This window comes from Streptococcus wuxiensis (genome assembly GCF_040888245.1).
Taxonomy (GTDB): Bacteria; Bacillota; Bacilli; order Lactobacillales; family Streptococcaceae; genus Streptococcus; species Streptococcus wuxiensis.
Window position 1 is genome coordinate 115,343 of sequence record NZ_JBFNFE010000001.1, and the last position, 455,384, is coordinate 570,726.

Here is a 455,384-nt window from a genome sequence, read left to right on the forward strand (position 1 = left end):
TCGAGTATTGTAGCTATGGATGTGCCTACTTTGTCTTAGAAAATGAGACTCCTAAACGAGCACCATTTGACCAAAAAATGCGCAAGAAAGAAGAAGAGAAAGACAACCGTAAAGGGAAAAAGTCTTCTCAAAATAAGAAAAGAAATCATACGGACAAGAGAAATAGACGTCGTCGTAAAGAGCAGAAACCACAGAATGAAGAAAAGGGACAACGTCATTTCGTCATCCGTAAGAAAGACTAGAAAATAAGGAGAAAAGATGAAACCGTCGATTTATAGTTTAACACGCCAAGGTATGCAAGAATGGGTCTTAGAGCAAGGAGAAAAGAAATTCCGAGCGGATCAAATCTGGGAATGGCTTTACCGTAAACGTGTTCAGACATTTGAAGAAATGACTAACTTGTCTAAGGATTTGATTGCCAAACTCAACGAGCAGTTTGTAGTCAATCCCTTGAAACAACGTATTGTTCAAGAGTCAGCCGATGGTACTGTGAAGTACCTCTTTGAGTTACCAGATGGTATGCTGATTGAGACTGTGCTTATGCGTCAACACTACGGTTTATCAGTCTGTGTAACAACTCAAGTAGGATGCAATATCGGTTGTACCTTCTGTGCATCAGGTTTGATCAAGAAGCAACGTGACCTCAATAACGGGGAAATCGTTGCGCAGATTATGTTAGTTCAAAAATATTTTGACGAACGTGGACAAGATGAACGTGTTAGCCATATCGTTGTTATGGGGATTGGAGAACCATTTGATAACTACAATAATGTTTTGAACTTTATCCGTACCATCAATGATGACAAGGGGATGGCTATCGGTGCTCGCCATATCACTGTATCAACTTCTGGTTTGGCTCACAAGATTCGTGAGTTTGCCAATGAAGGAGTACAGGTTAACCTTGCTGTTTCTCTTCATGCGCCAAACAATGAACTGCGTTCAAGCATCATGAAGATTAATCGTGCCTTTCCGATTGAAAAACTTTTTGCAGCTATCGAGTATTACATCGAGACAACCAATCGCCGTGTGACTTTTGAGTATATCATGCTCAATGAAGTCAATGACGGAGTTGAACAAGCACTTGAGTTGGCAGAATTGCTGAAGAACATTAAGAAATTGTCATATGTCAACTTGATTCCTTATAACCCAGTTAGTGAGCACGACCAATATAGCCGTAGCCCTAAAGAGCGCGTGATGGCTTTCTATGATACACTAAAGAAAAAAGGAATCAACTGTGTTGTTCGTCAAGAACACGGTACAGATATCGATGCCGCATGCGGACAATTGCGTTCAAATACCATGAAACGTGATCGCCAAAAAGCAGTAGCTGAAGTAAATCCATAAGATGAATCGAAAAACATTACTAAGCCTGGGAATCGTGTTATACAGTCTTTGTATCGTCTGTTTTTGTTTTACTCCCCAGCCTCAACTTCCTACAGGAGTGGAAACTCCAGGTATTCAAACTTTTGGACGCCTGGTTTTTCTTTTGACGCCTTTTAACTCCCTTTGGAATCTGGGAGAAGTAACCAGCCCTATACAACTGTTTTGGACTTTTTTGCAAAACGCTCTAAATATCCTCTTGCTCTTCCCGTTGATTTTCCAACTTCTCTATCTTATACCTGCACTAAGAAAAACGAAGAGAGTGATTTTGTTTAGCTTTTTATTGAGCTTAAGCATCGAGTGCACACAGCTAGTTTTAGACTTTTTCTTTGATTTTAACCGGGTATTTGAGATTGATGATTTATGGACCAATACTTTGGGTGGCTACCTGGCTTGGGTCCTTTATAAACTACTACATAGAAACAAGATAAGGAATTAGAATGAGTATCTTAGAAGTTAAAAATTTAAGTCACGGTTTTGGTGACCGTGCGATTTTTGAAGACGTATCCTTCCGTCTCCTCAAAGGTGAACACATCGGACTAGTTGGTGCTAATGGTGAAGGGAAATCAACCTTCATGAGCATCGTGACTGGTAAGTTGGTACCTGATGAAGGTAAGGTGGAATGGTCTAAATATGTGACAGCAGGCTACCTTGACCAGCACGCTGTGTTAAAAGAAGGTCAAACTGTGCGTGATGTTTTGCGTACAGCCTTTGACGAATTATTCAAAGCCGAAGCTCGGATTAATGACCTTTATATGGAAATGGCAGAAGAGGGCGCTGATATTGAAGCCCTAATGGAAGAAGTCGGCGAACTTCAGGACCGTTTGGAAAGTCGTGACTTCTATACCTTGGATGCTAAGATTGACGAAGTCGCGCGTGCTCTTGGTGTCATGGATTATGGTATGGATACGGACGTAACAGCCTTGTCAGGTGGACAAAGAACCAAGGTACTTTTAGCCAAACTCCTCCTTGAAAAGCCAGATATCTTGCTTCTGGACGAGCCGACCAACTATCTCGATGCCGAACATATTGACTGGCTCAAGCGTTATCTTCAGAACTATGAGAATGCCTTTGTCCTCATTTCGCACGATATTCCTTTCCTCAACGATGTAATCAATATCGTCTATCACGTTGAAAATCAACAGTTGACACGCTATTCAGGCGATTACTACCAGTTCCAAGAAGTCTATGACATGAAGAAATCGCAACTGGAAGCAGCCTATGAGCGTCAACAGAAAGAAATTGCGGATCTCAAGGATTTCGTGGCTCGTAATAAAGCTCGTGTCGCAACTCGAAATATGGCCATGTCTCGCCAGAAGAAATTGGACAAGATGGACATTATCGAGCTTCAAAGTGAGAAACCAAAGCCGTCCTTTGATTTCAAAACAGCTCGTACACCTGGTCGCTTTATTTTCCAAGCCAAGGACTTGCAGATTGGATATGACCGTCCTCTTACTAAACCCTTAAACCTCACCTTTGAGCGCAATCAAAAGGTTGCCATTATCGGTGCCAATGGTATCGGGAAAACAACCCTCTTGAAATCTCTTTTGGGAATTATTCCACCAATTGCTGGGGAGGTTGAACGTGGGGACTACCTAGAACTCGGCTACTTTGAACAGGAAGTGGAAGGTGGCAATCGCCAAACACCTTTAGAAGCAGTTTGGAATGCCTTTCCAGCCCTTAATCAAGCAGAAGTTCGTGCAGCCCTTGCCCGTTGTGGTTTGACGACTAAACACATCGAAAGTCAAATTCAAGTTCTATCAGGTGGAGAGCAAGCCAAGGTTCGTTTCTGTCTCTTGATGAACCGTGAGAACAATGTCCTTGTTCTAGATGAGCCTACCAACCACTTGGATGTGGATGCCAAGGACGAACTCAAACGTGCTCTGAAAGAATACAAGGGTTCTATCCTTATGGTTTGCCACGAACCTGACTTCTATGAAGGATGGATGGATCAAATCTGGGATTTTAATGAGCTAACATAAATAGTCATAAAAAAGCCAAGTCTATTTGACTTGGCTTTTTTACGAGGGTTGCAACTAGTAGAAGTAGTACTGCTACCTCCCAGTTTTTGTATCAAAAATAACTAATTGGTTTGATTTCCCACGATTACATCCTCTTCAAAGTGTCCAACACCATCTTCAACAACAAATGGGCAAGTAACTTTCTTTTTTATTCCATTTTCATCATAGGAACAACTGATGTTATAGATTCCATCGGAAAATGAATTTTTTGGTAAAGATAAGACTCTTTCCTTAAAGGCGTTCACGGGACTAGCATTTTCTGCCTTTATATTCGAAAGGTCACAATCAAAATCGAGAGTAAGACCTTTGTTTTTCATGAGATCTTTTGTTGTGATATTATAAAAGCCAGCTGCGTCAGAATCTCCTTTTTCTCGATTGCTGACAGCCTGCGCCATAATTGCCACATAGTAGTTTTCTATTGGATATTTTCCAAATTTAAAACTAGAAGTTATTGGTGTCGCAAAGAGTTTATCTATTTTTTCAGCAGTAGCATTTTTGATACTGTCTTCTTCTTGTTGGAAATTCGGCCTTTCTTTGTATACATCTAGTAAGAAACTGAATTCATCTTGTTTGACAGTGTGAAACAGTGCCTTTTCTTTATCATTAAGAAGTGTTTCAAGATCTGTTCCTGAAAGAAGAAAGAAATTTGATAAATGTTCTCCACTTCTTCCTTGAATTTTTGCGGTAGTAGTTTCTTTTAAAATAGTTCCATCGGATAAATTTTCTGTATATGTCAGCTTGTAGGCTGTTCCATAAAATGCTTCAATCTCTCTGTGTTTATCAACTACTTCAACCTTTCCTTTAAGCCCAAGTGATTGAAATTCTTCAGCGAAAGAAGGAGTAGTGTGTTTAGTAGTGTGTTTAATTGATGGAGAAGTGATTGTAACTAGAGCTATGATAGTGAGAAAAATGATCATCCCCCCAAAGATAAAACCAACTATGGTAGCATTATCTTTTTCTTGCCCTAGCTTTATTGTCTGATAAATAGCAATCATGATAATGATAGAGTATACAATACTGGCGCAAACCAGTACGGGATAATTATCAATGTAATTAAGTGGAGCTCCCTTGAAACCTATTATTTGCATGAAAAATCCAATTGTAGCTAGGACTAACTGTATTTTAGAAGATTTTTGAATAAACGCATTATCTTCAAAGGAGGCTTTTAATTTTGAAATATCTCTAAACATAAAAATATTTCCTAGCACTATTCCAGCATATGATGCGAAAAATGCTGGCCACAAGATTATAAAAGCAAAACCTCCAGAATCATAAGTAATCGAATAAACAACATTAAAGACTAAATATGTTGGCAAGAGTAAACCAAGTCGGAATAGGTTTATTTTATAAGGTTTCATAGAAAAACCTCCTCGTTACTATTGACTAAATTATATCATATTTGAAACAAAAAAGAGAACGTTTACATAAAAGTGTAAATAAAAAAGATAGGCCGAATGACCTATCTTTTTTTAATAGTTTAAATATTGTTCAATTTCGGATTTTTGGATTTCTTTACCGTAGTGACAAATCGGGCAAGAAACGAAATAAGTTTTTCCGTAAGGAAAGAGAGGAATCCAATAAAGAGTGAACTTGCGTCCATATTCCGTAATTTCCCAAGTATCAACATTGTTACAATGGCCACATTCGATAGTAGTCTGTGTATGTCCCAACACTTTTTGGTAACCTTTTGACCCCCAAAATAGAATCATTTTTTCATCTCCTTATAATTAATGATGTTATTGTTTACTGAAATCGTAGTCTTTAACAATTTCGATACTATCGATAGTGATAGCAGTAGTTGGTTTGTCTTTTTCGTCTTTTTCAGCCTTGGCAATTTTATCTACTACGTCCATCCCATCGATCACTTGTCCAAAGACGGGGTGTTTCCCATCAAGAGTTGGATTTCCACCTTCTTTGTAGGCTTCGATAATTTTCTTAGGATAGCTACTTGTAGGAAGTTTAGATGAATAGTCTGTTGTACTTTGGTTGATGAAGAACTGGCTACCATTTGAGCTTGGTTGACCAGTATTGGCCATAGATAGGGAACCGCGGATATTATAGAGGTATGGAGAAATTTCATTTTTGAAACCTGTTCCCTTGTCCTTGGTTTTGTCCTTATCATGCCAGATAGATTCACCACCTGTTCCATCTCCCTTAGGATCCCCAGTTTGTACCATAAAGCCGTCAATTACACGGTGGAAAGTCACACCATTGTAGTAACCTTCTTTAGCATGAGTAAGGAAGTTTTCAACTGCAAGAGGGGCTATCTTTGGAAAAAGTTTGATACGAATATCACCCAGACTTGTGTGAATGATAGCTTCAGCTTCGTCTTCAGCTACTTCCTTAGAAAGTTGAGGGAAGTTAGCATTTTCGTTTGTTAAGGCGTCTTTCAAATCTTTTTCTGCTTGGGCAGCAGCTTTCGAACTCTCTTCAGCAGCAATTTTAGAATCCACGTAATCATCACCACGAAGTGCACGTTGGATGCTTGTGCATCCACCAAGAGCAAAAGTTGAAATGAGTAGTAGTGTAGCTAATTTTTTCATATTAGTCCTTTCAAAAATCATTTTTACTATTGTACCGTAAAAGAAAGGGGATTTCAAATTTTCAATTAAGAATATTTATCTAACACATGTAACTTTATAGCTTTACTTACTCCATTTTGTTCATTAGAGTCAGTAACTGCTTTTGCACAAGTTTTGACATCTCTAGGAGCATTCCCCATGGCTATACCTAGCCCTGCGGTTTCAATCATGGGAATATCATTATAATTGTCACCGAGAGTCATAATTGAGGTAAGGGGAAGTTGATAGTAATTTGCTAATTCTAACAGAGCTTGTTTTTTGGATACTTGATTATGTGTAACTTCTAGATAGTTATCTTTAGAGAGATAGAAGTCGGTTTGAGGGAAATCTATTGAGGATAAGGTTTTTTGAAGTTTCTGTATGGTATCCGTATTATCTATCAGCAAAAGTTTATGAACAAGAGTTTTCTCGTCTCTTATAAAATCTGCTAAAGATGTAACTTTTGGACTTTCTCCAGTAATAGTTGCTTCGATTTCTACCCATTCATCAATAGTATTCACAAGCCAATCTTTTCCAGAATAAACATTTATAGAAACTGTCGGGAATTCTTTTTTCAAAAAGTCATGAAGTAAGAGCAATTCGCTTTTATCAATAGAATACTGACTTAGGATTTTATCTCCTAAACTGATGAGTGCTCCATTATAGCAGGCAATAGGACAGTCGGTGATGCCAAGTTCTTTAGAAATTGGAGCTATACCGAGAGGAGATCTAGCAGAAGCTAGAACAAAAGGAATATTACATTGTTTTAAAAGTGGCATCAGTTCTATCAAATAAGAATCTAATTGGTGATTTTTATCCAAAATAGTGCCGTCAATATCACTCATAATTAATTTAATTCTTGACATATTTTGCTCCTTTTTAAAATAGTATTGTTGTTCTACCATCTAAAGATTCTTGTATTTCTACATCAGGCTCTTTATCTGTAATCCAGTAATCAAAATCAGCTAGTTCAGAAAGTATAAAATGAGAGTGTTTGTTTATCTTTCCTGTTTCAGCTAACAAGACGCGAATTTTACTAGTTTTAAATGCTCTTTTTTTCATGAGAACATCTTCTTGATCCTCAAAACTAACTTGTCCGTCCGAAAGACTAGCAGCGCCAAAAAATGCTACATCAAATCTAATTCCCTCTAAAGTATTGGATTCTTCTAGTGAATAATAAAAACGATTCTGTCTATGAAATTTTCCACCGAGAATATGAAAATCGACATTTTCATTATTTCCTAAGATAAGTGCGTTATCTAATGAATGACTGAAAATAGTAACTTTTTTATCTATAATTTTTGCTAACTCAAGTATAGTGGTTGAAACATCAAAGAATATCAGTTGTGAATCAGAAATGAGTTGGGTAGCTAAATGAGCAATTTTCTCTTTTTCTTTAGAAGATTGTTCTGCTCTACCTTGAAAATCAAGAATCCTTTGCTTTTGAATTGGCAATAAACCTCCATGAGTTCTTCTTGCTCGTTTTTCCTTTGCGAGAATTGAAAAATCTCTACGGATGGTATCTTTGGAAACATGGAAATGGTCAACCATTTCTTTTGCTGACAGACTTCCTCTATCCTCTAAAAGTTTTATGATTTCTTCTAATCGTTGTTCTTGGTACATAGGAATTCCTCCTTTTTTTAATACTATACTCTTTTTATAAGCATTTGTCAATAATTGTAATGATTTGTAAGTGTTTTAAAAAATTACAAAAAAATCAACCAGCTTTGGTTGATTAAAGATTCTTTTTAGGATGGAGGTCAATGATTACTTGATGGTCTTTGAGAGCTTGTTCACCTTTTGGAGTTAGTTTATAGCCACGAATCGAAAAGCGGTTAGCTAATTCTTCTTCTGAAAAATGATCATGAAGTGCTTGATTCAATTCGGTGGCCTTCATCTTGGAGAGTCCAGTAACACCCTTCTTTTTAAGGATACTCTTTTTCATAGTAGCATTTAGATGGTAAAGCGAGTCAAAGGCGGTTTCGATAATAGCATATCCTTTTTCAACAAGCGTATCTAAATGTTTTGGGATATCAATGCCATAAGAATTACTATATTTTAAAAGAGCACATTTTCAAAGGATTTTTTCTTTTGGCTTCAATTCCTAATTAATCAATGAACTTAATACTAGGTCTCGAAAAGAATTATGCTTCCTCTTTCTGTCTGAGTTCAAAGAGGTCTTCTACTTTCAAATCAAAAACTTGAGCAATTTTAAGAGCCATTTCCAGCGAAGGATTGTAACGATTATTTTCTAAGTGAAGAATTGTCTCGCGTCGCATGCCGATGAGGTCGGCTAACTCCTGCTGGGTCATGCCTGTGGACTCACGAATTGATTTGAGATTAGTAATAATCTTGCTTTCTTTGGCCATGCTTATCCTCTCCGTTCCAAGATAAAATAGACAACCGCAAAGATGAAAATCAAGGCAGCTATGCTAATAAAGATCTGGCCCATGTAAAGAGTGAGGGACCCCATATACCCAATGATAACTGCTAGGATTATCAGTGCGCCTAGTATAAAAACAAACATCAAGCTAGCTGCCTTGCCTAAATTAGCATAAAAGCGTTCGTCTGGAGTTTCCTTGACATTTTTCAAACAGAAAAAACCAAATACAATAACTTCAATAACGAGGCCAATTCCCAAAATCCATTCTTTAATACCAGAACTTTCGCTTGGGGTCGCAACCCAAATCCCTACTGTATAAAAAATGCTTGCTGCAAACAAAAGTACCGTGTAAAGCTTAGCAGACAAGTCAAAAATAGTCTTCCCCTTACCTTTCTGAATCTTATGAGGCCGTGGTTTCATATGTAGCCAACTCCAAATAGCTATAATTTGACCTAACACTGAAATACCAGTAATAACTAACTTGGGTCCCCAACTAAGATTAGAACCAAATAAAACAATAAAATCAATAAAGAGAGCTACGGCAATCATTGCAATGAGGCCACGCATTTTTTGACTTTTTTTCATGATAGACTCCTTTTTTGTGTTATAAATATATCACACTTAAATTTATGTTATAAATATATCACACTTAAATTTAGAAAGCAAGAATTTATGTGTCAATGTGGCAATTATTTGAAAAATTTTTCAATTAAAGACCTCGCTAGTCAAACAACTAAAGAATTCTTTGAAGCAATGTTTGGATAGTTTCGTTAATAGTATTTGATGATAAAGAATTTTTGGAAAATCTAGATACTGTATGAATCTCTGCTTTTTTCTTAGACTGTTATAAAGTCTGTCAGAATAAGCTTAGTAGGTGTAGAAGTTAATTTTCTCTTTCTAATTTAGCCCTATTAGTCTAAAAAATTTAAAAATTTTAAACTCTGTCAAGTTTTTTTCTTGACACCATCCAGAAATCTGCTATAATAGAACATGTGCTAAATAGCTTAGCTATTTCACCGAACTAAAAAATAAAAGAAAAGAGATATTAAAAATGGCAGTTAAAATTCGTTTGACTCGTATGGGTTCTAAGAAAAAACCTTTCTACCGTATTAACGTAGCAGATTCACGTTCACCACGTGACGGACGTTTCATCGAAACAGTTGGAACATACAACCCACTTGTTGAAGAAAACCAAGTAACTTTGAAAGAAGATCGTATTCTTGCATGGTTGGCTGATGGAGCTCAACCTTCAGATACAGTTCGCAACATCCTTTCAAAAGAAGGCGTATTGAAGAAATTCCACGATTCTAAATTCTCAAAATAAGTTTAAAGTAGGTTGACAGATGGATACGATTGAAAATCTCATTATTGCAATTGTGAAACCTTTGATTTCACAACCAGATGCCTTAACTATCAAGATTGAAGATACACCAGAATTTTTGGAGTATCATTTGGATCTTGACCAAAGCGATGTGGGTCGTGTAATCGGTCGTAAGGGTCGCACTATTTCTGCGATAAGAACGATTGTCTACTCTGTCCCAACTGAAGACAAAAAAGTAAGAATCGTTATTGACGAAAAATAAGAAAAGCGGGACATGGTCTCGCTTTTTTTGCAAGGAGAAGGAATGAGAGATTTAACAGTTAGACAACTAGAGGAATACTTACTTGACCATTATCAACAATCTAGGACAGAAGAAGGACTCTTTATAAAACTAGTTGAAGAAGTTGGAGAAGTCGCTGAGGTTTTAAATGGACGTTCCGGTAGAAAAGAGGGTGTCCAAGATTCAAACGAGGAATTGGCAAAGGAGTTGGCAGATATCATTCACTATACAGTGGCAATTGTAGCTATCAACGATATTGACCTAACGAAGACCATTTTTGAAAAAGACAAAAAGGCAGCCATCAAGTATCAGCATGTACAGGATTTGGAAAGCTTTTTAGATAAAAACCTTCCATAGTTCCCCTTTTCTCCAACTTGAGAAAATCCCTGTAACATGATAAAATAAAGGAAGAAACAGATACAGGAGATCAAATGAACTATTTTAACGTTGGGAAAATTGTCAATACTCAGGGCTTGCAGGGTGAGATGCGAGTCTTGTCAGTGACAGATTTTACTGAAGAACGCTTTAAAAAAGGGGCAGAACTTGCCTTATTTGATGAAAAAGATCAATTTGTGCGAACAGTGGTTATCGCTAGCCATCGTAAGCACAAAAACTTCGATATCATCAAGTTCAAGGATATGTACCATATCAATGACATCGAAAAATACAAGGGTTACAGTCTAAAGGTTGCTGAGGAAAATCTCAATGATCTTGATGATGGTGAGTTTTACTACCACGAGATTATCGGCTTAGAGGTCTACGAGGGTGATAACTTGATTGGAACCATCAAGGAAATCCTTCAGCCAGGTGCCAATGATGTCTGGGTTGTTAAACGTAAAGGCAAACGTGACTTGCTCTTGCCCTATATTCCGCCTGTTGTCCTTAATGTAGATATTCCTAATAACCGTGTGGATGTTGAACTCTTAGAAGGGTTAGACGATGAAGATTGATATTTTAACCCTCTTTCCAGAAATGTTCACACCCTTAGAACATTCTATCGTTGGAAAGGCTCGTGAAAAAGGACTCTTAGATATCCAGTATCATAATTTTCGTGACTACGCTGAAAAGGCTCGTCATGTTGACGATGAACCTTACGGTGGTGGTCAAGGGATGTTGCTAAGAGCGCAGCCCATCTTTGATGCCTTTGATGCCATTGAAAAAAAGAATCCGCGCGTGATTCTATTGGATCCAGCCGGTAAGCAGTTTGACCAAGCCTATGCGGAAGATTTAGCTCAAGAAGAGGAACTCATCTTTATCTGTGGGCACTACGAAGGTTATGATGAACGGATTAAGACCTTGGTAACAGATGAGATATCTCTTGGAGATTATGTCTTGACCGGTGGAGAACTAGCTGCAATGACCATGATTGATGCGACGGTTCGCTTAATTCCAGAAGTTATCGGGAAGGAAGCAAGTCACCAGGATGATAGCTTTTCATCAGGTCTCTTGGAATATCCTCAATACACGCGGCCTTACGATTTTCGTGGGATGTTAGTTCCGGATGTGCTCATGAGTGGACACCATGAAAATATACGTCAATGGCGACTCTATGAGAGCCTCAAGAAAACCTACCAACGTAGACCTGATTTGCTGGAAGAGTATGAACTGACAGCAGAAGAAGAGAAAATGTTAGCAGAAATTAAAGAAAATAACAATTAAAAGGAGAAACCTATGCAAGTAATTAAACGTGATGGACAAGTCGCTGATTTTGATCCAGATAAAATCTACCAAGCTATCCTTAAGGCAGCTCAAACAGTCTATGTATTGACGGACGATTTGCGTCAAAATCTAGCTCAAGTTACAAAAAAAGTTGTTTTGGATTTAGAAGAAGCAAAAGTAGAACGTGCGACTATCAGTATGATTCAATCAATGGTTGAGCACCGCTTACTTGGTGCTGGCTACATTACAATCGCAGAACACTATATCTCTTACCGTTTGCAACGTGATTTGGAGAGAAGTGGTTACGGCGACCACATCGCTGTTCACCTTCATTTTGAACAAATTCGTTAATAGAAAAAGAGTGAGATGATAAAAGCATCTCACTCTTTCTTAAATCTTCTTTTTTGGGCCGTTTGGATAGTAGAAGGAACGAAAGTTACTCTTCGAATATCCGACACTCGAATAATACGGCTAACGTTTTTGGCGAAATTTTTAACAATAATTTGTTGGCGGTCAGTATCATACTTGATAATATCACCTGTAAAACTCGTTTCCGCAAAGATGATATGTACAGCCTTTTTTTTGGCTAGGGCTTCTTCAAGTCTAGCAATGAGGGGATCGCTTTTCTCAGGAATGGAATCTTCATGACCATTCACAAAATCATGGACTTTTTGTAAAGCTTGTTTCAAGAAATCTTTCATTCCGGCCTCCCTTCTTTACATCATTATATAAAAATTTTATGAAATCTACAAGATTTTTCGAATAATCAATTGAGAACAAAAAGGAGAAGGACATGGCAGAATTTACTTTTGAAATTGAAGAACACTTACTCACTTTATCTGAAAACGATAAAGGATGGACCAAGGAAATCAATCGTGTCAGCTTTAATGGAGCTCCAGCAAAGTTTGACATTCGTAGCTGGAGTCCTGATCACACAAAGATGGGGAAAGGAATCACGCTCTCAAACGAGGAGTTCCAAGTGATGGTAGATGCCTTCAAGAATCAATAAGCGTTCATGCAAACATAAATGAAAAGAGGAAGGGAAAAAATTCCGACCTCTTTTTTATTTTTGTGAAAAGTAAGGTTGGCTACTAAGGCGTTGAAGGAGTGGTCGTCCGATAAAACTGATGGCAATAATTTTTGCAAGATCAGGAATGATGAAGGGAATGACGCCGACAGCGAGAGCCTTGTCAATAGGCATACCAGCAAGGAAGTGGAGGCTGAGGATACCACCGACAAAAACAAGTGAATCACCCAAGAGATTGGCTAGGAAGATACGTACAACACCACTATTTGTGTGTGTTAGATAAGATGCAAGTCCTGCATAGACTAGGTCAAACCAAAGATAACCAGCGCTTGGTCCAACTAAAACATGGAAACCAGCTCCACCGCTAGCAAAAACGGGAAGTCCAATAGCACCAAGCAAAAGATAAAGTCCTACAGAGAGAACAGCTTCCCTTGGTCTAAAAACAGTAGCAATGAGCCCGATTGCAAAGTTTTGCAGAGTAAATGGAACAGGTCCAATTGGAATGCTAATTTGGGCTAATACTGCAATCAGTGCAGCCCCGATAGCTGGGATAGCGTAAATGTGTGCTTTTTTCAAAATAGTTAACCTCTTCTATAAATTATAGTAACTATTATACTGGATGAGATAAAATTGTCAACCTATTTTAAAATAAAAGGTTACAAATTTGTAACGGCCGATTGAGATAAAAAAAGAGACCAAGGGGTCTCTCTTTTCTTTTAACGCATGGTCACAAATTCTTCTGAGCCGGTCGGGTGGATAGCGACAGTAGCATCAAAGTCTGCTTTTGTAGCTCCCATCTTGATAGCGACTGCGAAACCTTGGATCATTTCATCGACGCCATAGCCGATACCATGAAGTCCAACTACCTTTTCGTCTGCACCAGCTGTAACGAGCTTGAAGCGAGCTTCTTGACGGTGACTAGTAACGGCAGAATACATAGATGCAAATTTTGAAGTATAGACTTTGACGTTTTCTTGACCGTACTCTTTTATTGCTTCTTCCTCAGTCAGACCGACTGTTCCGATTGCTGGGTGTGAAAAAACTACAGTTGGAATAGTAGTGTAGTCCATTTTGGCATTGGTTTTACCGTTGAAAAGTCTCTCGGATAGGGTACGACCAGCTTTGATTGCGACAGGAGTTAGTTCCTTTTCACCTGTGACATCTCCAAGAGCGTAGATACCTTCAACGATAGTATTTTGGTATTCATCGACCTGGATAAAGCCGCGTTCATTGAGGGTGACACCAGTTTTTTCGAGTTGAAGTCCTTCAACATTTGGACGGCGACCAGTTGCCCAGATAACTTGACTGGCAGTGTGGCTGCTACCATCTTCAAAATGAATGGTAATGCCTTCTTCGGCTTTTTCAAGTTTTGCTGGAACCTTATGGGTGTGGAGGTTTAGTCCTGTATTTTCCATTTCTTGAACTAGACTCTCAACGATATAGCTATCAAATCCACGTAGCGGACGTTCACGACGGACAAATAAATCTGTCTGAACACCAAGTGTATGGAGTACACCAGCCAATTCGACAGCAATGTAACCAGCACCTAGAATAGCTACCGATTCAGGTAACTCTTCCCAGGCGAAGACATCATCTGAGCTACCACCTAGTTCAGCACCAGGAATAGCAGGGATATGAGGATGAGCTCCAGTCGCAATCACAATATGCTTAGCGTGGATCAATTCTCCATTAACGCTGACAGTATGAGCATCGACAAACTCGGCACGTCCTTCAATCAAATCAACTCCGTTGCGCTTGAAGCTTCCATCGTAAGACGAGCGAGCACGGTCAATGTAGGCTTCGCGATTCTTACGAAGTGTTGCAAAATTAAATTCGTTATTAGTGCTTGTGAAACCATAGTCAGGTCCATATTTGTGGATACTCTCTGCGATTTGCGCTCCATACCACATGATTTTTTTAGGGACACAGCCGAGGTTGACACAAGTTCCACCTAATTTCTTTTCCTCAATAACTGCCGCTTTAGCACCATGCTCACCAGCACGATTCATGGTAGCAATTCCCCCGCTACCTCCTCCGATGGCGATAATATCATATTCTCTCATAAGAAAGCTCCTTTAGTTGTTTTCTAGTCATATTCTATCTTTTTTTGGAGGCCAATGCAAAAATTTGCTACGTTTAAATTTCTTAAGAAAATGCTTGCAAAAATAAAAAAGAAGTTGTATTATATAACTAACACAACAATAAAAGATTTGGCAATTATTTTTGGATGGTCAGAAAGCAATTGTCCATTTTTATGACTTGTGCTATAATCTTAATATATGTTTATAAAAGAGGTATGATATGAAAAAGAAGTCAAAAGCTAAAAAATGGCCCCTATTTACAGCTATAGGAGTTACGTCAGTTCTTGTAGTAGGAGCAGCTGCTGTCCTTCTATTGAGACAACCAAATCAAGTTGCAACACAAGACGAAACTGCAAAAATCGTTCTTGCCAAAGAGGGGTCAGTGGCTTCATCGGTTCTCTTATCTGGTACCGTAACAGCTCAAAATGAACAATATGTATATTATGATGCTAGTAAAGGTGACTTGGATGAGGTTTCGGTCTCTGTCGGAGATAAGGTAAGTGAAGGCCAAGCTCTTGTTAAGTATAGTAGTACTGAAGCTCAGGCTGCCTATGATGCTGCCAGTCGTGCAGTTGCGAAAGCTGACCGTCATATCAATGAATTGAATGAGGCTCGAAATACTGCTGCAGCAACACCTGTGCTCCCTCAAGCAGGTATTGAAGGCGCTGCGGACCAAACCCAAGCACAATCTTCTACATCAGCTACAGCTTCTATCGATTCACAAATCAGTGATGCGCGTGATGTTCGTGCAGACGCGGCAGCGCAACTTGAAAAAGCCCAGGCACAGTTGGATGCAGCTACAGTTTTGAGTACAGTAGAAGGTACAGTTGTCGAAGTCAATCGCAATGTTTCAAAATCTCCAACAGGAAATAGCCAAGTATTGGTACATATCGTTAGTAACGACAACTTGTAGGTCAAGGGAGAACTTTCTGAGTACAACCTTGCAAATCTATCTGTAGGCCAAGAAGTTACCTTTACTTCTAAGGTTTATCCAGATAAAACTTGGAATGGTAAGATTAGCTATATTTCAAATTATCCAAAGAACAGTAGCGAAGCAAGTAGTAGCTTAGCTGGTTCAAACTCAGGATCTAAATACCCATATACGGTCGATGTAACTAGTGAAATTGGCGATTTGAAACAAGGTTTTTCTGTCAGTGTCGAAGTGAAAAGTATGAGTAAAGCATTGCTTGTTCCTATTACAAGTATCGTCATGGAAGAAGATAAAAACTATGTTTGGATTCTTGATGAAAATCAAAAGGCCAAAAAGGTTGAAGTTGGATTGGGCAATGCAGATGCAGAAAACCAAGAAATCACATCTGGTCTGACAGATGGAGCAAAAGTCATCAGTAATCCGACAGCTTCCTTGCAAGAAGGAAAAGAGGTGAAGACTGATGAAGCAACTAATTAGCCTCAAAAATATCTGCCGTAGCTATCGAAATGGTGATCAAGAGCTTCAAGTTCTCAAAAACATTAACCTTGAAGTTCACGAGGGAGAATTCGTGGCTATCATGGGACCATCTGGTTCTGGTAAGTCCACCCTCATGAATACCATTGGTATGTTGGATACCCCTACAAGTGGTCAGTATTTTCTAGATGGAAAAGAAGTAGCTGGTTTGGGTGAGAAACAATTAGCCAAGGTGCGAAATCAAGAGATTGGCTTTGTCTTTCAGCAATTCTTTCTCTTGTCCAAAATGAATGCTCTCCAGAATGTCGAACTTCCCTTGATTTATGCGGGAGTTTCAGCTTCAAAACGTCGCAAATTAGCAGAAGAGTATCTGGAAAAGGTTGAACTGACTGAGCGTAGTCATCACTTACCTTCGGAGTTGTCAGGTGGTCAGAAGCAAAGGGTTGCCATTGCGCGTGCTCTAGTCAACAATCCTTCTATTATTCTAGCAGACGAACCGACAGGGGCACTTGATACCAAAACAGGAAATCAAATCATGCAACTCTTGGTTGAATTAAATAAAGAAGGAAAAACCATTATCATGGTTACGCATGAGCCTGAAATCGCTGCTTACGCTAAGCGTCAGATTGTCATTCGTGATGGCGTCATTTCATCTGATAGTGGTCTCGTAGAAAAGGAGGAAAACTAAGATGCAGAATCTGAAATTTGCCTTTTCATCCATTATGGCCCACAAGATGCGGTCCTTCTTGACCATGATCGGGATTATCATCGGTGTATCCTCAGTTGTCGTGATTATGGCCTTAGGTGATTCCATGTCTCGTCAGGTCAATAAAAACATGACCAAGGCCCAGAAAGACATCCATGTCTTTTTCTCACCTACCAAGAGTAAGGACGGTTCCTTTACACAAAGACAATCTGCATTGACCTTGTCTGGTGGTCAAGAAGAAAATTTTGTTGAACCACCAAAACCTCAAGAATCTTGGGTTAAAGAAGCTGCCAAACTAAAAGGTGTGGACAGCTACTATGTAACCAACTCAGCCAATGTGACCTTGACTTATAAGGATAAAAAGGTCGAACACGCTAACATGACGGGTGGGAATGTCACCTATATGGATGCGGTCGAAAATGAAATCATTGCAGGTCGTGGACTTAAAGCACAAGATTATAAAGATTTTGCAAGTGTGATCATTTTAGATGAAGAGCTTGCCAATAGCCTTTTTGGTTCTGCAAAAGAAGCCCTCAACCAAATTGTTGAAGTAAATGAAATCAGTTACCGTGTTATTGGTGTTTATGCAAGTAAAGAAGCTAAGGCTGCGAAAACATTTGGAGTCGGAGGACTACCAATTACGACCAATATTTCCTTAGCGGCTAATTTTAACACAGATGAGATTTCAAATATTGTCTTCCGTGTCAATGATACTAGCTTAACCCAGACTTTGGGTCCAGAGTTAGCAAGAAGAATGACAGAGATTGCAGGTCTTCAACAAGGGGAGTATCAAGTTGCAGATGCGTCTGCCACCTTCCAAGAAGTACAACAACTCTTCGGCTTTATAACTACGATTATTAGTGCCATTGCAGGGATTTCCCTCTTTGTTGGTGGTACTGGTGTTATGAACATTATGCTTGTTTCGGTGACAGAGCGTACCCGTGAGATTGGTTTACGGAAAGCACTAGGAGCAACACGGGCTAATATTCTGGTTCAGTTCTTGATTGAATCCATGATTTTAACCTTATTAGGTGGATTCATTGGTCTACTGCTTGCTGCAGGGGTGACTATGCTTGCAGGTGTTCTTCTTCAAAACATGATTGCAGGAATAGAAGTTGGTGTATCCATCCCAATCGCTCTCTTTAGTCTAGCGGTCTCAGCTAGTATCGGTATGATATTCGGTGTTCTACCAGCCAATAAAGCCTCTAAGCTTGATCCTATCGAAGCACTTCGCTATGAATAAGACAATCAACAGGAAAAACGAGATGGACGCTTGTCTATCTTGTTTTTTGTATGGATTTCTCTATCGAAAATCACTAAAAATGTGGTATAATGAAGTGTTAGAAAAACAGGTTTCATTAGCCTGGAAAGGAAATATTATGTCTGAAAAGAATTTTTATATTACAACACCGATTTACTATCCATCTGGTAAACTTCATATCGGTTCTGCCTACACAACTATAGCATGTGATGTCTTAGCACGTTACAAACGCCTGATGGGCTACGATGTCTTTTATCTGACTGGTCTTGATGAGCATGGCCAAAAGATTCAACAAAAAGCAGAAGAAGCTGGCATCACGCCTCAAGCCTATGTTGATGGTATGGCAGTTGGAGTTAAAGAACTCTGGAAATTGCTTGATATCTCATATGATAAATTTATCCGTACTACAGATGATTACCATGAAAAAGTGGTAGCACAAGTTTTTGAACGCTTGCTTGCTCAAGATGACATCTACCTAGGTGAATACTCTGGCTGGTACTCAGTATCCGATGAGGAATTCTTTACAGAAAGCCAGCTTGCGGAAGTTTTCCGTGATGAAGCTGGAAATGTAACAGGTGGTATCGCTCCATCAGGTCACGAGGTTGAATGGGTTTCAGAAGAGTCTTACTTCCTTCGCCTCAGCAAATACCAAGACCGCTTGGTCGAATTTTTCAAATCACATCCTGACTTCATCACTCCAGATGGTCGCCTTAATGAAATGTTGCGTAACTTCATTGAACCAGGCTTGGAAGACTTAGCAGTTTCTCGTACAACCTTTACCTGGGGTGTACCAGTCCCATCAAATCCGAAACACGTTGTCTACGTTTGGATCGATGCCCTTCTTAACTATGCGACAGCTCTTGGTTACGGTCAAGATGAACATGGTAACTTTGATAAGTTCTGGAATGGAACAGTCTTCCAAATGGTTGGGAAAGACATCCTTCGTTTCCACTCCATCTACTGGCCAATCCTTCTTATGATGTTGGATGTTAAATTACCTGACCGCTTGATTGCCCATGGTTGGTTTGTCATGAAAGATGGCAAGATGTCCAAGTCTAAAGGGAATGTCGTTTACCCTGAAATGTTGGTAGAGCGCTATGGTCTCGATCCACTTCGTTACTACCTCATGCGTAGCCTTCCAGTTGGTTCAGACGGAACCTTCACTCCAGAGGACTATGTAGGTCGTATCAACTATGAATTGGCAAACGACCTTGGAAACCTCCTCAACCGTACGGTTTCAATGATTAACAAGTACTTTGATGGTCAAATCCCTGCCTATGTAGAAGGTGTAACAGACTTTGACAATGAACTTGCTCAAGTGGCAGAACAATCAATCGCTAACTACCATACCTACATGGAAGCAGTTGACTACCCACGTGCGCTTGAAGCAGTCTGGACTCTTATCTCACGTACTAATAAATACATCGATGAGACAGCTCCATGGGTACTGGCTAAGGACGAAGCGCACCGTGAGCAATTGGCAAGTGTGATGAGCCACTTGGCAGCCAGCCTTCGTGTCGTAGCTCACTTGATTGAGCCATTTATGATGGAAACCAGTCGTGCAGTCTTGACACAACTTGGTCTAGCAGAAGTTTCTAGCCTTGAAAACTTGAGCCTAGCTGATTTCCCTGCAGGTGTAACAGTAGTTGCCAAAGGAACACCAATCTTCCCACGTCTCGAAATGGAAGAAGAAATCGCCTATATCAAGGAACAAATGGAAGGCAACAAGCCAGCCGTCGAAAAAGAATGGAATCCAGACGAAGTCGAACTCAAACTAAACAAGGAAGAAATCAAGTTTGAAGACTTCGACAAGGTTGAAATCCGTGTTGCTGAAGTCAAAGAAGTTTCTAAAGTGGAAGGTTCTGACAAGTTGCTTCAATTCCGCCTAGATGCTGGTGATGGTGAAGACCGTCAAATCCTCTCAGGTATTGCGAAATTCTATCCAAACGAACAAGAATTGGTCGGCAAGAAAGTCCAAATCGTTGCCAACCTTAAACCACGTAAAATGATGAAAAAATATGTCAGCCAAGGGATGATCCTCTCAGCTGAACATGATGGCAAATTAACCCTTCTAACAGTTGATCCAGCTGTACCAAACGGAAGTGTGATTGGGTAAGATTTAAGAGAGTGGGACAGAAATCGGTAATTCGTTAGACTTCGATTTCGTCGTCCCACCTCCGCACAGTAGAGTAGGGCTGTAAAAGCTGATGAAATCAGCGTAGTAGAGCCCACTCAACCACTGCGTCTGGCTCGACAATCCAAAGACAATTGAGAGGCTAGGACTTTTGTCCCAGCCTCTTTCTTTTTTTATGTAGTAGTTGATAAAAGTGTCATTCTACTTTATAATGAAGAAAAACGGAGGAAATTGCCATGAAATACATTCCATTTGGTCAAGAGAAAAGAGAATTGTCCGAAATCGTCCTAGGTATGATGCGAATCAGTGACAAGTCAGTTAAAGAGGTTGAGGAGTTGGTTGAAACAGCCCTATCTGTAGGAATTAATGCCTTTGATTTGGCAGATATCTATGGTGGAGGTCGTTGCGAAGAATTACTGGGTCAAGTGTTAAACAATCGTCCTGACCTGCGAGAAAAGATGTGGATCCAGTCCAAGTGTGGCATTCGCATAGAAGAATTTACCTATTTTGATTTTTCAAAAGATTATATTTTAGAATCAGTAGACGGGATTCTAAAAAGATTTCAGGTTGATTATCTAGATAGTTTGCTTCTCCATCGACCAGATGCTTTGATGGAAGCTGATCAAGTGGCTCAAGCCTTTGAAATTCTACACAAATCAGGTAAAGTTCGAGACTTCGGTGTGTCCAATCAAAATCCTATGATGATGGAATTACTGAAGAAAGAGGTCAAACAACCTTTATCTATCAATCAATTACAACTAAGCGCAGCTTTCACGCCAGGATTTGAAGCAGGATTTCATGTCAATATGGAAGGTGACAAGGCAGCTTTGCGTGATGGTAGCGTCTTTGAATACTGCAAATTAAATGACATGGTTATTCAGGCCTGGTCAGTCTTGCAGTTCGGATATTTCAAAGGGAATTTTGTCGGTAATGAGAAGTTCCAACAACTAAACCAAGTCCTAAATCGATTAGCCTTAAAATACGGTGTAAGCCCATCAGCAATTGCTATCGCTTGGGTGTTACGCTACCCAGCTAAGATGCAGGCAGTAGTAGGAACAACCAATCCAAAGCATTTAATAGAGGCAAGCCAAGCAAGTCATGTCAACCTAACTCGAAAAGAATGGTATGAGATTTACCTCGCAGCAGGGAATGATTTGCCGTAAGGGGAATTTGCATTTCAGAACTCACAGTCAAAAAGCCGTTGAAAAACGGTTTTTTGTTATAATGAAATTAAGATTTATAGATAATTAAGGAGAGAAACATGACATTTGAAGAAATTTTACCTGGACTAAAGTCTAAGAAGAAATATGTGCGTACTGGTTGGGGTGGGGCTGAAAACTATGTGCAGCTTTTTGACACCATCGAGCAAAATGGCGTCGCCCTTGAAGTGACACCCTATTTCCTTATCAACGTATCTGGTGAAGGAGAAGGTTTTTCTATGTGGAGTCCAACTCCTTGTGATGTCTTAGCGACGGATTGGGTGGAAGTTCATGACTAGACGAGTTTTGGTGACAGGCGTTAGCTCAGGGATTGGTCTGGCTCAAGCTCGACTCTTTTTAGAAAAAGGTTATCAGGTTTTTGGAGTGGATCAGGGTGAAAATCCTGAATTACAGGGTGACTTTCACTTTTTACAACGTGATTTAACGCTTGACTTGGAACCAATTTTTGACTGGTGTCCTCAGGTAGATGTTCTCTGCAATACAGCTGGGGTTTTGGATGACTACAAACCTTTACTAGAACAATCCGCCCAAGAAATCCAAGAGATTTTTGAAATCAACTATGTAACGCCTGTGGAGTTAACCCGCTATTATTTGATGAACATGTTAGAAAATAAGCGAGGAATCATCATCAATATGTGTTCCATTGCCTCAAGTCTAGCAGGCGGAGGTGGACACGCCTATACCTCGTCTAAGCACGCCTTGGCTGGTTTTACCAAGCAATTAGCTCTAGACTATGCTGAAGCTGGGATTCAGGTCTTTGGCATTGCTCCTGGTGCAGTTAAGACAGGTATGACCGCTGCCGACTTTGAACCAGGTGGTCTGGCAGACTGGGTAGCCAGTGAAACACCCATCAAACGCTGGATTGAGTCAGAGGAAGTGGCAGAAGTTAGCCTCCTCCTAGCAAGTGGAAAGGCAAGCGCCATGCAAGGACAAATCTTGACTATTGATGGTGGCTGGAGCTTGAAGTAGGAGAATCTGATGGAAATCAAAAATCACTTTGGGGTATACGGAGTCTGTCTTCAAGAGGGAAAACTGCTCTGTATTGAAAAAACAAGAGGCCCCTATCAGCATCGTTTTGACCTACCAGGTGGTAGCCAGGAAGTAGGGGAGGGACTGACTGAAACCCTCAAGAGAGAAGTTCTGGAAGAGACGGGTTATATGCTTAGTCAGTATTCAAATCCTAGGATTTATGATGTGCTGGTTCATGAAGAAGGGCAAGACTTCGCAGTACACCATATTATGGCCTTTTATGATATCGTACTCGATTTCGAAGGCTCTCAAAAATTCCTACCTCATGAAGTTTTTGACGGAAGCAATGATTCAGCAAATACCATTTGGGTCCCTATTGAGCAGTTGACCGAAGAAAATGCCTCACCCTTAGTATTGAAGGTGAAGGCAGAGTTACGAGGATTTCCAGAATTAGAACTGATAAGCTATAAGAATTGGAAGGTAAAACATGCAAAATCAACTGGCTTTTAGTGGCGAAAGAATTGATGAAAAAGTTTATCCACATTTATTGCACCACGTCGGCTTGATTCGTGGGGAATACTTGCTAAGAGAGCTCAATCAAAACATACTATTACCAAATTGTCAGCAATTTGTGAAAGATTATCTAGACACTATTTGTCATTTGTACTCAGATGAAGAAGTTTGGTATCGCTTTTCAGAGTTAACAAATGCAGAAGCAAATAGTCTAGACGGGACTAAAGAGTATTTTGACGAACGCCACCCCTTATTTGGATACAGAGGTATCAGGCGTTTGTTGGCGTGTCCAGATGAATTTCAGGCTGAGGCAAATGTCGTTACAGATGTTTATCAAAATAATCCCAATTTGTCTGTTATTTTTTCTTTTGTTAATGATGCCGACCAATTAAAACGAGCTATTACATTGTTACGTCAGCATGGTTTTACTGGAAAAGTTGGAACAATGATTGAATTACCGTCAGCTTATTTTGACTTGGACAGGATACTGGAAACTGATATTTCAAAGATTGTAGTGGGAATGAATGATTTGACTTCATTTATTTTTGCGACTGTAAGAAACAGTCAATGGCATGATATGGAAAGTCCCATTATGTTAGAAATGCTGAGACATATGCAGGATAAAGCAAGGATGAAAAAGATAGATTTCGCTGTAGCAGGCTATCTGAATGCTTCTTTCATACAAAAAATGAATCAGATGGGGATTGAGTGCATTATCCACTACAGTTCTATTCCAGAGATTTTTGATTTAAAAATTGACCATCCAGACCATCTCAAACGTGTAAAAGAAGAAAGTAAAAAAATACAAAGGAGCAACCTATGACACCTCAAGAAATGTGGAATGCCTATAAGCGAATCAACCCCTTTATCGGTGATGAGATAGACGCCTGGGCTTTTGGGGTGGAAGCTGATCTCTTGGCAGACTTGGTTTTAAAAGGTGAAAAGACGGCAACCGCCTCAGCTTATGACCTTTACGCACTAGAGGACGAACCCCTTCCCCAAGAAGGGACCTTTGATGTTATTTTAGACAGTAAGGATCAAGCTATCTGCATTATTGAAATTACAAAGGTTTCCGTTCAGCCTTTCCATCAGGTTTCAGCCGACCATGCCTACAAGGAAGGTGAAGGCGATAAATCCTTAGCCTACTGGCGTCAGGTTCATGAGGAGTTTTTCACGGAGTGGCTGGAGGAAGCTGGTCTGACTTTCACACCCGAAAGTAAGGTTGTTTTAGAAGAATTTCGCAAGGTTTACCCTCTGTAGACTGCTATAAGAAATAAAGTTTTGGAAATCACTATCCAAAACTTTTTTCTGACTTTAAATGATAAAATAGCCAAACAAAAAGCGGACAATCATGTCCGCTTTTTTCAATCTATCAAGTGAAGTTGTGGATAAAGTATTTCAAAGATGTTTGTCTTTTGAATCCTTATTCAGTCACTTCTACATTGGTTGATTATTTTTTACGATAATGTAAAACTGTTCCTACAGCTACGATAAGCATTGCAACACCAGCAACAGAAACAATTAGGCTATTACGTTCACCAGTATTTGGAAGTCCTGGTTTGTCTCCAGTTGTTGTAGTGGTTTTTGAACCATTAGCTTCAGGAGTTGTTTTTTCTGAATTTGGAGTTGTTGTAGAGTTTGACTCTTCACTACTATTTTGACTAGTTGGCTCTTCTGGAGTCGTAGTTGTAGTGGTTGAAGATGAAGTCTTAGGCTCTTCAGTCGGAGTTGTAGTAGTTGAAGATGAAGCCTTAGGCTCTTCAGTCGTAGTTGTAGTAGTTGAAGTTGAAGCCTTAGGCTCTTCAGTTGTAGTTGTAGTAGTGGAAGTTGAACCCTTAGGCTCTTCAGTTGTAGTTGTAGTAGTGGAAGTTGAACCCTTAGGCTCTTCAGTTGTAGTTGTAGTAGTGGAAGTTGAACCCTTAGGCTCTTCAGTTGTAGTTGTAGTAGTGGAAGTTGAACCCTTAGGCTCTTCAGTTGTAGTTGTAGTAGATGTAGTTGTAGACTCTGTAGTAGTTGTTGTAGTAGATGTAGTCGTAGACTCTGTAGTAGTAGTTGTAGTGGTTGTTGTAGTTGGTTTGTTTGATGTGTTGACGACCTTAATCACGTTTGCATCATCAATTTTTTCAACTTTAGAAGTGTAACCTTCAGGTGTATTTGTTTCCACTACTGAGTACTCAATCTTCTTACCGTCTTTGATACCTGGTAAATTAGTGAATGCTGCTTTCCAATCAGAAGCTTTTGTAAGAGTTTGTGTCATCCCTTCCAAGGCTTGGCCGTCAGCATACAATTGAACTGTGATATCTTTACGGTCAGATTCTTCGTCTCCAACCCATTCTTTTTGAACGGTCACAGTTGTGTCACCAGATACCCAGAATTTCAACTCAGTGTTGTTCCAGAAAGCCGGATCTTCTTGAGGAGTTGTGATTTCGTCAGATTTCAATGTAGCGTTGTTATCTACGCGAATGGTAGTCTTAGGAATTAATGTTTGGTATTCGATGATTAATTCTTCGTCCGTAGCTGTTTTGAAAACATCGCTGACGTCTGATAAATTAACGGTAAATCCATTACCGTCGGCATCGAATTTAACATGTTTCCAGAAGTCCCATCCTGAAGCAACCACTTGTCCACCTTTTCTTAATGTGAATGATGGTTTCAAGTAAGTTCCCACAAAGAATTCACTTGCAGCATGATTAGCTGCAGGAGCAAAAGTGATTTTTGAGTAATCTACAGATGGAGCTTGGATACGGTCACTAACAACTGGGTTAGTGAGGGCTTGTTTCTTACCATCTCCGTTGATACGGATGAACCATTTTGTTAGATAGTAGTCATCTCCAACATTCATCCATGCATAGTTTTCAGATGCATCTAATTTGAATTGTTTAGCTACATAGTCACCAGTAAGGTTGTACTTGTTCAACACAGATTCAAATACGCCAGGACCGTCAGGACGTGTGATGACAACTGATTCAGAACCTACTTTTGAAGTAGCTGTTTTGTTACCAGGATTTCCTGGTGTGTTATCCCATTCTGCTTTGTATGAGAATCCACCTTTAACGTTTTCGTTCATTGACTCGATTGCTTTTTTGAATGTAAAAGTAATCTTTTTGTTTGTCATTGAAATAGTCGCTACTTCAGCACCATTAGCTTGAAGTGATTGCGTTGCGAGTTCTGTGATATTGACACCTTCTGGAGCGTCAATGGTGAAAGTGTCCCCATCTTTAACAGATTTACCTGTTAAATCCCAGTCAAATGAGAAGGTAACTTTTTGTCCATTTGCTTGAGCTTTTAAATTAGTTACTGTCGGTGTAACAGTCGCTGCAGAAACTGGCTTGATGATTGAAAAACCAAGAGCAACTATACTGAACATTGCAACAAACGCGAATAATTTTTTATATAGAGATTTCAATTTCCCCAAATCCTTTCTTCTATAAAATCTTCTTGTTTGGTAATAACACCCAAAATATTGATTTATATCATTTAATAAAATTGACAGTCCTATTCTGACGAAAAATCCTTTCTTTATTGCAGTTTACTCCAGCTCCATTGAAAATAAATTAATGCAATAGTTCTGAGACTCCGTATGTTATCAACTACTTTATATTTAGAGTAACGATTAGACGTAAAAGGGATTTTCTGCTAGTTTATTTCATGGACGTGAATCCAATATTTAAAAAATAACTAATGAATTTTTTAAATATTGGATTCGATTCTGAAGAAAACTAATAATAGAAGTGCAATATATTAAAAAAGACATAATAATTGTCATAAATTAAGTATTAATATACCAAACACACTAATTTTAGCACTAACGTATGTATTAGTCAACGAAAATGACGCGAATTTCCTATAATTTTTGGTGTTTTTTGACTTGTTTTGACAAAATCCCAAAACAGGCTTAAAATATAGAAATTCTAGGCGTTCGCAAAACCGTTTTCTTATTATTTGAGTTTAAAAAGACAAAAATTGTATAAATGAACGTTCAAAGCTTTTTTCTGACTAAAAATATGATAAAATAGGTATGTTTGAACTAGAGCATTCGCTCATAAATTTAGAATAGGAGAATATGATGCAAGCAGTAGAACATTATATAGAAAAATTTGTTCCTGAACATTATGATTTATTTTTAGACTTGAGTCGTGAGACCAAGACTTTTTCAGGGAAAGTAACCATTACTGGTCAAGCTAAAAGTGACCGTATTTCCCTTCACCAAAAAGACTTGGAAATTGCTTCTGTTGAAGTAGCAGGACAAGCTCGTCCATTTACAGTTGATAACGAAAACGAAGCTCTTCATATCGAACTTACAGAAGCAGGTTCAGTTGAATTGGTTATTGCTTTTTCAGGTAAAATCACAGACAACATGACAGGAATCTATCCATCATACTACACAGTTGATGGAGTTAAGAAGGAAGTTTTGTCGACTCAGTTTGAGAGCCACTTTGCCCGCGAAGCCTTCCCATGTGTGGATGAGCCAGAAGCTAAAGCAACCTTTGACCTAGCTCTTCGTTTTGACCAAGCAGAAGGCGAACTTGCCTTGTCAAACATGCCAGAAATCGATGTTGAAAACCGCAAAGAAACTGGCATCTGGAAGTTTGAAACTACACCTCGTATGTCTTCTTACTTGCTAGCTTTCGTAGCTGGTGATTTGCAAGGGGTAACTGCTAAAACTAAAAATGGTACTTTGGTAGGTGTATACTCAACTAAGGCACATCCACTTTCAAACCTCGATTTCTCACTAGATATCGCTGTTCGTTCTATTGAATTTTACGAAGACTACTACGGAGTCAAGTATCCAATCCCTCAATCTCTTCACATCGCCCTTCCTGACTTCTCAGCAGGTGCTATGGAAAACTGGGGTCTCGTAACCTACCGTGAAGTCTACTTGGTTGTAGATGAGAACTCTACCTTTGCCAGCCGTCAACAAGTAGCCCTCGTTATTGCCCACGAGCTTGCTCACCAATGGTTCGGTAACCTCGTAACTATGAAATGGTGGGATGATCTTTGGCTCAACGAAAGCTTCGCCAACATGATGGAATACGTCTGTGTGGATGCGATTGAGCCAAGCTGGAATATCTTTGAAGATTTCCAAACAAGTGGAGTGCCAGCCGCTCTTAAACGTGATGCGACTGATGGTGTTCAGTCTGTTCACGTCGAAGTCAAACACCCAGATGAAATCAATACACTCTTTGACTCTGCTATCGTTTATGCTAAAGGAAGCCGTCTCATGCACATGCTTCGTCGTTGGCTAGGAGATGCTGATTTTGCTAAAGGCTTGCACGCTTACTTTGAAAAACACCAATACGGAAACACTATTGGTCGTGACCTTTGGAATGCCCTTGGTCACGCATCAGGCCGTGATGTAGCAGCCTTTATGGATTCTTGGTTGGAGCAACCTGGTTATCCAGTTTTGACTGCTACAGTTGAAAATGATGTTTTGAAGATCTCACAAAAACAATTCTTCATCGGTGAGCATGAAGACAAGAATCGTCTTTGGGTAGTACCCCTTAACAGTAACTGGAAAGGTTTGCCAGATACACTCGAAACTGAAAGCATCGAAATTCCTGGTTATGCAGCTCTTCTTGCTGAAAACAAAACAGCTCTTCGTCTCAACACTGAAAATACTGCCCACTACATTACTGACTATCAAGGTGAATTACTGGATGCTATCCTTTCAGAATTAGTTGAACTTGATAACACAAGTAAGCTTCAAATCGTCCAAGAACGTCGTTTGCTTGCTGAAGCAGGACATGTATCATATGCAGACTTGTTGCCAGTGCTTGATAAACTTGCTAAGGAAGAGTCTTACCTGGTTGTTGCTGCAGTTTCTCAAGTTGTTTCTGCCCTTGAGCGCTTTATCGATGAAGGAACAGAAGCTGAGAAAGCCTTTAACACTTTGGTTGCTAAATTGGCCCGTCACAACTATGAAAGACTTGGTTTTGAAGCGAAAGAGGGAGAATCTGATGAAGATGAATTGGTTCGTCAATTGACCATTTCTATGATGATTCGTTCAAATGATGAAGAAGCTAGTCAGGCAGCAAGTCAAATCTTTGCAGCCCATAAAGAAAAACTTGCAGGTCTTCCGGCAGCCATTCGTTCTCAAGTTCTTATCAATGAGATCAAACATCACGAAACTAAGGAATTGGTGGCGACTTATCTGGATCTATACACTCATGCAACGGATGCAGTTTTCAAACGTCAATTAGCAGCTGCGCTTGCATACAGTACAGATGCAGAAAACATCCAAACTCTTCTTGCAACTTGGAAGGACAAATTTGTCGTGAAACCACAAGACCTTTCAGCATGGTACCTCCAATTCCTTGGACACCAAGCTACCCAAGAAACTGTTTGGGTTTGGGCTCGTGAAAACTGGGATTGGATCAAGGCAGCCCTTGGTGGAGATATGAGCTTTGACAGCTTTGTCATCTTCCCATCACATATCTTTAAAACAGAACAACGTTTGGCAGAGTATAAGGCCTTCTTTGAACCACAACTTTCTGATCTTGCCCTTAGCCGTAATATCAGCATGGGTATCAAGGATATCGCAGCACGCGTTGAATTGATTAAACGTGAGAAAGCAGCAGTTGAAGCAGTTGTTGCACAATATGGCAAGGCTTAAAAACTTCTTGACTAAATAGTATATAAAAACTCAACTTTCTCTTAGAAAAACAAGGAAAGTTGAGTTTTTTTTAAGATATTTTTGCTATAATGGATATAATAAGGAGGAATTTTTGATGATTAAAATTCTATTAGTGGAAGATGACCTAGGCCTGTCAAATTCAGTCTTTGATTTTTTGGATGATTTTGCAGATGTTATGCAGGTATTTGATGGCGAAGAAGGTCTCTACGAGGCTGAAAGTGGCGTCTATGACTTGATTCTATTGGACTTGATGTTACCAGAAAAAAATGGTTTCCAAGTCTTAAAAGAACTACGTGAAAAAGGTGTTTCGACTCCTGTTCTCATCATGACAGCCAAGGAAAGTCTTGATGACAAAGGACATGGATTTGAGCTGGGAGCAGATGATTATCTAACCAAACCATTTTATCTAGAAGAACTCAAGATGCGTATTCAGGCCCTTCTCAAACGATCAGGGAAATTTAACGAAAATACCTTAACGTACGGTGATTTGACAGTCAATCTATCTACTAATGAAGTTAAGGTTCAAGATGCCTCTGTTGAGCTGCTTGGTAAAGAATTTGAACTCTTGGTCTATTTCCTCCAAAACCAAAATGTCATCTTACCAAAAACCCAAATCTTTGACCGTTTATGGGGATTTGACAGTGACACAACCATTTCCGTTGTAGAAGTTTATGTATCAAAAGTTCGTAAGAAATTGAAAGGTTCAACCTTTGCTGAAAATCTCCAAACTTTGCGTAGTGTTGGGTATATTTTAAAACATGTTTAAGAAATTAAAAAAGAATTGGTACGCAGAAGATTTTAGCTACTTTATTCGTAATTTTGGTGTGTTCACCCTAATTTTCTCTGCCATGACCTTGATTATCTTGCAGGTTATGCACTCCAGTCTCTACACATCAGTGGATGAGAAACTGCTATCTCTCAGCAACAATCCTCAGGACATCATTCAATTGGCCGTCAATCGTGCAACTGAAGACGTTAAGGATTTAGGTAGTGGCAGTGTCGCTTCAGCATCTGATAAAAAACCAAATGTGAGTTCCAATACTGAAGTGATTTTGCTAGATTCAAATTTGAATCAATTAGTGACTGGTAATCGCTTTTTAGGATTAGACAGAATAACGTTCAATAAAAAGGATTTAAACCATATCCGACAACTTCATGTTGTGAATAGCTACGGCCAGGATGAGATTTATCGGGTGGTCTTAACGGAAATGAATATTGATTCTGTTTCGACTAATATTAAGTATGCTGCTATCCTGATTAACACAAGCCAACTAGAGCAAATTAGTCAAAACCACGAGCAGTTAATCGTGGTGGTAATGGCAAGTTTTTGGATTCTATCTATCTTAGCCAGTCTTTATCTTGCACGTGTCAGTGTTAAACCCTTACTTGAAAGTATGCAAAAGCAAAAAAGCTTTGTGGAAAATGCCAGTCATGAATTACGGACTCCGTTGGCAGTTCTTCAGAACCGTCTGGAAACTCTTTTTAGAAAACCAGAGGCGACTATTATGGAGTCAAGTGAGAGTATCGCTTCTAGTTTGGAAGAAGTTCGAAATATGAAGTTTCTAACAACTAACCTTCTCAATCTGGCACGTAGAGATGATGGAATCAAGCCTGAGTTTGGAGAGGTAGAGCCAGACTTCTTTAATACAACCTTTACTAACTATGAGATGATTGCGTCCGAGAATAATCGTGTTTTTCGTTTCCAAAATCGTGTTCATCGCACCATTATCACAGATAAACTCCTCCTCAAGCAATTGATGACCATTCTGTTTGACAATGCGGTCAAGTATACAGAAGAAGAAGGAGATATATATTTTGAGATTTCAACGAAAGAACGAAGCCTCTATTTAACGGTAGCTGATAATGGGATCGGTATTTCTGTAGCCGATAAAAAGAAAATCTTTGATCGTTTTTATCGTGTTGATAAGGCACGTACACGGCAAAAGGGTGGTTTCGGTTTAGGCTTGTCTTTAGCTAAGCAGATCGTCGATGCCTTAAAAGGCTCTATCAGTGTGAAAGATAACAAACCTAACGGAACAATTTTTGAAGTCAAGATAGCTATCACAACACCATCAAAACGAAAGAATAAATAAAAAAAACCTTCGATTTATCGAAGGTTTTTATTTGAATTTTTTCTTGATAAAAGTGCGCTGAAATTGTAAAGCTACAAGACTGAGGCCGATAGCCAAAGCAAATGATAAAACAGTGTTCAATTTAAGCGATAAGAACATAAAACTAAAGATAGCTAAAAAGACACAGAAGCAAGCAATGTTTACAAAAAATAGGACTTCCTTTACACTAGCAACAGAAGTATTTTCTGGGACATAATCTTGAAACTGAGCAGCTTTTATACTTTCTTGTTCTAACTCATACGGGTGTAGTTTTCTTGCGGGCATATTTCTCTCCTTAACAGTACATTACTATTTTATCATTTTTTAAAGAGAGAATTATTACAGGATTGTTACAAATTGCATAAAATCTGTTATCAAGGCCAATTTCGGAAATCTTGACATGCTGATGGGAAAATGATAGGATGAGTAAACCGTTTAAACTTTATCATTTTCTCATATTATATACAAGGAAAATTTGATGGTTAAAACGAATAAAAATCATACACAGATGCAAATAAATTCAATTTTGAAGTAAGGACAGGATTCTTTTAAATTGATTCTAGTTTTTCATGACGAGATAGTTTTCTGTCTTTAGTGCTATGGTAAAGAGGAGATTTGTTCCCTCGACAACAGAATACTTAAAGGAGACTGGCATGTATCTTGCTATCAAAGAAATTTTACAGAATAAACTGCGTTATAGTTTAATTCTAACTACCATTTTTCTCATTGCTTTTATGGTCTTTTTTATGACCAGTTTGGCTCTCGGGCTTGTTCGAAATAACAGGGCTGCTATTGATAATTGGCAAGCAACAGGAGTTGTGCTATCCGATTATGCAAATGATAATTTGACTGCATCCTTTATACCAGAAAAAGACTACAAAGATAAAGTGTCTAAGGATGCTGTTCCCCTAAGCTACATGTTTGCGGTGACAAACCTTGTTAATAGTAATGACAAGATGAATGTCTCTATTTTTGGTCAAGAGTGGGACAGTTTTATTTCGCCAACCCTGATTGAAGGTCGTTACCCAGAAAACGACCAAGAAGTGGTAGTGGATCAGTCTTTTGAAAATTACGGCATCAAACTCGGGGATGCTATTCAACTCAACGGAAGTGAGACAAGTTTTAAGATTGTAGGTTTGACCAGAGAAAATAAATTTTTCACGGAACCTGTTGTCTTTACAAGTTTAACAACGTATTGGGATTTACAAGGAATAACAAAAGGCAATCGTTCGATCTCTGCATTGGTATTGCAAAATGATGTAGAAGTGACTGGTGATGGTTTGAAGCAGATTTCTATTCAAAAAATGATTTCGAAAATTCCTGGCTATACCCCTCAGGTCAATGTATTCTCAGGAATGATTCTAGCTATGATTGTCATTACAGGTCTGATTGTAGGAATTTTTATCTACATCATTACCATTCAAAAATTAGGCCTCTATGGCATTATGCGAGCGCAAGGGATTCAGATAAAATCCATCGTATGGTCCCTTTTCTGTCAAATCTTTCTTTTATCTGGTTTGGGTATAGGATTGGCTTTGTTAGCCATTTGGGCTGTCATTTTAGTCTTACCTGCGACCTTCTTTTTCTACCCTAATTGGTTGGCATACTTTGTCTTAAGCCTGGTCATTTGCTTGATGGCACTACTAGGTGGCGTCATTTCGCTTCCGCGTTTACTTAAAGTGGATCCAATTACAGCGATTGCAGAATGATAAGGAGAATGATATGACGACATTAATTGAGATGATTCAAGTGACAAAAACTTATGGCGAAGGCAATATGAAAGTTACAGCTCTCCATGAGACCAACTTTCAGCTAAACGCTGGGGAGTTTGTAGCGATTGTGGGGCCTTCCGGGTCAGGGAAAACAACCTTTTTAACGACTCTAGGCCAACTTCAAGAAGCTTCAAGTGGAAAGATTCTAGTAAAGGGAAAAGAGACTGGGCATTTATCTGAAAAAGAAAAAACGGATTTGCGCTTCAGAGAATTTGGTTTTATCCTCCAGGCTTCAAATTTGATTCCATTTTTAACAGTAAAGGAGCAATTAGATTTAATTGACCGTTTAGATAAAAAGAAATCAGAAAAAAGTGATAGACAAGAGTTATTTAGTTTGTTGGATTTGGAAAAGGTTCAAAATCACTATCCCAAAGCTCTCTCTGGTGGTGAACGCCAACGAGCTGCAATTGCTAGAGCCCTTTATAATAATCCTAGTATCGTGCTTGCAGATGAGCCGACAGCTAGCTTGGATACGCAACGCGCTTATCAAGTGACGGATATGTTGGCTTCAATTGCCCATGAGCAAGGCAGGGGAGTTGTCATGATTACGCATGATACTCGCTTACTAGATAAGGTTGACCGTATTTATGTGATGAATGACGGACGACTTGTTGAAAAGATACAAGCATAAATCTAAAAAGTGAACTGTTATTGATACGGTTCACTTTTTTTGAAAATTTGGGCTAACAAGACTCACTTTTCTATCTAGCTGATTTTTTGGAAATATGGTATAATTTTGTCTATGGAAAAGATTATCATTACAGCAACTGCTGAAAGTATTGAACAAGTGAAACAGCTACTTGAAGCTGGTGTCGACCGTATTTATGTTGGTGAGAAAGATTTTGGTCTTCGTTTGCCAACTACCTTTAGTCATGAAGAATTGCGTGAAATCGCAAAAATTGTTCATGATGCCGGTAAGGAATTAATCGTTGCGGTCAATGCTCTTATGCACCAAGACATGATGGACCGTATCAAGCCCTTCTTGGACTTTTTAGAAGAAATCAAAACGGACTATATCACAGTTGGGGACGCAGGTGTCTTTTATGTGGTTAACCGTGATAAGTATTCTTTCAAAACGATTTACGATGCCTCAACCATGGTAACCAGCAGTCGTCAGATTAACTTTTGGGGACAAAAAGCAGGAGCGTCAGAAGCAGTTTTGGCGCGTGAAATCCCATCTGCAGAACTCTTCAAGATGCCTGAAATTTTAGAAATTCCTGCTGAGGTCTTGGTATACGGTGCTAGTGTCATCCACCATTCGAAACGTCCACTCTTGCAAAACTACTATAATTTCACACAGATTGATGATGAAAAATCTCGTCAACGTGATTTGTTCTTAGCTGAGCCAAGTGACCCAGAGAGCCATTACTCTATTTTTGAAGACAATCATGGAACTCATATCTTTGCTAACAATGACCTTGATTTGATGACCAAGTTGACTGAGTTGGTAGAACATGGTTTCACTCATTGGAAGCTTGAAGGTCTCTACACTCCAGGCCAAAACTTTGTAGAAATTGCAAAACTCTTTATCCAAGCGCGCAATTTGATTCAAGAAGGGAACTTTACTCATGACCAGGCCTTCTTGCTTGATGAAGAAGTTCGCAAGCTCCATCCTAAAAATCGTTTCTTGGATACTGGTTTTTACGATTATGACCCTGATATGGTTAAGTAAACATCACAAAACCCGACATAAATTGTTCGGGTTTTTCTAGTGCAAGGATGAATTTGAAGCGTATTCATGATATAATGGAAGTAGCTCTATTTGGAGGTGTATAAGTGGAAAATCTGAAAAAAATGGCAGGGATTAAAGCTGCCGAGTTCGTCAAAGATGGTATGGTTGTCGGGCTTGGAACAGGCTCAACTGCCTACTATTTCGTAGAAGAAATAGGTCGTCGTATCAAGGAAGAGGGCTTACAGATTACAGCTGTAACGACTTCTAGTGTGACCAGCAAGCAGGCAGAAGGACTCAATATTCCTCTTAAGTCAATTGATCAAGTGGATTTTGTAGACTTAACCGTTGATGGTGCTGATGAAGTAGATAGTCAGTTTAATGGCATTAAAGGTGGTGGTGGTGCCCTTCTCATGGAGAAAGTTGTCGCAACTCCATCTAAAGAATATATCTGGGTAGTTGATGAAAGTAAGCTAGTAGAGAAACTTGGTGCCTTTAAATTACCTGTAGAGGTCGTTCAGTATGGTGCAGAACAGGTCTTTCGTCGATTTGAGCGAGCTGGGTATCAACCGAGCTTCCGCGAAAAGGATGACCAACGTTTTGTGACAGACATGCAGAACTTTATCATTGACCTTGATCTTGGTCTCATCGAGGATCCTATTGCTCTTGGGCAGGAGTTAGACCACATTGTTGGCGTTGTCGAGCATGGCTTGTTTAACCAAATGGTGGATAAGGTCATCGTTGCTGGACAAGAGGGCGTTCAGATTTTAACTTCAACAAAAAAATAAAATATAAGGAGACATACTATGCCAAAATTTAATCGTATTCACTTGGTGGTACTAGATTCTGTAGGAATCGGTGCAGCACCAGATGCTAATAACTTTGTCAATGCTGGGGTACCTGATGGCGCATCAGACACTCTTGGACACATTTCAAAATCAGTAGGTCTAAATGTCCCAAATATGGCAAAACTTGGTCTTGGGAATATTCCTCGAGAAACACCATTGAAGACAGTTCCAGCTGAGAGCAATCCAACAGGTTATGCGACTAAGCTCGAAGAGGTATCTCTAGGGAAAGATACCATGACTGGTCACTGGGAAATCATGGGGCTCAACATCACTGAACCGTTTGATACTTTCTGGAATGGATTCCCAGAGGAAATCCTTACTAAAATCGAAGAATTTTCAGGACGTAAGGTTATTCGTGAAGCCAACAAACCATATTCTGGAACAGCTGTCATCGATGACTTTGGACCACGCCAAATGGAAACTGGCGAGTTGATTATCTATACATCAGCTGACCCAGTTCTTCAAATCGCAGCTCACGAAGACATCATTCCTTTGGATGAACTCTACCGCATCTGTGAATACGCTCGTTCGATTACTTTAGAGCGTCCAGCTCTTCTAGGACGTATCATTGCTCGTCCTTATGTTGGTGAGCCTGGAAACTTCACTCGTACGGCTAACCGTCGTGACTTGGCTGTATCTCCATTTGCCCCAACTGTTTTGGACAAATTGAATGAAGCAGGTATCGATACATATGCGGTTGGTAAGATTAACGATATCTTCAACGGTGCTGGTATCAACCACGATATGGGCCATAACAAATCAAATAGCCACGGTATAGATACCTTGATTAAGACCATGGGACTTCCTGAGTTCCAAGAAGGCTTCTCATTTACCAATTTGGTAGACTTTGATGCTCTTTACGGACACCGTCGCAATGCGCACGGCTACCGTGATTGTTTGCATGAGTTTGATGAGCGCTTGCCTGAAATTATGGCAGCCATGAGAGAAGACGATCTTCTTTTGATTACTGCTGACCACGGAAATGACCCAACCTACGCTGGTACTGACCATACGCGTGAATACATTCCACTTTTGGCATACAGTCCATCCTTTAAAGGCAATGGATTAATTCCAGTTGGACACTTCGCCGATATCTCAGCAACAATTGCGGATAACTTTGACGTTGAAACTGCCATGATTGGTGAAAGTTTCTTAAATAAATTGGTATAAGATGACGCGATATGCTTTACTTGTTCGGGGCATTAATGTAGGTGGGAAAAATAAAGTTGTCATGGCGCAACTTCGTCAAGAACTGACAGAGTTGGGACTAGAAAAGGTTGAAACCTACATCAACAGTGGCAACATTTTCTTTACTTCGATAGCTCCTAAAGCCCAATTGGTTGAAAAGTTAGAGGCTTTCTTTGAAATCCATTATCCATTTATTCAGAGTTTTTCCTTGCTGAGTCTTGAAGACTATGAAAAGGAGCTTAGAAATCTTCCTGATTGGTGGAATCATGAGATGGCTCGAATGGATGTGCTCTTTTATACTGAGGGCTTGGATGTGGATCAAGTCATCGAAAAAGTGAACAGTTTGGAACTGGTCGATGAAGTGCTTCATTTTGGGAGACTTGGGATTTTCTGGGGGAAATTTTCTGAGGAATCCTACTATGCAACTGCCTATCACAAGTACTTGCTCAAGATGCCTTTCTACCGCCAAATCACCATTCGTAATGCTAAAACTTTTGACAAAATCGGTCAAATGCTAAAAAACTAATAAAGGAGACACACAATGACATTATTAAATAAAATCAATGAAACAGCAGCTTTCTTGAAAGAAAAGGGAGTTGAAGCGCCGGAGTTCGGCTTGATTCTTGGTTCAGGTCTTGGAGAATTGGCTGAAGAAATCGAAAATGCAGTCGTAGTAGACTACTCTGACATTCCAAACTGGGGTCAATCCACAGTAGTCGGACATGCTGGTAAATTGGTTTATGGTGATCTTGCTGGACGTAAAGTCTTGGCTCTTCAAGGTCGTTTCCACTTCTACGAAGGAAATCCTCTTGAAGTTGTGACTTTTCCTGTCCGTGTTATGAAAGTCTTGGGCTGCGAAGGTGTCATTGTAACCAATGCAGCTGGCGGTATCGGCTTCGGTCCTGGTACCTTGATGGCTATTACTGACCACATCAACATGACTGGTCAAAACCCATTGATCGGTGAAAACTTGGATGACTTTGGTCCACGTTTCCCTGATATGTCGAAAGCTTACACTCCAGAATACCGTGAGACTGCTCATCAAGTAGCAGACAAATTGGGCATTAAACTGGATGATGGGGTTTATATCGGTGTGACAGGTCCAACTTATGAAACTCCAGCTGAAATCCGTGCATATAAGACTCTTGGTGCAGATGCTGTCGGTATGTCCACTGTTCCTGAAGTTATTGTGGCCGCTCACTCAGGCTTGAAAGTTCTCGGTATTTCATGTATCACTAACCATGCTGCAGGATTCCAAGAAGAACTTAACCACGAAGAAGTTGTAGAAGTGACCGAGCGTGTCAAAGGCGACTTCAAAGGATTGCTGAAAGCGATTCTTGCTGAATTATAATCATGGTACATGAGTTGAGGAGGAGTCTTCAGAAGATCCCATATAACCTCAAATTAGTTCTAGCGGTCATCATGCTAGGACTAGTTTCAGGCATATTCGGAATTTTGCTCCATTATCTTTTAGAGCTGGTTGAAGGGATTGCTTTTGGTCAGACAGAACATAACACTGGGTTCTTGACAGATGGGGTTGCCTCATCACGAATAGGCTTCAGTTTAATCATCGTGGGTGTCAGTTCTGCCTTGATCTGGTATTTCTTGCAAAGAAAAGCAAAGATTTTTTCCATCAAAGCGCAGATGAAAGATGAAACATCACAATACAAACTTCATTTTTTAAAACAGTTAGTTCATTCAATTTGGCAGATTGTTGCAGTTGGAGGAGGAGCGCCTATCGGTAAGGAAGCTGCGCCGCGGGAGATTGGAGCTTTATTTGCAAGACCTATTGCCAATATTTTTTCTCTCTCCGTGAAGGACCAAATCTTTCTCATTGCCTGTGGAGCTGGTGCGGGTTTAGCAGCTGTCTATCAGGTTCCGTTAACGAGTGTATTTTTCGTTTTTGAAACCTTGGGAATTGCTTTATCTGTAAAACGTTTTTTCTTGGTCGGTCTGACCACATATGTATCAGCCTTTATAGCAGGCTTTGTTGTTTCAGATCATGCTCTCTACCAGATTCCAGCTCTGACTTGGTCACTAGGTGATGTGTGGCTTGTTCCCTTATTAGTTCTTTTCCTGACTCCACTTGCTTGGCTTTTTAGTCGCTTCAACAAACAAGTTTCTTCAAAGAGAATAAAGGACAAGCGGATACTCTATACTCTGCCGGTAACATTCCTTTTCCTTGTTGGATTGGCTAGCCATTTGCCTCATCTACTTGGTAATGGGCGTATGATGGCTCAGGAGATTTTAAACGGCAGTAATGCCAAGATGGTAATCCTCTTGTTTGTCTTGAAAGCCTTGGTCGTTTTAGTTACCCTTTGGGCAGGTGCCTATGGTGGGACCTTGACCCCATCTTTTGCCTTGGGGATGGCAGGAGCTGCACTCTTGACCATGATTTTAGGTAGTGGCAACCAGCCAGCAGTCTTACTATTAGGTTCGGTTTGCTTTTTAGCAGTGACCTTGAAGGCTCCCTTGTCTGCAACTGGATTGGTAATGGGTTTCACTGGTCAATCATTAGAGGCTATACCTTTTCTTTTGGTGACTGCTTACTTGGCATTTGGTTTTGCTAAAATGCTGGACCGAATCCCTTGGGAGAAATACTTACGACCAAAGACAAGGATAATAGAAAATTAATAAGAATACTCTAGTTTTTCTAATCCAAAATATATTTTAAATTTATAATCAATATCATTTAATAAAGAAAGGTAGAGCGTGTGTTCTAACTTTGAACACGAGCGGAAAGCTTTTCTAAACAAAAAAGAAAGGATGGGTTAACCGTATTTGTTGAACTGAATACGGGTTACTCTCCTCTAAATCATCAAAATAAAAAAAGAAAGGAATTGAACCCACCCTAAAAGCAGTGGAAAAAAGATAGTTGGTCTAGCGAGCATCGCTCACTGCGCCCAACTCCTATTTTCCCTTCGCTTTTTGACGGGTTTGGTATCTTATATTATGTCTATCCATATTGCTGCTAAGCAGGGTGAAATTGCTGATAAAATTCTCCTTCCTGGGGATCCTCTTCGTGCGAAATTTATCGCTGAGAATTTTCTTGAAGATGCTGTTTGCTTTAACGAAGTCCGTAACATGTTTGGTTACACAGGTACTTACAAAGGTCACCGTGTATCTGTTATGGGAACTGGGATGGGAATGCCATCCATCTCTATTTATGCGCGCGAGTTGATTGTCGACTACGGAGTAAAGAAATTGATCCGTGTGGGAACGGCTGGATCTTTGAATGAGGCTGTTCACGTCCGTGAATTAGTCTTGGCTCAAGCAGCTGCAACCAACTCAAACATCATCCGCAACGATTGGCCTCAATACGATTTCCCACAAATCGCAAGTTTTGACTTGCTAGACAAGGCATACCATATTGCCAAAGACCTTGGTATGACTACTCACGTCGGAAATGTCTTGTCATCAGACGTTTTCTATTCAAACTATGGTGAAAAGAATATCGAGCTTGGTAAATGGGGTGTGAAGGCTGTCGAAATGGAAGCAGCAGCTCTTTACTATCTTGCTGCCCAACACCACGTCGATGCCCTTGCTATCATGACCATTTCAGACAGTTTGGTTAATCCAGATGAGGACACTACAGCAGAAGAACGTCAAAATACCTTCACTGATATGATGAAGGTTGGTCTGGAGACTTTAATTGCAGAATAAGAAAAGAGGCTGGGACAAAAGTCCTAGCCTCTCAAGTGTCTTTGGATTGTCGAGCAAGACGCAGTGGTTGAGTGGGCTCTCCTACGCTGATTTCATCAGCTTTTACAGCCCTACTCAACGGTGCGGAGGTGGGACGACGAAATCGAATTCTAACGAATTACCGATTTCTGTCACACTCTCTCTTTTTTATGAAGAAAGCTATCTAGTTCTTTTTGATTAGTGATTATGGTTACTTTGTCAGCATAGTCTGAACAGATCTGTTGATAATGGTCTTTGTGAGAAGAAGTACGACCATCCCAAAGAATCCAGCGGATAAACTCCCAGTCAAAACGTTCAGGACAACCCTCTGCCATACTTTCTCTAACTTTTCCTCTGTATCTTAGATAGCGTTTAAAGGCTCTTGCTAAACAATTCCATGCTGAGAAGTTTAAAAAGATAATCTGATCGGCTTGCTCCATTCTTTCCTTGTAGCTACACCATGTATAGTTGCCGTCGATAACCCAATCCTCATATTTAGAAAGGAAAGTCTTCATCTCCTTTAACATCCAATCGCGATCGCTATCTTGCCACCCAGGCTGAAATTGCAATCGGTCTATATGGAGTTTAGGAATGGAGTAGTAGCTGGAAAGTTTATCTGCCAGAGTAGATTTACCTGAGCCTGAATATCCTATAATAGCAATTTTCATGATAACCTCCAGAAAAATGTGTACAAAAAAAGCTCCGAAGAGCTCATTTTGTATCCAGTTAAAGATTAACCGAGTTTAGCTGCAAGACGTGCTTTATCACGGTTAGCTTTATTCTTGTGGATCAAACCTTTAGTTTCTGCTTTATCGATGGCTGAGCTAGCAGCACGGTAAAGTTCTTCAGATGGGTTTGCTTCAAAAGCTTTGATAGCAGTACGCATAGCTGATTTTTGAGCTGAGTTCTTTTCGTTTTGTTTAACGTTCAATTCAGCGCGTTTGATAGCTGATTTAATGTTTGCCAATGTTCTTACCTCCATATTTACTAACTATACCATTATATCTGAAAACTATTATTTTGACAAGGGGAAATCACTTTTTTAAATAAATTTCATCAATTTCATGATTTTTAGATTTATGAAGAATGACTTCTGCCCGATTTCTGGTTGGTTCGATGTAGTTTTGTAGATTGGTCAAATTAATACTTGTCCAAACCTGATGGGCAAAATCTTTGACTTCACTAATTGGTTGCTGGGTGAAACGATAGTAATAGTTGTTTGGATCATCTTGTGCAAAGCTAAGGAGTTTCAAGAAACGGTCCAAATACCAGCTCTCGATATCCTCGACTGCAGCATCTACATAGATTGAAAAATCGAAGAAGTCTGTAATATAAAGACGGCTGTTATGTGGTGTTTGAAAGACGTTGATACCTTCTACAATGACAAAATCCGCTGCTTGAACTCTTTGTGTTTTATCAGGTACGATATCGTAGATTTCGTGAGAATAAACGGGGATATCTACATCCTGACCGTTTTTAAGTTGATCAAGGAAATCGAGCAAGCTTTCCATATCATAACTCTCAGGGAAACCTTTTCGGTTTAGGATATTTCGCTCATTTAAGATACTGTTAGGATACAGAAAGCCATCAGTTGTCACTAATTCAACACTTGCTTCTGGAAAAATACGGGAAAGCAAAATTTGTAAGAGTCGGCTAGTAGTTGATTTGCCAACAGCGACACTACCTGAAATTCCGATAATAAATGGCTGATTTTTACTCTCCCTTTGGAGGAAAATCCCTTTTGAAAAGGCTAGGTCTTCTTTGGAGCGTTTGTAGATTTGAATCAGATGAGCTAGCGGCAGGTAAATATCTGTTACATCTTGGAGACTAATCTGGTCATTAAAACTCTTAATCGAATCCAATTCCTCCTCGGTTAAAGGAGGTGTAGTTTTACGATGTAAAGATTGCCAAGTTCCGCGACTGATTTTTTCATAATGTATAAATTCGTTGGTCATAAAATTTCCTCGTTTGATACCTCAGTATACCATAATTTACAAAGAAAGACATCTGAATCATTTGAGAAAAAGCGCTTTCTTTGTTAGAATAGAGGTAGAATAAACATCAAAAGAGGTGGTGTTATGAGACTAGAAATAAGTGATAAAATACTAAAACTAAGTTGTTTACTTGTTGCTATTTTGTGGTTGTCTCCAACATTGATTGAGTTTACTGTGAGTTTAGGAAGTCAAACCTATAGTTGGTCTGCCTTTGTCTTGTTATTCTTGCTACCAATTATTGGTTTTATTTATTTGATTCTCGCCATTTTAACAAGAAAATGGTGGCTGATATTGATTGGTCTAGCTTGTCTATTTTCATTTTTTATTAGTATGTTCCTAGGTTATTTCTTCTTAGGGCCTTAGATGGTATAGACCGTGTAAACGATTTAAAATATCTAAATTTTATGGTAAAATGAAACTATGAGTAAAATGTATTATGCAGAAAATCCAGATGCAGCCCATGATGTTCATGAGCTTAGAGTTGAGCTACTTGGGCAAAAGATGACCTTTTTGACAGATGCTGGTGTCTTTAGCAAAAAAATGATTGATTTCGGAAGTCAGCTGTTGTTAAGATGTCTGGATGTCGAAAAAGATGAAAAAATCCTTGATGTTGGTTGTGGCTACGGTCCAATAGGCTTGTCTTTGGTTAAAGCTTATGGTGCCCAAGCGACCATGGTGGATATCAATAATCGTGCCCTGGATTTAGCCCAGCAAAATGCGGTAAAAAACAATGTTCAAGCGACTATCTTCCAGTCCAATATTTATGAGCAGGTAGAAGGTCAATTCGATCATGTCATTTCGAATCCGCCCATTCGTGCAGGCAAGCAGGTCGTTCATGAAATCATCGAGAAAAGTATTGATTATCTTGTTGACGGTGGAGATTTGACCATTGTCATCCAGAAAAAACAAGGAGCTCCTAGTGCCAAAAACAAGATGGAAGAAGTCTTTGGTAATTGTGAGGTCGTGAAGAAAGACAAGGGATATTATATCCTTAGAAGTGTGAAAGAATGAGAGCAGTAGATCTAATCCAGAAAAAAAGAGACGGACAAGAACTCAGTTCCAATGAAATCCAATGGTTGGTTGAAGGCTATGTTGCAGGAACTGTTCCTGATTACCAGATGTCAGCCTTTGCTATGGCTGTTTATTTTAAAGGCATGACCACTAGAGAGATTTCCGATTTGACTATGAACATGGTCAAGACAGGTCAGGAATTTGATTTATCTGCTATTGAAGGTATCAAGGTCGATAAACACTCCACTGGGGGAGTAGGAGATAAGGTTACCTTGATTTTAGCTCCATTAGTCGCTAGTTTTGATGTACCAGTTGCCAAGATGAGTGGTAGAGGTCTAGGTCATACTGGTGGAACAATCGATAAATTAGAATCTATCAAAGGTTTTCAAGTCGAACGCAGTCAAAATGACTTTATCAAACAGGTTCAGGATATCGGGGTTTCAGTTATTGGTCAATCTGACCAACTAGTCAAAGCGGATAAGCTGCTCTATGCACTACGTGATGTGACAGCAACAGTTGATACTATTCCACTGATTGCTAGTTCTGTCATGAGTAAAAAGATTGCAGCTGGAGCGGATGCTATTTTGCTTGATGTTACTGTCGGTGAAGGTGCCTTTATGAAAACAGTCGACGAGGCGCGTGAACTGGCTCAAACCATGGTGAATCTCGGGAAAGCTGTTGGTCGCAAGACAGTAGCAGTCATTACGGATATGAGTCAACCTTTGGGACGTGCCATTGGGAATCGCTTGGAAATTCTAGAAGCACTAGAAATTCTTCAGGGTAAAGGACGCGAGGATATTAGTCACTTTATCTGTGAGTTAGCCCAGATTATGCTTTCTCTGGCAAATGTTGAAAAAACAGTCGAGGAAGTAAGGCAGCATCTTGAAAATGGTCAGGCACTCAAGAAATTCGAAGCGATGATCCTCGCTCAAGGTGGAGATTTAGAAGATCTTTATCGACCTGTAACAGTTGATCATGTGGTAGAAATTCCTGCTCAGGAAGATGGTGTTATTGAGGCACTGCCAGCCATGGAGTTCGGTCTTTTCGCTATGAGATTAGGTGCTGGTCGTGCAGTCAAAACAGATGCTCTTGATTATGAGACAGGAATTGTTTTTGAGAAGAAAGTTGGAGAATCAGTCAAAAAAGGTGAAATTGTCGCAAAAGTATATGCAAATGGCAAAATTTCTCCGGAACTAGTTACAGATTTCCAAAAATATGTTAAAATTAAAATGAGTGATGAAACGCTAAAAATGCGTGAAATCATCGAAATTATCTCCTAATTTAAGGAAAATCCGAAATGAAATTAAATAAATACATTGATCATACGCTTTTAAAGCAAGATGCGACCGAACAACAAATCGATTGTTTGCTATCTGAAGCAAGAGAGTACGATTTTGCCAGTGTTTGTGTGAATCCTTGCTGGGTTTCGCATGCAAAAGCTGGTCTAACAGATACTGATGTCAAGGTTTGTACAGTTGTAGGTTTTCCTCTTGGAGCTACAACTTCAGCTGTCAAAGCCTATGAAACCAAAGAAGCTATCCAAAATGGTGCTGACGAAATTGATATGGTTATCAACGTTGGTGCACTAAAATCAGGAAATATTGCATTAGTTGAGACAGACATTAAAGCTGTTGTTGAAGTAAGTGGAGATAAATTGGTTAAGGTTATTATTGAAGCTTGTTTGTTAACGGATGAAGAAAAAGTTCTGGCTTGCCAACTTGCTCAAAAAGCTGGTGCAGACTTTGTCAAGACTTCTACAGGATTCTCGACAGGTGGTGCGACCCTACCAGATGTTCAATTAATGCGTCAGACAGTTGGTCCTGATATGGGGGTCAAAGCAGCTGGTGGAGCTCGTTCTTATGCAGATGCAGTTGCCTTTGTTGAAGCAGGAGCTACTCGAATTGGAACATCTTCTGGTGTTGCAATCTTAAAAGGAGAATTAGCTGATGGCGACTACTGAGTTGATTGAATTAGCGATTGAAACTAGTAAAAAAGCTTACGTTCCCTACTCACATTTTCCGATTGGCGCTGTTTTGGTAGCCGAGGACGGAAGTATCTATACAGGGGTTAACATTGAAAATGCTAGCTACCCCTTGACCAACTGTGGCGAAAGAACTGCAATCTTTAAGGCGGTCTCTGAAGGACAACGAGACTTTTCAGAATTGATTGTCTATGGTCAAACTGAAAAACCAATTTCGCCTTGCGGTGCTTGTCGCCAAGTTATGGTCGAATTTTTTAAACCAGATCTAAAGGTGACTCTAGTTGCCAAAGATAAAACGACGGTCGAGATGACGGTCGGGGAATTACTTCCATATTCTTTTACAGACTTGCAATAGTCTGTGTCACTCTCTGAGTGGCAAGGGTCCTTGTGACCAATCAATCCATACTTGCAACTTAGTTGCGCATCTTATTTAGGAGGTTCAGTAATGAACAAGAAACAATGGCTAGGCCTTGGTCTAGTTGCAGTAGCAGCATTTGGACTTGCTGCATGTGGTAATCGCTCTTCTCGTAACGCAGCTTCATCTTCTTCTGATGTGAAGACTAAAGCAGCTATCGTTACAGATACTGGTGGTGTTGATGATAAATCATTTAACCAATCAGCTTGGGAAGGTCTTCAAGCTTGGGGTAAAGAACACAACCTTTCAAAAGACAATGGTTACACTTATTTCCAATCAACAAGTGAAGCTGACTACGCTAACAACTTGAACCAAGCAGCTGGAAGCTACAACTTGATCTTTGGTGTTGGTTTTGCCCTTCACAACGCTGTTGAAGAAGCAGCAAAAGAACATTCAGATAAAAACTATGTTTTGATTGACGATGTGATTAAAGATCAAAAGAACGTTGCTAGCGTTACTTTCGCAGACAACGAAGCAGCTTACCTTGCAGGTGTTGCAGCTGCTAAAACTACAAAAACTAAACAAGTTGGTTTTGTAGGTGGTATGGAATCTGAAGTTATTTCTCGTTTCGCAGCTGGTTTTAAAGCTGGTGTTGAGTCAGTTGACCCATCTATCAAGGTTCAAGTAGACTATGCTGGATCATTTGGTGATGCGGCTAAAGGTAAAACAATCGCTGCAGCTCAATACGCTGCAGGTGCAGACGTTATTTACCAAGCAGCTGGTGGTACTGGAGCAGGTGTCTTCTCTGAAGCTAAATCATTGAACGAAAGTAAAAATGAAGACGAAAAAGTTTGGGTTATCGGTGTAGACCGTGACCAAGTTGATGAAGGTAAATACACTTCTAAAGACGGTAAAGAAGCTAACTTCGTGCTTGCTTCTACATTGAAACAAGTTGGAACAACAGTTCAAGATATCTCAAACAAGACTGAAAAAGGTGAATTCCCTGGCGGTCAAGTTATCGTTTACTCATTGAAGGATAAAGGTGTTGACTTGGCAGTGACAAACCTTTCTGAAGAAGGTAAAAAAGCTGTTGAAGATGCAAAAGCTAAAATCCTTGATGGTAGCATCAAAGTTCCTGAAAAATAATTGAAGGAAGTCATTTCTTAGGAAGCGGCCAGTGGCCGCTTCTTTAAGAATTGAGACAAATGGTTTTGTCTCAATAGAGCTTGCTAAGTTTCTTTAGTAGGTTTTATTGAAACAAAATAAAACTCTGAAAGGAAGAGCACATGGCACACGAAAATGTCATTGAAATGCGTGAAATTACCAAAGTTTTTGGTGAATTTGTCGCTAACGACAAGATTAACCTTGAACTTCGTAAAGGTGAAATTCATGCACTTTTAGGAGAAAATGGAGCTGGTAAGTCCACTCTTATGAACATGCTAGCGGGGCTTCTAGAACCAACTAGTGGTGAAATTGTGGTAAACGGTCAAGTTGTAAAGCTAGATTCGCCATCAAAAGCGGCTAGCTTAGGAATTGGGATGGTCCACCAACACTTTATGTTGGTAGAAGCTTTCACTGTTGCTGAAAATATCATTTTGGGGAGTGAATTGACCAAAAATGGTGTGCTAGATATTGCTCGTGCAACTCGAGAAATCAATGAGTTGTCTGAACGTTATGGCCTTGCTGTGAATCCTTCTGCCAAAGTTGCAGACATCTCTGTTGGGGCTCAACAACGTGTTGAAATCTTGAAGACACTTTATCGTGGCGCAGATATTCTTATCTTTGACGAACCAACTGCCGTCTTAACACCATCAGAAATCGATGAGTTGATGGCTATCATGAAGAACCTGGTCAAAGAAGGTAAATCCATTATCTTGATTACCCACAAATTGGATGAAATTCGTGCTGTATCTGACCGCGTCACTGTTATCCGTCGTGGTAAATCTATCGAAACAGTTGAAATTGCTGGTGCAACCAATGCTGACTTGGCTGAAATGATGGTGGGACGTTCAGTTTCCTTCAAAACTGAGAAACAGGCAGCTCAACCAAAAGAAGTGGTTCTATCGATTAAAGACTTGGTTGTTAACGAAAACCGTGGCGTTCCAGCGGTTAAAAATCTATCACTCGATGTTCGAGCTGGTGAAATTGTCGGAATTGCCGGGATTGATGGAAATGGTCAATCTGAATTAATCCAAGCTATCACTGGTCTTCGTAAGATTGAGTCTGGTAGCGTGGAGTTGAAAGGCCAGTCTATCGTAGGCTTACACCCTCGTCAAATTACAGAAATGAGTGTAGGCCACGTTCCGGAAGATCGCCACCGTGATGGTTTAGTTTTAGAAATGATGATTTCTGAAAATATCGCTCTTCAAACCTACTATAAGGAACCTCTTAGCAAGAAGGGAATCTTAAACTACACCAATATCATCGGGTACGCTAAACAGTTAATGCAGGAATTCGATGTGCGTGCTGCTAGTGAGATTGTTCCAGCATCAGCTCTTTCTGGAGGAAATCAACAAAAAGCTATCATCGCTCGAGAAGTCGATCGAAATCCTGATCTCCTTATCGTCAGTCAACCTACTCGTGGTTTGGACGTCGGTGCTATTGAGTACATTCACAAACGCTTGATTCAAGAACGTGATAATGGGAAAGCTGTCCTTGTAGTCAGCTTTGAACTAGATGAGATTCTAAATGTCTCTGATAGAATTGCTGTTATCCATGATGGTAAGATTCAAGGGATTGTAACGCCAGAAACAACCAACAAGCAAGAGCTTGGTGTCTTGATGGCTGGTGGTGAATTGGAAAAGGAGAAGAGTGATGTCTAAAAAATTACAACAAATTTCGGTTCCTTTGATTTCTGTTATTTTAGGAATTCTACTCGGAGCCATCGTCATGTGGATTTTCGGTTACGATGCTATCTGGGGTTATGAAGAATTATTCTACACAGCCTTTGGTAGTGTTCGTGGAATCGGTGAAATCTTCCGTGCTATGGGACCTTTAATTCTGATTGCCCTTGGATTTGCAGTTGCAAGTCGTGCTGGTTTCTTTAACGTTGGTCTTCCAGGACAAGCTCTCGCAGGTTGGGTTATGAGTGGCTGGTTCGCCCTCTCTTTCCCAGATTTGCCACGACCATTGATGATTCTTGCGACGATTGTAATTGCTTTAGTTGCGGGAGGGATCGTTGGTGCTATTCCTGGTATTTTAAGAGCCTACCTTGGGACATCTGAAGTTATTGTAACCATCATGATGAACTACATTGTTCTCTATACAAGTAACGCCTTTATCCACTCTTTCCCAAAAGATATCATGCAAAGTACTGACTCATCCATTCGTGTTAGTGCAAATGCAACCTATCAGACACCATGGCTTGCTGAGTTGACTGGAAACTCTCGTATGAACATTGGAATTTTCTTTGCTATCATAGCAGTAGCAGTTATCTGGTTCTTGCTCAAGAAAACAACTCTTGGTTTTGAAATCCGTGCAGTTGGTCTCAATCCAAATGCTTCTGAATACGCAGGTATTTCAGCGAAACGCACCATTATTCTATCAATGATTATTTCTGGTGCCCTTGCAGGACTTGGTGGCGCAGTAGAAGGACTTGGTACTTTCCAAAACGTTTATGTTCAAGGTTCATCATTGGCAATCGGATTTAACGGTATGGCAGTAAGCCTACTTGCTTCAAACTCACCAGTTGGAATTCTATTTGCAGCCTTCCTTTTCAGTGTTCTTCAAGTTGGAGCCCCTGGTATGAATGCTGCACAAGTACCATCTGAGCTTGTAAGTATCGTTACAGCCTCAATTATCTTCTTTGTCAGCGTTCACTACATCATCGAACGCTTTGTCAAACCAAGAAAGCAACTTAAAGGAGGTAAATAAGGATGTCGATTACAACAATGTTAACCCTTATGGTTTCTTCGATGTTGATTTATGCAGCACCACTTATTTTCACAAGTATCGGAGGAGTTTTCTCTGAACGTGGTGGAGTTGTTAACGTTGGTCTTGAAGGAATCATGGTCATGGGTGCCTTTTCTGGAGTTGTTTTTAACCTTGAATTTGCTCAAGATTTGGGAGCATTAACTCCTTGGTTAGCTCTTCTAGTTGGTGGATTAGTCGGAGCTATCTTCTCGCTCATTCACGCAGTAGCTACAATTCATTTCCGTGCAGACCATGTTGTCAGTGGTACTGTACTTAACTTGATGGCGCCAGCCTTGGCAGTTTTCTTGGTGAAGGTGCTTTATAATAAGGGACAAACGGATAACTTAACGCAAACTTTTGGTCGTTTTGACTTCCCGGTATTAGCTAATATCCCTGTTATCGGCGATATCTTCTTCAAGTCAACTAGTCTACTAGGTTACCTAGCAATTACTTTCTCATTCCTAGCATGGTTTGTTCTCTTTAAAACTCGCTTTGGACTTCGCCTTCGTTCAGTTGGTGAACACCCACAAGCAGCAGATACTTTGGGTATCAATGTCTACAAGATGAGATATCTTGGAGTAGTGATTTCAGGCTTCCTTGGAGGAATTGGTGGAGCTATTTACGCTCAGTCAATCTCCGTCAACTTTTCAGTTACAACTATCGTAGGACCTGGATTTATCGCTCTTGCAGCCATGATCTTTGGTAAATGGAATCCTGTTGGTGCTATGCTTTCAAGTCTCTTCTTTGGACTATCACAAAGTTTGGCAGTTATCGGTTCTCAACTTCCTTTCTTGCAAGGAGTTCCAGCCGTTTACTTGCAAATTGCACCATATCTCTTGACCATTGTCGTCCTAGCAGCCTTCTTTGGTAAAGCTGTTGCGCCGAAGGCAGATGGTATCAACTATATCAAGTCTAAATAACATAAAAAAAACGTCAGTTTCAACTGACGTTTTATTTTTTTGGTTCTTGGTGCGTTAGGTTAAGTCCCCAAGGGATGAGATTTTCTGTTTTATTTTGGATACGTTTGATATTGTCCTTGTGTCGAACAATCACCAGACTAGCAAGACTGATAATAATTAAAGTGAAAAGTAGGTCATAACTAGTTAAAATAAATCCAAAGAGAGGAAACAGAAGGACTCCAATAATCGCAGCAATAGCAGCTGAAATACTAGAGAGGGAAATCATACTTCCCAGATAAAGGATTCCAAAGAAAATAACTGCAAGGTAAAGACAAAAGAGAGGAGCAAAACCAAAAATAACTCCAGCACTGGTTGCAACAGCCTTACCACCCTTAAATTTGGCAAAGATAGGGAAGGTGTGGCCAATGACTGCTAAAAGTCCAAAGACGATTGGTGAAATACCCTGCACATGGAAGATTAGTGGAAGTAAAGTGGCCAAAGTACCTTTAAAGAAATCAATTACAAAGGTTGCCATTCCAGCTTTTTTGCCTAAGATTCGGAAGGTATTGGTCGTTCCAGTATTACCAGATCCATGTTCTCTTAGATTGATGTTAAAGAATATTTGTCCAATCCACAAGCCTGAAGGAATTGAACCCAATAAATAAGCTAAAATTAATAATACTATTGTCATCATGTTTCTATTATACCATGAAATAGGAGAGAAACGAAACTGAATCTGTTTACTAGCTGTGACATCTGATACTTTATCAAAGTTGATAAGTTTATCATGAGTACTATTTTTATTCAAAAATAAAGGCTAAAGTTTTAAAAATTCATGAAAATTTCTGAAAAACTTGATTTTGTGTTTATTTATGCTATAATAGGAACAATTATTTTTAGGAGGTGGAGTATGTCTTACTTATTTGAGATATTACCTAGTTTATTGAGCGGAGCGACAATGACTTTACAAGTATTTGCACTGGTCTTACTCTTTTCAATTCCTTTAGGTATTTTGGTTGCCTTTTGCTTACAGGTCCATTGGAAACCCCTCCATTACATGATTGATGTTTATATCTGGGTGATGCGTGGGACACCCTTGCTCTTGCAGTTAATCTTTATCTATTATGTTTTGCCAAGTATCGGGATTCGACTTGATCGGGTACCAGCAGCGATTATTGCCTTCACGCTTAATTATGCAGCCTATTTTGCAGAAATATTCCGTGGAGGGATTGCAACGATTCCTCAAGGACAATATGAAGCAGCTAAGGTTTTGAAATTCAAACCTATCGATACCGTCCGCTATATTATCTTGCCTCAGGTCACTAAGATTGTTTTACCAAGTGTATTTAACGAGGTTATGAGTTTGGTTAAAGATACTTCTTTAGTCTATGCACTCGGTATTTCAGATTTAATCCTAGCTAGTCGTACTGCAGCCAATCGTGATGCGAGCTTGATTCCAATGTTTCTAGCAGGAGCCATCTATCTTCTCATGATTGGTATTGTTACGATTATAGCTAAGAAACTTGAGAAAAAGTTTAGCTACTATAGATAGGAGGTTATCCATGTTAGAGTTAAAAAATATCAGCAAAAAATTTGGAAAAAAAGAAATTTTATCCAATTTCAATTTAAAAATTCCTGAAAAGCAGATTTTGGCTATTGTTGGACCTTCTGGTGGTGGGAAGACAACCTTACTTAGAATGTTAGCTGGACTTGAAACCATTGATTCAGGTGAGATTTTTTATAATGGAGAATCCCTACCTTTGGATGAACTTGAAAAGCGTCACTTGTTAGGTTTTGTTTTTCAAGATTTTCAGCTTTTTCCACACTTATCCGTTATGGAGAACTTGATTTTGTCACCCATCAAAACTATGGGGATGTCTGAAGCAGATGCCAAGAAGAAGGCAACCGACTTACTCGCTCGTCTGGGGCTCGAAGCTCACGCAGATGCTTATCCATACTCATTATCTGGTGGTCAAAAGCAACGGGTTGCCTTAGCACGCGCTATGATGATAGATCCTGAAGTGATTGGTTATGACGAACCAACTTCAGCCCTTGACCCTGAGTTGCGTCTTGAGGTTGAAAAACTGATTCTACAAAATCGAGAATTAGGCATGACTCAGATTGTAGTGACTCACGATCTCCAGTTTGCAGAGAATATTGCTGACCAGATTCTCAAAGTAGAGCCTAAGTAGGAGGTGTCTATGAATCGAAAGAAAATCAGCTTTGTTTTGGTATTCTTTCTGGCTTTTTTCCTGGTAGGATGCACACAAAAAGCTAGTGATCCCAAAGTCGATAATTGGGACAAATACCAAGAACAGGGAACCATTACCATCGGGTTTGACAATACCTTTGTTCCCATGGGCTTTGAAGAAAAGAATGGGCAATATGCTGGATTTGACATTGATTTAGCACAGGCTGTTTCTGAGAAACTTGGTTTCAAGGTACAGTTTCAACCCATTGATTGGGACATGAAGGAAACCGAACTTCAAAACGGCACCATTGATGCTATCTGGAATGGATATTCAGCGACTGATGAACGCCGTGAGAAGGTTGCTTTTACCATTCCTTACATGGAAAATCAGCAGGTTCTAGTCTCTAAGAAATCTCAGAATATACAATCAGTGTCTGATATGACAGGCAAGGTTTTGGGTGCCCAGGCAGGATCTTCTGGTTATCTAGATTTTGAAGCCCAACCAGAACTCTTAAAAAACATCGTAAAAGATCAAAAAGCCAATCAATATCAGAGTTTTAACGAAGCCTTGATTGATTTGCAAAATGATCGGATTGATGCTCTTTTAATTGACCGTGTTTACGCCAATTATTATCTTGAAACTGAAGGAATTTTAGACCAGTATGAGATTTTTCCTGCTGGTTTTGAGAGTGAGTCTTTTGCAGTTGGTGTGAGACCAGCTGATAAGACCTTGTTAGCAAATTTAAATCAAGCTTTTGTAGACCTTTATCAAGAAGGTAAATTCCAAGAAATAAGCCAAAAATGGTTTGGTGAAGATGTGACCACAAATCAAATTAAAGGAAAAGAAAACTAAGATTTTTATCTTGGTTTCTTTTTTTGATAGAGATGGTTGATGTTTTTGCTAAAAAGACTTGGGAATAGGCTTTTTAACTAGAAAAACTTTGCAAAATCCTTAGAAAACCTGTAAAATAGAAAAGATGAACAAATAGGAGGTTCCTTGTGTCAAAAAAGGAAATCAATATTAATAATTATAATGATGACGCCATTCAGGTGCTAGAAGGGTTGGATGCGGTCCGTAAACGTCCAGGGATGTATATCGGATCGACTGACGGTGCTGGTCTCCACCACCTAGTCTGGGAAATCGTCGATAATGCGGTCGATGAAGCCCTATCTGGATTTGGTGACCGGATCGATGTGACCATTAATAAGGACGGAAGTTTGACAGTTCAAGACCACGGACGTGGAATGCCGACTGGAATGCACGCTATGGGAATTCCTACGGTTGAGGTTATCTTTACCATCCTTCACGCCGGAGGAAAATTCGGTCAGGGTGGTTATAAGACATCAGGTGGTCTCCACGGGGTTGGTTCTTCTGTCGTTAATGCCCTCTCTAGTTGGTTAGAGGTAGAAATTACTCGTGATGGAGCAGTTTATAGACAACGTTTTGAAAATGGTGGGAAGCCAGTAACAACTCTTGAAAAGGTTGGAACGGCACCTAAGTCTAAGACAGGTACCAAAGTGACCTTCATGCCAGATGCCAGTATCTTTTCTACGACAGACTTTAAGTACAATACTATTTCAGAGCGTCTCAATGAGTCAGCTTTTCTCTTGAAGAATGTAACCTTGTCATTAACAGACAAGCGAATAGATGAAGCAATCGAGTTCCATTATGAGAATGGGGTACAGGACTTTGTTTCTTACCTCAATGAAGACAAGGAAACCTTGACGCCAGTTCTATACTTTGAAGGGGAAGACAATGGTTTCCAAGTAGAAGTAGCCCTCCAGTATAATGATGGCTTTTCAGATAACATCTTGTCCTTTGTCAATAACGTCCGTACCAAAGACGGTGGAACGCATGAGACAGGACTTAAGTCAGCCATCACCAAGGTTATGAATGACTATGCACGCAAGACGGGGCTTCTCAAGGAAAAAGATAAAAATCTTGAAGGTTCAGATTACCGTGAAGGATTGGCGGCCGTTCTTTCTATCTTGGTTCCTGAAGAACATCTTCAGTTTGAAGGACAGACTAAGGACAAACTAGGAAGTCCACTAGCTCGTCCAATCGTTGACAGTATTGTTGCTGAAAAACTGACCTTCTTCCTTATGGAAAATGGGGAATTAGCTTCAAATCTGATTCGTAAAGCCATCAAGGCGCGTGATGCCCGTGAAGCAGCACGAAAAGCGCGTGATGAGAGCCGAAATGGCAAGAAAAACAAAAAAGATAAGGGCTTACTTTCTGGTAAATTAACGCCAGCCCAGTCTAAAAATCCAGCTAAGAATGAACTCTACCTAGTCGAGGGTGATTCTGCCGGTGGATCTGCCAAACAAGGACGTGATCGTAAGTTTCAGGCTATTTTGCCTCTTCGTGGTAAGGTGATCAATACAGCCAAGGCCAAGATGGCAGATATCCTCAAAAATGAAGAAATCAATACCATGATTTATACCATCGGTGCTGGTGTTGGGGCAGATTTCTCTCTTGAAGATGCTAACTATGACAAAATCATTATCATGACCGATGCGGACACCGATGGTGCCCACATTCAAACCCTTCTCTTAACCTTCTTTTATCGCTACATGCGTCCACTAGTCGAGGCAGGACATGTCTATATCGCCCTTCCGCCTCTTTACAAGATGTCCAAAGGCAAAGGCAAGAAAGAAGAAGTAGCCTACGCTTGGACGGATGGCGAGCTAGAAGAACTCCGTAAACAATTCGGCAAAGGCGCTACCCTACAGCGCTACAAGGGGCTTGGTGAGATGAATGCGGACCAACTCTGGGAAACAACCATGAATCCAGAAACTCGTACCCTCATCCGTGTTACGATTGAAGACTTAGCACGCGCCGAACGCCGTGTCAATGTTCTCATGGGCGACAAGGTCGAACCACGTCGTAAGTGGATTGAAGATAATGTCAAGTTTACATTGGAAGAAGCGACTGTGTTTTAAGTAAATCTTCCTCCTTCAAAATCTTAGCTCTTTAAAAGAGGTGTACATCATGATTAGTTTATTGTCCGATACTCCTTTTCTTGTGATTGTCCTGGTACTAGGCGCAGTTACGTATATGATTGCTAAACCAGGAAAACCTGAAAAAATTCGCTCTCTTGAATTTTTACTATTAACTATAGTAACCACAGGTGTCTTTTTATTTGATAATCCTTTAAGGTCTAATCCTTATGCAGGTTTGCTCTTCTATGTTTTTGACTTTTATATTTTCACACCAGTGAGCCTTGCTTTTGGATTCACAGCTATTTATAAGAGCAATAAACATCTCAAACATTATCCTAGTAGTTACTCAAAATTTCTAAGGCTAAATGCTTGGTTTTTAGCAATATTTTCAGTTATTAACTTCCTCTTTTTAATGCTGACTGAAGAAATGGGAATTATGTTGTTGCTACCACTTTTTGGAATCAGTTCAATTATCCAATTTATAGTCGGAGAGTTAGAGAGAAAAAGAATTCAGAAGCTTCTTAAACAAAGAAAAGAAGATGCTGATATTCAGAACATAGAGACCACTGAGGAAGAACCACATGAGAACTGACCAGGAAATACTTGGACTGATTTTACAAATAGCTAAAAAATTACAGGTTGATGCTGTGGCACTATCTGGTTCACGTACAAACCCAAAGGTTCAAACAGATGAATTTCAAGACTATGATCTTGTCTATGTAGTAGATGACATAGACAATCTAACGAGTGACCTTTCTTGGCTGGACCAGTTCGGCAAACGTATCATCGAGCAACATAATATCTTAGGCAACCGTCGTCTCTATCTCATGCTATTTGAAGATGGCAATCGGATTGATTTAACCCTCTGTCCTAAAGATTACATCAACGAGTGGGTGGATAGTGAGGCGGGCTTCACAGTTTTAGAAGATAAGAAGGGGATTTTTGAGACTTATTCTCCAAGTCCTCAGCGCTATTGGACGGCACCAGCCAGTGCGACTGACTTTGACAAATCTTGCAATGAATTTTGGTGGGTGTCAACTTACGTGGTCAAAGGAATTTGTCGTAATCAGCTCATCTATGCGACTGACCATCTCTACGGTATTTGCCAGCAAGAACTCTTGAAAATCTTAGCTTGGCAGGTGGCAAGTGATAGAGAAGCAGTCGACATCGGTAAAAACTACAAGTATCTCTTTAACTACTTGACTGCTGAGAAGGAGAAGGAATTCTCAAATCTGCTTGATTTCTCGAGTTTAGACAAAATCACTCAGTCTTTATTTGCTACCATGCAACTTTTCCATCAGGAAGCTCAAAGCCTTGCTCAAAAGATGGACTTTAAGTATGAAAAAGAAGTGGCTGAGAAGATGATGAGATATGCTGAGGAAAACCTTCTAAATCATTAAAAAAATAAAGAACGAAACTTAAAAGATTAAACTACGGAAAGGGACGTTTGGTTACTGAGGGTAACTAATTTCCTTTACTCTGTAAAACCTACTCTACATTCTTTGAAAGGAGTTGAACACGCCCTAAATACTGGGTGGAAACTCCTGACGCATCTTTTAAAACGTATTTTAAACTACAGAAAGGATAGTTTGGTTACTAGAGGTAACTGAACACGGGACTAATTTCTTATGAAAAAAGATAAATCGTCTAGGGTTCATCGAACCCTGCATCGATTTCCTATTTTTCTACAGAAATTTTCGGCACGCCGAATCGCCCCTTTGTATCTTATATGAGTAATATCCAAAATATGTCCTTGGAGGACATCATGGGAGAGCGCTTTGGTCGCTACTCCAAATATATCATTCAAGACCGGGCTTTGCCAGACATTCGGGATGGATTGAAGCCGGTTCAACGCCGTATTCTTTATTCTATGAATAAGGATGGCAATACTTTTGACAAGAGCTACCGTAAGTCAGCCAAGTCTGTCGGGAACATTATGGGGAATTTCCACCCACACGGAGATTTTTCTATCTATGACGCCATGGTTCGTATGTCTCAGGACTGGAAGAACCGTGAGATTCTAGTTGAAATGCACGGAAACAACGGTTCCATGGACGGAGATCCACCTGCAGCAATGCGTTATACGGAAGCTCGTTTATCAGAGATTGCTGGTTATCTTCTTCAGGATATCGAGAAAAAGACAGTTCCCTTTGCTTGGAACTTTGACGATACCGAGAAAGAGCCAACAGTCTTGCCAGCGGCTTTTCCAAACCTTTTGGTCAATGGGTCAACTGGTATTTCAGCTGGTTATGCCACAGATATTCCACCACATAATTTGGCAGAGGTTATCGATGCGACAGTCTATATGATTGATCACCCAACTGCTAAGGTTGAAAAGCTCATGGAATTCTTGCCTGGGCCAGACTTTCCTACAGGAGCGATCATCCAAGGTCGTGACGAGATCAAAAAGGCCTATGAAACTGGTAAGGGTCGCGTGGTCGTTCGTTCCAAGACTGAAATTGAGAAGTTAAAAGGTGGTAAGGAACAAATCGTTATCACTGAGATTCCCTATGAGATTAATAAGGCTAACTTAGTCAAGAAAATTGATGAAGTTCGTGTCAATAACAAGGTAGCAGGAATTGCTGAGGTTCGAGATGAGTCTGACCGTGACGGTCTTCGCATTGCTATCGAACTCAAGAAAGATGCGAACACAGAGCTTGTTCTCAACTATCTTTTCAAGTATACTGACTTGCAAATCAACTACAACTTCAACATGGTTGCGATTGACAATTTCACCCCTCGTCAGGTTGGAATTGTGCCTATCTTATCTAGCTATATTGCCCACCGTCGTGAGGTCATCTTGGCACGTTCTCGCTTTGACAAGGAAAAGGCTGAAAAACGTCTCCATATCGTGGAAGGTTTGATTCGTGTCATCTCTATTTTAGATGAAGTCATTGCTCTTATCCGTGCTTCTGAGAACAAGGCTGATGCCAAAGAGAACCTCAAGGTCAGTTATGATTTTACTGAAGAGCAGGCTGAAGCTATTGTTACATTGCAACTATACCGTTTGACCAATACAGACGTAGTTGTCTTGCAGGAAGAAGAAGCAGAACTTCGAGAAAAAATTGCTATGCTGGCGGCTATCATTGGTGACGAACGGACTATGTACAATCTCATGAAAAAAGAACTTCGTGAGGTCAAGAGACAGTTTGCGACACCTCGTTTGAGTTCTTTAGAAGATACAGCAGAAGTGATCGAAATTGATACTGCTAGTTTGATCGCTGAAGAAGATACATACGTCAGCGTGACGAAGGCTGGCTATATCAAGCGTACTAGCCCTCGTTCTTTCTCAGCTTCAACGTTAGAGGAAATTGGTAAACGGGATGATGACCGATTGCTATTTATCCAATCTGTTAAGACAACTCAACATCTCTTAATCTTTACGACACTAGGAAATGTTATCTACCGTCCTGTCCATGAATTAGCAGATATTCGTTGGAAGGATATCGGGGAGCACTTGAGCCAAACGATTACAAACTTTGAAACCAATGAAGAAGTGCTATACGTAGAAGTTGTGGATCAGTTTGATGATGCGACGACCTACTTTGCAGCGACTCGCCTTGGACAAATCAAGCGTGTTGAACGCAAAGAATTCTCTCCATGGAGAACCTATCGTTCTAAATCTGTCAAATATGCTAAGTTGAAAGACGATAGTGACCATATTGTAGCTGTTGCACCAATCAAACTTGATGATGTTTTGTTGATTAGTAAAAATGGATATGCCCTTCGCTTTAATATCGAAGAGGTTCCAGTTGTTGGAGCCAAGGCTGCAGGTGTTAAAGCTATGAATCTGAAAGCAGATGATGAGCTTCAAGCTGCCTTTATCTGCAATACTTCATCCTTCTATCTGTTAACGCAACGTGGAAGCTTGAAACGGGTTTCAACAGAGGAAATTCCAGCAACCAGTCGTGCTAAGCGTGGTCTTCAAGTTCTGAGAGAATTGAAGAGTAAACCACATCGCGTCTTCTTGGCCGGTTCTGTCTCAGAACAAGGATTTATCGGAGATCTCTTCAGTACAGAAGTAGAAGATGGCGAACAAACTCTGGTTGTTCAATCAAATAATGGAACGATTTACGAATCAATCCTACAAGATTTGAATCTATCAGAGCGCACAAGTAATGGAAGCTTTATCTCAGATACTATTTCAGACGAGGAAGTTTTCGATGCCTATCTCAAAGAAGTCTTTAAAGAAGAAAAAGATAATTAAGAAGAAAATCAGTCCTAGTGACTGATTTTTTATAAATAAAATTTTCAGAAAATTACAAATAATACTTGAATTTTTAGGAGAATAGTGTAGAATAGAACACAAAGCTTGATTAGAATAAAGGAGATTGTCATGACCGTTACGATTGATTGGGAAAATCTCGGTTTTTCCTATATGAAACTACCTTATCGTTATATCGCTTATTTTAAAAATGGACAATGGACTCAAGGAGAATTAACAGAAGATGCAACCTTGCATATTTCAGAATCATCTCCAAGCCTTCACTATGGACAGCAAGCATTTGAAGGATTGAAAGCCTATCGTACAAAAGATGGCAGTATTCAACTCTTCCGTCCAGATGAAAATGCTAAACGACTCCAACGTACCTGTGACCGTCTCTTGATGCCCCAAGTGCCAACAGAAATGTTTGTAGAGGCTTGTAAGTCAGTAGTTCGTGCTAATGAAGAATACGTACCACCTTACGGAACTGGTGGAACCCTTTATCTTCGTCCGCTCTTGATTGGTGTCGGAGACATCATCGGGGTAAAACCAGCCGAGGAGTATATTTTCACCATCTTTGCTATGCCAGTTGGAAATTACTTTAAGGGTGGATTGGTTCCAACAAACTTCTTGATTCAAGATGAGTATGACCGTGCTGCACCAAATGGGACAGGAGCTGCCAAGGTCGGTGGGAATTATGCAGCTAGTCTTTTGCCAGGAAAAGTGGCTAAATCACGTCATTTCTCAGACGTTATTTATCTCGACCCATCAACCCACACCAAGATTGAAGAAGTCGGTTCAGCAAACTTCTTTGGTATTACTGCTGACAATGAGTTTGTAACGCCACTGAGTCCATCAATCTTACCATCGATTACCAAGTATTCATTGCTTTACTTGGCAGAGCATCGTTTAGGCTTGAAGCCTGTCGAGGGAGATGTACCAATTGATAACTTGGATCGATTTGTAGAAGCAGGTGCCTGTGGAACAGCAGCAGTAATCTCACCTATTGGGGGAATCCAACACGGTGATGATTTCCATGTTTTCTACAGTGAAACAGAGGTTGGTCCAGTGACTCGTAAACTATACGATGAATTGACAGGTATCCAATTTGGGGACATTGAAGCACCAGAAGGCTGGATTGTAAAAGTAGATTAAATATTATTAAAGGAGATCTTTATGAAAACGAAAAAGTGGATGTTAACAGCAGGAGTGGTCCTGAGTACAGCAGTTTTTCTTGTGGCTTGTGGTAAAGTTGATAAAGAAGCAGATGCACCTACAACCTTCTCTTATGTCTATGGAGTAGACCCATCATCTCTGGACTACAGTATTGCAACTCGTACTTCAACAACGGATATTATTGGTAACGTTGTTGATGGTTTGTTGGAAAACGATGAATATGGAAATTTGGTTCCTTCACTAGCAGAAGACTGGAGTGTCTCACAAGACGGTTTGACTTATACTTATAAACTTCGTAAAGGAGTTAAATGGTATACCTCAGAGGGTGAAGAATATGCTGAAGTAACAGCGCATGACTTTGTTACAGGACTAAAACACGTAGCAGATGGTAAATCAGACGGTGTCACTCTTATTCAAAACTCCATTAAGGGCTTGAATGAATATATGACTGGTGAGACTAATGACTTCTCTACAGTTGGGGTTAAGGCATTGGATGACTACACAGTCCAGTATACTCTTAATGCACCTGAAAGTTTCTGGAATTCAAAAGTGACTTCAGCAACCATGTTGCCGGTAAACGAGGAATTCCTCAAAGCTTCAGGTAAGAACTACGGAGCAGTAAGTCCATCTGGAATTCTTTATAATGGTCCGTATATCTTGAAGACATTGACTTCAAAATCTTTAATCGAATACGAAAAGAACCCAAATTATTGGGATAAAGAGAAGGTTAAAATTGAGAAAGTAAAATTGACCTACTATGATGGTTCAGACCAAGAATCATTAATCCGTAGCTTCTCTTCAGGTGTTTATACAACAGCTCGTATCTTCCCAAGTAGCTCAAACTTTGCTTCTACATTGGAACAATACGGAGATAAAATCACATACAGTCCACAGGATTCAACTAGTTATTACTTTACCTTTAACGTAAACCGTCAATCTTACAATAAGACTGCGAAAACAAGTGAAGAACAGAAAACTTCTACAAAAGAAGCGATGTTGAACAAGGACTTCCGTCAAGCAATCAACTTTGCCTTCAACCGTCATTCATATGCTGCACAACTCAATGGTGAAGATGGTGCGGACAAGATCATTCGTAACAGTCTAGTTCCAGATAACTTTGTACAATCTGGTGGTAAAAACTTTGGTGATATCGCTCAAAAAGAATTGGTCAACTATGGAGACCAATGGAAAGGCGTTGAGCTTGTAGACGGAAAAGATACCATCTACAATCCTGATAAAGCCAAAGCTTCGTTTGAGAAAGCTAAGAAAGAATTGGAAGCAAAAGGTGTAACCTTCCCAATTCACTTGGATGTTCCAGTTGAACAGACAGATACAATTGCTGTTCAACAAAGCAATTCCTTTAAACAATCAATCGAGTCAACTCTTGGTTCTGAAAATGTCGTTATCGATGTTCTTCAGATGACTGACAATGAGAAGGAAAGTATTACATCTCAAGCACGTGTTCCTGCTCAGAAAGACTATGACTTGAATAGCACTGGTTGGGCTCCAAGCTATCAAGACCCAGCAAGTTATCTAAATATCATGGATCCTAAAACTGGTTCTGCTATGAAACACCTTGGTATTACGAAAGGTAAAGACAAGGAAGTAGTAGCTCAACTTGGTCTGGATGAATACAAGAAACTCTTGGATGATGCAGTTTCTGAGACAAATGACTTGGACAAGAGATATGAAAAATATGCCAAAGCGCAAGCATGGCTCACTGATAGCTCTCTCTTGATGCCAACAGCTTCATCAGGTGGTTCACCAGTTGTCAGCAACGTCGTTCCATTCTCTAAACCATACTCACAAGTAGGTATTAAGGGTGATCCATATATCTTCAAGGGAATGAAATTGCAAAAAGAAATTGTATCTGCTAAAGAATATCAAGCAGCTCTTGAAAAATGGCAAAAAGAAAAATTGGAATCAAACAGTAAATACCAAAAAGAACTAGAAAGTCATGTCAAATAAAACAGACTAGTATTTTTGGAATAAAGGGGCCTATATGGAATGGATTAAACTAATAGGGATAGTTATCATTGTGGTTGGTTTTATCTATAAATTAGATACCATCGCAACGGTAGTCTTAGCTAGTTTAGTTACAGCTCTAGTTTCTGGAGTTTCTCTTGTTGAGTTCTTGGAAATTTTAGGAAGAGAATTTAGCAATCAACGAGTTCTTACGATTTTTATGGTAACCTTGCCCTTGGTTGGTTTATCTGAAACTTTTGGCCTCAAGCAACATTCAATTGACTTGATTCAAAAGATTAAAGGGTTGACCGTAGGAAGTTTTTATACAATTTATTTCTTTTTTCGAGAACTCGACGGGTTCTTTGCCATTCGTCTAGGAGGGCAGCCGCAGTTTGTAAGGCCTCTGGTTCAACCCATGGGACAAGCAGCGGCAGAGTCACAATTAGGTAGAAAATTAACGGAGCAGGAGAGCGAAGCGCTAAAAGCGCGTGCAGCAGCAAATGATAATTTTGCAAATTTCTTTGCTCAGAACACTTTCGTTGGTGCAGGTGGTGTCCTCTTGGTGGGGGGCACTCTGGACCAATTAGGTTACGAAAGTAATTATGCAGGAATCGCTTCGGCTTCTCTTATTGTTGCAGGAGTTGCCTTGCTTGTGGTAGGGCTGTACAATTACTTATTTGATAGAAAATTGCTAGCGAATAAGCTTAGTAAAGGAAAAGAAGAATGACCAATCTAGCAAGACAGTTATTAGAGTTAACCTATATTGTGATTGGTTGTCAATTTCTTCACACGGCCTATTGTAGCTATAAAGACAAAACAAACCCAGTTCGATATGGAACAGCTGGGTTTTGGGCTTTATTAGGAATCAGTTTTATTGGAGGTTCCTATCTACCATCTATCTGTATTGGAGTTATCGTAGTGCTCTTAGCCCTACTAACGCTCTTTAAACAGGTTCGTATCGGAACCTTTCCGTCTCTGGATGAAGTCAAGGCAAACTTTGAAGCTAAACGGTTGAAGAATAAAATTTTTATTCCAGTCATGTTGATGGCTTTAATCGCTTTAGTATTAGCGAAAATGATCCCTGAGTTTAGTAAGATTGCTATCAGTCTTGCAGCATTTTTAGCAACCATTTCTCTTTTATTGATTACTAAGAGTTCTCCTAAAAGCTTATTATCAGAAAACAATCGCATGGTTCAGCAAGTCTCAACTAGTGGGATTGTTCCCCAACTTTTAGGAGCTTTGGGGGCTATTTTTACTGTAGCTGGAGTTGGAGATTTAATGTCACATCTGATAAGTGGTTTTGTGCCTTCGGGGAGTCGGTTGATGGGTGTAGTGGCTTATGTGTTGGGAATGGTTCTATTTTCAATGATTATGGGAAATGCCTTTGCGGCCTTTACTGTCATTACTGCTGGAATTGGTGTTCCCTTTGTATTTTCCTTGGGAGCAGATCCAATCGTGGCGGGTGCTCTTGCTATGACAGCAGGTTGTTGTGGGACTCTATTAACCCCAATGGCTGCCAATTTCAATACTCTACCTGTAGCCCTTTTGGATATGAAAGATCCAAATGGCGTTATCAAAGCACAAGTAGGAGTAGCTATTGTCATGATTGTCATACATGTATTTCTGATGTACTTTTTGGCATTTTAGTAAAGGAAATAAAATGAAAATATTAGTTACAGGATTTGATCCTTTTGGTGGTGAAAAGGTCAATCCAGCTCTAGAAGCAGTTAAATCATTACCGTCTGAAATCAATGGTGCAGAGCTTCATTGGATAGAAATCCCAACAGTCTTTTATAAATCAGCAGAGGTTTTAGAAGCAGAAATAAATCGATACCAGCCAGATGTTGTGCTTTGCATTGGACAAGCAGGAGGAAGAGCGAGTTTAACTCCTGAGAGAGTTGCTATCAATCAAGATGATGCTAGAATTCCAGATAACCAAGGAAATCAACCGATTGACACTCCAATTCGCCTTGATGGAGAAGCTGCCTACTTTAGCACACTCCCTATCAAAGCAATGGTACAAGCCATAAAAGAAGAAGGGCTGCCTGCAGCAGTATCCAATACAGCAGGAACCTTTGTTTGTAACCATCTGATGTATCAGGCTCTCTATTTAGCGGATAAGAAATTTCCCGATATGAGAGCAGGATTTATGCATATTCCCTATATGACAGAACAAGTGGTAAATAAGCCTAGTACTGCATCCATGTGCTTAAGAGATATTGTCCGAGGTATCGAAGTTGCTATTGCTGCTATCGTGGACCATAAAGATAAAGATTTGAAATTAGTCGGAGGGGCGACTCACTAATAATTCAAATTTCAAATTAAAAAATATTCCTTAAACTCTCTGTCAAGATAAGCATGATAGAGAGTTTTTTCTTGCTAGATTAGGGAATTTCTTGTAAAATAGAAAAAGTGAAAAGAGGTATGGTATGAGCAAAAAAGATAAAAAAATTGAGATTCAATTGTCAGATGCTAAAGTAGTAGTTGGAAAAGATAAGTACGCTGGTTACACATTAACAATTGGTAAAAAGTTAATCGGTGAAATTGCCGAACTAGATGACCAATTTGCAATCATAAAGAATGGAAATGTCGATAGTTTTTACAAGAATCTTGAAAAAGCTGTGGAAATATTGATTGAGAACTATAATTTAGCAAAATAATGCTTGTTTTTTGCAAATTTTCATGATATAATAGTTTTCGTTGATTGTCGGAGAGATAGCGAAGAGGCTAAACGCGGCGGACTGTAAATCCGCTCCTTCGGGTTCGGGGGTTCGAATCCCTCTCTCTCCATATCATCAATGGGGTATAGCCAAGCGGTAAGGCAAGGGACTTTGACTCCCTCATGCGTTGGTTCGAATCCAGCTACCCCAGTTCTTAGGTAATAAATTCAAGATAAAAAGAAAAATATCTTAGGGTATTTTATTTTTATAATTGAAGGACGTTCGAGATGTTCATGTCGTTGCGGGTGCTTAGGAAAAAAATTATAAGTATGTCAAGTTAAAAAGACTTGATTGTTGGAGGATTTTTTAGATGAATGAATTTGAAGATTTGCTAAATAGCGTTAGCCAAGTTGAACCTGGTGATGTTGTTAGTGCTGAAGTATTGACAGTTGATGCTAATCAAGCTAACGTTGCAATCTCTGGAACTGGTGTTGAAGGTGTCTTGACTCTTCGCGAATTGACAAACGATCGCGATGCTGATATCAATGACTTTGTAAAAGTAGGTGAAGTATTTGATGTTCTTGTACTTCGTCAAGTAGTTGGTAAAGATACTGATACAGTAACATACCTTGTATCTAAAAAACGCCTTGAAGCTCGCAAAGCATGGGACAAACTTGTAGGACGCGAAGAAGAAGTTGTTACAGTTAAAGGAACTCGCGCTGTTAAAGGTGGACTTTCAGTAGAATTTGAAGGTTTGCGTGGATTTATCCCAGCTTCAATGTTGGATACTCGTTTCGTACGTAACACTGAGCGTTTTGTAGGTCAAGAATTTGAAGCTAAAATCAAAGAAGTTGACCCTAAAGAAAACCGCTTCATCCTTTCACGTCGTGAAGTTGTCGAAGCAGCTACTGCAGCAGCTCGTGCAGAAGTTTTCGGTAAATTGGCTGCTGGTGATGTTGTAACTGGTAAAGTTGCGCGTATCACAAGCTTCGGTGCTTTTATCGACCTTGGTGGTGTTGATGGATTGGTTCACTTGACTGAATTGTCACACGAACGTAACGTTTCACCAAAATCAGTTGTAACTGTTGGTGAAGAAGTTGAAGTGAAGATCCTTGACCTTAACGAAGAAGAAGGACGTGTATCACTTTCACTTAAAGCAACAACACCTGGACCATGGGATGGCGTTGAGCAAAAATTGGCTAAAGGTGACGTTGTAGAAGGTACAGTTAAACGTTTGACTGACTTCGGTGCATTTGTTGAAGTATTGCCAGGTATCGATGGACTTGTTCACGTATCACAAATTTCACACAAACGTATTGAAAATCCAAAAGAAGCTCTTACAGTTGGTCAAGAAGTTACTGTTAAAGTTCTTGATGTTAATGCTGATGCAGAACGTGTATCACTTTCTATCAAAGCTCTTGAAGAACGTCCAGCTCAAGAAGAAGGACAAAACGAAGAAAAACGTGCTCCACGTCCACGTCGTCCAAAACGTCAAGAAAAACGTGACTTTGAACTTCCTGAAACTCAAACAGGATTCTCAATGGCTGACCTGTTCGGAGACATCGAACTTTAATCAATCAGAACTAATTATAAATCCTTTGTTGTAAAACAAGGGATTTTTCTTTTTTCAACTAGTATTTTTTGATATAATGGATTTATGTTACATTCCGAAAAAGAATCAATTTACCAAATTGTAAATGAACAACTTTCTAGTCTTTTAGAAGGTGAGACCAATGTGTTGGCTAATCTATCAAATGCCAGTGCTCTCTTAAAAATGAACTTTCCTCGTACTGTCTTTGCAGGTTTCTATTTATATGACGGAAATGAGCTTATTTTAGGTCCTTTTCAGGGTGGAGTCTCATGTGTTAGAATTGCGCTCGGAAAAGGAGTTTGTGGTGAGTCAGCGGCTAGTCGTCAAACAGTTATCGTTGGTGATGTCAAGACTTATCCAAACTATATTTCTTGTGATAGTAGTGCTCGTAGCGAGATCGTACTTCCAATGGTAAAAAATGGACAGCTTCTGGGTGTATTAGATTTGGACTCATCTCATGTTGATGATTATGATGAAATTGATCAACGCTATTTAGAAGAGTTTGTGTCCATTTTACTAGATAAGACAGAATGGAAATTTTCAATGTTTGAGGAGAAAGCATAATGTATCAGGCGCTTTATCGAAAATATAGAAGTCAAAATTTTTCACAGCTAGTGGGCCAGGAAGTTGTTGCTAGAACTCTTAAACAGGCTGTGGAACAGGATAAGATTAGTCACGCCTACCTTTTTTCAGGGCCTCGTGGAACTGGTAAGACTAGTGTGGCTAAGATTTTTGCTAAGGCTATGAACTGCCCTAATCAAGTAGGGGGAGAACCTTGTAATAACTGTTATATCTGCCAAGCTGTTACGGATGGAAGTTTAGAAGACGTTATCGAAATGGATGCTGCTTCTAATAATGGTGTTGATGAAATTCGTGATATTCGTGATAAATCAACCTATGCTCCAAGTATAGCTCAGTATAAGGTTTATATCATTGATGAGGTTCATATGCTTTCGACAGGTGCCTTTAATGCCCTTTTGAAAACACTGGAAGAACCAACTCCAAATGTAGTCTTTATTTTGGCAACGACTGAGCTTCATAAAATTCCTGCAACTATTTTGTCTCGTGTTCAACGATTTGAGTTCAAGTCCATTAAGACTCAGGATATTCGAGATCATATCTTCCAGATTTTAGAAAAAGAAGGGATTGATTACGAAACAGAAGCTGTTGAAATTATTGCTCGCCGAGCTGAAGGTGGGATGCGGGATGCCTTGTCAATTCTAGACCAGGCATTAAGCTTAACTCAAGAAGCTACATTGACAACTGCAGTCTCAGAAGAAATCACTGGTACCATTAGTTTAAGTGCCTTGGATCATTACGTAGCTACTTTAGCTCAAAAGGATGTACCAGGAGCCCTTCAAAATCTTGATCTGATTTTTGAGAATGGAAAGAGCATGACACGTTTTGTAGTCGATTTGCTGCAATATCTCCGTGATATCTTAATTGTTCAAGCAGGCGGAGAAAATACACATCATAGTGATGCATTTGAGAGAAACTTAGCTCTTCCGCAGGATGTCTTGTTTGAGATGATTAGTCTTGCTACTAGAAGTCTAGCTGATATTAAGGCTAGCCTACAACCTAAAATTTATGCCGAAATGATGACTATTCGTTTAGCAGAAATCGATTCTCAACCAGAACTTTCAGGTGAGGTGGCTGAGGAATTGTCTTCTCTTCGAGAAGAAGTTGCACGATTGAAACAAGCTCTTGCCAATGTTGGTTCTAATCCCAAACAAACTGTTTCTACACCAAGTCGTCCGACTAACAGTAAGTCAATCTATCGTGTAGACCGAAATAAGGTGCAGTCTATTCTTCAAGAAGCAGTAGAAAATCCAGACTTAGCTCGTCAAAACTTAATCCGTCTTCAGAATGCTTGGGGAGAAGTCATTGAAAGCTTATCTGGTCCAGATAAGGCACTCTTGGCTGGTTCTAAACCAGTTGCTGCTAATGAACATCATGCGATTTTGGCTTTTGAATCGAATTTCAATGCCGGTCAAACCATGAAACGAGACAATCTAAACACTATGTTTGGCAATATTCTTAGTTGCGCTGCTGGATTTTCTCCAGAGATTCTTGCTATTTCTATGGAAGAATGGAAGGAAGTTCGAGCTGCATTTTCAAGCAGAGCTAAAGGTTCTCAAGAACAAGTCAATAAGGAAGAACCCGAAGAGTCCATACTTCCTCAAGGCTTTGAATTTTTAGCAGATAAAGTGACCATAGCTGAAGATTAAAGGGAATTGGTGGTAAAAGACTATGAACAGACAACAATTTATTATCATGGCCTTCTTTACTGCTGCTGAGACTTATTTCTTTAATGAATCCATCATGGAGCAACGGTATATCGTGGCCTTGCTTTGGGCTATTTTGATCCTGAGAAATTTTCGCGTGAGTTATATCATGGGTAAAATTGTGAGCGCTATAGATGATCATTTTCAAGGGAAGAAGTAGCTCCTAGCTTCTAGACAAAATCAAAGCCTTTTAGGCTTTTTTTTGTTATACTATTAAGGTATATTTATTGACATTTTACTGTGTTTTTCTAGGGATTTAAAAAGGTTAAATTTCAGGTAAATACAGTAAAAAGGATGAAAAGAAAGGAACAATCATGTCAGTATTAGAGATCAAAGATCTTCACGTTGAAATTGAAGGAAAAGAAATTTTAAAAGGGGTCAATCTGACTCTTAAAACAGGAGAAATTGCAGCTATCATGGGACCAAATGGTACCGGTAAGTCTACTCTTTCAGCTGCTATTATGGGGAACCCAAACTATGAAGTCACTAAAGGTGAAGTCTTGTTTGACGGTGTAAACATCCTTGAATTGGAAGTGGATGAGCGTGCGCGTATGGGACTTTTCCTTGCCATGCAATATCCATCAGAAATTCCTGGGATTACAAATGCTGAGTTTCTTCGTGCAGCTATGAATGCTGGTAAAGAAGATGATGAGAAGATTTCAGTTCGTGAATTTATCACTAAGTTAGACGAAAAAATGGAATTGCTCAACATGAAAGAAGAAATGGCAGAGCGTTACCTCAACGAAGGTTTCTCAGGTGGTGAGAAAAAACGTAACGAAATTCTTCAACTCTTGATGTTGGAACCAACTTTTGCCCTCTTAGATGAGATTGACTCTGGTCTTGATATTGATGCCCTTAAAGTTGTCTCTAAAGGTGTGAATGCTATGCGTGGTGAAGGTTTTGGTGCTATGATCATTACTCACTACCAACGTCTTTTGAACTATATCACACCAGATGTGGTACACGTTATGATGGAAGGTCGTGTTGTTCTTTCTGGTGGCCCAGAATTGGCTGCACGCTTGGAACGTGAAGGATACGCGAAACTAGCTGAAGAACTTGGCTATGACTACAAGGAAGAATTGTAATCCCTTCGTATCTTTTAGGAGAAGTAAATGACTAAAGAAACTATTAAACTTTTTTCAGAAATGCACGCTGAACCAAGCTGGTTGTCAGACCTCCGTCAAAAAGCTTTTGATAAGATTGAGAGTTTGGAATTGCCAGTCATTGAGCGTGTAAAATTTCACCGTTGGAATCTTGGTGATGGAACCATCACGGAAAGTGAACCATCAGCAAATGTTCCTGATTTCACTGCTTTAGATAATCACTTGAAATTGGTGCAGGTTGGAACTCAAACAGTTTTTGAGCAAATTCCAGTTGAGTTGGCTGAACAAGGAGTGTTCTTTACAGACTTCCATTCGGCTTTAGAAGAAATTCCAGAACTCGTAGAAGAATTTTTCATGTCATCAGTAAAATACGACGATGACAAATTGGCAGCCTACCACACAGCTTACTTTAATAGTGGTGCTGTTCTCTATATTCCAGACAATGTAGAAATCACAGAACCAATCGAAGGAATTTTCTACCAAGATAGTGATAGTGATGTGCCATTTAACAAGCATATTCTGATCATTGCAGGTAAAAACTCTAAAATCAGCTACCTCGAACGTTTAGAATCACGCGGTGATGGTAGTGCTAAGGCGACTGCTAATATCACTGTTGAAGTGATTGCACGTTCTGGTGCTCAAGTGAAATTTGCTGCAATTGATCGTCTTGGTGAGAATGTCACTGCCTACATTAGCCGCCGAGGTAAATTGGGCAACGATGCAAGTATTGACTGGGCAATCGGTGTCATGAACGAAGGAAATGTTGTTGCTGACTTTGATAGTGACCTACTTGGAAATGGTAGCCATGCAGACCTCAAGGTCGTAGCTCTTTCAAGTGGTCGTCAGGTGCAAGGGATTGATACTCGAGTAACTAACTATGGTTGCAACTCTATCGGTAATATCCTTCAACACGGTGTTATTCTTGAAAAAGCAACTTTGACCTTCAATGGTATTGGCCACATCATCAAGGGTGCTAAGGGAGCAGATGCCCAACAAGAAAGCCGTGTTCTCATGCTTTCTGACCAAGCGCGTTCAGATGCTAACCCAATTCTTTTGATTGATGAAAATGATGTCACTGCAGGGCATGCAGCGTCTATCGGACAAGTGGATCCAGAAGATATGTACTACCTTATGAGCCGTGGGCTGGACAAAGCCACTGCAGAACGTTTGGTTGTTCGTGGTTTCCTTGGATCCGTTATCGTTGAGATTCCAGTCAAAGAAGTTCGTGATGAAATGATTGCGACGATCGAAGAAAAATTGTCAAAACGCTAAGGGGAAGCCTATGTTAGATGCAGAAGCTATTCGCAAGGATTTTCCAATTTTAGATCAGATTGTCAATGACGAACCTCTGGTTTATTTGGATAATGCTGCGACGACACAAAAACCACTAACTGTTCTGGAAGCCATTAACCGCTACTATGAACAGGACAATGCCAATGTCCACCGAGGTGTTCACACCTTGGCAGAGCGTGCGACAGCATCTTATGAAGCTGCTCGTGAAACCATTCGCAAGTTCATCAACGCAGGTTCGACAAAGGAAGTACTCTTCACTAGAGGAACTACGACCAGTCTTAACTGGGTGGCGCGTTTTGCTGAGGAAATCTTGACTGAGGGAGATCAGGTCTTGATTTCTGTCATGGAACACCATTCCAATATTATTCCATGGCAGGAAGCTTGCCGAAAGACTGGGGCAGAGCTTGTTTATGTCTATCTCAAAGATGGAGCTCTGGATATGGATGACTTGCGTTCTAAATTGACTGACAAGGTCAAGTTAGTCTCACTAGCTCACGCATCAAACGTTCTTGGAGTGGTTAATCCTATCAAAGAAATCACACAAATGGCTCACCAAGTTGGAGCCATCATGGTGGTAGATGGTGCTCAATCTACGCCTCATATGAAGATTGATGTCCAGGATTTGGATGTGGACTTCTTTGCCTTTTCAGGTCACAAGATGGCTGGTCCGACTGGTATTGGCGTCCTTTACGGTAAAGAAAAGTATCTGGAACAAATGTCACCAGTAGAATTTGGTGGCGAGATGATTGATTTTGTTTACGAGCAATCTGCTAGCTGGAAGGAGTTACCTTGGAAATTCGAGGCAGGAACTCCCAATATGGCTGGTGCTATTGGACTTGCAGCTGCCGTGGATTATCTTGAAAAGATTGGCATGGATGCCATTGAAACCCATGAACAAGAATTGATTGCATATGTCTTTCCAAAATTGCAGGCAATTGAAGGTTTGACCATTTACGGTTCGCAAGATTTGGCTCAACGTTCAGGAGTTATTGCCTTTAACCTAGGTGATCTTCATCCTCATGACCTTGCAACTGCTCTGGATTATGAAGGAGTAGCAGTTCGTGCGGGTCACCATTGTGCGCAACCTTTGCTTCAATATTTGGATGTTCCAGCAACAGCTCGCGCTAGTTTTTATATCTACAACACCAAGGCTGATTGCGACAAGTTGGTAGATGCCCTACAAAAGACAAAGGAGTTTTTCAATGGCACTTTCTAAACTAGATAGCCTTTATATGGCAGTGGTAGCAGACCATTCAAAAAATCCCCATCATCAAGGAAAGTTAGAAGACGCTGAACAAATCAGTCTCAACAATCCGACCTGTGGTGATGTGATTAATCTCTCTGTTAAGTTTGACGCAGAGGACCGTTTGGAAGATATTGCTTTTCTAAACTCTGGTTGTACGATTTCAACTGCCTCTGCTAGTATGATGACAGATGCAGTTTTAGGAAAGACCAAGCAAGAAATCCTAGAGCTTGCGACCATTTTTTCTGAAATGGTTCAAGGTCAAAAGGATGAGCGTCAAGATCAACTTGGAGATGCAGCTTTCTTGTCAGGTGTTGCTAAATTCCCACAAAGAATTAAGTGTGCGACCCTAGCTTGGAATGCCCTGAAGAAAACAATCGAAAATCAAGAAAACAAATAAGACAAGCTTCTTTTGTCTTATGAATTATTAGAAATGAAGAATGAAAGAAAGGATATTATGGCTGAAGAAAGAGTAGAACCAAAACCAATTGATCTTGGTGAATATAAATTTGGTTTCCATGACGATGTAGAGCCTGTCCTATCGACAGGAAAAGGATTGAATGAAGATGTCATTCGTGAACTATCAGCTGCTAAGGGAGAACCTGAGTGGATGTTGGAATTCCGTTTGAAATCTTATGAAACCTTCAAAAAAATGCCCATGCAAACTTGGGGGGCAGACTTGTCAGAGGTTGACTTTGATGACTTGATCTACTACCAAAAACCATCTGATAAACCAGCTCGTTCCTGGGATGATGTACCTGAAAAGATTAAAGAAACCTTTGAACGAATCGGGATTCCAGAAGCTGAACGTGCTTATCTAGCTGGAGCTTCTGCCCAGTATGAGTCAGAAGTGGTTTACCATAACATGAAGGAAGAATTTGAGAAATTAGGAATTATCTTTACAGATACAGATTCTGCCCTCAAGGAATACCCAGACTTGTTTAAACAATACTTTGCGAAGTTGGTACCGCCGACAGATAACAAGTTGGCAGCCCTCAACTCAGCAGTATGGTCTGGTGGAACCTTTATCTATGTACCAAAAGGTGTCAAGGTAGATATTCCGCTTCAAACCTATTTCCGTATCAATAACGAAAATACAGGTCAGTTTGAACGTACCTTAATCATCGTTGATGAGGGAGCAAGTGTCCACTACGTAGAAGGATGTACAGCGCCAACTTATTCTAGCAACAGCTTGCATGCTGCTATTGTAGAAATCTTTGCTTTGGACGGAGCTTACATGCGTTATACAACCATCCAAAACTGGTCTGACAACGTTTATAACTTGGTAACCAAACGTGCTAAAGCATTGAAAGATGCGACTGTTGAGTGGATTGATGGAAACCTAGGTGCCAAAACAACCATGAAATACCCATCTGTTTACCTTGATGGAGAAGGTGCGCGTGGAACTATGCTTTCTATTGCCTTTGCCAATGCTGGTCAACATCAGGATACTGGTGCCAAGATGATCCACAACGCGCCACATACAAGTTCATCAATTGTGTCTAAATCCATCGCCAAAGGCGGAGGGAAGGTTGACTATCGTGGACAAGTAACCTTTAACAAGAACTCTAAGAAATCTGTTTCTCACATTGAGTGTGATACCATTATCATGGATGACTTATCAGCATCAGATACTATTCCATTTAATGAAATTCATAACTCACAAGTTGCATTGGAGCACGAAGCTAAGGTTTCTAAGATCTCAGAAGAACAACTCTATTACCTCATGAGTCGTGGTTTGTCAGAATCTGAGGCGACCGAGATGATCGTCATGGGATTTGTAGAGCCCTTCACCAAAGAACTGCCAATGGAATATGCAGTTGAGCTCAACCGCTTGATTAGCTACGAAATGGAAGGATCAGTTGGATAATCATTATAAAAAAAACTGAGCAAATATTATATTTGTTCAGTTTTTTCAAATAAAATTTTATAAATATTCACAAAATACATTATCTGTGGTAAAATAAAACAATTATTGTTAGTGGAGATGAAGAATGAATATTTTTAGAACAAAAGACTTCAGTCTAAGTAAAACAGAAATGCATCGTCATTTGAAATTATGGGATTTAATTCTTTTAGGAATTGGGGCCATGGTGGGAACTGGTATTTTTACCATTACAGGAACAGCTGCAGCAACACTAGCAGGACCTGCTCTTGTGGTATCTATCGTGATTTCTGCGATCTGTGTGTCCTTTATGCTTCAATATACTCTTGAAACTTGGATAGCATTTGTATTAGCCCTAGTAGTAGGAGTTATTACTTACTTTACTTATGGCTATAAAAACTCTACACTATCAAAAAATTAATAAAGAAAAAATCGCGATTTATCGCGATTTTTTTATAATTTTTCATTTACAAATCGAACGAAACGATTCCACCATACTTTTAAGAAGAAGGCTTTTTCAACATTCTTTTCAGCGACCATTTCAAAGGTGGGTTTATCAGTGGTGATATAACCTTGACCAACTAAGTCCTTGTCCTCATAGGTCAGATGTCCAACGACCGTACCTGCTTCTAGAGGAGCAACATGCTCAGTAGTATCAGGTGTGTATGTAACACTTGATTCCGCTCGACTACCAAGACGTTGAACAATTTTTATATCTTCTTTAGCGACTGCTGTAACCGTATCTTGCTTCCCGTCATAAACTGGAGATTTGCTATCTTGGTAGCTTTCCCCCTGCTTAACGATTGTTTGGAGAGCAAAATTAGATGAGATATAGTCCAGAAGTGCTGAAGTTGCTGTGAAACGAGCGTAAGGATTGGTATCTTGGTTGTCAGCGTTAAGAACAACTGTAATAATACGCATTCCTTTTTCTACAGTTGTTCCAACAAAGGATGCTCCTGCTTTATCAGTAGTTCCAGTTTTTAGGCCGTCAATTCCCCCACGGTAGGCAGGCATACCGTCTAACATTGAGTTTGTAGAATGAATAGTCATTCCTGCAAAAGTGGAAGAAGGTTTCTTTGTGATTTCTAAAACCTGAGGATATTTGAGGATAAGATTACGAGCGACAACAGCAACATCATAGGCGCTCATCTTATTTTCGTCATCTTTCTTAGAACCAGGATAGATATTATTCCCGAGAGTTTCATTATTTAGACCAGTTGTATTGACGAGGGTAGCATCTTGAATTCCCCATTCAAGAAGTTTAGCCTTCATCATATCAACAAAGTCTTTTTCTGATCCAGCAACCTTTTCTGCCAACGCGATAGCTGCACTATTGGCACTAGATACCAATGTTGCTTCTAGCAACTCTTCAACAGTGTAGTTACGAGCTTCCATAGGAACGTTACTTGCTTCGGAGTTGGTTGTGAGCTGGTAGGGGTAATCTGAAATTTCCACTGGGGTAGAAAGAGTGATTTTGCCTTGCTCTAGAGCTTCATATACTAGGTAAACGGTAAGTAGTTTACTGATAGAGGCAATTTCAACCGGTTGGGTCGCATCTTTTTCATACAAAATCTTACCACTGTTAGCCTCAACAGCGATGGCGTGTTTTGCTGCGACATCAAAATCCTGAGCAAAAACAGTAGTAGCAGAACCAAATGAAATAAGCGTGATTAATGTTAAAAATAATTTCTTCATAGTAACTTTATTCTATCATAAAGACAAAAAATATTCTTGTTTTTATAATGTAGGCTATCAATCTTTTTCGAAATATGGTAAAATAGGAAAAAGAGGAGGTGGCTTATGTTTCGGAGAAATAAATTATTCTTCTGGACCACTGAGATATTATTAATAACCCTTATTTTCTACCTATGGAGAGAAATGGGTGCCATTATTACACCATTTGTAAGTGTCATAAATACAATCATGATTCCCTTCTTATTAGGAGGATTTCTCTACTACTTAACAAATCCAATTGTCAATTTTTTAGAGAAGGAATGTAAAATTAATCGAATCGTTGGGATTTTGTTAACCCTTTGTGTTCTCATTGGTTCTCTGGTGATAGGTGTAGTATATCTTTTACCGATTTTAATCAATCAGTTGAGTAGTTTGATCAATTCTAGCCAGGGAATCTATGGTCAACTCCAAGATTTGGTAATAGAATTATCAAAATATCCTGCTTTCCAAGAGCTTGATATTCAACAAACAATCCAGCAATTGAACCTTTCTTATGTTGATATTTTACAAAATATCTTAAATAGTGTAACCAATAGTGTAGGCAGTGTTCTTTCAGCTTTAGTAAGTACCGTTTTAATTATTATTATGACGCCAGTTTTCTTGGTATATTTCCTTCTTGACGGTCATAAATTTTTGCCAATGCTAGAAAGAACGGTTTTAAAAAGGGATAGACTAAATATCTCTGGTTTATTAACAAACTTGAATGCGACGATTTCCCGTTACATTAGTGGTGTATCGATTGATGCATTCATAATCGGATGTCTGGCCTTTATCGGATATAGTGTCATTGGACTCAAGTATGCATTGGTTTTTGCTATTTTCTTAGGTTTAGCGAATCTGATTCCTTATGCTGGACCGTTTATTGGAATAACCCCGATGATTATTTCAAATCTGTTTACGGATCCTCAAAAGATGATTATCGCAGTTATCTATATTCTGATTATCCAACAAGTAGATGGGAACATCATATACCCTCGTATTGTTGGTGGAGTCATGAAAGTTCATCCAATTATTATCCTGGTTCTGTTACTATTGTCAAGTAATATCTATGGTATTATTGGTATGATTGTTGCCGTCCCAATTTATTCTATATTAAAAGAAATATCCAAATTCCTAGTTCGACTTTATGAAAAACATAAAGAAGTACAAGAAGTAAAAGAAAAATAAAGATTTTTAAAAAGAAACGGATTCATCTGTTTCTTTTTTTATCAATAAATCGACAACTTATAGTAAGAATAAGAATAATTAATAAAAACTTTGTAAAACACTTGCAATTTAGCTAAAATTTGATAAAATAGTAAGGAAAGTTAGACTGTATTGCCTACTGTCTATCTATAAAATATATTTTATTGGAGGCTTTTACTCAAATGGCAAAAGAAAAATACGATCGTAGTAAACCACACGTTAACATTGGTACTATCGGACACGTTGACCACGGTAAAACTACCCTAACTGCAGCTATTACAACTGTTTTGGCACGTCGCTTGCCTTCAGCAGTTAACCAACCTAAAGACTATGCGTCTATCGATGCTGCTCCAGAAGAACGCGAACGCGGTATCACTATCAACACTGCGCACGTTGAGTACGAAACTGAAAAACGTCACTACGCTCACATCGACGCTCCAGGACACGCGGACTACGTTAAAAACATGATCACTGGTGCCGCTCAAATGGACGGAGCTATCCTTGTAGTAGCTTCAACTGACGGACCAATGCCACAAACTCGTGAGCACATCCTTCTTTCACGTCAGGTTGGTGTTAAACACCTTATCGTCTTCATGAACAAGATCGACTTGGTTGACGACGAAGAATTGCTTGAATTGGTTGAAATGGAAATCCGTGACCTTCTTTCAGAATACGATTTCCCAGGTGACGATCTTCCAGTTATCCAAGGTTCAGCTCTTAAAGCTCTTGAAGGTGACTCTAAATACGAAGACATCATCATGGAATTGATGAACACTGTTGATGAGTACATTCCAGAACCAGAACGTGACACTGACAAACCATTGCTTCTTCCAGTCGAGGACGTATTCTCAATCACTGGACGTGGTACAGTTGCTTCAGGACGTATCGACCGTGGTACTGTTCGTGTCAACGACGAAATCGAAATCGTTGGTATCAAAGAAGAAACTTCAAAAGCAGTTGTTACTGGTGTTGAAATGTTCCGTAAACAACTTGACGAAGGTCTTGCAGGAGATAACGTAGGTGTCCTTCTTCGTGGTGTTCAACGTGACGAAATCGAACGTGGACAAGTTATCGCTAAACCAGGTTCAATCAACCCACACACTAAATTCAAAGGTGAAGTTTACATCCTTACTAAAGAAGAAGGTGGACGTCACACTCCATTCTTCAACAACTACCGCCCACAATTCTACTTCCGTACTACTGACGTTACAGGTTCAATCGAACTTCCAGCAGGTACTGAAATGGTAATGCCAGGTGATAACGTGACAATCGACGTTGAGTTGATCCACCCAATCGCCGTAGAACAAGGTACTACATTCTCTATCCGTGAGGGTGGACGTACTGTTGGTTCAGGTATGGTTACAGAAATCGAAGCTTAATTCGATTTAGTTCCCAGAAGAACAATTATTTAAGTCAGACATTAAAAGAATCTTGCTATGCAAGGTTCTTTTTTTACTAGTTATACAAAGTCAAAATAAGACAGTATGGGAGTTGATTACAAATATAGAAACTTAATTAAATAATTATCTGATTTATTAACGAATGTATATCCTAGTTTTTCAGAATAAATTTTTATTAGGTTAAAAAGCTTTTCACAAATGCCTGTTTTTTTGATAGAATAGAAGGAAGAAAAAAAGAAATGAGTTCGTCATGTCAAAAGGATTTTTAGTCTCTTTAGAGGGGCCAGAGGGAGCTGGTAAAACGAGCGTGCTTGAAGCTATCCTTCCTTTGTTAGAAGAAAAGAATATTGAGTTTTTAACAACACGTGAGCCAGGTGGTGTTTTGATTGGTGAGAAGATTCGAGAAGTCATTTTAGATCCTAGTCATACTCAGATGGATCCAAAGACAGAGTTGCTTCTCTATATTGCAAGTCGTAGACAGCACCTAGTAGAGAAGGTCTTGCCAGCACTTGCAGCTGGAAAATTGGTCATCATGGATCGTTTTATTGATAGTTCAGTTGCTTATCAAGGCTTTGGTCGTGGTTTGGATATTGAAGCTATTGACTGGCTCAATCAATTTGCGACAGATGGACTCAAGCCAGATTTGACACTTTATTTTGATATTGAAGTAGAAAAGGGGCTTGAAAGAATCGCGGCAAACAGCGATCGCGAAGTCAACCGTTTGGACTTGGAAGGTTTAGACCTACACAGAAAAGTTCGTAAAGGCTATCTTTCTCTTCTTGAGAAGGAAGGTGAGCGTATTGTTAAAATCGATGCGAGTTTACCACTAAATCAAGTGGTTGAAAATACTAAACAAGTTTTATTTGACAGAATGGGGCCGACAGAATGAATCAAGAGCAATTAAGAGCTTGTCAACCCCAGCAATTTGACCGTTTTGTTCACATCTTAGAACAAAGACAGCTGAATCATGCCTATCTCTTTTCAGGGTATTTCGGAAGCATGGAGATGGCCTTATTTCTGTCTAAGAGTTTGTTCTGTACAGAAAAGCAGGGTGTCTTACCTTGCGAGTCTTGCCGAAATTGTAAGTTGATTGATCAGGAAGAATTTCCTGATGTCACCATTATTCGTCCGATGAATCAAATCATTAAAACGGAAAGAATCCGAGAATTAGTTGGCCAGTTTTCTCAATCAGGAATCGAAAATCAACGTCAGGTTTTTATTATTGAACAAGCTGAAAAAATGCATGCCAATGCCGCCAATTCACTACTAAAGGTCATTGAAGAACCGCAAAGTGAAACCTATATTTTCTTCTTAACCAATGATCAAGAGCAGATGTTACCAACTATCCGAAGTCGGACTCAAATTTTCCAGTTTAAGAAACAAGTTGAAAGCCTTAGGAATCAACTTGAACAAGCAGGATTGGTCAAAAATAAAGCAAGGTTTTTAGCTGAGTTTAGTCAATCGCAAGCAGAAGCCGAAAAACTGACAAATCAAACAAGTTTTTGGACTCTAGTTGAAGAAAGTGAACGATTCTATTCTTGGTTAGATGCTGGGAAAAAGGAATCTTATTTACAGGTCTCAAAATTAGCTAGCTTAGCAGATGACAAAGAAAAACAAGACCAAGTCTTTAGAATTTTAGAAGTTTTAGCAGGTCAAGAGATTCAAAAAAATGCAGCACGTACAATATTGCAAAACCTTCTCGAAGCCAGAAAAATGTGGAAAGCAAATGTGTCTTTCCAGAATTCTTTGGAATACCTAGTTTTACAATAAAATGAACATGAAAACAGAAAAAAGAAAGGGCTGTTCATGAACAAGAAAGAATTATTTGATGCCTTAGATGATTTTTCTCAACAGTTGTTGGCAACCTTGGCAGATGTCGAAGCTATCAAAAAAAATCTCAAGAGTGTTGTAGAAGAGAATACAGCTCTTCGTTTAGAGAACGATAAATTGAGAGAGCGCCTGAATGAGGAAGAAGAAACAGCTCCAACTAAGACCAAGCATGTTAGAGAAAACGTGAGCCGAATCTATGACGACGGTTTTCATGTGTGTCGCGACTTTTATGGTCAACGTCGTGAACAAGATGCAGAATGTATGTTTTGTGATGAATTGTTGTTTAGGGAGTAAGCATGCAGATTCAAAAAAGTTTTAAAGGTCAGTCACCTTATGGTAAGTTATATCTTGTCGCAACGCCGATTGGGAATCTAGAGGATATGACCTTTCGTGCTATTCAGACTTTGAAAGAAGTGGACTGGATTGCTGCCGAGGATACTCGTAATACTGGTCTATTGCTGAAGCATTTCGATATTTCAACAAAACAAATCAGTTTTCATGAGCATAATGCCAAGGAAAAGATTCCAGATTTGATTGGTTTCTTGAAAACAGGTCAAAGTATTGCTCAAGTTTCGGATGCGGGTTTACCAAGTATTTCAGACCCCGGTCATGATTTAGTCAAGGCTGCAATTGAAGAAGATATAGCAGTTGTCACAGTTCCAGGTGCTAGCGCAGGAATTTCTGCCTTGATTGCCAGTGGTTTAGCTCCACAACCCCATATTTTTTATGGATTCTTACCTCGAAAATCGGGACAACAAAAGCAATTTTTCGAATCAAAAAAAGATTATCCTGAGACCCAGATTTTCTATGAATCTCCACATCGTGTGGCTGATACCCTAGAAAATATGCTAGAGATCTACGGTGATCGCTCAGTTGTTCTAGTTCGAGAATTGACTAAGATTTTTGAAGAATACCAACGGGGGAAAATCACTGAGTTGCTTGAAAGTATCTCTGAAACCCCACTTAAGGGCGAATGCCTTCTGATTGTGGAAGGTGCTAGTCTAGAAGTTGAAGATAAGGATGAAGAGGATTTATTCTCAGAAATACAAGAGCGCATCCAACAAGGTGTTAAGAAAAATCAAGCCATTAAGGAAGTTGCTAAGATTTATCAGTGGAACAAAAGCCAGCTCTACGCTGCCTACCACGAGTGGGAAGAGAATCAATCTAACGACTAAACAGGGAAGTTTTCCTTCTTCCCTTTTTTTGTTATACTAATAGAAGAATAAAATAGAAAGATTTGTGGGTGTCAAACAGCCTAGTGGCTTGATTTAATTTGGACTTAGTTTGCACCCAAAGAGGTATTAGTGTCATGTCTCAATCTTATATCAATGTTATCGGTGCTGGTTTGGCAGGTTCGGAAGCAGCCTACCAAATCGCAGAGCGTGGTATTCCGGTTAAACTCTATGAAATGCGTGGTGTTAAATCAACACCTCAGCATAAAACAGATAATTTTGCAGAATTAGTGTGTTCCAACTCATTACGAGGGGATGCTCTTACAAATGCTGTCGGGCTCCTCAAGGAAGAAATGCGTCGCCTAGGTTCTATTATCTTGGAATCAGCAGAAGCTACACGTGTTCCTGCTGGTGGAGCGCTTGCGGTTGATCGTGACGGTTTTTCTCAAATGGTTACTGAAAAAATTGCCAATCACCCTTTAATTGAAGTGGTTCGTGATGAAATTACAGAATTGCCGACAGATGCTATTACAGTTGTCGCTACTGGTCCCTTGACTAGCGATGCCCTGGCTGAGAAAATTCATGCCCTTAATGACGGCGATGGCTTCTATTTCTATGACGCGGCAGCGCCTATTATAGACGTCAATACCATCGATATGAGCAAGGTCTATCTCAAGTCTCGGTATGACAAGGGAGAAGCTGCTTACCTCAATGCTCCGATGACCAAGCAAGAGTTTATGGATTTCCATGAAGCCTTGGTCAATGCGGAAGAAGCACCCCTTAATTCTTTTGAAAAAGAAAAGTACTTTGAAGGGTGTATGCCAATTGAAGTTATGGCTAAACGTGGTATCAAAACCATGCTCTATGGCCCTATGAAACCAGTTGGTCTGGAGTATCCAGATGACTACACAGGCCCTCGTGATGGAGAGTTTAAAACCCCTTATGCAGTTGTCCAGCTTCGTCAGGACAATGCAGCTGGAAGTCTTTATAACATCGTTGGTTTCCAAACTCACCTCAAATGGGGAGAGCAGAAGCGTGTCTTCCAAATGATTCCAGGTCTTGAAAATGCTGAGTTTGTTCGCTATGGCGTCATGCATCGTAATTCCTATATGGATTCGCCAAATCTTCTTGAACAGACTTACCGTTCTAAGAAACAGCCAAATCTTTTCTTTGCTGGTCAAATGACTGGTGTGGAAGGATATGTTGAGTCGGCGGCATCTGGCTTAGTTGCAGGAATCAACGCTGCGCGTCTTTTCAAAGGAGAAAGCCCAGCTATTTTCCCTGAAACAACTGCAATTGGCAGTCTAGCTCATTATATCACCCATGCGGACAGCAAACACTTCCAACCCATGAATGTTAATTTTGGTATTATCAAGGAGTTAGAAGGAGAACGTATTCGCGATAAAAAGGCTCGTTATGAGAAAATTGCAGAACGTGCTTTGTCTGATTTAGAGAAATTTTTATCTGTCTAATTTTTTTGAAATTATTGCTCATGATACTATAAAAATCCTTGAAATTGTGATAAAATAGATAGAATGAAAAAGGAGAGAGAAAATGGTAGAACCTAAGTATAAACGTATCTTAATCAAGCTATCTGGTGAAGCCCTTGCTGGCGAACGTGGTGTCGGTATTGATATCAAAACCGTCCAAAGTATGGCCCAAGAAATCAAAGAAGTTCACGAGCTAGGAATTGAAATTGCCTTGGTTATCGGTGGTGGAAACCTTTGGCGTGGAGAGCCTGCAGCAGAAGCTGGTATGGATCGTGTTCAAGCGGATTACACTGGAATGCTTGGGACAGTTATGAATGCTCTTGTGATGGCAGATTCATTGCAACAAGCTGGTGTTGATACTCGTGTACAAACAGCTATTGCCATGCAACAAGTAACAGAGCCTTATATTCGTGGACGTGCACTTCGCCACCTTGAAAAAGGACGTATCGTTATCTTTGGCGCGGGAATTGGTTCACCTTACTTCTCTACAGATACAACAGCGGCTCTTCGTGCAGCTGAAATTGAAGCGGACGCTATTTTGATGGCTAAGAATGGTGTAGACGGTGTCTACAATGCTGATCCTAAGAAAGATAAAACTGCTGTTAAATTTGAAGAATTGACTCACCGTGATGTGATCAATAAAGGTCTCCGCATCATGGATTCAACAGCTTCAACTCTATCAATGGACAATGACATTGACTTGGTTGTCTTTAATATGAATCAGCCTGGCAATATCAAACGTGTTGTATTTGGTGAAAATATCGGAACAACTGTTTCAAACAATATCGAAGAAAAGGAATAAGAAAAATTATGGCTAACGCAATTGTAGAAAAAGCTAAAGAGAGAATGACTCAATCTCACCACTCGCTTGCTCGTGAGTTTGGTGGTATCCGTGCTGGTCGTGCTAACGCAAGCTTGCTTGACCGTATCAATGTTGAATACTATGGTGTCGAAACACCTCTTAACCAAATCGCTTCTATCACAATTCCTGAAGCACGTGTTTTATTGGTAACACCATTTGATAAATCTTCTCTAAAAGATATCGAACGTGCCTTAAACGCTTCAGACCTTGGTATTACACCAGCTAACGATGGTTCTGTTATTCGCTTGGTAATCCCAGCTCTTACAGAAGAAACTCGTCGTGACCTCGCTAAAGAAGTGAAAAAAGTTGGTGAAAATGCTAAAGTAGCGATTCGTAATATCCGTCGTGATGCTATGGATGAAGCTAAAAAACAAGAAAAAGCTAAAGAAATTACTGAAGATGAATTGAAGACTCTTGAAAAAGATATTCAAAAAGCGACAGACGATGCTGTTAAACACATCGACGACATGACTGCCAATAAAGAAAAAGAAATCTTGGAAGTCTAAGAAATAAACAGAAAAACTCAGTTGGCATTGCTGGCTGAGTTTTATTCGAAAGAAGGAAACATGAATACAAATCTTGCTAGTTTTATCGTCGGTTTGATAACTGATGAAAATGACCGTTTTTACTTTGTTCAAAAGGATGGTCAAACATACGCTCTTGCTAAGGAAGAAGGTCAGCATACAGTTGGTGATACGGTCAAAGGTTTCGCCTACACGGATATGAAGCAAAAACTTCGCTTGACGACCATAGAAGTGACTGCGACCCAGGATCAATTTGGTTGGGGAACAGTAACAGAAGTTCGTAAGGATTTGGGTGTTTTTGTGGATACAGGACTTCCGGACAAGGAAATCGTTGTGTCAATGGATATCCTACCTGAACTCAAAGAGCTCTGGCCAAAGAAGGGTGATAAGCTCTATATTCGTCTAGAAGTAGATAAAAAAGACCGTATTTGGGGAATTTTGGCTTATCAGGAGGACTTCCAACGATTAGCACGCCCTGCCTACAATAATATGCAGAACCAAAACTGGCCTGCAATCGTTTATCGTCTCAAGCTGTCAGGTACCTTTGTCTATCTGCCAGAGAATAACATGCTGGGCTTTATCCATCCTAGCGAGCGCTTTGCAGAGCCACGTTTGGGGCAAGTGTTAGATGTGCGTGTCATTGGTTTCCGTGAAGTTGACCGAACTCTTAATCTATCACTAAAACCTCGCTCTTTTGAGATGTTAGAAAACGATGCACAAATGATTCTGACTTACTTGGAAAGTAATGGTGGATTTATGACCTTAAATGACAAATCATCACCAGATGACATCAAGGCTACCTTTGGTATTTCTAAAGGTCAGTTTAAAAAAGCGCTTGGTGGTTTAATGAAAGCTGGAAAGATTAAACAAGACCAGTTTGGTACTGAGTTAATTTAGGGAGGCTTATGCGAAAATCATTTTATACTTGGCTTATGACAGAGCGTAATCCTAAAAGTAATAGTCCCAAAGCAATTTTAGCGGATCTTGCCTTTGAGGAGTCAGCCTTCCCAAAACATACGGATGATTTCGATCAGGTGAGTCGATTTTTAGAAGAACATGCTAGTTTTTCCTTTAATATGGGAGACTTCGATCGTATCTGGCAAGAATATTTAGAACATTAAAGATACCATAGGTGTTAGGGATAGCAATTTCTAATTGCCTTTGCTATAATAAAAAGAAATTAAAGAGTTAGAGAGGTTCTTTATTTGAAGGAACATTCAATAGACATTCAGTTAAGTCATCCAGATGACCTGTTTCATCTTTTTGGTTCCAATGAACGCCATCTTCGCTTGATGGAGGATGAGTTAGATGTTATCATCCATGCTCGTACAGAGATTGTACAAGTCTTGGGAGAGGAGTCTTCTTGTGAAGAAGCACGGCAAGTAATTCAAGCCTTGATGGTCTTGGTCAATCGTGGCATGACAGTAGGAACTCCGGATGTGGTGACAGCCATCAATATGGTTAGAAACAATGAAATCGATAAGTTTGTTGCCCTCTATGAAGAAGAGATTATCAAAGACAATACTGGTAAGCCGATACGTGTAAAGACACTAGGTCAAAAACTTTATGTAGATAGTGTTAAGAACCATGATGTTACCTTCGGAATTGGGCCAGCGGGGACAGGAAAAACTTTCCTCGCAGTGACCTTGGCTGTTACAGCTCTCAAACGTGGCCAAGTCAAGCGTATTATCCTGACTCGTCCAGCAGTAGAAGCTGGAGAAAGCCTAGGATTTCTACCTGGTGATTTGAAAGAAAAGGTGGATCCTTATCTTCGACCAGTCTATGATGCCTTGTACCAAATTCTTGGGAAGGACCAAACAACTCGTCTCATGGAGCGAGAAATTATTGAGATTGCACCTTTGGCCTATATGCGTGGACGTACCTTGGATGATGCCTTTGTTATTTTGGATGAAGCCCAAAATACAACCATCATGCAGATGAAGATGTTCTTGACACGTCTTGGATTCAATTCTAAAATGATTGTCAATGGGGATATTAGCCAGATTGACCTGCCGCGTAATGTTAAATCAGGTTTGATTGATGCCCAGGAAAAACTTAAGAATATTCACCAGATCGACTTTGTACACTTCTCAGCCAAGGATGTGGTTCGCCATCCAGTCGTTGCTCAGATTATCAGAGCCTATGAACCTCGACCTGTCAAAGCTGAAGAAAATCAAGAAGAAACAGAATAAAGAAAAAGAGCAGTTGAAAAACTGCTCTTAATTTTTTGAATTTCTTATTAGACAAGTTCACTGATAGGTGTGAAGTCACGTTCTAAACCTTCAGCAACTGGTTGGCTGGTGAGTTGACCTTGGTAAGTTGTTACACCTTCAAGCAAGCCTGCGTCTTCAAGGATTGCTTTCTTAAATCCTTTTCCTGCCAAGGCTTCGATATATGGAAGAGTCACATTTGTAAGGGCGATAGTAGAAGTACGAGCAACTGCTCCAGGAATGTTAGCAACTGCATAGTGAAGGACACCGTGTTTCTCATAGACAGGCTCATCATGGGTTGTCACACGGTCAGCTGTTGCAATAACACCACCTTGGTCTACAGCAACGTCTACGATGACAGAACCAGGACGCATTTGTTGAACCATGTCATCTGTCACTAATTTTGGAGCTTTAGCACCAGGAATCAATACTGCACCGATAACAACGTCTGCTTCACGCACACTTGCTTCGATATTAAATGGGTTAGACATGAGTGTTTGGATTTGGTGACCAAAGACATCTTCAAGTTCAGAGAGACGTTTAGCGCTGATATCTAGAATAGTTACTTGAGCACCTAAACCAAGAGCGATACGTGCTGCGTGTGTACCAACGACACCACCACCGATAATGGTTACTTTTCCTTTTGGTACACCTGGGACACCACCTAAAAGAACTCCAGAACCACCAGCTTGTTTCGTCAAGAAGTGAGCTCCGATTTGGACAGCCATACGACCTGCAACCTCACTCATTGGAACCAATAGAGGAAGTTGACCTTCAGTATTGCGTACAGTTTCATAAGCAACACCAGTTGTTTTCGCTGCAAGCATAGCATCCGCTAATTCTGGGGCTGCTGCCATGTGCAAGTAGGTGAAGAGAAGTAAATCGTCACGCAAGAACTGGTACTCACTAGCAAGGGGTTCCTTGACTTTAACAACTAACTCTGCGGCCCAGGCTTCAGCAGCAGTTGCGACAATCTCAGCTCCTTGCTTTTCATAGTCAGCATCAGCAAAACCAGATCCAAGTCCTGCATTTGTTTCGATGAGGACTCGGTGACCACGCCCGACAAGACTCTGTACACCAGCAGGTGTCAAAGCAACACGATTTTCATTATTTTTAATTTCCTTTGGAATTCCAATTAACATAGAGATTAGCTCCTTATTTAACATCTAGGTTCTTATACGAAATCATCACAGGAAGAACCCAGTCATTTCTTGTGATGTTCTTATTTTATATAAAACCGCTATAAATTGCAAGAAAAACTTATTTCTCTACTTAAGATATGTCTTGAAAAAGGAAGAATATTTTGCAAATAAGTAAGCAGTTGAAAAGATTTTTCAGCTGTTTTTTCTTTCTCTTACGAATAAGCTAAGAGAGGAGAAATTATGGAAGAACTTATTGAGAAAATCAAAGAATATAAAATCATTGTTATCTGTGCTAGTTTGGGCATGGTCTTAGGCGGATTTTTCTTCCTAAAGCCAGTCGCTCAAACACCGGCTAAGGAAAGCAATTTGCAAACAGAAGTTACAACTGTTTCAAAGGATGAAAAGGAAGATAAAAATCAGAAGGAAGAAGTGGTGGAGCAAGATCTGATTACTGTCGATGTCAAAGGTGCTGTCAAATCACCAGGAATCTATGATTTGCCAGTTGGAAGTCGTATCAACGATGCTGTCCAAAAAGCTGGTGGACTTACAGATAATGCTGATAGTAAGTCTATCAATCTTGCCCAGAGAATTAGTGACGAAGCACTTGTTTATGTTCCAACTAAGGAAGAAGCTACCAGTCAAGAGGCGCATTCAAATGCTTCCAACACCAAAGAAAATAAGAAAGTCAATCTTAATAAAGCCAGTTTAGAAGAACTTAAACAAGTCAAGGGGTTGGGAGCCAAACGTGCTCAGGATATCATCGACCATCGTGAGTCCAACGGTAAGTTTAAGTCAGTTGATGAGCTCAAAAAGGTTTCTGGTATTGGTGCAAAAACGATAGAAAAGTTAAAAGAGTATGTCACAGTGGATTAGTCGATTTCCCATCCCTAAAATCTATCTTAGTTTTCTCCTGCTTTGGCTCTACTATGCTATCTTTTCAGCAAGCTTTTTAGCACTTTTGGGCTTTGTCTTTTTACTGCTCTGCCTCTTTTTTCAATTTCCATGGAAGACTGTGGTCAAGGTTCTCTTTGTTTGTGGTCTTTTTGGAAGCTGGTTTATATTTCAAAAATGGCAACAAGAAGAAACGAGTCAACATCTTGTTGACTCCGTTAATACGGTACGAATCTTGCCTGATACTATCAAGGTCAATGGAGATAGTTTATCCTTTCGTGGGAAGGCTGATGGCAGACTCTTTCAGGTCTATTATAAATTCCAGTCAGAGTCTGAAAAGGAAAGGTTTAAAGAGTTATCTGAACTGCATGAGATAGTAGTAAAAGGAAAGCTAGCTATTCCTCAAGGAGCAAATAATTTTGCTGGATTTGATTATCAAAACTATCTCAAAACACAGGGGATTTATCAGACCTTAACTATATCGGAAATGGTCGAATTAAAGAAAACATCCAGCTGGGATATAGGAGAAAATCTATCCAGCTTGCGGAGAAAAGCAGTTGTCTGGATTAAAAGGAATTTTCCTGACCCCATGCGTAATTATATGACAGGTCTTTTATTAGGGCACTTGGACACAGATTTTGAGGAAATGAACGAACTCTATTCCAGTCTAGGGATTATTCACCTTTTTGCTTTGTCAGGAATGCAGGTCGGTTTCTTCATGAATGCTTTTAAGAAGTCACTCTTACGATTGGGTTTGACGCAAGAGAAGTTCAAATGGCTTGCCTATCCCTTTTCTTTGGTCTATGCAGGTTTGACAGGTTTCTCAGCTTCTGTCATTAGAAGCCTGTTGCAAAAACTTTTGGCTCAGCATGGCTTCAAGGGTCTGGATAACTTTGCTTTGACAGTCCTTGTCCTGTTTATCGTGATGCCGAATTTCTTCCTAACTGCTGGTGGAGTGCTCTCCTGTGCCTATGCCTTTATCCTGACCATGACTGGTGAAGAAGTAGCAGGGATAAAAGGTTTGGTAAGAGAAAGTTTCATTATTTCCCTAGGAATTCTGCCAATTTTATCATTCTATTTTTCTGAATTTCAACCTTGGTCCATACTCTTAACCTTTGTCTTTTCTTTTTTATTTGATATGGTCTTGCTACCACTTTTATCAATACTCTTCTGTCTGTCATGGATATATCCTATTACCCAGTTTAACTTTTTTTTTGAATGGCTAGAAAACATCATACGCTATGTATCTCAGCTATCTACTAGACCCTTTGTTTTTGGTCAACCGAGTCTTTGGGTTCTGGTATGTCTATTAGTCTCTTTGGCTCTGATTTATGATTATCGTAAAAATTTGAAGAAAGCACCTTTGCTTATCCTATTTATCGTTTTACTTTTCTTAGTAACCAAACAACCACTGGAAAATGAAATCACAGTTCTAGACATGGAGCAGGGACGTAGCATTTTCCTAAGAGACATGACAGGAAAGACAATATTACTGGATGTCGGTGAAAAGTTAGCAGTTGAGAAAAAAGAAGCTTGGCAGGAGAAAGTCACCTCGAGTGTTGCCAAACGGAGTTTAATTCCCTATCTGAAAAGTAGAGGAGTGGCAAAGATTGATCAGCTTGTTTTAACGGATAGTGAACCTAAGCAGCTAGACCATCTACTAGAAATTAGTAAAGCCTTCAATCTTGGAGAGATTCTAGTAACTGAAGAAACTCTATCTAAAAGAGAATTTATGGATAAATTAAATGAAAGTAACTTGAAAGTACGTCCTATTAAAACAGGAGAGCAGTTATTTATTTTTGGGAGTAGTTTAGAAGTAATCGAAAATCAAAACAGTGATAGTAAAGCCTCAATAGCAATGTATGGAAAGCTACTAAATCAAACTTTTCTAGTCACTGGAAATATAGAGGAGAAGTTCTTAAACAAGTCTTATCCAAAAATCCAAGCAGATGTAGTGCTAACTCATCAGCAAGTATCGAAGAAAAAGACAGATGTCGAAGTCTTCGAAATCTTTCAGCCTAAAATTACTGTCATTTCTGTAGACAAGAAGAAAAAATTTAAAGAAAAAAATGGGGAGAATAACCAAGAACTTGGGAATTCGATTTACAAAACGGATCAAAAGGGGGCCATTCGTTTTAAAGGTTGGGGTGCTTGGCAAATAGAAACAGTTCGCTGAGCTTAGCTTTTCAAGAAAATTAAAATTGTCTAAACAATCAATCAAAACTTGATTTTAGAACCTTTTTGCTATAAAATGGTAAAGATTAGTGTCAAACTTTTATATTGCAAATAGGAGAAAACATGACAAAAACTTTGAAACGTCCTGAGGTTCTATCACCTGCAGGAACACTTGAAAAACTAAAAGTAGCTGTTCAATATGGAGCAGATGCTGTCTTTATCGGTGGGCAGGCCTATGGTTTACGTAGCCGTGCAGGGAACTTTACTTTCGAACAAATGGAAGAAGGAGTTCAGTTCGCGGCTAAGTATGGAGCTAAGGTATATGTGGCTGCCAATATGGTTATGCACGAAGGAAACGAAGAAGGTGCCGGAGAATGGTTCCGTAAATTACGTGATATTGGGATTGCAGCGGTTATCGTGTCTGATCCAGCCTTGATCATGATTGCAGCAACAGAAGCACCAGGACTTGAAATCCACCTTTCAACCCAGGCTAGTGCGACTAACTACGAAACCCTAGAATTCTGGAAAGAACTTGGATTGACGCGTGTCGTTTTAGCGCGTGAGGTTTCTATGGAAGAATTGGCAGAGATTCGCAAACGTACAGATGTTGAGATAGAAGCCTTTGTTCATGGAGCTATGTGTATCTCATACTCTGGTCGTTGTACTCTTTCTAACCACATGAGTATGCGTGATGCCAACCGTGGTGGATGTTCACAATCTTGCCGTTGGAAATACGACCTTTACGATATGCCGTTTGGCAAAGAACGTAAGAGTCTCAAGGGAGAAATTCCTGAAGAATTCTCTATGTCTGCGGTTGATATGTCTATGATTGACCATATCCCTGATATGATTGAAAATGGTGTGGACAGTCTTAAGATTGAAGGCCGTATGAAGTCGATCCACTATGTTTCAACAGTAACAAACTGTTATAAGGCAGCTGTTGATGCCTATCTTGAGAGCCCTGAAAAGTTTGAAGCTATTAAGCAAGACTTGATTGATGAAATGTGGAAGGTTGCCCAACGTGAGTTGGCTACAGGTTTCTACTACGGAACACCATCTGAAAATGAACAACTGTTCGGTGCTCGTCGTAAGATTCCAGAATACAAGTTTGTCGCTGAAGTTGTAGCTTATGATGATGCAACACAAATTGCAACTATTCGTCAACGTAACGTTATCAACGAAGGCGACCAAGTTGAGTTCTACGGACCTGGCTTCCGTCATTTTGAAACTTATATCGAAGACCTTCATGATGCTAAAGGTAACAAAATTGACCGTGCCCCAAATCCAATGGAACTTTTGACTATCAAGGTTCCTCAACCTGTTCAAGCTGGTGACATGGTACGTGCTTTGAAAGAAGGCCTGATCAATCTTTACAAAGAAGATGGAACAAGCGTCACAGTTCGTGCCTAGATAAGGAAAAAGAATGGTTCAAGCTCAGGGCTTACTAGTAGATCATGAAAGCAGATGTGTTCATTACCATAGTGATAAGGATATCGTAGCACTTCAGTGCTATGAGTGTAAAAAATACTATGCCTGTTATCAGTGTCATAATGAACTGGAGTCGCACGTATTTTCTCCCTATCCTTTAAATCTGAAAGAGGATAGACCTATCTTATGTGGATCCTGTGGGAAAACACTAACGTATGAGGAGTATACAGAGACGGGCACATGTCCATTTTGTAATGCTGCATTTAATCCAGCTTGTCAAAATCATTACTCAATTTATTTCAGATAAGAACTGACAAATCCGAGTTGTAAAACTCGGTTTTTTGTTTTCAGAAAACAAGGAAAGGCAGTGAAAGTGGTAGGAAAAGACAATAAAATTTTCTATATAATTGTCTTGAAAATCGTAAAATTAGAAATAAATGATTCGAAACGCTTTCATTACTAGTAAAAAGTTGACAAAAGCAAATTTTAGGACTAAACTAGAAGGGTAAATTTAATTTAAAAAAGGAGAATTCGTCATGAATTTAACATTTTTCGGACTTTGTCTTGCCTGTATGGGTGTATCTATTGCTGAAGGATTGATTATGAGTAATCTCTTCAAGTCTGCCGCTCGTCAACCTGAAATTATTGACCAATTACGCAGCCTTTTAATTCTTGGTGTTGCCTTTGTAGAAGGTACCTTCTTTGTAACCCTAGCGATGGCATTTGTCATTAAATAGACAACTCTATTTAGAAATGGAGGTGTCAAACCATGGAAGAAAGTTTGAATCCAACCGTTAATATTGGACCAATATCCTTTGATTTGACCCTGCTTGCCATGTCTCTTGTAACTGTTTTGATGGTTTTTGCCTTTGTCTATTGGGCAAGTCGTGAAATGACCATCCGTCCCAAGGGCAAACAAAATGCTCTTGAGATGATTTATGACTTTGTGGTTAGTTTTGCAAAACCAAACATTGGAGATTCATACATCAAGGATTATTCCTTGTTTCTGTTTTCTCTATTCTTGTTTATCTTGGTTGCCAATAATATTGGTTTAATGGCAAAAGTACAAACAACAAACGGTTATAACTTGTGGACTTCTCCAACAGCCAACCTTGGATACGATTTATCCCTCTCATTATTGATCACTTTGATCGCTCATGTAGAAGGAGTTCGTCGTAGAGGCGTTAAAGAATATTTGAGAGCATTTGTTACACCTGGCTTTATGACTCCGATGAACATTTTAGAAGAGTTCACCAATTTTGCCTCTTTGGCGATTCGGATTTACGGAAATATCTTTGCCGGTGAGGTTTTAGCAGGATTGCTATTGGCCTTGTCACAACATGCCTTGTATTGGTATCCTTTTGCCTTTATTGCAAACATGTTATGGACAGCATTTTCGATTTTCATTTCATGTATTCAAGCTTATGTATTTACCATGTTGTCATCTATGTACATTGGTAAAAAAATAAATGAAGGGGAAGAGTAAGTAGAGGAGGATTAGAAGATGGATTTAACTATTAGTACCATTATTGGTGACTTTATTCTGGTCGCTGGTTCCTTCCTTTTATTGATCTTTTTAGTGAAGAAATATGCTTGGGGAAATATTACCAGTGTCTTAGATGAACGCGCTGAAAAGATTTCTTCAGATATTGATGGTGCCGAAGAAGCCCGTAAAAAGGCAGAGGAACTTGCTAGCAAACGTGAAGCTGAGTTAGCAGGCAGCCGTACCGAAGCTAAAACGATTATCGAGAATGCAAAGGAAACAGCTGAGAAAAGTAAAGCTGATATTTTGGCCGAAGCTAAACTTGAAGCTGGGCGCTTAAAAGAAAAAGCCAACCAAGAAATTGCTCAAAATAAAGCTGAAGCTTTACAAAGTGTTAAGGGAGATGTGGCAGACTTGACAATCAGTCTAGCTGGAAAAATTATCTCTCAAAACCTTGACGGTCAGACCCATAAAGAACTCATTGATCAGTATATCGATCAGCTAGGAGAAGCTTAATGGACAAAAAGACTCTAAAGGTAATTGAAAAATACAGCATGCCTTTTGTCCAATTGGTGATTGAAAAAGGAGAAGAAGATTCTATTTTTTCAGACTTGTCTCAAATCAAGCAAGTAGCTGAAGAAACAGGCTTACCTTCTTTTTTAGCTCAGGTGGCAGTAGATGAGTCGGATAAAGAAAAAACGGTTCGTTTTTTCCAGGACTCTGTGTCACCTTTAGTACAAAACTTTATCGAGGTTCTACTTTACAATCACAGATCAAACCTGTTTTATGATGTGATTGTAGATTGCTTGAATCGTCTTGAAAAAGAAACCAATCGTTTTGAAGTGACTATTTTGTCTGCACATCCTTTGACTGATGAACAGAAAGAACGACTAATTCCTCTCATCGAGAAAAAGATGTCTCTAAAAGTTCGTAGCATTAAGGAAAAAGTTGACGATAGTTTAATCGGTGGTTTTGTTATTTTTGCCAATCACAAGACAATTGATGTGAGTATTAAACAACAACTTAAAGTTGTTAAGGAAAATTTGAAATAGAAAGTGGTGTTCTTTTGGCAATTAACGCACAAGAAATCAGCGCTTTAATTAAGCAACAAATTGAAAATTTCAAACCCAATTTTGATGTGACTGAAACAGGTGTTGTAACCTATATTGGTGACGGGATTGCGCGTGCTCATGGTCTTGAAAATGCCATGAGTGGTGAGCTGTTGATTTTTGAAAATGGCTCTTATGGTATGGCGCAAAACTTGGAATCAACAGATGTCGGTATTATCATCCTTGGGGACTTTACAGATATCCGTGAAGGCGATACAATTCGTCGTACAGGGAAAATCATGGAAGTTCCAGTTGGTGATAGCTTGATTGGACGTGTTGTCGATCCCCTTGGTCGTCCTGTAGACGGTTTGGGTCCAATCAACACTGATAAGACTCGTCCAGTTGAAGCACCAGCTCCTGGTGTTATGCAACGTAAGTCTGTCTCAGAACCATTGCAAACAGGTTTGAAAGCTATTGACGCCCTTGTTCCAATCGGTCGTGGCCAACGTGAGTTGATCATTGGTGACCGTCAAACAGGGAAGACAACTATCGCTATTGACGCTATCTTGAACCAAAAAGGTCAAGATATGATTTGTATCTATGTAGCGATTGGACAAAAAGAATCAACAGTTCGTACACAAGTGGAAACACTTCGTCAGTACGGTGCCTTGGATTACACAATCGTTGTGACAGCTTCAGCTTCACAGCCTTCACCATTGCTCTACCTCGCACCATATGCTGGAGTTGCTATGGCAGAAGAGTTCATGTACCAAGGGAAGCATGTCTTGATCGTTTATGATGACCTATCTAAACAAGCGGTAGCTTATCGTGAACTTTCTCTCTTGCTCCGTCGTCCACCAGGTCGTGAGGCCTTCCCAGGGGATGTCTTCTACCTTCACAGTCGTCTACTTGAGCGTTCTGCTAAAGTTTCAGATGAGCTTGGCGGTGGATCTATCACGGCTCTTCCGTTTATCGAGACCCAAGCAGGAGATATCTCAGCCTATATCGCCACAAACGTAATCTCTATTACGGATGGACAAATCTTCTTAAGTGATAGTCTCTTTAATGCGGGTATTCGTCCAGCTATTGATGCGGGTTCTTCTGTATCTCGTGTTGGTGGTTCTGCTCAGATTAAAGCCATGAAGAAGGTTGCTGGTACTCTTCGTATCGACCTTGCTTCATACCGAGAGTTGGAAGCCTTCACTAAATTTGGTTCAGATTTGGATGCTGCTACTCAGGCTAAATTGAACCGTGGTCGTCGTACTGTAGAAGTATTGAAACAACCTGTTCATAAACCACTACCTGTTGAGAAACAAGTGACCATTCTGTATGCCTTGACTCATGGATTCTTGGATACTATATCAGTTGATGATATTGTTCGTTTTGAGGAAGAATTCCATGCCTTCTTTGATGCGCAACATCCAGAGATTTTGGAAACTATTCGTGAAACAAAAGACTTGCCAGAAGAAGCAGTCTTGGATGCTGCGATTACTGAGTTTCTCAACCAATCCAGCTTCCAATAAGAATAGAGGTGTCAGATGGCAGTATCTCTAAATGATATTAAAACAAAAATCGCCTCAACGAAAAATACTAGTCAAATTACTAACGCCATGCAGATGGTTTCTGCAGCTAAGTTAGGTCGTTCTGAAGAAGCTGCACGCAACTTCCAGATTTATGCTCAAAAAGTCCGTAAACTCCTTACAGACATCCTTCACGGAGATGGTGCTGGCGGATCAACAAATCCCATGTTGATTAGTCGTCCGGTCAAGAAAACAGGCTATATCGTCATTACTTCTGACCGAGGTCTTGTTGGAGGATATAACTCTTCAATCTTGAAGGCTGTCATGGAGCTGCAACAAGAATACCATCCATCAGGTGATGATTTCGAAGTCATCTGTATCGGTGGTATGGGAGCAGACTTCTTTAAAGCTCGTGGTATTCAGCCAATTTATGAATTGCGTGGTCTAGCCAGTCAACCAAGCTTCGATGAAGTTCGTAAGATTATTTCAAAAACCATTGAAATGTATCAAAATGAACTTTTCGATGAGCTCTATGTTTGCTACAACCACCACGTGAATACACTGACAAGTCAAATGCGTGTGGAGCAGATGCTTCCAATTGTCGACTTGGACCCAAATGAAGCAGATGATAACTACAGCTTGACATTTGAGCTTGAAACAAGTCGTGAAGAAATCTTGGATCAACTATTGCCACAGTTTGCAGAAAGTATGATTTACGGTGCTATTATTGATGCCAAGACAGCTGAAAATGCGGCAGGGATGACGGCTATGCAAACAGCTACAGATAATGCTAAAAAAGTTATCAATGATTTGACTATCCAGTATAACCGTGCCAGACAGGCGGCGATTACACAAGAAATTACAGAAATCGTAGCAGGAGCTAGTGCCTTAGAATAGGCTCTAGTCCAGCTCGTATGAAAATGAACTTATACTCAATGAAAATCAAAGAGTAAACTAGGAAGCTAGCCGCAGGCTGTACTTGAGTACGGTAAGGCGACGCTGACGTGGTTTGAATTAGATTTTCGAAGAGTATTAGGACCTAGTTGAGCTAGGAACCGACAGTATCTTATACAGAATAGGAGAAGTAGATGAGTTCAGGTAAAATTGCTCAGGTTATCGGTCCCGTTGTAGACGTCATGTTTGCAGCAGGTGAGAAACTACCAGAGATTAATAATGCACTTGTCGTCTACAAAAATGACGAAAGAAAAACAAAAATCGTCCTTGAAGTAGCCTTGGAGTTGGGAGATGGTATGATTCGTACCATCGCTATGGAATCAACTGATGGCTTGACCCGTGGTTTGGAAGTATTGGACACAGGTCGTCCAATCTCAGTGCCAGTTGGGAAAGAAACTCTAGGACGTGTCTTCAACGTTTTGGGAGATACCATTGACTTGGAAGCTCCTTTTGGTGAAGATGCAGAGCGTCAGCCAATTCATAAAAAAGCACCAACTTTTGATGAATTGTCTACCTCTTCAGAAATTCTAGAAACAGGGATCAAGGTTATCGACCTTCTTGCCCCTTACCTTAAAGGTGGTAAGGTCGGACTCTTCGGTGGTGCCGGAGTTGGTAAGACCGTTTTGATCCAAGAATTGATTCACAACATCGCCCAAGAACACGGTGGGATCTCAGTATTTACTGGTGTTGGGGAACGTACTCGTGAAGGGAACGACCTCTACTGGGAAATGAAAGAATCAGGCGTTATCGAAAAAACAGCCATGGTATTTGGTCAGATGAATGAGCCACCAGGAGCACGTATGCGTGTTGCTCTTACTGGTTTGACAATCGCTGAATACTTCCGTGATGTAGAAGGTCAAGACGTTCTTCTCTTCATTGACAACATTTTCCGTTTCACACAAGCTGGTTCAGAAGTATCTGCCCTTTTGGGTCGTATGCCATCAGCCGTTGGTTACCAACCAACCCTCGCAACAGAAATGGGTCAACTGCAAGAACGTATCACTTCAACCAAGAAGGGTTCTGTAACCTCTATCCAGGCCATTTACGTGCCAGCGGATGACTATACTGACCCAGCGCCAGCAACAGCCTTCGCTCACTTGGACTCAACAACTAACTTGGAACGTAAATTGGTTCAATTGGGGATTTACCCAGCCGTTGACCCCCTTGCTTCAAGCTCACGTGCCTTGGCACCTGAAATTGTTGGAGAAGAGCACTATGCAGTAGCTGCTGAAGTGAAACGTGTTCTTCAACGTTACCATGAGTTGCAAGATATCATCGCCATCCTTGGTATGGATGAACTTTCTGATGAAGAAAAGACTTTGGTTGCTCGTGCACGTCGTATTCAGTTCTTCTTGTCCCAAAACTTCAACGTTGCGGAACAATTTACAGGTCAACCAGGATCTTATGTTCCAGTAGCTGAAACTGTTCGTGGCTTCAAGGAAATTCTTGACGGTAAATACGATCATTTGCCAGAAGATGCCTTCCGTGGAGTAGGTTCAATCGAAGATGTTATTGCTAAGGCTGAAAAAATGGGATTTTAAGAGGTGATCTATGGCACATTTAACTGTCCAGATCGTGACACCAGATGGCCTCGTCTATGATCACCATGCCAGCTTTGTATCGGTACGAACTCTGGATGGTGAGATGGGGATCTTGCCACGACATGAAAATATGATTGCGGTTCTAGCAGTTGATGAAGTAAAGGTTAAACGCATCGATGATGATACTCATGTGAACTGGATTGCAGTAAACGGAGGAATCATTGAGATTGCTAATAATGTCATTACCATTATTGCTGACTCAGCTGAACGTGCGCGCGATATTGATGTTAGTCGTGCAGAACGTGCTAAACTTCGTGCAGAACGCGAAATTGAAGAAGCACAAGACAAACACTTAATCGACCAAGAGCGCCGTGCTAAAATTGCATTGCAACGTGCTATTAACCGTATCAATGTCGGAAATAAATTATAAAATAAAAAATGAACTTGTTAAATCAAGTTCATTTTTTTATGCCTTATTTATTGAAACTGATGCAGACTGCTTCAGGAACCTGAAATTCATTAGAGAGTTCTGCCAGTCTACCAGTTTCAGGATTGCGCTTAAAGACAGTCGCATTATCAGAATCCTGGTGAACAGCGATAAGGAATTCTTGGTCAGGCGACAAATCAAAATCACGTGGATTTTTTCCATTGGTTGGAACAATCTCTAATAATTCCAAGCTTCCATCTGCTAAAATGCTATAAACAGCGATAGAATCATGGCCTCGATTAGAAGCGTAGAGGAATTTGCCATCTTTAGAAAGACGAATAGCCGCAGTACCATTAAAACCACTATAGTCATCTGGTAAGGTTGAAATGACCTGCATTTGTTCAAATTCTCCAACACCATCGTAAATCAATACTTCAATCGTACTATTGAGTTCACAGATGAGATAAGCAATCTTGTAGTGGTGGTGGAAAACAAGGTGACGAGCACCAGCGCCAGGATTACAATTATAAGTTGCTAGTTTCGTCAACTTTCCTTCTAGATTGACATCATAGGTAGTGACTTCGTCAGTACCCAAGTCACAAGTTACCAAATATTGGTCTGGTGTTAAATCGGTGTAGTGTACGTGGGGAGAAGATTGGTTTTCATGTGGACCATGGCCAGTATGTTGAACTTTGTCTGCCAATTCAAGACAGCCATCTTCTTTACGTTTGTAGACTAGAACTTGACCTTTATGATAGTTAGCGCCATAGACTAGACTCCGTATCTCATCCACTGCAACATAGCAGTGAGGAGCGCCTTCTTCAACGACGTGATTCAGGAGGACACCATCAGTTTTGTATGCTGCGATTCCACCTTTGTCCTCATGGCTTCCGACAGTATAGAGATGCTGATGCTGATCAAAGGCTAGGTAGGTTGGACTTGGCTCGGTTGCAAATAATTCTAGATTTGAGAGTTTGCCAGTCTCATTATCAAAATCAGCCTTGTAAATCCCTTGAGAAATACGTCGTGTATAGGTTCCAAAATATACTATTTCTTTCATATTCATACCTCTAGAAAAAGATAATTCAATTATAACATAAAAAGGCCTGCTAGATGAAAAATCTAGGTCAGAAAAAACAGCTCTTCCCTTGTCAAGAAGACAAATTTATCCCTTGCTAAATGACTATAAAAAACCCTTATTTTTCTTAAAACATGGTATAATGTTAGGACAAAGGAAAGGAAGAAAAAATGGAACAAAAAGAGAAACACTTTACTTTATCTTGGTTTTTTAAATGGTTTTTAGACAATAAAGCGACCACTGTTTTCTTGGTGACCTTGTTATTAGGTCTCAATATTTTTATTCTCAGTAAAATTAGCTTTTTATTTTTCCCAGTTATAGACTTTTTATCAGTAGTGATGTTGCCGGTTATCTTATCGGGTCTACTTTTTTACCTCTTAAATCCACTAGTAGATCTGATGGAGAAGTACAAGATTAACCGTGTCTTAGCCATTAGTATCATCTTTATCATTATTGCCATTCTCTTGATTATTGGACTAGCCGTTGCAATTCCAAACCTTCAACGTCAAGTAGTAATTTTTGCGCAAAATGTCCCAAGTTATCTCGAGGATGCTGATAGAGTCATTAATGACCTTGTAACCAAGCATTTGCCAGATGACTTTAGACCCCAACTGGAGCAAGTTTTAGCTAATTTTTCAACACAAGCAACTGCTTGGGCAAGTAATATTTCTTCTAAGGCTGTTAACTGGGTAAGTGCTCTTATCAGTGGAACGTCACAGGTCATTGTCGCTCTGATCATCATGCCATTTATGCTCTTTTATCTCCTTCGAGATGGAAAAGGACTTAGAGACTATATTACTCAATTCTTACCAAATAAATTGAGAGAACCAGTTGGTAAGGTTCTTTCAGAAGTAAATCAACAACTTTCCAATTATGTTAGAGGACAAATTACGGTCGCTGTAATCGTAGCTATCATGTTTATTATCTTATTCAAGATTATAGGACTTCGTTATGCTGTTACTTTAGGTATTACAGCCGGTTTTCTCAATTTAGTTCCTTATCTAGGTAGTTTTCTTGCAATGATTCCAGCCCTTGTTTTGGGTTTGATTGCTGGTCCTGTTATGCTCTTAAAAGTTATTATCGTTTTCATTGTAGAGCAAACTATTGAAGGACGTTTTGTTTCTCCACTGATTTTGGGTAGTCAATTAAATATTCACCCAATTACCATTCTTTTTGTACTGTTGACTTCAGGATCCATGTTTGGTATTTGGGGTGTATTGCTAGGTATTCCAATCTACGCTTCCGCAAAAGTAGTCATCTCAGCAATATTTGATTGGTATAAAGGAGTTAGTGGACTTTATGAACCAGTAGAGGAGACTGAAGGTGAACAATAGTCAACAAATGCTCGAAGCCTTGGAGCAACAAGATTTATCAAAAGCAGAATCTTTTTTCCAAAAAGCCCTAGAGGAAGATTCAGATGAAGTTCTTCTTGAACTTGCTGCATATCTCGAAGGGATTGGTTTCTATCCACAGGCAGCACAAATCTATGAGAAACTAGCACCGAAATTTCCAGAAGTCTACATCAATCTAGCTGCAATAGCTGGTGAGGATGGATTGATTGAGGAGGCTTTTGATTATTTAGAGAATATTGGTCCGGAAAGTGAATGGTACGTATCAGCTCTTGCCTTAAAAGCAGATTTATATCAGATGGAAGGATTGACAGATGTTGCGCGTGAGAAGCTTCTAGAAGCTCGTAGCTACTCTGATGACCCTCTCCTGATATTTGGACTAGCTGAACTAGATAGTGAGCTAGGAAACGATTTAGAAGCCATTAAGGGCTATGCTCAACTAGATAATCGTGCTATCTACGATCAAACTGGAATTTCGACCTATCAGAGAATTGGTCTTGCTTATGCACGTTTAGGTAAGTTTGAATCTGCAATAGAATTTTTAGAAAAAGCCTTAGAGTTAGAATATGATGACCAAACAGCCTTTGAGCTTGCAAGTCTCTATTTTGACCAAGAGGACTACCAGAAAGCCGTACTATACTTTAAACAACTAGACACTATTTCCCCAGATTTTGAGGGTTATGAATATGGTTATAGTCAAGCCCTTCATAAAGAGCATCAGACAGAAGAGGCTCTTAAAATAGCTCAGCAGGGCTTGTCAAAAAATCCTTTTGAAACTCGACTCTTACTCCTTGCATCTCAGCTATCTTATGAGTTGCATCAATCTGAGCAAGCAGAAGCTTATCTGATTCAAGCACAAGAAAATGCTGATGACCAGGAAGAAATTTTGCTACGCTTAGCTACCATCTACCAAGAACAAGAAAGATACGAAGATATTCTAGCTTTAGCAGTCTATGAACCTGAAAATCTCTTGACTAAATGGATGATTGCTCGAAGTTATCAAGAAACTGAAGAATTAGATGCAGCATATGATCTCTATAAGGAACTTGCTACTGAACTCAAGGATAATCCAGAGTTTTTGGAACAGTTTATTTATTTGTTAAGAGAGTTAGGTAAGCTAGAAGAAGCAAAAGACTACATTCAATCCTATCTACAATTAGTACCCGATGATTTACAAATGCAAGATTTGTATGATTATTTATCTTAAATACAAAAGATAATCACCAAGCATAGGTGATTTTCTTTTTTTATTAAAAAGAAGTATAAATTGCTTTAAATTTAGGTGGATTGAGTATGAACTTTTAGTATTTTTTTGATATAATTGTTATAGTTATAAGTTGAATAATCAACAAAGTAAAAATAGAAAGATTAGCAAAATGACAAAAGTAAAAATTGTAACGGATTCTTCGGTTACTATTGAACCGGAAGTGGTTAAAGAATTTGATATTACTGTTGTTCCACTATCTGTAATGATTGATAGTGTCCTTTATTCAGATGCAGATCTTGAAGAAGGAGAATTTCTTCGCTTGATGCAAGCTAGTAAAAATCTTCCTAAGACTAGTCAACCACCAGTGGGACTCTTTGCAGAAATTTTTGATGATTTGGGTAAGGATGGTAGTCAGATTCTAGCTATTCACATGTCCCATGCTTTATCAGGAACTGTTGAAGCGGCTCGTCAAGGTGCAAGTTTATCAACAGCAGATGTCACTGTTTTGGATAGTTCATTCACAGATCAGGCCTTGAAGTTCCAAGTTGTGGAAGCTGCTAAACTAGCTCAAGAAGGAAAAGACCTTGAAACTATTCTAACCCATGTAGAGGACGTAAAAAATCACACTGAACTCTACATCGGTGTTTCAACTTTAGAAAATCTTGTAAAAGGTGGTCGCATTGGCCGTGTTACTGGTTTGCTAAGCTCTTTACTTAATATTCGAGTAGTTATGCAAATGAAAGACAATGAGCTTCAACCGATTGTCAAAGGACGTGGTTCAAAAACCTTTAAGAAATGGTTGGATGAGTTAGTAGCCACTCTTTCAAATCGTTCAGTAGCTGAGATTGGTATTTCTTATGCAGGTACAAATGAATTTGCAAACGAGATGAAAGCTGTTCTACAACCTTACGTTGAAAAACCAATTTCAGTTCTAGAAACAGGCTCAATTATCCAAACTCACACCGGAGAAAACGCCTGGGCGATCTTAATTCGCTATAATTCCTAAAAAAATGAAGAAAAATTGAGATAAAAGGTGTTTTTGACTTGACCTAAAAGCAATTTTAGGTTATGATTATAAGTGTTAATTAGAAATAATTTTGGAGGATTCATTAACATGGCAAACAAACAAGATTTGATCGCTAAAGTAGCAGAAGCTACAGAATTGACTAAGAAAGATTCAGCAGCAGCAGTTGACGCTGTATTCGCAGCTGTAACTGAATTCCTTTCAGCTGGTGAAAAAGTTCAATTGATCGGTTTTGGTAACTTCGAAGTTCGTAAACGTGCAGCTCGTAAAGGTCGCAACCCACAAACTGGTAAAGAAATCAAAATCAAAGCTTCTAAAGTTCCAGCATTCAAAGCTGGTAAAGCTCTTAAAGAAGCAGTTAAATAATGATTTTATAAAAAACCTATTAATCAAGCGTCAAGCTTGGTTAGTAGGTTTTTTTGTTTAATGGAGGACTTGTTACGAAAGTAGAAGTAGAAATAAGAATTGGGACTATTATAAGCTATAAAAAAAATTAAAGCTTGAAAAAATAAAAGAAACAAAAAAAACAACTCCGAATCGAAGTTGTTTTCGTTTAACCGTATACAAGTGATGCGGTTGATTATTTGAGACCGTATTTTTTGTTGAAACGATCCACGCGTCCATCTGCTTGAGTGAACTTTTGACGTCCAGTGTAGAATGGGTGTGAGTCTGATGAAATTTCCACACGGATCAATGGGTAAGTTTCGCCTTCGAACTCAACAGTTTCGCTAGAGCGTTTTGTTGAACCGCTAAGGAATTTGTAACCAGTAGTTGTGTCCATGAAGACAACTGGGCGATATTCTGGATGGATATCTTTTTTCATTTTGCAATATTTCCTTTCTGCCATGGTCTCTTTGCGAGCCATAGATTGTTACCATACTAGTCTATCAGATTCTGAAAAGTTTGGCAAGCTTTTTATCTATTTTTCAGCAAGTTTTTTAATTTTTGGTAGATGAGCTCATTCTCTTCTAAACTATATGAATTTGCCCCACTAGCAAGAGGATGGCCACCGCCATCATGTTCTTTTGCAACTTCATTGATTGGGACAAATTTACTGCGAAGACGTACGCGGTAGTGACCATCTGCTTGCTCCACAAAGATTCCCCAAAGGCTAACAGTATCAATACGGCCCGGAGCTCCAACGATGGCTGCTGTTTCCGCATCAGTAACGTCGTATTTCCTCAAGATTTCTTGGGTGAGAATAACACGTGCAGCACCATTTTCATCAACTTCTAAGTGGTCATAAACATAACCCTGGAGTTTGGCAATCTTAAAGCTCATAGTATCCATTTTACGTGTTAATTCAGCATAGTCAAAGTTATGTTCTCTGAGTTGACTTGCGATACGAAGTGTACGTGCAGAAGTAGAAGGGTAGAGAAAACGGCCAGTATCACCAATAATTCCAGCGCAGAGCATTTTGGCAGCGTAGTCGGATAATTCTAAGTTAGTTGCTTCAGCAAAAAGAGCAATCATCTCACTCGCACTACTAGAGTTCGTGTCTACCCAAACAAGATCACCGTAGACTTCGTCATTTGGATGGTGGTCAATTTTGATAATAGTCTCAGCATTAAGATATCGTTTATCATCAATACGTGCTGTGTTTGCTGTATCACAGATAATGGCAAGTGCACCTTGATAGTCTGTGTCCTCTACCTGATCCATTTTAGCAAGCCAAGTTAAGGTTGGTTCATTAAAACCAACTACTTTTATCGTTTTTTCTGGAAAATGATGCTCAAGCAAGGCTTTTAAACCTAACTGACTCCCCAAAGCGTCAGGATCTGGTTTCATATGACGGTGGATGATAATAGTATTGTATGCTTTGATTTTTTCTAAAATTTGGTGACAAATTTCCATAATGAACCTCAATTCTTTCTCATTTCATTGTAGCACAAGAGTTTTTATTTTTAAAATGAAAAAGATGTGATATAATGGAGAAAGATTAATTGAGGAGGACCTTATGGCATTAGCAAAAATTGTATTTGCCAGTATGACCGGTAATACTGAAGAAATCGCTGATATTGTAGCAGATAAATTAAGAGAATGTGGTTTAGAAGTGGATGTTGATGAGTGTACAACCGTTGACGCTTCTGACTTTTTAGAAGCAGACATCGCCATTGTCGCAACCTATACCTACGGAGATGGAGAATTACCAGATGAGATGATGGACTTCTACGAAGATCTAGCAGACCTCAACTTGAGCGGTAAAATCTATGGTGTAGTCGGATCAGGAGATACTTTCTACGATGAATTCTGTAAAGCTGTTGATGACTTCGACCGAGTATTTATCGCTACTGGAGCTGAAAAGGGTTCAGAGTGCGTTAAAGTTGACCTTTCTGCTGAGGAAGAAGATATTGAACGCTTGGAGCAATTCGCGGAAGAATTAGCTGCTAAAGTAGGATAAGCATGAAGTGCACTGATGAAAATTGTCAGTGCAGTTTTTATTAAGCAGGATTAGAACTTTACTAGCCTATTTAGTGCTTTTTTGGTACAATAGTTCAATTAAAAAGGAGACTCTATGGATTTAGATAATATTCGACAAGAAATCGATAAAATCGATGACCAAATCGTTCAACTTTTAGAAGAGAGGATGCATTTAGTTGAAGGAGTAGTTGCCTATAAAAAAGCTTCAGGAAAACCTATTCTAGATACTAAAAGAGAAGAAGTTATCTTTGAGAAAGTCAAAAGTCGTGTAGGCAATAAAAAATACGAAGATACAATTGCTGAGACTTTTTCAGATATTCTCAAACGTTCACGAGATTATCAGGATAAAACGATCAAATGAAAAAAGAAAAATTTTACCCTCTAGGAATCTTTCTAGCTGGTATGCTGGGAGGAATTGTGCGTTTTCAGATTTCGATATGGTTGCCATCTAGTCCAGACTTCCCTTGGGGAACACTAGTAGTCAACTATTTAGGAATTTTTTGCCTTATCTACCTTGTAAAAGGTTATCTGGTTTATAAGGGAAGTAGTAAAGGCACTATTCTAGCACTTGGAACAGGATTCTGTGGTGGCTTAACGACATTTTCTAGTCTCCTATTAGATGCTGTGAAATTACTGGATACAGGGCGGTACCTTAGTTTAGTGACCTATTTGCTTTTGAGCATCGGCGGTGGACTTTTATTAGCTTATTGTCTAGGGAGGAAGAAATGGTAGTATTTTATCTAGCGCTTGCTTGTGGACTGGGTGCTCTTGTTCGTTATTTCTTTTCCCGTTATAATCAAGGGTCAGTGCTTCCACTAGGAACACTCATAGCTAATCTTCTAGGTTGTTTTTTGATTGGATTATGCTATAACCATGTGGAGTCAAAAGAAGTCTATCTTATTCTTGCAACTGGTTTTTGTGGTGGTTTGACTACTTTCTCAACCTTGAACGATGAACTACAAAAACTGCTAAGTGACAAGAAGGCATTTTATAGTTATTTATTATTAACCTACTTGCTTGGTTTTCTTGCAATTTTTTTGGGAATTTTGCTTTAAATTTCTTTACTTTTTCTAGGAAATTTGATAAACTGTATCTTGTGTGTAATGGACGCACAAAAATACAGTTTATCCGCTGAGGAAGTTTCCTCAAGATTGACAAAGATAGGAGAATAAAATGAATCCATTAATCCAAAGCTTGACTGAAGGTCAACTTCGTACAGATATCCCTTCATTCCGTCCTGGTGACACTGTTCGTGTACACGCGAAAGTTGTCGAAGGAAACCGTGAACGTGTTCAGATCTTTGAAGGTGTTGTTATTGCACGTAAAGGTGCTGGCATCTCAGAAAACTACACAGTTCGTAAAATCTCTAACGGTGTAGGTGTTGAACGTATCTTCCCAATCCACACTCCTCGTGTTGAAAAGATCGAAGTTGTTCGTTACGGTAAAGTACGTCGTGCGAAATTGTACTACTTGCGTGCTCTTCAAGGTAAGGCAGCTCGTATCAAAGAAATCCGTCGTTAATTCGATGAACAAAACTCTGCTGCAAGGCAGGGTTTTTCTCTAGCTCCCTTAGTTCAATGGATATAACAACTCCCTCCTAAGGAGTAGTTGCAGGTTCGATTCCTGCAGGGGGCATTTTAAGAAGCGTAAAGAAACATAAAGAATATTCAAAGTCTTTATTTATAGGCAATCATCACAATTTAGTTTTTTAAAATAGTATAGTATATTTTGTTTTTTTGACCAAACGTTGACCAAAATTTGACCAAAAATTTGTTTTGATTTTTATGAATATAGAATAAAGTAGATCAGGAAGCTGGTCTATTTTATTTTGTATTTAATATGTATAAAAATTTGAATTGTCTGTCTAAAATAACTTAGTATTTTTGGAATTTTTGACCAAAGTGTGACCAAAATTTGACTAAATATTTGTTTTGATTTTGATGATTATGAGGTTAAGTAGATCATAGGAGTAAGTCTTTATAGGTATAAGTTATTTATGCTCGCTATGTTAGTTAAATAATTAATTTTTGACTGATTTATCTCTGTTTAATGTAAATTAGTTATGAGGAATATTGTCTTATTTATATACGAATATATAAAATAATGATACAATAATATTATATAGAAAATTGTAGATATTAGACTGACTATAAAAAATGGAGGTAATTTATGAATAGCAAGGAATGGATTATGGAATTTGAATCTTTAAATGTATGATTACTATAACCGTTATAAAATCAATAAGAAACGTTGTGGTCGGAATTTTTGATATCTTCTAAGAGTAGTCAGAGGATTATTGATTTAATAACAGAAGTACACGAAGACATATATTTAACATCTATTATTTTACCCATCCCGAAGATTTTAGCTCAATCTTTAGCATTTTGGTAAAGTATGGAAAAAGTACAAGTAAATATATTTTATCGAAAGGAGAGATATATGAGTGAAATAGTTATTAATGCTCAGAATTTATCTAAAAATTTTTATAATTTTGATTCAAGACTCCCATTTATCAAGAGATTTTTGAAACGTAATCAAATAACGATTCGAGCTGTTCAAGATATTAGTTTTACGATTAAGAGAGGGAGTATAGTTGGCTTTATTGGGAGTAATGGAGCTGGTAAATCCACAACGATTAAAATGTTGACTGGGACTCTTTATCCTAGTTCCGGAAAATTAGAAGTGAATGGAGAAATTCCATTTAAAAGAAGTATAAATTTTAGAAAAAAAATTTCAATAGTAGTAGGAAATAAATTACAGTTATTTCAAGATGTTTCGGCTATGGATTATTTTCAATTGATTGGTACTTTATATGAGGTAGAACCGGCGATTTTACAAGAACGAATTCAGGAATTAAGCAATTTGTTGAATGTAAAAGATCAGCTTTACCAGCAGGTCCGGACCCTCTCTCTTGGACAAAAAATGAAAATGGAGTTTATCGCGGCATCTTTAACAAGTCCGGAAATATTATTTTTAGACGAGCCTACTATAGGGTTAGATATACAGTCTAAAAAAGATATCAGAACATTTTTAAAGAAAATGAATGAAGAATGTCATACTACTATTATTTTAACGAGTCATGATATGGATGATATTTCGTCTGTTTGTGACGAATTAATCGTCATTGACAAAGGAAAAATTATTTTGCAGGAGTCAATGGATGTTATTTTATCTAAATTTTCTGATTTTAAATATTTAAAGATAAAAATGACATTAGATTTGGTACCAGAGTTATGCTCTGTTAAAGGAGTAGTAGTCATTTCTCAAACAAAATCGGAATGTATACTAAAAATACCTAGAGATTTTGTCTTTGAGACATTAGAATCAATCAATAAGCTTGTAGATATAGAAGATTTTGAAATATCAAATCTTTCTTTAGAAGAAATTATTTTACAAAACTATTTTACAAAAAAGGAGCACAATTGAAAAAAGAAATGTCTATTATTCTGATATCATTTCGATCTATTTTGAACTATAAATCAAGTGTACTATTGTTAATGTTACAGGGAAGTATACAAATTATGATATCAGTATTTTTATGGACGTATATATATCAGAGTAACCAGATAAATATAGCAGGATATGATTTTACCTCAATGGTTCAATACTATTTGGGGACTATAATTTTTTCATATTTTGTTTTTTATCCAGTTGATTGGGAAATCAATGACGATGTTCATTCAGGAAATTTTTTTAGCATATTAATAAAACCTGTTACTTTTTATAAGTATTATTTTTGTAAAATGCTTGGAGATAGGCTTGCTCATTTATTATTTATCATCATTCCTGTCATTTTATTCTCTAGTGTTTATTACAAGAATGAGTTATTAACCATTGAAATTCTTATTTTAGGAAGTATTGCAATTATTCTATCTATGGTTCTATGGTTTTTAATATCATGTTGTGTAGGTATGCTTTCTTTTTGGTTAGAAAATATATTTTTTGTCCTTACTGTTAAAGAAATAGTAATTCAGTTTTTATCAGGAATATTATTGCCTTTAAGTTTTTTTTCAAATAATTTTCGTCTGTTTTTAGATGTATTACCTTTTAAATACTTAGTATATGAACCGCTTCAGATGTTTAGTAATGATACATATAAATTAATAGACCATTTGAGAATTATTTGTATTCAATTGATTTGGTGCATCATTTTTTATATTATATCAAGATTCATATTGAGAAAAGGAGTGGAGCACTTCTCAAATGTGGGAGGATAAAATGTTTAGAATAAAAGTAATTTTTAGGCTACTTCATTTTGGTTTTAAATCTGATATGAATTTTCATTTTGACTTCTTTTGTGGTCTATTTTCGTCGATACTGTGGATTGGTTTACCTATTGTATTTTTTAGATTGATTTTCTTAAACATAGACTCTTTTAATGGTTGGGACTATTATCAAATTTTATTTTTGGTAGGTTCCTACACTATTGTAGATGGAGTTATGATGGGATTGTTAATTAGAAGTATGGGAATTTTAGAATCAGATATTTTGAGTGGTAACTTGGATCAAATTTTATTGAGGCCGTTTGATACTCAGTTGTTCTATATTTTTAGATCATTTAATTTAGTTCAATTCGTGAATACTTTTTTTGGTCTTGCGATCATTTTTATAAGTTATGGAAATTTAAATGTACATTTAAATTCATTAAAAATATTATTTTATATCCTTTCTTTAATGTGTGGTTGTATTATATATTATTCAATTTGGTTTCTAATAACGATTAGTTCATTTTGGTTCCCAACTAAATTTTCAAAAGTAGATGTATTTTTGAATTATATTGGAATTTCTAAGTATCCATATAATATTTTTACAGGTATTAACAGATTGATCACTATGTTATTTGTTCCCAATTTATTAATTGCCAATCCTGCAGTATTAATATTTTTAGGGAAAGATACATTGAACCTATTTTTCTATCAAATAGTTTTTACAGTTTTTTTGATTATTATCAGTCGTACAATTTTTAGAAAAGGATTGAAAAAATATGAAAGTGCAGGAAGATAAACAATGTTGTTCAGTTATATGTTTGACTAAAGGAAGTGATTCGCTGTACTTTCGGATATGAGCTTGAAGGTGGAATTGCCGGAGTGAGTTTGAAAAAAAGTAAGCGAAATTTTTGACCAAAAATTGACCAAGTAAGTTAGAAAAGCCTTTAAATCAAGGGTTTGAGTCCTGTTTTTTGATTCCTGCAGGGGAGCGAAACTAGCCACAAAAACACTGGATAACCAGTGTTTTTTCTTTGACCAAATTTTGAACCATTCATAAGATATCCATGGTGTGGTATAATGGACATAGAATGTTTAGGAGAAAGAGATGAAAAAAGGCTTATTAATTGGCTGCTTATCCATGGTTATACTATTTGCAATATTCATAATCCTTAGTCCTATTCTTGCAATGATGGATATGTGGGGTCTATTTGCCCATGCAAGTCGGAATGAACTTGAGCAAGCTGTACATCGTTCTTATGAGAACTACGGTCTTACAGGTCAGTTTGAGTTAGAAAAATACGAAAAAAACTATACAAGTGTAGGAGGATTTGTAATCCATGGTACTTACACTGAAAATATAGATGGTAAAACCTATCAGGCTAATTCTCGATTTGAATACTATACTCGTCCTTCGGAAAACAAAAAGTATAAAAAGACGGATGCAGAAGTAGATTATGAACAAAACAAAAAAATTTATCAGGTTTTTCCAGAATTAGCCTATCTAGGAATTGAGATTAGTCCAGGTACCAGTGAGTTTTTAAAAACATTGGACACTTCAATAACAGATCCTAAAATGACTGCTTTGAAGTACGAAGGGATTGATTTTCAATTTAATAGTAAATCTGGCAACATGTATCTTTATGATAAAATATTAGAGGAAAATCAAAGAAATGGACAAGCATTACAAGGGATGTATCCTATGGATGCTCAATATCTTTTCCAAAAAGATATTTTTATACCAGAATTTCAATTTCGATACTACACTCCAGAAGACAAGAAGGATCAGTTATATGATGCCTATCTTGAAGACCTTGAATCGCAAATGAAAGAGTTTTTTAACAATCAACCCTTACCAAGCGGTCTTTATGCTGTAAAGATTGATAAATATGAAGGGGATAAACTTGTCAATAATAGCGGTGGCTATTATGTTAGAATTGGAAACCGTCAAGTTGTTGCTTTTATCAAAGATTTATACTAAAAGTTGCGTTCAACTGTTCAAAATATTAGAGAAAGATGAAATTGATTAAATGACCCAAGAAGAATATTTGCAACTAAAAAAGAATATAAAATTCGCTTAGTCTTAGTAATAGTTCTATTCGTATTATTTTCTATCCTAAGTATCTTGCTTATCATAAATCTCAATAGATTTATCCCGCTAGGCGCGACAGCCATGGCTACAGTTGTGCCATTTAACCATTTTTTACTCGTTCCACTTTGGGAAGAAAAAAAAGCGATTGAAACAGAGCATGCTGAATGAAAGGACCTTAGTACAAGCGGAGCTAGGGTTCCTTCGACAGAAGCGAGTAAACGGAACATAGCAGCCGTTGGGAGCGTTATTGCCTTGTTCTTATCGTTTGCTTTACTCTATAGGCCTGCTAAGGTATACCAGAAGGTACCTACTGCCGATGAACTAAAGAACCTTCCCAAGATTGAGAACAAGGGCATTCCTGAACTGGATAATAAGAAAATCCCAAAAATAAAAAGGGAATCAGAAGAGTAAGAGTGACGAATCTAGGTATAGTAGAATGTAAGAAAATTAGCTATCTATAAGGAGTAGAAACGATGTTAGCCATTTGTATTGATACTATAGGCGACAAGTCAATGACCTATAAGTTGTTAAGAAACTATTCATCCTTGTCTCTTTCTCTAATCCAATCAAGAATAAAAAATCATGATACAGTTATGGAAGTGGATATTCTAGATTTGGACGAATTAAAAAAAGTAAGAGCCCTTATTCATGACTTAAGTAGCATTGGAACCATGGTTACAATGAATGATTCGACTGGTGTCATCACATTAGAAATATTAAATAATATTATTACGACCTATGAAGAGATTGCAGCTGAAAGAGAAGAACTGGATGCGCTTATGTTTGATGAGGAAGAGTAATCTGTAATTAAAACACCCCCAGAAGTTAGTTTTTTATCTCTAACTTCTGAGGTGCTTTTTCTATATTCTGATTATTTTACAAGACCCAAGTTCGAATCGCATGGGCAACGCCTGATTCATCATTTGTTTTAGTGATGTATTTGGCGATTTTTTTGAGTTCGGGGTTTCCGTTTTCCATAACAACGGGGTTACCAACGACTTCGAGCATAGCACGGTCATTTTCTTCATCTCCGATAGCCATAGTCTCATCTTTTGTCAATCCTAGTTTTTCAGCTAGATGTGTAATAGCTGAGCCCTTGTCTACACCTTTTTTGAGAAGTTCGAGGTAGAATGGTGAGGACTTATTAATAGAGTAGCGTTCATAAAATTCCGCTGGGATTTTTTCAATAGCAGCATCAAGGATTTCAGGTTCGTCGATAAACATACATTTGACGATTTCCTTGTTAGCCATTTCTTCAGGTGTACGGTAGAAGATTGGCATGCTGACAAGGGTAGATTCATGTACGGTATATTTACCAATATTGCGATTGGCAGTGTAAATCCCGTCCTTGGTAATGGCATGCATATGGACTCCTAGTTTACGACTGAGAAATTCCATATCCAGATAGTCTTCGTAGGACAAGGATTCACTGATAATCTCATGTCCTGTAGCAGTTTCTTGGACAAGGGCGCCGTTGAAGGTAACAACATAGTCGCCCTCATCTCTCAACTGTAAGTCGTCAAGGAGTTTAGCAACACCGGCAATAGGACGACCTGTTGCAATCACAACCTTAACACCAGCTTGTTTGGCATCTTGGATGGCTGCAAAGACTTCTGGGGTAATTTCTTTCTTGCTATTGACTAGGGTACCATCGATATCGACGGCGATTAGTTTAATACTCATAAATTTCCTCTGTTATTTCTTGTCTGGAGTAAAATGATCATTCTCGATTAAATGTGAAAATTGTTGAATGGTAGAAGCAAAAATATTGTTTGGATTCAGCATTTCTTTAGGGAAGTAGAAACGGTTGTCACCATGACGACTTCCTGCAAGAGATTGGACGATAGGTGAAAGACTAGAAAGTTCAGCTAACTCACTATTTTTCTGCACAATTTCAATTTGCGTTCTAGGATTTTCAGATTCTGGTCGATATATATCGTAAGGAAGGTCGAAATTCTTATGAATAGCAGTGTAGTAGTTGGGGTCAAAACCAATTTCCTCTACTAAACCTCGCATGATTTCAAGTTGATTCTGGTCTTCTTGAGAAAAAGTAATAGATTTGAAGACCTTACGGTTGATAAAACGTTGCGAAAGATCGGCTAGAATTTTATCTGTACTAGTCATCCAGAGTTGGAAATAGGTATTCATAACCCCGTCGTCAAGTGCAAGATAGTCAGACAAGCTAACGTTTTTCTCAAAAAATGGTAGTAGATGGGGTGATGTAAGGGCAAAGAAGTCCTTATTTTCAGGATAGAGCTCCTTGGCACGTTTGAGAAGATTTTGCAGAAGAACCTCCATAGCTCGTGTGGCTGGGTGGAAATATACCTGCATATACATCTGGTAACGGCTGAGGACATAGTCCTCGATAGCGTGCATTCCATTACGTTGAAAGGCGATACCATTTTCAACAGGACGAATGACACGAAGGATCCGTGTTAAATCAAACTGACCATAAAATGCACCGGTGAAGTAGGAATCACGAAGGAGATAATCCATGCGGTCCGCGTCAATCTGACTAGAAATCAGCTGAACCACCTGTTTGTTTGGATAAGTGTGATCGATAACGCTGGCTACTTTTTTTGGAAAATCTGGTGCCACCTGCAAAAGAACCTGGTGAATCTCTGTCTCAGGGCTTTGGATTATTTCCTGAGTAATTGCCTCATGGTCGGTGTCAAAGAGATTTTCAAAAGTATGAGAGTAGGCACCGTGTCCGAGATCATGTAGAAGAGCCGCAGTCATGGTTAATAGTGACTCGTTAGAATCCCATTCCTCAGGATATTTCTCCTCAAAAATCTCCGTGATTTGACGGGCAATTTCGTAGACACCCAAACAGTGAGAAAAACGACTATGCTCTCCACCGTGGAAAGTATAGCTAGATGTCCCAAGCTGTTTGATGCGACGGAGCCGCTGAAATTCTTTGGTATTGATCAGGTCATAAATGACTTGATTATTAACGTGGATATAGTTGTGAACAGGGTCACGAAATACTTTTTCATTCATAAGACCATTATAGCAAATTCCTTGCCTTTTTGGTAAAATAGTAGGGATAAGTGAGAAGAAAGAGGAATAGATGTGAAGATTAGAATGAGAAATACCATCAAGTTCGATGAACAATTGGAAGTAATCGACCAACTTTATGATGTTGAATTACGGGAAAAGGGCGATTTTTCCTATCTTTTGTTTTACAATGAAGACCAAGAAAAAGTAGTTTTGAAATTTAATGGGGAGGAACTTGTCATGACACGTTTCTCAAATCCCAAGACCATCATGTGTTTTCTCAAGGATTCTGATAGTTTAGCCTATATTCCAACACCTATGGGACTGCAGGAGTTTATCATCCAAACTAGTCACTATGAAGTTGGTGAAGGGAAGATTGAACTAGCCTATCAGTTGCAAAACAAAGAAGGAGTTCCATTTGCGGACTACCGTTTAGAAATTACTTGGGGATAAGAAAAAGAGGCTGGGAAAAAAGTTCTAGCCTCTCAATTGTATTTGGAGTGTCGAGCAAGACGCAGTGGTTGAGAGGGCTCTAATACGCTGATTTCATCAGCTTGTACAGCCCTACGCAACTGTGCGGAGGTGGGACGACGAAATCGAATTCTACCGAATTACCGATTTCTGTCCCACTCTCATTTGATATAGAGTTCTTGATTTTTTAGGACGATTTCACGTACACTTGCAAATTTCTTAAGTTTTTTAAGTTCTTCTGGATGGGTGACAAGAGTGATGACATAGCCATCTTTACCCATACGCCCTGTACGACCCGCACGGTGAGTGTAAGTTTCCGTGTCTCTAGGGACGTCAAAGTTAATCACGCATTCCAAGCTATCAATGTCGATACCACGAGCCAGAAGGTCTGTCGCAAGAAGTAGTGTCAGTTGATTATCTTTGAATTTTTCTAGAATAACTTTTCTAAATTTAACGTTGACATCGCTAGCTAGCGAAACTGCTAAAACATCACGGTATTGTAATTTTTCCTCGGCGCTTCCAAGGTCTGACAAGCTATTAAAGAAGACAAGACCACGGAAGTTATTGACATGTGCTAGTTTCCGAAGCATATCTACTCGGTGACGTTGGTCTACTTGCATGTAGAAGTGTTGGATGTTGTCTAACTTTTGATCCGAAAGGTCAATGATGCGCGTGTTTACTGCAATCTTATCTTGGTCAAACTTAGTAGTCGCACTCATGTATATGAGTTGGTGGTCACGAGGAGCGTAGTGGGTAATTTTCTCAACAAAATGAATCTGAGAATCATCTAGCAGCTGGTCGAATTCATCCAGAATGATAGTATCCACATTCATCATCTTGATTTTTTTCAATTTGATGAGTTCAAAGATTCGACCAGGTGTTCCAATTAAAATTTCTGGCCCTTTTTTGAGACGTTCAATCTGACGTTTCTGGCTTGAACCTGAAAGGAATAGCTGAGCAGTCAAGCCGATAGCTTCGCCCCATGTTTTGGTGACATCGAAAATCTGGCCAGCCAGTTCAGTGTTAGGAGCTAAAATCAACAGTTGCTGCGCTTTTTTCTTTTGGAGTTTTAAAAGACTCGGGAGTAGGTATGCTAAGGTTTTTCCCGTACCGGTTGGACTAACTCCGAGGAGTGTTTCTCCTTCTAAAATAGGATTAAACAGTTGTTCTTGAATAGGAGTGAAGTCTTGGAACCCCAGTTGGTCAATCAATTCTTGCCATTCGGTAGGTAGTTTGGTTTTCATTTTTCTGCCTCAAATCTAATGCCAGCATCCTGGCGCATAGCGTAAAGTAGGTTGTGGACGTGTGTCGCATCATCAATCCAAGATTGGTAGAGAGTTGGGTCTGCTTGTTTAATCATGTTTGCAAAATTAGTAACTTCCTCAGTCATATTGTGAGGAGCTTGCTGGATAGGAAGTTGAAGTTCTTTTCCTTGATGGTCTATAAAAACAGCTGATTGGATATGCTCGATTGTATTAAGTGTCAAGGTTCCATCAGTCGTATAAATCTCACAAGGAAGATTAGAAGTGATATTCTTTCCAGCTTTGATATGTACTTGATAGTTAGGATATGAGAGAATACCATCCCCATTTAAATCAATGCTATTATCTAGTTTCTGAGCTTGATAGGTTGCATGAGTCGGTTTTCCAAATAAGCGAACAGCTGCATAAATCGGATAAATACCAAGATCCATAAGTGCACCACCTGCAAAACGGTCTGAGAAAACGTTAGGAGTATCGCCAGCAAGTAGGTTAGGCATCTTAGAAGAGTATTTAGCATAGTTAAAATCTGCACCAAGAATTTGCTTGTCTGCAAGAAATTCTTTAATTGTGGAGAAAGCATCTTCGTGGTAGTTTCTTGCTGCTTCAAAGATAAAACATTTATTATCTTTAGCCGTTTGAACTAATTCCTGCCATTCTTGTGGTTGAGTGACAGCTGGTTTTTCAAGGATAACATGTTTTCCAGCAGATAAAGCCATCTTTGCCTGACTAAAGTGTAAGGAATTTGGACTAGCAATATAGACGACATCAAAGGGGTATTTGAAAAAATCTTCTAACTGGTCAAATAATGTTATATCTTGATAGTGAGAAGCAAACTTTTCTGCGGTTTCTATTTTTCTAGAATAGACTGCACCCAGTTGAAATTTCCCGCTAGTATGGGCAGCATCTAGAAAATGATGGCTGATTGAACTAGTTCCTATGATACCAAGTTTTAGCATAGTTACTCCTTTTCCACAAGTAATGATTGATTTCATTATATCATAGAAAGAGCCAACTCGTTATCTTGAGATAATTCTTTTGCTTTGATACTTCGAAATTTCTAGAAAAAATGGTACAATAGTTACAGTAAATTTAGGAGTTTAGTATGAGATTGTTACCTATGAGAAAAATTTCTCGTCATTCAAAAAGATTGGCGCTTTTTTTGACTTTTTGTGCAGGCTATGTAGATGCCTATACCTTTATTGTAAGAGGGAATACCTTAGTCGCTGGGCAAACGGGGAATGTGGTATTTTTATCAGTCGGAATCGTTCAGAGAAATTTAGCTGATGCCGAAATAAAGATATTGACACTTTTATCTTTCATGTTAGGCGTTTTTTTGCTTACGATTTACAAGGAAAAACTTCGCATTGTTAAAAAACCCATTATATCACTTATACCATTGGCCATTTTATCATTGATAATCGGCTTTATTCCATTGAGTGTAGATAACATGTTTATTGTTCCTCCTCTGGCATTTTGTATGGGTCTCGTTACAACAGCTTTTGGAGAGGTTTCAGGGATTGCCTATAATAATGCCTTTATGACGGGAAACATTAAGCGAACTATGTTGGCTTTTGGCGAATACGTCCGGACCAAGCATACAGCCTTTTTGATGGAAGGATTGATTTTTGTAAGTCTACTGATTAGCTTTATTCTAGGAGTAGTATTTTCAGCTTACTTAACGATTATCTTCAACGAAAAAACGATTTTAGGTGTCCCTATCATGATGAGTATTTTTTATCTAAGTATGGTTTTATCTTCTTTGCAAAAAAAGTCTAATAAAAGGCTGAATTTTGAGTGAAAATACTTGTCAAAAATTTGGAATCATGCTATACTTGTAGAGTTGACTATGCACAGTCCTGTGCAACCGCACGAACATCGTTGCTTGATTCTTCAAGTTTAAGTGGTTCGTCCCACGATGCTAGGCGAGTCTTCACAAAAATTCGGGGAAACCCAAAAAATCATAGGAGGTGCATAATGAGCACATACGCAATTATCAAAACTGGCGGAAAACAAGTTAAAGTTGAAGTTGGTCAAGCAGTTTACGTTGAAAAATTGAACGTTGAAGCTGGTCAAGAAGTTACTTTTAACGAAGTTGTTCTTGTTGGTGGTGAAAACACTGTTGTCGGAACTCCACTTGTTGCTGGAGCTACTGTTGTTGGAACTGTTGAAAAACAAGGAAAACAAAAGAAAGTTGTTACTTACAAGTACAAACCTAAAAAAGGTAGCCACCGTAAACAAGGTCACCGTCAACCATATACTAAAGTTGTCATCAACGCAATCAACGCTTAATTTTAAGGAGAACACATGATACAAGCAGTCTTTGAGAGAGCCGAAGATGGCGAGCTGAGGAGTGCGGAGATTACTGGACACGCCGAGAGTGGCGAATACGGCCTAGATGTCGTGTGTGCATCGGTTTCTACGCTTGCCATTAACTTTATCAATTCCATTGAGAAATTTGCAGGCTATGAACCAATCTTAGAATTAAACGAAGATGAAGGTGGCTATCTGATGGTTGAAATTCCAAAAGATCTTCCTTCTCACCAGAGAGAAATGACACAATTATTCTTTGAATCATTTTTCTTAGGTATGGCAAACTTATCGGAGAACTCTTCTGAGTTCGTCCAAACCAGAGTTATCACAGAAAACTAACACGGAGGAAAACATTATGTTAAAAATGACTCTTAACAACTTGCAACTTTTCGCCCACAAAAAAGGTGGAGGTTCTACATCAAACGGACGCGATTCACAAGCTAAACGTCTTGGAGCTAAAGCAGCTGACGGACAAACTGTAACTGGTGGATCAATCCTTTACCGTCAACGTGGTACACACATCTATCCAGGTGTAAACGTTGGACGTGGTGGAGACGATACTTTGTTCGCTAAAGTTGAAGGCGTAGTACGTTTCGAACGTAAAGGTCGCGATAAGAAACAGGTTTCTGTTTACCCAATCGCAAAATAAACATTAAATAAGGCTTTCCAAGATTTTTGGAAAGCTTTTTTTCTTGAACAATATTAGGATCAGTTATTTTTTAAGTTTACTTCAGAAACTATTCTCACTCAATAAACTCTTAAGGAACTTATTTGATTTATTATGATAGATAATAAGAAAGAAATATGGTATAATATAGGGTGAGACCTTATGAATAAATAGTGAAAGAGTATATAAAAATAATGAAAAAAATTGTCATTAACGGTGGACGCCCATTAAAGGGTGAGATAACCATTAGCGGAGCGAAAAATAGTGTGGTAGCTCTGATTCCAGCTATTATTTTGTCAGATGATATAGTTATTTTGGACTGTGTTCCAGACATCTCTGACGTTGCTAGTTTGGTTGATATCATGGAAATTATGGGTGCTAGTGTAAAGCGCTATGATGATGTTTTAGAGATTGATCCTCGTGGTGTTCAAAATAAACCAATGCCATATGGTAAAATCAACAGTCTTCGTGCATCCTATTATTTCTACGGTAGTCTTCTTGGACGTTTCGGTGAAGCAACAGTAGGTTTACCTGGTGGATGTGACTTGGGACCTCGTCCGATTGACTTGCATTTAAAAGCCTTCGAAGCTATGGGTGCTAAGACAACCTATGAGGGTGACAATATGAATCTCTCAACAAACGGCTCTAGATTACAAGGTGCTCATATTTATATGGATACTGTTAGTGTTGGAGCAACCATTAACACAATGCTTGCAGCGGTTAAAGCTCAAGGACGTACAGTCATTGAAAACGCGGCTAGAGAGCCTGAAATCATTGATGTAGCTACTTTGTTAAATAATATGGGAGCTCATATTCGTGGTGCAGGTACAGATATGATTACTATCGATGGTGTTGAATCTCTACACGGCACACGCCATCAAGTAATTCCTGACCGTATTGAAGCAGGGACCTATATTGCAATGGCTGCTGCTGTGGGACAAGGAATTCGTATTAACAATGTACTTTATGAACACTTAGAAGGTTTTATTGCAAAACTTGAAGAAATGGGTGTTCATATGACGGTTTCTGAAGACAGTATCTACGTTGAAGAACAAACAAATCTTAAGGCTGTAAATATCAAAACAGCTCCATATCCAGGATTTGCTACAGACCTTCAACAACCGATTACTCCTCTTTTGTTGAAATCAGAAGGACGAGGAACACTGATTGATACCATTTATGAAAAACGTGTCAATCATGTCTTCGAATTAGCCAAAATGAATGCAGATATTTCTACAACGAATGACCATATTTTCTACAAGGGTGGCAATCCTTTACACGGTGCAAGTGTAAGAGCGACTGACTTACGTGCAGGAGCTGCCTTGGTTATTGCTGGATTAATGGCTGAAGGTAGAACAGAAATTACTAGTGTAGAGTTCATTTTAAGAGGCTACTCAAATATTATTGAAAAATTACGTAACCTTGGAGCAGATATTGAGCTAATCGAAGATTAGCCATTTTGAGGAACACAATGAATATCTGGACAAAATTAGCAATGTATTCTTTCTATGAGACGGAACGTTTGTATTTCCGTCCATTCTTTTTTACGGATGTAGATGACTTTCATGCTATAGCATCAGACCCTGAAAATCTCCAATTTATTTTTCCTACACAAGCCAGCATTGAGGAAAGCCAATATGCTCTTGCTAACTACTTTATGAAATCACCCTTGGGAATTTGGGCGATTTGTGATAAGAAAGCACAGAAGATGATTGGAGCCATCAAGTTTGAAAAGCTAGATGAAATTCGTAAAGAAGCGGAAATTGGCTATTTTTTAAGGAAAGATTATTGGTCTCAGGGATATATGACGGAAGCAGTGACTAAATTACGTGATTTGTCTATGGATCAGTTTGAATTAAAGCAACTTTCTATTGTGACGCATCTAGAAAATAGTGCTAGTCAAAAGGTTGCACAAAAATCAGGCTTCGTTCTATATCGCCGTTTCAAGGGTAGTGATCGATATACTCGTAAGATGCGGGATTATCTAGAATTTCGCTATACAAAAGGAGAGCTAAATGAGTAAACACCAAGAAATTTTAGCTTATTTAGAAGAATTACCAGTCGGAAAACGGGTCAGTGTTCGAAGTATTTCAAATAGACTGGGAGTGAGTGATGGTACAGCTTATCGTGCTATCAAAGAAGCTGAAAATAGAGGATTGGTTGAAACACGTCCTCGAAGTGGAACTGTCCGTGTCAAGTCAAAAAAAGTTGCTATTGAGAGATTAACCTTTGCAGAAATTGCAGAAGTCACTGGTTCGGAAGTTTTAGCTGGCCAAGCTGGTTTGGAGAGAGAATTCAGTAAATTCTCCATTGGAGCCATGACAGAAAAGAATATTCTTTCTTATCTTCATGATGGCGGTCTACTTATTGTCGGTGACAGAACACGAATCCAATTATTGGCACTTGAAAATGAAAATGCTGTCTTGGTAACAGGTGGATTTGAAGTTCATAAAGATGTTTTGGATGCTGCTAATAAGAAAAATATCCCAGTGTTACGCAGTAAACATGACACATTTACCGTTGCGACCATGATTAACCGAGCTTTGTCAAATGTACAAATAAAGACAGATATTTTAACGGTTGAAAAAATCTATCGTACTTGCCATGAATATGGTTTTTTACAAGAAACGGATACTGTAAAAGATTATTTAGATTTAGTTCGTAAGAATAGAAGTAGTCGATTCCCTGTTATAAATCAGCATAAGGTTGTTGTGGGTGTCGTGACCATGCGAGATGCTGGAGATAAATCACCAGGGACTACCATTGATAAGGTCATGACAAGAACTGTCTACATGACCGGTTTAGCTACAAATATTGCTAACGTGAGCCAGAGAATGATTGCAGAAGATTTTGAAATGGTACCTGTTGTACGGAGCAATCAAACCTTGCTTGGTGTCATTACTAGACGTGATGTCATGGAAAAAATGAGTCGTTCTCAGGTCTCAACTTTACCAACCTTTTCAGAGCAGATTGGACAGAAGTTATCTTATCATCATGATGAAGTTGTTATTACAGTCGAACCCTTTATGTTAGAAAAAAATGGTGTTCTGGCTAATGGTGTTCTTTCAGAAATCTTGACTCATATGACGCAAGACTTGGTCGTTAATAGCGGGCGTAACCTCATCATTGAACAAATGTTGATTTACTTTTTACAGGCTGTTCAGATTGATGATGTTCTACGGATTCAAGCTAGAATTATTCATCATACGAGACGATCGGCTATTATTGATTATGACATTTATCTCAATCATCAAATTGTATCAAAAGCAAATGTAACTGTAAAAATTAATTAGAATCTAGGAGTAAACATGATTACATTAAAATCAGCTAGAGAAATTGAAGCTATGGATAAGGCCGGTGATTTTCTTGCAAGCATCCATATTGGCTTGCGTGATATCATCAAGTCAGGTGTTGATATGTGGGAAGTAGAAGAGTATGTTCGCCGTCGTTGTAAAGAAGAGAATTTCCTTCCACTACAGATTGGTGTTGATGGAGCAATGATGGACTATCCATATGCAACCTGCTGTTCGCTCAATGACGAAGTAGCACACGCCTTCCCTCGTCATTATATCCTCAAAGAGGGTGACCTCCTCAAGGTTGATATGGTTCTTGGTGGGCCAATCGCGAAGTCCGACCTCAATGTTTCTAAACTCAATTTTAACAATGTTGAGCAGATGAAAAAATATACTCAAAACTTTACGGGTGGTTTGGCTGATTCTTGTTGGGCATACGCAGTTGGTAAACCATCAGAAGAAGTTAAAAACTTGATGGACGTGACCAAGGAAGCTATGTATAAGGGTATCGAGCAAGCTGTTGTTGGCAACCGAATTGGCGATATTGGTGCAGCGATTCAAGAATATGCTGAAAGTCGTGGATACGGTGTTGTTCGTGATCTTGTAGGACACGGTGTTGGCCCAACCATGCATGAAGAGCCAATGGTTCCTAACTATGGTGTAGCTGGTCGTGGTCTCCGTCTTCGTGAAGGTATGGTTTTGACAATCGAACCTATGATCAATACAGGTGATTGGGAAATCGATACAGACATGAAGACAGGTTGGGCTCACAAAACTATCGACGGTGGTCTATCATGTCAGTATGAACACCAGTTTGTTATTACCAAGGATGGACCTGTAATCTTGACAAGTCAAGGTGAAGAAGGAACTTATTAATAAAAAAAGGGAGCTGAGCTCCTTTTTTTGTTAAAGCTGAAATAAAATTTGCGTAGCAGATATCTTACAAACGTTTTCTTTTATAGTAAAATAAAAGATGACTATATGAAAGAAGGTTCTTAATTGGAAAGTATTATATTTTTTATCTCTGTATTTTTAGCTGGGGTTTTATCGTTTTTCTCACCCTGCATATTTCCCTTGTTACCAGTTTATGCAGGTGTCTTGTTAGATGATCAAGAGCAGTCAAAGACATTTCGTTTTTTAGGTAAGGATGTTGCCTGGTCAGGATTAATTCGGACATTCTGTTTTATCGCAGGTATCTCTCTGATTTTCTTTATTCTAGGGTTTGGAGCAGGATTTCTCGGGAACTTACTCTATGCTGATTGGTTTCGTTATGTTATGGGTGGTATTATTATCATACTAGGCTTACATCAGATGGAGATCCTTCATTTACGAAAATTAGAGTTCCAAAAAACAGTAAGATTTGATCAAAAAAAGTCTAGTAAATATCTATCAGCCTTTCTATTAGGTATTAGCTTTAGCTTTGGTTGGACTCCATGTATTGGTCCAGTTTTAAGTTCGGTTTTAGCATTAGCTGCCTCAGGAGGAAATGGAGCTTTTCAAGGGGCATTATTAACCCTAGTTTATACTCTTGGAATGGCGCTTCCATTTTTAGTATTGGCTTTGGCATCAGGTCTCATCATGCCTTATTTTAGTAGAATTAAATCTCACCTACTCTTACTGAAAAGAATCGGTGGTTTACTAATTATTCTCATGGGAATTTTATTAATGTTGGGACAGTTAAATGTCTTATCCGGAATATTAGGATAAAAGGAGTTATCTATGAAAAAAACAATCTATTTTGGACTTAGTTTCTTATCTATCTTTCTTTTGATTGCTTGTGGCAAGGAAGAGAAGGAATCAAGTCAGGAAAATCAAACGACTCAAGCACAGCAACAAGCAACGGTTAAGCAAATAGCTGTAGGAGCAGAAGCGCCTGATTTTACGCTACAATCGATGGATGGAAAAGAAGTCAAACTATCTGATTTTAAAGGTAAAAAAGTTTATCTAAAATTCTGGGCTTCTTGGTGCGGTCCATGTAAAAAAAGCATGCCAGAACTAATGGAACTTGCTGCAAAAGAAGATCGTGATTTTGAAATATTATCTGTTATTGCACCAGGCCTTCAAGGTGAAAAAACCATAGACCAATTTCCAAAATGGTTTGAGGAGCAGGGCTATAAGGATATACCTGTCCTATATGACACCAAGGCGACAACCTTCCAAGCCTATCAGATTCGAAGCATTCCAACAGAATTTCTAATTGATTCAAATGGTAAAATTGCCAAAATCCAAATAGGTGCAATTAGTAATGCAGATGCAGAAGCGGCGTTTGCACAAATGAATTAACGTTATAAAAAAATGTCTAGACTGTTTTGTCTAGACATTTCTTTTTTTTAAAAAATTTAATTGAATTAGTTTTTAGAAGCAGCTTGGAATTCTGGGTTTTTCCATGCTTCGTCAATAATTTCTTGCAATTCACGAGCAGAAAGTTGCATTTTTTGAGTTTCAGCGTCGTTCAATGGGATGTTAACTGGGCGAACGATACCGTGCGCACCAACGATAGCTGGTTGACCGATAAAGACGTTTTCAACTCCGTATTGTCCTTCTTGGAAGACTGAAAGTGGAAGAACCGCATTTTCATCATCAAGGATAGCTTTTGTGATACGAGCAAGAGCAACTGCGATACCGTAGTATGTAGCACCTTTTTTGTTGATGATTGAGTAAGCAGCGTCACGAACTGAGATGAAGAGTTCAACAAGATCCGCTTCATTCAAGTCACGGTTAGCTTGTAACCATTGTTCCAATTTAACACCGGCAACGTTAGCGTGTGACCAAACTGCAAATTCAGAGTCACCGTGCTCACCCATGATGTAGGCGTGAACTGAACGAGCATCAACACCGATAGTTTCAGCAAGTGCTTGACGGAAACGAGCTGAGTCAAGTGAAGTACCTGAACCGATAACACGTTCTTTAGGGAATCCTGAGAATTTCCAAGTTGAGTAAGTTAAAATGTCAACTGGGTTAGCAGCAACAAGGAAGATACCGTCAAATCCAGATGCAACAACTTGTTCAACAATTGATTTGTTGATAGCAAGGTTTTTACCAACAAGGTCAAGACGAGTTTCACCTGGTTTTTGTGGAGCACCAGCAGTGATAACTACAAGGTCTGCATTCGCACAGTCTTCGTACTTAGCTGCATAGATTTTTTTAGGTGAAGTAAAAGCTAGCGCGTGGCTAAGGTCTTCAGCATCACCAACTGCTTTTTCAAACAATTGAGGAATTTCAATGATACCAAGTTCTTGTGCAATTCCTTGTGTTACGAGGGCAAAAGCGTAAGATGAACCTACGGCACCGTCACCGACGAGGATAACTTTTTTGTGTTGTTTAGTTGCTGTCATTTGTCTAAACATCTCCTTTATTTTATTAAGGGGGAAGCCCCATTTGATTTCATTCTATCACTTTTGCTAAGCTTTGTCACGGATATACCTTCGGGATAAATATGTAAACGTTTTACGCGTGTTGTTAGACTGTAAAATAGTCCAAACTATGGTATAATATATCTAGTTACTAATAGTGAAATGAGGCATTTGTTAATGCAAGATAAAAATTTAGTGAATGTCAATCTGACCAAGGAGATGAAGACTAGCTTTATCGACTACGCCATGAGTGTAATCGTATCGCGTGCTCTTCCTGATGTTCGTGATGGGTTAAAACCTGTTCATCGTCGTATTTTGTACGGAATGAACGAATTAGGAGTTACGCCTGATAAACCTCATAAGAAATCTGCCCGTATTACAGGGGATGTAATGGGTAAATACCACCCACACGGAGACTTATCTATCTATGAAGCTATGGTTCGTATGGCTCAATGGTGGAGCTACCGCTACATGCTTGTAGATGGGCACGGTAACTTTGGTTCTATGGACGGTGATGGTGCTGCCGCGCAACGTTATACCGAAGCGCGTATGAGCAAGATTGCTCTTGAAATGCTTCGCGATATCAATAAAAATACTGTTGATTTTGTAGATAACTATGATGCAAACGAGCGTGAACCTGTTGTTCTACCAGCTCGTTTCCCAAATCTTTTGGTCAATGGTGCCACAGGTATTGCCGTTGGTATGGCGACCAATATTCCACCTCATAATTTGGGTGAAACCATTGATGCTGTTAAACTCGTCATGGATAATCCTGAAGTTACAACCAAAGATTTGATGGAAGTTTTGCCTGGTCCAGACTTCCCAACTGGTGCCCTAGTTATGGGTAAATCAGGTATTCATAAGGCGTATGAGACTGGTAAGGGATCTATTGTTCTTCGTTCTCGTACGGAAATTGAAGAGACTAAAACAGGTCGCGAGCGTATTGTTGTTACGGAATTCCCGTATATGGTTAATAAGACAAAAGTACATGAACATATTGTGCGTCTGGTTCAAGAGAAACGTATTGAAGGAATTACAGCTGTTCGTGATGAATCTAACCGTGAAGGTGTTCGCTTTGTTATTGAAGTTAGACGCGACGCATCAGCTAATGTTATTTTGAACAACTTATTCAAGATGACTCAGATGCAGACTAGCTTTGGCTTTAATATGTTGGCTATCCAAAATGGTGTGCCAAAGATTCTGTCTCTTCGTCAAATCTTAGATGCATACATTGAGCACCAAAAAGAAGTTGTGACTCGTCGCACTCAATTTGATAAAGAAAAAGCTGAGGCACGCGCCCACATTTTAGAAGGTCTCTTGATTGCTTTGGATCACATTGACGAAGTCATTCGTATCATCCGTGCAAGTGAAACTGACCAAGAAGCGCAAGCAGAATTGATGAGCAAGTTCAAGCTTTCTGAGCGTCAAAGCCAAGCTATTCTTGATATGCGTCTACGTCGCTTGACAGGTTTGGAACGTGACAAGATTCAATCAGAATATGATGAGTTGATTGCTTTGATTGCTGACTTAGCGGACATTCTTGCTAAACCAGAACGTGTTGCGCAAATTATTAAAGAAGAACTTGATGAAGTGAAGCGCAAATTTGCTGATAAACGCCGTACTGAGTTAATGGTTGGTGAAGTATTGACGCTTGAAGATGAAGACTTGATTGAAGAGACTGATGTTCTTATCACTCTATCAAATAAAGGTTATATTAAACGTTTGGACCAAGACGAGTTTACTGCCCAAAAACGTGGTGGACGTGGCGTACAGGGAACAGGAGTCAAGGACGATGACTTTGTCCGTGAGTTGGTTTCTACCAGCACCCATGATCACTTGCTCTTCTTTACCAACAAAGGTCGTGTCTATCGTTTGAAAGGTTATGAAATCCCAGAATATGGTCGTACAGCCAAGGGATTGCCTGTCGTTAACCTCTTGAAACTGGATGAGGGAGAAAGCATCCAAACTATCATTAATGTCGAATCAGAACGTAGTGATGATGCATACATCTTCTTTACGACTCGAGCAGGTATTGTTAAGAGAACTAGCGTTAAAGAATTTGCCAACATTCGTCAAAATGGTCTAAAAGCCTTGAATTTGAAAGATGAGGACGAATTGATTAATGTTCTTCTTACTCAAGAAGATACTGATATCATTATCGGTACTAAGTTAGGCTATGCAGTTCGTTTCAACCAGTCATCCGTTCGTAGCATGAGTCGTAGTGCAACTGGTGTTAAAGGGGTAAATCTTCGTGAAGGAGATGCTGTAGTTGGAGCTAGAGTAATCACTGACCAAGATGAGGTCCTCATTATCACCGAAAAAGGATACGGTAAGCGTACAGTTGCCACTGAGTATCCAACTAAAGGTCGTGCTGGTAAAGGTATGAAAACCGCTAATATTACTGATAAAAACGGTCAACTCGCAGGCCTTCTAACAGTAAAAGGTGACGAAGATTTGATGGTTATCACAGATACCGGTGTCATGATTCGTACAAATGTTGCCAATATTTCTCAAACTGGACGTTCAACCATGGGAGTTAAGGTTATGCGTTTAGATGAGAACGCTAAGATTGTAACCTTTACAACAGTTGCGGCAGCTGAGAAAGAAGAAGTTGGGGCAGAAAACGAAACAGAAAGTGAAGAATAATGTCTCAAAAAAGAACTAAGAGTAAAAAAAATAAACGTAAGAATCTGCTGATTAATATTTTAGCTGGCTTTCTAATCCTTTTGTCTCTAGCCTTGATTTTTAACTCAAAGATTCGTAATATCTTTATGGTTTGGAATACTAACAAGTATCAAGTTAGTCAAGTCTCAAAAGAGAAGCTTGAAGAGAACAATGGTGCAGAAGGGAATTTTGATTTTAATTCCGTGAAAGCTATTTCTTCGGAGGCTGTTTTATCATCCCAATGGGATGCACAACAGTTGCCCGTTATAGGTGGAATTGCAGTTCCTGAAGTAGAAATCAACTTGCCAATCTTTAAAGGTTTGGACAATGTAAACTTGTTCTACGGAGCAGGAACCATGAAACCAAATCAAAAAATGGGTGAAGGAAATTATTCTCTAGCTAGTCACCATATCTTTACAGCTGAGAATGCTAGCCAAATGCTATTTTCTCCTTTGGTTAATGCCAAAGAAGGAATGAAGATTTATCTGACTGATAAGGATAAAGTTTATACCTACGATATTCGGGAAGTGAAACACGTAACCCCAGATCGAGTTGATGAAATTGATGATCGTGAAGGTATCAATGAAATTACCTTGGTGACTTGTGTAGACTATGATGCAACCGAACGGATTATCGTAAAGGGAGATTTAAAAGAAATCAAATCTTATTCAGACACTCCGTCAGATGTCTTGGCAGCATTTAATAAACCGTATAAACAAAGATATTAATTTGTAAATTTTTTGAAAAAGGTTCGCTAATGATAGCGACCTTTTTTCTTGTCAATTTCAGAAAATAGATAAGGTAAAGACTTTTCAATTTTTCTAAAAAGTAGTATAATGTTTCTATTATAGAAATTTTTAGAAAATTCCAAAAGAGGTTTGTTATGGGATATACAGTTGCTGTTGTCGGTGCTACAGGAGCCGTTGGTGCTCAAATGATCAAAATGTTGGAAGAATCAATTCTTCCAATCGATAAGATTCGCTACCTTGCGTCTGCACGTTCTGCAGGAAAGGTCTTGCAATTCAAGGGCCAAGATGTGACTATTGAAGAAACAACAGAAGAAGCTTTTGAAGGAGTTGATATTGCTCTCTTCTCTGCTGGTGGTTCAACTTCTGCAAAATACGCACCTTATGCTGTTAAAGCAGGGGCAGTAGTGGTAGATAACACTTCTTATTTCCGTCAAAATCCAGATGTGCCATTGGTTGTTCCTGAAGTAAACGCCCATGCCCTTGATGCTCATAATGGGATCATTGCATGTCCTAACTGTTCAACTATTCAAATGATGGTAGCTCTTGAACCAGTTCGTCAAAAATGGGGCTTAGACCGTATCATCGTTTCAACTTATCAAGCTGTTTCAGGTGCAGGTATGGGAGCCATTCTTGAGACACAACGCGAATTACGTGAAGTATTGAATGATGGTGTAAATCCACGTGATTTGCATGCGGAAATCTTACCTTCAGGTGGAGATAAAAAACATTATCCAATCGCCTTTAATGCTCTTCCACAAATCGACGTCTTCACAGATAATGACTACACTTATGAAGAAATGAAGATGACAAACGAAACTAAGATAATCATGGAAGACGATAGCATTGCCGTTTCAGCAACTTGCGTGCGTATTCCTGTCTTGTCAGCTCACTCTGAGTCTGTTTACATTGAAACAAAAGAAGTGGCTCCAATCGATGAAGTCAAAGCTGCGATTGCTGCCTTTCCAGGTGCAGTTCTTGAAGACGATGTGGCTCACCAAATCTATCCACAAGCTATCAATGCGGTTGGTTCTCGCGATACCTTTGTCGGACGTATCCGTAAAGACTTGGATGCTGAAAAAGGGATCCATATGTGGGTGGTTTCTGATAATCTTCTCAAGGGTGCTGCTTGGAACTCAGTTCAAATTGCAGAAACCCTTCATGAGCGTGATCTAGTACACCCAACAGCTGATTTGAAGTTTGAATTGAAATAGGGAGCAAAACAGAAATCAGTAACTCGAAGAGTTTGATTTCGTAGTTTTGCCCCCGCACAGTTGATTAGTAAGTACGAATGTTGCAAACATGAGTAGTTCCAATCAACCACTGCGTTATGAAACAGAAATCAGTAACTCGAAGAGTTTGATTTCGTAGTTTTGCCCCCGCACAGTTGATTAGTAAGTACGAATGTTGCAAACATGAGTAGTTCCAATCAACCACTGCGTTATGAAACAGAAATCAGTAACTCGAAGAGTTTGATTTCGTAGTTTTGCCCCCGCACAGTTGATTAGTAAGTACGAATGTTGCAAACATGAGTAGTTCCAATCAACCACTGCGTTATGAAACAGAAATCAGTAACTCGAAGAGTTTGATTTCTCCTTCGCTAGCTAGCGAATCTACTTATTTTATGTACAGAACAGGAGGCAAAGGCAAGTATGCCCCAGCCTCTTTCTTATATAGAGAAAGGTTTTTTCTATGTCTTATCAAGATTTACAAGATTGTAAAATTATCACGGCCTTTATTACTCCTTTTCATGAAGATGGGTCCATAAATTTCGACGCGATTCCGAAATTGATTGAACATCTATTGGCACATCACACAGACGGAATTCTCTTGGCGGGGACGACTGCTGAAAGTCCAACTCTTACTCACGATGAGGAGCTGGAACTTTTTGCAGCAGTACAAAAGGTGGTCAAAGGACGGGTTCCTTTGATTGCTGGTATCGGTACTAACGATACGCGAGACTCTATTGAGTTCGTTAAAGAAGTAGCTGAATTTGGTGGCTTTGCAGCAGGGCTTGCGATTGTGCCATACTACAATAAACCATCCCAAGAAGGTATGTACCAACACTTTAAGGCGATTGCAGATGCCTCTGATTTACCCATCATTATCTATAATATTCCAGGTCGTGTGGTTGTCGAATTGACTCCAGAAACTATGCTTCGCTTAGCGGAACATCCAAACATCATTGGTGTTAAGGAATGTACCAGCCTTGCAAATATGGCTTATTTGATTGAGCACAAACCAGAAGAATTCTTGATCTACACTGGTGAAGATGGAGATGCTTTCCATGCTATGAACCTTGGTGCTGACGGGGTTATCTCTGTTGCTTCTCATACCAATGGTGATGAAATGTATGAAATGTTCACTGCGATTGAAGAGAGTGATATGAAGAAAGCGGCAGCTATTCAACGTAAGTTTATTCCCAAAGTTAATGCTCTCTTCTCATACCCAAGTCCTGCACCTGTTAAGGCAGTCCTCAACTATATGGGATTTGAAGCTGGTCCAACTCGCCTCCCATTGGTTCCTGCGCCTGAAGAGGATGCTAAACGCATTATCAAGGTTGTTATTGACGGAGACTATGAGGCGACTAAAGCGACTGTCACTGGAGTTCTTCGACCTGATTATTAAGATAACAAATATAAAAAGAAACTTCCTACAAGTAAAAATTGTTGGGAGTTTTTTTCTTTTTCTACGAATATATAAATAGAGAGAGGATAACAAGGAGTTAATAATGAAGATTAAGATTGATAATTTTGAGATTTATAAGTTAAAGCAAGCAGGTTTAAGTAATCAGCAGGTTCTAAAAGTACTTCAATACGGAGAAATTTATGATCAGGAATTGAGTTTAGAGACAATCGCTGAAGCCTCAGAGTGTCGTAATCCAGTAGTTTTTATGGAGCGGTACCATAAACTGACTTTTGAAAGCATGGAACGCCTGAAGAAAGATTTTGAAAAGTTCCCATCATTTTCAATTTTGGATGATGTTTATCCCATTTCACTCAGTGAAATTTATGATGCACCTGTATTGCTTTTTTATAAAGGAGATTTAAATCTCTTGAAATTACCCAAGGTTGCAGTTGTAGGTAGTCGCTCTTGTAGTCAAATTGGAACCAAATCAGTCCGTAAAATCATTGAAGAATTGGAAAATGAATTAGTTGTGGTGAGTGGACTTGCTAGAGGAATTGATACAGCAGCCCATATGTCTGTTCTACAAACTGGGGGCAAAACGATTGGCATTATTGGGACTGGTTTAGATGTCTATTATCCCCGCTCCAATAAACGCCTTCAAGAATACATTGGAGAACATCATTTGCTTCTAAGCGAGTACGGTCCAGGAGAAGAACCTTTGAAATATCACTTTCCTGCCAGAAATCGCATTATTGCAGGATTGTGTCGAGGAGTCATCGTTGCAGAAGCTAAAATGAGATCTGGTAGCTTAATCACTTGTGAGCGTGCCATGGAGGAAGGTAGAGATGTCTTTGCGATTCCAGGTTCCATTTTAGATGGACGCTCAGACGGCTGTCATCATTTAATCCAAGAAGGAGCAAAACTAGCAACATGTGGGCAGGATATACTAGCAGAATTTGAATTTTAATGAATGAAATGATTTCATTTAGCAAACTTTTCTTCTATTATATGGGTGTTATGTCTTGACAGGTTTTTAAAAATGGTTTACACTTTATAAAGTTTAATTACTTTGAGAAGGTGTGATACTGTGGTAACGGCAACCAAAAAGAAAAAATCAACAAGTAAAAAAAATCTTGTAATCGTGGAGTCGCCTGCTAAGGCGAAAACGATTGAGAAATATCTAGGACGTAATTATAAGGTTTTAGCCAGCGTAGGACATATTCGTGATTTGAAAAAATCAAGTATGTCAGTTGACGTGGAAAATAATTACGAACCGCAATATATCAATATTCGTGGGAAAGGTCCTCTCATCAATGATTTGAAAAAAGAAGCTAAGAAAGCCAATAAAGTCTTTCTTGCAAGTGACCCGGACCGGGAAGGGGAGGCTATTTCATGGCATTTAGCGCATATTTTAGATCTAGACGAGAATGATACCAACCGTGTTGTTTTCAACGAGATTACCAAAGATGCAGTAAAAAATGCCTTTAAAGAACCTCGTAAAATCAATATGGATTTGGTCGATGCCCAACAAGCCCGTCGTGTTTTGGACCGTTTAGTGGGGTATTCAATTTCACCAATTCTTTGGAAAAAGGTTAAAAAAGGCTTATCAGCAGGACGTGTTCAGTCTGTTGCTCTTAAGCTAATCATTGATCGTGAAAATGAAATCAATGCCTTCCAACCAGAAGAATATTGGACGATTGATGGTGTTTTTAAAAAAGGTACCAAGCAATTCCAAGCTTCTTTTTATGGAATGAATGGCAAGAAGATGAAGTTGACTACCAATGATGAAGTCAAAAAAGTTTTATCTCATCTTAGCAGTAAAGACTTTACTGTTGATCAAGTAGATAAAAAGGAAAGAAAGCGCAATGCTCCTCTTCCATATACAACGTCTTCTATGCAGATGGATGCTGCTAACAAGATTAACTTCCGTACTCGAAAGACGATGATGGTTGCTCAGCAACTCTATGAAGGAATCAATATTGGTACAGGTGTCCAAGGTTTGATCACCTATATGCGTACGGATTCTACTCGTATCAGTCCAGTTGCTCAGAATGAAGCCGCTAGCTACATCAATGAACGTTTTGGTAGTAAGTATTCTAAACATGGTAGCAAGGTGAAAAATGCCTCTGGCGCTCAAGACGCCCACGAAGCTATTCGCCCTTCAAGTGTCTTTAATACACCTGAGAAAATTGCTAAGTATTTGGATAAAGACCAGCTAAAACTTTATACCCTTATCTGGAACCGCTTTGTAGCGAGTCAAATGACTGGTGCAATTTTTGATACCATGGCTGTTAAACTTTCGCAAAATGGTGTTCAATTCGCGGCGAATGGTAGTCAGGTTAAGTTTGATGGTTATTTAGCCATTTACAATGATTCTGATAAGAATAAGATGTTGCCAGATATGAAAGTAGGAGATGTTGTCAAACAGGTCAATAGCAAACCTGAACAACATTTCACACAACCGCCTGCACGATATTCAGAAGCAACACTGATTAAAACTTTAGAAGAAAATGGAGTTGGACGTCCATCTACTTATGCTCCAACTATTGAAACAATTCAAAAACGTTACTATGTAAGACTAGCATCTAAACGCTTTGAACCAACTGATCTAGGACAAGTCGTTAACAAGCTAATTGTCGAGTACTTCCCAGACATTGTTAATGTGAAGTTTACCGCTGAGATGGAAGGGAAGCTGGATGATGTCGAGGTCGGTAAAGAACAATGGCAACGAGTCATTGATGAATTTTACAAACCATTCTCTAAAGAGGTTGCAAAAGCTGAAGCAGAGATGGAAAAAATTCAAATCAAGGATGAGCCGGCAGGATTTGACTGTGAAGTTTGTGGTAGTCCTATGGTGATTAAGATTGGACGCTACGGTAAATTTTACGCATGTAGCAATTTCCCAGATTGCCGCCATACGCAAGCCATCGTTAAAGAAGTTGGTGTTACGTGTCCAAATTGTCATCAAGGCCAAATCATCGAACGAAAAACCAAACGTAATCGTATTTTCTATGGATGCAATCGTTATCCAGAATGTGAATTTACCTCTTGGGATAAGCCTGTTGGGCGTGATTGTCCAAAATGTGGTCATTTCCTCATGGAGAAGAAAATCCGTGGTGGCGGAAAACAGATTGTATGTAGCAATGGTGACTACGAAGAAGAAAAGATTAAATAAAAATAATTAGGGCTGAAATGATAATTTCAGCTCTTTTTAATTTAAACTTGACAGATTTTATCTTTTTATGCTTAACTAGAAGAAGATTATTCTTACTTAGGAGTAGATATGCGCATTATTTATCTTAGCATTGGATTCATTTCTTTAGCTTTAGCAATCGTTGGAGTTGTCTTGCCACTATTACCGACAACACCCTTTCTCTTGTTGTCAATAGCTTGTTTTTCAAAATCTTCTAAACGTTTTGAAGATTGGCTCTATCATACCAAGCTTTATCAAACCTATGTTGCGGACTTTAGAGAAACTAAGTCTATTGCGCGTGAACGAAAGAAGAAGATTATCGTATCGATTTATATTTTGATGGGTATCTCGATTTATTTTGCTCCGCTCTTACCTGTAAAAATTGCTTTAGGATGTTTAACGGTATTTATAACCTATTATCTCTTTAAGGTAATACCAGATAAAGAATAGCTAAAAAAGTAATGATTTTCCTTGATAAAAAGTAGGGGTTACTTAAAACAATATGATATAATAATATTAAAGAAACCTTCAAGGAGTATCAAATGATTTACGAATTTTGTGCTGAAAATGTAACCTTGCTTGAAAAGGCTATGCAAGCTGGAGCTCGCCGTATTGAGCTCTGTGATAATTTAGCAGTTGGTGGAACGACACCAAGCTACGGAGTTACTAAGGCAGCTGTTGAACTTGCATCAAACTACGATACGACTATCATGACGATGATTCGTCCACGTGGTGGTGACTTTGTTTATAATGACCTCGAGATTTCTATTATGCTCGAGGATATTCGTCTAACTGCTCAAGCAGGTAGCCAAGGGGTTGTCTTTGGTGCCTTAACAGCAGATAAGAAATTGGATAAGGCTAACCTTGAAAAGTTGATTGCTGCATCTAAAGGTATGGAGATTGTCTTCCATATGGCTTTTGACGACTTAAGTGACCAAGATCAACTAGAAGCTATTGATTGGCTCAGCCAGGCTGGTGTAACACGTATCCTGACTCGAGCTGGTGTATCTGGCGACTCTTTAGAGAAACGCTTTGCTCACTATCATAGAATTCTAGAACACGCTGCAGGAAAAATTGAAATTTTACCTGGTGGGGGTATTGACATGGACAACCGTCAAACCTTTATCGATCAATTAGGCGTGACACAATTACATGGAACTAAGGTTGTCTTTTAAAAAATAGAAAGGAACTGCTAGCTTTTGGTAGCAGTTTTCGCTTATGTTTGAAATTTTTAAGGCCTATCAGTTTAATAGTAAAAAGGCTAAAGAGTATGGATTTGTAGAAAATCAAGGTGTATGGACCTATAGTTCGACTATCTTGCAGGGTGATTTTCTTATGAAGATTACAGTTGAGGATGGGGACTTAAGTTTTCAAGTTTATGACCAAGAAACTGGTGACCTTTATCCTCAAGTTTATATGGAAAGTATGAGAGGTACTTTTGTCGGAACTGTTCGACAGGCTTGTTTAGAAGTTCTTTATGGCATTCGAAAGGCTTGTTTTGAGGTAGAGGAATTTCTCTGTCCACAGACCAAGAGAATCATGGCGCTTGTTCAAGAAAAGTATGGCAATCAGCTGGAATATCTATGGGAGAAATCACCTGATACGGCGGTTTTGCGCCATGAAGATAATCAGAAGTGGTATGCTATTTTAATGAGAATTCCTTGGGATAGGCTAGATAAGGGGAGAGAAGGGCTAGTGGAAGCAGTCAATCTCAAACACGACCAAGTAGCTGATTTGCTTTTTCAAAACGGAATTTATCCAGCCTTTCATATGAATAAACGCTATTGGATTAGTCTTCCACTCGATGACACTCTAACTGACGAAAAGGTCCTTGAATTATTTGAGAGAAGTTGGTTTTTGACTTCTAAGAAATAAATAAACATATTTGAGTTTTCAAATACTTTCAATTCGCAAAATATTCTTTATTGAAGAAATTTTCAGAAAATATTGGATTTTTTCTTGACAAGTGATTTTTCCTGTGCTAGAATACTAAACAAGACATCAAACAAAGGAGAAAGCCAAACATGAAAACAGCTAAGTTTAATCAATTTGCTTTGTTGTTGAGGTACTCGGACTAGTGCAAAAGCATTAGTCCTGTTTGGCTTACCAAGCGGGAGTAAATCAACATCTCGCTTGGAACTCCGAGCGAGATGTTTTTTCTATATCGAAAATGTGAAGGGAGAATTCTCATGCGTGTAGTTGAGTTTTTAGATACCAGTCTCCGAGATGGTGAGCAGACACCAGGTGTCAATTTTTCAATAAAGGAAAAGGTTGCTATAGCAAAACAGTTAGAGAAATGGGGGATTTCAGCAATCGAAGCTGGTTTTCCGGCTGCTAGTCCAGATTCATTTACAGCTGTTCAAGAAATTGCTAAGGCTATGAAAAAAACAGCCGTGACAGGCTTAGCACGTTCTGTTAAATCAGACATTGACGCTTGCTATGAAGCACTTAAAGATGCAAAGTATCCTCAGATTCACGTCTTTATCGCTACCAGTCCGATTCACCGTAAGTATAAGCTCAATAAGAGTAAGGAAGAGATTTTGGAAGCGATCAGTGAACATGTTTCCTATGCACGGAGTAAGTTTGAAGTAGTAGAATTCTCTCCAGAAGATGCTACTAGAACTGAGCTGGACTTTCTTCTACAAGTCGTTCAAACTGCGGTCGATGCGGGTGCGACTTATATTAATATTCCTGATACAGTAGGTTTTACAACTCCAGAGGAATACGGAAGTATCTTTAAATATCTGATTGACAATGTCCAAACAGACCGTCAGATTATCTATTCACCTCACTGCCATGATGACCTTGGAATGGCAGTAGCAAATAGCCTCGCTGCTGTAAAGAATGGTGCAGGACGTGTCGAAGGAACCATTAACGGAATCGGCGAACGAGCTGGGAATGCTGCTTTAGAAGAAATAGCGGTAGCCCTCAATATTCGTCAGGATTATTACCAAGCAGAGTCAAGTATCGTCCTAAACGAAACGATTAATACGTCCGAAATGGTCTCTCGCTTCTCAGGAATTCCAGTTCCCAAAAATAAGGCAGTTGTCGGTGGAAATGCCTTTTCTCATGAATCAGGTATTCACCAAGACGGAGTTCTTAAAAACCCACTTACCTATGAAATCATAACACCAGAATTGGTGGGTGTAAAGAGTAATAGTCTTCCGCTTGGAAAATTATCTGGTCGCCATGCCTTTGTAGAAAAACTGAGAGAACTGGCCTTAGACTTCACAGAAGAGGATATTAAGCCACTCTTTGACAAATTCAAATCACTTGCAGATAAGAAACAAGAAGTCACAGACGCGGATATTCGTGCTCTGGTAGCTGGAACCATGGTTGAAAACCCAGAAGGCTTTCACTTTGATGATTTACAACTTCAAACTCATGCGGAAAATGAAATTGAAGCGACTGTCAGATTGGCTAATTTGGACGGTGAGAAAGTCGACTTTAATGCGACTGGACAAGGTTCTGTTGAGGCTATCTTTAACGCTGTTGACAAGTTCTTTAATCAATCTGTTCGCCTGGTATCCTACACCATTGATGCGGTAACGGATGGTATAGACGCTCAGGCAAGGGTTTTGGTTACCGTTGAAAATAGAGAAACAGAAACAATCTTTAACGCAGCCGGAATTGATTTCGATGTGTTGAAGGCTTCAGCTATTGCCTACATCAATGCCAATACTTTTGTCCAAAAAGAGAATACCGGAGAGATAGGTCCAAATGTTTCCTATCGCGACATGCCTAGTCTTTAAAGGAGAATACCATGACAAAGAAAATTGTTGCCCTAGCAGGTGATGGGATTGGACCAGAAATCATGGAGGCTGGGTTAGAAGTTCTGGAGGCTTTAGCTGAAAAAACAGGCTTTGACTATGAGATAGATAGAAGACCTTTTGGAGGTGCAGGTATTGATGTTACAGGACACCCTTTACCAGAAGCAACACTAAAGGCTGCTAGAGAAGCGGACGCTATCCTCCTTGCTGCAATAGGTGGTCCTCAGTATGATAATGCTACAGTTCGACCCGAACAAGGGCTTTTGGCACTCCGCAAGGAACTTAATCTTTATGCCAATATTCGTCCGGTAAAGATTTTTGATAGTCTCAAGCACTTATCGCCTCTCAAACCTGAACGAATTGCTGGTGTTGACTTTGTCGTGGTGCGTGAGTTGACAGGTGGGATTTACTTTGGTGATCATATCCTTGAAGAGCGAAAAGCGCGTGATATCAATGATTATAGTTATGAGGAAGTAAAGCGAATTATTCGTAAGGCTTTTGAAATCGCAAGAAGTCGCAGAAAAATCCTGACCAGTATTGATAAGCAAAATGTTTTGGCAACCTCAAAACTTTGGCGAAGAGTGGCTGAGGAAGTCGCAAAAGATTTTCCAGATGTAATCCTGGAACACCAGTTGGTCGACTCAGCTGCCATGCTCATGATTACCAATCCAGCCAAGTTTGATGTTATCGTGACAGAGAATCTTTTCGGAGATATCCTCTCGGATGAGTCAAGTGTTCTATCTGGTACACTTGGGGTTATGCCATCAGCCAGTCACTCTGAGAATGGACCGAGTCTCTATGAACCTATTCATGGTTCAGCGCCTGATATTGCAGGCCTAGGAATCGCCAATCCTATTTCTATGATTTTATCAGTTGCTATGATGTTTCGTGATAGCTTTGGACGATATGAGGATGCGGAGCGTATCGAGCGTGCTGTTGAAGCAACTTTGGCTGCCGGAATTTTAACGAGAGATATAGGAGGACAGGCTTCGACCAAGGAAATGACGGAAGCCATCATTGAAAGATTATGAAGATAAATCAAGGAATTACTTTTGCTATTTTGATTTGGAATCTATTGGTATTTATGATTTATGGTATTGATAAATCTAAAGCAAAAAGAGGTGCTTGGCGCATCCCTGAAAAATATTTATTATCATTTGCATTCTTGTGTGGTGGTTTTGGTGCTTGGTTGGCAGGTGTTACCTTTCACCACAAGACTAGAAAATGGTATTTTAAAACGGTTTGGTTCCTAGGAATGGTGACTACACTAGTAGCTTTGTATTTGATATGGAGGTAATGAATGGCAGGAAAATCGATTTTTGATAAATTATGGGACCTCCATGTGATTACAGGAGAAGAGGGACAGCCTCAACTCATGTATGTAGATCAGCACTATATTCACGAGGTGACCAGTCCTCAAGCTTTTCAAGGATTGAGAGATGCAGGACGTAGATTGAGACGACCAGATTTAACATTTGGTACCTTTGACCACAATGTCCCGACGGTTAATATATATGATATTCGAGATGTAATCTCCAAAGCACAGATTGATAAGTTAGCTGAAAATGTTGAGGAATTCGGGATTGAACATGCTGCCCACGGTTCAGAAAAACAAGGGATCGTTCATATGGTTGGTCCAGAAACAGGAAGAACACAACCAGGAAAATTTATCGTCTGTGGTGATAGTCATACAGCAACTCACGGAGCTTTTGGAGCGATTGCCTTCGGTATTGGAACCAGTGAGGTCGAACATGTCTTTGCAACCCAAACCATTTGGCAGGTTAAACCCAAGAAAATGTTGGTGGAATTCACAGGAGTTCCTCAAAAAGGGGTTTATGCCAAGGATTTCATACTAGCCTTGATTGCCAAGTACGGTGTTGCTTGTGGTGTTGGCTACGTGGTGGAGTATCGAGGTCAGGCTATTGATGCACTGAGCATGGAAGGACGAATGACTATCTGCAATATGTCCATCGAATTTGGTTCCAAAATGGGAATCATGAATCCAGATCAGACCACTTTTGACTATTTAAAGGGACGAGAGTGTGTACCCAAAGATTTTGATGCAGCAGTAGCTGATTGGAAAAGGCTTGTTAGCGACGACGATGTCGTTTATGACAAGGTTATCCGGATGGATGCCTCTGAATTGGCTCCTATGGTGACTTGGGGAACCAATCCTGCTATGGGCGTTGACTTTGATTCTAGTTTTCCAGAAATTAAGGATATGAATGATGAACGTGCTTATCATTACATGGATTTACAACCAGGTCAGAAACCAGCAGATATCCAACTAGGCTATGTCTTTATTGGCTCTTGTACCAACGCTAGACTTAGTGATTTGCAACTGGCTGCGCGATTTGTCAAAGGAAAGAAAATAGCTCCCAATCTAACAGCAATTGTAGTTCCAGGTTCTCGACCAGTCAAGCGAGCTGCTGAGAAGTTAGGTTTGGACAAGGTATTCCTAGATGCTGGCTTCGAATGGAGAGACCCTGGATGCTCCATGTGCCTCGGGATGAATCCTGATAAAGTACCAGATGGTGTTCATTGTGCCTCAACTAGCAATCGTAACTTTGAAGATCGACAAGGATTTGGTGCTAAGACTCATCTCTGTAGCCCAGCCATGGCAGCTGCGGCAGCAATCGCAGGACGTTTCGTAGATGTACGGCAAATGCCAGAAGCTCAGTAAGGAGAGGATATGGAAAAATTTACAGTTTATACGGGAACGACCGTTCCTCTGATGAATGACAATATCGATACCGACCAAATTCTTCCCAAACAGTTTTTGAAGTTGATTGACAAGAAAGGTTTTGGCAAATACCTCATGTATGCTTGGCGTTATTCGGATGATAAGTATACTGAGGATCCAGATTTTGTCTTTAACCGACCTGAATATCGCAAAGCTACTATCCTCATCACGGGAGATAACTTTGGAGCTGGTTCTTCGAGGGAGCACGCAGCTTGGGCATTAGCAGATTATGGTTTTAAGGTCGTAATTGCAGGATCTTTCGGTGACATTCATTACAATAATGAACTCAATAATGGCATGTTGCCAATTGTTCAACCAAGGGAAGTTAGAGAAAAGCTCGCCCAACTCAAACCGAGCGACCAAGTAACTGTTGACTTGGAACAACAAAAAATCATTTCACCAGTCGGAGAATTCACTTTCGAAATTGATAGCGAATGGAAACACAAGCTCTTAAATGGCTTGGATGATATCGGTATTACTTTGCAGTATGAAGACTTGATTGCTGCCTATGAAAAACAACGACCAGCCTACTGGCAGGATTAGAAAAAATAGAAAAGGAACTATAGAACTATGACAAAACACATTCAATGGAACGGAACACTTTCACAAGAAGGATATGACATTTTAAAAGGTGAGGGCGGATGTATCGTTTGTCCTACTAAAGTCGGTTACATTATCATGACTAGCGATAAGGTAGGACTTGAGCGTAAGTTTGAAGCTAAAGAGCGTAACCGTAACAAGCCAGGTGTTGTACTTTGTGGTAGCATGGATGAGCTTCGTGCTTTAGCCCAACTCAATCCAGAAATTGAAGCCTTCTACCAAAAACATTGGGACGAAGACATTCTTCTAGGTTGTATCCTTCCATGGAAACCAGAAGCCTTTGAGAAATTGAAAACATACGGTGATGGCCGTGAAGAACTCATGACAGACGTTCGTGGTACTAGCTGTTTTGTCATCAAGTTTGGTAAAGCTGGTGAACAATTGGCTGCTAAACTTTGGGAAGAAGGTAAAATGGTCTATGCCTCATCAGCCAACCCATCTGGAAAAGGAAACCGTGGTAAGGTAGAAGGTATTGGAGAACGTATTGAAGGAGCAGTGGACCTTGTCATCGAAGCAGATGACTACGTTGCTTCAATCCAACCGGACAAAACGATTGAAACGCGCTACGAGCAAGGCGTGATGGTATCTATGGTTGATAAAGACGGCAAGCTTATCCCAGAACAAGGAGGAGCACGTTCAACTTCACCAGCGCCAGTTGTGATCCGCAAAGGGCTTGACATTGATAAAATCATGATGCATTTGTCAGACACCTTTAACTCATGGGACTACCGTCAGGGTGAGTATTATTAGGATAAAAAAGAAGTCTAGTGTTAAGAGGCATTTAATCTCCTAACGCTGGGCTTTTTCTTTAGAAATTCTTTTCATTTTTTATAGGATATGATATTCTATATATGAAATGTGTGTTAAGATAGTTATTAAAAATGTTTACACTAACAAATTATATTTAGAACCTTTAATAATCATTTAATAAGCGAGGTAAGGCATTATGATATCTGAATCAACTTTTATTGATAGAATAAAAAAAGAATTCCCAGATGCAATTGAAAATCAAACAAAAAGTTATATTTCTTTTCAGGTTAAAATATGAAAGGAAAGTTACAAAACTTTATAGAGATTAACTTTCAGAATAAAGGAATAAAGATTGCCGTTCTCTCCAAAAGCCTTCGTGATTCAGATTTTTTGATATTTAATAAGAAGCCTGATTCATTTGGTTGGACACTTGATGCTGAGTATTTTATTAAGGACGAAAATTCACTAAATGAGATTTTCCCTTTTATAAATAAATCTTATGAGTTTGTAAAAAGTGGAAATAACTCAGAGTGTTATAAAGTCTTCAGAGAATTTTTGGCTAAATTTGTGAATCAAGCAAATATCTATAATTCGAAAGATATAAAAATTAAACGTTCTCAAAAATTAGATGGAGCTAAAGTTATTTATCCTGCTGTTACAATTGAGGATATTCCATACAAAGTTGAAATGCTTAACACAGGTCAGTGTGGTCCAAAAAATGGTGAAGGATATAGAAAACTACCTTACTTTGGTTATCAATTAAATAAAATTGATAATTCATGGATAAATATAAGGTGTGGTTTTGAGAGATTTAAACTCACAGAATTTAAAATAGTAAAATGGTATAGTAATAAACAAGATGAAGATTTAGGGTATAAATACCTTGTCAAAGATTTAGAATTGGAATCAACCGCGGAACCTAATGATATTTTAAAAGAGTTTTACGACAATTTTACTAGTTTCTATGTGAAAAAAGAGAAGAAAGATGTAAACATGTTAGAAAATATTAACAAATATAAAAATATTTTATTGCAATCCAAAAACCTCATCCTTCGTGGTGCACCTGGTACAGGAAAAACTTATCTTGCTAAAGAAATAGCGGCAGAGCTAACGGGTGGTAATGAAGATCAAATTGGCTTTGTACAATTTCACCCTTCCTATGATTATACAGATTTTGTGGAGGGGTTGAGACCAGTATCAAATGGGGATGGAGCTATTGAGTTTAAATTACAAGATGGTATTTTTAAAGAGTTTTGCCAGAAGGCAAAAGAAGCTCAGAAGACTGGAGGTCAAGATAATTTTGAAGAAACGTGGGCTAAGCTAACGGATGCTATCAATGAAAAGCAAGGACAATATTTCTTCCCTCGTAGTTCGGTTCCAGCCAGTTTAAATAGTCAAGGGAATGTGAAGTTTGATTCTCCTGTTGCTACCAAAGAAAAAGTGTATCTTTTGTACAAGGGTGAGGAAACTAAGTTAAAGTACGAAACTTATCAAAAAATCGTTTTAGATCACATGAAAGAAAGTTATGGCTTATATGATTATGTGTCTCCAACGATCAACACTGACAAGAAATTCGTCTTCATCATCGATGAAATCAACCGTGGTGAGATTTCTAAGATTTTTGGGGAGCTCTTTTTCTCTATCGACCCCGGCTATCGTGGTAGAGATGGGGAAGTTTCTACCCAATATGCCAATCTACACGAAAGTGATGACAAGTTTTATATTCCTGAGAATGTCTATATTATAGGAACCATGAATGATATTGACCGATCAGTGGATACATTTGATTTTGCTATGCGTCGTCGTTTCCGTTTTGTTGAAGTTACTGCTGAAAGCCAACTATACATCCTTGATGAAAAACTAGGTGAGCATGCTGAAGAAGCTAAAACTCGACTAAGAAACTTGAATGTTGCTATCGAAAATGTTCAGGAGCTAAACAGTCATTATCATATCGGACCAAGTTATTTCCGTAATTTAAAAGAATTGGATTATGATTATGAATTACTCTGGTCTGATTATCTCAAACCACTTTTGGAAGATTACTTGCGTGGTTCTTATGAAGAAGACGAAATACTGAATACTTTGAAAAAAGCATATGATTTGACAAATCAGCAAGATATTGGTGATGACGATGCAGTTAACTGACAATCAACAGGCCTTAAACAAAGAAGAGTTTATCACAGAATACCCTAAAATTAGTCAAGTCCTTTTAGATAGAACTCTAGATAATCTTTCTCAAGAAGAAAGTATCTTTATATTTCCAAACGATCTGAAAAATTCTCCTGATTTGGATAAGGAACAAAAGATTTTGGAAACAGTCAATCAGAAAATTAATACAGGGAATGTGATTGGATTTCTGGGATGTGGTCAGGAGAGATTAACCATTTCTTCTCGTTTTTCGAGTAAAAGTGATGACTATTTTTTGCATTATCTATTGCAGAAAGTTCTAAATATCAATCTCACTAGTTTGGATGTTGGTTTATCGCGCGAGGAAAGACTCTATCAGCTTTTAATCTACCTCTTTCCAAAGTATTTGGAAGCTGCTATGCGAAAGGGAATTTATAAGGAATACCAGAGGTTTTCCCATAATGATAGTCATATCAAGGGAGTAATTGATGTAGTAAATCATCTCAAGAAAAATCTTCCTTTCACAGGTAATATTGCTTATACTACAAGAGAATTTACTTATGACAATCCGATGATGCAACTGATTCGTCATACTATCGAGTACATTAAAAATCAAAAATCTCTAGGAAGAGGCATCATTTGTACTAATCGTGAAAATATTACAGAAATAATTCGTGTAACACCTTCGTATAAACAAGCTGATCGTTCTAAGGTTATTCGACTAAATCAAACAAAACCTCTTCGTCATGCCTACTTTCGCGAGTACAGAAAATTGCAAGAACTTTGTCTGATGATCCTAAATAGAGAAGAGCATGGTTTAGGATACCAGGAGCAAAAAATCCATGGTATTCTTTTTGATGTTGCTTGGCTTTGGGAAGAATATGTTCATGCCTTGTTGCCAAAAGATTTCATACATCCACGCAATAAAGAAAAGAAAGGTGGTATCTCTGTATTTTCTGGTGGGAAGCGAAAGGTATTTCCAGATTTTTATGATAGAGAACGAAAGATTGTTCTAGATTCTAAATATAAAAAACTTGAAGATACTGAAAAAGGAATAAACCGTGAGGACTTGTTTCAGTTGATTTCCTATTCTTATATTTTAAAAGCTGAGAAAGCTGGACTGATTTTTCCGAGCAAGCACAAGGTTGTTGATAATGAGATAGGAAAGCTAGCAGGTTATGGAGCTATGTTGAAGAAATTGTCTATCCAAATCCCTCAAAAGGCCTCATCATATAATGATTTTTGTGAAATGATGGAAAGTTCCGAAGAAATTTTTCAAAATAATATAAATCAAAAATAGAGAGTCTAAAAACTCTCTATTTTTTATGAAATAAGGAGTAAAATCCGAACGTTATAAATTTTAGGTTTCAAAATAATTGACAAAAACTTTACCTTAGTTTATAATCGTTAGAGGAAACGTCGGAAAAGGCGTAGTGATGCGCAAGCATAGGTAGGTCATTATAAAAGAAACGAGACATTGAAATGTTAAACGAATTTCCGATTTTTGACTATGAAGATATTCAGCTAATTCCTAATAAGTGTGTTCTTCAAAGTCGAGCAGAGGCTGACACACAAGTAACACTAGGGAAGCACACCTTTAAATTACCAGTTGTTCCTTCTAATATGCAAACTATCTTGGATGAAGATGTTGCAGAACAACTTGCAAAAGGTGGTTATTTCTATATCATGCATCGCTTCGATGAAGCTGGCCGTATACCTTTTGTGAAACGCATGCACGAAAAAGGGTTGATTGCTTCTATCTCTGTTGGTGTTAAAGATTACGAATATGATTTTGTTAGTCAATTAAAGGAAGATGCTCCAGAGTACATCACTATTGATATCGCTCATGGACATGCCGACAGTGTCATTTCAATGATTCAGCACATTAAGAAAGAATTGCCAGATACCTTTGTCATTGCTGGTAACGTTGGTACTCCAGAAGCTGTACGTGAATTAGAGAATGCTGGAGCAGACGCTACTAAGGTTGGAATCGGTCCAGGTAAAGTATGTATTACTAAGGTTAAAACTGGTTTTGGTACTGGTGGTTGGCAGTTGGCAGCTCTTCGCTGGTGTGCTAAAGCTGCGCGTAAACCGATTATTGCCGATGGTGGAATCCGTACACACGGAGATATTGCCAAGTCAATCCGCTTTGGTGCAAGTATGGTTATGATTGGTTCGTTATTTGCAGGCCATATCGAAAGCCCTGGTAAAACTGTCGAAGTCGATGGTAAACAATTTAAAGAATACTATGGTTCCGCTTCAGAATACCAAAAAGGTGCCTATAAGAATGTCGAAGGCAAGAAAATTCTTCTTCCTGCCAAAGGACATTTACAAGATACCCTAACTGAGATGGAACAAGATTTGCAAAGTTCGATTTCTTATGCTGGAGGTCGAAAGGTAGCTGATCTTAGACATGTAGATTATGTGATTGTGAAGAACTCTATCTGGAATGGAGATGCTCACTAAAAATATGATTACTTATTTATGCCGCGAATTGGCGTGGCGTTTCTACAAGGTACCGTAAATACCTAACAATGAGTAAGTCGAAGAGAGATAAAAGAAGCAGTACTATCTGTTTCTATGTTTCCGAGGGACTTGCTTTGTGAGTCCCTTTTTATTTCGGAGGTTATTGTGAAATTACTAGAGGAACGTATTTTAAAAGATGGGAATATTCTAGGTGAGAATATTCTTAAGGTGGATTCTTTCTTAACTCACCAAGTTGATTATAAGTTAATGCGCGAGATTGGCCGCACCTTTGCAGAATATTTTAAAAATGCAGGTATTACCAAAGTCGTAACCATTGAAGCATCTGGAATTGCTCCAGCTCTATATGTTGCAGAACAATTAGATGTACCTATGATTTTTGCTAAGAAGGCAAAAAATATTACCATGAATGAAGGAATTTTGACTGCTGAGGTTTATTCTTTCACTAAGCAAGTTACTAGTACCGTATCCATTGCAGGGAAGTTCTTATCTCCAGGAGATAAAGTATTAATTATTGATGATTTCTTGGCTAATGGTCAAGCAGCTAAAGGTTTGATTCAGATTATCGAACAAGCTGGTGCTACAGTCGAGGCCGTCGGGATTGTGATTGAAAAATCTTTCCAAGATGGTCGTGAACTGTTAGAAAAATCAGGTCATCAGGTAGTATCACTTGCTCGTTTAGAGCGTTTTGAAAATGGAAGAGTTATCTTCAAGGAGGCAGAAATCTAATGAATCAAAAAGAAAACCACTCAAAAGCGGCCGTATTGGGCTTGCAACACTTACTTGCTATGTACTCAGGTTCAATCCTGGTACCAATCATGATTGCAGGTGCCCTAGGTTACTCACCTCAACAACTGACATACCTTATCTCTACAGATATCTTTATGTGTGGTGTTGCAACTCTATTGCAGTTACAATTAAATAAATATTTCGGTGTCGGTTTACCGGTTGTTCTGGGTGTGGCCTTTCAGTCTGTTGCTCCACTTATTATGATTGGACAAAGTCACGGTAGTGGTGCTATGTTTGGGGCCTTGATTGCTTCTGGTATTTATGTCGTTCTTGTAGCAGGCGTATTTTCTAAGATTGCTAATCTGTTCCCTTCAATCGTAACAGGTTCTGTCATTACAACAATCGGTTTAACCTTGATTCCTGTAGCTATCGGAAATATGGGAAATAACGTCGAAAAACCAACGGGACAAAGTCTAGCGTTAGCAACAATCACTATTCTTATCATTCTCTTGGTTAATATCTTTACAAAAGGTTTTATTAAGTCAATTTCTATTTTGATTGGTTTGATTGCAGGTACTATCATCGCTGCGACTATGGGCTTGGTTGATTTCTCTCCAGTAGCAGAAGCTCCACTTGTTCATATCCCAACTCCATTCTACTTTGGTGCTCCACAATTTGAGATTTCTTCTATTGTAATGATGTGTATTATCGCTACTGTATCAATGGTAGAATCAACTGGTGTATATCTTGCCCTTTCTGATATTACTAAAGATCCAATCGATAGCACTCGTCTCCGTAATGGTTATCGTGCTGAAGGTCTTGCTGTTTTACTTGGTGGACTTTTCAATACCTTCCCTTATACAGGTTTTTCTCAAAACGTTGGTTTGGTGAAACTTTCAGGTATTCGTACACGTTTGCCGATCTACTATGCTGCAGGTTTTCTTATCTTACTTGGTCTCTTGCCTAAATTCGGTGCCTTAGCACAGATTATCCCTAGCCCTGTTCTAGGTGGAGCCATGCTCGTCATGTTCGGTTTTGTTTCTCTACAAGGAATGCAAATCTTGTCTCGTGTAGATTTCGAACACAATGAACACAATTTCCTTATTGCAGCAGTTTCTATTGCTGCTGGTGTGGGATTAAACGGAAGCAACCTCTTCAATACTTTACCGACTGAATTACAAATGTTCTTCTCAAATGGTATCGTCATTGCAAGTACAGTGGCCATCATTTTGAACGCTATTTTGAATCGTAAAAAATAAAAATAAGTGAGAAGGATAGAATTATCCTTCTCATTTTGTTTTTTAGAGCTTCTGTATTGTTTCTATAGTCCTTTTTATGGTAAAATGGTTCTATGAATGAAAGAATGAAAGAGCTCGTTGAGTTGCTCAATCGCTATGCGACAGAGTATTATACAAGTGATAACCCATCTGTATCTGATAGTGAGTATGATCGTCTCTATCGTGAACTGGTAGAGTTAGAAAAAGCTCACCCAGAGCAAGTCTTGCCAGATAGTCCAACCCACCATGTTGGCGGTAAGATTCTAGATGGTTTTGAAAAATATAGTCATCAGTATCCTCTCTATAGTTTGCAGGATGCTTTTTCTCGTGAAGAGCTCGATGCCTTTGATGCGCGTGTTCGTAAAGAATTGGATGACGTTACTTATATCTGTGAGTTGAAAATTGATGGTTTATCGATTTCCTTGACTTATGAGCAAGGAATTTTTGTTGCTGGAGCGACTCGTGGTGATGGTTCTGTCGGTGAGAATATCACAGAAAATCTCAAACGTGTCAAGGACATTCCTTTATCATTATCTGAAAAAATAGATATAACAGTTCGTGGTGAATGTTATATGCCAAGAGCTTCTTTCAATCAAGTCAATCTTGCTCGTCAAGAAAACGGGGAGCCGGAGTTTGCTAATCCACGAAATGCAGCTGCAGGAACCCTTCGCCAGTTAGATACAGCAGTAGTAGCTAAGCGTAATCTTGCAACTTTCCTCTATCAGGAAGCAAGTCCTTCAACTAGAGACAGCCAAGAGAAGGTTTTAAATCATCTGGAACAGTTGGGCTTTGTTGTCAATCCAAGACGACTATTAGCTCACAGCATGGATGAGGTTTGGCAGTTTATCAAAGAAGTAGGTCATGAAAGAGACCAATTGCCTTATGATATTGACGGTGTTGTTATTAAGGTCAACGACCTAGCTGGTCAAGAGCAACTTGGTTTTACAGTTAAAGCGCCTAAGTGGGCAGTCGCTTATAAGTTCCCTGCAGAAGAAAAAGAAGCAAAATTGCTTTCTGTTGACTGGACAGTAGGAAGAACTGGTGTCGTAACTCCGACTGCTAATCTTACTCCGGTGCAATTGGCAGGTACAACAGTTAGTCGTGCAACGCTTCATAATGTCGACTATATTGCTGAAAAGGATATCCGCAAGGATGATACAGTGATTGTTTATAAGGCAGGGGATATCATACCAGCTGTTTTACGTGTAGTAGAATCCAAGCGTATATCTGAAGAAAAACTCGACATTCCAACAAACTGTCCAAGTTGTGACAGTAAGCTTTTGCATTTTGAAGATGAAGTTGCCCTTCGTTGTATAAACCCACGTTGTCCAGCTCAAATCAAGGAAGGTCTAATTCATTTCGCATCTCGTGACGCCATGAATATTTCTGGCCTTGGTCCATCAATCGTAGAAAAATTATTTGCCGCCAATTTAGTTAAAGATGTTGCGGATATTTATCGCTTAACTGTGGAAAATTTTCTCTTGCTAGATGGCATCAAGGAGAAATCAGCTCAAAAACTTTATCAGGCTATTCAAGCTTCTAAAGAAAATTCTGCTGAAAAACTTTTGTTTGGTTTAGGGATTCGTCATGTTGGAAGCAAGGCAAGTCAGTTACTCTTACAACATTTCCATTCAATCGAGTCACTTGCTCAAGCAAATCCTGAAGAAGTAGCAAGCATCGAAAGTTTGGGAAGTGTCATTGCTCAAAGTCTCCAATCTTATTTTGAGACCGAGGGTGCAAAAATTCTTTTAAGTGAATTGAAAGAATTAGGTGTTACTCTAGACTATAAAGGACAGGTCATTGCAGCAGATGCTGCCTTATCAGGTCTAACTGTCGTATTGACAGGGAAACTTGAACGTCTTACTCGCTCGGAAGCCAAAAGTAAGCTCGAAAATCTTGGTGCCAAGGTAACGGGTAGCGTATCGAAGAAGACTGACCTTGTAGTAGCAGGAGCAGATGCAGGAAGCAAACTCCAAAAAGCACAGGAACTAGGAATTGAGATTCGAGATGAAGCTTGGCTTGAGAGTTTGTAAGGAATATACAGTCTAGAATAATCATCTATCATTTCTTGCTTCTATCCAAATAAGTGAATCAAGAAATGTTACTATATAAATTAATAATTAGAAATTAGGGAAAAACATGTACAATTATCCTGTACTTATTCATTATCATCGTAAGGATGAAGCATATCAGAGTTGCAACTTTAGTAAATGGCCAGCTGATTCAGTAGAGTTTGTTAAAGAGCAAGAATACTTTGGAGATAAATTTTCATTTACCCAATCAAGTGAAACACCTCTTGAACAAATGGTGTTTACAGTTGATAAAGATGGAGTAAGCAAAGAATATCCTATCCGATTCAATCATTATCCACTCTTAACAGAAGTTTGGATTTTAGATGGAGATGCCACCGTTTATTATTCTGAAAACCCAGCCATTGCAAGTCCACACTATAAAGATCAAAATCCATTTGCTTTTGATAAAGCGATTAACAGTGCTAGTTTTGATCACCACTGGGGTTACCAAGGAGAGTTGGGATGCCAGGTTTCCGAAGAAGAAACAAGCTTTAAACTTTGGTCGCCAACAGCAACAACTGTACAAGTTGTAGTTTATGAATCAGCAAGTAATGATGCGGCTATCCTAAAGACTTATGAAATGCAACGTGGTAACAGTTATTCATATAGTCACAAGGATAATACAATTGGCGTTTGGAATTTGACAGTTCCTGAAAGTCTTGCTGGTCGTGCCTATCAATATCAGATTAATTTTCCACATCATCAATCATTGACACGAGATCCATATACCATTGCGACAAGTCCAGATGGCAAACGTTCAGCGATTCTTTCAGAAAAAGAACGTCAAGTTGAAGGTTTTGAAGTTAAGAATGGAACGGAAGCTACTTGGCGATTGGAAAATTCTTGTCAAGCTGTTGTTTACGAAATGCATATTCGTGACTTGACCAAGTCTGAAACTTCTGGTGTTGCTCCAGAATTAAGAGGAACATTCTTGGGTGCTGCCCAGACTGGAACAGTCAATCACTTCGGTCAGTCTACTGCATTTGACTACATCAAGGAACTTGGTGTGAACTATGTTCAACTGCAACCAATTGCTGATCGTCACAAAGAGTATGATGCAGATGGAAATGTGACCTACAACTGGGGTTACGATCCACAAAACTACAATGCACCAGAAACCAGCATGTCTACGAATCCAAATGATCCAGGTCAAGTTATCCGAGATTTGAAGACGATGATTCAAGCTTATCATGATGCTGGTATTGGTGTCATCATGGACGTTGTATACAACCATACGTTTTCAACTGTTGATGCCCCATTCCAAACAACAGTCCCAGACTATTATTACCGAATGAATCGCGATGGAAGTTATCAAAATGGTACTGGTGTAGGAAATGAGACTGCTAGTGAACACGAAATGTTCCGTAAGTACATGATTGATTCACTGCTTTATTGGGTGAATGAGTTTAATATTGATGGTTTCCGCTTTGACTTGATGGGAATTCATGATGTTAAAACGATGCAGATGATTCGTTGGGCTATGGATGAAGTCGATCCTAAAATCATCCTTTATGGAGAAGGGTGGGATATGGGAACTGGTCTTGCTCCTTATGATAAGGCTAAGAAAGACAATGCCTATCAATTACCTAATATTGGCTTTTTCAATGATGATCAACGTAATGCGATTAAGGGTGCTGAAGTTTATGGTGATATCAAATCAGGCTTCGTAAGTGGTGCTGCCACTGAACCAATTGTTGCCAAAGCTATCCTTGGTAGTCGTGAACTAGGCTCTTATCTGAGCCCTAACCAGGTTGTCAACTATGTAGAAGCCCATGATAACTATAACTTGCATGATTTATTAGCAACACTTCATCCAACAGAAGACCAAGCAAGTATCATGAAAAAGGTAGAAACAGCAACTGCAATGAATCTACTCATGCAAGGCATCTCCTTTATGGAACTTGGTCAAGAGTTTGGACGTACTAAACTGGTTCCTACAGGTAAAAACGGTGAGTTGACTCATGATGATTGCGAACGTGCTATGAACAGTTACAATGCTCCAGACGCTGTTAACCAGGTAGACTGGGACCTAATCAATGAGCGTCAAGAAAGCATAGAATTTATTCGTCAGATTATAGGGCTTAAAACAAAGACTAGTGCCTTTTCATATCCTACATACGAGGAAGTATACCGTCACGTCTTTGTTCACACAGCTATTGAAAATAGTGGCTGGATTGTCTATGAGATTCAGGGAACTAAAGAACATTTCTTGGTTGTATTTAATGCCAAAGGTGCATCTTTCTATTATGAAAATGCTGGAAATCTAGAAATGTTGGTTACAAATAGTCGTTCAAACCAAGAAAACACTCTTGATAATGTGAGCGTTGCAGTTATGAATGTTTTAGTTTAAAAAAATAAAACTCAAGATTAATCTTGAGTTTTTTTATATATAAATTTGTCCTAATAAAAAATATGGGAATATTACTAAAAATAGTTGAAAATTTCAGAAAATTTGATAAAATTGTACTTAAGATACTTTATCCGAACAAAAAGTTTGATTCATGAAAATAACGTTAAGTTTTTAAAGTATCTGTTTTGCAAAATTAGCATTGAAAAAAATATTGTAAGTGATTTAATGCTACAAAAACTGATATCAAGGTAGAATATCAATAAATACTGAAAATTTAAGAAATGTTAAGATAATTACTTGAAGATTTTCTAAAAAATATTTATGATAATTCGGAAATTGGTTGAAAGTTTTCTTAAAAGATAGTATAATAGAAATATAGAAAACGCTTACAATATAAAGGGGGATTTATGGATACATTAGAAGCTTTAAGAACTTTTACAACAGGCGAAAATTTCCATCTTCAGCACTATTTGGGCGCACATCGTGAGGAAAAAGACGGGGAATGGGGTTACACATTCCGTGTTTGGGCTCCAAATGCGCAGGCTGTTCATCTAGTCGGTGATTTCACGAATTGGGTTGAAAATCAAATCCCTATGGTACGAAACGAATCTGGAGTTTGGGAAGTTTTTACAACTTTTGCCCAAGAGGGTCAGATTTATAAATATCATATCACACGGGCTAACGGTCATCAGCTTATGAAGATTGATCCTTTAGCTGTTCGCTATGAAGCACGTCCAGGAACAGGTGCTGTGTTAACAGAAATTCCAGAAAAGAAATGGAAGGATGGACTTTGGTTAGCTCGTAGAAAGCGTTTGGGATTCTTCGAAAGACCAGTTAATATTTACGAAGCACATGCTGGTTCGTGGAAACGAAATCCAGATGGAACTCCATATAGTTTTGCTCAATTAAAAGAAGAGTTGATCCCTTACTTAGTTGAAATGAACTACACTCATATTGAGTTTATGCCTTTGATGGCTCACCCGCTAGGTTTGAGTTGGGGCTATCAACTTATGGGATATTTTGGTTTAGAACATTCTTACGGAAGACCAGAAGAGTTTCAAGACTTTGTTGAGGAGTGTCACTTAAACAATATCGGTGTTATCGTGGACTGGGTTCCAGGACACTTTACAATCAATGATGATGCCTTAGCCTACTATGATGGAACTCCGACTTTTGAATATCAAGACCATAACAAAGCTCATAACTATGGTTGGGGGGCGTTAAACTTCGACTTAGGGAAAAACGAAGTACAATCTTTCCTAATTTCTAGCATTAAGTTCTGGATTGATTTTTATCATTTAGATGGTATCCGTGTAGATGCCGTAAGTAATATCCTTTATCTTGATTATGATAATGCACCTTGGACACCAAATAAAGACGGTGGCAATCTTAACTACGAAGGCTATTATTTCCTTCAGCGTTTAAATACTGTTATTAAGCTAGCTCATCCTGATGTCATGATGATTGCAGAAGAAAGCTCTTCGGCAACTAAAATAACAGGTCCGAAAGAGATGGGTGGTCTTGGATTTGACTACAAGTGGAACATGGGATGGATGAATGATATCTTACGTTTCTACGAAGAAGATCCAATTTACCGCAAGTATGATTTTAACCTTGTAACCTTCAGTTTTATGTATGTCTTTAATGAAAATTATCTCCTACCATTCTCACATGATGAGGTTGTACATGGTAAGAAGAGTATGATGCATAAGATGTGGGGTGATCGTTATAATCAATTTGCAGGCCTTAGAAACCTTTATACTTATCAAATTTGTCACCCCGGTAAGAAATTGCTCTTTATGGGTAGCGAATTCGGGCAGTTCTTAGAGTGGAAATCAGAAGAGCAATTAGAATGGTCAAACCTTGAAGATCCAATGAATGCCAAGATGAAATACTTCACATCTCAGTTGAACCAACTTTATAAGGACCACCGTTGTCTTTGGGAAATTGATACAAGCTATGATGGAATTGAAATTATCGATGCAGATAATAGAGATCAAAGTGTTCTTTCCTTTATTCGTAAGGGCAAGAAAGGCGAGATGCTAGTCTGTGTCTTTAATATGGCACCAGTCGAACGATCTGATTTCACAATTGGACTGCCAGTTGCAGGTGTGTATGAAGAAATTTGGAATACAGAGTTGGAACAATGGGGAGGTGTTTGGAAAGAACACAACCAAACTGTTCAAACTCAAGAAGGGTTATGGAAGGATTATGAGCAGACTTTGACCTTTACTTTGCCAGCTATGGGGGCAAGTATCTGGAAAATAAAACGTCGCTTGAAACCCGCTAAAAAAGAATCAAATAAATCTCAAAAAGGAGTAGAAAATGAAGAATGAAATGCTAGCTTTAATCCTTGCCGGTGGGCAAGGAACTCGACTCGGTAAACTCACTCAAAGCATTGCAAAACCTGCTGTGCAATTTGGTGGGCGCTATCGTATCATTGACTTTGCTCTTTCTAACTGTGCCAACTCTGGTATCCACAATGTTGGGGTTATCACACAGTATCAACCACTAGCTCTCAACAGCCACATTGGTAATGGTTCTAGTTGGGGTCTTGATGTAATTGATTCAGGTGTTTCTATCCTTCAACCTTACTCTGCAAGTGAAGGAAATCGTTGGTTTGAAGGTACAAGTCATGCGATTTACCAAAATATTGACTATATCGATAGCATTAATCCTGAGTATGTTTTGATTCTTTCAGGAGACCATATCTACAAGATGGACTATGATGATATGCTCCAATCACACAAGGATAACAATGCCAGCTTGACAGTAGCTGTCTTGGATGTACCACTAAAAGAAGCTAGTCGTTTCGGTATCATGAATACAGATGCTAATAATCGCATTGTTGAATTCGAAGAAAAACCTGCCCAACCAAAATCAACCAAGGCATCAATGGGGATTTATATCTTTGACTGGAAACGACTTCGCAACATGCTAGTTGCTGCTGAAAAGGCTAACCTAGATATGTCTGATTTCGGAAAGAATGTTATTCCTAACTACTTAGAGTCTGGAGAAAGTGTTTATGCCTATGAATTCAGTGGATACTGGAAGGACGTCGGCACTATCGAATCGCTTTGGGAAGCAAATATGGAATATATTTCTCCAGACAACGCTCTAGATAGTCGTAATCGTCAATGGAAAATCTATTCTCGTAACCTTATCTCTCCACCAAACTTTATTGGAGAACATGCTCATGTAGAAGACTCTCTCGTAGTAGATGGATGTTATGTAAATGGTACCGTGAAGCACTCTATTTTATCTACAGCAGCTCAAGTTCGTGAAGGAGCAGAAGTTGTCGATTCTGTCATCATGAGTGGAGCAGTAGTCGGAAAAGGTGCTAAGATTAAACGTGCCATTATTGGTGAAGGTGCTATCATTGCTGATGGTGTAGAAATTGATGGAACTGAAGAAGTAGAAGTAGTCGGATATAACGAAGTAGTGGGGGTAGCAACAGATGAAGATTGATAAATATTCAGCGATTTTAGGAAACACTGTTGGTTTTCATGATATGTCAACCTTGACGAGTAATCGTCCTGTGGCGAGTTTGCCATTCGGAGGAAAGTATCGCTTGATTGACTTCCCACTCTCAAGTTTAGCAAATGCTGGTGTTCGTAGTGTTTTTGGAATCTTCCAACAAGATAATATCAGTTCAGTTTTCGACCACATTCGTTCAGGTCGCGAGTGGGGCTTGAATACACTACTTAGTCACTACTATTTAGGTATTTACAATACACGTGTAGAAAGTAGCACGGTCGGTAAAGAGTATTATCAACAACTCTTGACTTATTTAAAACGTTCTGGATCTAACCAAACGGTTTCCTTGAACTGTGACGTTTTGGTAAATATTGATCTTGCTCAGGTTTTCCATTTGCATAATACTACAAAATCTCCTATCACAGTTGTTTACAAGAAACTACCTAAGAAGGATATTTCAGAAGTAAATGCAATCCTTGATATCGATGAAACTGACCATGTGCTTTCTCACAAGCTCTTTGATAAAAAATTAGACCAAAATCTTTACAACATGTCTACCGATATCTTTGTCGTTGATACCCCATGGTTGATTGAACGTCTTGAAGAAGAAGCTCAGAAAGAACATCCAGAAAAACTTCGCTATGTTCTTCGTGATTTGGCAGCTAAAGAAGGTGCTTTTGCCTACGAGTATACTGGCTATTTGGCAAATATTCATTCTGTAGAAACCTACTACCAAGCCAATATTGATATGCTTGATCAGCATAAATTCTACTCTTTGTTCTCTCCAAATCAAAAGATTCACACAAAGGTGAAAAACGAAGAACCAACTTATTATGCACCTGGTTGTGAAGTAAATACTTCGCAGTTTGCTTCTGGTAGTATTGTCGAAGGTAAGGTTGTTCGTTCAGTTGTTTCGCGTAATGTTCAAATTCATAAAGATAGCTTAGTTAAAGAATCTATTGTTTTCCCTCGTGTTGTCATTGGTGAAGGTGCTCAAGTTGAGAATGCAATTATTGATAAGGGTGCTGAAGTAGCTGATGGAGTTGTTATTCGTGGTACAGCAGAAAATCCTGTTGTCATCAAAAAAGGTGAAAAAGTAACAGAGGACATTCTTTCATGAAAATTTTATTTGTAGCAGCCGAAGGAGCCCCTTTTTCTAAAACAGGTGGCTTGGGAGATGTTATCGGGGCTCTTCCAAAATCATTAGTTAAAGCTGGTCATGAAGTTGCTGTTATCCTGCCATACTATGACATGGTGGAAGCCAAGTTTGGTGATCAAATTGAAGATGTTCTTCAATTTGAAGTATATGTTGGTTGGCGTAGACAATTTTGTGGCATTAAGAAGACTGTTTTAAATGGTGTTACTTTCTACTTTATTGACAACCAGTATTATTTCTTCCGTGGTCATGTGTATGGTGATTTCGATGATGGTGAACGTTTTGCCTTCTTCCAACTTGCGGCTCTGGAGGCTCTGGAGCGTATTGGATTTATACCAGATGTTCTTCATGCTCATGATTATCATACAGCTATGATTCCTTTCTTGTTGAAGGAAAAATACAGATGGATCCAGGCCTACCAAAACATTAAGACTGTTTTAACGATCCATAATTTGGAATTCCAAGGCCAATTCTCTGAAGGTATGCTTTGGGATTTGTTCCGAGTTGGATTTGAACGATATGCTGATGGTACAGTTCGCTGGAATGACTGCCTGAACTGGATGAAGGCTGGTATCCTCTATGCAGATCGTGTATCTACTGTATCGCCAAGCTATGCTTATGAAATCATGACAACAGAGTTTGGTTGTGGCTTGGATCAGATTTTACGAATGGAGTCTGGTAAGGTTTCTGGTATTGTAAACGGAATCGATACGGATCTTTATAATCCAGAAACGGATCCTTTGTTGGATTATCATTTTAATAAATCAGACCTATCAGGAAAAGTTCAGAATAAAGCTAAACTTCAGGAGAAAGTTGGTCTTCCAGTTCGTCCTGATGTTCCAATGATTGGTATTGTGTCGCGTTTGACAAGACAGAAAGGTTTTGATGTCGTCGTTGAAGGTTTGCATCGCATGCTTCAAGAAGATGTTCAAATCGTTCTCTTGGGTACAGGTGATCCTGGTTTTGAACAAGCCTTCTCATGGTTTGGTCAAGTATTCCCAGATAAACTTTCTGCCAATATTACCTTTGATGTCAAGCTAGCACAAGAAATTTATGCAGCCTGTGATATTTTCCTAATGCCAAGTCGTTTTGAACCTTGTGGACTTTCTCAAATGATGGCGATGCGTTATGGAACATTACCACTTGTTCATGAGGTAGGCGGGTTGAGAGATACTGTTCAACCGTTTAATCCAATTGAAGGAACGGGTACAGGATTTAGTTTTAATAACTTAACCTCTTACTGGCTAAATTGGGCTCTTCAAACTGCTTTGGATGTTTACTATAATCATCCTGACGTTTGGAAGAAACTTCAAGTACAAGCTATGGAATGTGACTTCTCTTGGGATACAGCATGTCAGTCTTACCTTGATTTGTATCACAGCTTAGCAAATTAAATAAATAAAATCGTATGATGCTTTCATACGATTTTTTGAGATAATAAAGTAAGGATTATAAATGAAAACAATCAACGGTCTCTGTGTGCTAGATGTAGATGGAACTCTGATAGAAGAAGAGGTTATTGATTTATTAGGGAAAGAGGCAGAGTGCGAAGAAGAAGTAGCCCTGCTAACAGCTCAAGCTATGAGAGGAGAATTAGACTTCGAAGCAAGTTTAAAAAGTCGTGTTTCTCTTCTTAAAGGTCTCTCTATAAATTCTTTTGATAAGATTTATCATGAGCTTCACCTTAGTAAAAACGCTGCCCGGTTTATTAAAGTTCTTCAAGAAAATCAGATAGAAGTCGGTTTAGTATCAGGCGGATTTACCACTATTGTAGAAAGATTAGCAAAAGATTTGGGAATTTCATTATATAATGCTAATCAACTGGAAATCAGAGATGATCATTTAACTGGCAATCTAATTGGCCCTATTATAAGCAGAGAAGTAAAAGAAGCAACCCTGGTGAGATGGGCTGAAGAATTAGAAGTGCCATTTGATAGAACGATTGCAATCGGTGATGGAGCTAATGACTTAAAAATGCTTAAAAGTGCAGGACTTGGAATAGCCTTTTGTGCCAAGGATATTGTGAAAAAGGAAATAAATCTTCAGGTAGATGAGAGAGATTTTGGGAAAGTTTTGGAAATGATAGACTTCCTTTAGATAGAAAGAGGAATCAAAATGAAAGTTGTTATCGCGCCGGACTCTTTCAAAGAGAGTCTTCCTGCAAACGAAGTAGCAGAAGCTATAAAAAGAGGATTTAAAAGGGTGATACCGGATGCTGAATGTCTACTTTTACCTGTTGGTGATGGAGGTGAAGGAACAGTAGACGCCATTAAAAGTTCTCTAGGTTTGAAAGAAAAAAGAGTCCAAGTAACTGGACCTTTTGGTGATGAGGTTTTGATGTCTTACTATCAAAAAAGAGAATTAGCTCTATTTGAAGTTGCAAATTTAGTAGGTCTTGCTAAAATCCCTTTTGATAAACGTAATCCTCTAGAGATTCAAACAAAGGGAATTGGTCAACTGATTCTCCATTTGATAGAACAAGGAATCAAAGATATCTACGTTGGTGTCGGTGGTACGGCTAGTAACGATGGTGGAATTGGCATTGCTTCAGGACTTGGTTACCAGTTTTATGACAAAAACGGAATTGTACTTCAAGCAAATGGTCAATCACTATTTGATATCAGGAAAATTTTGAAGGAAGGAGTAATTCAAATTCCTTCTGATGTACATATAAAAATACTTGCAGATGTTACCAATCCGCTTTGTGGACCTTATGGTGCTACCTTTACATTTGGGAAACAAAAGGGATTGGATCCATCTAAATTTCAAGAAGTTGATGCTGCTATTAAAGATTTCTATAGTAAAGTTGGGCCCGAAATATTAAAATTAGATGGTGCAGGAGCAGGTGGTGGTATTGCAGCTGGCTTGTGTGCCTTCGCTGGAGCAGAGATTGTATCTGGTATCCAAACTTGTTTGGATTTGATAAACTTCGATCAAAAAGTTACTGATGCAGACCTAGTTATCGTTGGCGAAGGTAGACTGGACTCGCAAAGTCTAGCTGGAAAGGCGCCAATCGGTGTAGCAAAAAGAACACCTAGAGATGTTCCAGTTCTTGCTATTTGTGGTAGTTTATCAGAGGATTTACCACCCTTACCATTTGAGAATATAGTCGCAGCTTTTTCCATACTTGAAAAAAGCGAACCGTTAGCAGACAGTCTAAAAAAAGCAGCTGTTTATCTAGAAAATACAGCTGCAAGTATCGCACGAATAATGTCTTTGAGATAGAGTTAACCAAACCATTTTTTCCAGAGAGAAGTAGGAGCTTTCGTCTCTTTCTCTTGCCACAAGTCTGAAAAGGCCTTTCTGAGGTCTTTTTCACTTGTTTGAACCGGAACATCGCTATGAATAACCAGTCCGAAAGGAGAAGAGTTATGATCTTCAGAAACGATAGTTGCTTGGCAATCAGAATCTTTAGCATTTTTTAAATAATAAACTTGTTTTTCAAACTCAACTTGAGGAGAGATTTTGACAAATAGAGGTTCAGTTTCTTTTTTTAAACACTCTAAAATAGTCAAAAAACCTTTTTGAAATTTGTCATCATTCGCAGTAGCGAGTACAGCGTAGCCAAGAACACGTTCTTCAAAGGTACCAAGAAAACGTCTTTGTTCGTCGGGATTTAATTTAAGCCCGCCATGAGCTTTTTCTAATATTTGTTTTGATACATCAGTCATAAATATATTATATCATAAAAGTCTATAGATAAGGCGGAAAAGAAAGCGATTACTTAAGAAACTTAAGGAAAATTTGCACAAAGATAACGTTTTTTCTTGAAAAAGGTATCTTTTTGATGTATCATAGAGGTGTAAAATAATTTAACTCAAAGGAGAGTAAAAAATGTCAATTATTACTGATGTTTACGCTCGCGAAGTCCTAGACTCACGCGGTAACCCAACACTTGAAGTAGAAGTTTATACTGAATCAGGTGCTTTCGGACGTGGTATGGTTCCATCAGGAGCTTCTACTGGTGAACACGAAGCAGTTGAACTTCGCGACGGTGACAAATCTCGTTACGGTGGTCTTGGTACACAAAAAGCTGTTGACAACGTAAATAACATCATTGCTGAAGCTATTATCGGCTACGATGTACGTGACCAACAAGCTATCGACCGTGCTATGATCGCTCTTGACGGTACTCCTAACAAAGGTAAATTGGGTGCAAACGCAATCCTTGGTGTGTCTATCGCTGTGGCTCGTGCTGCTGCTGACTACCTTGAAATCCCACTTTACAGCTACCTTGGTGGATTCAACACTAAAGTTCTTCCAACTCCAATGATGAACATCATCAATGGTGGATCTCACTCAGATGCTCCAATCGCTTTCCAAGAATTCATGATCGTACCTGCTGGTGCACCTACATTCAAAGAAGCTCTTCGTTGGGGTGCTGAAATCTTCCACGCACTTAAGAAAATCCTTAAATCACGTGGTTTGGAAACTGCCGTAGGTGACGAAGGTGGATTCGCTCCTCGTTTCGACGGAACTGAAGATGGTGTAGAAACAATCCTTGCTGCTATCGAAGCTGCTGGTTATGTTCCAGGTAAAGATGTATTTATCGGATTTGACTGTGCATCATCAGAATTCTACGATAAAGAACGCAAAGTTTACGATTACACTAAATTCGAAGGTGAAGGAGCTGCTGTTCGCACTGCTGCTGAACAAATCGACTACCTTGAAGAATTGGTAAACAAATACCCAATCATCACTATCGAAGATGGTATGGACGAAAACGACTGGGACGGTTGGAAAGCTCTTACTGAACGTCTTGGTAGTAAAGTTCAATTGGTTGGTGACGACTTCTTCGTAACAAACACTGACTACCTTTCACGTGGTATCGAAGAAGGTGCTGCTAACTCAATCCTTATCAAAGTTAACCAAATCGGTACTCTTACTGAAACATTCGACGCTATCGAAATGGCGAAAGAAGCTGGTTACACTGCCGTTGTATCACACCGTTCAGGTGAAACTGAAGATTCAACAATCGCTGACATCGCAGTTGCAACAAACGCAGGACAAATCAAGACTGGTTCACTTTCACGTACTGACCGTATCGCTAAATACAACCAATTGCTTCGTATCGAAGATCAACTTGGTGAAGTAGCTGAATACCGTGGATTGAAATCATTCTACAACCTTAAAAAATAATCTAGTTCAGTGAACTAATGAAAGCCCTTGGATTTTTCCGAGGGCTTTTGTATATTATTAGACAAGCTCAAAGAAATCCAGTCTTGTTTTCGTATTCTAGAGGTGAAAAGAGAGATTTTTAAACGTTTTTTTGGTATAATAATACCCAGGAAAAACTAGAGAAAGAAGGAGGTTGAGATGGAAAAGTATTTGTCGGTAACAACTTTGACTAAGTATCTGAAAATGAAATTCGATAAAGACCCATACTTGGAGAGGGTCTATTTAACTGGTCAGGTTTCTAACTTCCGGAAGCGTCCAACTCATCAATATTTTTCTCTAAAAGATGATCGAGCTGTAATCCAAGCGACTATTTGGTCAGGTATTTATCAGAAACTAGGTTTTGATTTGGAAGAAGGGATGAAGATCAATGTTATCGGTCGTGTCCAAGTCTATGAACCAAGTGGGAGCTACTCTATCATCATTGAAAAGGCAGAGCCTGATGGTTTAGGGGCTCTTGCAATTCAGTTCGAACAATTAAAAAAGAAATTATCAGAAGAAGGCCTTTTTCAAGAACGCTTTAAACAAGCAATCCCTCAGTTTGCAAAACGTATCGGGGTTGTGACTAGTCGTAGTGGTGCTGTTATACAGGATATTATTACTACCGTTAGCAGACGTTTCCCAGGGGTTGAGATTGTTTTATATCCTACCAAGGTTCAAGGCGAAGGGGCAGCAGAGGAGATTGCCCGTAACATTGCTAGAGCTAATGAACGAGAAGACTTGGATGTTCTTATCATTGGTCGTGGTGGTGGATCAATTGAGGATCTTTGGGCTTTTAACGAAGAAATTGTAGTGCGTTCTATCTTTGAATCTCGTTTACCGATTATTTCAAGTGTTGGTCACGAAACGGATGTAACCTTGGCTGATTTTGTTGCCGACAAGAGAGCAGCAACACCAACTGCTGCAGCAGAGTTAGCTACACCTGTGACTAAGTTAGATCTACTGACCTACCTTAAAAATCAAGAGAAACGAATGGCTACTGCTGTACAAAATACTTTATCAAAGAAAAAAGAAGCCTTGAGAGGGCTTAGTCAATCAGTCATCTTCAGGCAACCAGAGCGTTTATATGATGGATATCTGCAACGCTTGGATCAGTTAGTACTTCGACTGAAGCAGGGATTGAATGGTGAGTTAGTTAGAAATCAACAGAAGGTTCAAGCTCAAATTCACCGTTTGGAGCAATTATCGCCAAATGTCAAGATTCAGCGCTACCAAGATCGTATTCAACAGTTACAAAAATTAATGCGTAGCCAGATGGCTGTGATCTATGATGCTAAGGTTGCTGAAGTAAAACGCTTGTCAGAAGCTTTACTCATGTTAGATACGAGTCGTATTGTAGCAAGGGGATATGCGATTGTTAAAAAAGAGGATACCGTGGTATCTTCAGCAAATGATTTGAAAGAAAATGACCAGGTGATGTTGATGATGAGAGATGGTCATGTAGAATTAGAGGTTAAAGATGTCAAAACAGAAGAAATTTGAAGATAATTTAGCAGAGCTTGAAACTATTGTTCAGAGTTTAGAAAATGGTGAAATTGCTTTAGAAGATGCTATTACTGCATTTCAAAAAGGAATGGTTCTTTCAAAAGAATTGCAAGCAACACTTGATAAAGCAGAAAAGACCTTGGTTAAAGTCATGCAAGAAGATGGAACAGAAAGCGAACTTCTATGAACAAGCAAGAAAAATTAGCTTTGGTTGAGTCAGCTCTTGAGGAGTTTTATGGAGACCAGCAATTAGCTGCTAATCTCAGAGAAGCTGTTCTCTATTCTATCCATGCAGGTGGGAAACGAATTCGTCCTTACCTACTTTTAGAAGTGTTGGAGTCTTTGCAGGTGCCAATCACTACAGCTCATGCCCAGGTTGCAGCAGCGCTTGAAATGATTCACACAGGAAGCTTAATTCATGATGATCTTCCTGCTATGGATGATGATGATTTTCGTCGTGGTCGTTTAACCAACCATAAGAAGTTTGGTGAAGCACTAGCAATTTTAGCAGGAGATGCCCTCTTTTTAGATCCTTATGCTTTGATAGCGCAAGCAGACTTGCCAAACGAAATTAAGGTAGATTTAATAGCTTCTTTGTCTCTTTCTTCTGGAAGTATGGGGATGGTCGCTGGCCAAGTTTTGGATATGGAAGGTGAAGGTAAACATTTAAACCTAGAAGAACTTCAGACCATCCATGCTAATAAAACGGGTAAACTCTTAGCCTTCCCTTTTCAAGCGGCAGGAGTTATTGCAGGATTGGATGAAAATCTTCAAAAACAGTTGAAAACAGTTGGAGAGCTGATTGGGCTTGCTTTTCAAGTGAGAGATGATATCCTAGATGTTACTGCTAGTTTTGAGGAAATTGGTAAAACACCACAAAAAGATTTGCAAGCTGAGAAATCAACCTATCCTGCTTTGTTAGGATTGGATGAGGCAAAAGTTTTTTGTAACCGAACTTTGGATCAGGCTAATGAAAAGTTAGACGTGATTAGCCAATTAGTTGACTTTGATAAAGAACCAATTGTAAAAATAGTAGAAAGTTTGAGAATCAATGCCTAAGGAAAGAGTAGATGTACTTGCCTACAAACAAGGTTTATTTGAAACAAGAGAACAGGCTAAGCGGGGCGTAATGGCTGGATTAGTGATTGCAGTCCTTAATGGTGAGCGTTTTGATAAACCAGGAGAAAAAATTCCTGATGATACTGAATTAAAACTCAAGGGTGAGAAACTCAAGTATGTTAGCCGAGGTGGCTTGAAACTTGAGAAAGCTTTAGAAAAATTTGACATATCAGTTGAAGGTAAAACGACCATTGATATTGGTGCTTCAACAGGAGGTTTTACTGATGTCATGCTTCAAAATGGTGCAAAACTGGTTTATGCCGTTGATGTTGGGACCAATCAGCTTGCCTGGAAATTACGTCAAGACTCACGAGTTGTTAGCATGGAGCAATTTAACTTTCGGTATGCTGAAAAAAATTACTTTGAAGAAGAGCCAAGTTTCGCAAGTATCGATGTGAGTTTTATTTCTTTGAGTCTCATTTTACCGGCTCTACATAGAATATTGGTCGACCAAGGGGAAGTTGTTGCACTCATAAAACCACAGTTTGAAGCAGGCCGAGAACAGATTGGTAAAAATGGAATTATCAGAGATGCCAAAGTTCACCAAAATGTTTTAGAATCAGTTACTAAAATGGCAGTTGATGAAGGATTCTCAGTCTTAGGATTGGATTTCTCTCCTATTCAAGGTGGACAGGGGAATATTGAATTTCTTGCTTATTTAAGTAAAGAAGAACATGCAAGCAACCAAGTGGTTTCTGAAATAGAAAAAGTAGTAGAAAAAGCACATAGAGAGTTTAAAGATGAATAAAAAAGAAAGACTTGAAAAGATTAGAAGATTTGTGACTGACTATCAAATCGGCACACAAGAAGAAATCGTTGAACACTTGAGAGAAGCAGGGATTTCTGCTACTCAAGCAACTGTTTCACGTGATATCAAAGAACTAGGGATTGTAAAAATTCCTTTGAAAGACAATACATATGTCTATGAATTACCAAAGTCAGTAGTTAAAAGTTTACAGTTAGCTGAGAACAATATCGAAAGTTTTGAAAGAATGGGAAATCTCATCAACTTAGATGTCATTCCTGGGAATACAATTTTTGTAAAAAGTCAATTGACTCAAACATTTTCGGATATGATTTTTAGCTGTTTAGCAGATGATAACTCAATTTTAATTGTGGCGCGAACTGAAGAAGCAGCTATAGAGATTGTTGAGCAAGTTAAAAAGTGGTAGGACCTTATGTTACTTGAAATTTCAATTAAAAACTTTGCCATCATTGAGGCTATTTCACTTAATTTTGAGAAGGGAATGACAGTTCTGACGGGGGAAACCGGTGCTGGGAAGTCTATCATCATCGATGCTATGAATATGATGCTGGGAGCCAGAGCTACAACGGACGTCATTCGTCATGGTGCTCCTAAGGCTGAAATCGAAGGTCTTTTCTCGGTTGAAAACAGTCATGCTTTGCAAATGATTTTTGATGAGCAAGGAATAGAGCTAGGTGATGAAATCATCATCCGTCGTGAAATTTTACAAAACGGGCGTAGTGTTAGTCGTGTCAATGGACAGATGGTTAATCTATCTGTTCTTCGCTCAATTGGACAGTATCTTGTTGATATCCATGGCCAACATGATCAAGAAGAGTTAATGCGTCCCCAATTGCATATTCAGATGCTTGATGGTTTTGGTGATGCAGATTTTCTGGAACTGAAGCAAGCCTATCAGACAAACTTTGATGCTTATCGTAAAATGCGCAAGCAACTTCTTGAGATTAAGAAAAATCAAGAAGAGCACAGGGCTCGTATTGAAATGTTGGAATTTCAGATGGCTGAAATTGAATCTGCGTCCTTACAGCCAGGTGAAGACCTCAAACTAAATCAAGAACGAGATAAACTTCTAAATCATAAAAATATTGCTGATACGTTGACTAATGCTTATACAATGTTAGATAATGAAGAATTTTCAAGTCTAGCTAACGTGCGTTCAGCTATGAATGATATGGAAAGTTTAGAAGAGTATGATGTAGAATATCGTGAAATTTCTAATTCCTTATCTGAATCTTATTATGTTCTAGAAGATGTCACTAAACGTTTAGAGGATATTATTGAAAGTCTTGATTTCGACGGTAATCGTCTCATACAGATTGAAAGCCGTTTAGATCTCATTCACGCCATTACACGTAAGTATGGTGGGAATGTTGACGATGTCTTGATGTACTTTGCTAAAATCACAGAAGAATACAACCTTTTGACTGGCAATCATTTATCTTCAGATGATATGGAAGCAGAACTCAAAAAGTTGGAAGTAAGCCTGGTAGATTTAGCAAGTAAGCTTGCATCTGCTCGACATAACTTAGCTCAACAATTAGAAATTGAGATTCAGCAAGAACTCAAAGACCTTTATATGGATAAGGCTCGATTTCAGGTTCAATTTACTAAAGGTAAGTTTACTCGTGAAGGAAATGAAAGTGTTGAATTTTACATCTCCACAAACCCTGGAGAAGACTTTAAACCATTGGTTAAAGTAGCTTCTGGAGGAGAGTTGTCTCGCCTCATGTTGGCAATCAAGTCTGCTTTTTCTCGTAAGGAAGGTAAGACCAGTATTGTATTCGATGAAGTGGACACAGGAGTTTCAGGTCGTGTAGCTCAAGCAATCGCTCAAAAGATTCATAAAATTGGTCAGAATGGTCAAGTATTAGCTATATCTCATCTTCCTCAAGTCATTGCGATCGCAGATTATCAGTTCTTTATTGAAAAGATAAGTAATGACCATTCAACTGTTTCAACAGTTCGCTTGTTGACAGTTGAAGAAAGAGTAGAAGAAGTTGCCAAGATGTTGGCAGGTGAAAATGTAACTGAAGCGGCACTTAGTCAAGCGAGAGAATTGTTGCAAAGTAAGGAGAAATAAATGACAGACTATTATGTAATTGGAGATGTTCACGGAAAAGCAGGAATGCTTGAAGACCTTCTTAAAACATGGGATGGCAAAACTCAATTACTCTTTCTTGGAGATTTGATTGATAGAGGAGAAGATAGTCGACGTGTTCTTGAAATGGTTAAGGATTTGGTTGATAATCAAGGAGCGATTTGCATTTCAGGAAATCACGAGTACATGTTTTTAACTTGGTTGGATAATCCTGAAGAAAGCTATGACCACTATCGTCGTAATGGTGGGGATACAACTATTAATTCTATTTTGGGGCGTCCACTGGATGCACCAGTAGATGGAGTAGCAGATGCTAAGCGTGTAGAAACTGAAGCAGCAGACTTAGTAGAATTTATCCGTCAGATGCCTTTTGTGATTGAAACGGATAAGTATATCTTTGTTCATGCTGGAATTGATTTAACTTTGGATGATTGGCATGAAACTACAGATTACAAGAAAGTCTGGCTAAGAAAACCATTCCACGAAGCAGCTAATCATACAGGGAAAACAATTGTCTTTGGGCATACACCAGTCTATGGACTTTTGGAACAAAAACCAGGAACTGCAGAACTTTGGATGACAGAAGATGGAAAAATCGGAATGGATGGAGGAGCTGTCTATGGTGGTGTCCTTCATGGAATTGTCTTTACTGACCAAGGTATGACAGACCACTATTTCATCGAAAATGACGGCTTTGTTGCTGAAGATTAATACTCTTTACAGGGTATTATGGTCTTGTCAAAAACATAAAAACAATTTATAATTAATAGATACCCTGAAAGGAAGAGAATCTTGAATTTAGAAGAATTGAAAAAACGTCAGGAAAAGATCCGAAACTTTTCCATTATCGCGCATATTGACCATGGGAAGTCAACATTGGCGGACCGTATTTTGGAGGCTACAGAGACGGTTTCTAGTCGTGAAATGCAAGCTCAGCTTCTTGATAGTATGGACCTAGAGAGAGAGCGTGGGATTACTATCAAACTGAATGCCATCGAGCTTAATTATACTGCCAAAGACGGCGAAACCTATATTTTCCACCTGATTGACACACCAGGACACGTGGACTTCACTTATGAGGTATCGCGTTCTCTAGCTGCCTGTGAGGGAGCTATTTTGGTTGTCGATGCTGCCCAAGGGATTGAGGCTCAAACATTAGCTAACGTTTACCTTGCCTTAGATAATGATTTGGAGATCCTTCCAGTTATTAACAAGATTGACTTGCCTGCTGCAGATCCAGAGCGCGTGCGTACAGAAATTGAAGATGTCATCGGTCTGGATGCTAGTGAGGCTGTATTAGCTTCAGCAAAAGCTGGAATTGGAATTGAAGATATTTTAGAGCAAATTGTAGAAAAAGTTCCAGCACCAACTGGTGATGTATCAGCACCATTAAAAGCTTTGATTTTTGACTCAGTTTACGATGCTTATCGTGGCGTTATTCTCCAAGTACGTGTCATGGATGGAGTTGTTAAGCCAGGTGATAAGATTCAGCTCATGAGCAATGGTAAAACCTTTGATGTTACTGAGGTCGGAATATTCACACCCAAAGCAGTGGGACGTGACTTCCTTGCGACAGGTGACGTTGGTTATATTGCAGCATCTATCAAGACTGTTCAAGACACTCGTGTCGGTGATACAGTTACCTTGGCGGCAAATCCTGCTTCAGAACCCCTATCCGGATACAAGCAGATGAATCCGATGGTTTTCGCAGGTCTTTATCCAATCGAGTCAAATAAATACAATGACCTTCGTGAAGCCCTTGAAAAATTGCAGTTGAACGATGCTAGTCTTCAGTTTGAACCCGAAACATCGCAAGCTCTTGGTTTTGGTTTCCGTTGTGGATTCTTGGGTCTCCTTCATATGGATGTTATTCAGGAACGTTTGGAACGTGAGTTCAACATTGACTTGATCATGACTGCACCATCCGTTATCTACAAGGTTAATCAGACTGATGGCGAGTCTATGGATGTATCGAATCCATCCGAGTTTCCTGATCCTACTAAAATTGCAACTATTGAAGAACCTTATGTTAAAGCACAAATCATGGTACCACAGGAATTTGTAGGAGCAGTTATGGAACTAGCTCAACGCAAACGTGGTGACTTTGTGACGATGGATTATATCGATGATAATCGTGTGAATGTTATCTACCAAATTCCACTTGCTGAAATTGTCTTTGATTTCTTTGATAAGCTCAAATCTTCAACACGTGGCTATGCAAGCTTTGACTATGAACTGTCAGAGTATCGCCCATCTAAACTGGTTAAAATGGATATCCTTCTCAATGGGGACAAGGTGGATGCTCTCAGCTTTATCGTTCACAAGGACTTTGCTTATGAACGTGGGAAACTCATCGTTGATAAACTCAAGAAAATCATTCCACGTCAACAATTTGAAGTTCCAATCCAAGCAGCTATTGGACACAAGATTGTAGCTCGTACAGATATCAAAGCTCTTCGTAAAAACGTTCTTGCCAAGTGTTATGGAGGTGACGTTTCTCGTAAACGTAAACTTCTTGAAAAACAAAAAGCTGGTAAAAAGCGCATGAAAGCAATTGGATCAGTAGAAGTTCCTCAAGAAGCCTTCCTAAGTGTCTTGAGTATGGATGAAGAATAATTGATTCCTAATTCAGTTATCTTTTGACACTTATCTTTTCTTTCATTAGAATAGAAGTGAAAGGAGAAGGATTATGAAAAAAATCGTCAGCTTATCTACACTTTTAGTGTGTTGCCTTTGCCTCGCTGCTTGTAATACATCAAAATCTAAAAAAGAAGCGGCTTCAGAAACAACAACAGTTCAAGAAACTACTACAGCCCAAGAAACAACAACTGTAGCCGAATCAACAATTAAAGATACACAGGTAATTGGGTCAGATGCGTATGGCTACGTAAAAGTGCCAAAATCATGGATTCATTTTACGGAAGTTGAGGGTGGTGATGATATTCAGTACTGTGATGGAACGGACATCAATATCGTAACCCTAAATACTTTTAAACCAGAGCACCTTGGTGTTAGTGAAAGTGAATATGCTGCTCTTGATGCTGTTCAAGTCTCTACTAGTGTTTATCAAACTAAACAACAAAGCAAGGATTTCTCTAAAGTTTGGGGATCTAAGTCAAAAATCGGTGGCTATGACGCCTATGTCGTAAACTGTATTGCTAAAAATGGTAAATATCTAGTGATCTGGATCTTTAAATCAGACGATGGTAAGTTAAGATACGTTTCTCTAGAAGGAACACCTGAAGTGTTGAAGGATATGCTTCCATTAATTGAACAAAGTTGGACTACGAAAAAAAATTAATAGATAAAAAACAGGATATATGTCCTGTTTTTTATATTCTTTTTCAAAACTATTTAAAATTATTTGTTGTTTAAAATCAAACAAAAAAAATAAAAATCAAACAAAATACAACAAAAAATATTGCCAACGGTTTCATATAGTGATATACTTGTATCATAAAAGTTAAATATGAAGGGAGAAGGTCATGGGATTAGATCATTTCTTCAGCAAAGACTTAGTTTTTTGTTTAGAAGCAGATAATCAAGAGCAACTATTTGATCAAGTTGCAACCCTATTGGAAGAAAAGAAAGTTGTTACGGATACCTATCGATCGGCATTGATTGAACGTGAAAAAATGTTCCCAACTGGTTTAGATATGGAATTTCTTGGGAAGGACTTGCCGAATGTAGCAATCCCTCACACAGACACGATTCATAATTTAACTGAAAACGTTGTTGTGGTTCGCCTAGCGAAACCAGTAACATTCCACAATATGATTGCTCCTGACAAGGAAGTAGAAGTATCATTACTCTTCTTTATCATCAATAATTCAAGTTCAAGTCAAACAAATATTCTTGCTCAATTGATGGACTTCTTTACAGGTGACGGTCATCTTGAAGCACTCTCTAAGCTTGCAGAGCCTGAAGCTTTGTTCCAATATATCTCAGAAGCAACTGCTTAAATTCATAAATAAATAGTAAATAAAAATCGGAGGAAATCCAAATGATTAAAATTCTTGCTGCATGTGGTGCAGGTGTCAACTCAAGCCACCAAATTAAAAGTGCTCTAGAAGAAGAGCTCTCAAGCCGTGGTTACGATGTACAGTGTGACGCTGTTATGGTAAAAGATGTCAATGAAGACTTGATTAAAGGTTATGATATCTTCACACCAATTGCTGCAACTGACTTAGGTTTTGACCCTGGTATCCCAGTAGTAGAAGCTGGACCGATCTTGTTCCGTATTCCAGCGATGAGCGCTCCAGTCTATGACAATATTGAAGCAGCAATCAAAGAACACGGATTAAGTTAATTATAATTTTGTCAATATTCCATAACACATAATAACGGGGGAAAAATTATGGATTTCATTATCAATTTAGCCAATGAATTCTTTAAACCAATCTTGGCTATGGGTGGCCCAATCATCATGCTGATCATTTTGACAGTATTGGCCTTGCTTTTCGGAGTGAAATTCTCTAAAGCACTTGAAGGTGGTATCAAATTAGCCATCGCACTTACTGGTATCGGTGCTATCATCGGAATGCTTAACGGAGCTTTCTCAGCTTCACTTGCGAAATTCGTTGAAAATACTGGTATTCAATTGACCATCACCGACGTTGGTTGGGCACCACTTGCAACAATCACTTGGGGATCTGCATGGACTCTATACTTCTTGCTAGTTATGTTGATTGTCAACATTGTAATGCTTGCAATGAAGAAAACAGACACACTTGACGTTGATATCTTCGATATCTGGCACTTGTCTATCACAGGTCTTTTGATTAAATGGTATGCTGACAAGAGTGGAGTTGGTCAAGGGGTTTCTCTTTTCATCGCGACTGCAGCAGTTGTGCTTGTAGGGGTTCTTAAAATCATCAACTCTGACTTGATGAAACCAACATTTGACGACCTTCTTAACGCACCAAGTTCATCACCAATGACTTCAACTCACATGAACTACATGATGAACCCAGTTATCATGGTTTTGGATAAGATTTTTGATAAATTCTTCCCAGGTCTTGATAAATACGACTTTGACGCTGCTAAATTGAACAAGAGAATCGGTTTCTGGGGATCTAAATTCTTCATCGGTTTCATTCTTGGTATTGTTATCGGTTTGATGGGAACTCCACATCCAGTTGCTGGTGTAGAAGGCGCTGATAAATGGGAACTTGTTATTAAAGGTTGGTTGTCACTTGGTTTGACTGCCGGTGTCTGCTTGGAGCTCTTCTCACTTATCGGTTCATGGTTCATCGCAGCCGTAGAACCACTTTCACAAGGTATTACAAACGTTGCTACTAAACGTCTTCAAGGACGTAAATTCAACATCGGTCTTGACTGGCCATTTATCGCTGGTCGTGCTGAAATCTGGGCTTGTGCGAACGTTCTAGCACCAATCATGTTGATTGAAGCAGTGCTTCTTTCAAATGTCGGAAATGGTATCTTGCCACTTGCTGGTATCATCGCAATGGGTGTAACTCCAGCTCTCTTGGTAGTTACTCGTGGTAAATTGCTCCGTATGATTATCTTCGGAACACTATTGTTGCCACTCTTCCTTCTTTCAGGTACACTTATCGCACCATTTGCAACAGATCTTGCTAAAAGTGTAGGTGCCTTCCCAGAAGGTGTGAGCCAAACTCAATTGATCACTCACTCAACACTTGAAGGACCAATCGAAAAACTTCTTGGTTGGACAATTGGTAACACTACAACAGGTGATATCAAAGCAATTATTGGTGCAGTAATCTTCCTTACTTTCTATATCGGTATTTTCGCATGGTACAGAAAACAAATGATCAAACGTAACGAAGAATACGCAGCAAACGCAAAATAATTTGCTCCTAAAAATGTAAATTGTAAAAACTAGGTTGTCAGTTTCCACTATGAAGCAGTCAGCCTAGTTTTTTTAGAAAATTGGAGGTAAGACTTATGATTGTATTAAAATCAGATCAATTAAATGTTGAGTTTCAAACACTTGGAGGAGCTCTATCCTCTATAAAAGATAAAGATGATGTAGAGTATTTGTGGCAGGGGGATCCAACTTATTGGAGTGGGCAAGCACCCGTATTATTCCCAATATGTGGTTCAGTAAGAAATGATACGGTCCTTTATGATAAGGAAGATGGTAGTCAAAAAGAAGGAAAAATCCCTCGACATGGCTTAGTAAGAAAAAAAGATTTTACATTAGTAGAACAAACAGATAATTCTGTTACATTCGCTATCGAAGACGATGAAGAAATGTATGAAAATTACCCTTATCATTTTCGTTTAGAAATTACTTATACAGTGACTGGGAAAACCATACGTACTCAGTATAAAATCTATAATAAAGAATCAGAAAAGAGTATGCCATATTTTATCGGTGGGCATCCTGGTTTTAACTGTCCCTTACTAGATGACGAGGTATATGAAGATTACTATCTTGAATTTGAAAAGCCAGAAACATGTACAGTTCCAAAACCTTTCCCAGAAACAGGAATGTTGGATTTCAAAGATAGAAATTCTTGGTTAAATAATCAAAAAGAAATAGACTTGAATTATGACTTCTTTAGCTATGATGCTGTGACATTAGATGAGTTGGAATCTCGCACAGTAGCTTTGCGTTCACGAAAACATGATAAAGGTTTGAAACTAGATTTTAAAGAGTTTCCAAATTTAATCGTATGGTCAACTCTTAATAAAGGGCCTTTTATTGCCTTGGAACCATGGTCAGGTTTGTCTACTTCAATAGAAGAAGGAGATAGACTGGAAGATAAGAAAGATGTTAAGATTATAAAACCTAGTGATTTTGATCAGGTTGGATTTGATATCGAGATTTTATAAAAAAATAAACAAAAACAAACATAAATTGTTGACTTCTCCAACTAATAGTAGTATATTATGTTTATAAAGAACAATTTGTGTTTATTTTAACAAGATTACTGTTCTGGCTTTTCTCTGAAGAAAGCTTATTAAGAAACGAATAAGATATTTGTTCTTAATTTAAATTATTGTCAACAAAACTACTAGTAACTATTTGAGAAAGGTCTCTTTTAGGCTAGAATCAGAAAGTTTTACTGGTCTATTATAAAAAAGGAGTATACAATATGGCTATTGTTATTGGTGCAGATGCTGCAGGTTTAAGATTGAAAGAAGTTGTAAAAAACTTCTTGGAAAAAGAAAACTTCCACGTAGTGGATGTTACAGCAGAAGGTCAAGACTTTGTTGATGTAACTCTAGCAGTTGCGGAAGAAGTTAAGAAAGAAGAACAAAACCTTGGTATCGTCATTGATGCTTATGGTGCAGGTCCATTTATGGTTGCTACTAAAATCAAAGGAATGGTTGCTGCAGAAGTATCTGATGAACGTTCAGCTTATATGACTCGCGGTCACAACAACTCACGTATGATTACGATGGGTGCTCAACTTGTTGGTGATGAATTAGCTAAAAACATTGCTAAAGGCTTTGTAAATGGTAAATACGACGGCGGTCGTCACCAAATCCGTGTCGACATGTTGAACAAAATGTGCTAATTTTGATATTGAAAGAAAGGTAAGATAAAATGAGAATTGCAATCGGATGTGACCACATCGTAACAAATGAAAAAATGGCTGTTTCAGAATTTTTGAAATCAAAAGGACATGAAGTTATCGACTTTGGTACTTATGACCACGCTCGCACCCACTATCCAATCTTTGGTAAAAAAGTTGGTGAAGCAGTAGTTAGTGGCCAAGCTGATCTTGGTGTATGTATCTGTGGTACTGGTGTAGGTATCAATAACGCTGTTAACAAAGTTCCAGGTGTTCGTTCTGCTTTGGTTCGCGATATGACAACAGCTCTATATGCAAAAGAACAATTGAATGCCAACGTAATCGGATTTGGTGGTAAAATCACTGGTGAATTGCTCATGTGTGATATCATTGAAGCTTTCATCAACGCTGAATACAAACCATCAGAAGAAAACAAAAAATTGATCGCTAAAATCCAACACGTTGAAACTCATAACGATCATCAAACGGATGCCAACTTCTTTACAGAGTTCCTTGAAAAATGGGATCGTGGTGAATACCACGACTAAGAGGTGACTTATGATTTTAACAGTCACAATGAACCCATCCATTGATATTTCCTATCCTTTGGATGAATTGAAAATTGATACTGTCAACCGTGTTGTAGATGTAACTAAGACGGCTGGTGGTAAAGGTCTTAACGTTACTCGTGTCCTATCAGAATTTGGTGACTCCGTAGTCGCAACAGGACTTGTCGGTGGTAAACTTGGTGATTTTTTAGTAGAAAATATTGATGATAAAGTAAGTAAACGTTTCTTCTCTATTCAAGGTGAAACCCGTAACTGTATCGCAATTCTACATGGAGAAAACCAAACAGAAATCCTAGAAAAAGGTCCTGAAGTTCAAGAAAAAGAAGGTCAGGATTTCTTAGCTCATTTCAAAGAACTTTTAGAGACTGTAGAGGTAGTAGCCATTTCAGGTAGTCTACCTGCAGGACTTCCAGTTGATTACTATGCTAGTTTAGTTGAACTTGCGAATCAAGCTGGTAAACCTGTTGTCTTGGACTGTTCAGGCGCTGCACTTCAGGCAGTTCTTGAGTCTCCACATAAACCAACAGTTATCAAACCAAATAATGAAGAATTATCTCAACTTTTAGGAAGAGAAATTTCTAAAGACTTGGATGAATTAAAAGAAGTCCTTCAAGAACCACTATTTGATGGAATCGAGTGGATTATCGTTTCCTTAGGTGCTAACGGAGCATTCGCTAAACACGGTAACACTTTCTACAAAGTAGATATTCCAAGAATTCAAGTAGTAAATCCAGTCGGTTCTGGTGATTCTACAGTGGCAGGTATTGCTTCAGGTCTTTTCCATAAAGAAACGGATCAAGAACTGTTGATCAAGGCAAATGTCCTTGGTATGCTTAATGCTCAAGAAAAAATGACCGGTCATGTCAATATGGCCAACTATCAAGGTCTATATGACCAATTAATTGTAAAAGAGGTATAAAATGGTTTTAACAGAAAATAAACGCGCTTGTATGCAAAAACTCTCTGATGAGAATGGTATCATCTCAGCTCTCGCCTTTGACCAACGTGGTGCTTTGAAACGCCTCATGGCTCAATACCAAACAGAAGAGCCAACAGTTGCTCAAATGGAAGAACTTAAAGTATTGGTGGCGGATGAATTAACTAAATATGCTTCATCTATGCTACTTGACCCTGAGTACGGACTTCCAGCTACAAAAGCTCTTGATCCAAATGCAGGTCTTCTCCTTGCTTATGAAAAAACAGGATACGATACAACAAGTACAAAACGCTTGCCAGACTGCTTGGACGTTTGGTCTGCAAAACGTATTAAGGAACAAGGTGCAGATGCTGTTAAGTTCTTGCTTTACTATGACGTAGATAGCTCTGACGAACTCAACCAACAAAAACAAGCCTACATTGAACGTATTGGTTCTGAGTGTGTAGCTGAAGATATTCCATTCTTCCTTGAAATCTTGGCTTACGATGAAAAGATTGCGGACGCAGGTTCTGCCGAATACGCTAAAGTAAAACCACGCAAGGTTATCGGTGCTATGAAAGTCTTCTCAGACCCACGCTTTAACATTGATGTCTTGAAAGTGGAAGTTCCAGTTAACGTGAAATACGTTGAAGGATTTGGCGATGGCGAAATCGTTCATACTCGTGAAGAAGCAGCAGCCTTCTTTAAAGCTCAAGATGAAGCTACTAACTTGCCATACATCTACTTGAGTGCAGGTGTATCAGCTAAGCTCTTCCAAGAAACTCTTGTATTTGCCCACGAATCAGGTGCAAACTTCAATGGTGTTCTTTGTGGACGTGCAACATGGGCTGGATCAGTTGAAGCTTATATCAAAGACGGTGAAGCAGCTGCTCGCGAATGGCTTCGTACAACTGGTTTTGAGAACATCGATGAACTCAACAAAGTTCTTAAAACAACAGCAACTTCATGGACCGAACGTGTGTAAATTTCCACCCTTTTTATGTCTAAAACCCAGCTAAAAAACTTTTAAAAAAGTTGTATGTAAAGGTTTACAAAATAAAAATCTTGTGCTATACTTAAATCACAAGTTAATAAGAGTGAGTGTTACTAAGTAATATTAGGCATGATCGCAGATGACTCAGAAATTTATTTTCAGGGTCATTTGTGGTCATTTTTTATGCTCTAGCTCTTAAATGACAGAACAAGGAGGTCGACATGTATCGGATATTAAATCCAATGAATAACAATGTTTCTCTTGTGCGGAATAGCAAGGGAGAGGAGTTGATCGTAGTTGGTAAGGGCATTTCATTTGGTAAGAAGAAGGGAGATTTGATTTCTGAGGATCAGGTTGAAAAAGTCTTTCGGATGAAGACTGAAGAATCTCGAGAAAATTTTATGACTCTACTCAAGGATGTTCCGCTAGACTTTATTACCGTTACTTATGAAATTATCGATAATCTTTCAAAAAAATACCAATATCCTGTTCAAGAGTACCTCTACGTAACCTTAACAGACCATATCTATTGTTCTTATCAAGCGATCAGCCAAGGACGTTATAAGGATAGTAATTTACCTGATATTTCAAAGGAGTATCCTATTGCTTTTCAAATAGCTCAAGAGTCTTTTGAAATCTATAATAGTAAACTATCTGGTAATTTACCAAAGGATGAAATAAAAAGAATAGCCTACCACTTTATTAATGCCGAGGGTGAGAATGAGGTAGAAGTTGCAGAAGCTATTGATAAGAGAAAGGAAATCATAAAGAAGGTTGAGAGTCTTCTCAGGAGCTATAACATTCAAAGAACCCAAGAAAATAATAATTTCTACGATCGTTTTATGATTCATCTAAATTATTTCTTGGATTACCTTGATCGTAGTCGCGATGATAATCAATCCTTGCTTGATATGGAAGAACATATCAAAACTACATATCCAAAAGCATTTGAAATTGGTAGCAAAATTTATGAAGTCATTGCACAGGAAACGGGTGTTGACCTTTATAAGAGTGAACGAGTTTACCTTGTTCTACATATTCAACGTTTATTGTCATAATATTACTAAAAATTATATAAGGAGAAATCTATCATGAATAGAGAAGAAGTAACATTGTTAGGTTTTGAGATTGTTGCCTATGCTGGCGATGCTCGTTCAAAACTCTTAGAAGCTCTGAAAGCTGCTGAAGCTGGTGATTTTGCTAAAGCAGATGCGTTAGTTGAAGAAGCCGGTGCTTGCATCGCAGAGGCTCACCATGCCCAAACAAGCTTGTTAACAAAGGAAGCTGCTGGTGACGATTTGGCTTATAGCGTGACCATGATGCATGGCCAAGATCACCTGATGACAACTATTTTGCTTAAAGATTTGATGCATCATTTAATTGAACTTTATAAAAGAGGAGCTAAATAATGAATAAGTTAATTGCCTATATCGAGAAAGGGAAGCCTTTCTTTGAAAAACTATCTCGAAATATCTATCTTCGTGCTATTCGGGATGGATTTATCGCTGGGATGCCAGTCATTCTATTCTCAAGTATTTTTATCTTGATTGCCTTTGTGCCTAATTCATGGGGATTTGTATGGTCTGATGATGTTGTAGCGCTTTTGATGAAACCTTATAGCTATTCAATGGGTATTCTCGCACTTTTGGTTGCTGGTACAACAGCTAAATCCTTAACAGACTCTGTTAACCGTAACATGGAGAAAACCAATCAAATCAACTATATGTCAACGCTATTAGCTGCTATTGTTGGGTTATTGATGTTGGCAGCTGACCCAATTGAAGGGGGCTTTGCAACAGGTTTCCTCGGAACAAAAGGTTTGCTTTCAGCTTTCCTAGCAGCCTTTGTGACTGTAGCAATCTATAAGGTTTGTGTGAAGAATAATGTTACTATTCGAATGCCTGATGAAGTTCCACCAAATATCTCACAGGTCTTTAAAGATGTTATTCCATTTACGCTTTCTGTCGTTTCCCTATACGGTCTTGACTTACTTGCTCGTCATTTTGTTGGTGCAAGCGTAGCAGAATCAATCGGTAAATTCTTTGCGCCTCTATTCTCAGCAGCAGACGGTTATGTTGGTATTACGATCATTTTTGGTGCCTTTGCATTCTTCTGGTTTATTGGTATCCATGGCCCATCTATCGTTGAGCCTGCGATTGCAGCGATTACTTATGCAAATGCCGAAGTCAACTTGAACCTCCTTCAACAAGGTATGCACGCTGATAAGATCCTTACATCTGGTACACAAATGTTCATCGTCACTATGGGTGGTACAGGAGCAACTCTTGTGGTTCCATTCATGTTTATGTGGTTGTGTAAATCGAAACGAAATCGTGCTATTGGACGCGCTTCAGTAGTTCCTACATTCTTCGGTGTAAACGAACCAATCTTGTTTGGTGCACCGCTTGTTTTGAACCCAATCTTCTTTATCCCATTCATCTTTGCACCAATTGCAAACGTATGGATCTTTAAGTTCTTTATTGAAACACTTGGCATGAACTCATTTACTGCCAACCTTCCATGGACTACACCAGGACCTCTTGGTATTGTTCTTGGTACAAACTTCCAGTTCTTATCATTCGCTCTTGCAGCATTGTTAATTGTAGTAGATATTGCTATCTACTATCCATTCCTCAAGGTTTATGATGAACAAATTCTTGAAGAAGAACGTTCAGGTAAAGCTAATGATGAATTAAAAGATAAAGTAGCTGCAAACTTTAACACTGCAAAAGCAGATGCTATTCTTGCAAAAGCTGGAGTAGAACCAGCACAAAATACTATTACTGAAGAAACAAACGTCCTCGTTCTTTGTGCGGGTGGAGGAACAAGTGGTCTTCTTGCCAATGCTTTGAATAAAGCCGCAGAAGAGTATAAAGTTCCAGTTAAAGCTGCAGCAGGTGGCTATGGAGCCCACCGTGAAATGTTACCAGAGTTTGATCTTGTTATCTTAGCACCACAAGTTGCTTCAAACTTTGAGGATATGAAAGCTGAAACTGATAAATTAGGTATCAAACTTGCTAAGACAGAAGGTGCACAGTACATCAAGTTAACACGTGATGGAAAAGGTGCTCTCGCATTCGTTCAGGCGCAATTTGATTAACGATAGGTATTGTGAAACAGTCTCCTATTATTTAGAAAATTACTCCGATTTTCTTATAGTTATAAATTTGTTTCCCCCTAATGTCACAAATTGGTGACGTAAAAAAGAAGTGAGATGGAGATGGATGGCTCACTAACTCCTCTCCCCCTCACTTTTCATTTTATCCAATCAAGAAATAGGTGAAAAAATGACAAAAACACTTCCTAAAGATTTTATTTTTGGTGGCGCAACAGCAGCTTATCAGGCAGAAGGTGCGACTCATACAGACGGTAAAGGACCTGTTGCATGGGACAAATACTTAGCAGACAACTATTGGTATACTGCTGAACCAGCAAGTGATTTCTACCATAAATATCCAGTAGACTTACAGTTGGCTGAAGAATATGGCGTAAACGGAATTCGTATTTCTATTGCTTGGTCACGGATTTTTCCAACTGGATATGGCGAAGTAAATCAGAAAGGGGTTGAATTCTACCACAAACTATTTGCGGAATGCCACAAACGTCATGTAGAACCATTCGTAACTCTTCACCACTTTGATACACCAGAAGCTCTTCACTCAAATGGAGATTTCTTGAATCGTGAAAATATCGAACACTTCGTAGATTATGCTGCCTTCTGTTTTGAAGAGTTCCCAGAAGTAAACTACTGGACAACCTTCAATGAAATTGGCCCAATCGGTGATGGTCAATACTTGGTTGGTAAATTCCCACCAGGTATTCAATATGACCTTGCCAAAGTTTTCCAATCTCACCATAATATGATGGTTTCTCATGCACGTGCTGTGAAATTGTACAAAGACAAAGGCTACAAAGGTGAAATCGGGGTTGTTCACGCCCTTCCAACTAAGTACCCATTGGATCCTAAAAATCCTGCAGACGTACGTGCTGCTGAGTTGGAAGATATCATCCACAACAAATTTATCTTGGATGCCACTTACCTTGGACACTATTCAGATGCAACCATGGAAGGTGTAAACCACATCTTATCAGTTAATGGTGGTAGCTTGGATCTTCGTGACGAAGACTTTGCAGCGCTTGAAGCAGCTAAAGATTTGAACGACTTCCTTGGAATTAACTACTACATGAGTGACTGGATGGAAGCCTTTGATGGTGAAACTGAAATCATCCACAATGGTAAAGGGGAAAAAGGAAGCTCTAAGTACCAAATTAAAGGTGTTGGACGTCGTGTAGCTCCTGACTATGTACCTCGTACTGACTGGGACTGGATCATTTATCCTCAAGGGCTATATGATCAGATCATGCGTGTGAAGGCGGATTATCCAAACTATAAGAAAATCTACATTACTGAAAACGGACTTGGATACAAAGATGAATTTGTGGACAACACTGTTTACGATGATGGCCGTATTGATTATGTAAAACAACATTTGGAAGTATTGTCTGATGCGATTGCCGATGGTGCAAACGTCAAAGGTTACTTCATCTGGTCATTGATGGACGTCTTCTCATGGTCTAATGGTTATGAAAAACGTTACGGACTCTTCTACGTTGATTTCGATACACAAGAACGCTATCCGAAGAAGTCAGCTCACTGGTATAAGAAAGTAGCTGAAACAGGCCTTATTGAGTAAATATAACGATAAAAAAGTCTCACCATTGGTGAGACTTTTTAAGGAGTCGATTTAATAATCTTTGTTTGTTTGGACAAAGTTTTTAGGGTTTCTTGGCTAAGTTTTGAATCTGAAATAATTGTATCAATATCAGCGATGTTATAGAAAGTATAAAAATCAAACTTATTAAATTTACTGTGGTCAGCAAGAAGAATCTTTTTATTAGCATTATTTAATGCTAGCTTTTGGACTTCGCCTTCATCTTCGCTAAAAGTAGCGATAGCATGATCTTTTATACCATTGCAACTAACAAAAGCTTTAGAGTATTGAAGACTTTCGATATCTTGGAGCGTTAAGGTTCCGACAAAGGCACCGGTGATTTCTCGATAATTTCCACCAATCAAAATTAAATCAGTCAACTTTCGTTCATTCAAGATAATGAAAACAGGAAGGCTATTTGTTACCACACGAATATTATCTATTGGAAGTTCACGCGCAAAGAACTCAAGAGTAGTACCCGGACCGATAAAAATCGTTTCTCTTTCTTCGACTAAATGACCAGCAAACTTTGCGATTTCTTGTTTTTCAGCAATCTGAAGACCTTGTTTTTCGATATTCGAGCGTTCATTTGCTAATAGAGAACCAGAGCGAAGTTTTTCAGCGCCTCCATGCACTCGAACAAGTAGGTCCTTGTCAGCTAACTCTTGCAGATAACGTCGAGCAGTCATATCAGAAATATCTAAACGATTCATTATTTCTTTGACTGTGATGGTTCCTCTTGTATTGACAATCTCTAAAATCACATCTAGTTTTTCTTGTTTTAGCATTGAATCACCCCCATATCCAATATCATTTTATCACATTTTAAACATCCAAGCAACTTAAATAAAACAAAAATAAACAAAAACAAAAAACATCTGTGTTTGTTTTTAACTCAGATGTTTTTATATTTTTTAATTAGTCTAATCCGTAGTTATAATCATCATCCTGCATAGCTTCAACTTCGCCAAGTAGATAACCATTACCAACTTGAGAGAAGAAGTCGTGGTTGGATGTACCAGTTGAAATTCCATTCATAACAATTGGGTTTACATCGTCGGCTGAGTCAGGGAAGAGAGGATCTTGTCCTAGGTTCATAAGAGCTTTATTGGCGTTGTAGCGAAGGAATGTTTTCACTTCTTCGGTCCAACCAACACCATCATATAAACTCTCTGTATAACCTTCCTCATTTTCATAAAGTGTGTAAAGAAGGTCGTACATCCAGTCTTTTAACTTTTCTTGCTCTTCTTCTGGTAATTCGTTGAAACCAAGTTGGAATTTATAACCAATATATGTTCCGTGAACTGACTCGTCCCGAATGATGAGTTTGATGATTTCAGCAACGTTTGCCAACTTGTTATTTCCTAGATAGTAGAGTGGAGTGAAGAAACCAGAGTAGAAGAGGAAGGTTTCAAGGAATACACTAGCCACTTTCTTTTCAAGTGGTGTTCCGTTAAGGTAAATCTCATTGATGATTTGTGCCTTTTTCTGAAGATATGGGTTTGTATCAGTCCATTCAAAGATTTCTTCAATCTCAGTCTTGGTATTCAAAGTTGAGAAAATAGAAGAATAAGATTTAGCGTGGACAGATTCCATGAATTGAATGTTGTTAAACACAGCTTCCTCATGAGGTGTACGGATATCTGCACGTAACGCTTGAACCCCTGTTTCAGACTGCATGGTATCCAAAAGTGTCAAACCCCCAAAGACTTTTCCTACCAAGTCTTTTTCTTGATTTGATAACTTTCTCCAGTCATCTAAATCATTAGATAAGGGAATACGTGTATCCAACCAAAATTGTTCGGTTAGTTTTTCCCATGTTGATTTATCGATGACATCTTCGATGGCATTCCAGTTAATGGCTTTGTAGTAAGTTTCCATTACAAATCTCTTTCTTTTGATTTTATTAAAATAGTGATGAATATTCTAGTCTTGTGTGATTGGGTTACCGCACAAAAAGTCGGTACTCCGACTTTTTGATGTTACCTTATCTTTGTAAACAAGATTTTTGTGAAATTTTAAATCACACAGCTTTCACATTGGTTAGCACCAACTTCACCGCCGTCATCTGTGTAGGTACGAACGTAGTAGATAGACTTAATGCCCTTGTTAAAGGCGTAGTTACGAAGGATAGATAGGTCACGTGTTGTTTGTTTGTTCTCTTTCTTCCATTCGTAAAGACCTGTTGGGATATCACTACGCATGAAGAGAGTAAGTGAAAGCCCTTGGTCTACGTGCTCAGTTGCAGCAGCATAGACATCGATAACTCTACGCATATCCATGTCATAGGCAGAAGTGTAGTAAGGAATAGTTTCAGTTGATAATCCTGCAGCAGGATAGTAAATCTTACCAATTTTCTTCTCTTGACGTTCTTCAATACGTTGAGTGATTGGGTGGATAGAAGCAGACACGTCATTGATGTAGCTGATAGAACCATTCGGCGCAACAGCAAGACGGTTTTGGTGGTAAAGTCCATCTGCTTTAACTTTATCACGAAGTTCAGCCCAATCAGCTGCAGACGGGATAAAGATACCTTCAAAGAGTTCTTTAACACGATCAGATTTTGGAACAAATTGACCAGACGTATACTTATCGAAATAAGAACCATTTGCATAGTCTGATTTCTCAAAGTTGTGGAAGGTAATGCCACGTTCACGCGCAATATTGTTTGATTCTACCAAAGTCCAGTAATTCAAAAGCATAAAGTAGATGCTTGTAAATTCAACAGACTCAGGAGATCCATATTCGATTAATTGCTGAGCAAGATAGCTGTGAAGCCCCATGGCACCAAGTCCAAATGTATGAGCTTGGCTATTTCCGTGGTCAATAGTTGGAACAGCAACGATGTGAGAGCTATCTGTTACAAAGGTCAAAGCACGAACCATTGCACGAATAGAACGTCCAAAGTCAGGTGATGTCATCATATTTACAACGTTGGTTGAACCAAGGTTACATGAAACGTCAGTACCCATTTGAAGGAATTCTTGCGCATCGTTGATAAGACTTGGTTCTTGGACTTGAAGAATTTCTGAACACAAGTTACTCATGATAATCTTACCATCGACAGGATTTGCACGGTTAGCAGTATCAATATTGACTACATAAGGATAGCCAGATTCTTGTTGCAATTTAGAAATTTCTGTTTCCAAATCACGCGCTTTGATTTTTGTCTTACGAATATTTGGATTTGCCACCAATTCATCGTATTTTTCTGTGATATCGATGTAGTTAAAAGGTACTCCATACTCTTTTTCAACAGAATAAGGACTGAAGAGGTACATTTCCTCATTCTTACGTGCTAATTCGTAGAATTTATCTGGTACCACAACACCAAGTGAAAGAGTCTTGACACGAACTTTTTCATCAGCATTTTCTTTCTTAGTAGAAAGGAAAGCAATAATGTCTGGGTGGAAGACGTTAAGGTAAACAACCCCAGCCCCTTGACGCTGACCTAGTTGGTTAGAGTAAGAGAAGCTGTCTTCGAAAAGCTTCATAACTGGTACGACACCAGAAGCAGCACCTTCATACCCTTTGATAGGTGCTCCAGCTTCACGAAGGTTGCTGAGGGAAATTCCGACACCACCACCGATACGTGAAAGTTGAAGAGCTGAGTTGATAGAACGTCCGATAGAGTTCATATCATCTGTTACCTGAATCAAGAAACAGGATACCAATTCACCACGACGTGCACGGCCCGCATTCAAGAAAGAAGGTGTAGCAGGCTGGTAACGCTGGTGGATGATTTCATTGGCAATATCAATTGCGATAGCTTCGTCACCATCAGCAAAGTAAAGAGCGTTAAAGAAGACACGGTCTTCCATGCTCTCAAGATAGTACTCTCCGTCATTCGTTTTCAAGGCATATTGATTGTAAAACTTGTATGCTGCCATGAAAGACTTGAATTGGAAGTTTTGATCCTTAATAAATTGGTAAAGCTCTTCTAAGAATTCTGGACGATATTTCTTGATAAACGCTGTTTCGATATAATCTTGTTTAATAAGGTAATCGATTTTATCAGTGATAGAATCAAAAACCATAGAATTTGGTACAACATTTTCTTTAAAGAAAGCGTCCAAGGCTTCTTTATCTTTGTGGAGCATGATTTGTCCATTAACAGGACGGTTGATTTCATTATTTAGACGGAAGTAAGTTACGTCCTCAAGTTGTTTTAATCCCATAAAATTTCCTTTAATTCATTACAAAAGAAAGGCTTCTAAGATTGACATAGAAGCTTTTAATCCTGATACTTAAGCAAGTTCTTTAAGTTTTGCTGGTTGGAAACCAGAGAAAACTTCAGTTGGTGTTTGAATGATAGGAGCAGCGCTGAAGCCTAGCTCTTTAACTTGTTCAATAAATTCAGGTTGTTCATCAAGATTGATTTCGCGATATGCGATCTTGTTACTATCTAAGAATCGTTTGGTCATTTTACATTGAACACAATTGTTTTTAGAATAAACGGTTACCATTCTGTAACTCCTCTTTCAAAATTTAATTACTTCTTAAGTATATCAGAAAAAAAATCTTTGTCAACGAAGAAAAACTAAATATTGTAGAATTTTTTTCGATGAGACTTAACAAAACACAATATATAGTGATTAGAAAAAATGAAATCCATAAATAACAGCGTTTTCTAAATGTTAAAATTATAAAAAACTATATGATGTATTTTGATAGATAAAATAGAAGATTTTCAGCAAGTTATCTGAAAGGAAAAAGAAGAAATCCCATAAAATACTTGAAAAAATTCCTAGAAGGTGATATAATACCAAATTGTAAGGGTTATCAGATATAACTCAAAAAGAAAACATTTAAAGGAGAGTCAAATTATGGCTTCTAAAGATTTCCACGTAGTGGCAGAAACAGGTATTCACGCACGTCCAGCAACATTGTTGGTACAAACTGCTAGCAAATTTGCTTCAGATATTACTCTTGAGTACAAAGGTAAATCAGTTAACCTTAAATCTATCATGGGTGTTATGAGCCTTGGTGTTGGTCAAGGTGCTGACGTTACAATCACTGCTGAAGGTGCAGACGCTGATGACGCTATCGCTGCTATCTCAGAAACAATGGAAAAAGAAGGATTGGCATAAGGATATGACAGAAATGCTTAAAGGAATCGCAGCATCTGATGGTGTTGCAGTTGCTAAAGCATATCTACTCGTTCAACCGGATTTATCATTCGAGACTATTACAGTCGAAGATACAAATGCAGAAGAGGCTCGTTTGGATGTTGCTCTTGAAGCTTCTCAAAACGAGCTTTCTCTTATCCGCGAGAAGGCTGTAGGTACGCTTGGTGAAGAAGCGGCGCAAGTATTTGACGCTCACTTGATGGTTCTTGCTGACCCTGAATTGATCGGTCAGATTAAAGAAACAATTCGTGCTAAGAAAGTAAATGCAGAAGCAGGTCTGAAAGAAGTTACAGACATGTTTATCACAATCTTTGAAGGCATGGAAGACAACCCATACATGCAGGAACGTGCAGCAGATATTCGCGACGTTACCAAACGTGTTTTGGCAAATCTTCTTGGCAAGAAACTGCCAAACCCAGCTTCAATCAATGAAGAAGTGATTGTGATTGCACATGACTTGACTCCATCTGATACTGCTCAATTGGACAAAAACTTTGTAAAAGCTTTTGTAACAAACATTGGTGGACGAACAAGTCACTCAGCTATCATGGCTCGTACACTTGAAATTGCAGCTGTATTGGGTACAAACAACATCACTGAACTTGTAAAAGATGGTGACGTTTTGGCTGTTTCAGGTATTTCAGGTGAAGTCGTTATCAACCCAACTGAAGAACAAATTGCAGAATTCAAAGCAGCTGGTGAAGCTTACGCTAAACAAAAAGCTGAATGGGCTCTTTTGAAAGATGCTAAAACTGTTACTGCAGATGGTAAACACTTTGAGTTGGCAGCTAATATCGGTACACCTAAAGATGTTGAAGGTGTGAACGAAAATGGTGCTGAAGCTGTTGGTCTCTACCGTACAGAATTCTTGTACATGGATTCTCAAGATTTCCCAACGGAAGACGACCAATACGAAGCTTACAAAGCAGTTCTTGAAGGTATGAACGGTAAACCTGTTGTTGTTCGTACAATGGATATCGGTGGGGATAAAGAACTTCCTTACTTCGATCTTCCTAAAGAAATGAACCCATTCTTGGGCTACCGTGCTTTACGTATCTCAATCTCTGAAACTGGTAACCAAATGTTCCGTACACAATTGCGTGCTTTGCTTCGTGCATCTGTTCACGGCAAATTACGTATCATGTTCCCAATGGTTGCTTTGTTGAAAGAGTTCCGTACTGCTAAAGCTATTCTTGAAGAAGAAAAAGCAAAATTGGTTGCTGAAGGTGTTTCTGTTGCGAATGATATCCAAGTTGGTATCATGATTGAAATTCCTGCTGCAGCTATGCTTGCTGACCAATTTGCTAAAGAAGTTGATTTCTTCTCAATCGGTACAAACGACTTGATCCAATACACAATGGCTGCTGACCGTATGAACGAACAAGTTTCATACCTTTACCAACCATATAACCCATCGATTCTTCGTTTGATTAACAACGTAATCAAAGCAGCTCACGCTGAAGGTAAATGGGCTGGTATGTGTGGTGAAATGGCTGGTGACCAAACTGCTGTTCCACTTCTTGTCGGAATGGGCTTAGATGAGTTCTCTATGTCAGCTACATCTGTTCTTCGCACACGTAGCTTGATGAAGAAACTTGACACAGCTAAGATGCAAGAATACGCTAACCGTGCTCTTACTGAATGTTCAACAATGGAAGAAGTTCTTGAACTTTCAAAAGAATACGTTAACTTTGATTAAAAACATTAAAACCTTGTAGAACTAAACTACAAGGTTTTTTTATTCTAATTTAAAAAGTCCACCTGTAAAATTTTCTAAAAATATGGTAAAATAGACAAAGGAAAAATACGGAGGCAACTATGCAAAACAGACCAATCATTATCGGAGTAACAGGGGGATCTGGTGGAGGAAAAACCAGTGTTTCTAAAGCAATCTTATCCCATTTCCCAAATGAAAAAATTGCCATGATTGAGCATGATTCCTACTATAAAGATCAATCTCATTTAACCTTTGAAGAACGTATTAAGACTAATTATGACCATCCTTTTGCTTTTGATACTGACTTGATGATTGCGCAAATTAAGGAATTGTTGGCAGGACGTCCTGTTGATATTCCTACCTATGATTATGCTGCCCATACAAGAAGTTCGAAAACCTATCGCCAAGAACCTCAAGATGTATTTATCGTAGAAGGAATTTTGGTTTTAGAAGACAAACGCCTTCGTGATTTGATGGATATCAAGATTTTTGTGGACACTGATGATGATGTTCGTATCATCCGTCGTATTAAACGCGATATGGAAGAACGTGGTCGTAGTTTGGATAGCGTCATTGATCAGTATCTTGGTGTCGTAAAACCTATGTATCATCAATTTATCGAGCCAACAAAGCGTTATGCAGATATCGTTATTCCAGAAGGAGTAACCAATACTGTAGCGATTGATTTGCTGACGACAAAAATTGAAAAGATTTTAGAAGAAGCTCGTTTAGCCCAGTAATAATTAAAAAAACTGTATCTCTTGATACAGTTTTTATTGTTTAATTTTTTCAAGTCTCGGAACAATGACGAGTGTTAAGAGGGCTGAGATAATTAATTCTGCGATTGAATTTGTTGAGATAACAGTCGCTAATAGTTTTTGAATATTTCCATCAAAAACATTACCAAAGAGAAAGAAGATACCACCTAAGACAAATACTGTATTCGTGAGTGAGCCAAGTGCACCTGCAAAGATGAGTCCAGCTCTTCCCTTTAGTAGTTTATAGACGAAATAAGGTGTCAAACCGATTAAGATACGAGGAACAATTGCGATCACAACTGAATAGAAGTTACCATTTGGTACAAATGGTGAGAAGAGATAGCTTGTTGGCAGGATTGTGAGAGTATTAACCGTTAAGCTAAGCATTCCCATCAGAAAACCTAAGGTTGCACCGATTCTTGGTCCGTAGATAATACTTGCAATAATTACTGGAATGTGAACGATAGTTGGTTTGATTGGAAAGGGAAGTACATTAAATAAAATCGAGCTTAGTAAATGAATAACAATCATAATGGCAAAAAAGATAGCGATTGGAGCAATATTAGAGCGTTTGTTCATGAATTTTATCCTTTATTTTTTGTAAAATAGTTTCGAGATCAGCGAGAGCACCACGACCTGTATCCCCACAGGCCAGTAGAGAATCTTTGGGAGAAATAATTGTATAAGCATAATCTTCTAAAGTTTTAAGATTAGCTTGGGTCGCAGGGTGGTCATACATCTTTGTGTTCATAGCTGGAGCCAATAGTTTAGGTACAAAGTGTGGCAAAGCAAGAGCAGTAGCAGTCACCATATTGTCAGCAAAACCGTGAGCTAATTTAGCGATTGTATTGGCTGTCGCAGGAACTACGATAAATAAATCTGTTTCTTTTCCTATTTGAATGTGATTCACTTGATCTGGAAAAGGTTCGTGCATGATATCGAGATGTACAGTATTTTGAGATAGTACTTGTAAAGTTAATGGCTGAATGAATTCTGTCGCTGACTGAGTCATAAGAACAGTAACAGAATGCCCCTGTTTTTTTAAAGAACTAACTAGGTCAACTGTCTTGTATGCAGCAATAGATCCTGTAATAGCGAGTGTAATACGGGCCATAAAATTCCTTTCTTTTAGTCATAACTTTTTATTTTCTCAAGGAGTAAATCAGCAATTTCATGTTTACTCATAGCAGTTTGGAAAGAATTTTTTTCAACTAGGTAAGCCTTATGTTGCTCGCTACTAATCTGAGTAAGGTCGTTTGCGACAATTAAATCAGCTTGGTTCTTTTCAAGACTTTCCCGAGCAACTTGAATCAGATGTTCCTGACTGACATCAACCAGTAATTTAAATCCTATCAGGTGAATCTTAGGATTCCATTCTTTAATAAGAGATATGATTTTTGGATTCTTCTTGAGAAATAGAACCTGGACGTCTTCCTTAGATGAGATTTTTGTTTCCTGATTTTTCTTATCTAAAAACTCTGTTAAATCTTGACTAGCTTCAATCTCATCAAAACCAGCCATATAGACAGGAGCGTAATCTGATACAGCCATAGAATGGATTAAGACCTGGTAGTCCATAACCTTATCTTTCATGACTTGTAGCAAATCAGCTGTATTTTTTATTTCGATGATGGTCAAGTTTGGATGATTAACTGGCTTAACTGCCTGAAGAGTGGTAATCAAACAAACTTCGTGGCCAGCCTTTAGAAGAGTTTCGGTGATAATTTTTCCAAGTTTACCGGAAGAGTGATTGGTAATAGAACGAACTCGATCAATTTTTTCACTTGTACCACCAGAAGTAACTAAAATTTTCATAGAACTATTGTACAAAAAAATGAGCATTAAGTAAAATGAAAGCGATGTAACAAGGGCCGAAAATAGGATGTTAATCCATAGTTAAAACCTATAAAGACATATAAAAATTTAAATAGAGATAAAGAAAGTCTGTTATTTAGCCATATTCACGAACGTTACTAATCATAATGACTGTTAAAAATCTTGTTTTATGATATAATGAATTAACACATTAGAGGCTAGAGGAGTTTTTTATGAAAACAGATATTGAAATTGCACAGAGTATTGAGTTAAAACCAATCGTTGATGTTGTTGAGAAACTTGGTATTTCATATGATGATTTGGAGTTGTATGGAAAGTACAAGGCTAAACTAAGCTTTGACAAGATTCGTGAGGTTGAGACAAATCCAGTTGGTAAGTTGATTCTTGTTACAGCTATCAACCCAACACCTGCTGGTGAAGGGAAGTCAACCATTACCATTGGTCTTGCTGATGCTTTGAACAAGATTGGTAAAAAAACTATGATTGCCATACGCGAACCTTCTCTTGGCCCTGTTATGGGGATTAAAGGTGGAGCTGCTGGGGGTGGTTATGCCCAAGTGTTACCAATGGAAGATATCAACCTTCACTTTACTGGGGATATGCACGCTATTACAACTGCCAACAATGCTCTTTCTGCCTTGATTGACAATCATTTGCACCAAGGAAATGAGCTAGGAATCGATCAACGTCGTATTCTCTGGAAACGTGTTGTTGACTTAAATGACCGCTCTCTTCGCCATGTAACTGTTGGTCTTGGTGGTCCACTTAATGGTATTCCACGTGAAGATGGATTTGATATCACAGTTGCTTCAGAGATCATGGCTATCCTTTGCTTGGCAACTGATATTGAAGATTTGAAACGTCGTTTGGCTAATATCGTTATTGGCTACCGTTATGACCGCACACCAGTTTCAGTTGGTGATTTACAGATTGAGGGTGCCTTGACATTGATTTTGAAAGATGCTATTAAACCCAACTTGGTGCAAACAATCTATGGTACACCAGCATTCGTACACGGTGGTCCTTTTGCAAATATTGCCCACGGTTGTAACTCTGTATTGGCAACGACAACAGCACTTCACTTAGCTGATTACACAGTAACTGAGGCTGGTTTTGGTGCAGATCTTGGTGCAGAGAAGTTCCTGGATATCAAGACTCCAAACTTGCCAACAGCTCCAAGTGCAGTAGTCATTGTAGCGACTCTTCGTGCCCTTAAAATGAATGGTGGTGTTGCAAAGGATGCATTGACAGAAGAAAATGTAGAAGCAGTACGTGCTGGATTTGCAAACTTGAAACGTCACGTTGAGAATATCCGTAAGTTTGGTATTCCAGCAGTTGTTGCTATCAATGAATTTGTTTCTGATACAGAAGCTGAAATCGCAGCTTTGAAAGAACTTTGTGCTTCAATCGATGTACCAGTCGAATTAGCTAGCGTATGGGCTGATGGAGCTGAAGGAGGAGTTGATCTAGCTGAAACTCTCGTAAAAACAATCGACGAAAACCCAGCAAACTACACACGTCTCTATGAAAACGAACTTTCTGTTCAAGAAAAAATCGAAAAGATTGTTACTGAAATTTACCGTGGTAGCAAGGTTAACTTTGAGAAGAAAGCTCAAACACAAATTACTCAAATCGTTCAAAATGGATGGGACAAATTGCCAATCTGTATGGCCAAAACTCAATACAGTTTCTCAGATAACCCTAACGCTCTTGGAGCACCTGAAAACTTTGAAATTACTATTCGTGAATTGGTACCAAAACTTGGTGCAGGCTTCATCGTTGCCTTAACTGGTGATGTCATGACTATGCCTGGACTTCCAAAACGTCCTGCCGCTCTCAACATGGATGTTGAAAGCGATGGAACTGTTCTTGGATTATTCTAATTCAAACACAAAAGACAACCTCTTAGATAAGGTTGTCTTTTTAACTACAAAAAACTCCTAGAAATCATCTAGGAGTTTAGTTTTTATTTCATAGTTGGGAAAAGAAGTACGTCACGGATAGTAGTAGTATCAGTGAGTAGCATGCAGAGACGGTCGATACCGATTCCCAAACCACCTGTTGGTGGCATACCATATTCAAGGGCTTCGATGTAGTCGTAGTCAATGCCAGTTGCTTCATCGTCACCAAGTTCTTTTGCTTTAGCTTGGGCTTCAAATCGGCTAAGCTGATCGATTGGATCGTTGAGCTCAGTGAAAGCATTTCCGTATTCTTTGGTCATGATAAAGAGTTCGAAACGGTCAGTAAAGCGTTCGTCTTCAGGATTCTTCTTAGCAAGTGGAGATACTGCTACTGGATGTCCATAGACAAAGGTAGGCTGAATCAAAGTTTCTTCAACAAATTCTTCAAAGAAAGCATTGATAATGTGACCTACTTCAGTATAGTGTTTCTCAACTGGAACTTTCTTCTCAGCAGCAATAGCTTTAGCTTCTTCGAAGGTCATGTCTTGCCAGAAATCAACACCTGTAATTTCTTTGATAGCATCAACCATGTGAACACGTTTGAATGGTTCGTTGATTTTAATTTCAGTACCTTGGTAGTTGACTGGGCCATCACCTTTAACAGCTTTTGCAACGTGTTGGATAATACCTTCAGTCAAGTCCATGATATCTTGGAAGTCTGCATAAGCTTGGTAAACTTCGATAGAAGTAAACTCAGGGTTGTGTGTAGCGTCCATTCCTTCGTTACGGAAGATACGACCGATTTCGTAAACGCGTTCCATACCACCAACGATAAGGCGTTTTAAGTGAAGCTCAGTCGCGATACGAAGCACCATGTCAATGTTTTGAGCATTGTGGTGAGTAATAAATGGACGAGCAGCAGCACCACCAGCTTCGTTGTGAAGAACAGGTGTTTCGACTTCAAGGAAACCTTGAGCATCGAGGTAGCGACGGATTTCAGAAATGATTTTTGAACGTGTGACGAAGCGATCAAAGCTTTCACGGTTAGAAATCAAATCAAGGTAACGTTTACGGTAGATTGTTTCAACGTCTGAAAGTCCGTGGAATTTCTCAGGCAATGGACGAAGGGCTTTAGACAAGTGTGTGATGTGAGTAGCCTTGATAGAGAGCTCTCCCATATCTGTACGCATCACTTCACCCTCAACACCTAGGAAGTCACCAAGATCAGCTTTCTTAAAGATTTCGTAGTTTTCTTCACCGACAGCATCTTTACGAACGTAGATTTGGATTTGACCTTCACGGTCTTGAAGGTGAGCAAAACCAACTTTCCCTTTTCCACGTTTTGTCACTAAACGTCCAGCGATAGTAGCAGTTTCATTTAGTTCGTGTAGCTGTTCTTTATCAAGATCAGCAAATTTATCTTTTAGTTCTTGAGAGTTGGCAGTACGTTCAAAACGTTTACCGAATGGATCAATTCCTTGTTCACGGAGCGCAGCCATTTTTTCGCGGCGAACGATCTGTTGGTCATTCAATTCTTCCATGTGTTCTGTTGACATGAGTTCCTCCTAATTTTAATCGAAATTTTAAATAATAAATTAATTTTTCACGATACTCCATTTTATCATAAATAGTCAAGAAATTCACGGATATTCTATAAAAACTAAAAAGAACTTGATTGTTAATATCAAGTTCTATATTTTTTGATAAGAAGTATCGTTCCAAGTCTTTAGAGTAAATGTTTCAAAGTCATCAGTTTCTATAATTGTTAGACTTGCATTAGCTAAACCTCCGTCTTTACGAAGCAGAGCTTCCTGATAGCCTATCAGCGTTCGAAGACTTGCAGTAAGGTTTGCTCCATGACCAACAAGTAATAGGTATTCTGCCTTAGAGTTTTTTAAGGATTTGATAAATTGGATAGTGCGCTGAGTTGTAGTGTAGAGTGATTCAGCTTCAAACATGCGAGTATCAAACTTAGCTAAGTTAGTTTTAAAGGCTTGAATTTGCTGAGGGTAGATAGCATTTAAAGTCGCAATTTTTAGACCTTCCAGTTTACCGAGGTGCCATTCTCTGAGTTCAGGAACACTTTCTAAAGGACATGGATTTGTCAGTTGACTTTGGATAATCTCAGCTGATTTTACCGCTCTTGGTAAATCACTCGAATAAATCTTGTCAAAAGGGATATCTTTAAGATATTGACCGAGTTCCTCTAAGGTATCAATAGATTCAGGGAGAAGTGGTGAATCTCCGCCAGCCCCTTGAAAGCGACCTTCTAGATTCCAGACTGTTCGACCGTGGCGTACAAAGTAAAGTTTCATTAGTTTATCTCCTCCAAGATATCAACAAAGCTAGCTTTTACAAAGTTTGCCAGATCTTTAGGTGCGATGATGATACTGTGTCCGACCTCGCCAGCAGAGACAATCATTTTTTCTAATTCTAAAGCAGTTTCATCAATAAAAATAGGGTAGTTGTGTTTTTGACGGATACCTACAGGGTTATTAGCTCCATGGATATATCCAGTCGTTTTTTCTAAATCCTTTTGAGGAATCATGGCCACTTTTTTATTTCCAGAGATCTTTGCTAATTTCTTTTCAGAAAGGTGTTCGGTGATAGGAACAATTCCTATTACCGGACCAGTCTTATCGCCCAATAATGCTAAGGTCTTAAAGATATGATTTCTATCATAACCAGAAGGAAGTTCTCCTTCTAAAGCATTGATTTGAATGCCTTGATGATCAACACCTGCCTTAGTCAAAATTTGCTCTACTAAGGTTTTTTTAACTTTAACTTTCTTAGCCATTATTTGTATTTATCCTCCAACTGACTCATCCAAATACCTAACCAAATGCCAAGAGCAAAAAAGAAGGCAACAATCACATAAGACACAAGAGATAAACCATTGTAGTTAATGCTTTCAGCATTACCCGCATTTGGAATCAATATCAAGAGTGTACTTGAAAGAACGATTGCAATGATGAAGTGATAAACACGAGAGTGATACACTCGAAGAGCGTAGTCCATCAATTTTGAAAAAATAATAAGAGTAGCAGCAGCTCCAATTCCAATCGGAAGGAAGGTACCAAATAAATCAAAAGTTTTAAATCCAGTTAACATTGGGGTATAGAGACCTAAAATCAAGAGAAGATTTGAGGGGCTTAATCCTGGAACTAAAATACCTAGAGCAAGAAGAGCACCAGCTAGGATAAAACTTGTGAAACTTGCGTTGAGTGAACCAACCACAAAGTTTAAAGCGTAAAGACCAATTCCAGAAACAATAAAGGTCACCCAAAACCAGATAAGATCGACTTTGTCTCTTTCAGAATCTTGAGTAGCCTCTTTTATAAGACTAGGGACTGTACCAATAATAGCACCCGCAAAACTCCATAAAACATAAACTTGATAATGCTCTAGTAAGTACTCAATTGGATAAGAAAATAGCCCAATACCTAGTAACATACCGATAGCAACAGGTATGAAATAAAGAATATCTTCTTTTAGGTTTTTAAATGGATGGGCAAGAAAACGAATCATTCTCTCATAGATACCCAAAATAGCTGCCAAGACTCCACCAGAAATACCAGGTAAGATAAATCCTAGTGCAATAACAATTCCTTTAATCATTTTTGAAATCCAAGATAACATAAACTCTCTCCATATTTATTCTCTAAAATTCTCTTCTTGTATTATATCACAAAGTAAGAGAAATAAAAAAAGCAAGTAGAAGTAATATCTGGCTTGCTAAATAAATTTAAGGTTTTAAGAATAATTTTCTAAACGTCTCTTGCTTATCTTTTGACAAAGAAATAAGATTTAGGTCTAGATGGTGTTCGAATCCAACCAGTTTACCCTTTGAGGTGTATTGATGAAGATCAAAGTCAAGGTCTGTATTTGGTGAACTTTCAAAGTAGCCTGAGTCAAGTCCGTAGGATGGAATCCAAATAGCAGAAAATTTATCTGTACTGATGCTATGTTCTTTCATGAAGTAAACTCCGATGTAGATACCGATGTTTTTAGCACCTAGAGATTCTAGTTTAGCACGGAAAGCTTCAACCCCTTTATTCATGTCTGACATAGTTTTTTCTTCGACATCTAACCAATAGTAACTTGGATTGTATGGGGAAGCTGAATTGTAGAATGCTTCAGCAGCCTTTTCCATATCCTCTACACTTTTTCCAGATACATAGGCATATACAGCAACTGGAACATTTCTCTTTTGAAACTCAGCGATATGACTTTTATAAGCTTTATCAATACCGTTTGTATAAGATGCATCGTTCTCAGTGGTAATCTGATTTCCTCCGTGGACTCGAACAATGACACCAGAGATATTTTGAGATAAAATATCGTAATTGATTTCCGATGGTCTCTGCCAACCAGAGATATCGATGATAGGCTTATCCAAGTTATGTAGAGCTTGTGTTTCTATTTGAACTAGATTTTGTTTGGTTTTTACAGGATGTTCTTCGAATCGTGGACGATTGAGAATCAAGAGTCCTATAAAAGCAGCAAATATAATAACTATAAAAGCTGGGCGAAATTTTTTTCTCATACTCCTATAGTTTATCGTAATTTGTAAAAAAAATCAAAAAATTTACTCAAAACGGAGTAGTGACAGTCATTAGCGTTAGGTTGAGGTCAACAAATTTGTGTATCGTGAAGTAAATTGTGGTATAATAATAAAGAATTTCTATAGAAAAGAGAAAAATATGGCAAATTATGCAATTATTTTAGCAGCGGGTAAAGGTACCCGTATGAAATCAGATCTACCTAAAGTTATGCACAAGGTTGCGGGAATTTCAATGCTTGAGCATGTTTTTCGTAGCGTGGGCGCAATTAATCCCGAAAAAACAGTTACTGTAATCGGGCATAAGGCTGAACTTGTAGAGCAAGTTTTAGCAGGACAGACTGATTTTGTGAGACAAACTGAGCAATTAGGTACTGGTCATGCGGTTATGATGGCCGAACCAATTCTTGAGGGTCTTTCTGGACAAACATTGGTTATTGCAGGTGATACACCATTAATCACGGGTGAAAGTTTGAAAAACTTGATTGATTTTCATGTGAATCACAAGAACGTAGCCACTATCCTTACCGCAGAAGCTGAAGATCCATTTGGTTATGGACGTATTGTTCGCAATGATAATGCTGAAGTACTACGCATCGTAGAACAAAAAGATGCGACCGATTTTGAGAAACAAATCAAAGAAATCAATACAGGAACTTATGTGTTTGATAATGCTCGCCTCTTTGAAGCTCTTAAAAACATCAATACCAATAACGCTCAAGGTGAATACTATATTACAGATGTGATTGGGATTTTCCGTGAAGCTGGTGAGAAGGTAGGAGCTTATACTCTGAAAGACTTTGATGAAAGTCTCGGTGTAAATGACCGTGTCGCACTTGCTACAGCAGAAGCTGTAATGCGTCGTCGTATTAATCAAGCACACATGGTCAATGGTGTTAGTTTTGTAAATCCAGAAGCGACTTATATTGATGTGGATGTTGAAATTGCTCCAGATGTACAAATTGAAGCCAATGTAACCCTCAAAGGTTCTAGTAAGATTGGTGCAGAAACTATTTTGACCAACGGAACTTATATCGTTGATAGTACTATCGGTTCAGGTGCTGTAATTACCAACTCAATGATTGAAGAAAGCACAGTAGCAGATGGCGTTACAGTCGGACCTTACGCTCATATTCGTCCAGGATCTAGCCTGGCAAAAGAAGTCCATATTGGAAACTTTGTTGAGGTGAAAGGTTCTAGCATTGGAGAAAATACAAAAGCTGGCCATTTGACATACATTGGTAACTGTGAAGTTGGCAGTGACGTCAACTTTGGTGCTGGTACTATAACAGTCAACTATGATGGGAAAAATAAATATAAGACAGTTATCGGAAACAATGTCTTTGTTGGTTCTAACTCAACTATCATTGCTCCTGTTGAGCTAGGAGATAATTCTCTTGTAGGTGCCGGATCAACCATTACAAAAGATGTACCAGCAGATGCGATTGCCATTGGTCGTGGACGTCAGGTTAACAAGGACGAATACGCAACGCGTCTCCCTCATCATCCTAAAAACCAATAGGAGCTTACGATGGAATTTGAAGAAAAAACACTTAGCCGTAAAGAAATCTATACCGGGCCTATTTTCCAGCTAGTTCAAGACCAGGTTGAATTGCCTGCTGGAAAGGGAACTGCTCAGCGAGATTTAATTTTCCATAACGGTGCGGTATGTATTCTCGCTGTTACTCCAGACAATAAGATTGTTCTAGTCAAGCAATATCGCAAGGCGATTGAAAAAGTTTCTGTTGAAATTCCTGCAGGAAAACTAGAAATTGGAGAAAACGCTGATCCTGAAGCAGCAGCCCTTCGTGAATTGGAAGAAGAAGCTGCGTACACTGGAAAACTAACTCTTTTGTATGATTTCTATTCTGCTATTGGTTTCTGTAATGAACGATTAAAACTTTATTTGGCAAGTGATTTGACAAAGGTTAATAATCCACGTCCACAGGATGAAGATGAAACTTTAGAATTACTTGAAGTTAGTCTTGAAGAAGCTAAACAACTGATCCAGTCTGGTGATATCTGTGATGCCAAGACTATCATGGCTATCCAGTACTGGGAATTACAAAAAAAATAGGGGAGGAACCTATGGGAAAACCTTTATTAACAGACGAAATAATCGAGCGTGCAAATCGTGGTGAAGATATCTCTGGCTCTACTTTAGTAGATGATCAAGAAACAAAGATATTATCGACTTCATCTCAACATTATAGAGCTTCACGTTCAAGTGACCATGGTTTTAGTCAAGATACCCTAACGATTGATGTTGAACCACAAATCCATAAAAGTCGTCGAATTGAAAATACTAAGAGAAATGTTTTTAACTCAAAACTGAATAAGATTCTATTTGCTGTTATTCTTCTCTTGATTTTGCTAGTTTTAGCAATGAGATTTATTTAAGGGGAATGTCATGAAAATTGGAATTATAGCAGCTATGCCAGAAGAGCTAGTTTATCTGATTCAACATTTAGAAAACTCTCAAGAAGAGACGGTATTAGGAAATAAGTATCATACGGGTAAAATTGGTTCAGTCGAGCTTGTCTTGGTGGAGAGTGGAATTGGTAAAGTCATGTCTGCTATGAGTGTAGCAATCTTAGCTAACCACTTTAAAGTAGATGCTGTTATCAACACTGGTTCAGCTGGTGCTTTAGCAGAAGGAATCGAAGTTGGAGATGTAGTGATTGCTGATAAGCTAGCTTATCATGATGTTGATGTGACTGCTTTTGGTTATGAATACGGTCAGATGGCCCAACAACCACTCTATTTCGAAACTGACAAGAAGTTTGTCAGTTTGATTCAAGAGAGTTTGTCTAAACTTGACCAAAAATGGCATCTAGGTTTGATTGTGACGGGTGACAGCTTTGTAGCTGGTGAAGACAAGATAGCTGCTATAAAAAAACATTTTCCTCAGGTGCTTGCGGTTGAGATGGAAGGAGCGGCTATCGCTCAAGCAGCTCACGCGCTTAATCTACCTTTCTTAGTTGTACGTGCCATGAGTGATAATGCTAACCACGAAGCTTCTATTTCATTTGATGAATTTATCGTAGAAGCAGGACGCAGATCGGCTCAAGCCTTGTTGACACTTTTACAATCTATTCATGATTAAAATAAAAAGAACACTTGTTAGTGTTCTTTTTTTAGGAAAAAAGGAAGCTTGTCTCTGATAGAGTTATTTTCAGTCTTTTTTGATATAATAGAAACATTGATTTGAAGAATAGGAAGAGAAAATGAATCCTTTATTAAACGGTATGAATGACCGACAGGCTGAAGCGGTCCAAACAACAGAAGGTCCACTGCTGATTATGGCGGGGGCTGGTTCTGGTAAAACACGAGTTTTGACCCATCGTATTGCCTACTTAATTGATGAAAAGATGGTTAATCCCTGGAATATTTTAGCCATTACCTTTACCAATAAGGCTGCTCGTGAAATGAAAGAACGTGCCTATGGGCTCAATCCAGCTACACAGGACTGTTTGATAGCGACCTTTCACTCTATGTGCGTTCGTATCTTACGTCGTGATGCGGATCATATTGGTTACAATCGTAACTTTACCATTATCGATCCAGGTGAGCAGCGATCACTGATGAAGCGTATTCTCAAGCAATTAAATTTGGATCCTAAAAAGTGGAATGAACGCACTATTTTAGGGACCATTTCTAATGCTAAGAATGATTTGATTGACGATGTTGCTTATGCTGCTCAAGCAGGAGATTTATATACAAACATTGTCGCTAAGTGTTATGAGGCCTATCAAAAGGAACTCCGTCAGTCTGAGTCAGTTGACTTTGATGATTTGATTATGCTTACGCTTCGTCTCTTTGACCAAAATCCTGATGTCTTGACTTACTATCAGCAAAAGTTCCAATATATCCATGTTGATGAGTATCAAGATACCAATCATGCCCAGTACCAACTGGTCAAACTGTTGGCTTCTCGCTTTAAAAATATCTGTGTTGTTGGGGATGCGGACCAGTCTATCTACGGTTGGCGTGGTGCTGATATGCAGAATATCTTGGATTTTGAGAAGGATTATCCTCAAGCCAAGGTTGTTTTATTGGAGGAAAACTATCGCTCAACCAAAACCATTCTCCAAGCAGCTAATGACGTTATTAAAAACAATAAAAATCGCCGTCCTAAGAATCTATGGACTCAAAATGCGGATGGGGAACAAATTGTCTACTATCGTGCCAATGACGAACAAGATGAGGCTGTTTTTGTAGCCAAAACAATTGATGAACTTGGTCGAAGTCAAAACTTCCTACACAAAGACTTTGCAGTTCTTTATCGTACTAATGCCCAGTCACGTACTATTGAGGAGGCCCTTCTCAAGTCTAATATTTCTTATACCATGGTTGGTGGTACCAAATTCTACAGCCGTAAGGAAATCCGTGATATCATTGCTTACCTCAATCTCATTGCCAACCTAAGTGATAATATCAGTTTTGAACGTATCATCAATGAACCAAAGCGTGGAATTGGCCCAGGAACTGTTGAAAAAATTCGAGACTTCGCTAATTTGCAAGAAATGTCCATGCTGGATGCTTCAGCTAATATTATGTTATCAGGAATTAAGGGTAAGGCAGCCCAGTCTATTTGGGACTTTGCCAATATGATTCTGGATTTGAGGGAGCAACTGGATCAATTAAACATTACAGAGTTGGTTGAGGCTGTCCTTGAAAAAACAGGTTACGTTGATATTCTACATGCACAAGCAACATTGGAGAGTAAGGCTCGGGTTGAAAATATCGAGGAGTTCCTCTCTGTTACCAAAAACTTTGATGACAATCCTGAAAGCCAAGAAGAGGAAACAGGACTAGATAAACTTAGTCGTTTCCTGAATGATCTTGCCTTAATTGCAGATACGGACTCTGGTAGTCAGGAGACGTCAGAAGTAACCTTAATGACCTTACACGCTGCCAAAGGACTCGAGTTTCCGGTTGTCTTTATTATCGGTATGGAGGAGAATGTCTTTCCGCTTAGTCGCGCCTCTGAGGATCCTGATGAATTAGAAGAGGAACGTCGTTTGGCATACGTAGGAATCACACGAGCCGAGAAAATTCTCTATCTAACCAACGCCAACTCTCGCTTGCTATTCGGACGTACAAGTTACAATCGTCCGACCCGTTTTATCAACGAGATTAGTCCAGATTTGTTGACTTATCAAGGTTTGGCTCGTCCAGCTAATACAAGTTTTAAAGCTTCTTACACAAGTGGAAACACTACATTTGGTCAAGGAATGAGTCTGGCACAGGCTCTTCAAGAACGAAAACGAAATACTGCGCCTACATCTATCCAATCAAGTGGTTTACCATTTGGACAATTTGCATCTAATAGTAAATCTTCTTCCAGTGAAACTAGCTGGTCTATCGGTGATATAGCCCTTCATAAAAAATGGGGTGAAGGAACTGTCCTTGAAGTATCGGGTAGTGGAGCTACCCAGGAACTAAAAATCAGCTTCTCAGAAGTCGGTTTGAAAAAACTTTTGGCTAGTGTAGCACCGATTGAGAAGAAGTAAGTTATCTAAATGAATAAGATTCCCTTATCACAAGATTGTGATAATTTACAAGTTTTTAACAAATAGCTTTTTAAATTTCACTATCTTAAAAAATAGTGTATAATTAAAAATGTCTTTGAAAGAGGAAGAAAATGACTGAAAAACAAATGAAAACTTTGGGTTGGATTGCAACCTTTATGTCTGTAATGATGTATGTCTCTTATATTCCTCAAATTATGAATAACCTTGCTGGTCAAAAAGGGAATTTTATCCAACCAGCAGTAGCTGCACTTAACTGCAGTCTTTGGGTTTACTACGGTCTCTTTAAAAAAGAACGTGATATTCCTTTGGCAGCAGCTAATGCACCAGGTATCGTTTTTGGACTTATTACCGCATTGACAGCTTTAATTTAATATAGCTAATGAACTCTTCTTCGTATTTAAGCATGAAGGAGAGTTTTTCTTTATCCGAAATTCCTAAAAAAACATGATATAATACTATTAGAAAGGTTGGTGTTTATGGCTAGAATACTTATCGTTGAAGATAATAATGAGATTCAAGAAATTTTGAGAACTCTTCTTTCTGAGGAGCATGAGGTGATTCAGGCTTTTTCTGGTACTGAAGGAATGATACGATTTGAACAAGGTGACATTGATCTAATCTTGTTAGATATTATGCTTCCAGGAAAAAATGGCGATCAGGTTTTAAAAGCCATTAGACACGATAGTTCAGTTCCTGTCATCATGCTAACTGCCCTAAGTGATAAGAAGCTCATCAGCCAATATCTATTAGATGGTGCCAATGATTATATTGTAAAGCCTTTTGATTTGGATGAAGTTTTTGCCAGAGTTACGGTACAATTACGTCAAAATAGTGACAAGCAAGCAACTGAAATTGAACATCCTGACAAGTTGATTCAACAGTTAAAAAATATTCAATTTGATGCAGATAGTTTTGAAATCAAAAATAGCCAGGAAACTATTCGCCTAGCTAAGAAAGAATGTTTGATTCTCCAAACCTTACTGGGACATCCAAAGAAAATTTTTACGAAAGAAGAACTCTATGAATTGGTCTGGGAGGATACTTATTTACCAGGCGACAATACTCTCAACACTCATTTAAGTAATCTCCGAAAAAAATTAGGTCAACTAGATCCAGAGCAAGAGTATATTGAAACGATCTGGGGAGTTGGTGTTCGGTTAAAAGGAGATGAGCAATGATCTATATTTTACTTTCTTTGCTACTGTTGGTTATTATCCTATTGACGATAGGGTTGATTCGCTATCATCTAGCACTGGTAAACTTGAGCCAACAAATTGAAGACAAGATTCTGACTGGAAGTATGAAGAGAATCGGAGTGTCCACTTTCTCCAAGGATTTTATACATCTTTACCAGCAAATCAATCATCTCTTTCAAGATGTTGAGCAGTCACGCTTGATTATGAAGCGAGAGAAGCAGACTTTAGACATGGCTATTAGCAATATTGCCCATGATATTCGGACGCCTTTAACGATTGCGTCAGGTTATACTCAGCAATTGCTTAAAACAAAAAATCCTGAGTCTGAGAGTTTGAAAAAAATTTCCCATCATCTCAATCAAGTTTCAAAACGGCTAGAGGCTCTTTTGGACTATCGTCGGTTAATGGAAGGAGCAGTTAAACCTGACTTATCTGAGTTAGAAGTCTCGACATTTATGACGCAAAAATTGCTGACCTATTATGATTCTTTTCAGACGGCAAAGATTAACCTTGATTTTCAAGTAGAACCTGGTCTCTATTTATTAACAGATCCAGATTTATTAGATCGTATGTTACAAAATCTTATTGGCAATGTTCTAAAACATGGCAAGGATGAAGCGAGATTTTCTCTGAAGGAAGTGGACAATCATATCTGTTTGGAAATTGCTAATCTGGTTAAACAACCGATTCGTAAAATTGAAAATCTCAGTCAACGATTTTACTCTGAAAACCTCTCAGATACAGAAGAATCCTCTGGTTTAGGTCTTTATATTACAGAAGAATTATCCCATCTACTTGGTGCAGAACTACAACTAAGTACAGATGGTTCTTGGTTTACAGTTAGAATTCTCTTTTAAAACAAGCAACCTCCTCTTTTTGAACAGAGGAGGTCATTTTTATAAGCTTTTCTTTTTGAAAACAGCAAGTCCACTAATGGTAAAGAATAGAATAATAGTTACTGTAACGACAATGGTGTATAGAACAGCTTGACTATAGGCAGTCATGGCATAGGCAAAATTCAAGGATAAATAGCGTAAAATCTCGATATCTGGAAAGATAAGCATCGGCGTTGAAAGCAAGATAGAGCTGATTAAATAGCCTATGAAAACAGCCAAATAAGAATGAGTCACATAGAGAATGAAGGAAACAATAGATAGCCAAGCTAGAAGACAGAGGAATTGAAGACCAATAGTAAGAAGTAGATTGCCAATAAATCCTTCTGGCATAGTTCCAACGCCGTTTAGGATAGTTGCTGGTACGAAAGCAATGACTAGGCTAACAAGAATTTGCATTAGAGCGATACTTGCTAATACTACAAACTTAGCTAGGAAGAATTCTGTGCGAGAAACACCCACTGTCAAACTGTTTTTATAGAGTTTTCCGATAAGATCAACTCCTAGAACTAAGCAAGCAAGGATAATACAGAGGAAAACTAGGTTTGAGCTATTGCTAGAGGTGTTAATAAGGGCTTGTATACCATCCCATCCCTTGCTTGGCAGTTCGGTTTCTGCGTTTGTACTTGTACTGACGGATATGATCTGTCCTGTAGCTCCGAAAGTAGCCCCCATTAACATGAGTGCAAAGAGAACGAGCTCTGTAATCCAAAATCCTTTGGAACGGAAAAGACGGTAAAAGTCTGCTTGAATTGTATGTATCATGGTTTTCCTCCTATTTTACTAATTGTGTGAAGTATTCTTCAAGATTTTGACGAGCATAGTAAATCTCATCCACGTCAACATCTGCTAGAGTAAGTTCTTTGAGAATGCGTTTGACATCTTGTTCATGACTAAAAATATGAATCTCATTATCTGAATTAACAACTTTAAATTCAAGATGCACTTTGTCTTTTAAGATTTGACTAGCTTTTTCTTTGTCAATTGTTTTTAGAACAATATAGTCTTCATTCAGTGTCTCAAATTCGGCCTTACTGATTTCTCGAATGATTTTCCCTTGGTCTAAAATTCCAAAGCGATTGGCAACCAGATAGAGTTCTGACAAGATATGACTAGAGATGAGAATTGTTATTCCTAGTTCTTGATTCAGACGTTGAATCATTTGACGAAACTCTTTGATACCGATTGGGTCAAGTCCATTGATAGGTTCATCAAGGATGAGAAAGTCCGGTTTTGATAGGAGGGCAATCGCAATGCCTAGGCGTTGTTTCATTCCAAGAGAGAAATCTCGAAAAACTTTTCTACCTGTATCTGTTAACCCCACATACTTTAATGTTTCCTGAATGACTTGATCAGCATTTGGGATATGTCGAATAGTACAATAGTACCTTAGATTTTGATAGGCTGTTAAATGATTGTGAGCTACTGGGGATTCAATGACTGAACCTACTCGAGATAGGGCTTTCGTGCACTCCTTATACCCTTGACTAGAAAAGAGGGAAATAGTTCCATGGTCAGCAGATAATAATTGGGTAATGATTTTAATCAGAGTTGTCTTACCAGCACCATTTTTTCCGATAAGTCCATAGATATCTCCTTCTTTAACTGAGAGACTAAGATCTTGTAGAATAGGTTGTTTGCCAAATTGTTTGGACAAGCCATGGATTTCGAGGACTGTTTTCATAGTTTTCTCCTTTAATCTTTAAGGTGTTTTATTTTTATAACTCTAGTATAAAGCATAGATATCAAAGAATCGTCAAGCATTTCTAAAGAGTTTCTAAAGTTTTTAAATTTTAAAAAAATAAAAGCCCAGTTGGCTAGAAATACTAGTTGACTGGGCTTATTTTCTACAAAATATATTTCTCAATAGCGCGTGCAACACCATCTTCTTCATTGCTAGCAGTTACGGCATCAGCGAGAGATTTTACGTGGTCGCTGGCATTTCCCATGGCGATCCCCAGCCCAGCAAACTCTAACATCTCAATGTCGTTATTGGCATCACCCATAGCCATGATTTCAGAAGGTTGGATATCTAAAATCTCAGCCAAACGAGAAAGTGCTGAAGCCTTTGTTGTACCGAGTGGCATTGCTTCATAGATAACAGGTTGAGAACGAACACCGCTAAATCTCTGACAAAGTTCATCAGCAAATCGTTGTTCAAAGTCATCTGTCTGTTCTTTTGTCCCTAAAAACATTCCCTGGAACATACGATATTTACCACTAGTAGCTTCCTCTAGTGTGATTTCAGTCAGGTCAGCAAAGACAAGTGTGGCATCATATTGAACGATAGGATTTGGTTTGCCTCCGAGAACGAAATAGTGCTCTTCATCAAAGAGAGTCAACTGGACTTCACTCTTTTCAGCAAGGTCATTGAGGTATTCGATGTCAGATTTGCTAAGTTCCCGCCAGTCGACAAGGCTCCAGTCGCTGGTTTGGTGGGTAGAACAACCATTATTGACAATAACGTATTCATTTTGCAAATCAAGACCGAGTTTCTTGTAGTAGGGAAGAACCCCAAAGAGAGGTCGTCCAGTACAGAGAACCAGTTTGACACCTTTTTCGATAGCCTTATGAATGGCATCAATATGAGCCTGAGGGATTTCCTTGGCTTCGTTGAGAAGAGTACCATCCATATCCAGAGCAAGTAGTTTAATCATAGTTTTTCCTTTTTCTAGTTTTGCCTATATTATAGCATATTTTGTGAATCAGAGACAGAATCTTCTGTTAAATCATGGTATAATAAAAGGTAATGACAAAAACAAACGAGGCAGAGATGAAACTACTTTATACCGATATTCGGACTTCTTTGACAGAAATCCTAACTAAGGAGGCTCAAGGACTAGTTGACCAAGGAAAACGAGTCTTTTATATCGCCCCTAACTCTCTTTCTTTTGAAAAGGAACGTGCCGTGCTGGAGTGCTTGAGTCAGCAGGCTTCTTTTGCTATTACAGTCACGCGCTTCGCTCAAATGGCTCGTTATCTGGTTTTAAATGATATTCCTGAGAGAACAAGTCTCGATGATATTGGTCTTGGTATGGCTTTCTATAAATGTCTGTCTGAGATAGATGCTAAGGATTTACGGGTTTACGGGGCTATTAAACAAGATCCGCAATTCATCCAGCAACTGATTGAGATTTATCATGAAATTTCAACTGCAAAGATGAGTTTTTTGGACTTGGAAAGTTTGACAGATGCTGATAAACGTTCTGATTTACTCTTGATTTTTGAAAAGGTAACAGCTTATCTCAACCAAGGTCAAGTTTCGCAAGGGAGTCAATTATCATATCTGATCAATGCTATCGAAGAAAACAAAGTAAGTAGTGATTTTAGCCAGATTGCCTTAGTTATTGATGGTTTTACTCGTTTCTCTTCAGAAGAAGAACACCTAGTGGATTTGCTTCATCGTAAGGGTGTTGAAATTATTATTGGTGTATATGCAACTAAGAAAGCATACACTAGTCCTTTTAGTGAAGGGAATCTCTATCAAGCTAGTGTTGAATTTCTAGGTCATTTGGCATTTAAATATCAGACCAAGGCAGAAGATGCATGTCAAGAACACGGAAATCTTGATGCCTTTGCTAAAGCGTCAAAACTACTGGAAAGTGCTTATGATTATTCCGAAATTAATTTAGATGTGAATGACGAAGATAGAAAGGACTTGCAAATCTGGTCTTGTCTGACACAAAAAGAAGAGTTGGAGTTAGTTGCTCGTAGTATTCGTCAGAAATTGCACCAAGAGCCAAAACTTAGCTACAAAAATTTTCGTATCCTACTTGGTGACGTAGAGTCCTATAAACTGTCTCTGCAGACAATTTTTAATCAATATCAAATTCCTTTTTATCTAGGTAAGAGTGAGTCTATGGCTCACCACCCTTTGACTCAATTTGTAGAATCCATCGGGCGTTTGAAACGATACAATTTCCGTCAAGAAGATTTGATTAATCTCTTGCGAACTGGCTTATATACCGACCTTACTCAAGAAAAAATTGATAGCTTTGAACAATATATCCGCTATTTAGGTATTGATGGTCTTTCTAACTTTAAACAAGAATTTACAAAAAATCATCATGGAAAATTTGATTTAGAAAAATTAAATGAGCTGCGTGTCCGTGTCCTAAATCCACTAGAAGCTTTATTATCCAGTCGTAAGCAAAAGACTGAAAATATCCTTACAAAATGGAATAACTTTTTGAAGGATGCATCTGTGACCAAGCAATTACAATCCTTATCTGAAACGATGGATGCGACAGAGCAAGAAAGACAAGAAGAGGTCTGGAAGGCATTTTGCCACGTAATGGAGCAATTTGTGACCGTATTTGAGGGGACTCAGGTTGCTTTAGATGATTTCTTGGCTCTTCTTCATTCAGGGATGTCCTTATCAAATTATCGTACAATCCCAGCAACGGTAGATAGGGTTCTGGTGCAAAGTTATGATTTGATTTCGCCTTTGACTTCTGATTACATCTATGCACTCGGCTTAACCCAGGATCATCTACCTAAGATCACCCAAAATACCAGTCTTTTGAGTGATGAAGAAAGAGAAGTTTTAAACCAAGGTACTGAAGATGGCTCTCAATTATTGATTGCTAGCCATGAAAATCTTAAGAAGAATCGCTATACCATGCTTTCTTTGGTTAATTCTGCTAAGAAACAATTAGTCTTATCAGCGCCAAGTTTACTCAATGAAAATGAGAGTAAAGAGTCAGTTTATCTGAAAGAATTGCAGGATTTTGGTTTTACGAAGATTGAAAAGAGAATCGATCGAAACAGTCTATCAACTGAAGACATTGGTTCTTATCACAGTCTTCTGTCTAGTCTTGTTGCTTATCACCAGCAAGGTGATATGGAGACAAGTGAGCAGGACTTAACCTTTATAAAGGTTCTAGCTCGTGTTATGGGGAGAAAATTAGAAGATCAAGGTCTTGATAATCCTGTCCTACCGACAAGTCCAAAAAGTAAGACCTTAGCTATTGAAACTTTGGAAGCCTTGTATCCTCAAGATCAAGATTTTTATCTATCAACTTCGGGATTGACAGAGTTTTATCGAAACGAATACAGTTATTTCCTTCGATATGTCTTAGGCTTGCAGGAAGAATTACGTTTGCGACCTGATGCTCTAAGCCATGGGAATTTCTTGCATCGTATTTTTGAACGCGCTATGAAACTTCCTATTGATACACCTTTTGACCGTCGTTTAGAACAAGCAATCTCTGAAACCAGTCAAGAGCGAGAATTTCAAGCCATTTATCAAGAAAGTTTGGAAGCCCAATTAACCAAGGAAGTTCTTTTGGATGTAGCGCGTGCAACTGGGCACATTCTTCGTCACAATTCTGAAATTGAAACAATTCAGGAAGAAGCAGTCTTTGGTGGTAAGGAACAAGCCTTTATTCAGTTAGATAACGGCAGAAATGTCTATGTCCGTGGTAAAGTTGACCGTATAGATCGCTTAAAGACAAGTGAAGCTATTGGTGTTGTAGATTACAAATCTTCTCTAACTCAGTTTAACTTCCCTCTCTTTTATAACGGCCTTAATTCACAGTTACCGACCTATCTTGCTGCTCTTAAGAAAGAAGGAAATACAGACTTCTTTGGTGCAATGTATTTAGAGATGGCTGAGCCAGTTCAGTCCTTACAAACTGTTAAAACTCTTTCAAAGGCTTTAGCAGAAACAACTAAGACTATGAAATATCAAGGGCTATTTCTTGAAAAAGAAATAAAGAATCTTGGGGAACTATATAATAAAAACAAGACCTATCAGTTGTCTGATGAGGAATTCCAGTTATTGCTGGACTATAACGCTCTTATTTATAAGAAAGCAGCAGAGAAGATTTTATCTGGTAGATTTGCTATCAATCCTTACACAGAAGACGGTAGAAGTATTGCCCCATATGTCCAACAATATCAGTCGATAACTGGTTTTGAAGCTAATTACCATCTAGGACAGGCAAGATTGTTAGATAAGGTTGCTAAGAGCAATGATAAGGAAATATGGTTTAATAAAATTAGAGAGGAGTTGGAGCGATGAATTTTTTATCCCAAGAAGAGATTGAAGAGTTGCAAGTAGCAGAAGCTCATTCTGACAAGAAACCCAAGAAAACTGCTGAACAAATTCAAGCTATTTACAGTTCTGGTCAAAACATTCTGGTCTCAGCATCAGCTGGTTCAGGAAAAACCTTTGTCATGGCTGAACGAATTCTTGATCAACTAGCGCGTGGAGTAGAAATTCGCCAACTCTTTATCTCAACCTTTACGGTAAAGGCAGCAACCGAGTTAAAAGAACGCTTGGAAAAGAAAATCAGCCAACAAATCCAAGAGACTCAAGATATGGAGCTAAAAAAGCATCTTGGAAGACAATTAGCTGATTTACCAAACGCTGCTATTGGAACTATGGACTCTTTTACTCAGAAGTTTCTAGCCAAACATGGCTATCTTCTAGATCTTGCTCCAAACTTCCGCATTCTTGAGAATGAAAGTGAGCAACTCCTCTTAAAAAACGAAGTCTTTCGACAGGTTTTTGAAAAACACTACCAAGGTAAGGAACAAGAACAGTTTAGTCAGCTGGTCAAGAACTTTGCGGGTAAAAGTAAGGATGCGCGTGGTTTGCGTAAACAGGTCTATATGATTTATGACTTTTTGCAATCTACAAGTAATCCTCAGGCTTGGCTACAGGAATCTTTCTTAAAAGGATTCGAAAAGGCCGATTTTACAAGTTCTAAAGAAAAGCTGGCTCAAGACATTCAGCAAAGACTCTGGGATTTGGAAAGTTTCTTCCGTTACCATCTTGAGAATGATGCCAAGGAATTTGGAAAAGCAGCCTACTTAGAATCTGTCCAACAAGTTCTTGATGAAATCGGTGCTTTAACTCACGAATCTACTTTTGAACAATACCAAGAAGTTTTAGAAGAAGTTGTAAATATTTCTAAAGCTAAGAATGGTAAAGCTCTCTCAAATGCTAGTCGCAAGGCTGAACTCCTAGTACTGAAAGAAGCCTACAACCAAGAGAGAAAAGATAAGTTTGAAAAGCTAATTACACTAAATGACCAAATCACTTTACTAAAATTCCAGGAAAAATATCATCAAGAGTCTTGGGACTTAGCAAAGACTTTTCAAGTTTTCATGAGTGATTTTGTTGATGCCTACCGAAAGCGTAAACGTGAAGAAAATGCTTTTGAATTTGCGGATATCAGTCACTATACCATTGAAATTTTGGAAAACTTCCCTCAGGTACGTCAAGAGTATCAGAGACGTTTCCACGAAGTCATGGTTGATGAGTACCAAGATACCAACCATATCCAGGAAAGAATGTTGGAGCTTCTCTCTAACGGGCATAACCGTTTTATGGTGGGAGATATCAAGCAGTCTATTTATCGTTTTAGACAGGCAGATCCCCAAATCTTTAATGAAAAATTCCATAGTTTTGCTCAGGATAGCAAAGAAGGTCAGTTAATACTGCTCAAGGAAAACTTCCGTAGTAGTTCTGAAGTACTAAATGCTACCAATGACGTCTTTAAGCATCTCATGGATGAGGAAGTTGGAGAGATTTCTTATGACGGCATGCATCAACTTGTTTTCGGAAATACTTATTTACAGCCAGATCCAGAAAACAAGGCAGAAGTCCTCTTGTATGATAAGGATGTTGATGGTGATTCTAAGGAAGAGGAAGAGTTTTCGACCAACAAACTGACTGGTGAAATGCGAATGGTCATTAAGGAGATATTGCATCTTCATAATGATAAAGGGGTTCCTTTTAATGACATTGCTCTCTTAACTGCCAGCAGAAGTCGGAATGACCAGGTTTTACTTGCTTTGTCGGAATATGGGATACCAGTTAAAACTGATGGCGCTCAAAACAATTATTTGCAATCTTTAGAAGTGCAGGTTATGTTGGATACTCTTCGTGTCATCCATAATCCTCTGCAAGACTTTGCTTTAGTGGCTTTAATGAAGTCTCCGATGTTTAGCTTTGATGAGGATGAATTGGCTCGTCTAGCCCTTCAAAACTCTGAGGATAAGGTTCAAGAAAACTTTTATGAAAAATTAGTCAATGCTCAAGCAAAAACTAGTCCTCAAAAGGATCTAATTAAGACTGAATTACATAAAAAGTTAGACTTTTTCATGGAAACTATTGATTCTTGGCGCTTATTCTCGAAAATACATTCACTTTATGACCTTATTTGGAAAATCTATAGCGAACGTTTCTACTATGATTATGTTGGGGCTTTGCCAAATGGTCAGGCTAGACAGGCCAACCTCTATGCCCTAGCTCTACGAGCTGACCAGTTTGAAAAGAGTAATTTTAAAGGCTTATCTCGTTTCATTGCTATGATTGATCAAGTCTTGGAAGCCCAGCATGACCTTGCTAGTGTCGCTGTAGCTCCACCCAAAGATGCTGTCGAGCTTATGAGTATTCATAAGAGTAAGGGGCTTGAGTTCCCTTATGTCTTTATTCTTAATATCGATCAGCAGTTTAACAAGAAAGATTCTATGTCTGATGTTATCCTAAGTCGAAAAAATGGCCTTGGTCTTAAGTACGTAGCTAGAGTTGCTACAAATGCAAAAGAGGAATATCTTCCAACTACGATTAAGTTATCCATACCAAGCTTGACTTATAGTCAAAATGAGGAAGAGCTCCAATTAGCAAGCTATTCTGAGTTGATGCGTTTACTTTATGTAGCCATGACTCGTGCTGAGAAAAAACTCTATCTAGTCGGAAAAGGATCACGAGAAAAGTTGGAGTCTAAAGAATATCCGACAAATGGGCAAGGCCTCCTAACTCGTCAAACCAGGCTAGATGCTCAAAATTTCCAGGATTGGATTTGGGCAATCTATCAGGCTTTTTCTAAAGAGGACTTACACTTTAGTGTGCGATTTGAAGGTGAAGAACAACTAACGGAAGAAGCTATCGGTAAATTGGAAACTAAAAGCCAGCTCCAAGATCTTTCTCAGGCAAGCAACCGTCAGTCTGATACCATTAAGGAAGCTTTACAAATGCTGAAAGAGGTGGAAGTATATAATGAAATCCACAGAGCAGCGATTAATCTTCCGAGTGTTCAGACCCCAAGTCAGATTAAGAAGTTTTATGAACCAGTCATGGATATGGAAGGTGTAGTAGTAGCTGGTCAATCTAAACCACAAGAAACTATGATTCAGTTTGAACTTCCAGACTTCTCCAAGACAGAAAAAGTCACTGGAGCTGAAATTGGTAGTGCTACCCATGAACTCATGCAACGAATCAATCTCGCTAAGAAACCTACTTTGGAAACCTTGACAGAAGCCTTGGAGCAAGTTCAGGCAACTTCAGCTGTTAAAGATAAAGTTAATCTAGAAAAAATCTTGTCCTTCTTTGATACAGCTCTTGGTCAAGAGATTCTAAAAAATCAAGATAAACTTTATCGAGAACAACCCTTCTCTATGTTAAAAAGAGATGCTAAGAGTCAGGAAGACTTTGTTGTCCGTGGAATTTTAGATGGTTATCTCCTTTATGAGGATAAAATTGTTCTCTTTGACTACAAGACAGATCATTATGAATATCCAAGTCAACTGATTGAACGTTATAGAGGTCAATTATCTCTATATGCAGAAGCCTTGTCTCGTTCTTACCAAATAGATCAAGTTGAAAAATACTTAATCTTACTTGGCAAAGATATGGTTGAGGTGGTCGAAGTCAACTAATCTTGTAAAAACTATTGCCTTAACGGCAGTAGTTTTTATTTATTTTCAGTTATGGTATACTAGTTTCAGAAAAGGATGTTAAAGAATCTATGTCAAAAGAAATCGATATCGAATACTATCACCAATTAGCTTTACAAAAGCAAAAAGAACATCGAAAATTTCTTGGAAATCTGAAAAAGAAAGCCCCCAAAAACCTAGATAAGATTGCGCTGGAGATTCACCAGGAAGTTTTTGAAGAAATTGATTGCACAGCCTGTGCAAATTGCTGCAAGAGCCTTGGACCAGACTTTAAAGAAGCAGATATCACACGCATTGCCAAGTACTTTAAAATGAAATTACCAGCCTTCGAAGATGAATTTCTACAGGTAGATGAAGACGGTGATAAGATCTTTAAGTCAATGCCATGTCCATTTCTCGGTGGTGACAATCTCTGTTCCATCTATGATGTCCGTCCCAAGGCCTGTAGAGAATTTCCACATACCGACCGTAAAAAGATTTATCAAATCAATAATCTGACTATCAAAAACACTTTAACCTGTCCTGCAGCCTATCTCTTTGTCGAGAAATTAAGAGATAAAATAGAGTAAATAATTTATTTTATAATAAATTCCATCCTCAAATTCATTTGCTATTTGAGGATTTTTGTATATTTATTAATATTGATTGTTTTTGCTTTCTAAAGAAAATGACTTCCAGTCTTAAAGTTTCTTTAACTTTTTCTTAAAGAAAACTGATATAAGGTATCTTTAAGCGATGTTCTGTATAGTTATACCATCACTAAGAAAGGAGTGCCGGTATGAACTATATAGTAATTCCAGCTTATCAACCTGATAATAAACTTATCAAACTCATCGAAAAAATCCACCAAAAGAGTGATTTTCGTATTCTAGTTATCGACGACGGTAGTTCATCAAAGTGTCAAAATATCTTTGATAAAGCAGAACAATATGCTACGGTGCTCCGTCACCAAGTGAACCAAGGTAAAGGCCAAGCACTTAAAACGGCCTTTGCTTATATCCAACAACTAAATAGCTATGGAACAGTTGTAACGGCAGACGCAGATGGTCAGCATAAGATTTGGGATATTTTCCGTACGGCTAACAAGGCTTCTGAAAATCCTAATAAGCTAATCTTGGGTGTGCGTGCCTTCACTGGTAAAGTACCCCTTCGTAGCCGTTTCGGAAATAGCTTAACAAAAGCACTTTTTAAGATTCAAACTGGGGTAGAAGTAGCAGATACTCAGACAGGACTTCGAGCTTTTACAACAAATCTTATTCCTTTTATGCTAAAGATCGAAGGACAACGTTATGAATATGAAATGAATATGCTACTTGAAGCTACTAAAGAATATCAAATTTTAGAAGTTCCCATTGAAACTGTCTATATCAATGATAATGAGGGTTCACACTTCCGACCAATAAAAGATGGGCTCATGATTTATAAAAATATCTTTAAATTTGCCTTGTCATCTCTCAGTAGTTTTGTTGTAGACTATATCGTTTACGCTATTGCAATCTTATTTTTACCAACAGCGCCAACAAGTTTCCGAATTTTCCTAGCTAATGGACTAGCTCGTGTGACAAGCTCCGTTTTTAACTACTCTACAAATAAAAAACTAGTCTTTAAAAACGACGATAGCCTTGTGAGAACAGGTATGGGGTACTTTGGTCGAGCAGTTGGACTCTTTGTTTTAGATACTCTGCTTATTCGTCTATTCTTTACTGTATTTGGTATCAACCTTCTGATTGCCAAAGTTATCGTCGGCATCCTTCTCTTCGCTGTCTCTTGGACAGTGCAAAAGAAATTGATCTTTAAGGAAAGGACATCAACTGTATTATGAAATTTATAAAGAAACCATATGCTTATGCATCGATTCTCGGTTTACTCTTGACAGGATCCTTTAGTTACTCAATGTTGAAAACTTTTTTACTCGCTGAATCTATTTCGACAGTAGCAACAACTAATACAAGTTCCAATACAGCTCAAGCTACTCAAGCAGCAAAACAGCAACAGTAACTGACTCAAGTTATAAGGACGAGAATATATCTATCAATTTGACTGAAACGACGGTTAATGATACCCAAGTGTATGTTGCAGATGTTACAGTAAGTTCATCAGAATATCTAAAAACAGCATTTGCTCAAAACTCATTTGGAACAAACGTAACAGCTAAAACATCTGTCACTGCTGCAGATAATGATGCAATTTTAGCAGTCAATGGCGACTATTACGGTGCCAACTCTTCGGGTTTTGTTATCCGTAATGGAGTTGTCTATCGTGATACTGTCCGTGAAAATTCTAATAATGGCGATTTAGCTATTTATAAAGATGGTTCTTTCAAGATTATTTACGAGGATCAGATTTCAGCTGACCAACTAGTCAAAGACGGAGTTATTAATCTCTTAGCTTTTGGTCCGGCCCTAGTCGAAAATGGTGAAATAGCAGTAGGAAAAAACCAAGAAGTTGGACAAGCTATGGCTTCAAATCCACGTACAGCTATTGGTATTATCGACGAAAACCACTACATTATTGTAGTTTCTGACGGACGTACCTCTGAAAGTGAAGGTCTCTCTTTGTACCAGCTAGCTGAAGTTATGAAATCCTATGGTGCAAAAAACTGCCTACAATCTTGATGGTGGGGGATCCTCTACACTTTACTTCAACGGTCAGGTTATCAATAAACCAACGACTGGAGGAAACAAAATTTCAGAAAGGTCGGTGAGTGATATTGTCTACATCGGTTACTAATCTTGGCAAAAAACGTTTTAAGAAAACTGCCATCTCTTATACACTAATTACGATTTTCTTCTTTGCTTTTTCTAGAATTTATGAATCATTTAGTTATGGAGAGACATCAGTTCACATGCATTACTTGTTCGCCGTACCTCTGGTTGGTGGGATAACACTAGTAATCTTGCTCAAAGCTCTTCCTCAATTTTCTCGTATTAGTTTTAATCTATGGAATTCGGCAGTAGCGATTATTACAGCAGGTACACTTTTCCGTGGTATTGTCAATCTATCTGGTCGTTCAACCGCACTTGATGCACCATACTGGTACGTTGGGATTGGTTTTTCAGTACTAGCTATTCTATCCATCTTTATAAAACCGTTTCTAACTAATCAGCGTACCAAAGTAATAGAAGGTTAATTATCAGAATAAAAAAGTAGTCGTTCAGATCATGTTCGACTACTTTTTGTTGACTTTTATTTCTAAATTGTTTTAACAATATTACAACTTTCTTTCTTCTTAAAGACCTTACTTTTATATTTGAAATTATATTGTATAATAAAATGGATAATTCTCGTCTGTAATAGAGATAAGCAAGAAATAAAGAATATGAATTTATAAAATTGAAAGGTAAAAAATGAAAAAGATATTACTAGCAAGTACTGTTGTTCTTTCCATGGCAGGTATTTCAAAAACAACTGTATTAGCAGAGGAAAACCAAGCTACAAACAAAGTACAAAGTTCAGAAAAAACTGTAGCAAATGGAACGATTAAGGAAGCTAAAGAGAAAAAGCAAGCTCAAGGTCAAGAACAGGGCGATAAACAGAATCAGAACGAAACACGAAACAAGGCAGAAAAGGATTCTTCTCAATCTACACAGAAACAAGAAACAGCCCTTACTAAGGATAACTCTTCAACAGAAGAAATTACTGAAGAGGTTAACAAAGAAGGTTGGCAAAAAGAGAATGGTCAATGGCGTTATTATGAAAATAAAAAGTCTGTCAAAAATTGGAAGAAGATTGCTGGAGTTTGGTATTATTTTAACCAGGATGGTACCATGCTTAGCAATACTGTCTTTAACGACTATCTTTTCAATAAGAGTGGAGCCCTAGCGGAATCATCATGGGTAAAACTTGAAAATAAATGGTATTATGCGACTGAAGAAGGAAAAGTAACTCGAAATAAATGGGCTAGTATTTCTGGAGATTGGTATCGTTTTAATCAAGACGGTATCATGCTTAGTAATGTCATTTACGAAGACTATTTATTCAATAGCAACGGTGCTTTAGCAATTAACACTTGGACTAAAATTGATGATAAATGGTACTATGGTAATCAGGATGGGAAAATTCTTCGTAATAAGTGGGAAAAAATTAAGAACATCTGGTATTACTTTAACCAAGACGGAACCATGCTCAGTGATACGATTTACAAAGAGTATCTCTTCAACAAGAGCGGTGCATTAGCCGAATCTTCATGGGTTAAAATTTCTAACAAGTGGTATTACGCTGATGCATCCGGTAAAATAACTCGTAATAAATGGGAAAAAATTAAAGACCGCTGGTATTACTTTGATGCGGAAGGTGTAATGGTAAGTAGCACCTGGAAAAAGAAATACTATTTAAAAGATAGTGGTGCTATGGCACAAAGTGAATGGATTTTTGACAAACAGTACAATAGCTGGTTCTACTTAAAACCAGATGGGACTTATGCTGAAAATCAATGGCAAGAGTCCTACTATCTTAAATCAGGTGGCTATATGGCCAAAAGTGAGTGGATTTTTGATAATTCACACAATGCTTGGTATTATCTGAAAGAAGATGGACTATATGCTACTGGAACTCTTAAAATCAAAGGTAAAGATTATAGTTTCGAGAATAATGGAAAATGGATTTCTAATCCGTCTGCATCAACTTACTATAAAGTAAAACCAATAACAGCATATGTTTATAGTGCCTCTGGTACTATACTTAGCTATATCTCGCAAGGTTCTATTGTCGCTGTTTCTGCCTCAGGAGCTCAAGGAGAAAGACTACCAGTCCAAATTTCTGGACTTTCAGGCTTTATGAATAAGAGTGACCTTGTAGCTGTGAATGCTAGTGACGAGTTTATTCCTCATTATACGAGTGATGGTCGTTATATTTACCACGAGTTATCACCATATACAAGCGTTCGTGTAGCACCTCATAGTTCATCTATGGCAATTGGTAAAAAATACTATTCATCGGATGGAGTTAACTTTGATACCTTTAAAGTCGAGAATCCATTCCTCTATCGAGACTTAAGAAAGCCAACCAATTATACAGCAGCTGAACTAGATAAAGTTTATTCTCTTATGAATATTAATGGAAGTCGTCTCGCAGGTAAAGGAGAGGTCTTCAAAGAAGCGGAGAAACGTTATCAGGTCAATGCACTCTATCTCATGGCGCACAGCGCCTTAGAGAGCGCTTGGGGACGTAGTCAGATTGCTAAGGATAAGAATAACTTCTTTGGTATTGCTGCCTATGATACAACTCCATATGATTCAGCAAAGAGTTTTGACAATGTCGACAAAGGAATCTTGGGGGCAGCTAAATGGATCCGAGAGAATTATATTGATGAAGGTAGAACTCATCTTGGTAATAAATCATCTGGAATGAACACTCTTTACGCTTCTGATCCATATTGGGGTGAAAAGATTGCAAGTATCATGATGACTATCAATAGTAAACTTGGTGAAAAGGATTAAAATATTTTAAAATCGATGACTATAAAATGGTTATCGATTTTTATTTTTAATCATACAAAAAGGATTTACTTTTTTAAAGTAAATCCTTTTTGAACTTCTAATCAAAGCTAATCTCTAATTTAGAATTAGTCTTTTTTTGATTTATGTAGAAATGCTACCAAAATAATGGATGAAATTAAAGTTACAAAACCAATGATAGTAACTAATGTTCCTTTACCTTCTCCAGTTTTAGGAAGTCCAGGTTTATCATTTGTTGTAGTTACTGTAGTTTTAGGCTCTTCTCCAGTAGTTGTTGTGGTAGTAGTGCTTGTTGTAGTTGAAGTAGTCTTAGATTCTTCAGTTGTTGTAGTTGAAGTGGTCTTAGGTTCTTCAGTAGTTGTAGTTGAAGTAGTCTAAGGTTCTTCAGTAGTTGTAGATGAAGTAGTCTTAGGCTCTTCAGTAGTTGGAGTTGAAGTAGTCTTAGGCTCTTCAGTAGTTGGAGTTGAAGTAGTCTTAGGCTCTTCAGTAGTTGGAGTTGAAGTAGTCTTAGGCTCTTCAGTAGTTGGAGTTGAAGTAGTCTTAGGCTCTTCAGTAGTTGTAGTTGAAGTAGTCTTAGGTTCTTCAGTTGTAGTTGTTGTTGAAGTAGTTGTAGGCTCTTCAGTAGTTGGAGTTGAAGTAGTCTTAGGCTCTTCAGGTGTTGTGGTAGTAGTTGTGGTTTCTTCAGTCGTAGTTGTAGTGGTGGTTGTAGTTGTTGTAGAAGTAGTTGTAGTCTCTTCAGTAGTTGTCGTTGAAGTAGTTGTAGGCTCGTCAGTAGTTGTAGTTGCAGTAGTCTTAGGTTCTTCAGAAGTTGTAGTTGAAGTAGTCTTAGGTTCTTCAGTAGTTGTGGTTGAAGTAGTCTTAGGCTCTTCAGTTGTTGTGGTAGTAGTTGTGGTTTCTTCAGTCGTAGTTGTAGTGGTGGTTGTAGTTGTTGTAGTTGTTGTAGTTGTTGTAGTTTCTTCCTTCGGATTCACAATCGTTTTGGTTACCGAATGATCTGCTCCAAAATCTTCAACATTAACCACAGTATCGGCTTCTTTGATGATATGACCTGAAGGGGCTTCAATTTCAGTTAAGATATATTTATCTTTTAACAGTTTGCCAACAGCAATATTACCATTTTCATCTGATTCAAACTCACCAATGACTTGATTATTAGCTTGACGAACGACTCTAAACTTAGCACCTTTAAGTGGTTGGTTAGCATCATCGACTTTATGAATGTTGATTGAGAAAACATAACCAACACCAGAACCACCAGCAATTTGAACGGCAGCAGCATTCGTTACATTTTTGGTTTCAATACCTAGACCTTTAAGAGTTGCTTCATTTTTCAAGACCTCTCCGTCGGCTGGATCATAATTTAAACGAACATTATAAGCAATACGATATTGGTCATTTTCAGTAACATCACCTAAATCGATAACAAATGATTGACCATCTTCGCTAATTGTAATCTTATGTTGGTCTGTTACATCAACTCTATCAGAGAATACCCACTCACCAGTATCATAAGAGAATTTACCTTTAATAATTTTAATGCTATCTTTTACGTATGAAGCATTCGTAAATTGTAAGTGATCTTCGAGTGTAACATTCTTAATATTTTGTTTTGTACGATTGACAGAAATCGTGTATTGAATTTCCCTTTGGTCCCCTGCGTTTACCCAACTAGTCTTTGTTAAAAGTCTAGGATTTCCATCACCAACACCAGTAAATGAAACTTTACCAGCAATTTTTGTTTCTTTGTTAATGGTGATTTCTACTGGAACCTCACCTTTTTGTGGGTGTTTTTTGAAATCGATACGAGCGTAAAAGAAGAATGATCCGCTTGTATCTGAGTGTTTTTCAACATAATCCGTATAGGTAATTGTAATGGATTTATTATCTGGGCTTACTTCAGCATTTGCGATAATCTCATTTGTATTGATATCACGAATCTTGAACGAAGTATTAGTAATCATCAAAGCATCTGGAACAGTAACTACAGTTGAATCTCCTGCTTTAACATTTTTTCCAGACAAATTATAATCAGCGTTGATTCGGAAGGTTGCCCACTGTTGCAAGTCCCAGTTGAGTTCTCCGCCTTCATTATTTGATACTTTAACATTTTGGATTGTATCAACAAATTTTCCAGAAACTGAAACCTCAGGAGTTTCAGCAAAAGTTTTATTCAAACTAAATACGAAAATAGTCGTCAATACAACGATCAAAAATGAGAAAATACTAAACTTTTTCTTTTTGTTCATCATATACATCCTTCTTATAAATTTAAGATAGTTTCTAAATATAATATAAAGTAGTGTCAATCATTAACTGAAAGACGAGTTAATAATATAGGTTAATTTTATAGACAAACCTTAACCAAGCCTCCTCCTAGTCTAACACTAAAACTCCCCTATAACGTGAATTATATCACAATAAAACATGGACATCAATGTTTAAGGTGTCAAATTATTATGAAAATGTAAGTTTTTCGAATTATTATATAAGTTATGTTTTCAACGGACAAATAATATATAATAACAGTTGCATTTCTCATAAAATTAGGAGAAAATTAGTATCAGATTTATGCTTAAATGATATCCTTTATTTCTGTCACATTTTAGTAATTTAATATATTTTTTTTAAGTTTAACTAGTAATTTTAGAGCTTTTAGATTTAATTTTTTTAGTTCAATTTTGTCAACTTAAAATTACCACACTTGGTTAATAGTTTTGTTTGTGTTATACTTTGAAGTATATTATATAAAGAATACTGAATACAGGACAATGAATAGATGATTTATAAATTTTTACTCTTCGACCTTGATCATACCTTGCTTGATTTTGATACTGCCGAGGATGTAGCTTTAACGCAACTTCTAAAAGAAGAAGGTGTTACCGATATTCAAGCCTATAAAGATTATTACGTTCCAATGAATAAGTCTCTCTGGAAGGATTTGGAGCTTAAAAAGATTAGAAAACAGGAATTAGTTAATACACGATTTTCAAAATTGTTTTCGTATTTTGGAATTGAAAAGGATGGCGTATACTTAGCTGTACGTTATCAGTTTTATTTAGCTCAACAGGGGCAGGTATTTTCTGGGGCCATGGAACTCTTAGAAAGCCTTATTGATCGTGGTTATGAACTCTACGCTGCCACTAATGGGATAACTACAATTCAGACAGGTCGTTTGGCTCAATCAGGTCTGGCTCCCTATTTCAACCAAGTCTTTATCTCAGAGCAGTTGCAAACGCAAAAACCTGATGCACTATTCTATGAAAAAATCGGTCAGCAGATTGCTGGATTTAGTAAAGAAAAGACGCTGATGATTGGAGATTCTCTAACCGCCGACATTCAAGGTGGTAATAATGCTGGGATTGCCACTATCTGGTACAACCCTCATCACCTCGAAAATCACACACAAGCCAAGCCGACTTACGAAGTTGACTCTTATCAGGCTCTGCTAGAACTCTTAGATAAACTGTAAAAAGTGGTTTCCATAGCCACTTTTTGCTATAATAGAGGCAGTAAAAACGAAGGAGTAGTAAATGATGTCTAGGCCACCTCTTTCTCTTTATGAACCATTGTATTTACTAAAGGAAGTTGATCAAAATATCTGGATAGTAGATGGTGATTTGATACAAATGGATATGAAGGTCTTCAAACTTCCTTTTCAGACACGTATGACGGTGATTAAGTTAAATGATGACAAACTTTGGATTCATTCTCCTATTGCTCCAAATGAGAAACTTTTTACTGAACTGAACGCTTTGGGCAAAGTGGCTTACCTGATTTCACCAAATAAGATTCACTACGCCTATATTGCAGATTGGAAACAAAGATATCCTCATGCGCAAGCATGGTCTAGTCCAGGAGTAGAAGAGAGAGCGAAAAGTCAGAAAGTCAAGGTTGTATTTGATGCTCCCTTAACAGATAAGGCTCCTGACTTATGGTCTGATGAGATTGAACAACTCATTTTTAAGGGAAGTTCAGTCATTGAAGAGGTGGTATTTTTTCATAAATCAACTAAAACACTGATTGTGACAGACCTCATAGAGAATTTTGAACCGGAAAAGATAGCTAGTCCAATCCGCAGAAGATTCTATCGTTTAGCTCGTGTAACATCCCCTGATGGACAAACTCCTATCGATTATCGGATGACTTTCATAGGAAGACAAAGGGAAGCAAAAACTTCCTTTTCCCGTATGTTAAACTGGAAACCTGATAAGATTATACTTGCACATGGTTTATGCTTTTTTAAAAATGGTACGGATGAATTAAGACGTGCTTTTCGATGGATACGGTAAAGGAGAGAAAGCAATGGAACACTCATCTTGGCATGCTTTGATTAAAGAGCAATTACCGGAAGGTTATTTTGGGAAAATCAATCAGTTTATGGAGCGGGTTTATACTCAAGGAACTGTATATCCTCCTAAAGAAAAGGTTTTTCAGGCTCTTTTGACAACTCCTCTTGAAGAGGTTAAAGTGGTGATTCTTGGTCAGGATCCTTATCATGGTCCTGGTCAGGCACAGGGTTTGAGTTTTTCTGTTCCAAATGCTATTCCAGCACCTCCTTCTTTGCAAAATATTTTAAAAGAACTTGCAGATGATATTGGAGTTAAAGCATCCCATGATTTGACAGCTTGGGCTGAGCAGGGAGTTTTACTTCTCAATGCTTGTCTTACAGTTCCGGCAGGACAGGCAAATGGTCATGCTGGGCAGATATGGGAACCTTTTACAGATGCTGTAATTAAGGTTGTCAATAATCTTGATAGACCAGTGGTTTTTGTCCTCTGGGGTGCTTATGCACGCAAGAAAAAATCATTGGTGACCAATCCTAAGCATCTGATTATTGAATCAGCCCATCCAAGTCCCTTATCCGTTTACAGAGGATTTTGGGGTTCTAAGCCTTTTTCCAAGGCTAATACATTCTTAACAGAGACAGAACAAGAGCCGATTGATTGGCTTAGATAAGGAGAGAATATGCCCCAGTTAGCGACGATTTGCTACATTGATAATGGAAAAGAACTGCTCATGCTTCATCGCAATAAAAAGCCTAATGATGTCCATGAAGGAAAATGGATCGGTGTCGGTGGAAAGTTAGAGCGTGGAGAAACTCCACAAGAATGTGCTGCCCGCGAAATTTTAGAAGAAACAGGATTGAAGGCTAAGCCAGTTCTCAAAGGTGTAATCACCTTTCCTGAATTTACACCAGATTTAGACTGGTACACCTATGTGTTTAAGGTGACGGAGTTTGAGGGTGATTTAATTGACTGTAATGAAGGGACTTTAGAATGGGTTCCTTATGATGAGGTTTTGAGCAAACCAACCTGGGAAGGAGACCACACCTTCGTAGAGTGGCTTTTAGAAGATAAACCCTTCTTTTCAGCTAAGTTTGTTTATGATGGTGATAAATTATTGGATACCCAAGTGGATTTCTACGAATAAAGGAGAAAGCAGATGTTACTAATTAAAAATGGTCGAGTAATGGATCCTAAGTCTGGTTTGGATCAAGTGTGTGATGTCTTGGTTGAAGACGGTAAAATTGTCAAAATTGCACCACAAATTAGTGAAAAAGAAGCAGAGGTCATTGATGCAACTGGTCATGTAGTTGCACCCGGTTTGGTGGATATCCATGTTCATTTCCGTGAACCTGGTCAAACACACAAGGAAGACATCCATACAGGAGCCCTTGCAGCTGCTGCTGGTGGATTTACTACTGTAGTTATGATGGCTAATACCAATCCAACCATTTCAGACGTGGAGACTTTGCAAGAAGTTCTTCAATCTGCGGCAAAGGAAAAAATTAATGTTAAGTCTGTAGCGACGATTACCAAGAACTTTAATGGCCAAGACTTGACTGACTTTAAGGCGCTTTTAGAAGCTGGAGCCGTTGGTTTTTCAGATGATGGTATTCCTCTTGAAAGTAGTAAAGTGGTCAAGGAAGCTATGGAAGAGGCTAAAAAACTAAACACTTTTATCAGCTTACACGAGGAAGATCCTGGTCTGAATGGTACGCTAGGTTTTAATGAAAATATTGCTAAAGAACACTTCCATATTTGTGGTGCTACAGGAGTTGCAGAGTATGCAATGATTGCACGTGATGTCATGATCGCCTATGCAACAAAAGCCCATGTTCATATCCAGCACTTATCCAAGGAAGAAAGTGTTAAGGTTGTGGAGTTCGCTCAAGGTTTGGGAGCAAACGTAACTGCAGAAGTAGCACCGCAACATTTCTCTAAGACTGAAGCGCTTCTCTTGACTAAGGGAAGTAACGCTAAGATGAATCCACCACTTCGCTTGGAGTCTGACCGCCGTGCAGTTATTGAAGGACTCAAGTCAGGTGTCATTTCAGTAATTGCGACAGATCACGCGCCTCACCATGTAGACGAAAAGAATGTCGAGGATATCACCAAAGCTCCATCAGGTATGACAGGACTGGAAACTTCATTGTCACTTGGTTTAACTTACTTAGTCGAAGCTGGTGAGCTAAGCTTGATGGAATTATTAGAAAAAATGACAGTAAACCCAGCTAAATTGTATCATTTTGAAGCAGGTTATTTGGCTGAAAATGGTCCAGCTGATATTACCATTTTCGATGATAAAGCTGACCGAATTGTAGACACACATTTTGCTTCTAAAGCAGCTAATTCACCATTTATCGGTGAAACTTTAAAAGGGCAGGTAAAATACACTATTTGTAATGGACAGATTGTCTATAAATACTAGATGAAATACTGCTCTATAAAATTTAAATTTAGAGAGAGTCTGTATGTATCAAACCGATCATTTTAAAGACAAGTTCATTTTATTTCTTAAGATTTTCTTCCCTATTTTGGTTTATCAATTCGCAAATTATTCGGCTTCCTTTGTCGATACAACCATGACCGGCCAGTACAATACTATTGATTTAGCTGGTGTTTCAATGGCTACTAGCTTGTGGAATCCTTTCTTTACTTTTTTAACAGGTATTGTTTCTGCCTTAGTTCCAATAGTTGGACATCATTTAGGACGTGGGAAAAAAGAAGAAGTGGCTTCTGATTTCTATCAGTTTCTTTATCTTTCGCTTGACTTATCCATTTTTCTATTTGTTTTAGTTTTTCTGGTTGCTCCTCTAGTTCTAAATAATATGGGATTAGAAGTGACGGTAGCAAATATAGCAGTTCGTTATCTATGGTTTTTAGCAATAGGGATTATTCCTCTCCTACTCTTTAGTGTCATTCGTTCGTTACTGGATGCACTTGGGTTAACAAGGTTGTCCATGTATTTGATGCTTTTATTACTCCCTCTCAATAGTGGTTTTAACTATTTATTGATTTATGGTGCCTTTGGTTTTCCTGAGTTGGGAGGAGCTGGAGCTGGACTTGGGACCTCTATGGCTTATTGGGCCTTGTTGGGTATATCTATACTAGTCCTTCTTAAACAAGAAAAATTAAAAGAACTACATTTAGAAAACCGACTACCTTTAGACAGGAATAAAATAAAAGAAGCGATAAAACTGGGGTTACCTATTGGTGGGACTGTATTTGCTGAAGTTGCTATTTTTTCAGCCGTTGGCTTGATTATGGCGAAGTTTTCATCATTGATAATAGCTAGTCATCAGTCTGCCATGAACTTTTCATCTCTCATGTACGCTTTTCCTATGAGCATTTCAACAGCAATGGCTATTGTTGTTTCTTACGAGGTTGGTGCTAAACGTCAAGAGGATGCTAAGAAATACATAAAAATCGGACGACTATCAGCTATGGCATTCGCAATTTTAACCCTTTCTTTTCTGTATGTTTTTAGAAAAAATGTTGCCAGTCTCTATGGTCATGATCCAGAGTTCGTTCAACTAACTGCTAGTTTTATGACCTATAGCTTATTTTTCCAGTTAGCTGATACATTTGCGGCACCATTACAAGGGATTTTACGAGGCTACAAAGATACTGTCATACCTTTCTACCTTGGTCTCCTTGGATACTGGGGAGTTGCTATACCTCTTGGTTTGTTTCTAGATTATTCAACAAATCTCGATGCTTATTCATATTGGATAGGTCTTATCGTAAGTTTAGTTGTCAGCGGATTACTCTATCAGTGGCGTTTACAAGTTATTATGAAAAGATTCAAATAATTTGTTGAAAATATCCATGGAAATCAGTTTGTGAAATAGCCATTTAACTTAAAGAAAAGTCTTGATTTTGTTGACTTTTCTTTTTTTATATTGTGAAAAAATATCAAGCATAATCATTGACTCTAGTTAGCTTATAAGTTAGAATAGAACTATAAGAAATTAAACTTAGAAAGGCAAGATTATGTCAACTTTAGATAAAAATCTTTTGCTTGAGATGTTCCGTAAGATGGAAGAAATTCGTCGTATGGACTTAAAAATTGCTCAATTAGTAAAAAAAGGAAAAGTTCCCGGTATGACGCACTTTTCTGTTGGTGAAGAAGCTGCCAACGTTGGGGCTATGTTAGCTCTAAACGAAGATGACCTCATCACCTCAAACCACCGTGGTCACGGACAAGCCATTGCTAAAGGAATTGACCTTAATGGTATGATGGCTGAGATCCTTGGTAAATATACTGGAACTTGTAAAGGTAAAGGTGGATCTATGCATATCGCCGACTTAGATGCGGGTAACCTTGGTGCTAACGGTATCGTCGGTGGTGGTATGGGGATTGCAGTAGGTGCAGCCCTTACTCAACAAATGAAAAACACTGGTAAAATCGTTGTCTGCTTCTTTGGTGATGGGGCGACGAATGAAGGTGTATTCCACGAAGCTGTTAATATGGCTTCAATTTGGAATCTTCCAGTAATTTTCTACTGTATCAATAACGGTTATGGAATCTCTGCTGATATTAAGAAAATGACAAATGTCAAGCATATCCATGAGCGTAGTGCTGCTTACGGTATTCCTGGAATGTTTATCGAAGACGGTAACAATGTTATCGATGTCTACGAAGGATTTAAGAAAGCAGTTGACCATGTTCGTTCTGGTAAAGGTCCTGTCTTGATCGAAAGTGTAACCTATCGTTGGCTTGGTCACTCATCATCAGACCCTGGTAAATATCGTACACGTGAAGAAGTCGATATGTGGAAGGAAAAAGATCCAATCGAAAACCTTCGCAAGTACCTTGTTGAAAATAAAATTGCTAGTGCAGAAGAACTTGAAGAAATTCAGGCTCAGGTCAAGGATGCAGTGGAAGCATCTGTTAAGTTTGCAGAAGAAAGTCCATTCCCTCCACTAGAATCAGCTTTTGAAGATATTTACGCAGACTAAGGAGAAGTAGAGAAATATGGAAACAAAATTAATGTCTTTCCGCGATACCATTATCCTTGCAATGTCTGAGGAAATGCGTCGCGACGAAAATGTACTCTTGATGGGTGAAGATGTCGGTGTCTTTGGTGGAGACTTTGGTACATCTGTAGGTATGCTTGAGGAATTTGGACCAGAACGCGTTCGTGACTGTCCAATTTCCGAAGCAGCTATTTCTGGAGCAGCTGCTGGTGCTGCTATGACTGGACTTCGTCCAATCGTTGATATGACTTTCATGGACTTTTCTGTTATTGCCATGGATAATATCGTCAACCAAGCTGCTAAAACTCGTTACATGTTTGGTGGTAAAGGTCAAGTGCCTATTACAATCCGCTGTGCCGCTGGTAACGGAGTAGGTTCTGCAGCACAACACTCACAATCATTGGAATCTTGGTTTACTCATATCCCAGGATTGAAGGTTGTAGCACCAGGTACGCCAGCTGATATGAAGGGACTTCTTAAGTCTTCAATCCGAGACAACAACCCTGTTATCATTCTTGAATACAAATCAGAATTTAACCAAAAAGGTGAAGTTCCTGTTGATCCAGACTATACTATCCCACTTGGTGTCGGAGAAATCAAACGCGAAGGAACTGATGTAACGGTAGTAACATACGGTAAAATGCTACGTCGCGTTATGCAAGCTGCTGAAGAATTGGCTGAAGAAGGGATTTCAGTAGAGGTGGTTGACCCACGTACTTTGGTTCCACTTGATAAAGACATCATCATTAACTCAGTTAAGAAGACTGGAAAAGTAGTTCTTGTCAACGATGCACACAAGACAAGTGGTTTTATCGGTGAAATTTCAGCTATTATCTCAGAATCAGAAGCATTCGATTATTTAGATGCACCTATTCGCCGTTGTGCAGGTGAGGATGTACCGATGCCTTACGCACAAAATCTTGAAAATGCAATGATTCCAACAGTTGAAAGCATCAAAGATGCTATCCGTAAAACTCACAACAAACAATAATACATAAAATAGATTATGTAAACAAACAAATCAGACGAGAAGCTTTGTATCTAATAGATGCAAAGTTCTCTACGTCCTTAATATCTTAGATTAGAGCACGGGCTAGAGTCTGTGTGAAAAAGATAAACTTTCATAGAAACTAAAGTTTTTTCGTCAAGTTTTCTATTTTCACTTTGACTTTTAACGCCCTTTGCATCATGTAATTGAATTCGGACGGAGGTCTGTGAAAAAAAGATAGATTTCCTTGTGTTCATCGAACACATCGTCAATCTCCTATTTTTTCATTGCCCTCTTCGTCCTTAATATCTTAGTATAGAATAGGAGAGGTCATGGCTGATGATAAGCTAAGAGCGACTCCTGCAGCTAGAAAATTAGCGGATGATTTAGGAATTAATCTCTACGATATTTCTGGCTCAGGCGCAAACGGTCGTGTCCACAAAGAAGACGTGGAAACATTTAAAGACACTAATGTGGTTCGCATTTCACCACTTGCAAAACGAATTGCCCTTGAACATAACATTGCATGGCAGGAAATCCAAGGAACTGGTCATCGTGGCAAGATTATGAAGAAGGATGTTTTAGCTTTCCTTCCGGAAAATATTGAAAACGATACGATTAAGTCACCTTCTCAGATTGAAAAAGTGGAAGAAGTTCCAGATAACGTAACTCCTTATGGAGAAATCGAGCGTATTCCAATGACACCGATGCGTAAGGTTATTGCTCAACGTATGGTTGAGTCATACTTGACTGCACCAACCTTCACGCTTAACTACGATGTCGATATGTCTGAAATGCTTGCCCTTCGTAAGAAAGTTCTTGATCCAATCATGGAAGCAACTGGCAAGAAAATTACAGTTACAGACTTGCTTTCACTTGCGGTTGTTAAGACTCTTATGAAACACCCATACATCAATGCTTCATTAACTGAAGATGGTAAGACAATTATCACTCACAACTATGTCAACCTTGCGATGGCTGTTGGAATGGATAATGGATTGATGACACCAGTTGTTTACAACGCTGAAAAACTCAGCTTGTCTGAGTTGGTAGTTGCATTTAAAGACGTTATTGGACGCACCTTGGATGGTAAATTAGCTCCTAGCGAATTGCAAAATTCAACCTTCACCATCAGTAACTTGGGAATGTTTGGTGTTCAATCATTCGGTCCAATCATTAACCAACCGAATTCAGCAATCCTTGGGGTTAGCTCAACAATTGAGAAACCTGTTGTTGTTAATGGTGAAATCGTGATTCGTCCAATTATGAGTCTTGGTTTAACAATTGACCACCGTGTCGTAGATGGTATGGCTGGTGCTAAGTTTATGAAAGACTTGAAAGCTTTAATTGAAAACCCAATCTCAATGTTGGTTTAGAGAATTTATTTTTAGAAATATAGATAAAGGAAGTAAGATATGGCCTTAGAAGTAATTATGCCAAAAGCCGGCGTGGATATGACAGAAGGACAAATCGTCCAATGGAATAAAAAAGTCGGAGAATTTGTAAAAGAAGGAGAAATCCTTTTGGAAATCATGACTGACAAAGTCAGCATGGAATTGGAAGCAGAAGAAGACGGTTACTTGATCGCTATCCTGAAAGGGGACGGCGAGACTGTTCCTGTTACTGAAGTTATCGGTTATCTTGGTGAAGAAGGGGAAAATATCCCAACAGCTGGAGCAGCAGCACCAGAAGCTAGCCCAGCACCTGCAGCAAGTGCTTCGAACGATGATGGTAAGAGCGATGATGCTTATGATATCGTTGTTATTGGTGGTGGACCTGCTGGTTATGTTTCTGCCATTAAAGCAGCTCAATTAGGTGGTAAGGTTGCTCTTGTTGAGAAATCTGAACTTGGTGGAACCTGCTTGAACCGTGGATGTATCCCAACTAAGACTTACCTTCACAACGCTGAAATCATCGAGAATATCGGTCATGCAGCAAATCGTGGTATCGTGATTGAAAACCCTAACTTCACAGTTGATATGGAGAAACTTTTAGAAACAAAATCTAAAGTTGTCAATACCCTTGTAGGTGGTGTTGCAGGACTCCTTCGTAGTTATGGAGTTGATGTTCATAAGGGTATCGGTACTATTACTAAAGATAAGAATGTCTTGGTAAATGGTTCTGAATTGCTTGAAACTAAGAAAATCATCCTTGCTGGTGGTTCAAAAGTAAGCAAGATTAACGTTCCTGGAATGGAATCATCACTTGTTATGACTAGTGACGATATCCTTGAAATGAATGAAGTACCAGAAAGCCTCGTTATCATTGGTGGTGGAGTTGTCGGTATCGAACTCGGACAAGCCTTCATGACATTTGGTTCAAAAGTTACTGTTATTGAAATGATGGACCGTATTGTTCCAGCAATGGATGCGGAAGTATCTAAGAACCTTCGCTTGATTCTTGAACGCAAAGGTATGACTATCTTAACAGGTACTAAACTTCAAGAAATCATTGAAGAAGATGGCAAACTCCGTATCAAAGTTGAAGGAAAAGATGATATCATCGCAAATAAAGCCCTTCTTTCAATAGGTCGTGTTCCAGATCTTGAAGGAATCGGAGAAGTTGAGTTTGAGTTAGACCGTGGTCGTATCAAGGTTAACGAGTACATGGAAACTTCTGTTCCTGGTATTTATGCACCAGGTGATATCAACGGTACTAAGATGTTGGCCCACGCTGCCTTCCGTATGGGTGAAGTTGCTGCTGAAAATGCCCTCAAAGGGAATCACCATGTTGCTAAATTGAACTTGACTCCTGCAGCTATTTACACACTTCCAGAAGTAGCAGCAGTTGGTTTGACTGAAGAACAAGCTCGTGAGAAATATGATGTCCAAATCGGTAAATTCAACTTTGCTGCAAACGGACGTGCAATTGCATCAGATGCTGCTCAAGGATTTGTTAAAGTCATTGCAGACAAGAAATATGGTGAAATCCTTGGTGTTCATATCATTGGTCCTGCTGCTGCAGAGTTGATTAATGAAGCGTCAAGTATCATCGAAATGGAAATCACTGTTGAAGAAATGCTTAAGACAATCCACGGACACCCAACATACTCTGAAGTTATGTACGAAGCATTTGCTGATGTTCTTGGAATGGCTATCCATTCACCTAAGAAAAAATAAACAAGTCTTTCAATAAAATTTTCTTAAAGTAGTACGGACGGCAGCGACCTCTATAGAGTTCCATGCCTAAAAATTGAGCCTCTCGTCTCAATTTTTCCGAGAAATGTAACGATAACACGTTACATTTCTTTTTACCACTTTAGAAAATTGGATTGCTATAAACAGATTTTAAAAACTAGATTTTTGGAAATACTATGAAATACATTATCAATCATTCAAACGACACTGCCTTTAATATTGCTTTAGAGGAGTACGCTTTTAAGCATCTTCTTGATGAAGATCAAATCTTCCTTCTTTGGATCAACAAACCATCGATTATTGTAGGTCGTCACCAAAATACCATCGAAGAAATTAACCGTGACTATGTACGCGAAAACGGTATTGAAGTAGTCCGTCGTATCAGTGGTGGTGGAGCTGTTTACCATGATTTGAACAACCTAAACTATACCATCATTTCAAAAGAAGATGAAAACAAGGCCTTTGACTTCAAGAGCTTCTCTACTCCAGTTATCAATACTTTGGCTGAACTTGGTGTTAAAGCTGAATTTACAGGACGTAACGACTTAGAAATCGACGGTAAGAAATTCTGTGGCAATGCCCAAGCCTATATCAATGGCCGTATCATGCACCATGGTTGTCTTCTCTTTGACGTGGATTTGTCAGTCCTAGCTAACGCACTTAAAGTGTCTAAAGATAAGTTTGAATCAAAAGGGGTTAAATCAGTCCGTGCTCGTGTAACGAATATAATCGATGAGTTGCCAGAAAAGATCACTGTTGAAGAATTCCGTGATTTACTCTTGGAATACATGAAAAAAGAATACCCTGAGATGACTGAGTATGTATTCTCAGATGAAGAATTGGCTGAAATCAATCGCATTAAAGAAACTAAGTTTGGTACTTGGGACTGGAACTATGGTAAATCACCAGAGTATAACGTCCGTCGTGGAACTAAATTCCCAAGCGGTAAGGTTGAAATCTTTGCGAATGTTATTGAGTCAAAAATTCAAGATATCAAGATTTACGGTGACTTCTTTGGTATCGAAGACGTAGCAGCAGTAGAAGATGTCCTTCGTGGTGTAAAATACGAACGTGAAGATGTCCTCAAAGCCCTTCATACCATTAACTTAGGTCGTTACTTCGCAGGAATCACTGCAGAAGAAATTGCTGAAGCAGTTGTAGAATAAACAAAAAAAAGAAGTTGGTTTTTTCCAGCTTCTTTTTTGTAGCTATTATTTACATAATTTATATTATGTATTTTATAAACTATCCAAGGCGTTTTTCTGTTCGTCATTAACGATATGGGTATACAGGTCCGTTACTTGGGTGCTAGCATGTCCTAGCTGGTGGCTGACCAAAACCTGTGATTTGGTTGCATCATAGAGACGGGTTGCAAGAGTATGGCGCAGTTTGTGGGGAGTTACGCGGACTTTAAAGTCTTCTGAATACTTGGCCACCATCTTTTCAACACTAGAAGCATCAATCCGGTTTGGAACACCTCGATACAAGGTTAAGAAGAGGGCTGTATCGGTTTTTTCTGTCTTATAACGTTTGTCTCGAATTGCAAGATATTGCTCTAAATAGGGTTTAGCAAAGGCAGCAACATTGACCGAGTCTCTCTTTCCACCTTTTCGAGTAACATCAATCACCATCATCTTAAGATTGAGATCTCGAAGATCTAGGTTAACTGCCTCAGAGAGACGGACACCAGAGGCAAGAAGGAGTGCAATAATGGCTAAATCTCGCTCCTTATTCTTGTTAAAGGACGATAAGGCTCGATTTGAGAGAGTTTGAGGGTACTCATGGTCGATATAGTTCAGGAAACCTTCTGTTTCATCCCCTAAAAAGAGCTTTTGCTTGATATTTTCAGCTCGAGCCGACAAGGTTTCTTTCTTTTTCTTGGTAGCAACCTTCTTCATGACATTACGGTAGAAATAAGGTTCCCCTTGCTCATTTTCAACTTCCTCAGTCAAATACTTATACAGACTAGAAAGTGCAGAAAGTGTACGGTTAATGGTTGTTTGAGAAACCCCATTTTTCGTCGTATTGGCATTGAGCAGAGGACGTTCACGTAAGTAAAGAATAAAGGATTCCATGTCTTTCTTGGTCATGTGTTCCAGAACGTCTAAGGGAATATTAGCCATGGTGTCAGCATCCGATATACCAGATTCCAAGACCCAAGTAAAAAATCGATCGTATTCCTTTAAGTATTCGTACAAGGTCGTAAAACTGTATGGAACAGCCAGTTTCGATTGATAGTATTCAAGAACATACCAGGGCATAACTTGTTTAAGTTTATCAATTCGTTCCAATAAGATCTCGCGTTTCATGTTTTTCTCCAAATCTTTCTATACTAGTAGTATAGCATACCCATGTATATTTTTCAAGAAAATTATAGTTTTTCGGAAAGATGTTATAGAGGAGATTTATGAATGTTCAAATAAGCTATACAATTCTAAAAAACGTCTAGATTGGCTAACTGAATCATTGATCATTAATTTATTGACTTAAAAATTTCCAAAGCTTCTACAGTTTATTAGAATATAATATAAAAACTCGATTCCTAAATAATGGTATCGAGTTTTGATTCATATGATTCGGTAAATCATTTTAATGACTAATTTTAGACCAACAATATAAAAGACATAACATAAGTTATGTAAATTACTAATCCTACAACAATAAATCTTTCACTTTTCCAATTTCACTTTTTGGAATCACGAGATGAATCATATCACCTAGATACATCCTTGTAGATCCATTAACTGTCTTACTTTTCCCATTATGTACTTGGGTTGTGATGAGTACGTTGTGTGGTAAATTGAGTTCATGTACTTGCTTACCAGCTATTTTGTCTGATACTGGAATTTCAATTAGGGTAACTTCTCCATCATCAGTTGCTGATTCAGGTAACATTTTTTCTAGCATGGCTTCATAGACGGGCGCCCCTTTGAGCAGATCCATAACAATATAGGCAACTAGGGTCACCATACCTAAAGGCATGAGATTACGTATATCACCGACCATCTCAGTAACAAGAATCATAGCTGTCAAAGGTGCTTTTGAGATAGCACCAAAATAGCCACTCATTCCAAGAATCACAAAGATAGGGAATTGCTGCTGGCTAACAAGGCCAAGATTGACACAAATAACACCGACCAGAGCTCCAAGTAAGGATCCTAAAGCTAAAATAGGTAGGAAAATTCCACCTGGTAGTCCACTTCCATAACTGATCATGCTCCAGATAAAGCGAATAATGAAGTAAATTAAGAGAATTTGGAAGCTAAAATCCTGTTCTGTTAAGGATAAGACAACCTGATTTCCCCCACCAAGTATTTGAGGTAGGAATATTCCCACAGGAATAATCAGGATAAAAGCAAAAATTGGATGATAAGCTTTGTCAACGTGAACCTTTTTCCCAATCCAATCATATACTTTCCCGACATTTAGAACGGCTTTCTCATATAGATATCCAGAAACTCCAAGAAAAATCCCCATAACCAGATAAATCCAATATTGACTAAGACTCATTTGAGGAATATTATCAGGCATATCAAGCACAGGTGTTAAGCCAAAGATGAGAAGGGAAACAAAGTTTGCTACTAGACTAGCAGCTAAGGTAGAAACCCAGAAAAATCGTGAAAAATGGTGATAGACTTCTTCTACTACAAATAATAACCCTGCAATCGGTGCATTAAAGGCTGCAGCAAGACCAGCCGCAGCTCCGCTAGCAATCAAAGAACGCTCCTCAACAGGGCTAGACTTGAGCCATTTGGCAATTCCTTTTCCTCCAGAGGCACCTAGCTGAATACTGGGACCTTCACGCCCGAGCATGAGCCCACTCGCAATGGCCAAGATACCTAGAATATATTTCTTCCAGAGGACACTCCACCAGTTGAGAGACATGAGACCTTTTAACTCCGCTTCAACTTGAGGAATACCAGAACCTTTGATATCTTTTTCTGAACGTGTTAATTTGGCACTAAGCCAGCATATGAAAAGATAAAGAAGGAAAATAATCAATAGATTCCATATCAGATTCTCTTGGTCATGATAAAATCCTTGAACGATATGAAAGCCTTTTTCGATCAAAAATCGAAAAGACCCAACAATAAGGCCTACAACTAATCCAACGATAATTCCTCGCCCTACTTGAGATAGAATTGTACTTGACGCAAAGGCAAATTCTTTCTTGGAACTAAGTGTTTCCGACTGTTCTCCCATAATTTTCCCTCTCAATTCTTATCTTTACTTGACGCAACAAGTGTTTTAATCGGTTCAAAACTGGTGCGATGAATGGGTGTGACACCGTGCTTTTCAATTCCTTCTAGATGCTTAGCAGTTCCATAGCCAGCGTTTTGAGAAAAATCATAACCTGGAAATTCTTGGTCATAGTTTGCCATGATCTTATCTCTAGTAACTTTAGCTATAATCGAAGCTGCTGCAATAGATAAGGAGTTGGCATCCCCTTTGATGATGGATGTCTGAGAAATCGGCAAGTCCAACTTCATAGCATCAATCAAAAGATGTTCTGGCTGAGGTTCAAGTTGAGAGATAGCTTCTTTCATAGCTAGTTTCGTCGCTTCATAGATATTGACTTGGTCAATGACATGATTGTCCATAATCCCAATACCGATTGCTAGGGCATTCTCTTTGACATCCTGAAAAATCTCCTCGTGTTTTTTCTTAGGAATTTTTTTGCTGTCATTTAAACCTTTAATTTTACAATTTTTGGGCAGAATGACTGCTGCAGCAACGACAGGTCCAGCTAGAGGACCTCTACCAACTTCATCAACTCCAGCAATGAAGCTTATTCCATTCTCGTAAAGCTCTTTTTCATAGCTAAGCATGGCTTCTAAGCGGAGATTTTCATCAATTTCAGCTTGAAGGGCTTTTTTACGCTTTTCAATTTCCTTTTGTACACCTGAACGAGAATCTTTTTCAAATTCCTTAAATAAGGGACTTTCAAGTTCAGTTATCTTTGCTAATGCTTCTTTGATTTCTTTAATCGTTGCCATTGAGATCATCCAATGTATCTAAGGTATAGTTACCCAGTTTTCCATCACGAACTTCTTTGACAAAGAGATTGTAAAAACGATCGTAATCATCACGGAAACCAAGGATACGCGTCATATCCATGATAATTTCTGGAGCCTCATCGTCCAGATTCATTTGTTTAAATCGTTCTTGAAGCTTTTCAGGATAATGCGTTTTAAAGTAATTGAGACCGAAAATCGTTACCTCATCCATTGGAAGTAACTGATCCTTGATTGCTCCTGTAAGTGCAAGTTTAAGAGCAACGGTTTCATCTTCGAATTTTGGCCAGAGAATACCAGGAGTATCCAAAATTTCTAAATCCTTATTGGTTTTAAGCCATTGTTGGCCTTTTGTGACACCCGGTTTATTACCAACTACAGCAATTTTCTTACCAGCTAAACAGTTCATCAGAGTTGATTTTCCTGCGTTTGGAATTCCAATAATCATGGTACGCAAGGTTTCAATTTGAATACCACGTTCTTTCTGACGAGCAATCTTATCCGCCATGAGTTTCTTAGCAGCATCTGTCACGACTTTTACCGTAATTTGCTCTTTAGAATTAATAGCGAGTGTTTGAACCCCCTGTGATTCAAAATGCTGACGCCACTCTTTTGTCAATGCAGGGTCTGCAAGATCTGCCTTGTTTAGAATCAATAGTCTTGGTTTGTCCCCGATGATTTTAGTCAGCATTGGATTTTGGCTAGACAAGGGCAAACGTGCATCTACTAAAACTGTCACAAAATCAACAAATTTTAAATTTTCCTGAACCTGACGTCGTGCTTTGGACATATGTCCAGGAAACCATTGAATAGTTGCCATTTTATTTCCTTTTCTTCATACAAACTTATTCTAAAAAACATAGATGATTACTGACTATTTTACCATATTTTGGCTATTTTTGCAGGTGAATTGTGTCTTTTAAAAAGGGAAATCCCCCTTTACCAAGAGGAAAAGAGGGATAAAATGATTATTGATGGATAGCTTGCGATGCAGTAATCAGAGTTAGTTTGTAAACATCGTCAGAGTTACATCCACGCGAAAGATCATTTACTGGTTTGTTAAGGCCTTGCAAAACAGGTCCAACAGCAGCAAATCCACCAAGACGTTCTGCCATCTTGTAACCAATGTTACCCGCTTCAATACCAGGGAAGATGAAGACATTAGCTTGTCCAGCTACGTTGCTTCCAGGAGCTTTAAGAGCTGCAGTTTCCGGAACGAAGGCAGCATCGAATTGTAATTCACCGTCAATTTCAAGGTCTGGACGCAAGTCGTGTGCGATTTTAGTTGCTTCAACAACCTTATCAACACTTTCACCAAAACCTGAGCCTTTAGTTGAATAGCTAAGCATAGCAATCTTAGGTTCAATACCAAACATTTTAGCAGTGATAGCAGAGTTAATAGCAATTTCAGCTAGAGCATCAGCATCTGGGTTGATGTTGATAGCACAGTCACCAAACAAGTAGCGTTCAGTGCCACGAACCATAAGAAAGGCACCTGATGTACGGCTCACATTCGGACGAGTCTTAATGATTTGAAGAGCTGGACGAACTGTTGAAGCTGTAGAGTGAATAGCTCCTGAAACCATACCATCAACCAAGCCCATATAAACTAACATAACACCAAAGTAGTTAACATCATTGCTGAGTACTTCTCTCGCTTTTTCTTCTGTCATTTTTCCTTTACGACGTTCAACAAGAGAAGCTACCATTTCTTCAAATTGTGGGTAATTTTCTGGATTAATAACTTCGTAACCGTCTGTAATTCCTTCAATTTCAAGATAGATTTTAATTTTGTCAGGATTTCCTAATAGTACAGGGATAACTTCTGTTTCTTTTACCAAGCGCTTCGTTGCTTGAAGGATACGTGGTTCTTCACCTTCAGGTAGGACGATGCGTGCATTTTTACCAACTAAGCTGGCCTTCAAACTTTCAAAAACTTCCATGAGTTTTGACTCCTTTTAAGATAATTTATTATTTGATAACTGTGTTATAAGTGTGTCGAAATCATCCGGCAGTGGGCTTTCCAGCTCTAACCGCTCTTCTAAGAAAGGATGATAAAACGATAAGTAATGGCAATGTAGAGCTTGGCGTTCTATACCATGCTCTAAACTTCCCCCATAAAGATCATCTCCTAGCAATGGAAACCCTATATGCGAGAAATGTACTCGAATTTGATGAGTTCTACCAGTGTGAAGACGAATATCAACTAGATGGATATTCCCATATGATTCCACTATTTTATAGGAAGTGTGAGCATATTTCCCGCCCTTTGCTACTCGCCTGGTAATGATGGAATCTTCATCTCGAGCTATTGGCGCTATGATATCTCCCTGAGGTTCCAGATACCCATCTCCCTTGACAAGAGCGAAATAACGCTTTTCGATTGCCTTTTTTTGTAACTGCTTATCTAATCTGGCGTGTGCGTAGCCGTGTTTAGCAAAAAGCATCAAACCAGAGGTGTCTCTATCAAGCCTCGTAACGATGTGAACCTGCTGATTCTCATAGTTTTGTTTTACATAGTAGCCCTTAATAAAGTTGGCAATGGTATTGGAATGATTGACACTAGGGATCGAAGCGACTCCAAAGGGTTTGTTGATAATCAAGAAATGATCATCTTCAAATAGAATATCTAGAGGATAATCAATTGCTTCAAGTGTCTCGAATCCTTCCTCTGGCGGAATATCAATGACGACTTCATCTCCGATATCTAAGAGATAGGTTGCATTCTGCGGATGCCCGTTTACTCGAATATCACCACCTCGAAACTTAATCTTGGCAAGTAACCCTTTTGAAACTTCGTGTTTTTTTAAAAAGGTTTTTACCTTGACATGTTCGTCGGCAATAAACTGAAACCTCATTCGTGCACCTCACCAATAAAGGCATCTTTAACACGATTCCAAAAACTAGTGTGGCTTGGCGTGGCTACAAAATGAATCTTGTGGTGATCAATCTGATACTCTATTTTCTCAATATTTCGGAAAGAATAAATACTATTATCGATTGAGATTGTGTGATAGTCATTTCGTGTTGGTATTAGTTCAATCTTGTCTTTTTTAGGAACAATAATTGATGAACCTAGTGTGCGGTAGATTCTGTTGTTCAAACTAGCAATTTCAGCCAATTGTAGGGCCTCTATAGTCGGGTGCAGTACTGCTCCACCAAGTGATTTATTATAAGCAGTGCTTCCAGTCGGCGTTGAAACTGTTAGGCCGTCACCACGAAAGCGTTCGAAGGGAACATGGTTAATAATGACATCAGCAACCATAGTACGATCCGCTCGACGAATGCTAGCTTCATTTAGTGCTCGAAAAGACTTGACTTCACCATTTTCGAGAAATATTTTGACACTTAAGAGTGGATAAGACACTTGAGCACCATTATCCAACTGTAAATTTGTAACCAATTGGTCCAACTCAAAATCACGATAATCCGTATAAAAACCTAAATGTCCTGTATGAACCCCAACAAAACGAACCTTATCCAGTTGGTTTTCATACTTATGAAAAGCAGACAACAACATCCCATCTCCACCAATAGAGACGACGATATCTGGATTTTTATCATTCAGGATAAAATTATTCTTCTTTAATCGTTCTTTTAACTCGAATAGAACTTTCTGACTCTGAGGTTTACGGTTGGCAATTAGGTCAATTCGTTTACCTGTATTCTTCATCGGTATCGTCACTGTTTCCTACCCCGTCATTTAACTTTCTGTGCAAAGGATCAAAGAGCGCTTGTGCTTCCTGGATATCAGCACGTATTTTACTCATTTCTTCGTCAAGCTGATGTGAAATTCTGGCTGTAATCTCAAGTCGTTCCTTGATTTCTTCTGGGAAATCTCCTTGGTATTTATAGTTGAGCGAATGTTCGATTGTAGCCCAAAAGTTCATAGCCAAGGTACGAATTTGAATCTCAACTAGAATAGTTTTTGCACCGTAAATCGTATCAACCGTATACTCAATAATCACATGGTAAGAACGATAACCCGAAGCCTTTCGATGAGTAATGTAATCACGTTCTTGAACAACTCTCATATCCTGTCTTTTACGAAGGATAGAAACAACCTCGTTTACGTCGTCTACAAATTGTACCATGACACGTAAACCTGCAATATCTTGCAAATCTTGTTCAAGCGTGTCATAGCCAATACCCCGGCGTGCCATTTTTTCTTTGATGCTTTCAATCGGTTTAACCCGACCCGTGACAAACTCGATTGGAGAATGTCGGTTTTGTTTTCTATATTGTTTTCGGATTCCTCGGAGTTTTATTTTTAATTCTCCGACAGCTTGAATGTAAGGATCTAAAAATTCTTCCCATTCTGTAATCATATAACTCTTACGTCCAATTCTCTATGAAGTTTAATTTATCTAGTTTTTGATTTTCTCATGAAAATCATATACAATAAATACAATGCTTATTATACCATAAATCGCTTTCAAATATAAAGAAAAGGTTGAAAAAATGAAACATTTAGAAATTGAAATGAAAACACTTCTCAGTAAAGAAGAATATCAGAGATTGCAAGGTCAGTTTTCAGAAATTACACCAATTACACAAAAAAATTACTACTTAGATACACCTGATTTTTATCTTCGTCAACATAAGATTGCCATGCGCATTCGTACATTTGAAAATAGTGCCGAATTAACCATAAAAATCCCTCAAACAGTTGGAAATATGGAATACAATCAAGCCCTCACTCTTGAGGAAGCCAATGCTTGTCTTGAAGAATGCAAACTCCCTCAAGGATTGATTTTTGATGAGTTATCAAATCGAGGTGTTTCACCAAGTGGCTGGGTTGTCTTAGGTTGTTTAACTACTGTTCGTTATGAGAAAGAGACGTCTATTGGGCTCATGGCCCTTGATCAAAGCAGATACTTTAATGTTGTTGATTATGAACTAGAGTTGGAAGTCGAAAATGGAGACCAAGGAAGTCTTGATTTTCAGGAGTTTTTACAGGCAAATGATATCGAATACAAGAAAGCTCCTTCTAAATTAGTGAGATTTATAGAAAATATGAAAAAATACTGAAATTATCTTCTTTTTTTGATAAAATAGAAGGGATAAAAAATAATAGAATCTGTAATGGACTACAGTTGTTAATAAAATGTTTTCTTTTACTGATTCACATAGTTTATAGAGGACGGTTTATCAATGTCAGATACAAAGAATATGAAGCTTTTTTCACTTTCATCAAATCATGAAATTGCTCAAAAAATTGCGGATGCTGCAGGTGTTCCGCTTGGAAAATTATCATCACGTCAATTTTCAGATGGTGAAATCCAAGTTAACATCGAAGAAAGTGTTCGTGGCTATGATGTTTATATCATCCAGTCTACTTCTTATCCTGTTAGCAATCATTTGATGGAACTTTTAATCACTGTTGATGCCTGTGTTCGTGCTAGTGCAAATACAATCAATGTTGTCATGCCTTATTTTGGTTATGCTCGTCAAGACCGTATTGCTTCCTCTCGCGAACCTCTTACAGCTAAACTTGTTGCAAATATGTTAGTAAAAGCTGGGGTTAGTCGTGTATTGACACTGGACCTTCATGCTGTTCAGGTACAAGGTTTCTTTGATATTCCTGTAGATAACCTCTATACAATTCCGCTATTTGCAAAACACTACATTGATAAAGGTTTAACTGGTCCAGATGTGGTTGTTGTCAGCCCTAAAAACTCAGGTGTAAAGCGTGCTCGTAGCCTTGCTGAATACCTTGATGCTCCGATTGCTATCATTGACTATGCTCAAGATGATTCTGAACGTAGCCAAGGTTACATTATCGGAGAGGTTGAAGGTAAGAAAGCAATCTTAATCGATGATATTCTTAACACTGGTCGTACCTTCTCTGAAGCCGCTAAGATCTTAGAGCGCGACGGAGCAACTGACATTTACGCAGTATCAAGTCATGGACTTTTCGTTGACGGTGCTGCAGACTTACTGGATGCAACTAATATCAAGGAAATCTTGGTTACAGATTCTGTATTGACAGAAAGTAAAAAACCTAAAAACGTACAATACATTACTGCTAGCGAATTGATTGGTGATGCAATGGTTCGTATTCACGAAAGAAAACCAGTTAGTCCACTATTTAAATAGAAATTAGGTGAATTTTTGATTTATTTGGATAATGCTGCAACGACTCCTATGTCTTCAGCAGCTATCTCAGCAATGACTCAAGTCATGCAAGAAATTTATGGCAATCCTTCTAGTATTCACAGTCATGGGCGTCAAGCAGGAAAATTATTACGTGAAGCCCGTCAAGAGTTAGCAGGTATACTAGGTACAAAGCCCCAACACATTTTCTTCACTTCTGGTGGTACAGAAAGTAATAATACAGCTATTATTGGCTACTGTCTTCGTCATCAAAATCGCGGGAAACACATTATTACTACTGCTATCGAGCATCACGCTGTGCTTGAACCAATTGAATATCTGGTGGAAAATTTTGGGTTTGAAGTGACTATTTTAAAACCCGACAATCAAGAAATCACTGCAGATCAAGTCAAAAATGCACTGCGTGAAGATACTATTCTCGTTTCAACTATGTATGTTAACAATGAAACAGGTACTCTTTTACCAATCGATGAAATTGGGCAGATTTTAAAAGTCCATTCAGCAGCTTATCATGTAGATGCTGTTCAAGCTGTCGGGAAGCTAGAGATTCTTCCTGAAGAACTAGGAATAGATTTCCTCAGTGCTTCTGCTCATAAATTTCACGGTCCAAAGGGTATCGGTTTCCTATACGCTGCTTCTACAGATTTTGATCCTTACCTACATGGTGGAGATCAAGAACAGAAAAAAAGAGCAGGGACAGAAAATCTTCCCGCAATTATAGGTATGGTTGCAGCTCTTAAGGACGATATAGATCATCTAGAGGCTAATTTTAATAAAGTTCAAAAACTACAGAAAGTTTTTCTAACTGAAATGGCTGGATCAACCTATTATCTCAATCAAGGTAAAGAGCAACTCCCTTATGTCCTAAATATCGGATTTCCGGGACAACGCAACGATCTACTACTACTTCGTTTAGACCTTGAAGGTATTTCTATTTCAACAGGTTCTGCTTGTACAGCTGGTGTTGTTCAGGTCAGTCATGTTCTTCAAGCCTTCTACGGAGAAGAATCTCCTCGCTTACACGAGTCTGTACGCGTCAGCATTTCACCTCAAAATACAGAACAAGAAATGATAACTCTTGCTAAAACTCTTAAAAATATCATCGGAGGATAAACTTAATGGCATTTGAACAAACGATTAAACTTAAAAATTGTCGTTACGAATACACACTTAGTCCAACTGTTAAAAAATTTACGCTTAAAGATAATACTTTTTTTGAAACTAAAGTTGGTAACTATGAATTAACGCGTCTACTTGAAAAAGTTCCAAATAGCGGAGAAGGATTCCAACTTAAGATTATCATCAACAAAGACTTAACTGGTGTAAAAATCAATATCACTGATAAATTTGGTCTACGTTTAGTTGATATCTTCAAATCAGAAGAAACTCATATCCACCAAGAGAAATTTTACTTTTTGATGGATAGCTTGGTTGAACGTGGCGTATTTACAAAAAGCGAAAGATAGAAGGTCATTATGTTTCGATTAACTTACAAGGACTCCTATCAAGTAGAGCGTGTGCAAGAATATGAAGACTATGAAGCTCTTATGCTCTCTCTATCGGGTTGTGTAACTCTCCCTGATACTACTCATATTACTTCATTAACACATGATGGAGTTGAAATCTATCAAGGACTTCTAGGTAACCTCTACCGCTTTTTAAGAACTTACCACGAAACGAAGATAAACTAAGATTTTTCTTAGTTTTTTTTCATTATTGTTGCAATTTTCACAAGCTTTCTATAAAATAGTAGATAGAAAGGTTGTGATTTTGTGAAAGAAAAACAGTCTGCTATTCCTAAAGCAACAGCAAAGAGACTTTCTCTCTATTACCGTATTTTTAAAAGATTTAATGCCGAGAAAATTGAAAGAGCTAATTCCAAACAAATTGCAGAAGCGATTGGAATTGATTCTGCCACTGTTCGTCGTGACTTCTCTTACTTTGGCGAACTTGGACGTCGTGGATTTGGCTATGATGTCAAAAAGCTTATGAACTTTTTCGCTGATCTTTTAAATGATAATTCTATTACCAATGTTATGCTTGTGGGTATTGGAAATATGGGACATGCCCTCCTCCATTACCGCTTTCATGAGCGTAATAAAATGAAAATCATCATGGCTTTTGACCTAGATGATCATCCTGAGGTTGGTACCAAGACACCCGACGGTGTTCCAATCTATGGAATCTCTCAAATAAAGGATAAAATTAAGGATAGTGATGTTAAAACTGCTATTCTTACTGTTCCTAGTGTTAAATCTCAAGAAGTTGCGGAACTTTTGGTTGATGCTGGTATCAAAGGTATCCTCAGTTTTTCTCCTGTTCACCTACATCTTCCTAAAGACGTAGTTGTTCAGTATGTCGATCTTACTAGCGAACTTCAAACCCTCCTCTATTTCATGCGAAAAGAGGATTAGAAAGCGAATTGATTTATGAAAAAACCAGTTATTGGGATTACAGGAAATGAAACCCCGCATCCAGATGATGATCTTATGATGAGTTATGCTGCAAAAGGCTTTGTTGAAGGAGTTAAGAAAGCTGGAGGTATCCCCATTATCCTACCAATTGGTGATGAAGAAATGGCCAGTTACTACATTAGTTTAATTGATAAACTTATTTTAACTGGTGGGCAAAATGTTGATCCTAAATACTATGGTGAGCCAAAAGCTATTGATAGCGACGACTACCACCTTCAAAGGGATATTTTTGAACTAGCACTTATCAAAGAAGCCCTTAAACAAAATAAACCAATTTTTTCTGTCTGTCGTGGTACTCAGCTCTTTAACGTAGCCATGGGCGGATCTCTTTATCAAGATATCGAAGATCATTGGCAAGATACTTCCGCTGAATACACCACTCAGCGACTTGTCACCGAACCAGATACTATTCTAAGAGAAATCTATGGAGAAATCTCTCATATCAATTCTTTCCACCATCAGAGCATCAAAGATTTAGCTCCTAATCTTAAGGTTGTAGCACATGATCCTAAAGATGGTATTATCGAAGCTGTTACAACTACGGACGGCTTCCCTTATCTTGGTGTTCAATGGCATCCCGAATTTCTTTTTGAAAATCGCCCCAAAGATAAAACACTTTTCGACTATGTCGTCAATGAATTATAATTTCGATAAATTAGCTAATTAATTATGAATGAACTTACCCCACCTTCTACTCATGAGCTTTTGAGAGATTTAGATGTTAATGTTTTCTCATCTATTAAGAGCAAGGAAATTGACCATTTCTCAACCTATAAGGAAAAGAAAATAGAAGTTTATTTTCAACTTTCTAATCTATACAGACTTTTAACGGCAGAAAGTTACCAATCATTTTCTAAGAATAAAGAGTATCTCGACAAACTCTCACTAAAAGACAAAAAAAAGAACTAAAAGAAATGTCTAAAAAGGCAAAACCATTTTGTAAAAAGGCAGATGCTAAATTTAAAGGCAGATTTCGTTCTTCGCTTGTTTTTTACAGAGATATCTTGATCCACTCAAAAAAGTATTATAAAATTGAAGACTTCAATGCTATTATTGACTTTATCGTGCAAGAAAAGTTGCTAGTCCCTACAATTGATCCTCTTCCTAAAATTGTTATGAACGAAGTTGAATCCTATGCTTTACAAGCGTTTGAGCAGGGTCCCCTAAACTTCAAAAAATAATCCTATATCAAGTCCGTCTTCTCACGGTAACTAAAATAATCAGAATGAGAGACAATTAAATGGTCCAATAAGACCAATCCCATTAATTCACAGGCTTCTTTAACAAGCTTCGTAACATGGTCATCATTGGGGCTAGGAACTACTGCTCCTGATGGATGATTATGAACCAGAATCACAGATGTTGCCATATGCTTCAAAGCGTAGTGGAGAATTTCTCTCGGTTCAGCAATGCTTCTCGTGGCAGACCCGATAAAAATAGTCTGCTGATGAATGATTTGATTTTGAGTATTTAGATAGATCGCCACTAGGTGCTCTTGTTTTTTATCTCCAAGCTCAGACTGCATCTTTTTAGCTAATTTACGACTGCTAAGAATACTCTCCATTTTCACTGTTTCCCTTTTATGGATACGGTAGCCTAATTCAATAACGGCTTGTAATTCGATAGCCTTAACACGTCCAATACCCGATAGAGTCTGCAATTCCTGTAGACTCATTTTTTTTAGGTCAGTTAAACATGTCAGCTGATTTAAGACCTTCTGTGCTATTTCAAAAACATTGGCCTGTTTTGTGCCTGTCCTTAGTAATATTGCCAGTAATTCTTGGTTGCTGAGCGCTTCTACTCCTTCTTTTACTAGTCTCTCTCTTGGTAAAAGCGAATCTTCTTGAAATGAAATACTATACATAAAAATCCTCCTCACTTTATTATTCGTGAGAAGGATGCTTAATTCGATAAAAACTAGTTATTTTTAGATTTTTTCAAGTGCAAGACGCAAATCTTCAATCAAATCATCAGCATTTTCAAGACCGATTGAAAGTCGGATTTGATTTTTAGTTACTCCTGCTGCTTCTAGATCAGAGTCAGACAATTGAGAATGAGTTGTAGTTGCTGGATGAACGACCAATGATTTGGCATCTGCTACGTTTGCAAGGTTTGAAAAGATTTCTAAGCTATCAATCACCTTACGAGCTTCTGCTTCTCCGCCTTTAACGTGGAAGGTAAAGATTGAACCAACACCTTTTGGTAAATATTTCTCCGCCAAGGCATGGTAAGGGCTATCAGCTAATTTTGGATAATTGACCTTTTCAACTTTTGGATGGTTCACAAGGAAATCAACGATTTTCTCAGCATTTTGAACATGACGTTCAACACGGAGAGATAGTGTCTCAAGACCTTGTAGGAGCAAGAATGAGTTGAATGGTGAAAGGGCAGCTCCCATATCGCGAAGCAATTGCACGCGAGCAGCAACGATAAAGGCTGCAGCACCTACATCTCGAGTATAGCTTAAATTATGGTAGCTTGGATCTTCATTGACGAATTGAGGGAATTTCCCTGAAGTAGCCCAGTCAAATTTACCACTATCAACAATGACACCGCCAATAGTTGTACCGTGTCCACCGATAAATTTAGTCGCCGAGTGAACCGAGATATCTACACCGTGTGAAAAGACATTGATAAGATAAGGCGTTGCAAATGTATTGTCAGAAACTAAAGGAATTTGGTGTTTATGAGCAATTTCGGCTATTTTTTCGATATCAGGAATGTTGATAACTGGATTACCCAAAGTTTCAATCAAAACAAGTTTTGTATTGTCTTTAATCGCTGCTTCCACCTCTTCTAAATGATCAATATCTACAAATGTTGTGGTAATTCCGTATCGAGGAAGGGTTTCTTTCAACAGGTTAAAGGTACCACCGTAGATAGTTGAAGCTGCAACAACATGGTCACCTGCGTGAGCAAGTCCAAGAATAGTATAAGTAAGAGCTGCCATTCCTGAAGCTGTGGCAAGTGCACCTACTCCGCCTTCTAGCGCTGCAATACGCTCTTCAAAGGCTGAAGTTGTTGGATTGGTAATACGAGTATAGATATTTCCAGCTTTTTGAAGGGCAAAAAGGTCTGCACCCTCCTGTGTATCTTCAAATACAAAAGATGTTGTTTGATAAATTGGTACAACACGAGACTTGGTAGTAGCATCTACCACTTGTCCTGCATGCAATTGAAGAGTTTCAAATTTAAATTCACGAGTCATCATCAGACCTCCAAAGATTTCATTAAATTAATTGTATCATCTATGGCATTCAGTTACAAATACAACTTTGTTATATATTATCATAAGCAATAGCTATGGCATTTATTAGAATTGAAAAACTTTTTTCAGATAGTTTAAAAAGTTTGTATTCGCTATTTCTATACTTTATAATGGATAAAAAGGAGAAGACTATGTCAGAAATTACACATGAAATTGATTCAAACTTCGCTGGTCGTTTAAATATTTTACGTGCTGGTGTGCTCGGAGCCAATGACGGGATCATTTCCATCGCTGGAGTTGTTATCGGGGTTGCCAGTGCAACCAGTAATATCTGGATAATCTTTCTTTCGGGTTTGGCTGCCATCTTAGCAGGTGCCTTCTCTATGGCTGGAGGTGAATATGTTTCAGTATCCACTCAAAAAGACACTGAAGAGGCCGCTGTAGCTCGAGAGCAATTACTTTTGGATAAGGATATCGAGGCTGCAAAGAAATCTCTCTATGCTGCTTATCTTCAAAATGGTGAGTGTGAAACTTCAGCTCAACTTTTAGTCAATAAAGCTTTTCTTAAAAATCCACTTAAAGCCTTAGTTGAAGAAAAATACGGAATCGAGTATGAAGAGTTTACCAATCCTTGGCATGCTGCAGCATCTAGCTTCATCGCTTTTGTTCTTGGTAGTTTACCACCAATGCTTTCCATTACCATCTTTCCAAGTGACTATCGAATCCCTGCTACTGTTTTTATCGTTGCGATGTCTTTATTGATTACAGGTTACACCAGTGCCAAACTCGGAAAAGCCCCAACCAAAACAGCTATGATTCGTAACCTTTGTATCGGTTTGTTAACCATGGGAGTGACCTATCTATTGGGTCAGTTGTTTAGTATTTAAAAAAGATACCGTACGGTATCTTTTTTATTATCCAAACATAAACAATTAAGAGAAACTACCAAAACCAACCTTCATTATCATTAATTGGTTCAGCCTCTTTCATCTTACGTGGTCCTGTTCCGTACATTTCAGCTTCGATATCTTCTTTTGTTGGCAAGATAGAGGCTAGGATGATGTAGATGATGATTCCAAGTCCGAAGTTTGCGATTGTAAAGATAGCAAAAATGAAGCGCACAAGAGTAACATCAAGGTCCCATTTATCAGAGAGTCCAGCAAGTACTCCCGATATCATACGATTTCGTCTCATTTTGTAAAAATTTTTATTCATAGTTTGTACCTCTTTCGGTATTCTTGTAATAAGTATAACATGAAATAAAAACTGCTTGCATCAGTCCTTAGGCGGATTTTGCAAAATGAGTTTGCCACGACAGAGACCACAACGATAACGTTTGGTATCAATTCGTCGCTTTCGTTGATAGGTTTGGCGACAAGTCTGACAAATATAGACTAGAAGTGGTGTTTGACTGACACTTGATAAGGTAGGAACAAAGCGGAGCCCGTCTACTTCTTTTAACAGTTTCTTAAAGGCTACATCTTTATGTTTATACCCCTTGCCCTCATAGTATAGATGATAATGACAGAGTTCGTGACGCACAATTTTCCGAAAAGCCTCTAAACCTAGTTCTTGATAGACTTTGGGATTAAAATCCAAATGCCCATCCTTCGGAAAGAATCGCCCACCTGTCGACCGTAGACGAGAATTCCATTGAGCTTGGTGTTTGAAAGGTTTCCCAAAGTCTTCTAAAGAGACTTGTTTAACGTAATCAGTTAGATTCATCTGGAGCAAGAAGCGACAGATTTACTTTTTCGCGTTGGACATCAATCTTCTTCACCCAAACGGTTACCAAATCACCAACTGAAACGACTTGACTCGGATGTTTGATGAATTTCTTGCTCATGTGAGAGATATGAATCAGGCCATCCTCGTGAATACCAATGTCAACAAAGGCACCGAAGTCAACGACGTTACGAACAACGCCCTCAAGCTTCTGGCCAACTTTTAAGTCTTTGATATCCAAGACATCCTGACGAAGGACTGGAGCATCAAAAGAATCACGGAAATCACGTCCTGGTTTTAAAAGATCTGCAATAATATCTTTAAGGGTTTCTTGACCGAGGTCTAGTTCTTGGGCCATTTCCTTAATTGAAATAGATTTGAGTTTGGCTTGTGCTTCTTCATTTAGGTCTTTGATGTCCAAACGTTTGAAGAGTTCCTTAACAGCAGCATAGTTTTCTGGGTGAACACCCGTGTTATCAAGGATATTGCTACTTTCAGGGATACGGAGGAAACCGGCAGCCTGTTCAAACGCTTTAGCACCCAAACGAGGGACTTTCTTTATTTGGGCGCGTGAAGTGATTTTGCCTTCTTCTTCACGATACTTCACGATATTTTCAGAGATTGTTTTGTTAAGCCCAGCTACGTGCGAAAGTAAGGCTGGACTAGCTGTATTGACATTGACACCGACTTGGTTAACTACTGTATCAACAACAAAGTCAAGACTTTCAGACAATTTTTTCTGACTAACATCGTGCTGATATTGACCAACACCGATGGATTTGGGATCGATTTTAACTAACTCAGCAAGTGGGTCTTGCAAGCGACGAGCAATAGAAATAGCAGAGCGTTTCTCAACAGTTAACTCTGGAAACTCTTGACGAGCAAGTTCACTAGCTGAGTAGACAGATGCCCCGCTTTCATTGACAATGACATAGCTGACCTCAGGAAAATCTTTAAGTACTTCAGCGACGAAGGCTTCACTCTCACGACTAGCAGTACCATTACCTATGGCAATGATTTCAACACCATATTGGCCAATCAAATCTGCCAAATCTCTCTTTGCTTCTTCAATCTGACGAGCTGAAGCTGGTTTGACTGGATAAATGACTTGCGTTGTCAGCATCTTCCCAGTAGCATCTACGACCGCAAGCTTAGCACCTGTACGAAAGGCAGGGTCAAATCCAAGGACCACGCGCCCCTTAAGAGGTGCAACAAGGAGAAGATTTCGAAGGTTTTCTGAGAAGAGTTGGATAGCTCCTTCTTCTGCCTTCTCTGTTAGTTCAGTGCGAATACGACGCTCAATAGCTGGTAATACTTTTTTCTTAACAGATTGCTGAATAACTTCGTCAATATAGGCATTCTTAACTTTAAAACGAACACTAAAGAAAGATAGAATCCGATCAGTCGCATGCTCAAAGCCAATTTTCAAAATGCCTAGCTTCTCACCGCGATTAAGGGCAAGCGTACGGTAACCTTGCATGTTGGCAACTGTTTCCGAGAAATCGTAATAGATCTGAAAGACTTGTTTTTCATCAAGACTCTCATCTTTGACTTGAGAAGTAATCTTAGAGCGTCTAAGTACCTCTTGATATGTCATTGAACGTAAATGAACATCCTCGGATAGTGCTTCAACCAAGATGTCTACAGCTCCAGCCAAAGCTTCTTGAGGAGTCTCGAAACCTTCACAGACAAAAGCTTCTGCTTCTTTTTCTAGGTTAGAAACATTTTGTAAAATTAAACGAGCAAGTGGAAAAAGTCCAGCCTCACGCGCAATCGTTGCCTTGGTGCGACGTTTCTCCTTATAGGGAAGATAGAGTTCTTCTACATCTGCGAGTTTTTCAGCTGCTAGAATTGCTTCTTCCAATTCTTTTGTTAGCTTGCCTTGCTCTTTGATTTTTGCTAAGACGGCTTCCTTACGATCATTTAGAGCAGTTAAACTCTTATCGAGGTCGATAATAGCCTTAATGGCTACCTCATCTAGACTTCCAGTCATATCTTTCCGATAACGGGCGATAAAGGGGATAGTTGCTCCTTCTGCTGTCAAAGACAAGACAGTATCAATCTGCTTTAAAGTTACACCCAAGTCTTGGGAAATTTTTTCATATTTTTTATCCATGAAACTATTATACCATAAGGAAGAAAGCTTGTTTTCATTAATTTGTTGCTTTATTTCAACTTTATAAAGATAAAAGCCATGTTTATTTTAAAATCCAACTATTTCTTAGAAATAATAGTATAATAGTGTTAACTTAAAGAATCGAGGTATGCCTTATGGCTGTTAAATTTACAAAAACTGATGACTTAGATAAGATGTTCGAAGAATTCGCTAAACTACCTGATTTAAAGCAAGTAACATTTCCAGATGACAAAGAAAAGAAAGATAAGGCAGAAAAGAAAAAATAGATGACACTCTTTCAAAATTTACCTTCTAGTGTGCTACAAGCTGGCGCCATTTTTCTTTCAATTATCATTGAAGCTTTACCCTTTGTCTTAATTGGTAGTATCATCTCTGGTGCCATTGAAGTCTATGTCACACCTGAGAAGGTTTATAAATTTCTCCCTAAAAATCGTTTGGGGAGAATCTTTTTTGGTAGCTTCATCGGTTTCCTCTTTCCCTCTTGTGAGTGTGGGATTGTCCCTATCATCAACCGTTTTTTAGAAAAGAAAGTTCCAAGCTATACAGCTGTTCCCTTTCTAGTAACCGCTCCTATCATCAATCCCATCGTGCTTTTTGCGACTTATTCAGCCTTTGGCAATTCAATTCAAATGGTTCTTCTAAGAGCTTTGGGAGCGATTCTAGTTGCTACTATATTGGGTATCTTTCTTGGTTTTGTCTGGGAGGGACCTATCCAAAAAGAAAACAGATTGGCTTGCCATGAGCATGATTTTTCTCACTTGAGTAAAAGTCAAAAAATCCTTCAGTTATTTATCCAAGCTATTGATGAATTCTTTGATATGGGGCGTTACTTGGTTTTTGGCTGTCTTTTTGCCAGTATAGTCCAAGTCTATGTTCCAACTAGTATCCTGACATCCATCAGCGCAACACCACTACTTGCGATTGTTCTTCTGATGGTCTTATCCTTCCTACTATCCCTCTGTAGTGAAGCGGATGCCTTTATCGGATCTTCTCTTCTATCAAGTTTTGGCTTTGCTCCAGTGCTTGCCTTTCTGGTTATAGGTCCCATGCTTGATGTCAAGAACCTCCTCATGATGAAGAATTATCTCAAAACTCGCTTTATTTGGCAATTCTTGACAATTGTAACTCTTGTTGTTCTTGTCTATTCTTATCTAGTCGGGGTGATGCTATGATTCGATTTTTTATCTTATTTGGTTATTTTATCTTAACTCTTTATTTGCATCTATCAGGTAAGCTCAATCAGTATATAAACCTCCACTACTCATATCTGGCTTATATTACTATGATTTTATCTTTGTTACTAGCCATTGTTCAAGCCTATATTTGCTTCAAGCGATTGAAAGAACATAGTCACTTACATAGTTTTTCAGCTAAGCTTGCTAGTTTTGTCCTCTTAAGTTTACCCTTGTTAGTTGGATTTACCTTTCAAACTGTCACTCTGGATTCACAAACAGTATCGGCAAAAGGATATTATTTCCCTTTGTCGGAAGGAACTGACAAGGCAATCCAATCAAGTGAAGGAACGAGCAGTCAGTATCTTAAGCCGGATACCAGTCGCTTTTATTCACAAACAGCACATGAAAATATTATTCGAAAGAGTGCTGATAAATACTTAGCTCAATCTAGTATAGTTATCAATGATGAAAATTACCTTGAGGTCATGGAAGCTATCTATGATTATCCAAATGAATTTGAAGGTAAGGAAATAGAGTTTACTGGTTTTATCTACAACGATCCAAATCATACCAATAGTCAATTTGTTTTTCGCTTTGGTATTATGCACTGTATCGCTGATTCAGGAGTTTTTGGCCTTTTGACTACAGGAAACACTAATCAGTACGAAAATAACACCTGGGTGAGAGTCAAAGGTAAGATTAGGAATCACTATCACAAAGAACTCAACCAAGTCCTCCCAACTCTTGAAGTCCAGTCCTTCATCAAAGTAGACAAACTCGACAATACTTATGTTTACAAAGAATTTTAAAAAGTAGCCTGATGGGGCTACTTTTTCTTGTTTAATAAGTTTTTAACTTCTCGTGCTCCGACCTGATCGCCAGCTTTTTCAAAAAGTTCGATAGCTTGTAAAAAATTCTCTTGCGATTCTTCTGAATATTCAGCAGAATAAATCTCACCTAAACCTCTATAGGAACAAGCTTGAGCTATCAGATCATCTGTTTGTAATGCTTGCTTTAAGGACTGTTCCATATACATGATTGCTTTTGCTATTTCCCCTAGTTTTAATCGTAAATAACCTTGCTCATAATTATTGACAGAAGATTTGAGTGCATCCTCTGGAAAAGATTTTTCAATGATTTCTCGCTCTTTATCGATATAGTTAAGAGCTGTTTGATAGTCATTCATTTCACGATAAACCATGGCTAACTGGTGATAGCCTATATGTTCATTTTCTTTATCTTGACTTGATATAGCTATTTCAAGATATTTTTGATAAATCAGCAAAGCTTCTTGATAGTCTTTTTCAAAGAGCTTGATATAACCCATCAAATTGAGAAGGCTATAATCCTTACAAGTTTCTAACGAGAAAGTTTTTGAGACTAATTTCTTGGCCTCTTCAATCTTCCCTTCAAACAATAATTCCCAGGCTTGATTCATGCTTATTCTCCCCCAGCTTATGTTGTATAGAAATCAATCGACAAATCACTATCAGACTCGTATTTTTTCCAGGCTATACTGAAGCCATAATAATCTTCAAATTCTGGATGCCAGTCATAATAAAGTGGGATACGGCTAAATTTTCTTGCAACTACTTCATCTTCAAATTCTGGGGACTCTCCTGCAGTAATTCCAAATTGAAGGCCATTCAATTCCCAGGTGTTTCCCCAAACATTTTCGTCTGATAGAACATCAATCCAACGAGAGGCGTCAATATCAAAATCTGCACATAATTCAAGTTCTAACAATTTTCTGTAGTTTACCTTGGTGGGTTTAATGAAGAAGGCACCCTCTACCTGATACCTTTTATCTTTAACTTGAATTTGTGTGATTTTCATCGGAATTGGAATTCTATTTAACTCCAACCAAAAATAACCTAGAGGAGTTTTGATTGCATGGTAAATTTGTTTAGACTCTATTTTTAGTTTTTTCGAGCAAGCATTTAGAATTCTTCCATGTTCAAGTATATTTTTACAAACTATTTTTGAAGTCTTGGAATCAAAAATAGAATACCTACGGATGACCCTTTTTAACTTTTCAACGGGATAAGTGATATCTCTTGGGTAAGCGTGATATTTCTGGACTACCAGAGCTATTTTTTCAATATTTTCCTTCCCAGTTGGTACAATTACACCATGTCCAACATAAATACTTGGATCATCACAGATATAAGTATAACCATTTCCACCTTCCTGAAACTCAACGACTACAAGATTCAACTCCTGATCAGGATCAAAAAGTGGTTCAGCTTTTGCACTGGTCTGGCGCTCATAAAAAGTGAAACAATCTTTATTATCCTCTTCACCAAAGACCATAAAACTACCACAATTTGGGCACTTCCACATATAGAAGGAAGCCTCTGAAATGTCTTCATAGGAAATTCTATCATGTTCGTCAGTATTGTTAAAAATATCTTCAAGCAACTCATCCGAATAAACCGAATAAGCATTTGGATCAGGTGCTTGGTGGTTGTTCATTGCTTGACCACATCTACAAGTCCATTTTCCCATAATTAACCTCAGTCACGACCTAATTCTTCAAGGAAAAATTGATTGAGAGCTTTCCAGTCTTTCTTTTCCTCTGTAACACTTTGGACGTAGTCATCCAGCTCTTGGATATTTTTGATGATAAAGTCCTGAATTGGCTCTATCGGCTCAATTTCCTTGCCTTCTGGTCCCTTTACCTTTATATCAAGTAAGCTAGACACATGGTCTTTCATTTCATCAGGGAGCAATTCATTGACCAAATCATCAAACAAAATCGGTGGAATAGAATGATATTTTTCAATCCAACGACAAGCTAAAATAGGACGAAGTGCATAGAAATACTTTTTAGGTTTGACCTTATCTCCTGAAAGATACTTATTCATTTGAGTTCTAGCAGTATTCAAGTAATGGTGGAGCATCTTTTTCTCGGAAAAATACTGACTGACAAGCGGACGGATACGGTCAATAAAGCCTTCGTCTTGCTGGTAAACGATTGGCGACTGTAACCACTCAAAGAGGGTTGGATTTGACTTATAAAGCAACTTTAAAGCCTTGTCCAAATCCCAGCCACTCACATCCCATGTATCGTCAATTGGTAGTTCGATGACATCTCGATGATCGTTCAAGCTTAGATAAAAATCTTGCTTGTGCTTGTATACAAAACGCACATCAAAATCACTATCCGGAGACTCAAAGCCCCAAGCGCGACTACCAGACTCAATTGCCCACAAAACTGTAACATCATAATCACGCTCAATTTCTGCAAGTTTTTCAGGTACCAGAACATTCATTTCTTCTTGTGTTTGCATGGTGATTCTCTTTCTATTTTCAAGCTACTTCTTCAGCGCGATTATTGATTAAGTCAATCGTTTGGACAATATCCCTCAATATTGGTATTTGATGTTGAAATAGTACTTGTACGGATCCATAAGATTTAAACGGTTCTTGTGTCAGGATAGACTTATCCATGTATCCATTTTCAACGACATAATCGACAATCAATTTTACAAAGGAAATTTGCTTCGCATTAAGGTTTTCATCTGATAAGAACTTAGAAAATACTTGATTAGCAGCCTCTCTATCCAAACCTATAATCTCACGAACTAATCTAGGAATAGCCTTGTTCTCATAGTGCTGCTGATAGTCAGATCTACTTCCTAATTTTTCCCACAATAGAGTTTCTAATGCTAATAAATCTTGTGCAATCAACTTCTTGTTATGATACAATTTAGAAATTGCTTCCTCATCCAAATGAGTTTTCAAATAATGTTCAACTTTTTCATTATAAGATCGCAGGTCATTGACTTGTAAATATGGCTTAGTATCATGGACAGTGGAAAGAATGTGATCATCAAAATTGACATAATATATAGTGCGTTCCGGTTTATCCAAAAACTGTAGTAAATCTCTAAGCGCAAGGCGTATTTTTTCCAGCTCAGATAAACTAACTTCTTCCCAAAATTCAGGTTCTTGTACTTTCCTGATAATTTCAGCCTGTGCAAAAACTTGTGGTATATTGCCAACCCTGGCAAGAGCCTTAGCTGTTTTCATAACTTGAGATATATGGACAGTTGCTGGCTTAGCTAACAGTTGTCCTAACTGTATCTGAAACAACCATAAATCAAATCGTCTCGCCATCTCGTCCTCTTTATTTTCTTCAAATAGAAGCGGAGAAAGATCTTTCTTGATTGTTTCACTTGTGACGGTCGTTAGATTTTGCCAATTTTCCAACTTTCTGTAAGTATAAACTGTATCTAAGACCATACGAACCCTAAAGTCTAACTCATTTAAGCTCACCATACGTTCATGAAGTTCTGAGACGAGTTGTTGACGGTATTCTCTAGCAAACTGATTTTCTTGATAGTGAAGATCCTGCAGTTCATGAATCAAGTCCACCTTGATATTAAACAAACGCTGTTCCAAGGGAACAATATGACGTCCATTTCCTTCTCTAGGATCTGCTTTGAAGTATTCAAAGTTGTCACCATAATCAAATACCAAAAAGTTTTCCTTATCCTGATCAGGTCCAAACAAATCTTTACAGAGGCGTGTACCACGACCGATCATCTGCCAAAATTTTGTTTTTGAGCGAACTTTCTTGAAAAAGACTAAATTGACAACCTCTGGGACATCAATACCTGTATCAAGCATATCAACTGAAATTGCAATTTGAGGATATTTCTCCTTAATTTTAAAATCATCAATCAAGGTCTGATAATGTTTAATACTATAATCAATCACCTGAGCATAGTCGCTTCCTTTTTCTGAATAACGTTCATTAAAAATATCTCTGATATATTCAGCATGTCGATGGTTTTTAGCAAAGATAATAGTTTTACCAATTTCGTCACCTGAAGCTGTCTGAATTCCTCTTGTCATTAGTTCATCTAGAACAATTTTGACTGTTTTTCTATTGAAAATAGAGGTATTAAAATCCTCAGGATCAATATCTTTCTCAGAACTACCATCTTCAAATTGGCTATCAAAATATTCTTTTTCGTCTTGGGATAAATCATAGTAATGTAGACCATCCGTTGGTAGTTTTAACTTAGTTTCAATCGAATGATAAGCTACTAAATAACCATCTTTTACAGCCTCTTCCAGGTCGTATGCGTATGTTGGAACACCATTCTCCAAGTTAAAAAATCCATAAGTATTTTTATCAAGATCCTGACGAGGTGTGGCCGTTAAGCCTACGATTCTAGCATCAAAATAATCAAAAATGGCCTTGTATTTTTGATAAATAGAGCGATGGGACTCGTCAATAATGATAAGATCAAAATGACCAACAGTGAAAGGGCGTTGAATGACTTCTTCCTGATCACTAATAGCTCCAATCATGGTCGGATAAGTAGAAAACACCATACGACTTGATCGTGCCCCAGCTTTATCCTCTAAAAAGTTACAAACCGAAAGATCTGGAAGTAATTTCCTAAATGAATCATAGGCTTGTTTTACAAGAGATGTTCGGTCAGCTAGAAAGAGAACATTTTTGACCCAATTGTGACGTGATAGGATATCAACAAGAGAGACTGCTGTTCGAGTTTTCCCAGAACCAGTTGCCATTACCAAAAGAGCTTGTCTTCGATTGTTGGAAAAAGACTCACAAACACTTGCAATCGCATGTTTCTGGTAATATCGACCAGAGATATCGTCTCTGATTTTACTAGAAATATCCTCCAGTGGTTTTTGCAAATGTCGTCTGTCCATCAATAATTGCAATTCTTCTTGAGAATAGAATCCTGCAACCTGGCGACGATTTACACCATCAAGAATGTAGTGCTTGAGGCCATTTGTAATAAAACAAATCGGTTGGTAACCTATTTTTTCCTCTAGCGCTTTAGCATATTCCTTAACTTGTACTTCACCGACTTCTGGATTAACTGCAGCCTTTTTGGCTTCAATAATTGCTAAAATCTTTCCATTTTTACCATAAAGGACATAATCACAATAACCTGTTCCCGATCCGTGTTTCAGTCCATTAACAGCGACTTCAACTCGACAATTTTCTTCAAATGTCCAACCTGCTAAGCGTAAATCAATGTCAATAAAGAGTTTTCTCGTCTCAGCCTCAGATAACTGATCGATATAAAAGGAAACCTCTTGCCGTTGAGCAGCAGTTTCACGTTTTTCTGTATAATTCTCTTGGACTTCCAAGGACTGTACAGCCATTTGTTCATGAAAGTCAGGCATAACAGGTAAACTGTCTTGCAGTTCCACCATGGCTTGTGGCGTTTCTCTTTTCTTGACATTCTCTGAAATTGGCAATAACTTCTCGTCAAAAAAACGTTCCACAAACTCATTGCTGTAGCAGTAATCAATAAAGTTTACGAACTGGTACAAATGATGTAAGGCTAAAATCGCTTCACGTTCCTTGATCTCCCCACCATGAGCAGCATGATTGCCCCAACGTATCAAGAGAACCATCTGACTATGAAGCTCTGGATCTACGATTTCTCTAAAGTCATCATCCCACACCAATGAAGACAAAGTAGCACGATAAGGGGCTTCCAAATAGGAATCATGGCTATAAATCCAATGAACAGCCTGCTCCAAGGCACGACGTGCCATGAAAGCTGTCGCTACAGTAGATGTCCCAATCATATTCTCAGCTTCTATACAGGGCTTTGAAAAAGATCCATACTCCTCGTTATTTAAAAGAAAATCAAAATTTCCCATTTTTCTCTCACTTTGATTAAATAGATACCTATATTATACTAGATTTCAAACTATTTCTCCACAGTTTTATAGCCTTCTGACAAGCAAATTGTGATTTGTCGACCTGAGCCACAAAGTCTGCGAACTCGTTCTGGAGGGAAAGAGGGGGGATATTTAACTTAAAATTATTAATGAAATCCTTGGTAATTCTTCTCTGTCCTCCACTTCCTGTCATCTTTCTCTCACCTTCAAGTCTAAATTTCGAAAGCATTGTTACATGGTATAACCATACTGTATTTACTGTATTCTTGGGTCTAAGAACATGAAATTCAGTTGAACCAAATCCTACACCGTTCAATAGTCCAAATACTGGAGCACCTTTCCCGTTTTCAAAGCAAGGCGTAATTTTTGCAACAATTACATCATTATCCTTAAAAAAAGTAAATCCTTTACGAACATCATCGATATTTCTATTTATAGATAAATCAATTTTCCCATTTTCGCTAACGTTTGACATTGGTAAAAACGAAACATTACCATTAAAGTTTAGCAGTTCCTTCTTATTAGGATTTAACTCAGTATGATCTTCTAATTTAGACTGTGGATTATCAAAAATATCCCCAAACATCTCGTTAAATCGGGATTTTACAAGGTTTGAGAGTTCACTAAGTTGCTTATTTCTATTTATTATTTGATACTCTAACCTATCCAATATATCTACAATCGTATTTTGATTTTCTATAGTTTCAATATTAACTTTGGTTTTATTTAAATAGTCAGTTAACTTTAAATTAATAATGCCAGTTGTTTGATTTTGAAATTTTAACACCTTTTTTGTGTCATAGAGATATTTCATTAAATAAAATATATATTTAGAATTATATCCTGGTTTAACTCTTAAAATACTAGTAAAGTTATTTGTGAAATAATCTTGATCTGTAACATCGAAATATACAACACGTCCAACTGGTTGATTTGGACTACCTCCAGATTTTTCAATTATAATATCACCTGTTCTTAGAATTTTATCACTGTTTTTATTTTTATCAATATCACGACATACAATATTATCTAGATTTAGTCTTCCAGAATTTAGAAAATTTGAGGTTCTAATTACTGCTGTTGCCTCTCCGTTGCCACTATCCTCATTACCCCATTCACCATTTATAGATTTTTCAAATATATTTTGTAAAAAATGGATTGTCATGCAACCACCTCCTCGAAATATCGGGATTTGCACTTAAGAGATGAATTTCTGATGGGAATGTTTGACATTACTTTGGTTTACCATAGCATAGGCTAAGGTTGTGTCAATTTTGCTGTGACCTAGCAGTTTTTGGACTTGTTCGATAGGCATTCCCTTATCAATTGCCTTTGTTGCTAGTGTTCTTCTAAATTTATGTGGGTGGACCTTTTGTATTCCAAGCTTTTGACCTAACTTTCTTAATCGAATCTCAACACCAGCTATTCCAAGTCTCTGGGCTTTTCCAAGTAAGGTAACAAAAAGAGCTGGATGATTATCTTCTCTGCTATTGATATAGTTCTTTAAATGGATTTTCGTCCGAGCATCAAAGTAAACAGGTCTTTCCTTTTTACCTTTCCCAAATACAACACATTCTCGATTTTCAAAGTCAATATCTGAGCGATTCAGCTGCACAAGTTCTCCCACGCGCATTCCTGTTGAAGCTAGTAGATCGATCATTGCTAAATCCCTTAAGTTTTCACAATTGTCTCGCATGATTTCAAGATGTTCATCAGTATAAGTTTCTTTCACAGTTTGTTCGGTCTTAATCTTTTTAATCCTTCGAATAGGATTTTTGATGATATATTCCTCCTGCTCAAGCCAAGCAAAAAACGAAGACAGGATGCGTCGGATATTGTCCAAATTTGCTTTACTGCAATCTTTTTCTGACTGATACTGTGCTAGATAACTTCTCAAATCATCTGTTGTCAGTTGTGTTACAGACTGCTTTATGCTTGTAAATAAGTTTTCAATGGTCCTTTGATAATAACGAATGGTTTTTGCACTACAACCCTCCACCTGTTTAGCAGTAATAAATAAAGCTAACAAGGAATTATTCGTATACTTCTGTTGATTTACACTACTCACTAAATGGCGCTCTAAACTCTCCCGCAATGCTAGTAATTGTGCATTGTTTAAAAGGGGTAGCATTTCTTGAATGATAATTGTCACTTTTGTTTCCATATTTTCTCACTTTCATTATTTCAATAAAAAGAGACAATATTAGTTTTCTGTATTTCAGAATTCTAATACTGTCTGTTTATCTATTTTTTACTTATAGGATTTAAATATCTAAGCTTAAATTTGGCCATTAGTTCTAAATGAATGATCAGAGATCCATTTGGTGTAGCTAGATAACCTTTCATCTGTTAAGGATTCTACTGCGATAGTTACACACATATCTACCGCTTCTTCAACTGTTACAGAAAGACGATAACCATTTAACTGTAGAAATTTTACCAAAACGAAGAAAGCAGTTCGTTTATTGGCATTGGCAAAAACATGCTTCTTGATCAATTGGACAAATAGTATCGTTGCCTTATCAAAAATTGTTGGATAAAGAGGTTTACCGAAGACAAATTGTTCTGGTAAATTGACAATCATATTTAAGGCAGAAGGACTAACTGTTTGAATTTTTTCATTTGGTGAATACCGTTCAATTGCTAAAGCATTGATTTTTTCAATTTGCATTTCTGTCAGATAGACTGTCATTTTTCCACCAAAGCTTTGAAAACATCATCGTATTCGTCAAAAATTTTGTCCAAATTTAAGTCAAAGGCATCATCAGATACATAAGAAATCTGATGTCCAGAGTCTTCGGGAGTAAAGATAATTTCACCACTTGGTAACAATTTCGCTTCGTATTTAACACCACTTGGAATATTGAATTCACTTGGAATGGTAATGGTGATTGAATTTCCTTGTTTTCTTGTTTTTACAACCATCTTATTTCCTCCTTTGAAGTATTATAACAAATAATTACCGTAATTACAATGACAGAATATCAGCCAAAATACTCCTGCATGAGAGATTTCTTCAAAGTTTCAAGTTCTTCTAGTGATTTTTGAATTGCCAATTGTGATTTGTCAACCTGAGCCACAAAGTCTGCGAACTCGTTTTGGAGGGAAAGAGGGGGGAGGGGGATGGTTAATTCTTCAATCTGATTTTTTGTTATCGCTTGACGAGTAGCACCTGAACTTTCTCCTATTTTCTGTAGCAAACTCTTAAACTCGGAAGTTATTAAAAGTTGATTTAAAAATATTGGTGATAATAAGTGCTTTTTACAACGAATTATAGAAACGTGCTGATTAACTCTCGCAGGCAAAATAATTTGTGGAACAATACAACAACGAGATACAGATGCACCTGTAATATTCAGCAAAACATCGTCAGATTCAACAATTACATTATTTAATTTTTCAGCCTGAACATTAGTTAAATAAGCTAAATCTTTGAAAATAAACTTACCATCATATACATTCATACTTCTAATGAGCGCTATCCCTTCGTTGACATAACTTTCTCTTCCTCCTCTAGGTGTAGCACCTGAACCAATTTTTAATGTTAATTTTGATAATCTATGCTTTTCCCAACCCATTTCATTCAAAACAGGATCCCCAAACATCTCGTTAAATCGGGATTTGACGAGTTTTGATAATTCAGATAGTTGTTGTTTACGAGATTCAATTAATTTGTTAACACCATCTAATCTCAAAACAATTTGCTGTTGCATAAAAGGCTCGTTGTATACAATAGACAAGTTATTCAACTTTGCTTTGTTNTACAAGGTTTGAGAGTTCACTAAGTTGCTTATTTCTATTTATTATTTGATACTCTAACCTATCCAATATATCTACAATCGTATTTTGATTTTCTATAGTTTCAATATTAACTTTGGTTTTATTTAAATAGTCAGTTAACTTTAAATTAATAATGCCAGTTGTTTGATTTTGAAATTTTAACACCTTTTTTGTGTCATAGAGATATTTCATTAAATAAAATATATATTTAGAATTATATCCTGGTTTAACTCTTAAAATACTAGTAAAGTTATTTGTGAAATAATCTTGATCTGTAACATCGAAATATACAACACGTCCAACTGGTTGATTTGGACTACCTCCAGATTTTTCAATTATAATATCACCTGTTCTTAGAATTTTATCACTGTTTTTATTTTTATCAATATCACGACATACAATATTATCTAGATTTAGTCTTCCAGAATTTAGAAAATTTGAGGTTCTAATTACTGCTGTTGCCTCTCCGTTGCCACTATCCTCATTACCCCATTCACCATTTATAGATTTTTCAAATATATTTTGTAAAAAATGGATTGTCATGCAACCACCTCCTCGAAATATCGGGATTTGACGAGTTTTGATAATTCAGATAGTTGTTGTTTACGAGATTCAATTAATTTGTTAACACCATCTAATCTCAAAACAATTTGCTGTTGCATAAAAGGCTCGTTGTATACAATAGACAAGTTATTCAACTTTGCTTTGTTTAACGTTTTCCCCATCACAGCCCTGTCTGTTAAACTATCAAAATTTATTCCTTGTAGTGCATAGTAAAGATATTCATTAAAAAGCATCTTATTATTTTTTACCACAAAATTAGCTATTGCTTCATTTGTGTACATATTTTCAGCAAGAATCCCAACCTTGCCAATAGATAACTTAAAACTCATCACAACTGTCCCTTTTGAAACAATTTGCATTTTTTCTTTTTGGACAGCTTCTTTAGTTATTTTTTCCTTAGTAGTACATAGTATTTTCTCTTTCATATCTGAAATGGATAACCAAGGATAGTCACCTCCCCAATATAAAGTTTGAGAACGATTTGGTGTCTTGCCAATTTTTATCTCACAAACTTCCCCCAACTTCACTTTTTTCATACATGCATCTCCCTACTTTAGTAATTCTTCTAACTCTGCTAAGCCAGCTTGAATTTCTTTTTCTAGATCATTGATTTTCTTTAAGATGACTTCTGTTGGTTCATACTCAACTTTTTCATACTCAATTTCTTTGTATTTGTTGATAGACAGATCAAAATCATTTTCCTTAATCTCATCAACTGGAACAAAGAAGGACTGGTCTGTTCTCTTACGATCTGTTTCTTTCTCTAATCGATGGAATCGTTGAATAATATCTGGAATATCATTTTCGTTGATAGGCTGGCGTTTATCATCTAAACTCAGACCGTCTGCTTTCATATCGTAAAACCAAACCTTATCCGTCCCACCATTTCCAGTCTTAGTGAAGATAAGGATAGCCGTTGAAACTCCTGCATAAGGCTTGAAAACACCACTTGGCATCGAAATAACTGCATCTAGTTTATGATGCTCAACGATTTCTTGACGAATCCCTTTATGAGCTTTAGAGGAACCAAAGAGGACACCGTCCGGTACAATAACAGCTGCACGTCCACCTGGCTTCAAAGTGCGTAAGAAAAGGGCAAGGAAAAGCAACTCTGTCTTCTTAGTCTTAATCGTAGCCAACAAATCTCCAGAGGTTGAATCATAATCAAGAGATCCTTTGAAAGGTGGATTGGCTAAAACTAGAGTATATTTATCAGCTTCTTCATTATCTTGAGATAGTGAGTCTAGATAGCAAATTTGGGGATTTTCAACCCCATGGAGCATCATGTTCATAGCACCAAGTCTCAACATTGTCGTATCCGTATCATTCCCATGAAACATAGTATTGTGGAAATGCTTTACACTGTCAATATTTGTTTGCCACTCTTCTTTTCTTCGGTCTAGGTAGCGACTTGCAGAAACTAAAAATCCTGCAGACCCCATGGCAGGATCTGAAATAATATCCTTAATTGTCGGTTGCATTAGCTCAACCATCATATCAATGATATGACGAGGAGTACGAAATTGACCATTTGCCCCTGCCTGAGATAATTTTGACAATAGATACTCGTAGATGTCTCCAATATCTTTTATATCCGTAGGTAACTCATCCAGAGCAGCTATCGCCTTTTGTAAGGTAGCAGGTTTATTGATTTGAAAAATCGCTTCACGCATATAACGTGAAAAAGCTGTATCGTCAGTATCCCCCTTCAGATTCTTAATAAATGGAAAAATCTCTTGTGACATCAGACGATAAACTTCTTGGGCATCTCCTAAGTTCTTAAAGGTTGACCAACGATATTCGGGTTTATCTTTTGGGAAAATTCCCTCATAGGGAATACCTAGAAATTCAGCATCATTTTCTCGTCCAAGTTCAACTCTGTCCAAATCCTTCATAAATAAAAGATAAGTCAATTGCTCAATGTTGGTCAAAGGATTCGCATTCCCCTCTGTCCATAGCATTTCCCAAAGCTGATCAATCTTATTCTTTAATTCGCCTGTAATCATATTTTACCTCTCAAAATGTTTTAATTTTAAAAAACTGTCATTTAAAATTTTAAAACTTCTTATACCCCATTTTATCAGAATCCTAGGACATTATCAAAAAATTATTATAGTATGTATAGAAAAAAGCCTACGATAGGCTTTTTCATCTGACAATATCTTTATACATATCTGGTCTTCTATCTCTAAAGAGACCCCAGTTCAGGCGTTCATTTGCTCCCTTGTCAAGGTCATAAGTGGTTAAGAGGATTGCTTCATCTTGTCGTTCGGCTTGACTTAAAATAGCTCCTGTTTCATCGGTCATAAAGGATGAACCGTAGAAGTTTAGACTGGAACTTTGCCCCCCATTTTCTTCACAAGGAGTGACTTCTTCTAAACCATAACGATTAGCCGCGATAACTGGCACAATATTTGCTGCTGCATGTCCCTGCATGGTACGTTGCCAATGACCACAACTATCTGTATCCAAAATAGGCTCCGAACCAATGGCTGTTGGATAAAAGAGTAATTCTGCGCCATTTAAAGCAAGGCAACGGGCTGTTTCAGGGAACCATTGATCCCAACAGATCCCGATACCAATCTTGGCATAGCGAGTGTCCCAGACCTTGAAGCCTGTGTTTCCAGGTGTAAAGAAGAATTTCTCCTGATAATAATGGTCGTCTGGTATATGTGTTTTGCGATAAACGCCCAGTACTTCTCCATCTGCATCAATGACAGCAATAGAATTGTATAAGACATTACCATCTTTTTCATAGAAACTGATCGGTAAAACGACCTTTAGCTCCTTGGCAATTCCTTTAAAATGCTGAATGGCCGTATTTTCTGTCACCGACTGGGCATACTGGTAGTAGTCATACTGACGCTCCTGACAGAAATAGGGACGTTCAAATAATTCAGGCAAGAGAATAATTTGGGCTCCTTGCTCAGCAGCTTGTCGAACTAGGCGTTCAGCTGTTTGGATATTGGTTTCCACATCCTTGGCGCATTGCATCTGAATGGCTGCAACCGTTACATTTCTCATCTTTTTCTCCTATTCTGGAATTTGTTGGGTAATACAGTGGATATTTCCACCACCTAATAGAATATCTCTTGCAGGAATTCCGACAACTTCACGGTCTGGGAAACACTGAGTCAGAATATCCAAGGCTACTTGGTCGTTTACATCCTGAAATTGTGGCACTAAGATAGATTTATTGGCGACATAAAAATTCACATAGGAAGCTGCTAGTCTTTCACCTGCATAACGCTCCTCTTCGCCTTCTTCATAAGTATAGCCCGGCAAATCCTCCTCTGTAACTACTTGATGAATAGCTGGGATTGGAAGTTTATGGATGGTGAAACTCCGGCCTTTTGCATCGGTTTCCTTCTCTAAAAGAGCTAGATCTGCTGCAGACATGGCATACTGAGGATCATCTTGGTCGTCCGTCCAAGCTAAAACAAGCTCTGCAGGACCAACAAAGGCAGCAACATTGTCGACGTGTTCATTTGTCTCGTCTTGATAAATACCGTAAGGCAACCAGATAACTTTTTCAGCACCAAGACTCTCTAGTAAGTTCTCTTCAATCTCCTCTTTAGTCAGGTGAGGATTACGACCAGGACTGAGCAAACAGCTTTCTGTGACAAGAATGGTTCCTTGACCGTCACTATGAATAGCTCCGCCTTCCAGTACAAATGGTTTGGCATCATAAACAGGTATATCTAAGACTTCTGCAAAACGACTGGCTACTTGGTCATCTGCTTCATAGTCTTGGTAGAGACCATCAACAGCACCACCCCAGGCATTGAAAGACCAATCTACCGCCAACTTTTCCCTTTGATCATTGAGGAGAATAGTTGGACCAGTATCACGTGCCCAGGCATCATTTGTCTGAATATCTAGATAAACAACATTGTCTCCAAGATAGGATTGTGCTTCAGATAGATAGTCCTGGTCTACTAAAAGGTAGACTGTTTCCCCCTGAGCAATCGTTTTGATAATCTGGGTAAAAGCTTTTTTTGCAGCTTTTCCTTGAAAAGTCCAAGAGCCTGGTCGAGTAGGCCATATCATGAGAGTCCCATGATGGGGTTCATACTCTGCAGGCATACGATAACCTAATTTCTTTGGGCTGTCCATCATGATAATCTCTCCTTAAAGTCTTGGTAGCCAAATGCTTTGACTAGACTGCACTCACCCTTTTTATCCATGAGATACAAACTTGGAAGCCCGATACCGTTAAAGGTATTATTCTTAACAAAAGAGTAGATTGCCATGTCTTCAAAATATAGTCTATCTCCAATCTCAACTGGATTCTCAAAGCTATAGTCACCAATAATATCCCCTGTTAGGCAGGTATTGGAAGAGAGTCTATAAGTATAAGGTTTTTCTTGCGCTTCAAATCCATCTCTCAATGGTGGGCGATAAGGCATCTCAAGAACATCTGGCATATGGCAGCTTGCCGAGGCGTCTAGCACCAAGGTTTCAATCCCGTTTTCAACAATATCCAAGACTTCTGTCGCTAGATAGCCCGCATTAAGGGCAATGGCTTCACCTGGTTCGACATAGACGTCAAGGTTATAAGTTTCTCGAATGCGTTTAATCTCAGAAATCAGCAAATCCACATCGTAGTCTTCTCTTGTGATGTGGTGTCCACCGCCCATATTGAGCCATTTAACTTGATGCAAATAGGCTCCAAACTGCTCTTCTACTGCTTTCAAAGTCGTTTGTAAATCATCTGCCCCTTGCTCACAGAGGGTATGAAAATGAAGTCCGTCAACCAATTCCAATAAATCACTTGGTATCTTATCTGAAGTCACTCCAAAACGAGAGCCAGGAGCACAAGGATCATAAAGCGCGTGGTCACCCTGCGTTGAACATTGAGGATTGAGGCGTAGACCCACACTGATACCAGCCTCACGACAACGTTGACCATACTTTCGAAGTTGTCTCTCTGAGTTAAAATCAATATGATCCGATATTTGCAGTAGCTCTTCCATATCTGATTCCTTGAAAGCAGGTGCAAATACATGGACTTCCCCCGGAAACTCTTCTCTAGCTAACTTCGCTTCATAGAGTCCACTAGCTGTCGTACCTGATAGATACTGGCTAATTAGGGGATAGGTTTTATAGAGAGAATAAGCCTTTTGAGCTAGTAGAACCTTACTGCCGGTTTTTTCTTGAACCTGGTGCAGAATGCTACAATTTTCTTCTAGTTTTGCTAAATCTATGACATAAGCTGGCGTTGGTACTTGTTCTAACTTCATTAGTCCACCATTTCTGGATTTTCAACCACAACCCATGGCAAACCGTATTTATTTAAAGCTTCCATGAATGGGTCTGGATCCAATTCTTCAAGGTTATAAACTCCAGGCTGTTTCCATGTACCATCCATCACTAATTTTGTCCCAATCATGGCAGGAACACCTGTTGTGTAAGAAATGGCTTGTGAACCAACCTCTGCATAGCACTCCTGATGGTCGCAAACATTGTAGATGTAGATGGTCTTTTCAACTCCATCTTTGACACCAGTAAAGATACATCCAATATTAGTTTTACCAACAGTACGTGGTCCAAGGCTTGCAGGATCTGGAAGCAAGGCTTTCAAGAATTGGATTGGTACGATTTCTTGTCCGTTAAAATTAATAGCATCTGTACGAAGGAGCCCAACGTTTTCCAAGCATTTCATATGCGTTAGATAAGATTGGCCAAAAGTCATAAAGAAGCGAATGCGTTTAACTCCTGGAATATTTTTTGCTAATGATTCGATTTCTTCATGGTGGAGGAGATACATGTCTTTTTGACCAACTTGAGGGAAATCATACTCACGTTTGATAGACATAGCTTCGACTTCTACCCATTTTCCATCTTCCCAGTAAGAACCTGGTGCAGAAACTTCACGCAAGTTGATTTCTGGGTTGAAGTTTGTTGCAAATGGATAACCGTGGTCACCACCATTACAGTCTAAAATATCGATATAGTGGATTTCGTCAAAGTAATGTTTGAGTGCATAAGCTGAAAAAACGCTGGTAACACCTGGGTCAAAACCAGAACCTAGAAGAGCTGTCAATCCTGCTTCCTTGAATTTTTCTTGATAAGCCCATTGCCATGAGTAGTCAAAGTAAGCTGTAAAACCAAGTTCTTTGCAACGTTTCTCATAAATAGCACGCCATTCAGGGTCTTCTGTATCCTCGGCCTCATAGTTGGCAGTATCGATATAGTGGACACCTGTTGCCAAACAAGCATCCATAATAGTCAAGTCTTGATAAGGCAAAGCTACGTTCAAAACAGCTTCTGGTTTGTAGCTTTCGATCAAGGCAATCACTTCTTCTACCTTGTCAGCATCAAGAGCAGCTGTCTCAATCTTAGTATTTGTTTTGCCTTCTAATTTAGCCTTCAAATCATCGCATTTTGACTTTGTACGGCTAGCAATCATAATCTCTTTAAACGTTTCGCTATCTTGGCAAATCTTTGAAATAGCAACTTGGGCAACTCCCCCACATCCAATAACTAATAAACGACTCATTTTTTTCCTTCCTCTTCTTCTAAAATGTCTTCTACATACTTAGGCAACATAAAGGCACCAATATGCAAGTTTGCAGTGTAATATTCCGTAAATAACTGGCGTTTTTTCCAGCCTTCCTTGTCAAAATCTTTGACAGGGTGATATTTTTTCGATGCAAACCCAAATAACCAATAGCCTGCAGGACTGGTAGGTATATGTGCCTGATAAACTCGACTGATTGGAAAGGCTTGATTGACCTTGCGGTGCATGCTTCGGCATGCTGACTCATCTTCGTCAAAGAAAGGACTACCATGCTGATAGATCATGATTCCGTCCTCTTTGAGAGCTCTATAGCTGTTACCATAAAATTCCTTGGTAAAGAGCCCTTCCGTATGGCCAAATGGATCTGTCGCATCGTTGATGATGATGTCGTAATCATCTTCACAGTTTCTCAAAAATCTCAGTCCATTTTGGTAGTAAATGGTGACGCGAGGGTCATCAAGTCCTGCAGCAAAATCTGGGAAATATTCTCGACAAACCTCAACCAGCATCTCATCTGGTTCTACAATATCGATTTGTTCCAATTCAGGATAGAGAGTTAATACTTGGGCAACACCACCGTCACCACCCCCAATAACCAAGACTTTCTTTGGATTGGGATGGACAGCCATGGGAACGTGAACTGTCATTTCGTTGTAGACAAAATCATCTGCATCTGAAAACAAGACATGCCCATTTAAAATTAACACTTTCCCAAAAGCTGGTGTATCTAATACTTCGATATCCTGCCATTCACTTTGACCAGAATAAAGCTGTTTGGCTGTTCTCATTGTTAACTTGACATCTGGAGTATGAACTTCAGAAAACCATAAATCCATCTAGTTCTCCTTTCTTTCAATGACGTTGATATGATTGACCTCTGGATCTTCCGTTCCTTGGAGGGAACAACCACGTTCTTTAGCGAATTGTATATAATCGACAATTTCTCGTGTAATCCGTTCACCTGGCGCTAGGATTGGAATACCTGGAGGATAGCACATGACAAATTCCCCACAGACCTGGCCAACGGACTCGTCTAATGTTAAGCTTCTTCTATCTGCATAGAAGGCTTCCTGAGGAGACAGCACCAACTCTGGTTGGATATATTCTCCAGCAATCAAGTCCTTCCCATCTCGCGAGTATAGTCTCTTGATATCAGCCAAAGCACCGACCAAGCGTTCAATGTCTTGGATACGGTCACCAATTGAAATGTAGGCCAAGATATTTCCGATATCACCAAACTCAATCTGAATGTCATATTCATCTCGTAAGAGATCATAAACTTCAATCCCTGTTAGACCAATCCCCTGAGTGTAAACTGACAGCTTGGTTACATCAAAATCACAAACTGATACACCATCTACTAGTTCTTTTGAGTAGGCATAGTAGCCACCGATGGCATTGATTTCACGACGTGCGTACTCAGATAGCTCAATGACCTTTTCAAAGGACTCCTTACCACGAAGGGCTAGGTTTCTACGAGAAACATCTAGACTAGCCATTAGCAAGTAGGATGCTGATGTTGACTGTGTCAGATTAATAATCTGGCGTACGTACTCAGGATTCATCTGATTGCCAACCAAAAGAAGGGAACTTTGAGTCAAGCTGCCACCGGACTTATGCATGGATACAGCTGACATATCTGCTCCTGCGTCCATAGCAGACAGAGGAAGTTTATCTGTAAAGTGCAGATGAGCGCCGTGCGCCTCGTCTACTAAGACTTTCATTCCCGCTGCGTGTGCCATCTCTGTTAAACCCTTAAGATCTGAACAAATCCCATAATAGGTTGGATTGTTAATGAGTATAGCCTTGGCATCCGGATGTTCCTTGATTGCTTGGGCAACACGCTCATTTTCAAGCCCCAAAGCAATACCAATTTTTGGATCCACACTCATCTCGATATAGATGGGAATAGCCCCGCATAAAACGAGAGCATTAATAGCTGATTTATGGACATTTCGAGGAAGGATGATTTTGTCACCTGATTTACAGGTAGAAAGAATCATGGTCTGCACGGATGAAGTTGTCCCACCGATCATTAAAAAGGCATGAGCAGCACCAAAAGCTTCTGCTGCTAGCTCTTCCGCTTCTCTAATAATCGAAATAGGATGTCCTAGATTGTCCAATGGCTTCATAGAATTGACATCAATACCAACGCATTTTTCCCCTAAAAGTTCCACTAATTCCGGATTCCCGCGGCCACGTTTATGACCTGGTACATCGAAAGGTACAATTCTTTTTTTTCGTAACTTGACCAATCCCTCATAAATTGGAGCTTGGTTTTGATTTAACATTATAGAGACATACTCCTTTATCATAGTTTTTTCACCTTATGTAAGGCTCTAAAGGATACTTATGAAAAAAGAGCAGGTTGGCACCTGCTCTACAATCTACTGACGTGTTTATGTTTGTTTCTTTTGAGTATGTCTGTTCCTGATGTTTCCTAACTCTCTAGTAGCAAATATTACGTACTTTATTGATCGTTTCACAAGATGACGTGTGCTTTCACCACACTAACAAATCTTTACGAATTAGGACAAGTGTCCTAACATCAACTTATAAAAGTAGGCTTTTAACCCTATCAATAATGTGGCTTTTCAACCACGCTTCGGCATTCAACCCTGCCTGTCCGTAGGCATTTTTTACTCGGGTTTATATTTGCTAGAAAACATCATCTCATTTTCTAAGCTTCATTACTATAACATGTTTTGACTAGCTTGTAAAGTACTTTTTTGTAAAAAATTTATGTTTTGTTCGTAAAATTTATTTAATTTCAAAATAGAAATCGTTTTACATTTAAATCAAAAACAAAAAAAGGAACTAAATAAATTAATTCCTATAGATAGTCATAAGCAAATTCAACTATTCAAAATCGTACTTACTCATCACGCGCAACTTTGGCAGCTAGTTCAAAATCAGTCATCAAATAATTTTCATCTAGATGGATAAGACTATAATACTCATTCCAAAATAGAGAGTCACTGTTACTTGACCACTGTAATCCATACCACAATTGAGTGACATCACTTGTATTTGATGGGGGGATTGACCATAGATGCTTTTTGAAAGTTTCTTTAACAAGAGGAAGGTCCAGTCGACTAGTCAAGTCGAGTTCATCTAACTTGAAAGCGATAGAATGTTTCTTTGCTTCTTCAATACTGTCCTTATTAAATCGAATTTGAATAACCTTAGAATCTTCTAAAACCACGTCCTTATCTTCTGCCCCGTAAAAGGAAATACTGCCCAGTACTATGCCATCTTTTGCAAAGAGATAGGGAGCGTAGGGAACAGCATTGCTATCAAGTCTAAAGCCTTTTTCGATAGTGACTGATTTATCTCCTGAATACTTTTGGAAATTGCCATTTGTCAGGAGGTCTTCATAGTCGCTACCACCATCACCTTGTCTTACATAGATATCAAATCCAGCTTCCATCAGATCGCTTGCTTTGGTTTCTGCTAACGTGATTTTACTTTCATTAATTTGCAAAATTGGTGCTTGAGGTGGCAAACCAATCGTGAGATTAAACATAACTCCTACTAGAAAGACCATAAAGGTTATAAGGAGGGCAAGTAATGACTTTCCAGTCCTTTTTCTTGCATTGAAAAGGGCCATTATAGCAGGGAGGAGGATCATTTTGGCTAAAATAGAATTCCCAACACCACCTCTATTTAAGGTCTGAAAAGCAAAGAGTCCTGCAATTGCAATCAGGGACAGGTAGACCAATATCTCTCCTAAACCCATTTTTTCTGTTCGAGTTTGTTGATTTACAGGAGTTTCGTACAATGACTGCCCATTCTCTTTCCTCTTTTTTAGAAAGAGATAAAAACCCAGACCGAGTAGCAAATTAAAGATTGTAAAAACTATTAAAGTACCTATGATCACCGTTCTACCCATGGCTCTCTACTCCTTTATGTTCTCTCTCAAATCTTATCTTTCTCTTTAATTCCCAATTCCCAAACAATAAAACCATTAAGAAGAAGGGGCAGCCTTCTATCAGCACAATCGGTAAAGCTTAAATGGCAATGATTCTCATCTTTTTATCTTTAAGGAAACTGCTGATATTTCTAGCTCTATTTCCCTAGAAAGTGCTATAATGGAGCTAACTAAATTGTTCTCTAGCAATTGAAAAACGGGGGAAGTAGTCATGCTCACCACTATTGTTTTAGGATTTTATACTCTTTTCTTTCTATCCTTGTGCTTTACTATCTATCTCTATATTAGACTTGTAGTTGCGGTTAAAAAAGGCAAAGACATTCCCAAATGGATTTATAAACTTGGCCATGCTATTCAAGGAAGAATTCACGTTGACTATGAAGAAATCACTGATGCTAATGCCCTTAAAGAGATTCATTGGTTCTTGCTAAGCTATTTAATCGTAAATCTACTCGTATTGGCTGTCTTCTACTATCATGGTAATAGCTTTCCTCAAGCCATTTATGAATGTTTGAAAAAACAATTTTTTATCGTAATTGTTAGTATGGTTTTAAAAAGTATTGGCAAATTTGTTGTACTGGCTATAAGAAAAAACTTTCAAAACAGTCATGTCTATGCATCAACCAACGCTTTTATCGGGACAGCTTTTTTAACGAGTTATGTATTTATGTTTTGCATGATGATGAGTGGTCTTCCGGCTCAACCTGTTCCAGTAACTATTCAAGATACCACTGTCATTATCGGTGAGAGCAAGGCTTCCGAGCTTTTGGACCAAGGCTTTAGCTTCGAAGATAAAAGTCCAGAGAGTCCCATCACCAATCCCAAAAACGACCACTTCTACTACGGTCAGCTTCTCGAAGTCAAGCGAGATAATCAGTCCTACGGCTTTATGAGCCTTACTCCCACAGGTAAAGATACTGATCAGCTCAAAAACTGCGTCATCACCTATTACAGAACACCTAAGGATAGCAAGCAACTAGAAGAAATTTCCATCAATCATGTCAAGCTAGCAAATCTCAAGCTCCAAGATTTTCAAACACGAAAATTAATCGATATCTTTGAAGTCAATCCAGCTGATTATAATGTCTCTGATAAAGATACCAACTTTATCCTAACCATCCAAACAGCAGATTACGACCTCTGGAAAAGATACCGTATTGAATCCAAGTTCAATTCAGATGGTTCGATTGATAGCTATGGAGTCAGAGCCCAGCATAGCATGTGGGAATGATGGAGTGTTAGCTTTAGTCATTAGTAAGCATATAATCAAATAGATGAGCGTTTAGGCGCTCCTACTTGATTTTATGCTTATTCATTTTTTCTTGGAAAATATCTATAAGAATTTGGCGTAATTCTTGAGCTTCTTTTTCTGGAAGTTGACCTTCTTGTTCAGCAACAGCGTACAATTCCGGATATTCAAATGAAATTCTCTTAATCGTACGTGTAATCGCATGTTTCCTAACAAAAAACGGGATACGCTTAATGTATTCTTGAGGGATTAGCGCGATAATCTTATCGGTTGTTCCCTTATCGCTCAGTTTAGAGAAAGTTAATCCCTTTTTAATCATTTCTTGTTCTTGTTTCGTAAAATCTTGTAATTCCATATGTCTACTCCTCATCTTCACTGACTTCCCAAATCTCAGCTTGGTAAGGTTCTCCATCACTATCGTATTTATTGATATACCCAATAAATCGTTCATTTTTTCTTGGGCTCTGCTGGTTTCCTTTGATAACCCAAACAGCCCATACCCCTATCAGAAATAAGACTATCAGTCCAAACAATGCATCCATAATGTCTACTCCCTTAAAATTGAACCCACTTATCATTATCCATAATAAATGGCTTCGCTAAACCTTCGCCTGTATAGTTTTCGTATTTTGTATCTAGATATTTGTAACAATCTTCCTTGGTCGCAAATTTGATGGCTTGATAAGGCTCCTCAAAGGTTAACTTTTCAACAAAGAGATAGCCGTCCTCGCTCGGCACCAGGATCCCGACATGGCCAATAAAGAGGGATTGCCCATCCAAGTCATCATGGACTACTACGGAGAGCATTCTTGCATTTTCATTAAACTTGAATTTTGAAAGGAATTGTTCCATCTTTGCAGCATGAACCTTCACATCTGTCGTTGCTTCGGTCTTGACTCTTGAAAATAAAATATCAAAAGCATCCTTGTCTTCCGCACCAAAAACTTTTCCTTTATTAATGGCATCATTATCGACAAACAAGAGAGAATCATCTTTCTCTAACTTAGGGATTTCGATAGAATTTTTCAATAAACAATAACTGTTAATACGGCAGTTGGTACCAACAAAATCACCTTTTTTGGGTGTCCATAGATTGCTTATCTTTTCAACATCATAGTTTGTTTTGGTAAATGTAGAAAAATCCCCAGTTAAGCCTACTGAACCAACAGTGGCGTTATAATCATTTACTAGGTTGAAAAATGCATCAACACTTTCTTTATCCAAATGTGCAGCCAAGGCTTTTCGAACTTCTTCTACACTTTCTTTGCTATTGAGATTGCTATAGGTTCCTTTGTAGTTCTCTTTATTTGTCTTATCCTGCTGAATAGTTGTTTTATCCTGTTTTTCCATGGTTTGGTTTTGGCTTGTACCACAGGCAACTAAAGTAAAGATGGCTAAAGCACAGCTGCTTACTAGAATTAATTTCTTAGAAACTTTCATAAAACGCTTCCTTCTCTTTTTTCTTGTATACTTTTAAAAACTGAATCATGATTTTGTTATCTGATAGTGTATGGTAAATTGATTTATTTTTTATGTTGAGTCCTCTCTCCTATATTATAGTTCAAATTAATGACAACTCCAAGCATTTTTTGCTGAATGTAAAAGATTTTAATCTATAAAAAAGGAAGCTGGCACACAGCTAGCTCCCTAATAACTGAAATATCTACAAAATATTTAATTTTAGCCAGCTTTTAGCTGGACTTGCGTATGGGCTAACAGATCACCTAGATGCCTCTTATCTTTCCTGAAAACCATCATTGCTAGTAAGGCAACTGCGAGAAGAGTAGCAAAAAACGAGAGGATAATAGATAATAAATCAAACTCACTATAGAAACCATGAATTGTGCCCATATGACCTATTTGCCAAGGTAAAAATTTAATGGTGTTTCTAATCAAGCTAGCTTGCACTGTTTTTTTCTTGTAGATCAATTGGAGTCCTGCTTTCGCCTTCCCAAAACTGCCATTTTTTGTATAATCTAAGAATGTGAAAAGGAGTGTGATTGGCAAAACAGAGGTGAAAAATACAAGACACTGCGACTGAATTTCTGTAAACTCTGGGATGCCATTAAAAAAAATAATGTAAATAAACATAGAACCTAAAAACAGAAGCACTAAATAAGCTAGAATGAAAAGATAATCAAATAGTAATTCAATCATTCTTTTTTTAAATGAAATAGGATTAATTGCTAAAATCTTCATTACCATCGCCTCCTATATTATCAACTATTCTTTCCAAAAATTTATTATTCTTTCGGTTGAGAATAGACTTCGATATGCTGACCTAGTACCTTGATTTCTACTGGAAGGTCATCCGATTTGTCGCCGTCAACATCCGTTTCTAATGCAGCATCTGAAGAAATTTTTATATGACGGGCTTTGATATACTCGATATTCTCATTCACGACAACATCACCTTTTAATAAATCAGGGATAATTGACAATTTAGTGAGGATTGAGGCATCTTTTAGAATCAAAATATTTGCATAACCATCCTTGTCTTCGTCAAAGATTTTTTTGTCAGCGAAATAATTAGTAAGGAGAACCAAGACATGACTGGCCGGGCCAATATAATTTCCATTTTCTGTTTCAACTCTAATGTTAAATGCTTGATCTGTAACGACAGATTTCATGGTATTAATGGCATAGGCGAGCATACCAAACTTTGTTTTATCTTCTATCCCAACGTTGTGGATAGCTTCTGGCAGTGAACCAATACTAAAAATGTATCCGAAATAGTGCCCATTTGATTTTCCGATATCAATCTTATTGGTAGAATTGAAATCGAGTTCGTCAATGGCACCATCAATATCTTGATTAATTTCTAATAGTTTGGTGATAAGATTTCCAGTTCCTCCTGGGATAATCGCAAGTTTAGGAATGTAGTCTTTTTCCGCGATACCAGAGATTACTTCATTGACAGTCCCATCACCACCAAAAACAAGAACAGCATCATAGTGCTCACGAGAAGCTTCTTCAGCAAAGTTTGTGGCGTCTTGCGCTTTCTCCGTAATTTTAATTTCCACATCTTCAAAATAATCTCTAGCTTTATTCTCCAGTTTCACCTTATAATCCAAAGCTTTTTCGCCACCAGAGGTTGGATTGATGATTACCATAATTTTTTTCATTTATAATTCTCCTTAAAGATATCGCAAAAATTCTAGTAACTGATTATAACATTTGTACTATTGAAACTCCATCTATAAGCTTGGAGGAGTAAATACAATAACTTACTAAAAAGAGCAGATCTAAAATAGCTATTTTCTAAACGTCATCCTTTGACACTCCCTCTTGAGAGAACTTATTAAATCTAGTTAAAAAGGACGTTTATAGTAGTTCTACTTTTATTCCTTGACTCTTAAAAATATCCTCAACTTGTTCAAAATTACTAGTCATAATTGTCGCTTTCTTCAGATTTGGAAACTGTTGCAATTCTTTAAGACTAACTTCATTTAGATCGAAACTATCATCTTCACCGTCCCACTGAGGTATCAGATTCATATAAATCTCGTTACCTCCATCCATATCGATTTCTTGAACTTGTTCAGCATATTTCTTAGGTATAGGAAGATTTATCATATAATCCAGTGCTGGCTGAATAATCTCCATACTTTCTGTGTCGATGTTCAACTCACTGGCTTCCTCTGCAAAATCAAAAATATTAAAAACAGGTTTCAAAACTTCTAAATCATACATTAAAACCTGGATAACGGCTAGTTTAAAAGTTATATTGTCAAAGTGAAGCACTTCTTCATCAGTTGTTTTTAACTTGTAGCTTTCCCGTTCACGTTTTATCTCTGGAAAATAAGAAATCGAAAGTGTGTCTGTGATTATTTCTGTAATTTCTTTAAAATTAGATCCATAAGGAGTCCATAAAATAAGGTTAAAATCCCCTACTCTATGCCTATCAGAAAAGAAATAAGGCGATTTTCCATCTGTTAATACCACAGCTTGACATGGTTGCTTTGGCAATTCTTTCTCTCCAGTCATAGATTTTACAACATCGCCATAGTAGAGGAAAACAGTAGAAATCAAATGTTCCTCATCAATGTATGTTTTAGATTTTTTTAAATGATTTTTAATCGAGAAAGAATGTTCAAATACAATACCAATATTGTCATAAATGTATTTAATAAACTTATTATCTCTTTTGACAACCTGGTCAGGCTTCCCCAATACAGCTTCAATATCTTTCAAGGACAAAGGAAAAGATAAGCTGGTTCCGTTAATAATCATTGAATTGTTGTGGAGATTGATTTCAAGTTTTTTGTGTGTTGTTTTCTTAAAAAAATTAAACATATTACTACCTATTCTTAAGTTTCTTCCAGATAAATTTTGAACGCTTGGTATTCCTGCTCTTTACCATAGGCAAATACCGCTGAGGGTGGAATGCACACATCATAATCCAAGATTTTTTCACCACCAGATGTTGGATTAATAATCACCATTATTTTATTCATATCCCATTCTCTTTAAAGATATGGCAAAAATTCTAGTAACTGACTGTATCATTTATGCTATTGAAACTCCATCTATAAGTTTGCAGGGTCACATTCAATAACTCATTAAAAAGATTGGAGCGACAATAGTTTAACTCCTACACATCTTTCTTTGATAAACTCACATAGTCTGTCAGGTACAAAACTCCTGAAACTAAAGCTAATATACTAGAAAAATAGGAAAAAAAGGGAACAAATCCTAGAATGGATGCAGTAAACAGAAACTGATAGGTTTTCTTGTTGACTTTTGAGTTCTCATCATGGAGAAAAAATGCCAGAAAAGCCAAAATTAGCAATATAAAACAGGTGAAATAGACCATATTTCTCAAATCAGGAACTTCAACAAACCGAGAGATTAAATAGAAAATTTTTCCCCCCTCTTTATCAGAAGAGGCATAAACTATCACATAAAATCCAATGATGGCACTGATTCCGTTTATGAGTAATAATTTTTTTGATTTCATAAAATCCTTTTCTTATTGATTAAAACCTTTTTCTCTATTTAACCTATTAAAAAATCCCATTGAGAAATCCTTTCTCACTGTGCATTTTAGTCTACTGAGATGTACTTATCCCACCTTCTTAGCACGTCTTTTAAAGGCTCATCTAGATAAGTATAAGCCTTTTCCTTAATCCAATCAGGAATTCCATAAGCTGCTTCTGCTATACTACCTGTAATTGCAGCAAGAGTATCACTATCCCCCCCAAGTGAAATCGCATTTCTAATCGCATCTTCAAAATCTGTACTTTCAAGAAATGCAATGATCGCCTGAGGAACTGTATCCTGACAGGTTTCATTGAACCGATAGTTAGGACGAATTTCATCTAGTGATTGAGAAAGGTTATACACATACTCCTTCTCTATGTACTCTTTGATGCGTCTCTTACACTCTATAGGGTTATCATTGATTGGTTGCCCATACTCCCTACAGTGACCTCCAAAGTAAAAGCGACACAGAAAGATAGCATCAGCGGTTGCCATAGCTCCCTTGATACCTTCTGGGTGGTTATGAGTCACCTCTGCAGAGCGATGCACAAGATCTCTACTAGAAGGCAAAGCTCCTGTTCTGGCACAGAAGCCACAATCCATGACCCAGGCACAAGGAGAAACACGCATGGCGGAACCATTGCCAAAGCTATTATATGGCTCACGGTTATCACTCCTAATCCAAGCATCAAATCTAGCACCGTAATCAGCATCCGGATACATCCTACCATACTTCTTCATGGCATCGATAAAGTCATCCTTTTCACCGCCATTCATAATTGCTTCTGCAACGGCACAGGTCATAACTGTATCATCTGTGAAAAAACAATCATCACGATATAATGGAAAGTCTTTCGTTTTAATGTTGTCCCATTCATAAATAGAACCAACAATATCACCAACTATTGCTCCTAGCATCAGATTCCTCCTTGTACAGTATTCTTCTATTCCTTACATCAAGCCTTCCAGCTCTTCTTCAACATATCCCTCTACATCTTCAATCTCTGCAAATAGCGGATCTAAGTGGCATAAGAAGTGCCAATCTTCGGTGCCGCGTTTTCTGTAGAGAATTGCTTCGCCGTCTTCACTTCCGAAAAAGCTTCTATCGACTTCATATCCTTTGTTTTCTAGGAAAGCTTTTGCCTTACGGAAGTTTGCTTCTCTGACTTCGACATAAGCTTTCGCTTCATCGTTGTTAACGACATACGCATCTACTTTTGTAGTGCCTTCGATTACTTTATCGTTTTTAAGGGACAGATTCGAAATTTCTTTCCAAATAATATCCACATTTTCTTCAGGATTAAACGAAAATCTAGATAAAGGAACAATATTTCTATTGAAGACAATTTCCATATAATCCGGCAAGTGTTTAGGATTAACATACTCTACTTCAAAACCATCTTCTGTTTCTAAAGTATATCCAGGGATTTGAGCTACAAATTCTCGTCCTTCTTCTAAAGTCTCAAATAAGACTAAATCCTTTGAATAATTGTTTTGGTACAATTCTAATAGATACATCATTAATCCTTCCAATATTTGAAAAACCAACCAAGATTTAAGCAACTTACAATTTAATTATCTATCCTTAGTCTACATATATATTACATAACGAAGATATTTAACTATAGTTTATCCAGGATCTACATCTATAGAAGTTATATTGTAACCATCCTCTTGGTATAAAAATTCTAATTTTAGGGTTAAATCTACTAATTCAGAATTAGAGGTCATCTGATATTCAACAGCAAAACCAGTTTGATCATTAAATTCATAAACTTGTAGTTGAGAATACTCATAATTCGGATGAAAATTACATTCTACACCATATTCATCAATTTTATCAAAATCATTTAATTGTAATGAATCGTGAATATATTCTAGTAACTCTCTTACATCATCAACTTCTGAACCATCAACACAATCCATAATCTCACTATAGTTATTTAGATGAATTGCTCTTAAAATCTTTTTAAGTACTTCAATTACTTTTTCTTCATTTTGGCATTTTTCTTTGTACTTAAAATCATCGAATATTCCCATGATAATACTTCCTATTCTAGAAATTAAAATATTTTTTCCTTACTAATTCTATTACTATCCAATATCGTATAAATCAAATAACCAATAAAAATAACATAGCAGCCAGTCTTACAACTTACTACTTTCATATGATAATTTACAAATGTCTTTCCAGCCACTCGATTTTTTTAAAATCATTGTTGTTATTGTGATCATTTCGATATGAGTCTTGAGAAGAAGCTTTGTAAATACTTAGATACTGCTCCAGACTTGGAAGACGAAAAGTGATGCCTTCAATGTGAATAAGCTCTATATCCGATTCCGAAACTCCTGCAAAATCAAGTAAGGAATCGATACTTCCAAATTCAACACTCACTCTATCCTTTTGGAATTCATGCTCATGAATATCTATTAAGACGTAGCCTAAGTCTTTCATCACTTTCATTATCTTGTCCCAGTCATAAATTCTGAGATGATCAGGTGCTTCCCAACCTCTAGGGTCACCAGGCACATGAATGTCAATGTCAAACGGCCCCCAATTTTCTTTCGTTCTAAATTCCAATCCCAAAGAACCCATCAGTGTCGGTGTAATTCCGACTCGATTTAAATGGAAACAAATGGTTTTAAATTCTTCAAATAAGAGACTCATGTTTACTCTAAACCTTTCATCTAAATGTTCGTTATTTCTACTTTATTCCCTTGAACAAAATCATCTTCATTTTCTAGAGTATATTCAATTATTTTGGATACAAATTCTTTTCCTTACTAATTCTATTACTCGCCAATATAGTATAAATCAAATAAGCAATAAAAATGATAATAAAAATAAGATTAATTTTTAACACAAAATAGAGATTTAACAAATTTGCGAACGCATGAAATAATATACAGTAACCCACTGATTGGATTTGACGGTAAAGAAGTCCTAAAACAAAACTTAAAAATAATGTATATATAAAAAATAAAATGAAAGGAAATCCTTGATGACTTTCTCCAACTATAAACCATAAAGGCAGATGCCAAATTCCCCAGATTGAACCTACAATCAAATTAGATTGCCAATATGTATATTTTTTATCAAGTAATGGTTGTAATATTCCTCTCCATCCTAATTCTTCATGTCCACCACCAAAAAAAATTAATTGAATAAAGAATAGTGGCATTAGATAAATGGATACTCCATTTAATTCTAAGGAAGATACAGAAAATAGTATCAAAATTGCTAACAAATGAATAATGAAATAAATACTACTATTTTTTCTTTTATTAAATACAAAATGTTTAAATTTTATATTATTCCTTTTCAAATAAAAGCCACTTGCAATAGCCGGACCAAGTGCACCTACTATATGTAATGTTCTCCCAATAAATGTTTCTAATCCCAAAATATGAGATTGAGTAAAGATGGCAAGAATCCCCCAAGCTATATAAGTAATTCCAAATGTACAATAAAGATAATTTTCTAAATTCCTTTTATCAATTTCTGTCATTTTATCGCCCTTATCTTGATTCTTTTTATGAATAATATTTTTACTGCTTCTTAGTTGCTGTCGATTATAACTACCTATATTCTATCACAAAAATGCAAAAAAAGCCTTACAATCAAGGCTTTTCATTATTAATTCATACCAAGCTTTCTAGGCTTTTACGAGCAGAGCAACACACTCGGCGGTTCGCTGTTGCCGTATCGTTTCGTCGTAAACTCCTTACTCTACGACAGCTATCGCATGGGCGGAACATCTCCTTCTACTACGCTGATGCCTCAGCTCGTACAAGCAGTGATACCGCCTCAACATGTGCTGAGAGCTTTCTTCTATACTAATAGACGAAAGGGTGTGAAAATGATTTTTAAATGATACTGTGGAACGGAACAGTAGCCCTAGTATTGACTACTGTCGTTTCTATTCATATTGGCTATTCTAGGACTGAGATGAAAAAATCTATAAATGCTCAGAATAAAATTGAACCCGCAAATCTCCCCAAAACAATGGTGAGTCATGTACTTGTATTATTCCGAAAAAATACACCTCTGGTGCAGTGAGACAAATTGGTGTATCTTATAGTGGCTTCGTAGATGAAAGCTATACTCTACTATCACTCTTTGATGATGTAGAACAAATTGAAAAAGATAATAGACTTCAGACAGCTATTGATGTTGTCAGAGAACAGTTTGGTTTTTTAGCCATACAAAAAGGAACCGTCCTAACTGAAGGTTCCAGAAATATTGAACGCAGTAAACTTATCGGTGGTCATTCCGCGGGTGGATTGGAGGGATTAAAATGAAACAAGAAAAAAATACAGTACAATTTTCAGAAATCCGTAGCAAAGGATGTAATGATATTGAAATGCTTGAAAGATTTTTACATGGAATCGTTGAAACAGCAACTTCAAAACTTCGTCAGAGAAAACTCAAAACAACTGAAATATCGATACGACTAGTACATGCTAAATCTGAAAACCGATTACCATTGGAATTTACATTTAGCATTAAGCCAACAAGCTCATCTGTGATAATCTATACTGAGGTAATCAATCGCTTTAAAGAATGTTACACAGGTGGGGGAATTCAAGGTTTTACGATTCAATTTGATAAAAATACCCTTGCCTCTGCATAGAAAGGATTTGATATGATTGACCGTTCATATTTACCATTTCAATCAGCAAGAGAGTACCAGGATACAAAGATGCAAAAATGGATGGGCTTTTTCCTATCTGAACATGCATCAGCACTCTCTGATGATACAAACAAAGTAACGTACATGTCTGACTTATCACTAGAGAAGAAATTATTACTCCTCAGTCAAGTATACGCCGGGCAGCTACGCACACGCATTCAAGTGATTGAAAAAAACAAGCGTGTTTCCTACACTGGAACAATACCAAGTCTGACCAAAGATTTCATTTTGATAAAAACTACAACAGGTCACATCAATTTGAAATTAAAAGACATTATTAGTATTGAACTTGTCGAGGAGGTGCTCTATGAATCAGCTTGAGTTTCAGCGTAATCACCTACAAATGGACTATTATAGCGAGAGCTACCAAGATTTTGAACGTGACTTCTACCGCTACTCTAACATGAATATTCCATTGACCTTCCTAACTGATGATATCCTAAAAACAATGGCGACTTCACGTAAGAATTACTTTGTCCTCAATAAGGAAAAGTCCAGAGATAACCGCGATCACTTCTTCATATTTGAAGTAAGTACCGTAGATGAGAATCCGCTAATCTATCATTATACATATAAGAAAACTACAATATATTTAGCAGAAAAATAGGAGCAGTTCAATTGACTGTTCCTATTTTTAATATTCATAAAATCTAAAGTCTTTATACTCTTTAACAATGGAGTCGCCAACCAGAACAGACTATACTGACCAGCGACTACCTTAAATTTAATGTTTCAGATTTATTTTCTTATCTCTAATTTCATAAACTACATCTGCTACATTTTCGAGTAATCGTTTATCGTGGGTGATAAACACGATAGTTCCGGTGTACTCCTTCATTAGTATTTCCAAAGCCTCTAAACTTGGTATGTCAAGGAAGTTACTGGGTTCATCCATTATTAGGATGTTATATCTACCCATGAGCATTTTAGCAAGCAACAATTTTATAATTTCTCCACCGCTTAAAACAGATAAACTTTTTCCAATATCGTTCTGTTTGAACCCCATAGATGCTAGCACTGAACGAATTTCTGATATATTGTAGTCACAATCCTTCTGCATAAACTCCATAACATTCTGATTACTGTTGTACTTGTAACCATTCTGTGCAAAGTAACCTATTTTTGCCTTAGGCGAAATAGAAATTCCTTCTTCATGGTTTAAGATCATTTGGATTAAAGTTGTTTTTCCGATTCCATTACCACCAGTTAACGCCACTTTTGCTCCTAACGGAATTTGAAAAGATGCATTTTCAAAAAGAGCCTTATCCCCAAATACTTTATTAATTTCTGCACCGACTATAGGGTATGGATTATGGAGCTCCAATGCTTTACTTTGCCTGAAACGAATTCTGCGAATGCCTTCCGGAGCTTCTACTTTTCCTAAGGCCGCAATCCTGTGCTCTAGGGTTTTAGCAGCATTATACATCTTTTTTTCCTTACTTCCTATTGATTTTTGATGAGCTAAACGCCCTCCGCCTTCAGTACTTTTTTTCTTTGAAGAACCTTTTGCCTTCTGTTCTATTTTACGAGCCTGTTTTCGCTTTTCCTCCGCAGCCCTTTCCAATCGAGCACGTTCCGCAATAAATTGTTCGTATTCTGCAGCTTGTCTCTTACGTTCTTCCTCTTTCTGACGAAGATAATCAGAATAGTTTCCCCAATACTCAGTGATTTTGCCATCTTTCAGTTCCCATATTTTATCTACTATTTCATCAAGAAAATAGCGGTCATGGCTAATAACTAACAGTGCACCTGTAAAATATTTTAGCTGTCCTATTAGAAAATCAATTCCTTCACGGTCTAAATGGCTCGTAGGTTCATCCGCTAAAATACCATGAACCTGTGCCGATAAGGCCTGTGCTATTTTAAGCCTTGTTTCTTCACCACCGCTCATGGTCTGTATATTTAATTGCTCAACACCTAGCTTGCCTACAAGCGCAAAATCTTTTTCCTCCTGCAGAGTTACTTCGTCCAACTGGGGAATATAGGCAAGTTCACCCAGATGATTCATTTTACATCCTGGGGGAATTAATTCTCCTAAAAGTACCTTGAATAAAGTGCTTTTTCCTGCACCATTTGCTCCTACTAAACCAATACGGTCATAATCATATACTTCTAATTCATTTATATCTAAAACATCGTGTCCTTTGAATTCCACACGAATGTCTTTTGCTTTTAATATTAATTCCATAACATTTCCTCCTGTCTATAATCGCATGCTTTCATTTGCTTGTACGCAGGAAAAACCCTGCGATTTTAGCAGGAAGAATTACATGAAAATAAGATACATAAATATCCCTCCAATATTGTTTATTTTAAATCTAATTTTCTAATCTCATTTATCATTGGGCAAACTATTGCAATGCAAATAATTAAAATACCTGATAGTAAAAACCAATGATTTACACCGATTCTATCAGCAAAGAGTGCAGAAAGAATTAACCCAATTGGCATAGCAAGTGACATGATACTTCCGGTCAAAGAAAATACACGTCCTAAATATTCAGGCTTAATTTTCTCCTGAAAAAGAGCTGTTTGCACACCGCTATAAAATGGCACCGAAAGCCCCATTATTGCACAGCAAACTACGAATATTACAAATCCATTTGGAGGAAGTATTCCCGAAACGGCTAAACTGGTCCCCATTATAAAAAATGAACTTGTTATTAGTAATACATGCTTTTCGAAGCCCCCTAATCTTCCTAATAATAAGCCTCCTGCTAGCATCCCAAATGCAAAGGAAATTTCCGTAATAGAAATATGCACAGGCGTTCCATTAAAGTGTTCCATGCTTATTAAAGGAAATAGTGCATTGATTGGCATATAAACAAAAGTATATAGTGTTCCTAAGAGTAATAAGGCAAACAATCCTTTGTTTTGTCTCAGAACCACAACTCCTTCTTTCATCTCTCTTATGAAATTTGGTTCTAAACTTTGCACTTGATTACCCAGCTTAGGTATACGTACAATTGCTACCGTAATAGATGCAATCACAGCACCCAATACATCGATGGCAATAATAGCATTTAGTTCCCAAACGGAGTATAAGAGTGCTGCAACCGCCGGACTAACAATATAGCTTATAGACTGCAAAGACTGACTATAGCCTGCACATTTCGTAAGCTGTTCTTCTGGTACTAAAAGTGGCGTAACCGCATTGAGAGCCGGGGTGTGAAAAGCTGTTCCAATGCTACGGATAAACAATACTATCATAACCATCCAGACAGGTAGCTCCATATAGAATGCAACAATAGTAAGCACCGAACCAGCTGCTGCGATAATTAAATCAGCACCAATCATTATCTTCTTCCTATCATGACGATCCACTAGCACACCAATTGCAGGTCCAAAGACCGCATAGGGTAAAAAACCTAATAGTGAAGCCATAGACAAGACCATCGCGGATCCAGTTTTTTCTGTAAGGTAAAAAATAATCGCCATTTGCAAGATGGCACTAGTGATTAATGATACTGCTTGCCCTGCCCATATTGTATAAAACTTAAGTTTCCAATTGTTGTATTTTTCCATTTATATTATCTCCTGCATATTATTTTGCTTAAATTTCTATTTTGAATAGCATTATAGGCAATAAAAAAATGCAGGCCTAAATCCACAATGTGGCTTTTGGTCTGCATACATACAATTTGGAAACATTCATATTAAAGACATAGTTAAATAAAGGTATAGTTAAATAACCAATATCCTCACCGTAACTAATGAATGCTCAATATCGTATAAATAAGCACAACAAAAAAGCCTATCATCGGGTATAGATTCTGCTTTTCTTATTGCCAGCTTATCTTAAACGCATTGAGGCTGTCATAGTTTCGGTTCCTCCTACATCTTTGTTTATATCAATTTATAGTATAACACAACAAGATGATATGTTCAATATAAAAGTTATGGAATGAGTCTCATACTTCCAATTCGATGCCAGATTTAAAGGATATGACGAAGTGTTCTTCATAGACTGTAACGCTCTGGATTATCTTCCTTAGTAGCAAGCGATTAGCTTTCACAAAATCTTCTGTTTGTAGTTTTAAAAATTCATCAGGATTTTCTAACTCAACCTCAAAATATTTCATTTTACATTCCCTCATTTCATTTATTGATAAATTGAGTTTACAAAAAAGAGTGGACAATTTTTGTCTACTCTTAACCTTTAAAATAGTTTTTTTTAATCGATTTGAAGTTGCCTAAATTATTACTTATTCGGTAAAATGAAGTATTGCTTTCAACAGATTTCCTTCAACTACACTTCACTTGATTCAAACAAGGTGGGTACATTTCTATTCCCACAAACTCCTTGTCAATGGAAACAAACACGTACCCACAGGGTAAATGGAAATAGAAACTGATAATTTCTAGCTATCACTTCTACTCATTCCAAAAATTTTCTCACTCTGATACTTACCCACCATAAAGCAAAAAGCCTTGCAATCAAGGCTTTCATTATCCCTTTCGTTCAAAGGTTTCTAAGCTTTTACAAGCAGAGCAACACACTCGATGTGGTGCGTTTGCGGAAAAAGATCCACCGGCTGGACTTTCTTCAATTCGTAGCCCAACTCTTGATAGAGTTTGATATCCCGCGCCATGGTGGCGACATTACAGGAGATATAGGCGATGCGATCAGCTCCTGTTTGGGCACTTGCTTTTATAAAGCTTTCAGTCAAGCCCTTACGTGGTGGGTCGACTAGGATGGCAGTTGGTTGGATGCCTTCTTTGAGCCAATTTTTCATAGCATTTTCTGCAGTAGCACAGACATAGTGGGCATTGGTGATGCCATTTATACTAGCATTCTTCTGGCTATTTTCTACTGCTTCTGGGATAACTTCCACCCCGTAGACTTCCTTGACATGCTTAGCGACAGATAATCCAATAGTTCCGATTCCTGAGTAGGCATCGATGACCACATCATCTTCACTCAACCCCGCAAAATCAATAGCTGTCTGATAAAGCTTCTCAGCCATTTCTGTATTGACCTGGTAAAAGGCTGGTCCAGAGATTTGGAAGCTATTGCCCAGCATTTGGTCCGTAATGTAATCTTGACCATATAGCGTACGCCATTCTTTTCCAAAAATGGCATTGGTATTCTGGTCGTTGATATTTTGCATGACAGACACAATCTCTGGGAACTGCTTGATGACTTGTTCAATCAACTGTTCAACTCGGAAAATCTTGGGACGAGTGGTTACCAAAATAACCATGATTTGTCCTGAATGATGGCCACGACGCACGACAAGGTTCCGAATCAAGCCAGACTGCTCCTTCTCATCATAAGGCTTGAGATCGAAACGACGAAGCAAATCTCGTAAAGCTACAATAACTTGGTCAATGACTGGATTCTGAATGTAAAAATCTTCAAGTGGCATGAGGTCGTGAGAATTCTTACGGAAAAAACCAGTTTCCAGAACACCGTTAACGCGGCGAACAGGAACCTGTGCCTTGTTACGATACTTAATAGGATTTTCCATACCAAGTGTATCTGCAACCTCTACATCCGTGATTCCTGCAATCTTATAAAGGCTGTCTTTTACTTGCTTGGTTTTAAACTTGAGTTGCTCTGGATAAGCTAGATGTCCCAAGTCAGCAATACCTGAACGTAGGTAAGCCAAGTCTAAGTCTTGGTTACGGTGAGGAGATTGTATCAGGTATTCCTCGACTTTACCAAAGCCAATCTTCTTGTTAACCTTAAGGACACGCATAAGGATTTTCTCAGTCGGAAGAGCATTCTCTACAAAAAAGACCAAGCCGTCTACCTTAGCAACACCTGCTCCTTCATGTGTCAAATCGACAATCTCTACTTCTACAATATCATTTTTCTTTAACATATTTTTCACTTTCTATAAGCCGACAAAAAAAGACGGCAACAACCCTGTTACCATCTATTATACCATGAATTGACCTAAGCACCAAAACTCTTGAAGAAATCAAGGATAGCTTGCCAAATTGAACTGAGGATATTTCCACCGTCTTGAATAGCTTTATTGGCATCAAAGTTTAGGTCGATATTGCTGAAACTATCACCAGCTTGCGCAACGATACTTTGTTTCAAATCTTTTAGGGTCTTTGTAAAGTCTTCGTTATTAAGAATATCACTCTTAGAAAGATTAAAGGCAAAGTTGATGATGACATTGACTTGGTTGCCTGTAACAACTTGATCTAGTTTATAGTTCTTTAAAGTATCTTCAACGATCTTACGAACATCATCTTCTGTAAGTTCACCCTTAGATTCTTTAGCTTTAGCAATAGCAGCCTTGATATCAGCAAGGGCTACATTCAGTTTATTGGCATCATAGCCAGATTTGTCCTTGTTTTCATCATTGATATCTGACAAGGCTTTTAGCTCCTCTTGAGCCAAGTCTTTATTTTCTTGTGGAAGTTTGACCCCATTGGACTCAAGGGAATAGTAAATACCTGCTAGGGCACTTTCACCAGTAACTGGGATTGGTGCCGCAACGGTGATACGCGCGTGCTCCACGCCCAAGGTAACAGCAGCGTTACGATACATATCTTGCGTCACTTTAGTGATATTTTCAGGTGTCTCAATCTTAACCTCAAGTGGAGATTTTTCTCCTAATTTTTGAATTTTTGCTGATGAATAAAGTTGAAGACTTGAATCGTTTGCGACATTCATAATTTTTGAGTAGACTTCTGGTGTCATAGTCTTCAAATCTTTAGTATCTTTTGAAGCATCATAGCCAAGTTTTTTAAGTGTTTGATTTTTTTGATCTTCCGTTAATGAAGAACCCAAGACGTACTCAGGTTGAACATAGGTTTCATCAATTACTTTTTGAACATCAGTAGCTGCCTGGACGCTTTGCAGTGTTGCAACTGCTAAAAGTACTGCAGCGCTAGTCAGAAAGAATTTCTTTCGCATGAGACGTTCCTCCTTTTCTACTCTAGCATATTAAAGTATCCTTAAAGAAAACTTATAAAAGAGAGTGGGACAGAAATCGGTAATTCGTTAGAATTCGAGTTCGTCGTCCCACCTCCGCACAGATGAGTAGGACTGTAAAAGCTGATGAAATCAGCGTAGTAGAGCCCACTCAACCACTGCGTCTTGCTCGACAATCCAAAGACAATTGAGAGGCTAGGTCTTTTATCCCAGCCTCTTAAAATAGATTAAAAATTTTCATAATATAGAGATTTAGCTGAACCTGTCTAGAGTAATAATAGTTTCCCCCATCCACATAAAGTTCTCCACCTTGAAAAATAGAAATGGGATTGATGTAGCGATAGGTTTTCCCTGTTGTATTTCCTAATATAGGTGCAACTGTATCTCTGGAGTATTGCTTAGCTAGTACAAGGGTATTCTTTTTCCCATTCTGGGCGATAAAATCGATATAAGCAGGTCCAAAGTTATAAGCTTGAATGGCTGTCCAGACATCCACTCCTTTTTCTTGAGCTAGATAGAGATTTTCTGTCAAGGTTTGAACCCCTTGCCGAATACTACTTGCATTATCATTTATGGTATCAGTAGAGCCACTAGCAGATTCACTTGACTGCATCACGTCTCCTTCTTTACCCTTAGTTTCTGTATAAATCATGGCGAGCACAAGCTCTTCGTTTGCTGGGGTATCTCTTTCATTCAAGATTTCACGAACCATGGGTTGGTAGGTCATGACTTGTTTGACATCCTGACGAATCAGATAAGCTTTATAACCAGCGAAAAGGAAGACTGCTAGTACCAGCATTCTTCGTATAAGTTTAAACATTATTTATTTTGTATATCCTCGATGTTTTTGATTAAGATAGAATAGGTTCCATTATCGTTTTGAATGAACTCAACTGATTCCGCATCTTGATAGACATTGTTTGGTACGATGAGTTCAATTCCGTTTGACAAGGAAAGTTTCTGATTCTCAAATCTCTTTAACTGACGACTGGCATCAATCTCATCAAACTGTACTGGCTCAGGTACTGCTTCTTTGACCTGGTCAATGAAGCTAAGTCGAGCAGTAAGATTATTGTCAAAAAGATCATTGGCTAATTTTTCTGGAGAAAGCTCATTATTCTCTTCAAGATTATTGAAAATCGCTGATTTTACCTTGGATTGAAATTGAAAATCATCTGTGTTAAAGGTTTCGGCAATCTTTTGAGCCGTTTTTTCTAGTTCCTTAATGGATTTCTTAGGTGAAATCTTTGGTTGTGCTTGAATAAGATTCTCAGAAAAATAGTTTAAAAAGGCTCCATTATACTTGATGCGTTTTTCAATCAAGTGATATTTGCGACTTTGAAGATTAACAACTAGGGCTTCATCTGCTCCAGTTCCAAACCCAGGTAAGTTATTTTGAGTCAGTTTGATTGGATTGTCAACCTCTCCACCCAAGTGTGTCAAGGTTTCGCGTAATGCAATTCGTAGAAAGGCAAAGTGGTCTACTCCCTCTTTTGAAAACTGGACAAAAACCAAGTCATTCGTCTTTTGGTTTTCAGATACAGAGAATTCCTCTTTCCAGAGATTAGCAATTGTCACAGATGTTTCCATTAAATCTTCTGTGATGTGATTGAAAAAAGGATTATCCTCTTCAAAAATACCAGTTTTAGCATCATCCGAATACACACGTTCTACTTTTTTACGCAAGTATTCCTCGATTTTAGGAGTGATATTGAGAAACTTATCCGCCAAGAACAACTCTGTGTCATCAGGACTGAACTGATGGATGATAGCTTTCTTGATATAAATATCCATAAAATATTAGTCCTCGTATAATGGGAAGGCATCTGTCAAGGATTTGACTGCACTTCTCACTTCTTCTAAGACAGCTTCGTTTTCTGCATTCTTAAGGGCTTTAATAATAAGTTCAGCAACTTGACGGCTTTCTTTTTCACCAAAACCACGAGCAGTAATTGCTGCCGCTCCGATACGAATACCACTTGTCTTAAATGGTGACAATGTTTCGTAAGGAATTGAATTTTTATTAAGGGTAATGTTAACCTCATCCAATAAGTTTTGGGCTACTTTTCCACTTTCTACAACCTTTGTTACATCCACTAAGAAGAGGTGGTTTTCAGTACCACCAGAGATAATGCGGAAATTAGGATCTTGCAAGAAGACATCTGCCATGGCCTTGCTGTTTTTGATAACATTAGCAGCATATTCTTTGAAAGCTGGATCCAATACTTCTTTGAATGAAACAGCTTTAGCAGCGATAACATGCTCTAAAGGTCCACCTTGGATACCAGGGAAAATAGCGGAATTAATTTTCTTAGCAAGGTCTTCGTCGTTAGTCAAAATCAACCCACCACGTGGTCCACGAAGAGTTTTGTGAGTTGTTGTCGTTGTGATATGTGCGTATGGAACTGGATTTGGGTGAAGACCAGCTGCAACCAAGCCAGCAATGTGAGCCATGTCGACCATGAGTTTTGCGCCTACAGCATCCGCAATTTCACGGAATTTTGAGAAATCAATGATGTGAGAATAGGCTGAGGCACCAGCTACGATAAGTTTTGGTTGCACTTCTTGAGCTTGTTTCAAGATGGCGTCAAAGTCCAATAGCTCTGTCTCCGGATCAACGCTATATGAAACGAAGTTATAGGTTTGACCTGAGAAGCTAACAGAAGCTCCGTGAGTCAAGTGTCCACCCGCAGCTAAATCCATCCCCATGACAGTGTCACCTGGTTCGATCAAGGCCATGTATGCTGCACAGTTAGCTTGACTTCCTGAGTGAGGTTGGACATTGGCAAATTTAGCACCAAAGATTTCTTTCGCACGTTCAATAGCTAGACTTTCGATAACATCCACTACATCAGTACCACCATAGTAACGACGTCCTGGATATCCTTCAGCATATTTATTGGTTAAGATTGACCCTTGAGCTGCCATAACAGCCTTAGATACAACGTTCTCCGAAGCGATTAATTCAATATTATTTTGTTGGCGTTCCTCTTCTTTGGCAATGGCATTCCAAAGATCAGCATCATAAGCTTTAAAATCTTCTTTGTCAAAAATCATATGTCTTCTCCTTTAATTAACTTAATAAATCGTTTCTGCACTTTATCACAAGTATAACCCACTCTTTCATAAAATGCATGAGCACCAAGACGATGGTCTGCAGAGTTTAATCGAATAAACTCATAACCCCGTCTTTTCGTTTCTTTCTCCAACCCTTCAAGTAAATCTCTACCAAAACCTCTACCCTGGCTTTGTGGCAACACTGCCAAGGCTAAGATATTGAATCCTGCTTTAGAATAAAGAGACTCATAAACCTCAGCGTGAATATAACCAACTAGTTCGTGACTAGTATCATCCTCATAACCAAGTAGGAAATGATGTGAGTCTTGGGATAATTTGGTTAGTTGACTAGCCGTTTCCTCAGGGCTAAAATCATAACCTAAAGCATCTTTGTTAATCTCATGAATCGATCCAACATCTGTTGCTTTCAAAGCACGTAGCATATCATACCTCCTCAAAAGGAATTTCAGGTATCTTGGCAAGGATATCTTCTCGAGTTATCGAACCTTGGCGTAGAATTCTTGCCTTAGAAGCAGTCAAATCTAAAATAGTCGAATCTTGACCTGTTAAAAAAGCATCATCTTCTATTCCCAAAACCTCTAGTCCAAAGTCTATTAAAATTTCTTTAAAGCTAGCACCACTAGCTTGACCCGAGATATTTGCAGACGGGCCGATTAAGGGACCAAACTCACGAATCAATTCTAGAGTTATAGGGTGACTGGGCATGCGAAATCCAACAGTCGTCAAGTCTGAATTGACCCAGTAAGGGACCTTGTCATTAGCTTCTAAGATAATGGTCAATGGACCAGGAAGAAAACAATCAACAAGTTTTTGTAAATAAGGTGGCTGATTCTTAGAAAAGTTCAAGATATCATCTAAACTAGCAACATTGAGATTGAGAGCCTTATCTCTAGGGCGACATTTGAGCTGATAAACGTAGTCAACAGCCTTCTCATTCAAAGCTTTCGCAAAGAGGCCATAAACTGTTTCGGTCGGCAAAACTACTGCTCCACCCTTTTCCAACTCTTGCTTAATTTTCTCCATCATCAATGACTACCATCCTATCTTGGCCAAATTGGTCTTTGAGCGTTCGAACTCGTTTCTCTGGAAAATTTTTCATAAAGAGATCCGGTACACTTTGACCTTGTTTGTAGCCAATTTCAAGATAAATCTTACCACCATCATTTAGATAGTCCTTGGAATCTTCCGCGATTCTACGGTAGATAGCTAGGCCATCCTCGTCAGCAAAGAGTGCCAAATGTGGTTCTGAATGCAAAACATTCAAGCCAACTTCTTCTTGATCTTCACGAGAAATGTATGGTGGATTGGATACAATTATATCATATTTTGAAGAAATTTCAGAGAAACAGTCAGATTTGATAAAAGAGAGATTTAGATTTTGAGCGTTAGCATTCTCCAACGATAGGTCTAATGCATCTTGTGAAATATCAGCAGCTGTGACTGACCAATCTGGTCTATTTTTAGCTAAAGCAAGGGCAATGGCTCCGCTTCCTGTTCCGATATCCAGAACTCTGAGATTGTCCTTTAGATTCTTGGCTAGGATGAGCTCCACCAACTCTTCTGTCTCTGGGCGAGGAATCAAAACCCGCTCATCCACTTTTAACTGCATTCCAAAGAAATCAGCATGACCAATAATATACTGGGCAGGTATATGATTTGCCAGCTTCGTGTAAATTTCCTCTACAAACTCTTTTTCTTCCTCTGTTACTTTTTGCTGAAGAGTAAAGATGAAGTCTGTAAAAGATAGATTTTTTAGGCTACGATAGACAAAGGAGAGGCTTTCTGCTTCCTCTCCTTGTACTATCAACTTTTCCTCAAAATCTTTAAAAATTTGAGCTAATTTCATTATTTGTTTAATTCTTCCAATTTTTGTGTTTGGTCATAAAGAACCAAGGCATCTACAACTTCATCCAATTTACCTGCTAGAATTGTATCAAGTTTTTGTAGAGTCAAGCCGATACGATGGTCTGTTACACGGTTTTGTGGGAAGTTATAAGTACGAATACGTTCTGAACGGTCACCAGTACCGATAGTAGACTTACGCTCAGCATCTTGCTCATCTTGAGCAATCTGAGCAAAGTGGTCTGCCACACGCGCACGAATAATCTTCATGGCCTTCTCACGGTTTTTCTGCTGGGTACGTTCTTCCTGCATCTCCACCTTGATATTGGTTGGTAAGTGGACGATACGAACGGCAGTCGCAACCTTATTGACGTTCTGTCCACCAGCACCAGATGCGTGGTAGATATCCACACGAAGGTCTTTTGGATCAATATCGTACTCTACTTCTTCTACCTCAGGCATGACAAGGACAGTTGCTGTCGAAGTATGGACACGTCCTTGGCTTTCTGTCACAGGGACACGTTGCACACGATGGGCACCTGATTCATACTTGAGTTTAGAATAAACTGACTGACCAGAAACCATGGCAACCACTTCTTTGAAACCGCCGACACCGTTCATAGACGCTTCCATAACTTCAAAGCGCCAGCCTTGGGCTTCAGCATACTTTTGGTACATTGTTAGAAGGTCACCAGCAAAAAGTGCTGCTTCGTCTCCACCAGCTGCCCCACGGATTTCAAGGATGATGTTCTTATCATCGTTTGGATCCTTTGGAAGAAGCAAGATTTTCAATTTTTCTTCGTAATCTTCTTTTTCTGCCTTAGCATCCTTGAGTTCTTGTTTCGCCATTTCTTCCAAGTCAGCATCTCCGCCTGATTCTTTAATCATTTCTTCAGCATCAACGATGTTTTGAAGGACTTGTTTGTATTCACGGTAGGCTGTTACGGTATCACGAGTTGAAGCTTCTTCTTTTGAAAGCTCCATGAAACGCTTGGTATCAGAGACCACATCAGGGTCGCTCAGCAATTCTCCCAACTCTTCATAACGGTCCTCTACAGCTTGTAGTTGATCATAGATGTTCATTTTTTCTCCTTATTTCTCAATTGTTAAATCGTATATTGCTACTACTTCGTTCTCAAATATTTCCCCAGTTTCTTTAAATCCATAACTGAGGTAACAAGATCTTGCATGTTCATTTTCTGGTTCATAAGACAACCAAAGTTTATTGGATAAACCTGCTGGCGCTTTCCGAACATAGTCTAGCACCTTATCCATAATTAGTTTAAAATAACCTTGATCTTGAAAATGCTTATCAATCATGAAACGAAATAGTAAATAATTTCCATTACTAATTCCGATTTTTTTATCATAAGCTAACATCACAAAACCTATGATTGCATCATTATCGTAAACTGCCAATGGAGCTACAAAATCTCCATTTTTTGTGTAGACATATGCTTCAGCTAAACTAATTGCGTTGGTAGCAATAAATTGTTTTTGATATTCCTTAACATCCAAATTCAGAACATCAAAATAATTTTTCATTGTAACATCTCTTAGTTCAATTGACATAGTCTTGTTCCTTTTTAGATGTTATCAGTGGGGCAAAATAATGTTTACGGCAAACCGAGATATAGGTTTCATTCCCACCTATCTGGATTTGTTCACCATCATAAACAGGCAGTCCGTCCTGCGTACGCAACACCATGGTCGCCTTTTTCTTACAATACTGACAGATGGTTTTGATCTCATCAATTTTATCTGCTAATAACAATAGATGTTTAGATCCTTCGAACAGCTCATTGCGAAAGTCATTTTTCAAACCAAAAGCCATAACAGGTATGTCTAACTCATCGACGACACGAGCTAAATCATAAACATGATGACGCTTCAGAAACTGGGCTTCATCGACCAAAACACAGTAGGGCTTTTCAGGTAAATCTCGAATAAATCCAAAAATATCCGTAGTATCATCGATAGCAACTGCTGGTCGCTTCATGCCAATCCGACTCGACACATAGCCTATACCGTCTCTTGTATCCAGAGCCGAAGTCATGATAACAACTCCCTTTCCTTGCTCCTCATAGTTATAGGCTACCTTGAGAATCTCAATGGTCTTTCCTGAATTCATGGTCCCATAACGATAATACAACTGTGCCATGTTTCTATTTCACGTCCATTTCTAATTTTCTGCTACATTCTAGTATATCATATTTTCCAAAAGCTTTAAACGGCAAAATGTGGTAAAATAGAAGAAATCAAAAACTAGTGGAGGAAGCTATTATGCCATTTGTACGCATCGATTTATTTGAAGGTCGCACGCTCGAGCAAAAAAAAGCCCTAGCAAAGGAAGTAACCGAAGCTGTGGTTCGTAACACTGGTGCACCACAATCTGCTGTTCATGTCATCATCAACGATATGCCTGAAGGAACTTACTTCCCGCAAGGGGAAATGCGCACTAAGTAAAGCTTAAGCAATACGCTTAGGCTTTTCTTTATAAGTGGCATTCGTTGAATAAATAACTTTATTTTGTTACAATTTTAAGAGATATTAGTAAATAAAAGGCTTCAATTTTTAAAAGGAATTAACATGATTACACGTGAATTTGATACCATTGCTGCAATCTCCACACCGCTTGGTGAAGGAGCCATTGGTATTGTCCGCTTGAGCGGAACAGACAGTTTTGCCATTGCGCAAAAGATTTTTAAAGGCAAAGACTTAAGCAAAGTTGCCAGCCATACACTGAACTACGGCCATATTATTGACCCTTTGACTGGTAAGGTTATGGACGAGGTCATGGTAGGAGCTATGAGATCTCCAAAGACCTTCACTCGTGAGGATATTATCGAGATTAACACCCACGGTGGGATTGCCGTAACCAATGAAATTCTGCAGCTGGCTATCCGTGAAGGGGCTCGCATGGCAGAACCTGGTGAATTTACCAAGCGTGCCTTCCTTAATGGTCGTGTAGACTTGACTCAGGCTGAAGCTGTAATGGATATCATCCGTGCTAAGACTGACAAGGCTATGAATATAGCAGTCAAACAACTTGATGGATCCCTATCTGACCTCATTAACAATACTCGTCAGGAAATTCTCAATACTTTGGCTCAGGTTGAGGTTAATATCGATTACCCTGAGTATGACGATGTGGAAGAAGCCACTACTGCTGTTGTCCGCGAAAAAACTATGGAGTTTGAACAACTCTTGACCAATCTCCTAAAAACTGCACGTCGTGGGAAAATCCTCCGCGAAGGAATTGCAACGGCCATCATTGGTCGTCCCAACGTAGGGAAGTCAAGTCTACTTAATAACCTCCTGCGCGAAGATAAAGCGATTGTAACAGATATTGCAGGGACTACTCGAGATGTCATTGAAGAATACGTCAATATCAACGGTGTTCCACTGAAGTTGATTGATACTGCTGGCATTCGTGAAACAGATGATGTCGTGGAACAGATCGGGGTTGAACGCTCCAAAAAAGCCCTTAAGGAAGCTGACTTGGTTCTACTGGTGCTAAATGCTAGTGAACCTCTAACAGATCAAGACCGACAACTTCTTGAGATCAGCCAAGATACCAACCGTATCATCCTACTGAACAAAACTGACCTACCAGAGGCTATCGAAACTGAAGAACTTCCAGAAGATATTATCCGCATTTCAGTCCTCAAAAATCAAAACATTGATAAGATTGAAGAACGCATCAATAACCTCTTCTTTGAAAATGCTGGCTTGGTCGAACAAGATGCTACCTATCTATCCAACGCCCGTCATATTTCATTAATTGAAAAGGCAGTCGAAAGCTTACAAGCAGTTAACGAAGGTCTTGAATTGGGCATGCCAGTTGATCTGCTTCAAGTTGATTTAACTCGAACCTGGGAAATTCTTGGCGAGATAACTGGTGATGCCGCTCCTGATGAACTCATTACACAGTTGTTTAGCCAATTTTGTCTGGGTAAATAAAAAATTATAAAAAGGAGTTATGATGAAATATCCAACATTACTAGAGCGTTTTTTAACTTATGTTAAGGTTAACACACGTTCAGACGAAAATTCTACTACTACACCAAGTACTCAAAGTCAAGTAGACTTTGCGACTAATGTCCTCATCCCAGAAATGAAACGTGTCGGTTTGCAAAATGTCTATTATTTGCCAAACGGTTTTGCTATCGGTACACTTCCAGCTAACGATCCAAGTTTAACTCGCAAGATTGGTTTTATCTCCCACATGGATACGGCTGATTTTAATGCTGAAGGTGTCAACCCTCAAGTTATTGAAAACTACGATGGGGGAGTTATTGAACTAGGTAATTCTGGTTTCAAGCTTGATCCTGCAGATTTCAAGAGCTTAGAGAAATATCCTGGACAAACTTTAATTACTACTGATGGAACTACTCTTCTCGGTGCCGATGATAAATCAGGTATCGCCGAAATCATGACAGCCATCGAATACTTGACTGCTCATCCTGAAATTAAGCACTGCGAAATTCGTGTCGGCTTTGGACCTGATGAAGAGATTGGTGTCGGTGCCAATAAATTTGATGCAGAAGACTTCGATGTCGACTTTGCTTATACAGTTGACGGTGGACCTCTTGGTGAACTTCAGTATGAAACCTTCTCTGCTGCAGGTGCTGAACTTCATTTCCAAGGTCGTAATGTTCACCCAGGAACAGCTAAAGGACAAATGGTTAACGCCCTTCAGTTAGCGATTGATTTCCACAACCAACTCCCAGCTGGAGACCGACCTGAATTGACTGATGGTTACCAAGGTTTCTACCATCTCATGGATATAACTGGTAGTGTTGAGGAAGCGCGTGCTAGCTATATCATTCGTGACTTCGAAAAAGAAAACTTTGAAGCGCGTAAAGCTGCTATGCAAACTATCGCTGATAAGATGAACCAAGAACTTGCTAGCAATCGTGTAACCTTGACTTTGACAGACCAGTACTACAACATGAAGGAAGTCATTGAAAAGGATATGACTCCAATCACCATCGCTAAATCAGTAATGGAAAGTCTTGATATCACACCTATTATCGAGCCTATCCGTGGAGGAACAGACGGTTCTAAGATTTCCTTTATGGGAATTCCAACGCCGAATATCTTCGCTGGCGGTGAAAACATGCATGGCCGTTTTGAATATGTCAGCCTTCAAACCATGGAACGTGCAGTTGATACAATTATTGGAATTGTAGCTTATAAAGACTAAAAAAGAAGTAGCAATGCTACTTCTTTTTAATTTACTTCTTTGTCACTTGTTTCAGGACTTGTAGTAGTTGAATGTGAACTTGATTCTTCACTTGTTACTTCGGTGCTAGCTTGACCTGGTGTTGCTTGTTTTGTTTCAACAGGTGTTTCTTGACTTGGCGTTGCTTTAGATCTAAGCTCTTGGTTTAATGAAACAATTTCTTGAGCGACCGTTAGCAAAGCTTGCTTGTCTTTACTTGCTGCACTTAACTTGTCAAACAGAGCATCTACCTTTTCAAAGTCCGCATCAGAACCATTATTCATTTCCAAATAAGTATGGAGAGCAATGACTCCGTTATAGAGTTTTTGGTAAAGAGCTAAAACCTCTGGGTCTTGTTTCGAATTATCACGTTCATTTTGGATTGTTAGTGAAATACGTTTCAAAAGATCTTGAACCTGTGTATTTAATTCATCAAGGTCTGCGTCTTCTTTCTCCAAAGCAACCTTCAGATTTTTCACTTCGTCAGAGAGTGAAGCTTTAACCCCCTCCTCATTGACTTGATTCACTAATTCTTCAGCTTTTGTTAGTAACTCTTCTACTTGCCCTTTTAAGACATGGTTACTTTGTTCCTCAGGTTTGAGATCATCATACAAACCTTTCAAGAACTCATAGACTGCAGTTTTAGCACTATGTCCATCCACTTTTTCTGTATCTAAGATTGTTTCAGAAGTCTTGCTTGCAACTGGCTCGTTTTTCAGTGCTTCCTCTACTTCCAGTTTTGTTTGATAGATTTCTGGGAAGAGTTTGTTCAAGTCAGTTGCCTTAAGGAAGGATTGTGACTGATAAAGTGTCCACGTTAGGTTGGCAACTTTATTTCTAAGAGTGTCATTTAAGCGACCGTCAGATAGATGTTGGTAGAAATACTTGATGTATTCTACTGTTGTAACTCCAGTACGGTCATTAAAATCTTGCAAAGCTTGTAACTTAGCTTCAACTGCATCTAAACCTGCTTCATCTTGGGCTAGTTTATTTTCTTGAAGCTGAGTCAATAAATCCTTCTTAGGAAGTCCATAAGCATCTGTGTCTAAGGTATTAATCTTATCTACTAAAGCTTGATATTTCTTGTCTAAAGGACTAATTTCTGTTGGTTTGACACTTGAGTCAATGTGAATATACTGCTTATCAAACAAATCCAAAGCTGCCAAATATCCTGCAGTAGAGTTGGTTGAGAGTTTTTTCATATTTTCAGAGAATTGCCCCAAAGCAAGTTCAATTTGTCTTTGTATAATTGGTTTATCTTTATAAACTTCGCGACTTTCTGCCAAGAGTTGATCAATCTTATACTGGACTGCTTTTTCATCAAAAGCACCAGGTTGGTAAGTTGACTGTAATGCAGGAATTTTGTTTTTCAAAGCGACTTCATAACCTTTAGTTTGAACCTTGATGTAGTGGTTGTGGTCACCATGAGGGATAACAAAGCTACCATTTTCAACCTGCAAGCTATAAGGAGAAACACCATCACGTAGAGCAGTTGTATAGAGTTCGTTTAGGAAATCAAGCTCTGCATCTCCAGTTTGAATCGGAATACGAACGTGTTCCTTACGAACAGCGTAAGGGTGAATGTGAGTTGGGTCATAAGCCTGGTCTGGATTACCAAATACAAAGAATCCATTTGAAATTCTGATAGCCTCAAGAGGAACGCCATATGTTTTAGAAATATAAGCTATTTTTTCTTCATCGCTGGCATCTCTAGAGAAACTTTCAACCGTCTTGGCAAGAGGTTTAACAGGTTCTGTCTGCTGATGGCCATGAAGATGGTCTTGTGCAGCCTTAATCTGCTCTGCTGATAAATCTTTCTTAAAGAAATAATGGGCATGGTCTCCATGTGAAACTACAAAACCTTGCTCATCTTCACTTATCACTCGGTCAGCATCGAATCCGTGATCGTGGTCTTCACCATGGTGGTGATCATGCCCGTCTTCATCATGGTGATCATCTGATGGATTAGGTTTAACTTCGGTTTTACCTTTCAAGTGTTCCTGAGCTTCTTTAATCTGTTGTGCCGTCAAATCTTTCTTGTAAAAATAATGATTGTGGTCTCCATGTGAAACTACGAAACCTTGGTCGTCCTCGCTAATCACTCGATCAGCATCGAATCCATGATTATGTTCTTCACCATGGTGGTGATCATGCCCGCCTTCATCATGGTTCTCATCTGATGGATTAGGTTTAACTTCGGTTTTACCTTTCAAGTGTTCCTGAGCTTCTTTAATCTGTTGGGCCGTCAAATCTTTCTTGTAAAAATAATGATTGTGGTCTCCATGTGAAACTACGAAACCTTGGTCGTCCTCGCTAATCACTCGATTAATAGCAAAGCCATGATCGTGGTCTTCACCGTGTCGATGATTAGCATGATCGTGGTCATGGTCTTCTTCGTGTTGATGATCAACATCTTCGTGGCCATGGTCGTGGTCATGGTCTTCGTTTGGTTTACTTGGAGTTTCTACAGGATTTGATGGTGTTACTAGACCTGAAAGTGGTATCAAGCGTGCAATCTTTTGCTCCAAAGCAGATAAACTACTATAAGGGATGAAATGGTAATGATTCCCATGAGGGATAGCAACTCCATTAGGCGTACGACTGGTAATTTTAGCCGGGTCAAATACCAAACCATCAGATTCTTTATAGCGTTGACTAACTGGTAAAGCGTAAAGCTGTTCTAGAAGTTTTTGAAGATTATTTTCTTCTTGTACTGGATTGCTTGTAGCTGGTTTCTCTACTTGATGACTTGGTTCAACACTTGGAATCGGTTTGTAGTCTGTTAGACTTTGTTGACTTCCTCTACCGGCAAGGTAAGCTTGAGCGGCAGCCAATTCACTTGAAGATAGAGCACTCTTAGGAACGTAATGATAATGGCCACCATGAGGAACGATATAAGCGTCACCTGTGTCTTCAATAATATCTGCAGCATTAAAGACGTAACCGTCATCAGTTGTATATCGACCTTGTGCTCTGGCAGCAATAACTTCATTACTTGTACTGCTACTATCTGATGTGTGTTCTTGTTTTTGTTTCTCGATTTGGTCTTTGGTACGAATATTATCTGCGTGACTAGCATCCTTCAGATAGACATAATATTTGCCATCCACCTTGATGATATAGCCACCTTTAATCTCATTGACAATATCTCCATCACTTAGTTTATAGTTTGGATCCTTCATGACCAATTCTTCACTAAAGATGGCATCAAAAGGCACCTTACCATTGTAAAAATGGAAATGGTCACCGTGGGAAGTCACATAGCCTTGATCTGTAATCTTGGTAACAATCTGTTCAGCTTCTATTCCTTCTTTTTGGTTAACTTGATCAGGTGTCAGATTTTCATTCTTTTTAGAATCAGACTCTTTCCCATCAACATAGGATACACGGTTATTTTCTTTGTTCTCAGGCGCTTGGTGTTGATTTAAAGCGTAAGCACAGACACTTAAGGCAAGGACCACTGCAGATCCTGCTAGATATTTTTTATTAATTTTCATAAACTCCTCATTTCAATTCTTCAGCTAAAATAGCTATATTGTCTTCTAAATTTTCCAAGTAGGACTTATCATTTTGTGGGTCGGCCTCTAAAGGATTGAGTGTTTTAAGAGTCACACCTGTTGATTTGACAAGTGTATCAGCAACTTTAGACGAAGCATTACTCTCTGTAAAGATAGTTTTGACCTTATAATTTTTTACAAATTCTTGAATTTCGGTTAACTGTCTCGGGCTTGGTTCTTGGTCTGGTGAAATACCAGCTATTCCAAGTTGATTTAATCCAAAGCGTTTCGCTAAATATGAAAAAGCTGTGTGTTGAGTTACAAAATTTCTTTGATTGACTTTTTCAAAAATGGGTTGGTATTTCTTGGTCAAATCATGAGCTTTAGCACTAAAACTTTGTGCGTTTTTCTGGTAAGTTTCCTTGTTAGCGCTGTCTAGTTTGGATAACTTATCAGCGATAATCTGAGCTTCTTCAGCAACCTTTTCAGGATCAAGCCAAGTATGAGGATCATACAAGGTCTTCTCATCAATCCCTTCTCCTGCTTTCATATCTTCTAATCCAGGCACGCGCTCCAAGGTCATACCTTCTGATGCTTCTAAGACCTTTACCTTAGACTTTTGCAGGCTTGGATCCAAACTTCCCGCCCATGATTCCAAGGTATGAGAATGGTAAACGAAAACATCTGCATCATAAATGGCTGCAATGTCATTCGCCGAAGGTTCAAATGAATGGATACCTGAACTCGACTGAATCATCCGAACATCATTTAGGTCACCCGAAATTTCTTTGACCATAGCATAGACAGGGTAAAAACTAGTCACAATCTTCATTCCCTTAGTTTCATTACGATTGTCTTGACTAACCTTTTGTCCACATGCTCCTAAAAAGAGAACAAAGAACGTAATCATGACCCATAGAATGCTTCTTTTTTTCATAACAACTCCTTAACTAGTATTTAACCATTTAATTAACTAGTAAATAGTTTATCTTTTTTTATTTATTAAGTCAAGTTTTTTTGTCATCAAAAATAAAATCATTGTTTTAGAACTCCTTGATTTATTTTTAATACAGCAAATTTCAGTTTTTTAACAAATAAAAGGACATTATTCAATCAAAAATCGAACAATATCCTTTCGAGTAGATTATAATTAATAAAAATATTTTAAGGCTTTACTTGTTTTAGTGTCTTAATGTCATACGTTACTAATTCACCATTTTTATTGTAAAACTGAACACCTTCTGGCTGAAAAATTAGAAACTTAGGATCGATTTGAGCAATATTTGCTAACTTTTCTATATGTTCATTTAAAGTTACTTTATCCAATCCGTAGTCTGGTAAATCATCGTCACTTTCTTCTTTGGAGTTTTCTTTATCTTCAACCTTGTTTTCTGAAGGAATTTTATCGGTTGTACCAGTCTCATTGACGCCTATATTAATCTTCGGTTGTTCCTCAGTTTTATCTACAACAGTCTTATTTTTATCCCTATTATCAGTATTGTTTGAATCAGGTTTTAATTCTTTATTAGGATGTGTAGACGTTTCAGTTTTGGATTCTTTTTCTTTTATTCTTTTTGCTATTAAGTCTTGTGCTTGTTTCCATTCTACTTCTGACAAGTCGGATTTAGTGATACTTCTCAATGAACCACCTCCCGCTCTTGGAATACTAAATGATTTGTCTTCCCATACAAAAGTTTCTTTTGCCAATACATCTTTCGGATCAAAAATATAACCATCTGGAGTTGCAAAACGACCTTCTGCAAGAGCTTTCTGAACTTCTTCAGCAGAATGGATAATTTGCCAATTCTGCATTCCAGCGCGTTTTTCAAGAGGAGTCACATTAGCAATAACGGAACCTGAGTCCTCGTGACCCGGCTTAGACCAAACTTCAGGACGAACCTCAGGATGTTGCATGACATATTTAATAGTCGCAATTTGATCAGGCTCTAACCATGAGTAAGGCACAACGTGAATATGATCAATGTGTGGAATAATGAATGAACTTCCAGTATCATAAGTAGTATTTGCTGCATGCATCGGCAAACTTGAGACATCTACAGCTAATCTTGGTTTAATCCCTGTGTCTACTATATCATAACGATAATGATTTCGATCCTTAAGCATGAGTTCTTGTTCAGAAAAAGCAATTTGAGTAAGATCAAGTTCGTCTCGAGAATAGAAGTATTCTTTTCCGTTTTCTTTAAGAACATAACCAACTTTACCATCTTTGGTAACTTTACTATTCACTCTTTTTGAATCAAATTTTGGTTTTTCTACGTTATTCATTTTCTCTGAAGGAATAACACTATCATTTGCTTGACCTTTTTCCTTCATCCACTTGCTAACTTCATCTAATTCAAATTGTTCTAACTCTCCAAATCCCACATAATGGAAATGATTTCCATGTCTCGCTATAATGCCTGATTTATCAACTGAATAGATAGAATCTTTACTGAATACATATCCATCACTAGTATCGTATGGTTTGCCATCCAGCCCCTTACCATAAGCTTTAATTGAATTTCCTAAAAACGTATGCTCAACTGTACTGTTTGTTAGCTTTTGGGTATTTACTGGCTTGTTGTTCCCATTATTTTGTCCTTTTACTGGAATCATCCGTGAAATCTTTTCTTCCAAAGCTGACATTTGACTATAAGGGATAAAATGGTAGTGATCCCCATGTGGTACTGCTACCCCATTTGCTGTTCTTTTCGTGATTTGGGCAGGGTCAAAGAGCAAACCATCGGATTCCACATGACGTTGGCTGAGTGGCAAGGCATAAAGTTGTTTCAAAAGACTAGATACATCTTCACTTGGACTTGCTTGATAACTATTATCCACTTGTGGACTAACACTTGGGGTCCATCTTCTAGTATTTGCCTCAACATTGCTTTGATTCGTTTGTCTATATGTACTACTATTCGAAGCATCTGATGAGCTGCTAGAAGAATTTGTTGACGGTCGATACCCAACTGAGCTTGTTTGACCACCTTTAGCGGATAAGAAGACCTGAGCAGCAGCTAGTTCGCTAGCTGATAAATCACTTTTGGGAATATAATGAAAGTGATTGCCATGTGGAACGATGTAAGCATCACCCGTGTCCTCAATAATATCACTAGCATTAAAAATATAACCATCATCCGTCGTATAACGTCCCTGAGTTCTTGCAACAGCGACTTCATTACTAACCTTTACTCCGCCACCATGTCCATGTTCCTGCTTCTGACGATTGATCTCATCCTTACTACGAATGTTTTCGGAATGTGAAGCATCTTTGAGGTATACATAATAGCGACCATCAACCTTAATGACATAGCCACCCTTGACTTCGTTGACAATATCCTCATTTCGAAGTTGATAATTAGAATCTTTCATCAAGAGTTCTTCACTAATAATAGCGTCATAAGGAACCTTACCATTAAAGTAATGATAATGGTCTCCATGTGAAGTTACGTAGCCTTGATCGGTAATCTTAACGACTATCTGTTCCGCATTGATTCCTTCTCGCTGACTAACTTCATCTGGCGTCAAATTTTCGGTCTTAGTACTAGCCTGATTCCCATCTATATAAGCCACACGATTAGACACTTTGTCAGTCTGCCCTGATTGATAACGACCCAATTCATAACTTGAAAGACTTATTACCATTAGAGCTACGGAACCAAGAACATATTTTTTATTGATTTTCATCTAAACACACTTTCTATTTTCGCTACTAAATATAAGATTTAGGCAACACTATAAGTTCTATGTCATTAACCAGTTAAGTTTATAGGTAGTAATATTTAAAAAAACAATTAAAATGTTCTAATCCTTTTTATAGGTTTCTAGTTTTGTTTAGCCAAATATATTGGATCTATAAACTTAACCATTTAATTAACCAGTAAATATTCTACTCCTTAACATTTAAGATGTCAAGTTATAAATTCACTTTTTTCCAAAATTTTACCCAAAAGGAAAAGCACCCAAAAAGATGCTTTCTTATAAACTACCAATGTTAATCTCAGGAAATTTTTTTGGAAGAAGATTCCAGAATTCTTCTAATTGTTCTTCTACTCTATTAGTGTTTCGAATAGTTAGGCTATATTTCTTAGAACTATCTTTTCGAGTGTATACAAACTGATAAACTTTTGTAAAACGGCTATAACTTGTACGCACTAGATAGATTCTCCACACATCTCTAAGATCTAGAGCTTGGGTTCCTTTGTAATAAGTAATGAGATGGTTTTTATACAAAATAACTTTCAAGTCCTGGTCGTAAAATTCAGCTTGAGTAACAAGCAGTTCGAGATTTCCGTCTAATTCAGGGTACAGACGATACAGCTCTTTGAATGAATCAACTGTTTTCTTTCGTATGATAAAGGCTGCGACTAAGGTCATTAATCCCATGCCGGAAAAAATCACAATACCAAAAATATAACTCAAACTATCCCTAGAATATTCACTGAGACTGAGATAAATTCTTGTATTCATATTACGAGCGACAACCGATTTAGCAGGAAGAATGGAGCTAATAAATTCATCAAGATTGATAATCTTAGTGTTCTTCGAAGTATTGACAAAATTGGTATCAGTGAGGGGTTCTAACTGTATACCTGTGAGAGTTCCAGGATTATCAGCTAGACTATCTGCATTCTCAAGAAGTTCATTAATTGACTCATCTTTCACTTTTGACTCAACTACAGCAAACTTTCCTTCACCTTCCTTGCTATATTGCACAATATAAATAACAGTTCCACCATCAACTTCACCGACAGGTTCAGGATAGATACCGTAGACTGACATAGTAACTTCTTTTCCAGTATCAGTCGTATCTGCAAACCCCTCTGTAGGCTTCTTGTGCATTTGACCTAAGAATCCTGAAATTGTAGCAATCGCAAAGAATACTAGCGAAAGTATCAGTACAGAAATAAAACCCTTATTTCTTTTTTCTTTAAACATCATAATCTCCCTTAATCTCTTATTGAAATTATACCAGACTTAAGTATATATCTCATCTCTGATCCTTGTTTTTCTAAGATTTTAACAAAATAAAAAGCTCGAATTTTCATTCGAACTTGATTTTATTTTCTTGCAGCTTTTTCATCTTCTTCGAGTTGTTTGACCAGTTGTTCAATACCGTCAAATTTTACCATATCTCGGATACGATCTAACCAATAGACGGTCACTGTTTCGCCATAAATATCTTCATCAAAATCAAAGATATTCACTTCAAAACGCTCTTCCTCTCCATCAAAAGTAACGTTCTTCCCGACACTGGCCATTCCTCGATAGAGTTTTCTCTTGATTTCGATATCAACAGTATAGACACCATCTGCTGGCATATAGGTACGATCTAAGAGCACGAGATTGGCAGTTGGATAGCCGATTGTTCGACCACGAGCATTACCATGTACGACTATTCCTCTTGTAGGAAGTGGACTTCCTAGTAACTGACCAGCTTCCTTCACATCCCCTTCAAGGATAGCTTGTCGAATACGTGTAGAGCTAATCTTTCCTTTTTCATCTTCTACAGGAGGTACTACAACTACTTCTCCATCAAAGATTTCTTTTAAATCTTCAGCTGATTTTCTATCAGAACCTAAACTATAGTCAAATCCAACTACAATGGTATCTGCTTTAACTTCTTTGACAAAGGTATCTACAAACTCTTGAGCTGTCATATTAGCGATACGACTTGAGAAGTCCATTAAATAAAGATTTTCAACACCAGCACGTTTAAACTTGCGTTCACGTTCTTCTGCATTCAGGATATGAAGTAAATTTTCTGGTGAATACGGATTTAAGGTTAATTTTGGTGATTCATGAAAGGTAATTAAAGCAACGCTTAATCTCTTCTTTGCAGCAATTTCACCAGCAATGCTAAATAATTTTTGATGTCCTAGATGAATACCATCAAAATATCCTAAAACGAGGACTGTTGGACCTGGTGTTGCAATGTCTTTTTCAGTTTTTATAGGTATTGTTACAATCATAGTCATATTATACCAGAAAGAAGAAAGCATTCAAAATATTACGAATTTAAAAAACTATAAGCTACTTTTAACTTCTTTTCTCAATTGCTCCAGAGTTTCGATATTATATTTGTCCATGACTTTTGGTAGGTTATCAATGATATCAGGACAGGCATAAGGATTCGTAAAGTTTGCTGTACCGACTCCTATTGCTGAGGCACCAGCTAAGTACATTTCTATTGCAGCTTCAGCTGAATCAACTCCTCCCATACCAATGATTGGAAGATTAGTTGTTTGAGCTACTTGACGGATTAGTTTAAGAGCTACCGGAAAGACTGCAGGCCCAGACATTCCACCAGTACCATTGGCAATGATTGGTTTTCTAGTTTTGAGATCAAAGCGCATACCAACAAGGGTATTGATCATAGTGAGACCACTAGCACCTGCGTCCTCTACTGCTTTTGCGATGGTCACGATATCAGTTACACTTGGTGTCAATTTAACGTAAACTGGCACATCTGATACCTCTACGGCTGCTTTTACCACATCATAAGCTAAATCTGGGTCTTGCCCAATCAAAAGTCCGTGATTCCCATGATCGACGTTTGGACAAGAAATATTGAGCTCAATGGCTTTCACGTTAGGTGCCTTGGAAATACCACTAGAAACTGCTGCGTATTCTTGCTTTGAAAATCCAGCAACATTTGCGATTATTGGAAGATTGGGATACTCTCTTTGCAACCAAGGTAATTTTTCAGAGAGAACGGCATCTAGTCCTGGATTTTGTAGACCAATAGCATTCAGCATACCAGCAGGTGTTTCTGCCACACGTGGAGTAGGATTACCAAAGCGTGGTTCAAGGGTTGTAGCCTTAATCATGATAGAGCCCAAGAGGTCCAAATCATAGTACTTGGCATATTCTTGACCGAATCCAAAACAGCCTGAAGCAGGAATGATAGGATTCTTTAGTTCTAAGCCTGGTAGAGAGACTTGTAATCGATTTGCAGTCATGACACTCTCCTTATAAAACAACAGTTCCTGTTTTAAATACAGGCCCATCTTCACACACACGTTGACTAACTGTTTCGCTATCTGGTATTTTCAATACGCAAGCGTAGCAAGCTCCCATGCCACAAGCCATACGAGATTCTAGGGATAGGTAAGCTCTTGGATGGTCATGGAAGGTTAGATTGATATATTTCATCATACCAGGCGCACCGCATGAGTAGATTGCATCAAATTCAGTTTCAAATTCGTTAATCACTACAGAAACATTTCCTTTAATACCATAAGATCCATCATCAGTCGTTACAAAGACCTGACTAAATTTGGATAATTCATCTTCCAAAATAACAGCATCTTTAGTAGCAAATCCTAAAACAGTTGTTATTTCAACACCACGCTCATTCAGTTGTTTAGCTACTTCGAGTAATGGAGGCACTCCGATTCCGCCACCAACTATAAGAACACGATTCTGCTTGTCTAAATCAGACAAATCAAATCCATTTCCTTGAGGTCCCATAACATCTATGCTATCACCTGTTTTTAAGGTTGAAAAGATAGCTGTACCAGAGCCTTCGATGCGATAAATCAGATGACATTGTCTCTTAGATTTATCTATGGATGAGATTGAAATTGGACGACGCAAGAGGTGGGCATCATCAGGTACACGTAAATGAAGAAATTGTCCAGCTTTCATAGCTTCAACCATTTCTCCTTCAAGTACTAGCTCAAAGATTGCTGGTGCGATTTCCTCTTGAACAATCACTTTCATATTTTCTAAGCGAATAGCACCCATGCGTTTTCTACAATTTGGATTCATAGCTTTTCCTCCTTAAATTTTAAGGGGATCAGATAAAGAAAAACCTTGCTATTGCAAGGTTTCAGTTAAGATATTTACACAAAAGTAGCAAATAAGCACTCGCTTACTTGTTTCCATTGTTGCTTCTTTTTCTGACACCTTGTGAGTCTCTCTGGACTTCCCTTAAAGGTTAAATTTTCACTAGTATACTGTATCAAACATGAAAAGTCAAGTAAAAATAGGTAAGGTATCAGTTCATAAAAGTTGCTTATTTTTGTGAAGAAAGAATTTTTTCTAGTTTTTGATAATCTTTAACACTGTCAATTTCGTAGATAGAATTTTCTTCTAACTCCTCTACATAAACATCTAGTTCTTTGATGTTATCTTTAACCATGTTATCCCAGTAAAGGTCAACAAACTCGCCACTTTCATAGGCTTGGTTAATAAATCCTACAATCTTCTCAGCTGTTGGAGCATCCCAGAACGATACCCCACTCAAGATGCGTCCGTTTTTACTATCGACAATGATATCTTGAACTTTGAAGTCATCACCATAAACTAGGAACCACTCATTATCACAGTCTTCGCGATAAACACTAAAGTAAGTTGAACGTTCGATATCATTGCGGAACATATTCTTGAAAAGATAGTTATCTGCATCGATAACGTAGCTATTAGCCAACTCTTCTTTTACCAAGTAAAGAGAGTAAAAGTTGTTGTAATCAGCATACTTATCGTTGAAGACTAAACGCACACCGTACTTTTCTTTAAGATAGTCGAATTGTTCTTTTAAATAACCTACAACGATGATAATGTCATCAATTCCACGTTCTTTCAAAAATTCAATTTGATATTCAACCAAAGGTTTTTGATTGACTTGTACCAAGGCTTTGGGAGTATTTTCTGTCATGGGTCTCAAACGAGTTCCCAATCCCGCTGCTAAGATGATCGCTTTCACGCGTTTTCTCCTTTATTCTTTAATGATAATATAAACACCAGCCATTACAACAAATGAAGTTATAATGGTCAAGACAGTCAGAGGTGTCCCCAAGAACATCGCTGCAAACAGGACAGTCCAAACTACATAACTGACATTTAAACCAGTTGCTTTTGCTGGTTGCAATCGATTGATAGCCATATAGTAGGCAAGATAAGAAATCATATTAAATGCCGCAAAGACAATTAATAGACCAAACAATTGGCCATTTGCCACTTCTGCAAATGAGTGATGCGAGAAAAGCACAATAACAAGATAAGACAAGAAGGATGTAACTTGACGAATCAAGAGAGCTTCAATTTCGCTAAGGTCACTTTCCATAGCAAAGGAGCTCAGAACACTTTCACTTCCCCAAGCAAAAGCACAAATCAAAGCACATAGAATACCTATGTAGAAAGAATTAACCTGCTCTGCTTTATAGGTCTGAGCAATAATCCCAGCAATGATTAGAAAGATACCAAAAATCGTATTTTTGGAAATCTTGTGCTTCAAAAAGAAGAAGGCAAGCAAGACTGAGACTGCCGGATAAATAGCTGAGACTGACGAAGCTAATGAACTTCCAATATACTTAACCGCATAGAGATTGGCCTGCATGCCAATTGGTCCGGCTAGTAAAGCTCCAATGATAACACTGACATTTCGAATGTTCAAGAAGATTGAAAAGCGAACTTTTCCTTCTTTAACCAGAAGATATCCTAGCAAGATAAAAATACTCAGAAAGTCGTGTGCTGCTGCTACTACAAAAGGCGAAAGCTCTGTAAAGATTGAAAAGATATAAGCACTAATAGTTAATCCTAATCCCCAGAACACACCTGATAGTAGCCCAAAAGAAACTCCATTTTTAGTTTTCATTTAAATCTCCTTCAGACTCTAATTCTTTTACTGCTCTATTGTAACGAGAGATTCCGTAATCTCCGAAATCTGCACCATTTTCTTCTTTGTAAATAGTCCAAAGACTCCAAATGATATCTTGTAAGATTTTGTAAATACGAATTTTCTCCCTTGAAACTGGAGTATTATCACTCTCGTAATGACTTAAAAAGTCTTCTTCTTCTGCACTTGTAAATTCAGATTCTAGGAAGAGGGCTGCCAAATCCCACATAGGATCATTCATAGATGAATATTCCCAATCAATGAGATAAAGGTGGCCATCTGGTCCTTCAATAAAGTTTTCTGGAACCAAATCAATATGACATGATTTCTTATCAACTCCGATTTGTTCAAGCTCTTCTTTCAGAGAAAATACAGACTTTCTGACAGCATCATAATTAGGATAAGAAATCTCCCCTTGAATCAAGGATTCATATTTTTTGATTTCCTCAAAAGGTGCAAACTCTCCTCTTAGTTCTTTACCAGACGCATGGATTGTTTGTAAAATTGGAGCTATCTTCTCAAATTTGCTTTTAATGGTGGTTGAATCAAGTGTCTCAGCATTTTCGATGTACTGATTAACCTTGATACCAGCTTCAATATCAAAAAGATAATTCTCTACATCTAATTTCAAATCTTTCAACAATTCAAGATTGAACTTTTCATTCTGGCGGTCGATTAATTTATCCGTACCTTTTCCGAAAAACTTAACAATATACTGGTTTGAGGTTGATTTAACCAAGTAGTTTTGATTAGTCATTCCACCCAATTGTTCAACACTCTGAATTTCTTCGTCACCAGATAATAAAGAAGCAATCTTTTCTTTAACGATTTCCTTCACAATCATCCTCCATTAGACTTCCCACTTAAATACTGTCTTGAAGGCAGTATTAAGGTCTGTTGCAAAAACTCGATGAATATCCTTAATCTCTCTTACTGGTTCTTCTAGATAAATGATATTCTTCAAACGATTGGCAAATTTCTTAATTTCCATCATTTGGATGGCATTTTCAAAGTCAACTCTTCCAGAACGAGAAGATCCAACCAATAACAAACCTTTTTCCAATGAATCACGAGTATTGATATTAACTTTATACTCACTAACACCCATCATCAAAATGGTACCTTGTGGTTTAATGTAGCGAATCAAGTCATTAATAGCAGGTCCACATCCATCACCACCACAGCATTCGAAACCATGGTCAAAACTAAGATCCTCTGGAATGCTATCAGTAATGTAGAGCTCTTTTGCAAATGAGAATAATTCTAATTTCTCCCAATGACGTCCGATAACAATAATCTCAGCTTCAGGCAAGGTGTAGTTGATAATATTAGCCATGACAAAGGCTAAACTTCCATCACCAATGACAGCGATGCGTTGACGTCTGCTGTGAGATACCGTCATGAAACGATTCATAGCATGCATGCCAACACTGACAAACTCTGTAATGGCAGCAACTGTATCTTCGATATCTTCGTAAGCTACCACACGATCCTTAGGCAGAGATACAAATTCTCGCATAAACCCATCATAACCACTTGATAAGAAATATGTTCCAGTCATGTAATTTTCGTAGAATTCCTCATCACTTTGCATAGGTGGTTGATTTGGAATCATAACAACCTTCTGACCAACTTTGTAGGTACCTGTTGGATCAGAAATGACTGTACCACAAGACTCGTGAATCATAGCCATTGGTAGTTTTTTCGCTAAAATTTTTGGATCGCGTTTACCTTGGTAGTAACGTTGATCCGCGTGACAAACCGCCATGTAATTTGGTCGGATGAGGATATGATTCTCTTGATCAATTTCTTCTTCCTGATATTTAATATTAATAAACTTTGGTTTTGTCAGTTGATAAATTTGATTAATCATGTCTCTAGTCTTTCTCAATCATGCTTTTAGCAATCTTCAAGTCTGTAACTGTTGTAATTTTAAGGTTTGAGTATTCGCCTTTTGCCAATGCTACATCTTTACCCTTAATGACAAAGATTTTACATGCATCTGTTAAAATTTCTTTTTCCTCTGCTGATAAAGAACCATACAAATCAATAAAGTCTTTACAACGGAAGGTTTGTGGAGTCTGTCCTTGGTATAGAAGAGCACGATTTGGAATATCTGTGATAAACTGACCGTTTGTACTTTCAACAATGGTGTCTACGGCTTCAACTACTGTATCAACAGCATCATGATTTTGTGCGAGAGCAATGTTATCTTGAATCATTCGAAGTGTGATAAAAGGACGAACTGAGTCATGTGTGACCACGATATCATCTTCAGTGATTGGACGATAAGCATCGATAGCTTCAATAATCTTTTCAATACTAGAATTACGATCCGCCCCACCTTTTGTGATGATGATACGGTCCTTGTGGAGTGGAAGGAATTTTTCAACTAAATCTTCTGCGTGTGTCACCCAGTCTCCGTGAACTCCAACCACAATCTTTTCGATACTTGGCTCTAAGACAAATTTTTCAATTGTATGAATCAAGATTGGGCTATCTCCCAACTCAAGAAATTGTTTGGGTAGGTTACTAATACCCATGCGCGTGCCGGTTCCACCTGCTAAAATTCCAGCGTAAATCATATCGATTCTCCTTTAGTTTGTTCTAAAAACTCATTCTTTACTATTATATCATAATCTAGCACTATCTTGAAATAAATACTAGTTCTCTCCAGTTAGAAACTGATGGCGAGATCACTTTAGATTTTGAACATAAAAAAATTTAATCCTTGCATTCTTATTTCTCGATTAAAATAGAGTTCTTCAGAATAATATAGAAAGCTTAAAGAAACCTTAAATCATTGGTTGATATGTATAGAGATCCTGAAATTTTAATTAGACTTTTCCAATTAAAATTGTTAAAATAAAATGGAAAATAAAAGAAAAGGAAGCTAAATACCGCCATGATGAATATGCAAAACATGATGCGTCAAGCTCAAAAACTTCAAAAACAAATGGAGCAAAGCCAAGCTGAATTGGCTGCCACAGAATTTGTTGGGACTTCTGCTCAAAACCTTGTAACTGCTACCTTAACAGGTGATAAAAAAGTCGTAAAAATTGATTTCGATCCTGCAGTTGTGGATGCTGAAGATATTGAAACACTTTCAGATATGACTGTTCAAGCGCTCAATGCTGCTCTTGAGCAAATTGATGAAACAACTAAAAAGAAACTTGGAGCATTTGCTGGTAAGTTACCATTTTAATTATATTCTCAAAAAGAGGCTGGTTTACAGCCTCTTTTAATTTATGTTAATAAGCAAAGAACTCAGTTGCTTTATTTAGCAATAAGTCACTATATTCAGGGTCTTCCTGAGCAGTTACTAGTTCTTCTTTTATTCTTTCCAAGTCGTCCGTAATCATTCCGTCAACACCTAGGTGAAAAGACTTATTAAATGATTCCGAACTATTGATTGTCCATACATAGAGTTTTTGCTCAGTATTCCATAGTTTCGTCACAAAGTATTCATCTAAAGTAGAATACTCCATTGTGTAGCCTGTAGCAACCGTTCTAGGAAAAACAGAATTATAGGGAAGAATAAAGTATACAGGAATATCTGTGTCATACTCTCTCACTTTTTCAATAACCTTATAATCCAAGGATTGCATTTGATGACCATAAACCTTAATTTTTGCACCGTATTTGTCTAGAAAACGTTCCATCATCTGCGGGCTATCTTTGTGGCTGGTCTTAATCTCAATGAGAAGTTTCTGATGCAGTTCATTTGCACGAGCCAGATAATCATCGAAACTTGAAATCTTTGTCTCATAACCATTCTCATGAATGTCAATCTGCTTTAACTCTTCTAAGGTCAAATCTTGTGGTGTTTTATTAATACCAGCTAGGCCTTTAAGATTAGCATCGTGCATCATAACAAATTGACCATCTTTAGTCTCCTGGATATCCATCTCGATTAAATCTGGTTTTAACTGCGCTGTCTTTTCTAAGGATTCTACTGTATTTTGGACACCATTTCCATTCGATACACCACGGTGTGAAATCACAAGCGGTGGATTGACTACTGGAGCTTCAAGATAATTATATCCTTCAATCGCAAAGAGGATACATGCACACACCATGACCCCCCATCTCATGATATGGTCCTTTTCTCGCCTTGGCATAATGTCAAGCTCTTCTCCTGTTAAGAAGGACGTAAATTTCACAAGGAAATAGGTCAGTGCCATATAGTGCAAATTCTTGATAAGAACAAAGTTGCAAATAGCAAGGAGTAAAGACTCTCTCTGAGTAAGGCTATCCACTATATACTGGATTGATAGTAAAGGGATGAGAGGAAGATAGAAGAATAGATTGGTTTTTACAATAATTAAGAATAAATGCCAGGCATAAAACCAAAAATAATTTCTAGTTTTATCCAAACTATAAATGATCGCTTCCTTGACCGTCATCTTTTCATAAAAGACCTTAGGTAGAGTGAACATCAAGCGAACAGAAACATAGAAGAATAAGAGTGATAAGATAATAATGGCTATCCACCACATCCAGTACTTATCTTCCATGTAGGTTTGAATAAACTCTGGTATAACGATTTTATTGAAATAATAAATCTTAAATATCTTCCTGATAAAAGGAAATAGCATTGCTACAAATAAAAAGATAAACAAAGCTTTTGAAATAGTCATCTTTTTCATAAAAGCAAGGCTTTCACGAAATACTTTTCGACTATATTCTATAAGAGTCCTTTTTTCGTGATATAGGAGGTGGCGAGCTCCAATAAAGAGAATACTAAGTTGAAAATAGGCTACTAGTAGATTGATGGCTATTAAGATTACGAAGCCAAGACTGACAATGGGAGCATTTTTTATTATCTCAAAAATATTGTTGTAGGAAATAAACAAATATCCAGTCTGACTTAGTAAAAATCCAGCTATCACTGAGTTTAGTGGCAACCAGATATAGTCAACCAACATAAAGATTAGAAAGAATAGAAAGAGGATTTTATCTAGATTAAGGTAAATCTTTTTAAAACCCAATTTTTTCGGTTTTTCAGGTTTCATAAAAACTCCTAATCAAAAAGTTGTGATAAATCCAAAGCACCAAATGGATTCGAATTGAGACTACTTTGAGAATTGAGTAACAGTCTACTCTCATCTGACTCCAGAAAAGCTTCATACACTCGAGCAGTCATACGAGCATCCTCTAAACTATTATGAGATTGCCCTTTAAAACCCAGAAAATTAGCCACAGTTTGTAATTTTAGATTAGCAATTCCATGAAGATCAGAACTACGTCGCTCCAGTGCTTCGTTATAGACATCAACTTGATATTGATGACTATAGTCAAATCCATGCTCTAGTAGAATTGGTAAATCACTTTTTGCTGCATTATAACCAATAAGAGGCAAGTTACCAACAAAATCTTGAAATTTTTGCAGGACTTCTTCTACCTTTGGTGCGCCTTTCAATGTCTCTGAAGTAATCCCCGTCAAACCATTAATAAAACTCTTCAAAGGAACATCAGTGTAGACATAAGAGTCAAACGCTCCTACTTCTTCACCTTCTTTAAAATGCACTGCTGATACTTGAATCAATTGAGTCTTATCCTGGTGTTTATTGAATTCTAAATCAAATGAGATATATTCTCTTAGTGTTTCCATCTTATCAATCCTTATTGATTTGTAAAAAGAAACCACCTGGTCTAGTCCTAGAAACCAAGCAGTTTTTTCTTATTTTCCAAATAAGCGAGCAAAGAAGCCTTTCTTCGATGCTTGAACTTCTTGCTTAGCTTGATCCAACTCCAACTGAAGTGTTTCTTGATCCTTCATAGCTTGAAGAGTTAACTGTTGTTGTTGGTCCAATTGCTTATCTTTTTCAGCGATTTGGCGGTCTTTGACACGCATCTGTTCATCTTTTTCAGCCAGTTGCTTATCTTTAGCTTTCAATTGCTCATAAAGACGAATGATTTCAGCGTTCTTTTCATCAACAAGAATTTCCATGAGTTCTCGTTGCTTAACTTCATCACTAACCGGTTCATCTTCAAAGATAGTCTTTTTGTAGATTTCTTCAAGTTTGATCAATCCACTGCGAGTAACAACAGTAACACCCTTGTCGTTTTTTGTAATATCTTCTTCAGGTAATTCTTTGACACGATTATTGATTGCTTGTCGGGATAGTCCCAAGACCTCAGCAATCTCACTGACAGTCATTTCAATACTCATAATATCCTCTATTTTCCTCTAGCTTTTCTTAAATTAAATCTTATCATAAGTAAGCAAAACTGTCAAATAACACTGTATTTTCAATGGTTTTTTAAGACATAAAATGTAAAAACCATTTATTGGCTAATATTTTAAAAAGATGAGAGCATCTCATCTTTAGACTAGTAGATAAAAATCGTTTATTCAGTATAATTTTAAGAGAAAACCTTTCTTGGTTTGTAGAGATGTTCACGTTTTTCCAGAATAGCAAGAAGTCGTTCCCCTTCAAAAGCAGCTACTTCTTTTACTGTATGCTCTAACTCAATAAAGCGACCAAAGCGGACTTCCTCTGCCTGTTCCGGAGTAAGATAAACCTTAACTAAATCCCCTGTTCCAATCTCTAGAGGATGAAGAAAGTCTAATTCACCAGCCTCTACTTTTTCTGCAATTTCTTCTAAGGTCAAGGAATCTTCTAACTGTAAACCAGCTGCACTAGTCCGTGTAAGATGAGACATGTGAGCTGAATAACCAAGCTTCTCTCCCAAGTCAACCGATAAGGTACGGATATAAGTTCCCTTGCTACATTTTACTCGGAAGGTAAAACGCGAAAGTTTATCCTCGTAGGAAATAGGACTGGTTCTTTCAAAACTATAAATGGTCACCTGACGTTCTGGACGCTCGACTTCCTGACCAGCACGCGCATACTCATAGAGCTTGCGACCATTGACCTTAACAGCTGAGTACATTGGCGGAATCTGAGTAATCGGACCAGTTAGACTAGCAATAGCTTCATCGACAAGCTTTTCATCCAGTGGAGACAAAACAGGAGTCTCTGAGACAACTTCCCCACTAGCATCCTCGGTCGTTGTAGAATATCCCAGAGTGATTTCCCCGTCGTAGACCTTCCCCTCATCCTGCATGAATTCTACCATGCGAGTCGCCTTCCCTACAGCAATGGGTAAAACGCCCACAACATCCGGATCCAAGGTCCCACCATGACCAATCTTCTTAGTCCCTAAAATCTTACGCAATTTAAAAACCGCATCATGCGAGGTCATCCCTGCTTCTTTTTTTAAGTTGATAATACCGTTCATTCATTAACTTTCTAAAAATACTAAAACTCTCTTTTGGAAATCCTTATTCTGTTCATATAGCGCATGCCCACACTCTGACAAAATAGTGAGCTGGTTACTTTTGATATGCTGATGCAATCTAAGCGAAGCTTCTACGCCAAGAACATCATCTTTTTCTGCTCCAACGATTAACGTAGGGCAGTTAATTTTTTCCAAAAAATCTAGACTATCATGTTTCAAACAAGATACAGCCTGAATATCAATACGTTGTTTATCTTTAATATTACCAAAGATTCCCATTATTCGATAAAGGTGTTTAAATTTTCCAAAGGATTTAGTCGTGTAAGAGTGACGAGCAATATCAATCATCAGATCTTTATAAGTACCTGTTTGAATCAGGTTCAGCCAGCAACTAATTCTCTCCCTACCTAGATTACCTAGTTTTGCAGTTGTAACAGCCAAAACTAGCTTTTGAACCTTTTCTGGGAAATCCGCCACCAACCATTGGGCAATCATTCCACCTTGCGAAATCCCCATAACATAGGCACTGGTAATCTTTAATATCTCCAATGCTTCTGCTACATCTGCTGCCATATCCCGTGTCGTATACTCCTGCCTCAACTCATTGATTCGAGAAAAAACATAAATTTTGTAACGTTCAGCAAGTATACGGTATGTGATTGAAAAAGTCATAGCCATACCTTTAACCGTATATAGTCCATCACCCAATCCTGGTATAATCACTAATGGCTTCTTACCTTTACCAAAGGTCACATAATCCATGCTCTTATCGTTAAAATTTAATGTTTTCCCTTTTGTTGAAGACATTACTTCGTTCCCTCTACTATTTTTTCATGATTTATTTATGTTGAGTTTTTAAATGCAAGGCAAAGCCTGCAGTCACTTTTTCAAATCCAACCGCCTGATAAAACTGATGTGCAGCATTTCGTTCAGCGGTTAATCCACTATTTAAAGCCAGTGCCTCAGCTCCTTCTTTTACCGCTTGTTTTTTCAATTCATCAATTAGCCTACTAGCAATTCCTTGTCGTCTTGTTTCTTTTGCAACTGACAAAGCCAAAATACGATAGTAAGATCCATCTGCTTCAAAAAAGAAGAGCTTTGCATAACCTAAGAAACCTAAAATTTCTCCGTTTCTTTCAGCTAGAAGACAGCCATAATGTGGTTGAGAAAGAATCATTTCTAAACGTCGAGACAGCTTAGAAGCTGTCGTTGGATAGCCCAAATCTTCGTATAAAGACAGTAGGGCTTCAGCATCTTTCATGGTTGCTTTTCGTATCTGCATAAGAGTCTCCTATTCCCCTTTCAAGGCATCAAACTTAGCCTTCATGGTTGGATTTTTTCTGGTCAATTTTTTAACAGAAACATCATCCAACTTATTGTTTGCGAGGCGGAGTTGGTTTTCTGATGTGGTGAGGAACTTCTTGACCTCTTCCATCCTTTTGATGGCCTTGTCAATTTCATCGATAGCCTTACCGAAGTTAACAGATGCTGAATTGTAGTTCTTGGCAAAGGCAACTTTGAAAGCATCTAGGTCTTCCTCGAAATGGGTAATATCAATATTTTGTTCTCGGATAAGTGCTAATTCTTGCTTGTATTTAAGAGAGTTAAGAGCTGCATTGCGCAAAAGACCAATCAACTGAATAAAGAACTGAGGACGGACCACATACATCTTCTCATACTCGTGGCTGACATCCACAATCCCTGTGTTGAAGTAATCATTATCCGCTTCAAGCATAGTCACTAAAACCGCATATTCACAGTTCTTTTCTCTACGGTCCTTGTCCAACTCCTTGTAGAAGTCTGCATTCTTATGCTTCTTCTCAGTACCATCAGCTTCATTTTTCATCTCAAACATGATGGAGATGAATTCCAGCCCATTTTCATCAAAGTCACGGAAGATAAAATCCCCTTTAGACCCACGAGCTGAGACTTTATTGTCCTTTTCGAAATAAGCATTAGGGAAGGCAAAGCTACGAACCTTGTTAAACTCACTCTCCGCATACTGCTCCAAACTTTCTCCAATTGCCTTAGTTGATTGTTGAGCCTTGAAATTCTTGTAGAACTCAACTTGCTCATTTGCTGCCTTAAGTTGGGCCTCATAGTTTTGTTTAACTGAAGTCAGAGAAAGCTCGTTTTCTTTTTCTTGTAGAAGAAGCTGATTTTTGACCTGGTCTCTTTCTTTCTCTAGATCAGACAGTGTCTTTTGCAGTTGATTCTCATGCTCCAAGCGCAAGGTAGCCAACTGATTTTCCAGCGCTTGCACTTCTTTTTCTTTCTCTAGCAGTCTTTGGCTAGCTGTTTGCTCGACTTCTTTCTTAGCCAATTCTTTTTCCGTATCAAACTGCTGAATCTGGTTTTGTAACTGGGCAATTTCTTGGTCCTTCTTGGCTAACTTCTCTTGCTGCTCATTGAGGGCCTTTTGCTCAGCCAAGGCCAGCTCTTGCTTCATGCGCTCATGCAATTCCTTATCAAACTCTACAGTTCGAACTTGAGAAATCAATTCTGCGTATTGACTTTCATTAACTGTAAAAACTTCCCCACAATTTGGGCATTTAATTTCGTTCATAATTTTCCTCTATATTAAACTATTCTCCATTCATTATAGCATGGATAAACAAAAAGAAAAAGTTGGAATCAATCCAACTTTTAATCTACGTATGTATCTTCGTTCTTGTTTAAGAAGGCATAAGGCAATCCCATCAGTAGACCACCTCCGATAAAGTTACCAATAAAGGTTACACCCCAGTGACGAAGAATATTTCCAATACCGAAGTTTGCGATTGAATCAGCAGCAACACTGAACTTCACAATTGCAAATGAAGCAAAGTTTGCGGCGATGTGCTCATTTGTTAAGAATACAAACATGTAAATGGCTGATAGAACCAACCAAAGTTTTGCTCCACCATCCTTAACTAAAACAAATGAAAGAATGGCGATGTTTACAAAGATATTAGCTAGAATACCTTCAAGTAAAACTAGTTCATTCGAACGTGCCAACTTCATTTCTACAACGCCAGAAATAAAGCTATCATGTGTAAGATTTGCATAGGCTGCTGAATGAGCAAATCCCCAACCTGCAATAAGGGCACCGATTAAGTTAAAGAAAGTACAATATAGAAGAATTTCTGCTGTTTTTCTCCAGCTAATTTTTTTCAAAAAGCTACCAGCTGTAAGGAACATCATGTTTGATGTTACCAACTCAGCATTCAAGAAGACAATGTAAGCTAATCCCCAAGCAAAAACAAACGGGAAAAGGAAACGTCCACTACCTGGGACAATCTTATTAATCAAATCTGCACCAACTGCTCCTGCTGCTGTACTGAAGGTAAGGAAAGCACCTGCAAACATTGAACGGATAGCATACTTGAATTTGCTATTTGAATAAAGACTTTCTTTCTTTTTACAAGCAAATTCAATTTTTGAGATAAATTCTGATGAAACCATAAAAACTCCTAAAACTTTTATTTGTGAATATTATAACATAAAATCGATTTTATGAAAAGGGTTTCTGAAATTTTAAAAAAATTAAAACCTATGATTCTAAGATACGGATCTTGATATTGTATTTTTTTGTTTCATTCTTTAAGTTATTGACTAGTTGATCATTCTCTTTTGATTTGCTAAAGAAAAAGGCTAGAGCTTTTCCGCTCTTTTGTTCGATAGTCAAAAAATATCTAGCTCCATTCAATTTAACACTTGGAATAAAATGGACCTCAATCTTTTTAATATTATTGAGTGGTATAATGCGCTTTCTAAAAACATAAGCATTATGGATATAAAATCTTCCCTTAGCAATATGAAACGGGGCGAAAAAGTTTCCACCACTTTGACGCACAATGACATAACGACGCCATAGAATCAGTAAAAGAAGGAAGGAAATAAAGTAAATAGCAAAAGTCAAAACCGAGCTTTTCATCATCAATTTTATCCCAATAAAAAAATAACCTATCATAATTTAACCGCCTTTTCTCCCCTATTATACCACTTTTAATGAGCGTCTATTTTATAGACAAAGAAAAAGACTGAACAAAGTTCAGCCCTTTTTACGAATGGTTTATAAGATATCTTTATCTAGTCAAATCAATACGTTGACCAATTTTACCAATAATAATCGCACCGACAATTAGTGAAGCGAATTCTCCGATACCAGTAGTGAACCATGTAAAGAAGAATGGTGCTTCTGCTACGATATGCAATTCAGCAGCAATGGTAATCATTGAAATTGAAAATAGAATTGAAAAGAAGAAATGATCTTTTCGAATCAATCCATTAAAAAGATAGTCTTTACTATATTTACTGAACAACCAAACTCCTAAGCTTAGGAAGACAAGAGTTGATCCTCCACCTACAGCGACATCAATGAGTCCAAAACTGAAGAAATTAGCTATCATACATCCAAGAGTAACACCGATAATGTACTTAGGATTGTAAAAAGCAAGGAAATTCATCATTTCAGAAATACGGAATTGATAAGCTCCGTAGCTAATGGCATTGAGTGGTGGTGTGATTGTCAACACCACATAAATTGCTGCGACAATGGCAATGTCAGCCAAATCGCGGACAGTAAGTTTTTTCATGTTTTCTCCTTTAGCAGCTCCACCGCGTTTAATATGCTTGGTGAAAGAAGTTAAGCACCAAGGGTTGAACAAGTCAACTTTGTTAGTATAGCACATTTAAATGCTTTATGCTATACTAATCTTATGAAAAGATACATTAAAAAATTCTTCGATAACGAAATTTTATCTTATTTATTTTTCGGCGTTGCCACTACTGTTGTTTCTGTAGGGACTCGAATGATTATTTTTTACTTGACTCAGCAAGAATTAACAGCTACTGCTCTAGGTAATATAACAGGTATTCTATTTGCTTTCTTCACGAATGACACTATTGTTTTTAAACAAAAACGAGAAAATTGGTTTGGACGTCTCATTAAATTCTCTGGAGCTAGATTTTTTACCTTCTTACTTGATATGGCACTAACCTTTATTTTTGTCACCAAGTTTCCTCATATAATTGGTCAATTTGTAGGTAATGATATTAATATAATTAATACAATTGAAATAGGGTTTGCTCAAGTTACAATTGTTGTTTTAAATTACCTATTTAGCAAGCTTTTTGTTTTTAAAAATAAATGAGCACTTTTCTTGCACTCAACATAAATTTACGATATAATCTGTGTGTAAAAATTTGATAAAATTTTGAAAGGAAATTATTATGTTAAAGGATCTTAAAGATTTCTTGCTCCGTGGCAACGTCGTTGACCTTGCTGTCGGTGTGATCATCGCCACTGCTTTTGGTGCTATCATCAATTCATTTGTTAATGATATCATCACTCCACTTCTATTGAACCCAGCCTTGGAAGCTGCGAATGTACAAAACATTGCTGAGCTTGCTTGGAATGGTGTTACATATGGTAAATTCTTGAGCGCTGTTATCAACTTCGTTGTAATTGGTACTGTTCTCTTCTTCATGATTAAAGCTATTGAAAAAGCTCAAAACCTTCGTAAGAAAGAAGAAGTTGCTGAAGAAGCTCCAGCAGGTCCAACTGAATTGGAAGTTCTTCAAGAAATCAAAGCACTTCTTGAAAAAAAATAAAAATGTAAAAGGATTTAGATATTGTCTAAATCCTTTTTTCTTCCTCTTTTTATATTGGTTTTAGTCTTGAGTAAAACTCCTATTTTTGATATAATGATGAGAGTTTCCGCCCTTAGTGTAATGGATATCACGTAAGATTCCGGTTCTTGAGATGGGGGTTCGATTCCCTCAGGGTGGATAGATACAAACGAAAAAGCAACGGTGCCGTTGCTTTTTTATTATTAAACTTTTTCCGATAATTCTTCCCACTCTAGCATCGCTTCTTCCTGGCGCTGACTAATCTTATCTAGTTCAGCTTGTAATTGCATGAGTTCATCTGCATCATTGGTGGTATGCATTTGTTCAGAGATAACTTGGGCTTGAGTTTCCAGCTCTTCGATTTCTGTCTCAAGACTTTCGATTTGTCTCATCAATTTACGAAGTTCTTTTTGACTTTCCTTTTGAGCTTGGTAGTCATTAACTGGAGAAGCCTCTTTTTCTTGGCTAACAGCTGCCGCTTCTTCCTCTTGACTAGTTGCTAGCTCTGTTTTTTTCTCCACATAATAGTCATAATCTCCAAGATAGAGGGTCGAACCATTTTCGGACAATTCCAGAACATGTGTAGCGACACGATTGATAAAATAACGGTCATGGCTGACAAATAGAAGAGTCCCATCAAAGTCAATCAGTGCATTTTCCAGAACTTCCTTACTATCAATATCCAAATGGTTGGTCGGCTCGTCAAGAATCAGGAAGTTATTATTTTCCATTGATAGTTTAGCCAGTAATAAGCGAGCTTTCTCTCCACCTGAAAGCATGCCAACTGATTTCTTAACATCATCACCTGAAAAAAGGAAGGCGCCTAAACGATTTCGGATTTCCACTTCTGGCATTAATCTAAAATCATTCCAAAGTTCATCTAAAACTGTATTGCTGGGTGTCAACTTACTTTGAGTTTGGTCATAGTAGCCAACTTCAACATTTGCACCGAAACGCTTCTCACCCTTTATAAAAGGAATCTGATCAACAATAGACTTGATAAAGGTTGTCTTTCCAATCCCATTCGGACCTACAACTGCTACGGCATTCATCTTACGAAGGTCGAGGTTGATAGGCTCTGATAATATTTCTCCATCATATCCAATAGCAGCATTCTCAACTGTCAGCACAATATTACCAGATGTTTTATCAGAGTGAAAGGTCATATTGGCTGATTTATTCCCAGCTTCAGGCTTCTCTAAACGCTCCATCTTTTCCAGTTGTTTACGTCTAGATTGAGCACGCTTGGTTGTCGATGCCCGAACGAGATTTCGGTTAACAAAGTCTTCTAAAGCAGCAATTTCCTTCTGTTGCTTTTCGTAGTTCTTAGCTTCAGTCAGTAACTTCTGCTCTTTCTGCTCCACAAAGCTTGAGTAGTTCCCTACGTATCTATCTAAAGAATGTTTGGTTAAGTCGAGCGTTATGGTTGCTACCTTATCTAGGAAATAACGGTCGTGACTGACAATTATCAAGGCACCACTGTAATTAACCAGATAGTTTTCTAACCAGGCAATGGTTTCAATATCCAGGTGGTTGGTCGGCTCATCCAAAACCAAGAGATTTGGTTTTTCAAGGAGCATTTTGGCTAGGGATAATCTTGTATTTTGACCTCCAGAAAGCTCGGCAATTTTCATCTGCCACATAGACTCATCAAACTTAAAACCATTTAAAATGGCGCGAACATCGGCTTCATAGGTAAATCCTCCAGCTTGACGGAATTCTTCAGATAGACGATCGTAGTCAGACATGAGCTTATCGAGTTCTGCACCTGTCTTTTCCCCCATCTCTAGCTCCATTTGGCGAAGTTGTCTTTCAGTAGTACGTAAGTCGTCAAAGACGTGAAGCATCTCATCATAGATAGTATTTTCGGATTCAAATCGACTATCCTGTGCTAAGTAAGAAAGGGAAATGTCTTTTTTCTTATTAATCTCACCAGAAGTTGGCTCTTCTTCCCCGACTAATATCTTTAATAGTGTCGACTTACCTGCTCCATTTTTTCCAACGAGAGCAATACGATCTCTTTCATCTACTTGTAGATTAATATTTTCAAATAGAACATCGCCTGCAAAAGAACGTTCGATTTTATTAGCTTGTAAAATAATCATGTAACTATTTTACTATCTTTTTCTGTTTTTAACAATTCAAATAAAAAAAGTTCGAGATTTAAACTCGAACTTTTAGATATTAATAACCGATACCACCACGGAATGTACGTGCCATATCTTTTAAGTTATAGTTCTTAGAAGATGTGTCGATTGTCCATTTACCGTCTTTCTTAGTCATCTTGATTTCGTATCCTTCTTTTTGCATATTATCGCTAGTATCAAGAGGAGTTGAATCAAATTGACTTGGTGCATTTTCTAAAATGTACTTCTCACCAGCTTTCATAGCTTCTGAGTAGCTGCTGTATTTACCTTTGTTTTCGTCGTAGAATTTACGGCTCAATTCATAAACATTTAAGTTATCCAAGTCGATTGTTTCTGGTCTTACATAGACAACTGCATAGTCTGGTAAATAAGTTTTTACTTTGTAATCAACTTTTGCTCGTTTTGCATTTGCTTTGATATATGCTTCTGCAAATGTACGAAGTTCAGAATCAGAAGGTTTGTAGTTGTAGAATCCTTTACTGAATGACTCGATGAATTTCTTGATAAATTCTTCTCTATCAGCCTTCACGTCATTTGTGATCACATCAGAATCGTTTGAAGATTTTTTGTCATCTGATTTTTTGTCTTCAGACTTATTATCATCTTTCTTTTCTTCAGATTTCTTATCGTCTGATTTCTTATCGTCTGATTTTTTATCTTCAAGTGCGACGATTTGAGTTTTATCATTAGTAAAGCTTACGTTTGATGCACCACCAGTGTTTTCACCATCTAGGTAAACAGCATCAACATATTTTTTCATAGCTTCTTTGGCTTCATCAATAGTGTCTTCGTATTGAGTTGGGTCAACCTTGATAGCTACGTCATTTTTATCCTTTTTATTATCTTTTACATCATCGTAAAAGCTTGGCGCAAAGTGAAGTTCATATTTAGCATCTTTATCAACTTCATAAACTACGTAACCAGCTACACTCTTACCTTTAGACAGGCTATCCCCGTATGACATGAATTTAGTTTTACTGTCTGACTCATAAATTTGAATTGGTTCAACTTTTTCGTCTTTTTCGTTATAAAGTGCAATATCATGGCTAGTAAAGCTGAACTGTTTATCACGATTGTTTTTAATCTCAACTTGAAGTGCTAGGTAGTGTGAATTTGAATCTTCATCTTTAGGAAGAACATACATACCGTCTTTAACAGAAACTTCAAAGTTTGAATTAGATGCAGTACCATTGTCACTTGCTTTTTTACTATTTCCACAAGCTACTAATGCTAAAGCAGTTAAAACTAAAGCTGAATGCTTAAGAACTTTTTTCATAATAGAAAACTCCTTTTATTATTTACTATATTGTACCATCTAGTCAATAATTTTCAAACTAAAAAAAGGAAATCGCTTTAAAAATATTGTAAATTTTTAAATATAATAAATTTCTACTCATTCTATGATTAAAATGAAACTTAAATTCAAAGAACTGAACCACGCTAACGTTTTACTAAAACTTTAAATCGTGGTATAATGAAGGCGATTAGATTATATATTAAAGGAGATATCTTATGACTTACCAAGAAAACTACCAAAAATGGGTTGATTTCGCAGATCTTCCAGACTATCTTCGTCGTGATTTGGAAAGCATGGATGAAAAAACAAAGGAAGATGCCTTTTACACAAATCTTGAATTCGGTACTGCTGGTATGCGTGGTTTGATTGGTGCTGGTACAAACCGCATTAATATCTACGTTGTTCGCCAAGCAACTGAAGGTTTGGCTCGTTTGATTGAATCAAAAGGTGGAAACGAAAAAGAACGTGGTGTTGCCATCGCTTATGATAGCCGTCACTTCTCTCCAGAATTTGCCTTTGAATCAGCAGCAGTTCTTGCTAAACACGGTATTAAATCCTATGTTTTTGAAAGTCTCCGTCCAACTCCAGAACTTTCATTTGCTGTTCGTCACCTCAATTGTTTCGCAGGTATCATGATTACTGCCAGCCACAACCCTGCTCCGTTCAACGGATACAAGGTATATGGTGAAGACGGTGGTCAAATGCCTCCACACGATGCAGACGCTTTGACTACCTACATCCGTGCTATCGACAATCCTTTCGCTGTAGAAGTTGCGGATGTGGAAGCTGAAAAAGCATCTGGTTTGATTGAGGTCATCGGTGAAGCTGTCGATGTTGAGTACCTCAAAGAGGTGAAGGACGTAAACATCAACCCAGCCTTGATTGAAGAATTCGGTAAAGACATGAAGATTGTCTACACACCACTTCATGGTACTGGTGAAATGTTGGCTCGTCGTGCTCTTGCTCAAGCAGGATTTGACTCTGTACAAGTCGTGGAAGCTCAAGCAACTCCAGACCCAGACTTCTCAACTGTTAAATCTCCAAACCCAGAAAGTCAAGCAGCCTTTGCCCTTGCTGAAGAACTTGGTCGCCAAGTAGGCGCTGATGTTCTTGTGGCAACTGACCCTGACGCTGACCGTGTTGGTGTTGAAGTTCTTCAAAAAGATGGTAGCTACCTCAACCTATCAGGTAACCAAATCGGTGCTATCATGGCTAAATACATATTGGAAGCTCATAAAAATGCTGGAACTCTTCCTGAAAATGCAGCCCTATGTAAATCTATCGTATCAACTGACTTGGTAACGAAGATTGCTGAAAGCTACGGCGCAACTATGTTCAACGTCTTGACTGGGTTCAAATTTATCGCTGAAAAAATTCAAGAATTTGAAGAAAAACACAATCACACTTACATGATGGGATTTGAAGAAAGCTTCGGTTACTTGATTAAGCCATTCGTACGTGATAAAGATGCTATCCAAGCCGTCCTTGTCGTTGCTGAACTTGCTGCTTACTACCGTTCACGTGGTTTGACACTTGCTGACGGTATCGAGGAAATCTACAAAGAGTACGGCTACTACGCAGAAAAGACAATCTCTGTTACCCTTTCAGGTGTCGATGGTGCTGAACAAATCAAAGCGATCATGGCGAAATTCCGTAACAATGCTCCAAAAGAGTGGAACGCAACAGCTATTACAGTCGTAGAAGACTTTAAAGCACGAACATCCACTGCTGCTGACGGTACTGTAACAGCCTTGACTACTCCTCCAAGTGATGTCTTGAAATACACACTTGCTGATGGTTCATGGATTGCAGTTCGTCCTTCCGGTACTGAACCAAAAATCAAGTTCTACATTGCCGTTGTTGGAGAAAGCAACGAAGATTCACAAGCTAAGATTGCTAATATCGAAGCTGAAATCAATGCCTTTGTAAAATAAACAATTAAAAGATGAGATCAACCAATCTCATCTTTTTTCGTATCAAATCTAAGCATTTTTAAAAATTTTATGGCATACTAGATTTAAAAGAAAGCGAGGAAAACTCATGGAACAATTTTTAGAAAACATTAAAGATCTTGAAGTGACAACTGTTGCGCGTGCACAAGAAGCCATCGACAAAAAAGAAACAGCGACTTTCTTTGTTGGACGCAAGACTTGCCCTTACTGCCGTAAATTTGCTGGCACTTTGGCTGGTGTGGTAGCTGAAACAAAAGCACACATCTATTTCATCAATAGTGAAGAACCAAGTCAACTAGATGCATTGCAAGACTTCCGATCACGTTACGAAATCCCAACTGTACCAGGTTTTGTTCATGTTGAAAATGGTGAGATTAAGGTCCGTTGTGATTCTTCTATGTCAGCTCAAGAAATCAAAGAATTTGCTGGATTGTAAAAATATATAAAAAAGAAGGCGTCTGCCTTCTTTTTTATATGTCTGTTAGTGGTGTTGCAGTGTCTGGAGACGTATCGTAAACTTGAAAATCCACTCCTACTCCTAGATCTGCTTGAGCTAGCTGATTGACCATGGTCATATGGGCTAGCTCCTTGATATTATTCTCTTTAGATAGATGTCCTAGGTAAATCTTCTTGGTACGATTACCTAGTGTACGAATCATGGCATCTGCACCATCTTCATTCGAGAGGTGACCAAGGTCAGACAGAATCCGTTGCTTGAGTCGCCATGCATAAGAGCCAGCTCTCAGAATTTCAACATCATGATTAGACTCAATCAAGTAGCCATCTGCATTCTCGATAATGCCAGCCATACGGTCACTAACATAACCTGTATCCGTCAGCATAACAAAGCTCTTGTCATCCTTCATAAAACGGTAGAATTGGGGAGCAACTGCATCATGGCTAACTCCAAAACTCTCAATGTCGATATCTCCAAATGTTTTGGTTTTCCCCATTTCAAAGATATGTTTTTGTGATGAATCCACTTTGCCTAGGTACTTACTATTTTCCATAGCTTGCCAGGTCTTTTCATTGGCGTAAAGATCCATGCCATACTTACGAGCTAAAACTCCAACACCATGTATATGATCAGCATGCTCATGCGTAATCAAAATAGCATCCAAATCTTCTGGTTTACGATTGATTTCACCCAATAAGCTTGTAATTTTTTTACCAGATAATCCTGCGTCTACTAAAATCTTTTTCTTAGGGGTTTCTAGATAAAAGGAATTTCCACTAGAACCCGATGCTAAAATACTATATTTAAAGCCTGTTTCACTCATTCTAGTCTTCTACTTCATCCTCCCATATTTCTTCTTTTACAGCATCATTATCATAAGGAAGAACAATGGTAAAGGTAGAACCCTTGCCGTATTCACTCTTGGCCCAGATAAATCCATTGTGTTGCTTGATGATTTCTTTTGCTATAGCAAGACCTAAACCAGTCCCACCTTGGGCACGACTTCTAGCCTTATCAACCCTGTAGAAACGGTCAAAAATCTTCGGTAAATCTTCTTTAGGAATTCCAAGTCCTTGGTCCGAAATAGATAAAATCATCTGGTCATCAGTAGTTTTCATGCTAACCGTAATTTTCCCACCATCAGGGGAATACTTGATGGCATTGTTAAGAATATTATCGATTACCTGAGTCATCTTGTCTGTATCAATTTCAATCCAGACCGATGTAATGGGATAATCACGAACCAACTCGTATTTCTTTTCTTGATCCTGGGCTCGTATCTTATCGAAACGGTTTAGGATAAACGTAATGAAAGCTGTAAAGTTAATCAATTCAACATCTAAATGGCTAGTTGCATTATCAATACGCGAAAGATGCAAGAGGTCCGTCACCATTCGCATCATACGGTTGGTCTCATCTAAAGATACTTTGATAAAATCAGGAGCAACAGCTTCATATAATGCACCCTCATCCAAGGCCTCTAGGTAAGATTTTACACTGGTCAATGGAGTTCGCAATTCATGACTAACGTTGGAAACGAAAAGCCTTCTCTCGCGTTCTTCCTTCTCTTGTTCAGTCGTATCATGTAGAACTGCTACCAAACCAGAGATAAAGCCGGATTCTCTACGAATCAAGGCAAAACGCACACGCAAACTAATATACTCCCCATTTACATTTTGGGAATAAATCATCATTTCAGGACTTTGCGTAATTAAATCTCTAAGCTCGTACTCATCTTCAATCTTGAGCAACTCTAAAATGTTTTGATTGAGCGCGTCATCACTTTCAACTCCAAGTTGTCTTTTAGCCATATCGTTAATCATAGTGATTTGACCACGACGATTTGTTGCAAGAACCCCATCAGTCATGTATGATAGGATACTATGCAATCTTTTACTTTCCTGCTCAAGGTTTTCTTGAGTTAGACGAATTACTTCAGACAAATCATTTAAGTTATTCGTAATGTTAGTGATTTCAGTATTCCCCTGCATGTCTAATACCTGAGAATAATCACCAGCAATTAAATCTTTAATCTTTTGATTTAACTGTTTGAGTCGAATATTATCTCTACGGCCTTCGAGCAAGAGAAAGCTAACAAGCATGATAAAACCAATTAAAATGAGTACAAAGACGAAATCTCTGGTTAAAATTATTTGTCTAATTACTTCAATCATTATTTCTCATATAATAACCCACACCACGACGAGTTAAGATATATTCAGGTCTACTTGGTGTGTCTTCAATCTTCTCACGTAGACGTCTAATGGTAACATCGACAGTACGAACATCACCAAAATAATCATAACCCCAAACCGTCTCAAGGAGATGTTCACGGGTAATAACTTGACCTAGATGAGAAGCTAAGTGATGCAACAACTCAAACTCTCTATGAGTTAAGTCCAATTCTTCCCCATATTTTTTGGCTACATAAGCATCTGGAAGAATCTCTAAATCCCCAATTTGAAGACTTTGCAATTTAGTATCTTCCTCTTGGTTATCCACTGCTACTAACTCCGTACGACGAAGAAGAGCCTTAACACGCGCTTGTAGCTCACGGTTAGAAAATGGCTTGGTCACATAATCATCCGCGCCAAGCTCAAGACCAATAACCTTATCAAACTCACTGTCTTTTGCAGAAAGCATAATAATTGGAACACTACTTGTCTTGCGAATTGTTTTAGCTACTTCAAGACCATCAATTTCTGGAAGCATTAAGTCCAAGATAATAATATCTGGTTTCTCAGCTTCAAACAATTCGATGGCTTCACGTCCATTAAAGGCTGTAACAACTTCATAACCTTCCTTGGTCATATTAAACTTAATAATATCAGAGATTGGTTTTTCATCATCTACAATCAATATTTTTTTCATATAGTCACCTTTTTCCTTATATCAATTATACCAAAAAAATGCAAAGAAGACACGAAAGACTGGTATTATCCTATCTTTTTAAATATGCTTGCCAAATCTTTTGTTGAGGTTTTGCTAGCGGATAGAGGTCAAACTCTTCAGGAGTCAACCAAACTACCTCTTTATCACAATATTCTTTGCTATCAACTACTTGCCCGGATAGGATTCGTACATGCCACTTTCTATGGCTAAAAATATGTTTGACTTCTTCGAAATGACTATCCTGCCACTCAACTTCTAAATCATAATCCTGCTCAAAACTTTCTTGCGGTGATGGCCCAAGTTGAATAGATGATTCAGCTACCTGATTAAAGAGATTTAGTTCTTCATTTTTTGAAAATTCATCTACCTCAATCAAGGGAAGATGCCAAAATCCAGCTAGTAACTTTTCACTTTCATTCTTTTCTAGTAAAAACTGTCCTTTAGCATTTTGAACAACTAAAGCATTAAGATAGACAGGAACTGGCTTTTTCTTTGGCGCTTTTATAGGATAGCGATCCATTGTTCCATTTTGATAGGCAGCACTAAAATCTTTAACTGGACTATCTTCTGGCCTCGGATTAACGGGTGCCTCAATATCTGAGCCCAAATCCATCAAGGCTTGATTGAAATCACCTGGACGTTCTGGATCAATCAAAATTTCCATCATAGCTTGAAATATCTTGCGATTACTTGGATTACCAATGTCGTGATTGACTTCAAATAAACGAGCCAAAACACGCATGACATTCCCATCAACTGCAGGTTGGGGAAGATTAAAAGCAATACTCGAAATTGCCCCTGCTGTATAGGGACCAATCCCCTTCAAACTTGAAATACCTTCGTAAGTTGATGGAAAATCTCCATTAAAATCATTTATAATCTGTTGAGCGGCTGCTTGCATATTACGAACACGCGAATAATATCCAAGACCTTCCCATGCCTTTAATAAGCGTTCTTCAGGTGCATTAGCTAAAGTCTCTACAGTCGGAAACCATTCTAAAAAACGTTCGTAATATGGAATAACAGTATCAACTCTTGTCTGTTGTAACATAATTTCAGATACCCAAATATGGTATGGATTTTTACTTCTTCTCCAAGGTAAATCACGCTTATTTTCATCATACCAGGCTAAAAGTTTTTGACGGAAAGAGAGAATTTTCTCATCTTCCCACATGGTCACGCCGTATTTCTCCAAATCTAACATATATCTAGTATAGCATATCCTTATAGGATACTCAAAAAATGAAAATTGTCCTTGTTTTGGTATCTACTCTCTTATCATACCTGACTATCAGACATACTCTACTCTTTCTGTTATTTTCTATGATTTTTTGATATAATGACTCTTGAATGATTCTTTAAAAGGAGATATCCATGCGTTTTAATCAATTTAGTTATTATCCCGTTACAAACCAACAAGCTTTACAAGAATTATCTGAGCTTGGATTCAAGATTGATCTTTCAACTTCAGAAAAAGAACAGTTTGAAGCTTTTGTTAGAACTTGTTTTTTCAATTACAAAAATACGGATTATCCCCTCTCAACTTTAGCTGTTGATAAAGAAACTGATCTGCTCACTTTCTTCAATTCTGATCGTGAATTAACTGCAGAAATTTTCTATACTGTTGCCTTTCAGTTGCTTGGTTTCAGTTACTTGACAGACTTTGAAGATGGTCTTGCTTTTCATAAAGAAACAGCATTCCCAATTGTATACGGAGATTTGATTGACAATCTCTATCAACTCCTTAACACGCGCACTAAAAAGGGAAATACCTTAATCGATCAATTGGTTAGCGACGGTCTTATCCCTGAGGACAATGATTACCACTACTTCAATGGCAAGAGTTTGGCAACCTTTTCTGCAAACAATGCTATTCGGGAAGTTGTTTATGTAGAAAGTCGTATTGATTCTGATAATGATGGACTGCCAGATCTTATCAAGGTAAACATTATTCGTCCATCTTACCACGGCAAAATTCCAGCTGTTATGACGGCAAGTCCTTACCATCAAGGAACCAATGATAAAGCAAGCGATAAAGCTCTTTACAAAATGGAAGCTGAGCTAGAAGTCAAGGAACCGCATGAAATTTCTCTAGAAAAACCAACATTAGACTTGGTTGAACCTGTTGGAGAAGTTGAACTTGTTTCAGAAGCTGAAGAAAGACTCACTCATATCAATAGCAGTTACACACTTAACGACTACTTCCTTCCAAGAGGATTTGCAAATATCTACGTATCTGGTCTTGGAACCAAGGATTCACAAGGTTTAATGACCAACGGAGATTACCGCCAAGTTGAAGCTTATAAGAATGTTATCGATTGGCTAAATGGTCGTTGTCGTGCCTTTACGGATCATAGTCGTAAACGTCAAGTAAAAGCTGATTGGTCAAATGGTAAAGTGGCAACTACTGGTCTTTCTTACCTAGGAACAATGTCTAATGGTCTTGCTACTACAGGAGTTGATGGTTTAGAAGTCATTATTGCTGAAGCAGGAATTTCTTCTTGGTACAACTATTACCGTGAAAATGGTCTTGTGACAAGCCCAGGTGGTTATCCTGGGGAGGACTTCGATTCATTAGATGAATTAACTTATTCTCGTAATCTCTTAGCTGGTGACTATATTCGTGGAAACGAAGCTCATAAAGAATCTATAGAAGAACTCAAGAAAAATCTAGACCGTAAAACTGGAGATTATAACCAATTCTGGCATGACAGAAACTACCTACTCAATGCTGAAAAAGTTAAGGCTGAAGTTGTCTTTACACACGGTTCACAAGACTGGAATGTAAAACCACTTCATGTCTATCAAATGTTCAATGCTCTTCCAAGCAATATTAAGAAACATCTCTTTTATCATAACGGTGCCCATGTTTATATGAACAACTGGCAGTCTATTGATTTCCGTGAATCCATGAATGCTCTTTTGACGCAGAAATTATTGGGGCATGAAACTGATTACCGACTTCCAAGAGTCGTTTGGCAAGACAATACAGCTCCTCAAACATGGATGACTCTTGAAGATTTTGGAAATCAAACCAACCACAAAACTTTCACATTAGGTACTGAAGAAGCTGTCATTCAAAACCACTATCAAGACTCAGACTTTGAACGTTTTGGAAAGACCTACCAAACCTTTAACAATGAACTTTATCAAGGTAAGGTGAATCAGATTACCATTGATCTTCCAGTGACTGAAGATCTTCATATCAATGGTCGTGTTAAACTAAACCTTCGTCTCAAGTCAAGTACCAATAAAGGTCTTCTCTCTGCTCAACTTCTCGAACTTGGTCAAAAGAAATACCTTCAACCTTATCCTGGAGTCTTGGCTGCTCGTACTATTGATAATGGTCGTTACCATATGCTGGAAAACCTTTGCGAGCTACCATTTAGCCCAAATGCCCAACGTGTTATTACCAAAGGCTACCTCAACCTCCAAAATCGTCATGATTTATTAAAAATTGAAGAAGTTATACCAGATGAATGGATGGAATTCCAATTTGAATTACAGCCAACTATTTATAAACTAAAAGAAGGCGATACTCTCCGACTCGTTCTTTATACTACTGACTTTGAAATTACTGTCCGTGACAATACTGACTATCAATTAACTGTAGACCTTGCGAAATCTAGTCTTGAAATCCCAGATCAAAAATAGTTAGAAACCAGAAAACCCGTGATACAAATATCACGGGTTCTTTTATTCTTATTTTTTTTCTTCGGCTTGTTTCTTCATTCTCGCAAGTCTCAATGAACGATTGGGATTGAGACGATTAAAAAGTTCTTCTAATTTCTTTTCATTCCAGACGTCTGCAGCAGAAACAAAATTTCCATCAGCATCTCGGAAAGATATTGGTTTATCACCCATAGCTATCTCCTAGTCTACAAATTCAAACTCAAATTTTCCAATACGGACAAGGTCGCCATCCTTAGCGCCACGAGCACGAAGAGCTTCGTCAACTCCCATACCACGCAACTGACGCGCAAACTTCATAACAGACTCATCACGGTCAAAGTTAGTCATGTTAAAGAGTTTCATGAGTTTTTCACCTGAGAGAACCCATGTTGCATCATCGTCACGACCAATCTCAAATGGTTTTTCTTCCTCATCGAAGCCATAATAAACCTCTTCTTCCATATCTGACTCATCATAAAGAAGGAATTCTGGCGTTTTATCAAGAAGTTCAGCCGTTGCATCTAATAGCGGTGCAAGACCTTGCTTAGTCAAACCTGAAATTGGGAAGATTGGCGGTAATTCTTCAAATTCATCATAATTAGCAGCCAATTTTTTCTTGAACTCTTCAAGGTTTTCTTGACTCTCAGGCATATCCATTTTATTGGCAACAATAATCTGTGGACGCTCCATAAGACGAAGGTTATAAGATTCAAGTTCCTTATTGATTGCTAAATAGTCCTCATAAGGATCACGTCCTTCACTAGCTGACATGTCAATGATATGAAGGATAACTCGAGTACGCTCGATATGACGAAGGAACTGGGTCCCTAAGCCAACACCTTGGCTAGCACCTTCAATCAATCCAGGAAGGTCTGCAACGGCAAAGGATTCACCGGACTGGGTACGAACCATACCAAGATTTGGAACAATTGTTGTAAAGTGGTAGGCACCAATTTTTGGCTTAGCAGAGGTAATCACGCTAAGAAGTGTTGATTTACCTACAGATGGGAAACCAACTAAACCTACATCCGCAAGGATTTTAAGTTCTAACTGTAATTCACGTTCTTGACCAGGTTCTCCATTTTCTGAGATTTCTGGCGCAGGATTTTTAGGTGTTGCAAAACGGATATTTCCGCGACCACCACGACCACCGTGAGCCACGATGAACTCTTGTCCGTTCTCTATCAAATCAGTGAGAACTTTCCCAGTCTCCGCATCACGCACAGTTGTCCCTTGAGGTACACGGACAATTAAGTCTTCTGCCCCTCTACCATGCATTCCTTTTGTCATCCCTTTTTCACCTGATTGGGCCTTGAAATGACGATTGTAACGGAAGTCCATAAGGGTACGCAAGCCTTCGTCTACAACGAAAATAACATTACCACCACGTCCTCCATCACCGCCCCAAGGTCCACCGTTAGGGACATATTTTTCACGACGAAAGGCAACCATGCCATCGCCACCATTACCAGCCTTTACTTTAATCTTGGCTGTGTCTAAAAACATACTCATATTCTTTTCTCGCTTTAAAAAGGGCTGGGAAATCCCAGTCACCAACTAATACAATTTGATCCTCTAACTAGTATTTTAAAATCTACTAAATACACCAATTGCAGTCGCAAAAATACCGGCTAAAGTAACAAACAACATGATTAATACGACAAACATTGTAAGTTTTTCAAAGAATGTTTTTTTACGTTTACCATTATCACCGAATGCCATGTTTTCTCCTTTACTCTAATTCTCTAATATTAATACTCATCAGATACAGGAGCGATTGCCCACAAGATCAAGTAAGCAATAAGTCCTGCGCCATAACAGAAAGCCAAAACTCCCCAAATAACACGTACGATTGTAGGGTCAATATCAAAATAATGTGCTAAACCAGCGCATACACCACCGATTTTTTGATCTCTACCACTTCTCATAAATTTCTTTTGCATATTTTTATTTCCTTTCTTTGATTTGATTAATCATTTAAATATTTTCTTAAATTTCTTAATTGTTTTCTAGATGCCTTAAGCATACGCTTCGAACCTTTAACTGGCATCGTAACAGCCTGTTGCGGAATATAGAAGACTGTCTTTAAAATACGTTTTGTAACAGGTTCGTCAGCCCCTGTTTCTTTGGCAAAATTATTTGAAATAATGACGTCTAGATAAAATTCATGGACTCTTCTACCAAAATTCTCAGCAGAAATTTCATATAATTTTTCAACCAAGTGTTTTTCATCCATTGACGGTGTAGCAAGTAAAGCCTCAAGAATAGCTCCTGCCAAGTCTCTTTCCTCATAATAAAGAGTTCCGAACATTTTATCATTGATGAGATTATCCAAATAAGGATTACCATGGGCAATAACAGGTGTCTTACTAGCTAAACTTTCCAGATAAGTCAATCCCTGAGTCTCACTTGTAGAAGCCGATATGAAGAAATCAGCTGCCTTATAATAGAGTGCCGTCTCATTTGGCGGAATCATACCTGTAAAGATAACAGAATCTTGAATTTTTAAATCTTCTGCTTGCACCTTAAGATTGTCTAAATAAGGTCCATCTCCAGCTACAACCAGTTTAACATTTGGTTCTTCTTTTAGGACATCTGGTAAAGCTTTAAGAACTGCTTGAATATTCTTCTCGTAAGAGACTCGAGAAAGACTTAGAAGCATTTTTTCATCTTGTTGGATCCCTAGTTTATCCCGTAAGTCACTAATGTGTTCAGGACCAATTTCAGGGCGTTCAAATTTGGCAAGTTCAATTCCAGTAGGAATAACACGCTTTTCAACTTTTACCTTATAGTCAGATAAAAGATCGCGTACAATTTCACTCGGGCAAATAACTCCATCAACGTCGTGAAGAAATCCTCTCACAAGATATTTGACCATACTTGGACGAATCAACATCCCCTTAGCAATATAATGGACATAATCCTCGTACTGGGTATGATATGTATGAATGACTGGGATTTTCAGTTCTCGAGCAATCCAAATTCCCAATAAACCAAGAGAAAACTCAGTTTGGGTATGAATAATATCGAGTTTGTATTGTTTAGCAATCTCAAGAGCTTTCGTAAATCCGCGATAAGCAAAACGACGATCTTTAAAGGCAAAGAAAGGAACACTAGGAATACGAATAATCTGCCAGTCTTCATAACGATTGACATCCTTATCGGTTGTCGTGAAGATAAATACTGCATGCCCTTGCTTTTCAAGCTCTGTTTTTAAGGTTCGAATACTGGTTGCAACACCCGAAACCTGTGGGAAATAAGTATCTGTAAATAATCCAATTCGCATATACTACCTCATTTTTTTCCTAAAGCCGCTTGCTCCTGATAGAATTTTAGCCATATTTCAAGGAGATGCTCCTCTGAGTATTCTCTTGAAATAGCCTTGGCCTTTTCTTTTAACTCTTTCAAAGCTTCTGGATGCTCTCTATATTCCATAATAGCTTGTTTCATCTCTTCCACATCGGTGGTTGGTCTGTAATTGCCTTCTAGAATAACCTTATAAAGATCTAAGTCCCGAAGCATAATGGGAGCTTCACAACTCGCAGCTTCTAGAATAGTCATCGGAAAGAGCTCATTATAGCTAGGAAGTAAGAACAAATCTGCCAAAGCATACAGTTCTTTCATCCGTTCTGGCTCAACAATTCCAGGGAAAATCAGATTCTCTGGAGGATTATCCATGATTTTTTTATAGCGTTCATAACCATCTGTAATCCCACCAAATGAGAAGCCTCCAGCCCAAATAAAGGTGATGTCCGGTAGTTCCTCAGCAAGAGTGATGAAATCATCGATTCCCTTACGCTTCTGAACCTGCCCAGCTCCTACTACTACAAATTGATTTTCACTCAACCCCATATCTTGTCGAAGTTGGCTTACTTTTTCTGCTGAAAGTGGGTGCCATTTTTCTTTGTTAACAAAGTTAGGAATATAGGTCACCTTTTCACGATGAATACCAGCTGCAACCAAATCTTCGATAAAAGTAGGATTAACCACAACCAAGTGTTCCATACGGTCATAAAAGGAAAATACGTAGCGCTTCACGATTCCTTTTAGGAAGAACGGAATTTTCAAACTGCCCTCTAAGGTATCAGGTAAGAAGTGAACATAACCAATTCGACGTCCAGAGCGTTTCTTTTGGAAAGTGGATAAATAATATGGAAGATCTATTGTATGAAAATGAGTAACATCAGCTTCCACAGGAAGATTCTCCGTTACAATTAGTTGGTCTTTCGCATCACGTTTCAAAAGTTGCACAAGTTCACGGTAAGCTCCAGAAACTCCTTGTCCTGCTACCTTTTCACTCGAACTTAGCATGTTGATGCGTAATTTCTCTTTTTCCATACTATCCATTATATCATTTTATTAAAAGAAAATCAGCAAATTAAAAAAGAGATAGCATAAAAGCTAGGGAATTTCCTAACACTTATACTATTTCTTTTTTTATATCATTCTATTTAATACCTAAAGCGATACGTGCATAGCGACTCATTTTTTCAACCGTCCAAGCTGGATACCAAACTAATTTCACTTCAACGTTAGTAACCTCTGGTACATCTGTCATAGCATCATAAATTTGATCGGTCAAGAGGTCTGCTAATGGACAACCCATAGTCGTTAAGGTCATATCAATCTCAGTATCACCAGTATCACCATCAAATCGAATCTCATAAATCAGACCTAGGTTGACGATATCGATTCCTAATTCTGGGTCGATAACTTCTTCTAGAGCAGATAAGATTTTCGTTTTAATAGTTTCAATTTGCTCTTCTGTATAAGCCATGTGTAATCCTCCAATTTTAATCTTCGATAAAGTCACGAAGTGGTTTACTACGACTAGGCTGGCGAAGTTTTCTCAACGCTTTTGCCTCAATCTGACGGATACGCTCACGAGTGACATTGAAGACTTTACCTACATCTTCTAGAGTACGCATTTTACCATCATCAAGACCGAAACGTAGACGAAGAACATTTTCTTCACGGTCAGTCAAAGTGTCTAGAACTTCGTCCAACTGCTCACGCAAGACGATACGAGTTGTATAGTCTACTGGATTTTCAATCACTTCATCCTCGATAAAGTCACCAAGATGACTATCGTCCTCTTCACCAATAGGTGTTTCAAGAGAAACTGGTTCTTGAGCAATCTTTAAAATTTCACGAACCTTGTCAGGTGTCATATCCATACGTTCAGCGATTTGCTCAGGAGTAGGATCTTGTCCCAATTCTTGAAGAAGGTTACGTTGTTCGCGAACAAGCTTGTTGATTGTTTCTACCATGTGAACTGGGATACGGATGGTACGAGCTTGGTCAGCAATGGCACGTGTAATAGCCTGACGAATCCACCAAGTTGCATAAGTTGAGAATTTGAATCCTTTAGAGTAGTCAAACTTATCAACTGCCTTCATCAATCCCATATTTCCTTCTTGGATCAAATCAAGGAACTGCATACCGCGTCCAACATAGCGTTTCGCGATAGATACTACCAAACGAAGGTTAGCCTCTGCTAGACGTTGTTTCGCTTCAACATCTCCTGCTTCAACAGCAAGAGCTAATTCTTTTTCTTCTTCGTTAGTAAGAAGAGGTACGACACCAATTTCCTTTAAGTACATGCGGACAGGGTCATTGACTTTGGCAGATGTTGAACCAATTAAGTCTTCATCGCTAAGTTCTGGTTCTTCCTCTGTACTTAAGACACGTTCACTCGGATTTCCTTCGTTATCAGTGATTGCAATACCTGCATCTTGAATCCGTTGCAAAAGATTCTCAATGCCTTCTACATCAAGAGCAAAAGGAATTACAAGGACATTGTTAATTTCATCATCTGTCGCAGTACCAGTTTTCTTATGGTTACGAATAAATTCTGCAACTTGGACATCAAAAGTTGTTACTTCTTTTTGTTTTTTTGCCATTCTTACTCCATTCTTCTTTTTTGGGCAATTAAGCGTTCAAGCTCTTCTAAAGCAGCATCTGTGTCGCCTACATGACTAGCTTCCTGAACTTTCTTTTTAATTTGCAAGTTTTGTTGATTTAGAAGAGCACGATTACGAGACTCTTCCACTTCCTTTAGTTCTTCTGGAGACATCTCAGAAGGTAGATCCAAGGCTAACACTTGGTACCAAGCATTTTCCACCTCTCTAGTCTGATTTGCCAAGTCTTCAGAAGAAATCGAACCATTATCAATCAAGAGTCCATACAAGGTCTGAAACTCTGGAGTTTCAAATACAAAATCATCTCTCAAACGATAATCATTCAACACAAGGGGGTGCTCCATCATACGATAAAGAATATGTGCTTCAGCTCTCATGACTGCAGTCAATTGTTTAGAAACCGACATAGTAATTGGTGTCGGATTAACAACCTGCTTCACTTTTTCTTGTCTTTGTCTGACACGACTTTCGTTGATGATGTGCTCAACTTGTTGATAATCAAAAGATGGTAAATGATCCGTCAACAAATGAATATAGGTGTTCTGGGCTGTGATAGAAGGTTCTTTGACGATAAGAGGTGCAATTTTTTCAATGAACTCAATCTGTGCTTGGAGATTTTCACTATTACTAGGTTTGTAATGATGGATATAAAACTCAATTGGACTGATTCGAGTATTGGATAAAAGATAAGCCAAATCCTCTGGAGAATTCTTTTGTAAATACTCATCAGGATCCATTGCATCAGGAATCTGGACTACTTGTACAGGTAGATCTTTAAGCTCGTCCAAAGCTTTAGCGGTTGCAGCCTGCCCCGCTTTATCACCATCATAAGTGATAATCACTTTTTTTGTAAAGCGTTTGAGATGTTCGACGTGTTCAGCAGTCAAGGCCGTTCCCATTGAAGCAACTGCATTTTCAATACCAGCACGGTAGGCTGCAATAACATCCATAAAACCTTCCATCAGATACATTTCAGGAGCCTTACCAGACCCTTTTTTTACCCTATCCAAATGATATAATTCGTAACTCTTGTTAAAAATCGCCGTCGCTCGACTATTTTTATACTTGGCAGTTTGAGAATCTGTATCTTGCCAAATCCGTCCAGAGAAAGCAATTACCTTTCCTTGGTCATTTGAGAGTGGAAATATAATCCGGTTATGGAAAGTATCAAAAAATTGGTTACTTTCAGATAGATAAAATAGACCTGAATCCAGCAAGTCCTTCTCACTATAATCGTCTGCTAAACGCTGATAAAGATAAGAGCGTTCTGCTGGAGCTAGACCAATCATAAAGTGTTTAATGACATCATCAGTCAAGCCTCGTTTATAGAGATAGTTTCTCGCCTCCTCACCCATTTTAGTCGTCATGAGGATTGCATGATAAAAGCGTGCAGCCTTGTCATGCATATCGTAGAGATTTTGATGGGGTGACGTATGTGGGACAGGGTTATGTGCAGGAGTTTCAAGGTGCATTCCGAGACGTTCTCCCAACATCCTTACTGCATCCGCAAAAGTTACTTGTTGATACTCCTCTATAAACTTAAAGACGTCTCCGGAACGACCACAACCAAAACAGTGGTAAAATTGCTTATCTTCGACCACGTTAAAGGAAGGGGTCTTTTCACCATGAAAAGGACAGAGCCCCAAAAAGTTCCGTCCAGATTTTTGTAAAGAAATCACTTCTCCTATGATTTCGACAATATTGGTATTGTTTTTGATTTCTTCGATGACTCTCTTGTCAACCATAGACAATACCTCCATTTTATCACAGTTTACTTTATATAGTATAGCTTATTTCTGAAAAAAAGTAAACCATTTCATACCTTTTACATGCTTCTATTTCATAGAAAATAGGCAGTTTCGAGAGTAAAATTTTAGGAAACTACACATTTACTTAAAATTGAAAAAAATATATTAATGAAAATATCTCTATTTGCTTCAACAAAAAAACTTAGAGGTATAAATTTATCTCTAAGTTTCTTGTAAATGAGTAATCTTATTCAAACAGTTTATAGTAATCAGAAATTTTCATCTTGGCTTTTTCATCCTTGTTTAAATCTTGGATGATTCGTCCTTCCTTCATAACAATGAGACGATTTCCATACTTGAGAGCATCTTCCATATGGTGGGTAATCATCAATGCTGTTAGATGGTCCTTGCTGACAAAATCATCTGTCAATTCCATCAAGGACACACTTGTTTTAGGGTCAAGGGCTGCCGTATGTTCATCCAACAAAAGGAGTTCAGGACGTTTCAAGGTTGCCATCAAGAGACTTAAGGCCTGTCTTTGTCCACCTGACAAGAATTCATTCGGTGTATCCAAGTGTTTTTCTAGACCATTTCCGGCTTTCTCAATGGTTGCTTGAAATTCTTCCTTGTAAGCTGAGAGTCTTCTCGGAAAAAGTCCACGTTTTTCCCCACGAAACTTAGCAATCAAGAGATTTTCTGCAACCGTCATACGAGGAGCAGTTCCCATCTTAGGATCCTGAAAGACACGAGAAAGGTACTTGGCACGTTTTTCAGGACTAAAATGAGTCACATCCTCACCCATGATGCGGATACTACCACTAGTCAATGGTAGCGTTCCTGCTATACTATTAAAGAGAGTCGACTTTCCTGCTCCATTTCCACCTAAGATTGTGATGAAGTCGTGTTCATAAATATCAAGCGAAACATCGTTTAGGATGATTTTTTCTTCATCAAAGCCATTCTTCACAATTTTTGTGGCATTTTTCAATTCTACAATCGCTGTCATTTGCTTAACTTGACTCCTTTCAAGTATTTATCCTTAAGGGTTGGAATGACTAGACAAGTTGCTAGGATAAGAGCACTGTATAGACGGAGGTAGCTAGTATTAAAGCCAAGAGCAATGACTCCCCATACCAAAAATTGGTAACTAATAGAACCAACAACAATGGTAACTAGGCGTTCTGCTAATGTAAGACTCTTAAAGAGTACTTCACCGATAATTAAACTTGCAAGACCAACTACGATAACCCCGATACCACGAGAAACATCTGCATAGCCTTCTTGTTGAGCGATAAGAGCGCCAGCAAGTGCGATCACACCATTTGACAATACCAAGCCCATCAACTCCATACGTCCAGTATTGATACCAAAACTACGAGCCATATCTGGATTATCTCCTGTCGCGATATAAGCTTGCCCCAATTTAGTATCTAGGAAGAAAAGCATAAGAAGGATAACCAAAGTCACAAAAATCAAACCTGTAAATAATTGATTAACCTCAGATGGGAAAGGAAGAACGTCCTGGATTTGTTTAGTTCCTAAGAGCCCAAGGTTTGCCCGTCCCATAATCATGAGCATGATAGAATGGCAAGAAGTCATGACTAGAATTCCAGATAAGAGAGTTGGTATTTTACCTTTAGTATAGAGTAGACCAGTCGCTAAACCTGCAAGACAGCCTGCTCCAACAGCTACTAAGGTAGCAAGAAATGGATTGACACCTTGTGTAATTAGAGTTACTGCTACCGCTCCTCCAAGCGGGAAGGAACCCTCGGTTGTCATATCTGGAAAGTTGAGGATTCGAAAGGTCATAAAGATTCCCAAACCTAGAATAGCCCAGACAAATCCTTGTGAAATAATCGATACTATCATGTTACATTCATTTCCTTCTTTTAAAAATTGGAGGAGATGTCTCCAACTCCTCCTTCATTCTTATTCGATTACTTGACCAGCTTCTTTAAGAACTGATTCTGGAATAGTGATTCCAAGTTCTTGAGCTAGTTTTTGGTTGATCACTGATTTACCAGTTGAGAAGACATTGACTGGAGTATCAGCTGGTTTTTCACCCTTCAAGACTTTAGCAATCATCTTACCGGTAGCAACACCAAGATCGTGTTGGTCAACAACCACTGATGCCAAACCACCTGCTTCTACCATTGCAGTTGCACTTGGGTAGATTGGTTTTTTAGCTGTTTGGTTACTTGATACTACAGTTGAGAACGCAGATGCGATTGTGTTGTCAATTGGAACCCAGATTGCATCTACTTTTCCTGTCATAACGTTAACTGTTGAAGCAATTTCGTTAGTTGATGGAACTGCAAAAGTTTCGACTTTCAAACCAGCTTTTTCAGCGTAAGCTTTGAACTCTTCAACTTGAGATTTTGAGTTATCTTCGCTACTTGAGTAAAGAGCTCCAACTGTCTTGACATCAGGAGTCAATGTTTTAATCAATTCAACCTGTTGTTGAGCAGGGTTGTGGTCAGACACCCCAGTGATGTTCCCACCTGGTTTTTCCAAGTTTTGTACAAGGTTAGCTCCAACTGGGTCTGTAATAGCTGCCATGATAACAGGAAGGTCTTTTGTTGCACTTGCTAGACCTTGAGCTGCAGGTGTCGCAATTCCGACAACAACATCATTTCCATTTGACACCAATTGTTTACTCATTGTGGCAACCTTACTTTGGTCACCTTCTGAATTCATAAAGTCGATTTTAACTTGGTCGCCTTTGTAGCCTTCTTCAGCAAGTCCATCTTGAATACCTTGGTAAATCAAGTCGAGCGATGGGTGACTGACGAACTGTAGAACACCAACTTTAGCAGTTTTGTTAGCTGTCTCGGTTTTAGTATCTTGTTTCGTTAAGTTAGAGTAGATCAAGCTTCCTCCAACCACAAGTGCTAGTGCTGCAATAATACCAATTAAACGTTTATTCATATCTATTTCTCCTTATTTCACTTAAACTTAGTAATGTTCATGTCACTTTCAATATAACTTTACCAAGCGTCGCCATCGTTTGATTTCCATCATTTTTTCCTCCCCATAGAAAAAGTCCTCACACAAAAAAACTTGTGTGAGGACGTCGATGCGCGGTGCCACCTCAATTATAGGAATTATTCCTATCGCTCTTACTCGCTTCACGAGTTGCACTATAAGGTGTGCTCACCGAATTCTTATGATTTCAAATTCTTAATAACATCCAGCCCAATTTCATCATCTTCTTCTATCTGTTTCCACCAACCACAGACTCGCTAAAAAAATTCGATGATTACTTTCTGAATGCTTAAATTATATCATTTTACTAAAACTTGTCAAGGATTTTCATGAATTATTTTAAAAAATTATGAAAATTCCTACGGTTTTTGGAAAATCTTACCTGAATTAACCTGAATTACGTAATCCTGTAGCAATTCCGTTAATAGTTGTATGAATCAATCTTTCTTCATCTGAAGAAAGCTCGCCACGACGTTGACGCTTAATCAATTCCAACTGAATATAGTTAAGAACATTGAAATAAGGCATGCGGTAGTTCAAACTGTCTTTCAAGTAAGTATTTTCTGCCAAAAGTTCATCATAGCCTTCGATAGCTAAGATAACGTTCTTAGTCAATTGCCATTCATCCAAAATAGTATAGTAGATTGCTTGCACTTCTTCACTTTCACAAAGTTTAGCATATTCAAAAGCAATATTCATATTTGATTTTGATAAAACCATATCAACGTTAGATAGGAGTGACTGGAAGAAAGGCCAGTTCTGATACATGTCACGAAGGTATTCAATATTTTTGGGATCTTGATCAATAAATTCCTTGAAGCTTGACCCAACACCATACCAACCTGGGAACATGACACGACTTTGTGACCATGAGAATACCCAAGGAATGGCACGTAGACCACCAATTTCAGTGATTGTTTTACGTGCTGCTGGACGAGAACCAATATTAAAGCTTGAGATATTCTTGATTGGACTAGATTCAAAGAAATAATCGTAGAAATGATCATTTCCAAATACTAGTTCACGGTAGATATCATAGCTACGACTGACTACTTGGTCCATGATTGCCTCATAGCGATTTGACGTATTAGTATCACTCTTCTTCTGTGTAATCATACGGTTGATAGCCGCTGATACCAACATTTCCAAGTTATAGTAAGCTGCATCCTTGTTTCCGTATTTATTTCCGATAACTTCTCCTTGTTCAGTTAATCGAATACGGTCCTTGATTGATTTGAGTGGTTGAGAAGCAATGGCGTCATAAGTAGGGCCACCACCACGACCAACAGTACCACCACGACCGTGGAAGAAGGTTACTTTGACTCCAAATTCATCACCGATAGCGGTTAATTGTTGTTGAGCTTTGTATAATGTCCAACAAGATGATAGATAACCACCATCCTTATTACTATCAGAGTACCCTAGCATGATTTCTTGATAATTATCTTTTGAAGCAATCCACTTCTTAGCAAGCGGTAAAGAGAAATACTTTCTCATAGTCTCTTCGGAATGATCCAAATCCTCAATTGTTTCAAAGAGAGGCACGATTTGAACACGTGCTTTTTCAGCATCTACAAGACCGACTTCTTTCAGCATAATCGCCAATTCTAACATATCAGACACGCTGGTTGCATGAGAAATAATCGTTTGACGAATGACGTCTTCTCCCAAACGATCTTTTAATTCACGTGCAGTTTGGAAAATGGCTAATTCTTTTTCAAGAAGTTCAGACTTTTCAGCATGAGTAGCTGACAAGATTCGAGGGTCTTCTAATAGTTCATGTAAAAGCAACTCGCACTTCTCATCTTCTGAAAGATCGCTATAATGGTCATTAATTCCAGCAGATGCTAACAATTCAGCAACACATGCTTCATGAACACTTGAGTCTTGGCGCATATCGATAGATGCCAAGAAGAAACCAAAGACTTCTACAGCTTCTAAAAGCTCAGCGAACTCACCAGTAAGCAAGGCCTCTGCCTTATTTTCAAGCAATGAATCTTTAATGATAGCTAAGTCTTGTTTAAATTCTTCAATTGTTTCGTAGTATGGAGGACGATCTTCAGCCAATTCTTGAATTGCTCCTGAAAGACGATTTCTAATATAGTCAGTAACCACTCCTTGTTGATGTCCTTGAGTTCCAAAGAGTCGTTCAATGTGATGGCGTTCATCTGCTGATGAGCCGACAAGAGCCCACTCTTTCAAATTTAAAAGAGTTTGAATTAATTTTGATTGAATAAAGTGAAAAGCTCGACGATAAGGTTCTTTCTCGCGGAAAACAGAAGTATCTTGAGATTGAGCTGCCATTTCTTCAACAGCCTTACTTGTCTTAGATAAATTAGTAGAAAGAGAGAAAGTACGGTAGAGACTAGAAATCTTACTGATGTAGTAGTTTAAGATCACTTCACTTTGAATGGTAGCAGAACGCATGAGTGTCTCAGCAGTTACAAATGGATTGCCATCACGGTCTCCACCAATCCACATTCCCATGGTGATAGGTTTTGCTTGTTTTAGGTCAATTCCCTGCTCTTTTGCAAGACGCTTATACTCTAACATTAGATTTGGTACAGCTTGTAGGAAAGAACTATTGTAATATTCCATCACGTTTGTGATTTCATTCGTTACTTTTAGTTTCTTCTCACGAATCATATCCGTCTGCATGATAATCTCAATGTAGCGACGAAGATCATTGTGCCATTTTTCTTTGTTAATAAGCCCCATTCTCACATCACGGTATTTACGCAAGAGAGTATGGATATGATTAGTCAAGTCCAGCATACTCTTACGTTGAACCTGAGTTGGATGGGCTGTTAATACTGGCACCACGTTCAGATGTTCAAGAATTTCAGCCGCATTTTCTTTTTCAGCAACCATTTCAATGGTTGTTGACAATTTACCAAGATAATCTTGATCAATATTGTTTAGATGGTTAATCTCATAAGCTAGGTCTACGTCTTCGGAGATGTTAATCAAAAGTGGTAAAATAGAGAAATATCTAGAGATGTAGACCATTTCATCATTTGAAAGGCTTCTCACTACCTTATCTAGTCCTTGATAGTCTAGATTAGATGATAACTTCTTCAACTGCATAATCTTGTCAAAAGTCTCAGCAGGAAGCATATTTTTCGTGATATCTTCAAGTAAATCTGTCAAGATTTGAACTTCTTCTTGGACTACAGTTTTGTTTCTGTTATTTTCTAGTTTTTGAAGAGACATATTCTTCTCCTTGTCACATTTTCTTAGAGCTGTGCTTCATATTCGCGGTAGAGTTTTGCACGTTTTTCACTAGCATCGATATTTAACACAAAGGCGATAGCTACTGATAGAACCAGGAGACTATTCCCCCCTTGTGAAAGGAATGGGAAGGTTACACCTGTTGAAGGGATCAATCCTGAAATCCCTCCGATATTAACGAATACCTGAATTAAAATCATTCCACCAATACCGATTGCTACCATAGAGTTGAACGGATCTTTTGCTCGTACCCCCACTAAAATAATACGAAGAATTAGGAAGAATAATAGAGCTAAAATAAGACTGGCACCGACAAATCCAAACTCTTCAATGACAATAGAGAAAACGAAGTCCGTGTGTGCCTCAGGTAGATAGCCTCGTTTTTCGATAGAGTTTCCTAATCCTAGCCCAAACCATCCTCCATTTACCATAGCATAGTATGAATTTGCCAACTGGTGTCCTGCACCAGCGACATCATCAAATGGATTAAAGAAAGCACTGAATCGTTTAGCTACGTATCCAAATACTGGAATCTTAGAAAACTTATCAACACCGACAAGCTTAATGGTTGTTAGAGAAACAAAGGATAAACTGGTCAATACTCCAAGAATAGTTGCAAACCATCGGTGAGCTATCCCACTAATTGAGTACATCAACAATGCTACCAAAAAGAGAATTGTAGCATTTCCAAGGTCAGGGAAAATAGCCAAACTACCAATCATGACTAAAAGTACAAATCGCCAATCGTTAAAGGATCTAGGAAACCATTGGTTTTGAGTTAAAACTTGGAAATCATAAACGGCAATTTCTTCTTGTTGTTTTGAAAAACGTTGAGCCAAGTACCAAATGATGATAATTTTCAAGTATTCCGCAGGCTGGACAGTAATAGGTCCTACTTTGATCCAACCGTATGCACCATTGATGGGAATCCCAATCAAACGAGCTAAAGCTAGTAACACTAACTCAGCAAACATAACGATAAATAACAAACGTTCGTTTCGAAGAAAACCAAGTTTCAGCTTATAGATTACTGCAATAAGCAACAAACTAACAATCCAAAACAAGCCCTGATTTCGAACTAATTGAAAGGCGCTCTTACCCTCCTGAATCAAGGATGCACTCGTTGTCGAATATACCACTATCAATCCCAGAACGGATAAGAGAATATAGGGCACTAAAATAGAGTAATTCAACAGGTGCCTTTTACTAATTTTCATATTTCACCATCTACTAAATTTTTAATTTTCTATTAATTCTAGTTTTACATGCTATTATACCACTTTTTAGACTAGAAAAAAACTCTTATCCGTTAAAGCCTAGAATTTAAGCTTTTAGAATTCACAAACATTTATTTATATTTTGGGCTATTAGCTAAGAAAACTTCAAAAAAACTCTACCTTTCAAGAGTAGAAAGATAGAGTTTTCATCTTTAGTTTGAAGATGTTGTTGTCGTTTCAGCTGCGGTTGTTGTCGTTTCAGTTGCTGCTGATGTAGTTGTCGTTTGAGTTGTTGTATCACTTTGAATGTACTGAGTAAAGATATTTTGGAAGGCTTGATCTTTAACCTTGATATTTGCCGCCTGCAACTCTTTACTAATTACACCTTGAACAAAAGTAGCATCATTTTGTTTTTGAGTTAAAATAATTGTTTTAAGCTTGTCTTTGTAGTCTTCCCAGTTACTTGATTTTTCAGTTTTTTTAGTCAATTTTACAATATAGAAGCTGCTAGTATATGCTTGTGTACCCGGAGCTGTGATCACATCAGAGATTCCATCAACATTAAGGGCAAAGGCTGCTTTTTTAACAACGTCTGGCAATTCTGTTGATGCAGAGTCAAAAGTGATTTCTCCACCATTTGCTTTTGTCTTTTCATCAGTTGAATTATCTTTAGCCAATTGTGCGAAGTCAGCTCCAGATTCTTTAGCTTTAGCAAGTACATCTTTAGCCTTATCTTCACTGTCAAGTTTAATCACTTGAGCAGTTACTTCTGGTGTGTACTCATCGTAAGCTTTTTTGTAGTTCTCATCTGTCAATTCAGCTTCTGCGGCTTTCTTAACAGCATATTCAACTAGTTTACTTGTACGAATTTGAGCTTTACGGCTTTCTGCTGTCATACCAGCACGAGAAAGAACGATTTGATAGCTATCACCATATCTTTTTTGCTCTTCTTCTACCGCATCTTCTACTTCTTTGTCACTTACTTCAGATCCATATTGTTTTTCAAAAACTTTTTGGATTGTCATATTGAGCAAAATTTGTTGAGCAGTTGGGTTGTTTTTCACTTCTTCATAAAATTGGTGCTCAGTGATGACATCACCCTTCATACTGATGAGGTCAGCTCCTTGAGAGCTATTTGAACAAGCAGCCAAAGTAGCTACTGATAACAAAGTGATGGCACCAGCCAATAATTTTTTCTTCATGTTTACTCCTTTTTATACACTAGATAAATGTTTACCTTATCTATTTTACTAAATTGTCTTAAAAATATCTGAAATTAATCAACATCAGGCAGTTCTATTTCTGCTTGATTCTTTCTTAGCATCAAGATTCCATCTCCAAGAGGAACTAGACTAGCTGTTAATCCCGGATTGTTTAGAGTTGCGTCAAATAGTCTTTGCAAACCACGATAAATGGTTCGTTGCCCGCGTCGAACTTCCATAATATCCTTAGCAATGTCTCCACCTTGGAAAATATCATCCAAGACAACTACTCCACCAACCTCAAGGTGTTTTAGGATTTCTGGCAAAAATACGATGTATTTGGATTTTGCAGAATCCATAAAAACAAAATCATAGGTCTCTGTCAATGTTGACAAAACGTCTACCGCATCGCCTTCCAAAAGAGTGATTTGATGGCGATTATCAAACTTGGCGAAATTTTCCTTGGCAAAACCAATCATTTCAGGATTCCTATCAATGGTTGTTATTTTTGCATTTGGAGCATGATTTGCCATTAAAAGAGCTGAAAATCCAATTGCCGTTCCAATTTCTAAAATATTTTTTGGTTGAATTGTTCCCATTAGGAAACGGAAATAAGCGACTGTTTCATGAGGAATGATAGGAATATTCTCCTTGCGAGCAAAGTTTTCTAGTTCTTTTAAAGAACCAGTCACCTGCTCTTGTCTGTGGCGCATAAATTCCACAATCTCATCCTTAACAACAGGCCGTCGCATGTTATGGTTAGCATTTTTACTGTATGACTCAACCATTTTATGCTAATCCTAATTTCTCAACAAGGGCTTCGAACTCATCCAAACGGCGTTCAAAGACTGCAAAGGCATCATTAAGATAGTCTTCTTTTTCCATATCAACACCAGCTTTTCGCATGATATTTAGAGGATAGTCTGACTTCCCAGCCTTGAGGTAATCAATATAACGGTCACGATCATCTTGACTACCGTGAACAATCTTTTCAGCCAAGGCCGAAGCTGCTGCAAAGCCTGTTGAATATTGATATACATAGTAATTATAGTAGAAATGAGGGATACGAGCCCACTCGTACTGAATTTGAGGATTGTCTTCCTTGCTCAAGCCATAATATTCTTGGTTCAAGTCAGCATAGAGATTGTTTAAGAACTCGCTTGTCAAGACTTCACCATTTTGATCGGCTTGGTGAATAGCATGTTCAAATTCAGCAAATTGAGTTTGGCGGAACACTGTTCCACGGAAACCATCCAAGAAGTTGTTTAGAATAGCGAAGCGTGTTGCGTCATCTTGAACTTCTTGCAATAATTTTTCAGTTAAGATATTTTCATTGGTTGTTGAAGCAATTTCTGCCAAGAAGATTGAGTAATCTCCGTATACATAAGGTTGAGTTTCACGCGTGTAGCTAGAATGCATACTGTGACCTGTCTCATGTACAAGAGTAAAGAGATTGTCTAGGTTATCTTGCCAGTTAAGAAGCATGAAGGCGTTGGTATCATAAGAACCGCCAGAATATGCACCTGAACGTTTGCCTTGATTTTCATACACATCAATCCAACGTTCGCTAAAGGCGCGTTTAACACGACTCAAGTAATCCTCACCAAGAACAGCCAAAGCTTCCTCTGCCTTCTTCAAGGCTTCCTCATAAGTAAAGCTGTATTCTACTGAAGACAATGGTGTATAGACATCGTACATTTTAAGATCTGGAATACCCAAGATTTTTGAACGAAGTGAGAGATAACGATGCAATAATGGCAAATGCTTACGAACAGCAGATACTAAGTTGTCATAGACACTTTCTGGAACAAAATTGGCCGCAAGAGCAGCTTCACGCGCACTCTTGTAGTTCCGAACTTTTGCACGGTAGTTTTGTACTTTTACATTGGTCTGCAATGTTTTAGCGTATGTGTGCTGGTATTGCTCATAGGTAGAGTATAGTGCTTCATATGCACCACGACGAACTTCACGGTTCTTAGATTCTACCAAGCGCATATAGACGCCGTGCGACAATTGTACTTCATTTCCATCTTCATCTTTAACAAATGGAAAGACGATATCTGCATTATCTAAAATAGCAAAGGTTTCACTAGCAGCACCGAAGATTTCACCAGCACCCGCCAACAACTCTTCTTCACGTTGTGAAAGGACATGATCCTTATTTTGCAATAGTTTATCAAAGAAGTGTTTATAAGGCTGGAGTTTTGGTTCTTCTGCTAAAAAGTTTTGATACTGCTCTTCAGTAATTGCCATAAATTCTGGCTCATAGAAAGAAAAGACTTGATCTAGTTGACTGTATAGAGTCATTGCCTTTGCATAATATTCTTGATATTTAGCAACTCGTGTATCCTGGTCGTTTTTCATATGAGCGTAGACATAGAGTTTTTCAAGACGACGGCTCAAATCCAAATAACGCTCTGTAATATTTAATAGGCTCTCTGCGCTATCCAAAAGATGCCCTTCAAGACTAGCTGCTTGTTTTGTATCTTCCGTTAGTAGGGCTAGTTCTTCTTCCCATTTTTGGTCTGTTTCAAAGATAGTGGACAAATCCCATGTATCTTTTTCATTGATTTCATTTCGTTGTAATACCATAAATTTCCTCCATCCTTTCTATTTTACCATATTTTTCGAGAAATACTGCTGATAAAAGGCAGGTGGATAGAGCTTTTGTTGTTGATTTTGTGAATTCAGTTCATAATAAGCCTGAAAGCTTCGATAATAATCATATAGATTTTGACTTATCTGACAAAAATGACCATGTTCTATCGGCCTTACTTGGGGATACCAGTCCTGTTTTTTTAGATTTAAAAGATTTTCTCCTCTCAAGTAAGCTTGGGCTTGTTGTTTCATCCAATAGGGATTTTGATAGTAGAGTTGTTTTTGAATGAAACGACAAATGTTTTTGTCCTGTTCAACTGAAAAAGTAATAAGAGCTTGTTGCTTATATGGACTACGTAAAATTTCTAGGAGATTTCCTTTGCCATAAGAAAATTCCTTGGGCTGATAATGGAGTTTCCCTTTCAAATCTTGGTGAAGGAGGTACTTGAGCCTCAAAACTTGTTTTTTATGATCTAACTCCCAAAGATAAAATCCCATATTATTACTAAAGTAAAGAAAATCTCTTTGAAGTTTAGTTAGTCGATCTTTAGGCCAGAGCTTTTCTCCCAGTAGCCAAAGAACTTGAATTCCCAAACTTCGATAACCATTGCTTCTCTCCCGTAAAAGTTCGCAAGAAATATGACTACACTGAACTTCTAGTGCTATTTTATTATTGATAAAGATATCTGCGATTTGCTTAAGTTCAGGAATCGAATATTCCATTTCTACTTCAGCATCTTTCTTAGCCCAATTAAAAAGTGCCACCTTATTCTCTAAATGTTCTGGTCCTTCGTTCTCATGATAAAAATCACAACTTTTTAAACTTTCATGCGCAAAATGAGTTCTTACATTTTTTCCTTTTTTCAAGCGAACACTCGTTCCGCAAGCTGGACAATAATAAGCTTGTTTCTTTACTTCATTCTCTAGTACGTTGATTAAATGACCTTTTTTATCTCTAGCTAAAAACATAAACTCTCCTTTTCTAATCCATTCGAAAAGAAAGAGAAGAAAAAGGCTGACCAACTCAACCTTTTTCACATTTAATTTTCAACTATTTCATATGTTTTCGAATATATTTCCGTAACATGGGAATAAGATTCTGTATTTGATCCTGCTTTATCACCATTACACCATATTCTTGACAACGATGACTGTAAACGGGGTTAATCTTGCCTGAGCAAACAATCATCTTCAAACAATTGTCACCCGCAAAATGATTGGCATATACTTCAAGTTCGTTAATAGCTTCAACTGCTAGATCAGTCATTTTACAAGAAATGAAAACTACAGAGTGACCTTTACGAAGAATAACATCAATCTCATTTTGAACATTGTCAGCCTCAGGAAAAATCCCATTCCAGTCAATTTCAGTACCAATCATACATTCATTAAAATACTCCGACTCGAGAGCTAGTAAATAGATATACAATTCTAAAATATGCCCTTTAGTTCGACATAACAGATGTGCTTCTGGTGTTGGGAATGTATAAGTGACAGTATCCGTTGTTTCCTCTTCTACTTTCAATAAATTAGCTTTTGTGAACAAAGGAATCAAGCTACTGGGGTAAGAATAAATTTTTCTATTACTCTTTAAAACTTTTGCTGTTTCAGCGTGAAAATCATTTGTTTTTGCCAGTGCAAAGAATTGGGTAATCTGATACCATTTTTCAGGATTTTCGATAGCATATTTGGCCAGTTTTTTTATAGCTAGTACTTGCTTATTAGAATGCTGAGGCCTTCTTGATTTAAGGACTTTTCCACCACGTAAAGCTATCAATTGTTCAATGGATAAACTAGGAATCTCTAAATTTTTATCATAAATCTTATCCCTTTCCCAGGCATACTGCATTCCTTGTTCTACATCCATAGCAATAATGGGAATACCTTTCTCCAAACCATACTGATATAGAACTATCGCTAATAGATTATCTCCACCAAAAACATCGATGGTCACTGTCTCAAAATCATTGATAAACACGTCTAATTCCTGGCAGATTTTTTCTAGGCGAAATTGTCGAAAATGTACTTGTTTTAAGTGTGGAACTTGTTCCATTAGAAAATGCTTCAAGGATAGCTTATCTTCCTCAGCAATTTTTCTTGTAGAAAGGTATAGAATCTCATCACAATCACTGACAAAAGCTTGGTAGACATTTTTTTCAATGGTATGACGGTCGTATAGTTCAATTAAAAGACTAGTCATCTTAAGACCTCCTAGACAAAAAAGTCTGAAAGAATAGTGGTCGATCAGAATCGTTTTAAAACTATCACAATTCTGTTTAATTTCATCGACTTCTCCTACTTCTAGTATAGCATAAATTGAGATTTCCCTTTCTTATTAGGGTAACAAATAAGGAATAGAAAACGACTGCTCTCTATTCCTTTTATACATTTATTTTACTTTTTTAGCTAACATGGTTGCAAAGCGTAGTTTGATACGATTTCCGTTTTCATCACGACGGTGGAGATGGCCAGGATTTTCATTGTACTTGATCAATTCCCAGTCTTTGTAGTAGTCTGCCAATTCCCCTTCTTTAAAGGTAAATGGGAAGTTCACTGAGCAAGGATAATCCTCCGTGTCCATGGCACAAACTATAAGATTATAACCACCGACCGTGGTCTGTTCCTGCATGTTTTGAATAATAGCCGGAATGCGATCTGCTTGTAAAAACATAAGAACAACCGTTGATACGATAAAATCATAAGTTTGTCCAATGCTAGCTGAATTGATATCGTAGATACCGACAGGCATTTCTAAATCTTCTTGCTCCACAATGCTTTTCAAGATTTCAAGAGATATCTCATTTTGATCTACAGCTGTGACATCAAATCCATGTTGAGCTAGAAAGAGTGCATTTCTTCCTTGACCACATCCTAGGTCTAGTGCCTTACATGGTTTTACTGTATCCATAGCTTCTAAGACTTCCGAATGAACTGGATTGCTATTGTATTTTTTAGGGAAATAATCCTCTGCTTTACAATAAAATTCCAAGTACCATTCCACATCATCTGTGGCAGCTTCTACTCTGTGCCAAGCTTGAGGTTGCGCCATAGGGTTATCAGCACCTGCTTCAAAGAGGTGCTCGGCTATAACTTCCCCGTCTTCAGTCAACTCAATAAACTTAAGAGTCCCTTTTAATACGGTAATCTTGCCCCAGGTTCCGACCTTAGTATTGTGTTTTCTTTGAACAGCTTCTGGCATGGTGTCTTTATTCCAGACAGGCATGCGTTTGTAAGCAACTAGTTTTTCCATATTCTTCACTCTTTCTATCGATGGTTAACAGCTTTCATCACACGCGCAATATCACGATCTTGCTCACGGCGTTTGATAGACTCACGTTTATCGTAATCATGTTTCCCTTTTGCAAGTCCTAAAAGTAATTTGGCATAGCCATCTTTGATATAAACTTTAAGAGGAACCAAGGTCATCCCCGTCCCTTTTGTTTCTTGCTCTAATTTCTGGATTTGTTTCTTATGGAGCAGGAGTTTACGACGACGTTCGGGTTCCTGATTCCAGATATTTCCTTCTTCATAGGGTGCAATATGCACATTGCTCAGCCAAACTTCCCCATTTTTCACTTGGGCAAACCCATCTTTCAGATTGATGCGGGCTGCTCGCACACTCTTGATCTCAGTTCCTGTCAGGACCATTCCTGCTTCTAGCGTATCTACGATTGTATAGTCGTGGTGCGCCTTTTTATTTTGCGCGACGACCTTTCCCACGCCCTTTGCCATTCTTGGCTCCTTTCTTTACTACTTCCTTATAAAAAGGTTTCTTGCTTTTTTTCTTCTTGTCTTTTGGAGAATGCTTGCGCTTATCACCTAAGCGACCAGATTTTCTTTTGTCTTCTTTCTTATCTGAACGACGCCCTCTATCCTTACGACCAGAACCTTTCAAACCTTTTTCAATGACATCAAATTCACTTGGAATGAAGGAAAAATCGATCTCGCCAGTCATCTTATCCGCTCTTTCAACACGGATACGGATCTGCTGTCCAACTCGGAAAGTAATTCCTGATTTCTCCCCACGGAGGGTTAAATCGCGTTCATTAAAGTGGTAAAATTCAGGCAGATTTGTGATGTGAATTAAGCCTTCGACTGTATTTGGCAATTCAACAAAAAGACCAAATTTAACGATACTTGAAACAACTGCATCATACTCTTCACCAACATACTCTTCCATGTACTCAGCTTTTTTCATAGCTTCGACTTCACGCTCTGCCTCGATAGCACGGCGCTCACGGTTGGAAGACTGGGTAGCAATCTCTGGAATGACCTGTTCAAAATGATCTGCTACATCCTTAGAACGTCCATAGTCACGAATCATCCGGTGAACAAGAAGGTCAGGATAACGACGAATTGGGCTGGTAAAGTGAGTGTAGTAGTCTGCAGCTAATCCATAGTGACCGTGATTATGCTCAGAATAACGAGCCTGTTGCATCGAACGCAGAAGCATCATAGACAATACATCCGCATATGGCTCTCCCTCAACAGTACTCATGATGTCTTGGAGAGCTTCCTGACTTATCTCACTGGCAGTCCCATAAATTCGCAAACCAAAACTTGAAGCATAATCAATAAATTTCTGAACTTTTTCAGCTTTAGGTTCCTCATGGATACGATAGATAAAAGGTAGGTCCAGCTTGCTGAAGTGCTCGGCAACTGTTTCGTTAGCAATCAACATAAAGGACTCAATCATACGTTCAGCAACACCACGATGACGAAGTACGATATCAACTGGCTTGCCTTTTTTATCTACCAAAATCTTAGCTTCATTGGTATCAAAATTTAAAGCACCACGCTTGATTCGCATACTTTCCAAAGTCTCATGGAGTTTGGCCATAAGTTCGATACTAGGAACAATTTTCTTATAGTCTTGTCTCTTCTCCTCGTCACCAGCTAAAATGTCATTCACATCACTATAAGTCATACGAAAACTGGTCTTGATAACAGTCTGTGTAATCGTATAATTACGAACACGACCATTTTTATCAATCTCCATAATAGCAGATTGAGTCAAGCGGTCCACTTGAGGGTTAAGAGAACAGATTCCGTTTGAGAGGCGCTCTGGCAGCATTGGAACTACACGGTCTGTCACATAGACAGAGGTCGCACGATTGAGAGCTTCCTTGTCAAGAGCAGAACCCTCTGTCACATAGTAGGAGACATCGGCAATGTGAACACCTAGTTCGATATTTCCATTTTTCAATGGTTTGATATGAACAGCATCATCCAAGTCTTTTGCATCAGCTCCATCAATGGTAAAGGTAATTTCATCTCTTAAGTCCAGACGACCTTCCAGATTCTTCTCAGATGGTGCATCCGGAACACTCTCTGCTTCTTTAAGAACAGCCTCTGGAAACTCAGATACAATGTCCATTGACTCCAAGACCTCGAGGACATCAATCCCTGCATCTGTGGAATGTCCAACCACATCTAGGACACTAGCTACAAAGAAGTCGTGTTTCTTACTTGGGTACTTGTCGATAAAGACCTTGAGAACTTCTGTGCCGTCCAATTGAATAGCTGGCTTCTTAACGTAGATTCGTTGACTAATCTTTTGATTTTTTGAACGGATGTAACCTGCATACTTGGGTTTTTCCTCATCAAGAACGATTTGACCAACAACCGTCGTCAAACTGTGTTCTAAAATATCGATAATCTTAGCTTCAGCTGCAGTTCCTTTTTGACGATCCGCAACCTTCTTGATTACAATTTCAACAGTATCGCCATCAATGGCATAGTTAACATCATTTTTCCCTACAAAAAGATCGTCTTCCTCGCCTTCAAGACTAACAAAGCCGAAGCCATTTTTATGGGCATGGAAAATTCCTTTAAGAGTAATCTCGTGTTTCTTCTTTTGGTCCAAGGTAAGACTACCATCTTCTTCAAAGCGAATTTGGTGCTTTCTTTCCATCAGGGACAAGGTTTTAATAAGCTCTCGAAAGTCCTTGGAAGCATCCTTTCCAAGGGCTTGAGCCAAGTCATTGACAGTGACTCGCCCCTTTTCTTTTAAATATTCTTTTATTCTATCTTTCATGTTTTCTTTCTAGATTGTTAAATTTTTTTGGTGTAAAACCTTATTTCTTTCAAAAATAAAAATAGGCAAAGACCTAGTCTCGCCCATTATTTTCTTATCTACTTGATAATACCGTCAATGCTAAGGCAATGGCTAGCCAGAAAAAGACTAAGATTCCTGTCAAACGTTGCATTACGGCTTCAAAACCACGCGCTTTGCTACGTTCAAACAAATCACCTGAGCTGGCATCAAATACATTGCTAGATTGATTTTTAGTTGGTTGCATAAAAATTGCAATCACAATCACAACAGATAATACTAATAAAATGGTTAATAATAGGTTATACATATCAAACTCCTTAAAATCCCTATTATTCTACCATAATTTCTACTTAGATTCAAGATGTAGAGTCACTTTTCTTTCTTTGGGACAATACTTTAAGACTTCAATCTTATCTGGATGTGTTTTGGAGTTCTTACTGGTTAGATAATTCATGCTGCCACAAGAGGAGCATTTTAGATTAATTTTTACACGCACTAGATTTTTTGTATTTGATACTATTTCAATCTAAGATGATTTGAACAAACAATACCAAAATTCTCCTTCCTAACAATGTTAATTTATAGACACATTTCTTCAAACAACTGAACTACTTGAGTTATCAACTGTTCCTGATTCCCATTATTATCTAGACTGTGACTAGCCAGACTAATTTTTCTTTCTAAAGGCCATTGAGAGTTTAAACGGGATTCAGCTGCTTCTTTTGAGATTTGGTCCCGTTTCATTAATCGCTCCAATTGAACATCACGATTTACATAGACTAGCCAAGTTTCGTCAAACCATGAAGCATAGTCTTGCTCAAAAAGTAGGGGGATATCCATGAAAAAGAGAGCTTCTGTCTGAGCAAACTGATTTCGTAATGCAGCTAACTCCTCACGAATAATCTCACCTTGGGTTCTCTTAGACCATTCTTGCTCTTCAAGATTTGAAAAAATAAGACTAGCAAGTAAGGGGCGATTCAGTTCACCATTTTCAAGAAGTACCTTCTCCCCAAAATGCTCCACTAAAACCTGATAGAGTCGTCCACCAGGTTTTTGTAGTTGGTGGACGACTGCATCCGCATCTACAACTTGAAACCCTTTTTGTCTTAAAAATTCTGTGACAGTGGACTTCCCTGACGCAATACCACCAGTAATTCCGATTATTTTTCCCATCACTTCCTCCTTTGACACTTAGGACAAAAGTGAGTTCCACGACCACCTAGTTGAATTTTTTCGATGATGGTTTCACAACGCGAACAAGCTTGACCCGCCTTGTCGTATACTTGATGGAATTCCTGCATAGTGCCATCTTCTCCAAATGCATTGGTATAAGTACGAATTGTTGAACCACCCTTTTCAACCGCCTGACCTAAAACATTGATCGTTTCATCATGGACTTTTCTAGCCTCTTGTGCTGTTAAACTATTAGAGGTTCTAGAAGGATGGACTTTCGCTCTCCAAAGAACTTCATCAACATAGATATTTCCCAACCCTGCAACCAAAGTCTGGTCGAGAAGATGCGATTTGATTGGTTTTTTAGATTTTTTCAAGGCAAGTTTAAAACTCCCTAAATCAAAATCCTTCTCAGTCGGTTCCGGACCAAGTTTTTTTGAAATAAAGTAAGCTTCTAAAAGCTCAGGAGCAAGCAACTCCATAGTTCCGAACTTACGAACATCCTCGTACACCAAAGTACCACCATTCTCAAAATGAATCAAAACATGGGCGTGTTTACGTTCTGGAACTTGGTCTGGGTAATAAAAATACTTGCCTTCCATTCTCAAGTGAGAGATTAGAATTTTGTCGGATAAATAGAAAAGTAGATACTTGCCACGACGTCCCATTGTTTGAATGACTTGACCAGGCATTTCCTTCTGAAATTCCTGCAAATCAGTTTTAATCATCTTGGGGTAACGAATGTCAATGTTTGAAATCTTCTTCCCCAGAATCAATTTTTCCAGACCTCGCCGAACTGTTTCTACCTCAGGTAATTCAGGCATAGCTCCTCCTTCTCTAAAAACAAGAAGCAGGCTCCTGCCCACCTCTTCTTAATATTCTTTTTCGTTGTAACCAAAATCGGCAAGATCTAATTTCTTATCGCGCCAATTTTTCTTGACCTTGACCCATGTTTCTAGGAAGACCTTGTCTCCTAGCATGAGTTCGATATCTTTGCGAGCCATGGTACCAATTTTCTTGAGCATGGCACCGCCTTTACCGATGATAATCCCTTTTTGGCTGTCACGCTCGACCATAATGGTTGCTCGGATATGAACCTTGTCAGTCTCTTCATCTCGTTTCATAGAATCAACCACTACTGCAACAGAGTGTGGAATTTCCTCACGCGTTAAGTGTAACACTTTTTCACGAATCATCTCTGATACTAGGAAACGTTCTGGGTGATCGGTGATTTGATCTGACGGGAAATATTGGAAACCTTCCTCTAAGTTTCCGCTCAAAATATCGATCAAACGCGAAACATTATTTCCTTGTAGAGCTGAAATCGGTACAATTTCCTTAAAGTCCATCTGATTACGGAAATCATCGATTTGCGCCAAAAGTTGGTCTGGGTGCACCTTGTCAATCTTGTTTACCACGAGAATGACTGGTACTTTAGCAGCCTTGAGGCGTTCGATGATCATATCGTCGCCCTTGCCTCGTGGTTCATCTGCTGGCACCATAAAGAGAACCGTATCGACTTCTCGAAGAGTGCTATAGGCTGACTCCACCATGAAGTCTCCAAGGGCTGTCTTAGGTTTATGAATCCCTGGCGTATCGATAAAGACGATTTGTTCCTTATCAGTAGTGTAGATTCCCATAATCTTGTTGCGCGTTGTTTGCGCCTTATCACTCATGATGGCAATCTTTTGCCCCATGACATGATTCAAAAAAGTTGACTTCCCGACATTGGGACGTCCTAAAATAGCTACGAAGCCTGATTTAAATGTCATAGTTACCTCTATAAATGTTTAAAATAGCAAATCCCAAATCCTAGGGATGAAAATGATAAGTCCAGTCACTGCAGCAAATAAAGACACTACAAGAACTGCACCTGCAGCCATGTCTTTAGCCTTCTTTGCAAGCATATCGAAGTGATAATGGCTAGCCAAATCCACTACATTTTCAATAGCAGAATTTAAAATCTCAAAAGCAATTACTAAAAAAATGCTTAATAGGAGAAAGAGCCATTCAATTCTGGAAACTTGAAAAACAATGCCTGCAAGTAGAACTAAGAGAGAAGTCACTGCATGCTTTCTCATATTACGCTCTTCTTTTATGGCAGTAAAAATACCTGTCAGGGCAAAATCTAGACTTGAGAGCAAGTCACGATTCTTCCATTTTCGTTTATTGTCTTGTGAGTCCATAGGCTGTTAAAATTTCTTCTTGTAAACCGAACATCTCCGCTTCTTCTTCCGGAGTGTAGTGATCATAACCGTTTATGTGTAAAAAACCGTGTACAGCTAAAAAGCCCATTTCACGTTCGAAACTATGACCGTACTCTTCTGCTTGCTCATGCGCTTTATCAATTGAAATGAATAACTCGCCGATATAAGAATCAAATTCTGACATCATTTCTGCTAAGTCAGGATCTTCTTCCAAATCCTCTTCGTCAAAGGTAATCTCTAATTCAGGTTTGTATTCAAGGCTGATGACATCTGTTGGACGGTCAGTAGCACGAAACTCTAAATTGAGTTCATGACTGCGTTCATTGGTCACAAAAGTGACTGCCATCTCCTTGTCTTCTTTTCCAATTTTTTTAGCAGCAAATTCCAAAATTTCTTGAGTTTGCTTTAAAATTTCTTTAGAAACCTGACCAGTTTCATCTACCATTTCAATATACATGCGTTTCTCGATTCTCTTTACTTGGCTTTATTATACCATATTTCTATGATTTTATTCTACCTTTTTGATATAATACTATGGAATACATTCATAAGGAGAGAACCATGTCATTTGATGGATTTTTTTTACACCACATGGTTGAGGAATTGCGAGCTGAACTACTAAACGGTCGCATTCAAAAAATTAATCAACCTTTTGATCAAGAGTTGGTCTTACAAATCCGTAGCAATCGCCAAAGTCATCGTCTGCTCCTTTCTGCTCATCCTGTTTTTGGACGCATCCAGTTGACAGAAACGACTTTTGAAAACCCTGCTCAACCTTCTACCTTTATCATGGTTTTAAGGAAATATTTACAGGGTGCTGTTATCGAGTCTATCGAGCAGATTGAAAACGATCGAATCGTTGAAATCACTGTTTCTAACAAGAATGAGATTGGAGACGATATTCAAGCCACCCTTATCATTGAGATTATGGGTAAACATAGTAATATCCTCCTCGTAGATAAGTCTAGCAACAAAATTCTTGAGGTTATCAAGCACATTGGTTTCTCTCAAAATAGTTACCGTACACTCCTACCTGGTGCAACTTACATAGCCCCACCAAGTACAGAGGCCCTCAATCCTTTTACTATTAAGGATGAAAAACTTTTTGAAATCCTACAAACACAGGAATTGACAGCTAAAAACCTTCAAAGCCTCTTTCAAGGTTTAGGCCGTGATACAGCAATTGAATTAGAGAATTTATTAACTGATGATAGACTTTCCAATTTTCGTGACTTTTTTAAGCAAGAAACCAAGCCTTGCTTAACTGATAAGTCTTTTTCTTGTGTCCCTTTTTCAACTAAAATTGAAGGACATTTTTCAAGCTTATCTCAACTTCTTGATGTTTTTTACAAAGATAAGGCAGAACGTGATCGTGTCAAACAACAGGCTAGTGAACTCATTCGTCGTGTTGAAAATGAACTACAAAAAAATCGTCAAAAGCTTAAGAAGCAAGAAAAAGAACTGCTTGCTACTGAAAACGCTGAGGAATTCCGACAAAAAGGTGAATTACTAACGACTTTTCTTCATCAAGTTCCAAATGACCAAGACCAAGTCGTCTTAGATAACTACTACACCAATCAGCCTATCACGATTTCTCTCGATAAAGCTTTAACACCAAACCAAAACGCTCAAAAATACTTCAAACGTTATCAGAAGTTAAAAGAGGCTGTCAAATACCTGACTGATCTAATTGAAGAAACAAAGGCTACCATTCTCTATCTGGAAAGTGTAGAGACAGTTCTTAGCCAAGCTGGGCTAGATGAAATTGCTGAAATTCGTGAAGAATTAATTCAAACAGGCTTTATTAGAAGACGCCAACGCGAAAAAATTCAAAAGCGTAAAAAGCCAGAGAAATATCTGGCTAGCGATGGTAAAACTATTATTCTCGTTGGACGAAACAATCTTCAAAACGAGGAACTAACCTTTAAAATTGCACGCAAAGAGGAACTTTGGTTCCATGCTAAGGATATCCCAGGAAGCCACGTGGTCATCTCAGGAAACCTCAATCCTTCTGACGAGGTCAAGACAGATGCTGCAGAACTCGCAGCCTACTATTCGAAAGGACGTCTTTCTAATCTCGTTCAAGTGGATATGATTGAGGTTAAAAAACTCAATAAACCGACTGGTGGAAAACCTGGTTTTGTTACCTATACCGGTCAAAAAACTCTTCGTGTTACACCTGATTCCGAGAAAATTGAATCCATGAAGTTGTAATATCAGTCTTATTTTAAAAATACTATTACTTCACTTTTACACAAAAATAGGAGGGGAGCTCAATGCTACGGCATATTAAATCAACTATAACTATTATATTCGGAGCTGCTATCTTCGCCTTCGGACTTACTTATTTTGTTGTTCCACATCACTTGTTCGAAGGTGGAGCAACAGGGATAACCTTGATTACCTATTACCTCTTTGACATCCCTATTTCGCTGATGAATATCTTGATTAATATCCCTCTCTTCCTACTAGCTTGGAAAATATTTGGACTAAGATCACTATATTCCAGTCTACTTGGAACCATTGCCGTCTCCGTCTGGTTAGCTATCTTTGAGAAGATTCCTCTTCAGTTTAACCTTGAAGGTGATTTGGTTGTGGTTGCTTTAGTAGCTGGTGTCCTCCTAGGTGTTGGACTCGGTGTTATTTTCAACGCGGGTGGAACAACTGGTGGTACTGATATCGTCGCTCGTATCCTTAATAAATACACCAATATCTCTGTTGGAAAATTGCTTTTTGGACTTGATTTTCTGATTCTGATGCTGATTTTAATCATCTTCCAAGACCTACGTCTTGTAACCTATACTCTCTTATTTGACTTCATCGTTTCAAGAGTTATTGACTTAATCGGTGAGGGTGGATATGCTGGAAAAGGATTTATGATTATCACTCAAAAACCGATGGAATTAGCTGATAAAATTAATGAAGAACTCGGTCGTGGGGTTACCTTTATCTCAGGACAAGGCTACTATAGCCAAAAAGACTTAAAGATTATTTACTGTATTGTCGCAAGAAATGAAATTGTCAAGATGAAAGAAATGATTCATACAGTTGATCCGATGGCCTTTATCACTATCACGGAAGCTCACGAAATCCTTGGAGAAGGGTTTACTTTCCCAGCAAGAGACGAGGTTTCTTAACCTTAAAATAAAAAAGTAACTTCAATAGTTGAAGTTACTTTTTTTGTCATATCATCAATTATTTTTCTGCTGTAAGTGCAGCCATTGTGATGTAGTTGTATGGTTTATTGAAGTGTGGCAAGAAGAATAGGTCTGTCAATGCTAATTTATCAATTGTAACGTGTTCTTGAATAGCAAGTGAGAACATGTGAATACCCATGCTAATTGCTGAATCACGAGATACCATTTGAGCACCAAGGATTTCACGGCTATCTTTATCAAAGACAATCTTGATAGCTACTTCATAGTTGTCATGTTTCATAAATTCTGGTTTTTGAAGGTCGTTAAATCCAGTTTCAGTTGCATTGTAACCTGCAGCTTTTGCTTTTTCAAGTGTCAAACCAGTTGAAACCATGTGAAGACCATAGATTGAGATACCATTTGATCCTTGAACACCGATTCCTTCAAGCTCATGTCCACAAGCATTGTAAGCACCTACGATACCAGTACGAACAGCGTTTGATGCAAGAGCGATGTAGCTAGTGTCTTTACGAGCGTTGTCATAAACAGTCGCACAGTCACCAACTGCATATACACCTGGGATAGATGTTTCTTGTTTCTTGTCAACAAGGAAAGCACCGTTACGGAAGAGTTCTATCTTACCATCAGCAAGTGCAGTGTTTGGACGGAAACCAACTGCAAGAACAACCATATCCACATCAAATGTTTCTTTGTCAGTGATCAAGCGTTCAACTTTTCCTTCACCTTCGATAGCTTTAACAGTTTGACCAAGTGCCAAACGGATGTTGTGGTCTTCCAAGTTTTTAGCCATCATTTGTGTGAAGTCTTTGTCATAGTATCCATTCAATACAGTGTCAACGATATCAACAAGGACAACTTCTTTTCCAAGACGTTCGAAAGCTTCAGCAAGCTCAACACCAATGTAACCACCACCTACAACAGCGATACGCTCAAGGTGTTTGCTCTTGTCAGCAAGTTTGTTGATAACTTCTTCTGCGTTTTGGTACAACTTAACAAATTGAACATTTTCAAGTGTTGCTTTGAATTCGCGGTTGCCCTTAACGATTTCAACACCTTCGATTGGAGGCAAGATTGGAGTTGAACCAGTCGCAAAGATCAATTTGTCATAAGACTCTTTGTGTTCTTGACCTTCAACCTCTGCAGTTACAACTTTGTTATCGTAGTCGATTGAAAGTACAGGTGAGTTCATGTAAATTTTCGCACCTTTAGCTTCAAGCGTTTCTTTATCAGAGTAGAACAAGCCTTCAGGACCGTCGATTTGCTCACCGATCCAAAGAGCCATTCCACATCCAAGGAATGAAATATTTGAGTTTTGGTCAAATACAACGATTTCGTTTTCGTTTCCAAAGTTATCCAACATTGTGTTGATACATGCAGTTCCAGCGTGGTTAGCACCCACGACTACGATTTTACTCATAAGATAAATCCTACCTTTATTTTTTTATTTACCTTTCAAGTATACCATTATCTGTGAACGTTTTCAAGACTTTTAACCCGTTTGATGTTATTTAAGAAAGTTTTTGAAAGATATATCAATTTGTTTTCAAAGAGTCCTCATTGATTTGGAGCTGTTTTTATTTTTTTAAGCATATTTCTTGACTTTTTGTAAAAAATGATTTGTGAAAACGCTGACTTTATGATATTCTATTTATATGGAAATAAATTATAAATTCTTAATTTCTTTTTAATTTAAGATTTGTAGCTATTTCCGAGTGATTTGAAGGGAGTTGATTCTTTGCCTCTTAGTTCATCATCTGAGCGATTAATGGGAACTACGATTACTATTTCCTTAGTACATGAACAAGCCGATAATCTTCTCCGTCAAGCTTTTGATTTGCTAAAGGAACTTGAATTCCGCTTCAATGCTAACAGTACTGAATCTGAATTAATGGAAATTAACTATCAGGCAGGTATTGCCCCAGTTAAAGTCCACCCTGATTTGTTTGAGCTGATTTCATTAGGTCTAGAACACAGTCTAGCACCTAAAAGTCATCTCAATATTGGTATAGGGCCTTTGGTTCAAACCTGGCGTATCGGTTTTTCCGATGCAAAGGTTGCAAGCCCTGAAGAAATTGCTTCAGCCTTAGCACTAATAGACCCTCATTTTATTAAACTCGATTCAGTCAATTCTACAGTTTTCCTAGAAAAAAAGGGAATGAAAATTGACTTAGGGTGTTTAGCGAAGGGGTACAGTGCAGATAAGGTTGCAGCCTTCTTAAAAGAAAACGGCGTCACTTCTGCTCTTATCAATCTTGGAGGAAACATCCTCACAATTGGGAACAACCAAGCAAAAGATAGACATCCGTGGCAAATCGGCATTCAAGATCCAAATAATCCACGCGGTAATCACCTGATGACCTTATCTATTACTGGAAAATCAGTGGTTACATCTGGGATTTATGAACGGCATCTTGAAATCAATGGCAAGGATTATCATCACATTTTCGATAGTGAAACAGGCTATCCTATTGAAACGGATCTAGCTAGTTTAACCATTATATCTGACCGCTCTGTTAACGGCGAGATATGGACCACACGATTATTTGGCGAACGTAGCGCCTCTATTATGTGGCAAGTCGAAAATATTGATGGTATCGAAGCCATCCTCATTGACAAAGATGGACGCTTAGCTTGTTCATCTGGTATCCAACGATAAATAATTAATAATGCAAAAAGAGAAAGGAAAGCCCATGCTTAAACTTATTGCTATTGTAGGAACTAACTCAAAACGTTCCACAAATCGCCAACTGCTTCAATATATGCAAAAACACTTTGCTGATAAAGCAGAAATCGAATTGGTAGAAATTAAAGATCTACCTGTATTTAACAAACCAGCTGACAAACAAATCCCAGCTGAAGCTACGGAAATCGCTGCTAAAATCGAAGCTGCTGATGGAGTTATTATCGGTACTCCAGAATACGACCACTCAATCCCAGCTGTTCTTATGAGCGCTCTTGCTTGGATTTCATATGGTGTATTCCCGCTTTTGAACAAACCTGTCATGATTACAGGTGCTTCATATGGTACACTAGGTTCATCACGTGCTCAATTGCAACTTCGTCAAATTCTTAATGCTCCTGAAATCAAAGCAAATGTTCTCCCAGATGAATTCTTGCTTTCACATTCTCTTCAAGCATTTGATCAAAATGGTGACTTGGTAGATCTTGATGTTATCAAGAAATTGGATGCCATCTTTGATGACTTCCGTATCTTTGTTAAAGTTACTGAGAAATTGCGTAACGCACAAGAGCTTCTTCGCAAAGATGCTGAAGATTTTGATTGGGAAAATTTGTAAGATAGGAGATCGAAAGAATGAAATTTGTTGGACTTGTTGGATCAAACTACGATCAATCATATAACCGCAAACTCTTGGAGTTCATCCGACGTCAGTTTAAATTTAAATTTGAACTAGAAGTTTTGGAAATCGATGAAGTTCCAATGTTTAACCAAGACGAAAAATGGGACGAGAGCTTCCAGTTGCGCCTTCTTTACAACAAAATCACTCGAGCTGATGGTGTGATTATTGCTACTCCAGAGCACAACCACACTATTTCTGCATCACTTAAGTCAGTCCTTGAATGGCTTTCATACGAAGTTCATCCATTTGAAAACAAACCAGTTATGATTGTGGGTGCTTCATACTACGATCAAGGAACTTCACGTGCTCAAGTTCACCTTCGTAAAATTCTTGATGCACCAGGAGTAAATGCCTACACATTACCAGGTAATGAGTTCCTTCTTGGAAAAGCCAAAGAAGCTTTTGATGCAAAAGGAAATATTATTAACGAAGGAACTGTTAAATTCCTTGAAACTTGCTTAGATAACTTTGTCAAATACGTAGGAGTCGTTTCTAATTTGAAAAAACCAAAACCAATTGAACCAGAAGACTTGGATTGTGGAAAACCAATTGCCACAACTATTACAGAAGTTGACCCTGATGATCCACAATGGGTAGAAAAAGTTGCAGAAATCACAGGAGCTGTATCAGGTGATACATACGTTAAACTTGACCATGGTATCCTTACAGTTAACCAAATCGATATGTTCTTGAAAGCTATGCCTTTTGAATTGACATATGCTGATGACAACAACCAATTCCTATACTACAACAACGCTCACCAAGATCCAGAAACAATGTTTGCGAAACGTGTACCACCTCAATCTGGTAGCCGTATGTCAACAGTTCACGGATCACTTCCACCTGCACGTATGAAAAACGTTGAATGGGTTATTGGTACGCTTCGCAATGGCAACCAAGAATACGTACGTACAATTGTTCCTGGTTCACCTGCAGGTGTTATCAATACTCACAACTACCAAGCTATGTACTATCCTGATGGATCATATGCTGGTATCAATGAAATTGTCTTTAACTTCCAACCATGGCTTGACTGGTACTTGAAAGAAACTGGTCAACGTTTGGTAGGCGGTAGCGGACCTTTTGCTCCTGCTGCTGGAGGTCACGGAGATGCCGATGCTACTTCTGGTGCATCTGACGCTGGAGGACATGGTGATGGTGGTCACGGAGCTGCTGATGCTACTTCTGGTGCAAGTAACTAATAACTAACAAAAAGGAACCATTTTGGGTTCCTTTTTTATAATAGAAATCTCGGTTCGCACACACAAACCGAGAATTTTTTATTTATGAATTCGGATCATCAAGACTACGGCCGTGTAAACCTTTTTCGCGTTGTACTTGACGAAGTTTTTCAGGAGTCACATCATTACCATCTTCATCGACGATTTTGATTCCTTCAACGTGATGACGAACTGAACGACGATAGCCTTCGATGTATTCTTCACGAAGTTTGGCTTGTTCTACTTTTTCTTCCGCAGTCAAGCCTTCTGTTTTTTTCTTCTTAGCAAGTTCATTAATACGAGCGATTTTTTCTGGTGTCATATTTGGACCTCCAATCTATTTTTCAATTACTATTTTGTATTAAGAAGGTTAAAAGCAGCCACTGTTTTTGCTTTATTGACAAGTTCAGCTAGAATAGCCAAACGATTATTCTTAACATCAATATCCTCTGCCATAACCATGGTATTGTCAAAGAATGCATCAATAACTGGACTAAGAGCAAATAATTGCTCTAATTTATCACTAGCTGAACCTTTCAATTCTAAGCTTTCTACAGCTTGAGCTAGTTCTTTTTCCTGCTCATTTTCAAAGAGACTTGCATCAACTTTGACTGAACCTTCTGCCTTTTCTGCTAGGTTAAAGGCACGAGATAATGACTCAACTGATGATTTGTAATCTTCAGTTTTCGCAGCTTCTGAAAGAGCTTCTGCTGCTTCAATCATATCAGAAACAACAAAGTTTGAACTTGCTAAAACAGCTTCTTTAATATCTTTTGCAGTAGAACCCATCATCTTATCAACGCGAGCTTTGATGAAGTTAAGCACTTCTTCTTGGTTATCGTAGGTTAAACTATCAAACGATAAAGCATAAAGGCTCGCAATCAACTCGTCCATTGGAATATTCCAACCAAATTCTTCTAAGATACGAACAATCCCTTGTGTTGCACGACGGAGGGCATAAGGGTCGTTTGAACCTGATGGGATCAAACCAACTGAAAAGAAAGATAAGAGAGTATCTAATTTGTCAGCTAGTGCAAGAATAGCTCCTACTTTAGATTCAGGAAGGGCTCCGTCAGCTGAATCTGGAAGATAGTGTTCACGAATGGCTTGCGCTATAGTAGGATTTTCACCAGCAAGAAGAGCATACTTCTCACCCATGATTCCTTGAAGCTCATCAAATTCACCAACCATACCAGTTAAGAGGTCAAACTTATAAATAGCTGCAGCACGAGCAAGATCAATAGATTCATCAACTGATAGACCAGCTTTTTCAGCTAGCAGTATAGCAATTTGTCCTGTACGAATCATGTGTTCACGAAGTGATCCAATCTTTTCATGGAAGGTAACGTGTGAAAGTTTAGCAACTAAATCTTCAATCTTGAGTTTTTGGTCTTCACGCCAGAAGAATTCTCCATCTTCCAAGCGGGCAACCAAAACTTTCTCATTTCCTCGAATGACATTTTCCAAGTGTTCAGCATTTCCATTACGAACTGAAATGAAGTTTGGTTTTAGATTCCCTTCAAGATCACGCACTACAAAATAACGTTGATGAGTTTCCATTGAAGTTACTAAAACTTCTTCTGGAACTTCTAGGTATTTAGGCTCAAAATTACCCATAAAAGCGGTTGGATATTCAACCAAGTTTAAGACTTCGTTTAAAAGTCCTTCGTCAATCTGTACTTGAACGCCTTGTTCTGCTTCAATTTCCTTAATTTGTTCACGAATCATATTTTCACGTTCAATACTATCAGCAATGACATAGACTTTGCGTAAGTCTTCTTCGTAACTATCAGCATGACGGATTTCAACTTCATGTCCAAGGAAGCGATGTCCTCGACTCACTCTGCCTGAATGAATATCTAAGAAATCTAGTTCAAGAGCTTCATCATCCAAAAGCACTGTCAAAGTGTGGACTGGACGGATATATTCAAAAGTATTGTTTGCCCAACGCATGCTAACAGGGAAACTTAAGCTAGCCAAGACTTCTGGAATTCCAGTCAGAACTTCTTCTGCTGGTTTTCCAGCTTCATGCTTAGTTACATAGACGTATTCTTCACCTTTGATTTCACGGAATTCAATGTCATCTACAGTCAAGCCTTTTCCACGGACAAAACCTTGGGCAGCTTTAGAGAAATTTCCTTCTGCATCCAAAGCAATTTTCTTAGAAGGTCCTTTAAAATCTTCAGTCAAATCTGTTTGTTGGTCTGCTAAACCAAGTACACGAACAGCTAAACGACGTGGAGTTGAAAATGTTTGAATCCCTTCATATGAAAGGCGGTTGTCATCCAAGAAGGCTGCCATTTTATCGCAGAGTTGTTTTTCACTTGGTGTGACAACGTAGGCTGGTAACTCTTCGAGTCCTAGTTCTACTAATAAGTTTTTTGTCATGTTTCTTCCTTTACAAAATTCTTTTTCCGATAGGCACCTTAGTTACTGGGGACGTCGCTAACTAACTTTGTGAGTCTGTAGGGAAATCTTTTGTTTTCTTGACATAGATTTCCAACAGTCTCATCAAAGTGGATTTAGCCAACTGATTTTTGAACCTCACGTTTCAAAAATCCCCATATACCAGTACGGCGGCGCCTATCCCTTTAGCAAGTCTCCGACTTGCCTCTGGGTTCCATTTGGGCTCACTATGTTCGCCCCTTTTCCATTCTTGTAACTCTTTTTTTATTCTTCCTCTTCTGCTAGGAGTTTGGCGCGTGTGGTTTCGTCTAGAAGTGGGTAACCGAGTTTCTTACGTTCTGCGACGAAAGTTTTAGCTACTACACGGGCCAAGTTACGGATGCGGGCAATGTAACCGGCACGTTCTGTAACTGATACCGCTCCACGAGCATCAAGCAAGTTGAAGGTATGTGAACATTTCAAAACGTAGTCATAGGCTGGGTGCACAAGGCCTAATTCCAAAGCACGTCCAGCTTCTTTTTCAAACTTTTCAAAGTTTTCAAGAAGCATGTCTTGGTCAGAAACTTCAAAGCTGTATTTTGAATGCTCATATTCTGGTTGAAGGAAAATTTCTCCGTATTTAACACCTGGAGCCCACTCAATATCGTAAACTGAGTCTACTTCTTGGATGTAAGAAGCCAAACGTTCCAATCCATAAGTGACCTCGGCGGTAACGGGACCAGTTGCTAAACCACCGACTTGTTGGAAGTATGTAAACTGAGTGATTTCCATACCATCAAGCCACACTTCCCAACCAAGACCAGCTGAACCAGTTGATGGGTTTTCCCAGTTATCTTCAACAAAACGGATATCGTGTTCCAATGGATTGATACCCAATTTTTCCAAAGACTCAAGGTAAAGCTCTTGGATGTTTGATGGTGATGGTTTCATAACCACTTGGAATTGGTGGTGTTGGTAGAGACGATTTGGGTTTTCCCCGTAACGACCATCAGCTGGACGACGAGATGGCTCTACATAAGCCGCATTCCATGGTTCAGGCCCAATGGCACGAAGGAAGGTGTAAGGACTCATGGTTCCTGCACCCTTTTCATTATCATAAGCCTGCATCAGCATACAACCCTGGTCATTCCAGTATTGTTGCAAAGTAAGGATGATTTCCTGGAAAGTCAATTTTTTAGACATTGTTTTCTCCTTTTTTCTATATGATTGAGTCTGACTCAGGATACAAAAAAACCGTGTCTTTGCTCCTAAGTCAAGTGACCTAGGGGCGTCAAAAACGCGGTTCCACCCTAATTTATTACTTCATTATCTTTATTAAAATACCAAAAGCGCCACACTTATCACTCAATCACCTGACTCTCACTATCTCAGGCTCGCTTAAGATCTACCGATAAGATATTCTTTCTTGCGTCTATTATAACAAAATGCAATTAAAAAGTAAATTTTTTTCATAAGGAATCTCCAATAATTCACCTAAAATAGAAATACTAATCTAACGTCATTCCCTTTTTTGCCCCTTCTAGAACAAAAAGAAAAACCGCTACTCCTAAGAATAGCGGTTTAATCATGTTTTTAAGCTACAAATGTAGTCGCTCTATTATTTAAGAGTAACTGAAGCTCCAGCTTCTTCCAATTTAGCTTTGATTTCTTCAGCTTCTGCAGTTGGAACACCTTCTTTGATGACACCTGGTGCACCATCAACAAGTTCTTTAGCTTCTTTAAGTCCAAGACCAGTGATTTCACGTACAACTTTGATAACGCCAACTTTTTTGTCACCAGCAGCTGTCAATTCAACGTCAAATGAGTCTTTAGCAGCACCAGCGTCAGCAGCACCAGCTGCAGCAACAGCTACAGGAGCAGCTGCAGTTACACCAAATTCTTCTTCGATAGCTTTTACAAGGTCGTTCAATTCAAGGATTGAAGCTTCTTTAATTTCAGCAATAATGTTTTCAATGTTCAATGCCATTGTTATTTCCTCCAAATAAGTTTAAATTTAATTTTGTTATTTTTTTGTAGCTAGGCTACGCTGCGTAGCTTATGATTAAGCTGCGTCTTCTTTGTTGTCTGCAACCGCTTTGACTGCAAGAGCAACGTTGCGCACTGGCGCTTGAAGTACAGAAAGGAGCATAGAAAGAAGTCCTTCGCGACTTGGAAGAGTTGCAAGAGCAACGATTTCTTCTTTTGATGCGACAGCGCCTTCGATTGCACCACCTTTGATTTCAAGTGCTTCAGCGTTTTTAGAAAAGTCGTTCAAGATTTTCGCTGGTGCGATAACATCTTCGTTAGAAAATGCTACTGCAGATGGTCCAACAAAAACAGATGCAAGATCTTCAAGACCAGCTTTTTCAGCTGCACGACGTAAGATTGAGTTTTTGATAACTTTATACTCAACTTCGCTTCCACGAAGCTCACGACGAAGAACTGTATCTTGCTCAACTGTCAAACCACGAGCGTCTACAACGACGATTGATGCAGCAGCTTTCATTTTCTCAGCTACTACGTCAACTAGTTCCGCTTTCTTAGCAATAATTGCTTCACTCATTAGTGTGTTCACCTCCGTAATTATTTTGCTTGGGGAATTTTTCCAAAAGAAAAACGCGCCCAAACCTAGACACGAAAGTACAATACGCTTCTTTTTACATGATACGTTTTGTCCTCGGTAGGATATTTATGAGTCTTGCTCCCCTACTGTCTTAGGCAGTTTTTTCAAACCGTTTATAAGTATATCACAAGAATTCTATCAAAGCAAGTATTTTTTTTAAAAAAATTGAGTTTTTCCTCAATTCTACTGCCACTTAGAGAAGAATATTTAAATATTTTCTCAGTAAATGGAAAAGATTGGTACCAATGTATTATAGATTAAGAGCGCATGAAAGATCAACATTAACACATGAAATATGAATGGAGTATTTTCCGTGATCTGGATGTCTTGATTACTCTCTTGACTGTCTAAAAAAAGTGATAATGACAAGAATAGTAAGATGATTCCATAAATGATGCTAATATGAAAAAGAATTTCACCTATAACAGCAAAATAGAGGAACCCGAAAATGGGAATCGAGAAAATGAATAGCCCTAAGGCTCCAAAAGCAATTCGAATTAAAGAAATCATCAAAAAGCTATAGGCTGTAAACGTTGTAAATTTCGATACTTTTAATCCTGTTTTTTTCTGCTTAGATATGTAATGAATGATAAAAATTGGATAAAGAATATCTACCATCTTGACTCTCTATTCTTACTAAGATACTTTACTTTATTTTAACTATTTTTCCTTCAAAATTCAATTTCTCTCTTGACGGGGAAAAATATTTAGTGTACTATACAACTGTATATACACTTAAAAAGGAGTTGTTATGAATACACAAAAGAAAACCCAATTCATGACTTTAACTGCATTGCTAACCGCTATCGCTATTTTGATTCCTTTGGTGATGCCCATCAAGATTGTTATTCCGCCCGCTTCTTACACTCTAGGAAGCCACGTTGCAATCTTTATCGCTATGTTTCTTTCTCCTTGGATGGCAATCTTTGTCATTATAGCTTCTAGCCTAGGATTCCTCATGGCTGGTTATCCAATTGTCATTGTACTTCGAGCTTTCTCCCATATCTTTTTTGGCACTTTGGGCGCCTTCTATCTGCAAAAACATCCTCAAACCTTAGATAATCCAAAATCTTCTTTGATTTTTAACTTTGTACTAGGTTTAGTACACGCTATTGCCGAAGTCTTTGCTTGTATTATCTTTTATGCTAGTACAGGAACAGACCTAAAAAATATGTTCTATGTTCTCTTTGTACTGGTTGGTATTGGTACAATTATTCATAGTATGGTAGACTATTACTTAGCATTAGCTGTTTATAAAGCATTGAAAAAACGTCGTTAAGCGTTAAGAAAGAAGAATATGACAAAAAATCGAAAAGAAGCACTTCTACAACTCTTAAAAGAAGCTCAAAAACCTCAAAACGGAAAAAGCTTAGCAGAACATTTTCATGTCACTCGCCAAATTATCGTTCAGGACATTGCAGTTCTTCGTGCAGACGGTGCTCCTATCTTATCAACCAATCGTGGCTATATTTATAAAGAAAGCAAAACCAATCCGTATGTTCACAAGCTGTTTAAAGTAAAGCACGAGATGGAAGAAATCGGTCAAGAACTTCTAGCTATCGTCGATAATGGGGGGCGTGTTCAGAATACCTTAATTGATCATCCTGTCTACGGGGAAATTGAAACCTTGCTCAAACTCTCTTGTCGCCGTGACGTTCAGCATTTTTTAGAGCAAGTCGAACGGTCTGACTTTAGACCACTTTCTGAATTAACAGATGGCGTCCATTATCACCTAGTCGAAGCTGAAAACGAACAAGACCTCCTCTATATTGAGAAGGCCTTGGACAAGTTAGGGTATTTGGTAAAGGATTAAAAAATTCTTTTTTCCCATCCATCTTCTGTACGGTGACGGTAGAAAAATTCAGACTTGTCTGGAGCTTCCATCATCTTCATCAAAGGTAACATATCATAAGCCAGATCCAAATTCGGAATCTGGTCTTTTTGTATCCAAGAAACTTCTCCTTCTTCTGAAGAACGGAGAGTACCCGTAAATTCAGTCGCCTTGTAACAAAAGACAATGTAGCGCTCACCTGTATCCAGTGGCCAATTTTTAATGCCGACAAGTTGGGGATTTTGGATTGTAAGACCTGTTTCCTCGTATATTTCACGAATAACAGATTCTGCAAAAGCCTCTCCATTTTCAACGTGACCTCCTGGAAAGGCATAGCCAGACCAGTGGTTGGTTTCAGGTGATCGATACTGCATAACCACGCGCTGCTTTTCAAGATCTTCAATCATACAAATATTGGTAAGAATGATTAATTGTGCTCGAGACATAGGACTCACTTTCTAATCTTTAATTTTCTATCTTATACTTAACTTTAGATTTCATTATCAAAGGATTAACCAAGTCATGATATTCATGAATTGAATGGAGTAAATCCCCTCTGATAATTGTAATTTCCTTATCTTTATTATTCATCTGATAATCTATGTTGATAGGCATGGATGAATCTGGAACCATAGATATAATTAAGAAAATCACAAACCAGATTAGGAGAGCAAAAAATCCACTGAGAGCTTGAAAAATCAGATGATACCATTGAAAGATTCTCGTTTTATAAAAAATAGTCCATGGCTGAATAAATAAAGTTAGACTGAGACCAAAGAACCAGAGATTCCACAAACCTGGTGTAAAAGCTAAACCAAATAAACCTAGGACAAAATGAATTAAGGCAAATACCAAGAACAGTAGGTAAAGAATCCTAAATATAGTTAGATGTTTTCTCATAATTAACTCCTCTTATTTTCAATAAATTTCATAAACAAAATCGTTAAAGCAGCTACAGTAAAAAAGACCAGATAGGTTGCTATAGGAAACCAAATATAGCGGTGGTCTAGGGATACGAGAGAAGGTAAAATCCCTTTACTGTTTTTTCCGCTAATTCCAATAAAGAGATGGACTATTAAACCGATACTATTAAGATAGATAAATAAATCTGCAAATCTTTTTATTGTCATCCTTGCTCCAGACAAGTCTAGGAACCAATAGTCAAATAATCGATATACCAGACAAAAAAGATTTATATATAGTGGAAAACTATAGTTGATATCTCTGTATGGCGAAGGAATAGGGAGACTTTCAAAAATTAGATTCAAACTTAGTCCTATTGCTAGGATAAGACCGAGGATCAAGAAGAATCCTAAAAATTTATGAGAATCTTGCCAAAGATGAAAACTTTCTTTCATTGAGAGATTCTTTTTTGTATTTGAATTTCTTTTATTCTTTCTCATTTGAGTGAATTTTCCCTATTTTCTTCTTTTCCCTTTTTCTTTTCAATATACTTGGAAATTAAAATAATCAAAGTAGCCACTAAGAAGAAGCTTATATAAGTAAGAATTGGAAACCAGATGTAACGGGGATCTAAGGTTAGCAAGGGAGGAATAGTCTTTCTATTTCGACCCATTATTCCAAAAAATGAGTGAAACAACAAACCTACTCCATTTAGGTACAAGAATGGATCTGCAAAATCTTGTATTGTCAGCATTCCATCGAAATTATCTCTAAAAACACCTTGATAAAGCATGTTCACTAAGAATATAAGATTCAGAAAGAGCGGAAAGACATAATTGAAGTTTTGATAGGGTTTTGGAATAAGAGTTGTTCCAAACAACAAATAGAATACCCCAAAAGCTGATAAAAAAAATATACTACTATCTAATAGAAAAGCTATTTTTGAATGCTGTAACAACCACAATTTTACTTTATCTAGCCAGCTCATTTTTCGATTTGGCTTATGGGACTTTTTTGATTTTTTCTCTTTTTTATTATCTTGTTTCATGATAGTTTCTTCACTTCTGCTGCGACCTTTTTGAGATGCTGTTCCCGCATACTAGTGGTATTCACATCCCGGCCGACTTCTCCTAAGATGCAGACGCGCTTGGTTTTAATCCCACAGTGATTCAAGACCGCATTTTTCAAAACAGAGATGCCATAACTATCTGGAATGTTGATAGGACCCGAAAAGATTTTGTACCACCAAGTGGGCGCCATAGAGGTTGCGTAAATACTGGCTGTTTTCCCTTTTAATAACTTTTTAAACTGCTTGCCTCTAAGGTAATTCCAGATAAAACTTCCCTGGTCATTGGCTGAGTAGGCAATTCCAGGTGTGAATACCCGATCAATCCAACCTTTCATAAGACTAGGCATACTACTCCACCAGATAGGATAGACAAAGATGAAATGATCTGCCCATTGGATCAATTCCTGAGAACGAAGGATAAACGAATCTTCCTCCATCCGCTTTCGATAGCCATAACGTAAAACTGGATCAAAGTTTTCTTCATTAAGATTGATAACTTCAATATCATGGTGCCTTGTGTCAATATTTTCTACAATGGTTTGAAAAATGGCTTGGCAGTAGCTTTCCTGATCAGGGTGCCCATTGATGACTAAAATTTTCATGAGTTTTCTCCTATCTAATCCAAAGCCTTGACTTCCAGCATCATATCACGGATTTGAGCTGCTAGTTCAAAGTCAAGCACTTCGACGGCTTCTTGCATTTGTTTCTCAAGTTTTTTAACCAATTCTTTGCGTTCTTGTTTATTAAGGCTATTGATATCGACTTCTTTATCCTCTTCCTTAGCCACAGCTTTTGTGACAGAGATCAGGTCACGAATTTCCTTCTTGATAGTTTGTGGAACAATGCCGTGTTCTTCATTATAAGCCATCTGAATTTTACGACGGCGAGCCGTTTCATCGATGGCTTTTTGCATAGACTGAGTCATAGTGTCAGCATACATGATAACATGCCCCTCACTATTTCGGGCAGCACGCCCGATGGTCTGAATAAGTCCACGCTCATTACGAAGGAAACCTTCCTTGTCGGCATCAAGAATAGCAACTAGACTAACTTCTGGAACATCAATCCCTTCACGAAGGAGGTTAATTCCTACCAAGACATCAAAAACACCCAAACGCAGGTCACGGATAATCTCTGTCCGCTCTAAAGTCTTGATATCCGAGTGCATGTATTTGACCTTAATCCCCATTTCTTTGAAGTAGTCAGTCAAGTCTTCAGCCATTTTTTTGGTCAAGGTTGTAATAAAGGTCCGTTCGTTCTTTTCAACGCGGGCATTGATTTCGCCTAAGAGGTCATCAATCTGTCCCATAGTTGGGCGCACTTCCACTTCTGGATCCAAAAGACCAGTCGGACGAATGATTTGTTCAATAACGGTGTCAGTCTGATCGTGTTCATAATCACCAGGTGTCGCTGAAACATAAACGATCTGGTGAACATGGCTTTCAAACTCTTCACGACGGAGGGGACGATTATCCAAGGCAGATGGCAAACGGAAACCATAATTCACCAACATTTCCTTACGTGAACGGTCTCCATTGTACATGCCCTTGATTTGTCCCATGGTCATGTGGCTCTCATCAATCATAATCAAAAAATCATCTGGAAAGAAATCGAGAAGAGTATAAGGAGGCTCTCCTTCGCTTCGTCCATCCATGTGGCGGGAGTAGTTTTCAACCCCGTTTGTATAGCCCATCTCACGAAGCATCTCGATATCGTATTCTGTTCGCTGTTTCAAGCGTTGCGCTTCCAGGAGCTTACCTTCCTTCTCAAAGATAGCTAACTGCTCCTCCAACTCGGCCTCAATCTTAGCAATAGCTACTTCCATGTGGTCGTCATTGGTCACAAAGTGAGTGGCTGGGAAAATCGCCAAATGATCCACTTCGCCCAGAACTTGACCAGTTAGAGCTTCGACTTCACGAATACGATCAATCTCATCTCCGAAGAACTCAACACGAAATGCATGCTCATCACGAGAGGCTGGGAAAATCTCCACCACATCCCCACGGACTCGGAATCTCCCCCGTTGAAAGTCAATGTCATTGCGTTCAAACTGAATATCCACCAAATCATTGAGCAGTTTATCGCGAGATATCTCAAGACCCGGACGCAAACTTACCACGCTATCAGCGTATTCTTTAGGAGATCCCAAACCATAGATACAAGAAACAGATGCTACAATGATAACATCATTACGCTCCAACAAAGCTGATGTTGCTGAGTGGCGGAGCTTATCAATCTCGTCATTGACCGAGCTATCTTTTTCGATATAGGTATCGCTAGAGGGCACATAAGCTTCTGGCTGGTAGTAATCATAGTAAGAAACGAAGTACTCAACAGCATTCTCTGGGAAAAATTCCTTAAATTCCCCATAGAGTTGCCCTGCCAGAGTTTTATTGTGGGCAATGACTAGGGTTGGTTTATTGACTTGAGCAATTACTTGACTCATAGTATAGGTTTTCCCTGTACCAGTCGCTCCCATCAGGATTTGTGCCTTCTCAGCACCCTCGATGTTATCCACCAACTGTTCAATAGCTTGCGGTTGATCCCCAGACGGTTGGTATTTGGAGACGAGTTTAAATTTGTTGTCTGTAATTCTATCTATCATAATAGCCTCATACATATTTTCTATCCTTCTATTTTACCATAAAAAAGAAAGACTTTCTGCTTCTCAACAGACCACCTCATCTTGTTCTATGTTATATCTTCTTACATATAAATATAAAATATTTGCCGGATTCATTTTTTTCTGCTATAATTTGAAAATACCCTGAAAGGAGACATAACATGAAGAAAAAAATCCTAGCATGTTTGCTTATTTTATTTCCTATTTTTTCATTAGGACTAGTAAAAGCTGATACTGAGAAAACAAAGTATGTCATTGCCAGTGACTCGTCATTTGCACCATTTGTCTTCCAGGACTCAAGCAACCAATACACTGGTATCGATATGGATCTAATCAAGGCTATCGCTGAAGACCAAGGCTTTGAAGTAGAGATTACCAATCCTGGTTTTGACGCTGCTATTAACGCAGTCCAATCTGGACAAGCAGACGGTATCATTGCGGGTATGTCAGTGACTGATGCTCGTAAGGAAACTTTTGATTTCTCTGATTCTTACTATACTGCAAATACTATTCTTGGTGTTAAAGAATCAAGTACCATTTCTTCTTATGAAGATTTGAATGGTAAGACTGTAGGTGTGAAAAATGGTACTGCTTCACAAACCTTCCTAACAGAAAATCAAAGTAAGTACGGTTACAAGATCAAAACTTTTTCCGATGCTGCATCTATGTATGATAGCTTAAACACTGGTTCAATAGATGCCGTTATGGACGACGAACCTGTTATTAAATACTCTATTAGTCAAGGACAAAAGTTAAAAACACCAATCGCAGGTACTCCAATTGGTGAAACTGCTTTTGCAGTTAAAAAAGGAAGCAATCCAGAATTGCTAGAGAAATTCAACAAAGGGCTTGCAAACCTTAAGGCAAATGGAGAATTCCAAAAAATCCTTGATAAGTATCTAGCTAGCGATTCTACTACTACAAGTTCAACCGCTGATGAAACAACTATCTGGGGATTGTTGAAGAACAACTACAAACAACTTCTCAGCGGACTTGGAATTACTCTCTCATTAGCACTGATTTCATTTGTAATTGCGATTTTCATCGGTATAATCTTTGGTATGTTTAGTGTCAGCCCTTATAAATCACTCCGTTTGATTTCAGAGATTTTCGTTGACGTTATCCGTGGTATTCCATTGATGATTCTCGCAGCCTTCATTTTCTGGGGAATTCCTAACTTTATCGAATCCCTTACAGGTCAACAAAGTCCAATCAACGACTTTGTCGCTGGTACTATCGCACTTTCCCTAAACTCAGCTGCCTACATTGCTGAAATTGTTCGTGGTGGTATTAAGGCTGTTCCTGTTGGACAAATGGAAGCCAGTCGAAGCCTTGGTATTTCATATGGAAAAACCATGCGTAAGATTGTCTTGCCACAAGCAACCAAGCTCATGCTTCCAAACTTTGTCAACCAATTTGTTATCGCTCTTAAAGATACAACAATCGTATCTGCAATCGGTTTGGTAGAACTCTTCCAAACTGGTAAGATTATCATTGCTCGTAACTATCAAAGTTTTAAAATGTATGCAATTCTCGCAGTCTTTTACCTTGTGATTATCACTCTTCTAACTAGATTAGCGAAACGCTTAGAAAAGAGGATTCAATAATGGCAAAATTAAAAATTGACGTTCATAACTTACATAAACAATATGGTAAAAACAAAGTCCTTAAAGGAATTTCAGCGAAATTCTATGAAGGAGATGTTGTTTGTATCATTGGACCTTCTGGTTCAGGTAAGTCAACTTTCTTGCGTAGCTTGAATCTCCTTGAGGAAGGTACAAAAGGTCATATCACAGTTAATGGTTATGATTTGACGGACAAAGCAACCAACGTGGACCATGTTCGTGAAAATATCGGAATGGTGTTCCAGCACTTCAATCTATTTCCACATATGACTGTCTTGGAAAATATTACTTTCGCTCCTATTGAGCATAAGTTGTTGACAAAGGCTGAAGCCGAAAAATTAGGCATGGAGCTTCTTGAAAAGGTTGGACTTGCTGACAAGGCAAATGCTAATCCTGACAGTTTATCAGGTGGACAAAAACAACGTGTGGCTATCGCTCGAGGTTTAGCAATGAACCCTGATATCATGCTCTTTGACGAGCCAACTTCTGCCCTTGACCCTGAGATGGTCGGAGACGTTCTTAACGTTATGAAGGAATTGGCTGAACAAGGTATGACCATGATCATCGTAACTCACGAGATGGGATTTGCTCGTAAGGTTGCTAATCGTGTAATCTTTACCGCAGACGGCGAATTCCTAGAAGATGGTACTCCTGATCAAATCTTTGACAACCCACAACACCCACGTCTAAAAGAATTTTTGGACAAGGTGCTCAATGCTTAAAAAAACTGCAAGGAAAACCTTGCAGTTTTTTCTTACTTGTATTGGAATTTTGGATTTTTTAGAAAATTATGATAAAATAAAGGGTATGAAAATGGGGATTCCTCATGCCTAGGATATCTAGGAAAGTAAATAGAAATTAGGTAGCTGGATGTCATCTAAAGTTATTGTTACAATTTTTGGTGCTAGTGGAGATTTGGCTAAACGCAAACTCTACCCTTCACTCTTTAGACTTTATAAATCAGGTAATCTTTCTGATCATTTTGCTGTTATTGGAACTGCTCGTAGACCTTGGAGTAAGGAATATTTCGAATCTGTTGTTGTCGAATCTATTTTAGACTTGGCAGATAGCGCAGAAGAGGCTCAAGCTTTTGCTAGTCATTTTTACTATCAAAGTCATGATGTTAATGACACTGAGCACTACATCGAATTACGTAAACTTCAGGCTGAGTTAAATGAAAAGTATCAAACTGAACACAACAAGCTCTTCTTCCTCTCAATGGCACCACAATTCTTTGGTACCATCGCCAAACACCTCAAGTCTGAGCAAATCGTTGACGGTAAGGGCTTTGAACGTTTGATTGTTGAGAAACCTTTCGGTACGGATTATGAGACTGCAAGCAAACTAAACGAAGAGCTTCTAGCTACTTTTAACGAAGAGCAAATCTATCGTATCGACCACTATCTTGGTAAGGAAATGATTCAAAGCATATTTGCCATTCGTTTTGCCAATATGATCTTTGAAAATGTTTGGAATCGGGAACATATTGATAATGTGCAAATTACCTTTGCAGAACGTCTAGGTGTTGAAGAGCGTGGTGGCTACTATGATGAGTCTGGCGCCCTTCGAGACATGGTTCAAAACCACACACTTCAGCTTCTGTCACTCCTTGCTATGGACAAGCCTGCAAGCTTTACAAAGGATGACATTCGCGCAGAGAAAATCAAGGTCTTCAAGAACCTTTACCACCCTACAGATGAGGAACTTAAAGAGCACTTCATCCGTGGGCAATACCGTTCTGGTAAAGTTGATGGCATGAAATACATTTCTTACCGCAGCGAACCAAATGTCAACCCAGAATCAATGACAGAAACCTTTGCTTCAGGTGCCTTCTTTGTCGATACTGATCGCTTCCGTGATGTACCTTTCTTCTTCCGTACAGGTAAACGCCTAACTGAAAAAGGAACACACGTAAACATCGTCTTCAAACAAATGGATTCAATCTTTGGAGAACCACTAGCACCGAATGTGCTTACCATCTACATCCAACCGACGGAAGGATTCTCTCTTAGCCTTAACGGTAAAGAAGTTGGAGAAGAGTTCAAACTTGCACATAATTCGCTTGACTACAGAACTGATGCTACAGCTACAGGTGCTTCACCAGATCCTTATGAAAAGCTAATCTACGATGTATTGAATAACGATTCAACTAACTTTAGCCACTGGGAAGAAGTTAGCGCTTCTTGGAAATTGATTGACCGTATCGAGAAGCTTTGGGCTGAAAATGGTGCTCCACTTCATGACTACAAGGCTGGTAGCATGGGACCTCAGGCTAGTTTTGATCTCCTTGAAAAATACGGAGCCAAATGGACATGGCAACCAGATATCGCCTATCGTAAAGATGGTCGTTTAGAATAATCAAAAACAATCCTGCAAGAATTCTTGCAGGATTTTCTTTTATATCAAACCTTCTAGAAGGCCCTTCATAAAGTTTTCAGAGTTAAACTCACCGATATCATCGATTTTTTCACCAAAACCAATTAGCTTAACAGGGATATTGAGTTCCTCACGGATAGCAAGAACAACCCCACCTCGGGCAGTCCCATCAATTTTTGTTAAGACAATCCCTGTAACTGGAGTAATTTTTGAGAATTCTTTAGCTTGTACAAGAGCATTTTGCCCAGTTGACGCATCAAGAGCTAGGAAGGTTTCATGAGGCGCTTCTGGCACTACGCGTTTGATGATACGACCAATCTTTTCCAATTCTGCCATTAAGTTTTCTTTGTTTTGCAGACGACCAGCCGTATCAATCATGAGAATGTCAATACCTTCTGCTACTGCTCGTTCCATCCCATCAAAGACCACACTGGCTGGATCAGCTTTTTCAGGACCTGTTACGACAGGAACATCTACACGGCGACCCCATTCTGCTAATTGAGCAACCGCACCCGCACGGAAGGTATCAGCAGCAACTAGCATAACTTTCTTCCCAGCTTGTTTGTAGCGATGTGCCAATTTACCGATTGATGTTGTCTTTCCGACACCATTAACACCTACAAAGAGCATGACAGTCAAACCATCTTGAAAATTAATGCTTTCGTTGTAGTTGCCATCCTTCTCATACAACTCCACCAATTTTTCGATGATAACACGACGAAGTGCTTCAGGTTTCTTAGCATTTTCTAGCTTAGCTTCATAACGCAATTCTTCCGTAAGATTTGAAGCCACCTGGACACCAACGTCACTCATGATGAGTAGTTCTTCAAGTTCTTCAAAAAAATCTTCATCAACTGATCGGAAATTAGCGAAGAAGGCATTTAAACGGGCACCAAATCCCGTACGAGTTTTCTTGAGACTGCGGTCATATTTTTCCTGTACAGTCTCTTGCACTTGACGAGTTTCTTCGATTGCTTGGTTTGCTTCCTCTTCAAACTCTGTTTCTGCTTCGTCAGATTGAGGCTGAACAATTTCTTCCTCGTCACTATCGTTTGAAGGAATCTCTTCAACATGAGTCGATTCCTCTTGAGGACTATCTGCCTCTTGGACTTGATTTAACTCTTTTTGAGAAACCTTCACTTCGTCAACTGATTCGACAATAGTTTCTTCGTCAACATCTGCTTCAGATAAGTTTTCATCATTTTCTTCGGCTACGACAGTCCCATCTTGCTCTTTGACTTCGATATTTTCAGATTCTAGCGTCTCAGTTTGCTGGCTATCATCCGATAAATCAATGTTTTCTAGAGCTTCTTTGACAACATCTTCAATTTTAGGTTCTTCTATTTTTCCAAATAAACGGTCAAATAATCCCATTCTTTAGTTCTCCTTCAGTACATATTTTTCAATTGCCCAGGCGACAGCTTCTTCGTCATTAGTCATTGGTGTTACCACATTTGCCACCGCCTTAACTGCTGGTACAGCATTTTGCATAGCGACACCGAGACCGGCCCACTCAATCATCGAAAGGTCATTAGCTTCATCTCCACAAGCCATGACTTGACTTCGTTCAATTCCCAGGTGTTCAATCAGTTTAGATAATCCTGTCGCCTTATGAACATTCTTTGGTGACCATTCTAGCAAGAGTTCACGTGATTTAAAAATTTCATATTGATCGAATAATTCTGGTGAAATCTTTTGAATAGCCGCATCCAAAGGTTCCTGAGGAAAGGCAGTCACACATTTATTGTATGTTACCTGACTAGACAAATCTTCAAAAGCAATTGGAACAAAAGTTAGAGCCGGGTTAAACTGAGCATATAAACTTTCTTGGTCAGACCGAATCTGGTAAACTATTCCTTCTGAAATTGCATCTAAAGGAATGCCTAGTTTATCAGTTTCCTCGTAAATACGTGTCACATCATCAATTGAAAAGACTGTCTTATCAAGAATCTCACCTGTATTTTTCTGAACCAATCCACCGTTGAATGTGATAGTATACTCGTCATCATGGCCGTCTGTTCCAAGCTCTTTAAGGAAGAAATCCATAGCCTTGAGAGGACGTCCAGTTGTTAGGACTACTTTGACACCCTGTTCACGCGCAGCCTTTAAAGTCGCCTTGGTACGATCAGTCAATTTCTTGTCTGTCGTCAGCAAAGTCCCATCTAAGTCTAGGGCAATTAATTTAATATCTGCCATTACAATCCCTCCATATAAGCGATAACTGATTGGTCCTTATGGTGACCGATAACTGTTTCGGCAAGTTCTAGAATTTCTGGGCGAGCATTTTCAGGTGCGACTGGGTGCCCTACAACTTGCATCATGTGAAGGTCATTGAGATTGTCACCGAAGGCCATCACTTGGTCCATATCCAGATTTAACTTCTTAGCCAATTCGACAATCGCAACTCCCTTGTCCACATAATCAAGGACAATATCAATGGATTCAAAACCTGTCGTCATTGCCTTAACACCAGGCACATGTTCATTAACCCAAGATTCGCCAGCTTCTACTGTCTCTTCTGTAAAGTTAGTTGTGAATTTGAAAATCTCATCGGTGATATCTTCAAGACTAGCTACTTTTTGAATATTCTCATTGTAATGATGACTAAACATGAGATAGGTTTCATCAACCGTATTTAGAACATAGCATGCTTTTTTACCTGTCAAGAGCATCTTCTTTTCATCAAAATAAGGTGAAGTCTTTAGCTTTTCAAAAGTTGATAAGTAAAAATCTCTAGGCATGGTCGCTTCATAAAGGTCTTGTCCATGAAAACGAACCAGACTCCCATTTTCAGCAATGAAAATAATCTCATCTTTGACATCCGCAAAATGTTTCTCTAAGGACAAAAGACCACGTCCTGATGCAACAGCAAAATAGATTCCTCTCTCTTTGTAGGATGAGAGAAGAGCTTTTAAGCGCTCCATATCAAATTGGCCCGCTTCATCCAAAAAAGTCCCGTCCATATCCGTTGCGACTAGTTTAATCATAAATACTTCTATTCTCCAGTTATAAATCTATCTTCTATTATACCATAGAAAAAGTAAATAGCGCCTAATCCATACGAGATTAGACGCCTATATAAAATAAGTTTCGTTTATTCCTTAGTTCAAGGTTCTCTTATCCATATTTGGCAAAGAGAGCTTAAACTTAATAATACAAAGTCGAATCACAAAACCGACAATTGAGAGAATGATAAAGGCAGTAATTCTTGGAAAATGGAGGACAAAGGCCAACCAGTAATAAATAACTCCAATTACAAAAGATAGAAGGGCATAGATGTCCTCTTTTAGAACACTTGGGACTTCATTAATCAAGAGATCTCGGATGATACCTCCGCCAGCACCTGTTAAACAGGCCAAAATCCCAGCAGACATTAAATTCAACTTACTATCTGCCAAGGCTGTAGCCCCGATTAGAGAGAAGATAATCAATCCAATCGAATCAAAGATAAGATAAGCTTCTCTCAGCCACTTATAGAATTTTTTTTCTTGACTAGCATTGGCTTGTTTTGATGTCACAAAGGCATACATAATAACAGCTACAAGGATAGAGACATAAATCGGTCCAGGATCTGCGAGAGCGGAGGGAAAACGACTGATAATAGAATCTCTTAAAATACCCCCGCCTACTGCTGTTACAATTGCCAATAAACTAATGCCAAAAATATCTAAACGTTTACCAAATCCTTTGATGGCTCCTGACGCCGCAAAGGCTATAGTCCCAATATAATTACAAATCATTAGGAATAGGTCAAAATCCATGTAAGCTCCTCAATTTATTTTTGTAACCTTTCCGACTTATTGAAGGTCATTCTCCATGCTCTAGCTTGAAATGTTATATTGAAAACAAACTAAGCATCCATATTTTCTATATCTTTTAGTTTAACAGAGACAATCTTAGAAACACCAGATTCTTGCATGGTTACCCCATAAATAGAGTCTGCTGCTGCCATGGTTCCCTTACGGTGGGTAACAACGATAAACTGGCTATCCTTGTCAAATCGATTGAGATAATCCCCAAAGCGTTTAACGTTAGCTTCATCGAGTGCAGCCTCTACTTCATCCAAAATAACAAATGGAATGGTCTTGACACGAATGATTGAGAAGAGCAAAGCAAGAGCTGACAAGGCCTTCTCTCCACCACTCATGAGGTTGAGAGATTGGATTTTCTTACCAGGCGGTTGAACAGAGATTTCAACACCCGCTGTCAATAAATCTCCCTCGGTCAGGATTAGGTCCGCTTGACCACCACCAAACATCTGCTTGAAGGTCACTTTGAAGGATTCACGAATAGCTTCAAAGGTTGATTTGAATCGTTCCTTCACTTCATCGTTCATCTCTGTAATGGTTTCAAGAAGAAGATTTTTGGCAGAAAGAATGTCATCACGCTGACTATTTAAGAATTCCAAGCGTTCGTGAACTTCGTCAAACTGTTCAATAGCATCCAAATTGACTGGACCAAGTGAACGGATAGATTTTTCCAGATCCTTGACCTCTTGTTCAGCGACAGCCAAATCTTCTAATGGATTGGCTTGTTCTAAAGCTTCCGTATAACTAATCTGGTATTCTTCAGTCAGTTGACCTTGAAGATAGCGAAGGCGGTCCGTAATCTTCTCTTTGGTCGCTTCCGCTCGTGTTTGCTTACGAATCCATTCTTCATTATGCTGACGAGCTTGTTCTAAATGACTAGCAATATCATCCAATTGACCTTCGATATCATCTAGTTCAAACTGCTTACGAATAAGCCCTTGTTGAATTTCTTCCTTCTGACTCTTGGCTTCTCTTTCCTGCTTGGCCAAAAGTTCTGTATCAACCTTTTCAAGATTATCTACCTTTTCTTGCAAAAGACGTTCAATCTCTTCTTGCTCCATATCAATATATTCAAGTTCTTTGTTGATACGCTCAATATCCGCAACTTCATAACGTTTTCGCCCTATCATTTCTGTTTTGAGCAGACGTTCTTGGGAAAGTTTTTCCTGTAAGTTTTGGTAACGTTCTTGAATCGCATTTTTATTGGACTTGATTTCTTCAATCTCAGACTCCAGCTTTTGCTTTTCAGTTGAAATAACTGCAAGACGTTCTTGGCATTTTTCTTTTTCAGTTTGCCAATCTCCACCTCTTAGATTGTTTAATTCTTTTTCCTGAAGTTCTAAAAGTGTTTCGAGTTCTTCGACTTGTTGGCAAGTTTGTTGATAAGCCAGATATAAGCCCTGCTCCTCTATTCGAGCTTGCTCTCCCTGAGATTTAATAGTTTCCAAAGTTTGACTAAGTTCATTCAAGGCTACTTGAACTGATTTCAGATTTTCTTCTTCCTGACCAAGAATCTTCTCTTCCTGAGCAATTTCTTTTTGCAACTGCTCCAATTCAGGCTTGATGAAAATACTGTTATTTTGACGATTGGCACCACCAGCATAAGAACCACCTGTTCTCAATTCTGTACCATCTAGCGTTACCATTCGAACCTGATAACGTACCTTGCGAGCCGCATCACGCGCATGCTCTACCGTATCAAAGATTGCTGTTGTAGCAAGCAAGTTTTTAAATATTGCTTCATGCTTGGCATCAAAAGTAACCAATTCATCTGCCATTCCAAGAAAACCTGGACTTGAGGCAATCACATCTTGGTTCTGACCAGAAATGCTACGAGCCTTGATGGTTGTCAAAGGTAGGAAGGTCGCACGACCAGCTCGGTTTCGCTTAAGGAAATCAATAGCTTTAGTCGCGGCCTGTTCATCTTCAACGATGATATGTTGGCTACTTGCCCCGAGGGCAATTTCAAGAGCTGTTTGATAACGAACATCAAAAGTTAAATGTTCACTGACCGCTCCGATAATACCGCCTAGGCGATTTTTTTCTTGTAAAACACTCTTAACACCCGCATAGAAATTACTATGATTTTTAAGAATGTTTTCCAGACTTTGCGCTTTGGCCTGCTTGTTTTTCAGACTATCCAAACGGTCAAAGAGTTGACTTTGCTGACTTTGATAAACCTGCTTTTGTTCTTCTTCCTGTTTAGCATGCGTCTGATAGTCAACAAGTAAGTTCTGTACTTTTTCTTTTGCTAATTTTAAATCAGCCTCTTGTTCACTAGCCTTAGATTTAGCAGAAGCTAATTGTTCCTTCAAGGACTCCAATTGTTCTTCTTGCTTTTGAGTCTGTTGGCGACTATTTTCAAGATCATTTTCAATCCGTGTCAACTGGTTAGAGACATCCGCTTCTTCCTGCAAGAAAGCAACAAAGCGCTCACGCAGTTGCTCAATCATCTGATCAGGATCATCAGAAAAAGCTAACAACTCAGCTTCTAAACGATTGAGCTCCTTGGTATTGACTGCTAGATTTTCTTCTAACTGACTGAGATTTGCTTCTTTTTCTTCCTTCTCTTGAATAAGAGCATTTCTCTTTTCATCCAAACCAGCTAAACGAGCTTGAGCCTCTTGTTGATTGAGAGCAACCTGCTCAGTCTCCAGTTTAGACAAGGCCAATTTCCGTTCTAAATCACTGATTAGAGCAGTCAAATCCATCAAACTAGTTTGATCTTTAGCCATCTCTGCTTGTAAATCTTGTCTCTGCTTCTTAAGAGATTGATTTTCAAGTTCTAGTGACTCGCGTTTTTGATAATAACTAGTCAACAGTTCTTGGACTTGGTTTAATTCTTCTTCTGTTAGATCCAATTCAGCCTTATTGGCTTGAATTTGTGCAACTAAAACATCTAAGTAGATGCCTTTACGCTGACTGTCCAAGTCTATAAATTTACGAGCTGTTGCTGCTTGCTTTTCTAAGGGCTTGATTTGATTGTCTAACTCATAGATGATATCTTCCAAACGGTCTAAATTATCTTGAGTTTGTTGCAACTTACTTTCCGTCTCTTTGCGACGAGTTTTATATTTTAAAACTCCAGCTGCTTCTTCAAAGATAGCCCGACGTTCCTCAGGTTTGGAGTTAAAGATTTCTTCGACCTTCCCTTGGGAAATAATGGAGAAGGAATCGCGCCCAAGTCCGGTATCTAAGAAAAGATCATGAATATCACGAAGACGGACTTTTTTCCCATCAATCTTGTATTCACTATCCCCGGTACGATAGATATGACGCTCCACCTTGATTTCCTGTCCTGCATCCTTGATGAAACCGTCCTGATTATCTAGAGTAACAACTACAGAAGCATAGTTTAATGGTTTTCTACTTTCTGTCCCTGCAAAGATAACATCAGGCATCTTCCCACCACGAAGACTTTTGACACTGGATTCCCCAAGAGCCCAACGTAAACTTTCTGTGATGTTAGATTTTCCAGAACCATTGGGTCCTACAACTGCTGTTACTCCCTGGTCAAAAACTACCTTGGTTTTGTCAGCAAAGGACTTAAATCCCTGAATCTCAATTTCTTTTAAATACATGAATCCAGTCCTTCCTCAACTGCATTTTTAGCGGCTTCTTGTTCGGCCAATTTTTTAGATCGTCCTTGACCCCTACCTAAACTTTGACCCTCGACAAGGACTTCAACCTCAAACATCTTATCGTGGGCAGGTCCGATTTCTGAAATGACCTGATAACGAATATCAACGTCACCATTGACTTGGAGTAGTTCTTGGAGGTGAGTCTTGTAGTCTTTAATCATCTCAAAATCACCAGCCTCAACCTTTGGAATCATGACCTGGTAGATAAACTCTTTTACCGTAAGTAGATCCTTATCTAAAAGCAGGGCACCCAAAAAGGCTTCGAAAGCATCTCCCAAGATGGTATCTCGATTACGGCCTCCAGATTTTTCCTCTCCCTTTCCTAGCTTGATAAACTGGTCAAACTGGCAGTCACGGGCAAAACCAGCCAAACTCTCTTCACGTACAATCATGGCACGGAGTTTAGACAGGTCACCTTCTGGTTTTTTAGGATATTTTTGGTACAGATATTCTGAAATCAATAATTGCAGAACAGCGTCTCCTAAAAATTCCAAGCGTTCATTGTGTGAAATTTTTAAGAGGCGGTGCTCATTGGCATAACTAGTGTGAGTAAAAGCTGTTTCAAGTAATTGTTTATCTGAAAAAACAAGCCCAAAACGTTGCTCTAACACGGTTTCTAATTCTTTCATAAGAACCTCTTTCTAAAACATTATAATACACTCCATTATACCAAAAAAAGGTTTCTTAGTCAGAAAATAACCGTTAAAAGTCCTTTTTCTGACTTGTGTTTAAAATCAATCCATTACTAGCAGTTCAGGCTATTTTTTGGTATAATAAATCTTATGGAAATTGAAAAAACCAATCGAATGAATGCTCTGTTTGAATTTTATGCAGCCCTTTTGACTGATAAGCAGATGAACTATATCGAGCTCTACTATGCAGACGACTATAGTTTAGCTGAAATTGCAGAAGAGTTCGGCGTTAGTCGTCAGGCTGTTTATGATAATATCAAGCGAACTGAAAAGATTCTGGAAGACTATGAGATGAAGCTCCATATGTACTCTGACTACATTGTTCGCAGTCAGATTTTTGATCAGATCATTGATCGCTATCCAGAAGATGCTTTTCTCCAAGAGCAAGTTGAGATTTTAACAAGTATTGATAATCGGGAATAATCATGGGCAGTCTAGTTATTTATCAAGGGATACCTTGCGAACTATTAGCCGCAGAGGAACCATTCCCTACTCGACTACAGATTATCTCGCCCAATGATATCTCCAAAGCTATGGAAATAGGTTTTAGCTGTTGGGGATATCCAAATGAAATCATGAAAGAAGTCACACCCGAAGAACTAGAGTGTTTGCAACATTTCGGACGATTTCCACTGAATTGAATAAATAGGAGAAAAATATGGCATTTGAAAATTTAACAGAACGTTTGCAGAACGTCTTTAAAAATCTACGTAAAAAAGGAAAAATCACAGAGAGTGATATCCAAGAAGCAACCAAGGAAATTCGTCTGGCTCTTTTAGAAGCCGACGTTGCTTTACCAGTGGTTAAGGACTTTATCAAGAAAGTTCGTGAACGTGCCATTGGGCACGAAGTCATTGATACCCTCAACCCAGCTCAACAAATCATCAAGATTGTTAATGAAGAGTTGACGGAAGTTCTTGGTTCTGATACAGCTGAGATTATCAAGTCTCCAAAAATCCCAACCATTATCATGATGGTCGGTTTGCAAGGGGCTGGTAAAACAACCTTCGCTGGAAAACTTGCTAACAAACTCAAAAAGGAAGAGGATGCTCGTCCTTTGATGATTGCAGCCGACATCTATCGTCCTGCAGCTATTGACCAGCTCAAAACACTAGGACAACAAATTGATGTTCCTGTCTTTGCTCTTGGAACTGAAGTTCCTGCAGTGGAGATTGTTCGCCAAGGTTTGGAGCAAGCTAAAGCCAACCATAACGACTATGTCTTGATCGATACTGCTGGTCGTTTACAAATTGACGAGCTTCTTATGAATGAGCTCCGTGACGTTAAAGCTCTTGCTCAACCAAATGAAATCCTTCTCGTCATCGATGCCATGATTGGTCAAGAAGCTGCTAACGTTGCGCGAGAATTTAACGATCAATTAGAAGTTACCGGTGTCATCCTTACCAAGATTGACGGGGACACTCGTGGTGGTGCTGCCCTTTCTGTTCGTCATATCACAGGAAAACCAATCAAATTCACTGGTACTGGTGAAAAGATTACCGATATTGAAACTTTCCACCCTGACCGCATGGCCAGCCGTATTCTCGGTATGGGAGATATGCTGACTCTGATCGAGAAAGCTTCCCAAGAATACGATGAGCAAAAAGCCCTTGAAATGGCTGAAAAAATGCGGGAAAACACCTTTGATTTCAACGATTTCATCGATCAGTTGGATCAGGTGCAAAATATGGGGCCAATGGAAGATTTGCTCAAGATGATTCCAGGTATGGCCAACAATCCTGCCCTTCAAAATATGAAGGTGGATGAAAAACAAATCGCTCGCAAACGCGCTATCGTGTCTTCTATGACTCCAGAAGAACGTGAAAATCCAGATTTGTTGACTCCAAGCCGTCGTCGTCGTATCGCTGCTGGTTCTGGTAATACCTTTATCGATGTCAACAAGTTCATCAAAGACTTTAACCAAGCTAAACAACTCATGCAAGGTGTCATGTCTGGTGACATGAACAAGATGATGAAGCAAATGGGCATCAACCCTAACAACCTTCCTAAAAATATGCCTGGTGGCATGGATATGTCAGCCCTTGAAGGTATGATGGGACAAGGCGGTATGCCGGATATGTCTGCTCTTGGAGGAGCCGGAATGCCTGATATGAGCCAGATGCTTGGTGGAGGTCTCAAGGGTAAAATCGGTGAATTTGCTATGAAGCAATCCATGAAACGCATGGCTAATAAAATGAAAAAAGCTAAGAAAAAACGCAAATAAAAAAGGACTCAATTGAGTCCTTTTTTATTGTTCTTTTCTAAGTTTCTCCAAGGTTTGCTTGAATATTTCTGGAATATCAGCAGTAAATTCCATAGTTTCACCAGTTCTTGGATGGGTAAATCCTAGCGTCTTGGCATGGAGAAATTGCCCATGTCCCTTTAGGGTTTTACGAGGACCGTATACCTCATCACCAGCGACAGGATGACCGATATAAGCCATGTGCACACGGATTTGATGGGTCCGTCCTGTTTCCAGTTGTAATTCCAGTAAGGTATAATCACCAAAGCGTTCTAAGACTTGGAAACGTGTCACTGCTGGTTTTCCTTTAGCAGTAACAGCTTGTTTCTTACGGTCTTTTTCACTTCGACCAATCGGTGCCTCAATAACGCCTCGGTCATTTGGAAGATTACCATGAACAATAGCCCAATATTTTCGAAGAGATTTCTTGTCTTTCAATTCTTGAGCCAGCGCCATGTGAGCTTCATCGTTTTTAGCAATCATGAGAAGCCCAGATGTGTCCTTATCGATACGATGAACAATCCCTGGTCGAAGCACACCATTGATTCCTGATAAATCTTTGATATGATACATAAGGGCATTCACCAAGGTACCACTGGTATGACCAGCACTTGGATGAACGACCATCCCTTGAGGTTTATTGACTACTGCTACATCCTTATCTTGATAAATGATTTCTAAAGGAATATCTTCAGCTACATACTCCAAAACCTCTGGTTCGGGGATTTGATAAGTGATCATATCCCCCTCTTGGACCGTATACTTGGCTTTCTTGACCTGGCCGTTGACCAAGACTTGACCTGACTTGATTTGTTCATTGGCGAGACTACGAGACAATTCTGTCAAATCTGACAAAGCTTTATCTAGGCGTATCCCGCCTCTTTCAATTTTAATTTCCATTCATTTCCTCTTTTAGCATTGCAAGCAATAACACAACGACCCCTACTGTCAGATAACTGTCAGCTACATTGAAAATGGCAAAATTGACAAAATCTAAGTGAAACATATCCACGACAAATCCTTGGCTAATGCGATCAATGAAGTTTCCCAGACCACCTGCAATAATCAGAACCAATCCAAAGACTGTCAAGAGGGAATCCTCTATATGCTTGTGCAAATACCAGATAGCCCCCACCATAACTACTAGTGTTATAACTGCAAAAAACCACTGTTGATCCTGAAGCATAGAAAAAGCCGCCCCCCTATTTTGCAGATAGGTTAAACTAACTAGATTTGGGATCCATGATTTAACTTCACCTAGAGCAATATTCTGAACAACATAAGCTTTTACCAATTGATCTAACACGATTAAGGCTGCTATAATTCCTGCTACTATTCCTCTTTTTTTCATGCCTTCCTCTTCTGACTAAAATACTCTTGCATGACCTCTACAAATAAAGTTCCTGCTTGGCTCAATTCTACTTCTTCACGTTTGACATAAACCATACGATTATTGAGATTATCATTTAATGGAATAACGGTGATCCCGTTAACGCTATCGCTATCTAAGAATCCCGAACCAGTCGCATAAGCATTTGTTCTTTCAAGAATTCCATTTAAAGTAGCACGGTCAGTTACATTAAACATTTGAGAGCTAGCACTTGTATCCACAAAGTTTTCTGAGTAATAGAGATATTCATCCTTCTCTTGTGTGAAACGAACTGTTGGCAAATCAACTAAATCCTCCATAACCAACTCTTTTTTCTTGGCTAAAGGATGTCCTTCACGAAGATAGATATGCGTCTGGAAAGGAATCAACTCAATCACTTCAAGGCCTAACTTTTCAACCCGTTGCATGATACCTTTTTGGTTTTGATTGTTGAGGTAAATAATCCCAATCTCACTATGACCTTGGGCTACTTCATCCAAAATCTGAACAGTTGTAGATTCAAAAATACGGAAATTTTTATAGTCTGGGTACCGTTGAGAAAAAGTTGTGATAGTCGGTGGCAAGAAATCATAGTGCTGGCTGGCTATTGAAAACTCATCCTTTTCCTCTTCCGGATTGGCATACTGGTTCTGGAAAATATCAAATCCTTTGACCAACTCTTGGGCCTTTTCATAAAATTCCATTCCTCGGCGAGTAAGAAAGGTACCCGAACTAGTTCTGCGGAAAATCTTGAATCCTAGCTCTTTCTCCAGATCTCTTACAGAAATAGATAGACTGGGTTGGCTAACGTACATTTTCTCAGCAGCTTCACGAAAAGTACCACTATTTGCAATAGCAACAACGTAGCGTAATTGTTGAATATTCATGATTTCTCCTTCGTTTTCTATCTTATCATTATACCATAAATAAAGCCTATCCAACAAAGGAAAATCATGAGACAGTTACTTCTAAAAAAGGAAACAAAAAAACACCTTTAAAGCTAGACCCAAAATCCAACTAAAAAGGGGTGTTATCAAATGCGATTATTTAGCTGCTGCGTAAAGCTCGTCTACTTTGTTCCAGTTGATAACTGAGAAGAAAGCTTTGATGTAGTCAGGACGAACGTTGCGGTATTTCACGTAGTAGGCATGTTCCCAAACGTCCAAGCCCAAGATTGGTTTTTTACCTTCTGAGATTGGTGTATCTTGGTTTGCTGTTGAAGTCACTTCAAGTTTACCTTCTTTATTAACAACCAACCATGCCCATCCAGAACCGAAACGAGTTGTTGCTGCTGCAGTAAATGCTGCTTGGAATTCTTCGAATGAACCAAATGTTGCATCGATTGCTGCTGCAAGTTCTGCTGAAGGAGCTGTTTTTTCAGAAGTCATCAATTCCCAGAAAAGAGCATGATTCAAGTGTCCACCACCGTTGTTGATAAGCGCTTGACGGATATCAGCTGGGATAGATTCTACATCAGCAAGCAAAGCTTCAAGGTCTTCACCAATTTCAGGGTGTTTTTCAAGAGCTGCATTAGCGTTATTTACATATGCTTGGTGATGTTTGTCATGGTGCAAATGCATCGTTTCAGCATCAATATATGGTTCCAAGGCGTCGTAAGCGTATGGAAGATCTGGTAAGATAATAGCCATCTGTAATACCTCTTTTCTTTCTATATAAAAATGATAACGCAAACAACCTTTTTTTTCAAGTTATTTGCTCAATTTGACTGGCTCGCAATCTGCAATAAAGCCTTCTCAAACAAGTACCCTTTTTCGTAAACACCAGTCTTAATTTGATAATCTGCCTGAATGAGATAACGAATAGAATCTTGTAGGAAATTCAGGGACAATCCTCGCGTGTCACGAAGGGCAAATTTGATTTGATAGGGATTCGGATTGCGACCAAGATAGTGACCCAAACTGCTGACCATCTGTGATTCTGTCTGACCAGACTCTTGCAATATTTTTACTTGGGTATAGAGTCTAAACTGCCCCAGCATAATGGCAATCAGTTTAATCTCATCTTCACCCTGTAGGGTCAAATCTTTAACTAAATCTCGTGCTTGATCAATTTTCTTAGTTAATATTAATTGGGTCAAATCAAAAATATTATCCTGCAAAGTCTTTGGAATTGCTTCAACAATATCTTCTTCTGTTATCAAACCACTATCCTTATAAGACAGTAAGAAGAGCAGGTTTTTCTGAATTTCACTGAATTGAAAACTAGATTTGATAAGCAACTGTTCAAAGGAATTTCCACCAAAAGTAAGTCCTTGTTCCTGAGCCCACTTTTGAAAATAGGCTCGCAACTCTTGCTCTTTAGGTTCAAGAGCCTCAAACACAGTTGCATCTCTCTTGAGTAATTTGACCAAACGTCTCTTGCTATCTAACTTGCCTTCAGCAAAGATTACTAATTTACTTGAGGGTACAGGATTTTCCAGATAGTCTTCAAAGGCCTTGAGCTCATCATCAGTTAGATAGCGTTTTTTAGCAGTTGTAATATCCACAAAGTGATCTAGGATCACAATTTTTTCATCCGCAAAGAAAGGAAGACTGACCAACTCTAGCTCCAAGCTTTTGTAGTCTACTTCTTTCATGTCAAAATAAGCAAAATTCAAATCTGCAGGATCGTATCCGATTTGCTTTAGAACTTGTGCTTTCATGATGTCGTACTGTCCTTGATCAGCCCCTGTAAACAGGGTCAAACTAGGAAGGTTCGCTAAGGATAGCTTTCGACTTTCTTCTATGGCTAGCATTTGTTCTCCTTTCTTTTTAATTTAGTTTCTTTTTAATCCATATAATTCAATTTTCCGCGGAAATCCTCTAGGCTTTGGTATCCTTTTTCCGACATAATTTCTTTGAGTTCCCTTGTAATACGCTCAAAAGCACCTACTCCTTCTTTATGAAGAGTAGTTCCTACCTGCACCATGCTAGCACCACATAGGATATGTTCAAAAGCATCACGCCCTGTTAATACTCCACCAGTTCCAATGATTTGAATTTCTGGATTTAAGCGTTGATAAAAAGCATGGACATTGGCGAGGGCAGTTGGTTTAATGTATTCACCACCAATTCCACCAAAGCCATTCTTAGGACGAATCACGACAGACTCATCTTGGATATAGAGACCATTTCCGATAGAGTTGACACAGTTGACAAATTTGAGCGGATATTTGTTAAAAATAGCTGCAGCCTGGTCAAAGTGAACTATATCAAAATAAGGTGGAAGCTTAATTCCTAGAGGTTTTGTAAAATACTCAAAGACTTCTGACAAGATACGGTCTGTTGTTTCAAAATCATAGGCAATCTGAGGTTTCCCTGGAACATTTGGGCATGAGAGATTGAGTTCAGTTAGACCACGAAAATCACTTTCTTGCACCTTCTTCAAAATGGTATGAGTTTCCTCTGGAGACATTCCAACTAATGATAAAAAGAAGGTACGATTTGGTTCCTTTTCTTGCAATTCCAAAAGGTAGTTCAAGTAATATTCTAAACCATTATTTGGCAGACCCATAGAGTTGATAGAGCCAAGTGGAACATCTTGGTAGCGTGGTTCAGGATTCCCCTGACGAAATTCCAAGGTTGCTGTTTTAGTGACAAAGGTTCCTGCTGCTGAGTTTTTAACACCTTCCAATTCCTCAATGGTCATACAAGCAACTCCTGCCGCATTCATCAAGCAATTATCAAATTCAAAACCAGCAATCTGTGTTTTAGTTGATACCATGATTCTATTCCTCCAGATTCCTTTATATCTCTACTATTATACCATACTTTGGCAGGACTCTTTTAATAAAACTAATCCTATGAAAGGTTCTTATTCAGCTAATAAAACTAGCTAATCCAAATTGAAAGAATTTTTAGAAAATTTATGTTTTTTTCTTTACACTGCAAAATTTTTCTGCTATAATGTCTCATGTAATAAAATATGACAACAAAAAGGAGAACGATATGACATCTGCTAAAGAATATATCCAAAGCGTGTTTGAAACTGTAAAAGCTCGTAACGGGCATGAGGCTGAATTTCTCCAGGCGGTTGAAGAATTCTTCAGCACTTTGGAGCCTGTCTTTGAAAAACACCCTGAGTATATTGAAGAAAATATCTTGGCACGTATCACTGAGCCTGAGCGCGTAATTAGCTTCCGTGTTCCTTGGGTTGACCGTGATGGGAAAGTTCAAGTTAACCGTGGTTACCGTGTTCAATTTAACTCAGCTGTTGGACCATATAAAGGCGGACTTCGTTTCCACCCAACTGTAAACCAAGGGATTTTGAAATTCCTCGGATTCGAACAAATCTTTAAAAACGTTTTGACTGGACTTCCAATCGGTGGAGGTAAAGGTGGATCAGATTTTGATCCTAAAGGTAAAACTGATGCTGAAGTGATGCGCTTCTGCCAAAGCTTCATGACTGAATTGCAAAAATACATCGGACCTTCTCTTGACGTACCTGCTGGTGATATCGGTGTCGGTGGACGTGAAATTGGTTACCTTTATGGACAATACAAACGCCTCAACCAATTTGATGCTGGTGTCTTGACTGGTAAACCTCTTGGATTTGGTGGTAGCCTGATTCGTCCAGAAGCGACTGGTTACGGTTTGGTTTACTACACTGAAGAAATGCTCAAAGCAAACGGAAACAGTTTTGCAGGTAAGAAAGTGGTTATTTCTGGTTCTGGTAACGTTGCTCAGTTTGCCCTTCAAAAAGCAACTGAACTTGGTGCTACAGTTATATCTGTATCTGACTCAAATGGTTATGTCATTGATGAAAATGGTATCGACTTCGACCTTTTGTCAGATGTTAAAAACAACCGTCGTGCTCGCTTGACTGAGTATGCTGCAGAAAAACCAACTGCTACTTACTACGAAGGTTCTGTATGGACTTACACTGGTAACTACGATATCGCTCTTCCATGTGCGACTCAAAATGAGATCAATGGTGAAGCTGCGAAACGCTTAGTTGCTCAAGGTGTTATCTGTGTGTCTGAAGGTGCTAACATGCCTAGCGACCTTGAAGCTATCAAAGTCTACAAAGAAAATGGAATCCTTTACGGACCTGCTAAAGCTGCTAATGCTGGTGGTGTAGCTGTATCTGCTCTTGAAATGAGCCAAAACAGCCTTCGCCTTTCATGGACACGTGAAGAAGTTGACGGTCGCTTGAAAGATATTATGACTAACATCTTCAACACAGCTAAAACAACTGCAGAAACATACGGTCTTGGTACTGACTACCTTGCAGGTGCAAATATTGCTGCCTTTGAAAACGTAGCAAATGCTATGATTGCCCAAGGGATCGTTTAAAATGAATAACTAAAAACCCCAATCACTCCGACTGGGGTTTTTAGTTTCGCATTTAAGAGCTTTACATAATAAAAATAAGAGGCCCTATGGACCTCTTATTTTTTTGGATTCTTAAACAAGATTTTATTGAAGCTTACTCTTAATGTTTCTTCTTTTTAAGCAGATAAGCTGCAAGGCTAACTCCGGTAAGAGCTAAGATTAGGCTAAGAATAGATTCAGCTGAACCAGTATTTGGCAACTCAACTTTCTTTTTCGGTTCTTCAGTTGTTGTAGTTGGAGGAATACTTGGTTCATGTTTATTGGTAAGAACAACATTTCCTTGACTGTCATCGGTTTTCGTCACTTGGTAACCTGTTGGAACATCGACTTCTTCAACTGTATAGCTAATTGCTTTACCATTAGCTTTTTCAACTAAATCTGTAAATGTATAAGTCCACTTATTATCTGCTGATAGCTCAATGACTTCACCAGATTTCTTACCATCCGCATAGAGTTGCACTTTCACACTCTTCGGACGAAGGCCATCTTTGTCCTCTTGGTCATCCCACTGTTTGGTTACAGAGAGGGTAGTCTTACCTGGAGTGTGCGTATTGGTAATAGTATAGCTTTCTTGGTCAATGCTTGGTGAATAATTTTCAACCTTTTCTTCTTGAAGGGTGTAGACGATTTGCTTGCCATCCTTAAACTTAGGAAGGCCAGTAAAGGTTTCTTTCCAATCGGTCTCGCTTGTAATATCTTTGCGAGCCACTTCTCCACCATTGGCCAGAAGCTTCACAGTGATTTTAGCCGGACGAAGACCATCTTGGTTGTCATTGTCCACCCAGATCTTAGTGACTGGAATATCCACTGTACTTGGAGTGTGCGTGTTGGTTAAGACGACATCGCCCTTCTCCTTACTCTCTTCTGTTACGGTGTAACCTTCCGGAACGTCCACTTCTTTCACAGAATAGTGAATATCTTGTCCGTTTGCTTTTTCAGCAAGTTTCTCAAAGGTATGAGTCCATTTATTGTCTGCAGACAAGACAACTTCCTTGCCTAGCTTTTGATCACCCGCATACAATTGGACGCGAATTTCTTTTGGACGTAGGCCATCTTGGTTATTAGCGTCATCCCATTTCTTGGTGACCTTGACCTGAGTGACATTTGGTTCATGCTTATTGGTCAAGACAAGATGTGCTGGATCCTTATCATCGATCGAAAGAGTATAGCTTTCTGGGACATTCTCTTCTTTTACAGTGTAGTTAAGGGCCTTACCAGCTGCATTTACATCAAGGTTTTCAAAAGTGCCATACCACTTATTAGCTTCTGACAATTCCAGAGTCTGGTCTGTAGGTGCACCATCCTTATAGAGTCTAACCGTAATGGATACTGGACGAATACCATCTTGGTTTTCTGCATCATCCCATTTCTTGGTTACTTGAACTTTAGTCTTCGAAGGAGTGTGGGTATTCGTAATCACTACCTGACCTGGATTTGTCGCTTCTACTGTTTGAGTATAGCCTTCTGGCACTTCAGTTTCTTTAACTGTATATTGAATAGTTTTACCATCTTTTTTCTCATCCAAATCAGAGAAAGTGTAAGACCACTTGTTGTCTTCAGAAAGCTCTACTACTTTACCTAATTCTTGACCATCGGCATAGAGTTGTACCTTGATAGTCTTTGGACGAAGGCCATCTTGGTTTTCTGCATCATCCCATTTCTTAGTCACTGTTAAACTAGTTTTACCTGGTTTGTAAGTGTTTGTGATAGTTGTACCGTCGATGGTTGTTGTGTAGTTTGCTACAGTATCTTCTGTCACAGTGTAGATGATTTTTTGACCTTTTTTATAGACTGGTAGGTTTGTGAAGGTATGACTCCATGTTTCACCCTCACCAGAAACTGTTGCTGTTTGGACTTTCTCACCATTAGCTAAGAGATGAACTGTAATGCTGGCAGGACGGAGACCGTCTTGATTTTTAGCATCATCCCAAACTTTTTTCACAGTTACTTCTGTTGTTTCAGGAGTACGCTTATTGGTAATTGTTGCTTTTCCATCTACAAACTGAGCTTCTTCTTTATCAACTGTGTAATAAGTTGGTACTTTAACTTCTTTTACTGTATAGCTGATGACGTTGCCATTACTATCTTTATCTGGAAGATTGCTAAAGGTTACTTTCCAGTCACTTCCTGCTGAAAGTGCTACTGGATTCCCTTCTGCTTTTCCATTTTTGTACAATTGGAACTCGATGGATTCAGGACGAAGACCTTCTACGTTGTCTTGGTCATCCCAAACTTTAGTCGCTTCTAGATTGAGATATTTGATATCATTCTCATTTGTGATTAGTTTTGGTGAAGCTTTTGAACCAATAGCTTCTCCGTCAATTGTGACATGATAGATTCGTTGATCTGCATCGTAGGTCACCACGACTGCATGTTCAGTCTCATCCAACTTATAATTAGTTGGTGCTTTAGTTTCTTTAAGAGTATAAGTTCCTTCTGTTAAGGTTGTAAAAGCAACATTTCCATCTTTATCAGAAACTTGGGTCGCAAGGACTGCACCACTAGCATCCAATAAATTGAACTCAGCACCAGCTAATCCCTTGCTAGTATCGTCTTTATCAACCTTCTTCACATGGAAGCTAGCGCCAAAAATTTGAGAAGTTACTGTATTGGACTCACGGTTCCCTTCATGGCCTTTAGCCTTGTAACCAAATTGGTTATGAGCTTGTACGACACCTGAACGACCACCATTATCCTTGTTATCTTCTGTACGGTCTAGCATTAGTTGCTTAACTTGGTCTGTTAATTCACTTGGGTTGACAACAGGTACAGCAATATCTACTTGACTACGAGCACCAATAGTGGTTCCTTCGTTAGCAACAATCTTAATACCTGTTACTTTACTAAAGTCTGTGATATCTGTTGTCCAAATATCTTTATCTGCAGCTTGTGCCATGGTACTAGATGTAACTGTGGTATCTGTTGTGTAGTATGCTGTCCATCCTTCTGGCGCAGTGATAGGTCCGCGAAGACTTACAGTGTATTCTGTCTTACGGGCTGAAGCATCAAGTGTATTGACATCACCTACTTTTGGAAGGGCATCAAAAATAACAGTATTTTCAACAGGAGTATCTGTATTATTTTTGATTGTTAATTTATAATTAAAGGTTTCCCCTGGTTTAAAGGTACGAGTTACTGTTGAGGCATCAGATAAGTCGTCATTCTTAGCAATGAACTTACGAGAATAAACACCTTCAGCAGCTACAATGGTATAGTTTGATTCTGCATGAGGGATTTTATCCGTTGTAGAACCATTGTTATTTAAATCATAGCTATCTACTGCAACCTTATTCGGGTTAGCAGTTTCTAGATCCCAGAGACCCTCTCCTGCCATATAGATATGGTTGGTAAAGGTTCCGCCATCTGCCTTCCCTTTTAGTTTGGTATAGATAAATGGCAAACGAACTTGACCACCAGTCTCTAAAGAGCGTTTGATGAATTCCTTTTGATCCAAGTGGATAATCAAGGCAGAACGTCCAGAGTTGTGGTAGTTTTCGATGACCTCATAGGATTTGTACCAAGGGGCATAAAGACGAGTGTTATTCTTATCAAAATATTGATCTAGGTAATTGAAGTCAATGTCCAAGGTATTTGGATCAAAGAGGTCAATGACTCGCAAATCCTTGTAGTCCTTACCTGGATCCAAGCGAACATTATCGGCAGATAGGGCAAAACGAATGGTTTTTCCATCTGTGAATTGGACATTGTTGTAATCTGTATTCTTGGTCAGATTAACATTTTCTGTCAATGGAAGCAGTTTGAACTGCCATTTAGCAGATTGGTCTCTTTCTGCCCCTGACTGGGTTTTGTAAGTAATCCGTCCGGTATTTTCATAGGCATTCTTGGTATCATCATTCTGATCAATATGAGTCTTTTCTGGATCCTTGAAGGCTGTATAGGTAGAAATATAAATCCCTTGACCAGATGGAAGTTCAAAGTCGTCTTTCATCTCCAGTCTCCAGCCGACAACTGTACCATATTTGGTCAAATCAGTGCTTCCAAATCCATCCTTGTCTGCCTCTGGTTGAATTTCTTTGGTCGAACCATCTTCCATTGTAAGGATGATGCGTTTCACATATTGATTGATCAGAGGTCCATTTCCATAGATCCCAATCATCATGCGAGCATATTCAATCTTAGTAAACTTCAAGCGAGAGTCTACTTGCTCATCATAAAAGACAACATTCTTTTGAGCAAATGGTGTGATGTTATTGTATTTCAAGAGCCACTTATAGTTGGCTGACTTGTAGTCTGTCGAGTCGTAGACATTGCCTTCTGCTTGTTTGGCAAAAGCTCCTTTGCCTTCCAAGTCACGAGAGGTTAGTCGGAAGATGAGAGAATCTTCAGCCGTTACATCCGGTTCTCCCTCCCCACGTTCCGCAGGAATACCCACGACAGACGCAGTGTTGGTCAAATCTTTAACCAAGACATCCTCTAAAGTTTGGTCTTTTTCCATGACCAAATCAGGGAATTTCAAGTACAAGAAACTCTTGTCTTGAATCTTTTGCATCAAATCTGAGTGGTAACTTTGAACATTTTTATTTTCATCTGCTACAAACGTTTTTGAAACCGTACCATCTCCATTGTCGACCCAGCCTTCTGATTTTTCTGTATCTAGAACGGCTGTACGAGTTTTTCCATCTTTGTCCGTATAGGTTGGTAGCTTATCTGTGATCGTTGCAGATTCCAACTGACGATAGGCACCATTGTACTGTCCACGCATCCCATCTAACAAGAAGGCGAAAGGAACAGAAGTAGTTTTTTCAATGTACTTTTTGCCATCTGCTCCAGTTACAATCCCTGGAGATGCTTCCGCATAGTCTCTAGACATCGTCGCATTATAGTTCTGATTGACAAACTTGGTCAAGGTATAATCCTTGTATTGAGGCTTCCAAGTGATACTATTTAAAGCAGTCTCAGCACCATTGATATTGAGCGTCCCTGTAATATCCATCAAGTAGTTGGTAGGAGGGAATCCTAACTTAAACTTGGCGATGAATGGTAGGGTCAAGACTTCAGATTTTTGGTAGTTCGTAAAATGTAGAGTTACATGGTAGTCATCTCCTACCTTGGTCACAGCTGGTGCATCATGTTGCGAACTACTATTGAAATCGGGAATATTAACCTCATCCAGGTATTTCCCTGGTAACACTAGATTCACAGCAACATCATCAAGGTCTGTTGTCAGGTTTTTTGGTGTAATCTGGATGTACCCAGACATAGTGTCACCTGTACTATAGGCCATCCCACCAGGATGGTCTTGTTTATCGCCATACAATAGACTAACATCTAAGGCACCATTATCTCCGACCGCTAGTTCTTTAGCCAGAACTGATACAGTTCCTTGGCTCATTTGTCCTAGCATCATCAATATGGTGAATAGGGCAAAACCTTTCCTCAAAAAGGTTTTCCATAAGGACTTTCTCCTTTTCATTTTTCTTCTCCTTTATATTAATTGAAACACAATGGCTCAAATTAATTTTATCACAACTTATAAAAATAATCTACGAATTTATACATTTTTTCTCCCTATGTACATTTTTTTTATATTTCTGTGTTTTGGAATCATCATATTTTTAGTAATTATTTCACCATAGGATAGATTGGATTCATTTACTACTAAAGAAATGACCGTTATTTTCTAATTAGTTATGAAGAGAATATTTCTAATAACCTCTAATAAATAAAAAATCTACCAAAATTGGTAGATTTTCTGTTTATAGTTTACCTGCTACTGCATCCAATAATTCTTGGATTTTCGCTTGGTTGCTTCCTCCTGCCATGGCCATGTCTGGTTTACCACCACCACGTCCATCAACGATTGGAGCTAATTCTTTAACCAAGTTACCTGCGTGGATGTCTTTTGTCTTGCTAGCTACAAGAAGGTTGACCTTGTCACCGATGGCTGCGACAAGAACAAGGACGTCTGAGTAGTCTTTTTGCTTCCAGTTATCTGCAAAGGTACGAAGAGCACCTGCATCTGATACAGAAACTTGACTAGCAATGTAACGGTGTCCGTTTGCTTCTTGAACATTCTTAAAAACATCACCTGCCGCTGCTGCTGCAGCTTTTTCCTTCAATTCTGCATTTTCTTTTTGTAATTGACGGAGTTGTTCTTGAAGTCCTTCCACCTTGTGAGGTACTTCCTTGAGTTGAGGTGCTTTCAAGGTTGCTGCGACTGCTTTCAGTGCATCTTCTTGTTCACGATAAGCTTCGAAGGCTTCCTTACCAGTCACTGCTAAGATACGACGAGTTCCTGATCCGATTCCTTCTTCCTTAACAATCTTGAAGAGACCGATTTCAGAAGTGTTACCTACGTGAGTACCACCACAAAGTTCAACTGAGTAGTCACCAATCGTTACAACACGGACTTCCTTACCGTATTTCTCACCAAAGAGGGCCATAGCTCCCATTTCTTTGGCTGTGTCGATGTCTGTCTCAACTGTTTCCACTGCGATGGCTTCCCAGATCTTCTCATTGACTTGTTGCTCAATAGCGCGTAATTCTTCAGGAGTGACAGCTTGGAAGTGAGTGAAGTCAAAGCGAAGGAATTCTACTTCATTAAGTGAACCTGCTTGAGTTGCATGGTGACCAAGGATATTGTGAAGAGCTGCATGGAGCAAGTGAGTTGCTGTGTGGTTCTTCATGACACGGTGACGACGATTGCTATCGATGGCCAAAGTGTATTCTTGGTTCAAAGCAAGCGGTGCAAGGACTTCAACAGTATGAAGAGCTTGTCCATTTGGTGCTTTTTGAACATCCGTTACAGTCGCTACAAGGTTTCCTGCAGCATCCAAGATTTGACCGTGGTCAGCTACTTGTCCACCCATTTCAGCGTAGAAAGGTGTTTCTGCAAAGATCAGTGATGCAGTTCCTTCTGCTACAGCTTCTACTTCTGCATTATCCGCTACGATAGCCACCAACTTAGAAGGCAATTGGCTAGCATTGTAGTTGAAGACACTCTCTACAGTGATGTTTTGAAGGGTTTCATTTTGCATCCCCATAGATCCGCCTTTAACAGCTGACGCACGCGCACGTTCTTGTTGCTCTTTCATGGCTGCTTCAAAACCTTCACGGTCTACAGTCATACCCGCTTCTTCAGCGATTTCTTCTGTCAACTCTACTGGGAATCCATAAGTATCGTAGAGTTTGAAGACATCTTGACCAGCGATAACCGTTTGACCTTTTTCTTTCAAGTCTGCTACGATAGTTTCTGCAAAGTGTTGACCTGAGTGAAGTGTACGGGCAAATGACTCTTCCTCGCTCTTCACAATTTTTTCAATAAAGTCACGTTTTTCAAGAACTTCTGGGTAGTAGCTTTCCATGATCTTACCAACAGTTGGAACCAGTTTGTAAAGGAAAGGCTCATTGATACCCAATTTTTGACCATGCATAGAGGCACGACGGAGCAAACGACGAAGGACATAACCACGACCTTCATTTCCAGGGAGGGCACCATCGCCAATAGCAAATGAAAGAGAACGGATGTGGTCCGCAATGACCTTGAAGCTCATGTTGTCACCATCTTGGTCATAAACCTTACCAGACAACTTCTCAACTTCGCGAATGATAGGCATGAAGAGGTCTGTTTCAAAGTTGGTCTTAGCACCTTGGATAACAGCTACCAAGCGCTCCAAACCGGCGCCCGTATCAATGTTCTTGTGTGGCAATTCCTTGTACTCGCTACGAGGAACCGCTGGGTCCGCGTTAAATTGTGACAAGACGATGTTCCAGATTTCGATGTAACGGTCGTTTTCGATATCTTCTGCGAGAAGGCGAATACCGATATTTTCTGGGTCAAAAGCTTCCCCACGGTCAAAGAAGATTTCTGTATCTGGTCCAGAAGGTCCAGCACCAATTTCCCAGAAGTTGTCTTCGATTGGAATCAAGTGACTTGGATCCACGCCCACTTCAATCCAGCGGTTGTAAGAATCTGTGTCATCTGGATAGTAAGTCATGTAGAGTTTGTCTTTAGGGAAGTCAAACCATTCAGGACTTGTCAAAAGTTCATAAGCCCAAGTAATGGCTTCGTCACGGAAGTAATCCCCAATTGAGAAGTTTCCCAACATTTCAAACATGGTATGGTGACGAGCCGTCTTCCCTACGTTTTCAATATCGTTGGTACGGATAGCCTTTTGCGCATTGGTAATACGTGGATTTTCAGGTTTGATAGTTCCGTCAAAGTATTTTTTAAGAGTGGCAACCCCAGAGTTGATCCACAAAAGGGTTGGGTCGTTTACTGGAACCAAGCTAACAGATGGTTCTACTGAGTGACCTTTGGTCGCCCAGAAATCAAGCCACATTTGGCGAACTTGTGCACTAGATAATTGTTTCATTTGTATCTCCTTTTTACTAATTTGAGTCTCTTTCTAGCATTTCTACATAGTCGATAGCGACGCAGAGGGAAATGACTAGGTCTGCATAAGATTCGTCGTAGACGGTTACGGTATAGGTAGAGGTTAAATGGAAGAGTTCCTTGGCAATTTCCGCAATCACTTGGTCACGGTCATCCAGAAGTTTAAAATTTAAATCCCAGATATTCCCTTCGATACGAAGACCAAGATTATCAAATTCATACTTATCTCTAAAGAAAGTCAACTTCTTTCGGATATAAAAACTATCTCCATTACTGAGCTTAATCTCAAAGCGTGGCATGAAAGTCAACATTTCTTTACTAATCTCACTGATCTGTTCTCCAGCAGCATCATAGATGGTAAAGGTCTTAGGAATCTTAAAAAATGAACCTTCAACCTGATAGGCGACATTGCCCATTTCATCTTTGATATCAAAGCGTTCACCACCTAGGCGAAATTTTTATTTGACAAGAAAACTTCTCATAAGCACCTCCAAAAATAAAAGACAAATTCATATCACGAAGGGCGAAAAACCGCGGTACCACCTTCATTCAATGAACTTGTCATTCTTTGATTCTTATGCAATTGTTAGATTGAGTAGCATGATTTTCTATCTTAGATGGCTCGCAGCACCGCCAATTCTCTGGGCTAAGATGGAGAGAAAATCAATTCTCAACTCTAGTATTATACCGTTTTTTGATGATTGAGTCAACTGAGAAAGCTAACAAAAAACGAACCAGCTATTACTGGTTCGTTTTCTTTTATATACTCTTACTTCCGATACATCTTAAATTGTAGGAAGAGGTCACTGTAGATTCCTGTCCATTTATGGTCAAATTTTTCATAAACTTCTAGGTGTTTCATTGTATCTGCATCTGGATAGAAGGACTTGTCCTCTTTTGTCTCCTCTGGGAGCATTTCCTTAGCAGCATTGTTTGGTGTTGAATAGCCCACATACTCTGCATTCTTAAGAGCATTTTCAGGCTTTAACATGAAGTTGATAAAGGCATAAGCTGCATCTTGGTTCTTGACAGTTTTAGGAATAACCATGTTATCAAACCAGAGGTTACTTGCTTCTGTCGGCACGACATATTTGAGGTTAGGATTCTTTTCCAACATCTGGCTAGCTTCCCCTGAGAAGGTCACACCGATAGCAGCATTGTTCTGAATCATGTAACCCTTCATCTCATCGGCTACAATTGCCTTGATATTAGGAGTCAGCTCATACAGTTTATCAACCGTTTGTGATAGTTGTTGAGGATCTTTTGAGTTGAGGCTATAGCCTAGTGAGTTAAGACCTAAACCAAGCACTTCACGCGCCCCATCAAAGAGCATGATAGAATCCTTGTATTCTGGTTTCCAGAGGTCGTCCCAATGTTCAGGCGCTTCTTCCACCATGGTTTCATTGTAGACAATACCCAAAGTTCCCCAGAAGTATGGGATAGAGTACTGATTGTTTGGGTCAAAGGACTGGTTGAGAAATTCTGGACCAATATTCTCAATTCCCTCAATCTTACTATAATCTAATGGAACTAAGAGGTCTTCGTCCTTCATCTTGTTGATCATGTACTCACTTGGGATGGCAATATCATAGGTTGTCCCACCCTGCTTGATTTTGGTGTACATAGCTTCGTTGGAGTCAAAGGTCTCATATTGAACTTGGATTCCTGTTTCTTCTGTAAATTTCTCCAGAAGTTCAGGATCGATATAGTCTCCCCAGTTGTAGATGACCAGTTTTTGACTATCCCGACTATTAATTTTACTATCAAGATGATAGGAAATTCCCCACAAGACGAGGATAATGGCTAAAATTCCAGCTAAAAATGAATAGAGTCGTTTCATGCTTTCTCCTCCTTTTCACGTGAAATGAAGTAATACCCTACAACTAGGATAATACTAAAGAGAAAGACCAAGGCTGAAAGAGCATTGATTTCCAGCGAAATTCCCTTACGAGCCCGAGAGTAGATCTCGACTGACAAGGTTGAAAATCCATTCCCTGTTACAAAGAAGGTCACGGCAAAGTCATCTAGCGAATAGGTGAAAGCCATAAAGTAACCTGCAATGATAGACGGCGTTAAGTAAGGAAGCATAATTTCCTTGAACATCTGGAACTGACTAGCTCCAAGGTCATAGGCTGCATGGATCATATCCCCATTCATCTCTTTTAAACGTGGCAAGACCATGAGCACTACGATAGGAATCGAGAAGGCCACGTGACTGGACAACACTGTCAGAAAACCAAGTGAAAACTTGAGTTGGGTAAAGAGAATCAAGAAGCTAGCACCAATCATAACGTCAGGAGCAACCATCAAAATGTTATTGAGAGATAGAAAGGCTTCTTGGTATTTTTTGCGAGATTGGTAGATGTAGATAGCACCAAAAGTCCCAATGACAGTCGCAATCAAGGCTGATAGAAAAGCTAGTAAAAAGGTTTGAACTAAAATTAACATGAGCCTTCCATCACCAAACATGGTTTCAAAGTGAGACAAACTAAAGCCTGTAAAGCTGTTCATATCATCACCGGCATTGAAGGCATATCCGATCAGGTAAAAGATTGGCAAATAAAGGACGATAAAGACAAAGGCTAGGTAAAGATTAGATAATTTTTTCATCGTTCTCTCCTTTCCTTAGTCACCCACATAGTGATAAACATAGTCAGGATAAGAACAACACCGATAGTTGAACCCATACCATAGTTGTCATTGGTCAAGAAGTTTTGCTCGATGGCAGTCCCCAAAGTAATCACACGGTTCCCCCCAATCAAACGGGTCAACATAAAGAGACTCAAACTTGGGATAAAGACAGATTGGACTCCACTTCGCACCCCGTTCATAGAGAGAGGGAAGATGACATGACGGAAAGTTTCCCACTTGGTCGCACCGAGGTCATAGCTGGCATTGATGAGGTTGTTATCCATATCATCCAAGACATTGAAGATGGGCAAAATCATAAATGGAAGCTCGATGTAGCTTGCTACAAAGATAAATGAGAAATCTGTAAATAGCAACTGCTGAGAACCAATTCCGATAAATTCTAGAAATTGGTTGATAGAACCATTTTGACCAAAAATTCCGATAAAGGCATAAGCCTTAAGGAGAAGGTTGATCCAGGTTGGCAAGATGATTAGCATGAGCCAGAGTTGACGGTGTTTGAGACGAGTCAAAAAGAGGGCTGTTGGATAGCTAATCAAGAGTGTCACTAGAGTTACAATCCCTGCATAGAGAACAGAGTTGAAACTCATTTTGAGATAGGTTAAGTTTTGCGACGCAAAATAGGATTTATAGTTTTCTAAACTAAACTGACCTTCGATGTTGAAAAATGATTGTCCAAAAATCAAGACCAAGGGTGCCAATACAAAGAGGACAATCCAAAGCATGTAGGGCACGACAAAGAGTTTAGAGGTTGTTTTCTTCATCTCTTTCCTCCTCAATAGCGTTAATCAAACCTGCTTCATGCTCTTCGATTTCTACGTATTCTTCGATACGAGCATCGAACTCTTCTTCTGTTTCATTGAGACGCATGATGTGGATGTCTTCTGGTTCAAAGTCCAGACCGATTTCCTCACCAACGATGGCCTTACGAGTTGAGTGGATCATCCATTCATTACCAAGTTCGTCATAGGCGATAATCTCATAGTGTACTCCACGGAATAGCTGCGTATCGACCTTCACTTGAAGTTTTCCTTCTTCTGGGAGGGTAATGCGCAAGTCCTCTGGACGAATGACGACTTCGACTGGTTCATTTGGCTTCATCCCACCGTCGACCGCTTCAAATCGTTTGCCATTGAACTCGACCAAGTAGTCCTCTATCATAGTCCCTGGCAAGATATTTGATTCACCGATAAAGGTGGCAACAAAGTGGTTAATTGGCTCATCGTAGATGTCCACTGGTGTACCTGACTGAACAATTTCACCATCATTCATGACAAAAATCCAGTCACTCATAGCCAGGGCTTCTTCCTGATCGTGGGTAACAAAAACAAAGGTAATACCCAATCGTTGTTGCAATTCACGGAGTTCGTACTGCATGTCGGTTCGTAACTTCAGGTCAAGAGCTGACAAAGGTTCATCCAAGAGTACAACACGTGGCTGGTTGATAATCGCACGCGCAATGGCCACACGCTGACGTTGTCCTCCAGAAAGCTTACGAATAGAACGTTTTTCAAAACCTTCCAACTGTACCATCTTGAGAACTTCTAAGACGCGTTTTTCGATTTCTTTCTTATCGACCTTACGCAAACGCAATGGGAAGGCAACATTTTCAAAGACATTCATATGCGGGAACAGGGCGTAAGATTGGAAGACCGTGTGAACATCGCGTTTATTGGTAGGGATGTCATTGATTCGTACGCCGTCCAACAAAATATCACCAGTCGTTGCGTCCAGCAAACCAGCGATGATATTGAGGATGGTTGATTTTCCGGAACCAGACGCTCCTAGCAGTGTGTAAAATTTTCCTTCTTCCAACTCAAAGTTAATATTCTTAAGCACCTTAGTGTCACTGTCTTCAAAAACTTTAGAAACGTTTCTGAATTCGATAATTGGTTTTTTCAATTCCTCTAAATTCCTTTTTCTTCGTAAATTAACAGATTGGGACCTTGTTAAATGCTAGACACAAGCGTAGGAAATAAAATGACCTAAACCTCACTTAGCAATAAAATCCCAATCTTTGAATACTATGTAAAAATAATGTTATTCGTGTTCACCCAAGATACGTACTTCTCGCTCGAGGGTAACACCTGAATGTTCTTTAACTTTTTCAATGACAGACTCAATTAAGTCTTCATAATCTCTAGCAGTTCCATCAGCTACATTTATCATAAAGCCTGCATGTTTTTCTGAGACTTCGACACCACCGATACGGTAGCCCTTCAAACCAGCTTCTGAAATCAATTGCCCTGCAAAATGCCCAACCGGACGTTTAAAGACAGAACCACAAGATGGATACTCCAACGGTTGTTTGAGTTCTCGAAGGTGAGTCAAACGTTCCATTTCTTGATTAATAGTCTCATAATTCCCTGGAGATAGTGCAAATTTAGCTGATAAGACTACTGCTCCAGAATCTTGAATAGCTGAATGACGATAACCAAAGGCTAGATCCTTAGCTGATAAGGTTTCAATTTCCCCATCCTTGGTCAATACTTTGCAAGACTGCAAAATATGAGCAATCTCACCTCCATAAGCACCAGCATTCATAAAGACTGCACCACCGACGCTTCCTGGAATTCCACAGGCAAACTCAAATCCTGTCAAACTATGGCGTAGAGCAATGCGAGTGGTCTCAATCAAGTTAGCTCCCGCTTCTGCTTCAATGGTGTAACCATCGACTGAAACATTGTTGAGCTTGTCACACATAATGACAAAGCCACGAATTCCGCCTTCTCGGACGATAATATTACTGGCATTTCCAAGAACCATCCATGGGATATTTTCTTGATTAGCGAACTTAACCACACGGGCCATCTCATAATGATTACGAGGAAAAGCTAAGTAATCTGCCTTCCCTCCGACTTTGGTATAGGTATAAGTTTTCAATGGCTCATCGAATCGAATATCAATTCCTTCTAATGTTTCTTTTAATTTTTCTAATACAGTCATCTTTCTTATCCTTTTATAAAATTCATTCCATTATACCATTTTTAGCGATTTTTTTCGACGATTTGAAAAGCTTTTTTATTCACACAAGTAAAAAAGAGGTCAGACCTCTTTTGCATGATTATTTTTTATACAAGATAGTTTTTGTAAAGTATACAAATAGAACAACTTCCACTGCTAACAATCCTTCAACAAGAAGCGGATTTGAAATCCAACCAACCTGAGATAGACTCGGAGCCAGATCAAAGAAGGCATGTAAACCATAAGCAGTTACTAGATAAATCCAATTCTTTTGACGGACTGCTTGATAAACCCAGAAAGAGAGACCGATTTGCATAACAAGAGCAAGCACACGCTCAACACCGAGTAAATAAACCTGCCATCCAGATAGAGATTGGACTGTTTCAAGTGTATTTTTGGGAAGGAGATTTGCCAGATCTGGATTTGAAGACTCTAATAACGAAAAGAGAATCAAAAGACTAATCAAGCTTCCCATTCCGAGGTAGAGCAATTCCAAGCCACCATGACCAAGTCCATAGGCGAGGGCATCCGAATCTTCCAAAGCTCTCTTCTTCTCTAACCATTTAAAGAAGACAAGTCGAGCTGTTTCTTCAAACAAAGCAGCCATACAGACCCCGTAAATCACATAGAGAAGGGGATTTTCCGTCATGAGTGGAACTGTCCCATCCTTTTGTGGATGAAGAACCAAGAGATGAACGATTTTCTCTAAGACCTGAGATGAGACAAAAAATGCAACTGCCCCAAGTCCTAAAACTGAAAGGTTAATCTTGTACTTCTTTTTTGAGAACCAAATGGCAGCTATGAGAAATACAAATAAAGCTATCATTGTGATGATTACATGAATTTTCATACTTTTCTCCTTTTATTCAGCCTGTTCGATATCTTTTTTCATCTCATCAACATTGAACTCAGCAAAGAGGTACTGACGATCTTGGACAGGGAAACGTTGATCCAACTGATCGACAGCTCCAACCTCTACGATTCCCTCCTTGATGATAAAGTCCATAACGTGACCACCAAAGGTTAGATCATCTGAAATAAAGTGCAAATGATAGCCTGCGACACTGACACCATGGAAAATTTCAGGTGTCCAGAATCCAACGATAGTCCCAGAAACATTTTCGCAACTATATTCAGGCTGATGAGTCGCAACCTCAGCAAACTTCGTTTCGCTTGTCGATTTTGGAATCATGCGAACATGCATGTGTTTAAAATCACCATGAATCTTAATCGAACGGAAAAGATTTTCTCCATCATAGTAGGACTCAATACGTTTTTCTAGTTCCTTATCAGTCATTTCAAAACGTTGGCGGAAAATAACTTCTGCCTGGTGGGGTACAACTGCCGCATAAGGAATCAGTGCATCTGGTGAAACTTCCACGATTTCAGGTTTGTCACCTGACCCTTTAGCCTGATAAGCTTTTCCATCTAAGACAATTAACTCCCCATCGATAGAATCTAGGGTTCCTAGCCCTAAATCTCCATGTTCAAGCAATTCACCAACGGTCATAGTTCCACCGTAAAGTCCTGCCATCAATGCTCCCAAAGTATTATATTGGAATAATTTAACTGGTTCTTGCACCTTTATCATCTCACTATTCTTTGAAAATTTTACTTACTAAGTATATCACATTTCTGATTAGAATTGAATGCTAGACTGCCTTTTAATACTTAATGAAAATTAAAGAGCAAACTAGGAAACTAGCCGCAGCCTTTACTTGAGTATGGCAAGGTGACGTTGACGCGGTTTGAAGAGATTTTCGAAGAGTATAACATTGCCAAACTTCTAAAAAAAAGGTACAATGTAACAAAATCAAGAGAGGTCTGGAATGAAGCAAGAAAGTAAGTACGAACAAGTTGTTCACTATCTAAAAAATGAGATAGAATCAGGTAGATTTGCAACAGGAAGTCGCCTGCCATCTATTCGAAGACTCAGTCAAGATTTCCACTGCAGTAAGGACACTGTTCAGCGTGCACTCATGGAACTTCGATACGAGAAATACATTTACTCCAAACCTCAAAGTGGTTATTATGTATTGGAACAACAAACCAGTCACGAAGACCTAATTATCTCAGTTAACGATGAACATGTGGCTGCCTATGATGATTTTCGGCTTTGCGTCAATGAAAGCTTGATTGGACGAGAAAATTATCTCTACAACTACTATGAAAACCAAGAGGGCTTAGAAGAATTACGAAAATCTGTTCAGACATTACTTTTTGATCAAGCGATTTATAGTAAGGCAGACCAGTTAGTCATGACGTCTGGAACCCAGCAAGCACTGTTTATTCTTTCTCAGATTGATTTTCCAGGTCAAGCTCAGGAAATACTGGTTGAACAACCGACCTATCATCGGATGAATCAACTACTACTAGCTCAAAACATTCCCTATCAAACCATTGAACGTCGGGTGGACGGTATTGACCTAAACGAACTTGAGAAACAGTTTAAGAGTGGAAAGATTAAGTTTTTCTATACCATTCCTCGTTTTCATTATCCTCTGGGGCATTCCTATTCTGAGGAGGAAAAACTTGCTATCCTTGACTTAGCTGCAAAATATCAAATCTATATAGTTGAAGATGACTATCTAGGTGACCTGGATCCTAAAATGGGACAAACCTTTCATTATTTGGACCAAAAAGATTTGGTCATCTACATCAAGTCTTTTTCAACAAGTATTTTCCCCGCACTTCGAATCACTGCTCTCATACTTCCAAATCCTATTAAAAGTCTTTTTGTGGCCTACAAAAACATTCTGGACTATGATAACAACCTCATTATGCAAAAGGCTTTATCACTCTACATCGATAGTCAGCTTTTTGAAAAAAATAGATTAGCAAGATTGGCACTGCAAGAGAAAAGTCAAGACTTCATTCATAGGCTATTAAAATCTTATCCCCTTTCCCTACCAAACTATCCTCTCCATGATGGACTTTTGCTTGATCTCAGGAACTATCCTAAGATTGCAAGGCTCAAACATAGCTCTTTAAATCTAGACTTTTTCGAATCGTCCTACATTGAGACTTGCCCTTATCAATTTGCTAAGGTTCCTTTAGAAAGTCTTGAAACAACATTAAATTACTTAAAAACAGAGAGTGGGACAGAAATCGGTAATTCGTTAGAATTCGATTTCGTCGTCCCACCTCCGCACAGTTGAGTAAGGCTGTAAAAGCTGATGAAATCAGCGTAGTAGAGCCCACTCAACCACTGCGTCTTGCTTGATAATCCAATGACAATTGAGAGGCTAGGACTTTTGTCCCAGCCTCTGTTATTTTTTATTGTTCTACTTCTGTTAGCTTAGCAGCCTTTTCAAGATAAGTTTGATAAGTGCCGTCATCTTTGAGTTTTTGGATGACCTTATCAACTACTTCTTTCAAATCTGAGTTGCCTTTTTTGATAGCAACAGCATTTGCTTCGCCTTCTTTCATGGTCAAGCTGACTGTAGCAACAGCCAAATCAGAGTTTTTACCAGCATAGCTTAAAGCAACAGGCTCATCCATATGAACAGCATCAACCTTACCTGATTGAAGCTCATTAACAGCTTCTCCCATATTGGTCAATGAAGTCAACTGTGCTTTTGGAAGTTGCTCCTTAACCATAGATTCTGGAACAGTTCCTTTTTGAGCAGCGATATTTGCACTTGCTAGAGAATCCAAATCCTTGTATTTTTCAAGATCAGATTTTCTAATTAGAAAGCTAATTTTGTTTTCATAGTAAGGAATTGAGAAATCGAAAACTTCTTTTCTTTCTTCAGTTGCACTGATTCCCGCAATAGCCAAATCAGCTTTCCCAGTTTGAAGACTGGTCAAGACATTATCAAAACTCATGCTTGAAATTTCCAATTTCACTCCAAGTTCATCAGCGATGGCTTGTGCCATGTCAATATCAGCACCTACCACTTGGTTTTTCCCGTCTACTAAAGCTTGAAACTCAAAAGGTGCATAGTCTGGACTAGTTGCGACCACTAATTTCCCTTTTTGTTTGATAGCCTCTACTGCAGACTGTGAGCTTGAGCTAGACGATTGACAAGCTACTAAAAAGAAACTTACAAGAAAACTACATAAAACAAATATCCATTTTTTAAACTTCATAAATAAACAACCTCTCTGTTGATTTTGTATAATTATAACTTAATTAAAAATAATTGTCAACATTTTCTTGCGTTTTCCATAGAATAAATTTATAAAAAATACAAATTCAATGATTGGTTTATCTATCTATTGGGAAACAATTTTCAAAAAAATCATTTATCATATCTTGATGTTGCTGGTTTACAATTGTGATATTTTGCATGTCCCTGTGATCAAACAACCCTAATTCTAAAGTTTCATCACTCGTAAAAACATTTGTAGAGATCGAAGTTTCAGATGTAACTAAATACAACATTGTAATAACTTGTGCCTCATCACCATTTGGATAACTATCTGAATATTTTGTATAAACATTTAAGAGTTTTTTCACTATTACTTTCACTCCAGTTTCTTCATAAAACTCTCTCACTAATGCTTCTACAGCCGATTCACCTAATTCAATAGCACCACCTGGTAACCCCCAAGTTCCTTTGTCTGCTCGTTTTTGTAATAATATTTTTCCTGATTGATTTAAAATTCCACAAGTAAAATTTAGAATAATTTTATCTTTTCCAACTTTTTTTCTTATACTCTGTATATAGTTCATTATTCACCTCTGACAAAGTAAACTATCGATACAATGAAAGCTTACTATATTAAAAAGTAAGCTTTCACAATAATTTTTATCTTCTATATATTTTACAATTCTACAATTTTACCTGTTTCAAAGTAAACAACCCATTCACAGATATTCTTTGCATAGTCACCGATACGCTCCAAGTATGAAATCACTTGGAAGTAATCGCGACCTGTGACAATAGCATCTGGATTCTTTCTAATTTCTTCAGTTGCCAGATCACGAATATTTTCAAAGTAATGGTTGATTTTTTCATCCATGGTTGCAACTTCATAGGCCTTATCAACTGATCCGTTTAGGTAAAGTTCAAGGGTTGTTTCTACGAAATCTTTAACATCTCGTCCCATTTTTTTGATTTCTTCTTCTACGGCAGGGATGCGCTCTTCTCCCTTCATACGAATGGTTGCCTCAGCAATGGATACAGCATGGTCTCCCATACGTTCCAAGTCTGAAACAGCCTTTAGAACTGTTAGAACTGTACGTAAGTCTTGTGATACTGGCTGTTGAAGGGCAATGATTTCAAATGATTTCTTTTCAAGTTTCAATTCGTATTCATTGACTTCTGCGTCTTGCTCGATGACTTCTTTAGCCAAGTCACGGTCATGAGTGACAAAAGCACGTACAGTTCGATTGATTTGGGAAAGAACTTCTTGTCCCATAGCGTAGAATTGGTTATGCAATTTCTCTAAATCTTCTTCAAATTGAGATCGTAACATCTTTTTCTCCTTATCCAAATTTACCTGAAATGTAATCTTCTGTTTCCTTATGTTGTGGATAGAGGAACATTTCCTTGGTATCGTTAAATTCAATCAAATCTCCATTGAGGAAAAAGCCTGTTTTATCAGAGATTCGAGATGCTTGCTGCATGGAACGAGTAACCAATAGCATGGTGTACTTGTCCTTAAGACTATATAGGGTTTCTTCGATTTTCCCAGCCGAGATAGGGTCTAAGGCTGAGGTCGGCTCATCCAAGAGGATGATCTTTGGACTAGTTGCCAAAACACGGGCTACACAAACACGTTGCTGCTGTCCACCTGAAAGACCAATAGCTGAATCATGCAAGCGATCCTTGACCTCATCCCAGATTGAAGCACGCTGTAAAGCTTTCTCCACAGCTTCGTCCAAGACTTGCTTGTCTTTCTCTCCATTAATTCTTAGTCCATAAACAACATTTTCGTAGATAGACATTGGAAATGGATTGGGTTGTTGGAAAACCATTCCTATTTCCTTACGTAACTCAACGGTATCAGTACGAGGGCTATAAATATTATGACCGTTATAAACCACTGATCCAGTAGTGGTCACTTCAGGATTAAGGTCACCCATTCGGTTAATAGCCTTTAGAAGTGTTGATTTACCAGATCCAGAGGGACCTATAAGAGCTGTAATTTCCTTGGGTTGGAAAGATAAGGAAACACTATTCAAGGCCTTCTTTTTGTTGTAATAAACAGACAGGTCTTTGACCTGTAAAATCGGTTCTGTCATACTGTTTCCTTTCTAACCAAAGTGTCCAGTTACATAGTCATTGGTAGACTGTAGCTTGGCATTTTGGAAAATGTTTGACGTTTTATCGTACTCAATCAAATCACCTAAGTAGAAAAATCCAGTGTAGTCACTCGCACGCGCAGCCTGTTGCATGCTATGGGTCACGATGATGATGGTGAAGTCCTTCTTCAACTCAAGCATAGTTTCCTCTAGCTGAGCTGTCGCAATCGGATCCAAGGCTGATGCCGGCTCATCCATCAAGAGAATGTCTGGTTTTACAGAAATAGCACGAGCGATACAGAGACGTTGCTGTTGACCACCTGAAAGCATCAAGGCTGACTTGTGGAGGTCATCTTTGACCTGATCCCAGAGGGCAGCCTGGCGAAGAGAGGTTTCTACAATTTCATCAAGAACCTTCTTGTCCTTAACTCCTGCACGTTCATGTGCAAAGGTGATGTTGCGGTAGATTGATTTAGCAAATGGATTTGGACGTTGGAAAACCATTCCGATGTGTTTACGCATTTCATAAACATTGATTTCAGGACGGTTAACGTCAATTCCTTGATAGAGAATTTGTCCTGTAACCTTAGCAATGTCAATAGTATCATTCATACGATTGAGACTGCGTAGGTAGGTTGATTTTCCAGATCCTGATGGACCGATCAAGGCAGTAATTTTATTTTTTTCGAATTGCATATCCACGCCCTTGATGGATTCATTCTTACCATAGTAAACATGTAAATCCTTCGTAGAGAGGGCCACTTTTTCTTCTGGAAAAGTAATGATATGCCTTTCATCCCAATTATATTTTGACATGGCTTCTCCTTTAGGCAGCAGTTAATTTCTTATGTAGATAGCTTCCAAGTTTACGTGCTCCAAAGTTAAAAATTAAGATAAAGATGAGGAGCACCGCAGCAGAACCTGCTGAAACAAGAGTTCCATCAGGAATGGTTCCTTCACTGTTGACTTTCCAGATATGAACAGCCAAGGTTTCTGCTTGACGGAAGATTGAGATTGGACTGGTTACGCTGAGGACATTCCAGTTTGACCAGTCAAGAGCTGGTGCTGATTGTCCAGCTGTGTAGATAAGAGCTGCAGCTTCTCCAAAGATACGACCTGATGCAAGTACTACACCTGTTACAATACCAGGAAGGGCTTCTGGAATAACGACATGAAGAACTGTCTCCCAACGAGAGAGCCCTAGAGCCAAACCAGCTTCACGTTGCGTATGGTGAACGTGCTTCAAACTGTCTTCAACGTTACGAGTCATCTGTGGAAGATTAAAGACTGTTAAAGCCAAGGCACCAGAAATAATCGAAAATCCATACTCGAACTGGACTACAAAGATGAGGTAACCAAAGAGTCCCACAACTACGGATGGTAGAGAAGACAAAATTTCAATACAGGTACGAACGAAATTGGTAACACGACCTTTTTTTGCATATTCAGCCAAGTAAATTCCAGCTCCCATTGATAAAGGGACTGAGATAAATAAAGTAATCACCAAAAGGAAAAAGGAATTATAGAGCTGAATCCCAATACCACCACCTGCTTGATATGAGGATGATTTTCCTGTCAAGAATGACCAAGAAACATGAGGCAAGCCTCGAACCAAGATATAAAGAATCAAGGAAGCTAGAATGGTCACAATGATTCCTGCGATGGTGTAGAGGACAGCTGTTGCAAGTTTATCTAATTTCTTAGCGTGCATAGTTTTTCTTTCCTCTTTCTTTCGTAATCAATTTAATCACACTGTTAAAGGCCAAGCTCATCAAAAGTAATACTAAAGCCAGTGACCAGAGAACGTTATTATCAACAGTTCCCATAACAGTATTTCCAATTCCCATGGTCAAAACAGATGTCAGAGTCGCTGCTGGTGTTGTCAATGAAGTTGGAACAACTGCTGAGTTTCCGACCACCATCTGAATAGCTAGGGCTTCACCGAAAGCACGCGCCATACCAAAGACTACTGCCGTAAAAATACCTGAACGAGCAGCCTTCAAGGTTACACGCCAGATGGTTTGCCAACGAGTCGCTCCCATGGCTAAACTTGCTTCACGGTAGTGACGAGGAACTGCACGTAGGCTATCTGTTGTCATGAAGGTTACAGTCGGCAAAATCATAACAAAGAGAACGAAAATTCCTGATAAAATACCGAAACCTGTTCCACCAAAGACAGTACGTACAAATGGTACCACGACCTGCAAACCGATAAATCCATAAACTACTGAAGGAATCCCAACTAAGAGTTCAATAGCAGGTTGCAAAATCTTAGCTCCTTTTGGAGACACCTCTGTCATAAAGACTGCTGCACCAATAGCAAATGGTGTTGCAATAAGAGCTGACAGGATGGTAACAATAAAGGAACCTAAAATCATTGGAAGGGCACCAAATTGTTTACCTGACGGATTCCAAGTTGCACCAAAAAGAAAATCAAAGATATTCACACCATTGACAAAGAAGGTAGACAAACCTTTTTGGGCTACAAAAATCAAAATCATTGCAACAATGATAACAATCAAAGATAGGCAGGCAAAGGTTAGTCCTTTTCCTAATTTCTCAAGACGAGAGTTTTTTGAAGGAGAGAGCAATTTTTTTGATAATTCTTCTTGATTCATTATTGGCTCCCTTCTAGCGCTGTCACAGTACCTGCAGCATCTTTTTCAACCTTCATTTCCTTGACAGAAATATAGCCCATTCCTTTTACGATTCCATTCTGCGCTTCGTCCGAAAGAACAAAGTTTAAGAATTCGGCAACCAATTCATTTGGCTCACCAAGTGTATACATATGTTCATAAGACCACAAAGGCCAATTATTCGTGGTTACATTCTCAGAAATTGGTTCATAGCCGTTAAGTTTAATAGTCCCAACAGAATCATCAACATAAGCAAAGGCAAGGTAGGAAATAGCTCCAGGGGTTTGAGAAACAATGGACTTCACCATACCGTTAGAATCCTGCTCCTGACTTTGAACTGCTGACTGACCATTCATAATTACACTGTCAAAGGTCGCACGAGAACCTGAGCTCGCAGCACGGTTGATAATAGAAATAGCTAAATCCTTACCGCCGACTTCCTTCCAATTAGTAATTTCTCCTGTAAAGATTTGTCGGAGCTGGTCTGTCGTAAGATTATCGACATCTACTTCTTTATTAATAATGACAGCTAATCCAGCAACAGCAACCTTATGGTCAACTAGCGCGGACGCATCGATACCATCTTTCTCTTCAGCGAACACATCAGAGTTTCCAACATCAACTGCACCAGACTGAACTTGAGATAGTCCAGTACCAGATCCACCACCTTGAACATTAACTGTTTTACCAACGTGTGCAGACGAAAATTCATCTGCTGCCGCCTCGACTAAAGGTTGAAGGGCAGTTGAACCGACAGCCGTCATAGACTCCCCACGATCAATCCAACTTGCACATCCTGCTAGCGAACCAGCAAGTAAAAGAGTTGCAAGAGAGATGGTGAGTTTTTTAAATTTTTTCACTATTTGTCTCCTTGAAAATAATGATGAATAGCTTGAATTTTTGCCCATATTTTCTATTGTTTTCAGGGAAAATCCATACTTCCACTATAACATAGAATACAGTTTTTGACTAGTTTTTCACCTGAAACCTCAAGCCCTTGGGAAAATAATTCTTCAAGGTATTTCCGGTTACTTTTGCAAAACCTAGACCATTTCCACCAACCAAAACTTGGTACCAACCATTTGGAAGAGTTTCAGCTAATTGGACTGTTTCACCAGCCACATATTTGACAAAGTCTTCTTGATGAATTTCGATTCCTTGCTTGACTTGGCTTGGTTTTAAAGCTAAACCAAGAGCAAAACTAGGTTCAAAGCGCTTCTTCTTGAAAGTCCCTAGATGAAGTCCATTACGAGCGATTTTGAGCTTACTCAAGTTTGGTAATTCGCTTGGCAAAAGATAAAGTTGGTCACCAAAAACTTGTAGGACACCGGTCAGTTTTTCTTTAAGGTGTTTTTTCTCAAAATCCTGCCATAAGGAAATCTGTTCACGAGATAGGTTGGATTTAGAAGGCTTGAACTTCACAGTCTTGTTTTGTCCCTTAAACTGCAGATGGGCAACAAACTGACCTTCTCCCTTAAAGAGATGAGGGTACATCCGAGCTGTTTCAGATTGGTTGATTCCTTGTGACATACCATTGATATGTTCGATTGGAATCAATTCAAAATCGTAGGTATCTAGAAGCCAGTTAATGATTAATTCGTTTTCTTCTGGCGCCCAGGTACAGGTTGAATAGACTAGTCGACCTCCTTCAGCCAACATGGTAACAGCATCTGATAAAATTTCACGTTGTAAACTAGCGCATTGACTAGGATAATCGACACTCCAATAATCCATAGCGTCAGGTTGTTTACGAAACATCCCTTCTCCTGAGCAAGGTGCATCTAAAACGATCAGGTCAAAATAGCCTTTAAAAACCTTGACTAGACGGTCTGCAGATTCATTGGTCACAACGACATTAGTCGCACCGAAGCGTTCCATATTTTCAACTAAAATCTTTGACCGTTTGCTTGAAATTTCGTTAGAAACTAAAATACCCTCACCAGCTAGATAGGCTGCCAGTTGAGTAGATTTCCCACCAGGTGCCGCTGCCAAGTCTAAGACCTTCATACCTGGCTTTGGCTGAGCTACTTGAGCGACCATTTGTGCGGCAGGTTCTTGTGAATAGACCAAACCAGTTACATGTTCTGGTGATTTCCCTGAAACCTTCCCATAGTAGCCCCAGGGTGTATTGGGAATAGCATCTGAAAAAGAAAGCTGTTTTTCTTTTAAAGGATTGATACGAAAGGCAGAAACAGCTTCATCATCAAAAGAGGCAAGAAAAGCTCTTGCCTCATCTCCCAATATTGTTTCGTATTTTTTTACAAATCCATCTGGAAATTGCATGTAGGTTTATTTCCTTTCATAGATATAGGATTGAATCTCATCTTTCATCTCGACTGGCACCATCATAACGGCCTGTCGTGTTTGAAAATCGACTTCCTCACCAGCAATCGTAAAAACCTTATAACCCAAACTCTCACCTAGAATACTTGCAGCCGCATAATCCCAAGGTTGTAAATAAGTGATATAGGTTAAAAGTCGACCTGATAGCACCTTGGCAAAACTAATAGCGGCACTGCCATAAACTCGTGTCCCAAGTGCAGCGTTTCCCAAATCAGCTAAGCCCCATTCGTTAGTCGCTAACATTCCAGAATTACCAGCTACCAAAAATTCTCTCAAGGGTCTCTTTTTAAAGAGTGGCAAAGGTTCGTCATTGCGACAGGGCGGGAAGTCTCCTCCACCATGGTAACAATCACCCTTCATAACATCATAGATAATACCAAACTTGCCAATACCATCCTCAAAATAGGCCAGCATAACAGCAAAATCTTCACCTTGTGCTACGAAGTTGTTGGTTCCATCAATAGGATCAATAATCCATACAGAACCTTGTCCCACTGCTGCACGCATGCAGCCTTCTTCAGCACAAAATAGATCATTTGGATAGCGAGAACGGATTTTTTTAATAAGTAAGTCTTGAACTTCTTTATCTAACTTAGTTACCAAATCTGTAGGGGAAGACTTTCTCTCAACATGGAGATCTTCTTTCATATGCTGGAGAATGTATTCCCCAGCTTCCCTGACAATTTCTTTGGCAAATGTAAATTTATTTTCCAAGTGAAATCTTCCCTTCTCCTTTTTCTTTGGCCAACTGGACTGCACGGTAGAAAGAGTATCCACTAACTGATTCAAACTCACGTCCCAAACGTTTTTCTTCGCTCTTACTAGGCACAACTGACTTGAATACCTTGTAGGAATCTAATAGTTTCTTAGCATCTACCTGTGTCTCATAGGCAGCTTCAACATCATTAAAAAAAGAAAGCACTGAAGCAAGTTCTTCAGTGCTCCACGACAAATCTAGTGGGTAACTATACTGTTTATTCATCTAATTAATACCAGCTCTTAATGTAGCTTCTTTCAATTCTTGCTTACGATAACTACGAGGAAGAAATGCACGAATCTCATCTTCATTAAAGCCAATCTGCATACGTTTATCATCAATGATGATTGGACGACGCAAAAGACTAGGATATTGCTCAATTAAATTAAGCAACTCTGTCACCGAGATACTTTCCACATCGATATTTAACTTTTGGAAAATTTTTGAACGAGTTGAAATAATGTCATCGGTACCGTTTTCGGTCAAGGAAAGAATGTGTTGTAATTCTTTTCTTGATAAAGGACTGGTCATAATGTTGTGCTCTTGGAAAGGCACTTTATGATTATCAAGCCAGGCCTTTGCCTTACGACATGATGTACAACTCGGTGATAAAAATAGTGTAATCATGCTATTCTCTTCTTTGCATACTTTTCTAACTCTATTATACAAAAAAATAAAGCGCTTGACTAGTTGTTTCCGTAAAAAAAACCTACTTTTTAAAGAAAAATAGGTTTTTCGTACAATTTTTAAAACATTTTTATGCATTTATGTTATTTTTGGTAATTTTTTCCAACTTAGTAGATAAACGAATCCAAAAATTAACTCATACAAGCAGAAAAATAGGAGAAAGGCATGCAGGAAAAAATCCTCTGGTAGAATAAGAATGACTGGATCTTTAGCGGGATCAAAAAGCCAGGTATCATCACCTACAAATAGAATCTGATGAAACAAGGTAAAGAATTGTTCAAAACCAATGAAGACACCAACTAAACCAAGAACCAAAGGTAAAGACAGCATAATCAAGAGACCTCTGCGATATAGAGACAGAAAACCTTTCTGAATGACTTGCTTCCAAAAAAGGTAGAAAATCGGAAGAGTTACGATTGCTACTCCTTGCGCTAGGTGAAAGAGTCCCTTTACAACGACAAAGTGGTGAATTCCAGAGGCAGACGAAGGAAAATCTGGCATTGCTAATACTTGACTCAATGGATTGGTCAAATAATTCATCAAAACATTAAAGTTATGGTAGATGGTCTGAGGTTGAACATGAACACGACTTGTCAGATTTAACCAAGAAATTTCCAGAGGGTAAACCAACCAAGACAGATAGATGGTCAATAAAATAGCAAGAGAGAGGAGAAAGAGAAGACTTCCTAGAAAAGTAAATTTAGTTTTCATCGAAATTCCACTCCGCTAGACTTGAGAGGACATGGGTTGGGGCGATTGGTAAATCCGCTACTTCTTCAGGTTTTGTAAATCCTGTCGTCACCAAAAGACTTGGAATACCATTGTCAATACCTGCTCGAATATCAGTCAGGTAATTATCCCCCACCATGACAATTTCTTGGCGTTCAAGTCCTAGGTGTTCAACAGCCTTATCCATAATAATCGCGTTTGGTTTTCCAATATAAACTGGTTTTACGCGAGTTGCTGCTTCAAGAAGAGTAATCAGTGAACCAGCACCAGGTAAAAGTCCACGTTCTGTTGGAATATTTAAATCTGGATTGGTGCCGATAAAATGAGCACCTTTATGGATAGCTAGAGTTGCAGTAGCAAATTTTTCATAGTCAACTTGCCAGTCCAAACCTACAACCACATAGGCTGGATTTTCTTTATCTTCAACGTAGCCTGCTGCTTGAATGGCTTCCTTGAGCCCTGCTTCTCCAATCACATAGACTGTCTTTTCAAGCCCCAAATCATTCATGTAATCAATGGTCGCTAAGGTTGCAGTATAGATTGTCGATACAGGCGTGTCAATATTAAACTGATTGGCCAACATCTCTTGGACACTTTCAGGTGTACGAGTGGTATTATTTGTTACAAAAAGATAAGGAATTTCCCCTTTTTGCAGCTCATGTACAAAAGCTTCTCCCGCTGGAATTCTATCTTTTCCTTTATAAATTGTACCGTCTAAATCAATTAAATAGCCTTTATAAGTCATATATTACTTTCTAATCTGTGTTAATTTCTTGCCAAATTATCTTTGCCTGAGCATTGATATCGCCATCACTTGTGACTTGGTGATTGCTTTCTAGTTGATTCAATTCGTAACTAGAAGTAATCATACCACCTGGTCGAACTTCCTTGACATACTTGAGGTTTATTTTTTTAGGAATATGATTGGTTAGGAAATCTGCCCCCATAACTTCAAAAACCCAGTCTAGATATTTGCTGTTATTGACGTGGCCATTCATATCCAAGTCATAAAAACGAACATGGTAATCTTTGCTAATCGCTTCTTCCAGCTCTGCGTATTTTGGCCCGCGAAGGAGTTTCTTAGAAAACTCAGATTGATAAGGGGCGACAATTTCTGGTTCTACAGGATGAACCTTCCGAGTCTCACGATCCATAAGGACAAAGGTAGCTACCATGCGAATGATTTCTTGACCAGCTTCATCATAAATAGTAAAACGTCGGTAGCAAAATAGACGATTGTAGGTCAAGGCCTCTGTTTCAATTGTGATTTCCTCAGCAAAACGAGGAAGTCTAATCACATCGATATCATAATCAGTGATAATCCAGACTAGATTATACTGTTCTAAAACATCCTTGTCACTCACTCCTAGATTAATGGATTGCATTCCTGATACTTGCAGGGACAACAAGATAACGTCTGGTAGTTTGATATGGCCATTCATATCAGCCATATCAAAAGGAATTTTCATCTTCATTTGATAAGTTAAGCCCATAATTCTACTCCAATATAAATCGTTCTGCTACTGTATCTCCTAAAAAGAGACCTTTTTTTGTCATTCGTATTTGTTGACCTTCTACTTGTAAAAGACCTTGATGACACAAATCTCTTACAACTTGACCATATAAATTGTCAAAAGATGTGCCAAATTTTTCTTCAAATCGTTTCATGGAAACACCTGACTTCTTACGAAGGCCAAGGAACATCTCTTCTTCCATTTGTTCCCTTAGACTCAGGTGCTCTTCATTGATGCGAGCATTGCCTTCTTCTACTGCCTTTAGATAATGGCGGATAGGCCCATGGTTTTTATAGCGAACACCGTTTACATAGCCCGACGCACCAGCACCTATACCATAATACTCAGCATTATCCCAATACATGAGGTTATGACGACTTTCAAAGCCAGGTTTTGAAAAATTTGAAATTTCATAATGCTCAAAACCAGCTCTCTCTAATTCAGCAATGATATATTCAAACATCTCAGCTTCTAATTCTTCCTTAGGAAGAGGTAGTTTCCCTCGTCTCATACGATTCATAAAGACCGTATGGTTTTCCAAAATCAAGCTATAGAGACTCATGTGGGGAATATCCAAAGCGATGGCCTTGGCAACATTGTCCTTAACCTGGTCCATAGTCTGACCAGGAAGAGCGTAGATCAAGTCAATGGAAATATTATCAAATCCTGCTAACTTGAGACGATCAATATTTTCATAGATATCTTTCTCCAAATGACTACGACCAATTTTTTTCAGCATTTTGTCATCAAAGGTTTGGACACCCAATGAAACACGGTTGACTGCTGAATTTTTCAAAACTGCAATCTTATCCTCATCCAAATCACCAGGATTGGCCTCAATGGTCAATTCTTCTAAGACTGATAAATCTAAGTTTTTAGTCAATCCATCCAGAAGCACCTCTAACTGTGGCGCAGACAAGGCTGTCGGTGTACCTCCCCCAATATAGAGAGTACGCAACTTCTGAATGTCATAAGAATGAAATTCTTGCAGTAGATGTTCTAGATAGCTGTCTACTGGTTGATTTTTAATAAAGACCTTAGAAAAGTCACAATAATAACAGATTTGTGTGCAAAATGGAATGTGCACATAAGCTGATGTTGGTTTCTTCTGCATAGTATTTATTATACCACAAAGACTTCCCTCAATAAAAAAATCACCATCTCCGACTCTAAGGGAATCAAAAATGGTGATTTCTATTTTAATCTTCTTCGATTTCGATGATGATTTCTTGACCGTCTTCTGGGTCTTCAACAACTACTTTTTCTTCCAATTGTTCCTTGAGATTGTTCAAGGTCTCTTTTGAAGCTTCAGTCGCTTGTTGAGCTAAAGATTTAGATTTTTCAAGAACTGAATCCAAAGTAATTTCGCCTGATTCTACTTGTTCTTTTGTCTTTAGAACAAAATCTCTGGTTTGTTCTTTGACTTCTGTCAATTTTTCAAGAGCTTGTTCCTTAGCATATTTTGGATCTTCTCTCAGATCTTCAATAAAGTCTTGTGCTTGACTAGTAACACGTTTCCCTTTTTCACTTGTTAGAAACAAAGCAACAGCTACACCTGAAACAGTTCCTAAAAGGATTGATGATAATTTACCCATGAGTTATCTCCTTTTTATTTTTTGAAAAACTTACTTGCAATACGAACGGCAGATAAGCCTGCACTAGTCTTTAATGTTTTTGAACCTGCAGATGATGCTTTTTTACTCAAGACACGAGCCTGCTCATTTAAGTCAGAGACAGAAACAGAAAGGTCTGCAACTGCTGTAAAGAGTGGATCAATGGTTGCAACTTTGATATTGATATCATCAGCAAGAACATTGACCTTGGCAAGAAGTTCGTTTGTGTGATGTAGAGTAACATTTACATCTGAAGTTAGCGTTTTAACAGTATTTTCAGTTTCATCGATTACACGTCCAACTTTTTGAAGGGTAATAATCAAATAAACAATAAATACAATCAAGGCAATAGCCACAATAATATAAGCAACTTCTAACATTTTAATTCTCCTTTTTTACATTATAAAATGGTGCTTTTTTCCGATTTTGATAAACGATAATATAAATACCAAGTCCAATTAATAGAACAGACAACCACTGAGATACTCGAAGTCCAAAGAACATGAGACTATCTGTACGCATTCCCTCAATAATCATACGTCCAAAACCATACCAAATTAAGTAAAAGGCTGTGATATGACCACGACGAATGCCATTTAATCGGCGTCTAAAAATAACAATTAAAGCAAACCCAATCAGGTTCCAGATAGATTCGTATAAGAAGGTTGGTTGACGATAAGAACCATCAATATACATCTGATTCTTAATAAAACCAGGTAAATAATCAAGGTTTTCTACAACTGCTCCGTAAGCTTCTTGGTTAAAGAAGTTCCCCCAACGTCCTAGACTCTGAGCAATCATTACACTCGGAGCTGCAATATCCAAGAAATCCCAGGTATTGATTAATTTACGGTCTGCGAAAATATAAAGTACAATCGCTCCGGTAATTAGACCGCCGTAAATAGCAAGACCACCATTCCAGACAGCAAATATCTCCCCTAAATGTTGGCTATAATAGTCAAATTTAAAAATAACATAGTAAAGTCTCGCGCCGATGATTGACAAAGGGAAAGCCACTAAGATAAAGTCCAGAATATCTTCTGATAAGATTTTCTTTTTAGGAGCTTCTTTACTTGCCAAATATACCGCTAAGATAAGGCCTGAAACGATACAAAGTGCATACCATCTAATGGCAAATGGACCTATTTGAAAAGCAACTGGATCAATCATTTTGCACCTCGTTCTTTTCAATTAATTTCGTCAATCTTTCTTCAAAGAGACGTGTCGCGTCAAAGCCCATTTCCTTAGAACGATAGTTCATGGCAGCTGCTTCGATTACGACAGAAATATTGCGCCCTGTTTTAACTGGGATGCGGATACGTGGAATGGTAACTCCAGAAACTTCTAGTTCTTCAGCATTATTTCCTAAGCGATCAAAGGTCTTATTTGTATCATAATTTTCCAAATAAACAGCTAGCTGAACTTGTGAAGAATCCTTAACGGCACTGGCACCGTATAGACTCATGACATCGATGATCCCTACTCCACGAATTTCGATCAGATGTTTCAAGATTTCAGCAGGTTCACCCCAGAGAGTCATTTCATCCTTAGAATAGATATCTACCCGATCGTCTGCTACCAAACGGTGACCACGTTTAACTAGTTCTAAACCTGTCTCACTCTTACCGATTCCACTATCACCTTGAATCAAAACACCCATACCATAGATATCCATTAGGACCCCATGTACACTTGTACGTTCCGCTAAACGTGAATCAAGATAGCTAGATAGTTCTCCAGACAAACGACTGGTTGCTGTACGACTAGTTAAAATCGCAATTTTACATTCTCTAGCAGCCTTCAACATTTCCTCTGGAACCACCAAACCACGGGCAACAATGACCGCAGGTGTTTCTGGTAGGAACATTTTTTTCAAGACATCGTAACGATTTTGAGAAGGCATAGAAACTAGGTAAGACCATTCCTTCATACCCAACAATTGAATACGCTCTGGAGTATAGTAATCAAAATAGCCTGTCATTTCAAGACCAGGTCGCGTTATATCTGCAGTATTAATTTCCTTTTCAAGTAATTCAGGCTCCCCATAGACAATGTCTAATCTAAGCTTCTCAATAACTTCTTTTACTGAAACCGACATATATTTCTCCTTAAATCGAGTTCTCTTACTATTATATCAGATTGTAGGAAGAAGTTTGTATTTTTTACCGTGTTTACGCTATTAATTTATCTGATAATATTTGAACGATACAAAAAAGGATTAAACAACAAATTGTTGTCTAATCCTTCTGACTATTATTTCATAATAGATAGTGCACTTTAGTTATCTTGTTTCTTTAAGCCCAAGACTCCAAGACCAGCTACCAAGAGTGCTACACCAGTCGCAAACAATGATTCTTTAGAACCAGTATTTGGCAATTCCTTTTTAGGTTCAGATGTTGTAGACGTAGTTTCAGGTCTTGTTTCTTCAGTTGTCTTACCTGAAGGAGTTTCTTCACTTGATTTACCTGGAGTTGGCTCAACTGTTGTAGTAGTTGTTGTTGGCTCTACTGTCGTTGTGGTTGTTGAAGTAGTCGGTGGCTCTACTGTCGTGGGATTTGTTTAATTATTGGGTGGTTGTTGTGTTTTTGTGGTGGTATTTGTAGTCGTTTGCTCTAATGTCGTTTTAGTTGTTGAAGTAGTCGGTGGCTCTACTGTCGTGGGATTTGTTTAATTATTGGGTGGTTGTTGTGTTTTTGTGGTGGTATTTGTAGTCGTTTGCTCTAATGTCGTTTTAGTTGTTGAAGTAGTCGGTGGCTCTACTGTCGTGGTAGTTGTTGAAGTAGTCGTTGGCTCTACTGTCGTGGTAGTTGTTGAAGTAGTCGTTGGCTCTACTGTCGTTGTAGTTGTTGAAGTAGTCGTTGGTTCTTCTGTTGTTGTCGTGGTAGTTGTAGTCGTAGTACTAGTTGTTGTTGTCGTAGTTTGTTCAACTTTTTTATACCAGTGGATACGATTTCCTTCACGATCTTTTTCTGTTTTTACAAACTCATAACCATCAATAGTAGCTGGATCTTTCCAACCCTTATCCTGTGGTTTAAGATTTTNAGTACTAGTTGTTGTTGTCGTAGTTTGTTCAACTTTTTTATACCAGTGGATACGATTTCCTTCACGATCTTTTTCTGTTTTTACAAACTCATAACCATCAATAGTAGCTGGATCTTTCCAACCCTTATCCTGTGGTTTAAGATTTTCTTTTGTATCGATATCTTTGTAGTCTGTGACAAGCGTATCAAGAACTAATTGTGCACCTGCAGAGTCATTAATGATACGGTAAATATAGATACCCTTTGAATTTTTCCCATCAATAGTTGCCGTAGCTACTTTCGAAACATCATATTGCATTTTTTCAAGATCAATCTTAGATTTATCGATGATATTAATACGGTTTTGACCAACACCGAAGAATACACCTAATTCTTTTGGAACATCTCCTGAAATCATTTCAAACGTGATTTTCTTATCTGTAATAGAAGTGACTTTGAATGTTGGCTCAACCCCTGTTGGGAATACATATGCGCCATATTCATTGACTTCATATGTTCTATATACAGGCAAGATAAATCTTGAAGTAAATGTATCTCCTACTTTGAGTGCAGTATCACCACTTGTTTTCCACTCGATACCTGAAGCATCATTGAATTCTAACTCAACTGTTGAACCAACTTTCATACCTTCACTTCCACGAACTTGGAATTGTGTAGTCGTTTCATATGATCCATCAGCCTTGAATTTAATCGTATTTCCAGAAGGTGTGAAGTTGATTGAATTTGTCTCAGTAGCAAATTGTTCTACTTTCGGAATATCAACTGTACTTGTCACAGAAGAAGATCCCACTTTAATCACTTGGTTTAAAGTGTAGTCTTTATTTGCGATTACAGCTCCATTATAAGCGTTATCTGATGTAATTTGGAACTTGACTTGTTTCAATACATCTGGTTTTTCAGCTTCAATAGCTTTCGTAAATGTAATTTTTAATGTGGCACGTGTTGATTCCAATTCAGCTTGTCGCATTTGAGCTATATCGTTTGAACCTTGACGTGCTTTATTGACGTTTTCAAACGAAACAATTGAAATTTTACCAATTGTCTTACCTTCGTAAGTGACATCCTTGCCATTTAATTGATTTAAGATAGCGACGTTTTCTAATGTAACTGTAACATAGTCTCCTTCTTTCACATCATCTTCTGTAAGTGAAAAAGAAAGGTCTACATCTGTATAGTATTCATAATATTTAATATCATGGTTTTTAATAGTACCAGTCACTTCTGCAGCTACTTCTCTTGCTTCACGTGCAGGAGTTTCTGTAGTTGTTACAGCTTCACCAGTAGTTGTTGCTTCAGCATTTGTTGTAGAAATTTGCTCAGCTGTCGTTGTTTCTTCAGCAGTGATGATTTCTTGACTTTGAAGAGCGGCCAAAAGCACACCTGTAGACAATAAAGTGATTAATAATTTACCAAACCTTTTCTGGTTTTTCATCCCTATTTACCTCCGTGTAAAATTACACTATTTTAACATGATTTTACAATATTTTTCAATTAAAATCAACTAAAACGAATGATTATTTTAAATGTCAAATAAAAGTAAATAGAGTTATAATATTCAGTTATTACACTCTTAAGTTTGATTTTTATCCAATTCCTAAATAATCATTGAAACATGTAAAATTATTCGGGTCTTAAGAATACAAAAAAGACTAGACAAGTCTAGCCTTTCACTTCAATTAGAATTTTTTACGTTTACGAGCTGCTTCTGATTTACGTTTACGTTTTACAGAAGGTTTTTCATAGAATTCACGTTTGCGTGTTTCTTGAAGAGTACCAGCTTTAGTAACCGCACGTTTGAAACGACGAAGTGCATCGTCAAGAGATTCATTCTTACGTACTACTGTTTTAGACATTTTTTTCACTCCCTTCAAGTTCAAGATCTATTCTATTTTACATGCATAATGAATAAATGTCAAGGGGAAGCCTACATTTATTCCTATTTTCCAGTTTATCAATTACTTTCTTACCTATACTTTATCAAATCATACAACTTTGTTACTGCTTGTTCAAAAGATTCAATATATTCCCAATATTCATCAGGAAGATTTGAAATCTTACTCAAGTCATTGCTATCAAAATGATATACCAGATGACGAAGAATTTGATTTTCAATAAAATGCAAATCCCTCAGCTGATCTATACTAATAGAATCGATCTTTTCTACGTAGTGACATAAATCAGCCAGCGACTGCCTATCAAATACTTTTTCCTCGTGTAAATAATAGAGAAAGCTTTGGTTTTCAGCCTTTTTATTATCTTCTATCAAATTCCTATTCTTCGTATTCATTCTGATTCCTCCTGTAAAAGATTTTAAAAAAGCTACTTTTTAACAAATCCTTTACGAATTTTATAAAGGATCCACTATCCCTTTCTTTGACTAGTTACGAGCTCAAAGCCTACTGATAACAAGAATCGTCTAAATGCTTCTTCACTTTGAACCTCTGGTAAAAAGTAAGATAACTTGTTATATTCACAAGCCAGTAAGAGCATCCCGTCTGATTTGAGTATTCTTCGAATTTCCATAAAAGAAGCCTCTAGATTCTGCCAATGAAAATGAGTTTGAAAGGCTGTGATTAAATCAACACTTTCATCAGAAAAACCTGTCTCCCTAACGTCTCTTCGTTCAAAATTTAGATTAGTCATCTCTATCTGTTTGGCTTGAGCTATTGCGGTATCTGAAATATCGATTCCAGTTATAGTACTTTGCGGAAAAGTTTCTTTCAGTAGGATGGTTGAACGGCCGTTCCCAACTCCTACATCTAAGATTGCAGGGTAAAATGTCCTATCCAGATGACGAATTGCCCATACAAACATGGGGAGATAGGCTCTATTCCACAATTTCATCATTCCTTTTCCTAGAATACCTGAAGGGTTCTTTGATTGCTGAATGAGACGACAAAACAGTAACATTAAAAGTAAAAAACAAATAAAACCGATTATATAAATCAAAGTTCGAACCTCCGCTGTATAGCTATATTATACCACTTTAGCAGGATAGTGAACATTTGAAGTAAAAAACCACTCACTACAAAGAGCAAGTGGTTCGTGTATTTTTTATTTTTCAAGTAGGCTTAACGCTCCAGCATCCGCAATAATTGTTACATCTGGATGGTTTTGCAAACTACTTGCTGGAAGACTTTCAGTAACTGGACCTTCAACGGTTCCAGCGATAGCTTCTGCTTTAGATTCACCATAAGCAAAAAGCAAAATTGATTTAGCATCAAGAATATTTTTAATTCCCATTGAGATAGCTTGTGTTGGTACATCTTCAATTTTATCAAAGAAGCGAGCATTTGCTTCAATAGTAGACTGATCAAGATTTACAAGATGCGTTTGACTATCAAATGGAGTTCCCGGTTCATTAAAGCCAATGTGACCGTTTCGACCAATTCCAAGAATTTGCAAATCAACTGGATGCTCAGCAAGAATTTGATTATAGCGTTCTACTTCTTCCTCTGCATTATCTTTGACACCTCGAGGTAAAAAGCTTTCTTTAAATGGCTTTTTATTGAATAGATTTTCTTGCATAAAGTAACGATAAGATTGAGGGTTCTCTCCATCAAGTCCTACATATTCGTCCAAATTAACACTAGTAAGATTTGAAAAATCAAGATCACTCTTAACGATTTCTCCATAAAATTCAAGCGGACTGCTACCTGTCGCAAGTCCTAATGTTTGAGCACCGTTTGCTAACTTTTCTTTTAAAATTTCAAAAGCTACTTTTCCACCTTCTTCAGGATTTTTTACTTGAATAACTTTCATAATTGTTCCTCCATATTTCTTTATTTTATTATATGGTATAGACCAATTTTTGTCAAGTGTAAACGGTTTAATATTTTAAATTTTATAGGATAAAGTTAAGTAAAAAAGGCTCTGCTCTTTCGAGCAAAGCCTTTTATGTTAGAGCTAAAATTGCTATTTCAACACCAAAATACTGATGTCATCACAATCTTAGTCTTCACGTCTTTTTGGTTTTGCAATTAAACCAAGTCCTACTAGACCAAGGGCTGCACCTAGGGCAACTAATCCAACTTTAGATTGCTCACCAGTATTTGGCAACTCACGACCTTTAGGTTTTTCAGGAGTTGGTGGCGTTACTGGTGGTGTCGGTGGTGTCGGTGGTGTTGGCGGTGTCGGTGGTGTTGGTGGTGTTGGCGGTGTTACCTTGTTGTTAAACTCAGTATCTTCAGGCATTTGTGAAGTAAGAGTTAATACTTTACCATCCTTAGTTACAGTAACTCCAACAGTCGCTACCATCTTATCGTACTCAACTCCAGCCTCTGTACCTTTCACTTCTTCTACATGATAAATATAAGTACCTTCTTGACCACGCTTGAATTCAAGAGCTGAGAACTTGATCTTACCTTCAGCATCATTGCTTACAGTTTCAATCACATTTCCATCCTTGTCTTTGAGTACAAAAGTAAACTCGCCAGCCTTCAGTGCACGGCCTTCCAATTTCTTAGTGAAGTTGAATTCAATTTTAACTGGAATATTTACAACACGTTTTTCAGTTGGTTTTTCTGGTTTTTCAACTGATTTCTTAGTTGGATCGTATTGGTGAACGATTTGAGAAGCTGTATTTTCAATATCTACACCTTCCTTAGCAGTATCCTTGATTCGTGCAAGAATATCAAACTTGTAGTAACGTCCAAATGCTAATTTAGCAGTGTCGATTACTTGTGTATTCTCTGCATCTCCAAGTGACTTAGTCAATTCAGCCTTAGACGTAGCAGTAATGACACCATCTACAATTGAGATATCAAACTTAGCGGTTACATCTTCACCAGTTACTGAATCGTAAGCTTTAATATCAGCTACATTAACATCCAAGTTTTCGCTGTCATATTTATCTGTAATTCCAACAGATTGAATATTGTGAGCTTCTGTAAATTTAGTTGTATCCAACCATACTTGGTAAACAACCTTATCACCTTTATGGAGTGTTTGAGTATTGATATTTTGCGCTTCATTATTATCAACTTTGTCCGCATATGGATTTTTGTTGGTATCAGCTACTTTATCAGTCAACTCTTTATCATCATCCAAAAGTTTAGTTCCAGTAATGTCAAATTTCTCTTCGTTAAGAATATATTTTTCTGGGTTAAACTCAGGAGTTTCCGGTGGAGTCACAGTGTTATTGAACTCTGTATCTGGAGCGTCTGTCACTGT

The 455,384-nt window shown here is 38.5% G+C and carries 453 protein-coding genes, 4 tRNA genes, 6 pseudogenes, 2 riboswitches and 3 other annotated features (1 of these 468 cut by a window edge); of the genes and pseudogenes, 242 read left to right on the top strand and 221 right to left on the bottom strand.

All coding sequences use genetic code 11. The features are described from left to right. The 4 genes in view from AB2B47_RS00475 to AB2B47_RS00490 are tightly spaced (at most 16 nt apart) and all read left to right on the top strand, a layout consistent with a single transcriptional unit that may run on beyond the window. A protein-coding gene (locus AB2B47_RS00475) for a YutD family protein (protein WP_006148789.1) crosses the window boundary here: on the top strand, positions 1-242 show its final stretch. It extends 292 nt beyond the left edge of the window; only the last 242 of its 534 coding nucleotides appear in the window; its start codon lies beyond the left edge, outside the window; the stop codon is at positions 240-242. 16 nt (positions 243-258) lie between these two features. Then, entirely contained in the window at positions 259-1,344 is a 1,086-nt protein-coding gene (gene rlmN, locus AB2B47_RS00480; protein ID WP_006153426.1) for a dual-specificity RNA methyltransferase RlmN, read from the top strand. A gap of 1 nt (position 1,345) precedes the next feature. Continuing rightward, a complete protein-coding gene (locus AB2B47_RS00485; protein ID WP_025170416.1) occupies positions 1,346-1,819 on the top strand; it encodes a VanZ family protein in 474 nt (157 codons plus the stop codon). 1 nt (position 1,820) lies between these two features. Next, entirely contained in the window at positions 1,821-3,362 is a 1,542-nt protein-coding gene (locus AB2B47_RS00490; RefSeq protein ID WP_320693367.1) for an ABC-F family ATP-binding cassette domain-containing protein, read from the top strand. Between the two features lie 101 nt (positions 3,363-3,463). On the opposite strand, the gene AB2B47_RS00495 is transcribed toward AB2B47_RS00490, so the two are convergent. The 8 genes from AB2B47_RS00495 to AB2B47_RS00530 form a co-directional block, all read right to left on the bottom strand. Beyond that, entirely contained in the window at positions 3,464-4,759 is a 1,296-nt protein-coding gene (locus AB2B47_RS00495; RefSeq protein WP_320693368.1) for a hypothetical protein, read from the bottom strand. 111 nt (positions 4,760-4,870) lie between these two features. Continuing rightward, positions 4,871-5,110: a zinc-ribbon domain-containing protein gene (locus AB2B47_RS00500; protein ID WP_004253050.1), complete on the bottom strand. Its 240-nt coding sequence runs from the start codon at positions 5,108-5,110 to the stop codon at positions 4,871-4,873. A gap of 27 nt (positions 5,111-5,137) precedes the next feature. Further along, positions 5,138-5,944 carry a peptidylprolyl isomerase gene (locus AB2B47_RS00505; RefSeq protein ID WP_006153273.1) on the bottom strand — a complete coding sequence of 269 codons (807 nt, stop codon included), beginning with the start codon at positions 5,942-5,944 and terminating at the stop codon, positions 5,138-5,140. A gap of 65 nt (positions 5,945-6,009) precedes the next feature. Continuing rightward, positions 6,010-6,828, bottom strand: coding sequence for a Cof-type HAD-IIB family hydrolase (locus AB2B47_RS00510; protein WP_004253054.1), 819 nt, complete (start codon positions 6,826-6,828; stop codon positions 6,010-6,012). A 13-nt stretch (positions 6,829-6,841) separates the two neighbouring features. Further along, entirely contained in the window at positions 6,842-7,585 is a 744-nt protein-coding gene (locus AB2B47_RS00515; RefSeq protein WP_004253055.1) for a DeoR/GlpR family DNA-binding transcription regulator, read from the bottom strand. Between the two features lie 112 nt (positions 7,586-7,697). Further along, on the bottom strand, positions 7,698-7,907 hold the full coding sequence (locus AB2B47_RS00520) for a hypothetical protein (protein ID WP_004253056.1): 210 nt from the start codon (positions 7,905-7,907) through the stop codon (positions 7,698-7,700). Between the two features lie 199 nt (positions 7,908-8,106). Further along, entirely contained in the window at positions 8,107-8,331 is a 225-nt protein-coding gene (locus tag AB2B47_RS00525; protein WP_049509150.1) for a helix-turn-helix transcriptional regulator, read from the bottom strand. A 2-nt stretch (positions 8,332-8,333) separates the two neighbouring features. Continuing rightward, the gene (locus tag AB2B47_RS00530) at positions 8,334-8,930 is read right to left on the bottom strand and encodes a hypothetical protein (protein ID WP_320693369.1); all 597 of its coding nucleotides are present in this window, start codon (positions 8,928-8,930) and stop codon (positions 8,334-8,336) included. A 466-nt stretch (positions 8,931-9,396) separates the two neighbouring features. Here AB2B47_RS00530 and rpsP point away from each other — a divergent pair, with 466 nt between their 5' ends. From rpsP to AB2B47_RS00560, 6 genes are all read left to right on the top strand, one after another. Beyond that, a complete protein-coding gene (gene rpsP / locus AB2B47_RS00535) occupies positions 9,397-9,669 on the top strand; it encodes a 30S ribosomal protein S16 (protein ID WP_004253064.1) in 273 nt (90 codons plus the stop codon). A 19-nt stretch (positions 9,670-9,688) separates the two neighbouring features. Next, complete coding sequence (gene kphA, locus AB2B47_RS00540; RefSeq protein ID WP_000379617.1) at positions 9,689-9,928, top strand: RNA-binding protein KphA; 240 nt, start codon at positions 9,689-9,691, stop codon at positions 9,926-9,928. A 42-nt stretch (positions 9,929-9,970) separates the two neighbouring features. After that, positions 9,971-10,303 (top strand): MazG nucleotide pyrophosphohydrolase domain-containing protein, encoded by a 333-nt coding sequence (locus AB2B47_RS00545; RefSeq protein WP_006153307.1) that lies wholly within the window; start codon positions 9,971-9,973, stop codon positions 10,301-10,303. A gap of 74 nt (positions 10,304-10,377) precedes the next feature. Further along, positions 10,378-10,896: a ribosome maturation factor RimM gene (gene rimM, locus AB2B47_RS00550; protein ID WP_006145799.1), complete on the top strand. Its 519-nt coding sequence runs from the start codon at positions 10,378-10,380 to the stop codon at positions 10,894-10,896. After that, a complete protein-coding gene (trmD, locus tag AB2B47_RS00555) occupies positions 10,886-11,605 on the top strand; it encodes a tRNA (guanosine(37)-N1)-methyltransferase TrmD (RefSeq protein WP_036754201.1) in 720 nt (239 codons plus the stop codon). Before rimM ends, trmD begins: the two co-directional genes overlap by 11 nt. 12 nt (positions 11,606-11,617) lie before the next feature. Next, entirely contained in the window at positions 11,618-11,956 is a 339-nt protein-coding gene (locus AB2B47_RS00560; protein ID WP_004253071.1) for an ATP cone domain-containing protein, read from the top strand. Positions 11,957-11,985: 29 nt separating this feature from the next. On the opposite strand, the gene AB2B47_RS00565 is transcribed toward AB2B47_RS00560, so the two are convergent. Next, positions 11,986-12,306 (bottom strand): hypothetical protein, encoded by a 321-nt coding sequence (locus AB2B47_RS00565; protein ID WP_036754204.1) that lies wholly within the window; start codon positions 12,304-12,306, stop codon positions 11,986-11,988. 92 nt (positions 12,307-12,398) lie between these two features. Here AB2B47_RS00565 and AB2B47_RS00570 point away from each other — a divergent pair, with 92 nt between their 5' ends. After that, positions 12,399-12,614, top strand: coding sequence for a YdbC family protein (locus AB2B47_RS00570; protein WP_006151239.1), 216 nt, complete (start codon positions 12,399-12,401; stop codon positions 12,612-12,614). Between the two features lie 54 nt (positions 12,615-12,668). On the opposite strand, the gene AB2B47_RS00575 is transcribed toward AB2B47_RS00570, so the two are convergent. Both AB2B47_RS00575 and gor read right to left on the bottom strand, forming a co-directional pair. Further along, the gene (locus tag AB2B47_RS00575) at positions 12,669-13,208 is read right to left on the bottom strand and encodes a biotin transporter BioY (protein WP_006153208.1); all 540 of its coding nucleotides are present in this window, start codon (positions 13,206-13,208) and stop codon (positions 12,669-12,671) included. 140 nt (positions 13,209-13,348) lie between these two features. After that, positions 13,349-14,695, bottom strand: coding sequence for a glutathione-disulfide reductase (gor, locus tag AB2B47_RS00580; protein WP_320693370.1), 1,347 nt, complete (start codon positions 14,693-14,695; stop codon positions 13,349-13,351). Between the two features lie 238 nt (positions 14,696-14,933). Between gor and AB2B47_RS00585 the strand changes: the two are divergent. The 10 genes and pseudogenes from AB2B47_RS00585 to AB2B47_RS00630 all read left to right on the top strand — a co-directional run bounded on the left by AB2B47_RS00585 (position 14,934) and on the right by AB2B47_RS00630 (position 24,181). Then, positions 14,934-16,121, top strand: a pseudogene (locus tag AB2B47_RS00585) (efflux RND transporter periplasmic adaptor subunit). Further along, positions 16,105-16,806, top strand: coding sequence for an ABC transporter ATP-binding protein (locus tag AB2B47_RS00590; protein ID WP_247913438.1), 702 nt, complete (start codon positions 16,105-16,107; stop codon positions 16,804-16,806). Before AB2B47_RS00585 ends, AB2B47_RS00590 begins: the two are co-directional and overlap by 17 nt. Before the next feature lies 1 nt (position 16,807). After that, positions 16,808-18,067, top strand: a complete 1,260-nt coding sequence (locus AB2B47_RS00595) for an ABC transporter permease (protein WP_320693371.1) — start codon at positions 16,808-16,810, stop codon at positions 18,065-18,067. A 136-nt stretch (positions 18,068-18,203) separates the two neighbouring features. Then, on the top strand, positions 18,204-20,201 hold the full coding sequence (gene metG, locus AB2B47_RS00600; RefSeq protein WP_006153304.1) for a methionine--tRNA ligase: 1,998 nt from the start codon (positions 18,204-18,206) through the stop codon (positions 20,199-20,201). A gap of 254 nt (positions 20,202-20,455) precedes the next feature. After that, on the top strand, positions 20,456-21,382 hold the full coding sequence (locus tag AB2B47_RS00605) for an aldo/keto reductase (protein WP_006153274.1): 927 nt from the start codon (positions 20,456-20,458) through the stop codon (positions 21,380-21,382). A 98-nt stretch (positions 21,383-21,480) separates the two neighbouring features. Then, complete coding sequence (locus AB2B47_RS00610; protein ID WP_006153235.1) at positions 21,481-21,717, top strand: DUF2829 domain-containing protein; 237 nt, start codon at positions 21,481-21,483, stop codon at positions 21,715-21,717. Beyond that, positions 21,710-22,408: a 3-oxoacyl-ACP reductase gene (locus AB2B47_RS00615; RefSeq protein WP_006153270.1), complete on the top strand. Its 699-nt coding sequence runs from the start codon at positions 21,710-21,712 to the stop codon at positions 22,406-22,408. Before AB2B47_RS00610 ends, AB2B47_RS00615 begins: the two co-directional genes overlap by 8 nt. Positions 22,409-22,417: 9 nt before the next feature. Further along, positions 22,418-22,918 carry an NUDIX hydrolase gene (locus AB2B47_RS00620; protein WP_006153295.1) on the top strand — a complete coding sequence of 167 codons (501 nt, stop codon included), beginning with the start codon at positions 22,418-22,420 and terminating at the stop codon, positions 22,916-22,918. Continuing rightward, positions 22,896-23,744, top strand: coding sequence for a putative PEP-binding protein (locus AB2B47_RS00625; RefSeq protein ID WP_320693372.1), 849 nt, complete (start codon positions 22,896-22,898; stop codon positions 23,742-23,744). The genes AB2B47_RS00620 and AB2B47_RS00625 overlap by 23 nt, the downstream gene beginning before the upstream one ends. Then, on the top strand, positions 23,741-24,181 hold the full coding sequence (locus tag AB2B47_RS00630) for an ASCH domain-containing protein (protein ID WP_006153321.1): 441 nt from the start codon (positions 23,741-23,743) through the stop codon (positions 24,179-24,181). Before AB2B47_RS00625 ends, AB2B47_RS00630 begins: the two co-directional genes overlap by 4 nt. 190 nt (positions 24,182-24,371) lie before the next feature. On the opposite strand, the gene AB2B47_RS00635 is transcribed toward AB2B47_RS00630, so the two are convergent. Continuing rightward, on the bottom strand, positions 24,372-26,288 hold the full coding sequence (locus tag AB2B47_RS00635; protein ID WP_320693373.1) for a Cna B-type domain-containing protein: 1,917 nt from the start codon (positions 26,286-26,288) through the stop codon (positions 24,372-24,374). A gap of 699 nt (positions 26,289-26,987) precedes the next feature. Here AB2B47_RS00635 and AB2B47_RS00640 point away from each other — a divergent pair. The 3 genes from AB2B47_RS00640 to AB2B47_RS00650 all read left to right on the top strand — a co-directional run bounded on the left by AB2B47_RS00640 (position 26,988) and on the right by AB2B47_RS00650 (position 31,648). Further along, on the top strand, positions 26,988-29,534 hold the full coding sequence (locus AB2B47_RS00640) for a M1 family metallopeptidase (protein WP_006153324.1): 2,547 nt from the start codon (positions 26,988-26,990) through the stop codon (positions 29,532-29,534). A gap of 115 nt (positions 29,535-29,649) precedes the next feature. Beyond that, entirely contained in the window at positions 29,650-30,321 is a 672-nt protein-coding gene (locus tag AB2B47_RS00645) for a response regulator transcription factor (RefSeq protein ID WP_006153276.1), read from the top strand. Continuing rightward, positions 30,314-31,648, top strand: a complete 1,335-nt coding sequence (locus AB2B47_RS00650; RefSeq protein ID WP_006153196.1) for a sensor histidine kinase — start codon at positions 30,314-30,316, stop codon at positions 31,646-31,648. The genes AB2B47_RS00645 and AB2B47_RS00650 overlap by 8 nt, the downstream gene beginning before the upstream one ends. A 27-nt stretch (positions 31,649-31,675) precedes the next feature. Here AB2B47_RS00650 and AB2B47_RS00655 read toward each other — a convergent pair whose 3' ends face one another. Next, complete coding sequence (locus AB2B47_RS00655) at positions 31,676-31,951, bottom strand: DUF3270 family protein (RefSeq protein ID WP_006153244.1); 276 nt, start codon at positions 31,949-31,951, stop codon at positions 31,676-31,678. Between the two features lie 368 nt (positions 31,952-32,319). On the opposite strand from AB2B47_RS00655, the gene AB2B47_RS00660 reads away from it, so the two are divergent. The 9 genes and pseudogenes from AB2B47_RS00660 to deoD all read left to right on the top strand — a co-directional run bounded on the left by AB2B47_RS00660 (position 32,320) and on the right by deoD (position 40,806). Next, a complete protein-coding gene (locus AB2B47_RS00660; RefSeq protein WP_320693374.1) occupies positions 32,320-33,375 on the top strand; it encodes an ABC transporter permease in 1,056 nt (351 codons plus the stop codon). 13 nt (positions 33,376-33,388) lie between these two features. Next, entirely contained in the window at positions 33,389-34,069 is a 681-nt protein-coding gene (locus AB2B47_RS00665; protein ID WP_320693375.1) for an ABC transporter ATP-binding protein, read from the top strand. Between the two features lie 111 nt (positions 34,070-34,180). Beyond that, positions 34,181-35,110: a peptidase U32 family protein gene (locus tag AB2B47_RS00670; RefSeq protein WP_320693376.1), complete on the top strand. Its 930-nt coding sequence runs from the start codon at positions 34,181-34,183 to the stop codon at positions 35,108-35,110. Between the two features lie 104 nt (positions 35,111-35,214). Next, positions 35,215-35,895, top strand: coding sequence for a ribose-5-phosphate isomerase RpiA (rpiA, locus tag AB2B47_RS00675; RefSeq protein WP_320693377.1), 681 nt, complete (start codon positions 35,215-35,217; stop codon positions 35,893-35,895). An 18-nt stretch (positions 35,896-35,913) separates the two neighbouring features. Beyond that, positions 35,914-37,125, top strand: a complete 1,212-nt coding sequence (locus tag AB2B47_RS00680) for a phosphopentomutase (RefSeq protein WP_320693378.1) — start codon at positions 35,914-35,916, stop codon at positions 37,123-37,125. Between the two features lies 1 nt (position 37,126). Beyond that, a pseudogene (locus tag AB2B47_RS00685) lies at positions 37,127-37,688 on the top strand (DUF1697 domain-containing protein). Continuing rightward, complete coding sequence (locus AB2B47_RS00690) at positions 37,685-38,494, top strand: purine-nucleoside phosphorylase (protein WP_320693379.1); 810 nt, start codon at positions 37,685-37,687, stop codon at positions 38,492-38,494. The pseudogene AB2B47_RS00685 and the gene AB2B47_RS00690 overlap by 4 nt, the downstream one beginning before the upstream one ends. A 2-nt stretch (positions 38,495-38,496) precedes the next feature. Next, entirely contained in the window at positions 38,497-39,777 is a 1,281-nt protein-coding gene (locus AB2B47_RS00695; RefSeq protein WP_320693380.1) for a chloride channel protein, read from the top strand. A 318-nt stretch (positions 39,778-40,095) separates the two neighbouring features. Beyond that, the gene (deoD, locus tag AB2B47_RS00700; RefSeq protein ID WP_006153210.1) at positions 40,096-40,806 is read left to right on the top strand and encodes a purine-nucleoside phosphorylase; all 711 of its coding nucleotides are present in this window, start codon (positions 40,096-40,098) and stop codon (positions 40,804-40,806) included. Positions 40,807-40,976: 170 nt separating this feature from the next. Here the strand turns inward: deoD and AB2B47_RS00705 are convergent, their stop codons facing one another. The 3 genes from AB2B47_RS00705 to coaA form a co-directional block, all read right to left on the bottom strand. After that, positions 40,977-41,492, bottom strand: coding sequence for a DNA topology modulation protein (locus AB2B47_RS00705; protein WP_006153219.1), 516 nt, complete (start codon positions 41,490-41,492; stop codon positions 40,977-40,979). Between the two features lie 65 nt (positions 41,493-41,557). After that, positions 41,558-41,806, bottom strand: a complete 249-nt coding sequence (gene rpsT, locus AB2B47_RS00710; protein ID WP_029689886.1) for a 30S ribosomal protein S20 — start codon at positions 41,804-41,806, stop codon at positions 41,558-41,560. A 52-nt stretch (positions 41,807-41,858) separates the two neighbouring features. Beyond that, positions 41,859-42,779, bottom strand: a complete 921-nt coding sequence (gene coaA / locus AB2B47_RS00715; RefSeq protein WP_006148720.1) for a type I pantothenate kinase — start codon at positions 42,777-42,779, stop codon at positions 41,859-41,861. A gap of 123 nt (positions 42,780-42,902) precedes the next feature. Here coaA and AB2B47_RS00720 point away from each other — a divergent pair, with 123 nt between their 5' ends. From AB2B47_RS00720 to AB2B47_RS00760, 9 genes are all read left to right on the top strand, one after another. Beyond that, positions 42,903-43,181: a 1,4-dihydroxy-2-naphthoate prenyltransferase gene (locus AB2B47_RS00720; RefSeq protein ID WP_320693381.1), complete on the top strand. Its 279-nt coding sequence runs from the start codon at positions 42,903-42,905 to the stop codon at positions 43,179-43,181. A 57-nt stretch (positions 43,182-43,238) separates the two neighbouring features. After that, a complete protein-coding gene (locus AB2B47_RS00725) occupies positions 43,239-43,829 on the top strand; it encodes a class I SAM-dependent methyltransferase (RefSeq protein ID WP_152905313.1) in 591 nt (196 codons plus the stop codon). After that, the gene (locus AB2B47_RS00730; protein ID WP_320693382.1) at positions 43,826-45,109 is read left to right on the top strand and encodes a pyrimidine-nucleoside phosphorylase; all 1,284 of its coding nucleotides are present in this window, start codon (positions 43,826-43,828) and stop codon (positions 45,107-45,109) included. The genes AB2B47_RS00725 and AB2B47_RS00730 overlap by 4 nt, the downstream gene beginning before the upstream one ends. A gap of 17 nt (positions 45,110-45,126) precedes the next feature. Then, the gene (gene deoC / locus AB2B47_RS00735) at positions 45,127-45,789 is read left to right on the top strand and encodes a deoxyribose-phosphate aldolase (RefSeq protein WP_320693383.1); all 663 of its coding nucleotides are present in this window, start codon (positions 45,127-45,129) and stop codon (positions 45,787-45,789) included. Beyond that, on the top strand, positions 45,776-46,165 hold the full coding sequence (locus tag AB2B47_RS00740; RefSeq protein WP_320693384.1) for a cytidine deaminase: 390 nt from the start codon (positions 45,776-45,778) through the stop codon (positions 46,163-46,165). Before deoC ends, AB2B47_RS00740 begins: the two co-directional genes overlap by 14 nt. Before the next feature lie 90 nt (positions 46,166-46,255). After that, positions 46,256-47,311, top strand: a complete 1,056-nt coding sequence (locus AB2B47_RS00745) for a BMP family lipoprotein (RefSeq protein ID WP_195183300.1) — start codon at positions 46,256-46,258, stop codon at positions 47,309-47,311. A 140-nt stretch (positions 47,312-47,451) separates the two neighbouring features. Further along, a complete protein-coding gene (locus tag AB2B47_RS00750; protein ID WP_320693385.1) occupies positions 47,452-48,987 on the top strand; it encodes an ABC transporter ATP-binding protein in 1,536 nt (511 codons plus the stop codon). Continuing rightward, a complete protein-coding gene (locus AB2B47_RS00755) occupies positions 48,980-50,038 on the top strand; it encodes an ABC transporter permease (protein WP_006153229.1) in 1,059 nt (352 codons plus the stop codon). Before AB2B47_RS00750 ends, AB2B47_RS00755 begins: the two co-directional genes overlap by 8 nt. A 2-nt stretch (positions 50,039-50,040) precedes the next feature. After that, the gene (locus tag AB2B47_RS00760) at positions 50,041-50,997 is read left to right on the top strand and encodes an ABC transporter permease (RefSeq protein ID WP_006153267.1); all 957 of its coding nucleotides are present in this window, start codon (positions 50,041-50,043) and stop codon (positions 50,995-50,997) included. Positions 50,998-51,028: 31 nt separating this feature from the next. Here the strand turns inward: AB2B47_RS00760 and plsY are convergent, their stop codons facing one another. Further along, positions 51,029-51,670 carry a glycerol-3-phosphate 1-O-acyltransferase PlsY gene (gene plsY / locus AB2B47_RS00765; protein ID WP_036754519.1) on the bottom strand — a complete coding sequence of 214 codons (642 nt, stop codon included), beginning with the start codon at positions 51,668-51,670 and terminating at the stop codon, positions 51,029-51,031. 216 nt (positions 51,671-51,886) lie between these two features. On the opposite strand from plsY, the gene AB2B47_RS00770 reads away from it, so the two are divergent. The 25 genes and pseudogenes from AB2B47_RS00770 to AB2B47_RS00890 all read left to right on the top strand — a co-directional run. After that, complete coding sequence (locus AB2B47_RS00770; RefSeq protein WP_006155687.1) at positions 51,887-52,528, top strand: amino acid ABC transporter permease; 642 nt, start codon at positions 51,887-51,889, stop codon at positions 52,526-52,528. Positions 52,529-52,538: 10 nt separating this feature from the next. Then, entirely contained in the window at positions 52,539-53,168 is a 630-nt protein-coding gene (locus tag AB2B47_RS00775) for an amino acid ABC transporter ATP-binding protein (RefSeq protein WP_320693386.1), read from the top strand. Positions 53,169-53,177: 9 nt separating this feature from the next. Then, on the top strand, positions 53,178-54,020 hold the full coding sequence (locus tag AB2B47_RS00780; protein WP_320693387.1) for an amino acid ABC transporter substrate-binding protein: 843 nt from the start codon (positions 53,178-53,180) through the stop codon (positions 54,018-54,020). A 146-nt stretch (positions 54,021-54,166) separates the two neighbouring features. After that, on the top strand, positions 54,167-56,110 hold the full coding sequence (gene parE, locus AB2B47_RS00785; protein WP_320693388.1) for a DNA topoisomerase IV subunit B: 1,944 nt from the start codon (positions 54,167-54,169) through the stop codon (positions 56,108-56,110). Positions 56,111-56,159: 49 nt separating this feature from the next. After that, positions 56,160-56,702: a hypothetical protein gene (locus tag AB2B47_RS00790; protein ID WP_320693389.1), complete on the top strand. Its 543-nt coding sequence runs from the start codon at positions 56,160-56,162 to the stop codon at positions 56,700-56,702. Then, entirely contained in the window at positions 56,692-57,510 is an 819-nt protein-coding gene (locus AB2B47_RS00795) for an aminoglycoside 6-adenylyltransferase (RefSeq protein ID WP_320693390.1), read from the top strand. Before AB2B47_RS00790 ends, AB2B47_RS00795 begins: the two co-directional genes overlap by 11 nt. A 329-nt stretch (positions 57,511-57,839) precedes the next feature. Next, entirely contained in the window at positions 57,840-60,317 is a 2,478-nt protein-coding gene (gene parC, locus AB2B47_RS00800; RefSeq protein WP_320693391.1) for a DNA topoisomerase IV subunit A, read from the top strand. A 129-nt stretch (positions 60,318-60,446) separates the two neighbouring features. Next, positions 60,447-61,469: a branched-chain amino acid aminotransferase gene (locus AB2B47_RS00805; protein ID WP_006153311.1), complete on the top strand. Its 1,023-nt coding sequence runs from the start codon at positions 60,447-60,449 to the stop codon at positions 61,467-61,469. A gap of 21 nt (positions 61,470-61,490) precedes the next feature. After that, positions 61,491-63,458, top strand: coding sequence for a peptide ABC transporter substrate-binding protein (locus AB2B47_RS00810; protein ID WP_006153264.1), 1,968 nt, complete (start codon positions 61,491-61,493; stop codon positions 63,456-63,458). A 34-nt stretch (positions 63,459-63,492) separates the two neighbouring features. Further along, positions 63,493-64,182, top strand: coding sequence for a DUF969 domain-containing protein (locus AB2B47_RS00815; RefSeq protein WP_320693392.1), 690 nt, complete (start codon positions 63,493-63,495; stop codon positions 64,180-64,182). After that, entirely contained in the window at positions 64,179-65,102 is a 924-nt protein-coding gene (locus AB2B47_RS00820) for a DUF979 domain-containing protein (protein ID WP_320693393.1), read from the top strand. Before AB2B47_RS00815 ends, AB2B47_RS00820 begins: the two co-directional genes overlap by 4 nt. 13 nt (positions 65,103-65,115) lie before the next feature. Then, on the top strand, positions 65,116-65,760 hold the full coding sequence (gene pcp / locus AB2B47_RS00825; protein ID WP_320693394.1) for a pyroglutamyl-peptidase I: 645 nt from the start codon (positions 65,116-65,118) through the stop codon (positions 65,758-65,760). A 124-nt stretch (positions 65,761-65,884) separates the two neighbouring features. After that, positions 65,885-66,115, top strand: a complete 231-nt coding sequence (locus AB2B47_RS00830; protein ID WP_006153263.1) for a DUF2969 domain-containing protein — start codon at positions 65,885-65,887, stop codon at positions 66,113-66,115. 49 nt (positions 66,116-66,164) lie between these two features. Next, positions 66,165-66,245, top strand: a tRNA-Tyr gene (locus tag AB2B47_RS00835). Between the two features lie 9 nt (positions 66,246-66,254). Continuing rightward, a tRNA-Gln gene (locus AB2B47_RS00840) sits at positions 66,255-66,326 on the top strand. A 159-nt stretch (positions 66,327-66,485) separates the two neighbouring features. Continuing rightward, positions 66,486-67,688: a 30S ribosomal protein S1 gene (rpsA, locus tag AB2B47_RS00845; protein WP_004253232.1), complete on the top strand. Its 1,203-nt coding sequence runs from the start codon at positions 66,486-66,488 to the stop codon at positions 67,686-67,688. A gap of 84 nt (positions 67,689-67,772) precedes the next feature. After that, a complete protein-coding gene (locus tag AB2B47_RS00850; RefSeq protein ID WP_036752887.1) occupies positions 67,773-68,270 on the top strand; it encodes a GAF domain-containing protein in 498 nt (165 codons plus the stop codon). Continuing rightward, entirely contained in the window at positions 68,270-69,934 is a 1,665-nt protein-coding gene (gene dnaX, locus AB2B47_RS00855; RefSeq protein WP_320693395.1) for a DNA polymerase III subunit gamma/tau, read from the top strand. Before AB2B47_RS00850 ends, dnaX begins: the two co-directional genes overlap by 1 nt. Before the next feature lie 22 nt (positions 69,935-69,956). Beyond that, complete coding sequence (locus AB2B47_RS00860) at positions 69,957-70,151, top strand: DUF3272 family protein (protein ID WP_006153320.1); 195 nt, start codon at positions 69,957-69,959, stop codon at positions 70,149-70,151. A 154-nt stretch (positions 70,152-70,305) separates the two neighbouring features. Then, the gene (gene sufC / locus AB2B47_RS00865) at positions 70,306-71,076 is read left to right on the top strand and encodes a Fe-S cluster assembly ATPase SufC (protein WP_000114489.1); all 771 of its coding nucleotides are present in this window, start codon (positions 70,306-70,308) and stop codon (positions 71,074-71,076) included. A gap of 27 nt (positions 71,077-71,103) precedes the next feature. Then, entirely contained in the window at positions 71,104-72,366 is a 1,263-nt protein-coding gene (gene sufD, locus AB2B47_RS00870; protein ID WP_320693396.1) for a Fe-S cluster assembly protein SufD, read from the top strand. Positions 72,367-72,376: 10 nt separating this feature from the next. Next, positions 72,377-73,603, top strand: a complete 1,227-nt coding sequence (locus AB2B47_RS00875) for a cysteine desulfurase (protein ID WP_320693397.1) — start codon at positions 72,377-72,379, stop codon at positions 73,601-73,603. Beyond that, complete coding sequence (gene sufU / locus AB2B47_RS00880; RefSeq protein WP_125392945.1) at positions 73,590-74,030, top strand: Fe-S cluster assembly sulfur transfer protein SufU; 441 nt, start codon at positions 73,590-73,592, stop codon at positions 74,028-74,030. The genes AB2B47_RS00875 and sufU overlap by 14 nt, the downstream gene beginning before the upstream one ends. Before the next feature lie 57 nt (positions 74,031-74,087). Beyond that, positions 74,088-75,500: a Fe-S cluster assembly protein SufB gene (gene sufB / locus AB2B47_RS00885; RefSeq protein WP_320693398.1), complete on the top strand. Its 1,413-nt coding sequence runs from the start codon at positions 74,088-74,090 to the stop codon at positions 75,498-75,500. Positions 75,501-75,624: 124 nt separating this feature from the next. After that, a pseudogene (locus AB2B47_RS00890) lies at positions 75,625-75,846 on the top strand (amino acid permease); the annotation flags it as partial. Between the two features lie 122 nt (positions 75,847-75,968). On the opposite strand, the gene pbp3 reads toward AB2B47_RS00890, so the two are convergent. Then, positions 75,969-77,210 carry a D-alanyl-D-alanine carboxypeptidase PBP3 gene (gene pbp3, locus AB2B47_RS00895; RefSeq protein ID WP_320693399.1) on the bottom strand — a complete coding sequence of 414 codons (1,242 nt, stop codon included), beginning with the start codon at positions 77,208-77,210 and terminating at the stop codon, positions 75,969-75,971. A gap of 105 nt (positions 77,211-77,315) precedes the next feature. Between pbp3 and AB2B47_RS00900 the strand changes: the two genes are divergently transcribed. From AB2B47_RS00900 to AB2B47_RS00955, 12 genes are all read left to right on the top strand, one after another. After that, positions 77,316-78,416 (top strand): AI-2E family transporter, encoded by a 1,101-nt coding sequence (locus AB2B47_RS00900; RefSeq protein WP_320693400.1) that lies wholly within the window; start codon positions 77,316-77,318, stop codon positions 78,414-78,416. Positions 78,417-78,616: 200 nt separating this feature from the next. Continuing rightward, a complete protein-coding gene (tuf, locus tag AB2B47_RS00905; protein ID WP_004253262.1) occupies positions 78,617-79,813 on the top strand; it encodes an elongation factor Tu in 1,197 nt (398 codons plus the stop codon). A 271-nt stretch (positions 79,814-80,084) separates the two neighbouring features. Continuing rightward, a complete protein-coding gene (tmk, locus tag AB2B47_RS00910; RefSeq protein WP_320693401.1) occupies positions 80,085-80,723 on the top strand; it encodes a dTMP kinase in 639 nt (212 codons plus the stop codon). Further along, on the top strand, positions 80,720-81,604 hold the full coding sequence (locus AB2B47_RS00915; protein ID WP_320693402.1) for a DNA polymerase III subunit delta': 885 nt from the start codon (positions 80,720-80,722) through the stop codon (positions 81,602-81,604). Before tmk ends, AB2B47_RS00915 begins: the two co-directional genes overlap by 4 nt. A 36-nt stretch (positions 81,605-81,640) precedes the next feature. Beyond that, on the top strand, positions 81,641-81,958 hold the full coding sequence (yabA, locus tag AB2B47_RS00920; RefSeq protein WP_223332880.1) for a DNA replication initiation control protein YabA: 318 nt from the start codon (positions 81,641-81,643) through the stop codon (positions 81,956-81,958). Positions 81,959-81,960: 2 nt separating this feature from the next. Next, a complete protein-coding gene (gene rsmI, locus AB2B47_RS00925) occupies positions 81,961-82,839 on the top strand; it encodes a 16S rRNA (cytidine(1402)-2'-O)-methyltransferase (protein WP_320693403.1) in 879 nt (292 codons plus the stop codon). Positions 82,840-82,973: 134 nt separating this feature from the next. Beyond that, entirely contained in the window at positions 82,974-84,308 is a 1,335-nt protein-coding gene (trmFO, locus tag AB2B47_RS00930; RefSeq protein ID WP_320693404.1) for a methylenetetrahydrofolate--tRNA-(uracil(54)-C(5))-methyltransferase (FADH(2)-oxidizing) TrmFO, read from the top strand. A gap of 82 nt (positions 84,309-84,390) precedes the next feature. Next, on the top strand, positions 84,391-85,128 hold the full coding sequence (pyrH, locus tag AB2B47_RS00935) for a UMP kinase (RefSeq protein ID WP_320693405.1): 738 nt from the start codon (positions 84,391-84,393) through the stop codon (positions 85,126-85,128). An 8-nt stretch (positions 85,129-85,136) separates the two neighbouring features. Next, positions 85,137-85,694, top strand: coding sequence for a ribosome recycling factor (frr, locus tag AB2B47_RS00940; protein ID WP_074324176.1), 558 nt, complete (start codon positions 85,137-85,139; stop codon positions 85,692-85,694). A gap of 60 nt (positions 85,695-85,754) precedes the next feature. Further along, a complete protein-coding gene (gene cvfB / locus AB2B47_RS00945; RefSeq protein WP_320693406.1) occupies positions 85,755-86,609 on the top strand; it encodes an RNA-binding virulence regulatory protein CvfB in 855 nt (284 codons plus the stop codon). A gap of 8 nt (positions 86,610-86,617) precedes the next feature. Further along, positions 86,618-86,833 (top strand): YozE family protein, encoded by a 216-nt coding sequence (locus AB2B47_RS00950; protein WP_001232087.1) that lies wholly within the window; start codon positions 86,618-86,620, stop codon positions 86,831-86,833. 84 nt (positions 86,834-86,917) lie between these two features. Continuing rightward, positions 86,918-87,904: a PhoH family protein gene (locus AB2B47_RS00955; RefSeq protein WP_036752940.1), complete on the top strand. Its 987-nt coding sequence runs from the start codon at positions 86,918-86,920 to the stop codon at positions 87,902-87,904. A 47-nt stretch (positions 87,905-87,951) separates the two neighbouring features. Here AB2B47_RS00955 and ald read toward each other — a convergent pair whose 3' ends face one another. Then, positions 87,952-89,064: an alanine dehydrogenase gene (gene ald / locus AB2B47_RS00960; protein ID WP_036757336.1), complete on the bottom strand. Its 1,113-nt coding sequence runs from the start codon at positions 89,062-89,064 to the stop codon at positions 87,952-87,954. A 240-nt stretch (positions 89,065-89,304) separates the two neighbouring features. Between ald and AB2B47_RS00965 the strand changes: the two genes are divergently transcribed. The 12 genes from AB2B47_RS00965 (at position 89,305) to AB2B47_RS01020 (ending at position 100,535) form a co-directional block, all read left to right on the top strand. After that, positions 89,305-89,937: a helix-hairpin-helix domain-containing protein gene (locus AB2B47_RS00965; RefSeq protein WP_254724093.1), complete on the top strand. Its 633-nt coding sequence runs from the start codon at positions 89,305-89,307 to the stop codon at positions 89,935-89,937. Next, positions 89,921-92,131: a ComEC/Rec2 family competence protein gene (locus AB2B47_RS00970; RefSeq protein WP_320693407.1), complete on the top strand. Its 2,211-nt coding sequence runs from the start codon at positions 89,921-89,923 to the stop codon at positions 92,129-92,131. The genes AB2B47_RS00965 and AB2B47_RS00970 overlap by 17 nt, the downstream gene beginning before the upstream one ends. 122 nt (positions 92,132-92,253) lie before the next feature. After that, positions 92,254-93,540: a peptidase U32 family protein gene (locus tag AB2B47_RS00975; protein WP_320693408.1), complete on the top strand. Its 1,287-nt coding sequence runs from the start codon at positions 92,254-92,256 to the stop codon at positions 93,538-93,540. Positions 93,541-93,553: 13 nt separating this feature from the next. After that, positions 93,554-93,865, top strand: coding sequence for a CHY zinc finger protein (locus AB2B47_RS00980; protein WP_223332899.1), 312 nt, complete (start codon positions 93,554-93,556; stop codon positions 93,863-93,865). A 229-nt stretch (positions 93,866-94,094) separates the two neighbouring features. Further along, the gene (locus tag AB2B47_RS00985; RefSeq protein ID WP_004253309.1) at positions 94,095-94,295 is read left to right on the top strand and encodes a F0F1 ATP synthase subunit C; all 201 of its coding nucleotides are present in this window, start codon (positions 94,095-94,097) and stop codon (positions 94,293-94,295) included. 32 nt (positions 94,296-94,327) lie between these two features. After that, the gene (gene atpB, locus AB2B47_RS00990; RefSeq protein ID WP_006152670.1) at positions 94,328-95,044 is read left to right on the top strand and encodes a F0F1 ATP synthase subunit A; all 717 of its coding nucleotides are present in this window, start codon (positions 94,328-94,330) and stop codon (positions 95,042-95,044) included. 18 nt (positions 95,045-95,062) lie between these two features. Then, the gene (gene atpF / locus AB2B47_RS00995; RefSeq protein ID WP_320693409.1) at positions 95,063-95,557 is read left to right on the top strand and encodes a F0F1 ATP synthase subunit B; all 495 of its coding nucleotides are present in this window, start codon (positions 95,063-95,065) and stop codon (positions 95,555-95,557) included. Then, on the top strand, positions 95,557-96,093 hold the full coding sequence (locus AB2B47_RS01000) for a F0F1 ATP synthase subunit delta (protein WP_320693410.1): 537 nt from the start codon (positions 95,557-95,559) through the stop codon (positions 96,091-96,093). The genes atpF and AB2B47_RS01000 overlap by 1 nt, the downstream gene beginning before the upstream one ends. 14 nt (positions 96,094-96,107) lie before the next feature. Beyond that, the gene (gene atpA, locus AB2B47_RS01005) at positions 96,108-97,613 is read left to right on the top strand and encodes a F0F1 ATP synthase subunit alpha (protein WP_006152674.1); all 1,506 of its coding nucleotides are present in this window, start codon (positions 96,108-96,110) and stop codon (positions 97,611-97,613) included. A 15-nt stretch (positions 97,614-97,628) separates the two neighbouring features. Beyond that, positions 97,629-98,507 (top strand): F0F1 ATP synthase subunit gamma, encoded by an 879-nt coding sequence (locus AB2B47_RS01010; protein ID WP_004253324.1) that lies wholly within the window; start codon positions 97,629-97,631, stop codon positions 98,505-98,507. Positions 98,508-98,698: 191 nt separating this feature from the next. Continuing rightward, positions 98,699-100,105, top strand: a complete 1,407-nt coding sequence (atpD, locus tag AB2B47_RS01015) for a F0F1 ATP synthase subunit beta (protein WP_036757320.1) — start codon at positions 98,699-98,701, stop codon at positions 100,103-100,105. A gap of 10 nt (positions 100,106-100,115) precedes the next feature. Further along, on the top strand, positions 100,116-100,535 hold the full coding sequence (locus tag AB2B47_RS01020; protein WP_006148659.1) for a F0F1 ATP synthase subunit epsilon: 420 nt from the start codon (positions 100,116-100,118) through the stop codon (positions 100,533-100,535). A gap of 43 nt (positions 100,536-100,578) precedes the next feature. On the opposite strand, the gene AB2B47_RS01025 is transcribed toward AB2B47_RS01020, so the two are convergent. Continuing rightward, positions 100,579-101,592, bottom strand: a complete 1,014-nt coding sequence (locus AB2B47_RS01025) for a lactonase family protein (protein ID WP_006152661.1) — start codon at positions 101,590-101,592, stop codon at positions 100,579-100,581. Between the two features lie 188 nt (positions 101,593-101,780). Here AB2B47_RS01025 and AB2B47_RS01030 point away from each other — a divergent pair, with 188 nt between their 5' ends. From AB2B47_RS01030 to AB2B47_RS01045, 4 genes are all read left to right on the top strand, one after another. Then, the gene (locus AB2B47_RS01030; RefSeq protein ID WP_006152634.1) at positions 101,781-102,944 is read left to right on the top strand and encodes an AI-2E family transporter; all 1,164 of its coding nucleotides are present in this window, start codon (positions 101,781-101,783) and stop codon (positions 102,942-102,944) included. Continuing rightward, positions 102,934-104,166 (top strand): tetratricopeptide repeat protein, encoded by a 1,233-nt coding sequence (locus AB2B47_RS01035; protein ID WP_320693411.1) that lies wholly within the window; start codon positions 102,934-102,936, stop codon positions 104,164-104,166. The genes AB2B47_RS01030 and AB2B47_RS01035 overlap by 11 nt, the downstream gene beginning before the upstream one ends. Before the next feature lie 169 nt (positions 104,167-104,335). After that, positions 104,336-105,172, top strand: a complete 837-nt coding sequence (locus AB2B47_RS01040; protein ID WP_006152655.1) for a DegV family protein — start codon at positions 104,336-104,338, stop codon at positions 105,170-105,172. A gap of 108 nt (positions 105,173-105,280) precedes the next feature. Beyond that, entirely contained in the window at positions 105,281-105,556 is a 276-nt protein-coding gene (locus AB2B47_RS01045) for an HU family DNA-binding protein (RefSeq protein ID WP_004253345.1), read from the top strand. Between the two features lie 214 nt (positions 105,557-105,770). Here the strand turns inward: AB2B47_RS01045 and AB2B47_RS01050 are convergent, their stop codons facing one another. Both AB2B47_RS01050 and AB2B47_RS01055 read right to left on the bottom strand, forming a co-directional pair. Next, positions 105,771-106,013, bottom strand: a complete 243-nt coding sequence (locus tag AB2B47_RS01050) for a type B 50S ribosomal protein L31 (RefSeq protein WP_004253349.1) — start codon at positions 106,011-106,013, stop codon at positions 105,771-105,773. 92 nt (positions 106,014-106,105) lie between these two features. Then, positions 106,106-107,044, bottom strand: a complete 939-nt coding sequence (locus AB2B47_RS01055; RefSeq protein WP_320693412.1) for a DHH family phosphoesterase — start codon at positions 107,042-107,044, stop codon at positions 106,106-106,108. Positions 107,045-107,147: 103 nt separating this feature from the next. On the opposite strand from AB2B47_RS01055, the gene AB2B47_RS01060 reads away from it, so the two are divergent. From AB2B47_RS01060 to AB2B47_RS01115, 12 genes are all read left to right on the top strand, one after another. Further along, complete coding sequence (locus AB2B47_RS01060; RefSeq protein ID WP_004253355.1) at positions 107,148-107,591, top strand: flavodoxin; 444 nt, start codon at positions 107,148-107,150, stop codon at positions 107,589-107,591. A 114-nt stretch (positions 107,592-107,705) separates the two neighbouring features. Further along, positions 107,706-107,972 (top strand): chorismate mutase, encoded by a 267-nt coding sequence (locus AB2B47_RS01065; protein ID WP_006152665.1) that lies wholly within the window; start codon positions 107,706-107,708, stop codon positions 107,970-107,972. Further along, a complete protein-coding gene (gene crcB, locus AB2B47_RS01070) occupies positions 107,969-108,343 on the top strand; it encodes a fluoride efflux transporter CrcB (protein ID WP_006152649.1) in 375 nt (124 codons plus the stop codon). Before AB2B47_RS01065 ends, crcB (AB2B47_RS01070) begins: the two co-directional genes overlap by 4 nt. Beyond that, complete coding sequence (gene crcB, locus AB2B47_RS01075) at positions 108,337-108,666, top strand: fluoride efflux transporter CrcB (protein ID WP_320693413.1); 330 nt, start codon at positions 108,337-108,339, stop codon at positions 108,664-108,666. Before crcB (AB2B47_RS01070) ends, crcB (AB2B47_RS01075) begins: the two co-directional genes overlap by 7 nt. 118 nt (positions 108,667-108,784) lie before the next feature. Next, entirely contained in the window at positions 108,785-109,132 is a 348-nt protein-coding gene (gene rplS, locus AB2B47_RS01080) for a 50S ribosomal protein L19 (protein ID WP_001068670.1), read from the top strand. A gap of 42 nt (positions 109,133-109,174) precedes the next feature. Further along, a tRNA-Arg gene (locus AB2B47_RS01085) sits at positions 109,175-109,246 on the top strand. 804 nt (positions 109,247-110,050) lie between these two features. Continuing rightward, complete coding sequence (locus AB2B47_RS01090) at positions 110,051-111,037, top strand: ABC transporter ATP-binding protein (protein ID WP_003010129.1); 987 nt, start codon at positions 110,051-110,053, stop codon at positions 111,035-111,037. Beyond that, a complete protein-coding gene (locus AB2B47_RS01095; protein WP_320693414.1) occupies positions 111,034-111,828 on the top strand; it encodes an ABC transporter permease in 795 nt (264 codons plus the stop codon). The genes AB2B47_RS01090 and AB2B47_RS01095 overlap by 4 nt, the downstream gene beginning before the upstream one ends. 1 nt (position 111,829) lies before the next feature. Further along, positions 111,830-112,615 carry an ABC transporter permease gene (locus tag AB2B47_RS01100; RefSeq protein ID WP_003013947.1) on the top strand — a complete coding sequence of 262 codons (786 nt, stop codon included), beginning with the start codon at positions 111,830-111,832 and terminating at the stop codon, positions 112,613-112,615. A 309-nt stretch (positions 112,616-112,924) separates the two neighbouring features. After that, positions 112,925-113,797 carry a hypothetical protein gene (locus tag AB2B47_RS01105; RefSeq protein WP_320693415.1) on the top strand — a complete coding sequence of 291 codons (873 nt, stop codon included), beginning with the start codon at positions 112,925-112,927 and terminating at the stop codon, positions 113,795-113,797. 144 nt (positions 113,798-113,941) lie between these two features. After that, entirely contained in the window at positions 113,942-114,076 is a 135-nt protein-coding gene (locus AB2B47_RS01110) for a hypothetical protein (protein ID WP_320693416.1), read from the top strand. 305 nt (positions 114,077-114,381) lie between these two features. Beyond that, complete coding sequence (locus AB2B47_RS01115) at positions 114,382-114,708, top strand: hypothetical protein (RefSeq protein ID WP_006145674.1); 327 nt, start codon at positions 114,382-114,384, stop codon at positions 114,706-114,708. Between the two features lie 76 nt (positions 114,709-114,784). On the opposite strand, the gene yidA is transcribed toward AB2B47_RS01115, so the two are convergent. After that, positions 114,785-115,591: a sugar-phosphatase gene (yidA, locus tag AB2B47_RS01120; RefSeq protein ID WP_320693417.1), complete on the bottom strand. Its 807-nt coding sequence runs from the start codon at positions 115,589-115,591 to the stop codon at positions 114,785-114,787. A 12-nt stretch (positions 115,592-115,603) separates the two neighbouring features. After that, complete coding sequence (locus tag AB2B47_RS01125) at positions 115,604-116,908, bottom strand: HD domain-containing protein (RefSeq protein ID WP_320693418.1); 1,305 nt, start codon at positions 116,906-116,908, stop codon at positions 115,604-115,606. 72 nt (positions 116,909-116,980) lie between these two features. Here AB2B47_RS01125 and AB2B47_RS01130 point away from each other — a divergent pair, with 72 nt between their 5' ends. Further along, a complete protein-coding gene (locus AB2B47_RS01130) occupies positions 116,981-117,358 on the top strand; it encodes a YwiB family protein (protein WP_320693419.1) in 378 nt (125 codons plus the stop codon). A 179-nt stretch (positions 117,359-117,537) separates the two neighbouring features. Here the strand turns inward: AB2B47_RS01130 and AB2B47_RS01135 are convergent, their stop codons facing one another. Both AB2B47_RS01135 and AB2B47_RS01140 read right to left on the bottom strand, forming a co-directional pair. Beyond that, positions 117,538-118,620: a DEAD/DEAH box helicase gene (locus AB2B47_RS01135; RefSeq protein ID WP_320693420.1), complete on the bottom strand. Its 1,083-nt coding sequence runs from the start codon at positions 118,618-118,620 to the stop codon at positions 117,538-117,540. Further along, positions 118,617-119,594: a Gfo/Idh/MocA family protein gene (locus tag AB2B47_RS01140; protein ID WP_320693572.1), complete on the bottom strand. Its 978-nt coding sequence runs from the start codon at positions 119,592-119,594 to the stop codon at positions 118,617-118,619. Before AB2B47_RS01140 ends, AB2B47_RS01135 begins: the two co-directional genes overlap by 4 nt. A 146-nt stretch (positions 119,595-119,740) precedes the next feature. Between AB2B47_RS01140 and AB2B47_RS01145 the strand changes: the two genes are divergently transcribed. The 10 genes from AB2B47_RS01145 to sdbB all read left to right on the top strand — a co-directional run bounded on the left by AB2B47_RS01145 (position 119,741) and on the right by sdbB (position 127,191). After that, positions 119,741-120,436: a YoaK family protein gene (locus tag AB2B47_RS01145; protein ID WP_320693421.1), complete on the top strand. Its 696-nt coding sequence runs from the start codon at positions 119,741-119,743 to the stop codon at positions 120,434-120,436. 54 nt (positions 120,437-120,490) lie between these two features. Then, positions 120,491-120,578: a sequence feature (ribosomal protein L21 leader region), on the top strand. 34 nt (positions 120,579-120,612) lie between these two features. Continuing rightward, on the top strand, positions 120,613-120,927 hold the full coding sequence (rplU, locus tag AB2B47_RS01150) for a 50S ribosomal protein L21 (RefSeq protein WP_000109141.1): 315 nt from the start codon (positions 120,613-120,615) through the stop codon (positions 120,925-120,927). A gap of 15 nt (positions 120,928-120,942) precedes the next feature. Continuing rightward, complete coding sequence (locus AB2B47_RS01155) at positions 120,943-121,287, top strand: ribosomal-processing cysteine protease Prp (protein WP_000613699.1); 345 nt, start codon at positions 120,943-120,945, stop codon at positions 121,285-121,287. A 16-nt stretch (positions 121,288-121,303) separates the two neighbouring features. Then, a complete protein-coding gene (gene rpmA, locus AB2B47_RS01160) occupies positions 121,304-121,597 on the top strand; it encodes a 50S ribosomal protein L27 (protein ID WP_000916509.1) in 294 nt (97 codons plus the stop codon). Between the two features lie 212 nt (positions 121,598-121,809). Further along, a complete protein-coding gene (locus AB2B47_RS01165) occupies positions 121,810-123,069 on the top strand; it encodes a UDP-N-acetylglucosamine 1-carboxyvinyltransferase (RefSeq protein ID WP_320693422.1) in 1,260 nt (419 codons plus the stop codon). Positions 123,070-123,086: 17 nt separating this feature from the next. Beyond that, entirely contained in the window at positions 123,087-123,638 is a 552-nt protein-coding gene (locus tag AB2B47_RS01170; protein WP_006152359.1) for a GNAT family N-acetyltransferase, read from the top strand. After that, the gene (gene spxR / locus AB2B47_RS01175) at positions 123,631-124,908 is read left to right on the top strand and encodes a CBS-HotDog domain-containing transcription factor SpxR (RefSeq protein WP_006148632.1); all 1,278 of its coding nucleotides are present in this window, start codon (positions 123,631-123,633) and stop codon (positions 124,906-124,908) included. Before AB2B47_RS01170 ends, spxR begins: the two co-directional genes overlap by 8 nt. A gap of 15 nt (positions 124,909-124,923) precedes the next feature. Continuing rightward, positions 124,924-125,784 carry a methionyl aminopeptidase gene (locus tag AB2B47_RS01180; protein WP_006152363.1) on the top strand — a complete coding sequence of 287 codons (861 nt, stop codon included), beginning with the start codon at positions 124,924-124,926 and terminating at the stop codon, positions 125,782-125,784. A gap of 123 nt (positions 125,785-125,907) precedes the next feature. Then, positions 125,908-126,615, top strand: a complete 708-nt coding sequence (ccdA2, locus tag AB2B47_RS01185; protein ID WP_320693423.1) for a thiol-disulfide oxidoreductase-associated membrane protein CcdA2 — start codon at positions 125,908-125,910, stop codon at positions 126,613-126,615. Positions 126,616-126,627: 12 nt separating this feature from the next. Next, positions 126,628-127,191, top strand: a complete 564-nt coding sequence (gene sdbB / locus AB2B47_RS01190) for a thiol-disulfide oxidoreductase-associated lipoprotein SdbB (RefSeq protein WP_320693424.1) — start codon at positions 126,628-126,630, stop codon at positions 127,189-127,191. 65 nt (positions 127,192-127,256) lie between these two features. Here the strand turns inward: sdbB and AB2B47_RS01195 are convergent, their stop codons facing one another. Then, positions 127,257-128,243: an L-lactate dehydrogenase gene (locus AB2B47_RS01195; protein ID WP_320693425.1), complete on the bottom strand. Its 987-nt coding sequence runs from the start codon at positions 128,241-128,243 to the stop codon at positions 127,257-127,259. Positions 128,244-128,438: 195 nt separating this feature from the next. Here AB2B47_RS01195 and gyrA point away from each other — a divergent pair, with 195 nt between their 5' ends. The 28 genes from gyrA (at position 128,439) to AB2B47_RS01335 (ending at position 164,252) form a co-directional block, all read left to right on the top strand. Next, entirely contained in the window at positions 128,439-130,907 is a 2,469-nt protein-coding gene (gene gyrA / locus AB2B47_RS01200; RefSeq protein ID WP_320693426.1) for a DNA gyrase subunit A, read from the top strand. After that, a complete protein-coding gene (locus AB2B47_RS01205; protein ID WP_320693427.1) occupies positions 130,907-131,653 on the top strand; it encodes a class A sortase in 747 nt (248 codons plus the stop codon). The genes gyrA and AB2B47_RS01205 overlap by 1 nt, the downstream gene beginning before the upstream one ends. 155 nt (positions 131,654-131,808) lie before the next feature. Continuing rightward, the gene (locus AB2B47_RS01210; protein WP_320693428.1) at positions 131,809-132,885 is read left to right on the top strand and encodes an aspartate-semialdehyde dehydrogenase; all 1,077 of its coding nucleotides are present in this window, start codon (positions 131,809-131,811) and stop codon (positions 132,883-132,885) included. A gap of 478 nt (positions 132,886-133,363) precedes the next feature. Beyond that, on the top strand, positions 133,364-134,299 hold the full coding sequence (gene dapA / locus AB2B47_RS01215; protein ID WP_006152343.1) for a 4-hydroxy-tetrahydrodipicolinate synthase: 936 nt from the start codon (positions 133,364-133,366) through the stop codon (positions 134,297-134,299). 109 nt (positions 134,300-134,408) lie between these two features. Continuing rightward, a complete protein-coding gene (gene dprA, locus AB2B47_RS01220) occupies positions 134,409-135,266 on the top strand; it encodes a DNA-processing protein DprA (protein WP_367618085.1) in 858 nt (285 codons plus the stop codon). Positions 135,267-135,386: 120 nt separating this feature from the next. Further along, positions 135,387-137,474, top strand: coding sequence for a type I DNA topoisomerase (gene topA / locus AB2B47_RS01225; protein ID WP_320693429.1), 2,088 nt, complete (start codon positions 135,387-135,389; stop codon positions 137,472-137,474). A gap of 108 nt (positions 137,475-137,582) precedes the next feature. Then, positions 137,583-137,942 (top strand): YbaN family protein, encoded by a 360-nt coding sequence (locus tag AB2B47_RS01230; RefSeq protein WP_225750258.1) that lies wholly within the window; start codon positions 137,583-137,585, stop codon positions 137,940-137,942. A gap of 92 nt (positions 137,943-138,034) precedes the next feature. Then, positions 138,035-138,667 carry a copper homeostasis protein CutC gene (locus tag AB2B47_RS01235; protein WP_006152360.1) on the top strand — a complete coding sequence of 211 codons (633 nt, stop codon included), beginning with the start codon at positions 138,035-138,037 and terminating at the stop codon, positions 138,665-138,667. Positions 138,668-138,710: 43 nt separating this feature from the next. Continuing rightward, positions 138,711-139,367: an MmcQ/YjbR family DNA-binding protein gene (locus AB2B47_RS01240; protein ID WP_006152354.1), complete on the top strand. Its 657-nt coding sequence runs from the start codon at positions 138,711-138,713 to the stop codon at positions 139,365-139,367. 314 nt (positions 139,368-139,681) lie between these two features. Beyond that, positions 139,682-141,244, top strand: coding sequence for a 2-isopropylmalate synthase (locus tag AB2B47_RS01245; RefSeq protein WP_320693430.1), 1,563 nt, complete (start codon positions 139,682-139,684; stop codon positions 141,242-141,244). Positions 141,245-141,255: 11 nt separating this feature from the next. After that, complete coding sequence (leuB, locus tag AB2B47_RS01250) at positions 141,256-142,293, top strand: 3-isopropylmalate dehydrogenase (RefSeq protein ID WP_006152358.1); 1,038 nt, start codon at positions 141,256-141,258, stop codon at positions 142,291-142,293. Continuing rightward, positions 142,290-142,559, top strand: a complete 270-nt coding sequence (locus AB2B47_RS01255; protein WP_006152339.1) for a DUF1294 domain-containing protein — start codon at positions 142,290-142,292, stop codon at positions 142,557-142,559. The genes leuB and AB2B47_RS01255 overlap by 4 nt, the downstream gene beginning before the upstream one ends. Positions 142,560-142,562: 3 nt before the next feature. Further along, positions 142,563-143,945 carry a 3-isopropylmalate dehydratase large subunit gene (gene leuC, locus AB2B47_RS01260; protein ID WP_006152382.1) on the top strand — a complete coding sequence of 461 codons (1,383 nt, stop codon included), beginning with the start codon at positions 142,563-142,565 and terminating at the stop codon, positions 143,943-143,945. Between the two features lie 9 nt (positions 143,946-143,954). Next, positions 143,955-144,548: a 3-isopropylmalate dehydratase small subunit gene (gene leuD, locus AB2B47_RS01265; protein ID WP_006152349.1), complete on the top strand. Its 594-nt coding sequence runs from the start codon at positions 143,955-143,957 to the stop codon at positions 144,546-144,548. A gap of 27 nt (positions 144,549-144,575) precedes the next feature. Next, entirely contained in the window at positions 144,576-145,355 is a 780-nt protein-coding gene (locus tag AB2B47_RS01270; RefSeq protein ID WP_006152365.1) for an L-threonylcarbamoyladenylate synthase, read from the top strand. Between the two features lie 294 nt (positions 145,356-145,649). Further along, entirely contained in the window at positions 145,650-147,500 is a 1,851-nt protein-coding gene (locus tag AB2B47_RS01275; protein ID WP_006152352.1) for an McrB family protein, read from the top strand. Further along, positions 147,487-148,782: an McrC family protein gene (locus AB2B47_RS01280; protein ID WP_006152373.1), complete on the top strand. Its 1,296-nt coding sequence runs from the start codon at positions 147,487-147,489 to the stop codon at positions 148,780-148,782. Before AB2B47_RS01275 ends, AB2B47_RS01280 begins: the two co-directional genes overlap by 14 nt. Positions 148,783-148,964: 182 nt before the next feature. Then, positions 148,965-149,948, top strand: coding sequence for a GMP reductase (gene guaC, locus AB2B47_RS01285; protein WP_254724131.1), 984 nt, complete (start codon positions 148,965-148,967; stop codon positions 149,946-149,948). After that, a riboswitch (purine riboswitch) is annotated at positions 149,941-150,037 on the top strand. Its footprint overlaps the gene before it by 8 nt. A gap of 76 nt (positions 150,038-150,113) precedes the next feature. Beyond that, positions 150,114-150,695, top strand: a complete 582-nt coding sequence (locus tag AB2B47_RS01290; RefSeq protein ID WP_006151911.1) for a xanthine phosphoribosyltransferase — start codon at positions 150,114-150,116, stop codon at positions 150,693-150,695. Continuing rightward, positions 150,695-151,954 (top strand): nucleobase:cation symporter-2 family protein, encoded by a 1,260-nt coding sequence (locus AB2B47_RS01295; RefSeq protein ID WP_006152021.1) that lies wholly within the window; start codon positions 150,695-150,697, stop codon positions 151,952-151,954. The genes AB2B47_RS01290 and AB2B47_RS01295 overlap by 1 nt, the downstream gene beginning before the upstream one ends. Before the next feature lie 92 nt (positions 151,955-152,046). Further along, positions 152,047-154,005, top strand: a complete 1,959-nt coding sequence (gene ligA, locus AB2B47_RS01300; RefSeq protein ID WP_006151671.1) for an NAD-dependent DNA ligase LigA — start codon at positions 152,047-152,049, stop codon at positions 154,003-154,005. A 106-nt stretch (positions 154,006-154,111) separates the two neighbouring features. Beyond that, positions 154,112-156,394: a type I pullulanase gene (pulA, locus tag AB2B47_RS01305; protein WP_320693431.1), complete on the top strand. Its 2,283-nt coding sequence runs from the start codon at positions 154,112-154,114 to the stop codon at positions 156,392-156,394. Between the two features lie 407 nt (positions 156,395-156,801). Continuing rightward, positions 156,802-158,730, top strand: coding sequence for a 1,4-alpha-glucan branching protein GlgB (gene glgB / locus AB2B47_RS01310; protein WP_006152285.1), 1,929 nt, complete (start codon positions 156,802-156,804; stop codon positions 158,728-158,730). Beyond that, positions 158,720-159,862, top strand: a complete 1,143-nt coding sequence (locus AB2B47_RS01315) for a glucose-1-phosphate adenylyltransferase (protein WP_006152164.1) — start codon at positions 158,720-158,722, stop codon at positions 159,860-159,862. Before glgB ends, AB2B47_RS01315 begins: the two co-directional genes overlap by 11 nt. Then, positions 159,852-160,991, top strand: coding sequence for a glucose-1-phosphate adenylyltransferase subunit GlgD (gene glgD, locus AB2B47_RS01320; RefSeq protein ID WP_006151425.1), 1,140 nt, complete (start codon positions 159,852-159,854; stop codon positions 160,989-160,991). The genes AB2B47_RS01315 and glgD overlap by 11 nt, the downstream gene beginning before the upstream one ends. Continuing rightward, positions 160,988-162,421 (top strand): glycogen synthase GlgA, encoded by a 1,434-nt coding sequence (gene glgA, locus AB2B47_RS01325; RefSeq protein WP_006151913.1) that lies wholly within the window; start codon positions 160,988-160,990, stop codon positions 162,419-162,421. The genes glgD and glgA overlap by 4 nt, the downstream gene beginning before the upstream one ends. Before the next feature lie 61 nt (positions 162,422-162,482). Beyond that, positions 162,483-163,124, top strand: coding sequence for a phosphoserine phosphatase SerB (gene serB / locus AB2B47_RS01330; RefSeq protein WP_006151687.1), 642 nt, complete (start codon positions 162,483-162,485; stop codon positions 163,122-163,124). Positions 163,125-163,142: 18 nt separating this feature from the next. After that, positions 163,143-164,252 (top strand): glycerate kinase, encoded by a 1,110-nt coding sequence (locus tag AB2B47_RS01335; RefSeq protein WP_006151865.1) that lies wholly within the window; start codon positions 163,143-163,145, stop codon positions 164,250-164,252. A gap of 2 nt (positions 164,253-164,254) precedes the next feature. Here AB2B47_RS01335 and AB2B47_RS01340 read toward each other — a convergent pair whose 3' ends face one another. Then, positions 164,255-164,698 (bottom strand): DUF1694 domain-containing protein, encoded by a 444-nt coding sequence (locus AB2B47_RS01340; RefSeq protein WP_320693432.1) that lies wholly within the window; start codon positions 164,696-164,698, stop codon positions 164,255-164,257. A 163-nt stretch (positions 164,699-164,861) separates the two neighbouring features. Here AB2B47_RS01340 and eno point away from each other — a divergent pair, with 163 nt between their 5' ends. The 22 genes from eno to lacG all read left to right on the top strand — a co-directional run bounded on the left by eno (position 164,862) and on the right by lacG (position 186,351). Then, positions 164,862-166,166 (top strand): surface-displayed alpha-enolase, encoded by a 1,305-nt coding sequence (eno, locus tag AB2B47_RS01345; protein ID WP_006151882.1) that lies wholly within the window; start codon positions 164,862-164,864, stop codon positions 166,164-166,166. A gap of 177 nt (positions 166,167-166,343) precedes the next feature. Further along, entirely contained in the window at positions 166,344-167,684 is a 1,341-nt protein-coding gene (gene xseA, locus AB2B47_RS01350; protein ID WP_320693433.1) for an exodeoxyribonuclease VII large subunit, read from the top strand. Beyond that, complete coding sequence (locus tag AB2B47_RS01355) at positions 167,662-167,874, top strand: exodeoxyribonuclease VII small subunit (protein ID WP_004253516.1); 213 nt, start codon at positions 167,662-167,664, stop codon at positions 167,872-167,874. Before xseA ends, AB2B47_RS01355 begins: the two co-directional genes overlap by 23 nt. After that, positions 167,871-168,746, top strand: coding sequence for a polyprenyl synthetase family protein (locus tag AB2B47_RS01360; RefSeq protein ID WP_006151945.1), 876 nt, complete (start codon positions 167,871-167,873; stop codon positions 168,744-168,746). Before AB2B47_RS01355 ends, AB2B47_RS01360 begins: the two co-directional genes overlap by 4 nt. Continuing rightward, a complete protein-coding gene (locus AB2B47_RS01365) occupies positions 168,739-169,554 on the top strand; it encodes a TlyA family RNA methyltransferase (RefSeq protein ID WP_006152063.1) in 816 nt (271 codons plus the stop codon). Before AB2B47_RS01360 ends, AB2B47_RS01365 begins: the two co-directional genes overlap by 8 nt. Further along, positions 169,547-169,978, top strand: coding sequence for an arginine repressor (locus tag AB2B47_RS01370; protein ID WP_006148593.1), 432 nt, complete (start codon positions 169,547-169,549; stop codon positions 169,976-169,978). The genes AB2B47_RS01365 and AB2B47_RS01370 overlap by 8 nt, the downstream gene beginning before the upstream one ends. Before the next feature lie 6 nt (positions 169,979-169,984). Beyond that, positions 169,985-171,652: a DNA repair protein RecN gene (gene recN / locus AB2B47_RS01375; RefSeq protein ID WP_036757550.1), complete on the top strand. Its 1,668-nt coding sequence runs from the start codon at positions 169,985-169,987 to the stop codon at positions 171,650-171,652. Then, entirely contained in the window at positions 171,653-172,381 is a 729-nt protein-coding gene (locus AB2B47_RS01380) for a metallophosphoesterase family protein (protein ID WP_320693434.1), read from the top strand. Positions 172,382-172,462: 81 nt separating this feature from the next. After that, positions 172,463-174,286, top strand: a complete 1,824-nt coding sequence (lepA, locus tag AB2B47_RS01385; protein WP_036757546.1) for a translation elongation factor 4 — start codon at positions 172,463-172,465, stop codon at positions 174,284-174,286. Between the two features lie 73 nt (positions 174,287-174,359). Then, entirely contained in the window at positions 174,360-174,971 is a 612-nt protein-coding gene (locus tag AB2B47_RS01390; protein ID WP_320693435.1) for a hypothetical protein, read from the top strand. Positions 174,972-175,155: 184 nt separating this feature from the next. Continuing rightward, entirely contained in the window at positions 175,156-175,632 is a 477-nt protein-coding gene (locus AB2B47_RS01395) for a PTS sugar transporter subunit IIA (RefSeq protein ID WP_320693436.1), read from the top strand. A 41-nt stretch (positions 175,633-175,673) separates the two neighbouring features. After that, positions 175,674-175,979 carry a PTS sugar transporter subunit IIB gene (locus AB2B47_RS01400; protein WP_006151856.1) on the top strand — a complete coding sequence of 102 codons (306 nt, stop codon included), beginning with the start codon at positions 175,674-175,676 and terminating at the stop codon, positions 175,977-175,979. A 48-nt stretch (positions 175,980-176,027) separates the two neighbouring features. Next, on the top strand, positions 176,028-177,503 hold the full coding sequence (locus AB2B47_RS01405) for a PTS galactitol transporter subunit IIC (RefSeq protein ID WP_006151696.1): 1,476 nt from the start codon (positions 176,028-176,030) through the stop codon (positions 177,501-177,503). A 95-nt stretch (positions 177,504-177,598) separates the two neighbouring features. Beyond that, a complete protein-coding gene (locus AB2B47_RS01410; RefSeq protein ID WP_025170356.1) occupies positions 177,599-178,492 on the top strand; it encodes an aldose 1-epimerase family protein in 894 nt (297 codons plus the stop codon). A gap of 263 nt (positions 178,493-178,755) precedes the next feature. Further along, complete coding sequence (gene lacA / locus AB2B47_RS01415) at positions 178,756-179,181, top strand: galactose-6-phosphate isomerase subunit LacA (RefSeq protein WP_006151484.1); 426 nt, start codon at positions 178,756-178,758, stop codon at positions 179,179-179,181. A 29-nt stretch (positions 179,182-179,210) separates the two neighbouring features. Continuing rightward, on the top strand, positions 179,211-179,726 hold the full coding sequence (lacB, locus tag AB2B47_RS01420) for a galactose-6-phosphate isomerase subunit LacB (protein WP_001216925.1): 516 nt from the start codon (positions 179,211-179,213) through the stop codon (positions 179,724-179,726). Positions 179,727-179,736: 10 nt separating this feature from the next. After that, entirely contained in the window at positions 179,737-180,666 is a 930-nt protein-coding gene (locus tag AB2B47_RS01425) for a tagatose-6-phosphate kinase (protein WP_006152191.1), read from the top strand. A 1-nt stretch (position 180,667) separates the two neighbouring features. After that, complete coding sequence (gene lacD, locus AB2B47_RS01430) at positions 180,668-181,648, top strand: tagatose-bisphosphate aldolase (RefSeq protein ID WP_006152000.1); 981 nt, start codon at positions 180,668-180,670, stop codon at positions 181,646-181,648. A 230-nt stretch (positions 181,649-181,878) separates the two neighbouring features. Then, the gene (locus AB2B47_RS01435) at positions 181,879-182,715 is read left to right on the top strand and encodes a PRD domain-containing protein (RefSeq protein ID WP_036757531.1); all 837 of its coding nucleotides are present in this window, start codon (positions 181,879-181,881) and stop codon (positions 182,713-182,715) included. Positions 182,716-182,748: 33 nt separating this feature from the next. Then, positions 182,749-183,066 (top strand): PTS lactose/cellobiose transporter subunit IIA, encoded by a 318-nt coding sequence (locus AB2B47_RS01440; RefSeq protein WP_006152303.1) that lies wholly within the window; start codon positions 182,749-182,751, stop codon positions 183,064-183,066. Beyond that, positions 183,066-184,757: a lactose-specific PTS transporter subunit EIIC gene (locus AB2B47_RS01445; protein WP_006151857.1), complete on the top strand. Its 1,692-nt coding sequence runs from the start codon at positions 183,066-183,068 to the stop codon at positions 184,755-184,757. The genes AB2B47_RS01440 and AB2B47_RS01445 overlap by 1 nt, the downstream gene beginning before the upstream one ends. A gap of 187 nt (positions 184,758-184,944) precedes the next feature. After that, positions 184,945-186,351 carry a 6-phospho-beta-galactosidase gene (gene lacG, locus AB2B47_RS01450; protein ID WP_320693437.1) on the top strand — a complete coding sequence of 469 codons (1,407 nt, stop codon included), beginning with the start codon at positions 184,945-184,947 and terminating at the stop codon, positions 186,349-186,351. 38 nt (positions 186,352-186,389) lie between these two features. Here the strand turns inward: lacG and AB2B47_RS01455 are convergent, their stop codons facing one another. The 4 genes from AB2B47_RS01455 to nrdH form a co-directional block, all read right to left on the bottom strand. Next, on the bottom strand, positions 186,390-187,157 hold the full coding sequence (locus AB2B47_RS01455; RefSeq protein WP_320693438.1) for a DeoR/GlpR family DNA-binding transcription regulator: 768 nt from the start codon (positions 187,155-187,157) through the stop codon (positions 186,390-186,392). A 130-nt stretch (positions 187,158-187,287) separates the two neighbouring features. Beyond that, a complete protein-coding gene (gene nrdF, locus AB2B47_RS01460) occupies positions 187,288-188,250 on the bottom strand; it encodes a class 1b ribonucleoside-diphosphate reductase subunit beta (RefSeq protein WP_006152028.1) in 963 nt (320 codons plus the stop codon). A 137-nt stretch (positions 188,251-188,387) separates the two neighbouring features. Beyond that, complete coding sequence (gene nrdE, locus AB2B47_RS01465) at positions 188,388-190,547, bottom strand: class 1b ribonucleoside-diphosphate reductase subunit alpha (RefSeq protein ID WP_320693439.1); 2,160 nt, start codon at positions 190,545-190,547, stop codon at positions 188,388-188,390. Between the two features lie 69 nt (positions 190,548-190,616). Continuing rightward, positions 190,617-190,835: a glutaredoxin-like protein NrdH gene (gene nrdH, locus AB2B47_RS01470; RefSeq protein ID WP_004253610.1), complete on the bottom strand. Its 219-nt coding sequence runs from the start codon at positions 190,833-190,835 to the stop codon at positions 190,617-190,619. A 360-nt stretch (positions 190,836-191,195) separates the two neighbouring features. Between nrdH and AB2B47_RS01475 the strand changes: the two genes are divergently transcribed. From AB2B47_RS01475 to udk, 3 genes are all read left to right on the top strand, one after another. Further along, positions 191,196-191,459 (top strand): phosphocarrier protein HPr, encoded by a 264-nt coding sequence (locus AB2B47_RS01475; protein ID WP_000146952.1) that lies wholly within the window; start codon positions 191,196-191,198, stop codon positions 191,457-191,459. 4 nt (positions 191,460-191,463) lie between these two features. Then, the gene (gene ptsP, locus AB2B47_RS01480; protein ID WP_320693573.1) at positions 191,464-193,197 is read left to right on the top strand and encodes a phosphoenolpyruvate--protein phosphotransferase; all 1,734 of its coding nucleotides are present in this window, start codon (positions 191,464-191,466) and stop codon (positions 193,195-193,197) included. Positions 193,198-193,316: 119 nt separating this feature from the next. Continuing rightward, positions 193,317-193,955, top strand: a complete 639-nt coding sequence (gene udk, locus AB2B47_RS01485; RefSeq protein WP_004253618.1) for a uridine kinase — start codon at positions 193,317-193,319, stop codon at positions 193,953-193,955. A 33-nt stretch (positions 193,956-193,988) separates the two neighbouring features. On the opposite strand, the gene AB2B47_RS01490 is transcribed toward udk, so the two are convergent. From AB2B47_RS01490 to AB2B47_RS01500, 3 genes are read right to left on the bottom strand one after another with little or no spacing between them, the layout of a single operon-like run. Next, a complete protein-coding gene (locus AB2B47_RS01490) occupies positions 193,989-194,552 on the bottom strand; it encodes an ECF transporter S component (RefSeq protein ID WP_049496359.1) in 564 nt (187 codons plus the stop codon). Next, complete coding sequence (gene coaC, locus AB2B47_RS01495) at positions 194,536-195,087, bottom strand: phosphopantothenoylcysteine decarboxylase (RefSeq protein ID WP_320693440.1); 552 nt, start codon at positions 195,085-195,087, stop codon at positions 194,536-194,538. Before coaC ends, AB2B47_RS01490 begins: the two co-directional genes overlap by 17 nt. Before the next feature lie 14 nt (positions 195,088-195,101). After that, positions 195,102-195,788, bottom strand: a complete 687-nt coding sequence (locus AB2B47_RS01500; RefSeq protein WP_320693441.1) for a phosphopantothenate--cysteine ligase — start codon at positions 195,786-195,788, stop codon at positions 195,102-195,104. 233 nt (positions 195,789-196,021) lie between these two features. Between AB2B47_RS01500 and AB2B47_RS01505 the strand changes: the two genes are divergently transcribed. Then, positions 196,022-197,692, top strand: a complete 1,671-nt coding sequence (locus AB2B47_RS01505; RefSeq protein ID WP_320693442.1) for a formate--tetrahydrofolate ligase — start codon at positions 196,022-196,024, stop codon at positions 197,690-197,692. 83 nt (positions 197,693-197,775) lie between these two features. Here AB2B47_RS01505 and lysS read toward each other — a convergent pair whose 3' ends face one another. The 5 genes from lysS to AB2B47_RS01530 all read right to left on the bottom strand — a co-directional run bounded on the left by lysS (position 197,776) and on the right by AB2B47_RS01530 (position 202,256). Then, positions 197,776-199,266, bottom strand: a complete 1,491-nt coding sequence (gene lysS, locus AB2B47_RS01510) for a lysine--tRNA ligase (RefSeq protein WP_006151499.1) — start codon at positions 199,264-199,266, stop codon at positions 197,776-197,778. A 135-nt stretch (positions 199,267-199,401) separates the two neighbouring features. Beyond that, a complete protein-coding gene (locus AB2B47_RS01515) occupies positions 199,402-200,025 on the bottom strand; it encodes a histidine phosphatase family protein (protein ID WP_320693443.1) in 624 nt (207 codons plus the stop codon). Next, a complete protein-coding gene (locus AB2B47_RS01520; protein ID WP_320693444.1) occupies positions 200,025-200,507 on the bottom strand; it encodes an aminoacyl-tRNA deacylase in 483 nt (160 codons plus the stop codon). The genes AB2B47_RS01515 and AB2B47_RS01520 overlap by 1 nt, the downstream gene beginning before the upstream one ends. Further along, the gene (locus tag AB2B47_RS01525; RefSeq protein ID WP_320693445.1) at positions 200,507-201,349 is read right to left on the bottom strand and encodes a DUF368 domain-containing protein; all 843 of its coding nucleotides are present in this window, start codon (positions 201,347-201,349) and stop codon (positions 200,507-200,509) included. Before AB2B47_RS01525 ends, AB2B47_RS01520 begins: the two co-directional genes overlap by 1 nt. 106 nt (positions 201,350-201,455) lie before the next feature. Further along, positions 201,456-202,256 (bottom strand): glycoside hydrolase family 25 protein, encoded by an 801-nt coding sequence (locus AB2B47_RS01530; RefSeq protein WP_320693446.1) that lies wholly within the window; start codon positions 202,254-202,256, stop codon positions 201,456-201,458. Positions 202,257-202,413: 157 nt separating this feature from the next. Between AB2B47_RS01530 and glmU the strand changes: the two genes are divergently transcribed. From glmU to AB2B47_RS01570, 8 genes are all read left to right on the top strand, one after another. Continuing rightward, positions 202,414-203,793: a bifunctional UDP-N-acetylglucosamine diphosphorylase/glucosamine-1-phosphate N-acetyltransferase GlmU gene (glmU, locus tag AB2B47_RS01535; protein ID WP_320693447.1), complete on the top strand. Its 1,380-nt coding sequence runs from the start codon at positions 202,414-202,416 to the stop codon at positions 203,791-203,793. Positions 203,794-203,802: 9 nt separating this feature from the next. After that, a complete protein-coding gene (locus AB2B47_RS01540; RefSeq protein ID WP_320693448.1) occupies positions 203,803-204,348 on the top strand; it encodes an NUDIX hydrolase in 546 nt (181 codons plus the stop codon). Positions 204,349-204,359: 11 nt separating this feature from the next. Then, positions 204,360-204,671: a cell wall synthase accessory phosphoprotein MacP gene (macP, locus tag AB2B47_RS01545; protein ID WP_036757475.1), complete on the top strand. Its 312-nt coding sequence runs from the start codon at positions 204,360-204,362 to the stop codon at positions 204,669-204,671. Between the two features lie 10 nt (positions 204,672-204,681). After that, positions 204,682-205,377, top strand: a complete 696-nt coding sequence (locus AB2B47_RS01550) for a 5'-methylthioadenosine/adenosylhomocysteine nucleosidase (RefSeq protein WP_314943725.1) — start codon at positions 204,682-204,684, stop codon at positions 205,375-205,377. A 121-nt stretch (positions 205,378-205,498) separates the two neighbouring features. Then, positions 205,499-207,787 (top strand): DNA helicase PcrA, encoded by a 2,289-nt coding sequence (gene pcrA, locus AB2B47_RS01555; protein WP_320693449.1) that lies wholly within the window; start codon positions 205,499-205,501, stop codon positions 207,785-207,787. A 131-nt stretch (positions 207,788-207,918) separates the two neighbouring features. After that, entirely contained in the window at positions 207,919-208,179 is a 261-nt protein-coding gene (locus AB2B47_RS01560; protein ID WP_045763891.1) for a SemiSWEET family transporter, read from the top strand. Between the two features lie 105 nt (positions 208,180-208,284). Further along, a complete protein-coding gene (locus AB2B47_RS01565) occupies positions 208,285-208,986 on the top strand; it encodes a response regulator transcription factor (protein WP_320693450.1) in 702 nt (233 codons plus the stop codon). Next, positions 208,983-209,861, top strand: a complete 879-nt coding sequence (locus AB2B47_RS01570; RefSeq protein ID WP_320693451.1) for a sensor histidine kinase — start codon at positions 208,983-208,985, stop codon at positions 209,859-209,861. Before AB2B47_RS01565 ends, AB2B47_RS01570 begins: the two co-directional genes overlap by 4 nt. Before the next feature lie 39 nt (positions 209,862-209,900). Here the strand turns inward: AB2B47_RS01570 and AB2B47_RS01575 are convergent, their stop codons facing one another. From AB2B47_RS01575 to AB2B47_RS01585, 3 genes are all read right to left on the bottom strand, one after another. Next, the gene (locus AB2B47_RS01575; RefSeq protein ID WP_320693452.1) at positions 209,901-210,662 is read right to left on the bottom strand and encodes an ABC transporter permease; all 762 of its coding nucleotides are present in this window, start codon (positions 210,660-210,662) and stop codon (positions 209,901-209,903) included. 10 nt (positions 210,663-210,672) lie between these two features. Further along, complete coding sequence (locus AB2B47_RS01580; RefSeq protein ID WP_320693453.1) at positions 210,673-211,581, bottom strand: ATP-binding cassette domain-containing protein; 909 nt, start codon at positions 211,579-211,581, stop codon at positions 210,673-210,675. A 163-nt stretch (positions 211,582-211,744) separates the two neighbouring features. After that, complete coding sequence (locus AB2B47_RS01585; protein WP_320693454.1) at positions 211,745-212,554, bottom strand: Cof-type HAD-IIB family hydrolase; 810 nt, start codon at positions 212,552-212,554, stop codon at positions 211,745-211,747. A gap of 116 nt (positions 212,555-212,670) precedes the next feature. Between AB2B47_RS01585 and rexB the strand changes: the two genes are divergently transcribed. The 7 genes and pseudogenes from rexB (at position 212,671) to AB2B47_RS01620 (ending at position 225,025) form a co-directional block, all read left to right on the top strand. Then, positions 212,671-215,922 (top strand): ATP-dependent nuclease subunit B, encoded by a 3,252-nt coding sequence (rexB, locus tag AB2B47_RS01590; RefSeq protein ID WP_320693574.1) that lies wholly within the window; start codon positions 212,671-212,673, stop codon positions 215,920-215,922. Next, positions 215,919-219,569, top strand: a complete 3,651-nt coding sequence (addA, locus tag AB2B47_RS01595) for a helicase-exonuclease AddAB subunit AddA (protein ID WP_006151916.1) — start codon at positions 215,919-215,921, stop codon at positions 219,567-219,569. Before rexB ends, addA begins: the two co-directional genes overlap by 4 nt. Positions 219,570-219,658: 89 nt before the next feature. Then, positions 219,659-220,156 carry a YkgJ family cysteine cluster protein gene (locus AB2B47_RS01600; protein ID WP_006152239.1) on the top strand — a complete coding sequence of 166 codons (498 nt, stop codon included), beginning with the start codon at positions 219,659-219,661 and terminating at the stop codon, positions 220,154-220,156. Positions 220,157-220,365: 209 nt separating this feature from the next. Then, entirely contained in the window at positions 220,366-221,409 is a 1,044-nt protein-coding gene (locus tag AB2B47_RS01605) for a bifunctional glycosyltransferase family 2/GtrA family protein (RefSeq protein ID WP_006151637.1), read from the top strand. Then, positions 221,406-222,317: pseudogene (locus tag AB2B47_RS01610) on the top strand (phosphodiester glycosidase family protein). The gene AB2B47_RS01605 and the pseudogene AB2B47_RS01610 overlap by 4 nt, the downstream one beginning before the upstream one ends. Beyond that, complete coding sequence (locus tag AB2B47_RS01615) at positions 222,292-222,717, top strand: hypothetical protein (protein WP_029689851.1); 426 nt, start codon at positions 222,292-222,294, stop codon at positions 222,715-222,717. The pseudogene AB2B47_RS01610 and the gene AB2B47_RS01615 overlap by 26 nt, the downstream one beginning before the upstream one ends. 217 nt (positions 222,718-222,934) lie before the next feature. Beyond that, on the top strand, positions 222,935-225,025 hold the full coding sequence (locus AB2B47_RS01620; RefSeq protein WP_320693455.1) for a glucosaminidase domain-containing protein: 2,091 nt from the start codon (positions 222,935-222,937) through the stop codon (positions 225,023-225,025). A 125-nt stretch (positions 225,026-225,150) separates the two neighbouring features. On the opposite strand, the gene AB2B47_RS01625 is transcribed toward AB2B47_RS01620, so the two are convergent. Continuing rightward, positions 225,151-225,222 carry a hypothetical protein gene (locus AB2B47_RS01625; RefSeq protein ID WP_320693575.1) on the bottom strand — a complete coding sequence of 24 codons (72 nt, stop codon included), beginning with the start codon at positions 225,220-225,222 and terminating at the stop codon, positions 225,151-225,153. Here AB2B47_RS01625 and AB2B47_RS01630 point away from each other — a divergent pair. Then, complete coding sequence (locus tag AB2B47_RS01630; RefSeq protein WP_320693456.1) at positions 225,191-225,421, top strand: hypothetical protein; 231 nt, start codon at positions 225,191-225,193, stop codon at positions 225,419-225,421. The genes AB2B47_RS01625 and AB2B47_RS01630 overlap by 32 nt on opposite strands. On the opposite strand, the gene AB2B47_RS01635 is transcribed toward AB2B47_RS01630, so the two are convergent. Then, on the bottom strand, positions 225,418-227,289 hold the full coding sequence (locus tag AB2B47_RS01635) for an Ig-like domain-containing protein (protein ID WP_320693457.1): 1,872 nt from the start codon (positions 227,287-227,289) through the stop codon (positions 225,418-225,420). The genes AB2B47_RS01630 and AB2B47_RS01635 overlap by 4 nt on opposite strands. Positions 227,290-227,819: 530 nt before the next feature. Here AB2B47_RS01635 and pynA point away from each other — a divergent pair. The 11 genes from pynA (at position 227,820) to AB2B47_RS01690 (ending at position 239,597) form a co-directional block, all read left to right on the top strand. Then, positions 227,820-228,512 (top strand): pyrimidine 5'-nucleotidase PynA, encoded by a 693-nt coding sequence (gene pynA, locus AB2B47_RS01640; protein WP_006151887.1) that lies wholly within the window; start codon positions 227,820-227,822, stop codon positions 228,510-228,512. A 64-nt stretch (positions 228,513-228,576) separates the two neighbouring features. Continuing rightward, positions 228,577-229,332, top strand: a complete 756-nt coding sequence (locus tag AB2B47_RS01645) for a DUF4336 domain-containing protein (RefSeq protein ID WP_025170353.1) — start codon at positions 228,577-228,579, stop codon at positions 229,330-229,332. 13 nt (positions 229,333-229,345) lie between these two features. Beyond that, complete coding sequence (locus AB2B47_RS01650) at positions 229,346-229,999, top strand: uracil-DNA glycosylase (RefSeq protein WP_006152065.1); 654 nt, start codon at positions 229,346-229,348, stop codon at positions 229,997-229,999. Between the two features lie 9 nt (positions 230,000-230,008). After that, positions 230,009-230,473, top strand: coding sequence for an NUDIX hydrolase (locus AB2B47_RS01655; RefSeq protein ID WP_001135768.1), 465 nt, complete (start codon positions 230,009-230,011; stop codon positions 230,471-230,473). A 12-nt stretch (positions 230,474-230,485) separates the two neighbouring features. Continuing rightward, on the top strand, positions 230,486-231,754 hold the full coding sequence (locus AB2B47_RS01660; RefSeq protein ID WP_006151736.1) for a dihydroorotase: 1,269 nt from the start codon (positions 230,486-230,488) through the stop codon (positions 231,752-231,754). A gap of 43 nt (positions 231,755-231,797) precedes the next feature. Beyond that, positions 231,798-233,138, top strand: coding sequence for an MATE family efflux transporter (locus tag AB2B47_RS01665; protein ID WP_320693458.1), 1,341 nt, complete (start codon positions 231,798-231,800; stop codon positions 233,136-233,138). 181 nt (positions 233,139-233,319) lie between these two features. After that, positions 233,320-234,288, top strand: a complete 969-nt coding sequence (locus AB2B47_RS01670) for a thiamine pyrophosphate-dependent dehydrogenase E1 component subunit alpha (protein ID WP_320693459.1) — start codon at positions 233,320-233,322, stop codon at positions 234,286-234,288. 16 nt (positions 234,289-234,304) lie between these two features. Beyond that, on the top strand, positions 234,305-235,297 hold the full coding sequence (locus AB2B47_RS01675) for an alpha-ketoacid dehydrogenase subunit beta (RefSeq protein ID WP_006152177.1): 993 nt from the start codon (positions 234,305-234,307) through the stop codon (positions 235,295-235,297). 329 nt (positions 235,298-235,626) lie between these two features. Further along, positions 235,627-236,670, top strand: a complete 1,044-nt coding sequence (locus tag AB2B47_RS01680; RefSeq protein ID WP_006151524.1) for a dihydrolipoamide acetyltransferase — start codon at positions 235,627-235,629, stop codon at positions 236,668-236,670. Between the two features lie 39 nt (positions 236,671-236,709). Continuing rightward, positions 236,710-238,413, top strand: coding sequence for a dihydrolipoyl dehydrogenase (gene lpdA / locus AB2B47_RS01685; protein WP_006151487.1), 1,704 nt, complete (start codon positions 236,710-236,712; stop codon positions 238,411-238,413). A 194-nt stretch (positions 238,414-238,607) separates the two neighbouring features. Next, entirely contained in the window at positions 238,608-239,597 is a 990-nt protein-coding gene (locus AB2B47_RS01690; protein WP_006151770.1) for a lipoate--protein ligase, read from the top strand. Positions 239,598-239,669: 72 nt separating this feature from the next. Here the strand turns inward: AB2B47_RS01690 and xerS are convergent, their stop codons facing one another. The 8 genes from xerS to AB2B47_RS01730 form a co-directional block, all read right to left on the bottom strand. After that, on the bottom strand, positions 239,670-240,740 hold the full coding sequence (gene xerS, locus AB2B47_RS01695; protein WP_320693460.1) for a tyrosine recombinase XerS: 1,071 nt from the start codon (positions 240,738-240,740) through the stop codon (positions 239,670-239,672). Between the two features lie 343 nt (positions 240,741-241,083). Beyond that, a complete protein-coding gene (locus AB2B47_RS01700; RefSeq protein ID WP_320693461.1) occupies positions 241,084-242,634 on the bottom strand; it encodes a ClC family H(+)/Cl(-) exchange transporter in 1,551 nt (516 codons plus the stop codon). Positions 242,635-242,645: 11 nt separating this feature from the next. Further along, a complete protein-coding gene (locus tag AB2B47_RS01705; protein ID WP_320693462.1) occupies positions 242,646-243,428 on the bottom strand; it encodes a ribonuclease HII in 783 nt (260 codons plus the stop codon). Then, positions 243,415-244,266 carry a ribosome biogenesis GTPase YlqF gene (gene ylqF / locus AB2B47_RS01710; RefSeq protein ID WP_320693463.1) on the bottom strand — a complete coding sequence of 284 codons (852 nt, stop codon included), beginning with the start codon at positions 244,264-244,266 and terminating at the stop codon, positions 243,415-243,417. Before ylqF ends, AB2B47_RS01705 begins: the two co-directional genes overlap by 14 nt. 148 nt (positions 244,267-244,414) lie before the next feature. After that, positions 244,415-245,389 (bottom strand): phosphate acetyltransferase, encoded by a 975-nt coding sequence (pta, locus tag AB2B47_RS01715; protein ID WP_320693464.1) that lies wholly within the window; start codon positions 245,387-245,389, stop codon positions 244,415-244,417. A 15-nt stretch (positions 245,390-245,404) separates the two neighbouring features. Further along, on the bottom strand, positions 245,405-246,304 hold the full coding sequence (locus AB2B47_RS01720; RefSeq protein WP_320693465.1) for an RluA family pseudouridine synthase: 900 nt from the start codon (positions 246,302-246,304) through the stop codon (positions 245,405-245,407). Continuing rightward, positions 246,301-247,119 carry an NAD kinase gene (locus AB2B47_RS01725; RefSeq protein WP_320693466.1) on the bottom strand — a complete coding sequence of 273 codons (819 nt, stop codon included), beginning with the start codon at positions 247,117-247,119 and terminating at the stop codon, positions 246,301-246,303. The genes AB2B47_RS01720 and AB2B47_RS01725 overlap by 4 nt, the downstream gene beginning before the upstream one ends. Continuing rightward, the gene (locus AB2B47_RS01730; protein WP_036754017.1) at positions 247,103-247,774 is read right to left on the bottom strand and encodes a GTP diphosphokinase; all 672 of its coding nucleotides are present in this window, start codon (positions 247,772-247,774) and stop codon (positions 247,103-247,105) included. The genes AB2B47_RS01725 and AB2B47_RS01730 overlap by 17 nt, the downstream gene beginning before the upstream one ends. 133 nt (positions 247,775-247,907) lie before the next feature. Between AB2B47_RS01730 and AB2B47_RS01735 the strand changes: the two genes are divergently transcribed. The 9 genes from AB2B47_RS01735 (at position 247,908) to AB2B47_RS01775 (ending at position 253,218) form a co-directional block, all read left to right on the top strand. Continuing rightward, complete coding sequence (locus AB2B47_RS01735) at positions 247,908-248,477, top strand: CYTH domain-containing protein (protein WP_006152060.1); 570 nt, start codon at positions 247,908-247,910, stop codon at positions 248,475-248,477. 123 nt (positions 248,478-248,600) lie between these two features. After that, entirely contained in the window at positions 248,601-249,545 is a 945-nt protein-coding gene (locus AB2B47_RS01740) for a ribose-phosphate diphosphokinase (RefSeq protein WP_006151512.1), read from the top strand. Between the two features lie 15 nt (positions 249,546-249,560). Continuing rightward, positions 249,561-250,676 carry a cysteine desulfurase family protein gene (locus AB2B47_RS01745; protein ID WP_320693467.1) on the top strand — a complete coding sequence of 372 codons (1,116 nt, stop codon included), beginning with the start codon at positions 249,561-249,563 and terminating at the stop codon, positions 250,674-250,676. Positions 250,677-250,681: 5 nt separating this feature from the next. Then, a complete protein-coding gene (locus AB2B47_RS01750; protein ID WP_004252935.1) occupies positions 250,682-251,029 on the top strand; it encodes a DUF1831 domain-containing protein in 348 nt (115 codons plus the stop codon). 9 nt (positions 251,030-251,038) lie between these two features. Then, positions 251,039-251,254, top strand: coding sequence for a DUF4649 family protein (locus tag AB2B47_RS01755; RefSeq protein ID WP_004252933.1), 216 nt, complete (start codon positions 251,039-251,041; stop codon positions 251,252-251,254). An 81-nt stretch (positions 251,255-251,335) separates the two neighbouring features. Further along, complete coding sequence (locus AB2B47_RS01760; RefSeq protein ID WP_004252929.1) at positions 251,336-251,977, top strand: redox-sensing transcriptional repressor Rex; 642 nt, start codon at positions 251,336-251,338, stop codon at positions 251,975-251,977. A 15-nt stretch (positions 251,978-251,992) separates the two neighbouring features. Further along, on the top strand, positions 251,993-252,682 hold the full coding sequence (locus AB2B47_RS01765) for a gamma-glutamyl-gamma-aminobutyrate hydrolase family protein (protein WP_320693468.1): 690 nt from the start codon (positions 251,993-251,995) through the stop codon (positions 252,680-252,682). Positions 252,683-252,706: 24 nt separating this feature from the next. Further along, complete coding sequence (locus tag AB2B47_RS01770) at positions 252,707-252,946, top strand: hypothetical protein (protein WP_320693469.1); 240 nt, start codon at positions 252,707-252,709, stop codon at positions 252,944-252,946. Positions 252,947-252,951: 5 nt separating this feature from the next. Next, positions 252,952-253,218: a hypothetical protein gene (locus AB2B47_RS01775; RefSeq protein ID WP_320693470.1), complete on the top strand. Its 267-nt coding sequence runs from the start codon at positions 252,952-252,954 to the stop codon at positions 253,216-253,218. 2 nt (positions 253,219-253,220) lie between these two features. Here the strand turns inward: AB2B47_RS01775 and radC are convergent, their stop codons facing one another. Together radC and AB2B47_RS01785 are read right to left on the bottom strand one after the other, a co-directional pair. Beyond that, on the bottom strand, positions 253,221-253,901 hold the full coding sequence (gene radC / locus AB2B47_RS01780) for a RadC family protein (RefSeq protein WP_320693471.1): 681 nt from the start codon (positions 253,899-253,901) through the stop codon (positions 253,221-253,223). A 63-nt stretch (positions 253,902-253,964) separates the two neighbouring features. Continuing rightward, positions 253,965-255,245, bottom strand: coding sequence for an O-acetylhomoserine aminocarboxypropyltransferase/cysteine synthase family protein (locus AB2B47_RS01785; protein ID WP_025170352.1), 1,281 nt, complete (start codon positions 255,243-255,245; stop codon positions 253,965-253,967). A 191-nt stretch (positions 255,246-255,436) separates the two neighbouring features. Here AB2B47_RS01785 and AB2B47_RS01790 point away from each other — a divergent pair, with 191 nt between their 5' ends. Next, positions 255,437-256,132: a VIT1/CCC1 transporter family protein gene (locus AB2B47_RS01790; protein ID WP_006151383.1), complete on the top strand. Its 696-nt coding sequence runs from the start codon at positions 255,437-255,439 to the stop codon at positions 256,130-256,132. A 55-nt stretch (positions 256,133-256,187) separates the two neighbouring features. Here AB2B47_RS01790 and AB2B47_RS01795 read toward each other — a convergent pair whose 3' ends face one another. From AB2B47_RS01795 to AB2B47_RS01805, 3 genes are read right to left on the bottom strand one after another with little or no spacing between them, the layout of a single operon-like run. Next, complete coding sequence (locus AB2B47_RS01795; RefSeq protein ID WP_254724194.1) at positions 256,188-256,460, bottom strand: PspC domain-containing protein; 273 nt, start codon at positions 256,458-256,460, stop codon at positions 256,188-256,190. Positions 256,461-256,520: 60 nt separating this feature from the next. Continuing rightward, on the bottom strand, positions 256,521-256,970 hold the full coding sequence (locus AB2B47_RS01800) for a SprT family protein (protein ID WP_320693472.1): 450 nt from the start codon (positions 256,968-256,970) through the stop codon (positions 256,521-256,523). Then, complete coding sequence (locus AB2B47_RS01805) at positions 256,957-259,086, bottom strand: Tex family protein (RefSeq protein WP_320693473.1); 2,130 nt, start codon at positions 259,084-259,086, stop codon at positions 256,957-256,959. Before AB2B47_RS01805 ends, AB2B47_RS01800 begins: the two co-directional genes overlap by 14 nt. A gap of 155 nt (positions 259,087-259,241) precedes the next feature. On the opposite strand from AB2B47_RS01805, the gene AB2B47_RS01810 reads away from it, so the two are divergent. The 3 genes from AB2B47_RS01810 to AB2B47_RS01820 are packed head-to-tail and all read left to right on the top strand — an operon-like array spanning position 259,242 to position 261,091. After that, positions 259,242-259,373 carry an SPJ_0845 family protein gene (locus AB2B47_RS01810; protein ID WP_000268695.1) on the top strand — a complete coding sequence of 44 codons (132 nt, stop codon included), beginning with the start codon at positions 259,242-259,244 and terminating at the stop codon, positions 259,371-259,373. Beyond that, positions 259,374-260,279, top strand: a complete 906-nt coding sequence (locus AB2B47_RS01815) for a permease (protein ID WP_320693474.1) — start codon at positions 259,374-259,376, stop codon at positions 260,277-260,279. It begins immediately after the preceding gene. Then, entirely contained in the window at positions 260,276-261,091 is an 816-nt protein-coding gene (locus AB2B47_RS01820) for a TIGR03943 family putative permease subunit (protein WP_320693475.1), read from the top strand. Before AB2B47_RS01815 ends, AB2B47_RS01820 begins: the two co-directional genes overlap by 4 nt. A 17-nt stretch (positions 261,092-261,108) precedes the next feature. Here the strand turns inward: AB2B47_RS01820 and AB2B47_RS01825 are convergent, their stop codons facing one another. The 19 genes and pseudogenes from AB2B47_RS01825 to AB2B47_RS01915 all read right to left on the bottom strand — a co-directional run bounded on the left by AB2B47_RS01825 (position 261,109) and on the right by AB2B47_RS01915 (position 281,725). Beyond that, on the bottom strand, positions 261,109-261,720 hold the full coding sequence (locus AB2B47_RS01825; RefSeq protein ID WP_320693476.1) for a tetratricopeptide repeat protein: 612 nt from the start codon (positions 261,718-261,720) through the stop codon (positions 261,109-261,111). 17 nt (positions 261,721-261,737) lie between these two features. After that, complete coding sequence (locus tag AB2B47_RS01830; protein ID WP_025170350.1) at positions 261,738-262,790, bottom strand: hypothetical protein; 1,053 nt, start codon at positions 262,788-262,790, stop codon at positions 261,738-261,740. Between the two features lie 8 nt (positions 262,791-262,798). Further along, a complete protein-coding gene (locus tag AB2B47_RS01835) occupies positions 262,799-263,575 on the bottom strand; it encodes a nucleotidyltransferase domain-containing protein (protein WP_006152267.1) in 777 nt (258 codons plus the stop codon). Between the two features lie 19 nt (positions 263,576-263,594). Further along, positions 263,595-266,945, bottom strand: a complete 3,351-nt coding sequence (locus tag AB2B47_RS01840; protein WP_320693477.1) for a DEAD/DEAH box helicase family protein — start codon at positions 266,943-266,945, stop codon at positions 263,595-263,597. A 28-nt stretch (positions 266,946-266,973) separates the two neighbouring features. Next, positions 266,974-268,131 carry a restriction endonuclease subunit S gene (locus AB2B47_RS01845; RefSeq protein WP_320693478.1) on the bottom strand — a complete coding sequence of 386 codons (1,158 nt, stop codon included), beginning with the start codon at positions 268,129-268,131 and terminating at the stop codon, positions 266,974-266,976. 33 nt (positions 268,132-268,164) lie between these two features. Beyond that, positions 268,165-269,130 (bottom strand): site-specific tyrosine recombinase/integron integrase, encoded by a 966-nt coding sequence (gene xerA, locus AB2B47_RS01850; protein ID WP_254724203.1) that lies wholly within the window; start codon positions 269,128-269,130, stop codon positions 268,165-268,167. A 114-nt stretch (positions 269,131-269,244) separates the two neighbouring features. Further along, complete coding sequence (locus AB2B47_RS01855) at positions 269,245-269,658, bottom strand: type II toxin-antitoxin system death-on-curing family toxin (protein WP_320693479.1); 414 nt, start codon at positions 269,656-269,658, stop codon at positions 269,245-269,247. Next, a complete protein-coding gene (locus AB2B47_RS01860; RefSeq protein WP_320693480.1) occupies positions 269,655-269,891 on the bottom strand; it encodes an AbrB/MazE/SpoVT family DNA-binding domain-containing protein in 237 nt (78 codons plus the stop codon). The genes AB2B47_RS01855 and AB2B47_RS01860 overlap by 4 nt, the downstream gene beginning before the upstream one ends. A 59-nt stretch (positions 269,892-269,950) precedes the next feature. Then, a pseudogene (locus AB2B47_RS01865) lies at positions 269,951-270,604 on the bottom strand (restriction endonuclease subunit S); the annotation flags it as partial. Between the two features lie 103 nt (positions 270,605-270,707). After that, positions 270,708-271,289 (bottom strand): restriction endonuclease subunit S, encoded by a 582-nt coding sequence (locus AB2B47_RS01870; RefSeq protein ID WP_320693482.1) that lies wholly within the window; start codon positions 271,287-271,289, stop codon positions 270,708-270,710. Then, positions 271,286-271,846: a restriction endonuclease subunit S gene (locus AB2B47_RS01875; protein ID WP_320693483.1), complete on the bottom strand. Its 561-nt coding sequence runs from the start codon at positions 271,844-271,846 to the stop codon at positions 271,286-271,288. Before AB2B47_RS01875 ends, AB2B47_RS01870 begins: the two co-directional genes overlap by 4 nt. 12 nt (positions 271,847-271,858) lie before the next feature. Further along, positions 271,859-273,316, bottom strand: coding sequence for a type I restriction-modification system subunit M (locus tag AB2B47_RS01880; RefSeq protein ID WP_320693484.1), 1,458 nt, complete (start codon positions 273,314-273,316; stop codon positions 271,859-271,861). Positions 273,317-273,458: 142 nt separating this feature from the next. Then, on the bottom strand, positions 273,459-274,334 hold the full coding sequence (gene aguB, locus AB2B47_RS01885; RefSeq protein ID WP_320693485.1) for an N-carbamoylputrescine amidase: 876 nt from the start codon (positions 274,332-274,334) through the stop codon (positions 273,459-273,461). A gap of 9 nt (positions 274,335-274,343) precedes the next feature. Beyond that, on the bottom strand, positions 274,344-275,429 hold the full coding sequence (gene aguA, locus AB2B47_RS01890) for an agmatine deiminase (protein ID WP_320693486.1): 1,086 nt from the start codon (positions 275,427-275,429) through the stop codon (positions 274,344-274,346). Beyond that, complete coding sequence (nspC, locus tag AB2B47_RS01895) at positions 275,426-276,553, bottom strand: carboxynorspermidine decarboxylase (RefSeq protein WP_320693487.1); 1,128 nt, start codon at positions 276,551-276,553, stop codon at positions 275,426-275,428. Before nspC ends, aguA begins: the two co-directional genes overlap by 4 nt. Next, positions 276,553-277,812: a saccharopine dehydrogenase family protein gene (locus AB2B47_RS01900; RefSeq protein ID WP_320693488.1), complete on the bottom strand. Its 1,260-nt coding sequence runs from the start codon at positions 277,810-277,812 to the stop codon at positions 276,553-276,555. Before AB2B47_RS01900 ends, nspC begins: the two co-directional genes overlap by 1 nt. Then, entirely contained in the window at positions 277,809-278,669 is an 861-nt protein-coding gene (gene speE, locus AB2B47_RS01905; protein WP_251936267.1) for a polyamine aminopropyltransferase, read from the bottom strand. The genes AB2B47_RS01900 and speE overlap by 4 nt, the downstream gene beginning before the upstream one ends. Beyond that, on the bottom strand, positions 278,670-280,124 hold the full coding sequence (locus AB2B47_RS01910) for an aminotransferase class I/II-fold pyridoxal phosphate-dependent enzyme (RefSeq protein WP_223333113.1): 1,455 nt from the start codon (positions 280,122-280,124) through the stop codon (positions 278,670-278,672). A 584-nt stretch (positions 280,125-280,708) separates the two neighbouring features. Beyond that, the gene (locus AB2B47_RS01915; RefSeq protein ID WP_320693489.1) at positions 280,709-281,725 is read right to left on the bottom strand and encodes a hypothetical protein; all 1,017 of its coding nucleotides are present in this window, start codon (positions 281,723-281,725) and stop codon (positions 280,709-280,711) included. Positions 281,726-281,975: 250 nt separating this feature from the next. Between AB2B47_RS01915 and AB2B47_RS01920 the strand changes: the two genes are divergently transcribed. Then, positions 281,976-282,995, top strand: coding sequence for a hypothetical protein (locus AB2B47_RS01920; protein ID WP_320693490.1), 1,020 nt, complete (start codon positions 281,976-281,978; stop codon positions 282,993-282,995). A 61-nt stretch (positions 282,996-283,056) separates the two neighbouring features. Here AB2B47_RS01920 and AB2B47_RS01925 read toward each other — a convergent pair whose 3' ends face one another. From AB2B47_RS01925 to AB2B47_RS01985, 13 genes are all read right to left on the bottom strand, one after another. Further along, complete coding sequence (locus AB2B47_RS01925; RefSeq protein ID WP_320693491.1) at positions 283,057-283,368, bottom strand: hypothetical protein; 312 nt, start codon at positions 283,366-283,368, stop codon at positions 283,057-283,059. A 4-nt stretch (positions 283,369-283,372) separates the two neighbouring features. Beyond that, entirely contained in the window at positions 283,373-283,555 is a 183-nt protein-coding gene (locus AB2B47_RS01930) for a hypothetical protein (RefSeq protein WP_006151907.1), read from the bottom strand. 13 nt (positions 283,556-283,568) lie between these two features. Then, the gene (locus tag AB2B47_RS01935) at positions 283,569-284,453 is read right to left on the bottom strand and encodes a DUF4300 family protein (protein ID WP_006151692.1); all 885 of its coding nucleotides are present in this window, start codon (positions 284,451-284,453) and stop codon (positions 283,569-283,571) included. Between the two features lie 240 nt (positions 284,454-284,693). Next, entirely contained in the window at positions 284,694-285,212 is a 519-nt protein-coding gene (locus AB2B47_RS01940) for an RDD family protein (RefSeq protein WP_414170397.1), read from the bottom strand. Positions 285,213-285,256: 44 nt separating this feature from the next. Continuing rightward, positions 285,257-286,138, bottom strand: coding sequence for a diacylglycerol/lipid kinase family protein (locus AB2B47_RS01945; RefSeq protein WP_320693493.1), 882 nt, complete (start codon positions 286,136-286,138; stop codon positions 285,257-285,259). 199 nt (positions 286,139-286,337) lie between these two features. After that, a complete protein-coding gene (locus tag AB2B47_RS01950) occupies positions 286,338-287,309 on the bottom strand; it encodes a DUF6892 domain-containing protein (protein ID WP_320693494.1) in 972 nt (323 codons plus the stop codon). Positions 287,310-287,323: 14 nt separating this feature from the next. Beyond that, on the bottom strand, positions 287,324-287,470 hold the full coding sequence (locus AB2B47_RS01955; protein ID WP_320693495.1) for a hypothetical protein: 147 nt from the start codon (positions 287,468-287,470) through the stop codon (positions 287,324-287,326). Between the two features lie 137 nt (positions 287,471-287,607). Beyond that, positions 287,608-287,973: a hypothetical protein gene (locus AB2B47_RS01960; RefSeq protein ID WP_320693496.1), complete on the bottom strand. Its 366-nt coding sequence runs from the start codon at positions 287,971-287,973 to the stop codon at positions 287,608-287,610. Between the two features lie 86 nt (positions 287,974-288,059). Beyond that, entirely contained in the window at positions 288,060-288,914 is an 855-nt protein-coding gene (locus AB2B47_RS01965; RefSeq protein WP_320693497.1) for an ADP-ribosylglycohydrolase family protein, read from the bottom strand. A 33-nt stretch (positions 288,915-288,947) separates the two neighbouring features. Next, entirely contained in the window at positions 288,948-289,514 is a 567-nt protein-coding gene (locus AB2B47_RS01970; RefSeq protein ID WP_006152313.1) for a hypothetical protein, read from the bottom strand. Between the two features lie 111 nt (positions 289,515-289,625). Beyond that, on the bottom strand, positions 289,626-290,036 hold the full coding sequence (locus tag AB2B47_RS01975; RefSeq protein WP_006151498.1) for a DUF7668 domain-containing protein: 411 nt from the start codon (positions 290,034-290,036) through the stop codon (positions 289,626-289,628). A 136-nt stretch (positions 290,037-290,172) separates the two neighbouring features. Then, positions 290,173-290,664 (bottom strand): phosphoribosylanthranilate isomerase, encoded by a 492-nt coding sequence (locus tag AB2B47_RS01980; RefSeq protein WP_320693498.1) that lies wholly within the window; start codon positions 290,662-290,664, stop codon positions 290,173-290,175. 88 nt (positions 290,665-290,752) lie between these two features. Beyond that, positions 290,753-291,505 carry a CPBP family intramembrane glutamic endopeptidase gene (locus AB2B47_RS01985; protein WP_320693499.1) on the bottom strand — a complete coding sequence of 251 codons (753 nt, stop codon included), beginning with the start codon at positions 291,503-291,505 and terminating at the stop codon, positions 290,753-290,755. A gap of 547 nt (positions 291,506-292,052) precedes the next feature. Between AB2B47_RS01985 and AB2B47_RS01990 the strand changes: the two genes are divergently transcribed. Genes AB2B47_RS01990 through AB2B47_RS02005 form a run of 4 tightly spaced genes read left to right on the top strand, consistent with a single transcriptional unit; the run spans position 292,053 to position 293,297 of the window. Continuing rightward, a complete protein-coding gene (locus AB2B47_RS01990) occupies positions 292,053-292,298 on the top strand; it encodes a hypothetical protein (protein WP_001813542.1) in 246 nt (81 codons plus the stop codon). Then, positions 292,295-292,630, top strand: coding sequence for a DinB/UmuC family translesion DNA polymerase (locus AB2B47_RS01995; protein ID WP_000806926.1), 336 nt, complete (start codon positions 292,295-292,297; stop codon positions 292,628-292,630). The genes AB2B47_RS01990 and AB2B47_RS01995 overlap by 4 nt, the downstream gene beginning before the upstream one ends. A 12-nt stretch (positions 292,631-292,642) precedes the next feature. Beyond that, complete coding sequence (locus tag AB2B47_RS02000) at positions 292,643-293,011, top strand: hypothetical protein (protein WP_000567222.1); 369 nt, start codon at positions 292,643-292,645, stop codon at positions 293,009-293,011. Continuing rightward, positions 292,998-293,297 (top strand): DUF5960 family protein, encoded by a 300-nt coding sequence (locus tag AB2B47_RS02005; protein WP_001072467.1) that lies wholly within the window; start codon positions 292,998-293,000, stop codon positions 293,295-293,297. Before AB2B47_RS02000 ends, AB2B47_RS02005 begins: the two co-directional genes overlap by 14 nt. A gap of 117 nt (positions 293,298-293,414) precedes the next feature. Here the strand turns inward: AB2B47_RS02005 and msr(D) are convergent, their stop codons facing one another. The 14 genes from msr(D) to AB2B47_RS02075 form a co-directional block, all read right to left on the bottom strand. Then, positions 293,415-294,878: an ABC-F type ribosomal protection protein Msr(D) gene (msr(D), locus tag AB2B47_RS02010; protein WP_014636305.1), complete on the bottom strand. Its 1,464-nt coding sequence runs from the start codon at positions 294,876-294,878 to the stop codon at positions 293,415-293,417. A 119-nt stretch (positions 294,879-294,997) separates the two neighbouring features. Beyond that, positions 294,998-296,215, bottom strand: coding sequence for a macrolide efflux MFS transporter Mef(A) (mef(A), locus tag AB2B47_RS02015; protein ID WP_014636304.1), 1,218 nt, complete (start codon positions 296,213-296,215; stop codon positions 294,998-295,000). 386 nt (positions 296,216-296,601) lie between these two features. Then, positions 296,602-296,772, bottom strand: coding sequence for a hypothetical protein (locus tag AB2B47_RS02020; RefSeq protein ID WP_002941306.1), 171 nt, complete (start codon positions 296,770-296,772; stop codon positions 296,602-296,604). Positions 296,773-297,162: 390 nt separating this feature from the next. Then, complete coding sequence (gene rlmD / locus AB2B47_RS02025; RefSeq protein WP_320693500.1) at positions 297,163-298,518, bottom strand: 23S rRNA (uracil(1939)-C(5))-methyltransferase RlmD; 1,356 nt, start codon at positions 298,516-298,518, stop codon at positions 297,163-297,165. A 74-nt stretch (positions 298,519-298,592) separates the two neighbouring features. Beyond that, entirely contained in the window at positions 298,593-299,567 is a 975-nt protein-coding gene (locus AB2B47_RS02030; RefSeq protein WP_320693501.1) for a DUF1002 domain-containing protein, read from the bottom strand. 235 nt (positions 299,568-299,802) lie between these two features. Next, entirely contained in the window at positions 299,803-300,405 is a 603-nt protein-coding gene (locus tag AB2B47_RS02035) for a lysozyme family protein (RefSeq protein ID WP_025170346.1), read from the bottom strand. Continuing rightward, positions 300,405-301,379 carry a nucleoid-associated protein gene (locus AB2B47_RS02040; protein ID WP_006148471.1) on the bottom strand — a complete coding sequence of 325 codons (975 nt, stop codon included), beginning with the start codon at positions 301,377-301,379 and terminating at the stop codon, positions 300,405-300,407. The genes AB2B47_RS02035 and AB2B47_RS02040 overlap by 1 nt, the downstream gene beginning before the upstream one ends. Before the next feature lie 6 nt (positions 301,380-301,385). Continuing rightward, entirely contained in the window at positions 301,386-302,642 is a 1,257-nt protein-coding gene (gene glyA, locus AB2B47_RS02045; RefSeq protein WP_320693502.1) for a serine hydroxymethyltransferase, read from the bottom strand. Then, entirely contained in the window at positions 302,639-303,085 is a 447-nt protein-coding gene (locus AB2B47_RS02050) for a GNAT family N-acetyltransferase (protein WP_320693503.1), read from the bottom strand. The genes glyA and AB2B47_RS02050 overlap by 4 nt, the downstream gene beginning before the upstream one ends. Position 303,086: 1 nt before the next feature. Continuing rightward, on the bottom strand, positions 303,087-303,689 hold the full coding sequence (locus tag AB2B47_RS02055; protein ID WP_320693504.1) for an L-threonylcarbamoyladenylate synthase: 603 nt from the start codon (positions 303,687-303,689) through the stop codon (positions 303,087-303,089). Continuing rightward, positions 303,673-304,509, bottom strand: coding sequence for a peptide chain release factor N(5)-glutamine methyltransferase (gene prmC / locus AB2B47_RS02060; RefSeq protein WP_320693505.1), 837 nt, complete (start codon positions 304,507-304,509; stop codon positions 303,673-303,675). Before prmC ends, AB2B47_RS02055 begins: the two co-directional genes overlap by 17 nt. Continuing rightward, positions 304,509-305,588, bottom strand: coding sequence for a peptide chain release factor 1 (prfA, locus tag AB2B47_RS02065; RefSeq protein WP_006151983.1), 1,080 nt, complete (start codon positions 305,586-305,588; stop codon positions 304,509-304,511). The genes prmC and prfA overlap by 1 nt, the downstream gene beginning before the upstream one ends. Positions 305,589-305,597: 9 nt before the next feature. After that, on the bottom strand, positions 305,598-306,077 hold the full coding sequence (locus tag AB2B47_RS02070; protein ID WP_006152180.1) for a GNAT family N-acetyltransferase: 480 nt from the start codon (positions 306,075-306,077) through the stop codon (positions 305,598-305,600). Next, on the bottom strand, positions 306,067-306,666 hold the full coding sequence (locus AB2B47_RS02075) for a thymidine kinase (protein WP_006151556.1): 600 nt from the start codon (positions 306,664-306,666) through the stop codon (positions 306,067-306,069). The genes AB2B47_RS02070 and AB2B47_RS02075 overlap by 11 nt, the downstream gene beginning before the upstream one ends. Before the next feature lie 122 nt (positions 306,667-306,788). On the opposite strand from AB2B47_RS02075, the gene AB2B47_RS02080 reads away from it, so the two are divergent. From AB2B47_RS02080 to pepT, 3 genes are all read left to right on the top strand, one after another. Continuing rightward, positions 306,789-306,971: a 4-oxalocrotonate tautomerase gene (locus tag AB2B47_RS02080; RefSeq protein WP_001117401.1), complete on the top strand. Its 183-nt coding sequence runs from the start codon at positions 306,789-306,791 to the stop codon at positions 306,969-306,971. A gap of 123 nt (positions 306,972-307,094) precedes the next feature. Continuing rightward, entirely contained in the window at positions 307,095-308,468 is a 1,374-nt protein-coding gene (mnmE, locus tag AB2B47_RS02085; RefSeq protein WP_006151849.1) for a tRNA uridine-5-carboxymethylaminomethyl(34) synthesis GTPase MnmE, read from the top strand. A 22-nt stretch (positions 308,469-308,490) separates the two neighbouring features. Beyond that, positions 308,491-309,714 carry a peptidase T gene (pepT, locus tag AB2B47_RS02090; protein WP_006151674.1) on the top strand — a complete coding sequence of 408 codons (1,224 nt, stop codon included), beginning with the start codon at positions 308,491-308,493 and terminating at the stop codon, positions 309,712-309,714. Positions 309,715-309,740: 26 nt separating this feature from the next. Here the strand turns inward: pepT and AB2B47_RS02095 are convergent, their stop codons facing one another. The 12 genes from AB2B47_RS02095 to AB2B47_RS02150 form a co-directional block, all read right to left on the bottom strand. Further along, entirely contained in the window at positions 309,741-313,229 is a 3,489-nt protein-coding gene (locus tag AB2B47_RS02095) for a pneumococcal-type histidine triad protein (protein WP_320693506.1), read from the bottom strand. A gap of 7 nt (positions 313,230-313,236) precedes the next feature. Next, positions 313,237-314,166, bottom strand: a complete 930-nt coding sequence (locus AB2B47_RS02100) for a metal ABC transporter solute-binding protein, Zn/Mn family (protein ID WP_320693507.1) — start codon at positions 314,164-314,166, stop codon at positions 313,237-313,239. A gap of 227 nt (positions 314,167-314,393) precedes the next feature. Next, positions 314,394-316,913 carry a pneumococcal-type histidine triad protein gene (locus AB2B47_RS02105; RefSeq protein WP_414170462.1) on the bottom strand — a complete coding sequence of 840 codons (2,520 nt, stop codon included), beginning with the start codon at positions 316,911-316,913 and terminating at the stop codon, positions 314,394-314,396. Positions 316,914-317,210: 297 nt separating this feature from the next. Further along, positions 317,211-318,170, bottom strand: coding sequence for a hypothetical protein (locus AB2B47_RS02110; RefSeq protein ID WP_368037988.1), 960 nt, complete (start codon positions 318,168-318,170; stop codon positions 317,211-317,213). A gap of 122 nt (positions 318,171-318,292) precedes the next feature. Next, positions 318,293-319,204 carry a bifunctional riboflavin kinase/FAD synthetase gene (locus AB2B47_RS02115; RefSeq protein ID WP_320693510.1) on the bottom strand — a complete coding sequence of 304 codons (912 nt, stop codon included), beginning with the start codon at positions 319,202-319,204 and terminating at the stop codon, positions 318,293-318,295. A gap of 54 nt (positions 319,205-319,258) precedes the next feature. Further along, positions 319,259-320,242 carry a dihydroorotate dehydrogenase gene (locus tag AB2B47_RS02120; protein WP_320693511.1) on the bottom strand — a complete coding sequence of 328 codons (984 nt, stop codon included), beginning with the start codon at positions 320,240-320,242 and terminating at the stop codon, positions 319,259-319,261. Further along, positions 320,205-321,005 (bottom strand): dihydroorotate dehydrogenase electron transfer subunit, encoded by an 801-nt coding sequence (locus AB2B47_RS02125; RefSeq protein WP_320693512.1) that lies wholly within the window; start codon positions 321,003-321,005, stop codon positions 320,205-320,207. The genes AB2B47_RS02120 and AB2B47_RS02125 overlap by 38 nt, the downstream gene beginning before the upstream one ends. 247 nt (positions 321,006-321,252) lie before the next feature. Next, on the bottom strand, positions 321,253-321,942 hold the full coding sequence (locus AB2B47_RS02130; protein WP_006152268.1) for a sugar phosphate nucleotidyltransferase: 690 nt from the start codon (positions 321,940-321,942) through the stop codon (positions 321,253-321,255). 12 nt (positions 321,943-321,954) lie between these two features. Further along, on the bottom strand, positions 321,955-322,833 hold the full coding sequence (locus AB2B47_RS02135) for a DMT family transporter (RefSeq protein ID WP_320693513.1): 879 nt from the start codon (positions 322,831-322,833) through the stop codon (positions 321,955-321,957). After that, positions 322,823-323,692 (bottom strand): phosphotransferase family protein, encoded by an 870-nt coding sequence (locus AB2B47_RS02140; protein ID WP_006151578.1) that lies wholly within the window; start codon positions 323,690-323,692, stop codon positions 322,823-322,825. Before AB2B47_RS02140 ends, AB2B47_RS02135 begins: the two co-directional genes overlap by 11 nt. 12 nt (positions 323,693-323,704) lie before the next feature. Continuing rightward, a complete protein-coding gene (locus AB2B47_RS02145; protein WP_006148454.1) occupies positions 323,705-324,727 on the bottom strand; it encodes a ribitol-5-phosphate dehydrogenase in 1,023 nt (340 codons plus the stop codon). 4 nt (positions 324,728-324,731) lie between these two features. Next, positions 324,732-325,439 carry an IspD/TarI family cytidylyltransferase gene (locus AB2B47_RS02150; protein ID WP_320693514.1) on the bottom strand — a complete coding sequence of 236 codons (708 nt, stop codon included), beginning with the start codon at positions 325,437-325,439 and terminating at the stop codon, positions 324,732-324,734. Positions 325,440-325,759: 320 nt separating this feature from the next. On the opposite strand from AB2B47_RS02150, the gene AB2B47_RS02155 reads away from it, so the two are divergent. Beyond that, positions 325,760-326,059: a YbaB/EbfC family nucleoid-associated protein gene (locus AB2B47_RS02155; RefSeq protein ID WP_142557396.1), complete on the top strand. Its 300-nt coding sequence runs from the start codon at positions 325,760-325,762 to the stop codon at positions 326,057-326,059. 46 nt (positions 326,060-326,105) lie between these two features. On the opposite strand, the gene AB2B47_RS02160 is transcribed toward AB2B47_RS02155, so the two are convergent. From AB2B47_RS02160 to AB2B47_RS02205, 10 genes are all read right to left on the bottom strand, one after another. Beyond that, complete coding sequence (locus AB2B47_RS02160; protein WP_006151676.1) at positions 326,106-327,869, bottom strand: glycerophosphoryl diester phosphodiesterase membrane domain-containing protein; 1,764 nt, start codon at positions 327,867-327,869, stop codon at positions 326,106-326,108. Between the two features lie 8 nt (positions 327,870-327,877). Continuing rightward, complete coding sequence (locus tag AB2B47_RS02165) at positions 327,878-328,468, bottom strand: 3'-5' exonuclease (protein WP_320693515.1); 591 nt, start codon at positions 328,466-328,468, stop codon at positions 327,878-327,880. Between the two features lie 69 nt (positions 328,469-328,537). Further along, positions 328,538-329,029 carry a DUF536 domain-containing protein gene (locus AB2B47_RS02170; RefSeq protein WP_004252719.1) on the bottom strand — a complete coding sequence of 164 codons (492 nt, stop codon included), beginning with the start codon at positions 329,027-329,029 and terminating at the stop codon, positions 328,538-328,540. Positions 329,030-329,223: 194 nt separating this feature from the next. Beyond that, positions 329,224-330,102: a tRNA pseudouridine(55) synthase TruB gene (truB, locus tag AB2B47_RS02175; RefSeq protein ID WP_320693516.1), complete on the bottom strand. Its 879-nt coding sequence runs from the start codon at positions 330,100-330,102 to the stop codon at positions 329,224-329,226. 3 nt (positions 330,103-330,105) lie between these two features. Continuing rightward, the gene (locus AB2B47_RS02180; RefSeq protein WP_320693517.1) at positions 330,106-330,909 is read right to left on the bottom strand and encodes an alpha/beta fold hydrolase; all 804 of its coding nucleotides are present in this window, start codon (positions 330,907-330,909) and stop codon (positions 330,106-330,108) included. A 31-nt stretch (positions 330,910-330,940) separates the two neighbouring features. Beyond that, positions 330,941-331,384: a GNAT family N-acetyltransferase gene (locus AB2B47_RS02185; RefSeq protein WP_223334319.1), complete on the bottom strand. Its 444-nt coding sequence runs from the start codon at positions 331,382-331,384 to the stop codon at positions 330,941-330,943. Positions 331,385-331,393: 9 nt separating this feature from the next. Then, positions 331,394-332,668, bottom strand: a complete 1,275-nt coding sequence (locus AB2B47_RS02190; protein ID WP_320693518.1) for a DUF2130 domain-containing protein — start codon at positions 332,666-332,668, stop codon at positions 331,394-331,396. Between the two features lie 80 nt (positions 332,669-332,748). Continuing rightward, entirely contained in the window at positions 332,749-333,546 is a 798-nt protein-coding gene (locus AB2B47_RS02195; protein ID WP_320693519.1) for a formate/nitrite transporter family protein, read from the bottom strand. Positions 333,547-333,634: 88 nt separating this feature from the next. After that, positions 333,635-334,054, bottom strand: a complete 420-nt coding sequence (locus AB2B47_RS02200; protein WP_320693520.1) for a hypothetical protein — start codon at positions 334,052-334,054, stop codon at positions 333,635-333,637. A 115-nt stretch (positions 334,055-334,169) separates the two neighbouring features. Then, entirely contained in the window at positions 334,170-334,679 is a 510-nt protein-coding gene (locus AB2B47_RS02205) for a QueT transporter family protein (protein WP_320693521.1), read from the bottom strand. After that, positions 334,677-334,774, bottom strand: a riboswitch (PreQ1 riboswitch). (Overlaps the previous gene by 3 nt.) Before the next feature lie 28 nt (positions 334,775-334,802). Here AB2B47_RS02205 and AB2B47_RS02210 point away from each other — a divergent pair. From AB2B47_RS02210 to AB2B47_RS02220, 3 genes are all read left to right on the top strand, one after another. Beyond that, positions 334,803-335,237: a GtrA family protein gene (locus AB2B47_RS02210; protein ID WP_320693522.1), complete on the top strand. Its 435-nt coding sequence runs from the start codon at positions 334,803-334,805 to the stop codon at positions 335,235-335,237. A 79-nt stretch (positions 335,238-335,316) separates the two neighbouring features. Continuing rightward, positions 335,317-335,697 (top strand): large conductance mechanosensitive channel protein MscL, encoded by a 381-nt coding sequence (mscL, locus tag AB2B47_RS02215; protein ID WP_320693523.1) that lies wholly within the window; start codon positions 335,317-335,319, stop codon positions 335,695-335,697. A gap of 106 nt (positions 335,698-335,803) precedes the next feature. After that, positions 335,804-335,875: transfer RNA gene (locus tag AB2B47_RS02220), tRNA-Arg, on the top strand. 43 nt (positions 335,876-335,918) lie between these two features. Here AB2B47_RS02220 and AB2B47_RS02225 read toward each other — a convergent pair. After that, positions 335,919-337,820 carry an ABC-F family ATP-binding cassette domain-containing protein gene (locus AB2B47_RS02225; RefSeq protein ID WP_320693524.1) on the bottom strand — a complete coding sequence of 634 codons (1,902 nt, stop codon included), beginning with the start codon at positions 337,818-337,820 and terminating at the stop codon, positions 335,919-335,921. Positions 337,821-337,899: 79 nt separating this feature from the next. Beyond that, a complete protein-coding gene (locus AB2B47_RS02230; RefSeq protein WP_320693525.1) occupies positions 337,900-339,138 on the bottom strand; it encodes a DUF4352 domain-containing protein in 1,239 nt (412 codons plus the stop codon). 236 nt (positions 339,139-339,374) lie between these two features. Between AB2B47_RS02230 and AB2B47_RS02235 the strand changes: the two genes are divergently transcribed. Both AB2B47_RS02235 and AB2B47_RS02240 read left to right on the top strand, forming a co-directional pair. Continuing rightward, complete coding sequence (locus AB2B47_RS02235; protein ID WP_320693526.1) at positions 339,375-341,093, top strand: phospho-sugar mutase; 1,719 nt, start codon at positions 339,375-339,377, stop codon at positions 341,091-341,093. A gap of 106 nt (positions 341,094-341,199) precedes the next feature. Further along, on the top strand, positions 341,200-341,547 hold the full coding sequence (locus AB2B47_RS02240; RefSeq protein ID WP_268720826.1) for a thioredoxin domain-containing protein: 348 nt from the start codon (positions 341,200-341,202) through the stop codon (positions 341,545-341,547). A 34-nt stretch (positions 341,548-341,581) separates the two neighbouring features. Here AB2B47_RS02240 and AB2B47_RS02245 read toward each other — a convergent pair whose 3' ends face one another. The 4 genes from AB2B47_RS02245 to mutY all read right to left on the bottom strand — a co-directional run bounded on the left by AB2B47_RS02245 (position 341,582) and on the right by mutY (position 345,664). Beyond that, entirely contained in the window at positions 341,582-342,391 is an 810-nt protein-coding gene (locus tag AB2B47_RS02245) for an MBL fold metallo-hydrolase (RefSeq protein WP_006151994.1), read from the bottom strand. Between the two features lies 1 nt (position 342,392). Continuing rightward, a complete protein-coding gene (gene vicK / locus AB2B47_RS02250; protein WP_006152087.1) occupies positions 342,393-343,742 on the bottom strand; it encodes a cell wall metabolism sensor histidine kinase VicK in 1,350 nt (449 codons plus the stop codon). Continuing rightward, positions 343,735-344,439: a response regulator YycF gene (gene yycF / locus AB2B47_RS02255; protein WP_006151970.1), complete on the bottom strand. Its 705-nt coding sequence runs from the start codon at positions 344,437-344,439 to the stop codon at positions 343,735-343,737. The genes vicK and yycF overlap by 8 nt, the downstream gene beginning before the upstream one ends. Before the next feature lie 70 nt (positions 344,440-344,509). Continuing rightward, complete coding sequence (gene mutY / locus AB2B47_RS02260) at positions 344,510-345,664, bottom strand: A/G-specific adenine glycosylase (RefSeq protein ID WP_320693527.1); 1,155 nt, start codon at positions 345,662-345,664, stop codon at positions 344,510-344,512. 170 nt (positions 345,665-345,834) lie between these two features. On the opposite strand from mutY, the gene AB2B47_RS02265 reads away from it, so the two are divergent. Next, on the top strand, positions 345,835-348,114 hold the full coding sequence (locus tag AB2B47_RS02265; RefSeq protein WP_006151864.1) for a Xaa-Pro dipeptidyl-peptidase: 2,280 nt from the start codon (positions 345,835-345,837) through the stop codon (positions 348,112-348,114). A gap of 48 nt (positions 348,115-348,162) precedes the next feature. Here AB2B47_RS02265 and AB2B47_RS02270 read toward each other — a convergent pair whose 3' ends face one another. The 29 genes from AB2B47_RS02270 to ybeY form a co-directional block, all read right to left on the bottom strand. Then, on the bottom strand, positions 348,163-348,324 hold the full coding sequence (locus AB2B47_RS02270) for a hypothetical protein (protein ID WP_006148428.1): 162 nt from the start codon (positions 348,322-348,324) through the stop codon (positions 348,163-348,165). A 9-nt stretch (positions 348,325-348,333) separates the two neighbouring features. Continuing rightward, on the bottom strand, positions 348,334-349,644 hold the full coding sequence (obgE, locus tag AB2B47_RS02275) for a GTPase ObgE (RefSeq protein ID WP_320693528.1): 1,311 nt from the start codon (positions 349,642-349,644) through the stop codon (positions 348,334-348,336). Between the two features lie 75 nt (positions 349,645-349,719). Then, positions 349,720-349,854, bottom strand: coding sequence for a DUF4044 domain-containing protein (locus tag AB2B47_RS02280; protein WP_000863850.1), 135 nt, complete (start codon positions 349,852-349,854; stop codon positions 349,720-349,722). 29 nt (positions 349,855-349,883) lie between these two features. Continuing rightward, positions 349,884-350,075, bottom strand: coding sequence for a PspC domain-containing protein (locus AB2B47_RS02285; protein WP_006148426.1), 192 nt, complete (start codon positions 350,073-350,075; stop codon positions 349,884-349,886). A gap of 26 nt (positions 350,076-350,101) precedes the next feature. After that, positions 350,102-351,418 (bottom strand): glycosyltransferase family 4 protein, encoded by a 1,317-nt coding sequence (locus tag AB2B47_RS02290; protein WP_036752821.1) that lies wholly within the window; start codon positions 351,416-351,418, stop codon positions 350,102-350,104. 8 nt (positions 351,419-351,426) lie between these two features. Then, positions 351,427-352,470 carry a glycosyltransferase family 4 protein gene (locus AB2B47_RS02295; RefSeq protein WP_036752872.1) on the bottom strand — a complete coding sequence of 348 codons (1,044 nt, stop codon included), beginning with the start codon at positions 352,468-352,470 and terminating at the stop codon, positions 351,427-351,429. A 109-nt stretch (positions 352,471-352,579) separates the two neighbouring features. After that, positions 352,580-352,909, bottom strand: coding sequence for a metal-sulfur cluster assembly factor (locus AB2B47_RS02300; RefSeq protein ID WP_004252676.1), 330 nt, complete (start codon positions 352,907-352,909; stop codon positions 352,580-352,582). 16 nt (positions 352,910-352,925) lie between these two features. Continuing rightward, the gene (gene rpoD / locus AB2B47_RS02305) at positions 352,926-354,035 is read right to left on the bottom strand and encodes an RNA polymerase sigma factor RpoD (RefSeq protein ID WP_004252673.1); all 1,110 of its coding nucleotides are present in this window, start codon (positions 354,033-354,035) and stop codon (positions 352,926-352,928) included. 2 nt (positions 354,036-354,037) lie between these two features. Further along, positions 354,038-355,798, bottom strand: a complete 1,761-nt coding sequence (gene dnaG, locus AB2B47_RS02310; protein WP_320693529.1) for a DNA primase — start codon at positions 355,796-355,798, stop codon at positions 354,038-354,040. A 250-nt stretch (positions 355,799-356,048) separates the two neighbouring features. After that, on the bottom strand, positions 356,049-356,807 hold the full coding sequence (locus tag AB2B47_RS02315; protein WP_006151700.1) for an ABC transporter ATP-binding protein: 759 nt from the start codon (positions 356,805-356,807) through the stop codon (positions 356,049-356,051). Continuing rightward, on the bottom strand, positions 356,804-357,670 hold the full coding sequence (locus AB2B47_RS02320) for an ABC transporter permease (protein WP_006152104.1): 867 nt from the start codon (positions 357,668-357,670) through the stop codon (positions 356,804-356,806). The genes AB2B47_RS02315 and AB2B47_RS02320 overlap by 4 nt, the downstream gene beginning before the upstream one ends. A gap of 60 nt (positions 357,671-357,730) precedes the next feature. Beyond that, positions 357,731-358,729: a tryptophan ABC transporter substrate-binding protein gene (gene trpX, locus AB2B47_RS02325; protein ID WP_006151954.1), complete on the bottom strand. Its 999-nt coding sequence runs from the start codon at positions 358,727-358,729 to the stop codon at positions 357,731-357,733. Between the two features lie 135 nt (positions 358,730-358,864). After that, positions 358,865-359,079: a binding site (T-box leader), on the bottom strand. Between the two features lie 94 nt (positions 359,080-359,173). Next, positions 359,174-361,999, bottom strand: coding sequence for a phosphoenolpyruvate carboxylase (gene ppc, locus AB2B47_RS02330; protein WP_006152075.1), 2,826 nt, complete (start codon positions 361,997-361,999; stop codon positions 359,174-359,176). A 23-nt stretch (positions 362,000-362,022) separates the two neighbouring features. Further along, a complete protein-coding gene (gene ftsW, locus AB2B47_RS02335; protein WP_025170342.1) occupies positions 362,023-363,234 on the bottom strand; it encodes a cell division peptidoglycan polymerase FtsW in 1,212 nt (403 codons plus the stop codon). 212 nt (positions 363,235-363,446) lie between these two features. Continuing rightward, a complete protein-coding gene (gene prsA / locus AB2B47_RS02340) occupies positions 363,447-364,436 on the bottom strand; it encodes a peptidylprolyl isomerase PrsA (protein ID WP_320693530.1) in 990 nt (329 codons plus the stop codon). 74 nt (positions 364,437-364,510) lie between these two features. Continuing rightward, entirely contained in the window at positions 364,511-365,224 is a 714-nt protein-coding gene (locus AB2B47_RS02345) for an O-methyltransferase (protein WP_320693531.1), read from the bottom strand. A 1-nt stretch (position 365,225) separates the two neighbouring features. Next, complete coding sequence (gene pepF / locus AB2B47_RS02350; protein ID WP_320693532.1) at positions 365,226-367,028, bottom strand: oligoendopeptidase F; 1,803 nt, start codon at positions 367,026-367,028, stop codon at positions 365,226-365,228. A gap of 18 nt (positions 367,029-367,046) precedes the next feature. Continuing rightward, complete coding sequence (locus AB2B47_RS02355; protein ID WP_320693533.1) at positions 367,047-368,003, bottom strand: competence protein CoiA; 957 nt, start codon at positions 368,001-368,003, stop codon at positions 367,047-367,049. An 82-nt stretch (positions 368,004-368,085) separates the two neighbouring features. Then, on the bottom strand, positions 368,086-369,234 hold the full coding sequence (locus tag AB2B47_RS02360; RefSeq protein WP_320693534.1) for a PDDEXK family nuclease: 1,149 nt from the start codon (positions 369,232-369,234) through the stop codon (positions 368,086-368,088). A 189-nt stretch (positions 369,235-369,423) separates the two neighbouring features. Further along, a complete protein-coding gene (gene tehB / locus AB2B47_RS02365; protein ID WP_320693535.1) occupies positions 369,424-370,284 on the bottom strand; it encodes an SAM-dependent methyltransferase TehB in 861 nt (286 codons plus the stop codon). 14 nt (positions 370,285-370,298) lie between these two features. Further along, a complete protein-coding gene (smpB, locus tag AB2B47_RS02370) occupies positions 370,299-370,766 on the bottom strand; it encodes an SsrA-binding protein SmpB (RefSeq protein WP_235084073.1) in 468 nt (155 codons plus the stop codon). Continuing rightward, complete coding sequence (gene rnr / locus AB2B47_RS02375; RefSeq protein WP_320693536.1) at positions 370,729-373,071, bottom strand: ribonuclease R; 2,343 nt, start codon at positions 373,069-373,071, stop codon at positions 370,729-370,731. The genes smpB and rnr overlap by 38 nt, the downstream gene beginning before the upstream one ends. A gap of 94 nt (positions 373,072-373,165) precedes the next feature. After that, the gene (secG, locus tag AB2B47_RS02380) at positions 373,166-373,399 is read right to left on the bottom strand and encodes a preprotein translocase subunit SecG (protein WP_000282517.1); all 234 of its coding nucleotides are present in this window, start codon (positions 373,397-373,399) and stop codon (positions 373,166-373,168) included. Positions 373,400-373,438: 39 nt separating this feature from the next. Continuing rightward, complete coding sequence (gene rpmG / locus AB2B47_RS02385) at positions 373,439-373,588, bottom strand: 50S ribosomal protein L33 (protein WP_007519517.1); 150 nt, start codon at positions 373,586-373,588, stop codon at positions 373,439-373,441. Positions 373,589-373,671: 83 nt separating this feature from the next. Then, entirely contained in the window at positions 373,672-374,265 is a 594-nt protein-coding gene (gene coaE / locus AB2B47_RS02390; RefSeq protein WP_320693537.1) for a dephospho-CoA kinase, read from the bottom strand. Continuing rightward, positions 374,265-375,089 (bottom strand): DNA-formamidopyrimidine glycosylase, encoded by an 825-nt coding sequence (gene mutM / locus AB2B47_RS02395; RefSeq protein ID WP_320693538.1) that lies wholly within the window; start codon positions 375,087-375,089, stop codon positions 374,265-374,267. The genes coaE and mutM overlap by 1 nt, the downstream gene beginning before the upstream one ends. Positions 375,090-375,137: 48 nt before the next feature. Beyond that, positions 375,138-376,037 carry a GTPase Era gene (gene era / locus AB2B47_RS02400; RefSeq protein WP_254724276.1) on the bottom strand — a complete coding sequence of 300 codons (900 nt, stop codon included), beginning with the start codon at positions 376,035-376,037 and terminating at the stop codon, positions 375,138-375,140. A gap of 18 nt (positions 376,038-376,055) precedes the next feature. Beyond that, positions 376,056-376,451: a diacylglycerol kinase family protein gene (locus tag AB2B47_RS02405; RefSeq protein ID WP_004252647.1), complete on the bottom strand. Its 396-nt coding sequence runs from the start codon at positions 376,449-376,451 to the stop codon at positions 376,056-376,058. Further along, on the bottom strand, positions 376,432-376,929 hold the full coding sequence (gene ybeY / locus AB2B47_RS02410; protein ID WP_006151504.1) for an rRNA maturation RNase YbeY: 498 nt from the start codon (positions 376,927-376,929) through the stop codon (positions 376,432-376,434). Before ybeY ends, AB2B47_RS02405 begins: the two co-directional genes overlap by 20 nt. 104 nt (positions 376,930-377,033) lie before the next feature. On the opposite strand from ybeY, the gene AB2B47_RS02415 reads away from it, so the two are divergent. Both AB2B47_RS02415 and AB2B47_RS02420 read left to right on the top strand, forming a co-directional pair. Next, the gene (locus AB2B47_RS02415; protein WP_320693539.1) at positions 377,034-378,686 is read left to right on the top strand and encodes an Rqc2 family fibronectin-binding protein; all 1,653 of its coding nucleotides are present in this window, start codon (positions 377,034-377,036) and stop codon (positions 378,684-378,686) included. A gap of 62 nt (positions 378,687-378,748) precedes the next feature. After that, entirely contained in the window at positions 378,749-379,609 is an 861-nt protein-coding gene (locus tag AB2B47_RS02420; RefSeq protein ID WP_006151739.1) for a YitT family protein, read from the top strand. Positions 379,610-379,667: 58 nt separating this feature from the next. Here the strand turns inward: AB2B47_RS02420 and nox are convergent, their stop codons facing one another. Continuing rightward, the gene (gene nox / locus AB2B47_RS02425; protein WP_006151987.1) at positions 379,668-381,047 is read right to left on the bottom strand and encodes a H2O-forming NADH oxidase; all 1,380 of its coding nucleotides are present in this window, start codon (positions 381,045-381,047) and stop codon (positions 379,668-379,670) included. A 318-nt stretch (positions 381,048-381,365) separates the two neighbouring features. Here nox and AB2B47_RS02430 point away from each other — a divergent pair, with 318 nt between their 5' ends. The 3 genes from AB2B47_RS02430 to AB2B47_RS02440 are packed head-to-tail and all read left to right on the top strand — an operon-like array spanning position 381,366 to position 384,191. Continuing rightward, positions 381,366-382,286 (top strand): FAD:protein FMN transferase, encoded by a 921-nt coding sequence (locus AB2B47_RS02430; RefSeq protein ID WP_006152062.1) that lies wholly within the window; start codon positions 381,366-381,368, stop codon positions 382,284-382,286. A gap of 34 nt (positions 382,287-382,320) precedes the next feature. After that, complete coding sequence (locus AB2B47_RS02435) at positions 382,321-382,926, top strand: NADPH-dependent FMN reductase (RefSeq protein WP_004252640.1); 606 nt, start codon at positions 382,321-382,323, stop codon at positions 382,924-382,926. Positions 382,927-382,943: 17 nt separating this feature from the next. After that, the gene (locus AB2B47_RS02440; RefSeq protein WP_320693540.1) at positions 382,944-384,191 is read left to right on the top strand and encodes an NAD(P)H-dependent oxidoreductase; all 1,248 of its coding nucleotides are present in this window, start codon (positions 382,944-382,946) and stop codon (positions 384,189-384,191) included. An 82-nt stretch (positions 384,192-384,273) separates the two neighbouring features. On the opposite strand, the gene AB2B47_RS02445 is transcribed toward AB2B47_RS02440, so the two are convergent. The 5 genes from AB2B47_RS02445 to rplJ all read right to left on the bottom strand — a co-directional run bounded on the left by AB2B47_RS02445 (position 384,274) and on the right by rplJ (position 389,157). After that, complete coding sequence (locus AB2B47_RS02445; protein WP_070678121.1) at positions 384,274-384,531, bottom strand: DUF896 family protein; 258 nt, start codon at positions 384,529-384,531, stop codon at positions 384,274-384,276. 29 nt (positions 384,532-384,560) lie between these two features. Beyond that, positions 384,561-386,597 carry a glycine--tRNA ligase subunit beta gene (glyS, locus tag AB2B47_RS02450; protein WP_320693541.1) on the bottom strand — a complete coding sequence of 679 codons (2,037 nt, stop codon included), beginning with the start codon at positions 386,595-386,597 and terminating at the stop codon, positions 384,561-384,563. A 282-nt stretch (positions 386,598-386,879) separates the two neighbouring features. Beyond that, on the bottom strand, positions 386,880-387,797 hold the full coding sequence (glyQ, locus tag AB2B47_RS02455; RefSeq protein ID WP_320693542.1) for a glycine--tRNA ligase subunit alpha: 918 nt from the start codon (positions 387,795-387,797) through the stop codon (positions 386,880-386,882). Between the two features lie 415 nt (positions 387,798-388,212). After that, the gene (gene rplL / locus AB2B47_RS02460) at positions 388,213-388,581 is read right to left on the bottom strand and encodes a 50S ribosomal protein L7/L12 (protein WP_001196964.1); all 369 of its coding nucleotides are present in this window, start codon (positions 388,579-388,581) and stop codon (positions 388,213-388,215) included. Between the two features lie 75 nt (positions 388,582-388,656). After that, on the bottom strand, positions 388,657-389,157 hold the full coding sequence (gene rplJ, locus AB2B47_RS02465) for a 50S ribosomal protein L10 (protein WP_006152070.1): 501 nt from the start codon (positions 389,155-389,157) through the stop codon (positions 388,657-388,659). A gap of 38 nt (positions 389,158-389,195) precedes the next feature. Continuing rightward, positions 389,196-389,331, bottom strand: a sequence feature (ribosomal protein L10 leader region). Positions 389,332-389,968: 637 nt separating this feature from the next. Between rplJ and AB2B47_RS02470 the strand changes: the two genes are divergently transcribed. Together AB2B47_RS02470 and AB2B47_RS02475 are read left to right on the top strand one after the other, a co-directional pair. After that, positions 389,969-390,496, top strand: coding sequence for an ECF transporter S component (locus AB2B47_RS02470; RefSeq protein WP_006151808.1), 528 nt, complete (start codon positions 389,969-389,971; stop codon positions 390,494-390,496). A gap of 18 nt (positions 390,497-390,514) precedes the next feature. Beyond that, entirely contained in the window at positions 390,515-391,030 is a 516-nt protein-coding gene (locus AB2B47_RS02475; protein ID WP_254724281.1) for a transcription repressor NadR, read from the top strand. Here the strand turns inward: AB2B47_RS02475 and AB2B47_RS02480 are convergent. From AB2B47_RS02480 to uvrB, 6 genes are read right to left on the bottom strand one after another with little or no spacing between them, the layout of a single operon-like run. Beyond that, entirely contained in the window at positions 391,027-391,494 is a 468-nt protein-coding gene (locus tag AB2B47_RS02480) for an 8-oxo-dGTP diphosphatase (RefSeq protein ID WP_025170340.1), read from the bottom strand. The genes AB2B47_RS02475 and AB2B47_RS02480 overlap by 4 nt on opposite strands. Positions 391,495-391,513: 19 nt before the next feature. Beyond that, positions 391,514-391,948 carry a hypothetical protein gene (locus AB2B47_RS02485; RefSeq protein ID WP_320693543.1) on the bottom strand — a complete coding sequence of 145 codons (435 nt, stop codon included), beginning with the start codon at positions 391,946-391,948 and terminating at the stop codon, positions 391,514-391,516. A gap of 2 nt (positions 391,949-391,950) precedes the next feature. Beyond that, entirely contained in the window at positions 391,951-392,451 is a 501-nt protein-coding gene (locus AB2B47_RS02490) for a hypothetical protein (RefSeq protein WP_320693544.1), read from the bottom strand. Next, complete coding sequence (locus tag AB2B47_RS02495; RefSeq protein ID WP_320693545.1) at positions 392,448-392,999, bottom strand: hypothetical protein; 552 nt, start codon at positions 392,997-392,999, stop codon at positions 392,448-392,450. Before AB2B47_RS02495 ends, AB2B47_RS02490 begins: the two co-directional genes overlap by 4 nt. Then, entirely contained in the window at positions 392,996-393,622 is a 627-nt protein-coding gene (locus AB2B47_RS02500; RefSeq protein WP_006151870.1) for an NAD(P)H-dependent oxidoreductase, read from the bottom strand. The genes AB2B47_RS02495 and AB2B47_RS02500 overlap by 4 nt, the downstream gene beginning before the upstream one ends. 14 nt (positions 393,623-393,636) lie before the next feature. Then, complete coding sequence (uvrB, locus tag AB2B47_RS02505) at positions 393,637-395,625, bottom strand: excinuclease ABC subunit UvrB (protein WP_320693546.1); 1,989 nt, start codon at positions 395,623-395,625, stop codon at positions 393,637-393,639. Between the two features lie 179 nt (positions 395,626-395,804). Between uvrB and AB2B47_RS02510 the strand changes: the two genes are divergently transcribed. The 3 genes from AB2B47_RS02510 (at position 395,805) to zwf (ending at position 399,626) form a co-directional block, all read left to right on the top strand. After that, entirely contained in the window at positions 395,805-397,250 is a 1,446-nt protein-coding gene (locus AB2B47_RS02510) for an amino acid ABC transporter substrate-binding protein/permease (RefSeq protein ID WP_006152051.1), read from the top strand. Beyond that, positions 397,250-397,990: an amino acid ABC transporter ATP-binding protein gene (locus AB2B47_RS02515; RefSeq protein WP_006151892.1), complete on the top strand. Its 741-nt coding sequence runs from the start codon at positions 397,250-397,252 to the stop codon at positions 397,988-397,990. Before AB2B47_RS02510 ends, AB2B47_RS02515 begins: the two co-directional genes overlap by 1 nt. A 148-nt stretch (positions 397,991-398,138) precedes the next feature. Next, positions 398,139-399,626 (top strand): glucose-6-phosphate dehydrogenase, encoded by a 1,488-nt coding sequence (gene zwf / locus AB2B47_RS02520; RefSeq protein ID WP_006152232.1) that lies wholly within the window; start codon positions 398,139-398,141, stop codon positions 399,624-399,626. 39 nt (positions 399,627-399,665) lie between these two features. Here zwf and ftsY read toward each other — a convergent pair whose 3' ends face one another. The 6 genes from ftsY to rnc all read right to left on the bottom strand — a co-directional run bounded on the left by ftsY (position 399,666) and on the right by rnc (position 407,723). Further along, positions 399,666-401,018, bottom strand: coding sequence for a signal recognition particle-docking protein FtsY (ftsY, locus tag AB2B47_RS02525; protein WP_320693547.1), 1,353 nt, complete (start codon positions 401,016-401,018; stop codon positions 399,666-399,668). A 3-nt stretch (positions 401,019-401,021) separates the two neighbouring features. Then, positions 401,022-401,840 (bottom strand): Cof-type HAD-IIB family hydrolase, encoded by an 819-nt coding sequence (locus tag AB2B47_RS02530; RefSeq protein ID WP_006152093.1) that lies wholly within the window; start codon positions 401,838-401,840, stop codon positions 401,022-401,024. Beyond that, entirely contained in the window at positions 401,840-402,631 is a 792-nt protein-coding gene (locus AB2B47_RS02535; protein WP_006151536.1) for a Cof-type HAD-IIB family hydrolase, read from the bottom strand. The genes AB2B47_RS02530 and AB2B47_RS02535 overlap by 1 nt, the downstream gene beginning before the upstream one ends. A gap of 114 nt (positions 402,632-402,745) precedes the next feature. Continuing rightward, a complete protein-coding gene (locus AB2B47_RS02540; protein ID WP_320693548.1) occupies positions 402,746-403,405 on the bottom strand; it encodes a trimeric intracellular cation channel family protein in 660 nt (219 codons plus the stop codon). An 89-nt stretch (positions 403,406-403,494) separates the two neighbouring features. Beyond that, complete coding sequence (gene smc, locus AB2B47_RS02545; protein ID WP_320693549.1) at positions 403,495-407,034, bottom strand: chromosome segregation protein SMC; 3,540 nt, start codon at positions 407,032-407,034, stop codon at positions 403,495-403,497. Then, entirely contained in the window at positions 407,025-407,723 is a 699-nt protein-coding gene (gene rnc / locus AB2B47_RS02550; protein ID WP_004252602.1) for a ribonuclease III, read from the bottom strand. Before rnc ends, smc begins: the two co-directional genes overlap by 10 nt. A 153-nt stretch (positions 407,724-407,876) precedes the next feature. Here rnc and AB2B47_RS02555 point away from each other — a divergent pair, with 153 nt between their 5' ends. The 3 genes from AB2B47_RS02555 to ffh are packed head-to-tail and all read left to right on the top strand — an operon-like array spanning position 407,877 to position 410,010. Beyond that, on the top strand, positions 407,877-408,209 hold the full coding sequence (locus AB2B47_RS02555) for a putative DNA-binding protein (protein WP_303405088.1): 333 nt from the start codon (positions 407,877-407,879) through the stop codon (positions 408,207-408,209). 2 nt (positions 408,210-408,211) lie between these two features. Continuing rightward, entirely contained in the window at positions 408,212-408,427 is a 216-nt protein-coding gene (locus tag AB2B47_RS02560; RefSeq protein ID WP_320693550.1) for a 2-oxoglutarate:acceptor oxidoreductase, read from the top strand. Positions 408,428-408,444: 17 nt separating this feature from the next. Further along, positions 408,445-410,010: a signal recognition particle protein gene (gene ffh / locus AB2B47_RS02565; RefSeq protein WP_223334223.1), complete on the top strand. Its 1,566-nt coding sequence runs from the start codon at positions 408,445-408,447 to the stop codon at positions 410,008-410,010. A gap of 24 nt (positions 410,011-410,034) precedes the next feature. On the opposite strand, the gene AB2B47_RS02570 is transcribed toward ffh, so the two are convergent. The 6 genes from AB2B47_RS02570 to AB2B47_RS02595 all read right to left on the bottom strand — a co-directional run bounded on the left by AB2B47_RS02570 (position 410,035) and on the right by AB2B47_RS02595 (position 415,120). Further along, positions 410,035-410,928, bottom strand: a complete 894-nt coding sequence (locus tag AB2B47_RS02570; protein ID WP_320693551.1) for an RluA family pseudouridine synthase — start codon at positions 410,926-410,928, stop codon at positions 410,035-410,037. Beyond that, positions 410,918-411,379 carry a signal peptidase II gene (gene lspA / locus AB2B47_RS02575; RefSeq protein ID WP_320693552.1) on the bottom strand — a complete coding sequence of 154 codons (462 nt, stop codon included), beginning with the start codon at positions 411,377-411,379 and terminating at the stop codon, positions 410,918-410,920. Before lspA ends, AB2B47_RS02570 begins: the two co-directional genes overlap by 11 nt. Further along, positions 411,376-412,284, bottom strand: a complete 909-nt coding sequence (locus AB2B47_RS02580) for a LysR family transcriptional regulator (RefSeq protein WP_036754615.1) — start codon at positions 412,282-412,284, stop codon at positions 411,376-411,378. Before AB2B47_RS02580 ends, lspA begins: the two co-directional genes overlap by 4 nt. 156 nt (positions 412,285-412,440) lie before the next feature. Beyond that, positions 412,441-413,046, bottom strand: a complete 606-nt coding sequence (sodA, locus tag AB2B47_RS02585; protein WP_320693553.1) for a superoxide dismutase SodA — start codon at positions 413,044-413,046, stop codon at positions 412,441-412,443. A gap of 68 nt (positions 413,047-413,114) precedes the next feature. Then, complete coding sequence (holA, locus tag AB2B47_RS02590) at positions 413,115-414,152, bottom strand: DNA polymerase III subunit delta (RefSeq protein WP_311523599.1); 1,038 nt, start codon at positions 414,150-414,152, stop codon at positions 413,115-413,117. 32 nt (positions 414,153-414,184) lie between these two features. Beyond that, positions 414,185-415,120 (bottom strand): dihydroorotate oxidase, encoded by a 936-nt coding sequence (locus tag AB2B47_RS02595; protein WP_320693554.1) that lies wholly within the window; start codon positions 415,118-415,120, stop codon positions 414,185-414,187. Positions 415,121-415,344: 224 nt separating this feature from the next. Between AB2B47_RS02595 and gdhA the strand changes: the two genes are divergently transcribed. Continuing rightward, complete coding sequence (gene gdhA / locus AB2B47_RS02600; protein ID WP_036754601.1) at positions 415,345-416,691, top strand: NADP-specific glutamate dehydrogenase; 1,347 nt, start codon at positions 415,345-415,347, stop codon at positions 416,689-416,691. Between the two features lie 139 nt (positions 416,692-416,830). Here gdhA and AB2B47_RS02605 read toward each other — a convergent pair whose 3' ends face one another. From AB2B47_RS02605 to budA, 10 genes are all read right to left on the bottom strand, one after another. Further along, complete coding sequence (locus AB2B47_RS02605) at positions 416,831-422,098, bottom strand: Cna B-type domain-containing protein (protein WP_320693555.1); 5,268 nt, start codon at positions 422,096-422,098, stop codon at positions 416,831-416,833. Positions 422,099-422,447: 349 nt separating this feature from the next. Then, positions 422,448-425,066, bottom strand: a complete 2,619-nt coding sequence (alaS, locus tag AB2B47_RS02610; RefSeq protein WP_320693556.1) for an alanine--tRNA ligase — start codon at positions 425,064-425,066, stop codon at positions 422,448-422,450. Positions 425,067-425,082: 16 nt separating this feature from the next. Next, positions 425,083-425,514 carry an LURP-one-related/scramblase family protein gene (locus AB2B47_RS02615; protein WP_320693576.1) on the bottom strand — a complete coding sequence of 144 codons (432 nt, stop codon included), beginning with the start codon at positions 425,512-425,514 and terminating at the stop codon, positions 425,083-425,085. Between the two features lie 341 nt (positions 425,515-425,855). After that, positions 425,856-426,926, bottom strand: coding sequence for an ABC transporter substrate-binding protein (locus AB2B47_RS02620; protein WP_006153433.1), 1,071 nt, complete (start codon positions 426,924-426,926; stop codon positions 425,856-425,858). Continuing rightward, complete coding sequence (locus AB2B47_RS02625; protein WP_006150756.1) at positions 426,923-427,696, bottom strand: ABC transporter permease; 774 nt, start codon at positions 427,694-427,696, stop codon at positions 426,923-426,925. Before AB2B47_RS02625 ends, AB2B47_RS02620 begins: the two co-directional genes overlap by 4 nt. Beyond that, positions 427,693-428,499: an ABC transporter permease gene (locus AB2B47_RS02630; RefSeq protein WP_000754123.1), complete on the bottom strand. Its 807-nt coding sequence runs from the start codon at positions 428,497-428,499 to the stop codon at positions 427,693-427,695. The genes AB2B47_RS02625 and AB2B47_RS02630 overlap by 4 nt, the downstream gene beginning before the upstream one ends. After that, positions 428,480-429,637 carry an ABC transporter ATP-binding protein gene (locus AB2B47_RS02635; protein WP_006151812.1) on the bottom strand — a complete coding sequence of 386 codons (1,158 nt, stop codon included), beginning with the start codon at positions 429,635-429,637 and terminating at the stop codon, positions 428,480-428,482. Before AB2B47_RS02635 ends, AB2B47_RS02630 begins: the two co-directional genes overlap by 20 nt. A gap of 138 nt (positions 429,638-429,775) precedes the next feature. After that, positions 429,776-430,681, bottom strand: a complete 906-nt coding sequence (gene murB / locus AB2B47_RS02640; protein WP_320693557.1) for a UDP-N-acetylmuramate dehydrogenase — start codon at positions 430,679-430,681, stop codon at positions 429,776-429,778. 118 nt (positions 430,682-430,799) lie between these two features. Continuing rightward, the gene (locus AB2B47_RS02645) at positions 430,800-431,549 is read right to left on the bottom strand and encodes a YhfC family intramembrane metalloprotease (RefSeq protein WP_320693558.1); all 750 of its coding nucleotides are present in this window, start codon (positions 431,547-431,549) and stop codon (positions 430,800-430,802) included. 12 nt (positions 431,550-431,561) lie between these two features. After that, positions 431,562-432,290 (bottom strand): acetolactate decarboxylase, encoded by a 729-nt coding sequence (gene budA, locus AB2B47_RS02650; RefSeq protein ID WP_025170338.1) that lies wholly within the window; start codon positions 432,288-432,290, stop codon positions 431,562-431,564. Positions 432,291-432,528: 238 nt separating this feature from the next. Here budA and AB2B47_RS02655 point away from each other — a divergent pair, with 238 nt between their 5' ends. Continuing rightward, positions 432,529-433,857 carry an aminotransferase-like domain-containing protein gene (locus AB2B47_RS02655; protein WP_006151631.1) on the top strand — a complete coding sequence of 443 codons (1,329 nt, stop codon included), beginning with the start codon at positions 432,529-432,531 and terminating at the stop codon, positions 433,855-433,857. A gap of 118 nt (positions 433,858-433,975) precedes the next feature. On the opposite strand, the gene AB2B47_RS02660 is transcribed toward AB2B47_RS02655, so the two are convergent. The 26 genes and pseudogenes from AB2B47_RS02660 to AB2B47_RS02785 all read right to left on the bottom strand — a co-directional run. Beyond that, a complete protein-coding gene (locus AB2B47_RS02660; RefSeq protein ID WP_006152076.1) occupies positions 433,976-434,791 on the bottom strand; it encodes an ABC transporter substrate-binding protein in 816 nt (271 codons plus the stop codon). Between the two features lie 118 nt (positions 434,792-434,909). After that, complete coding sequence (locus AB2B47_RS02665) at positions 434,910-435,377, bottom strand: NUDIX hydrolase (protein WP_320693559.1); 468 nt, start codon at positions 435,375-435,377, stop codon at positions 434,910-434,912. 92 nt (positions 435,378-435,469) lie between these two features. After that, a complete protein-coding gene (gene phoU / locus AB2B47_RS02670; RefSeq protein WP_320693560.1) occupies positions 435,470-436,123 on the bottom strand; it encodes a phosphate signaling complex protein PhoU in 654 nt (217 codons plus the stop codon). Positions 436,124-436,133: 10 nt separating this feature from the next. Next, complete coding sequence (pstB, locus tag AB2B47_RS02675; protein WP_006148225.1) at positions 436,134-436,892, bottom strand: phosphate ABC transporter ATP-binding protein PstB; 759 nt, start codon at positions 436,890-436,892, stop codon at positions 436,134-436,136. Positions 436,893-436,904: 12 nt separating this feature from the next. After that, complete coding sequence (gene pstB, locus AB2B47_RS02680) at positions 436,905-437,708, bottom strand: phosphate ABC transporter ATP-binding protein PstB (protein WP_004252558.1); 804 nt, start codon at positions 437,706-437,708, stop codon at positions 436,905-436,907. A gap of 10 nt (positions 437,709-437,718) precedes the next feature. Beyond that, the gene (gene pstA / locus AB2B47_RS02685) at positions 437,719-438,603 is read right to left on the bottom strand and encodes a phosphate ABC transporter permease PstA (RefSeq protein ID WP_045763362.1); all 885 of its coding nucleotides are present in this window, start codon (positions 438,601-438,603) and stop codon (positions 437,719-437,721) included. Further along, positions 438,593-439,510, bottom strand: coding sequence for a phosphate ABC transporter permease subunit PstC (gene pstC / locus AB2B47_RS02690; protein ID WP_006148223.1), 918 nt, complete (start codon positions 439,508-439,510; stop codon positions 438,593-438,595). Before pstC ends, pstA begins: the two co-directional genes overlap by 11 nt. After that, on the bottom strand, positions 439,510-440,388 hold the full coding sequence (locus AB2B47_RS02695) for a phosphate ABC transporter substrate-binding protein PstS (RefSeq protein ID WP_006152236.1): 879 nt from the start codon (positions 440,386-440,388) through the stop codon (positions 439,510-439,512). The genes pstC and AB2B47_RS02695 overlap by 1 nt, the downstream gene beginning before the upstream one ends. Positions 440,389-440,497: 109 nt before the next feature. Continuing rightward, entirely contained in the window at positions 440,498-441,811 is a 1,314-nt protein-coding gene (locus AB2B47_RS02700) for an RsmF rRNA methyltransferase first C-terminal domain-containing protein (RefSeq protein WP_320693561.1), read from the bottom strand. Positions 441,812-441,817: 6 nt separating this feature from the next. After that, positions 441,818-442,585: an inositol monophosphatase family protein gene (locus AB2B47_RS02705; protein ID WP_320693562.1), complete on the bottom strand. Its 768-nt coding sequence runs from the start codon at positions 442,583-442,585 to the stop codon at positions 441,818-441,820. Next, positions 442,575-442,853: a UPF0223 family protein gene (locus AB2B47_RS02710; protein ID WP_004252549.1), complete on the bottom strand. Its 279-nt coding sequence runs from the start codon at positions 442,851-442,853 to the stop codon at positions 442,575-442,577. The genes AB2B47_RS02705 and AB2B47_RS02710 overlap by 11 nt, the downstream gene beginning before the upstream one ends. Continuing rightward, positions 442,854-443,255, bottom strand: a complete 402-nt coding sequence (locus AB2B47_RS02715; RefSeq protein WP_006148218.1) for a Spx/MgsR family RNA polymerase-binding regulatory protein — start codon at positions 443,253-443,255, stop codon at positions 442,854-442,856. It abuts the gene before it with no gap. 138 nt (positions 443,256-443,393) lie between these two features. Then, on the bottom strand, positions 443,394-444,026 hold the full coding sequence (locus AB2B47_RS02720; protein WP_006151471.1) for a TIGR01906 family membrane protein: 633 nt from the start codon (positions 444,024-444,026) through the stop codon (positions 443,394-443,396). Further along, positions 444,016-444,789, bottom strand: a complete 774-nt coding sequence (locus tag AB2B47_RS02725; RefSeq protein ID WP_320693563.1) for a TIGR01457 family HAD-type hydrolase — start codon at positions 444,787-444,789, stop codon at positions 444,016-444,018. Before AB2B47_RS02725 ends, AB2B47_RS02720 begins: the two co-directional genes overlap by 11 nt. Before the next feature lie 10 nt (positions 444,790-444,799). Beyond that, on the bottom strand, positions 444,800-445,537 hold the full coding sequence (locus AB2B47_RS02730; RefSeq protein WP_320693564.1) for an acyl-[acyl-carrier-protein] thioesterase: 738 nt from the start codon (positions 445,535-445,537) through the stop codon (positions 444,800-444,802). 4 nt (positions 445,538-445,541) lie between these two features. Beyond that, positions 445,542-446,672: a radical SAM family heme chaperone HemW gene (gene hemW, locus AB2B47_RS02735; RefSeq protein WP_320693565.1), complete on the bottom strand. Its 1,131-nt coding sequence runs from the start codon at positions 446,670-446,672 to the stop codon at positions 445,542-445,544. 85 nt (positions 446,673-446,757) lie between these two features. Continuing rightward, complete coding sequence (locus tag AB2B47_RS02740; protein WP_320693566.1) at positions 446,758-447,153, bottom strand: YtxH domain-containing protein; 396 nt, start codon at positions 447,151-447,153, stop codon at positions 446,758-446,760. Between the two features lie 14 nt (positions 447,154-447,167). Then, a complete protein-coding gene (locus AB2B47_RS02745; protein ID WP_024053556.1) occupies positions 447,168-447,551 on the bottom strand; it encodes a DUF948 domain-containing protein in 384 nt (127 codons plus the stop codon). 1 nt (position 447,552) lies between these two features. After that, the gene (gene lgt / locus AB2B47_RS02750) at positions 447,553-448,341 is read right to left on the bottom strand and encodes a prolipoprotein diacylglyceryl transferase (RefSeq protein WP_074324898.1); all 789 of its coding nucleotides are present in this window, start codon (positions 448,339-448,341) and stop codon (positions 447,553-447,555) included. After that, a complete protein-coding gene (gene hprK, locus AB2B47_RS02755) occupies positions 448,334-449,269 on the bottom strand; it encodes an HPr(Ser) kinase/phosphatase (protein ID WP_320693567.1) in 936 nt (311 codons plus the stop codon). Before hprK ends, lgt begins: the two co-directional genes overlap by 8 nt. A gap of 179 nt (positions 449,270-449,448) precedes the next feature. Then, a pseudogene (locus AB2B47_RS02760) lies at positions 449,449-451,644 on the bottom strand (LPXTG cell wall anchor domain-containing protein). A 244-nt stretch (positions 451,645-451,888) separates the two neighbouring features. Continuing rightward, a complete protein-coding gene (gene rpsU, locus AB2B47_RS02765; protein WP_000048054.1) occupies positions 451,889-452,065 on the bottom strand; it encodes a 30S ribosomal protein S21 in 177 nt (58 codons plus the stop codon). A 110-nt stretch (positions 452,066-452,175) separates the two neighbouring features. Then, positions 452,176-452,499: a hypothetical protein gene (locus tag AB2B47_RS02770; RefSeq protein WP_320693568.1), complete on the bottom strand. Its 324-nt coding sequence runs from the start codon at positions 452,497-452,499 to the stop codon at positions 452,176-452,178. Positions 452,500-452,573: 74 nt separating this feature from the next. Next, the gene (locus tag AB2B47_RS02775) at positions 452,574-453,161 is read right to left on the bottom strand and encodes a class I SAM-dependent methyltransferase (protein WP_320693569.1); all 588 of its coding nucleotides are present in this window, start codon (positions 453,159-453,161) and stop codon (positions 452,574-452,576) included. Between the two features lie 105 nt (positions 453,162-453,266). Beyond that, positions 453,267-453,974 carry a glucosamine-6-phosphate deaminase gene (locus tag AB2B47_RS02780; protein ID WP_320693570.1) on the bottom strand — a complete coding sequence of 236 codons (708 nt, stop codon included), beginning with the start codon at positions 453,972-453,974 and terminating at the stop codon, positions 453,267-453,269. Positions 453,975-454,163: 189 nt separating this feature from the next. Then, a partial coding sequence (locus tag AB2B47_RS02785) for an SspB-related isopeptide-forming adhesin (protein WP_320693571.1) occupies positions 454,164-455,384 on the bottom strand: 1,221 nt, incomplete at its 5' end.

Excerpts from the sequence above, each read along its gene's own strand:
- AB2B47_RS02470 (WP_006151808.1), top strand. The coding sequence starts at position 389,969 with ATGAATACACAAAAGAAAACCCAATTCATGACTTTAACTGCATTGCTA.
- AB2B47_RS00515 (WP_004253055.1), bottom strand. The coding sequence starts at position 7,585 with ATGTACCAAGAACAACGATTAGAAGAAATCATAAAACTTTTAGAGGAT.
- AB2B47_RS00500 (WP_004253050.1), bottom strand. The coding sequence starts at position 5,110 with ATGATTCTATTTTGGGGGTCAAAAGGTTACCAAAAAGTGTTGGGACAT.
- ftsW (WP_025170342.1), bottom strand. The coding sequence starts at position 363,234 with ATGAAAATTAGTAAAAGGCACCTGTTGAATTACTCTATTTTAGTGCCC.
- AB2B47_RS01975 (WP_006151498.1), bottom strand. The coding sequence starts at position 290,036 with ATGGGAATATTCGATGATTTTAAGTACAAAGAAAAATGCCAAAATGAA.
- AB2B47_RS00830 (WP_006153263.1), top strand. The coding sequence starts at position 65,885 with ATGAGCAAAAAAGATAAAAAAATTGAGATTCAATTGTCAGATGCTAAA.
- AB2B47_RS00915 (WP_320693402.1), top strand. The coding sequence starts at position 80,720 with ATGAATCAAGAGCAATTAAGAGCTTGTCAACCCCAGCAATTTGACCGT.
- serB (WP_006151687.1), top strand. The coding sequence starts at position 162,483 with ATGAAAACAATCAACGGTCTCTGTGTGCTAGATGTAGATGGAACTCTG.
- AB2B47_RS02630 (WP_000754123.1), bottom strand. The coding sequence starts at position 428,499 with ATGAAGAAAACAACCTCTAAACTCTTTGTCGTGCCCTACATGCTTTGG.
- AB2B47_RS02715 (WP_006148218.1), bottom strand. The coding sequence starts at position 443,255 with ATGATTACACTATTTTTATCACCGAGTTGTACATCATGTCGTAAGGCA.
- atpD (WP_036757320.1), top strand. The coding sequence starts at position 98,699 with ATGAGTTCAGGTAAAATTGCTCAGGTTATCGGTCCCGTTGTAGACGTC.
- AB2B47_RS01355 (WP_004253516.1), top strand. The coding sequence starts at position 167,662 with ATGTCAAAACAGAAGAAATTTGAAGATAATTTAGCAGAGCTTGAAACT.
- AB2B47_RS02135 (WP_320693513.1), bottom strand. The coding sequence starts at position 322,833 with ATGAAAACTAAAAATGGAGTTTCTTTTGGGCTACTATCAGGTGTGTTC.
- lacB (WP_001216925.1), top strand. The coding sequence starts at position 179,211 with ATGAGAATTGCAATCGGATGTGACCACATCGTAACAAATGAAAAAATG.
- AB2B47_RS01915 (WP_320693489.1), bottom strand. The coding sequence starts at position 281,725 with ATGGGTAGAACGGTGATCATAGGTACTTTAATAGTTTTTACAATCTTT.
- macP (WP_036757475.1), top strand. The coding sequence starts at position 204,360 with ATGGGAAAACCTTTATTAACAGACGAAATAATCGAGCGTGCAAATCGT.
- addA (WP_006151916.1), top strand. The coding sequence starts at position 215,919 with ATGAATTTTTTATCCCAAGAAGAGATTGAAGAGTTGCAAGTAGCAGAA.
- holA (WP_311523599.1), bottom strand. The coding sequence starts at position 414,152 with ATGCTAGCCATAGAAGAAAGTCGAAAGCTATCCTTAGCGAACCTTCCT.
- AB2B47_RS02245 (WP_006151994.1), bottom strand. The coding sequence starts at position 342,391 with ATGAGTGAAACAGGCTTTAAATATAGTATTTTAGCATCGGGTTCTAGT.
- AB2B47_RS01585 (WP_320693454.1), bottom strand. The coding sequence starts at position 212,554 with ATGATTAAACTACTTGCTCTGGATATGGATGGTACTCTTCTCAACGAA.
- sufU (WP_125392945.1), top strand. The coding sequence starts at position 73,590 with ATGGCACTTTCTAAACTAGATAGCCTTTATATGGCAGTGGTAGCAGAC.
- AB2B47_RS01395 (WP_320693436.1), top strand. The coding sequence starts at position 175,156 with ATGGGATTAGATCATTTCTTCAGCAAAGACTTAGTTTTTTGTTTAGAA.
- crcB (WP_006152649.1), top strand. The coding sequence starts at position 107,969 with ATGAAAAAAGAAAAATTTTACCCTCTAGGAATCTTTCTAGCTGGTATG.
- AB2B47_RS02050 (WP_320693503.1), bottom strand. The coding sequence starts at position 303,085 with ATGCTACGTGCTTTGAAAGCAACAGATGTTGGATCGATTCATGAGATT.
- AB2B47_RS00970 (WP_320693407.1), top strand. The coding sequence starts at position 89,921 with ATGTCACAGTGGATTAGTCGATTTCCCATCCCTAAAATCTATCTTAGT.
- ppc (WP_006152075.1), bottom strand. The coding sequence starts at position 361,999 with ATGTCTCTTCAAAAACTAGAAAATAACAGAAACAAAACTGTAGTCCAA.
- ald (WP_036757336.1), bottom strand. The coding sequence starts at position 89,064 with ATGTTAATTGGAATTCCAAAGGAAATTAAAAATAATGAAAATCGTGTT.
- AB2B47_RS00510 (WP_004253054.1), bottom strand. The coding sequence starts at position 6,828 with ATGTCAAGAATTAAATTAATTATGAGTGATATTGACGGCACTATTTTG.
- AB2B47_RS01315 (WP_006152164.1), top strand. The coding sequence starts at position 158,720 with ATGAAGAATGAAATGCTAGCTTTAATCCTTGCCGGTGGGCAAGGAACT.
- prsA (WP_320693530.1), bottom strand. The coding sequence starts at position 364,436 with ATGAAGAAAAAATTATTGGCTGGTGCCATCACTTTGTTATCAGTAGCT.
- uvrB (WP_320693546.1), bottom strand. The coding sequence starts at position 395,625 with ATGATAGATAGAATTACAGACAACAAATTTAAACTCGTCTCCAAATAC.
- AB2B47_RS00650 (WP_006153196.1), top strand. The coding sequence starts at position 30,314 with ATGTTTAAGAAATTAAAAAAGAATTGGTACGCAGAAGATTTTAGCTAC.
- AB2B47_RS01775 (WP_320693470.1), top strand. The coding sequence starts at position 252,952 with ATGTCTAAAAAGGCAAAACCATTTTGTAAAAAGGCAGATGCTAAATTT.
- AB2B47_RS01965 (WP_320693497.1), bottom strand. The coding sequence starts at position 288,914 with ATGCTAGGAGCAATAGTTGGTGATATTGTTGGTTCTATTTATGAATGG.
- AB2B47_RS01570 (WP_320693451.1), top strand. The coding sequence starts at position 208,983 with ATGATCTATATTTTACTTTCTTTGCTACTGTTGGTTATTATCCTATTG.
- AB2B47_RS01040 (WP_006152655.1), top strand. The coding sequence starts at position 104,336 with ATGACAAAAGTAAAAATTGTAACGGATTCTTCGGTTACTATTGAACCG.
- cvfB (WP_320693406.1), top strand. The coding sequence starts at position 85,755 with ATGAATACAAATCTTGCTAGTTTTATCGTCGGTTTGATAACTGATGAA.
- AB2B47_RS02035 (WP_025170346.1), bottom strand. The coding sequence starts at position 300,405 with ATGTTTAAACTTATACGAAGAATGCTGGTACTAGCAGTCTTCCTTTTC.
- zwf (WP_006152232.1), top strand. The coding sequence starts at position 398,139 with ATGTCATCTAAAGTTATTGTTACAATTTTTGGTGCTAGTGGAGATTTG.
- yycF (WP_006151970.1), bottom strand. The coding sequence starts at position 344,439 with ATGAAAAAAATATTGATTGTAGATGATGAAAAACCAATCTCTGATATT.
- AB2B47_RS02595 (WP_320693554.1), bottom strand. The coding sequence starts at position 415,120 with ATGGTATCAACTAAAACACAGATTGCTGGTTTTGAATTTGATAATTGC.
- AB2B47_RS00740 (WP_320693384.1), top strand. The coding sequence starts at position 45,776 with ATGGCGACTACTGAGTTGATTGAATTAGCGATTGAAACTAGTAAAAAA.
- AB2B47_RS02415 (WP_320693539.1), top strand. The coding sequence starts at position 377,034 with ATGTCATTTGATGGATTTTTTTTACACCACATGGTTGAGGAATTGCGA.
- AB2B47_RS02315 (WP_006151700.1), bottom strand. The coding sequence starts at position 356,807 with ATGACAGCGATTGTAGAATTGAAAAATGCCACAAAAATTGTGAAGAAT.
- AB2B47_RS00775 (WP_320693386.1), top strand. The coding sequence starts at position 52,539 with ATGTTAGAGTTAAAAAATATCAGCAAAAAATTTGGAAAAAAAGAAATT.
- AB2B47_RS01690 (WP_006151770.1), top strand. The coding sequence starts at position 238,608 with ATGAAATACATTATCAATCATTCAAACGACACTGCCTTTAATATTGCT.
- AB2B47_RS01720 (WP_320693465.1), bottom strand. The coding sequence starts at position 246,304 with ATGAGGTTTCAGTTTATTGCCGACGAACATGTCAAGGTAAAAACCTTT.
- AB2B47_RS00620 (WP_006153295.1), top strand. The coding sequence starts at position 22,418 with ATGGAAATCAAAAATCACTTTGGGGTATACGGAGTCTGTCTTCAAGAG.
- AB2B47_RS01830 (WP_025170350.1), bottom strand. The coding sequence starts at position 262,790 with ATGGGAAAATGGACTTGTAGATGTGGTCAAGCAATGAACAACCACCAA.
- trmD (WP_036754201.1), top strand. The coding sequence starts at position 10,886 with ATGAAGATTGATATTTTAACCCTCTTTCCAGAAATGTTCACACCCTTA.
- pstA (WP_045763362.1), bottom strand. The coding sequence starts at position 438,603 with ATGCACGCTAAGAAATTAGATAAACTTGCAACAGCTGTCCTCTACACC.
- AB2B47_RS00730 (WP_320693382.1), top strand. The coding sequence starts at position 43,826 with ATGAGAGCAGTAGATCTAATCCAGAAAAAAAGAGACGGACAAGAACTC.
- AB2B47_RS02160 (WP_006151676.1), bottom strand. The coding sequence starts at position 327,869 with ATGAAACCTGAAAAACCGAAAAAATTGGGTTTTAAAAAGATTTACCTT.
- ftsY (WP_320693547.1), bottom strand. The coding sequence starts at position 401,018 with ATGGGATTATTTGACCGTTTATTTGGAAAAATAGAAGAACCTAAAATT.
- AB2B47_RS01115 (WP_006145674.1), top strand. The coding sequence starts at position 114,382 with ATGTTAGCCATTTGTATTGATACTATAGGCGACAAGTCAATGACCTAT.
- xseA (WP_320693433.1), top strand. The coding sequence starts at position 166,344 with ATGGAAAAGTATTTGTCGGTAACAACTTTGACTAAGTATCTGAAAATG.
- AB2B47_RS00755 (WP_006153229.1), top strand. The coding sequence starts at position 48,980 with ATGTCTAAAAAATTACAACAAATTTCGGTTCCTTTGATTTCTGTTATT.
- AB2B47_RS01370 (WP_006148593.1), top strand. The coding sequence starts at position 169,547 with ATGAATAAAAAAGAAAGACTTGAAAAGATTAGAAGATTTGTGACTGAC.
- AB2B47_RS00795 (WP_320693390.1), top strand. The coding sequence starts at position 56,692 with ATGAGAACTGACCAGGAAATACTTGGACTGATTTTACAAATAGCTAAA.
- AB2B47_RS01145 (WP_320693421.1), top strand. The coding sequence starts at position 119,741 with ATGAGATTGTTACCTATGAGAAAAATTTCTCGTCATTCAAAAAGATTG.
- AB2B47_RS01230 (WP_225750258.1), top strand. The coding sequence starts at position 137,583 with ATGCGCATTATTTATCTTAGCATTGGATTCATTTCTTTAGCTTTAGCA.
- trmFO (WP_320693404.1), top strand. The coding sequence starts at position 82,974 with ATGTCTCAATCTTATATCAATGTTATCGGTGCTGGTTTGGCAGGTTCG.
- pstC (WP_006148223.1), bottom strand. The coding sequence starts at position 439,510 with ATGAATCAAGAAGAATTATCAAAAAAATTGCTCTCTCCTTCAAAAAAC.
- mscL (WP_320693523.1), top strand. The coding sequence starts at position 335,317 with ATGTTAAAGGATCTTAAAGATTTCTTGCTCCGTGGCAACGTCGTTGAC.
- AB2B47_RS02475 (WP_254724281.1), top strand. The coding sequence starts at position 390,515 with ATGACAAAAAATCGAAAAGAAGCACTTCTACAACTCTTAAAAGAAGCT.
- secG (WP_000282517.1), bottom strand. The coding sequence starts at position 373,399 with ATGTATAACCTATTATTAACCATTTTATTAGTATTATCTGTTGTGATT.
- dnaX (WP_320693395.1), top strand. The coding sequence starts at position 68,270 with ATGTATCAGGCGCTTTATCGAAAATATAGAAGTCAAAATTTTTCACAG.
- AB2B47_RS00980 (WP_223332899.1), top strand. The coding sequence starts at position 93,554 with ATGGTTCAAGCTCAGGGCTTACTAGTAGATCATGAAAGCAGATGTGTT.
- AB2B47_RS01090 (WP_003010129.1), top strand. The coding sequence starts at position 110,051 with ATGAGTGAAATAGTTATTAATGCTCAGAATTTATCTAAAAATTTTTAT.
- phoU (WP_320693560.1), bottom strand. The coding sequence starts at position 436,123 with ATGTTACGATCTCAATTTGAAGAAGATTTAGAGAAATTGCATAACCAA.
- coaC (WP_320693440.1), bottom strand. The coding sequence starts at position 195,087 with ATGGCCCGTATTACACTCGCTATTACAGGATCTATTGCTGCATACAAG.
- AB2B47_RS01455 (WP_320693438.1), bottom strand. The coding sequence starts at position 187,157 with ATGCTAAAACAAGAAAAACTAGATGTGATTTTAGAGATTGTCAATACA.
- AB2B47_RS01620 (WP_320693455.1), top strand. The coding sequence starts at position 222,935 with ATGAAAAAGATATTACTAGCAAGTACTGTTGTTCTTTCCATGGCAGGT.
- lacG (WP_320693437.1), top strand. The coding sequence starts at position 184,945 with ATGACAAAAACACTTCCTAAAGATTTTATTTTTGGTGGCGCAACAGCA.
- AB2B47_RS00595 (WP_320693371.1), top strand. The coding sequence starts at position 16,808 with ATGCAGAATCTGAAATTTGCCTTTTCATCCATTATGGCCCACAAGATG.
- AB2B47_RS01295 (WP_006152021.1), top strand. The coding sequence starts at position 150,695 with ATGAATCAAAAAGAAAACCACTCAAAAGCGGCCGTATTGGGCTTGCAA.
- AB2B47_RS01765 (WP_320693468.1), top strand. The coding sequence starts at position 251,993 with ATGAAAAAACCAGTTATTGGGATTACAGGAAATGAAACCCCGCATCCA.
- AB2B47_RS02620 (WP_006153433.1), bottom strand. The coding sequence starts at position 426,926 with ATGAAACGACTCTATTCATTTTTAGCTGGAATTTTAGCCATTATCCTC.
- AB2B47_RS02560 (WP_320693550.1), top strand. The coding sequence starts at position 408,212 with ATGGGCAGTCTAGTTATTTATCAAGGGATACCTTGCGAACTATTAGCC.
- AB2B47_RS02660 (WP_006152076.1), bottom strand. The coding sequence starts at position 434,791 with ATGAAGTTTAAAAAATGGATATTTGTTTTATGTAGTTTTCTTGTAAGT.
- AB2B47_RS01240 (WP_006152354.1), top strand. The coding sequence starts at position 138,711 with ATGTTTGAAATTTTTAAGGCCTATCAGTTTAATAGTAAAAAGGCTAAA.
- speE (WP_251936267.1), bottom strand. The coding sequence starts at position 278,669 with ATGGATTTATGGTTTTCTGAAGTTCATACTCCAGATGTCAAGTTAACA.
- leuD (WP_006152349.1), top strand. The coding sequence starts at position 143,955 with ATGGAAAAATTTACAGTTTATACGGGAACGACCGTTCCTCTGATGAAT.
- AB2B47_RS01580 (WP_320693453.1), bottom strand. The coding sequence starts at position 211,581 with ATGAAAACAGTCCTCGAAATCCATGGCTTGTCCAAACAATTTGGCAAA.
- AB2B47_RS01135 (WP_320693420.1), bottom strand. The coding sequence starts at position 118,620 with ATGAAAACCAAACTACCTACCGAATGGCAAGAATTGATTGACCAACTG.
- AB2B47_RS02625 (WP_006150756.1), bottom strand. The coding sequence starts at position 427,696 with ATGAAAAAATTATCTAATCTTTACCTAGCCTTTGTCTTTATCGTCCTT.
- rplU (WP_000109141.1), top strand. The coding sequence starts at position 120,613 with ATGAGCACATACGCAATTATCAAAACTGGCGGAAAACAAGTTAAAGTT.
- coaE (WP_320693537.1), bottom strand. The coding sequence starts at position 374,265 with ATGGGAAAAATAATCGGAATTACTGGTGGTATTGCGTCAGGGAAGTCC.
- sdbB (WP_320693424.1), top strand. The coding sequence starts at position 126,628 with ATGAAAAAAACAATCTATTTTGGACTTAGTTTCTTATCTATCTTTCTT.
- murB (WP_320693557.1), bottom strand. The coding sequence starts at position 430,681 with ATGACTGTATTAGAAAAATTAAAAGAAACATTAGAAGGAATTGATATT.
- AB2B47_RS02100 (WP_320693507.1), bottom strand. The coding sequence starts at position 314,166 with ATGAAAAAAAGAAGCATTCTATGGGTCATGATTACGTTCTTTGTTCTC.
- AB2B47_RS01550 (WP_314943725.1), top strand. The coding sequence starts at position 204,682 with ATGAAAATTGGAATTATAGCAGCTATGCCAGAAGAGCTAGTTTATCTG.
- AB2B47_RS02120 (WP_320693511.1), bottom strand. The coding sequence starts at position 320,242 with ATGGGCCTGTATTTAAAACAGGAACTGTTGTTTTATAAGGAGAGTGTC.
- AB2B47_RS01665 (WP_320693458.1), top strand. The coding sequence starts at position 231,798 with ATGTATCAAACCGATCATTTTAAAGACAAGTTCATTTTATTTCTTAAG.
- pbp3 (WP_320693399.1), bottom strand. The coding sequence starts at position 77,210 with ATGAAGAAATTATTTTTAACATTAATCACGCTTATTTCATTTGGTTCT.
- recN (WP_036757550.1), top strand. The coding sequence starts at position 169,985 with ATGTTACTTGAAATTTCAATTAAAAACTTTGCCATCATTGAGGCTATT.
- AB2B47_RS01635 (WP_320693457.1), bottom strand. The coding sequence starts at position 227,289 with ATGAACAAAAAGAAAAAGTTTAGTATTTTCTCATTTTTGATCGTTGTA.
- AB2B47_RS01380 (WP_320693434.1), top strand. The coding sequence starts at position 171,653 with ATGACAGACTATTATGTAATTGGAGATGTTCACGGAAAAGCAGGAATG.
- rplJ (WP_006152070.1), bottom strand. The coding sequence starts at position 389,157 with ATGAGTGAAGCAATTATTGCTAAGAAAGCGGAACTAGTTGACGTAGTA.
- AB2B47_RS00770 (WP_006155687.1), top strand. The coding sequence starts at position 51,887 with ATGTCTTACTTATTTGAGATATTACCTAGTTTATTGAGCGGAGCGACA.
- AB2B47_RS00975 (WP_320693408.1), top strand. The coding sequence starts at position 92,254 with ATGACAAAAACTTTGAAACGTCCTGAGGTTCTATCACCTGCAGGAACA.
- AB2B47_RS02770 (WP_320693568.1), bottom strand. The coding sequence starts at position 452,499 with ATGAATACGAAGAATAGGAATTTGATAGAAGATAATAAAAAGGCTGAA.
- gor (WP_320693370.1), bottom strand. The coding sequence starts at position 14,695 with ATGAGAGAATATGATATTATCGCCATCGGAGGAGGTAGCGGGGGAATT.
- AB2B47_RS01785 (WP_025170352.1), bottom strand. The coding sequence starts at position 255,245 with ATGACTCGTGAATTTAAATTTGAAACTCTTCAATTGCATGCAGGACAA.
- AB2B47_RS01500 (WP_320693441.1), bottom strand. The coding sequence starts at position 195,788 with ATGAAAATTTTAGTTACTTCTGGTGGTACAAGTGAAAAAATTGATCGA.
- AB2B47_RS01100 (WP_003013947.1), top strand. The coding sequence starts at position 111,830 with ATGTTTAGAATAAAAGTAATTTTTAGGCTACTTCATTTTGGTTTTAAA.
- AB2B47_RS01195 (WP_320693425.1), bottom strand. The coding sequence starts at position 128,243 with ATGACAGCAACTAAACAACACAAAAAAGTTATCCTCGTCGGTGACGGT.
- AB2B47_RS01920 (WP_320693490.1), top strand. The coding sequence starts at position 281,976 with ATGCTCACCACTATTGTTTTAGGATTTTATACTCTTTTCTTTCTATCC.
- AB2B47_RS02535 (WP_006151536.1), bottom strand. The coding sequence starts at position 402,631 with ATGATTAAACTAGTCGCAACGGATATGGACGGGACTTTTTTGGATGAA.
- crcB (WP_320693413.1), top strand. The coding sequence starts at position 108,337 with ATGGTAGTATTTTATCTAGCGCTTGCTTGTGGACTGGGTGCTCTTGTT.
- AB2B47_RS00570 (WP_006151239.1), top strand. The coding sequence starts at position 12,399 with ATGGCAGAATTTACTTTTGAAATTGAAGAACACTTACTCACTTTATCT.
- nox (WP_006151987.1), bottom strand. The coding sequence starts at position 381,047 with ATGAGTAAAATCGTAGTCGTGGGTGCTAACCACGCTGGAACTGCATGT.
- AB2B47_RS02480 (WP_025170340.1), bottom strand. The coding sequence starts at position 391,494 with ATGTCTCGAGCACAATTAATCATTCTTACCAATATTTGTATGATTGAA.
- AB2B47_RS00725 (WP_152905313.1), top strand. The coding sequence starts at position 43,239 with ATGAGTAAAATGTATTATGCAGAAAATCCAGATGCAGCCCATGATGTT.
- AB2B47_RS01860 (WP_320693480.1), bottom strand. The coding sequence starts at position 269,891 with ATGGTTGTAAAAACAAGAAAACAAGGAAATTCAATCACCATTACCATT.
- rpmA (WP_000916509.1), top strand. The coding sequence starts at position 121,304 with ATGTTAAAAATGACTCTTAACAACTTGCAACTTTTCGCCCACAAAAAA.
- AB2B47_RS00525 (WP_049509150.1), bottom strand. The coding sequence starts at position 8,331 with ATGGCCAAAGAAAGCAAGATTATTACTAATCTCAAATCAATTCGTGAG.
- AB2B47_RS02300 (WP_004252676.1), bottom strand. The coding sequence starts at position 352,909 with ATGGCTTATACAGAAGAGCAAATTGAAACTATTAAAACGAAAATCTTA.
- AB2B47_RS01155 (WP_000613699.1), top strand. The coding sequence starts at position 120,943 with ATGATACAAGCAGTCTTTGAGAGAGCCGAAGATGGCGAGCTGAGGAGT.
- glgB (WP_006152285.1), top strand. The coding sequence starts at position 156,802 with ATGGATACATTAGAAGCTTTAAGAACTTTTACAACAGGCGAAAATTTC.
- AB2B47_RS02195 (WP_320693519.1), bottom strand. The coding sequence starts at position 333,546 with ATGGTTTCATCAGAATTTATCTCAAAAATTGAATTTGCTTGTAAAAAG.
- AB2B47_RS01910 (WP_223333113.1), bottom strand. The coding sequence starts at position 280,124 with ATGTTAAATCAAAACCAAGCTCCAATTTATGAGGGATTGGTCAAGTTA.
- kphA (WP_000379617.1), top strand. The coding sequence starts at position 9,689 with ATGGATACGATTGAAAATCTCATTATTGCAATTGTGAAACCTTTGATT.
- AB2B47_RS01805 (WP_320693473.1), bottom strand. The coding sequence starts at position 259,086 with ATGGATAAAAAATATGAAAAAATTTCCCAAGACTTGGGTGTAACTTTA.
- AB2B47_RS01255 (WP_006152339.1), top strand. The coding sequence starts at position 142,290 with ATGAAGATAAATCAAGGAATTACTTTTGCTATTTTGATTTGGAATCTA.
- AB2B47_RS02515 (WP_006151892.1), top strand. The coding sequence starts at position 397,250 with ATGGCAAAATTAAAAATTGACGTTCATAACTTACATAAACAATATGGT.
- ybeY (WP_006151504.1), bottom strand. The coding sequence starts at position 376,929 with ATGTATATTGAAATGGTAGATGAAACTGGTCAGGTTTCTAAAGAAATT.
- AB2B47_RS02150 (WP_320693514.1), bottom strand. The coding sequence starts at position 325,439 with ATGATTTACGCTGGAATTTTAGCAGGTGGAACCGGCACGCGCATGGGT.
- AB2B47_RS01835 (WP_006152267.1), bottom strand. The coding sequence starts at position 263,575 with ATGCAAACACAAGAAGAAATGAATGTTCTGGTACCTGAAAAACTTGCA.
- AB2B47_RS01725 (WP_320693466.1), bottom strand. The coding sequence starts at position 247,119 with ATGAAGAATACAGGTAAACGAATTGACCTAATTGCCAACCGTAAACCT.
- pstB (WP_004252558.1), bottom strand. The coding sequence starts at position 437,708 with ATGTCAAAATATAATTGGGATGAAAGGCATATCATTACTTTTCCAGAA.
- AB2B47_RS01605 (WP_006151637.1), top strand. The coding sequence starts at position 220,366 with ATGAACTATATAGTAATTCCAGCTTATCAACCTGATAATAAACTTATC.
- AB2B47_RS02200 (WP_320693520.1), bottom strand. The coding sequence starts at position 334,054 with ATGATAGGTTATTTTTTTATTGGGATAAAATTGATGATGAAAAGCTCG.
- AB2B47_RS02645 (WP_320693558.1), bottom strand. The coding sequence starts at position 431,549 with ATGAAAATTCATGTAATCATCACAATGATAGCTTTATTTGTATTTCTC.
- AB2B47_RS02490 (WP_320693544.1), bottom strand. The coding sequence starts at position 392,451 with ATGAGAAAGAATAAAAGAAATTCAAATACAAAAAAGAATCTCTCAATG.
- AB2B47_RS02225 (WP_320693524.1), bottom strand. The coding sequence starts at position 337,820 with ATGATTATTTTACAAGCTAATAAAATCGAACGTTCTTTTGCAGGCGAT.
- AB2B47_RS01675 (WP_006152177.1), top strand. The coding sequence starts at position 234,305 with ATGGAAACAAAATTAATGTCTTTCCGCGATACCATTATCCTTGCAATG.
- AB2B47_RS00750 (WP_320693385.1), top strand. The coding sequence starts at position 47,452 with ATGGCACACGAAAATGTCATTGAAATGCGTGAAATTACCAAAGTTTTT.
- gdhA (WP_036754601.1), top strand. The coding sequence starts at position 415,345 with ATGACATCTGCTAAAGAATATATCCAAAGCGTGTTTGAAACTGTAAAA.
- yabA (WP_223332880.1), top strand. The coding sequence starts at position 81,641 with ATGAACAAGAAAGAATTATTTGATGCCTTAGATGATTTTTCTCAACAG.
- AB2B47_RS01050 (WP_004253349.1), bottom strand. The coding sequence starts at position 106,013 with ATGAAAAAAGATATCCATCCAGAATATCGCCCAGTTGTCTTCATGGAC.
- deoD (WP_006153210.1), top strand. The coding sequence starts at position 40,096 with ATGTCTATCCATATTGCTGCTAAGCAGGGTGAAATTGCTGATAAAATT.
- nrdH (WP_004253610.1), bottom strand. The coding sequence starts at position 190,835 with ATGGTAACCGTTTATTCTAAAAACAATTGTGTTCAATGTAAAATGACC.
- AB2B47_RS02080 (WP_001117401.1), top strand. The coding sequence starts at position 306,789 with ATGCCATTTGTACGCATCGATTTATTTGAAGGTCGCACGCTCGAGCAA.
- AB2B47_RS02725 (WP_320693563.1), bottom strand. The coding sequence starts at position 444,789 with ATGACTTATAAAGGCTATTTAATTGATTTAGACGGTACAATTTATAAA.
- AB2B47_RS02145 (WP_006148454.1), bottom strand. The coding sequence starts at position 324,727 with ATGATTAATCAAATTTATCAACTGACAAAACCAAAGTTTATTAATATT.
- lgt (WP_074324898.1), bottom strand. The coding sequence starts at position 448,341 with ATGATTGATCCAGTTGCTTTTCAAATAGGTCCATTTGCCATTAGATGG.
- AB2B47_RS01925 (WP_320693491.1), bottom strand. The coding sequence starts at position 283,368 with ATGGAATTACAAGATTTTACGAAACAAGAACAAGAAATGATTAAAAAG.
- AB2B47_RS01795 (WP_254724194.1), bottom strand. The coding sequence starts at position 256,460 with ATGAATAAAAATTTTTACAAAATGAGACGAAATCGTATGATATCGGGA.
- AB2B47_RS02190 (WP_320693518.1), bottom strand. The coding sequence starts at position 332,668 with ATGAACGAAATTAAATGCCCAAATTGTGGGGAAGTTTTTACAGTTAAT.
- AB2B47_RS02700 (WP_320693561.1), bottom strand. The coding sequence starts at position 441,811 with ATGCAATTTCCAGATGGATTTGTAAAAAAATACGAAACAATATTGGGA.
- AB2B47_RS01560 (WP_045763891.1), top strand. The coding sequence starts at position 207,919 with ATGACTGAAAAACAAATGAAAACTTTGGGTTGGATTGCAACCTTTATG.
- AB2B47_RS00635 (WP_320693373.1), bottom strand. The coding sequence starts at position 26,288 with ATGTTCAGTATAGTTGCTCTTGGTTTTTCAATCATCAAGCCAGTTTCT.
- AB2B47_RS02745 (WP_024053556.1), bottom strand. The coding sequence starts at position 447,551 with ATGTTAGAAGTTGCTTATATTATTGTGGCTATTGCCTTGATTGTATTT.
- AB2B47_RS00630 (WP_006153321.1), top strand. The coding sequence starts at position 23,741 with ATGACACCTCAAGAAATGTGGAATGCCTATAAGCGAATCAACCCCTTT.
- AB2B47_RS00565 (WP_036754204.1), bottom strand. The coding sequence starts at position 12,306 with ATGAAAGATTTCTTGAAACAAGCTTTACAAAAAGTCCATGATTTTGTG.
- trpX (WP_006151954.1), bottom strand. The coding sequence starts at position 358,729 with ATGAATAAACGTTTAATTGGTATTATTGCAGCACTAGCACTTGTGGTT.
- AB2B47_RS02235 (WP_320693526.1), top strand. The coding sequence starts at position 339,375 with ATGACTTACCAAGAAAACTACCAAAAATGGGTTGATTTCGCAGATCTT.
- rplL (WP_001196964.1), bottom strand. The coding sequence starts at position 388,581 with ATGGCATTGAACATTGAAAACATTATTGCTGAAATTAAAGAAGCTTCA.
- AB2B47_RS01575 (WP_320693452.1), bottom strand. The coding sequence starts at position 210,662 with ATGATACATACAATTCAAGCAGACTTTTACCGTCTTTTCCGTTCCAAA.
- AB2B47_RS02530 (WP_006152093.1), bottom strand. The coding sequence starts at position 401,840 with ATGGCAGATATTAAATTAATTGCCCTAGACTTAGATGGGACTTTGCTG.
- AB2B47_RS02740 (WP_320693566.1), bottom strand. The coding sequence starts at position 447,153 with ATGGGTAAATTATCATCAATCCTTTTAGGAACTGTTTCAGGTGTAGCT.
- AB2B47_RS00680 (WP_320693378.1), top strand. The coding sequence starts at position 35,914 with ATGCCAAAATTTAATCGTATTCACTTGGTGGTACTAGATTCTGTAGGA.
- AB2B47_RS01490 (WP_049496359.1), bottom strand. The coding sequence starts at position 194,552 with ATGAACAAACGCTCTAATATTGCTCCAATCGCTATCTTTTTTGCCATT.
- AB2B47_RS02345 (WP_320693531.1), bottom strand. The coding sequence starts at position 365,224 with ATGGTTGAGTCATACAGTAAAAATGCTAACCATAACATGCGACGGCCT.
- budA (WP_025170338.1), bottom strand. The coding sequence starts at position 432,290 with ATGATAAAGGTGCAAGAACCAGTTAAATTATTCCAATATAATACTTTG.
- parC (WP_320693391.1), top strand. The coding sequence starts at position 57,840 with ATGAGTAATATCCAAAATATGTCCTTGGAGGACATCATGGGAGAGCGC.
- obgE (WP_320693528.1), bottom strand. The coding sequence starts at position 349,644 with ATGAGTATGTTTTTAGACACAGCCAAGATTAAAGTAAAGGCTGGTAAT.
- AB2B47_RS01020 (WP_006148659.1), top strand. The coding sequence starts at position 100,116 with ATGGCACATTTAACTGTCCAGATCGTGACACCAGATGGCCTCGTCTAT.
- AB2B47_RS00705 (WP_006153219.1), bottom strand. The coding sequence starts at position 41,492 with ATGAAAATTGCTATTATAGGATATTCAGGCTCAGGTAAATCTACTCTG.
- ffh (WP_223334223.1), top strand. The coding sequence starts at position 408,445 with ATGGCATTTGAAAATTTAACAGAACGTTTGCAGAACGTCTTTAAAAAT.
- AB2B47_RS01105 (WP_320693415.1), top strand. The coding sequence starts at position 112,925 with ATGAAAAAAGGCTTATTAATTGGCTGCTTATCCATGGTTATACTATTT.
- rsmI (WP_320693403.1), top strand. The coding sequence starts at position 81,961 with ATGCAGATTCAAAAAAGTTTTAAAGGTCAGTCACCTTATGGTAAGTTA.
- AB2B47_RS01475 (WP_000146952.1), top strand. The coding sequence starts at position 191,196 with ATGGCTTCTAAAGATTTCCACGTAGTGGCAGAAACAGGTATTCACGCA.
- atpB (WP_006152670.1), top strand. The coding sequence starts at position 94,328 with ATGGAAGAAAGTTTGAATCCAACCGTTAATATTGGACCAATATCCTTT.
- AB2B47_RS00745 (WP_195183300.1), top strand. The coding sequence starts at position 46,256 with ATGAACAAGAAACAATGGCTAGGCCTTGGTCTAGTTGCAGTAGCAGCA.
- AB2B47_RS01530 (WP_320693446.1), bottom strand. The coding sequence starts at position 202,256 with ATGAGAAAAAAATTTCGCCCAGCTTTTATAGTTATTATATTTGCTGCT.
- AB2B47_RS02440 (WP_320693540.1), top strand. The coding sequence starts at position 382,944 with ATGAAATTTGTTGGACTTGTTGGATCAAACTACGATCAATCATATAAC.
- AB2B47_RS00610 (WP_006153235.1), top strand. The coding sequence starts at position 21,481 with ATGACATTTGAAGAAATTTTACCTGGACTAAAGTCTAAGAAGAAATAT.
- AB2B47_RS01845 (WP_320693478.1), bottom strand. The coding sequence starts at position 268,131 with ATGACAATCCATTTTTTACAAAATATATTTGAAAAATCTATAAATGGT.
- AB2B47_RS02240 (WP_268720826.1), top strand. The coding sequence starts at position 341,200 with ATGGAACAATTTTTAGAAAACATTAAAGATCTTGAAGTGACAACTGTT.
- AB2B47_RS01565 (WP_320693450.1), top strand. The coding sequence starts at position 208,285 with ATGGCTAGAATACTTATCGTTGAAGATAATAATGAGATTCAAGAAATT.
- mutM (WP_320693538.1), bottom strand. The coding sequence starts at position 375,089 with ATGCCTGAATTACCTGAGGTAGAAACAGTTCGGCGAGGTCTGGAAAAA.
- AB2B47_RS02285 (WP_006148426.1), bottom strand. The coding sequence starts at position 350,075 with ATGCAAAAGAAATTTATGAGAAGTGGTAGAGATCAAAAAATCGGTGGT.
- rpsT (WP_029689886.1), bottom strand. The coding sequence starts at position 41,806 with ATGGAGGTAAGAACATTGGCAAACATTAAATCAGCTATCAAACGCGCT.
- tehB (WP_320693535.1), bottom strand. The coding sequence starts at position 370,284 with ATGGAAAAACTAGTTGCTTACAAACGCATGCCTGTCTGGAATAAAGAC.
- AB2B47_RS01340 (WP_320693432.1), bottom strand. The coding sequence starts at position 164,698 with ATGACTGATGTATCAAAACAAATATTAGAAAAAGCTCATGGCGGGCTT.
- AB2B47_RS01970 (WP_006152313.1), bottom strand. The coding sequence starts at position 289,514 with ATGTATCTATTAGAATTGTACCAAAACAATTATTCAAAGGATTTAGTC.
- spxR (WP_006148632.1), top strand. The coding sequence starts at position 123,631 with ATGAGTAAACACCAAGAAATTTTAGCTTATTTAGAAGAATTACCAGTC.
- AB2B47_RS01275 (WP_006152352.1), top strand. The coding sequence starts at position 145,650 with ATGAAAGGAAAGTTACAAAACTTTATAGAGATTAACTTTCAGAATAAA.
- AB2B47_RS02405 (WP_004252647.1), bottom strand. The coding sequence starts at position 376,451 with ATGGACTCACAAGACAATAAACGAAAATGGAAGAATCGTGACTTGCTC.
- AB2B47_RS02605 (WP_320693555.1), bottom strand. The coding sequence starts at position 422,098 with ATGATGCTAGGACAAATGAGCCAAGGAACTGTATCAGTTCTGGCTAAA.
- AB2B47_RS01930 (WP_006151907.1), bottom strand. The coding sequence starts at position 283,555 with ATGGATGCATTGTTTGGACTGATAGTCTTATTTCTGATAGGGGTATGG.
- AB2B47_RS00560 (WP_004253071.1), top strand. The coding sequence starts at position 11,618 with ATGCAAGTAATTAAACGTGATGGACAAGTCGCTGATTTTGATCCAGAT.
- AB2B47_RS00720 (WP_320693381.1), top strand. The coding sequence starts at position 42,903 with ATGAGACTAGAAATAAGTGATAAAATACTAAAACTAAGTTGTTTACTT.
- AB2B47_RS02555 (WP_303405088.1), top strand. The coding sequence starts at position 407,877 with ATGGAAATTGAAAAAACCAATCGAATGAATGCTCTGTTTGAATTTTAT.
- lacD (WP_006152000.1), top strand. The coding sequence starts at position 180,668 with ATGGTTTTAACAGAAAATAAACGCGCTTGTATGCAAAAACTCTCTGAT.
- AB2B47_RS00900 (WP_320693400.1), top strand. The coding sequence starts at position 77,316 with ATGTTTCGGAGAAATAAATTATTCTTCTGGACCACTGAGATATTATTA.
- tmk (WP_320693401.1), top strand. The coding sequence starts at position 80,085 with ATGTCAAAAGGATTTTTAGTCTCTTTAGAGGGGCCAGAGGGAGCTGGT.
- rnc (WP_004252602.1), bottom strand. The coding sequence starts at position 407,723 with ATGAAAGAATTAGAAACCGTGTTAGAGCAACGTTTTGGGCTTGTTTTT.
- AB2B47_RS02295 (WP_036752872.1), bottom strand. The coding sequence starts at position 352,470 with ATGGAAAAAGAGAAATTACGCATCAACATGCTAAGTTCGAGTGAAAAG.
- mutY (WP_320693527.1), bottom strand. The coding sequence starts at position 345,664 with ATGTTAGATTTGGAGAAATACGGCGTGACCATGTGGGAAGATGAGAAA.
- AB2B47_RS02780 (WP_320693570.1), bottom strand. The coding sequence starts at position 453,974 with ATGAAAGTTATTCAAGTAAAAAATCCTGAAGAAGGTGGAAAAGTAGCT.
- AB2B47_RS02210 (WP_320693522.1), top strand. The coding sequence starts at position 334,803 with ATGAAAAGATACATTAAAAAATTCTTCGATAACGAAATTTTATCTTAT.
- AB2B47_RS01730 (WP_036754017.1), bottom strand. The coding sequence starts at position 247,774 with ATGATTACAGAATGGGAAGAATTTTTAGATCCTTACATTCAAGCTGTC.
- rlmD (WP_320693500.1), bottom strand. The coding sequence starts at position 298,518 with ATGTTAAAGAAAAATGATATTGTAGAAGTAGAGATTGTCGATTTGACA.
- pta (WP_320693464.1), bottom strand. The coding sequence starts at position 245,389 with ATGGAAGTTTTTGAAAGTTTGAAGGCCAGCTTAGTTGGTAAAAATGCA.
- pulA (WP_320693431.1), top strand. The coding sequence starts at position 154,112 with ATGTACAATTATCCTGTACTTATTCATTATCATCGTAAGGATGAAGCA.
- AB2B47_RS01400 (WP_006151856.1), top strand. The coding sequence starts at position 175,674 with ATGATTAAAATTCTTGCTGCATGTGGTGCAGGTGTCAACTCAAGCCAC.
- xerS (WP_320693460.1), bottom strand. The coding sequence starts at position 240,740 with ATGAAACGCGAGATCTTATTGGAACGAATTGATAAACTTAAACAAGTT.
- AB2B47_RS00495 (WP_320693368.1), bottom strand. The coding sequence starts at position 4,759 with ATGAAACCTTATAAAATAAACCTATTCCGACTTGGTTTACTCTTGCCA.
- lpdA (WP_006151487.1), top strand. The coding sequence starts at position 236,710 with ATGGCCTTAGAAGTAATTATGCCAAAAGCCGGCGTGGATATGACAGAA.
- AB2B47_RS02055 (WP_320693504.1), bottom strand. The coding sequence starts at position 303,689 with ATGATGGAGAAAATTAAGCAAGAGTTGGAAAAGGGTGGAGCAGTAGTT.
- AB2B47_RS01270 (WP_006152365.1), top strand. The coding sequence starts at position 144,576 with ATGACAAAACACATTCAATGGAACGGAACACTTTCACAAGAAGGATAT.
- pepT (WP_006151674.1), top strand. The coding sequence starts at position 308,491 with ATGAAATATCCAACATTACTAGAGCGTTTTTTAACTTATGTTAAGGTT.
- pynA (WP_006151887.1), top strand. The coding sequence starts at position 227,820 with ATGATTTATAAATTTTTACTCTTCGACCTTGATCATACCTTGCTTGAT.
- AB2B47_RS00665 (WP_320693375.1), top strand. The coding sequence starts at position 33,389 with ATGACGACATTAATTGAGATGATTCAAGTGACAAAAACTTATGGCGAA.
- pcrA (WP_320693449.1), top strand. The coding sequence starts at position 205,499 with ATGAATCCTTTATTAAACGGTATGAATGACCGACAGGCTGAAGCGGTC.
- AB2B47_RS01515 (WP_320693443.1), bottom strand. The coding sequence starts at position 200,025 with ATGAAACTTTACTTTGTACGCCACGGTCGAACAGTCTGGAATCTAGAA.
- AB2B47_RS02420 (WP_006151739.1), top strand. The coding sequence starts at position 378,749 with ATGCTACGGCATATTAAATCAACTATAACTATTATATTCGGAGCTGCT.
- AB2B47_RS01025 (WP_006152661.1), bottom strand. The coding sequence starts at position 101,592 with ATGAAAGAAATAGTATATTTTGGAACCTATACACGACGTATTTCTCAA.
- AB2B47_RS00640 (WP_006153324.1), top strand. The coding sequence starts at position 26,988 with ATGCAAGCAGTAGAACATTATATAGAAAAATTTGTTCCTGAACATTAT.
- AB2B47_RS01735 (WP_006152060.1), top strand. The coding sequence starts at position 247,908 with ATGAAACATTTAGAAATTGAAATGAAAACACTTCTCAGTAAAGAAGAA.
- AB2B47_RS00950 (WP_001232087.1), top strand. The coding sequence starts at position 86,618 with ATGCGAAAATCATTTTATACTTGGCTTATGACAGAGCGTAATCCTAAA.
- AB2B47_RS00820 (WP_320693393.1), top strand. The coding sequence starts at position 64,179 with ATGACCAATCTAGCAAGACAGTTATTAGAGTTAACCTATATTGTGATT.
- AB2B47_RS01950 (WP_320693494.1), bottom strand. The coding sequence starts at position 287,309 with ATGTTTAATTTTTTTAAGAAAACAACACACAAAAAACTTGAAATCAAT.
- rnr (WP_320693536.1), bottom strand. The coding sequence starts at position 373,071 with ATGAAAGATAGAATAAAAGAATATTTAAAAGAAAAGGGGCGAGTCACT.
- AB2B47_RS01790 (WP_006151383.1), top strand. The coding sequence starts at position 255,437 with ATGTCAGAAATTACACATGAAATTGATTCAAACTTCGCTGGTCGTTTA.
- AB2B47_RS01435 (WP_036757531.1), top strand. The coding sequence starts at position 181,879 with ATGTATCGGATATTAAATCCAATGAATAACAATGTTTCTCTTGTGCGG.
- nrdE (WP_320693439.1), bottom strand. The coding sequence starts at position 190,547 with ATGGGATTAAAACAACTTGAGGACGTAACTTACTTCCGTCTAAATAAT.
- AB2B47_RS00590 (WP_247913438.1), top strand. The coding sequence starts at position 16,105 with ATGAAGCAACTAATTAGCCTCAAAAATATCTGCCGTAGCTATCGAAAT.
- AB2B47_RS01170 (WP_006152359.1), top strand. The coding sequence starts at position 123,087 with ATGAATATCTGGACAAAATTAGCAATGTATTCTTTCTATGAGACGGAA.
- mnmE (WP_006151849.1), top strand. The coding sequence starts at position 307,095 with ATGATTACACGTGAATTTGATACCATTGCTGCAATCTCCACACCGCTT.
- AB2B47_RS01825 (WP_320693476.1), bottom strand. The coding sequence starts at position 261,720 with ATGAATCAAGCCTGGGAATTATTGTTTGAAGGGAAGATTGAAGAGGCC.
- sufB (WP_320693398.1), top strand. The coding sequence starts at position 74,088 with ATGGCTGAAGAAAGAGTAGAACCAAAACCAATTGATCTTGGTGAATAT.
- AB2B47_RS00545 (WP_006153307.1), top strand. The coding sequence starts at position 9,971 with ATGAGAGATTTAACAGTTAGACAACTAGAGGAATACTTACTTGACCAT.
- AB2B47_RS00695 (WP_320693380.1), top strand. The coding sequence starts at position 38,497 with ATGGTACATGAGTTGAGGAGGAGTCTTCAGAAGATCCCATATAACCTC.
- AB2B47_RS01030 (WP_006152634.1), top strand. The coding sequence starts at position 101,781 with ATGGAACAAAAAGAGAAACACTTTACTTTATCTTGGTTTTTTAAATGG.
- AB2B47_RS01280 (WP_006152373.1), top strand. The coding sequence starts at position 147,487 with ATGCAGTTAACTGACAATCAACAGGCCTTAAACAAAGAAGAGTTTATC.
- AB2B47_RS01645 (WP_025170353.1), top strand. The coding sequence starts at position 228,577 with ATGTCTAGGCCACCTCTTTCTCTTTATGAACCATTGTATTTACTAAAG.
- AB2B47_RS02280 (WP_000863850.1), bottom strand. The coding sequence starts at position 349,854 with ATGGCATTCGGTGATAATGGTAAACGTAAAAAAACATTCTTTGAAAAA.
- ylqF (WP_320693463.1), bottom strand. The coding sequence starts at position 244,266 with ATGGCAACTATTCAATGGTTTCCTGGACATATGTCCAAAGCACGACGT.
- AB2B47_RS01945 (WP_320693493.1), bottom strand. The coding sequence starts at position 286,138 with ATGAAAAAAATTATGGTAATCATCAATCCAACCTCTGGTGGCGAAAAA.
- AB2B47_RS01700 (WP_320693461.1), bottom strand. The coding sequence starts at position 242,634 with ATGGGAGAACAGTCGGAAACACTTAGTTCCAAGAAAGAATTTGCCTTT.
- AB2B47_RS02495 (WP_320693545.1), bottom strand. The coding sequence starts at position 392,999 with ATGAAACAAGATAATAAAAAAGAGAAAAAATCAAAAAAGTCCCATAAG.
- AB2B47_RS02320 (WP_006152104.1), bottom strand. The coding sequence starts at position 357,670 with ATGATAGTATCGATTATTTCACAAGGATTTGTCTGGGCTATTCTAGGT.
- AB2B47_RS01770 (WP_320693469.1), top strand. The coding sequence starts at position 252,707 with ATGAATGAACTTACCCCACCTTCTACTCATGAGCTTTTGAGAGATTTA.
- AB2B47_RS01985 (WP_320693499.1), bottom strand. The coding sequence starts at position 291,505 with ATGACAGAAATTGATAAAAGGAATTTAGAAAATTATCTTTATTGTACA.
- AB2B47_RS02125 (WP_320693512.1), bottom strand. The coding sequence starts at position 321,005 with ATGAATCCAAATTGTAGAAAACGCATGGGTGCTATTCGCTTAGAAAAT.
- AB2B47_RS01000 (WP_320693410.1), top strand. The coding sequence starts at position 95,557 with ATGGACAAAAAGACTCTAAAGGTAATTGAAAAATACAGCATGCCTTTT.
- AB2B47_RS01055 (WP_320693412.1), bottom strand. The coding sequence starts at position 107,044 with ATGGAAATTTGTCACCAAATTTTAGAAAAAATCAAAGCATACAATACT.
- AB2B47_RS00985 (WP_004253309.1), top strand. The coding sequence starts at position 94,095 with ATGAATTTAACATTTTTCGGACTTTGTCTTGCCTGTATGGGTGTATCT.
- lacA (WP_006151484.1), top strand. The coding sequence starts at position 178,756 with ATGGCTATTGTTATTGGTGCAGATGCTGCAGGTTTAAGATTGAAAGAA.
- AB2B47_RS01600 (WP_006152239.1), top strand. The coding sequence starts at position 219,659 with ATGTCAAAAGAAATCGATATCGAATACTATCACCAATTAGCTTTACAA.
- prfA (WP_006151983.1), bottom strand. The coding sequence starts at position 305,588 with ATGAACATCTATGATCAACTACAAGCTGTAGAGGACCGTTATGAAGAG.
- rexB (WP_320693574.1), top strand. The coding sequence starts at position 212,671 with ATGAAACTACTTTATACCGATATTCGGACTTCTTTGACAGAAATCCTA.
- guaC (WP_254724131.1), top strand. The coding sequence starts at position 148,965 with ATGTTAAACGAATTTCCGATTTTTGACTATGAAGATATTCAGCTAATT.
- AB2B47_RS01670 (WP_320693459.1), top strand. The coding sequence starts at position 233,320 with ATGTCAACTTTAGATAAAAATCTTTTGCTTGAGATGTTCCGTAAGATG.
- hprK (WP_320693567.1), bottom strand. The coding sequence starts at position 449,269 with ATGTCGGTTTCAGTAAAAGAAGTTATTGAGAAGCTTAGATTAGACATT.
- AB2B47_RS02445 (WP_070678121.1), bottom strand. The coding sequence starts at position 384,531 with ATGACACCAGAAAAAATCGCTCGTATTAATGAACTTGCTAAGAAGAAA.
- AB2B47_RS00655 (WP_006153244.1), bottom strand. The coding sequence starts at position 31,951 with ATGCCCGCAAGAAAACTACACCCGTATGAGTTAGAACAAGAAAGTATA.
- AB2B47_RS00850 (WP_036752887.1), top strand. The coding sequence starts at position 67,773 with ATGTTACATTCCGAAAAAGAATCAATTTACCAAATTGTAAATGAACAA.
- AB2B47_RS02020 (WP_002941306.1), bottom strand. The coding sequence starts at position 296,772 with ATGAAATATTTTGAGGTTGAGTTAGAAAATCCTGATGAATTTTTAAAA.
- AB2B47_RS01810 (WP_000268695.1), top strand. The coding sequence starts at position 259,242 with ATGGCTGTTAAATTTACAAAAACTGATGACTTAGATAAGATGTTCGAA.
- rplS (WP_001068670.1), top strand. The coding sequence starts at position 108,785 with ATGAATCCATTAATCCAAAGCTTGACTGAAGGTCAACTTCGTACAGAT.
- AB2B47_RS00690 (WP_320693379.1), top strand. The coding sequence starts at position 37,685 with ATGACATTATTAAATAAAATCAATGAAACAGCAGCTTTCTTGAAAGAA.
- eno (WP_006151882.1), top strand. The coding sequence starts at position 164,862 with ATGTCAATTATTACTGATGTTTACGCTCGCGAAGTCCTAGACTCACGC.
- deoC (WP_320693383.1), top strand. The coding sequence starts at position 45,127 with ATGAAATTAAATAAATACATTGATCATACGCTTTTAAAGCAAGATGCG.
- AB2B47_RS01960 (WP_320693496.1), bottom strand. The coding sequence starts at position 287,973 with ATGAAATCAAAAAAATTATTACTCATAAACGGAATCAGTGCCATCATT.
- rimM (WP_006145799.1), top strand. The coding sequence starts at position 10,378 with ATGAACTATTTTAACGTTGGGAAAATTGTCAATACTCAGGGCTTGCAG.
- AB2B47_RS00505 (WP_006153273.1), bottom strand. The coding sequence starts at position 5,944 with ATGAAAAAATTAGCTACACTACTACTCATTTCAACTTTTGCTCTTGGT.
- AB2B47_RS01935 (WP_006151692.1), bottom strand. The coding sequence starts at position 284,453 with ATGAAAGTTTCTAAGAAATTAATTCTAGTAAGCAGCTGTGCTTTAGCC.
- AB2B47_RS01755 (WP_004252933.1), top strand. The coding sequence starts at position 251,039 with ATGTTTCGATTAACTTACAAGGACTCCTATCAAGTAGAGCGTGTGCAA.
- AB2B47_RS02485 (WP_320693543.1), bottom strand. The coding sequence starts at position 391,948 with ATGAGAAAACATCTAACTATATTTAGGATTCTTTACCTACTGTTCTTG.
- ligA (WP_006151671.1), top strand. The coding sequence starts at position 152,047 with ATGAATGAAAGAATGAAAGAGCTCGTTGAGTTGCTCAATCGCTATGCG.
- pstB (WP_006148225.1), bottom strand. The coding sequence starts at position 436,892 with ATGACAGAACCGATTTTACAGGTCAAAGACCTGTCTGTTTATTACAAC.
- plsY (WP_036754519.1), bottom strand. The coding sequence starts at position 51,670 with ATGATGACAATAGTATTATTAATTTTAGCTTATTTATTGGGTTCAATT.
- AB2B47_RS01360 (WP_006151945.1), top strand. The coding sequence starts at position 167,871 with ATGAACAAGCAAGAAAAATTAGCTTTGGTTGAGTCAGCTCTTGAGGAG.
- dnaG (WP_320693529.1), bottom strand. The coding sequence starts at position 355,798 with ATGGTTGACAAGAGAGTCATCGAAGAAATCAAAAACAATACCAATATT.
- AB2B47_RS00805 (WP_006153311.1), top strand. The coding sequence starts at position 60,447 with ATGACCGTTACGATTGATTGGGAAAATCTCGGTTTTTCCTATATGAAA.
- atpF (WP_320693409.1), top strand. The coding sequence starts at position 95,063 with ATGGATTTAACTATTAGTACCATTATTGGTGACTTTATTCTGGTCGCT.
- AB2B47_RS01940 (WP_414170397.1), bottom strand. The coding sequence starts at position 285,212 with ATGAAGATTTTAGCAATTAATCCTATTTCATTTAAAAAAAGAATGATT.
- rpsP (WP_004253064.1), top strand. The coding sequence starts at position 9,397 with ATGGCAGTTAAAATTCGTTTGACTCGTATGGGTTCTAAGAAAAAACCT.
- ptsP (WP_320693573.1), top strand. The coding sequence starts at position 191,464 with ATGACAGAAATGCTTAAAGGAATCGCAGCATCTGATGGTGTTGCAGTT.
- AB2B47_RS01540 (WP_320693448.1), top strand. The coding sequence starts at position 203,803 with ATGGAATTTGAAGAAAAAACACTTAGCCGTAAAGAAATCTATACCGGG.
- smpB (WP_235084073.1), bottom strand. The coding sequence starts at position 370,766 with ATGGCAAAGGGCGTGGGAAAGGTCGTCGCGCAAAATAAAAAGGCGCAC.
- alaS (WP_320693556.1), bottom strand. The coding sequence starts at position 425,066 with ATGAAACAATTATCTAGTGCACAAGTTCGCCAAATGTGGCTTGATTTC.
- AB2B47_RS02265 (WP_006151864.1), top strand. The coding sequence starts at position 345,835 with ATGCGTTTTAATCAATTTAGTTATTATCCCGTTACAAACCAACAAGCT.
- hemW (WP_320693565.1), bottom strand. The coding sequence starts at position 446,672 with ATGCAGAAGAAACCAACATCAGCTTATGTGCACATTCCATTTTGCACA.
- AB2B47_RS00490 (WP_320693367.1), top strand. The coding sequence starts at position 1,821 with ATGAGTATCTTAGAAGTTAAAAATTTAAGTCACGGTTTTGGTGACCGT.
- AB2B47_RS02540 (WP_320693548.1), bottom strand. The coding sequence starts at position 403,405 with ATGGATTTTGACCTATTCCTAATGATTTGTAATTATATTGGGACTATA.
- AB2B47_RS02230 (WP_320693525.1), bottom strand. The coding sequence starts at position 339,138 with ATGAAAAAAGTTCTTAAGCATTCAGCTTTAGTTTTAACTGCTTTAGCA.
- AB2B47_RS00875 (WP_320693397.1), top strand. The coding sequence starts at position 72,377 with ATGTTAGATGCAGAAGCTATTCGCAAGGATTTTCCAATTTTAGATCAG.
- AB2B47_RS02165 (WP_320693515.1), bottom strand. The coding sequence starts at position 328,468 with ATGGAAACACTAAGAGAATATATCTCATTTGATTTAGAATTCAATAAA.
- AB2B47_RS00485 (WP_025170416.1), top strand. The coding sequence starts at position 1,346 with ATGAATCGAAAAACATTACTAAGCCTGGGAATCGTGTTATACAGTCTT.
- AB2B47_RS02095 (WP_320693506.1), bottom strand. The coding sequence starts at position 313,229 with ATGAAAATTAATAAAAAATATCTAGCAGGATCTGCAGTGGTCCTTGCC.
- AB2B47_RS01750 (WP_004252935.1), top strand. The coding sequence starts at position 250,682 with ATGGCATTTGAACAAACGATTAAACTTAAAAATTGTCGTTACGAATAC.
- AB2B47_RS01440 (WP_006152303.1), top strand. The coding sequence starts at position 182,749 with ATGAATAGAGAAGAAGTAACATTGTTAGGTTTTGAGATTGTTGCCTAT.
- AB2B47_RS00815 (WP_320693392.1), top strand. The coding sequence starts at position 63,493 with ATGGAATGGATTAAACTAATAGGGATAGTTATCATTGTGGTTGGTTTT.
- AB2B47_RS01740 (WP_006151512.1), top strand. The coding sequence starts at position 248,601 with ATGTCAGATACAAAGAATATGAAGCTTTTTTCACTTTCATCAAATCAT.
- AB2B47_RS01410 (WP_025170356.1), top strand. The coding sequence starts at position 177,599 with ATGATTGTATTAAAATCAGATCAATTAAATGTTGAGTTTCAAACACTT.
- glgD (WP_006151425.1), top strand. The coding sequence starts at position 159,852 with ATGAAGATTGATAAATATTCAGCGATTTTAGGAAACACTGTTGGTTTT.
- AB2B47_RS02155 (WP_142557396.1), top strand. The coding sequence starts at position 325,760 with ATGATGAATATGCAAAACATGATGCGTCAAGCTCAAAAACTTCAAAAA.
- glyQ (WP_320693542.1), bottom strand. The coding sequence starts at position 387,797 with ATGTCTAAAAAATTGACTTTCCAGGAAATCATCCTTACTTTGCAACAA.
- AB2B47_RS02665 (WP_320693559.1), bottom strand. The coding sequence starts at position 435,377 with ATGAACTATATACAGAGTATAAGAAAAAAAGTTGGAAAAGATAAAATT.
- AB2B47_RS01875 (WP_320693483.1), bottom strand. The coding sequence starts at position 271,846 with ATGAAAAAAGTGAAGTTGGGGGAAGTTTGTGAGATAAAAATTGGCAAG.
- AB2B47_RS01140 (WP_320693572.1), bottom strand. The coding sequence starts at position 119,594 with ATGCTAAAACTTGGTATCATAGGAACTAGTTCAATCAGCCATCATTTT.
- AB2B47_RS01525 (WP_320693445.1), bottom strand. The coding sequence starts at position 201,349 with ATGTTATCTTGGATTTCAAAAATGATTAAAGGAATTGTTATTGCACTA.
- glyA (WP_320693502.1), bottom strand. The coding sequence starts at position 302,642 with ATGATTTTTGACAAAGAAGATTTTAAAGCTTATGATGCTGATCTTTGG.
- AB2B47_RS02510 (WP_006152051.1), top strand. The coding sequence starts at position 395,805 with ATGAAGAAAAAAATCCTAGCATGTTTGCTTATTTTATTTCCTATTTTT.
- AB2B47_RS00670 (WP_320693376.1), top strand. The coding sequence starts at position 34,181 with ATGGAAAAGATTATCATTACAGCAACTGCTGAAAGTATTGAACAAGTG.
- AB2B47_RS02730 (WP_320693564.1), bottom strand. The coding sequence starts at position 445,537 with ATGGGCTTAACTTATCAAATGAAGATGAAAATTCCTTTTGATATGGCT.
- AB2B47_RS02205 (WP_320693521.1), bottom strand. The coding sequence starts at position 334,679 with ATGAAAAAACTTACTGTCCGCGATTTGGCTGACATTGCCATTGTCGCA.
- AB2B47_RS01445 (WP_006151857.1), top strand. The coding sequence starts at position 183,066 with ATGAATAAGTTAATTGCCTATATCGAGAAAGGGAAGCCTTTCTTTGAA.
- AB2B47_RS01125 (WP_320693418.1), bottom strand. The coding sequence starts at position 116,908 with ATGAATGAAAAAGTATTTCGTGACCCTGTTCACAACTATATCCACGTT.
- dapA (WP_006152343.1), top strand. The coding sequence starts at position 133,364 with ATGTCTTATCAAGATTTACAAGATTGTAAAATTATCACGGCCTTTATT.
- leuB (WP_006152358.1), top strand. The coding sequence starts at position 141,256 with ATGACAAAGAAAATTGTTGCCCTAGCAGGTGATGGGATTGGACCAGAA.
- AB2B47_RS02170 (WP_004252719.1), bottom strand. The coding sequence starts at position 329,029 with ATGAGTATTGAAATGACTGTCAGTGAGATTGCTGAGGTCTTGGGACTA.
- AB2B47_RS02435 (WP_004252640.1), top strand. The coding sequence starts at position 382,321 with ATGCTTAAACTTATTGCTATTGTAGGAACTAACTCAAAACGTTCCACA.
- rpoD (WP_004252673.1), bottom strand. The coding sequence starts at position 354,035 with ATGGCAAAAAAACAAAAAGAAGTAACAACTTTTGATGTCCAAGTTGCA.
- AB2B47_RS01520 (WP_320693444.1), bottom strand. The coding sequence starts at position 200,507 with ATGGCTAAGAAAGTTAAAGTTAAAAAAACCTTAGTAGAGCAAATTTTG.
- AB2B47_RS00530 (WP_320693369.1), bottom strand. The coding sequence starts at position 8,930 with ATGAAAAAAAGTCAAAAAATGCGTGGCCTCATTGCAATGATTGCCGTA.
- AB2B47_RS01880 (WP_320693484.1), bottom strand. The coding sequence starts at position 273,316 with ATGATTACAGGCGAATTAAAGAATAAGATTGATCAGCTTTGGGAAATG.
- AB2B47_RS01995 (WP_000806926.1), top strand. The coding sequence starts at position 292,295 with ATGAAACAAGAAAAAAATACAGTACAATTTTCAGAAATCCGTAGCAAA.
- AB2B47_RS02355 (WP_320693533.1), bottom strand. The coding sequence starts at position 368,003 with ATGTTTTTAGCTAGAGATAAAAAAGGTCATTTAATCAACGTACTAGAG.
- AB2B47_RS01235 (WP_006152360.1), top strand. The coding sequence starts at position 138,035 with ATGATTTACGAATTTTGTGCTGAAAATGTAACCTTGCTTGAAAAGGCT.
- coaA (WP_006148720.1), bottom strand. The coding sequence starts at position 42,779 with ATGACCAACGAATTTATACATTATGAAAAAATCAGTCGCGGAACTTGG.
- yidA (WP_320693417.1), bottom strand. The coding sequence starts at position 115,591 with ATGAGTATTAAACTAATCGCCGTCGATATCGATGGTACCCTAGTCAAT.
- leuC (WP_006152382.1), top strand. The coding sequence starts at position 142,563 with ATGGCAGGAAAATCGATTTTTGATAAATTATGGGACCTCCATGTGATT.
- AB2B47_RS01705 (WP_320693462.1), bottom strand. The coding sequence starts at position 243,428 with ATGGCAACGATTAAAGAAATCAAAGAAGCATTAGCAAAGATAACTGAA.
- lysS (WP_006151499.1), bottom strand. The coding sequence starts at position 199,266 with ATGTCAACAGAACACATGGAAGAATTGAATGACCAACAGATCGTTCGC.
- pepF (WP_320693532.1), bottom strand. The coding sequence starts at position 367,028 with ATGGTATTACAACGAAATGAAATCAATGAAAAAGATACATGGGATTTG.
- AB2B47_RS00605 (WP_006153274.1), top strand. The coding sequence starts at position 20,456 with ATGAAATACATTCCATTTGGTCAAGAGAAAAGAGAATTGTCCGAAATC.
- AB2B47_RS00760 (WP_006153267.1), top strand. The coding sequence starts at position 50,041 with ATGTCGATTACAACAATGTTAACCCTTATGGTTTCTTCGATGTTGATT.
- AB2B47_RS02360 (WP_320693534.1), bottom strand. The coding sequence starts at position 369,234 with ATGACTAGTCTTTTAATTGAACTATACGACCGTCATACCATTGAAAAA.
- AB2B47_RS01205 (WP_320693427.1), top strand. The coding sequence starts at position 130,907 with ATGTCTCAAAAAAGAACTAAGAGTAAAAAAAATAAACGTAAGAATCTG.
- pcp (WP_320693394.1), top strand. The coding sequence starts at position 65,116 with ATGAAAATATTAGTTACAGGATTTGATCCTTTTGGTGGTGAAAAGGTC.
- AB2B47_RS01245 (WP_320693430.1), top strand. The coding sequence starts at position 139,682 with ATGCGTGTAGTTGAGTTTTTAGATACCAGTCTCCGAGATGGTGAGCAG.
- radC (WP_320693471.1), bottom strand. The coding sequence starts at position 253,901 with ATGTATAGTATTTCATTTCAAGAAGATTCGCTTTTACCAAGAGAGAGA.
- AB2B47_RS00790 (WP_320693389.1), top strand. The coding sequence starts at position 56,160 with ATGATTAGTTTATTGTCCGATACTCCTTTTCTTGTGATTGTCCTGGTA.
- lspA (WP_320693552.1), bottom strand. The coding sequence starts at position 411,379 with ATGAAAAAAAGAGGAATAGTAGCAGGAATTATAGCAGCCTTAATCGTG.
- AB2B47_RS01820 (WP_320693475.1), top strand. The coding sequence starts at position 260,276 with ATGATTCGATTTTTTATCTTATTTGGTTATTTTATCTTAACTCTTTAT.
- metG (WP_006153304.1), top strand. The coding sequence starts at position 18,204 with ATGTCTGAAAAGAATTTTTATATTACAACACCGATTTACTATCCATCT.
- AB2B47_RS01655 (WP_001135768.1), top strand. The coding sequence starts at position 230,009 with ATGCCCCAGTTAGCGACGATTTGCTACATTGATAATGGAAAAGAACTG.
- AB2B47_RS01800 (WP_320693472.1), bottom strand. The coding sequence starts at position 256,970 with ATGAATCTAACTGATTACGTTAAACAAGTCTCTTTAGAAGACTTTGGG.
- sufD (WP_320693396.1), top strand. The coding sequence starts at position 71,104 with ATGACTAAAGAAACTATTAAACTTTTTTCAGAAATGCACGCTGAACCA.
- AB2B47_RS01680 (WP_006151524.1), top strand. The coding sequence starts at position 235,627 with ATGGCTGATGATAAGCTAAGAGCGACTCCTGCAGCTAGAAAATTAGCG.
- smc (WP_320693549.1), bottom strand. The coding sequence starts at position 407,034 with ATGTATTTAAAAGAAATTGAGATTCAGGGATTTAAGTCCTTTGCTGAC.
- prmC (WP_320693505.1), bottom strand. The coding sequence starts at position 304,509 with ATGAAATTAGCTCAAATTTTTAAAGATTTTGAGGAAAAGTTGATAGTA.
- AB2B47_RS02185 (WP_223334319.1), bottom strand. The coding sequence starts at position 331,384 with ATGCAGATACGAAAAGCAACCATGAAAGATGCTGAAGCCCTACTGTCT.
- gyrA (WP_320693426.1), top strand. The coding sequence starts at position 128,439 with ATGCAAGATAAAAATTTAGTGAATGTCAATCTGACCAAGGAGATGAAG.
- AB2B47_RS01210 (WP_320693428.1), top strand. The coding sequence starts at position 131,809 with ATGGGATATACAGTTGCTGTTGTCGGTGCTACAGGAGCCGTTGGTGCT.
- glgA (WP_006151913.1), top strand. The coding sequence starts at position 160,988 with ATGAAAATTTTATTTGTAGCAGCCGAAGGAGCCCCTTTTTCTAAAACA.
- rpsU (WP_000048054.1), bottom strand. The coding sequence starts at position 452,065 with ATGTCTAAAACAGTAGTACGTAAGAATGAATCTCTTGACGATGCACTT.
- AB2B47_RS01335 (WP_006151865.1), top strand. The coding sequence starts at position 163,143 with ATGAAAGTTGTTATCGCGCCGGACTCTTTCAAAGAGAGTCTTCCTGCA.
- AB2B47_RS02180 (WP_320693517.1), bottom strand. The coding sequence starts at position 330,909 with ATGTCTTCAACAAAAGGGAAAACATTAAATTTTAACGATAAGAGCATG.
- AB2B47_RS02075 (WP_006151556.1), bottom strand. The coding sequence starts at position 306,666 with ATGGCACAGTTGTATTATCGTTATGGGACCATGAATTCAGGAAAGACC.
- glyS (WP_320693541.1), bottom strand. The coding sequence starts at position 386,597 with ATGACAAAAAACTTATTAGTAGAACTAGGACTCGAAGAGTTACCAGCC.
- AB2B47_RS00965 (WP_254724093.1), top strand. The coding sequence starts at position 89,305 with ATGGAAGAACTTATTGAGAAAATCAAAGAATATAAAATCATTGTTATC.
- AB2B47_RS01390 (WP_320693435.1), top strand. The coding sequence starts at position 174,360 with ATGAAAAAAATCGTCAGCTTATCTACACTTTTAGTGTGTTGCCTTTGC.
- AB2B47_RS02710 (WP_004252549.1), bottom strand. The coding sequence starts at position 442,853 with ATGAATAAACAGTATAGTTACCCACTAGATTTGTCGTGGAGCACTGAA.
- AB2B47_RS02040 (WP_006148471.1), bottom strand. The coding sequence starts at position 301,379 with ATGGATATTTATATCAAGAAAGCTATCATCCATCAGTTCAGTCCTGAT.
- AB2B47_RS01815 (WP_320693474.1), top strand. The coding sequence starts at position 259,374 with ATGACACTCTTTCAAAATTTACCTTCTAGTGTGCTACAAGCTGGCGCC.
- AB2B47_RS02720 (WP_006151471.1), bottom strand. The coding sequence starts at position 444,026 with ATGAAAACTAAATTTACTTTTCTAGGAAGTCTTCTCTTTCTCCTCTCT.
- AB2B47_RS02030 (WP_320693501.1), bottom strand. The coding sequence starts at position 299,567 with ATGCGAAAGAAATTCTTTCTGACTAGCGCTGCAGTACTTTTAGCAGTT.
- AB2B47_RS02580 (WP_036754615.1), bottom strand. The coding sequence starts at position 412,284 with ATGAATATTCAACAATTACGCTACGTTGTTGCTATTGCAAATAGTGGT.
- AB2B47_RS02115 (WP_320693510.1), bottom strand. The coding sequence starts at position 319,204 with ATGATTGTAACAATACCTATAAAAACTGAAAAAGACATTGCAACACCA.
- pyrH (WP_320693405.1), top strand. The coding sequence starts at position 84,391 with ATGGTAGAACCTAAGTATAAACGTATCTTAATCAAGCTATCTGGTGAA.
- AB2B47_RS01980 (WP_320693498.1), bottom strand. The coding sequence starts at position 290,664 with ATGAGTCTCTTATTTGAAGAATTTAAAACCATTTGTTTCCATTTAAAT.
- AB2B47_RS01660 (WP_006151736.1), top strand. The coding sequence starts at position 230,486 with ATGTTACTAATTAAAAATGGTCGAGTAATGGATCCTAAGTCTGGTTTG.
- AB2B47_RS01010 (WP_004253324.1), top strand. The coding sequence starts at position 97,629 with ATGGCAGTATCTCTAAATGATATTAAAACAAAAATCGCCTCAACGAAA.
- AB2B47_RS02290 (WP_036752821.1), bottom strand. The coding sequence starts at position 351,418 with ATGCGAATTGGATTATTTACAGATACTTATTTCCCACAGGTTTCGGGT.
- AB2B47_RS02110 (WP_368037988.1), bottom strand. The coding sequence starts at position 318,170 with ATGTTTAAAGAAAAAAGAAATAAGGGTTTTATTTCTGTACTGATACTT.
- AB2B47_RS02070 (WP_006152180.1), bottom strand. The coding sequence starts at position 306,077 with ATGTCAATTGAACTAAGAGATGTTACAATGAAAAATTATTTTGATGTT.
- nspC (WP_320693487.1), bottom strand. The coding sequence starts at position 276,553 with ATGAAGTTAGAACAAGTACCAACGCCAGCTTATGTCATAGATTTAGCA.
- AB2B47_RS01425 (WP_006152191.1), top strand. The coding sequence starts at position 179,737 with ATGATTTTAACAGTCACAATGAACCCATCCATTGATATTTCCTATCCT.
- AB2B47_RS00660 (WP_320693374.1), top strand. The coding sequence starts at position 32,320 with ATGTATCTTGCTATCAAAGAAATTTTACAGAATAAACTGCGTTATAGT.
- AB2B47_RS02500 (WP_006151870.1), bottom strand. The coding sequence starts at position 393,622 with ATGAAAATTTTAGTCATCAATGGGCACCCTGATCAGGAAAGCTACTGC.
- AB2B47_RS02270 (WP_006148428.1), bottom strand. The coding sequence starts at position 348,324 with ATGGGTGATAAACCAATATCTTTCCGAGATGCTGATGGAAATTTTGTT.
- AB2B47_RS01060 (WP_004253355.1), top strand. The coding sequence starts at position 107,148 with ATGGCATTAGCAAAAATTGTATTTGCCAGTATGACCGGTAATACTGAA.
- AB2B47_RS02570 (WP_320693551.1), bottom strand. The coding sequence starts at position 410,928 with ATGGAAATTAAAATTGAAAGAGGCGGGATACGCCTAGATAAAGCTTTG.
- AB2B47_RS01855 (WP_320693479.1), bottom strand. The coding sequence starts at position 269,658 with ATGACAGTCTATCTGACAGAAATGCAAATTGAAAAAATCAATGCTTTA.
- aguB (WP_320693485.1), bottom strand. The coding sequence starts at position 274,334 with ATGAGAAATGTAACGGTTGCAGCCATTCAGATGCAATGCGCCAAGGAT.
- vicK (WP_006152087.1), bottom strand. The coding sequence starts at position 343,742 with ATGATTGAAGTAATTAGACAAATAATTTTAACCAGAGATTTCGTCTTT.
- AB2B47_RS00810 (WP_006153264.1), top strand. The coding sequence starts at position 61,491 with ATGAAAACGAAAAAGTGGATGTTAACAGCAGGAGTGGTCCTGAGTACA.
- AB2B47_RS00625 (WP_320693372.1), top strand. The coding sequence starts at position 22,896 with ATGCAAAATCAACTGGCTTTTAGTGGCGAAAGAATTGATGAAAAAGTT.
- AB2B47_RS01630 (WP_320693456.1), top strand. The coding sequence starts at position 225,191 with ATGGATGAAATTAAAGTTACAAAACCAATGATAGTAACTAATGTTCCT.
- tuf (WP_004253262.1), top strand. The coding sequence starts at position 78,617 with ATGGCAAAAGAAAAATACGATCGTAGTAAACCACACGTTAACATTGGT.
- rpsA (WP_004253232.1), top strand. The coding sequence starts at position 66,486 with ATGAATGAATTTGAAGATTTGCTAAATAGCGTTAGCCAAGTTGAACCT.
- AB2B47_RS01365 (WP_006152063.1), top strand. The coding sequence starts at position 168,739 with ATGCCTAAGGAAAGAGTAGATGTACTTGCCTACAAACAAGGTTTATTT.
- sodA (WP_320693553.1), bottom strand. The coding sequence starts at position 413,046 with ATGGCTATTATCTTACCAGATCTTCCATACGCTTACGACGCCTTGGAA.
- AB2B47_RS01045 (WP_004253345.1), top strand. The coding sequence starts at position 105,281 with ATGGCAAACAAACAAGATTTGATCGCTAAAGTAGCAGAAGCTACAGAA.
- rlmN (WP_006153426.1), top strand. The coding sequence starts at position 259 with ATGAAACCGTCGATTTATAGTTTAACACGCCAAGGTATGCAAGAATGG.
- AB2B47_RS02655 (WP_006151631.1), top strand. The coding sequence starts at position 432,529 with ATGAAGCAAGAAAGTAAGTACGAACAAGTTGTTCACTATCTAAAAAAT.
- sufC (WP_000114489.1), top strand. The coding sequence starts at position 70,306 with ATGTCAGTATTAGAGATCAAAGATCTTCACGTTGAAATTGAAGGAAAA.
- AB2B47_RS00780 (WP_320693387.1), top strand. The coding sequence starts at position 53,178 with ATGAATCGAAAGAAAATCAGCTTTGTTTTGGTATTCTTTCTGGCTTTT.
- AB2B47_RS01650 (WP_006152065.1), top strand. The coding sequence starts at position 229,346 with ATGGAACACTCATCTTGGCATGCTTTGATTAAAGAGCAATTACCGGAA.
- udk (WP_004253618.1), top strand. The coding sequence starts at position 193,317 with ATGCAAAACAGACCAATCATTATCGGAGTAACAGGGGGATCTGGTGGA.
- AB2B47_RS01840 (WP_320693477.1), bottom strand. The coding sequence starts at position 266,945 with ATGGGAAATTTTGATTTTCTTTTAAATAACGAGGAGTATGGATCTTTT.
- truB (WP_320693516.1), bottom strand. The coding sequence starts at position 330,102 with ATGAACGGTATTATCAACTTAAAAAAAGAAGCAGGGATGACCTCGCAT.
- AB2B47_RS01505 (WP_320693442.1), top strand. The coding sequence starts at position 196,022 with ATGAAAACAGATATTGAAATTGCACAGAGTATTGAGTTAAAACCAATC.
- nrdF (WP_006152028.1), bottom strand. The coding sequence starts at position 188,250 with ATGGAAACTTACTACAAAGCCATTAACTGGAATGCCATCGAAGATGTC.
- AB2B47_RS01900 (WP_320693488.1), bottom strand. The coding sequence starts at position 277,812 with ATGAGTCGTTTATTAGTTATTGGATGTGGGGGAGTTGCCCAAGTTGCT.
- AB2B47_RS02005 (WP_001072467.1), top strand. The coding sequence starts at position 292,998 with ATGAATCAGCTTGAGTTTCAGCGTAATCACCTACAAATGGACTATTAT.
- xerA (WP_254724203.1), bottom strand. The coding sequence starts at position 269,130 with ATGGAAACAAAAGTGACAATTATCATTCAAGAAATGCTACCCCTTTTA.
- aguA (WP_320693486.1), bottom strand. The coding sequence starts at position 275,429 with ATGATGGACAGCCCAAAGAAATTAGGTTATCGTATGCCTGCAGAGTAT.
- AB2B47_RS00615 (WP_006153270.1), top strand. The coding sequence starts at position 21,710 with ATGACTAGACGAGTTTTGGTGACAGGCGTTAGCTCAGGGATTGGTCTG.
- AB2B47_RS01065 (WP_006152665.1), top strand. The coding sequence starts at position 107,706 with ATGGATTTAGATAATATTCGACAAGAAATCGATAAAATCGATGACCAA.
- frr (WP_074324176.1), top strand. The coding sequence starts at position 85,137 with ATGGCTAACGCAATTGTAGAAAAAGCTAAAGAGAGAATGACTCAATCT.
- glmU (WP_320693447.1), top strand. The coding sequence starts at position 202,414 with ATGGCAAATTATGCAATTATTTTAGCAGCGGGTAAAGGTACCCGTATG.
- AB2B47_RS01180 (WP_006152363.1), top strand. The coding sequence starts at position 124,924 with ATGATTACATTAAAATCAGCTAGAGAAATTGAAGCTATGGATAAGGCC.
- AB2B47_RS01405 (WP_006151696.1), top strand. The coding sequence starts at position 176,028 with ATGGATTTCATTATCAATTTAGCCAATGAATTCTTTAAACCAATCTTG.
- AB2B47_RS00645 (WP_006153276.1), top strand. The coding sequence starts at position 29,650 with ATGATTAAAATTCTATTAGTGGAAGATGACCTAGGCCTGTCAAATTCA.
- AB2B47_RS00520 (WP_004253056.1), bottom strand. The coding sequence starts at position 7,907 with ATGAAAAAGAGTATCCTTAAAAAGAAGGGTGTTACTGGACTCTCCAAG.
- AB2B47_RS00860 (WP_006153320.1), top strand. The coding sequence starts at position 69,957 with ATGAACAGACAACAATTTATTATCATGGCCTTCTTTACTGCTGCTGAG.
- AB2B47_RS02000 (WP_000567222.1), top strand. The coding sequence starts at position 292,643 with ATGATTGACCGTTCATATTTACCATTTCAATCAGCAAGAGAGTACCAG.
- AB2B47_RS01165 (WP_320693422.1), top strand. The coding sequence starts at position 121,810 with ATGAAAAAAATTGTCATTAACGGTGGACGCCCATTAAAGGGTGAGATA.
- AB2B47_RS01955 (WP_320693495.1), bottom strand. The coding sequence starts at position 287,470 with ATGAATAAAATAATGGTGATTATTAATCCAACATCTGGTGGTGAAAAA.
- era (WP_254724276.1), bottom strand. The coding sequence starts at position 376,037 with ATGACATTTAAATCAGGCTTCGTAGCTATTTTAGGACGTCCCAATGTC.